We start from the raw sequence: 461373 nt of genomic DNA, 5'->3' as shown, positions 1-461373 counted from the left end.
CGTCCCCAATATCCGAGAGTCACATCAATTAAGTAATGGATTAAGTCTATTTTTCCAAATATAAGTAGTCGTGCAAAATAAATTTCATAGTTAGGAGAGGGAACAGGGAACAGGGAACAGGTAAGGAATACAGACATTTTTGTTTTCCATCAATATGTGTAATTAAGGGGGAAGAGTTAAATACTATTTTCATCATGCTTACCAGTTTTTTTCTATAGCGATATCTTCACTGGTAAGATATGAAAAATCTATTCCCATTAATTCTAAAACTTTCAAAAATATTTCTGTATCCATTTCCATGATTTCGGCTGCTTTATGTAAACTAATCAACCGAGATGTTAAAGCACCGAGTACAAATATAAATGTTTCTTTTTGTTCTATACTCTGGAATAATTGCACTTGAGAGGCAATTTCTTGAAAAGTTATTTGGTGATTCATTGCTCTGGATAATTTTAAAGAGATGGGGTTTACTTTGATAATTATATCAACTGGTAAAGCGATCGCACTCTCATTATCCTAATACACAAAGCGATTGCTTTCAACACTCTTTCGAGGTACTAATCTACTCGAATTAGTCGTTCTCCTAGCAATTTTTTCCATGTTTCTAAATCAGCAATTCCAGTTCTTTCAAGATTTTGATTTCCTTGAAAAAGCCGGACGGCATTTTTAGTGCGAAAGTTGAAATGTCCATCAATCGAACCACCATAACAATTTTTTTCTTTTAGTAAAGTTTGAAGTTCACAAACTTTCCTTCCTTCATTTCCTTCTTTGATTTCTTGACAATCTTTAATTAGCTTTACTAAAGCTTCCCACCAACCAGGTATAAGTTCTTGACATATACCATGATGATTGAAAATTAGTGGTAAATGTCCTGGAGGTGCAGTCATAGAATAGTTTAGTTGATCAAAAGATTCAATCTCTTGTCCATCAATTCTCCAACCAACTCTATTTATAAAAGCCGGAAAATTATGATTTACTTTATCCCATATTTGCAGTTGCTTACTTAAACCAAAGTGTCCGTCACTGTAATCTGTCCACAGACGATCAATGATAAATAGGTCACTACATTTAATATAATTATGTAATTGATCAGCCCACACATGATCGAATACACAAATAATTTCTTCATTTGCTTTCTGCCAATCTTTCGCTTCTAGGGCAATTTTTAAATCTTTGTAACTGAAATCTACTGGTATCCACATATACTTTTGCGTTGAGTATTTTAGTGTAAAATAATCTATCATTCGCGATCGCACCTGAATCATACCTAAAATGGCGATCGATCTCTCATCCTACTTACATTCATTAAACAAGCGATTGGGTAATGAGATGACTAATATAGATAGATACGAATGTATGTTTAAATGGTAAGGCGATACTTTCAGTAAGCTATGAGATCGCTCTCACAAGCTATACCCAATTTAACTGTTAATCTTTAAACAAGATGAGAAAACCCTCTTGTGTAAAATGTTTATCATGAGTCAAGATTTCCATGATATTGAGCTTTTTCATTGTCACCATAGAAATACAGTCTGTTAAACTATATCCTTTATCAAATCGTTGTTGAAATAACTCTAAACCTGCTATAAATGATGCATGGGTTTGAGCAATTACTTGAATATTATGATCTGCAATAATTTTAACTACTAGATGAGAAACTGCTGCTCTCATTGGTGTAGGAAAAGAAGCAAAAAATTTATAGTTTCTGTTAAAATTTACTCTGTAGTAATAATCTCAATATTTGAGAGATTGCCGCTATAATTTCTTACACGCTGATTCCATGAATCACTTTTATTAATTAATGCTACCCAATAAAATGTATCTGCAAAAACGCTTTTCATTATCTATTGTCTATTCTTGGATAAGATTTTGTTGATAAAGATAGTAATCATGTTTTACTGCACCATCAAGAGGAAGTGTTTCTAAGACTTCTTGAGGAATATCTTTGATGATATCATCAGCTACTTCCCAAATAGGTTTATATTCAGTTGGTTGGGAGTTGCTTTTTTCTTTAACAGCACGAATGTAATTAAGTATTTGGGTTAGTTCAACTTCTGGTATTTGCTGTAGTTCTTGTATAATTAATTCTTTAGTTTGCATAGATTTATGGTAGTTTAAGGGGTGAGTAATATTATTTTAGCAAGGGTTTGGCTTGTTTTTCAACTGTAAGGGTAATAAGCGAACTGACAAGTCATCGCTTGCGCGATCGCACTCACAAAACCATACCCAAATAGCGGTTGGGTAATGAGATGTCTATAGATATAAACGTATGTTAAAATTGGATTACCATCAACAGTGGAACGTTATTTAAATGGAAATTACTAAACTATCAAGTCAAGGTCAAGTTACTATTCCCCAAGTTTTAAGAGATCAGTATCATTGGCAAGATGGCCAAGAATTAATAATCATTAATGTGGGAGATGGAATTTTATTAAAGCCTAAAAAAACTTTTCCAGAAACAAAATTAGATGATGTTGCTGGTTGTTTGAACTATCAAGGAAAAGCCAAAACTATTCAAGAAATGGATCAAGCAATAGCGCAAGGAATAGAAGAATTATGGCATCAATGATTGCTGTTGATACTAATATTATTATTAGATTGCTTACTAAAGATGATGAAATACAGTATCAACAAAGTTTAGCATTATTCAAAAGTAAAAATATTTTTATTCCTGATACTGTCATCTTAGAAACTGAATGGGTGTTGCGGTTTGCTTACAAATTAAAACCATTGGAAATTTGTCAAGCTTTGAGAAATATTTTTGGTTTACCTAATGTTTATTTAACTAATGAAAAGTTAATTTTACAAGTTATTGAATGGCATGAAAAAGGTGTAGATTTTGCAGATGCTTTTCATTTAGCTTCCAGTAATCATTGTTTAGAGTTCTATACTTTTGATGAAAAATTTATTAAAAAGTCTCAAAATTTATCTAACTCAACAGTCAAAAAACCTGATTTGTAAATTGGTATATTTGTTTATTGCTTCTTTAACCATCCTTCCAAATTAGAAACCTTACTAAAATACATAATTCCCACACTGGTTAAAACTTGCTGAATATTCGCTTTACCAAACTCCTAGTTAAATCATAAACTAATGCTGTTTCTGCAATAATAGCATCTCCTAAAGACATTTTTTTAATCTGTTTTAGTTTTACTCCTTGCTCAATTACCGCTTGAGAAATTGGTAAGATTTGAGAAGCATTAAAAAACTCCTCAAAATAGGTTTTATCCTCATCATTTAGCTGATGATACCCCAATACTTCGAGATAAGAAAGAGCAGATACATAAGGAGAATTTTCATCGATAAAATCCCTTAAAAACTCATTTTCTAGTTGTGCTGCATAGATAATAATGTTGCTATCAAGTAACATCATTTAATCACGATTAGGAAGAGAGCGATCTTGACGAATTTCTTGTTGCCATTTCTGCGGATCAATTTCAGTAAAAATATTCTTTTTTGAGATTTTCCTTAACGCTTCTGCCATTTTTTGACCATTCGATTTGTTTTTAGCTGTTGCTGTGTCTTCTAATAAAGTAATATGCACCTTTATTGAACTATCTAATTCTATTTCAGGAGTTTCATCAACCCATTGAATAGAATTGTTTTTCAAAATAGCGTTAAAAGTTTTTAACATGATTTTGTTCACCTATTAAATAATTGACAACCATCAAGATAATAACATCTTTTTTACTTCGGCTAAAGATACTGAAAGACTATCTTTCTCTTCTTCCTTAGCATCCCGCAAATCCCTTAAATCTTCCAAATCTTCTAACAATTCCTTAATTTTTAAAAATTCCTCATAAGGTAAAACTGCAAATTGCTTTTGACCATTTTTTGTTAAAAACTCAGGATGTAATTCAATCATTTATCAATCCTTAAAAATACTATCAAAAATTTCTCGTTTTACTCTAAAATTAACCTCTCTAATTTGTTTGTACAATATATCTAAATCTGAAATAATAATTTTACCATCTACCTGTAGTTTACGAATTACTGCTAAAGTTCCTTTAACATTTAATCCTAATCTTATTGCTTCTTTTCTAGCCGCAAAGTCATCTAAAATAACAGGGGAAACGCATCTAAATTATATTGACAAAATGTCATATTAGTGTATCTAGACAGAGAAAAACATAATAATGGAATTGAAATGCTGATTAAGTCCTTTATTAATATCCTAAGATTTTAATAAATTTAGAGTAATTAGTTATTTTCAATAATGAGTTAATTTTGTTCATTTCTATATATTAATTGTCTGAATATCTAGATTTTTGACATCACAAATCTAGATTCTTTTGAGAATCTGGTGAGAATAAATTATTTATGTTTATCTAAATATTCTGATTTTTATCAGATACATTCTAAAATCTTCTCTAAATATTCATTATCCCATCCTGCACAAATCTGCTTATTTTTAATTCCTAGTTTTTGGCTTTTTTCTTTTCTTACTGCATTTACTGCTATATGACGTAGAACGGCAAAATTTTGTGGTGCATTATCCTTTCTTATTCTACAATCATCTTCTCTCAACGCTACATCCAAGACCCAATGTAATGAGTTTTCTATACCCCAATGGCTTCTCACTGATTCTCCTAATAATTTCGCATTATCTGTCAAACTACTAATATAATAACGGGTTTCAACTTTTGTTTTTCCATTGACTTTTCGTATATATTCTACCATTCCTACACTTTGAAGGTTTATCCATTTTTTGCCTGTATCTATTCTTTCTTGAATGTCTGATAACATCAGATAATGACGTATTTCTTCTCTTCCATGTTCGTCTTGCTTTGTATGAAAATCACTACATTTGAATCCCTCAAACCCTTTGGTTATAGCCTCTTTGAAAATTTCTTCTACGTTTTTATATAAATTACCTTGATTCTTTTTTAGTGCAATAACATATTCACCTGATTTATCTACAATTGATTTTACTATCTCTTTTTGACACCCCATTGCATCAATTGTTACTATACATCCGGCTATATCTAATACTTTGATTAATTCTGGTATTGCTGTTATTTCATTTGATTTTTCATCTACCTTACATTGTCCTAATACTAGACGATTAGTGGTTGCCCATGCACTCACCATGTGAATAGCACCTTTATCCTTTCCTTTATCATATGAATGCCTTAACGTTTTACCGTCTATTGCTATTACTTCTCCCTGGGTAATTTTATTTATTGATTTTATCCAACTCAAAAAACTATTCTGTAATTGTTGTGGGTCTATTCTCGCAAATACTCTGGCAAATGTATCATGGGAGGGAATTCCATTTGGTAGTTCTAAAAATTGTTTTAGCCATTTTTCTTTCTTTTTTCCATAAGTCTCCATCAATACCCAACTATCTGCTCCACATATTACTGCACAAATCGCAATGGTGACTATATCAATTAATTTATGCTTTTTTGTCCGTTCAACTCTTTTATCTTCTAAATCTTTAAAGTGATCTACTATTGTGATTTTTGGTGATAGCTTCATTTTCGGGTTTTTTCTCTTTGAATTAAAAAGAGAATACCACTTCACCCCATTTTATTGATTCTTCTATAAACGAAATTTACCATCAAATTTTTTCATATGTGTTTATTGACTTGATACCAACTTACTAGTGTTACCCTTTTTTTGTATTCACATAAGTTACATTTTGTCAAAATAAATTAGATGCGTTTCCCCTGGTTAATGGATTAAGTCTATTTTTACAATTATATCAAATGGTAAAGCAATATTGACCTCTCCCCCTTTCCTAACAGGAAAGGGGGTTGGGGGGTTAAGTCGGTATGTTTTAGAATAATTACAATTCTAAATTGTTAAAGGTTTTCTACAATGTTCCAGAACTTTTCTAGCTATAAATTGAACTAATTCAATATCATGCCCTAATTTTTGAGCTTCTTTTGAGAATGGTAGAATAAATTTTGGTTCATCACTGGAATCTAAGTTTTTGGTATGAACTATTTTACAACGTATATCATAGATACGAATTGCTGTATCATTTACAATATCACTTTGTTTCCTTATTGGGCTTGGTTTAGTCGTGATATCCTTCCATTTATCATAATTTCTAAAAAACTTTAGTCGGGATTCTTCTTCAAAAAATGATTTTATATCTTCAGGTTGTACACAATTTTTTATTGTTGCTTTTAACGAAGTTATCTCATTAGTATCATCATTATTTTTAAATCTAGGAAAATAGAACTCAATAACTTGGTAGTAAGCCAAATATTGTAAAATTGGCATCCTTGGTGCTGTATTTGCATACCAGTACAAAGACGTAGGTTCTGTATCATACTCATGTGTAGGGAAGTTAAGCTCAACAGGTTGAATTTCATTAGATGAATTTCGTTTTCGTATGATAGAAGGAATAATACTATAATCTTGATTTTCTCTAGGTGCAAGATATATTGGTAATACTGTTTGAATATTTAATTGAAATAGTAATGAATTACCAATTTTTTCCAGTATTGCTAATGCATCTTCATGTGATGAAATATTTACATTTTCTATACGGATAGTTGTTAATTTAAGTTGTAATGATTCAGGTGTTTGATTTATCTTCCAAGAAGATAAACCTTCTAAAATAGAAAAGTATTTTTCAGATAAACCAAGTGATAATTTTACATCGGAATATTGATTTTTTGAAATAAAAATCCTATCACTATTTACTGTCTCTTGGATTTGTGAAGATTGATTTATAGGATCATTATATGATGCTTCTAAGATTCCCAATTGTTTAATTACTTGTGTATAGATTGAAGAATGTCCTTTGCTACCTGCATATTCAAGCATAGCTTCAATATAGTGATCTTGAATTGAATAATAACCATGATATTTACTGATTGCGTAAATGGTTTCAAAATCAATATCAAGTAGCATCTCGGCTTCTTCAACATTCTTTATAAAAATATTTATTTTATCTTTTTTAGTTTGTGCTTCAGGTTGTAAATTCACTTGAATCCACGGTTGGTATATCATTTGTAAAACTTCAGTTTTAATATTTGCTTTTTTACAGCGTTCTAAAATCTCACAGAATGGGAATTTATTCTCTGATTGTGTAGTCATATTCAATATAGAGAAAGTAACAATATAAAGTATAATTATAAAAACTTCACCCAACAAGATTAGGGGCTTTTACTTATTAAAATTTAACTAAAATTTAATATTTACCTTGTCTTAGTAACTATACTTACAAAAATATCCTCAATGTTACCTCTATTTGTCACCTTGATCGATCTTGATATTGAATTTTCTTTGTGATATTTTTCCTGGTTAGCATCTTAACTTCTTCTGAGAGATTTTGATAAATATCTGGAAATCGATCAATTTTAGAATCATATTTTAACCAAATTTCTAACTTTGGATCAATCCATTGAATTACTCTGTAAATATCTTGATATCTTTGCTCTATATCATAGTATTCCCAGATTATTGGTTCATGATGGAATATTCTATTGCGTAATTTTTGTATTCTTTTGAGAATAGGTTCAATAATACGAATATTATGTTCAGAATTTTTGGCATTAGAAAATATAGTTTTGACACAAGGCTTAAATACATTTTCTAGATATTTGGGTTTAGTTAGAATTGCTATCCAAAAGCCCAAGCTTAAATTTGCAATAATTTGATCTCTGTTTTCTGCAATTTTAAAAAATTCTATATCTCTAAATTTATATTTTTCATTTTGGTTCTTTATCACATCTTGTAGCGAAAAAATAATTTTTTCTTCTTCTTGTTCTAATAAGATTGTTGAAGAATTACTGGGAATAATAATATTTAGATTTCCTTTTTTTTCTAGTTTATATATAGATTCACTAAAAAAATTGGTGCTACAAATAAACCAATTCGATTGATACTTACCAGTTAAATTTATATCTATGCGATTGCGAAGAGCTATTTCTAAAGTATGCAAACTAGGATATAAAGATTCACAATATATCATATTAATTTGGTAAAGTTGCATGGCTTTTTTAAGATTTTCATGTTCTGTTTTATCTGATTGAAATACAGCTTTAAAATATTTCTCTAATCTTGCGTTGGAAAAAGATTTCTGAAAAAAATCAAGATTATCCAGGTTAGGTTTTGGTAAATTAGGACGAGTAAGAGCAAGTTTGTTAATCATTGTTGATAATAAAGTTGACAAAACAAAGATGAATAGATTAGAATATACTGTGTAGATTCTATGGTGTTCCTCTCCTTGCTTTAAAATTGATGGCAAGTGAAGACCCTAGAGTAAAATATAGTACATATTGGATTTCATTTTTTAATTACCAAAAAAGTACCTCTACTGAGGTTCTAAGTCAGCTTGACTTAATTGCAAACCTCCCTATTTAGGGAGGTAAAAATTTTTAAAACTTAATAAAGTGACCATCTTGAGGAATGCAAACGCTCAATTAGGTGAGCCATCAAGACTCACCCCAATTACATTATACCAAAGCCGCTTGTTCCTCCTTACTAATCACCCTACCTTCATCCTCAAAACCAACTATTTGATCAAAGTTCAAATAACGATACAAATTATCAGCAAAAGGATGAATTCTCTCCGCCACAATATCCAAATATTCCTGCACATTAGGAAGCCTTCCTAACAACGCACAAACTGCTGCTAATTCTGCCGAACCTAAATACACTTGTGCGCCTTTTCCCATGCGATTATTGAAGTTACGAGTCGAGGTAGAAAACACCGTGGTGTTATCATCAACTCGCGCCTGATTTCCCATACACAAACTGCATCCGGGAATCTCGGTTCTGGCATTTGCAGCTACGAAAACATCATAAACACCTTCTGTTTTTAGTTGATGTTCATCCATGCGAGTTGGAGGCGCTATCCACAACCGAGCATTTACTTTACCTGCACCTTCTAAAACCTTCGCAGTTGCCCGATAATGTCCGATATTTGTCATACAAGAACCAACAAATACTTCTTGTACAGGATCATTAGCAACTTCTGATAATAACTTAACATTATCTGGGTCATTGGGAGCAGCTACAATTGGTTCTTTGATTTGGCTTAAATCAATTTCAATTATTTCTGCATATTCGGCATCTGTGTCGGCAGATAATAGCACAGGATTTGCTAACCATTCTTCCATTTTCGCTACTCGGCGCATAATGGTTCGCTCATCATGATAACCTCGTGCTACCATGTTTTTTAACAGGGCAATATTGGAACGCAAATATTCCGCAATTGTTTCTTCGCTTAACTTAATTGTACAACCAGCACAAGAACGTTCTGCGGAAGCGTCGGTTAATTCAAAAGCTTGTTCTACTTTCAAATTTGGTAAACCTTCAATTTCCAAAATCTTGCCAGAGAAGATGTTTTTCTTGTTCTGCTTCTCTACTGTTAACAAACCTTTTTGCATGGCTACATAAGGAATTGCATTCACTACATCTCGCAAAGTAATTCCTGGTTGCAATTCTCCTTTAAATCTTACCAAAACTGATTCTGGCATATCCAAAGGCATGACACCCAATGCACCAGCAAACGCAACTAAACCAGAACCGGCGGGGAAGGATATTCCCAAGGGGAAGCGAGTATGTGAGTCTCCACCTGTTCCCACTGTGTCGGGTAATAACATCCGGTTTAACCAGGAGTGAATGATACCATCACCAGGACGTAAAGCTACACCACCACGTTGGGCGAAAAAGTCGGGTAGTTCTTGGTGGGTTTTGATGTCCACTGGTTTGGGATATGCGGCTGTGTGACAGAAGCTTTGCATTACTAAGTCTGCACTGAAACCGAGACAAGCGAGTTCTTTTAATTCGTCGCGGGTCATGGGGCCTGTGGTGTCCTGAGAACCGACTGTAGTCATGATTGGTTCGCAAGATGTCCCTGGACGTACTCCTGGTAAACCGCAAGCTTTTCCGACCATTTTCTGCGCCAATGTGAAGCCTTTTCCGGTGTCGGCTGGGGCTTGGGGACGGATAAATAAGTTGCTGGGTTCTAAACCTAATGCTTGACGGGTTTTGTCGGTGAGGGTACGTCCAATTAATAAGGGGATACGTCCACCAGCGCGAACTTCGTCTAAAATGGTGTCGGGTTTGAGGCTGAAGGTGGAAATTACTTCTCCTGCGGTGTTGGTAACTTCGCCTTTGTAGGGGTAAATGGTGATTACGTCACCGGTTTCCATTTGGGTGACATCGCATTGTATGGGTAATGCACCAGCATCTTCGGCTGTGTTAAAAAAGATAGGAGCGATCGCACTTCCTAATATATATCCCCCAGCCCTTTTATTGGGAACAAAGGGTATATCATTGCCCAAATGCCATAATACAGAATTGATTGCAGATTTGCGAGATGAACCTGTACCCACCACATCACCAACGTAAGCAACAGGATGTCCTTTTTTCTTCAACTCGACAATTGTTTCTAAACTTCCCGGTTGACGGGTTTCTAACATCGCTAAAGCGTGAAGGGGAATATCAGGACGAGTAGTAGCGTGAGTTGCGGGTGATAAGTCGTCTGTGTTGGTTTCCCCTGGAACTTTGAAAACCGTAACGGTGATACTTTCGGGAAGTGTGGGACGTACAGTAAACCATTCTGCTTCTGCCCAAGAGTCTACCACCCTTTTAGCATAGGGGTTGGTTTTTGATAATTCCAAAACATCATGAAACGCATCATAAACTAACAGAATTTTGCTGAGTGCGTTAGCTGCATAAGCGGCTATTGGTTCTTTTCCTTGTCCCCCCATAACTAGGGGTGTTTCTGAAGAGTCGGATACAGATACAGTAGCAACTTGCAGTAAATCAATTAAAGATTGTACGTTATAACCGCCTACCATTGTTCCCAGCAATTCCACTGCATCTACAGGTGAAACTAAGGGACTGGTAATTTCTCCTTTAGCAATAGCAGTGAGAAACCCAGCTTTCACATAAGCTGCTTGGTCTACTCCAGGAGGAATGCGATCGCGTAATAAATTTAATAATACCTCTTCTTCGCCTTTAGGTGGATTTTTCAGTAATTCACATAATGCTGATGTTTGTACTGCATCTAATGGTAAGGGGGGAATACCTAATTGGGCGCGTTCTTGGGTGTGTTGACGATATTCTTGTAGCATGGTTTCTACTGTTCTCCTCTAATGTTTTGCTTTCTTTATTTTATTGTAAAGGAATTGTTACAGGAGTTACGAATGGACGGAATTGATTATCAAGAACGGAGTCGCATTTTCATATCTTGCAATTCCTACCTACTGCTTGTCAAAAGTATTATTTATTATCTTAGTTTCTCTCTCTAGTTTTACGATTTTATCGGTGATATTTTTTATAACTGATTGCATACCTTAAATTAAATGTTGTTGTTGAAATAGCTTTTAAACCCCCATAAAAGCTTAACTTTTTGCGTTCATAATTTTGTTTGCCATTGATACGTAATTGTTTAAACCATAAATTTTGATTGATTGCTATTTTTTGAAGGGCGGAATGTGGACTATAATTCATTCTGAATTCTGACTCCTGAATTCTGTTCGATAATTATTTTACATTTTCTTTACTGATTGGATTCATCCATTTTTCTACCCGACTAATGGCTTGAGAAGAAACCAATGTCAAACATAAATAAATCACAGCTACCATTGCGTAAATTTCAAAAGCGCGATAATTTTCTGCAACTATTAACTGTCCTTTGCGGAACAATTCTTCAAAACCAATGACAGCTACTAAACTGGTATCTTTTAATAAACTAATAAATTCATTACCCAAAGGTGGAATCATCCGCCGGAAGGCTTGGGGAAAAATCACATGACGCATTGTTTGGAATGAGTTTAAACCTAGTGAACGGGCTGCTTCTGATTGTCCATTTTCAATTGATTGAATCCCAGCCCGGACAATTTCTGCAATGTAAGCGGCGCTATTTAAACTTAAAGCAATTACTCCAGCTACCAGGCGATTTAATGAAAAGGTCAAACCTAATTCTTGGAACAATGCTGGTAAACCAAAGTAAATCATAAATATCTGCACTAGTAAAGGAGTGCCTCGAAAAAAGTCTACATAAGCCCTTGATAACCAACGCACAGGTTTAATTACAGAAAGATGTAGAATACCAATTAAAGAACCACCAGCCAAACCAAATATTACTGATATAAATGCTAATTGTAATGTTACTAATACGCCGATTAATAAAGTTGGTAAAGATTGCCAAATTAAGCTGAGAGAATTTAACTTGGCTGTATTTTGATTTGCAAATAGTGATTTTTCTGGTAATATTGGTGGTAGAGATTTAAACCATTTTTGGTATATTTTTTGATAATTTCCATTATCTAATACCTTTTTTAAACCCTGGTTAATCAAAGATACATAGGGGGAATTTTGAGCAGTAGCAATTCCGTAAAATTCCTCTGTTAGCAATTGTGATATGACTTTGATGCCTTGAAGATTACCTGTATTAATGGCATATAGAGTTACGGGTGCATCATTAATAACTGCATCAACATTTCCATTTAGTAATTCTTGCAATGCTAGAGGTGCAGAATCAAAACTGCTAACTTGCGCCCCAGTCACACTTTTAGCTTTTTCTGCGCCTGTTGTACCAATCTGTACAGCAATTTTTTTATTTTGCAGACTGTTAAAACTAGTAATATTTTGATTATCTGAGCGAATTGCTATCGCTAACCCGGCTTTAAAATAAGGACGAGAGAAAGCTACGGTTTTCGATCTCTCTTGTGTAATGGTAATCGAACTAATTGCCGCATCTATAGTTTTAGCTTGCAGTGCGGGAATAATGCCATCAAAAGGTAAACTTTGAAATTCTACCTGAAAACTAGCAGCAGTTGCGATCGCTCTCATCAAATCAATAGAAAAACCCTGTAACTCTCCATCCTTCCCCTGAAACTCAAAAGGAGGAAAAGCTGGTTCAGTCGCTACTCGTAGAGTTTTTCCACCACTAGGATTCACACTACAACCAACTAACAAGCAACTACTTAACCCAACCACCAAAAACCAACATAACCAACGCCTAAAACTAATCTTGATCATTTTAGTCCTACTACCCAACCACGATAACCCCATAAACATAACAATCAATTTTATAACATTGGTAATGTCTCAAAAACTTTTAAAACAACCTCTTAGGACTTACCCAAGATATAACTGCAACCCTAATTCTGATGTAGGGGTAATTCATAAATTACCCCTACCTTCGTTCCCTCTTACGTATGTTCTGAGTGTATGAATATGAACATACAAATAATTACTCTAGCAGATATCTGCAATTGCAACCCGTGATATTTAAAATCCAAAAAACATCAGCATATTTTCCCACCAAGAAGTTGTGAGATTTCCAACACTCAGCTTCATTTTTTGGCGAATATCTTGAATCTTCCAGTTTGTTAACTGCGCTAGAGTTTGTGCTTCTTGTTCAAAACGTCGAGACAAAGACCGTTTATATTCTCTACCAGCAGAACATTGTGCATTTCCTGTAAACGGATGTTGTAAAACATAACGTCCTTGAAAAGATTCTCGGTTAGAAGTTGTTTGAAACATCAAATCTTCAGGAAACTTATTACGAGTGTAGCGGACGTGCAAACGGGTAATGAAAACATTACTGGTGGGAAAGGAACGACCAAAACCAGATGGTGCTATTCTATTATTCTCAACATTATTATCTAACCAAAATACACCTGCTTGCTTGAGTTCTTCATTATTGAGAGGTTCAGCAGAACAAGGATCACAATTACTCATATCCCACGCATATTCCAGAAAAGCAACTTTTTTATCTTCTTTGGTGTAAGAAGTTTGGAACATGGATTTATAAAAATCGCCAAATTCGTTTTTCACAAACACAGGAATATTGACACTAGAAGGAACTTTTACTGTCCGGTAGTTAGTGACTTCTGCCTGTCCTTTGGGTGAGAGGATATAAACAATTAAATCTTGCTCAGATGTAGAATTAATCATACCCAAACGAATGGGTAACATAAACTTGGGTGATTCGTAGGAAATTTGTAAAGGTCGGAGAAATTGATAACCAGATTCCTCAAATTTATCTAAGTTAACTTTAGCAACAAAGAATTTCATGGAAGAACGAATATAGGGTTTTAGTAATTGATTTGCCCCTCTAGGAATTTTGTACCCATTACGTCGCAGCCAAGTTTCTAACCCACCAGATTCTTTGGCACTGAGGATGAGAATATCATATTCACCCACATTGAACTTTGCTTCGACAGTGACACCCAAACTATTATCTTGGCTCATATTTTTTTCAGCACTCCCTCTTGTTGCTGCTGCCATTGGTACTTGCATTTCCCGTGTTCTGTAAGCTGGGGCGCATGGGTCTTCATCAAAATATTCTACTAATCTAGGGGCGCTAAAAGCGTCTAATCGTTCAATAATTTTAGGTTCGGCAACACGCACTTGTTCTTCTTTGATTACTGTTGGTACAGGGACGACTACAGCAAAGTCTTTAACCTCACCTTGAAAGTCATTAGCCATTGTTAAGACTGTTTTATTCCCATCTCTGGCAATCACAACTTGAGAAGCTTTGTTGTACAATTTAGTATCGGCTTTGGCAACATAAAATCCACAAAAAGCTATCGCTGTCGGTGCAAAAGATAAGACAGCGATAAGTGCTATTATTAAAGGGATGAATAAGTTAAATTTTTTCATTGTTTTAGTGATTGGTAATTGGTGATTGGTAATTGGGAAGAATAAACTTTTCCCTGTTCCCTGTTCCCTGTTTTGGTGATTGGTGATTGGTGATTGGTAATTGGTAATTGGTAATTGGGAAGAATAAACTTTTGCCTTTTCCCTGTTCCCTGTTCCCTGTTCCCTATTCCCTGTTCCCTATTCGCTTTTATGATTCTTTCAGCCAAGAAAATCTAGGTGAGAACCAGAGAGTGTCTATGAGAATAGTTAATGGTGCAAGGGCAAATAGCGCCCAAAAAACGGCTGTAGAAAGGAAGAAATAATTCCGCAAAATAAAGGTGACTATGGCAATACAAACCGCCCAAATTATACGACCTGTACGCGCATTAGGAATAGACCGGGGATCTGTCACCATAAATAAGGCAAACAGTATTAAGGAACCACTCATTAACCGATGTAAGTAAACATCCCAAGTCCAACCTAACCAAATATTACGCACTGCTTCCAGTAGAGAGTATGCACCTAAAAAGGCGGCGGTGGTGTCCCAACGACCAACTCGTTGCAAAATCATGCCCCCAGTGCCGGCAAATAAAAGCCCATACCACCATTCTTCTCCCCACTGTCCAGGGGAAACCCAAGCGTCAGGGGTGAGGGCTAAGGCGGAAATAATGCCAAAGTTGGCGGGGTTAAAAAAATGCTTATCACCAGTTTGGAAGACAAATTTGCTACCTATTGCGGTAGCTGCGGCTAAAGCCATGGTTGTCCAATGGTCAGCCCGTAGTAATAAACTGAGTCCGAGAGATGTAATTAAGGCGCTGCGGAGATTAAAGGACGGTGGTTTGTCATTTGCGTGTTTGCTAATCACTAATGACAATATCCATTGGGTTGATAGACAAGTGGCGATCGCTATTAAGATTAATTCAGGCCGCAATGTCCAGTCTCTTGTGCCAATCCCTAAAATCAGGAATAGACTCAGAAATAGAATTTGATAATCTCGAATATCTTTAAACATTACCCCTTGATGCGGGGATTTCCCCTAACTTTCTCATCAAATTTAGACGAGAGTAGGGCTAAATACTATTCTTGTTACAATTTTTGTTACAGATTTTGTGGCAAATATACAAATACAGCCAGAAGAGCGCCGTTAAAGCAACACCAGATCCGATAAAATATTAAAACCGAGAGGATTGTTAACTATGGTAGCGAATTGAGTAGACTTGAAGAATAGATCACCTGTACTGGAGTCGTAAGTAAACTGGCTGAGGGAAGAAGCACCAAATCCCACTTGATCAATCAGAATTTTATCCTTTTCGCTGGACTCGAAATCCATAATAATATCAATGCCTGCGGATAGATAGATAAAGTAGAAGTAATCTGCACCAGCGCCTCCATAAAGCACGTCATTACCCCCATTACCAAGTAGGAGGTCATCTCCTGCACCACCGAAAAGGGTGTCTATATCGTCTCCACCCAATAATTGATCATTACCGTTCTCGCCATAAATGTAACCGCCACCTGGACCTGCATAAATACTATCATCACCATCTCTGCCATAGATAGTGTCATTACCGCCATAGCCATAAAGCAGATTATTACCACTATTACCAATGATAGTATTATCTACACTACTGCCCTCAGCAATAAGATGAGAAGTTCCTGTCAGAATGATGTTTTCTGGATCACTTCTCATAGTTAGGTCAAGGGAAGAAGAATAACTTCTCAGCAGGTAGTTAACAGAAGCATAAACCGTGTCTATACCCTCACCAAAATTTTCGGCTACTATGTCATCTATGTGATCAACATAGTAAATATCATTACCAGCACCACCATACATTATGTCAGCACCGGCACCACCGTTGATGGTGTCATTGCCACCATAGCCATAAATAATATTGTTGGCGCTATTTCCGTTAATGACATTATTTAAACTGTTGCCATATCCATTGATGACACCAGTTCCTGTCAAACTCAGGTTTTCTACATTGTTTCTGAGACTGTAGCTAACAGAAGCATAAACCGTGTCTATACCCTCATTAAAATTCTCGGCTACTATATCATCTATATTATCAACGTAGTAAGAATCATTGCCAGTGCCACCATACATCGTGTCCACACCGGCACCACCGTCAAGAATATCATTACCACCATAGCCGTAAATTGTGTCTGCAACACTTGTACCTGTAAGTATGGGGTAAAATATTAGATAGGGGTAAGTACCTTGAAAAGTACCATTGTCATTGTAATTAGTGCCATTAATAGTAGCCATTTGCTATCTGGTGATAATTTTACCTTGTTTCCCTAATTCTGGTGTTTTTCCCTTCAAGCCAATCATCAATTTGAGTGCAAATATTTTGAGCATGGGTAATCGCTCCATCAACCATAAACCCAAACGTCGAATAATGACAACGGGTAAAAAATTATTAGAAAAAACTCTATCTAACAAATCTGTAAAACCTAAAATTGTCAGGTTTTCTTTTTTTCGCCAACTTTCATATTTTTTCAGAACTTCAATTTTACCGATATCTTCACCGGCTTGGTGTGCTGTTTGGATGACTTCTGCTAAAGCAGCTGCGTCACGAATCCCTAAATTTAAACCTTGTCCACCGACGGGGTGACAATTGTGTGCTGCGTCACCGACTAAAGCTAAACGAGGGAGAACATAGCGATCGCTCTGCATCAACTGTACCTGAAAAATAAAGCGATCGCCTAATAATTCCAATTTACCCATCTGATCACCATAACGCTTGGTGAGTTCAGCCAAAAATTCCTCATCATTCAAAGCACACAAAGCTTTTGCTTCTTCATGGGGTGCAGTCCAAACAATGCGGCAACGATTACCCGGTAAAGGTAAAATTGCAAAAGGGCCACTAGACCAAAATTTTTCGTAGGCTGTATAGTTATGTGATTTTTCTGGTTTCACAAAAGCCACAATACAAGACTGCCAATATTTCCAGCCTTTTGTTTTAATTCCCGCTGCTTGACGAATTGGTGACTTTGAACCATCAGCGGCTGCTAATAATTTACTGCGAATTAACCGATTCTCACCTTCAACCTTGATATTAATGGTAACTATATCTTGCTCATTCTGCGTACTGACTACTTCCGCAGGACACAGATACGTGACATTTTCACAACTTTGCACAAATTCCTGTAAAGGTTGTAACAGTGCATAATGTTCTGCTACATAACCTAATTCTTGTAACCCTAAATCAGAATTTTGAAATTGCACCACCTCAGAATAATCTGCGTCAGATAAACGCACCTGTCTATATTTAGCGATATTAGGCAGGATTTTGTCCCAAATGCCAATTCCTTGAAAAATTCGGGCTGACAACAGATGTACAGCATAAGCTTGGCCTTTAGCTACTGCTGCCGATGCCACCTTAGCTTCAATTAACAGTATACTTAAACCAGAATTTTTTAAAGCAGCAGCCAGAGTTAAACCAACAATCCCACCACCAACAATTACCAAATCATAATCATATCCCCGTTGGTTTGTGGGTGTGTGAGAAGAGGGAAGAGTTTGAGTAAGCTGGGTAAGTGACATTGTTAAGATAGATGAAGGCGTTTTACCTATTATTTTTACGCAATTTCCCTAAGAGAGCAAGCGATCGCAGCCAGTTAACCGTGCAGAACATTAAGCCATTGCAGCCATTAAATTCTCCGCCATTTCAAAATTAGCCGTGACATTCTGCACATCATCTAACCCTTCTAAAGTATCAATTAATTTCAGCAAAGATTTAGCCTGATCAGGATCTGTAACTTCCACCTGATTACCAGGAATCCAACGCAACTCTATATCTGTAACCTTAAAACCTTTTGTTTTCAATGTTTGACTCAGTTTTTCTAAATTTCCCACCTCAGTCAAAACCTCAGCCATGTCCTCAGCAATCATTTCATAGGACTCAGCATCACCTTCCAGTGAAGCTTCTAAAAGCTGTTCTTCATTAAAACGACCCTCAACTATACACACCCCTTTTTGGGCAAACATCCAACTCACACAACCAGTTTCCCCCAAATTTCCGCCATTTTTGCTAAAAGAAACCCGCAAATCTGCGGCTGTGCGATTACGATTATCTGTGAGGGCTTCAATTAAAATCGCCACACCACCAGGGCCATAACCTTCATAGCGAATTTCTTCTAAACTGGAATTATCGCCGCCAAAAGTACCCGCACCTTTAGCGATCGCTCTCTCAATATTATCATTAGGAATACCCGCCGCCTTCGCCTTATCAATTGCCGTCCGCAGTTGAAAATTTCCCGCCGGATCTGGTACACCATTTCTAGCTGCAACTATAATCGCCCGCGATAGCTGCGTAAAGACATTTCCCCTTTTTGCATCTACTACCGCCTTTTGACGCTTAATATTTGCCCATTTACTATGTCCTGCCATAACTTAAAAAATATTAACTCTCTACTCAAACATTAGGATATATCTAGCTTTTACCCAGATGCAAATCTCAGGTGGAAAAACCGTGGATATTTGCTAGAAAAATAAAAGCAGGGGAGGAAATTGTAAAAAAACTGTAAGCTGCATTGTCCTAATTTATCAGGCAGTTTACAATAATTTAGATATGCAACTAAGAAAACACTACTCACACGCCCCAATCACCGAAGCAGTGATTAACTTACAAGCTCAACTCTCACCAGAAGTTAATCTTGACATTTTGTCGCGGATGTACTCCAGTATTCAAGCAGAGTATCCAAAGCGTGAAAATATGTTAGTTTTACAAGGTGAAATGATGGGAGGTGCTAGTGTAGCAGCGAAAGCAAGTCAGTCTCATATCGGTTACAGAGTTCTCAGTAGTGATGAAAAATATATTTGTCAACTGCGTTTAGACGGTTTTGCATTCAGTCGTTTAGCTCCTTATGATTGTTGGGAAATATTCCGAGATGAAGCAAAGCGACTATGGAGTATATACAATTCTCTGACTAATCCACAATCTATTAATAGGGTAGGACTCAGATACATTAACAGAATAGATATACCGCTGCCTTTTGGTGATTTACAAGAATATTTAAGAACATTTCCTGAAGTTTCTGCTGATTTATCCCCAGGTCTAAGTGGATATTTCATGCAGTTACAAATTCCCCAAGAGAATCTAGCAGGAATGCTAGTTCTGAATCAAGCAATTGTTCCTTCATCTACAGAAGAAATTATTTCTATCCTATTAGATTTAGACTTTTTTGTAGAACAAAATATTTCTAATCCAGATACTGGAATATGGGATATTTTGGAACAAATGCACACACAGAATAATCAAGCCTTTGAAGCTTGTATTACAGAACGCACAAGGGAGTTGATTCAGTAATGGCTACCATCACAAAATTACCACCTACTCATAGAAATCTTAGTCCACCAAAACCGCTAATTTTAGATTCAACAACAAGTTCACAACTACAAAGCCCAGAAGGACAAATAATAAATGATCTTTTGCAAAAAATTACATCTATTCAAGATTATTTAGAATCTCTGCCAGTCAATAATGAAATAGATTATAAGCCTGTGCCACCCAAACGCTCAGAGCGTGTAATTATGCGTGCAAAATACAAAGGGCGTGGAAAACCTTTGCCATATCCTCTAGACGAAGAATGACCATAGAAAATTTCTGGGTGCAAATAAATGAAGCCGCACTCAGGCAAGGAGATTTCCTTCCTGGGTGTCTTGTACCAATACCAGTGTTTGACCCTACAAAATTTGGAAAAAATAGCCCAACTCAAGAAGTAGAAATAGAAATAGAAGAATACGATTTAATTATTTTAACTCAAAGCTGTGACTTAGAAAATGGCAAAATAAGTCGGGTTTTATTATGTCCAATTTACTCAATTTCTGAATATGAAGAAACTAACCAGGGATTTAAAAAGAAGGGTGTATGGAATGAAGTTTTAACAGGTAGACGTGAGGGTTTACATTTATTATCTTCACCGATTAGCCCAGAGAATAATAGAGAAGCACTGGTGGTAGATTTTCGACAAGTATATAGTTTACCCTATGATTATGTCTTCAAACACGCTACACAATTAGGATATCGGTGGCGGTTAAAATCTCCTTATTTAGAACACTTTTCTCAAGCATTCGCAAGATTATTTATGCGGGTTGGTTTACCATCTTCAATCCCACGTTTTTAATAACAGACAAATGAAAACAAGGTTGTGGTAGTGCAAGAAAAAATAGTCCCCAAGACAAAACTCAGTTGCTACAGCTGCGGTAAAAACTACTAAGCTGGTAATATAGCACATTCAAACTTTACCGGATATCCTGGAGCGCCATATCAGCGGTTCAGATTTTCTCACTGGCTAACTTACGTTGTAACTGAATTATGTTTGATGCATTATCTGATCGTTTAGAATCTGCCTGGAAAAAACTGCGGGGACAAGATAAAATCTCTCAATCCAACATTCAAGATGCTTTGCGCGAAGTGCGTCGCGCCTTGTTGGAAGCAGATGTTAACCTCCAGGTAGTCAAAGATTTTATTACCGAAGTCGAAACCAAAGCTCAGGGAGCCGAAGTCATCTCCGGTGTACGTCCTGATCAACAGTTTATCAAAATTGTTTACGATGAACTTGTGCAGGTAATGGGGGAAGAAAATGTTCCCCTAGTAGAAGTTGAGGGTAAAACTACCGTCGTATTAATGGCAGGTTTACAGGGGACTGGTAAAACCACTGCTACCGCCAAATTAGCCTTACATTTACGGAAATTAAATCGTAGTTGCTTGTTAGTCGCCACAGACGTATATCGTCCCGCAGCTATTGATCAGCTTTTGACACTGGGTAAGCAAATTGACGTACCTGTGTTTGAATTAGGAAGCGACGCTGATCCTGTAGAAATTGCCCGTCAAGGTGTGGAACGCGCTAGAAATGAAGGCATTAATACCGTTATTGTTGATACTGCCGGACGCTTACAAATTGACCAAGACATGATGGCGGAATTATCCCGCATTAAGTCAACTATCGAACCTGACGAAACTTTGTTAGTCGTGGATTCAATGACGGGTCAAGAAGCCGCAAATCTAACTCGTACCTTTCACGACCAAATCGGTATTACTGGGGCAATTCTCACTAAATTAGACGGTGATAGCCGGGGTGGTGCGGCGCTGTCAGTCAGACAAATTTCTGGTGCGCCAATTAAGTTTGTCGGTGTGGGTGAAAAAGTCGAGGCACTACAACCGTTTTATCCTGAACGGATGGCTTCACGGATTTTAGGAATGGGTGATGTTCTTACCTTAGTAGAGAAAGCCCAAGAAGAAATTGACTTGGCAGATGCTGAGAAAATGCAGGAGAAAATCCTGTCAGCAAAGTTTGATTTTACAGACTTTCTCAAACAATTACGCCTCATGAAAAATATGGGGTCTTTGGGTGGAATCATGAAATTGATTCCGGGTATGGGTAAGCTTTCAGATGACCAGTTGAAGCAGGGGGAAACCCAGCTAAAACGCTGTGAAGCCATGATCAATTCCATGACCAAACAAGAACGCCGTGATCCGGATTTATTAGCGAGTTCTCCCAGTCGGCGACGACGCATTGCTTCTGGTGCTGGCTATAGAGAGTCAGATGTCAGCAAGTTGGTGGGAGATTTCCAAAAAATGCGATCGCTCATGCAACAAATGGGTCAAGGCAACTTCCCCGGTATGCCAGGAATGTTTGGCGGCGGCGCTATGGGCAACCCCTTAGCCGCAGGAAATCGACCTGCACCAGGTTGGCGCGGTTATCCCGGTGGCGTACCACCAACCAAAAAGAAAAAGAAAGAGAAAAAGAAAAAAGGCTTTGGCACACTTTAGGTGACAGGTGACAGGTGACAGGGAATAGGAGTTCAGGAGTAAGAAGAAAGAATTAAAATTTCCCCCTGCCCCTCTGCTCCTCTGCTCCTCTGCTCCCCTGCTCCTCTGCTCCCCCTGCCCCCCATCTCCCCCATCCTCCCCATTCCCTATCACCTTCCCCCAATAATGCCTAGCAAGTGCTAAAATTGTCATTTCAGTATTGGAAGTTTTGAACAGAGGCCGTTTAGCCTAGTCACTATCTTCATCAACACAGTCACAAAATCACAACTTACAAACAGGACAACGAGTTCTCAACATGATCAAACTGCGCTTAAAGCGATTTGGTAAAAAGCGGGAGGCAAGTTACCGCATTATTGCTATTAACGACCTGTCTCGCCGTGATGGTCGTCCCCTAGAAGAACTAGGATTTTATAACCCCAGAACCGATGAAGTCCGATTGGATATTCCCGGTATCGTTAAGCGACTACAACAAGGCGCTCAACCCACGGATACAGTTCGTCGCATTTTAGTAAAAGCTAACGTTTTTGAACAAGTCAGTGCAACAGCCGCATCGTAATCTGGAGATGAAATCATCAACAGCCAGTCCTAACTATGTTGGGCTGGTAAAATTTCTTGTGCAGCCGTTTTTAGAATCTCCAGAGTCTTTAAGCGTCGATTGTGAAATGTCTCACATCCTCAAACGAGCTTGGATTCGCATCGCTTTTGACCCGACAGACAAAGGAAAAGTCTTTGGTCGGGGGGGGCGCAATATTCAGGCGATTCGCACGGTGGTTGCAGCAGCAGCAGAATTTGCTGGGCAATCAGTATACCTGGACATCTACGGCAGCAGTTCCCAAAGTCGGGATGGTATGTCTTTCGATGAAGAACAGGAAGAAAGAATACCCCCACCAAGATCAAGAGAAAGAACAGGAAACATACCCAGACCTGTTGCGAAACCCCGTTTCCAGTAGGTCTAAACTGGTAAATTTAAGCGGACTTACCCAGTAATCAGTTCTGGGAAAAATGGAGACAGGTGGCAACAAGATTGTCAAATCTTTTCGGTATCTCTCGTTACTCTGACGGAGTTACCAATAAAGTACAGACATCTGTTGCCAGCCTATTCTCAGAATCAATTGGATTTTAGATTTTGGATTTTAGAGCAAAGTATTTATAGCCAGTTCACTCAAAATAAGCCGAAGCGTATTGTCCTGACTCCTGAACTCTTGCAATTTTTTCAGCATATTCTAGGTTAAAATATTGTAAATTCTTATAAACATTTAAAAAAATTCAAAAAATTATTCTGCTGGATTCTTCAGGACAACATCATCTTGATCAAGAACTGCTCCTCACATTATTACTAAAAAACTATGGCAGGTGCTTTAACAATTCAGCTGCCTAATATTCCCAGTGCGATCGCTCTAGGGGGATATGGGGAAGCAAATCTCAAATTTCTATCTCAACAAACAGGAGCCAGCTTAGTTTTACGTGGACAGGAACTCCTGATAGCTGGTACAGACAAGCAGGTTGATCTAGCAGCGCGATTAGTGCGATCGCTCGAAAACCTGTGGAGTAAAGGCAATAATATCTCAACTGCGGATATTTTAACAGCCCGTCAAGCCATAGAGAGCGATCGTCAAGGTGAACTACAAGACCTACAGCGAGATATCCTCGCCAAAAGTCGTCGTAATCAAGAAATCCGTGCTAAAACCTTTCGTCAAAGACAATATATTGAAGCCATTCGCAAACGCGACCTCACCTTTGGTATTGGTCCTGCTGGAACCGGTAAAACCTATCTTGCTGTCGTCGTCGCTGTCCAAGAACTTCTATCTAATCAATTTGAACGGTTAATTTTAACTCGTCCAGCGGTAGAAGCAGGAGAGAAATTAGGATTTTTGCCAGGAGACCTACAACAAAAAGTCAATCCCTATCTTCGTCCCCTTTATGATGCCATCAATGAATTCATCGACCCTGAAAAAGTCCCTAATTTAATGGAACGTGGAGTAATTGAAGTTGCACCACTCGCTTATATGCGTGGACGCACCTTAAACAATGCCTTCGTAATTGTTGATGAAGCTCAAAATACCACACCAGCACAAATGAAAATGGTTTTAACCCGTCTGGGTTTTGGTTCACGAATGGTAATTACAGGTGACATCACACAAACAGATTTACCACTTCACCAACAATCAGGATTAACAGTAGCTTTACAAATTTTGAAGCACGTTGAAGGCATTGCTTTTTGTGAATTTACCCAAAAAGATGTAGTTCGTCATCCTTTAGTACAGCGTATTGTTGCCGCTTACGAAGATCACGAAAAGTAGGGGCGGGGTCTCCCCACCCTGGTAAATCAGTCCTTGGTCATTAGTAAAAAAGTAAAAAAGTAAAAAACTAAGTTATGAGTACAACATTGAGAGAATTTTTGGAAGCTTGTGAAAATTTAGGAACTTTACGTTTAATTGTCACCAGCAGCGCCGCAGTTTTAGAAGCACGTGGAAAAATAGAAAAGCTATTTTACGCAGAACTTCTCAAAGGCAAATATGCCAATATGCACACTGAAGGATTTGAATTTCATTTGAATATGGACAAAATTACTCAAGTGAAATTTGAAACAGGTGAAGCAAAAAGAGGTAATTTTACAACCTATGCAATCCGGTTTGTAGATGAGAAACAAGAACCTGCTTTAAGCATATTTTTACAATGGGGTAAACCCGGAGAATATGAACCAGGTCAAGTAGAAAACTGGCAAGCTTTACGGGAGAAATATGGAGAAGTTTGGCAACCTTTACCCATCGAAACTTTGTAATTTAATATCTAAATCCCCTCGTTTCCCTCGTTCCCAGTCTCCGACTGGGAATGCCCATTAGAGGCTCTGCCTCCCTTAAATAAATATAAATTAACACCCATAAGCAACACTAAAAAAGTAATTTTATGTTTTTTATCAGAGTGCTTTTGAGTTTTTGCTTAATACTTTCACTCCTGCTAGGAAATGGAGAAGCACAAGCAGGTGAATTAGCAGAACGATTAGCAAATTTTCCTCAGTGGCAAAAATTAACATCAGTCAAACCAGTAGCAGGAGATTTAATTTACCCTGACTGGATGGCTGGTACATGGAAAGTCACAAGCACATTAGTAGATTTAGCCGCACCTCTAGCACCAGATATTGTGACACCTGGATTTGAAGGAAATCGCCAACAACTAAATCAACCTGTGAGCTTTTTCGTCAGATTTGTGAAAATTAAACCGCCTATTTCTCAATTAAAACTGATTCCTAAAATAGATAATTTATCCAAAATATTAGTAGCTGATAGAGTCTTTAATAGTTTAAATTTATCCAGAGCTTATTTAGGTAATGACACTGTATTAGCAAGTAAAATAGATCCAGAATCTCCTAATCGTCAAATTACCTTTTTTCGTGGTGAACGACAATTAGTTTCTATTGTCACTGCACGTGCAACAGAGAAATCAAATAATCAGTTTATTACCACAGAAGTTTTTCAACAATATTTTAAAGGTGGTTCTCGTGCCTATTTTAATAATGTAGAATCTACAACTGCTTATCATCAACTTGCATCATCAAACCCAGCAATTGAAGCAGATCAAGTTACTGCGGTTTACCTCTCTCCCCAAGATCCTGATTATTTTACCGCAGGTTCTCAACCAGTAGCACTTTATCGTTATCGTCTGGAGTTTTTCCCCTTAGCACAGCCAAATCAATAACTCCAGATTATTGTACGGCGATCGCACACCAAAATTTTCCATTGAGGCAATCCGCGCTGCAACCCTCTCAGGACAAGGATTATGTACTCCCACAAGCTGTTAAAGCCCGACGGACGGAAATTGACTTTATACAGTCGCTATCCCATAGCCAGCCAGCTAGAAGCTACTAGCCCTAGTAACGAACCAGTGCAAGCTAATCCGCACCTGCGCTGGCACCCCTTGCGGGGTGAATGGGTGGCTTATGCTAGTCATCGTCAAGGGCGGACATTTATGCCACCTCCAGAATATAACCCCCTTGCGCCGACCATTGACCCCAAGTTTCCCACGGAACTACCCCAAGGTAAGTATGATGTGGCTGTGTTTGATAACCGCTTTCCCTCAATGATTCCTACAGCCAAGAATTCACCTGAATCCATTGTGGAAACTTTACCCGCCAATGGAGCGTGTGAGGTGGTGGTTTTTACTCAGGATGCTCGGACTTCCCTGAGTTTATTAGAATTGTCGCACCTAGATTTGCTATTGAAAGTGTGGGGCGATCGCACTCTTGAACTGGGAAACAATCCCCAAATTCAGTACGTCCTACCTTTTGAAAATAAAGGTGTAGAGGTGGGTGTGACATTGCACCATCCCCACGGACAAATTTACGCCTATCCTTTTGTACCACCTGTTCCGGCGCGGATGTTGTCAATGCAGCAAGAGTATTATCAGGAACATGGGCGTGGGTTACTGCAAGATTTGATTGAGAAGGAGATTGCAGACAACCAAAGGATTATTTATCAAGATCAAGATGCGATCGCATTTGTCCCAGCTTGTGCGCGTTACCCCTATGAAGTTTGGATTGCACCAATTCAGCCAGTCAGCAGTTTTACAGAACTTACCCCAGAACAGCGTTTTGGACTGGCTAAGGCATTAAAAACCGTCACCCTCAAATATGACGGCTTGTGGAATCGTCCTTTCCCTTATTTAATGTCTTGGTTTCAAGCTCCAACGGATGGTTTAGCACATCCTGAAGCACATTTACACGCCCAGTTTTATCCACCATACCGCACGAGCGATCGCTTGAAGTATTTAGCAGGAACGGAACTGGCAGCGGGGATGTTTGCTAATGACGCTTTACCAGAGGAGAAAGCCAAGGAATTGCAAGCAGTGAGAGTTAATCTCAGAATGCCAGTTTCGCCATAAAAAGGGTGAATTTTCATATCAAATTAATCCCTCCTGCCTTCTGCCTCCTGCCTCCTGCCTCCTGCCTTGCCCGAAGAGTATCCCCTGTTACACCTGTTTATGCTCAACAAACTCCGGCAGTTCATTGGGTGCGCCACAGGCAGAAATATTACCTGTAAAATTTACATCCGCCATCAGTTCTGGATGTTCTTGTTTACGCTGGGCAATTTGTTCGCGGGTGAGAATCTTGGATTCATCAAAACCTAGCTCAACTTCCGTGTGCAAACCTTTGTATTTCAATCGTTTGAGGTTGTAGAAGCGTTTGTTGAGGGTGGTTTTTACGAAAGCCTTCAAGCAACCTAAAAGATATTTGCGTTTAAACGCATCCTTGACAAACCAATACTCAATAGTTTTGCGGAGGTAAAAACGGGCATAATTTCGCAGCACTCCTTTGAGGACATCTTCCCGTTCCATTGCATCGGGCTTCATGATTGGGGTGACAAAGTTATATTGAGAATAATCTCGAACTTCGACGCGATCGCCTAAATCCTGAAATAATTCTGAAAATGGCCAAGGAGTAAACATATTCCAGTTTACCATGTCTGCTTTCCAATCCAAAGCCATTTTATAGGTTTCCTCAATTGTCTCTGGGGTTTCATTTTCCAAACCCATAATAAATTGAGCCTCAGCCACCATACCATTTTGCTTTAACAATTGAATTGCCCGTTTATTTTCTTCTATCGTCGTTTCTTTACGGAACAAATTCAACTTTAATTGTGCTGCGGCTTCTGTCCCCAAGGAAACATGAACCAGTCCGGCTTTGCGGTAAAGTGGTAAATCGTGTTCATCCCGCAATATATCTGTCACCCTGGTATTAATTCCCCAGTAAACCCCCAAATTGCGTTCAATTAACTCATTACACAAAGCAATGAATTTGGGTTTATTAATAGTAGGTTCTTCATCAGCCAGAATGAAAAACCCTACTTGATGTTCTTTCACCAAAATTTCAATTTGATCAACAAATTGTTTGGGAGTACCAGAACGGTATTTACGCCAAAATGCCCACTGGGAACAAAAACGGCAGGAAAAAGGACATCCTCTAGCATAGTTGGGAACAGCTACCCGCACATTCAGAGGAGTATAGATATATTTACTCCAATCTAATAGACTCCAATCTGGCGTGAGGGTATCTAAATCAGCAATAGGAGGATGGGCTGGTGTAGCGATAACTTGACCATTTTCTAAGAAAGCAATACCTAATATATTACGGCGTTCATTTTGATCTGTTCCATGAGCGATCGCATTCATCAAATTAACTGTAATCTCTTCCCCTTCTCCGCGTATAATATAATCAACCCAAGGAGCTTCATCGAGAACTTCATTGTACATATAGGTAGGATGAACCCCACCCATAATTGTCTTCGCTTGGGGACAAACTTCTTTAACAATCTTCAGAGTTTTTTCAGATTGGTAAATCATCGGTGTAATTGCCGTTGCCAAAACCACATCTGGCTGATGCTTATTAATAATATCCGCTAAAGCATCATCAGAAATATAATCGGTCATAGCATCGACAAAACAAATGTCGGTAAAACCTGCTGATTTCAACGCCCCACCAACATAAGGAACCCAACTAGGTGGCCAATTTCCAGCAATTTCTGCACCACCAGAATGATAATTGGGTTGAATCATTAGAATCCGCATAATCTATCTCCTAACTCTTACCAGAGGACTCAAAAATTGAAAATATCCCGCTTTCAACAGCTTTGCTTCTACCAAATTCAAAAGAGAGAAAGCCTTATGGATAAATTTTTACTAATTGAGATGAGACGAAAGCAATCAGTAGTCAATTACTGATCCAAACTTCTTATTACCTGATGTTTGTTTTGTAAATTAATGGATCAACTAATTCACTTACATAACTTTATAGCTATACAACCTTAATGAGAAAGAAAGTTTTTCAAAACTTAATGTTCCATGAAAGGTGTTGAGGGTGTAGGTTTGAGACGCTACGTAATCTCCAAAGGTATCCCACTCCTCCTCATTATTGCCCAGAATATATTTCAGGCAATTATTTTTTGATGCAGAGTTTACGTATTTATTCTATTGTCAGCAGTTTATTAATCGTATGAAAATAAGTTTATAATAATAAAATACCATAACTTCCATATCCATATATGCTATTTAAAGGCAAGCACAAAAAAAAGTTACCTATTTCTTCGATTTTAAAAATATCTAGTAGCTTATGTGCATTAGGTGGCGGTATTTTATTAGCATCTAAAACCATAATTAGTGGATATGGGTTTATCTTTTTAGCAATTAGTTCTAGTCAATTACTAGTAGCAAGTATTTTACTAAAAGATAAAATTATGATTTTTTATGCTAGTTGCATCTTTATATTTGTTGACTGTTTTGGAGTTTACAGATGGCTATTGAATTAACTACAGGTGCTAAAAATACTACTAGTGTTACTATCGGTAATTATACCAGTCAACACACATTAAAAAATGTTTATCAAACTCTCAAGGGTGATAAACAATCAGATATTCCTTTCATGGTCTGGTTATTAGAAAATCCTCAAAGTTTTCTACCCTTTCCTGGGAAAATAGACCTTTGTAGACATGATTATCTACACATATTACTAGAGCGAGGATTTTCTTTAGAAGATGAATCTTTTATTGTTGGTTTTACAATGGGCAATGACGTAAAAACCAAATCTTGGCATTGCCTAATCTTCAAATTTATATCTAAATATCTTTATTCTCCAAATTATAGATTTACGCAACAACATTTACTCTCATTTGATTTGGGATTTAGATATGGAAGAAAAGTAAAAATTAAAAATATTAATAATTTGAATTTTTCAATTTATGAAAATAAAACAATATCAGAAATCAGAAAGGAGTTAGGCATAGACATAGATAACTTAAATTTAATTAATAAACTTGAGGCATTGTTACATGATTAAAAAGCTAACAAATAGTTTGCGTTAATTACGGCTTTAGCTTTTAATTACCCGAAGGGTTTGATTGTTATTTTTCAACATCATGATCAGGTACAATATATTCCACATTTTTCAGTTTGGGGTAAGCATATCCACCCAAACCAACTAATAACAAACCTAGAGAAGAAATTACATATAAAAGTGCCATTCCCGCACCTTTACCAGTGCCAAATAAACCACTAAATAAGGAAGTAAGGCTACCTCCAGGCATCATTGCAGGTTCAAAAACATGGTCAGCAAGCAAAGCAGAAATCAAGACTGCAATCACTGAAACAATTTGTTGAATGCTAGACTCAACAGCAAAAACTCGTCCTTGTACATCTGGTCTAACTTTACTCAACAAAATAGCTGTTCTAGAACTTGTCAACATTGGAAAATTGAGAGAAGAACAAAACTGTGCTGGTAGCCAAATCATTAACCCTTGTCCGAAACCAAATACTGTTTTGCTAATTCCAGCACCAATCATTCCTAACAAAAAGCCATTTATACGGCGTTTATGACCACCGCAAATACTCAAAAGTATAGCTCCTGTCACTCCACCCAAACCAGCAGCAGACGAGATACTTCCTAACACCGTAGCGTTATTATTGGTACGTGCCAAAATCATTGCAGAAGAAAAAGTTCCACCAATATCATGAATAAAAGTAAATAAAGCCTGAGTTTTGATAATTGCTAATAAACTCGGACGCTCAACCAGATAGCGAAATCCAAAGAATATTTCCTGCAAAAAAATTACCTGATGCTGAAATTGATTGGTAATTTTTCGTTGGGGAATCTTGAGTGTAAAAATAGTAGTAATTGCTATTATAAAAGTAATCAGATCAATAAATAAAATTCCACCAAACCCAATTATATAATAGAGTACACCCGCCAATGCAGGAGCTATAATAATTGAACCGTAATGAATAGCAGAGTTCATACTTGTAGCGCGGGTGTAATGCTGTTTGGGAACTAGCATAGAAATTGATGCTGAATATGCCAGCAATTGAATTTCACTAAAAGCCCCATTTACAGCACCAGTCACATAAAGATGCCAAGTTTCTAATTGGTTATTGAAGTACAGATAACAGATAAAGACAGTAGATATAGCTGCTACTGAATCTCCAATTATCATTAATATTTTTCGATTTATACGGTCTATAAATATTCCCGAAACCAATGTGATTAAAATACTAGGAATCTGCGTCAATAAACTGATTATAGCTAATGTAGTTACTTGATTTGTTAATTCCCAAGCCCAGAGTTCAATAGCAAAAGAGGTCATCGAACTACCCATGCTTGATATAAACTGACCCAACCAGATGATAAAAAAAGTACGCATTATTAATTATGTTATCTATCTTAAGTAAGAAATCTCAATAAATCATCCATGATGGCATTAGCTGATAAAATACTACCAAATATCCAGTAGCTAGAATCAACACTATAAATTCGTTGATTTTTGACTACATTTAATGTTTGCCAAAGCTGACTATTTTGATATTGATGAAACAATTCTTTTGCACCCGGATCTACCGCTACAAATAAAATATCTGCATCGAGTAAATCTATTCTTTCTAAACTGAGGATAATTAAATTATCATTAGGAGATTTGACTAAATTCATTTGATGAACTGGCATGGAAATTCCTAACTCTGCCAAAATACTGCCAGGAAAAGAATATTGAGAACGAAATTCAGGTAGTTGTACCTGCCCGTGAAATCTACTCACAGAAACTTTGATTTTCTTAACTTTATCACCCAACAAAAACCGGAGATTTGTTAATTTTTCTTGATATTGAGTTAATAATTCTTTGACAATATCACCTTTACCTAATATATCCCCCATTTGTTGTAAAGAATCTTTCCATCTACTTTGAGAATATTTCAATTGTACTGTAGGGGCAATTTGCGAAAATAATTTATAAGTTTCTGGCGTGATACCATATAAACTAACAATCAAATCTGGCTGTAAATTGATAATCTTTTCAATGTTTAACTGACTCTCCTTACCTATATAAGTCATACCCTCTATTTTACTACCCAAAAAATTAGCTTTATCAGCTACAAAATCCGCTTCTGGGGTAGCTATTGGTTTGATTCCTAATGCTAAGACAACTTCTAAAGCTAATTGTTCAGTGACTATTACCCGTTTTGGCTGAATTGGAATACAACTTTCACCTAATTCATGTTTAACTAATCGACATTCTGCCGCTAATGCTGATGGCTTTGCTTTTATTTCTCTAGCTTTTTGATAAAAACCCTGATGGCAAGCAGTAATTATCAACAAAGAGATAACAGTCAAAATACATAGCCTTAGATAAGCAAAATGTCGTTTTTTCATTGAATATAATTTTGAAACATTAACTAAGCATTAACGTAGGTTAGTAAATTCTGCACGTAATATTGAGGAATTATTTCTGCTTCTCCACCGCTGCAATCCTTCAGATATAATGTTTTATTATCATCTACCAAAACATCTGCTTGCACGGTGTCAAAACTTCCATCTGGTTTGATAAAACTTAACTCTATACGGTTGAATTTACCATCATCACTTTGAGTAATTATTTGATGCGTAACTTTAAAATTAAACCATTGCCAACCATACATCAAAATCATTTCTCTTTCTAAAACCTGTGCTTCTGTTGGTAATATTGCCCACCCCCGATAAACACGCTTGATAAAATCAAGATTACCTGTGCATGTCAAAAGAGCAGTGAATGATTCAGGATCTAATCTTGCATAGTATCTAGCATCAGGAAAATCTAGAGCAGTCGGGGCAAAACGATGACCACCAAAATGTGTAGTTTGCCAAATTCTGACATTATTTAGACCTAAATTATTAACAATAGTTTTTGCTTGATGATAAAAAGGATTGCCAAATTTAGCACAGCATTTATCCTGGCTACCATGAGTACAGATAAAAATATCTCTGGTGGTAGATTCTAGACTATAAACTTCTAAATTTTTATCAACTAAGCATTTTCTGACAGCAGGTGCTACCAGATTAATGTCAGATACGGCAAATTCATACTTACTATAACCTTGAGCAAAACCAGTTGGTTTATTAAAAATGAAAACTCGCGTTACATCCGGTTTTTTAAGTTCTTCATTATAAAATAATAAGAACTCTACAGTTATTCCAGATTTATTAAAATCCTCAACTAAATTTCTTAAATTTTCGGGAATTGGCTTAGAATTGAAAGCCTGTTTTGTCCAAGGTGTTGGACATTCAATCATGACAAAAAAATCAAAATTGTAAGCATTAGCAATTGGGTCTTCTCCAACATAACGAGATTCTAGCGCACAAAAGGAATTGAGCATAATGAAATAACTGAGTAAAGGTCAATGAAAATTTCCAGTGTAATCCTAATTTTCAGGATTAACATCTGTGATTTTCAACCATCTTATTTTCATCATCAAGAGAAATTAGTTATTTATGAACTAATATGTGAAGTTTTAAAGGCGGGGTTTTCCCGCCCATTGGGGTTGAATATTTAACCCTATCTACAGCACAAATTAAAACTCAAAAGAAACCGTTCCCAACACTGTTAATGGTGCTGCCGGAACAATATAGAACCCTTGAGACTCGTAATATTTAGTATCTAGTAGGTTCTTAAAGTTAATGGCGGCACGCCAATTATTCCGCTTATAGAAAATACTAGCATCTGTTCTGACAAAGGAAGGAAGTTTGAGATTATTTGGTAAAGTAGCCTCTCTTTCTCCAGCATAAACAAATCCAAGTCCTAACCCGAAACCCTGCAAGTTACCTTTTTGAAATTCGTAAGTAGTCCATAAACTTGCACTATTGTAAGGTACACCAACTAACCCATTATTGAGTAATGATAAGTCATTATCTTGGCTAATGTAGGCATCTATGTAAGCATAAGTACCAATGACTTTCCAACCGGGAAGAATTTCACCAACAACATCTAATTCAATACCCCGACTTTTTTGTTCACCTGTTTGGATGCTAAAGTTATCATCAACAGGATCTGGAGTTAAAACATTTTTCTTGGTGATATCAAAATAAGCTAAAGTTGCTGACAGACGTTTATTAAAAAATTCCTGCTTAATTCCTATTTCAAATTGTTCTGCCGTTTCTGGTTTAAAAGGTTCATTATTTCGATTTTTGCTAAATATTTGCGGGTTGAAGGAATTAGTCCAACTAGCATAAATTGATGTGGAATCAGTAGGTTGATAAACTAATCCTACTCTTGGAGAAAACTTGGAGTCTGAATTTTCATTATAGACTGTACCCGTTTCTACATTTCGATAAAAAGAATCAACACTGTCAAAACGACCACCTGCAAGTAATTTGATTTGTGGTGTTAGTTCCATTAAATTCTGGAAATAAATGGCAATATTATCTCCACCATACTCATCATTAAATCTGCTAAGATCCGTAGGTGCTGGTGCGCCGTAAACAGGATTGAAAATATCTAAATCGCCAATGCTGCCACTATAAAAATCGTAAGCTATTTTTTGGCGGGATAGCTCCACTCCGATCAGTGCATTATGGACAATTGAACCAGTTTTAAATTTGCCACTAATTTCATTTTGAAATGACAAATTATTTGTTTCGTCATAAACATTGCGATAATTCCGTGATACTGTCCGTCCATCAGTGTTGATATCGCCTGGTTGCACTCCTCTGGTGTTACCACTAACGTTAATGACATTGAAGACTTGACGGAATTTCCAGTTATTGTTATGTCCAAATTCACTTTCTAGTGTATAGGTGAAATTATTAGATTTCATTTCACCTCGATTGAGATTCGGTTCACCTAAAAAGCGGTTGATAGGCAGGTCAAAAACTACTTTATTATTGGAAGGAAAACCCCGATCAAAAGTGTAGTCATATTTTTGGTATTCATAGGCAAAGGTAATATTGGTTCTTTCTCCCGCTTTGACGGTAATGATTGGGGCAAAAAAGGTACTTTCATTTTCTCCGAAATCACGAAAACTGTTCGCATTTTCGTAAGCTACATTTAACCGATAAAGTGCGGCGCGATTTTCTAATAAAGGGCCTGAAAAATCAATTGATGTCCGGTAAAAGTCGTTACTGCCAATAGTACCGTTAAGTTGATAAAAAGGATCTTCAAGTGGCTTTTTGGTAATAGTATTGACTACACCACCGGGATTGGAGGCGCTACCATAAAGAACAGATGCTGGCCCTTTAAGAAATTCTACACGCTCAATATTAGCGACATCACGAGGACTCAAAAAACCAGCATCTTTTACGCCATCACGAAGGGTTTCAAACTCTGTAGCAAAACCGCGAATAAAGTAACCTTGAGATGCAAGTCCACCATAGGTTTCTTGAGGACGCACACCACTAACGTTATCTGCTAGTTCGTTGAGTTTAACTACTTGTCTGTCTTGAATGAGTTCTTTGGGTATGACTTGTACAGATGCAGGAATATCACGTAATGGTGCAGCAATTTTTGCAGCAGTTGTGGCTTCGGGGATTAAGTAACCGCTATTTTTTTCGCCTGTAACTATTAGTTCTATGGGTGTTTCTGTGGCTGTTGGTTGTTCTGGTTGAGTTGAATTTTCTGATTGGGGTGCTGGTGTGGGTTGTGTTTCTGGTTGAGGGGTAGATGTTGTGGAAGTAACGCCAAAAATTAAACCTTCATCACTATCAAATAGTTCTACTTTGGGTGTATTATCTGTTCCCGTAAAGATAATTCTAATAGTGTTGCTATTAAAGTTACTAACTGTGATATCACTAACTCCTGCACTGGGTTGTTTTTGGCTAACTGTGTCACCATTGGGTAGACTAAGTTGGGCTGAGGGAATGTCAACAATAAATTTGTTGCCCTCTGTTTGGGAAGATATTTGCAGTTTGTCGCCTTCTGGAGTGGCTAAAATTATTTCTAAGCCGTTAGCAGTGGTGTTAAATTTAACTCCTGTAATTTGGATTAATGTTTGACTTTGCTGTGGTGGAGTTGTAGTAGATGCGATCGCTGCAAATTCAAAAATTAAGCCTTCATCACCATCAAATAATTCTGCGGTTGGTACACCTTTTTCACCTGTAACTGTTAGTCTGACGGTATTAGCGTTGGTTTGGGTGACGCTGACATTGCTTATGCCTGTCACTGGATTTTTTTGGTTAAAACTGTTTTGTTTACTTAGTGATAAAACTGTATTGGGTATCTCTACTATGAAATCGCTGCCTTGGCTTTTATTGACTGGCTTGAGTGCTTCTATATCAGGACTTTCTAAAATTACCTCAATACCTTTATCAGTAGTATTAACTTTAACACCTGTAATTTTAGTGACTGATGTATTGCGGTTTTGTGCTAGTAATTGTGCTGCGCTGGTTGAATAATTTTCTTTGTCTTCAACGCTAAAAATTTCTTGTGTTTGCTTTTGGGCATAAGCTGGTTGTACTAAGGTGCTAATAACAGCTAGTGCTAATCCCGCTGAACGTATCTCATTCATGAACTCAGATTTCATTCCCGTTACTCCTTCCCCTACACCTGTAAACAGAGTCTTCCTAAGTGTTGTAGTTGCGTACTAGTCTCTACATCCAGTAGAAACTTTCACCCCCTAAAACTGTGACGCAATATTTTCTTAATAGTGACTTATCTTTTATATACAAGATTTCTCACTAGTTAAATGCAAGTATTTACACATATAGCCATCACTATTAAGAACTATTATCATAAAGGCTTTTGGAAAGCAAGCATTTTTGCAAACTTAGTATAAATGTACTTATTTAAAGAGAGGTAATGGAATATCTGGGCTAAAAACCTTATTCTACAAGAGATTTGAGTATTAACCAAGAATGAATATCTGTTACTTTTAAGTAAAAATTCTGTAGATAAGAGTTGGTGATCTGCCTAAAGCAGTAATTTAGGAGGGTGTAAAAAACTTATACGTGACCAAAATGGTGATAAAACTTATTGATTAGTTTTTGGTTGTAATTTTTAACTAATTGCTATAAGGTAATATCAATAATTGAAAATTATTAGCAATAGATATTTGCTGACTGGAAGCAACAGATTCATCTAGACGCGAATGAAACGCTGCTAATACCCGCAAACTAACCAATTAGCACTAGGGTGATAACGCTTTGTTAAGGTTTTTACCTGGCTTCAATTCCATTTTTTGTTTCCATCAAGGCTGTGAAAGTACAATGACTAAATCTGTCAATAATTTTTCTACGGTTGTAGATTTACTGCGATATAGGTGTTTAGAACAACTAAATACAGAGGCTTTTACTTTTCTGCAAGATGGAGAAGCACAAGCACAATCCCTGACTTATGAAGAATTAGATCGTCAAAGTAGAGCGATCGCTTGTCAGTTACAAGTATTAAATTTAACTGGACAGCGGGCATTACTGTTGTACCCATCAGGCTTAGATTATCTAGCAGCGTTTTTTGGGTGTTTGTATGCAGGTGTGGTAGCTGTTCCCGCCTATCCACCGCGCAACCATCGCAACACACCGAGAATACTATCAATTATCAAAGATGCTCAAGCGACAATTGTCTTGACTACAACCACGATTTTACAGCAAATAAAATCTTTATTAGTTGCCAAAGCAGACATAAATATGCGTTGGTTAACGACCGATGATATACAACCTGATATAGCCGTTGACTGGCGCAAACCGCCCATTAATTCAGACACTCTGGCATTTCTGCAATATACCTCTGGTTCCACAGGTACACCCAAAGGTGTAATGTTGACACATGGCAATTTAATCCATAATGCAACCATGACTTATGTCTGCATGGAACATTCGCGCCAAAGCAAGTTTATAACTTGGTTGCCAATGTATCATGATATGGGATTAATTGGTGGGGTATTGCAACCTTTATATGGTGGCTTTCCTTGTATCATGATGTCACCGACATCCTTTTTGCAAAACCCTTATCGCTGGTTAGCAGCCATTTCTAACTATCAGGGAACTACTAGCGGTGCGCCTAACTTTGCCTATCATTTATGTGTACAAAAAATTACTCCTGAACAACGACACACTTTAGATTTGAGTAGTTGGGATATAGCATTTAATGGTGCAGAACCTGTCCGCCAAGAAACCTTAGAACTGTTTAGTAGAACCTTTGCAGATTGTGGTTTTCGTTCCCAAGCTTTTTACCCTTGTTATGGCATGGCAGAAGCAACATTAATGGTTTCAGGAACTGTAAAATCAGATTTACCTGTAACTCTTACCGTAGATAAAACAGCATTAGAACAACACAAAATTATTTCTACGAATTCAAATAAAAATATTGTTAATTTAGTAGGTTATAACCTGTCCATACCAGGGCAGAAAATTATTATTGCTGATTCTGAAAATTGCACTCCTTGTCCTGAAAATGTAGTAGGAGAAATATGGGTATCTAGTCCCAGCATTGGCAAAGGTTATTGGCAACGTCCAGAAGAAACTAAAGCAACATTCCAAGCTCAACTCAAAGATGGAAGTGAAGGGACTTTCTTAAGAACAGGTGATTTAGGATTCTTCCATCATGGACAACTATTTATTACAGGCAGAAGCAAAGATTTAATTATTATTCGTGGACGTAACCTTTACCCCCAAGATATTGAATTAACAACAGAAAATAGCCATTCAGCTTTACGTCGTAATGGTGGGGCTGCCTTTGCCATTGAAATAGAAAATGAAGAAAAATTAGTCATAGTTCAAGAATTAGAATTTCGGGCTAAACCCAATTTTGCAGAAGTTGTTGCCGCTATTCGTCAAGCTGTTTCCCAGCAATTTGAAATTCAAGTTCATGCAGTCATTTTAATTAAAAGCGGGACAATTCCTAAAACTTCCAGTGGTAAAATACAACGTCGTGCCACTAAAGCCGAATTTTTAGCTGGTAATCTCCAAATTATTCACAGTAGTATTTTAAATCAAGGTTTAAATCAAGTTTTAAATTTTGCTGATTTAGGAGAAGTCACAGATCAAAATATTGAATCTTACTTACAACAAATAGTTGCTCAGGTACTATCAATTCCCTTAAATGAAATGAACTTACAACAACCTTTAAGTAATTTAGGGATTGATTCATTACAAGCATTCGATTTGAAAAATCGGATTCAGAAAGATTTAGGAGTAGCAATTTCAGCCGTAGATTTATTTGAAACAAGTATTAGTCAAATTGGCAAACAAATTTTATCAACAAATCAAACTCCAATTCAAACAATTCAACTTGCTCCTAGAAATACCGAGTTACCTTTGTGTTTAGCTCAAGAACGTTTATGGTTTCTTGATCAGTTAGAACCAGGTAATCCATTTTATAATGTAGCTATTGCTATTAGATTAACTGGTAAACTGGATGAGGGAATTTTAGAAACCAGTTTGAATGAAATTATCAAACGTCATGAAAGTTTACGGACGACATTTGTCCCTGTAGATGGGAAACCAGTTCAAGTGATTCATGAGATTTTAGAAGTAAAATTATCACATCTTGATTTAACAACACAGGAAAGTGAGAATTGTGATCTTCAAAATTTAATTTTACAAGAAACTCAAAAGCCTTTTAATCTAGCCGAACTTCCCTTATTAAGGGGTAAATTACTCAAATTAAAACCAGATGAACATTTACTGATAATTAGCCTACATCATATCATCGCTGATGGTTGGTCAATTGGGTTACTTGTCCAAGAACTAGCAGATATTTATGCAGCATTTACTGTTAATAAACCTGCAATTTTACCAGAACTCAGCATTCAATATGCAGATTATGCTTATTGGCAAAGAAATTATTATCAAGGTGATATCATTAATAAGCAGCTAAATTACTGGAAGCAACAACTTAGTAATAGCGTACCTTTACTCAATCTGCCCACAGATAAACCTAGACCAACAATACAAAGTTTTACAGGTAAAAAGGAATTTTTTACCATTTCAGCCGAAATAAAAGCAGGTGTGAAAAAATTAAATCGACAAGAGGGTGTAACTTTATTTATGACTCTTTTGGCTGTATTTAAAACCTTGCTTTACTGCTATTCTCAACAAGAGGATATTTTAGTTGGTTCGCCTGTTGTGGGTAGGAACTGGAGAGAAACAGAAAACTTAATTGGCTTTTTTATCAATACTTTAGTTTTTCGCAGTAACTTTGGTGGCAACCCTAGTTTTCGAGACTTACTCAAACAGGTACGTGCTATTGCTTTAGATGCTTATGCCCATCAAGATTTACCTTTTGAAAAATTGGTAGAGGAGTTAAAGCCAGAACGTAACTTGAGTTATAATCCCTTATTTCAAGTGATGTTTATTTTGCAAAATGCTTCCATACCAACAGTTGAAACTTCAGAATTAACTTGGCAACCAGAAGAAGTAGATGTTGGTACTTCTAAATTTGATTTGAAATTTAGTATTTGGGAAAGTACAGAAGGGTTTCAAGGTTCAATGGAGTATAAAACAGACTTGTTTAATAGTGCAACTATTGCCAGCATGAACAATGATTTTTCAACTTTACTATATGCTGTTGTTGAACAACCAAATATTAAAGTAGATCAGTTAGCCCAACTAATTGCCTTAAATAATCAGCACCAACAGCAAATACAAGCAAAGGAACTTGAATTAACTTCATTACAAAAGCTGAAATTAAGCAAACGTAAAGCTATAAGCAGTAATTAAAGAAGTTGTTTTGCTTGATTTTAGATAGCCGTAATTTACTGTAACATCAGTTTTTTATCTTGATCTTCCATAGGAGTTACATAATGGAATTATTAAAAGAATACAAAATAGTATGGCAAAAATGGCAGAAACAATTAATGGTGTTTCTCAACCCTAATGATTTAACTAAAGTATCAACACTTTATGCCCATGATAGATGGCCTAAACTGCGGTTTGCTCATCGCTACCAAAGCCATTTCGCTCCCTTAAAGCACAAAAAACTCAAAATTTTGGCTATTGGTATTGGCGGTTATGAAGACCATAGCTTCGGTGGAGAAGCTTTAAAAACCTGGAAAAAATATTTTCCTAACAGTATGGTTTATGGTCTTGATATTGTAGATAAAAGATATTTAGAAGAAGATAGGATTAAAATATTTCATGGCGACCAAAATGATAAGGATTTCATCAAAAAAGTCTTAGATCAAACTGGTGAACTCGATATTATTATTGAAGATGGCAGTGCTGCTAACGAACATCATATAAATGCCTTCCATACTTTTTTTCCTGTTTTGAAAGATGGCGGTATTTATGCATCAGAAAATATCCACCACTCTTATTGGCCTAGTCTGACAGGTGAAAGATGGAAAGAGTTTGCTGAGGACAGCATTTTTTTACAAAATGCCATTAATGTTGGGGGAAGCCTAGATTTAAATGATCCAAAAACCGTCATGAATATGTTTAAAAGAATGGTAGATGGACTCAATTATGAAGAGTTTTTGAATCCAGGTTATATCCCCAACTACTTTGACAAAAATATTGTTTCTACGCACTTTTACCATAATTTAGTAATTGTGTATAAAGGACAAAATAATGAAGGCAGCAATTTCATTGACAATAATACGTTGTCTCCAGAAATTTTAGAACTATTTGGTGTTACAAGTATTGATGAGCTAGGTCTAAATTTTCCTAAAAACAATATTGTTAATTCTGAATATCAGCCACTTGAATTGTTGCAAAAATCCAATTAATTTTGATTATGATAATTCCCCAGTCACCAAAACTCACCCTTAACCAGTTACGGTCTGTTAAACGACAAGGTGTAAATATTTCTCAGGCAGAATTAATTAAAGCAACACCTTTACTGACAGACAGTTTTTTACCTTTGTTGATTCAACCGGCAGTAGATGGGATAAATTTAATTTCTTGGGCAACAAGTAATCGAGAATTAATTGAAAGTTATTTACTCAAGCATGGAGGTATCCTATTTCGTAACTTTCAACTTTTAGACTTGGTTGAGTTTGAGAAATTGATTCAGACAGTTTCGGGAAAACTGTTAGAATATGTCGATCGCTCTTCTCCTCGTAGTGCAGTTCAAGGTAAAATCTACACATCTACTGACTATCCTGCTGACCAAAGTATCTTTCTACACAGTGAAAACTCCTACGCTGCCAGTTGGCCTTTAAAAATTTTCTTTCATTGTGTCACACCAGCACAGCAAGGTGGAGAAACTCCCATCGCTGATACACGGAGATTATTACAACAGATTAACCCAAAAATGCGCGATCGCTTCATTGAAAAAGGTGTGATGTACGTGCGTAACTTTGGTGATGGTTTTGGGCTATCTTGGCAAACAGTGTTTCAAACTACCAACCCATCCGAAGTTGAAGAATTTTGCTATCAAAATGGCATTGAATTCGAGTGGAAACAGGGAAATCGTTTGCGAACTCGTTCTCGTAGACAAGCGGTTGCTATACACCCAAAAACCGGCGAACCTGTTTGGTTTAATCACGCTGCTTTTTTTCATATCTCAACTTTAGCAGCAGATATTCGTAATGCTTTGTTAGCAGAATTTGCAGAAGCAGACTTACCACATAACACTTATTACGGTGATGGTTCACCCATTGAAAGCGGAGTTTTAGAAGCCATTCGCGCTGTCTATAAACAAGAAACTGTAATTTTTTCTTGGCAAGCTGGAGATATTTTAATGTTGGATAATATGCTTACCGCACACGGAAGAATGCCATTTGTAGGGACAAGAAAAGTAGTAGTTGGTATGTCTGAAAAATTATAAATACCCAGGAAGTATAGATTAAGATTAACAACAACAATAGGACAAAAATTTCAAAAAAATATCTTCTATAGGGCATTTAGGATTTATCGCGAGTTATTGGAAAGTAGGGAGAATTAGTAATGCTGGGAGAAATTCAAGGTTTTCGTCTTTCACCTCAACAAAAAAATCTCTGGACATGGCAAGAATTTGATCAGAATGCCTATTGTTCACAATGCACTATTTTGATTGAGGGCAACTTAAAAGTTGATACTTTGAAGGAAGCATTAGCACAAGTTGTTAACCGCCATGAAATCCTCCGAACTAATTTTTATTGTTTATCAGGAATGTCAATTCCGTTACAAATAATTACCGACAACAATATTATTTGGGGCGAAACTTACGATTTTAGTAGTTATAACCAACAACAAACAGAATTATTATCCAACTTATTTAATCAATTTCGTGAACAGCCATTTGACTTACAACAAGATTGTATGTTGCGTGTCTCTTTGGTTCATCTATCTACAGACAAGAATATTTTAATTATTGCCTTATCAGCCCTTTGTGCAGATGCTGTAACCCTAAAAATATTAGTGAGAGAAATTAGCCAATCTTATATAGCTTGCCTTCACAACCAAGAAATAGATCATGAACCACTACAATATGCAGATTTAGCTGAATGGCAAAATGAATTATTAGAAAGTGAAGACACAGAAGCAGGTCGAGACTATTGGCATAAACAAAATATAGCTAACTTGGCATCCTTAAAGTTACCTTGGGAACAACAAGCTATAGCAAAATCACCATTTCAACCACAAATACAATCTATAACTATTTCTGCCGAACTGCTGACACAGATAGAAACACTTGTTCAGCGATATAATGCTTCTGTCTCTGAATTTTTATTAACTTGCTGGCAAATTTTATTATGGCGTATTACCCAAGAGCAAAACCTAATTATAGGCATTGCTTGTGATGGACGTAAATATGAAGAATTAGAAGATGCCATAGGTTTATTTGTTAAATATTTACCGATTAAGCCTGAGATAAAATTAGACAATAATTTTTTGGAAGTCTTAAACAAGACCCAGAATAATATTCAGGAAATTACTAAATTTTATGATTATTTTACCTGGGATAAAATCTCAAATTTATCCACAGATACATTAAGATTTTTTCCCTTCAGTTTTGAATTTTTAGAAAAATCAACAAAGTATATAAATTCTGATCTCTCTTTTTCAATCATTCAGCATTACTCTTGTACTGAAAGATTTAAAATTAAGCTTTCATGTAGTTTGCAAAATCAAGAATTAAAATTGGAGTTTTATTATGACTCAACTTTATTTAATTCTGCATATATTAAAATTATCGCTAGACAACTACAAAACTTAATATCTAGTGCTGTTACTGATCCAGAAACAACAATTAGTCAGTTAGAAATTCTCAATATTACTGAGCTAAACCAGCTATTGGCAAATAACCACACCCAGCAAGATTACCCTCAAAATTTATTAACTCATCAACTTTTTGAAGCTCAGGTTAAAAAAACACCTGATCAAATTGCTGTGGTTTTTGCAGATGAAAAACTGACATATCAACAACTGAATCAAAAGGCTAATCAATTAGCTCATTACTTGCAAAAGCAGGGAGTAAAATCAGAAATGCTGGTGGGAATATGCCTAGAACGTTCTATTGATATGATAATTAGTATTTTAGGCATTCTCAAAGCTGGTGGGGCATATATTCCTTGTGATCCAGCAATACCAATCAAAGCTTTAGTATCACGCTTAGAAGATATTCAAGCCTCATTTTTGATTAGTAATTTTTGCGTAGTAAATAAATTAGCAGCAGTAATTAATCAAGAACAAATACCAGTTATTTGTTTAGATACTATCTCTGAAAAAATTGCTCATGAAAGTGATGCTAACCTGAGCAGCAACATCAACAGTAATAATCTAGCTTATGTAATCTTTACTTCTGGTTCTACAGGTAAACCTAAAGGTGTAGCAATTGAACATCAACAACTTATTAATTATATCTATGCCATCATTGATAAATTAAACCTACCTAGCAACTCTAGTTACAACTTTGCATTAGTTTCTACATTAGCAGCAGACTTAGGTAATACAGTTATTTACCCTGCCCTGTGTACAGGAGGATGTTTACATATTATTTCCTATGAACACGCAACTGATCCAATTTTATTCACAGAATATTGTCAGAAATATCCTATTGATTGTCTGAAAATTGTTCCTTCTCACCTTAGCTCTCTTTTACTTTCATCTTCACCCCAATTTATCCTACCTGGGCATAGATTAATATTAGGTGGTGAAGCTGCTAATTGGCAGTTAATTGAGCAAATTCGTCATTATGCACCAGATTGTCTAATCTTTAATCATTATGGACCAACAGAAAGTACAGTTGGTGTACTCACTTATTTAATTACAGAGGTAAATTTAACAACTCCAACAGTTCCTCTGGGTAAACCACTGGGTAACACACAAGTTTATGTTCTGGATAATAACTTACAGTTAACTCCTATAGGTATTAAAGGTGAAATATATATTGGTGGTGAAGGGTTAGCCAGATGCTATATGCAGCATCCTGAACTAACTGCTGAAAGATTTATTCCTCATCCCTTTAGTCATAAATCAGGTGCAAGACTATATAAAACAGGTGATTTAGGACGTTATTTACCGGATGGAAATATTGAATTTATTGGACGTGGTGACTACCAAGTAAAAATTCGAGGCTTCAGGGTTGAATTAGCAGAAATTGAAGCTTTATTAACTCAATATGCACAAGTTAGAGATGCGGTAGTTATAGCGCAAGAAAATGAAAATAGGGATAAACAATTAATAGCTTATTTAGTAGCTAAAACTTCAGAAATTATAGATTTAAATCAACTACATAGCTTTTTGCAGGACAACTTACCTAATTATATGTTGCCCTCTCAGTTTGTCATTTTAGAAGCCCTACCCCTGACTACTAATGGTAAAGTTAACCGTCAAGGATTACCCGCACCAGAAGAATTATCACAGTCAAAACAAGGCGCTATTATTGCACCACGTACCCCAGTGGAAGAAGTATTAGCGGCAATATGGATAAAAATTCTCGGTGTTAAACAAGTAGGAATTACAGAAAACTTCTTTGCATTAGGTGGACATTCCCTATTAGCTACACAGGTAATTTCTCAAATTCGAGAAGCATTTAAAGTTGAATTACCTCTACGCAGTTTGTTTGAATTACCAACAATAGGGGAACTAGCACAGCGTATAGAAACAACACTAAAATCAGGACAGAATTTAGCAGTTCTCCCAATAGATAAAGTTATCCAAACAGATAATTTATTATTATCTTTTGCTCAACAAAGACTGTGGTTTTTAGAGCAATTACAACCAGGAACTTCTGCTTATAATCTTTCTAGGAGCATAAGACTAAAAGGAGATTTAAATATTGTTGCATTAGAACAAAGTTTCAATGAAATTATCCGCCGGCATCAAGCTTTGCGTACTTCTTTTGTCAGCATAGATGGTGAACCAAGGCAGGTAATTAGGACAGAAGCAAATATTTATTTATCTGTGATTAATTTACAGCATTTACCGCCAGAACAACGAGAAATAGAAACGAAAGATTGGGCGATAAAACAAGCACAATATGCTTTTAACTTAACTGATCCACCATTATTAAATGTTTTGCTGTTGCAATTAGCAGAACAAGAGTATATGTTGGTGTTTACCATACATCATATTGTGGCTGATGGATGGTCAGCAGGGATAATTATTCAAGAATTAGCTGTTCTTTATGAGTCTTTTTGTACAGGTACAGCTTATGAATTGCCCAGTTTAAGTATTCAATATGCTGATTTTGCAGTTTGGCAAAGAACACAGTTGCAAAAACAAGTCTTTGCTGCTCAGATGGACTATTGGAAACAACAATTAAATGGTAATTTACCAGTATTAGAACTGCCTATAGCTAAACCACGTCCAAAACAGCAAAGTTTTATTGGTAAAAAGCAGATATTTACACTGTCTCTTGGTTTGACTAATGAATTAAAATCGTTGAGTCAAAAACAAGGTGTAACGCTGTTTATGACTTTATTAGCAGCTTTTAAAGTTCTAATTTATCGTTATACTGGACAGGAAGATATTTTAATAGGTTCACCGATTGCTAACCGTAATCGCCAGGAAATTGAGGGTTTAATTGGCTTTTTTGTCAATACTTTGATCATCAGAACTCAACTCAATTATAATCAGAGTTTTACTGAGTTACTAAAACAAGTCAGAGAAGTAACATTAGGAGCATATGCTCATCAAGATTTACCCTTTGAATTATTAGTAGAAGAATTACAACCACAACGTAATCTCAGTCATACGCCACTATTTCAGGTGATGTTTTCGCTACAAAATGCGCCTGGGAATAAGTTGAAGCTGTCAGGGTTAGATTTGGAATATTTGCCGTTAGAAAATAATACGGCTCGATTTGATTTAAGTTTGTCTTTTACTGATAATGCTGACGGTTTAGTTGGAGAATTAGAGTATAACAGTGATTTGTTTACTGTTGATAGCATCAGCCGGATGTTAGGACATTTGGAAATATTGTTAGCAGATATTGTTAGACATTCAGATAAGTCGATATCGGAATTATCTCTACTCACTCCAGCAGAAAAAACACAAATATTCAGCGATTGGAATGATACAGCAGCTAATTATCCTCATATCTGCGTTCATGAATTGTTTAGCACGCAAGTAGCTAAAACACCGAATGCTGTGGCTGTGGTAGCTGATTCGCAACAGTTAACCTACAAACAACTGGATGAGAAAGCAAACCAACTAGCGCATTATTTAAGCAGCTTAGGTGTAAGCAAAGAAGTGTTAGTGGGGATTTGTTGCGATCGCTCTTTTGATATGATAATCGCTCTCCTCGCAACTATCAAGGTAGGTGGTGCATACATCCCACTAGATCCGACATTTCCTCAAGAGCGTTTAGAATTCATGTTAGCAGATTCGCAAGTGTCAGTCTTACTAACTCAGCAACATTTATCACCTCATATTCCCCCCCACAATGCTCCCCAAAAAACTAAAATTATCTATTTAGATAGGGACTGGGAAAACATTGTCTCCCAGGAAATAAACACCCCTCATAGCGACATTGAGCCGGATAATTTGATGTACACCATCTATACTTCTGGTTCTACAGGCCAACCCAAAGGTGTACAAATTACCCACAGCAGCGTGGTAAATTTCCTCACTTCCATGCAGCAGCATTTACATTTAACTACTGAAGATAGTTTACTCTCAGTCACTACCCTATCTTTTGATATTGCGGTTTTAGAAATTTTTCTACCCTTAATAACGGGAGCTAAATTAATATTAGTTAGTCGAGAAATAGCAAAGGACGGTACACAATTATTACAACAACTGAATAATTCTGCTGCAACCATCATGCAAGCCACCCCTGCAACTTGGCGAATGTTATTAGATGCAGGTTGGGAAGGAAATTCACAACTAAAAATTATTTGTGGAGGCGAAACATTACACCAAAACTTAGCTGTTCAATTATTATCAAAATGTTATCAACTTTGGAATTTATACGGACCAACAGAAACAACTATTTGGTCTACAATTCAGCCAATTTATGATAATCAAAAAACCATTTCTATTGGTCGTCCTTTAGCTAACACCCAAATTTATATTTTAGATAAATCTTTACAACCAGTACCTGTAGGCGTTCCTGGAGAACTTTATATTGGTGGTGCAGGGTTAGCGCGGGGTTACTTTAAGCAACCAAAATTAACTCAAGAAAAATTCATTTTTAACCCATTCAATACCAAAACATTACTCTACAAAACTGGTGACTTAGCTCGGTATCTTCCTAATGGCGAAATTGAATGTTTAGGACGCATTGACTATCAAGTAAAAATTCGTGGTTTCCGCATTGAATTAGGAGAAATAGAAACAGTTTTAGAAAGCCATTCAACAGTGCGTCAGTGTGTAGTAATGGCACGGGAAGATGTACCAGGAAACCAGCGTTTAGTTGCTTATTTGGTGGCAGAACCTAACCCCCTAACCCCCTTCCCTACTAGGCAAGGGGGAACATTAAAGCCTCTCTCCTCGCAGGAGAGAGGTTTGGAGAGAGGTTTAAGTGAACTTCGCCAATATTTACGGCAAAAATTACCTGAGTACATGATACCCAGTGCTTTTGTCTGCTTAGAATCTCTACCTTTAACCCCTAATGGTAAAGTAAACCGTCGCGCTTTACCCGCACCAGAAAATACTCAATTGGAAACAGCTAATTTTGTACTTCCTCGTCATCCAGTAGAAGAAGTTTTAGCAGCAATTTGGACTCAAGTTTTAGGTGTTTCTCAAGTTGGTATTTATGACAATTTCTTTGAACTCGGTGGACATTCTTTATTAGCAACTCAAATTATTTCGCGGATTCGGAAAATCTTGTTAGTAGATATATCATTGCAACATTTATTTGCTTTTCCCACCATTGCCGAACTAGCTAAAGAAATTCAACAAATAAATATTGAAAATATTTCGACAATTACACCTGTTTCTCGTGATGAAAATTTACCTTTATCCTTTGCTCAAACTAGGTTATGGTTATTAGAAAAACTCAACCCTGATACTTGTATTTACAATATGCCCGCAGCAGTTAGTTTGGTGGGTGAATTGAATATACAAGCATTAGAGCAAAGCATCAATGAAATTATTCACCGTCATGAAGTTTTACGCACTAAGTTTGTCTTGGTTGATGATCAACCTGTACAGGTAATTGTTGACGATGTACAGTTAAAAATATCTATAATTAACTTAGGAGGATTAACGAAAACCGAACAAGAAACAGCAATTAAATGTTATAGTGTAGATGAATTTCAACTACCTTTTGATTTACAAAAAGCACCGTTGTTAAGATGTAAACTATTACAGCTAGACAACCAAGAATACATCTTATTATTTACCATCCACCATATCGTTTTTGATGGTTGGTCAACGGGTATACTAATTCAAGAATTAGCAGCACTTTATTCTACTTTTAATCAAAATCAAACTTCATCTTTACCAGCATTACCTATTCAATATGTAGACTTTACAGTTTGGCAACGTCAACTGATACAAGGTGAAAGACGGGAAGCTTTACTCTCCTACTGGATGCAGCAATTAGCTAATTTACCCGTACTGCAACTACCTACAACCCGTCCCTGTGCAGAAGTGAAAACTAATCGGGGTGCTAGTCACAAATTCTTGATACCTGCCGAAATATCACAGCAAATACAACAACTATCCCGGCAAGAAAATGTCACTTTATTTATGACCTTGCTGACCAGTTTTAAAATTTTATTACAACGTTACAGCAACCAAGATGATATTGTTGTTGGTACAGATGTTGCTAACCGTAACCAAGCGGAAATTGAACCATTAATTGGCTTCTTCATTAACTTATTAGTTCTTCGCACTGACTTAACTGGAAATCCCACTTTTCTGGACTTATTACAACGAGTTCGCACCCAAACATTAGCAGCTTACGCTCATCAAGATTTACCCTTTGACGAGCTAGTTAGAGAATTACAACCTGAGCGTCATATAAGTAACACAGTTCCATTATTTCAAGTATTATTTGTCCTGCAAAATACACCGAATTCAACCTGGGAATTACCAGGAGTCACTTTAAATTTACTGGAATTAGAAAGCAAAATAGCCAGATTTGATTTAGCCCTATTTCTTACCGAAACTGAACAAGGTATAGAAGGTAAATGGCAATATAACGCGGATTTATTTGCTTCAGATACCATCACTAACTTAACCAAACACTGGCAAACATTAATCAACAGCATTGTTACTCAACCTCAGAGTTGTATCAATACATTAGAAATGCTCACAGAAGTAGAAAAGGCAGAACAATCTATGCAACAACAGGAGCGTAAAGCAGCTAAAAGACAAAAATTTATGACTATTGCTCCCAAAGCGGTTAATCTATCCGTAGAGCAATTAGTTAAAATAGATTATTTGCAAAATGATCAAAAATTTCCCTTAGTAATTCAGCCCAATAGTACAGAAATTGATATCATATCTTGGGCTAATAATAATCGAGAATATCTAGAAACAGAATTATTCCAACATGGAGCGATTTTATTTAGAGGTTTTGATGTAAAATCAGTTTCAGAGTTTGAAAACTTCGCTCAAACAATTTCTCCTAATTTATTTGCTGAATATGGCGACTTACCCCGCACAGGAGAAGGTGGTAAAGTTTATGGTTCTACACCTTACCCAGCAGATAAAGCGATACTGTTTCACAATGAAAGTTCTCATTTACATTCCTTCCCTTTAAAAATTTGGTTTTACTGCGTTCAACCAGCAGAAAAAGGTGGAGAAACGCCAATTGTTGACTGTAGAAAGGCTTATCAATTGCTCAGTCCGCAATTGCGGGAAAAATTAGCTACTAAACAGTTAATGTACGTGAGAAATTTCGCTGAAGGTTTAGATGTGAGTTGGCAAAATTTCTTTCAAACTACAGATCAAAAAGAGATAGAAAATTATTGTTGGTCAGCAAAAATTGAATTTGAATGGTATAATAATAATGGTTTAATTACTCGCCAAATTCGCCCAGCTTTAGCAGTACATCCCAAAACTGGCGAACCTGTATTTTTCAACCAAATTCAATTACACCATATATCCTATTTAGATACAGACGTTCGAGAATCACTGCTATCTATATTTGGAGAATCAAAATTACCTCGAAACGTTTATTTTGGTGACGGTACACCAATTACATCTGAAGAAATTGCCGAAATTAATGCAGTTTATGAGCAAACACAAACTAGCTTTCCTTGGCAGCAAGGCGACATGATCATGCTAGATAATATGTTGGTTGCTCACGCTAGAAACCCTTATTTTGGACAACGTAAAATCGTTGTTGCAATGGCAGAAATGATTAATCAGGTAAGTTATTAGTTAAAAAATTTGATCCCCCCTATCCCACCTTGAAAAGGGGGGAATTAATTAATCAAAGTCCCCCTTTTTAAGGGAGATTTAGGGGGATCAAATTTAGATTAAAAGTCAGACCTTAAAAAATAAGTATTCTTCAAAACTATGCAAACTCAAATAATTAGTGGTTTTCAACTTGCTCCTCAACAAAAAAGACTGTGGAATTTACAACAAAATAGTTCTGCTTTCTGCTCCCAATGTCGTATTTTAATTGACGGTAATCTCCAACCACAGATACTGAAAAATACTGTTCATAAACTTGTCAATGATCATGACATTTTGAGAACAAATTTCTATCGCTTACCTGGAGTGAAAACCCCAGTTATGGTATTTGACGATCAGAGTTCATTTAATTGGAAATATTTCGATTTCAGTGATTTACGTCAGGAATATATTGCTGAGAAAATTCAAGAATTATTTTGGCAAGCAAGACAGGAATATCAAAATATAGCTCAAGATTTACCACTGCGGTTATGTTTAATAAAACAATCGGAAAATCAGCATAGTTTAATTATTTCTTTACCTGCTTTATGTGCAGATAATAGAACTATTAAAAACTTGGTTAATCAAATTAGTCAAGGTTATCATCAGTGCTGTCAAGGTAAAAAACTAACTGGAAATTATGTGCAGTATGTCCAATTTTCTGAATGGCAGAATCAATTATTAGCAGATGAGGATGCAGAAGAGGCACAAGCCTATTGGCAACAACAAAAACTTAACTCTTTATCAGCATTAAAATTACCTCATGAACGACAAAGAAAGCATCATTCATTTGTGACTGAGCGTTATAAGTTAGTTATTAATCAGGAATTATTTGCTCAAGTTAATGCTTTTGCTAAAAAAAATGCAAAAACTCTGGATGTCGTTTTACTAGCTTGTTGGCAAACATTAATTTGGCGAATCACAGGAGAGGCAGAAATTGTCATTGGTACAGCAAGAGATCGCCGTGAATATGAAGAACTTGATGATGTACTTGGTTTGTTGGCAACTTGGCTACCAATTAAAACTAAATTTACCCCCAATTTAAACTTTATAGAAGTATTAGCAGCAGTAGAAAAAACATTAGCAAATGCTACTGAGTGGCAAGATTATTTTGTTCCTGAATCTATAGACGCTGATAGTTTGATAGCTTTCCCTATTGGCTTTGAATTTAATAATATTTCTGTTCACAATTATGATCATACAGAGGTTAGATTCAGCTTAAATGAAATCTACAGTTTCATTGAACCTTTTAAAATTAAACTTTCTTGCATAGAAGACAATCATAGTTTAGTTGGTGAATTTTACTATGATATTAATTACTTCTCGCTAACAACAATTGAAAGACTGGCAAAAAATTTTCAAACTTTATTGATAAATATTATTACTAATCCTAATTTACCTCTCAAGCAACTAGAAATACTTAGCACCACTGAACGCCAACAATTGTTAGTTGATTTTAACCAGACAACAGTTGAGTATTCCCAAAATAAATGTATTCATGAATTATTTGCTGAACAAGTAGAAAAAACACCAAATCAAGTTGCAGTAGTGTTTGAGAATGAAGAAATTACATATAAAGAATTAAACTCTAAAGCCAACCAACTAGCACACTATCTGAAAAAGCAAGGAGTACAGCCAGATTTTGTAGTTGGTTTGTGCGTAGAATGTTCTTTAGAAATGATTGTTGGTTTATTAGGTATTCTCAAAGCAGGTGGAGCATATTTACCACTTGAATCTAATTTACCAACAGAAGCTATAAACTTACGATTACAAGAGGCAAAAACATCATTAGTAATTACTCAGCAATCATTAATTAATCGTTTTGAAAAAGTAAAAGTAATTGCTATTGATACTGATTGGGAAAATATTGTAGGTGAAAGTGATGAAAATCCTCACACAGATGTAACACCTGAAAATCTTGTTTATGTTATCTTCACTTCCGGTTCTACAGGTAAACCAAAAGGAGTGGCCACAGAACACCGACAATTATTCAATTATATCAATACGATAGCTCATCAATTCAACTTACCACAAACTGCCAACTATGCCACCGTTTCTAGTTTAAGTGCAGACTTAGGAAATACAATGATTTTCCCTTCTCTTTGTAGAGGAGGCTGTTTACACATCATTTCCTCAGCGCGGGTAGGAAATGCGTTAGAACTGGCTGAATATTGTCGTCAACATCCCATAGACTGTTTAAAAATAGTCCCTTCTCACCTGACTGCACTCCTGGCTGCAAATCCATCAGCAGCAGCTATTCTTCCCCGTCAACGTTTAATTTTGGGTGGTGAAGCAGCTAGTTGGAAATTAATTTCCCAAATTCAACAACAAGCACCAAGCTGTCAAATATTCAACCATTACGGACCGACAGAAACCACCGTTGGGGTTTTAACTTATGCAGTAGAAAATCAAGCAGATGATTCAATTTCCGAGACAGTTCCTTTAGGTCGTCCCTTAGCCAATAGCCAAGTTTATATCTTAGACGAAGAATTACAACCAGTACCTCTGGGTGTACGAGGTGAACTTTATATTGGTGGTGCAGGATTAAGTCGTGGTTATTTGCACCAACCAGAATTAACAGCACAACGTTTTATTTCCCACTCTTTACTCGGACAAGAATTACGTTTATATAAAACAGGCGATCGCGTCCGTTACTTAGAAAATGGTAATATAAAATACCTGGGCAGAGTTGACAACCAAGTAAAAATTCGGGGATTCCGCATTGAATTAGAAGAAATAGAACTAACTCTGACTCAATATCCAGCCATACAACAAGCTGTGGTTACAGTCCAACAATCGGAAGATAACCAACGCTTGATAGCTTATCTTATTTCCCAGCCCAAAGCAGCAATAAATATTAATGAATTGCGTAGTTTTCTCAAACAAAAACTACCAGATTATATGCTGCCATCAGCCTTTGGTATTCTGAAAAAATTACCCTTAACACCTAACGGTAAAATAGATCGTCAAGCATTACCAGATATTGAAAGTTTGTCTTCAGAATTAGCAGAAAAATATGAACCACCAAAGACAGAAATAGAACAAGCGATCGCTCAACTTTGGCAGCAACTTCTACAAATAGAAAAAGTAGGCATTAATGATAACTTCTTTGACATCGGTGGACATTCATTACTGCTGGTTCAAGTTCACGCCAAACTCCAAGATATGTTTACAGTTGATATTGCCATTACCACTTTATTTGAACATCCAACTATCAATTCTCTAGCTCAATATTTAACTAAAGCTCAACCAGAAACAACGACATTATTAGAAACTCAACAAAGGGCAGCAAATCGCAGAAATGCTCGCCCAAACCGAAAAAATCAAACACAGCTATAAATAATATCTCCTTTACTCTATTCAACTACTTCCAATCCAGCAATGAACGACATAGAAGACATTAACCAAATTTGTGAAAGTGATATTGCCATTATTGGTATGGCTGGGAGATTTCCCAAAGCCAGTAATCTCGATGCTTATTGGCAGAATATCCGCGAGGGAGTAGAGGCTTTAACTGAATTTACTGATACAGATTTGCAAGCCCAGGGAGTAGATACACAACTGTTGAATAATCCTAATTATGTCAAAGCAGGATTCGTTTTAGAAGATGTTGAATTATTTGCTGCTTCTTTCTTCGATTACTCTCCCAGAGAAGCAGAAATTACAGACCCACAACAACGGATTTTTTTAGAAGTTGCTTGGGAAGCTCTAGAAAATGCTGGCTATAACACTGAAACGGATAAAGAACAAATTAGTATTTACGCCAGTTCTAGTATTAACACTTATTTTCTATTTAATCTTTTACCCAATTCCGAGTTAATTAAATTAGTCGGCTTTGACCAAATTAGACATAATAACCGTAGCGATAACTTAGCCACAAGAGTAGCTTATAAATTAAACTGCAAAGGATCAGCTATTAATGTCCAAACAGGCTGTTCTAGTTCCTTAGTGGGAATTCATTTAGCCTGTCAAAGCTTACTAAATCATGAATGTGATCTAGCTTTAGCTGGTGGAGTTTCCATATCTGCAAATCAAAAAACAGGTTATCTCTACCAAGAAGGAGGAATTTTATCACCAGATGGTCATTGTCGCGCCTTTGATGCTCAAGCCAAAGGTACTGTTAATGGTAATGGAGTCGGCATTGTAGTTTTAAAGCGGTTGGCAGATGCTATTATTAATGGCGATCGCATTCATGCTGTCATCAAAGGTACGGCAGTTAATAATGATGGTTCTCTCAAAGTCGGTTATACAGCGCCCAGTATTGACGGACAAGCCAAAGTCATCACCGAAGCATTAGCAGTATCAGGAGTCCATGCCGAAACAGTTAGCTATATAGAAACCCACGGCACGGCTACAGTTTTAGGCGACCCTATCGAAATTGCAGCCTTAAAAAAATCCTTCTCCCTTTATACTCAAAAAAAGAATTTCTGCGCCTTATCTTCAGTCAAAACTAACATTGGACATTTAGATGCTGCTGCTGGTATTGCCGGCTTCATCAAAACAGTTTTGGCATTGAAAAATCAGCAGATTCCACCGAGTTTAAACTTTACCTCACCAAACCCCCAAATTGACTTTGCTAACAGTCCTTTCTATGTCAATAACCAGCTAAGAGAATGGCACTCACAAGGCCACCCACGCCGCGCTGGAGTCAGTTCTTTTGGTATTGGTGGGACAAATGCCCATATCGTTCTCCAAGAAGCGCCGGTGATTGAGCAGGGGAGCAGGGGAGCAGAGGGGCAGGGGAGCAGAGGGGCAGAGGGGCAGGGGAGAGGATATCAGTTATTAGTAGTCTCTACTAAAACAGCATCAGCACTAGAAACTGCAACCAAAAATTTAGTTAAACATCTCCAGCAACATCCTGATGTTAATCTGGCTGATGTCGCATATACCCTCAGCATAGGTCGCCGGAGCTTTGAGCATCGCCATATAGTAGTATGCCAAAGTATTGAGAATGCAGTTCAAGTTTTAGACAACCAAATCAATACCCAAAAATTTACCTCATCTCCAGTCTCAGAAAATCCTTTTGTAGTATTTATGTTTCCTGGACAGGGTTCCCAGTATGTAAACATGGGTCGGGAACTGTACGAAACAGAAGCCATTTTTAGAGAACAAGTTGATAATTGCTGCCAACTACTTAAACCCCATTTAGAGTTAGATTTACGCCAAATACTCTATCCCACCACAGCAACTTCCGAAGTCACACAGCAATTAACCCAAACTGCCATTACCCAACCTGCATTATTTGTCATTGAATATGCACTAGCTAAATTATGGATAGCTTGGGGAATCAGACCACAAGCAATGATTGGTCACAGTATTGGCGAATATGTGGCTGCTTGCCTTGCTGATGTTTTCTCCCTCGAAGATGCTTTAGCACTGGTAGCAAAGCGGGGAAAATTGATGCAGCAACTACCATCTGGCGCAATGTTGGCGGTTTTTCTGTCAGCAGCAGAAATTAAACCCTTATTGAATGAGAATATATCTCTAGCTGCTAATAATGCCTCTCATCTATGCGTGGTTTCGGGAACTCATGCAGCCATAGAAGCATTACATCAACAACTTGTAGCCAACGGTGTAGAGTGCCGTAATCTGCACACCTCCCACGCCTTCCATTCCCAGATGATGAACCCCATCATCAAAGAATTTCAAGAATATTTAAGCAAAATTAACTTAAAATCTCCCCAAATTCCCTTTATTTCTAATGTCACAGGTACTTGGATTACAACCGCCCAAGCAACTGATTCTCACTACTGGGGACAACATTTGCGGCAAACAGTACGTTTTGCTGAGGGTATTACTGAATTAGGAAACAAATCAGAACAAATTTTCTTGGAAGTAGGGCCAGGAAAGGTATTAAGTAACTTAGTCAAACAACTACAAACATCACCAACTATATTATCTTCTCTACGTCATCCCCAAGAGCAACAATCAGATGTAGCATTTTTACTCAACACCCTGGGTAAACTTTGGCAAGCTGGAATTGAAATTAACTGGTCAGAATTTTATCATTCCCAGCGTCGTTATCGTCTTCCTCTGCCAACATATCCTTTTGAACGACAAAGATTTTGGATAGAACCACAGGCAAAAGCAGACCTGATTTACCAAGATATTAATGATTGGTTTTATGTTCCTGTTTGGAAACAAGCAATACCTCTAAAAGCAGCTGTTAATGAACAGATAATACAGCAAAGAAAATGTTGCTTAGTATTTATTGATGATTTAGGAATAGGAACAGAACTTGTCCAACAATTACAACAACAAGGGCAAGAAGTAATAATTGTACAAACGGGAGAAAAATTTACTAAACTGAGGGATGGCGTTTATAGTATTCATCCCCAAGCCAAGGCTGATTATGATGCTTTAATCCAAGACCTCTGTTTGACCAATAAAATTCCACAAATCATATTTCATTGTTGGGGGATAACTACAAATAATCATAGTTACTCAGCGATTGATTTGGGCTTTTGGAGTTTACTTTTTCTTGCTCAAGCATTAGGACAGCAGCCTGTTAATGATCAAGTGCAAATTATGGTTATTACTAATAATCTGCACAATGTGACGGGAGAGGAAATTTTATATCCTGAAAAAACGACTGTCTTGGGTGCGTGTAAGGTAATTGATCAAGAATTTACTAATATTACCTGCCGGAATATTGATATTATAATTCCTCAACAGGAAAGTAAAAAACCACAACTCATCCAAAATATTTTAACTGAATTAACATCTAACTGCCAGCAATTAGTTGTTGCTTATCGGGGGCAACATCGCTGGATACAAACTTTTGAAAAAACTCAGTTAGAAACAGCCAGTTTGGAGAATTCACCACTACGACCGGGGGGAGTATATCTGATTACTGGAGGCTTGGGAGGTATTGGTTTAACACTAGCAGAATACTTAGCTAAAACAGTACAAGCAAAGTTAGTTTTAATCGGGCGTTTGAAATTTCCCCACCGTGATGAATGGGAACAATGGCTAATAAGTCATGATCACCAAAATTCTGTTAGTCAAAATATCAAAAAGTTACAGAATTTAGAAAAATTAGGTGCAGAAGTTCTAGTTTTAACCGCTGATGTCACCAGCCCAGAACAAATGCAGTTTGTCAAAAACCAAGTATTAACAAAATTTGGAGTAATTAACGGTGTAATTCACACAGCAGGTGTGGCTGGTGGTGGTATTATTCAACTGAAAACACCGGAAAAAGCACAAAATGTACTAGCACCAAAAGTTCAAGGTACATTAGTAATTGATACCGTTTTTGGTGATGAAAAATTAGATTTCCTTGTTCTTTGCTCATCGTTAACATCAATTCTTGGTGGATTGGGTCAAGTAGATTATTGTGCAGCTAATACTTTCTTAGATGAGTTTGCCAAAAGTAAATATGAACAACAAAAACCTCTAACTATCGCCATAAATTGGTGTGGCTGGCAAGAAGTGGGAATGTTAGTTAATACAGCCATTACAGAAGAATTAAAAAACCGTCGTCAACAGCATCTATATCAGGCGATATCACCTCAAGAAGGTGTAGAAATTTTTAGCCGAATTTTGCAGAGAGGATTACCTCAAGTAGTGGTCAGCAAACAGAATATTGTCACCCAAATTAAACAAAGTCATGGTAAAGTAAATTTAGGAGTCCAGTTAGATGAAATAGAAAAAGAACTAAAGCAAAGAAATTTTTCTAAACAACTCCATTCCCGTCCTCATCTTAATAATGATTATGTCGCACCCCGAAGTGATATAGAAAAAAATATTGCCGAAGTATGGCAACAAGTTTTGGGTTTAGAACAGGTTGGTATATATGATAATTTCTTCGATTTAGGTGGGCATTCTCTATTAGCTACCCAAATCATCTCTCAGTTGCGAAAAACTTTTTTAGTAGAAATTCCTCTAAGTAGTTTGTTCTCAGAGGCATCTACTATCATCAATCTAGCTGAGATAGTAGAACATCTTATTTTAGAAAAAATTGAAGATTTATCGGAAGAAGAAGCACAACGACTTTTGGGAGTTTAGTAACTAATAAAACTCAACCTAATTTTATCAATAACTTTTTTGAATGGCAAAGAGTAGGAATATGTCTGAATCTGAATCACTATTACAAAGAAAGGCTAATTTATCGACAGCAAAAAAATCATTATTAGCCAAATTGATGCAAGGTAAATTGCAGACTAATACTATACCTTGTCGTCAACAGTCAGATTCAATTCCCTTATCTTTTACCCAAGAAAGATTATGGTTTCTCGAACAATTAGACCCTAATCAGCCTCTTTATAATGAGCCAACAGCTTTACGCTTAAGGGGTGTTCTGAATATAGCGGCATTAGAACAGAGTCTGAATGAAATTGTCCAACGACACGAATCTCTGAGAACTACATTTACTACAAGTAATGGGCAATCAGTCCAAATCATTACCCCAAGTTTAAACTTAAATATACCAGTAGTCAGCCTTCAGTCACTGAGTACCGACGAACTAGAAAATTCAGTCCAAAGCCTAGCTATTGAAGAAGCTTCCCAACCATTTGATTTAGGGAAAGATCCACTTCTACGAGTGAAACTACTGCAACTAAACGAAACAGAGTATGTATTGCTGTTGACCATGCACCATATTATCTGCGATCGCTGGTCATTTGCAATCTTGGTACAAGAACTCATGACTCTTTACCAAGCATTCTCTAGCGGTCAACCTTCGTCTTTAGCAGAATTGCCAATTCAATATGCAGATTATGCCATCTGGCAAAGGCATTACCTCACAGGAGAAGTTTTAGAACAGCAAACATCTTACTGGGAAAAACAACTCATAAATGCTCCTACTTTATTAGAACTGCCTACAGACCATCCTAGACCACCTGTAATGAGTAACCGCGGTGCCAAGTTATCTTTTAAAATATCCCCAGAGTTAACCCAGGCACTTAAAGAACTTTCACAACAAGAAGAAGCCACCTTATTTATTACTTTACTGACGGCTTTTAAAGTTTTACTTTATCGTTATACTCAACAAACAGATATCCTAGTTGGAACAACTATAGCAGGTCGTAACCGCGAAGAAATAGAAAAGCTAATTGGCTTTTTCGTCAATACCATAGTGTTACGTACTGACCTAGATGGTAAACCCAGTTTCCGCGAATTATTACGACGAGTGCGTGAGGTTGCCTTGGGAGCTTATGCTCATCAAGATTTACCCTTTGAACAGTTAGTAGAGAAACTCAAACCGCAACGCAGCCTCAGTCATACACCCTTGTTTCAGGTGATGTTTCAGCTTCAAAATACACCACATCAAACATTAGAATTACCAGGGTTGACTTGGGAAATATTACCGATTCACAACCATACAGCCAAGTTTGATCTGAGTCTAGCAATGGTAGAAACCGAAGCAGGATTAATAGGCAACTTTGAGTACAATACAGACCTTTTTGAAGTTGCGACTGTGACTAGGATGCAGGGACATTTTCAAAATTTAATAGAGGCTATTGTTGCTAAACCAGACCAGGTAATTGGAAAATTACCAATGCTAACAACAGCAGAACAAAATCAATTATTAAACTGGAATAATACTCAAAGTGATTATCCACAAAACCTATGTATTCATCAATTATTTGAAACTCAAGTTGAGAAAACACCTGATGCTGTAGCAGCGATATTTGAAAATCAGAAATTGACCTATCGGGAACTGAACGCTAAAGCAAATCAACTCGCCCACTACCTCCAAAAACTGGGAGTAGCACCAGAGGTATTGGTGGGGATTTGTGTTGAGCGTTCTTTAGAAATGATTGTGGGTATTTTAGGTATTTTGAAAGCAGGTGGGGCTTATGTACCACTTGATCCAGCCTATCCCCAAGAGCGTCTAGCTTTAATGCTAGAGGATGCTAATTTATCGCTGTTATTAACTCAACAGCAATTAAAAGAATGGCTACCTCAAAATCAGCATCAAACTATTTACTTAGATGCAGATTGGCCTTTAATTGTTCAAGAAAGTCAGGAAAATCTAGAGATAAAAGTTACAGATGCAAACTTAGCTTATGTAATTTACACATCAGGTTCTACAGGTAAACCTAAAGGTGTTTTGGTACAGCACAAATCTTTAGTTAATTATACCGTTTCAGCTTGTAAAAACTACCAAATCAGCATAGGCGATCGCATTCTCCAATTTGCCTCAATTTGTTTTGATACCGCAGCAGAAGAGATATTTCCCTGTTTAATCCAAGGGGCTACTTTAGTTATGCGTAATGATGCCATGTTAAGTTCAATCCCCACATTTTTACAGCAGTGTCAAAAATGGCAAATAACTGTATTAGATTTGCCCACAGCCTTTTGGCATCAAATGACGGGGGAATTATTAGAGCATAGTCTACAACTACCTGAACAGTTGCGGTTAGTAATTATTGGTGGAGAAAAGGCATTATCCAAATACTTAGCAATTTGGAAAAAATATGTAGATGAAAAAGTTAAATTAATCAACTCCTATGGACCCACAGAAACAACTATAGTAGTAACCATTAGCAATTTATCTCATGACCAAATAAAAGCTGAATTCTCATCAGTTTCCATTGGCAAATCAATTGATAATATACAAATTTATATATTAGATGATTATCTTCAACCTACACCTATTGGTATACCTGGTGAACTATATATAGGTGGTCTGGGTGTCGCTAGAGGCTATCTCAACCAACCTCAATTAACAGCAGAAAAATTTATTCCTAATCCTTTTAGTAATGAAGCGGGAACAAGTCTTTATAAAACAGGTGACTTAGCGAGATACTTATCTAATGGCGAAATTGAGATTTTAGGACGGGTTGATTACCAAGTAAAAATTCGCGGGTTTCGGATTGAATTAGGTGACATAGAAGCGAAATTAAATCAGCATTCTGATGTCAAGGAAGCGGTGGTCAAAGTATGGGAGGATGAACAAGGTGATAAACGTTTAGTCGGATATGTTAGTTTTCAGTCAAAGCCAGAATTAACAGTTACTCAACTACGAAGCTTTTTGAAAGAACAATTGCCAGAATATATGATACCTTCTGCATTTGTAATTTTAGAAGCTTTACCTCTGACACCTAACGGCAAAATAGATCGACGTGCATTAACTGCACCAGAAAAATTCCGTCCAGAATTAGCAACCAATTATGTAATTCCGCAAACCAAAATAGAGCAGATCATAGCTAATATTTGGCAAAAAGCTTTAAATATTGAAAAAATTGGCATTCACAATAACTTTTTTGAACTCGGTGGTCATTCCTTACTGATGCTTAGGGTTCATAGTGAATTGCGGGAAATATTGGCAACTAATTTATCAATGCTTGATTTGTTTAGATATCCAACCATTAGTTCCTTGGCAGATTATCTGAGTCAATTACGAAATCCAAGTACATCTATTCAGAAGACAGAAAAACAATGTGAAAAAATTACAACTACTAAAGAACAACAAAGAAAACGTTTACAAAAAATGAAGTCTATTAGAAATATTTAAGGAGTTATAGAAACATGGATAATTTAACAGAATTTAATTTTAATGGAGAAGAAATAGCAATTATTGGTTTATCAGGACGCTTTCCTGGTGCTAAAAATATTGCAGAATTTTGGCAAAACTTAGAAACAGGTGTAGAGTCAATTACTTTTTTTAGCGATGAAGAATTGATAGCTTCAGGGATAGAGCCAGCTTTAGTTAATAACCCTAACTATGTTAAAGCTAGAGGTGTATTGGCAGATGCCGAATTATTTGATGCCTCCTTTTTTGGTTTCACTCCCAGAGAAGCAGAAATAACAGATCCACAACATCGCCTATTTTTAGAATGTGCTTGGGAAGCTTTAGAAAATGCTGGCTACAACGGTGAAAATTATTCTGGGTCAATTGGTGTTTATGCTGGTAGCGGCTTGAGTGGCTATTTATTTAATGTGTACACAAATGAAAATATTCGTAACTCTGTTGATTTACATCAAATATCAATTGGTGGTGATAAAGATTATTTAAGTACCCGTGTTTCTTACAAATTAAATTTACAAGGGCCAAGTTATACCGTTCAAACTGCTTGCTCAACTTCATTAGTTGCCGTTCATTTAGCTTGTCAAAGCCTTCTGAATGGAGAATGTGATATGGCTTTAGCTGGTGGTGTTTCTATTAGTGCTTTGCGAAAACATGGTTATTTCTATAAAGAAGGAAGCATTGGCTCTCCTGATGGACATTGCCGCGCTTTTGATGCCAAAGCACAGGGAACAGTTGGTGGGGAAGGTGTGGGTGTGGTGGTGCTAAAAAGATTAGAAGATGCGATCGCTAATCAAGATACCATCTATGCAGTAATTAAGGGTTCTGCCATCAATAACGATGGTTCACAAAAAGTTAGTTACACAGCACCCAGTATTGATAGTCAAGCAAAGGTCATTAGCACTGCTCAAGCTGTAGCTGAAGTTGCACCGGAAACTATTACCTATATTGAAGCCCACGGCACAGGTACATCTTTAGGAGACCCCATTGAAATTGCGGCTTTAACCCAAGCTTTTCGCCAAGGTACCCAGAAAACTGGCTTTTGCGCTATAGGTTCTTTAAAAACCAATACAGGCCATTTGGATGCTGCGGCTGGGGTGGCAGGTTTAATTAAAACCGTCCTCGCACTCAAGCATAAAAAAATACCTCCGAGCCTACACTATCAAACACCAAATCCACAGATAGACTTTGCTAATAGTCCCTTTTACGTCAATACGCAACTGACAGATTGGCAAACTAACGGCACTCCTCGACGTGCTGGGGTGAGTTCCTTTGGTATTGGGGGAACAAATGCCCATGTAATTTTAGAAGCAGCCCCGGTGATTGGGCAGAGGGGCAGGGGAGCAGAGGGGCAGGGGAGATTTCAGTTGTTGGTACTCTCTGCAAAGACTTCTACAGCCTTAGAAACTGCCACAGCTAATCTAGCTAATTATCTTCAACAAAATCAGGATTTGAATTTGGCTGATGTGGCTTATACTCTGGCAGTCGGTCGTAAAGCTTTTGAGCATCGGCGGATTTTGGTATGTCAAAATAGCGGTGCTATCACTGCTTTAACATCTCCAGATAGTCCAGAAGTTTTCACCCATTACCAAAAACCTTGTCATCGTCCAGTGGTGTTTATGTTTCCTGGCCAAGGTTCTCAATATGTGGACATGGGTAAGGAACTTTATGAACATGAACCATATTTTAGAGAACAAGTTGACTACTGTGCAGAATTGCTTAAGCCCCATCTCAATATTGATTTGCGTGAGGTACTTTACCCCGATACTACACAGATAGAAACAGCAGGACAGTATTTAACCCAGACAGATATTACCCAACCTGCACTATTTGTAATCGCCTATGCTTTAGCCAAATTATGGATGACTTGGGGTGTGCATCCAGAAGCCATGATTGGTCATAGTATTGGGGAATATGTAGCGGCAACTTTGGCAGGAGTTTTTAGTTTAGAAGATGCTTTAAAGTTAGTTGCTACTCGCGGACGCTTAATGCAGCAGCTACCCCCAGGGGCGATGCTGTCGGTACAAATGGCAGAATCTGAGGTTTTACCCCTGCTAGGAGCAGAACTAGCTCTAGCAGCGAGTAATGCACCATCAAGCTGTGTAGTTTCGGGTAAGATCAATGCGATCGCTCAATTGGAACAGCAATTACAACAGCAAGGTATAAATTATCGCAGGTTGCACACCTCCCACGCTTTTCATTCCCCAATGATGGCAGGCATGATCAAGCCATTTACCAAGCTGTTGCAGCAAATTACCCTCCATCCTCCGCAAATTCCATTTATATCCAATGTTAGCGGTACGTGGATCAGTGCCGCAGAAGCCACAGATCCTAACTATTGGGCAAAACACATCCGTCAAACAGTACGCTTTCATGGGGGAATAGCCGAGTTACTCCAGCAACCAGAACGCATCTTTTTGGAAGTGGGACCCGGTACAACTTTAACTACCTTTGTCAAGCAACATCAAAGACTAGAAGTAGTAACGCTAACCTCACTCCGTCATCCCCAAGCCCAAAAGTCAGATGTAGCATTTATATTTAATACTTTGGGTCGTCTGTGGTTGCAAGGAATAAAAATAGATTGGTCAAGTTTTTATACCAATGAAAAACCATACCATATTCCTTTACCTACCCATCCTTTTGAGCGTCAGCGTTATTGGATCGAACCACAACAACAGAGATCGAAAACACAATTAGAACAACAATTCTCATCAATCACAACTGATGAGCTTTGGCAATCTGTCATCAAAACTGGGCAAATCCAAGCTCAAATTCAGCTATTTGATCGAGAAACTTGTTTAATTAATAGACAGTATTTAGATGATTTATGCACGGCTTACATTAACTTAGCTGTGATAAATTTAGATATTTTCCAAAATGCCTCAAACAAGTATTCCTTTGAGCAATTGTATGAACGAAGCGGTATTATTCCACGCTATCGACAGTTATTTTATCGCTGGTTGGATGTATTAGTAGAACAAGATCATCTAGAGCAAGAGCAAGAACTGTTTAGTAACTTGAAACCATTGTCTAATGATGCGGTCAATTTTCTGTTAGCGGCAGCTAAATTGAAATGGGAAAATACACCACAAGTTGTAGATATTGTTGAGGAATGTGGAGCCAATTTACCATCCGTATTGAGAGGGGAAATAGAGCCTTTAGAATTGTATTTTACCGCTGGGAATAAAAAAGCAACAACCGCAAAATCAGAACTGCAATTAGATACCTATTTAAAAGGCATCATGGGGGCAAGTCTGCAACAGGTAGTAAAATTATTACCACCCCACGTTAACCTGAGAATTTTAGAAATTGGCGGTGGACAAGGAGTTGCAACCACAGAATTGTTACCGATCTTACCGGAAACACAAACAACCTACACTTTTACAGACGTTGGTGGTTTATTACTAAATCGCGCCCAAGAAAAGTTTAGCGATTATCCTTTTGTGGAATATCGGTTTCTAGATATCGAAAAACCTCCGATTGAACAAGGTTATTCCCTCCACAGTTTTGATGTGGTAATTGCTGTTAATGTTCTGCACGTTACTCGCAATCTGGGAAAAACTCTTGATCATGTGCGATCGCTCTTAGCTCCCGGTGGTTTATTATTGCTATGGGAAATCACTGAGCCTCAATTGAATTTTGATATCACTGATGGTTTGTTGATGAATCCTTTAGAGGATGCACAACGCAGTTATGGAAACCCATTTTTATCTGCCAATCAGTGGCGTGAAGCTTTAAAATCGCAAGGATTTGTAGAAGTTGAGGTAGTTTCTCAAACTGAAGTATTCGGAGAAGAAATTTTAATTGCTCAAGCTGGTACAACTGATTCTGCACCTCCAGCATTTAGCAAGTATATTGATAGCAAAGTTTCATCAGGTAAAAAGCCTAATATTGCTGACTGGTTTTATATTCCTACCTGGAAGCGTGCTTCCTTACCTCAATATCTACCAGACCAAAGCAGAACAACTCAAACCAAATGCTGGTTAGTATTTGTGGATGATTGCGGTTTGGGTGAAAAAATCATCAAGCAATTGAGATTAGAAGGTGGGGAGGTAATTACTGTCAAAGTTGGGGAAGCATATCAATCTCAGAGCGATCGCCTCTATACAGTTAACCCCGAACAACCACAAGATTACAAGCTTCTGTGTCAACAACTCCGTACATTAGGTAAAACTCCCACCCATATTATCCATTTATGGACTGTCACCCCAGAGTATGGAGAGGAATTAGCACCACAACAGCATGAATCCTTGGGCTTTTACAGCTTAATATTTCTAGCTCAAGCGATCGCAGAATCTTATCAAAAAGATCCGTTACACCTGCAAATCATCTCCAACCATCTGCAAATAGTCACAGGTTCCGAAAAACTGTGTCCAGAAAAAGCCCTGATCATTGGCCCTTGTAAAGTCATCCCCCAAGAGTATCCTCACCTTACCTGTAGCAGCATTGATGTAGCTGTTCCTGTAACAGGTAGTTGGCAAGAGGAGCAATTAATCAAGCAACTACTCACAGAAATTTCAACCCCAAAACCTGAACAGGTGATAGCTTACAGAGGAAATCAACGCTGGGTTCAGGATTTTGAAGCTATTAAAATAGATACCTCAATTCAGGGAAATCAGCGATTAAGAACAAAAGGAGTATACCTGATCACAGGGGGCTTGGGTGGTGTTGGTTTAGCCATAGCCGAATATCTAGCCAAGACTGTACAAGCTAAACTCATCTTAGTAGGTCTATCGCCTTTTCCTCAACCAAATGAATGGACGCAGTGGCTATCAACTCATCACGCACAAGATGTAATTAGCCAAAAAATTCAGAAATTGCAAAATCTCCAAGCTTTTGGTGCAGAAATCATGGTAGCTAGTGCCGACGTTGCTGATTATGAGCAAATGTCAGCAGTAATTAAAAAAGCAAACTGGCAATTTGGTCAAATCAATGGAGTAATTCATGCAGCTGCAGTTTTAGGTGGAGGGATGATCCAACTCAAAACCAAAGAAATTGCAGCCGAAGCTTTAGCACCAAAAGTTCAAGGAACAAGAGTAATAAATCAGATGTTCCAACATATCAACCTTGATTTCTTTATACTTTGTTCCTCCCTTTCTTCCTTTATAGGAACATCAGGAATGGTAGACTATACCGCCGAAAATGCCTTTCTAGATGCCTTCGCTCACTATCAATCCGCACAAAGTTCTAATTTAATTACATCCATTAACTGGGATCGATGGAACAACTTAGGAATGGCCATTACAGTTGAACAAAGGCACAAAAATATCACAGGGGAAGAATTAACAGCAGGGATGAATCAGGAAGAGGGTATAGAAGCATTTAACCTGATTTTATCTAGTAATAATTTTTCGCAAATAGTTATCTCCACACAAGATTTGCACAGCCAACTTCAACCCAAAAAATCAAATAAATCCATAGAAGAAAAATTAGCCCAACTCAACCAAGCTAGAGCAACTCATCCTCGTCCTAACTTAGATAATGCTTATCTTGCTCCTCGCAACGAACTGGAAATTACCCTAGCTGACATTTGGCAACAACTTCTTGGTATTGATCATGTAGGTATTCATGATAATTTCTTTGAATTAGGAGGAGACTCATTATTTGCTACACAACTTGTTTCTCAGTTGAGCAAAAACTTTCAGATTGAGTTACCCTACAAACAATTTTTTAACTCACCCACTATTGCCCAGTTAGCTGAGTTTATTGCTCAACAACTTGCTGAAAAAGCAGATGAAGAAGAACTTGCTCAAGCCCTCGCTGAGATTGAAAAATTATCTGAATACGAAGCCTTGAAAATCGTCAAATTAACGTCATGATTACACATAACTAGAGGGGTAAATGACAGACCTTGCGAAACGTATTGCTGCGCTTTCTCCAGAAAAACGCCAGATTCTGCTACAAAAGCTAAACAACAACAAACAGGACAATATTTCACACCAACGAATACTTCCCCAAACTCGAAATTCCAACTTGTTGCCCCTTTCCTTTTCCCAGCAGAGGTTATGGTATCTCGACCAACTAGAGCCTGGAAATCCAGCATTTAATATATGTCAATCAATGCGGTTGATAGGTTTACTAAATGTTCCAGCATTAGAACAAAGCTTCCAAGAAGTCGTGTCCCGTCACGAAATTTTACGGACTACATTTACCGTAGTTGATGGACAACCACTTCAGGTAATTAATCCTACTACTGTATTCAAGCTAAAACTATTAAATTTACAAGAACTTTCTCCATCTCAAAAACAAACGGAAGTTTCACGAATAGCTAATGAGGAAATAAAATTTACCTTTGATTTAACAAAAGATTCCTTATTACGAGTCACCTTAGTGCAACTGGAAGCAAGAGAATATGCTTTGTTTGTGTCAATGCATCATATTATTGCTGATGGCTGGTCTATAGATGTTTTAATTCGCGAAATTACCACACTTTATGAAGCCTTTTCTCGTGGTTATTCATCACCACTTCCTGAACTACCAATCCAATATGCTGATTTTGCAATTTGGCAGAGACGGTGGTTACAGGGTCAGGAATTAGACACACAGATCAGATACTGGCAGCAACAACTCGCTAACTCAATTCCTGAATTAAATCTACCTTTTGATCACCCCAGACCAGCCATTCAAACTTACAGAGGAGAACAGCAATCTTTTGTAATACCAAAAGCTGTATCAGACAAACTTAAAACCTTAAATAACAAAGAAGGTATAACTTTATTTATGACTCTGCTCGCAGCATTTAATATTTTGCTGCATTGGTACACCAATCAAGAAGATATTGTAATTGGTACTGATATTGCCAACCGAAATCAAATTGAAAATAAGGAGTTAATCGGTTTTTTTGTTAATCAAATAGTTTTGCGTACAAACTTATTTGGTAATCCTAAATTTCTAGAAATACTACAGCAAGTAAAGGAGACAAGCCTGGAAGCTTATGCTCACCAATATGTCCCATTTGATAAATTAGTAGAAGTTTTAAATCCCAAAAGAAATTTATCTCATACACCCCTATTTAACGTCAAGCTAGTATTAGAAAATACTCAAAATCCTACATTAGAATTTTCTGGTTTAACAATAACACCGCTGGCAGTAGAAAAAAAATCTTCTCAATTTGACTTATTACTAGAATTATCCGAAACAAACCGAGGATTATGTGGTTCATGGGTTTACAGTACAGATTTATTTGAAACTTCCACTATTAGTCGAATATCCACCAATTTTCAAGCCCTGCTCACCAAAATAGCCACATATCCAGAAACTCATTTGAGTGAACTTAAAAATATTCTTTCAGAATCAGATCAACAACTGCATCAAGCTCAAACACAAAATTATGAACTGTCTATTAAGCATAGCTTAAAAAATATTAAACGCAGAGTTAGCAACCAATAGAAAAATATGAACAACTTTGACAACCCAATATCCAGTATTACTAGTCCCAAAAATATCAAGCGTAAATCTGTTGTTATTTCTCCAGATGAAATGATTTCCACAGAGTTTATCCAGCTTGAAAATAAGTTCCCTCTCGTAATTAGACCAAACGTTAAAGGTATAGATTTACTTTCATGGTCTTTAAATAATCGAGAGTTTATTAAAAATCAATTATTACAATACACAGCAATTCTATTTCGGGGGTTCAATGTCACATCAATAGAAGAATTTGAGCAAATTATAGCTGCTATTTGTGGAGAAGCTTTGGAATATCGCTATCGAGCCTCACCACGGACTCAAGTTGCAGGAAGGATTTACACTTCTACTGATTATCCATCTGACCAAAGTATATTCCCTCACAACGAACACGCTTATTCGCCTACTTTTCCTTTAAAAATATTCTTCTTTTGTCAAACTCCACCAGCCCAAGGAGGAGAAACACCAATTGGTAATTGTCGTCAAGTTTTCGCTAATATTGACCCCAATATCAGAGAAAAATTCATTGAAAAAAAAGTTATGTATATGCGTAACTTTGGTGATGGGTTTGGCTTACCTTGGCAAACAGTTTTTCAAAGTACAGAAAAAGCCAAAGTAGAAGAATATTGCTATAAAAACAAAATTGATTTTGAATGGAAAGAGGGTAATAAATTAAGAACCCGCCAAGTTGGCCCAGCTATTATTAAACATCCCATCACCGATGAAATGGTTTGGTTTAATCATGCAACTTTTTTCCATGTTTCCACATTAGAACCAAAAATTCGTAATTCTTTATTATCTGCTTTTAAAGAAGAAGATTTACCAACAAATACATATTATGGCGATGGTTCTGTAATTGAACCGGAAGTTTTAGAGCATCTGCGTCAAGCATATCAACAGCAAATGCTGAGTTTTACGTGGGAAAAGGGAGATGTATTGATGCTCGATAATATGTTAGCTATCCATGCGCGTAATCCCTATGTTCCACCCAGAAAAATTTTAGTAGGAATGGCTGAACCTTATACTCCTTCAGTTGCAGTATAAAACCACAACCATCAATCAATATAAATAAAAAATCAAGAGGAATAAAAATGCAAGCACCAACTATAGAAGGATTTCGACTTTCTCCACAGCAGGAGCATTTATGGTTGCTACAACAACTTGATCATAAATCGGTATATCGCAGTGATTGTATAATTTCAATTACAGGCTTTTTTGATGTAAAACGCTTAAATTTAGCTTTACAAGATGTTGTTAATCGCCATGAAATACTCCGCACCCGTTTTCGTTGTCTACCAGGGATGACAATCCCAGTTCAGGAAATTACAAATAGCAAAATAAATTTTGCTCAAAAATACAATCTGAGCAATTTGACTACTGAGGAACAAGATCATAAAATTAAGGCAATTGTTCAAGATTTGAGATGTTTACCTTTTGATTTAGAAACAGGTTTAATTTTACAAACTGCTTTAATTAATCTCTCCTTAGAAAAGCACGTTTTATATCTTAGTTTACCTGCAATCTGTGGTGATACTGTCACTCTCTATAATTTAATGCGAGAAATTGCTAGTGCTTATTCAGGGAATCTGGATAGTGAATTATCTGAAGAACCACTACAATATGCAGATTTTTCTGAATGGCAAAACCAAATATTAGAAGTAGAAGAAACAGAAATTGGTAGAAAATATTGGTCGCAGCAAAACTTATCTGTTATTGAGAATTTAAAGCTACCTTACGAAATTGATAATTCAGATCAGCATCAATTTGAGCCAAAAGCTATCAACTCCATAATTAATGGTGATTTGCTGCAAAAAATAGAAATTATAGCTCAAAAATATCATACTTCTAGTTCTATATTTCTGCTTACTTGCTGGCAGGTTTTACTGTGGCGGCTGCTTGAGCAATCAGAAATTGTTATTGGTGTAGGTATAGATGGGAGAAAATATGATGAATTAAAAAGTGCGTTAGGTTTGTTTACTAAATATTTACCTCTACATTCTCATTTAGAAGGTAATTTCAGTTTTAGCCAAATTTTACAACAAATCAATGAATCTATAGAAGAAATCAATAAATGGCAAGAATGTTTTAGTTGGGGGCAAATTAATGATTTGAATACAAAAGTAACTAATTTACCTTTTGGGTTTGATTTTCACCAAAAATCTGTGATTTGTTATGCAGGAGATGTAAAATTTTCTATTGAACAGCAGTTCACTTGCATTGAAAGATTTAAAATAAAGTTGTCTTGTCAACAGCAATCTGAAGCTTTAAATCTAGATTTTGAGTATGATTCTAATGTATTCAATGCAGAAAGTATTGAACTAATAGCAGAGAATTTTCATCAGTTATTAGCCAGTGTTATTAATAATCCAAAAGAGGTTATTAGTAAGTTGAATATTTTAAGCGATCGCACTCTGCACCAGCTTCTATTTGAGTTCAATCAAACTGATATTAATTACCTAGAAAAACAGTGCATTCATCAGTTATTTACCGAACAAGTAAAACGCACACCAAATAATATCGCCGTTGCATTTAACAATCAACAACTTACATACACTGAACTGAATGCACGTGCAAATCAACTGGCCAATTACTTGCAAAGTTTAGGTGTAGGTGCAGAAGTATTAGTGGGAATTTGTGTGGAACGTTCCCTAGAAATGCTCATTGGGATCTTGGGTATTCTCAAAGCTGGTGGTGCTTACGTTCCCCTCGACCCACACTATCCCCAAGAACGTTTAGCCTTCATGTTAGAAGATACTCAAGTATCTATATTATTAACTCAACAGCATTTACTAGAAATATCCGGGGGGGATCATCTCCAAAATACCCAAATAATTTACTTAGATACAGATTGGGAAACCGTAGCACAGGAGAATCAGGACAACCCTCTGATCACAGTATCTTCTGAAAACTTAGCTTACGTCATCTACACTTCTGGTTCTACAGGTAAACCTAAAGGAGTACAAATTACACATAAAAATTTAGTTCACTCCACAACTGCACGTATCTCCTACTATCAAGCACCTGTCACCAGCTTTTTATTACTTTCATCTTTTGCATTTGATAGTTCAGTTGCGGGGATTTTCTGGACACTTTGTTGTGGTGGGACTCTACACTTACCAGAAGAAGGTGTACAACGGGAAGTACCTAAACTAGTAGAATTAATTTCCCAAAATCGTATTTCCCATTTATTAAGTCTTCCTTCTCTATATGCGCTAATTTTACAACAAGCAAAACCACAACAATTAAATTCCCTACTTGCTGTCATAGTTGCAGGTGAAGCTTGTCCACCAGAATTGCTAGAACATCACTCTCAATTACAGTCGAAAACATCTCTATTTAACGAGTATGGTCCGACAGAAGCAACCGTTTGGAGTAGTGTATACAATTGTTCAAAAAATAGCACACAAATATCTATTGGTCGTCCCATAGCCAACACACAAATATATATCCTAGACTCTCACTTACAGCCGGTTTCTATTGGTGTTCCTGGGGAAATTTATATTAGTGGTGAAGGATTAGCCAGAGGGTATTTAAATCAACCAGAAATTACATCTGAGAAATTCATTCCTCACCCCTTCAGTCAACAGCCAGGAACGAGTCTGTATAAAACTGGGGATTTAGCGCGATATCTTAGTGATGGCAATATTGAGTTTTTAGGACGCATTGACAACCAAGTAAAAATTCGCGGCTTCCGCATTGAATTAGGTGAAATTGAAGCCTTATTAAATCAATATCCAGAAGTCCAGGAAGCAGTAGTTATTGCCCGTGAAGATGTACCAGGAAACAAACGCTTAGTTGCTTATGTAGTTCCTCAGTCAAAATCAACCACTACAGTTAATGAACTACGCAACTTCCTAAAAGATAAACTGCCGGAATTTATGCTACCGTCGGCTGTAGTGCTACTCAAAGAATTACCCCTAAGTCCTAATGGTAAAATTGATAGAAAAACACTACCCTCACCAGAGGAAATCCGTTCAGATTTAATCGGAGAATTTGTTTCTCCTCGCACTCCTGTAGAAGAAAAGCTAACTCAAATCTGGGCGGAAGTTTTAAATGTTGAAAAAGTTAGCATTTACGACAACTTCTTTGAATTGGGTGGACATTCTTTATTAACAACTCAGTTACTTGCCAAAGTTAAAAAAGCTTTTAACTTGGATATATCTTTACGCAGTTTGTTAGAAAAACCCACCGTAGCAGGTTTAGCAGCAAATATTGATCAAGTTTGTCAAACAGAAGTTGAGCATCCTACCTTAGATCTCAAAGCTGAAACTGTTTTAGACCACACAATTTATCCTCAAACTGTTGGTGCGTTTATCCCAGAACCCAAAGCAATTCTCTTAACTGGAGCTACAGGCTTTTTAGGAGCATTTTTACTAGCTGAACTACTGCAACAAACCACAGCAGATATTTATTGCTTAGTGCGTTCGGCAAATCGTGAGGATAGCCATAGAAAACTACAAACTACCCTCGAATCTTATGGAATTTGGCAGGAAATTTGGAGTTCTAGAATCATTCCGATTATCGGCGATTTATCCAAGCCACTGTTGGGTTTAGAAACTGAAAAATTTCAACAATTAGCATCCACAATTGATATCATCTACCATAATGGTGCTTGGGTACATCATATTTATCCCTACTCCATTCTCAAACCGGCAAACGTACTAGGTACACAAGAAATACTGAGATTAGCTAGTCAAGTTAAAACCAAACCAGTACATTTTATTTCTAGCTCTGGTGTTGTAGCAGCAAAAGTTGAATCGGTCGTTAAATTAGTTCGAGAACAGGATAGTCTGAATGAAAACGAATTTCCTCACAATGGATATTGTCAAACTAAATGGGTAGCTGAAAAATTAATACAAACTGCGGCTGAAAGAGGAATTCCCATCTCTATTTACAGACCATCTCGTATATCTGGACATAGCCAAACTGGTGTTTTTAATAGAAATGACTTTCTCTATAAATTGATCATCGGTTGTGTGCAGTTAGGAAGTGTGCCAGATATAGATATTAGAGAAAATATAGTTCCTGTAGATTATGTCAGCAAAGCCATAGTTCATTTATCCCAGCAGGAAGAATCTTTTGGTAAAACCTTTCATTTAGTACATCCCCAAACTCTCCACTCAAATACACTTATTGACCATATTCGCGCCTTGGGTTATGCAATTGAACAAATTTCCTATGACCAGTGGCGAGAGAAATTACTCAATATTACTCAAGGTTCATTAGAGCATCCTTTGTATTCATTAGTGCCATTTTTCCCAGCCAGACAAGCTCAAGAAGAAAATTCTAAATCAGGATTTTTACAGTTTGATTACCAAAACGTTACCAATGGTTTAGTAACTACTTCTATTAATTGTCCTTCAATAGATGATCAGTTACTAGGCGTTTACTTTTCTTATCTAATGGAGCAAGGATTTATGAAAACTACATTTTGAAGATAAGAGACATTTTCAAAAAAGAAAAAAATCCAAATCATTCACAAATTTTTTAACTAAATCAGGAGACAAATTGTATGACTACTACAAATCTTTATGCTGCTTATGATCCTCTAGCACATATATATAATGAAGATTGGGCTTTAGGAGTTCTCAAAGAGACAATACCAGCTTTAGAAACATTAATCTTACCAAATTTAGTCAAGGATACACAAATTCTCGACATTGGTTGTGGTACAGGACAATTGGCACAAAAGCTAATTGAAAAAGGCTATCAAGTAACAGGAATTGATCCTTCAGAAGGAATGCTCCGCTATGCACGTGAAAACGCACCAGAAGCAAAATTAATTTTTAATGATGCGCGTCTTCTTGATTTTTCTCCTACCTTTGATGCAGTGATTTCAATTGGAGCTTTTAACCATGTAATGAGCCTAGAAGAATTAACGAGTGTGTTTAAAAATATTTATCAAGCTCTGTTAGACAATGGTACATTCTTGTTTTATCTGTTTTTAGAAGAAGAATACAAGTACAACTGGGACGGAAAAATTACTGGTAACGTGAAAGAAGACTACGCTTGGGCTGCGCGAAATAGCTACGATTTAGAAACTCAAATAGCTACAATTAATTTGACTATATTCTCGTTGATAGAGAAAACATGGCAGCGTTTGGATAGCACTATTTTAGAGAAATGCTATACCAAAGAAGAACTTATATCTGCTTTGAAAAAGGCTGGTTTTAGCAACATTCACAGTTATGATTCACATCATGATCTAAAAATAGCTCAAATGCCTGGTAGCGCCTATTTTGTTTGCCATAAGCGTGTAAATAATTAGTCTACAACTATAAGAATCAAGCCTGTTTAGGCAGGCTCTGGCTTATTTTTTATTGAGGCAAAGTATGAGGCTATATAAATTAAATAAACCTCATCTAAATTTTTAGGGAACTTTATCATTAGGTAGGAAAATAAAAATTATGAATGCACAACAAGTTAAATTACCTCAACATTCAGACAATTTAAGCAACCTGTTAGCTAAAGCAGGACTAAATAACCAGCAACAGCAGTATTTGAAATACTTTATCAATCGCTATAGCACACGAACTAAAACATCAAAGCAAATTTCCCAAACTTCTCGCGCATTTTTAGCTGATGATAAAAACTTAGGAGAGTTTAATTTACTCTTCAAAGAGATGTATTATCCCATAGTTGCTAGTCGGTCTTTGGGTTCTAAAATCTGGGATGTAGATGGTAATGAATATGTAGATGTCATGATGGGATTGGGTATCAATTTTTTTGGGCATAACCCATCTTTTATTAAAGAAGCTTTAATCACTCAAATGGATAAAGGCATTCAAATTGGACCCCAATCAGAACTTGTTGGTGAGGTAGCTGAGTTAGTTTCTCAATTTACTGGAATGGAGCGGGTTTGTTTTAGCAATACAGGTACAGAAGCGGTAATGAGTGCTGTCCGCATTGCTAGAGCAGTTACAGGACGTAATAAAATTGTGATCTTTTCGGGTTCTTATCATGGTCATTTTGATGGTACTTTAATTAAAGCAAATAAAACAGAAAATAATCACTCTGCTCTACCATTAGCACCGGGAGTAATACCAAATTTTGTTAATGATGTTTTAGTGTTAGATTATGGCAATCCTGAGTCTTTAGAAATCATCAAAACTCATCAGCAAGAATTAGCAGCAGTTTTGGTAGTTCCTGTACAAACTAGTAGACCAGCTTTACAGCCAAAGGAATTTCTGTGCCAATTACGGGAATTAACACAAGCAACTGAAATTGCTTTAATTTTTGATGAAATGGTGACAGGCTTTCGCATTCATCCTGGTGGCGCACAGGCTCATTTTGGTGTACAAGCTGACATAGCTACCTATGGAAAAATTGTTGGTGGTGGAATGCCAATTGGGGTGATTGCTGGTAAAAGTAAATATATGGATGCAATTGATGGCGGTATGTGGAATTATGGCGATGATTCCTACCCGCAAATACAAAAAACATTTTTTGCAGGTACTTTTTGTAAGCATCCCTTAGCAATGAGGGCTGCAAAAGCAGTTTTGCAATATTTACAAAGTGAAGGGTCATCACTGCATCAAAAGTTGAATGAACGAACAACACTATTCGTTACAGCTTTGAATAATTATTTTGCCGCAGAAGGACTACCCTTACGAATGGCAAACTTTGGCTCCCTATTTGGTTCTGCTTCTGTAGAACTTGCCGAAGGAAATTCTGCTGCTTCAATAGCTATGAGCTTATTAAAATATCATCTGCTTGATCAAGGAGTTCACCTTTTAGGGGTTAGTGGTTATTTATCAACTGTCCATACAGATGAAGATATCAATTATATTATTCAAGCTGTTAAGGATAGTGTAGAACAACTAAGGTCTGGAGGGTTTTTACCACCCCGTGCTGCTGTTTGAGATTTTAGTTCACTAATAGGAGATAAAAAAGATGCAAACAACAACAGAAGATACAACAATTTACAAAGTTGTCTTTAACCATGAAGAACAATATTCTATCTGGCCTGCTGATAGAAAAAATGCCATTGGTTGGAGAGATGCAGGTAAAATAGGCTTGAAATCAGAGTGTCTAGAATATATTAAGGAAGTTTGGACTGATATGCGACCTCTAAGTTTACGAAAGCAAATGGAAGAAACTGCTAGTAACAGTTAGTAGTGCCAACAATCTTTGTAGTTATTGTCTAGAGAGGTTAATTATCTCCTCTCTAATTTTTTTTATTTATTAAAATCAATGATGGGAGCAGCTAGTGTAGTATTAATGTCTACTAATCATGCTATTTTATCTGCTCAAAAGGTAGGCAGAAAAATTAATAATCAGTGGATTTGGTGTAATTTAAATTTTGAAATATTACCTGGAGAACAAGTTGCTGTAGTTGGTGCTTCCGGTTCTGGTAAGAGTTTATTATTAAGAGCGATCGCACATCTGGATTCTATTCAATCAGGACAATTTTTGTGGCAAGGGAAATCTATTGATTCTCAATATATTCCCCACTATCGTTCTCAAGTAATCTATCTCCATCAACGTCCTGCACTTTGGGAAGGAACTGTGGAAGATAACCTCAAACAAGTGTATCGTTTAGCAATCCATCGTCATAAAGTTTACGACCAACAATTAATTCTAGATTATTTACAACTTTTACATAAACCTATTGATTTTTTACACCGTCCTGTGAGTGCAATTTCTGGAGGTGAAGCACAAATTGTGGCTTTTTTACGGGCTTTACAACTTTCACCTCTTCTCTTATTACTCGATGAACCTACCGCTTCATTAGATCCAGAAACAGTCCATTGTTTAGAAAATTTGGTAATAGCTTGGCAAAAGCAAGATCCACAAAGAGCATATCTTTGGACAAGTCATGATCCCACTCAATTGGAACGTATGACAAATCGTAAAATTCACGTTAAAATTCAAGAATAATGACTAAAACTTATATTGCTATTAGTTACACTCAACTAGCATTAGCAGCTTTATTTATTTTTATTAATATAGCTCTTTCATGGATTTTGAATTTAGGATTGGGGAAAAATCTATTAATTGCTTCTTTGCGAATGGTAGTGCAGTTACTCATGGTGGGATATATACTACAATGGGTATTTACTTTACGCAATCCATTATTAATTATATGTGTAGCTTTTGCTATGACAATTATGGCGGTGATATCGAGTGTTAATCGTACTCGTCGCCGCTTTAATAGTATTTACTGGAATAATTTTATTTCTTTATTATGTGGTTCATTTTTAGTTACAGGTTTCACAGTTAGCGGCATTATTCAAGTAAAACCTTGGTATGATCCTCAGTATTTAATTCCTTTATTGGGCATGATTCTAGGCAATTCCTTAACAGGAACTTCTCTAAGTTTAGAACGATTTACAGATGATTTAATTAATCGTAAAGAACAAATTGAAGCATTGTTAACTTTGGGTGCAACTCGTTGGGAAGCTGCCCATCAAACCATCAGAGAAGCTTTGAGAGTCGGGATGATTCCTACTATTAATTCGATGATGGTGATGGGATTAGTAAGTTTACCGGGAATGATGACGGGACAAATTTTAGCTGGTGCAAGTCCATCTGATGCCATACGTTATCAAATTGTGATTATTTTTGCCCAAGCATCAGGAACAGCTATTTCTACAATGGGTGTCGTATTATTGGCATTTTTGGCATTATTTAATCAGAAACATCAAATGAAAGATGCTTTATCTAAACAAGGGTAGACATGATCAATTAAATACTTCTCTTGCTTCTAAATGAGCATTAATTTCATTTTTTGTTCGCCACACAGGACGCAACTTTTTTTCAGCAAATAGTTGTAACTGGTCACCTATATGGCGTGAATTTGGTTGTGTCGCATTTCCGTAGCTGGTAAGTGCCATTGCGCGTACTGGTTGAGAAAATTCTACTGCTGCTACAAAGGAATCACCACTCACGGCTTGAAAACGTCCTTCTGTTTCTGGTGCAAAATTAACAACTCTAAAAAGTCCTAAATATCCATCACTACCGTTGCCTGGTAAATTTATTTTTCCAATACGCAGACGGAAAACTTTTCCCCAGTTAACATCTAAGCTGCCATATTTTTTTTCTACTTCAGCCGCTACTGTTTCTAATAATTTGACCGCTGCTTTAGGGTTAGCTAAACCATCAGGTGTAGTGCGGGGTTGGCTTTCACTCCAAGCTTGACTAAAGGCTGTATCAAAATCTAATTTATCTGCCCAAGCGGTAAATAAAACTGCACCCCTACTATCTGCATCCGCTTGTTTATCCCATTTTGCTAAGACATCAGCGGCTCGTTTTGCTAGTTCGTTACCATATTTTCGGGCGGCGGGAATTAAATCATCAAGAATTCGGTCTGCTAATTCCATGCGTGTAGAATGCTTGTAGGTAATCATTTCCTCAAAGGAAATACTTTGATCTTCGGCTAACATTCTGGCAGATCGTTGGGGGCGGAAATCCATGGGACCCCGTGGTGCTATATAAGATGGATAATTATCTGCTTTGATAGCTGTGGGAAAAGTAGTTGTCCAAGGTGAATCATTGGCATTTTGTAACCAACCACTGGGCGGATCAATTACTTTTGGTAAATCTTGATAAGGGTGAAATTTAGTCCATAAAGTTTTGGATGTGTCACCAGGAATAATGCCTTGCCAATATTTAAAATCTCCTTCTTTTCGCACGGGAACTAGACCGTTAAACAGGTGCATAATATGTCCTTTTCCGTCGGCATAAATGATGGTAAACATCGGTAATTGTAACCGTTGTACTACTTTTTCAAATGTACCGAGATTTGGGGATTTTGCCATATCCCACCACTGTTCTAATATGCCTGGTCTATCTTGACCAACTACCCTTAGTGCGATGGCTTTATTATTTTTTTCGCTAATTATAGGTCCGTGAATAGAGTTTTTAACTGACAATATTTGCTCTTGGAATGAGCCATTTTTTTGTTTGACTTTTAATGAAAAGTTTGTGGTTTCAAAGGGGAGAACTTTGTGATCGAAAAGATAACCATCTTTTTGTAATTTTAGTTCGTAGGCATCCCAACCATCATGGGTGTTAACGGTGTGAGTCCAACCTAAATTGTCATTGAAGGCGATCGCTAACACGGGAATACCAACCAGTGTTGCACCATACGCATCAATGCCTGGGGTGGTAATTTGGGCTTCGTACCATAAAAATAAATTACTCCAAGGGGTATGGGGATTTGCCAATAACATAGCCTTGCCACTTTGGGAATGAGAAGGGGCGATCGCCCAACCATTAGAACCAGGGGCAGACTTTGTATCATTAATATCTGCCACTCTTCCCGGATCAACGACAAACGTAAACAGCAGTAACCTTTGCAGGTGACTGAGTACATCCTGGGGTGTAACAGGTAGCACCACTTTTACTTGCTCGTCAATTAAATCAGGATGTTCTTGAGCATAGGCATTAATTCCAGCCGCAAAAGCATCCAGATAACTGCGAAACCCAGAACTTTGTGCTTCATACCAAGCATTAGCTCGTTTAGGTACATCCATTGTTAGTACCCACTTATCCGATTCTAAATATTTTTCTCCCCAATATTCAGCCGCCTTTCCTCGTGCTTGTCCATAAAGACGTAATAACAAATTACCGTGACTTTGCATTTGCGCCCAGCCAAACGCTTTAAAAGCACCCTGATGGCTATTGCCATAAATATGTGGGATGCCGTAAGTATCCCACAGGATTTCTGTTGATTTGGGAACAGCACTAAAACTTTGACTACTCACCACCAAAGTAAATATGATGCCAAGTAAAAAAGGTAAAAATCTGCGTGATTTTTGTCGCCAGACTAGAGAATAATCAAATTTAGTTTTTGCAGCAATAAACATTGTATTCATTTGTGAGAAAATTATCCAAATTATTCCATTTAATTCTATTAATTAACCTTTACCTTTACGTCCTATTGGTACACACATGGGTGTTCCCACAACTGGGTCAGCAACAACACGACACTCTAACCCAAAAACCTCTTTTACCATTTCCTCAGTCATTACTTCTTGTGGTTCTCCAGCAGTAAAAATTCTGCCTTCTTTAACTGCTACTAAATAATCAGCATAACGACAAGCTTGATTTAAATCATGTAACACCATGACAATAGTTCTATTTTGATGCTGGTTCAATTCATACAACAAATCTAAAACTTCTATTTGGTGTGCCAAATCTAAAAAAGTAGTTGGTTCATCTAATAGTAAAATATCTGTATCTTGAGCTAATGCCATGGCAATCCAAGCTCTTTGTCTTTGTCCACCAGATAAAGTATCTAATGCTCTTTCTGATAATTTGCATAAATCGGTAATTTCTAATGCTTGGTTAACAATTTTTTCATCTTGTTGTGACCATTGTTGTAACCAATTTTGATAGGGATAACGCCCTTGTGCTACTAAATCTTTAACTGTCAAACCTTCTGGTGCTACCGGGCTTTGAGGCAAAATTCCTAATTGTTGAGCTACTTCTTTTGTCGAAAGCTGAAAAATAGATTCTCCATCCAGATATACAGCACCAAGGCTAGGTTTAAGTAATCTTGCCAACCCTCTTAATAATGTAGATTTTCCACAACCATTAGCACCAACTAAAGCACTAATTTTTCCGTTAGGTATTGCTAAATTTAAATCACGGATAATAGTAGTACCATCATAAGCTAAAGTTAAACTTTTAGTTGATAAACCTTTCATAAGAATTTTAGATTTTAGATTTTAGATTTTAGATTTTGTAATGGTAATTGGTAATTTATAAGTGATAATTGGTAATTAGGAAACTAAAAATAATTTCCCCCTGCTCCCCTCCTTCTCCTCCTCTGCTTCTTTCTTCGCTGTCACCTGTCACCTGTCACCTGTCACCTGTTCCCTGTCACCTATTTTTTCCGATTCCGAATTAATAAATATAAAAAATAAGGAGCGCCCACAGCAGCAGTAACAACTCCACAAGGAATTTCAATAGGTGTAAATAAAGTTCTTCCTAATAAGTCTGCAACAGTAACAATCATTCCCCCTAACAGTGCTGATGTGGGGATTAAACCTTGATGATTTGTACCTACTAATTGTCTGCCTAAATGGGGTGCAATTAAACCAACAAAACCGATCATTCCCGCAGTGGCTACTGATGCACCAGCTAATGCTACCGCTACCAATAGCAATAAACTACGCTGAATTTCTACGGAAATTCCTAAACTTCTAGCAACATCATCTCCTAAATTTAAGGCGTTCAAATGTCTTGCTAGTAATAAAGACATGGGTACAAAAATAATCAACCAAGGTAAAAATGAAAATACTTGCTCCCAGGTGCGTCCGTACACACTACCAGCTAACCACACCAAAGCATCACTAACACTGTAAATGTCACCGAAGGTAATCATTAAATTGGTGAAGGCAGTAGCGATCGCAGATAAACCCACACCCATTAAAATTAATAAAATCGGCGAACTGCCATTATTCCAAGCTAACCAGTAAATTAAAGCCGCCATCAACAAAGCACCAAAAAACGCTGATAAAGGTAAAGTGTAAATAGGTGCCGAAGGAAATAAAACAATAACTGTAACTGCGGCCAAACTTGCCCCAGAATTGATACCAATAATACCAGGATCAGCCAAGGGATTGCGTGTTAAACCTTGGAAAATAGTACCAGAAATAGCCAGCGCCACTCCCACCATAAAAGCGACAAGGGTACGAGGTAGACGCAAGGTGTTAATCACAAATAAATGGTCAGGGTTTCCCGTATTTACACCCAATAAAGTTTTAATAATATCCACAAAAGAGATTGGATATTCACCCCTACCCACATTCATCACCATTGCTACCCCAATCACTGTTAGTAAAAAAAACAGCATCACTGGTACACGCCGGTCTATACGAAAAGATATCGCCCAGGAACGGATAACCAACCAATCAGCCTTCATTTTTTCACCTTTGGTTTAGCCAGGTAGACAAAAAAAGGAGAGCCAACCAGTAATTCCAGGGGTTTGAGGAGGAAACGGGCAGAAATATCTGCAATCATCGGCACAATATTAATCTGTGCGGGTAATTCCGGTTCATCTTGTAGACGCATACGCTTTTTCTCCTCTTTCATAACGACGACGATATAAAAGTTCTAACTGTCCACCATATTCTTGAATCAAAGCCAATTGTCGTTGATAAAATCCTCGGAAGGTATTAGCAAAAACAAGGGTAAAAATTGCCACAATTAACCCAGTAGCGGTAGAAACCAAGGCTTCACTAATACCGCTAGTGACCCCAGCCGCTTTTGTTCCCCCAACATCACCAATATTGAGAGAAGCAAAAGAACCAATCAAACCTAAAACAGTTCCGAGTAATCCTAGCAGTGGCGCAAGGGCAATAATGGTATCAAAAATTGTATTAAACCGTTTGAATAAAGGTATTTCTGCCTGGGCTTCACTCTCCAAAGCCAAACGAAATTCTTCTGGATTTGGTTCTTCTAACTCCAAAGCTGTTAAAAAAATCCGGGCAATGGGTAAATCTGCATTCTTTCGTAATGTATTAATTGTACTGACTACATCATGCTGACGATAGAGATTCAATACATTTCTGACTACCCGTTGCTGACGGGTACTGATTGTTACCCAAAATTTGATCCGTTCTATAATCAACCCCACCGCCAACACAGAAGAACCCAGCAGAGGCCACATTACCACACCACCTGCGATAAACAGATTTTTAATATCCATGTCCGATTTGTAAGCCCTTAGTAGTAGATTTCCCAACTAGTTCAGCAAATATAGCTGATATAAGTTCTCAATTCAAATTAGAACAAATGAGAATTTATGTCAATCTTTTGCTATATATAAGGAAATAAATACATTTTATTCTGTGGTCAAAATCGCTGTAATTACTTGCTGGTAAGCAATTTTGGCTAAAATCCACAAATACCAATGCTGAAAGTGATTGATTGACATTTTTATCTCATCTCTGATATTCTTCCAGAATTAATGAAATTATCTAGCAATAACTATATGAGTTTTTCTAGCACAGCCCTAGAGCAGCGAGAAAGAGAATTAAAGGCACTGACAACTTTTTTAACCTATAGCTTGATTGGCTCGTTGACTCTACATATTGGGTTGCTGGCTTCTGGTATTGGTAATCTGCTCATGAAAGTACCGGAAATTGTACAAGAACCACTGGAAATTACTGTTGTAGAAACTCCACCGGAAACAGAACCTTTACAAACAGCAGAACAGTCACAACCTGATGTTGTCGAAAAATCCCAGATTTTGACTAGTTCAGATAGTCAGCCTGGTGGCGGGGGTGGTGGGTTGAGTATCAACAATAGTTCTTCTACATCTGAATTCAAGCCGCAACCACAACAAAACCAAGTGGTAGCCACTAAAGCCTCTCCAGTGGTTTCATTTCCGAAAATAGAAAGTCTTAAACCTTTACCTTCTATACCCAAAGAATCTATCTCGGAGAGGAAATTAGAACCCAAGTCTCAAGTAAAAGTGTCTGCTGCCCAAAATATACTTACTCAAACCTCATCTAGAGATGGCACGACAGTACAAACATTTTCACAATCCAGTGCCAATTTAAGCAAATTACTGGCAGGAATTAGAGATAATCGAGCCAATCAATCAGCTTCACAATCTTCTCCAGGTACAGCTGAGGGTAATGAAGGTGATGGAACAGCAACATCGAACTCTTCAGGTATTCCTGGCAGTGGTAGCGGTAGCGGCAGTGGTAGCGGCAGTGGTAGCGGCAGTGGCAGTGGTAGCGGCAGTGGTAGTGGTAGCGGCAGTGGTTCGACAGTTGCAACTGCACCTACACCTCCTAAAGTAGGTACTAAGTCTGGTGGTGGTAATGGACGTGCTGCTTGTCGGGAATGCAATACAAGTTATCCAGATTGGGCGAGGAGAAGGGGCGTGGAGGGTAGGGTTGAAGTGGCTGTTGATACAGATAGTGATGGTAATGTTACTAATGTTCGGTTGTTGAGATCCAGTGGTAATGAGAAGTTGGATGCGGAACATTTAGAACGGGCGCAAAAATGGAAGCTCAAACCCAGTTCGGGGGGTAGACGAGGTGTTAGTATTGGTACTGAATATGCGATCGCAGGTTCTCAACGATTTCGCCAAATACAAGAACGCAAAAAACAAAGAGAATCCGAACCCAGAAATACTGAGTCTACTAATGCTGAAACTCCAAGACGCAGCCGAAGATTGCTCACATCTGTTAGTGAAAATATTCCCCAGGAATCCACTACAGAATCTCGAAGAATTCGTCGTCGGAGAAATGTAGCAGCATCAACGGAATCGGTTTCTACTTCATCAACAAATAGAGGACAGCGTTTAGGAGAAGCTCTCAGAAGAAGAACAAATCCCACAGCAACTAATGCTGCTTCTTCTTCAGGAGAAACAAGGAAAAGAAGACGAAGACGGGAAATAACTCCAGCTTCCTCGGTCACTACCAATAATGAAAGTATTCCTAAATCTACTAGACGGCGGCGACGTTTGGAACAACCTGCTTCTTCTGAGCCAAATCAACAACCATCACAATCTAGTGAGAGTAATTAATTCTTAATTTAACGTGAATTTGACGAAATAATTTGACTTTTCTCCAAACCTCTCCCCGCAACGAGGAGAGGCTTTAACTATCAAACCAATGTCAAATCAGGATACTCAGCAAATAAATCATCAGAAGTCAAAGTATCTCCTTCTGCTTGAGGAGTCCACAAAACTTCAATTGCTAAAACTTGCTCACCGGGAAGACTGCCAATTTGTCTCAAAGCTTGACGTAATTCGTCAGTGCTGTTAATTTTTCCAATTGCAAATTTACCCAAAGTTGCAGCTAGTAAGGTGACAATAATATATTCTCCCGGCCCTTCACTAATCAAACGGGTAGGGTTATCTACATCACCTGGTAATTCTTTAGCCAGGACAGATTTTAGCTGGTTGTTAACGTTGGATAGGGTTTCTTCGCTAAATTTGCTGCGTTCAGCCAATGATAAGCGGTTAAATTGAGATTCGGCTGAGTTTAATTTTGCTTGTTGTGTACCACCACCCGCATATACCCAATATTCAGGATGACGCAATAAAGCTAAACTCGCTTCTTGTAAAATTTCTGCTTTCCCTTCTGGAGAGTTAGTATCAGCTTTTTCGGCTATTTGGTTGAGTTCGGTTTGTAACTCTCTGGCTTGTGCTAACAAACCTACTTGTAAGCGGGTAACAGAAACTTCGGGGTTACTACCATAACCGACATCTTCAGTTTCTCCACTGCTGACACGACGGAAAGATTGGACTAAAAAGTTTGCGATCGCTAAAAATATTAAAATCGTAAACACACCACCAAAACCACCCCCAATACCCCAAAAAGGGATCAAGAACGGAAAACCAAAACCACCACCACCAGGATAATAACCCCCACCACCAGGAGATGCGTAGGTGCGTGGTGTGTAAGTGCGGCTAGATGGCATTCTAAAAGAACCGCCACCAATTCGTCCACCAGTACGAGCTGCTAAAGCACCATCAGCATTACCCAAAGCCAGGGCTAACACCAGACCCAGGACAACAGAGATTTTTAACAGCGGTTTGAGTATTTGTTGTATTTTTTTACGCATAATCATCACAGAAAAAGACTAATTTTAAGATTTCTCCACCACTGCTAGGAGTTTAACAACGTAGGAGACACCACCAACTACAAGCAAATACATTTGAGATTTTTATCCCAATTGGAACAAAGAAAGCGACAGATGAAAAAATGAAAAGCTTACATAGCAACACTTTCACCATTCAAAGTCCAAAATTCCCAATCCCAAATGGTATTAGCCATAGCACTAGACAGGTTGATTAGAACATCAATTAAAGGTGAAATTCAGAATACAAAAGGGTTTTACTTCTGAATTCTGACTCCAGACTCCTGCTATATATATTCAATCTACCGTGTCTTATCTTGAGTTGGCAGTCAACAGAGGGGGGATTTCTTGCGTTGATAACCGTACCGCAAAACATCTTTGTAAGTGCAGAACTTTGGAATCAATTAATTATTTAATTATTACACAGTATAGATACACAAATACTTATATGCCACAATTTTGACTCCTGATTACGCAAATCATCACCACAAAATTTTTTCTTAGCGAGATTATTTTTTTCCGGATTAGGAAAGAATCCCTAGCAAAGTTGGGCAGGGGGTTAAAGTTATCATGGCAGTGATTAATATAATTAGTAATAGTATTTCTATCTTAAGTAATACAGGAATTCAAAAATGTAAACAATGAGCCAATAGTCATCATCAATTAGTTATAAATTCCCTTAATTTAGGTATCAAATAGCCAATTATTTTTGGCATTTTGGCATGAACATTTATGCTTTTAAAGTTATAGTATTGGAGGAAATCAATTTATTAATGACCACAGTATTATCCTCATCAATTGCTGGATAACAATCCGATAAAATCAGACACTGTAAAAAATTATATGACTTCCTTCAGTTCTAATGTGATGTATTAGCCTCACTTGAATCCACATTCAGCCTGGAGAGAATTTATTGTGTACATCAGAGTCATTCCCACTTTATAAAAAGCTGAGTAAACTTTCTCACAGCCCATCTGTTTAAGATTACAAAATATCCCATTTCAAATCTCACAAAACCTATTAACAATCAATTCGAGAATTTGAAGTTTATTTAGAACCTAAATTATGGAAAATATTTCACAAATAGGGACACATATTAGGGAGAAAACTGCTTATCCAGATATCCTTGTTATCTCCCGCATCTTTCAGCCACAAGAAGCTGTCATTGGAGAATATATCTATAATCGCTGTTTACAAGACCCAGAAAGGGTAATCGTCCTAGCCGCTGGTTGTTTAGGAGATAAAATATTTGATAAATCTCAAAATTTTCCCGTTTATCGTTGGCCTAACAGTAATTTCTGGACTAGTACATTATTGACTAGATTACTGAAGCCTATATTCAATATTATTTGCTCCGTATTACTAGCCATAAAACTCTATTTCCGTTATCATTACCGCTACATTGAATGGTGTCACGGTTACGATTTCCCCGCTTTACTTCTACTAAGTTATATCCTACCCGTTCGCTTTTTTATCTACCTCCATGGTAATGATTTAGTTAGTAATTTGCGTAATCCATTGTGGCGACAATTATTTAAACTTACCCTCACAAGAGCCGAAGGAATTGTTTGCAACAGTTCCTACATTCGCGACATTTTAAGAAAAAACTTTCGCCTAGACACTCCTACTCATGTAATTAACCCAGTCGTAAGACCCGAAAAATTTGGTACTCCCACCAGTCCCAGTCATCTCAATGATTTACGTATCCGGTTACGTCAAGCTTATAATATTCCTGAAACAGCTATTCTGATTCTTTCCGTTGGTAGATTAGTTCAACATAAAAGCTTTGACCGCATCATAGATAACATCCCTTTACTATTAACTATAGGCATAGATGTCCATTACATAATTTGTGGCACTGGTTCTTGTGAACAACAACTAAAATCCCAAGCTCAACGCTTGCGGGTAGATAAACGAGTACACTTTGCAGGCCATATACCAGAACGAGAATTAGCCAGTTATTATGTAGCCTGTGACATCTTCGCCATGCTAACTTTGTGGGAAGACAAAGATAAAAGCATAGATAACTTTGGTATGGTTTACTTAGAAGCAGAATACTTTGGTAAACCTATAATTGCCTCTGGCTTAGGGAGTATTTTAGATGTAGTTCACCATGAAGAAAACGGCCTCTTGGTAAATCCCCATTCTGGCTATGCAGTTTTGCAAGCTTTTAAACGGTTGTGTCAAGACAAACAACTACGGGAAAAACTCGGTCGTCAAGGACAGGAATTCGCCAAAAGAAAAACCTATCACCGTTGGCTATATGCACCAGAATCTCGTTATTCTTGTTTGTTGAACTAGAAAACCACGGTTGTTATCAGTTATTCAGTTATCAACTATTATCTATCCATGCAATATGAGATAGGGAATAGAGAACAGGGGAAATACCAATTTGAAAAATGATTTTTACAGATGTCGGTTGGGTTGACGTTAGGAAACCCAACATTTACGGGTTTTTGTTGGGTTGCGCTTTCTTTTGACCCAACCTACGCATCTTTCGCACTCTTTTATTGAATTAGTATAAGTTTTTTCAATCAGGCTTTTTCCAAAAAAGGCAACCTACTATGTTTATTGAGAATATATCATAGTCATTCTCAAGATTATTGAGAATGATCGCAATAAATCAACGATTTTATTAGGGTATTAGCTCTTGATTTTTTGTGCTATTATTTGGGTGTATCATCCAAGGGAGTGATATTAGTAATTTTTAGGTTCAATAGAGAATTCACAGATATAGAAACGAAAAACCGCTGCTGATAGTCTCTTTCCTATCACTTATCGTTAAATTTATCTGAAAAATCACTGAAATCACCATAAAACAACTATTCTTGTCAGTAGGGATATTACGCAACTAATAGCATAATCATACTACTGGTACAATGACAATAAATATAAAGGATTTTTATAAAGCCACCAACCCTGCTCGCACTCTTGTAGCACGAAATGTAGAAGATCAAAAATGTTATATTGACTTTTCTGAAGTACGTGGTGAAGATATCATCAGCACCATCAAAGATCATATAGATTGGAATACAGATGAGCCTACCTGTAATCTATTTACCGGACATATCGGTTGCGGTAAATCTACAGAACTATTACGGTTACAGGTGGAATTAGAAGCCGCAGATTTTCATGTTGTGTATTTTGAATCTAGCGAAGATTTAGAAATCACAGATATAGATATTGCTGATGTATTTCTGGCTATTGCTAGTCGCATTAGTAAAAGTCTAGATACAATCGTTCTCGAAGAACCGAAAAAATTTCAAGAACTACTCCAAGGTGCATGGAATATTTTAAACTCTGAAGTTACAACTGTGAAAGCCAAAATTCCTGGTGTTCCAGAAGTTGGGGTTAATCTTGACGGACAAAAATTATCTTTGTCTTTGGGTATTGGGGAAATCACTACAAAAATGAAAAGTGATTCCACATTACGAGCCAAAATAAATAAATATTTAGGACCACAGAAAACCAATTTACTACAAGCAATTAATCAAGAACTTTTAGAACCAGCCATTGCTAAACTAAAACAACAGGGTAAAAATGGTTTAGTTGTCATAGTTGATAACCTAGACCGCATAGATAACAGCGTGAAAGCTTGGGGTCGGACACAACAAGAATATATATTTGTAGACCAAGGGGAATATCTGACTAAACTTAATTGTCATGTCATTTATACCATGCCTTTGGCGTTGAAATTTTCTAACGAATACGGTACATTAACCCAACGATTTCCAGAAGAACCAAAAATATTACCAATGGTTCCCGTCAAGCGGTCAGATGGTAGCGTCCATGAACAGGGATTAGAACTGATGAAACAGATGATTTTAGCTAGAGCTTTTCCCAATTTATCACCAGAAGAACGCTTAAATAAGCTTACTGAAATTTTTGACACTCCAGAAACTTTAGACCGCTTGTGTCAGATTAGCGGTGGTCATGTGCGCGATATTTTGAGGTTATTAAATCCCTGGATTATGAAAGATAAAAAATTTCCTCTCCAGAGTAAAACCTTAGAGCAGATTATTCGTGAACGACGCAATGAAATGTCCTTACCTATTTCTGCTGGAGAATGGGAATTATTACGTCATGTCAAACAAACTAAGCACGTTAATGATGACCAAGGATATCAGAAATTAATCCGCAGTCGATTTGTATTTGAATATCGAGATCAGGGTGAATTATGGTTTGATGTCAATCCAATTTTAGCTGAATCAGAAAAGTTGTCAGAATCAGGATATCCAGGATTTAAGGATTAACAGGATTTAGATTTTGTCTGAATCAGGATTTCCAGAATTTAAGGATTTACAGGATTTTAGATTTTGTCTGAATCAGGATATCCAGGATTTTGGATTTTGTCTGAATCAGGATTTCCAGAATTTAAGGATTAACAGGATTTTGGATTTTGTCTGAATCAGGATTTCCAGGATTTTGGATTTTGTCTGAATCAGGATTTCCAGGATTTAAGGATTTACAGGATTTTAGATTTTGTCTGAATCAGGATTTCCAGGATTTAAGGATTAACAGGATTTTGGATTTTGTCTGAATCAGGATATCCAGGATTTAAGGATTTACAGATTTTCAGTCATCTTTAGATGACTTTTGCTATGAGACTGGGAATTAATTCCCAGTCGGGATATAGGTTTTACGTTAAATTGACACTATTATTGAATCACCAATTACCAATTACCAAATATGACAAACTCACAACAATTAGAAGATTTAGCATGGGCTTTAGAAGCTTCTACCGGAGAATTTAAGCTGATTTTGGCTAAGTGTAATTATCTCAACTTACAAAATCAACTCATTGAAGAATTGCAAAAAATATGCGATTTTGAAATTAGCATTTTACGGCTACAAACATCAGAAAGGACATTATATAACGCGATTAAAGAAGAATTTAACGATGAAATTCAAGCCTTAATGATTGTCGGTTGGGAATCATTACCGAATTTATCAAAAATGTTCAGTTCAGCTAATCAAGTCCGGGAAGAATTTAGAAATAATTGCAAATATCCGGTAGTGCTATGGATTAATGATCAAATATATCAACAAATTTTGGAATCTGCTAGTGATTTTGAAAGTTGGGGAATTACTATCAATTTTATTCTTCCTTTTGATGAATTAATTAATTTAATCAAATCAATAACAGAAAACATATTGAATAATGAATTAAATATAAATTTACAAGAACTTGCATTAGCATTACAAGATTTACAAAAATATAATCAAGATTTAGAACCAGATTTTCAAGCGAATAGTAATTTTTTAAAAGGATTTATTGAATATCATAAAAATCAATTAGATACAGCTATTAATTGCTATCAACAAAGTTTGGATTTTTGGCAAACAACCGATAATTTTAAAATTCAAGGTAAAATACTTTATAACTTGACAATTTCTAATTATGAAAAATCTATAGCTAACCCCACAGCAACAAAAGAAAAGGAAGAGATTAAAAATTATCTGCAACAAACATTAGAAAAATTCAAAAATGCTCAACGTTTAGATTTAATTGCTAATTCTTTATCAAGATTTGGTTTAATTCTGCAAGATTTACAAGCATGGCAACAATTACAAACATTAGCTACGCAAGCATTAGAAATACATCAAGCTGAAAATAACGTCTTGAAAATATCTGAAGATTATATATTTTTAGCAAAAGCTGTTTTTGGTCAATTAAATTTTACAGAAACAGAAAAAATTGCTCAACAAGGATTAACTATTTTAAATACGGTTAATAATTCAGAATCTGATCTAGATTACTTTGTCCAAAGTCTACTTTTAATCTTAGCACAAGCTCAAGAAAAATTACAGAAATATCAACCAGCGATTAAAAGTTTAAACTTAGCCAAAGAGTTAGGGGTAACAAATAACCAACCAAAATTGTATGTTAAAATTCTCAATCTTTTACAACAGCTATTATTTCAACAAAAAGATTATCTCGCAGCTTTTAACACCAAATTAGAATCTCGTTCTATTGAACAGCAATTTGGTTTGCGGGCGTTTATTGGTGCAGGTTGGTTAAAACCATCGAAATCTCTACAAATAAATAAAAATATTCAAACCGAAAAAATTGCCCCAGAAATTGAAGCATCTGGTCGTAAAATTGATGTAGATAATTTATTAGAACGCATTGGTAGACCTGATAAAAAAATTATTGTCATTCATGGACAATCGGGAGTTGGCAAAAGTTCCCTAGTTAATGCTGGCTTAATTCCCGCATTGCAAAATAAAGCTATAGGTATTCAAGATAATTTACCTGTAACTATCAGAGTTTATAATAGTTGGTTTAGGGAATTAAAAGAACAATTATTAAATGTATTGCCAGAAAGATTCAAGCCAGAAGCATTAAAATTAGATACCCAAGAAGAATTTATTATCAAGCTGGAAGAAATTGAAAAATATAATTTGCGAACAATATTAATTTTTGACCAGTTTGAAGAATTTTTCTTTGTTTATGATGATGAAAAAGCCAGACAGCAATTTTTTCATTTTTTAGGAAAATGTCTAACTATTACTTCGCTGAGAGTAATTTTGTCATTGCGGGTAGATTACTTGCATCTGTTATTAGACTGCAACGAATTAGAAAGCATGAAAATTATCAGCCAGGATATTCTGAGTAAAGAGGTACTTTATAAACTAGGAAATTTAACAACAGAAAACGCTAAATTAACTATTCAGCGGTTAACCAAAAATACTACTTTTCGGTTAGAACCGGATTTAATTAACCGATTGTTGCAAGATTTATCTGGGGAAGAAGATTTAGCAGGAGAATTAGGTTCAGTTCGTCCCATTGAATTGCAGGTAGTGGGAGCGCAATTAGAAACAGAAAATATTACAACTTTAGCCGCATATCAGAAAATTGGTAACAAGCAACAACTGGTTAAACGTTATTTAGCAGAAATAGTCAATGATTGCGGTGAAGAAAATCAAGAAATTGCCGAATTATTACTGTATTTTCTCACGGACGAACAAGGAACACGACCGTTAAAAACTAAAGCTGAATTAGAACGAGATTTGCAATCATTATTAGAACGAGATAAAACCAAAGCTGAGAATAACTTAGATTTAGTGTTAGAGATATTTGTGAAATCTGGTTTGGTGGTGTTGTTACCAGAAAACCCCTTTGACCGTTATCAACTAGTTCATGATTATTTGGCTTTGTTTATTCGTCAACAACAAGAACCAAAATTAAAAGCTGTAATGGAGGAGTTGGAAAAAGAAAGACAGCAAAGAAAAATAGGTGAAGCGAAATTAAATCGGTTTCTTAAATTTGCCCTTGCAGCTTCAGTAGCCGCAGGGGTAGTATTAACTGGGTTAACGGTGACAGCTTGGAATGCCGCACAGAGGGCAGAAACACAGAAACAAGAAGCAGAAACACAGAAACAAGAAGCAGAAACACAGAAAAAACAAGCAGCTATTAATGAAATTCAAGCCTTAACACAATCTAGTGAAGCCCGTTTTGCTTTGGGAGAAACCAGTAACGCCTTAATAGAAAGCTTGAAAGCTGGTGGAAAACTCAAACTTGCATCATCCTGGGCAAAATCTGATACTCAAATCCCTACTAGGGCAGCATTACGGCAAGCGGTATACTTGAAGCCCAATGAGCAGCCAATAAACAGAGCCTTAAACGTTAATACTTTACAAGGTCATGAGAGTTGGGTCAGGAGTGTGGTATTTAGCCCCGATGGTAAACAACTGGCTTCTGGGAGTGATGACAAAACCATCAAAATCTGGGATGTGACTACTGGTAAAGTCCTTAATACCTTGAAGGGTCATGAGAGTTGGGTCTTGAGTGTGGTATTTAGCCCCGACGGCAAACAACTGGCTTCTGGGAGTCAAGACAAAACCATCAAAATCTGGGATGTGACTACTGGTAAAGTCCTCAATACCTTGAAGGGTCATGAGAGTTCAGTCTTGAGTGTGGTATTTAGCCCCGACGGTAAACAACTGGCTTCTGGGAGTGATGACAAAACCATCAAAATCTGGGATGTGACTACTGGTAAAGTCCTTAATACCTTGAAGGGTCATGAGAGTTCAGTCTTGAGTGTGGTATTTAGCCCCGACGGCAAACAACTGGCTTCTGGGAGTTATGACAAAACCATCAAAATCTGGGATGTGACTACTGGTAAAGTCCTCAATACCTTCAAGGGTCATGAGAATTTGGTCTTGAGTGTGGTATTTAGCCCCGACGGCAAACAACTGGCTTCTGGGAGTTCAGACAAGACCATCAAAATCTGGGATGTGACTACTGGTAAAGTCCTCAATACCTTCAAGGGTCATGAGAGTTCAGTCTTGAGTGTGGTATTTAGCCCCGACGGCAAACAACTGGCTTCTGGGAGTGATGACAAGACCATAATTTTATGGGATTTGAATTTAGATAATTTAGTCACCAGTGGTTGCAATTTGCTGAATAATTATTTAATTGGTAATCCTCAAGTGTTGGCAGAATTAAAGGATTGCCAAACTCCATCTCGGTTATTATTAGCAGCAACGGTGTTAGTTATCCAAGGTGAGAATTTAGCGGAAAATGATGATATGAATGGGGCTTTAGCTAACTTCCGCATAGCCCAAGAATGGGATAAGAATTTAAATTTTGACCCCCAGGTAAAAGCACAGGAGTTTGCAAATAAAGGTAAGGCTAAACGCTTGGTTACAGAGGGAGAAAGCAATGTGCAGAAAGGAGAAGTTAAGAAGGCATTAGAAAATTATGCTGAAGCACAAAAAATATATCCCCCATTAGAAATTACTGCCGATTCTTGGCATACACTTTGTAGATATGGCAGTTTAAAAAAACAAGCCTCTGAGGTAATGTTTGCCTGTGATGAGGCTATTAATTTGTCGCCTAACTATGGTGATTATCGTGATAGTCGTGGTTTAGCTAGGGCTTTGACTGGTAATTATTCAGAGGCTATTGAGGATTTTAAGGCATTTATTAAATGGACTAGTGATAAAAATAAGAAAGCGCAACGCCAAGGCTGGGTGAAGGAACTGAAAGCTGGGAAAAATCCCTTTACTGATGAGGTGTTGAAGAAATTACAATAAATTTCCACCCGCAGCATAGTGAAGATTAACTTGCGGTTCTGCTGATTGCTATAGAATGGGAGTTGTTGTGATGTTCTCTGTTAGCTAAAGTGTCAGAATCCCTACCTTTGCAGGATCGCTACCTGGCGTTGATTGATGAAATAGTCGAAACCACTCTCAAAGGGAAAATTAGCTCTGTAGAGCAGGTATACCAAATGTTACTCAAAGGTATCGCTTCCGGTACGGGGGAAGTATTTGAGTTAGCTTTGAGCGATCGCTTGACAACCCTGCAAACTCAAGTCGATACTGAAAAAGACGAACTAAAAAAGTCCAAAGCCACACGCAGATTAAGAGCAATTAAAACCATTCAATCTCAATGGCAACGCTGGCAAGAACAAAACAAAGCCACAGAAGTCATATCTTTAGCAGTTCGAGAAATTACCATTGCCACCAATGAACAGCGTTTAGCCGTATTTTTGCGTTTTCTTGACCCTAATCAAAAATATCCGTTAAATTTATCCCAATTACAGCAATTAGCCAAAGCCTTACAACAATTTGGTGCAGCTAATCCTGATTTAATGGCAATATCTACAGGTATCACCAATGGTATCGCAGCTTGGCAACGCATCCAAGAAAACCTCCTCAGTTGGATGTATGAACAAAAAACCTCTCTCGGATTTGGTGGTGTACCCGGTGAAAGAGGGCCTTGGGCCAGTTGGGCAAAATTAGTTAAAAGCGAAATACCACAAACATTTTTTCGCACCTTAGCATTAGAACAATCTCCAATTGAATTTACCCAAAAACAACCAAACATTACCCTCAGTGATTGGGTAGAATTAGCAATAGTTTTACAATTCTTACAACGTGGTTTAGTTACCTGGTTTGATCAACAAGCTTATGATATTCAAGCAGGCCCAAAATTATCAATTTCCACATTCTTGACCTTTGCAGTTATTTGGAGTCAATTAGCAGCCGGCTTTCAAACCCAAGCAGCATACAGCAATGGAGCTTCTTTAATTATGCTCCAAATTTTACGAACCTTTGCCCAACGTCCTTATTTTCCCCTCTATGGTGGGATTTTCGCTTCTTTTTCTGGTAGTTCTTTGCGTGATGCCCTCGATTATTTAGATGAACCTCTGCGTTCTGTGGAAGGAACACAAGAAAAAGCCCGAATTTTAACGTTATTAGGTTATTCTCAACGAGCTTTAGGCAGATATCCACGCTCAATAAATTTTCATCAGCAAGCTTTGGAAATTGCCAGAAGTGCTAAAGATAGCCCTTGTGAAATTGCTAATCTTAACCACCTCAGTCGTACCTACGTCCAAGAAAAAAATTATCCCGAAGCCATTAATTACAGTCAACGAGCATTAATATTAAGTAGACAAGCAGGTGACAAAACCGGAGAAACCAACGCGCTGGTAAATTTAGGTTACAGCGAAGTTATGCAAGCACAGCAATTAGAAAATAGCGAACCTGAAGTTTATGAATCAGCAATTAATTATTTAGAACAAGGTTTAAAGTTAGCGGAAAAATTAGGTGATTTGCAAACTCAAGCCTTATGTTTTAGCAGCTTAGGAATTGCTTATTTAGTCACCGCACAACACGAAAACGCCATTAAATATTTAGAAATTGGTTTCAAAACCGCCCAAGTTTCCGGTGACTTATATCTTCAAGGACGAAATTTAGCTTATTTATCAGAAGCTTCTTATCACCTACTAAATTTTGAAAAAGCTATTTATACAGGTAGTCTGGGAATGTATCTCCTAGAACAAATTTCTTCCCAAGAATGGAGACAACCCGCAGGTTTATTAACAATCATCAAAGGACAACTTGGTACAGATAAATTCCAAGTTCTCCTCCAACAAAATCGCCCCAAAATCATCTCCGTTATCGGTGTAGATGGTTATGATCATATTCCTCAATTATTGGATGAATATCAGAATGGGTAATTCAGGAGGCAGAAGGCAGGAGGCAGGAGGAGAAAGTCATTGTCAATGTTCCAAAATAATGAGGTAAAGGTGTTGACTTCAGCCCGAAAACCTGATATACTCAATCTTGATAAGGAAGAACTATTTTCCAATAATTGGTGTTAAATAGGGCTTGCTGATAGCGGAGCGTGGCGTAAGCCATATAAACCTAAAACTTATACTAAAGACGGTTAGGACTTGGACTTTTCTAAAATTAGGAAAACCTAGATTTGTAGGGGTAATTCATGAATTACCCCTACCTATAGAACTTTTTAAACCGCCTCTACTCTCCCTGTCACCTGTCACCTGTCACCTGTCACCTATTCCCCATCACCTGCTTCAACAATTCGGGAATCTGTGCAGGATATTCAGCCACAGGAACTTCTACTGCTTGGAAAGCCGTTAATTTATTTTGTGTAGTGCCAAAATTAGGATCACGTCTGACAACCGTCGCAATATTTCCTGTCTGATGCCAATATTTGCTTTGTGGTGCGTGTCTACCTGCAATATAAGCAATAACAGGCTTATCAATCGCTTCCGCTATATATTGTGCAGCAGCTTCTTCACTTCCTCCCCCTGGTTGACCGACTAAAACGATCGCATCGGTAGTTTCATCTTCATCCAGAATTTGCAACCATTGTAGGAAAGATGAACCAACAATAGCATCACTACCAATACTCACACTAATTGATTGACCCAAACCAGCTTGAGTTAATTCCCAAGCCACTTCATAAGTGAGAGTGCTACTACGGCTCACAATTCCCACTGAACCTGGTGTATAGAATTCACTCGGTTGAGTGCCTAAGAGAATCTTCCCAGGAACAATAATTCCCGGACTGTTTGGACCCACCACCAAAATTTCACGAGTCTCAGTTTTGCGGAGTAATGTCACCATATCCAACGGTGGCACACCAGCAGAAATAATAATTATCTGTCTAATATTAGATGCGATCGCTTCCAATGCCGCATCTAAAACTTGATAAGGGTGGACACAAATAATTGTCGTATCAATTGCCCCCAATTTAGATATCGCTTCCTCTACTAAATCAAACACTGGCAGATCATACTTCACCTGTCCACCACATCCAGGCTGAACACCAGCTATCAAATTAGTGCCGTAAGCTTTCATTTGAGCAATATGAGTTGCTGATATAAATTCACTAAAGCCTTGTATTAAAACTTTGCTATCTGGTCTTAAGTTCATAAAATTTAGTCATTAGTTATTAGTCAGTGGTCATTAGTCATTATCTCTCCTGCTCTCCCCCTGCTTCTTCTCTGTCACCTGTCACCTGTCACCTGTCACCTATCAACTATCTCCTACTTTTTATACGCAGGTAACTTAGCCAAACGGACGGCCTGTGCCACAGCTTCATTTAAACTTTCTACTACTATCAGCGTGTCGCTTTCAGAGTTGAGAGCAGTTAAATGTTTCTTGGCATCCTGAAATTCTGCACCAGCAAGACGGAAAACCAGCCTGGGTAAATGTCTGGACTTATTTTTACCAGTAGTTGACAAAGGAGATTTCAGTTCTTGCAGGTCTAGTTGTATAAAATTGGCAACGACCTCTGGCATTTGGGAGACATCAGGAATAGTCCCCAGAAAATTAACCAGAATCACTTGAATGCTTTTGTCGCTGGCTAAATTTCTCAGACTTGTGGCCAAGCGATCGCCAAAAGTATTTGGTGTAGTATCAGTTAAAAAAGAATGCCGTAAATTGAAAGACACACCAGGTTTACCACCCGCATTAAAAACAGCATCCAAGGTAGTCAACAAAGAACCAGTCCCATTGGCTAAAATACCGATTTTTCCATGAATTCCCAGCCCATTGCCATCACCCAAAATATTGTTAGTCCTACTATTTTTATTCCTATTTGCTATTTTGGCTGCCATTTGGGCGATTTCTGGATGACGATTAATTGCCCTGGGATTGACTCTAATTTTACCATTGAGAGCCATCACCTGCCCCGTAGCACTGACCGCTAGAGGATTGATCTCAATTAAATCCAGGTCTTTTTGTACAAATAACTGGTACATTTTTTCTATAATGTCGCTGACTGACTGCATCAGCGCACCCTGCAAACCCATTTTCAATCCCAATCGTCTGGCATAAAATGGCGAAAATTCCTGTTCTACAACCACATATTGCATTTTCTCCCCTGGAGATTCCCAATCAATATCTGGTTCTTTACAACCCAAAAGCACCGGACGACACAGAGCAGTATCTAAAACCACCGCCAGATAAAATTCATCTTTAGCATCATACTTAGATTCTGCCAGTAACACCTCTGGCAATTCACCCCAGATTGGCAAATTAAAGATATTTTGAGCCGCTGCGATCGCATCAATCGTGGTTTCCACAATCCTGACTCCACCAGCCTTAGCTCTTTCATCTGCGTGTACTTGCGATTTTAGTACAATTGGATAGCGAATTTTTAAGCGTTTTAAATCTGTAGGATGGTCAATTCTTTGGGATGGTAAAACGGGAATGCCCATCTTGCCAAACCATTCTTTAACTTGGTACTCCAATAAATCCATTGACACACACCTTGTATTAACAATTCCAAAGCAGCTTCTTAGTTTTAGCTGAACGTTTACACAGCACTTAGATTACATAATTACGCTTTGGTTGGCTAGAAAATTTATTTAGCACGAATTAATTTTATCGAATTCGTCAAGCGTAGCAAATTCATTTCCAGAACTCCACCCGCTGTAATTTGGTTAATCACACCTAAACCACCCACCCTCTCGGATCACTTGCCAGTCTTGAGAACTACTGGACTATCCTTGTATATTTTTCCTTAAATAATTTATACTCGCATTTGGATTGTCTAATTTATCATCTAGCAGTATAAAAAAGTAAAACCCTCAACTATCACTACTTTGTTACTATCTGGTAACAGATATAACCTAGTGCAGAAAACGTTCTACTCTTTGATGTAAAACTGGGGTAAAGAAAATATGTATCTGTATGTAGCAAACATAAATACTTTATTTCACCTGCTCAAAGAGCATAAAAACTATAAAACTATATAGAACATTAGCAGTAAGACCATGATTAAAGCCACATTGAAAAAAGAAGATATGCAGCTTATAACCAGTATTTTACAAGAACAACTACAGATGGAACTTCCACCTGACAACATTTTTCAGGTTCGATGTGCCATCCAAAATGACGAACTGATGGTTTTAATTCAACACCCCTTAGATGTATCTCTTGATACAGAAAAAGTATTTGCGGTACTTGAGGAAACACTTCAGTCGCAATCTCAATATCATGAGCAAAGGGTGCAATTTTACGTAAGAGTTTCTGGAGAAAAATTGCCTTACACTAAAAATTCCATAATTGTCAAGCCTAAAAAGATACAAGAAGATCCCAGAATTCGCAAAGAAGAAGCCAACACAAGCTCAAATCACAGTACAGCAAATGACCAATTGATTTTTCCTCCACTCAATATCCTCGACCCTCCCTCTCCATCTCCTGTCATAGAAAATAACATCTCGGATAATCCTTTTAACTTACTAGTAGACGACCATATCTCCGATAGTTCATATAGCTCACCAATAGATGACAATATCTCCGATAGTTCATATAGTTCATATAGCTTAGATAGCTCATTTAGCTCAGAATATAGCTCAGATATTTCATTTGGCTCAGATACTTCATTTAGCTCAGATACTTCATTTAGCTCAGAATATAGCTCAGATACTTCATTTGGCTCCGATAATTCATTACTTGAGGAGAGTGAGGACAGACCAAGAGAAGCCGAAAAGTTTGACCCCTTCGCAGATGGACAAAATTTATCGAAAACCAAACACCTATCTCTTCCATCCTTACCCATCCTTGTAGGAGGGGTATTGGGAGTGGCAATTATTTTTGGTGGTGGTGCTTTTTTTCTGACTCGTGCTTGCGTGATTGGTGAGTGTAAAGAATTACAAACAGCCCAGCAATTCAAAAGCAATACCCAACAATTGATCCGTCAGGCTAAGTCTCAAAAAGAACTAATAGCAGTACAACAACAAATAGATACAGCTATTTCTGATCTTAAAGTAATTCCTCAATGGTCGCCTCGTTATCAATCAGCCCAGGAAATCAATTTAAGTTTTTCTGACCAATCAGCAAAAATTACCCAGGTGCTAAAAGCTTTAGAGTCTGCAAATCTAGCAGAGCAAAAAACCAAAACCCCCCCAACTACCTTGGAGGAGCTACGTGCTAGACAAAGTTTATGGCGACAAGCAATCATCCCACTAGAGTCTATTAAACCTGGTAACGAACTATATGGACTAGTGCGGGCAAATTTGTCCAAGTATCAAAGCAATTTACAGACTCTCAATCAGCAATTGCTTAGTGAAGAATCATGGCTGAAAAAACTCACCACAGCCAAAACTGTAGCTGAATCAGCCCTCAAGCGTGAAGCTAATGCTAAATCGGGTAATGACTGGCAAAGGGTACAGTTTGCTTGGCAAGAAGTTGTTAATGATTTGAAAAGTATTCCCTCAACCAGCACAACATACCAGGAAGCAAAAAACCTCTTAACCGATTATCAGCCTAAACTTATATTAGCACGCAATCGCGCTAAAAAAGAAGTTGCTGCGGCTCTCAACTTCAAACAAGCTGTCAACATGGCCAATCAAGCTAAAGTTTATGAAGCACAAAATGAATGGCAGGCAGCAATAGCATCTTGGGAGCAAGCTGTACAGATAGCTAAACAAGTTTCTCAAGATAGTTCTTTCTACAATCAAGCACAATCCCTCATTCAACCCTATTCCACTGCTCAAGCACAGGCCAAAGAAAAACAACAACTCTATGGTAATTTGGCACAAACTCGCGCTGATTTGGGAAAAACCTGTGTTAATAAGATGCGGTTTTGCGTTTTTAACATCGAAACTAGGGGAATTGTTGTCCGTTTAACTCCAGAATATGACCAAGCATTACAAAGTAACCCTGATATCCAAAGTCATTTACAAACCTTGCAAGAGGCTTTAGGAGTCATCAGTGAAAATGCCAACCTACCCGTATTTCTCTATAATTCCCAAGGACAAGAAAGATATATGAAGATGCCGCAATAGGGGCAAGGGGAGCAGGGGAGCAGGGGAGCAGGGGAGCAGGGGAGCAGAGGAGCAGGGGAGCAGGGGAGCAGAGGAGCAGGGGAGCAGAGGAGCAGGGGAGCAGGGGAGCAGAGGAGCAGGGGAGCAGAGGAGCAGAGGAGAGGGGGAGAGGGGGGAAATATTTTCTTCTTATCCTCCTGCCTCCTGCCTTCTGCCTCCTGCCTCCTGCCTCCTGCCTCCTGCCTCCTGCCTCCTGCCTCCTGCCTTCTGCCTCCTGCCTCCTGCCTTCTGCCTCCTGCCTTCTGCCTCCTGCCTTCTGCCTCCTTTCCTACAACCCCAGGTGATTTTGCAGTGCTTGACGCATTTCGGCTACGGGGACTGTTTCCTGTTGCAACCAAATTTTTAATGCTGCTGCACCTTGTTGAACGAGCATTTCTAAACCATCTATAGCGATCGCACCTTGTTTTTCTGCTAGTTGTAGAAATTTCGTGGGTTTGGGGATGTAGATTAAATCATAAGCGATCGCATCTGAAGGTAAATTTGCCATATCTTCACCACTCAAAGGAGATGCATCTACGTGGGGATACATCCCCATGGGAGTTGTATTGATCAGCAAATTAGCTTGAGGAATTAGCTTTGGTAATTCTTCCCAGGCATGGACTTGAAATTTATCCACATAAGGTGAATTTTGCCAACTGTGGCGAAATTCCTTCAATTTATATATATTTCTCCCCACCAGGTGAATTTCTGCCAACCCTAGCTGCACACAACCAGCCACAATCGCCCTAGCTGCACCACCATTACCTAAAATAACTGCCTTCTTTTGACTCCAATCTTGCTGATATGTGGTTTGCAAAGGGGCAATAAATCCTTCTACATCTGTGTTTGTCCCCACCCATTTGTTACCTTGACGAGTAACGGTATTGACTGCGCCAATAGTTTGAGCAATAGGGGAAATTTCTGATAATATAGGTAATATGGCTTGTTTATGGGGAATTGTCACACTGAAACCCACAACCCCAATAGCCGCAAAACCTGCGATCGCCAATTCTAAATTTTCCGGTGCAATAGGAAAAGGTAAATAAACATAATCTAAACCCAATTTACTCAGTGCAGCATTGTGCATCACTGGTGAAAGAGAATGTTCTACAGGATGTCCAATAACTCCCAGAAGTTTAGTTTTTCCTGTTATCTGCTGGCAATAATTATTAGCTTGGTTATTCATAACTACGTGATTTGATCAAACTAGACTTGAAAAAGGTATAAAAAAAATAATTTAGTAGGGGTAAAACTGATGTTTCACCCCTACTTATCCGGAGTATTTAGTTTAGCGCCGTTTACACACCCCAACCTCAAGGTACAGGGATTTTTAAGCAGAGTAAAGGCGGACTCTTAAGGGCATAATCAAGCGCCCCTGGTAATTCCAAGGTTTTTAGCCCATTTTCTAATAAATGAAATTAGATGACTATAGAATATTATTATAACATCAACGGGGCAGACTGTATAGACAAATGACTCCACTACTGATGTTGGTTACATTATTTGCATAGATCCTTGGTAGGTGCTTTGGGTTGGCTAACTTGTTTAGATGTAAATGATCTAACTCTTGATATGATTTGGTAAACCAACCAGAAGTCTGAAAAACTTAACGCATATTTGCGCCGTGTAAAACATGAGCTTGATTATTGCTCAACTTATATAATTTCTAGTTCATTCTTAATTTCTTGCAGATTTCCGAAAAAATCATGCCAAAGTTTCTTTATACTGAGCTAACTGCTCTAATATTTCTACTAGCTCTTCCAAGGTAAATACACTCTGGGGTTCTTGGCTGGAAGAAACTGTATAATCAGTCATTTGTCCTGAGAATTGGTTGAAAATAGCTTTTATTACTGGCATTGTTATCCTCAACTTCTATTGTTTCCAGTTTATTCTTAATTTCTTGCAGATGCGAAAAAAATCATGCAACAGTTTCTTCATACTGAGCTAACTGATCTAATATTTCTACTAGATCTTCTAAAGTAAAATCAATTTGGGGTTCTTGGGTGGAAGGAATTGTATAATCTGTCATTTGTCCTGAAAATTGGTTAAGAATAGCTGTGATTAACTGCATTTTTAGTACCTTCTGGATTTCGATACAATTATCCTAAACTTCAAATGTGGAAAACTCGTGGAAAACTTTAGAGAATTTTTCCCTGATTTAGTAAATATACCCATAACACGAATTCATTAATCGTCAGGGCGAAGCATTGGGACAGAATATCAATGGTTTCAGCGATAGGTTATCACGCGAATGCTGATGCTTCCAGCACGCTACGCGAACGCCCCTACAAGGGAAAAACTCTAGAAAGCCTTTGCATTGGTGGACTTTTTCCCTATTCCAAGTTTGCTTTTGATGATGGTTTAACATCAGTTATCAGGCCTGAAGCAGTGATTGAGCTTGATCAGGTTAGGTTTGGAAAATCTGCTAATCTAAGAATATTAACAATACTTAACATTTATTTCTATTATGCAGACAGCTATAGCACCTTCTACAACTCCAGTTCCTGGCCAATACTGGCAATGGCGGGGACACAACGTTTACTATGTACAAACCGGAGAGAAACAACCCCAGCGTCCTCCCTTACTGTTAGTACATGGCTTTGGCGCTTCCACAGACCACTGGCGAAAAAATCTGACTGGACTGTGTGTAGATTTTCAAGTATTTGCTATTGACCTGTTGGGATTTGGACGGTCAGCAAAACCGAAATTACAGTACAGTGGGAACTTATGGCGTGACCAATTGCGAGACTTTATTAGTGAAGTCATTGGTGAAAAAACAGTAGTAGCAGGTAATTCCCTGGGAGGATATGCTTGTTTGTGTGTAAGTGCAGAATATCCTGATATTGTCGCTGGGGTAGTATTACTTAATAGTGCGGGGCCTTTTTCTGAACCGGAAGCCATACAAGCACAAATTCAAGCTCCTCAAAATCCTGTACAACAATTATTAGGTAAAACTGTCAAATGGACTTTTAAACAACGTTTATTTCAAGCTTTATTATTTCAATATGTGCGTCAACGTTGGGTAATTCGTCGTACCTTAGAAAAGGTTTATTTAGACAAAACTGCAATTACAGATCAATTAGTAGCAGAAATTCAACGTCCGGCTTATGATCAAGGCGCTTTAGATGTATTTGTTTCTGTTTTTAGCACTCCCCAAGGGGAAAAAGTTGATATTTTGCTCAAACGACTAACTTGTCCTTTGTTGTTACTGTGGGGTGAAGCAGATCCTTGGATGAAAACGCGGGAACGTTCTCAAAAATTCCATCAATATTATCCCCAATTAACAGAATATTTCCTCACTGCTGGTCATTGCCCCCATGATGAAGCACCTGAACAAGTGAACCCGATTTTACGTGATTGGGTTTTTTCTATTAGTTAATAAACACCACAAATATACATCTAAAAACCTGGTCAGGGTTGACCAGGTTCTAGCGAATTCAGAAGTTTCAAATTGTTAAGAATTGAGTAAGTGATTGAGAGTCTATAACTAAGGTGGATACTAAAACTGACAAGTTCAGCATTTTTTAGTTTTTCCGCTTAGGGATTTGGCACGACCATCAATAATAACAGTCGGAATGCCACTTTAAGTTGTATATGCTAATACTTGCTTGGGCTTTTGACAGGGGACACATTGGTCATGCCCAGTTGGTTGTTTTTCTTGCTGTGTCCTGATGAATATAATCTAGCAAACCCTAATGAAGATGCGATCGCTTGTTTACTAAACTTGACTTTCTGTTTCATTTAGCAATATAGGTGACTGGTGACTGGGTAATCAATTTTATGTTTTCCAATCAACTATCAACTATCACCACTCCCACATAATTCCTGTATTGTCGAAATGGTTGGTAACGATGCGGCCAATATTGTCTATTTGGGCTATTTCTTCAGAAGAAAGTTTTATTTCTGCGGCTTTGGCGTTATCTTGTGCCTGTTGGGGATATCTTGCACCGGCGATCGCATTTGTTTGGGGTTGGGCAATTAACCACGCCAATGCTAACTGCGCTAAACTACAATTGTGATTCTCGGCTATGGGTTTCAGTTGCTCTAATGCCTGTTGAGCGCGGTCAAAGTTTTCTCCTTGAAATAACCTATTTTTGGCTCGGTTATCTTCTGGGTCAAATTTATGACCGGGTGCAAATTTACCTGTTAACAATCCTTGTGCCAGAGGTGAATAAGCCAAAATCGAAATATTATTTTCTACACAATAGGGCATGGCATCTGTTTCTACATTCCGCCAAAATAAGGAATAAGGAGGTTGTAAACTATCAATGCGTCCATATTGGGCGGCTTCTACTATCTGTTCACGGGAAAAATTAGAAACTCCAATGGCACGAATTTTACCTTGTTCTTTGAGGAAATTTAAGGCACTCATGGTTTCTTCTATCGGGACAATTTCACTGTTGAAAGAACCAGCAGGCCAATGAATTTGGTAAAGGTCGATGTAGTCGGTTTTGAGATTTTTCAGGGAACGTTCACAAGCTGCTATCACTTGTTGATATTTGAGATGATTGGAAAAAACTTTTGTGGCATATTCCACGCGTTCACGCACATCAGACAAAGCTTCAGCTACAATCTGTTCAGAATGTCCATCACCATAAGCTTCCGCAGTATCTATGGTTGTAATTCCGGCTTCATAAGCAGCGCGAATGGTTTTAATCGAATCTGCATCTTCAATCCCCACCCACATTCTTTTTCCGGCTTGCCAAGTTCCCATCAAAATGGGTGATATTTGGACGGTGGATGTACCCAGTGTTCGTTTTTGCATAGTTTTTCTCTAATTTACTTCCCTGGCTAGTAATATACTGTAACGGTCTTAAACTGAAATTAAATCAGAGTCAAAGTAGATGCTCATGGAACTGACTACCACTTTTCATGCTCTTAAAGAATGGGCAGTAGCCGTAAACGCCTTGGAAAGCGGCCAAACGATGATGTTACTTCGTAAGGGCGGTATCCATGAACGAGGAGGACGCTTTGAGGTTGCACATCAACAGGTTCTGCTCTACCCTACTTATGAACATCAACAATCTTTCATGCTCAAGGCTGAGTATGCAAATCTTGTCTGTCCAGTCACTTCAGGATGGCATCCAGAAACAATTCGCATCGGTAGTTGGGCAGAAATTACGGATATTTTACCCGTTGCGGATGAGTCTATTGTCAGTGATCTATTGCCTTTTCATATTTGGAACGAGTTTTTTATTAGCGATCGCCTAAAATGGAAAGCTCGTCAGCCTTTATATATTCTTTTGTTACGTACTTACAAACTGCCCCAAGCACAGTATATTCCTTATTTGCCTGAATACGGTGGGTGTAAGTCTTGGATTGATTTAGATCAACAGGTGCCGTTAGAAGGTTCTCAACCAGTTTTATCTGATGCTGTTTATGGTCAGTTAGTTGAGACTATTCGCGGAATTATTGGCGATCGTTTGTATGCTGCATCTTGTTAAGTAGGAGGTTTTATTCAATTCTATCTAACCACTGTTTTGGATTGCGTTTTGCATGGAAACAAGCGATAACAAAAACCGTATCTTGTTCAAAAACATAGAGAATTATGTATGGAAATCGGCGGATTAATGCTCTTCTTACTTATTTATGAATGACTTGGTAAGCAAGAGGTTGTCGTCCAATTCCTGACAGACAAGCATCTACAGCACGAACAAATTCAGAACCTAAACCTGGATTTTGAGATTCATACCACTCAAAACCATCCTGAATATCATATTCAGCTTCTGTCCGAATAATCAGGTTATAGTTCATCGAGAAAATCCTAGCCTTTTTTTCACGTCTTCCCAGCTAGAACCACTTGTAGGATTTTTTTTGTAATTTTCTAACCGTCGATCTAGTTCCTGTTGTTGGGCTTCACTCAAGGGTAATTCCTCTTGCTGTTCTAAGATGCTATCCCATAAATCTTCAGCTAGTTGGATGCGTTCAGCAATGCTGAGTTCGGAAATGTCAACTTTCAAGAGGGGATGGAGACTCATAAGTAGAGAGTTAGGGTTGAGATTTTGGGTTGGTATTTTACCTATTTTATAACATTGGCACATTTGTAAAATTAGAGCAAAATTTGTTAAGTATTAATACAAGTGAGTTAAGATTATCAAAAATATTTAGCACTGTAATGAACAAGTTACCAAAGCGTACCAATTCCCAGAGAATAGGCCAAAGTGCAGCGGATTTTCTCAAATCGGTTTTCAACAAATTTTGCAATGTAATTCCTGTGCCTCAAGAACTGGATCTAGGCATTGATTTTATCTGTGAAATCATGCAGGGAGATTACCCAACTGGAAAGTTATTTAATATTCAATGTAAAGGCACAGAAGAAACTGAGGTAAGAGGTAATTCAATTACAGTTCCTATTGAAGTAAAGACTCTTAACTATTGGTTACTACAAAATAATCCAACATTCTTAATTATTGTTGACTGCCAAAATTACATTTTTTATTGGTCTTTTCCCAAAGATTTTATTAGTTCAATTAATAAAAACTGGCAAGAACAAAAAACTGTCTCAATCCCAGTTTCTATCCAAAACCGTTTTGAGAAAGATATAAAATCTTTGCCAGCCCAATTAATTTCAATAGTTAATGCACAAGCTTTTGTTACTCCTCAGCATGGAAATTATCTGGGAACGTTGACACTTGCAGAAGCTATAGAGAGAGCTATTGATTCTGGATTAGATATACTGATTGCACCCTTCCACCGTCCTTTTCAATATATTGGAATGTCCATCACAGAAGCTGCAAAAGCGGTTGGAGGAAAGCCTAATGAAGTGGGTAACATTATTATTGATTCTGAGGAATCACATATGCTGTTGGAAGCAGAAGGAAACTTTATCAGCTATGTGGATATTGAACTCAAAAAAACTGCGCCCTGGAGTCCCAGTCGTCCGTTCGATTCTGAACAAATCTTAGGTGTACTTAGCATTAATCCATCTGAGTTAGAATTAGTCCGCAAACAGACGCACTTCCATACTTACTACGACCACAAGAGGAAGTTAAAGATCAGCATATCCTGCCAGTATGAGGGCGCACCTCTATCAGTAGGATTCAGCAGTAAGTATTATGGAATGTAGGGTGTGAGATATAATCAAGTGCGCTAGCTAAGTCCTAGCTTAATTAAGATAGTATCAAGTAAAATGTTAACGAGTAAACTATTTCTTTTCATTTAGAGATATTAACTATGAATTTAGCGGAAATACTTCCAAGTATTCAACAACTTTCAATCATAGAAAAAATCAAACTGATCCAAATTCTAGCAGCAGATGTAGAAGCGGTAGAGGATATTTCCCCTTTAGAACAATTAAAAACTTATGATCTACCAACTCCTTATAATAATTTTGGTGCGGGTGCAATATTAATGCAAGCAGCAGACTAAGTAAATCTGTCTTGAATTCAACCCAACCTGAAGCGAACTGAATTTGTAGCATATTGTAGTACAATAGTCTGGCTTACATATCCTCGTTGCTATTGACCATGATTCGACCGACCACACCAGAAGACACAAACGCAATAATCGCCGTAGCTGAAACTATCGGCTTTCAGCCGCAAGAACTTGATTATCTGAAAAAAATGCTGTCCGATTACTTTCAAGATGGTGAAACTGATAGTTTTTGGATTACTTACGCAGAAAATGAGCCTGTTGGAGTCGCTTACTGCGAACCGGAAAGAATGACTCATCAAACATGGAATTTACTATTAATTGCCATCAGAGAAGACCTCCAGGGACAAGGGCGCGGTGGGAAACTGCTGGACTATGTTGAACAAACATTGATAGAACGTGGTGGACGGATGCTACTGGTGGAAACTTCAGGACTTCCCGATTTTGAGCGCACACGGTCATTTTACGTGAAATGTGGTTTTCAGGAGGAAGCACGCATCCGGGACTTCTACACAGAGGGAGATGATAAAATCGTATTTCGCAAAGTTTTGAATGCAGAGGGCTAGTAGCTAACTGTTAAATGAATGAAAAACTCCAGATGGAAACAGACAAACTCGAAGTAAACGAGAATATCCAGATAAATCAGGAAACAGAAAACGAAAAAGTTCTATGTTCTCATTGTCAACGCACTGCTACGAACGGTATTAAATGTAAAGGTATTTGTGTGGCTGACAATGACTATTAAGGATTGAATTCTATCGCCAACCATTCCTCTATTCTGAAATCCAGTAAGTACCAGAAGTATTAGTAACCAACCTTGCTTTCTGGTTAACAGTGCTAGGTAGACCACGATCAGAATTGTTCTGTGCGATCGCTTGCCACCAAGGTGAGTTCATAGCAGTATTAGCACGAATCAGAGGCTGTTGTTTTGTGGCTGTATAGAGGAAAGATTGTAAAATTATACTGTTGGTGCTGCTGGTGAAACCCAAGACCATTTTGCCAGTTTTTTCGGAAAATCCTTCATAAAAACCTAACAAGGGGTTGTATAAATCTGTCGCGGCTTTGATTAATTCTTGGGTATAACTATTTTCAGGTAGTAGGGCATAATAGGCAAATGCAGCGGCTGTACTGACTATTCGTCCCTGTGGTAAAAGTTTACCATCATTCCCTAAAGCTGCCCAAGGTTGATCCTGGGCAATAATAGAACTGTGAACAATATAGGGTGGATTTTCTATGGAAGTAGTTGCTGAGGCTGTGAAAGTACCTGTCCTTCGGTAACGTTCAGCTTGAGCTTGGAAGATTGGTGTAAATAGCGATCGCATTTTTGGCTCTAAACCAAACTCCAAAGCATAAAGCAAGAATGGATCACTAACGGTGTATCGGTTAACTTTTAATTTGCTATCTCTGCGGATACGTTCAATTGGGATTTCTACTCCTTCTACCGTGGTAGTTTTATATTCGCCCCCAACCGCAGATTTATCAGTGTCAAAACCCCACAATTGAAAAGCTCTGGCTGCATATTCTTCATAACCCAAACGGGTTTCTGGTGTAATGCGAGGGAGCGATCGCCCATTTTGGTCTTTAATTACATTAGCACTGGACAAAATACCTTCCCGCACAACCCGCAAATATGACCAATCCAGGACAATTTTATCTACTGCATTTGTGTATTCTGGATGATAGGTTTTCAAGTTATAAAGAGCGGCTAATACCCTACCCACATCTAAAGCTGACCAACCAGTACCGTCAGGAACCGTGTTCCCAGTGTAATCTACAGGTTGTAAAGTGCGCGGATCGTATCCCCGACTGGGTAATTCTCCAGCAAATAAGGGCATCTGAGCCAAAGCCCCTAACAGCTTGCGGGTGCGTTGATCAAATTCTTTGACAGAAATAATATCTAACGCTTGTGCTGCATTCAGCGCAGTCAGATAATCTCCCAATCCCCATAGTGTAGAACCTTTTACATCCGAGCGATCGCTCACCAACCCAGTAGCAGATTGAGTATTAGCCTGAAAATAATTCCATGCTGCCTGAGCATAACGTTTTTGGATCACCGTTAAAGGTTTAGACAACCGAAAAGATGATTGGAGATTCCCCACTGGTGGAATAGGTTTAACCGATACTGTGTTGGCAGCAGGTGGTTTTGACTCAACAGGTGTAACAGCTACAGGTATGGGATTTTGAATTGGAGTTTTTGTCTCTGGCTGTGGTGGAGTTGGTGCAGAATTCCCAGAGGGTATGCCAGCAAAACTTACCCCAGCACTACCAATCAGAGGTTTATTACCTCTAGCTTTGTAATACAAAATCTCCATAATTAGACCATTTGTATTGCCTGTCAAAGCTTTATTTGGTAGCTTTGTTTCTTCATATAAACCAGCATAGAAACCACCACCCCCTGGCTCCCGTAAATCTTTCACAGCATCAAAAATTTTCTGAGCATAGGCATTATCTGGATAAAGATAGCGCCAACCAAAAGCTGCCTTGGTACTAACACTTCTAAATTGAGGAAAAGGCTTATTTTCATCTGTAATTGCTGCCCAAGGCACACCATTAGAATAAACAGTGTTGTAGATAAAATAAGGAGGTTGGTCAATATTATCTTCAGAAACAGATGTTAGTTGTCCTGTAGCTTCAAAGCGGCGTTTCTGTACCTCTAAAACGTTGGCAGCATCCGCTTTTAAAGATCCTTCTAAACCAAATTCAATTCCATCTAAAATATAAGATTCACTAACTACATAATTATTAGCATTCGTAGTTTGATAATCACGGGTATCTACAGGAATTTTCACCCCATAAATATCTACCAGTTGAAACGGCTCTAACTCCAGAGCTTTAGGGGCTTTGAATCCCCATAATTCATAACCCCTAACAGCATATTCTTCATAGCCTAATCTTCCTTCTTGAACCAACAAGGTCTTACCATCAGGTAAAACCATCGCTCCATAAAGTTGGTCATCTTTGAGCGATCGCGATACCTGCCATTTATTCACAATTCCTTGCAACCAATCTTGATATTGAGGATGACAGGTACGAATAACATGAAATGCTGCCAAAATCCGACCAATATCCAAAGCAGACCAACCAATACCCCGTTCTAATGGCTTGTTACCATAATCGGTCATCTCTCCTGTAGCTGCATTATAAACTTTGTTGGGTAAAGCATTTTCAAATAGTTTCAGATTACCTATATTGGTCAAAAACTTATTCAGCCGAGAATCAAATTCGGGTTGTTCAATTAAGTTCATCCATCTGGCTGCATTCAACGCCATGAGATAATTACCAATATCCCAAAGCGTACCAGAAGGATAACCACCTGCGGAATTAGTCAACCCGGTATTGGGCTGATAGTTATTCACAAAATATTTCCAAGCTGCACGAGCATAAATCTGTTCTTCCGGTGTGAGTGGCGATGTAATCGAACTACAACTATTAGAACTCGTATTCGGACTTTGAGCTAAACTGATAATGGGAATCTGAAATAAAAATTGTAGAAATGTACTACTCAAAAATAAAGCAATCCATTTCCAAAATTTCTGCTGACGCTGTAAAAACATAATTTTAATAAATTCCTATTGTAAAAATTTCAGGAGGCAGGAGGCTGAAGGCTGAAGGCAGGAGGATAAGAAAATAAGAAGAAATTTCCCCCCTGCTCCTCTGCTCCTCTGCTCCCCTGCTCCCTCATCTCCCCTGCTCCCCTGCTCCCCTGCTCCCCTGCTCCCCTGCTCCCCTACTCCCCCTCATCTCCCCATCTCTACTCCTGACCAAACTGTCAATGGTTTTCCTACTTGTTGATAGAGTAAAGTTTCCAGAATCACGCCATTATTGTTAGCTGTCAGGGCTTTATTTGGCTCTTTCAAAGATTCGTAAAAGCCGTTATACCAACCCTTTTCTGATTTGAGGTTAGTTTGGACAAAGTTAAACAATTTGTCTGTATAGGGAGTTTTGTAAAGGATGTGCCAACCTACTGCGGCTTTGGCACTGAGGAAACGTAAGTTGTTATATTTCTGACCTGTATCCGCAATGGTAGCCCAAGGTTCTCCGTTAACAAACAAGCTGCTATAAACAAAGTAGGGAGCGCGATCTAAGTTGTCTTCTGTGACAGCAGTTAAGATATTAGTTTTTTGATAACGAGCTTCTTGAGCAGCTAAAATCCGGTCTGCATAAGCTTTAGGTAAAGCTTGAAAACCAGTTTCAATACCATCTAAGATATAAGGTTCACTAAGAACGTAGTTATTAGCTCCTGAGTTTTTGGCATCCCGTTGATCATAGGGAACTCCTTGGCCGTAAAGACTCACAAAGGCTGCTTTAGATTTATAATCTAGGGCTTGTTTGACATCTAAACCCCAGAGTTTGAAACCATAGGCCGCATAGTTTTCATAGCCTAAGCGTCCTTCTTGATTGTACTGTTCTTTACCATTAACAACAGCAGTTCCGTACATTTGCCCATTTTTGGTGAGTCGCTTGACTTGCCAATGTTTCCAAACTGCTTCGGTTGGCGATCGCATATTTGGATATTTTGCACCAACTATTTTTAACCAAAGGGCTATTCTCCCCAAATCTAAGGCTGACCAACCAATTTCTGCTTTTTTATCTACTAGTGAACCATAGTTAATTGGTAGGAGTGTTTTTGGGTTGTAGACTTTGTTGGGTAATTCTCCTTTGTATAAAGGCATGGATGCCAGGGTTTTTAACATCTGGCTCATTTTACTCTCAAACTCTTTTATACTAATGATGTTGAGTTCTCTAGCACTGACTAATGCAGCGATCGCAGCTGCTTGATCCCACATAGTAACAGAGGTAAAGCCATCCACGGAATTTACTAAGCCAGTTTGATCATTCCAGTTGTTTTCAAAGTATGACCAAGCTTGACGAGCTATTTCCATTTCCTGTGGTGTTAATTTACCAACTCCATTGGCAATATAGGGGATTTTAGCTGTTGTTAGTGCTTCTGATTTAATCCCTTCCCCCGCTAAAACCATGGATTTTTGATCCAAACTGGTAATATTTGCATCTTTCATCCCCTGTGATTTATCTGGGTTTGGCACAGTGGAGGTGACAGCAAAATGCTTAGATAGGGAATTTAATCCGGCGATCGCTACCATAGCTGTGACTATTCCTCCTACAGTAGCTAAAATTGATAATCTTCTAGGCGGAGGTTCAAAATCAGAATTCATATTATTTAAAGTCCTGTTTTGTTAAAAATTTTTGGTTAGTAGTTCTATACAAAGCTTATTTTTCCCTATTTTTTCACTTAATTAACAGGTCATAACAAACTCGCAATAACTAGTGAAAATACCCAATTATCGGGAAACCTCAAAGTTTTTAGTCTAGGCTGATAAGGAGAGATACTTTTTTAACATAGAATCTTAAATCAGCATTTTGTTAAAAGCAAATTTGATTGATAAAATATCCTAATTTACTACAGGCCTTACTGATAGTACATAAATACTATGAATTCATCAATGTCCAATCATGAAGCAGCACGAATAGAAGCTCTTTTACAATACAAGATTCTGGATACTCAACCAGAAGTTGCCTTTGATGACCTAACTCGGTTAGCATCCTATATTTGTGGGACTCCCATAGCTTTAGTCAGTCTAATTGACTCTAACCGTCAATGGTTCAAATCTAAAGTTGGCTTAGATGTATCAGAAACACACCGTGATTTAGCTTTTTGCGCTCATGCCATCCAGCAAAAAGATGTATTCATTATTCCCGATGCAACTTGTGACGAAAGGTTTGCCGCTAATCCTCTAGTCACATCTGATCCAAATATCCGATTTTATGCAGGTGTTCCCCTCATTAATGCAGAAGGCTATGGTTTAGGTACTTTGTGTGTAATTGATGATGTTCCCAGGGAACTAACAAAGGAACAATTAGAAGCATTACAAATCTTAGGTCGGCAAGTAGTTGAACAATTGGAACTACGGCGTAATTTAGATAGTTTGCTGCTAGTGAGTAATGAAGTTCAACGAAAAAAGAAAGTTGATAGGAAATTCTTTGCTCAAATAGCCGGATGGTTTGGTTTGACATCATCAATTTTGCTGTTAATTGGGATGTTCTCATATCACAACGTCCGAGATTTTAGACATACATATAAAAAGCAACAACAAACTCTAGAACAAATCCATATTCAAGAAGAACTACTGTTTTATCTCCAGGAAGCTAAAAATGAACAGAAGTATTATATGCTGACTGGTGAAGCAGTACATTTACAAAATTATGAAACAGCAATTAATAAAATTATTCAAAAATTTGAAAATCTAAAAAAATTAGAAACATCCCAACCTGAAATACAGCAAAAAATTACAAATATTGAATTAGAAATCACAAAAAAAATATCTATTATCAAAGAGAATATCGAACTACTCAAGAGCCAGAAATCAGAAATAGCATTGCAGATTTTTATTGCCAATCAGAGAGAAAATACAACCAACTATATATATCAAAATATAGATACTCTAAAAAACCAAAAAATCCAATTATTTAAAAATCAATCAACCGATTTAAATAACAAACTCAAAAATTCAATTGTTACTCTAGGCATATCTATTTGTTTATGTATTTTCATATTTTTAGTTATTTATTATCTCATATATCGGGAAATTACCGGACGCAAATTTATAGAAACATCTCTGAAAAAAGAGCGCAACTTTATCTCCAGTATTCTGGATACAGCCAGCGTTTTAGTTATGGTTCTCGACCCCCAAGGGCAAATAGTCCGCTTCAATCGAGCTTGTGAGCAAATCACCGGTTACTCCTTTAATGAGGTGAGAGGCAGATATTTCTGGAACTTATTCTCAGCACCAGAAGACCGTCCATCAGTCCAAGCTATGTTTGAGAAACTCACTTTAGGCAAAGGTTCAAAAGAGTATGAAAGCCACTGGGTAACGAGACATGGAAATCGTCGGCAAATTACTTGGTCAAACACTGCTCTTCTGGATAAAGAGAGTCAGATAGAATATATTGTCAGCACAGGCATAGATATTACTGAACGCAAACAAGCCGAAGATTCTCTACAAAAACAGATTAGTGCAGTAGAAGCAGCAACAGATGGGATTGGGATTTTGGATGCTGATCATAAGTATATTTATCTGAATAGCTCTCATGCGAATATATGTGGATATGATCATGCTGATGAACTACTGGGTAAAACATGGCATGAGTTATACCGACAAGAAGAGATCAGATGGTTAGAAACTCATGTTTTTCCCCTGGTGATGGAAAAGGGTTATTGGCATGGTGAAACAGTTGCCAAAAGAAAAGATGGCACCACATTTGCTCAAGAAATATCTTTAACATTGCTCCCTGATGGGGGACTGATTTGTGTTAGTCGTGATATCAGCGAACGCAAACAAGCTGAACAATATCTGAATGTACAATATGCAGCTACCAGTGCCTTAGCAGCATCTAAGAATATTAATCATGCTACTCACCGCACCTTAAAAGGAATTTGCCAGAGTTTGGGATGGGACTGGGGGGAAATTTGGCTACTAGACAAACAAGCAAATGTTCTGCGTTGTGCAGACGTTTGGTATGAACCAGGGGTGGAGCTAAAAGAGTTTGAAAGAATTACTCGACAAATTACTTTTGCACCAGAAGAGGGAATGCCTGGCCGTATTTGGTCGAGATTTGAACCTGTATGGCTAAATAATATTGATGATGATCAAAATTTCCTGCGGATGGAGATTGCTGCTCAAGTAGGATTGCATACAGCTTTTGGTTTTCCCATCCGTAGTGGTAACGCAAACATTGGGGTGATGGTTTTTCTGAACAAAAATACGCAGCAAGAAAACACAGATTTGCTGAAAGTGATGATGTCGATTGGCAACCAAATCGGTCAGTTTATCAGACGGAAACAGACAGAAGAAGAACTTCAAAACCAGTACCTGCGATCGCAATTATTAGCTGATGTCACCCTGAAAATCCGCGAGTCTTTACAAATCAATGAAATCCTGCAAACCACTGTCATAGAAGTCCAAAAGCTGCTGGCAGCAGACCGTGTGTTAATCCTACGTCTGGAAGAGAATGGTTCTTTTCTTGCAGTTCAAGAGGCAGTGTTTCCAAACTTCCCCGTGGTTCTGGGGCAGATTATTGAAGATCCTTGTTTTCGGGGAGAATATATTCAGAAATACCGTGAAGGCAGAATACAAACTACCACCGATATCGAAAAAGCTGGCATCCAACCTTGCCATATAGAATTACTGCAAAGATTTGCTGTAAAAGCCAATATAGTTGTGCCAATTATTCTCTACAATGAGCTTTGGGGGTTATTAATTGCCCATCAATGTGAGCAAATCCGTCACTGGAATGCTTGGGAAGTAGAACTATTGCGATCGCTATCTGACCAAATAGGCATTGCTTTAGCTCAAGCAAAATTATTAGAAGCAGAAACTTTGCAAAAACAAGAACTTGATGTTGCTCGTCAGCAAGCTGAGTTAGCATCTTTAGCTAAAAGCAGTTTTTTGGCTAACATGAGTCATGAAATCCGCACCCCCATGAATGCCGTCTTGGGAATGACAGGCCTGTTATTAGAAACTCCTCTCAACCAAGAGCAACAAGACTTTGTAGAAACTATCCGTGTTAGCGGAGATGCATTATTATCCCTCATCAACGAAATTTTGGATCTATCCAAGCTTGAGGCTGGAGAAATGATGCTCGAAACTCTAGATTTTGACTTATGCACTTGCATTGAAGAAGTTTTGGATCTATTGGCACCCCAAGCACATAAAAAGGGATTGGAAATTGCCTCATCGCTTCAACAAAATGTCTATAAATATCTCAAAGGAGATGTTGGACGTCTGCGGCAAATTATGATGAATTTGATTGGCAATGCCATCAAGTTTACCAATAAAGGCGAGGTAGTCATAAAAGTAGAATTGACATCACAACATCAAGATACGGTCACCATCAATTTCACAATTACAGATACAGGTATTGGTATCAGCCCTGAAGATCAAAACCAACTTTTTCAACCATTTAGCCAAGTTGATGCTTCCATTACACGCCAATATGGAGGTACAGGGTTAGGATTAGCAATTTGTCAACAATTAGTCACTTTAATGGGAGGAAAAATTGGCGTAAACAGTCAAATTGGTCAAGGATCTGAATTTTGGTTTGAGCTACCTTTTGTCAAGCAACCCCAGCCTTATTGTCAAATTTTGGAGCCTGACCTACTAATTAATCGACGTTTGTTAGTAGTTGATGATAATGCTACTAATCGCAAAATCCTCTACCATCAAGCTACCTCTTGGGGAATAGAAGTAGATACAGCTAATGATGCTCCTGCCGCCTTGCAAGCTTTAGTAATCGCTACGGCACAGGGTAGACCCTATGATATTGCTGTAGTTGATATGCAAATGCCACAAATAGATGGTTTGACCTTGGGAGTACAAATTAAATCAAATTCTGCGATCTCTAGTACACCGCTGATTATGTTAACCTCAACTAATCAACGAGATGAAATACAAAAAGCGTTAAAAATAGGATTTGCCAATTATTTAGTCAAGCCAGTTAAAGCATCTCGACTGTTGGATGCAATTATGAACATTTTGGGCTACCAAAGCAATTTAGAATATAACGAACCTACTAAAGTTGCCCAAAACTCTGAGAAGATACAAAATCAACAGAGAGATGTTTCTACTAAATCACAATTAAAATTGCTACTAGCAGAAGATAATCTGATCAATCAAAAAGTCCTGCTCAAGCAACTCCAAAATTTGGGTTATCATGCCGATACTGTAGCCAATGGACAAGAAGTTTTAGATTTATTGGATAAAATTCCCTACGACCTGATTCTATTGGATTGCCAAATGCCAATACTTGATGGTTTGCAGACAGCACAAGAAATTTGTCGTCGCTCAGTCAGTTCTTTTGTTAATAATCGCCGACCTATAATGATTGCTATTACGGCTGGAGCTATGAAAGAAGACCAGCAAAGTTGTTTCAATGCAGGTATGGATGACTATATCAGCAAGCCTGTTGCTAAAGATAAATTAGCCGCAATTCTAGAACGTTGGAGTTTGAGAATTATGACTTCACAGGAAGCTATGATTCCAAATCCTATTTCTGAATCAACACTTGCAAATACAAATAGCAAATCGGTTGATTTTCCTATTAATTGGCAACATTTACATGAAATATCAGAAAATAACCCAGAATTTGAACTAGAACTATTAGAAATGTTCGTAGAAAATAGCCAATTTCATATTGCAGCAACTAAGGAAGCAATGGCAGCTAATGATTTTCAGCAAATTGCTAAGGAAGCTCATCATCTTAAAGGTTCTAGTGGTAATATAGGAGCTACAACCATGCAGAAAATATCAGAAAAACTAGAACAACTAGCTCTTAACAATGATCTTATTGGTGTACCTGAATTATTAGCAGAATTGTTAGAATGTATCCAGAAAATTCAAGCATTTTTAAACAATAGTTGTACATGAATAAGAAGCCTGGAGTCACCATCAATCAGTGGGAGATTTTGGGAATTCTAACTCCTAACTCCTGAATTCTTACATTGTATTAATAAGATTTACTAATAAATAAACAATAACGATTATCTTCTGTTGGTTCATAACTCAATTTATCGGCTATCGCGGACATAATTTTTAATCCCCTTCCCCGTTCTTGCTGATTATCTTCTAACTCTGAAGTCTCTTGTAGTTGTTTAACCAAATCAAAAGGTTTTCCACTAGACCACATCCGAATTTCTATATTTTTTTTGAATCTAATCACTTCCAATTCAATCGGAGTTTCTTTTGGTAAGTTTTTATGCGCGTGTTCAACAATGTTAATAAATCCTTCTACCAGAAGTGTTTGCAATTCCCACCAAATTTGTAAATTAGTCAAAGGCGGTTGATTGATTTGCTCAAACCAGGATAAAATTTCATTCGTAGCGTTAATATCTGTATTAATTTGGAGATAAATTTTATTATTCATTGGTAAGTTTACAGAATATTTGAAGATGAATGTATGTTGAAAGTAAGAAAAATTTAAATCTCTGCATAAGATTTAATGTAAAGTAAGTAATGAATGATTAGGTATTAAAATTTTTTAATGGAAAACAAATGTTTAAAATTCTGATCATTGATGATGATCCTATATTACGGATGGTTTTGAAAAGAACACTAAAAAACCAGGGTTATGATATTACAATAGCTTGTAATGGTGAAGAAGGAATAGTAGAAGCAAAAAGATTATGTCCGGCTCTGATTATTAGTGATTGGATAATGTCCGAGATGGATGGTTTAGAAGTATGTCGTCGTATTAAGTCCGATCCCCAATTAGCAACAACTTTTTTCATTCTCCTGACTTCAAAAGGAGCATCACCAGGAGAAGAAGATGATCGTGTCAGAGGACTGGATGCAGGAGCAGATGAGTTTATCTCTAAGCCGATTGAGATGAATGAATTGAAAGCTAGGGTGAGAGCAGGATTAAGACTACATCAATTGAATCAGGATTTGCAAAAGCAAAAGCAAATTTTAGAAGAATTGAACCAAAATTTGCAACATCAAAAGCATATTTTAGAAGCAGAACTAGCAGAAGCTGCTGATTATGTGCGATCGCTCTTACCACCACCACTGGAAGGCTTAATCACCATAGAGTCTCTGTTTGTACCCTCAGCACAGTTAGGAGGGGATTGCTTTGATTACTATTGGATTGATGATGATCATCTGGCAATTTATCTATTAGATGTTTCTGGACATGGAGTCGGTTCAGCGTTGCTATCTGTGTCTGTATTAAATATCTTGAGATCGCAGTCTCTACCCAATACTAATTTTTGTGAACCTGCGGAAGTTCTCAAAGCACTTAATGACAGTTTTCAAATGAGCAAACATGGCGATAAATATTTTACCTTATGGTATGGAGTTTATCATCGTGTTAGTCATCAGCTAGTTTATGGAAATGCTGGACATCCACCAGCTGTACTCATATCGGGAAATGATACAAAAAACATTCATGTTAAACAACTGGATTCTCTAGATTTACCTATTGGCTTTATACCAGATATTAGCTTTGAAACTGTTGTTTTTGAAGTTAAAGAAAACAGCACTTTATATATCTTTAGTGATGGTGCTTACGAAATTCTGCAACCAGATGGACAAATTTGGGGTTTAGACTCCTTAATGAATTTATTATTCAGCCATAGCCAGACAAGAGGTAATAATATTCATCAAATCTTACCTCAAATTATGAACTTCAGTGTCAACAAAAATTTGGATGATGATTTATCATTATTACAGGTTAATTTTGGGGCTATTTAATTTTGTTATATGCTGTTAATTAATCATCGAAAAACATGGATTTATACCCTGTTGATGCCAGGGTTGTTGAACTTCTTTTTAAGTTGTCATTACTTGGCGGTTAAACTCGTCTCGATCACGCAGAATATTTAAAACTCGCTCTATTTTAGTGAGTTCAAATAACATCTTTACTTGAGCATTGATTGAGCAAATAAAAAGTTTCTTTTCAGTCTTCTTGATCTCTTGCATTGCCGATACCAAAGCACCCAAACCAGAACTATCAATAAAAGTTACATTCTTCATATCAATCAGTACAACTTTTACGTCATTATCCAGAACATCTTTAATTTTCCGACGTAGTTCATTACCTACTGTGGCGTTTAAAATTCCCGCTGGTTCAAATATTTGAATTTGAGAATCCATAAATTTATCCTTGATTTAATAATTTTTGGTTTTTTTAAATTTTAGCGATCGCATCTTTGAAAGCATCTTAATCATTCAGCTAATGCCCATAGCTAGGGTGAAGAAGTAGGAGTCATACAGAATGCTACGCTAACAGCAGTAAGATTTTTTAGGCTAACAGCAAAAATACTTACAGCAGACTGAAGATCAATAAGGTGCAACATCAAAATTGAAACCCATACGCCAAGCCAGTTTCACTCCTGACTCCTGACTCCTTACAAAGCATCTCCACAAATAGTACAGCACCCGCTACTTAATTATTTTTAGCTGGTTGCCAAACAGCAGCACGAATTACTGCCCAAAGTAGTGATGATGTATATATAGCCCATACACCATTGATGAGATAAACTAAAGGAGTTTCTAACTGACCAATAGCAAAGCGATATAGACTCCATATTATACCCAAAACCGTCAACATAAAAACAGCTAGTTGTGGCCAAATGAGTTGAAAATAAATTCCTGATTGTCGCTGCTTGGGAGTAACTTGAAATTTAATAGGTTGTCCAGTAAATACACTCAAGACAGATTGGATTAACAGGGGAAATAAAGCGATCGCATATTGTTCTGAGCGCCATAACTCTCCAGACGATATTCCCCAACCAGCCGCTAAAAAGGTCAACCTATTGATAATAAAAGCCGGGAAAAAATGCAATGCAAAATCATAGCCATAGGTTTTGACGGGGATAATTCCCGTGAAAAAATAGATAATGGGGCAAGAAATAAAGATTAAAGTAGCAAACCCGGAAAAATAGCTATATATTGTTTTAAAGTAGTGTAATTTTTGCCAAAATGTTAATCCTACTTTAGTCAGGGGATTTTCTCTTACTAAAACTTGAATAGTTCCTTGCGCCCAGCGCATTCGTTGTTTTAGTGTAGAACTTAAATCATCAGGAGCCAAACCCTCTGCTAACAATTCATGGTGGTAGACCGATTTCCAGCCCGCTGCATGTAAACGCATAGCTGTATTCATATCTTCTGTAATACTATTACTAGAAACACCGCCAATTAAGTCAAATTCATCTAATCGCTTTTCATCTTTAGCAAATTCCTCAACAAAATATTGCAGTCCCACACTAATCAATGCTTCTCTTCTTAGCACTGCATTTGTACCAGTGTAGAAAGCTGCATTCATTCCATCTTTACCCTGTTGAAGAGGCCCATAAAATAAATTGGCTCGATGTCCAAAGGGATCTCCTGGGGGAAGATTGTAAAAATTTTGGGGGGTTTGCACAAAAGCAATGCGATTTTGTTCATATTTGCCTGAAAACAAATTATAGTTATAAAAATATGGTAAAACTCGCTTCAGAAATTGTGGTTTAGGAATATGATCTGCATCTAAGGTAAGAATAAAATCCCCTTCTGTTTCTCCAGAAAAAATAGCGTAATTAAGGTTTCCGGCTTTAGCATGATGGGCTACACCTGGCTGTTTTGGCCGCGCAATATATCGCAATCGCATCAAATCAACACATTCTAATTCTTTTTTGTTAATAGCTGTTGCTAAGGCTTGATGCTCATAATTTAGACGTTCGGATAAAATTGATTTAGTCGTATCATTACTGTTGTGATTTTCTGGTTTTAACCAAATAATAAACTGTTGCAGACTCTGCACAAATTTACCAGGAATATCTGCCGAAATATCCGTTTGTGTAGAAGATGATTGTTGTAGCCATTCTTCAGCAGCTTCTAAATTAGGAAATAAACTTTCTAATTGTTGAATTCGTTCATTTAATATAGATAATTCTTCATCAATCCGATGAGCTTCCTGTTGTAATAATGGTGATTGTAAATCCTCTATCCCTAGTTTTTCAGACATAGATCGCATCTCCTGGGAATTACCATCATCCAACACATACACACGCAATTTTGTCGTAGGATAATCTATTGCTAAAGCTGCTCTGGCAGTTTCCTCAACCATTTCTGGTGGTTCATTGTAGCAGGTAATAAACACATCAACTGTTGGCCAATCAGATATAGGCATGGGAGGGTTTAACTGGTTGAGAGACTTTATTTGTCGGACTATAGGCCGCCATAGTCCAATCACAAACATCACTCCACCAAAATAGCTGTAAATTTCTGCTAGTAGTAAAGGAATGGATAACCACAGCGCATCAAAGTTGATGGAATTAGTGATGCGCCACTGTAAATACCAAGCACCTAAAATTAAATTTATTTCTGCTAAATATCGAAATAGGAGTGTTCTTTTTTTTAGTGTTGAACGACTGTTTCCAGAAAAATTGGATAAATCATTATTTATTGAGACTGAATTCATTTTGCACCCCGAAAAATAAAATTTAAATTGTAAGCATTGAGCTATAGGTATCCGGCTTGATTCCTGAAATCATTTGTGTAGGCAGGAAAGAGTGAAGATGAGAATTTTATCATAAGTAATTACCCGGACTTGATATGATGAGTGAAATTTTGCAATTAATCAATTATTGGTTGTTTATTTCTGGCTTGGTAAAGTAAACTTTCTAAAATTACAGCATTAGTATTAACGTCGAGTGATTTATTAATACCCAGTTGGAGATTTTCATATTTCCCAGAGAAATAACCGCGATTTTTATCAGCTAAATTCTGAACATAGTCTCTCAATTTTTGGGTATAAGTGTGATTATCAATGAGAGCAAACCAAGCAAATGCTGCTTTGGTACTCAAAAATCGTAGTTGTGGATAGGTTTTTTCTTTAGTATTTACAGCTTGCCAAGATTGACCATTGGCATAGACACTATAATACAAAAAATAAGGAGGACGATCTAAGGAATCTTCATTAACGGCGGTTAAAATACCTGTGCGTTTAAATCTTTGTTCTTGCAATTTTAAGATGTTTTGGACTTGAGGTTTAACAGCATCTGGCCAACCTATTTCTAAACCCCAAAGTAGATAAGGATCATTTGTCAAGTAGTTGGTAGCACCGGAATTTTTTAAGTTGCGTTTATCTATTTCCAGAGTAATACCATCTACTTCCACGGTTTGGGTTGGTGGCACAGAAAGAGCATTTGTGGCATAAATATGCCAACGTTTTAAGCTATGGGCGGCATATTGTTCGTAGCCTAATCTTCCTTCTTGAACTTCATTAATGCTGCCATTTTTAGTAAAGTAAGCACCATTTAACCAACCATCTTTGACGAGTTTAGACAACTTCCAGCGAGAAACTATGCTATTGATGCGATTTTTGTATTCGGGATAATGCGATCGCATCACATCCAAGGCTAACAAAAATCTCGCTAAATCCAACGCTGACCAACCACTTTTACCGTTAGGATCTGGAGTATTATTGAGCGATCGCATCTCGCCAGAATTAGTGCTATAAGCTTTATTGGGTAAACCTGTAGCAGGTATTGTCATAGTTTCCAAAGTTTTCAACAAAGTATTCATCCGTGACTCAAATAAGTCAGAAGACAACAAACCTAATTGTCGTGCAGCATGAATACCTAATAAAGCACTACCTTGATCCCACCAAGTAGTCCATTGATAATTATCTACCGAATTCACCAAACCTGTTTGCGGATTCCAATTCTGTTCAAAATATTTCCAAGCTAGTTTGGCTGCTATTTTATCTGCTTCTTTAGTCAATTTTACTGTTTCAGCAGGTAATTTTGGGTTAATTGTTGGTTGTGGTGTACCCACGGAACTAGGTGCAGGGTTTGTAGATTTCGGTAATCTTTCTCTCGGTATTCTGATGATTGTTGGGGTAGGAGTTGGTTTTGGTAATTCTGGTTCCAGATAAAAGTTATCAGGTGCAGCAATTAGCAAAGCGGGACGTTCTGGACATAAATGTTTACCACAGTCCACAATTTGCTGATGAGTGATCAAAGAGAATACTGATTCCACAATCATCTTCATTGTCCTTACTGCACTTGAATCTATCCTAATGAAATTTGGAATAAAACCATGTAGCTATATTGCAAACTGGTAAAACTTCGCCCAATTTGATAGACAAATATTACCATCAATTATAATTTGACTCAATCAACCACAATAAGATATACAAAATACAGCAGAATTCAGGAGTCAGGAGTAAAAGTGGCTTTATGTATAGGTTTGAATTTAGATGTTGTACCTCCTAACTACGCAAACTGCTGTATACATACATAATACAGAAAATAGTCAACCCTTTTGGGAAATTAACATTTAAAAAAACTCCTGAATTTATACTTAATAATTTATGTCAAAATACTTAGAATTTTCAATAATCACAATTACTATTTTCAGTATTTATACGTTATCAGCAGATGCTAATCAAGCAGATGAGAATTGGAACTCTATTTCAGAATTTACCAAGCCCATTAATTCATCTGTGAATTTATCCCAGATTCCAAAAGACAACACGGGAGCATCTCAATTTTGCCAGAACATTGCAAATTTTCATTCTGAGCATAATGCAGTGAAGCCTTTAGGAAGCGTGCCATTAGGCTCTATAATCTCGCCAGATACTTCATTGCGCTTCACTTCATTCAGCATGACAGTAAACTCACACATTTGCGATGCTCCCAATTATACAGATCATATTTTTGCCAAATCAGCAGAAAAATCAAAACGAATTATAAATGTTGATGCTTTAGACAACAGTAATACAACTCTTAATAGAAAATTCATACCTATTTGGATCGCTGCACCTGACAACTTTACCCCCCAACCACGGGTGCTTCCACCCATATCCAAACCAACACCCAAGCCGATACTAAAACCCAAACCCAAACCGACAATAAAATCAACCGCACCAAGTCGGCCAGGTTTTGCTTTGGAAAGTGTGCAAACGGAATTTCAAGCGGATATTAATGATTTCCAGACAACTCAAATTATTGAACCTACTTTTCAATTTCGTTTACCAAATGGAGAAAAAATTAACATCAAAACTGGATTTAATACCTTTGAACAACCTAATATTGAGAGAATCACGAATATTCCTCTACAATTTGGCTGGGAAGGAAAATTAGGTAAATATAATATCCAGGCATCTGCGGGAGTTGATTTATTTGATAGATTGCCAATAGTTCCTAATTTCCATCTTCAGATAGATAGACCAATTTTCACTAATGCAACTTCTGATAACAAATTAAAATCAGGTTTATTTTTAACAGGATTATTAGAATATGGGGCTTATAAACCTAATGCCAAAACCTTAGAAAATGAGATTAAAACTTTCCATTCTGGATTAAATGTTTATTGGCAAATAGACCCTAATACAAGCTTTTTCTCTTTATATCGTCTTGGTTTATATAGTGATGATAACTTGGAACATCAATCCTATAGCCGATTAGAACATAAATTCGGACAATTTTGGGTAGCAGCCAATTTATTTTATTCAAAATATAACAACAATAGACAAGATACTAGCGGCTATTTTTCACCTGAAAATTTCCTAATTTATAATGGTGAAATTGGCTGGGGAGGAGATATTTTTTCGTTCTTAAATTGTCGTTTAAATACTACTTTAGGAAGACAGATTTTGAATGGAGGTACTAGCGGAGGTAATAGTTATACAACTAACTGCACAGCTAAAATATCTCCAAATGTAGATATAGATTTTGGTTATACTTGGAGTGCAGTTCGGAATTTAGATACTGGTGATACTCCATTTAGCAATCAAACTTTTAAGAGTCAGTTGCAGATCAAATTTTAAACCCAGTTGGGGGTGATGAGGAGCAGGGGAGCAGAGGAGCAGGGGAGCAGGGGAGCAGGGGAGCAGGGGAGCAGGGGAGGAAAATTAATTCTTTCTTCTTCCTGAACTCCTGATAGCGAAGCGTGGCGTTAGCCATACTCCTGAACTTCTGATAGCGAAGCGTGGCGTAAGCCATACTCCTGACTCCTGACTCCTGACTACTCTATTTATGCTTAAAGGGTAAAGGTTAAAGGTGTTTTCTTTACCTTTCCCCTCTACCCTTTGATTTTCAACCGATTAGTGTTGAGACGGTATTCACAGTTTAGCCAACATTAGCTAACAGGTATTCGCGGGTTTCTGCTTGTCTGACTGTTACCTGACCATCATCATCAACATCGACAATGGCTGTATCACCTTCTAGGATGTGACTAGATAAGATAGCCTCAGCTAAAGAATCTTCTAACAGACGCATAATAGCCCGACGTAAAGGTCTAGCCCCGTAGCTTGGGTCATAACCTTCTCTGACAACCAGTTCTTTGAAGCTTTCTGTGACTTCGAGTTTAATTCCTCTGTCTTTTAAGCGGTTAGCAACATCACGCAGCATGATTTCGGCTATTTGCTTAACTTCTTCTTTATTCAACTGAGTGAAGACGATAATATCATCAACACGGTTGAGGAATTCAGGACGGAAATAAGCTTTCAGTTCTTCATTTACCAAGTTACGGATACGGTGATAACTAGCGTCGGCTTGATTGTCAAATTCAAAGCCTAAACTCATACCGCCTTTTTCAATTACCTTAGAACCAATATTGGAAGTTAAGATAATCAAGGTGTTCTTGAAGTCCACTTTCCGACCTTTAGCGTCGGTGAGGTGTCCGTCATCCAAGATTTGCAGTAGCATATTAAATACATCGGGGTGCGCTTTTTCGATTTCGTCGAAAAGTAGCACTGTGTAAGGTTTACGTCTTACTGCTTCGGTCAGTTGTCCGCCTTCGTCGTAGCCTACGTAACCTGGAGGTGAACCGATGAGTTTGGAAACGTTATGGCTTTCCATGTATTCGGACATATCCAAGCGAATCATGGAATCTTCCGCACCGAAGAAGTAAGCGGCTAGGGCTTTGGCTAGTTCGGTTTTCCCTACTCCTGTTGGTCCAGAGAAGATAAAGCTGGCGATAGGACGGTTAGGATTTTTTAAGCCGACACGGGCGCGACGGATGGAACGAGAAACGGCTGTAACGGCTTGTTCTTGACCAATGAGGCGTTTGTGTAGGGTTTCTTCTAAGTGCAACAATAACTCTGATTCTGATTCAGTTAGTTTGTTAACGGGTACACCTGTCCAAGAACCGACAATTTCGGCGATGTCTTCTTCGTCAACGATCGCTTTTACTGTTTGCAGATTGTCTTCTAAGTCTATTTTGGCTTGGAGTTCTAGTTCTTCTTGATTGAGTTTACTAGCTTTGCCAAAATCCTGAACTCTGATCGCTTCTGCTTTGTCTTTGCTGATGTTTTTGAGTTGCAGTTTGATTTCTTTATTGTTGATGATGCGGGAGTGACGTAACCGCACACGAGAACCAGCTTCATCAATTAAGTCTATGGCTTTGTCGGGTAGGAAGCGATCGCTAATATATCTATCCGATAACTGTGCTGCTGCTACTACCGCGGCATCAGAGATGGTGACTTTATGATGTTGTTCATAAGCACTACGCAACCCATAGAGAATCTCAATGGTTTCTTCTACTGAAGGTTCTCCCACCAAAATTGGTTGAAAACGCCGTTCTAAAGCTGCATCACGCTCAATGTGTTTACGGTATTCATCCAAGGTGGTTGCGCCAATACATTGGAGTTCACCTCTTGCTAAAGCTGGTTTGAGGATGTTAGCTGCATCTAAACCGCCTTCTGTACCACCTGCACCGACTAAGGTGTGAATTTCATCAATTACCAGGATGATATTGCCTTCTGAGCGAATTTCATCCATGATTTTTTTCAGGCGTTCCTCAAAGTCGCCCCGGAAACGAGTTCCAGCTACCAGTAACCCCATGTCCAGACTGATGACTTGCTTGTTAAACAGCACTTCTGGTACATCTTGGTTAATGATCCGTTGGGCTAAACCTTCGGCGATCGCAGTTTTCCCAACACCTGGTTCTCCAATCAAAACCGGGTTATTTTTGGTACGGCGACCGAGAATTTGGACAGTGCGCTCAATTTCCTGTTGACGACCAACCACAGGATCTAGCTTGCCTTCCTGAGCCATTTTGGTCAGATTTCTACCAAACTCTTCTATACTTAGGTTTTGGCTACGCTTAGAACCGCTTCCACTGCCCGCGAAAACAGTTACATCTTCACCCAAACGACTAATAACAGCCGCACGGATGGCTTGCAACTCAACTCCCAAATTTTGTAGAACTTTGGCCGCGACTCCTTCCCCGGCTTCGGTTAAACCTAACAATAAATGTTCAGTGTTTATGTAGTTGTGTCCAAGACTATGAGCTTCTCTAAAAGATTGCTCAAACAGACTTTTTACTTTTGGTGTAAAAGGAATTTCCGGCGGAACAAAACCAGAACCCCGACCAATAATTTTCTCTACTTCCCGACGCGCATCTTTCAGGGTGACACCTAACTCAGCTAGCACTTTCGCAGCCACTCCGGTTCCTTCTCCCATTAAACCCAGGAGAATTTGTTCAGTGCCTACGAAATTGTGTCCCAGGCGGCGTGCTTCCTCCTGAGCTAACATGATTACCCTAATGGCTTCGGACGTGAAGTGTTCAAACATAGCGGGTTCTTGCTCCCTTGCTGCTTGGACTTGGGGTGAGATAAAGTTCACCCTTATCTAAAGTTTTTTGTATTTTCTTAAAGATAATGTATCTTTATTTAAAGTTAGATGACAGTGGTGAGAGCCGTATGAGCTAGGGTGTAGTTGCCGTCATCAGTCGTTGTGCAGAATTAAGGATGAAAGATAAAAAATTAAAAACGCTGACGACGTAAGCTTTTAGCCTATTTTTGCTCCCGGTATTTTGATTACCACTTTGGTTTCCTAGATAAATTGTTAAGCCTCTAAGCTTGATGAGTCTGAAATCCTATCAGTTGTAAGAATTATGACAGAATCTTCAGCAAGTAAAGACCAACAACATCCTCTTTACAATCGCGATCGCCCCTTTATTAATATTTTACTCGCTCAAGAGGCTACAGACTACAATTTAGCAGAATTGGCTAGGTTGAGAATTCGCTATCAAGGCTTCCCAGGCGCACGGGACATCCAAAACGACCTAAATAAAGTTTTGCAACGCTGGGGTTTAACCGAAGCTGAACTTTTCACCAAAACCCGCCAACTCCATGACATTGGTGGCATTTACAAAAGTCGCGGTAAAAAAGACGAAGAAGATTGGAATTAGGCAGGAGGCAGGAGGCAGTAGGCAGTAGGCAGAAGGCAGGAGGCAGGAGGCAGTAGGCAGGAGGCAGTAGGCAGGAGGCAGTAGGCAGGAGGCAGTAGGCAGGAGTCAGGAGTTAGGAGGCAGGAGGCAGGAGGCAGGAGGCAGGAGGCAGTAGGCAGTAGGCAGGAGGCAGTAGGCAGTAGGCAGTAGGCAGTAGGATAAGAAGAAAATATTTCCCCCATCTCCCTCATCTCCCTCATCTCCCTCATCTCCCTCATCTCCCTCATCTCCCCTGCTCCTCTGCTCCCCTGCTCCCCTGCTCCTCTGCTCCCCTACTTCCCTGCTCCCCTACTTCCCCAACTGAAGTTTCGAGTGGTGTAGATATTTCTGAATCTAGCTGAATTACATCAGGTGTTTCAATTGGGGTGGGAGTTATGACTTTGGGTTTCTCTTCTGGGTTCTCTGTAATTGGTGTTTCAATTGGGGTGGGAGTGATGATTTTGGGTTTCTCCAGTGATGCTTTTTTAACGGGGGTGGTGATGATATTTTTAGGTTTTTCTACTTGAGGTTTTTCTATATCAGCTTTTATTGTTGGCATAGGTACAGGGCTTAAGACTGCTGGCTGATCCATAGATGCTTTGATAGAGTCTAAGGTGACAGCTACCTTTGCTTGTTCCTGCATATCCTGTGTAGAAGATACCAATTTACTCAGACCATTCACCAATTGCAGGAGATTTTGGCGAAATTTGGGATCACCTGTTAATTCATCTAAATCAGATGTGATTTTTTGGGTATTTTCAAATGTCACTCTGGCAGCATCTAAAGTTTGTTGTAGGAGAACAATATTTTTAGGATCATTTAAGGTCTTGGACGCATCTTTTAAATTATTTGAAGCTTCCGCAGCATTTGCAGACAGAAGTTCTAAATTTTTCAATAATTCCCCTTCAGTTAAACGATTAACCGCAGGTGATAAACTACTAACTGTTTGACGCAGTTGGTTACTAGTTTGAGTAATATTATTTAAAGTCCCAACTAGGGATGAACGGTTGCTTGTCAATAATTCATCTAAATTATTCAACAAACTACCTGCTTGTTTTGCAGTTTTACTAAATTCGCTGGCTGTTTCACCTAATTGATTTGCGGTTTTAGATGTAGTTACGGTGAGTTCATTTGTAGCTTTTTGAATGGTGACAGCAGTATTAGAAAATGTGCCGATTTGCCCTTTAAAGCTTTTGCTCACACTCTGGAGTTCTCGACTGAGGTTAGCAACACTAGAAGCTGCATCAGCAGAGGTTACTAACAAGCGATTAACATTTTGATAAAATTGTTTGTTATTGTATTGAGCCGCAAAATCAGATGATTGACGAATTAGTTCATCAACGCTGATACCAATTTGACCTTTTAATGTACTGGTTTTATTACAAATAATCAGACTGGGATTACAATCTTTGTCTAAGGGTTTAGCAATATTAGTTTCCGTTGCTAGGTCGGTTGCTGGGGTAATATCAATAATACTTTCGCTAATTAATCCACTTTGATTGGCTTCAATTTTAGAATCTGCGGGAATGAGCAAATTAGGATCATTGATTTCAATTTCTACAGCAACAGCATTGACTCCAGTTTTTATATTGGAAATACTACCAACTTTTACGCCACGATAACGAACTGGTGCGCCTTTTTGCATTCCTCCACCATTAGCAAATTCCACTACAGCTTTATAAGAACTGCGTCCAGGGGTGATTCTATTTAACCATAGGAGAATGATTCCAAATGCTCCTAAACCCAGTAAAAGTAATAATCCCACTGAGCCTTCTCTAAAAGTTCGTGTAGAGGTGAAGCCGCTAATTAGACTTCGCATTTTTTCGCGCTCCATAAAACTAGTCCTGATTTGTGATACCAATTAGAAAAATGAATACGGCAGATGTAAGCATAAAAACTTTCTACAGCAAGTATCTCACAATCTAAAATCCAAAATCTAAAATCTAAAATAGTATCAACCAACTACTTGAATCGGACCATTGATACTTCCACTCATAAATTGTCTGATCAACGGATCATCTGTATGATCTATTTCACTTACTTTACCTTGCCATTGCACCTTACCTTGATAAAGAAATACCAACCTGTCAGCTGTGCGTCGAATGGTACTTTCTTGGTGCGTAACAATGCAGTATGTGCTACAGACATCTTGTATAGACTGTAAGCTGCGGATTAGATCTTCAATTACCGTTGAGGCGATCGGATCAAGTCCGGCTGTGGGTTCATCGTATAATAAAACTTCTGGATTGTCTGCGGGATGATCTGGATTGGACATAATCGCACGAGCAAAACTGACCCGTTTTCGCATCCCTCCCGAAAGTTCTGAGGGGTAGAGATGACCAATTCCTGGTAAACCCACCATATCTAATTTTTCGTTGACCAGTTGGCGAATGCGCGATCGCTCTAATTTTGAGTTCTGATACAATGAGAAACCCACGTTTTCGTCCACTGTCAACGAATCAAATAAGGCCGCTTGCTGAAATACCATCCCAATACCTACTGTATCAGCACCATCTTCAATTAATCCATCTCGCTTTTGCCCTTGGATATAAATTTGTCCGGCATCGGGTTGTAATAAACCAGCTATGATTCTTAAAATCGTCGATTTACCAGTTCCTGAAGGGCCAATAATCCCTATCGCTTCCCCTTTGTAAATTTGCAAATCAACATTATCTAAAACCTGATTTTTACCAAAGGCTTTAGAAATTCCTTTGAGTTCAATTAGTGGTTCGGTCATTGGAATATGTAAGTAGTTGTGCAAAATAAATTGTATATTTGGGAGAGGGTACAGGGAACAGGGAACAGATCAGGAATACAGAGATTTTTGTTTGTTCCCAAAATGTGGAATTAATTTTGCTCAGGTACTTAATTGCTACTAGTGGTCTGTCAAGCATTAGGGCTGTAGGGGGTTAGGATTTGACATACTACCCGCCCTAGAAGGGGGGAGATTCTGGGGTCAAACAGCAATTGCTGGCATAGCCAGTCTAACATTGCCTAGCCCAATGGGTAAGCAATCCAGACAGTTTGGTATATCACCAATAACTTTTAAAACATCCGCTGAAAGAGTAAAATAATAACAAGCTAGCAGTGGTATTCATGCTGACGTTTTTTTACATCAAAGCCTGTTGATGGGAGATAAAAAGCGGACTTTATTTGGCACATTTCTAGCCTGGTTCTATCTGCACTTACTCACTCTTAGAGGAATATTTTATGCCTGTAAATCCTACCTATCCAGGTGTTTACATTGAGGAAATTGCCAGTGGAGTCCGCACCATTACAGGAGTTGCCACTTCAATTACAGCATTTGTGGGTTACACACCACGAGGTACGTTAAACAAAGCTGTACGTATTTTCAATTTTGGCGATTTTGAACGTGGATTTGGTGGTTTACACCCAGATAGCGAAATCAGTTACTCAATACAGCAATTCTTTTTGAATGGTGGTACTGATGCTTATGTAGTGCGTGTTGCTCAAGGTGCGATCGCAGCCAGTAAAATACTCCAATATGGATCTGCTGACAATGAAAAGGCATTGATAGTAAATGCTGCTAGTAAAGGTAAATGGGGTGAAGACCTATTTGTGACAGTAGATTACGGTACTTCTCCTTTGACTTTGACAAGTACCTTTAATCTCACAGTTACCCGTCAGGTACAGCAAGGTAATAGTCCTACTCTTGTTCCTGTGGAAACTGAAAAGTTTCTCAACTTGAGTATGAATAGCAAGTCTGCTAAATACGCCGTAGATGTTGTAAATAGTAGTTCTAAGCTAATTCAGCTAGAAGTTGTGCCAGGATTATTTAGTGGTGATAGCGATCGCGGTTTTAGTCTTAGTGGTGATTTGTCCACCTTCCCTACATTAACTGATAAACAAATCAAAATTTCGGGCGTAATTGATGGAGAAGATATCTTTACGTTGATTTTGAATACTCAGTTATCCTTCCCCCCAACCGATATCAGTCAGTTGGTGACAGCTATCAATAACGCCATTACCGCAGCTAACTTAACCTCTCGTCTGGAGGTATCTCGTGCCAATGCAGAGGGTGCAGAAGACGCATCTGCCGGAAATTTCATCAAACTGGCTTCAACTTCCACCAATGCCGAAATTGCCAGCGTAGAAGTGACGATCGCACCCGATAATGATGCCTCACCAGCCTTGAAATTAGGAAGAGATAATGGTGGCAAAGAATTTCAGGCTGCGAGAACACGTCGGCCATTAGAAGTAGCAAATACAAGATTAACTGGAGGTGCAGATGGTCGTCCACCCCAAAGTGCCAATGATATTTTAGGTGGATTTGATGCCAAAACAGGGATATATGCCTTGCGGGATGTGGATTTATTCAACCTGTTAGTGATTCCTGAAACCACCAAGCTAAGTGAGAGTGCGGGTAAAGCCGTGATTGCGGAAGCCGTTAAATTTTGTGCAGATCATCGGGCATTTTATATTATTGATCCCCCACCCACAAAGGGCTTTACAGATATAGGTGATTGGGCTGTAGGTGCTAGTAAAGATAAAAATGCGGCTGTCTTCTTTCCGCGAATTTTGGCAGCTGACCCCAAAAAAGATTTCCGGCTGCGGGATTTTCCGGCTTCAGGAGCGATCGCAGGCATCTTTTCCCGCACAGATAGCGATCGCGGCGTATGGAAAGCACCAGCAGGTATTGAGGCTACTGTACGTGGCGCTCAAGGGCTAACCTACACCTTAACAGACCCCGAAAATGGCGTTCTGAATCCTTTGGGGATTAATTGCCTACGCACATTTCCCGCCTATGGAACAATAGTTTGGGGCGCACGGACTCGTCAGGGCGCTGATCAAGACGCATCAGAATGGAAATACATTCCCGTCAGACGGCTGGCGCTGTTCTTGGAAGAAAGCCTTTATCGTGGCACTCAATGGGTAGTATTTGAACCCAACGACGAACCATTATGGGCGCAAATTCGCCTGAATCTTGGCGCATTTATGAATAACTTATTTCGTCAAGGAGCCTTTCAAGGTAAGTCCCCCAAAGAAGCATATTTCGTCAAATGTGACAGTGAAACAACTACCCAAAACGACATCAATCTGGGCATTGTTAACATCGTTGTCGGTTATGCACCCTTAAAACCAGCAGAATTTGTCATCCTCAAATTCCAGCAAATGGCAGGGCAGATTGCCGTTTAAGTTCACTGGGGAGATGAGGGAGCAGGGGGAGCAGGGGAGCAGAGGAGCAGGGGAGCAGAGGAGCAGAGGAGCAGGGGAGCAGGGGAGCAGAGGAGCAGGGGAGCAGGGGAGCAGAGGAGCAGAGGAGCAGAGGAGCAGGGTAAAAATTAATTCTTTCTTCTTTCTTCTTTCTTCTTTCTTCTGACTCCTGACTCCTGACTCCTGTAAAAATTAACCATAACTTCAAGAGGTAAACATGGCTCAGTTTAGTGTAAATGCCCAGCGGTTTGATCCCTATAAAAATTTCAAATTTCGTGTTAAATGGGATGGTAGATATGTAGCTGGAATCAGCAAAGTTGGTGCTTTAAAACGCACTACAGAAGTAGTAACTCATCGGGTGGGAGGCGACCCTAGTAGCGCCCGTTTATCACCAGGACAAACTAAATATGATCCGATTACCCTAGAACGGGGAGTTACCCACGATAAAGAGTTTGAACAATGGGCTAATAAGGTTTGGAACTATGGTTCCGGCTTAGGTTCTGAAGTTTCCCTCAAAGACTTTCGTAAAGATATTATTATTGAAGTCATGAATGAAGCAGGACAAGTTGCGATCGCATATAAAGTGTTTCGTTGCTGGGTATCAGAATTCCAATCCTTACCTGAACTTGATGCCAGTGCCAACGCTGTAGCCATTCAAACCATTCAACTACAAAACGAAGGCTGGGAACGCGACTACGACGTAACCGAACCCACAGAACCCAGTTTCCTAGAACCTGCTTAACCGAGTGGGGAAGGTGACAGGAGGCAGGAGGCAGGAGTCAGGAGGCAGGAGGCAGGAGTCAGGAGTCAGGAGTCAGGAGTCAGGAGTCAGGAGTCAGGAGTCAGAAGAAAGAATTAATTTTTACCCTGCTCCTCTGCTCCTCTGCTCCTCTGCTCCCCTGCTCCCCTGCCCCCCTGCCCCCCTGCCCCCCTGCTCCCCTGCTCCGCTGCCCCCTGCCCCCTGCTCCTTTGCCAATATTTGGTATAAATTATGCGTTCATTGTCCGCCCAAGATATGATGCAAATTTGGGAAATTGGTCAAAGTCAGCATCCCATAGACAGGGCGCTGACTATGCTTACCTTTGCTTATCCAGAGAAATCTGTGGATGAGTTAGCATCACTCAGTATTGGGCAACGAGATACATATTTATTGACACTCCGAGAAATCACTCTGGGTTCCAAAATGGAAAGTTATGCTGAGTGTCCTAAATGTGCTGAACGCTTGGAATTTACAATTAATGTGGCAGATATCCGTGTAACTGAACCAATACCAGCAATAAACCAGGAATATATTCTCACTTCTGGAAATTTACAAATGCGGTTTCGTTTACCCAATAGTAAAGATTTAGCTGCTGTTGTTGGTTATCAAGATGTTAACAAAGCACGATATTTAATTGGACAGCGTTGTGTGTTAGAAGTTAGTCATAATGGAGTTTCAATTGCTGGAGAAGAATTACCTCCTGATTTGATTGATTTATTGTCAAAACAGATATCTGAATGTGACCCCCAGGCAGAAATATTATTAAATTTAACTTGTCCAGCTTGCAATCATAACTGGCAGATTTTATTTGATATAGTCGCATTTTTTTGGAGTGAAATTAGCATCCAAGCTAAACGTTTACTGCGTGAAGTTCATACACTGGCACGATATTATGGTTGGAGGGAAGCAGATATCTTAGCTATGAGTGCAGTTAGAAGACAGTTTTATTTAGATTTAGTTAATTGATTTTTGGAATTATAGAATTATAATGGCTGACTTTCTCACCACATTGGCTATACGCACTCTCGGTTTAACACCTGTGATGCAACCTATGATTGCTTCAAGATTTGCTGTGGGAATGGGGGGAATGAGGGAGGTGGGGGAGATTGGGAGGATGAGGGAGATTGGAGGGGATATTTATCTTTCTTCTGATTTAGTTAATTCTGAAAAAATCGCACCAATTGGAGTTGAACCTGTAGCCAATCAGTTAGAACCAATTCCAGAAATAGAGGAAATTACCCAATCTTCATTACCTACTGATTATTCAGAAAGATTGCCAAAAATTTATTCGGAAATATCAGTTAATCCTGTTACACCAACATTGGTAAACCAAATATCTCCAAGTGAAGATAAAAGGCTTTTATCTAAAAAGCAACAAACTCCAGAATTTGAGACTAGATCAAATTTAGTTAATTCTGAAAAAGTTACACAGATTGGATTTGAACCTGTAACTAATCAGTTAGATGCAATTTCAGAAATAGAAGAAATTACCCAATCTTCATTACCTACTGATTCTTCAGAAAGACTGCAAAAACAATCTTTGGAAATATCAGTTAATCCTGTTGCATCAACATTTGTAAACCAAATATCTTCAAGTGAAGATACAAGGCTTTTATCTAAAAAGCAAGAAATTCCAGAATTTGAAATTAAATCGAATTTAGTTAATTCTGAAAAAGTTACACAAATTGGAGTTGAACCTGTAGTCAATCAGTTAGATGCAATTCCAGAAAGAGAGGAAATTACTCAATCTTTATCATCTATTGATTCTTCAGAAAAACTGCAAAAACAATCTTTGGAAATATCAGTTAATCCTGTTTCACCAAAATTGGTAAACCCAATATCTCCAAGTGAAGATACACGGCTTTTATCTAAAAAGCAAGAAATTCCAGAATCTGAAATTAAATCAAATTTAGTTAATTTTGAAAAAGTTGCACCAATTGAAGTTGAACCTGTAGTCAATCAGTTAGATGCAATTCCAGAAATAAAGGAAATTATCCAATCTTCATTACCTATTGGTTCTTCAGAAAGACTGAAAAAATTATCTTTGGAAATGTCAACTAATCCTGTTACACCAACATTAGTAAATCGAATATTGCCAATTAAAGCTGCACAGCTTTTGACTAGTAATCAACAAAATCTAAAAGCTGAAGAAAAATCAGCTTTAGTTAATTCTGAGAAAGTTGCATTTTTTCAAATGAAACCTTTAATAAATAAAGAACAAATCAAGGAAGAAAACTTTAGTGAAAACAATCTAATTAGACTAGGAAATTCTTCTTTAGCTCTTAATAATATTCCTATTTCTATAAATAATCAAAGCCAAAATTTACCAGATTTGAATACAGTTATTGTTAAATCCCAGATTGATAGCCAAATACCTCATATCATCCAAAATCCTGATGTGGGAATATCTCAAACTAGCTGGAAATCGGCGAGTTTATCACAACAAACTTCATCAAAAATTAAACCAGTTGTTATGCCTCATCCATCTTCTGTTTATCCCCAATTGGAGTTAGAATCTAGGCAATCTGAACGGGTAAATCAGCGTGAATATGTTCCAGAGATACAAACACCAACGCCAACAATTCAAGTTAGTATTGGTCGTATTGAAGTGCGAGTGAGTAATCAAAATACATCTTCAAAAAGTAGTCATAAATCGACTCGCAAGGAATCAGGCCTTTCTCTACAAGATTATTTAAAACAACGTCAAGGAGATAAATAATGAGTAACTCGTTGGCGATCGCAGCCGTCACTACTACTATACGCAATTTATTGGCACGCAGCATTACGGAAGAATTAGGAAGCGGAATTGTTACCACTCGTCCCCCTGATAAAGCCCGTGATAATGGAGATAACACCAATCAAGTCAATATTTTTTTATATCAAACTTTGCCTAATGCAGCTTGGCGAAATATGGATTTACCCAGCCGAGTTAAACCAGGTGAAACGGGAAATCCTCCTTTAGCATTGAACTTATATTACCTAATTACAGCTTATGCTCAAGATAACGAAGATATAATTAGTCATCGCCTTTTAGGTGAAGTGATGCGTATATTTCACGACTATCCCATTCTTAATCCGGCTGATATTCGCAGTGCTTTACCAGAAAGCGATTTGCAAAATCAAATAGAACGGGTGAAAATTACACCCCAAACTCTCAATTTAGAAGAAATTTCTAAACTTTGGGCAACTTTTCAAACTCAGTATCGCATTTCTGTTGCTTATGAGGTTTCGGCGATCTTAATTGATAGTAGTCTTCCTGTCAGGACTCCTTTACCTGTTTTAACAAGGGGATTTGATGATCAAGGGATTTTGGCGCAAGCGAATTTGTTACCAGCATTTCCTACCCTTCAATCAGTACAACCACCAAATCAGCAGCCTAGTGTGCGTTTAGGTGAAAGCTTGATTTTAACAGGTTATCATCTCCAAAGTGAAGGTAATACCATAGTCCGATTTGCGAATTCGCGTTTACAAACATCTCTTGATCTCATACCATTACCAGGTGGTAATAATACAAAAATAATCGTAGAAATACCACTAGAAAATCAAGATTTACCAGCCGGGTTTTACACAGTAACAGCACTCCTGCAACAGGATGGACAACAACGAGTTACAAATACATTATCCTTTTCTTTAGCCCCGAAAATCAAGCAATTTGAGATTAGTGAGAGCAAAATATTAACTCTTACTTGCCAACCCGATATATGGACAGAACAACGGGTAGTTTTGTTGTTAGGGGACAATGAACTTTTACCCCAAATAGATTATGAAGTAGTAAATATAACTCAAAAAACTGATACTCTCAGGTTTAATATCAGCAATATTCCTCCTGGTGAATACTTTCTCCGGTTACGAGTCGATGGAGTGGATAGCTTATTGATCAATCGAACTGTGCAACCGCCAGTATTTGATACCAGTCAGCGAGTGAGGGTTGTGTAAAAATGCTGAACAATTGGCAACAAAGAAATGCGGAATACTTGGCTGTATCTTTAACTTGGTTGCGATCGCATCTGAAATTGATGGCACAATCTTATGGTGAAGAAGAAATCTCATCTCAAATCAACGAAGAAATTGACAAAGCCGCTAAAATCATGGCGGAATTAGAAGAGATAGAACCGCCCCCAGCGTTAATTATACTCGGTCAGATATTTGGATTATCAACAATTGAGCGATCGCTACTTCTACTCTGTGCAGCAATGGAATTTGCCACCGATATAGCTAAATTATGTGCAGAAGCTCAAGATAACCCTAATCGACATTATCCCACCTTTGCCCTAGCTCTGTGTTGCTTTAATCATGTAACTTGGGATGTAGTATTACCAAATCGTCCCCTGCGTTATTGGCAATTATTAGAAATTCATCAGTCAAATACTCAACCCCTAACCACCAGTCCCCTACGTGCAGACGAGAGAATTGTTAACTATATCAAAGGAATTAATTATCTTGATGACCGCCTAGATAAACTAGTTTTACCCCTTAATCCTTGGTATGGACAAGATAAGATATTGCCTTTACCACCATCTCAAAAAAAAGTAGCATCAGCCATAATTGACCAAATTGAAAACAGCATCCAAACACAAAACTTTCCCATCTTCCAGTTATCAGGAATTGATACCCAAAGCAAACAAATTATCACTTGGCAAATTTGTCAAGAATTAGAACTAAAACTTTATCGCTTACCTGTGGAATTACTGCCCACACAAAGTACAGAATTAGCAAATTTTGCACGTTTGTGGCAGCGAGAAAGCAGATTATTACCACTAGCTTTATATATTGATATTCAAGGGTTAGATGACAAAGCGGGAAATTCGGCACTGCGACAATTTTTAACTCACAACGAAGGTATCATCTTTTTAGATATTCGGGATATTGGGTTTTCTCTAGAACTGCCCACAGTCACATTTGACATTGCCAAACCTACCCCAATAGAACAGCAACAAGCCTGGGAATTAACTTTACAAAACCAAGCTGATGGATATGCCAATAAATTAGCAAATCAATTTCACCTGAACTTCTTAGAAATCGCCAAAATAACCAAATCTGCACAACAATCAAATTATCACCTAGAACAACTGTGGAATTATTGCCTAGCCAGCACCCGTCCCCGTTTAGATACCCTTGCCCAACGCCTAGAAATCAAAGCCACTTGGGATAATATTGTCCTCCCTAAAGAAGAATTAGATTTACTGCACCAAATAGCCGACCAAGTGCGACAAAGGAATATAGTTTATGACCAATGGGGCTTTCGGCAAAGGATGAATCGGGGAATGGGAGTCAGCGTCATGTTTGCCGGAGAAAGTGGCACAGGGAAGACAATGGCCGCCGAAGTCATAGCCAATGATTTGCGGCTGAATCTTTACCGCATTGACCTTTCCGCAGTAGTCAGCAAGTATATTGGGGAAACAGAAAAAAACCTCCGCAGGTTATTTGATACTGCTGAAGATGGGGGAGCAATTTTGTTTTTTGATGAAGCAGATGCTTTATTTGGGAAACGTAGCGAAGTTAAAGATAGTCATGACAGATATGCGAATATAGAAATTAACTACTTATTACAAAGATTAGAAGCTTATCGCGGTTTAGCTATTTTAGCGACCAATATCAAAAGTGCTTTAGATGCGGCATTTATGCGGCGGTTGCGGTTTATTGTTAACTTCTCCTTTCCCGGAGTAATGGAACGAAAAGCAATATGGGAGAAAGTTTTTCCCCCAGACACACCAACAGAAGAGTTGGATTTTCACAAGTTAGCTAAATACAATTTAACGGGGGGAAACATCCACAATATCGCTGTCAATGCAGCTTTTTTAGCAGCCAAAGCGGGAACACCTGTAAACATGGATTTGTTAATGGCAGCAACAAAGACTGAATTTAGAAAAATGGATAAACCTTTTATATGAATATAAATCTCCAAATTGACCGCCTAATTTTAGAGGGAGTAGACCTTTCACCCCGTCAACGTCGCCAACTACAAGCCGCAGTAGAAACAGAATTATCTCGGCTGATGACAGTAAATGGCGTACCTGCGAGGTTGCAAAATGGCGGTAATATTCCCAAATTACCTGCAAGTTTAAATATTACAAATAATTCCCAACCCAGTTTGATGGGAGAGCAAATAGCCCAATCTATCTATACAGGACTTAACCAATGAATCGCCAACAAGTTACTCAGAATAACCAACAGTCCAAGAATGAGACACCTTTAGTTAGGGGCATTTTACAGCGTGCTGCTGTGCATTCTCAGGAAGAGGAATCATCAGACTACAGTGAGTCACGCTTTCATCAAGATTTTAGCCAAGTACCAGTTACGAATACAGAATCGGTAATACAGGCGAAATCAAACAAAACTGGATTACCAGATAACCTGAAAGCCGGAATTGAAGACCTCTCTGGTATAGCAATGGATGATGTGAGAGTGCATTACAATTCCTCTAAGCCCTCACAATTGCAAGCTTTGGCGTATACGCAGGGGACGGAGATTCATGTTGCACCAGGACAAGAAAAGCATTTACCTCATGAAGCATGGCACGTTGTCCAGCAAAAGCTGGGAAGGGTGAGGCCGATAATACAGGCTAAGGGCGTGGGAATTAATGATGATGAGGGGTTAGAAAATGAAGCTAATGTGATGGGAAACAAGGCTATTCATAGGACAAAAAAATCACCGATTGATACAAATACAAATACTGTCTGTGATGTGTTTAATTTAAAATACAATAGTTTATTGCAAGGTAGAGGTTTAGAGGGAAAGAGGTCTGAGTTAAGAAAAAAAGGTACGATTAAATCATTAATTAATGATAGTTCTCTGAAGACCGTGCAGAGACATATCAGTTGGGTAACTCCACCAGGACAATTTCAAATAGACGCGGATCGTCCTGGCTGGATGGACGGAGTTGGAGCGATGGCTCTAGGTCCTGGACAAAGCCGAAATCATATAGTCGATTTTGAAAATATTCAGAATGATTTAGCCAATATACTTAATACTATAGTGGCTGCTCCCACACTGGCGAATCAAAACCACTTGATTAGATTCACCGATGCTCTGATGCCTACAGTAGGGTTTCCAAGAACCAATATGGTAGCAATGCGAACAGCTTTGATTACATCAATGACAGCGGGACCTCCTGCTGTTGCAAATTTCCACACGGAGGCAAGAGCATTGCTCTCCAGGCTAAATAGTTCTCCTGATAATGTTCGAGTAGGTAATGCAGCCATCAATACGTCTATTGGACAGAACCTTGATGCAGACTTCATTCCAGGAACAGTTCTTTACCCAGGTGGAAATGTTCGTACTCATGTGGCACCTGCGGGAGTTCATCAAGGACCCACGACAGTATTAACATTAACACCCGCATCGAATGCAATAGTATATCAATACCAGCAAGAGACTACTCAAATGATTACCTTTGTTATAAATCCGGCTAACCGTCGTCAATTATCATCAGTTACAGGACCAACTGTTGGTACTGCTTTGCCGCTACCACCACACCCTGTGCTGGTTACAGATCCATCAGGAGTAGGATTACCTTTTCTATATACATAAATGTGATCGCTCTTGTAGAGTGCGTTAATTAAATGTAACATACTATATTCATGTTAATTTTCGGTGCGTTACGATCTCGCTCTAGCGTAAAAATAGACACGCAGCTATACACACTCTACTGTTATTGTCTAATCATCCCAACATCCTTTAGTGCGATCGCCTGATTGGTAAAATAGAAGAATTGCGATCGCTCTTGTAGAGTTCATTAATCAAATGTAACGCACAGCCTATCCTCTCTTTCAGAACCCAATTCACCCCAATAAGTGGCAAAATACAGAAGTGGAATAGATTTAGTCATTACTAAGAAAGCAAGTAGAGTACAGCAATGACTCAAACAAGTGAACTATATTCTCTGTATGAAGATGATAATGAGAAATGGTTAGCACAAACCCTGAAACTATTAAAAGAAAAACAACTAGAAAATCTCGACTTAGAACATTTAATTGAGGAATTAGAAGCGGTGAGTCGTCGAGACAGATTAACAGTTGAAAGTTTTTTAGAACAAATTATAAGACATTTATTACTCCTAGAATATTGGCAAGAGCAACATGAATATAACGCCAATCATTGGCAAGCTGAAATTATGAGTTTTAGAAGCCAACTCAACGAGTATTTAACTCAAAATTTACGCAATCATTTACAAGAAAATCAATCAAAAGTTTATCAAAAAGCATTAAAATATGTCAAGCAAAAAACAGGTATGATAATTCATTTTCCTGAAGATTGTCCATATACTCTCGAACAATTATTAAATCAAGATTGGCTGCCTTGAAAAGCTGATATTATAGTGCGATCTGCGCTTCGCTATCGCTCTTGTATCGACCGTGTTGATTGTAGTGCGATAAAATAGAAAAACAAGTAACCACTCTCACTCAAGGAACATTTTTTAGAATCTACAGTAGCAGGAGAGAAAAAAATAATGGCTGAACTCAAACTCAGGTCAAAAGATCCAGATTCCCTCAGACGAATTATTCAAAGTGCTTTGTCAGAAAGATTACAGGGTGTGACGGCAGGAATAAAAAGAACAGAAGAACGTCTTCTGGAATTTGAAAACAAATACCAATTATCGACAGAGGATTTTATAAGCCGCTTTAATAATGATGAATTTTCCCATAATTTTGACTTTGATGAATGGATTGGAGAATCTCGAATGTTGACACATTTACAACAAACACAAGAATCCATAGAGGAGATTGATTTTGTTGATTGAAGGTTATTTTCAGCAGATTCAGATTTTAATTGAATCCTCGGAAATAGTTAAATTATTTAATATAGAAAGTGAAAAGAGAGGAATGTATGAAGGTTTGATCAGAGGAAAAATCGACTTTCAAGATAATTCCTTTCTGTATTTCCGAGAATTTGTCTATGTTGAAATCTCCATAGATAGAAAAATGTATAGTTATCAATATATGAATGAAGTAGGCGAAGCGATCGCCTGATTCGTAAAATAGAGCTATTGCGATCGCCTGATCTTGCTTTATTTTTCGTCTGTACCCTTAATTAACTTTGGCTCAACAGTGGCTGTCAAGGCTTTTACCTCTGGAGTTCTCAGTAATTCCTTGCGTTTAGCCTCAGACCAATTTACCAACCATGCAATTGGTCGTCGCACCAAAATATCAATGGTCGTAGATACAAGTGTCTCAGGTGATACCTGAGCAGTTTCCAACCAGTAGCGAAAGTCTTTACCGCTGCGGTAAGCCACACTCCACAACCAGATCACAACCACAAAAAACAATAGACCCACTAAAAAAATTAGTCTACCGGCTTGTTGGAGCAACTTCCAAGCCTTAAGCACGGCTTGTTTAAAAGTCAAAGTTGTTTCTTGATCAGACAAGGTTTGCCATAATTCAATGGCTTGATAGTTAATGGGGTTAGGGTTCATGGGTTTTATAAGTGCTGAGTTGAGGAGAATTTAATTTATACTGGCTCTGTCTGTTTTACCTTGGCAGTAGGTAGTGAGGATGGGAGTGATTTTTGATATAATACTTCTGAAAAGATTTTAATCATAAATAAGTATATTTGCAGAAAAATATCAGATTGCAGAAACAATTTGTAGCAGTTGAAAGCCTAAAATCAAAGTGTAGATAGGGGAGATAGGGGAGAAAATTCACCTCCCTCATCCCCCTCACCTCCCTCACCTCCCCCTGAAAATGACCACATTCCCCGGTTCACCTAAGTTGATTAAAGGGGCGATTATTGCCCTCTCTCCAACTACCAATATGGTGGTGAATACTGTCACCTTCCAGTACAATCCAGAATCGCTCTCACGGACTCTCCAAGTGCAAGCACTGGAAAATGAAGGGGGCGCTCAAAGCGAGTCTCAGCGTCTGAAAGGAGCGCCAATTGAAACTATTAAATTAGATGTGGAAATTGATGCTACTGACCAGTTGGAAAAGCAAGATCCTAGCGCCATTTTGTTGGGGATTTATCCTCAACTTTCGGCTTTGGAAGTCCTGATTTACCCGAAAAGTAGTCAGGTACAAACTAATATGACACGGGCAGGACAAGGACAAATAGAAATTATTCCCGTGGAAGGATATGTGACTTTGCTGGTTTGGGGATTCAATCGGGTTCTACCGGTGCGCTTAACAGATTTTAATATTACTGAGGAAGCCTATGATGTGAATCTCAACCCAATTCGGGCTAAAGTTTCCTTGGGGTTGCGTGTCCTCAGTTATGATGATGTGCCTTGGGGACAAAGGAGTTCTCGGTTATTTATGAGTTACCAGAAAAACAAGGAACGTTTAGCTAAATTAGGTAGTATTAGTAACTTAGGTAATTTATTTTAGGTAAATAATGTTTGATCATACCAGTCGCTACTACAACTTAGATACAGCCAAATTCACCACTCCTGATGGTCGCAAGATTGCTTACACACGCCGTCGGTTTTTGCCCCAGGGTAATAGTTTACCAGTGTTAGAGGAGGTAGTTGTGAAACAGGGCGATCGCTTGGATTTAATTACAGCCCAATCCCTTGGTGATCCTGAACAGTTTTGGCAAGTGTGTGATGCCAATAATGCCATGCATCCAGATAGTCTTACGGCTGAATTGGGTCAAAGAATTCGGATACCAGTTCCCCAAATCTAGGAGGCTGTGATGGCACTTGGTGTTAATTTAACTTTATTAATTGGTGCGAATGTCCCCAAACCGGCTCCGAGAATGCTAATGGAGGCTTTTCAGAAGGTGGAAGTTACTCACAATGATGAGAAAACTTCTGGATTTCAGATTAACTTTCAGGTGGGACGTTCTGGTAAAAATGACCAAAAAGACTATCAATTAATTAATAATCCGCTGATTAAACCTGGTAATCGTGTGATTTTGATTGTCACTTTAAATGCTTCAGCCCAGGTACTCATGGATGGGATTATTACCCATCAACAATTTTCTCCCAGTATAGAAATAGGTGGTTCAACATTTTCTATTACGGGGGAAGATGTGAGTGTGATGATGGATTTGGAAGAAAAATCAGTAGAACATCCGGCTCAAGATGAAGCAATTATTGCCAATCAAATTATTTCTAGTTATTCCAAATATGGTTTAGTACCTAAAGTTATTAAACCACCATTGGTCGATCGCCCTCCCATCAATGAACGCATCCCTGTACAACAAGATACTGATTTGAAATATCTGCAAATGCTGGCACAGCGTTTTGATTATGTTTTCTATGTAACACCGGGTCCAGCGTCTGGGACAAATACAGCCTATTGGGGTCCACCGATGCGGAAAACAACTCCACAAAAGGCGTTATCGGTGAATATGGGGACATTCACCAATGTTGAATCAATTAATTTTCAGAATAATGCTTTATCTGCTAGTACCGTAGCTGGTCGAGTGCAAGACCGGAAAAGTAATAAAATTCAGTCAGTAAAGGCTAATAATAGCGATCGCACTAATTTATCACAACAACCTGGACTTGATAACAAGAAACTCCTGCGTAAAACCCAATTTCGGGAAACTGGACGGCAAATTTTACAAGCTGGGTCTAAAGCTCAAGCAATGGTTGATAATTCAATTGATAAGGTATTGGAGGTGACGGGGGAATTAAATACTATCCGTTACGGCGATTTATTAGAATTGCGTGGTGTTGTTGGTTTGCGGGGTGTGGGTCAAACTTATGATGGTCTTTATTATGTGAAGTCTGTTACTCATACTTTGAAGAAGGGGGAATATAAGCAAAGTTTTACGATCACTCGTGAAGGGTTGGGTACGACTGTAAGGGTTTTGAAGGTTTAGTGTTAAAGCTTTAAAAGAATATGGATTAAATGAACCGCGTTCGCGTAGCGTCCCGTAGGGATAGACGCGAAGAGCGCGAAGGAAGAAGGAAGAAGGAAAATATATAATCTGACTCTGGGAAGGGAGTGGAGGTTAGAAGATTTTTCTAGTTAGTAATGCATTATCTTTAATTTAAGAAAGTTATGCCACAATTTTTCGGTAAATATCGCGGTAAGGTTACTGCTAATCAAGACCCTTTATTTTTAGGTCGCATTCAGGTGAGTGTTCCTGCTATTTTTGGAGAAGGTCGCCAAAGTTGGGCTATGCCTTGTACTCCTTATGCTGGTAAGGATATAGGTTTGTTTACTATTCCACCTAAAGATACAAATGTCTGGGTGGAGTTTGAAGGTGGTGATCCTGATTATCCTATTTGGACTGGTTGCTTTTGGGGGGAAAATGAACTTCCTCAAAATGCTAAGGTGGATGATCCTGAGAAGGTTCAGGTGTTTAGAACTGCGGGAATTACTTTTACTTTGAGCAATTTGGGTGATAATAAGGGTTTGACTATTGAGGTGGAAAACCCAGTGGTAGAACGAAAATTAAAGATGGTTTTTAATGCTGATGGTGTAGAAATTAATAATCAGGATGAGACGACTATTAAGTTAACAGCAAATATGATTGAACTAAAAAATCGTGATTCATCAACTATTACGATTAATCAAAATGATATTCAACTAAAAGAAAGTTCGATTGAAATTAAATTGACAAATAATAGTATTGATTTAACTTGCTCTCCTGCAACTGTGAAACTGACTACATCTTCAGGAATTGAGTTAAATAACGCTCCTGCTAATGCCAAGATAACAGCCTCTGGGGTTGAACTTACCAGCACTCCTGCAACTGTCAAGGTGTCACCGAGTGCAATTGAATTAAGTAATGTTGCGGCTAACGTTAAACTTTCACCTTTGAGTGTGAATGTTAATAATGGTGCGTTGGAGGTAATTTGATGCCAGGATTTTTACTGAATGTTAGCAGTGTAGTTATTTGCGCTCACGGTGGACAAGCTAAACCCACTGTTCCTAATCCCCGTGTCCGAGTTATGGGTGCGCCAGTGTGTACTCAGGGGCCTCCTTATGTGGTTGCAGGTTGTGCTAATCCACCCCTACCTGTTAATGTTGGCCCTTGTATAGCAGGAAACTGGATTTTGGCTGCTTTGCGGGTCAAGGTGATGGGTTTACCTGTATTGTTATTAGATAGCCAAGCTATCTGTGTTCCTACGGGTACTCCTCTCACAGTTGTTTTCAGTCAACCCCGCGTCAAAGGAATGTAATTTATGGATATTGCCTATCCCTTTCGCATTGACCAACGTGGACGTATAGCCGCAGCTACTGAGAATGAGCATATTTTGCAAATGATTGAACAGTTGCTGTTTACTAGTCCTGGTGAACGAGTTAATCGTCCTGATTTTGGTAGTAATCTGCAACAACTAATTTTTGCACCCAATAGTGATGAGTTGGCTATTGCCACTGAGTTTATGGTGAAAGGAACTTTGGAACAATGGTTAGGTGACATTATTGAGATTGAGGCATTGGAGATTACTAATGAAGAATCAAGTCTGCAAGTTACAATTCAGTATGTGGTACTGCGTACCCAGCAACGACAGATTGGGCAGTTTTCTAGATAGAGGCTGTAAAAATAAATTATGAATACTCAGTACCAAAATTTTACTAATCAGCCGGGAATTGACCAACGACGGGAGAAAGTACGGACAACAAGGGGTGCAGATGGCAAGCCGGTTGTTAATGGTATTGATTATGTGGAGGTATTAAAAGACAGACAAACGGTGAGTGTGCATTTTATCTATAATCTGCCTGGAGAGGAGGATGGTGTACCTTCTGCACAGCCTTTGACGAGGGAAAATGTAGTTATTCAAGGGACAGGACGATCGCAAAGTTTGTCTGTTGAGTCGGTGACGACTTTTGCAAATATCCTGGTTTTGAAGGTCAACGAAGTAAATGCATATTCTTATACTTTATTTTTGGTCAATAATTTAGGTGATGGATCTCAGCCTCCCTCTGGTTTTGACCCTTTATTATCACAAGTTGAATTTTCTTTTCAAGTTAATGAATTAAGTGAATTTGACCTCAAAACTAAGTCTGATTCTCCACGGGAAGCGATATCTACTCCACCGGTTATTGACTATTTAGCGAAGGATTACGCCAGTTTTCGGCAGTTGATGCTAGACCGTCTCACGGTTACTATGCCGAAATGGCAAGAGCGTAATCCGGCTGATTTGGGCATGATGTTGGTAGAGTTATTGGCTTATGCTGGCGATCGCTTGAGTTATTATCAAGATGCTGTTGCTACTGAGGCTTATTTAGGCACTGCACGCAAACGAGTCTCTATTCGTCGTCATGCTCGCTTGCTTGATTATCCCATGCACGATGGTTGCAATGCCCGGACTTGGGTAACATTGCAAGTTAATTCTCAAGGTGACGGCAAAGTTTTATTAGGTGCTGCTGAAAATCGTCCTGGAATTAGACTTTTGACGAGGACAGATGAGCTATCTTTAGATAATTATGCAGCCTTAATCCAACAGCAAGTGCAGGTATTTGAAACCATGCACGATATTACTTTATATCAGGCTCACAATGAAATTGAGTTTTATACTTGGGGTAATGCAGAGGAATTTTTACCTTATTATTTAGCAACAGGGGCAACTCAGGCAACGCTAAAAAATAATCAACTCAAGCTTCAAGTTGGGGATGTGTTAATTTTTGAGGAAGTGCTGGGAACGGAAAGCGGTATCAAAGCTGACGCTAATCCTCAACATCGTCATGCTGTGCGTTTAACTTATGTCAAACCCAGTCAAGATAAATTATTAAATCAGGATATTGTCGAAGTGCAATGGCATCAAGAGGATGCTTTACCTTTTGATTTGGTCATTTGCACCGTTGTCAACGGTAAACGCTATACCAATGTGACGGTAGCAAGGGGTAATGTGGTTTTGGTAGATCATGGTTGTACTGTCAAAGAAGAACTTCCAGAGGTGACAGCAGGGAATCGCTATCGTCCCCGTTTAGAATTTGGACCTTTGACTCATCAAGGCTTTGTGCGGTTGAGTGTGCGGGAACTTTATACAAAAGATATCGCTATTAATAATCAAGGTTGTCAATATGCCTTTGACCCCACTGCACCAGCTAGTGTTGCACTGCGTTGGGAATTAGGAGATGTGCGTCCCCAAATTTGGTTGGAGGAACAGGATGATGAGATAATATACTGGCGATCGCAACGAGATTTACTCAACAGTGATAGTTCTGCTCGTGAGTTTGTCGTGGAAACAGAAGACGATGAACGTGCTTATCTGCGTTTTGGGGACAATGTATTAGGAAAAAAACCAACACCAGAAACTGATTTTTCAGCTATTTACCGCATTGGTAACGGTACTATTGGGAATGTAGGTGCAGATGCGATCGTTCATCTTGATCCTCAAATTCCTGATTTAGCTAGCTTGATTACTCAGGTACGCAACCCTTTACCAGCCAAAGGGGGTATTGATCCTGAACCCATTGAACAAGTCCGTCTCTATGCACCACAAGCTTTTCGTACTCAAAAACGTGCTGTTACGGCATCTGATTATGCAGATGTTGCACAACTATATCCAGGGGTTCGGAAAGCAGTTGCAACCAGGCGTTGGACTGGTAACTGGTACACCATATTTATTACTGTAGACCGAGAGGCTAATTTACCAGTTGATGATACTTTCAAGGATAAATTAGGAGCTTTTTTAGAACGCTACCGTTTAGCAGCACAAGATGTGGCAATTGAAGCACCGATTTTTGTACCTCTAGATATTGTTTTAGATGTGCAAGTGGCAACTGGTTATTTTGCTAGTAATGTGCAGGAAGAATTACAAACAACTACTTTTAGTAATCAGATTTTACCTGATGGAAAACTTGGTTTTTTTCATCCAGATAATTTCTCTTTTGGTCAACCTGTCTATTTAAGTCAAGTCATAGCCGCAGCCATGCAAGTACCTGGAGTGGTTTCTGTAAATCCCAAGCGTTTCCAACGTTGGGGACAACCACCACAAAACGAATTACAAACAGGTAAAATTAGTTTTGGGCGTTTGGAAATTGCTATTGTAGATAATGATCCTAATGCGCCACAAAATGGCAGAATCGCTTTTGAAATTTCAGGAGGTTTAGGGTGATGGGGATGAACGGTTAAAAATCCTCAGAGGTTATGAAACTTAAACCATCATTACCTAGTTTTGCAATTGGTAATTATCAATTGCTTTTGTTAGTTCTTGATGTACAGATGACATGAAACTGGCTTTTTTCAGCGAGGTGAATTTTGCTTTAGATATGAAATTTAAACACTCTAAAACTCTTTTTTGCCATTCTTTATCAGTTTTTATTCCACAGGAGTTAAACTCACAACAGAAGCTATGGCAGAAATTGAAACACAGATTCACCGCCTCCCCCATCTCAAAAAATGGTTTGTTGAAATTTTTGCTAAACCAGTATAGCTATTGGATCATCTTTTTTGTGGAGTTCTCTTAGAAGAACAAGAAATTAGATCCTGTGATGTTTTCAGAGATATTAGAACTACTAAAGCCATTGCTTCCAGATAACGTTACCAATAAATCCCCCGTAGCAAAACCAGTATTCCCAGAAATTCCATCACCGAGTCTAAACTGTGTTGAAGTACCAACAGTCTTCACATCAATATTAGTAATGCCAGAGAAAGAAAGCAAGTCACCACCTACACCACGGTTAAACTGCCAAATTACATCTGTGCCAGCGCCCTTAGTATAGAACACACTATCTACATTGGCATCTATACCCAGGTACAATCTGTCATTACCACTACCACCTATCAGCTTATCGCTACCTTCTTGTCCATAAAGTTTATCGTTACCAGCGGCACCGTTGAGGCTATTATCGGCGATGTTGCCGATGATGGTATTATTAAGTTTGTTGCCTGTGCCATTGATAGCAGTTGTACCTGTTAAAGTTAGGTTTTCTAGGTAGTTTGCTAAAGCCCAAGTAACCTCAGCTTTAACGCTATCTGTACCACCAGTCAATCCTTCACCAGTGATGCTGTCACCTGCGTTATCAATAATATAGGTATCATTGCCAGCGCCACCATTGAGAGTATCCGCACCCAGTCCACCATCGAGATAGTCGTTACCATCTCCACCGATCAGCTTATCGTTACTTTCTTTGCCATAGAGTTTATCGTTACCAGCACCACCATTGAGGATATTATCGGCGATGTTGCCGATGATGGTATTGTTAAGGCTATTGCCTGTGCCATTTATAGCAGTTGTACCTATTAAAGTTAGGTTTTCTAGGTTGTTTGCCAAAACCCGACTAACTGAAGCTTTGACGCTATCTATCCCACCAGTCACGTCTTCACCAGTGATGCTGTCACCTGTGTTATCAATAATATAGGTATCATTGCCAGCGCCACCATTGAGAGTATCCGCACCCAGTCCACCATCGAGATAGTCGTTACCATCTCCACCAGTCAGCTTATCGCTACCTTCTTTGCCATAGAGTTTATCGTTACCATTTGCACCGATCAGGACATCGTTTTGGCTGCTTCCTTTGATGAGTTTGGGATGAACATTGATAGTTGCAAAATGAATATCATCGGAGAAGAATTTACCATCAGTGACACGGAAGCCAAATTGAGCGTAATTATCACCTAGTCCTTTGGCATTGGGTGTAAATGTGAGTAATCCGGCGTTAATATCCGCAATAGATACTTCAGTCTGATTGCTAATTACTTGAGATCCAAGTTTTAACGTGCCTTGATTGGGGGTAGTTTCAATGATGACAGATTTAAGGGTATCATTAGCGTCGCCTTTGGTAAAGGGAAAATCAGAAACAGCGAAGGTGTAAGAGGTATCTGGGCTGAGGGTTTTGCTCAAGTCTGCGGTTTGGGGTGGGAAAATGTTATCGGCTAGGTAAGTGCTATTGTTAAAGCGATCAAGCAATGCTTGGGTAGAGAAGTTATCGTTAAATTCAGTAACAGTAAGCGGAAGATCGCCATCCCGAATTTGACGCAGTAAATCCTGTAATTCTTGACCGACTGATTGCAATTTGCCGTTAATTTGGAAGATTTTGTCGTAGATGTTGTAGGTTTGAGCGACGTTTCCATAACTGAGTGCTTCATGGTTGAGGGCATTGAGTGCGCCATCTATAGCTAATTTGGCAGCTAATTTCAGGGTTTCGGGTAATTCGGGGGCGATTTTATAGACCAAACTACCATCGACGAGTAAAGAGTTTTCTGGGGTTTGGAGGACATTATGAGCGATCGCATCTAGAATTTGATTAATCGGCTTACCCGTAAATGCGGCTAGTTGCTCGCTCACCAGTTGCACTTGCGCCCCAATTAAATAGCTTTTTGAGGCTTCGTCAAGATTTTGGGGATAACCAAAGGATTCAAGTTTACCAGTATCGGGATTAATTTGAATGTAAGGGGGATAATCAACGCCGTGGGCATTAAATTCAAACTTGACTGTACTATCGGTAATTAAGGTATTACTAGAATCGAGGTAGTTTTTGACCGTGCTACCGTCTGGAAGAGTCTGGTTCTCGTAGGCTTTGATTTCGGGATACGAAACCATCGTTGAGACATATTGGTGAGTGAAAATGGCTTGTTTGGCAAGATCAACTGAGTCAGAACCACCGAAACTGAAATTTGCTCCAGATAGGTTGTAAAAAGGAGGTTGACCATTAACAGTAGTTGTTGTTGCTAGACGAGCCAATCGCTCAACTAGACTGGTAAAGGGGGTAATGGTTGGCGAACCGAAGGGTGCGGTTAAAATACCTTCAAAGGGTAATTCGGAACCAGAGTCGATGCCGCCAATCATGGCGAGTCGTCCTTCAAAAATGCTTATTTTGCCATCGTGGTTAGCATCGAGTTGATTAAAGGTGGTGTCATCAATTAGCAGTTGAAACTGACCGTTTTGATTGGAGATTGTGGATATTTCGCCGTCATCAAGGATACCGTTAAGATTACCGTCTAGGAAGACCGTACCACCTTGGATGAAGCCGTCGATAACCTTACCACCCGAATTCGTATAAGTACCATCTAGGAACTTATATTTTTCAAAATTCTTAGCCCACCATATAACTGGTTTAAAGTTACCTGCGTAGGTGTAAACAGGACTAGTCGGATAGAAACTGTAGTTTCGTACATAGTCGTTAATAATTAATGTATCCGTACCTGCGCCACCATCAATGGTGTCATCCCCTGCACCACCATCAATGGTGTCATCCCCTGCACCACCATCAATGGTGTCATTCCCTACGCCACCTTTGAGAACGTCATTACCGTCGCCCCCATTAAGGATGTTGTTTCCAGCCCCTCCATCAAGCGAATCATTGCCCCAAGAACCGTCTAGACTATCGTTCCCGTCCTCACCAAAGAGAGAATCATTACCCGTCCAGCCATAGAGGGTGTCATTCCCCTGTCCACCGTAAAGGTTATTATTAGCCGATAGTCCTTGACCATCTCGGCTATAAATCACATCATTACCCGCTCCACCCCGCAATATTTTATAGCCAGCCCCTCCCCAGAGCGTGTCGTCTCCCTCTCCACCATCCAAGTCATCTTGACCATTACCTGCATAAAGAAGATCGTTCCCCAAGAAACCAGTGATAGTATCGTTACCATCTTGACCAATAATGGTGTCATCGCCAAAATCTCCTCTAAGGCGATCATCCCCAGCAGTTCCTATTATAAATTTGCCAAGGGCTTGCCCCACCGACAAGGTTTGTCCATTGATAAACTTAATATTCTCAACATTTAAGACAGTCTTAGTTTCACCATATCCGCTAATCGTTAGATACTCTGGGGAGCCACTGAAGGTATAGGAATTTTTATATCCGCCCAAAACGAGGATGTCATTGCCAGCCCCACCTTCAACATAGTCGTTGCCCGATCCAGGATCGAGAAGATCGTCCCCATCAAAACCGTAAAGCGTATCATTTCCATTGCCTCCATAAAGGCTATCATTGCCTCCATAATTAGCGTAGAGAAAATCGTTACCATTTTCACCGAAAAGTTGATCATTGCCATCAAAACTATATAGGTTATCATCGCCATCTCCGCCGTAGAGAATATCATCGTCACCATAGCTACTTAAATTGTCGTTGCCTGTATATCCATAGATAACATCCTTACCCTGGTCTCCCGATAAATTGTCGTTGCCAGCCGTTCCATAAATATTTTTATCCAGCACTTGTTGGATGGTGAAAGTTGTGCCATTGCTAAATGTTATCAATTCGACGTTGAAGACAAGTTTTCTTCCGGTGCTGTCTTTAATGTCTAAGCTGGTTGCTTCGCCGTTGCTTGCTGCGCCAGTAAAAGTATAGTCGTCCTTAGAGCCAACTAACAGGATCGTGTCTTTCCCATTGCCACCGTCAACATAATCGATGATGGGGTTATCACCCCATCTTGCTCCAGATCCGGCTGATAACGTATCGTCGCCATCCTCACCGTAGATATAATCGCGTCCATTTTCGCCGAAGATAAAATCGTTTCCAGATCCACCTCTGATAACATCACCTCCATCACCGCCGTTGATAGTGTCGTTGCCCATTTCACCGATTAAACTATCGTCACCTGATGTCCCTACGATAGACTGGTTTATTAGTGTAATGAAGGGAACTATTCCATCAATAAATTGATAGTTTTCAACGTATAAAGCTCGCACAACGACATTATTTCTGGTCAATGTGATAGTTTCGGGCTTGCCAGAGTAAGAACGGATATTGGTAATGGTGTAATTATTTTTGTATCCTGCCAAGACGAGGGTGTCATTACCATCGCCCCCATTAGCGACATCATTACCACTGCCGCCGTTTAGGGTATCATCGCCACTCCCGCCATCAAGGATATCATCACCATTGCCTCCGTTGAGGAGGTCATTGTCTTGCCATCCCTCTAGGGTGTCGTTGCCATCACTTCCGTAGAGGGTATCGTCACCTAGATTGCCGATGATCGTGTCATTACCCGCACCTCCATCGATGAGATCGTTCCCTAGCCGACCATTGAGGGCATTATTGGCACTATCTCCAGTTAGGGTGTCATTGTAATTACTGCCAGTTACTATTTCAATGTTGTAAATGCGATCGCTTTCGAGAGACGACGTTGCATAGGTAGTCGCGAGATTGACGTTAATAGCGACTGAACTATCGGTGTAGTCAAGAGTATCATTACCAGCACCACCATCTAGGGTATCGTTACCAGTTCCGTCAATGAGTATATCATCACCAGCCCCTCCTAAAAGGGAATCATTCCCCGATCCACCAAAGAGGGTGTCATTACCATCTTCACCCCAAAGAGTATCATTTCCTCCATCTCCAGATAGCCTGTCATTACCTTGCGCTCCTCCTAGAAAGTCATTGCCATTCCCGCCCGATAGTGTGTCGTTTCCTTCCCAACCATAAAGGCCGTCATTGCCATCATTGCCAAAAATGATATCATCACCTTCTTTGCCGTGTAGCGGATTATTTCCATCGCCACCAATTAGGGTATCGTTTCCAATGCCGCCATCAAGGTAATCATTGCCACTGCCGACTAGACTATCATCTCCTCCTTCTCCATATAGAATGTTGTATCCTCCGCCACTGTCTAAGCCGCCATCAAGGTAATCATTACCACTGCCACCATAGAGATAATCAGCCCCATCGCCACCGTAGAGGGAATCATTGCCATAGTTACCATATAGGGTATCGTTACCCTCGTCGCCATAGAGCAGATCGTTATCGCCATCAGCTGCAAACGAGAGCGTGTATTCATCTCCTCCATAGATAATATCGTTCCCCGATCCGCCATAGAGAGAATCCTGTCCAAACCCGCCATCTAATTTATCATTGCCAGCACCGCCATAGAGCTTATCACTGCTGTCATCGGTGTAAGCTGCATCGGACTGACCAAATCCTGCGATGTAGTCATCCCCAGTCCAGCCGTAAAGCACATCACTGCCTTTTTGACCTAAAATTGTATCATTACCATCCCCACCCATGATCGTGTCATTATCTCGTCCGCCTCTTATATAATCATTGCCACTTCCCCCATCAATCAGATCGTCCCCTTGCTTGCCAAATAGATCGTCATTGCCGTTATTGCCAAAAAGTTTATCTGTATTATTTCCTCCCTCTTTAGTATCATTGCCATCTCCACCAATAAAGTTAACCGGGTCATCTTTTTTGTCACCAAAGGGATTTAAACTTTCAAAGAAGTTTGTCAGACTGTTCAGGAGTTGAGAACCAGCATTATAAATAAAACTACCAATACTACTAACTCCAGATATGAAACCTTTAGTAATTAAGTCAGCAACATAGTTAGGAATAGAACCAACACCTTTTAATAAGGCATCTTCTACAAGTCCCCCAATACTGGTAAAAGACGCGAGAGAAACGGATAAGTCAAAGGTTTGTCCGAAAGCAGTAAAAGCAACCCCTGCTTGGGCATTGCTAATATCTTTACCGACAGTAACGCTAAAATTAGTGCCAAAACTACCAAAGATTCCAGCACTAACGTTAATCCCTCCTTTAACTGTCAACTTGCCGTTATTAACTACAAAAGAGGCATTAGAAAGGGAGGCTCCAGCAACTTTAACGGTGCCTGTGCCACTCCCACTCAAATTACTCGGATCGAGAGTAAAATTAACATTACTTAGCTCTAAAACACTGGCAAATCCTAGACTGTTGATATTCAGACTGATTTGAGAGCCATTGATACTAAAAGATCCACTTCCCAAATTTTGACCAAATAGAGTGCGAGTCGCTGTGCCACTTCCACTCAGATTTCTGGGATCGAGGGTCAAATTAACATTCGTTAAGCCTAAAAGTGAGCCAAAGCCTAAGCTAACATTACTAACACTTAATTGAGAGCCATTAATACTCAAAGATCCGCCACTAACGGATTGACCGAAAAGGGAAAGATTGCCTGAACCGCTGCCTGTTAAATTCTTGGGATCGAGGGATAGATTAACATTCGTAAAACCCAAGATCGAACCAAAGCCTAAATTGACATTGCTGATATTTAATTTAGAGCCATTAATCGTGAAAGCACCATTGGAGAGCGATTGACCAAAAAGAGTGAGATTACCTGAGCCACTACCCGTTAAATTTTGAGGATTTAGGGATAAATTTACGTTATTTAAGCCTAATAGTGAACCAAAGCCTAAATTAACATTACTAATATTAAATTGAGAGCCATTAATGCCGAATGTACCACCAGCAAGAGATTGACCAAAGAGAGTAAGATTTCCTGAACCACTACCCGTTAAATTTTTGGGATTTAGAGATAGATTAACGTTGGTAAAACCTAATAGCGAGCCGAAGCCTAGATTAACATTACTAATTTTAACTTCAGCCCCATTAATGCTAAATACTCCACTTGTCAGCGACTGACCAAAAACAGAAACATTCCCTGATCCAGTACCATTCAAATTCTTAGGATCGAGGAATAAATTAACATTAGTAAAACCTAAAACTGAACCAAAACCAACATTAACATTGTTAACATTAACTTTGTAGTTGGCGATATTAAATGAACCTGTTGCTAATTCCTGACCAAAAAGGGTAATCAGACCAGAGCCGCTTCCTGTAGGATTAATACGGTTTAAACCGACATCTAGATTATTGACATTAATCGCCAAGGTATCAAAGAAATTGAGATTAAAATTCTTGATATTGATCGACGTATTAGAAACCTTGAAATTAACCGCCGCAATTGTTTTTCCAAAGACTTCTAACTTACCATCCCCCTGCAAATACTGTTCTGTGTTAGAAACTTTTAATGCTAATTTTAAATTAGGATCATTAGCCCCCGTTAACTTTAAAAAGCCCCAATCTAAGGTAGAAAGTTTCAGTGAAGCCGTTAGAGTTTTGGTTTCCTTATCAACATGGGCAAGTAAAATTGCCTCCTGCCCCCAAGCAGTCAATTTGCCATTAATGCCAAATCCCTGTTCTAATAAATTAGCGCGAGTTCCAATTGCCGTCGGAAAAGGCACAAATTGAATAAGGGGATCAATTGTACCATCACCATCGCCATCAATAGATTGAATCTGGACATTCAGCAGGGTATCTAAAAACTGTAAACCTTGATTGATTGGATCTAAACTAATAACATAGGTATCAATCTGTTGCTGGATAAAAGGTCGGACTGGGCCTGTCCACAATTGCAATAAACTAACTGGCGTAGCTAAGGTTAAGGTCAACGCCATATTATCGACAGCAGTAGGATCGAAGAGAAAATTGCCATCAATAGTGACGGTTTTATTTAATGCCTTATCTTCCCAGATGACATTGCCACCAAAACCAAAGGTTTCAATGACAGGGGTTCCTACTGTCCAACCTGCTTGAAAAGCTAAACTTTGAATTTTAAATCCTTTTAAACCAAAGGGATCTACCCATAATTTTTCTGGATCTTCTGAGTCATTCGTATCTAAATTGAAGAAAGCACCTACCGCAGTAGTTTCTTGTACATCAAAGCTATAGCCACCAGCAAGTTTTAATTCGGGTTCACCCATTTGGGTCGGATCGTAACCATTAAGCAGTAAATTTCCTGTCAGAGTCAGTGAAACTGCCGCACTATGATCCACGCCCAAAGATATTTCAGGATCGACAAACTCAACTGTAAAACTACCTGATTCAAAAAGGGTAATTTCCTTTTTAAAAATACCTTTTAATTCAGCCGCTCCATCGGGATCGACGCTTAATTGGGTGGTTATCTTGTCTAACCCCAAGAGGCTGTCAATAAATGTAATTGGTGCTAGATTGATTTGAGATAGGTCGAACTCACTAACAATATTTAAGCCCCGACTCAGCCCAATTTCTCCTAAAAGGTCATTTTCGATATCATTTGCGGTTTTGGCAAAGTAAATTTCTGGGGTGGTAAATTTAATATTTTTGAGGATGGGAACGAAAGGGGTCACTGTCCCAAAATCTAGGACATAGGAGTTAGCAGATTGTTGGTAATTCAGTCTTACCGTGTTGGTATTAACATCTTCTATCTTAACCGAGCTAATTGCGATCGCGCTCTTTAATTGGGCTTCTAATGGGTCTAGGACGGGATAACCCTTAGACTCTAAACTGGTGAATAAGGCATCCCAAGTAGTGAAAGTGTTAGTAGGCATGGATCTAAATAGGAGGTGTACTAAGTAGTCGTGCAAAATAAATTGTATATTTTGAGAAGGGAACAGGTAACAGAACAAGATTCCAGGGATTTCTATTTTTTGGAAAAATGTCTAATTAATCAGAACCAGTGTCTCCGGCTACACCATAGATATTTTTATAACTTGTGATCACTATTTTGATTTTTATAACTGTAAAAAGATACTGTGAATCTACAGAAATTTATTTAAAAATTAAATGAAACTTCTGTATTAATACTAAATTTGGCGATTAGAAATCGCGGAACTACACAGACAAGACACGAAGTGGCTTCCCGGAGGGAAGTTGACGCTTGATTTTTCCAGAAACATGATTTATGAATTAAGTTTTTATTAATGATGCATCAAAGTTCCGGTCGCTGGCGTTTAGGTTTATCGTTAGTAACAGTGTTTTTATGCAGCAATTCTCATTTTGAAAAAAATCAGATAAAATTCTCTTGTTTAAATAGAAAACTTGTGTCGAACCATCGTTTTTTAACAAAAAATTATCATCCAACACTAGAGGTAAACAGGTTTTTAAAAATCTGTCTATTAAAAATCGATTTCAACTCATAAATCCAGTTGAAATTCTAACTAACTTTGTAGTTTTTATTGATAAATACTACTGTTATTTGAAATGAAAATGGCTTTTTTAAATACAGTTTATACCAATTTTATGTGAGGCTGCACAGAATAATAATCATCCATATTTATCTGTGTTTATTTGTGTTTATCTGCGTTCAATTATTTTTAGCACGTTCTTTTATACAGTTTCATCTAACCCCCAATTATGGGAGGAACAAGAATTTTCAAAGTCCCCCAACTCTGGGGGATTTAGGGGGCAAGATAGGCACAAAACGAAGACTGGTAGGACTTGTGTATACACCATAGGCAAGCGAGAAGGGGGCTATGATGTATCTCATTTAAATGCATACCGCTATATTAACTAAATCAGCGATCGCTACTCAATAATGTGTAAAATTAAATTGTATCATCGGTAGTCTTTCTATATAGCCCGCCTAATATGACTTTCACCAATGAACCGCCAAAAATTTACAATCGTCCTGGTTTACCAGCGTTGGCTTACCGCATTGGTGATTGGGCTAGTTTTCGTCGGCGCTTATTGACTAATTTACCTAAATATGCTGTTGATTCGGCTAATATTGCGCCTTTAGCACAATTGACGACTCGTGCCAATGATGACCCGGCGATCGCTATTTTAGATGCTTGGGCGGTAGTTGCTGATGTTTTGACTTTCTATCAAGAACGTATTGCTAATGAGGGTTTTATTGCAACGGGGACGGAAATCCGGTCAATTTTAGAACTTGCCAGAGCGATCGGTTATGAACTTGACCCAGGTGTTGCTGCTAGTACGTTTTTGGCGTTTACTGTCGATGATGCAGCAAGTAGTTCGGGAATGGTGACAGTTCCCGTTGGTACACAAATCGTCAGTATTCCTAGTGAAGATGAATTTCCCCAAACTTTTGAAACTAGTGCGGAAATTATTGCTCGTGCGGAGTGGAATCAACTCAAACCCAGACCGACAAAACCCCAGGAAATTACCAGCAATACTCAGAAAATCTATCTCCAGGGTATCAATACTCGACTCCAAGCGGGCGATCGCATTTTACTAATTGATCATATACCCCAGGAAGATGTTTGGTATCTCCTCACCTTGGCAACAGTGGAGACAATACCAGGGACAGGATATACCCAAATCACTTGGGAACAACAACTACCATCTCCAATTCTCAACACTCTCCGCAATCCCCAAGTTTTCGCTTTTCGTCAACGAGCAGCCCTATTTGGTTATAATGCCCCCAAATGGCAAGATATGCCGAACGAAATTAAGCGTAGTTATCACGGTACAATTAGAGGTGGCATTTTTCGCAGCAGCAATAATGATGGTAATTGGACACCCACTAACACAAATTTACCAACAATTGATATTCGTTGTTTAGCTGTTGATCAGAATAACGGATATTTATTTGCAGGTACTTCAGGTGCAGGTATTTTTCGTTCGACAGATAATGGTGATACTTGGAAAGCTATTAATGTCGGTTTAACAAATCTGCATATTCAAACTTTTTATATTGATGACCGGGGGTATATTTTAGCCGGAACTCCCGGTGGAGGTGTGTTTAGTTCAAAAGATCATGGTGAAAATTGGACTCCGATTAATTTGGGAACTGTGGGTGTAGAATACACGGGTGTTAATAACACAAATGTCAATACTATTAACACAGCTTTACCAAACACAGTTATTCGTTCTTTAGTTAGTTACACAATTACTAATCATTCACCTCTTGTAATTACTGCTGCCAGCAATAACAGCACTGTAACAGTCAGTGGAACTAATTTGAATATCAATATCGCCATCAATGATATTATTACAGCGGCAGATCAAACAAGAACTATAACTGGGATTAATCCTAATATTTCTCTCACTATCAATGAACCCTTCAAACCTGATTTACCAGATAATACAACTTTTTTAATTACTCGAAGTTCTCTCAATTCTCTCAATTCTCAAAATTACATATTTGCAGGAACTGATGATGGTATTTATCGCACTTCAGACCAAGGCAAAAACTGGGAACTCAAAGGATTATTAGGTAAAGCGGTACTTTCTCTCGTTACTTATCAAAATCAAGGATTGTACTACCTATTTGCGGGGACTGATGATGGTATTTATTGTTCAAATAATCACGGAGAAACTTGGAATCGTAAGAACTTAGATAATAATCAAATTATCCGTTCACTAATTACAGAAAAAATCCAAGATAGACAATATATAATTGCTGGCACGCAAAATGATATTGTATTTTCTATAAATCACGGTAATGATTGGGTTAAGATAAATTTAAATAAAAATGTAACTTCTTTAGCGTATAATGCAGAAAACAGATATTTATTCGCTGGGGGTAAACATGGGATTTTTCGTTATCAAAAAGTTCAAGATTCCAATGTTTGGAATGCAGTTGACATTGATGATATTGGCTTAAATAATCCCAATATCAATACCATTATTAGTACAGGTAACAACATCTTTGTTGGTACTGCGTTTGCTGGTTTTGTGGAAGATGCACAACAAGAATGGCCTAACTTTCAAATTCAACCTCAACAGGGTAATCAAAACCAGCAACTTAATTTAGATAATATTTATTCTCAAATTCTGCCAGAAAGTTGGATAGTGTTATTTACAGAAGATGGACAAACAGCCAAGCCTTGTCAGGTTGTTAGTTCATCAAATATGACACTGCGGGACTTTGGACTAGATAATAAAATTACTCGAATTTTATTGAAAAATCAGGTGAATCCGAGTGATTTTGGTCTTCGCAAAACTCTAGTTTTAGCTCAAAGCGAAGTTTTAAAGTTAGCGAGTGAAACCCTGAGTATAGAAGTACAACAACAAAAAATATTTAATGACCCGATTCGGGAAAATGAGATTTACTTAAGTGCATATATATCCGGTTTACAACCTGGAAAAACAGTAATTGTCAGTGGCAAGCAGATACGTATTAAAATCGAGAATATCGGTGGTGTGTTTCAGCTAGGTGAAACTTGGAAACGAGTTAATAGTGGTTTGACAAATACTGTTGTGAGAACACTATCAATTAGTGAAAATGGTAAGTTATTTTTAGCTGGGACAGAAGGTGGTGTTTTTCAGTCTGAAGATAATGGTAATAATTGGAAGTCAATGAATGAAGGCTTGAAAAATAAAGATGTTCAAGCTTTGGTAGTGAGTAATGATGAACGGATTTTTGTAGGTACTAATGATGGTGTTTTTTACTGTCATAAATCTGATTTCAAGTGGCAGAGAATTAGGACGGATTTGGAAAATATTAATGTTCTTTCATTGGCTGTTAATTCTATTGGCGATGTTTTTGTTGGTACTCAAAAAGGTGCAATTCTCGCCATTGCTGCTAATACGGATAATTTAATTCTCAGAACTTTAATTAACCAACCTATTCAGGTGATAGCAATTAATGAAAATGGGACAATTTTCGCTGGGACACCTAATAATTTGTATTGTTCTCAAACTGGTAACAATTGGCAAGAGATATTACAAAATGTGAATGTGACAGCGATCGCCTTTGATTCAGATGGAACAATATTGATTGGGACGGCTGATAATGGTGTTTTGCGTTTGTTACCAGGAACATGGCTGAAAGTTGCCACCTATCTGACGAGTATGAAGATTCGTTGCTTGAGTGTGAGTCAAGGTGATATCTTTGCTGGTACTGCTATGAATGGTGTTCTCCAGTCAAAAGACAATGGTGAAACCTGGACACAGAATACTGGCTTAAAGAATATTGATATCCAAGCGATCGCATTTGATGAGACAAATATATATGCTGGCGGTGTTGGTATCTTAACTTCCGCTGATGGTTTTTCAGCCGTTGATTTGAAAATTGGCGACCAGCTACAACTAATTTCACCACCAAAATCCCAAATATGGAATTTGCGGGATAGAAATGGAGTTGCAGGTTTTGTAGAATTAATTGCACCAGAAGATATCAGTTTACAACCAGCTGCTATAGATGATGAAGTCGTCAGTGAAGTTTGTGTGATTAAGACTCCACCAGATGACCAATTATTACCAATTCTGACTTTAACCCAACCGCTACAAAATAGCTATGACCCTGCAACGGTGGTAATTTACGCTAACGTTACTCCTGCTACTCATGGTGAGACAATTGAGGAAGTCTTAGGTAGTGGTGATGGTACTTTAGCAAATCAGCGTTTTATGCTCAAGAAACCACCGCTTACCTACATTCCGGCAACTACTCCTAATGGTGCTAAGACTACTTTAGAATTATTTGTAGATGGTGTGCGTTGGCAAGAAGTCCCTTCGTTGTATGGATTGAATCACCTTGACCAAAACTATATTACCCGTATTGGTGATGATGGTACAACAACGATTACTTTTGGAGATGGTGAAAAAGGCGCACGTCTACCTAGTGGGTTAGAAAATGTCATTGCGCGTTATCGGAGTGGTATTGGTTTAGCTGGAGAAGTGGCACAGGATAGTTTGAGTTTGTTAAAAACCCGGCCTTTGGGAATTCGGGAGGTGACAAATCCTGTATCTGCAACAGGTGCAGCGGCTAGAGAAGCATTGAATGAAGCGCGAGTTAGTGCGCCTTTAACGGTTCGCAGTTTGGATAGAATTGTATCTCTACAAGACTTTGAAGATTTTAGTCGAGCCTTTGCTGGTATTGGTAAGGCTAAAGCGGAGGTTTTAGCAAATGAGGCTATGCCGATAGTGTATATTACCGTTGCGGCTGTGAATGGGAAGGCAGTAACTCCAGATTCTCAACTTTATACTAATTTGGTGCAAGCGATCGCAGAAGTTCGCGCACCGGAACAGTTAGATGTGCAAGTACGTAGTTATCAACCTTTGTTGTTCAATTTAGAAGCTAAGATTTTGGTAGATTCACGATATGAGGTAAAATCAGTCTTGGCGCAAGTCCACACAGCATTACAGGAAACATTTGCCTTTGAAAACCGTGCTTTTGGACAATCTGTAACAACTTCAGAAGCGATCGCTGCTATCCAGCATATCACGGGTGTTGTGGCAGTTGATTTAGATGCTCTCTATCTACTCGGTTTCGCCAAAACTTTAGAATCATCCCTATCAGCAGCAACTGCACGTTGGGACGCACAACAAAATAACATTTTACCAGCACAATTATTATTACTCAATCCTCACGGTATCACTTTAATTAATAATCTATAAATTCTCCATATCCCTACTATTACCCATTACCAATTACCTTATGAATAACCAAAACCAAGAACGCTTGTATAATTTACTTCCAGCTATTTACCGTATCCGTGATCAAACCCAAGGTGATTCTTTACGCGCTTTGCTGGGTGTGATTGAACAGGAACTGGAAATTGTCGAAACAGATATTGAAAATTTATATGAAAACTGGTTTATTGAAACTTGTGACCAGTGGGTAGTACCTTATATTGGTGACTTGTTAGCCGTAAATTTATATACCGAACAATCCCGCACCTATGGACAAGAACGACGTGCTTATGTAGCTAATACTTTGGCATATCGAAGCCGCAAAGGTACGGCACCAGTGCTAGAACAGTTGATTGCAGATATCACCGGCTGGCGATCGCGTGTGGTAGAATTTTTTAAATTAGTCGGCACAACCCAGAATTTAAACAATCTGCGGACTAACAAAGTTTTTGCAGACCTGCGTCAATCTAGCCAAATCGAAAGTTTAGGAACTCCCTTCGAGGAATCTGTTGCACATACGGTAGAAATCCGTAACATCAGTAATCAAGGTGGCAAATATAATATTGCCAATATTGGCATATTTTTATGGCGATTAAAAAGTTATCCCCTTGCAAAAGTAACTGCACATCAAATTAAAAACACAGACAGCAAACGTCAAGGACGTTACTATACTTTTAATCCATTAGGTATTGATATACCCCTATTTAATCAACCGCAAACAGAAACAGAAATTACCAGTCTTGCAGCAGAAATTAATTTACCCACACCTTTACGTCGTTTAACCCTAGTTGCAGAACTAGAAGCACGTCGTCAGTTAATAACTGATCAAAAAAATCCTTCCAGTAATGGCTATTTTGGAGATAATCCAGTTTTACAAATTTTTCTTAATCATCAATCTCAATCAATTTCTCCAGAATATATTCTCATAGACGACTTAAGTAGATGGAATGAAGCAGAATGGCAATTTCCTCCTACCACAAGAACTTATCAAAGCACCGACGGAAAAATAGAAAAAATCTTTGAAATTCAAGTCGTAGTAGATCCCGAATTAGGACGGCTATTAGTTCTTACCAAATCATTACCTCAAGCAGTAGAAACAAGTTATTCCTACGCTTTTAGTGGTGATATCGGTGGTGGGACTTATGACCGTAGCCAATCTCTGAACATACCCCCATTTCTCTCTTATATCAAATGGGACGTAAAGCAAGAAACAACGGTAAATAATACACCACCAATAGCAAATCAATCCTTTGCTTCTACTCCTGTTAAACTAATCTCCCCTGCGGCTATTAACAAAAAAAATAAACCAGCGAAACCTATTGTTCCCAAATTAACAACAGCAGTCCAAGAATGGAATAAAAATGTCAAAATATGGGAATGCTGTGAAGAAAAAATTTATCTTAATTTGCAGTCAGTCAATATTAATAATCAATCTCAAATTATTTTACCAAATAAAAATATTCGTTCAGAATTTAAACCAGGTATTGTCAACGGTTTAACTATCACTGCCAACAAAAAAGCCGATACACTCACTATAGCACCAGGTACGGCTGTAGATACTCAAGGAAATCGGATTCATATTGGCATTAACTACCAAATTAGTTTAAGAAATTATTCTAATCAAACCATATTTTTAGCACTTTTTTATAAAGCAGCAACAGAAGAACCAAAATGGGAACTTCAATTTATTTCCCCAGCAGAAATTTCTCAGACAACAGGTATCTTATTAGCCAGCTTAGTTATCAACCCTATAGGTCAAATCGAAAATGCTGACACAACAATTGCACCAAAATTTCAGCCAGGAATTATTAATGGCTTAGAAGTTAAATTAATCAATTCTGTCAAACAATCTTTAGAAATCACTCCTGGTAAAGCCGTCAATAGCAAAGCTAAACTTATTCAAATAGAGACACCATATACTTTAGATATTGATATCAATCCCAATCAAAATGGAATTATATATATTACTCCCAAAGGCAAAATTAATATAGTTACCGACGTAGAAATGGGAGTAATTACCCTCAAAGACAACCACACTTACCAAAGTAATCTGACCATCAAAATTCCCGCAGATAAAAAATTACAAATTATTGCAGCCAATGAACATCAACCACATTTACAAGGTAAGTTATTAATCCAGGGAACAGCCAGAAAAAATACTAACCCAGGTGAACTTATTCTCAATGGGTTGTTAATAGAAGGTAAAATCACCATTCTGCCAGGAAATATTAAAAAATTACAGATAATCAATTGCACATTGCTGTCGAAAACAGCAGCATTGATTGTGAAAAAAGCAGAACGGGAACTAGATTCAGAACCAGGGACAGATAACGACTTGTCACTATTAGCAATAATTATGTATTTTTTGGTTTTAATTCAGAAAATACTCAATTTAGGAATAAAAGCTGATACAGATAATTCTCCCAACAATCTCACGAAACTATTTCAATTAGCTTTCCACAAATTAACTCGCGTCTTCTCTTTTTTCCAAGAAATAACTCAACAATGGCAATGCTTAGAATTACCAGATGAAAATGATCAAAAACTTAATAAGTTTCAGAAATTATTTAATTTAGAAGAAACCGATAACAGCAAATTAGAAATTACCATTAATAGCAGTATTTGTGGAAGCATAATCTTAGCTGACACCGTACCAAATCTAGAAATAATAGATAGCATTATAGATAAAGCATGGCACAAAAATAATGAAGTATATCAAGGCAACCATATTGTCATTACTGCTTTAGGAAGCAATGTAAATATTAACAGAAGTACGATTTTTGGCAGAACCAACATTAGCAGTTTAGAAGCTAGTAACAGCATTTTTAACGAAACAGTCACTGTCCTGCGTACACAAATTGGCTACATCCGATTTTGTTATTTACCTTATGGTTCTATCACACCAAGCCGCTACCGTTGTCAACCAGATTTAGCTTTAGAAAAAGTTGCTGCTTTACCAACAGATATTACTTCATTAGCCATTAATCACACTACAGGACAAATTATTGCTGGGACTGCTGGTAAGGGTATATTTCACCTAAATCATGATTATATTTGGCAATCTATCAATAATCATTTAACTAATCTAAACGTTACTAAACTACTTGGGAATATTCCCACGACAACAGCAGACGCAACTTTAATATTAGCTGGTACAACCGACGGTGGTATTTTTAGTTCTGTAGATAATGGTGAAACTTGGAATTTAAACAATGTAGTGACAATCAATGGCAATATATCCCCATTGGTAGGTACTGATATTACTGCCTTAATTGCCTATCAGATATCTGTGAGTGGTGTAATTTCCAGCGTAGGTACAAAAATTACCGGAGAGAGTACAAAATTTACCAAAGACCTCACAAAAGATAGTTTAATTATTGCCGCAAATGAAATAAGAACAGTCACGAAAATTATTTCTGATACTGTTCTGGAAATCAATGTAGCATTTACCAATGATTTACCCGCTGAGACAACATTTAAAACTCAATATATTGTTGTAGGTTCTGGTAGTGGTGTTTTTCGTTCCCAAGATAATAGCAAAAATTGGCAACCAATAAATTCAAGTTTGCAAAATCGTCATATTAAAGCATTAGTAGTTAATCATCAAAATGGCGAAATTTTTGTTGGGACAGAAAGCGGTATTTATCGCTCAAAAAATAATGGCAATCTTTGGACTTCACTAAATCGGAATTTACACAATCATTATATTACAGCTTTAGCAATTAATCAATATAATGGACAACTTTTTATTGGCACTAGAGATGGTATTTTCCGTTCTCATCATGATTGTCAAAAATGGAAATTAATTAATAATAATTTAACAGATACAGATATTACCGTCTTGGCAACATATATCAAACCAGGGACTGGTACTATTTCTAGTCATGGTACAAAAATCACGGGTATTCAGACATTATTCAACACAGAATTAGCCAAAGGTAGCGTAATTAACATTGGTAATGAAACTAGAACAATCATCGCTATTGAGCAAAATAACATCCTGACGATTGATGCTGCTTTTGATGCTAATTTACCTCCCGAAACAACATTTACTATCAACTATATCTTAGCTGGTACAATGGGAGGAAATATATTTATATCTCAAAATAATGGTAATTCTTGGCAACGAGTTACTACCAGCTTGACTATGACTGCAATTACCTCTTTAGCGATAAATCCCCATAATCAACATATTTATGCAGGAACATCTGCGGGTAATGTTTTGTGTTCCCAAGATCATGGGAATAATTGGTTAGCAATCAATAATGGTTTTGATAATTTTGATGATAAAAGTATCATTCTGACGAGTTACAAACCGATTTTCACATCAGAACAATATGATAAACCGAGTTATGGACAACCTAGTTATGGACAACTTAGCCAATTCTGTATCCCAGAGATACGCACTGGTGCAGAAGATAGTTCGGAAATGGGTGTTTTCAATTATCTGCAACAACCGCAACGAGAAACAAATTTACGTGCTAGTCTCAATGAATATCTAAGATTTGGATTAGAAGCAGGAATTTTTTATAAAACTTGAAGGATATAATCAATTATGAATGGTGATATTACTCGGTCTACATTTCATCCTAAAAAACATTATAACGCTGTGCGAATGCAGCAGGGACGGGTGCAATTAGATGCAGATTGGAATGAACAAGTTGATATTCAAAATTATTTCACTCAATCTCTAGCTAAATATGTGATTGGTGATAGTGGTGTAATTAGAAATAGTGACAGTTTTAAGATTTTTGCTGCTGGTCAAGATGCAGATTTTACCATAGCTGCTGGACAAATGTATGTGAATGGTATTATCTGCGAATTAGAACAAAATACAACTTACAAAACACAATTAGATTATCCAAATCCACCCCAGTTAAGTGAAGATGGATTTTATTTAGCTTATTTGGATGTGTGGGAACGTGATATTACAGCACTTGAAGACCCAGAAATTCGCGAACCTGCACTCAAAGGATTGGATACTGCTACGCGGACTAAAATAATTTGGCAGGTAAAGTTAATACCAGTTCCTAATATTAATCCGCAAAAACCTGAAATCAATAACTGGAAATTTTTTGCAGATGCTTTAAATCCAAACCGCAAAGTTTATTTAAAAGCTGCTACAGCTAGTAGCATTTCCGAAGGCAATTTAGTTAATCCCCAAAAAGGTTATCTTGGTTCAGAAAATCAATTATATCGAGTGGAAATTCATCAGTCTGGTGATATTAATCAAGCTACTTTTAAATGGTCGCGTAATAATAAAATAACTGTTAGTAATGTTGACAGTATAAAAGTCAATACTATTGATATTAGTAGTGTTGGCAGAGATGATTTATTGTCATTTCAGCCTAATCAATGGGTAGAAATTATTGATCAAGAACAGGAATTAAAAAACGAACCAGGTGTATTATTACAACTGCAAAAGGTGTCTAATAAAAAACTGGATGTAGTTGGTGATCCGATTGAAACAAAATTTGCTGATAAAAAACATCTGCAAGTGATAGGTTGGCAAGAAGATCAAAATACAAAGAAAGCGGAAATTGCAGTTTCTCCTAATTGGATTCAGTTAGAAAAGGGAATTTATATCCAATTTGATTCAGAATCTACATATAAAACTGGTGATTATTGGCTGATTCCCGCACGTGCCTATACAAAAGATGTTGATTGGCCTTATGATAGTTCAAGGCAGCCACGAAAACAGCGATCGCAAGGAATCAAACACTACTACTCTCCTCTAGCGTTGCTAAAGTACAGTAACAGCAGTAATAACGGTACTTTCACCCCTCTCCAAGACTATCGTCCTACTTTCCCAACCTTGGTAAATTGCCTGGATAAAACTGGTGATACCATGACCGGTGATTTGGAAATTCAGGCTAATCTTTATGTCACCAACGGTGGTCAAGTCGGTATTGGCACAAAAGACCCCAAAGAAAAGCTGCACGTTGATGGCAATCTCCGCATTAGTAACGGCACAAAGTTGGTGAATTTTGCACCCCAGATAGATAAATGGATGCAATTTACTACTAATTTAGATGGTTATTATTTTGACCAAAGTATTCGTCTTAAAGATGGTGTAATTAGTAGTGATGAAGCTGCTAATTTAGCATTACAAACCAATGGCAAAACGCAACTGGAGATTTTCAACGAAAGTGGAAATGTGGGAATTGGTGTAGAAGTTGCTAATGAAAAACTGCACGTTAATGGTGTGGTGAGAATCGGTACAACTGCGAGGTTTCTAGATATCGCAACAGGAACTGATAATTTATCCCACTTCAAAACTAATCTAAATGGTTTTTACTTCGATAAAGGAATTCAAATTCAGAATGGTGGGGTGAGAATCGGTACAACTGATAGTTTTTTAGATATCGCAACAGGAACTGATAATTTATCCCGCTTTCAAACTAATCTGGATGGTTATTCCTTCGATAAAGGAATTCAAATTCAAAATGGTGTGGTGAGAATCGGTACAACTGCAAGTTTTCTAGATATCGCAACAGGAACTGATAATTTATCCCGCTTTCAAACTAATCTGGATGGTTATTCCTTCGATAAAGGAATTCAAATTCAGAATGGTGTGGTGAGAATCGGTACAACTGAGAGTTTTCTAGATATCGCAACAGGAACTGATAATTTATCCCGCTTTCAAACTAATCTGGATGGTTATTCCTTCGATAAAGGAATTCAAATTCAAAATGGTGTGGTGAGAATCGGTACAACTGAGAGTTTTCTAGATATCGCAACAGGAACTGATAATTTATCCCGCTTTCAAACTAATCTGGATGGTTATTCCTTCGATAAAGGAATTCAAATTCAATCAGGAGTAATTAGTAGTGATGCAAATAATTTGTTATTACAAACAAATGGCATCACTCAGATGATTTTGACTACAGGAGGTAATGTTACTATAGGAAATACTCTCCCTGCTTCAGATGCTAAATTATATGTAGCTGGAAATCTGAGAATTAATGGCAGAATTTTTCAAGATTCATCTAGGGAATTGAAAGAAAATATTACCGATTTATCTAGTCAAGAGGTGACGGAAATATTAAGGACTATAAAACCGATTAAATTCAATTACAAAAATAGTGTAGATAAAGATATTCACGCTGGATTTTTGTCAGAAAATGTTCCCAGCTTGCTGACATCACCAGATAATACAGCAATCAGTCCTGTTGATATTGTGGCGGTATTAACTAAAGCTGTCAAAGACCAAGATATCAAAATATCACTATTACTCAATGCTTTACGAGATCAGCGTACCCAAATTGCAACACTCATGGATAAAGTGAGGATGCTGGAATCCAAAGAATAAGGAGTTGGATATCAGTTTTTACCGAAAACGAGGTTTTCCTGATTTCCAACCGGAAGAGTTTCTTCGATTTGGGAGAAGTAGCTGGTGTGGGAGAGCAAGATTTGACATATTCCATTAATCACTATATAGTAATATGATAAATTAAAAATATAAGCTATTTGTCAGGAGGCTGTTAGTATGTTATTTCGGCAACTGTTTGACCCAGAAACGAGTACATATACTTATTTAATTGCTGACCAGGTGACAGAAGAAGCGATTTTAGTTGACCCGGTATTAGAACAGGTGGAACGAGATTACCTATTACTTAAGGAACTGGGACTAACGCTGAAATTTTGTTTAGAAACCCATATCCACGCTGACCATATCACTGGGACGGGTAAACTCCGGGAAATGACAGGTTGTTCAGGGGTTGTACCAGAAAATGCCCATGCTGCTTGTGCAGATAGGTTTATTGAAGATGGGGAAGTATTGATATTAGGAAGTATAAGAGTAGAAGCGATCGCAACTCCTGGTCATACTAACAGCCATAATGCCTATCTGGTCAATGGTACACATCTATTAACAGGAGACAGTTTGCTAATTCGTAGTTGTGGAAGAACTGATTTCCAAAGCGGAAATGCAGGTGCTATGTATGATGCTATTACCCAAAAGCTGTTTACTTTACCTGACGCAACCTTAGTTTATCCTGGTCACGACTATCAGGGTTCAATGGTTTCCACCATTGGGGAAGAGAAACAATGGAATCCTCGGTTAGCAGGACGCACCCGTGATGAATTTAGGGAATTAATGGCAAATCTCAATTTACCTAATCCGAAAAAGATTATGGAAGCAGTACCAGCTAATCAACGTTGTGGTGATATTGCTGCATAGATTTAGTTGAGCTTTTGCAGAGATATACAGAAACCAGAGAATTGAGGAAAGAATTTCATGACTACTTCTAGTTTGAAGACTTTGCAAACTATTGATGCTCAAACTCTCAAACAGTTAGTTGAGCAAGATACTGTAACACTAATTGATGTACGAGAACCATCTGAGTATGCAGGGGAGCATATTTCTGGTGCGAGATTGGTTTCTCTTTCTCAGTTTGATGCGCGTAAAGTTCCCCAATCTGAAGATACAACAGTGGTTCTTTACTGTGCTTCTGGAAATCGCTCAAAAATGGCTGCTCAAAAGCTATTTGATGCTGGATTTAACACCGTTACTCATTTAGATTCGGGAATGGGTGCATGGAAAGCTGCGGGTTATGCTACGGAAATTAACCACAATGCACCGATTAGTTTAATGCGTCAGGTGCAAATTGTCGCAGGTTCTTTGGTATTTACAGGTACCGTATTAGGTGCATTTGTTTCTCCCTGGTTTTTGATTCTCAGCGGTTCTGTGGGTGCGGGTTTAATGTTTGCTGGTATCAGCGATACTTGTATGTTGGGTATGTTGTTGGCAAAGCTACCTTATAATCAACGGAGCGGTGTATGACCTGGGTGATTGGTCATTTACTCGCTGCCTGTATTGGGTTAAGCTTGGGTTTAATTGGTGGTGGTGGGTCGGTGTTAGCGTTGCCGATTTTGGTTTATGTGATGGGTGTACCACCAAAATCTGCGATCGCAATGACTCTGGTAATTGTCGGTACTGTGAGTATATTGGGAATTATCCCCCACTGGCGAGCTAAAAACATCCGCTTCAAAACTGCATTAATCTTCGGTTCTACAACGATGTTAGGGGCATTTCTGGGGGCAAAAATTGCTACACTACCAGTTATTACCGACTCTGTGCAAATGACGCTGTTTGCAGTCATGATGTTATTTGCAGCAGTATTTATGATTCGTCGTAGTTCTCAACCTGTAACAGAAGCAGATTTGGCACTTTATCCCCAACCAGTCTGCAAGTATTGTTGGTTGTGGTTAATGACAGAAGGCTTGGGTGTAGGGATTTTAACTGGTTTAGTTGGTGTGGGTGGTGGGTTTGCGATCGTTCCCGCTTTGGTATTGTTAGGAAAAGTACCCATGAAAAAGGCTATTGGAACATCCCTACTCATCATTATCTTCAATTCCATTACAGGCTTTTTAGGCTATATGGGACAAGTTCCCCTCAATTGGAATTTGATGTTTTCCTTTATAATTGCTGCCAGTTTGGGAACAATTCCTGGTGCGTACTTTGCTCAATATGTACCCGCACAAAAACTTCAGAAAACCTTTGGTTATTTTCTGTTAGCAGTTGCGGCTGTGGTATTGGTGCAGAATCGTCATACACCTCAATCTTCTAAGGTGTCAAATCATAATTCTACCAGGATGGTAGCGCGTAGTTTTAAGTAGTCGTGCAAAATAAATTTTATAGTTAGGAGAGGGAACAGGAAGGAAGTTTTGGGCGATTTTACAGGGTTGTAGATGCTATACTACGATATAGTGATATAGAAAATCTTATTAATGTTAAAAACTTCACCAGCGGCTTTAGGACAAATTGCTGATTATTTTAAAGTGCTTTCTGAAATTAGTAGACTTCAGGTTTTGTGTTCTTTAAAGTCAGGTAGCAAAAATGTCACAGAGATTATTGAAACGACTGGACTAGGACAGGCAAATGTTTCTAAGCATCTGAAAATACTCACCCAAGCGGGGATTGTCAAGCGCCAACCACAGGGAGTAAGTGTATATTACGAAATTACAGACCCATTAATTTTTGAAATATGTGAACTAGTGTGCGATCGCCTCTCCATACGTTTGGAAGAACAGTCACAGCAGTTAAAACAATTGGAAGTATTGCGCGATCGCTAGAATACCAGGATTCACAGAATTAACAAATTAGGTAATGTCCCACTAGTTAATCCTTGTCAATTTTTTCAGTCCCCTTGCGGGGATTTATGGTTTAGAAACTTAAGCCGAGTTTAGATTGTTGTTGTTTGTTTTCCGGGTATGTTTCAGTCCCCTTGCGGGGATTTATGGTTTAGAAACGTAATACTAATTCATGCTGCGATTGAGCATGATGAGTTTCAGTCCCCTTGCGGGGATTTATGGTTTAGAAACCTTACAGATGATGGGTTTCTCGTGGCCTTCGTTGAACCGTTTCAGTCCCCTTGCGGGGATTTATGGTTTAGAAACATAGCCATGATGTTTTGTGACTATGACACTATGGCGTTTCAGTCCCCTTGCGGGGATTTATGGTTTAGAAACATAAAAGTGTGTCGAGTATTATAAGGTGGTCGGGTTTCAGTCCCCTTGCGGGGATTTATGGTTTAGAAACATACCCGGTAGCTTGTTTATTCAACTAACAGAAGATTGTTTCAGTCCCCTTGCGGGGATTTATGGTTTAGAAACACCTTACGTTATGATTGTTAATTAGGAACTAGTTCTTATGTTTCAGTCCCCTTGCGGGGATTTATGGTTTAGAAACCCTGCCATCTGAAACATAATCTGGAAGCGGAATCTAGAGACGATTTTGGCAGACCTCAAAAAAAACCTCATTTCAGGCTTTAAGTGAACAGCCAACTGCAACCAACAAAACGCTGAAAGTATTTAATTATCAAGGTTCTGGCGATTTGGCAGATCTCCAGGGTTTTTGACCACGCTTTGCTCTGCCAAATTTTCCTTCTTTAACAAGAGTATAATTTAGCTACTCACTTGTCAAGATTAACGCTTTGACTATGATATAACCATAGTTCTTTAGTAACATCAGCAGCAATCCTTTGTCTTAAATCAAAAGGTAACAGAATTTCTACTCTCGGTCGCCATGCGCGTAACCGCATAATTACATTATTATCTCCATGTCGATATTGAAGACTATAATAAGCATCCTTGGGTGAACGATTGGCCATAACTTTTAATAATTCTGCCTTTTGTTCTGGATTGATAACAGAACTTTGAATCAAATTTTTCGCTTTTTGGTAGCCTATCAAATTGAATGTTTCATGGCGCGAGGTATCCTGAATATAACGATCATGATATTCACGGTCAAATCGTAGCAGCATCAACCGAGATTCTAAATAAAAATCAAAACCTAATGCTTTCGGCATTTGTACTTCAATTTCTTCTGGATTTGGTAAATTTCTCTGTTGATAACGCTGTTGTAGAATGCTAGGAATGGCAGGATTTGTCCATGCAATAGCAGTAATATTTTCAATTCTATCTAAACGGAAATTATACCAATCTGTTTTTCTATCTGGACTTTCACCAAAAGCACATAAATAAACTGCACGCTGCACATAGTAAATACAGACAGGATAAACCAAACATTTTACTGATTCTCCTAATCTGGCGCTGTTATAAATTAACTCTATGGGTGGTACTGGAGTTTTTGACCAGATTTTTTTAAGTTCATCGTGCCAATTATCTACTTGGTCTATGGCGGTTACAACATAGTCTAGTTTGCAAAAGAAACGCCGAACACCACCAATTTTTTGGGATAGATTTTGAGCGATTTCTGCTAAGTCTTCTTGATTGAGAAAATGCAATTCATTATAACTTTGTTTGGTGGTGATAGGACGAGATGGTAAATTTTTGACTCGATGATATTTATGATCTAGAATTTCTAGCCAACCTAACTCTTCTAAGATTTGTAAATCAGCTTGCAAGGAACGACGAGTTACGCTAAATAATCGCTTCTGGAGAATTTCATCTAAATTAGCAATATTCACGTGAGACAATAAAGAATGCTTCCATTCTTCTGCATTTAATCCAGTTTTGGCATTAAATAACCATTCAGCAGTAGTTTTTGCACAATGACACTTAGGGTCATGGAATTGAGGAATTGTTTCTCCTTTAGGGTGTGTGGAACTGAAGAAAGCATTTTTCCAATCTGCTAAGGTAAAACCATTTTCTAGCAATACATGATCTTGACTTTCACCGTATAAAGAACGCAACCACACCCATAAACGAACTGCACGCAGTAGGTTTTGTTTGAGAGAACCACGTGCTAACCATTGCAGTAGTTCTGCTTGGGGAACATCAGAAAAAATTTGCTCAGACACAGAATCTAGGATTTTGGGTATCAGTCCAGCATAGAGCAATTTGGAACAGGCTGCTTCCAATGCCATGTATGATGTAATAGTTGCTCACTAAATAAAGGCTATGACTACTTACAACATCGAATTAAAGGATGATATTTTGCGGGTGAGTTTTGGTGAACCTGCCCAAAATGACCAAATTGTCAAGGATGCGGCTAGTCGGTTGGAGGAAATGTCAAAGTCAGGGGAATTAACAGGAGGTCAACTGCTGAGGATTAACGGACCTGTTTCTATACCTGTAGCCTTTGTTTTAGCACATAAATTAGCCCATATTTACGGAGCCATTGGTTTTTTTGACCCAAAAATAGGTAAGTACGTGATTTCCATCACACATAATCCTGCGTATAAATTGGGAGACTTGATAGATTGAAGTTTTAGGTGACAAGTCTTGATTATTTTCTCATTTAGTACCTGAAAGGTAGTGTGTATCGGTTAAAACGTGGAGAGGAAGTTTCTAGTCGTCGAATGGTTCAAGCTTTAGCGCGGGTTTTGGTGGGGTTAGTTTGAGGTGAATTTGAAAATGGATAAGATGAATTCTGTTAATATTGCGATCGCTTGGTGTTTAGCTTGGGGTAATGAACGTCAACCGCAGTTTGATATTACGGTTTTGCGGGAAATGTGCAAAGCTTTGAGGAGTGGGGGAGAAGTTCCAGCAGCAGTAAGAACTATTGTTAAACAGGTTGAAGATTTGCAAGGTATTGATAAGGATGATTTTCCTGAAACTTTAGAAAAGCTAAAAAATGATTATCCTGATTTATGGAATCAAACTACTAGAGTTGGTTTAGTTTATGGTGGTGTCACCAAAGTTAAACAGTATGTGTTTGAATCAGCAAAAATTCAAGAAGTGCGTGGTGCATCTGGGTTATTAGATAGAATTAATTTAGTTGATTTACCTGCTTTTTTTAATCAAATTTATCAACCAGCATCCTCTAATGAAAGAGATAAAAACTTATATACTATTCAATGTAATAATGTAAAAAAATGGTTAAACGATAACTTTAATAAAGACTACGATTTATCAGAAGTTCTCATTCCCCAATTAATCATCTATTCAACAGGTGGAAACATTCTCGCTTTTTGTCCTGCTGCGTATGTTCATGACTTAGCTGATGCTATCGAAAAACGTTATACTCATGAAACATTAACAGCTAATTCTTGTGCAGTTGGTGATACATTTAGATTATTAGAAATTCGATTTGGTTTACTCAAAGAAAAAATAGAAGATACACCTTGGTTAGATTGGTATCAACAGAATTATCAAAAACCCATTGTTCAGGCTTATTTCGGATTTCCTAAAAATGAAAATGAACGTTTAGAAGTATTTCAAAACCGCAAAAGCTTTAATGAAATCACAACCAAACTAGCCATTTTATTTAATCAACGACGTAGCGGTAATATTATTCCTGGACGACATACCAACCGGCGATATCCAGTTATATTTGAAACCCATCCTTATTTAGTGAGAGATGGAAGCGATAGACGTTCTACTATTATGAGAGTAAGTGAAGGTGAATTACCAAGAGAAACCTATTTTTCTGAAGCATCAGTTAGAAAATATCTTGTTGGTGATAGAGCCAAAGATGGAGATACAGAAGAACCAGAATGGTATATTAATTCTAAATTAGAATGGCATAGAGGTATATTTGAAAGTTGGGTAAAAAGATTTGATAGATTTTTAGAAAAGCATGACTATTTAAAAACCAAATATTATGGAAATCTCAAACCTAAAGATGTAGAAATTCCTAAAACATTAACTCATGTATCTAATGCTAGTAATGGCTTTGTAGCCTATATTTACGCAGATGGTAATAACATGGGTGGATATATCCAAAAAATTCGCACTCCTCAGAAATATAAAAAATTTAGTTTAGACGTAAGTGATGCTACAGAAGAAGCTGTTTTTCACGCAATAGCAGAAAACTTACATCCTCATGTTTTGAAGAATTACAATAATGATGAAGATCATAGATTTAAAAATGGTGATTTAGTGCATCCATTTGAAATTATTACCATCGGTGGTGACGACATTTTCATCATTGTTCCTGCTAACAAAGCCTTAGAAATTTCTCAAATGATAGGAGAGAAATTTGAAGAAATAATGATTGACAGATCAGATGAAAAAGCAGATTATAGAATTGAAGTAAATAAACCTGTAGATAAGAGAAAAATTCACCGTTATCAACCACAAACAGCTAAAAACTCAGAATGTAAGTTGAGTACATCCATAGGAGTTTTAATTACTGCTGTTAACACACCAATTTACTACGCCAAAGATTTAACAGAACAATTACTAAAATCCGCCAAAGAAAAGGCCAAAAAATTAAAGAAAGTAGAATATCACGGTGGAACAATAGACTTTCTAACTCTAAAATCAGTCAGCATGATTGCATCTAATGTTAAAGAATTCCGTAGTGAAGCATTAATTATCAAAACTTCTCCTAAATTAAGACTTTATGCTGCACCCTATACATTACATGAAATAGGAGGATTATTAAAATCCATTGCAGCATTGAAAAAAGCAAAGTTTCCCAAATCACAACTTTACCAAATTCGTAGTTTATTAGAACGAGGTAAACACACAGCTATCCTCAACTATCGTTATTTCCGAGTCAGACTTAAACAAGGTAAAGCTGAATTAAAAAGAGATTTTGAAGAAGTTTGGTGTTTACCAAAAGATGAAAATAATAATGGTAACTTAGCACCTTGGATGTATGACGACGGTTCACTAGAAGATGACAAAACCAAACATATTCCTTACGAAACAATTTGGCGGGATATGGTTGATATTTATGAATTTGTAGAAGAACCAGAAAGTGAAGAATCAGATAAATCAGAACATTTAACAGCGGGGGTTGAGTCATGATTAAATTAGAACAAATAACTAACTCAACCCAAACTAAAACCATTACCGCTATCATTGACACAGCATTATGTATAGGTGCTGGTGGTTCTTCCAGTTCACTCGCAGATAAACCCATAGTTCGCAACGCAGAAGGAAATTTACTCATTCCTGCTTCGCAATTAAAAGGACGTTTACGCCACGAATGTGAGAAAATAGCCAGAGGTTTAAAATGGGATATTTGCTATTCTCCCAACCCGCAAACAATGTGTCCCCAAAGAGCGGGATTAGATGGTAATTTTGAAAGAGAAGAGTATAAAATATCAGAAGATCACAAAAACCATCATTGTTTAATTTGTCAAATCTTCGGAAATCCAGTTTTACCTTCTCGCATCATAGTAGATGATTTAATTTGTCAAGAAGACCCTGATAATTTACCAGAAATTATCCGTCCTGGAGTTACTATCAACCGTCGTCGTCGCACCTCAGAAGAAAGCAAACTTTACTTTTTAGAAACGTCACCAGCAAATACAAAATTGAGGTTTAAAGGTGATATTCATCTATTAAATGCACCTCCTTATGCAGCACCATTAATACTAGCAGGATTGAAACATATTAACGCTTTGGGTGGAAGCAAATCAGCCGGTTTAGGTTGGTTAACTTGGGAATTACCAGATTTATCAATAGCAGCAGAAGCATGGGAATTTTTAGCTAAAGGAAGTAGAGAATAATGAAAAAAATTGAGTTAGAGATTAAGGCTTTATCACCTTTAGCAATTGGACAAAAGAAACCAGGAGGTAATATTAGTGAAGTTGAAGATTGTATTCCTGGTTCTGTAATTCGTGGTGCAGTCGCTGGTCAAATATTGAAACAAACAAATCAAGAAATTGAACCAGATGATGATTTTTATAAATTGTTTTTGGGTGGAAATCCGGCAATTTTTCAAAATGCTTATCCAGGTGATGCTAAAATTAAAGCCGAAGTTATAGTCATACCTACAACTGCGTTAAGTTCTAAAATCAGACCTGGATTTAAAACAAAAGGAGATGGCGTTTTTGACACTTTAATAGACCGCTTTTGTGCAGAAAATTATGGACAAATTTATGATTTTAATAGTCCGATAGAGGGTAATGAAGTAGAAGGAGATAGAGTAGATAATTTTCCTGGTTTTTATAGTCGGAAAAGCAGTAAATATTCTAAAAACTCTGCTAAAACTCGTCTATTAACTAGAGTAGGAATAAACCGAAGACGTGCTACTTCTGAAGAAAGGGTACTTTACAGTATTGAAGTATTGAATGAATCAAAAGAACAAAAAAAGGAAGCTGTCATATACACAAGCACAATTTTAGCACCTGATGATTTAGCTAATACTCTGCAAACATTTATTCATAATCATCAAGATAGTTTTCGTTTAGGAGGTGCAAGTTCACGTGGTTTAGGAAAGGTAAAGATGACAGCCAAACCACCTCAAGAGATTGAATCAAAAGTCAATGATCAAATAGATAAATTTAATCAAAAATTGCGTAAACGTTGGGATGAATGGGGTAATATTTTTGGCACAGTTTCCGACTTACCCGCAAATCGTATTTATTTCACCATTGATTTACAAGCGGATGCAATTTTAACAGAAAATTGGCAACGCACAACGGTAATTTCTGAAACAATGCTACAACAGTTTACAGGGGTGAAGGATTCATCTTTGCAACTTCACACTGCTTATAGTAGCTATGACTATCGTTCCGGGTGGAATGCTGCTTGGGGTTTGATGAAAGATGTGGAGTTAGTGACAAATAGAGGGGGTGTGTACTTATTTAGTACAGATAATAAAGACTTGTGGTTACAAGCTTGGGAAGATTTGGAAGTGTATGGAATAGGCGATCGCACTTCCGAAGGTTTTGGACAGGTGCAAATCTGCAATGAGTTTCATTTAGTGTTAAGAGAGGAAGCAGTATGAGTGAATTATCAACTCAACAACAATTAAAAATTCAACAAGGAATTCGTAAGCGAGAAGATGAATTAGTTACTTTGATTCAAATAGCATTGGATAATCATAATTCTTATGGTGATTTAGAAGAGTCGCAATTTCGTAATTTGGTAAGAGTTTCAGATACAACTGAAAGCACAGAAGTGATCAAAAATTTTCTTTTTTATCAAGTAGGACGTGATAAAAAATGGGGGAGAGGTCAAGATTCATTAGCTTTTAGAATTATCCAAGATATTGATACCAAAATTAAAAATATGGCCAGTAAAATTGTTCAAAATGCAAATACAGATGATCCTGATGATTTAAAAAATATCCATCTGGAGTTAACTAGGCGTTATTTAGGTTATGGCGCACGTTATTTGGTTTATAAGCGAAAAGGTGAAGTATAATCACACATTTATTTATTTTAGAGGTCTAATTTTATGCAAAGATTGGTAATCACAACTGTTGGTACTAGCTTACTAACCAACCAAATTGACAGATCATCTGACGAAGAAAATGACTGGTATGAAAAGTTGTTAGAGACTGCTAATTATAGCGATGAGGAAATGCTTAATTCTGAACATATTATAGATATAATAGAGGAGTTAAAAGCTAGAGCTAAAAATAAATTAGATGGAGATATTGAAGATTTTCGTAAAGCCAGTGCTGAAATAAACGGTATTTACGGTTTAGGCTTGTACGACAAAAACATAGAACAAGCGAAATTAGACCATCATTGCTTAATCTATACTGATACAGCACAGGGGAGATACTGTGCAATCATGCTAGAAAATTTCCTACAATCTAAAGGAATAAATAATACTTTACTATTGTCTAGTGAAAATTTTTCAACCGATAGCAATGAACAATTTATGGAAGGTATTGCTAATCTAGTACCTATCCTAAAGCAAAAAATATTTGATGATTATAAAGGATATACCATTTGTTTTAATCTTGTAGGTGGATTTAAAGCAATGCAGGGATATTTCAATACAATAGGAATGTTATATGCAGACGAAATTATATATATTTTTGAAGGTTCAAATCAAGTTATTAGAATTCCAAAGCTACCAATTGTAATAGATAAATCTCAAGTAGATAAGTATGCAATTCCACTTGCAGTTATGGATATTGGTGCAGTACCTATATCATGGGAACTAGCGAATAAAGTTCCTAATGATTGGTTAACATATACAGGTCAAGAAATTGGATTATCTGTTTGGGGTAAATTGATCTGGAATGAATGTAAAAGTGAATTACTTTGTCAAGATAAATTATTAAACTTGCCCAAATTTATACCTCAATTAGAATATCTACCAAGTTTGGAAGATGATTATAAAAATACAACTGATGTAAATAAAAAAATCATCTTACAAGAAAAACTAGCAAGAGTCGCATTTTTTTTTATAAAATACCGTGATGGTATTAGTGCGTTAAAAGCTGATGACATTCTAAGATTACGCAAGTACGAAAATACAGATATCGAACACATTAATATTACCAAAAAAGAATTAAGAGTTAGCTGTAAAGTTATTAACAGCAACAAGTTATCTTTAAGATTTTTTGGTACTCATGAATGGATATATAAAAAAGAAGGAATTAAAAAATAACGGAGATATTAACTTATGTTCGACACATTCAAAAACCGCCTAGAAATCACAGGTAAACTCACAACAATTACCGCATTACGCATTAGTCAAGGAAGATCCACCGAACCTATCGGAACAGATTTACCCGTCATCAAAGACGCATTAGGACAACCATTAATACCAGGTTCTAGCTTTAAAGGTGCATTAAGATCCCGTCTTGAAAGTTTCCTGCGAGGAATTGATTCTAAATTTGCAGCTAACCCAGCAATAGAAAGTGAATGGTCAATTACATCTCAACAGATGAAAGAATTAAAAGATGCTTATGATGATGATCATATTTTTACTCAAGAAATCATCAACAAAACAGATTTAATCTCTCGTTTGTTTGGTTCACCTTGGATAGCAAGTAAATTCCAAGTCCGCGACTTAACCGTAGTACCTGATACATGGTTTGGACAATATCAAGAACGAGACGGAGTATCAATTGACAGAGACACCGAAACCGCAGCAGATGGTAAACTCTACGACTTTCAAGTAGTACCAGCTAGTACAGAATTTGAATTTCGCACAGTAGTTGAAAATGCAGAAGATTGGGAATTGGGATTATTAATGATTGGTTTACACCAATTTGAGACAGAACAAATTCCCCTTGGTGGTGGACGTTCTCGCGGTTTGGGAGTTGTTAAACTAGAGATTGATAAAATGCGCTGGGTTGATGTTGAAGATAACCCGCAATTTCTTTTAGAATATCTGCAAAAATTAGTTATGGGAGATGAAACAGCTTATGAAGATGCAGCAGACTATAGAGATGAATGGGTACGTCAACTAATTGATTATTTAAATAAACAAATCTCCACAAAAAAATCAATTTCTCAAACTCAAACAAATTCTTGAGGAAGTAAAAAATGGCTTTCAGTAATTACAAAACCATCGGTGAAGTCCTCAAAGCATTTCAAGTTACCTATACCGAAGCCAATTTTATCAACGAAATTGCCTTTACTATATCTGATTACTTCCGTGAAGATTTAGAACTGATGATGCGGGATGCTGTTGTTGATAACTCAGAATTCGCTATCTGTGAAAATCTCATTTATCCCGTTCTCAAAGAAATTTGGAAAACCTACCGGCAAAATTTTATTTTATGGAGTCATCAATCATTAAATTATGACGAAAAATTATCAGGATTTCCTGAATATATTTTAGCTAAACGTTCCCCATTAGGTAAAGTTGTTTTTGACAAACCCTACTTTATTTTAGTAGAAGCCAAACAAGATAATTTTGAAACAGGTTGGGCGCAATGTTTAGCTGAAATGATTGCGGCGCAAAGATTAAATGGAGAATATCAAATCATTATTTTTGGTATTGTTTCTAATGGTGATCGTTGGCAATTTGGAAAATTAGAACGTGAAATATTTACTAGGAATAGCACCTATTACACCATTCAAGAATTAGATAAATTATTCAATGCTGTAAATTTCATCTTTAAACAATGTGAAATCCAGTTAAATAATTTAGTTGCTGCTTAACGTGACATTATCAATTTAAAATTATGCACAAAAAATTTGTCAATCACTGTACCATAGATTTAACTATCATACCCGATGGTCCCATTCTTATAAAATCTGGAAAAGAAGGTGCAGACCCCACAAAACCAGATATGGAATTTGTCGAAACCTATCACGCAGGTGGACGTACCATATACTTACCTGGAAGCAGTTTAAAAGGTGCAATTCGCGCTCATGCTGAACGTATTGTGAGAACAGTAGGAGAAGAAAAACCTAACAGTAAAAAACTACCTTGGGCTAATGACCCATTAAATGATAAATATGATTATTTGAAAAATAAATCATCTAGTGAAATTTATCAACTTTCTTCCTTTACAGATCAGATATTTGGTAATACTTCTATTGCTAGTCGTCTGAGAATAGAAGATGCTTATCCAGATAATTCAAAACCATTAAAAACAGAAGAAAGAAATGGTGTAGCTATTGACAGAGTATTTGGTTCTGTTGCTGTCGGTCCATTTAATTATCAAGTCTGCACTGCGGGAGATTTTAAAACCAAATTACATTTAAAAAACTTCACTCTTGCACAGTTAGGTTTAATTGGTTTAGTATTGCGAGATTTAAATGATGGTTGGTTTGGCTTAGGTTTTGCGAAATCTCGCGGTTTGGGTACTGTAGAAGTCAAGTTAAATAAAGCTGTTGTTCAATATCCCAGTTGTGTTTTATCAGAGGATAAACAAGAAATTTGCACTTTTGGTAGTAATAAAAAATGGCGAAATACTCATCTTTTAGGAGTGGGTGAATTTTTGACAAAAGATGACGCAAAGTTATATGGTTTCCCCTCTCAAGATAGTCAAGATACACCAGTCGCTGCTCAAGAAATGTCTTTAGGATTTGGTGTGGAATTAACTTGGCAAGAAGGTACAGTTAATGATTTATTTGAACGTGGTGTTAGGTCTTGGAGTCAATTATTAGTAGGTGCAAAATGACAGCTTTTGTTGGATACAAGGAAAATCTTTTGTCTCAAGTTAAATTATTGGAATTAATAAGTAAATTAAAACCAAATAACACCTACTGTTTTCTGCGTTGGAATCATAAGGTAAGCGGCATACAGAAATTTACAGAAAAAACAATCACAAATGATAAATTTCCCATGTTAGAGGGTCAAATTTTTAATCATGAATTTGAACTTAGATGGAAATACAAGCAAAATAATAATTACGAAGTTTTGTTTTTAAGTATTAATGATGCCAGTTCAGAATTCCAACCATTAGGTGGAGAATGGCAAACAGAAGAAAGACAAGCCTACTTTTATCCATTTACAGAAACTCGCTTTCCTAAAGATTTTGATTATCCTGATAATCTACATATCAAACAGCGATATTTTCTAGATAAAACAACCGCAACTGTACATTTTATAGCACTCACAGTTGAGAAATAAATCATGACTTACCAACCACCAAAAATACCAACTCCTAAAAGTGCATCTCAGTTAGAAAATTCCAAACCTTATGATTTTGTTTCCTTTCCAAAAGAAAGACCTAACTTACAGCGTCCCTATGGACATCATAAATATGATCAAAGTCGTTTACATGGGACAATTTATCTAACTTTGAAAGTGCAAACATCCCTTCATGTGTCCACCGGTGCAGTGGTTTTGGGTAGCGATATTGGTAGTAAAATTTCTCTGATTAAAACAATGGTACAGGGAGTGGATAGTAAATTATCAATTCAAGGTAGTTCCTTAAAAGGTTGCATTCGTTCTGTTTATGAAGCAATTACTAATAGTACATTACCAGTTGTTACTTCTCGATATAAAGATAAAATTCCTCAAGAACGTTTACCCTGTAAAAATAAAGAAAAACTTTGTCCAGCTAGTCGGGTATTTGGTGCATTAGATTGGCAAGGTTTGATAGAATTTAATGATGCTAACTGTGAAAATATAGGATTTTCTACAGGATTTATGCCTTCTTTGCACCGTCCACGTCCAGATAAACGGGATGAATACTTTGTTAATGGTAAGGTGGCTGGACGAAAGTTTTATTTTAATACGTCTAAAGCTATTGATAAAGGACAAAAAGAAGGAATTTCTGTACAACAAGCGGGAAGAGAATATACTTTTAAAACGGAAATACAGTTTAAAAATTTACTTTCCGAAGAATTAGGAACATTATTAATTGTTTTAGGACAAGACAAAAAATATCCCATGGCTTTAAAAGTAGGTGGTGGTAAACCTATTGGAATGGGAACAATGACGGTCAATGTAGATAAAATCAATCAACCACAAAATCTAAAACAGCGTTATTTAGCCTATGAAATTAGCGAAAATGACGAATTAACAGGAACAAAATTAGACCAATTTATCCAAAAACAAATTCAAACTGCACATTCAAGTTTGATTCAAAAACCGCAACTAGAAGAACTTGCAGCTATTTTACGTTATCCCAGTGACAGACAACCACCAGCAGGAATGTATTAATTATGAGTTTAACAGATGGACAATGGGAAATTGCCCATGCGATCGCACAAACTTTAGTCCAACAAGATACAGATGTCAATGAAGTAGGTAAAACCGTTGCATATCTGCGGACAATCATTGATAAATCTGATGCTACATCTAGATTTTTAACCTACCTCAAAACCTTAGTCAGAGACGGTAAACAAATTAGCCACAGTAAAGAAACACCCAGATATTACCGCAATATAGAAATTACCTGTAGTCAGTATTTTAAATCTAATAGTGATGCTCAAACTATTCTGCAAATTTTAGGTTGGGTATCCCGCTTAATGCGATATTACAAGGAAGCAGGTGTTCCCATTGGGGAAATTAAAGTACCTGCTGTGCAAATTGTAAAACCAATAGTTGAAGATAAGTTCAAAATTGGTGAAATTGTAGAAGCAACAGTAATAAAAATTGATAAACAGCACGTTCAATCTGGTAAAAAGACTAAATTAAGAACTCTAATAACTTATCAAATTGAAGGTTCTGATTGCCAATCAGATGAGGAAGTGAATAAACAAGAAGTTAATCTGTCTATAGGTGATGTAGTAAAAGTAAAAATTGAAAAATGTCAAGGCTTATGTATCAGAAAAGTAAAAAGAGTTATAGAATAAATATTTAATTCATAAAGGATATTTACTAAACGAGAATTCTTTTTTATTACACTATTTTGCGTAAAGGTTGTAACATAGAATCTATACCCAAATGGTATGCAGAGAATATACGAAAAGCCCATAAGCTCTATGACGAACACTTACAAGAGCTTGAAGATGAAGGATTAATATGAAAACAAAACCTTTCAGTGAATTACGCAAAAATATGACATCTGAGCGCAGATCAAAAAACAAAACTCGCGCTCAACTGATGTCACTACATCTTACGCTTCTAGAACTACAGCAGTCTTTGGGACTGAAACCAGAGGAAATAGAAGCAGACTTCAACAATTTTGAAGCTACTTTTGCTGAATTAGAAAACCAAGAGGTTATTCAAATTTCCGCTCTTTTTCATTATATCAAAGCTCTTGGTGGAAATCTCAAAATAGTAGCTCATTTTCCCAATGAGGAAATTACTCTTGCTCAATTTGAGTAATGAGTGTAGATAAATTTTATTTACCTAAAGATGGTTTATTAGCTGATTCTGAAAAAATCAAGTCACAGGGGCAGGGAATTTAGGGGGATAGATAGGTATAAAACAAAGACAGCTAGAACTTCTGTATACATGATAGGGTTTTGCAGTGCGATCGCTCTCACTTGTCTTTGAGGTGTTCTCCTGATATGCTTTGATTGCATATTTGTTTGACTATTTTCGCATCTAGTGTTTGACGTAATGGCAAGGTTTCAAAATAAGTTGTATGAGTATGACGAAAACACAATAATTCGTAATTTTTTATTCTTAATTCCTAATTGCCATTGTTTGTTTTCTTGTACTGTATTTCTGAAAAAAAATTGATGATTTTAATAGAGTGAATGATATGATTCTTTGGTTGCAAACAAAGTTGCCAAGATGCAAAGGTAAAACACAACTTTAGGACAAATAACCCACGTTATTTATTCCTAATTTAGAATATATAAAGCAGTTATAACTTGATGTTTAGCTTTTAATATAACAGGGTAAATATGTCAATATTAATGCTTAATATCTCAATGAAGATAAGATTTTAATTTTAAACTTATCATATAGTCTACCTTTATGAACGACTCTTTCCACAAACACCACTAATTTATGTTAAAATCATAGCAAAATATGACAATTTTTCAAGATTAATTTGACATAATTTTGTATTTTGTCAAGTATAAAGGCTAAAATCTACGATTTTTGGAGTTTTGTTGTTTATGACAACCTCACAGGAGAGGATTATCCCGACGGATTTACGACAAGAAATGTCGCAATCTTATCTGGAATACGCCATGAGCGTAATTGTAGGTCGGGCGCTGCCAGATGCCAGGGATGGTCTAAAACCTGTGCATCGTCGCATCCTGTATGCCATGCACGAGTTGGGATTGCTGCCGGATCGCCCCTTTAGAAAATGCGCCCGTGTGGTTGGGGAAGTGTTGGGTAAATATCACCCCCACGGTGACACAGCGGTGTATGATGCCTTGGTACGGATGGCGCAGGATTTTTCCATGCGATCGCCCTTAATTAACGGTCATGGTAACTTCGGTTCTGTGGACAACGATCCCCCAGCGGCGATGAGGTACACAGAATGTCGTCTGCAAGCTTTAACCAGCGCGTCCCTACTGCAAGACATCGAATCAGAAACCGTAGACTTTGCTGATAACTTCGACGGTTCCCAACAAGAACCCACGGTTTTACCATCACGCATCCCCCAATTATTACTCAATGGTTCTTCTGGAATTGCAGTCGGGATGGCTACCAACATTCCTCCGCACAATTTGGGAGAATTGATTGATGGGTTAGTGGCATTAATTCACAACCCAGAAATCACTAATATGCAGTTAATGCAATATATTCACGGTCCAGACTTCCCTACTGGGGCGCAAATTCTGGGAACATCAACAATTAAAGAAGCGTACACCACTGGGCGCGGTTCCGTTACTATGCGTGGTGTGGCTACCATTGAAACCATAGAACAACGGAATAGACCGGAACGGGAAGCAATTATTATTACAGAATTGCCTTACCAAACCAACAAAGCCGCATTAATTGAAAAAATCGCCGAGTTGGTGAATGATAAAAAAATTGAGGGCATAGCAGATATTCGGGATGAAAGCGATCGCGACGGAATGCGAATCGTCATCGAATTAAAACGGGATGCCTATCCCCGCGTGGTTTTAAATAACCTTTATAAACAAACCCCACTCCAATCCAACTTTGGCGCGAATATGTTGGCCTTGGTAAACGGGGAACCCCAACTACTCACCCTCAAAAACTTCCTTAGCGTCTTCCTGGATTTCCGCATAGAAACCATTAACAGACGTACCCGTTACCAACTCAGAAAAGCAGAAGAAAGAGATCATCTACTGCAAGGTTTATTAATTGCCCTATCACAGTTAGACTCAATTATTAACCTCATTCGTAGCGCCTCAGATGCACCCTCAGCCAAAGGTGAATTAATCACCAATTATGGACTTTCCGAAGTCCAAGCGGATGCAATTTTGCAAATGCAGCTGCGACGGTTAACAGCCCTAGAAGCAGATAAAATTCGTCTGGAACACGAAGAACTACAGGTGCAAATTGCCGACTTGCAGGATATTTTGGACAGACGGGAAAGGGTACTGGAAATTATTGAAACCGAAGTTACCCAAATCAAAACCCAATTTGCTACCCCCCGACGGACAATTATTACCCACGCAGAAGGGGATATAGATGACATTGACTTAATAGCCAATGAAAAAGTCCTAATTCTGCTGACCAAACAAGGTTACATCAAGCGGATGCCCGTTAGCACCTTTGAAGCCCAAAGCCGCGCTACCAGAGGTAAAGCCGGGGCTAAGGTGAAAGATGATGATACCATTGAACATTTCTTAACCTGCTGCGACCATGACAGCGTATTATTCTTTAGCGATCGCGGCGTAGTCTACAGCCTCAGAACCTATCAAATACCCATAGGTTCCCGCACCAGTCGGGGTACACCCATCGTCCAGATGTTACCCATTCCCAAAGAAGAAAAAATTACTTCCATCGTCCCCGTAGACGAATTTACCAGCGAAGAATATCTAGTCATGCTCACCAAAGGCGGTAACATCAAAAAAACCGCACTAGAAGCATTTAGCAATATTCGCGCTAACGGATTAATCGCCATATCCTTAGAAGAAGGCGACCAACTGCGCTGGGTAAGACGCGCCAAAGTAGAAGATAGTATCATCATCGGTTCACGTCACGGGATGGCCATTCACTTCCGTTGTACCCATGATCAACTCCGTCCTCTGGGTAGGGCTACTCGTGGGGTAAAATCAATGAAACTCAAGCCAGGTGATGAACTGGTAGGGATGGATATTCTACCCGCCGCAATTCTGGAAACTTTAGATACAGAAACAGAAGCGGAAATGGAAGAAGAAACCATCGACATTGAAGAAACCACCGAAATCACAGAAATCGCTGAAGAAACCACAGAAACCACAGAAACACCAAACAGCACAGGTCCCTGGGTGTTGGTAATTACCATGGGAGGATATGGAAAGCGTGTACCAGTGGGACAATTCCGCCTACAAAACCGCGCCGGACAAGGATTAACCGCCACCAAATTCAAAAACCGCAAAACCAAAGACAAACTAGCAACCCTGCGAATTGTCAACAGCGACGAAGAAATTATGATGGCGACAAATCGCGGTATTATTATTCGTCAAGCCGTCAATGCGATTTCCGTACAATCACGATCAGCAACCGGAGTGAGAGTACAGAAATTAGATGAAGATGACGCTATCACCGGAGTAGCGATCGTTCCTCCCGACACTGGTGATACAGGCGAATTGGAAGAGGCAGAATAAAGGATCAAGGATAAAGGATGAACCATGAAGTATTTAGAAACAAAGATGTTTTCATCCTTTTACCTTTACGCTTTATCCTTCATTAGTGGGATTCTCATGGGTATAACCGTCGCCCCCATTGGCGCTTGGTTCTGTGCTTGGTTTGCCCTTGCCCCCCTTTGGGTATTAGTCGTTAAATATACTCAAAAATCCCTGCCCCCCGCCTTCCTGTGGGCGATCGCCTATCATGGAATCGCCCTTTCCTGGATCACCGGCATTCATCCCATGAACTGGCTAGGTGTTCCCTGGTGGCCAAGTTTAGCTATCACCATCTTTTGTTGGACATTCATCAGCCTGTGGGGAGGAATATTAGTCTCCCTATGGGCTATTTTGATGGTGCGGCTAGATAAACAAAAACCGTGGCTGCGGGTTCTCATTGGTACAGCTTTATGGTGTGCCTTAGAAAGCTTGTGGAGTTCAGGATCTTTATGGTGGAGTTCTCTTTCCTACACACAATCACCGCATAACTTGGTAATTTTACATTTGGGGCAACTTTCAGGCCCCAATACTGTAACAGCCATTATTGTTGCTGTTAATGGGTTAATTGCAGAGTCTTGGATTTATTTTTGCACGCAGAGACGCAGAGGCGCAAAGGAAGAAAGCAGTTTAACAAAAGGGTTTGTTAATGGTTATTTGGTTGCTGGATTTTCACTATTAATTACCTCCCATATCTTGGGATTTATTCTTTACACTCAACCTCTCACCCAAAACCCAGATACAGCTTTAAAAATTGGCATTATTCAAGGTAATATTCCCAATCAAATCAAACTACTTCCTGAAGGATTTCGTCGGGCAATTACAGGTTACACTAATGGATATTTAGAATTAGCAAATCAAGGTGTAGATGGAGTTCTTACACCTGAAGGTGCATTACCTTTATATGAACGCAACTTTAAAAATACACCTTTCTTAGATGCAATCAAAGAAAAAGGGGTAATTGCTTGGATAGGTGGTTTTGGAGAAAGAGGAAAAAGCTATACCAATAGTTTATTCGGTATTAATAGTAAAGGAGAAATTACCAGTCGTTACGATAAATCTAAACTTGTACCTTTAGGAGAATATATTCCCTTTGAAAAAATTTTAGGGGCAGTTATACAGCGTTTATCACCATTAGATGAACATCAAGTTCATGGCGCAGCAAATCAAGTCTTTGATACTCCCTTGGGGCGGGTAATTGTTGGCATTTGTTACGAATCTGCTTTTTCGGAAAAATTCCGTTATCAAGCTTTTCAAGGTGGGCAATTTATTCTTAGTTCTTCCAATGATGCCCATTATACTGCTGCTATGGCAGACCAACATCATGCCCAGGATATCATGAGAGCAATTGAAACCGATAGATGGGCAGCTAGGGCAACAAATACCGGTTATTCAGCTTTTGTTGATCCCCATGGGAGAACTATATGGAAATCAGCATATAACACCTACGAAACCCACGCCGAAACTATTTATCCTCGCCAAACTCAGACTTTATATGTGCGTTTTGGGGATTGGTTGATGCCTTTATTGTTGGTTCTGGGGGTTTTGGGGTGGTTCATGAAATAGCCTGGGGCGGTAATTATTCTGTCAGGCTAGAATGGCAATCAAGTATCTTGACTTTTCTATCTCATGCTACCAGTCATCTATTCTGATGAATTTTTAGATCACATCACAGGGCGCTATCATCCAGAAAAACCAGAACGGTTAAGGGCGATCGCCAACGCTTTAAAAACTGCTAACTTTGCTGAAAAAATAGAATGGGTAAATCCCCAGCCAGTTAAACCTGAGTTAATGTCTTGGATAGAAATAGCCCATAATCAGACTTATATTCAGAAACTTAAAGATATTGCTTCTAGTGGTGGTGGTTATTTGGATGGAGACACCCCCATTTCTCCCCGCAGTTATGACGTGGCTTTGTTAGCAGTAAGTGCTTGGTTAGAGGGGGTGGATATAGTTTTAGCTAGGGAAAATCCAGCTTTTGTGTTAGCGCGTCCACCTGGACATCACGCGGAAAGCGATTCAGGAATGGGGTTTTGCTTATTTTCTAATGCGGCGATCGCTGCTTTATACGCTTTACAACAACCAGGAATTAACCGCGTCGCTATCTTAGACTGGGATGTACATCACGGTAATGGTACTCAAGCAATAGTGCAGACTCACTCACAAATTGCATATTGTTCTTTACATCAGTACCCAGCTTATCCCGGTACTGGGAAAGCTTCCGAAAAAGGTTTGCACAATAATGTCCTTAATTTACCTCTACCCCCTGGTAGTGATATTACGTCCTATCGACCTCTGTGGGAAAGTTTGATATTGCCTTTTTTAACTAAATTTCAGCCAGATTTACTAATTGTCAGTGCTGGCTATGATGCTTTAGCAGATGATCCTTTGGCAAGTGTTAATTTACAACCTGAAGATTTTGGTTTATTCACAGAATATTGTTTAGGTATAACTCGCAAAATTCTATTTGGTTTAGAAGGCGGCTATGATTTACCAACATTATCAAAATCAGTAGTTGCCACTATTGAACGCTGTCTAATTTAGTGTTGTTTTGAGAGTATAGAGATTTGATTATTTACGGATTCTATACTCAACTACATTTAAAACTTTTCCACTCAAATTGGTATGCTTGTATTTACTAAATATTTGTCCGCCTAATTTTTCTGCAATCCTTCTACTGGGAGCATTTTCCCGGTCTACAGGATATCTGAGATATTCATAATCTAAGTGAGTATCAGCCCATGCTTTCAGGGATTGAATTGTTTCTGTTGCATACCCTTGACCGAATGCTGATTTTTTTAACCAAATTCCAGTTTGGGGATATTTACTATTAATTTTATGTATGCCACTACAGCCTAAAAATTCTTGAGAATCTTTCTTGAGAATCACAACAATTAAACTCTCTCCTCTTTGCATTTCCAGTAAAGATTGATTAATAAAAAATTCAGTATCTCCAAGTTCTTTAGGTGGGGCTGCATATAAATAAGTTGTAATTTCCACAGTGAATTCCTGAAAAATTTCTTCTTTATATTGAAGTGAGATTGGCTTTAATAATAAGCGATCTGTCAATATTTCTAAATGTAGATATTCCATAATCCTATTTAAATAATATGTATTTAAAAGTACAAATATTTTAGAATATTTGCGGTACTTCCAAAGGGCGTTATTTTTACTTATAGTATTTTTCTGTATTGTCTCTCACCAAATCGAGATTAAATTCATCAAAACTTTAGGGAAAAAAGTTTGTCATGGTATTCTGAAAGAGCTAAAGTTTTGTTAAGATACTATTGCTAGGAATTAATCAGCGAGATTGACCTATCAGAGTGTTGAGAAATAAATAGCACTAGTAGCCAATTAAAGTTCAGAAGGTGAACAAATGACCACCTACATTTTTTTTGACGAAGCCCTCCGAATGCTGACCAATGCCTATTTGATTTCAGCAGTCGTGTTAATTGCAGCTTCTAGTATAGGTTTGGCAGTGATTGAGACAATTGAAAAAACGGGAGAACACTAAATTTACACTTCTTGGGTGTAGTTCCCAAACCACAAGATTTTATGGGCTTGTTCACCCTCAATTTGGGTAACAGCAAACTCTACAGGTCTCACAGCGTTGCAGGTTTACCTGGAAGTGATCAACTTTGTCAGCCCCGCAGGTAACTGTACCGCTACTGGGACGTTGATACTAATTCAAAATTCAAAATCAAGAAAGATTGTTGTCGCAAGCTGATTGGTGATTTTGATTAGCTGACCAATCTCAAATTCAAAATCCTATTTTTTGTCACAGTACAAAGGTACGACAACAGAATTTTATATTTTTGATGAAGACGACCGATGTCTCTTTTATGTAAATTCTCGGATGAATAATTTGTGATGAAGTTTTGTAAATATAAAGATTTGTAAAGAAAAACCATTAATCCTTCCCCGTTCTTTTTGAGTATGGGGAAAAACTTTTCCCTATACCCTGTTGTTGTGTACTGCTTTATTTATGTCCACAAGGATTGTAGGATTTGGTAATTAACTTTTATTGATTATCAGTATGCCTGTATCGGCCACTTTATCCCAATTAGTTGAAGTTCTGTCAGCTTCTGCTGTAAATTTATCTGCATCTGCGTTAGCGCAGGTTAGTCAAGGTATTCAAACAGACACTAGGATTTTGCAGCCAGGTGAAGTGTTTGTGGCTTTACGAGGTGAAAAGTTTGATGGACACGAGTTTGTAGCGATGGCGATCGCCAAGGGTGCGATCGCAGCCATAGTAGATTATGCTTATGAAAACCCTCAGTTTCCTGTATTGCAAGTTACTGATACATTGAAAGCATATCAGCAAATTGGCAGATGGTGGCGAGATTCTTGTTCTATTCCTGTGATTGGGGTAACGGGTTCGGTGGGTAAAACCACAACCAAGGAACTCATAGCCGCAGTTTTAGCCACAAAGGGACAGGTTCACAAAACCTATGGCAATTTCAATAACGAAATTGGTGTTCCTAAAACTCTTTTAGAACTGGGTGCAGAACATGATTTTGCGGTCATAGAAATGGCCATGCGGGGAAGAGGACAAATTGCGGAATTAACACAAATTGCTAGGCCAACTATTGGTGTCATTACTAATGTAGGAACGGCACATATTGAGTTACTTGGTTCAGAACAAGCTATAGCTGAAGCTAAATGTGAATTGTTAGCAGAAATGCCTAATGATAGTGTGGCGATCCTTAATTATGATAGTCCATTATTAATGGAGACAGCAAATAAATTTTGGCAGGGGAAAGTTATTAGTTATGGTTTTTCTGGTGGAGATATTCAAGGAAAATTAATTGATAATGAAACCATAAAAGTGGCAGGAATGTCTTTACCTTTACCATTACCTGGTCGTCATAATGCCACTAATTTTTTAGCAGCTTTAGCAGTAGCCAAGGTATTAGAAATTGATTGGAACTCTTTGCAAGCTGGGGTAATTGTGAATATGCCTAATGGGCGATCGCAACGGTTTACATTACCTAATGATGTGGTCATTTTAGATGAAACCTATAATGCTGCCCCAGAAGCAATGTTAGCAGCTTTGCAGTTGTTAGCAGATACTCCAGGAAAGCGGAAAATTGCCGTATTAGGGGCAATGAAGGAGTTAGGAGAAAGATCACAACAATTGCATCAACAAGTCGGGGAAATGGTACAGAAGTTGAATTTAGATGGTTTGTTGGTCTTAATTGATAGCAAAGATGCGGAATTTATTGCTAATAGTGCTAAGGGTATTCCTTGTGAATGTTTTGCCACCCATGCTGATTTAATAGCAAGATTAAAAACATTTATGCAAGCAGGCGATCGCTTACTATTTAAAGCAGCCCATTCTGTAGGTTTAGATCGGGTTGTTCATCAGTTAAAGGTAGAATTTACTACTGAAAGCCCATAAATTTATACATTTTCTACAATAGCTATCTCTTCATCAGTTAATTCATAGAGTTCATACACTAATTGATTAATTTGTCTATCAGTCCCTGTAATTTGTTGTTGAATTCTTTTTTTAGCTGGAGGTGTGTGTGCTTGATTTAATTGTTCATGAAGAGAAAGCATTTGTTGTACTAAATTAACAATCAAATCATGTTTTTGCTTCTCTGCAACTTGAGAGTTCTCAATAATTTTAATAGGAAGATTGCAAATAAATCGAGATTCAAAACTATAGTAACCACCTCTCATTGATGTAGATGATTTTTTTAAATAAAATTCTAAGACTTTACTATTCAACAGTCCTAGAATGTATTCCCATGAATAACTATATTTAACTAAAATTCCATATCCTCCAGCCACACCACCTGTAAAAAATATTTCACCCGTTTTATCCCATGCAAATGATGAAACTATAGCAATATCAGGAGTAAATATTTTCGGTAAAGCCATTACATCCAAGGCTTTTGGATACACATAACCATACCAATTATTGCCTAACATTTTATTATTTTCTCTACTTTCTAAATAATTTTTATTATCTACTAAATAGTTCCATGTTAAAGGATATTGTCTTTCAAAAGTATTAAGCGAAATTAATTCCATTAAACCATTATTGTTGACAATATAAGGAAAAAGAATCAACTTATTAGTTTGAGATAAATAAAATCTTTTACTATCCCCACCTTTAATTAAAGGATGCAGTAAATTAGATTCTAACCAATATGCTGTTTGTTTTTCTTTAGAAAAGACTTGTATTAAGTTATCTTGACGTGAGATTTCTTCCACTATATATATTTTATCTGCACTAGTTTTAATACCTTGAAAAATTCTATCTGTTACATCTTTTAGCGTACATTTAATTTGTTGTAATTTCGTAAATAGTTTAGCATCTTCTCCTAGAATCAAATTCCATTCTGAAGACGATACTAGAGAAGAATCAATAATTCCTTTTTGACTATTATTATTAATTTTCCAGTCCATTAAATTAATAACTTTTTCCATTTCTAAATCAGATTGCTGCGACTTTTTTAAAAAAAGTAAACAAGTATAAGTTGAAACTTTTGAAAAAATTTGTTGATCACCAAAATGAACAATTTTATTGAGATATTTACCTTTAGTAATTAAATTTCTCACGGATTCACCATATTTAGCGTTAAAAAATTTATGAGGTAAAATAAAACCTAAACCTCCATCTTTTTTTAATAACTCTAATCCCTTTTCTACAAATACAACAGAAAGATCATAATTTCCTTTACTAGCAGAAACATATCGTTTTTTGTAAAATTCAACTTCCAAAGCAGCCCATTCTTTTAAAGCTTGAATTCTAATATAAGGAGGATTACCAATAACCACATCAAATCCTCCTCGTTTCATGATTGTAGAAAAAGCTGCTTCCCAGTCAAAAATATTAATTCGATATGCTGTATCTTCATCTAATAAATTAAGCTGAATATTTTGATAAAATTCACCATCTATCAAAGAATTACCACATTGAATATTATTATCTAAATCTAGTAAAGCACTTTCTTTTAATAACTCTAACCGCTTCGTGATAGTTTCTCCAGACTCACATTCTAGTACCTTCAAAAATAAAGATAACTTTGTTGTTTCTACAGCTTGTTGATCAATATCAACTCCATAGATATGATTTAATAAAATGCGTTTTCTTTCAGTTGAAGTTAAACGCCAATTATCGCCAGTAATTTGATATATTTTTTTTTATATTTCTTGAAATTTTGAAGATACTGCTGTAAATACCAATCTAATAAAAATTGATAAGCGACAATTAAAAAAGAACCAGAACCACAAGCGGGATCAATAATTGTGATTTCTTGGATTTTTTCTGGTTTTTTACCTTCTAAAACCTTACCAATAGTTTGTTTGATAATATAATCAACAATATAACTAGGAGTGTAATAAACACCTCCTGCTTTTCTCACTTCTGGTTTATCTTCGACAACAGCTTGACGACTGGCTGATAAAGTAATAATTTTACCTAAAAACTGTTCATAAACCTGTCCTAAAATTTCCACAGAAATCACAGAAAATTCATAGGGACTTTCAGGAGGATAGAGTTTTCTAATAATTGGTTTTAAAGTAGTATCATCAATTTTGAGACTGAGGGTAAAATCGTCAGGGTTATCCCGTCCTTTCTCAGTTTGAAAATGAAATAATCCAGAATTATAACGATAATCTGCATTAATAAATAACCGACCTAATTCTTGATAAATATTTTCTAGTCTTAATAAATTAAATAACTGTTCATAAATTTCAATTCCCCTATCTTCACAAATGCGTAAAAAGACGATTCTATTAATCGTCATTTGCACTGCAAAGTTTAATTCCCGTTGTTGAATTTGCAGATTCCTCCAAGCAATATTAGTTGCTAAATTTTCTCGCCAATTTTCGATTTCCTGTAAAAATGCTTTATCAACAGTAATTCCCGCTTTAACTTTAGTTTCTGCAAATCTTTCTAAAGAACCATTTAATACAGCTTCTTTAGATAAAAGTTCATAAATTTCTTTCCATTTATCTACATATTCTGTATACTTAAAATATTTGATTCTCGCTGTTGATGCTGGGTCATTTTTATTCGGCATAATTCGACAATCATAAACCGAAAATTCTTCAAAATCTGTTAAAATACTCAGCGGTAATTTGGCTGACCATCCATAACGTCTAACTTGAAAAGCAGCACTGATATTTTTACCAACATTGACCGCAGGTTTTTTAGCTTCAACAAAAAACTTTCTAACGCCACCTACACGAAAACTATAATCAGGCGCTTTTGCTTTTTTCGCATCACTAATTTTTAAAGTATCTTCGTGAACAACATCTTTATAAATATCAGAAGCTTGTTTTTCATTGCTGATATCCCATCCTAATGCTGCAAAAAATGGATCTATAAATTCAATCCTAGTTTGCGTTTCATTTAAACTACCAGAACGATATAAATCTATTTGTTGGTGAAAATGTTCAACAAGCTGAATAATGCTAGATGGCGCGTTCATAAATTTAAACCTCTTTTCCTGTGGAACGTTTTTACAATAACTCTTCTTTTACCAAAGCAGCTAACTTTTGTGCTGCACCACTTTCACCTCTAGCACTGCGTAATTTATCACGCATATTCTCTAATTTTTCTGGATTTTCTAATAAATCTAAAACCATTTCTCCGACTTCTTGAGGTTGCAATTTTCCTAGCAATTCCGGTACAATTTCTTCTTGCGCCCAAATATTTGGCCAAGCTAACAAACCCTTACGTTTTGCCATCCACCAATTAATTAATTTAGCAAAACTAGAACCTAATCCTGGTAAATTTGCTAATAAACCCGGTAAACCATCCCAAGACCGCATAGCATCTAATTGTTGCATTGGTAATAATACAAGCATTGGGACACCTAAAGCTCCCAATTCGGCTGTATTTGCACCAATTGTAGTTAAACAAATAGAACACTGCGATAATAAATGATAAGCAGGATTTTCTTGTTTTAATTCTACTTTTAAACCTGTGGCAGTTACCAAATTATTATCTATTAAAGATGCACCTTGAAAATTAAAAGCTTTTGTAAATGAATTGGTTTTAGGATCAGCAAAAGTCAGTAAAGTTGGGATATCTAAAGTTGGTGCTAAGGGAATAAAAAACTTTGTTTGTGGTCTTTTTTTATGAATATATTCAGCGATAGCTAAAGTTAACGGTACACCTTGCGTTAATTTTGCTGATTTTGAACCTGGTAAAAGTCCAATGATGTCAATTTTAGATTGGGGATTTTCGCTTTGGGGTTTGATGTCAACTGCTGCGGCTTCCAACATTAAATCACCGACAACGGTAAATTTATCGGCATATTTAGGAGAGACATTTTTAACAACTTCGGCTTTCATAATGGCAAATTTATCTATAAAGTTATGCCACCTTGCTTCCCATTCTGCATAAACTACAGTTTTATATCCTAATTTTTTTCCAATAATCACTGGAAAAATCTGATCACCACCCAGGAATACTACTACACCTTGATTTCTCCAATCCCAATTTTGGGAGGTTTTACCCCAGATTAAAAACTGCCAAAAAAATTCAGGTGATTGAACTCTATCAACTTCTGAATAAGATTTAGCTATGCTTGCTTCTTTTCCACTAGCATGGGGACAAGGTGATAAGATTACAGAAATTCTCACCTGAGTACGGTCATTTCCTAATAGTTCTCTTAATGCTTTTACAACAGGACGTACCCAGGTTGTGACTTCTCCTGGTCCGTTGGAAAGAATGAGAATATCTACTGGTGTCATCATGTTATAGTGATTGCGTATTATCTTTATGATACAATATCATTGTCCAATCAATATTATGTGTTTGGAAAAAGGATGACAAAATTATGCAAGCAATTAGGCTACAAAAAACCATAGAGAAAAATGGTGAAATCTCTTTTCAAAATTTACCTGTGGTAGCAGGACAAGAGGTGGAGATAATTGTTTTATTATCTCCCCTACCTGCAAAGAAAAAGGTATTAACTGCTCGTGCGTTACTTGATTCAAGTGTGATAGGTTTATGGGAAGAAAGGGACGATATTACAGATAGTCTTGTTTACGCTCGTCAGTTACGTGAACATTCCCAAAGGAGAGATTATGATTCTCCTAGATAGTGATATTGTTATTGACTTTCTCCGTAAATATCCACCTGCAATTAGTTGGTTAAGTTCTTTGGGAGATGAAGCAATTGCTTTACCTGGTTATGTAGCGATGGAATTGATGCAAGGATGTAAGAATAAGTTGGAATTGCAGGAAATTCGCTTTCTTTATTGCTAATGTTGAAGTAATTTGGCCAACACCTGAAACTTGTGATCAAGCATTAGAAGTATTTGCAGATTATAATCTTAGTCATAATTTGGGATTAATTGATGCTTTGATAGGTCAAACATCAATCGCTTTCTGTTTACCATTACATACATTTAATATTAAGCATTATACTGTTATTCCAGGTCTAATCACAGTCCAACCATATAAAAGATCAGAAAAACAATACTAAATAATTTTTAATGGGTTTAAGATCCCCGACTTCTTATTTGAGTATACAAATCAATTATTAGTTATTTTCAGAAGTTTGCAAATTTTTAGTCTTTATTCGTAGGAATAAATTTGAGTTTCTTCCAGGAAATAAGTTTTGCTTAATGGTAAATCTACTGTGTAATGGTAAACCCCTATATTTCTACTAAGTTTTGTATCATAGCTACTCAAATTCATAATAAAACCAAATAACAATGTATAATGGTAGTTAGTAGCTTAAATATGCAATCCTTTCTTTGCTGTTTTAAAAGTATGTCAAGTCAGCTACACCTTGATCTACTAGTGGCAGAATGTGAAAGTTTTGAAAAGTAAACCTAGTTGGTTAACACTAATGTCTAAGGAAAAAAAAGGTAATAAAGAAGCTAAAAAGCCTAAAAAAGATCCCAAGGACAAAAAAGAGAAAAAAGATCCAAACAGATATGATGGTTTAGGCAAATAACTGTGACAAAGAACAACTTCATCAGCATTTTCAGTAACGTATAACCAGGATTTGAAGTTATCAACTTTTAACAGATTAATGGAATTGTCCGTGTGGATAAATGGATAATTCCATCTGAGTTTTAAGGTATATTTGGAAATATAAAAGATATCCCAGCGGTATAAAATTTTATTAGAAAACAGTATTATTATTGTCCAATAATTGCTTGATGTTACAAGCCTCGGATTTATCCGTTGAGTCAATCTAAAATCCCAAATGACCAGTATTAGGACTGTTTCGTTCAGCTACTAGGTACTTAATTTAATTACTCACTATGTAGCCGATACAATATAGGACTTACGCACTATACAAATTAGACATCATCTGCATCAACAGAAAGTAATCATTTCTGGCATATTTTAGTAAGGTGCGTCAGATAGCAAATTTTGTTAATTGTCGGTAAATTATCAGGTCTGACGCACCCTACAAGAGATAAAAATCTATAAGCGTAAGTCCTAAATACTAGAATAGCAAGTTTTTTAATAATTGTTATATTTTCTAGTTTTTTAGTTATTTTATGACTAAATAGTAATTGAGAGATGTAAATAATATTTAAAAACCCCTGAGAAAATCTTGCTTCTTTGTTAAGATTCGTGAACAATGATTACGTTTTTTATATCATTTTGTGTCAGTTAGGGGGCAAAATCCCCACTGAGTCCGAGTTTTCTGCTAAAAAACTCTTAATTGCCGAAGATAGTTAATGTTCTAGGAGCTTATCTGAATGTTTACCCAGGTCAAGTCCACTATTAGACATATTGCACCTGATGATTTACGGGGACGTAATCTGATTAAGGTTGTTTATGTTGTGCTTGAGTCTCAGTACCAAAGTGCTTTATCACAAGCAGTGCGAGAAGTCAATGCTAATCATCCTAATATAGCGATCGAAATCAGTGGGTATTTAATTGAAGAACTACGCAACTCAGAAAATTATGAAGAGTTTAAGCGTGATATAGCTAGTGCCAATATATTCATTGCCTCACTAATTTTCATCGAAGACTTAGCCCAGAAAGTCGTTGCGGCTGTTGAACCCCATCGGGATAACTTGGATGTTTCCGTTGTCTTCCCATCTATGCCAGAGGTAATGCGCCTTAATAAGATGGGTACTTTCTCTCTAGCACAATTAGGACAATCCAAGAGTGCGATCGCTCAATTCATGAAAAAGCGCAAGGAAAAATCCGGCGCTAGTTTTCAGGATGGGATGTTGAAACTACTGAGAACGCTGCCCCAGGTGCTAAAATTCTTACCCATAGACAAAGCACAGGATGCACGTAACTTTATGCTCAGTTTCCAGTATTGGCTAGGCGGTTCAGCCGAAAACCTGGAAAACTTCTTGTTGATGCTGGCTGATAAATATGTATTAAAAGGCAGCAAGGAACAGAGAACAGAAGAGACTATTAATTATGCTGCACCTGTCGTTTATCCCGATATGGGTATTTGGCATCCTTTAGCTACCACCATGTTTGAGGATGTGCGTGAATACCTCAACTGGTATACCGCCCGGAAGGATATTTCCAAGGATGTAAAAGACCCACTAGCACCATGTATTGGATTAGTTTTACAAAGAACTCACTTAGTAACTGGTGATGATGCCCACTATGTAGCTATTGTGCAGGAATTTGAATCATTAGGGGCAAAAGTATTACCTGTTTTTGCTGGTGGTTTAGACTTCTCCAAACCCATAGAAGCTTACTTCTATGAACCTACAACTAATAAACCCTTAATAGATGCAGTAGTATCTCTAACAGGTTTCGCTTTAGTCGGTGGGCCAGCAAGACAAGACCATCCCAAAGCGATAGACGCACTCAAACGCCTCAACCGTCCCTACATGGTGGCCTTACCCCTCGTTTTCCAAACCACCGAAGAATGGTTAGATAGCGAACTAGGCTTACATCCCATCCAAGTAGCCTTACAAATTGCCATACCTGAACTTGACGGAGCGATCGAACCCATCATATTATCAGGTAGAGATGGAACGACAGGAAAAGCGATCGCCCTCCAAGACCGAGTAGAATCAGTAGCCCAACGCGCCTTAAAATGGGCAAACCTGCGCCGCAAACCCAAACTAGAAAAGAAAGTTGCCATCACCGTTTTCAGCTTCCCCCCCGATAAAGGCAACGTTGGTACAGCCGCCTATTTAGACGTATTCGGTTCTATTCATGAAGTCATGAAAGGACTGAAAAACAATGGTTACGATGTGCAGGACGTTCCCGAAACCGCCCAAGAGTTGATGGAACAAGTCATCCACGACGCACAAGCACAATACAACAGCCCCGAACTCAACATCGCTTACAAAATGTCCGTGCCAGAATATGAAGCACTGACACCATACTCCCAACGCTTAGAAGAAAACTGGGGACCACCTCCCGGAAACTTGAACAGCGACGGACAAAATCTACTAATTTACGGAAAGCAATTTGGTAATGTCTTCATTGGAGTCCAACCAACATTTGGTTATGAAGGCGACCCCATGCGGTTGTTATTCTCCCGTTCCGCTAGTCCTCACCACGGTTTTGCAGCTTATTACACCTACTTAGAAAGGGTTTGGGGTGCTGATGCTGTGTTACACTTTGGTACACATGGCTCATTGGAATTCATGCCCGGTAAGCAAATGGGGATGTCTGGCGATTGTTACCCAGATCAACTAATTGGCTCAATTCCGAATCTGTATTATTACGCAGCTAACAACCCCAGTGAAGCCACAATTGCCAAACGTCGCAGTTACGCAGAAACAATTTCTTACCTGACACCACCTGCGGAAAATGCTGGTTTATACAAAGGTTTGAAGGAACTCAGCGAGTTAATTGCTTCTTACCAAACTTTGAAAGACACAGGACGCGGTGTTTCCATTGTCAATTCCATCATGGATAAATGCCGCATTGTCAACTTAGACAAAGATATTGAGTTACCAGAAACCGATTCTAAGGATATGACCCCAGAAGAACGGGATAATATCGTTGGTAATGTTTATCGTCGGTTGATGGAAATTGAATCGCGGTTGTTGCCTTGTGGACTGCACGTAATTGGTAAACCTCCTACTGCTGAAGAAGCGATCGCCACTTTAGTCAACATTGCTAGTTTAGATCGTCAAGAGGAAGAAATTCAAGGCTTACCCGGAATTATCGCTAAAAGTCTGGGACGCAGCATTGAAGATATCTACAAAAACAATGATGCCGGCATTTTGGCAGATGTCCAACTCTTACAAGATATCACCCTCGCTACCCGTGCCGCTGTCACAGCTTTAGTACAAGAACAAATTGACGCAGAAGGTAGAGTTTCCCTAGTTTCCAAGTTGAACTTCTTCAACATGGGTAAAAAAGAACCATGGGTAGAATCTTTGCACAAATCAGGTTACACCAAAGTTGACACCTCTGCGTTGAAACCCCTGTTTGAATATTTGGAATTCTGCTTAAAACAAGTTTGTGCAGATAACGAACTCGGTGGACTTCTCCAAGGTTTGGAAGGTGAATATATCCTCCCTGGCCCCGGTGGCGACCCCATCCGTAACCCAGACGTATTGCCCACAGGTAAAAATATACACGCCTTAGATCCCCAATCTATCCCCACAGCCGCCGCAGTCCAATCAGCGAAAATCGTCGTTGATAGGTTGTTAGAACGCAACAAGGCTGAAAATGATGGAAATTGGCCAGAAACAATCGCCTGTGTCCTCTGGGGTACAGATAACATCAAAACCTACGGTGAATCCCTCGCCCAAATTATGTGGATGGTGGGAGTGCGTCCAGTTGCCGATGCTTTGGGACGGGTGAATAAGTTGGAATTGATACCTTTAGAAGAGTTAGGAAGACCCAGAATTGACGTTGTAATTAACTGTTCTGGCGTATTCCGCGACCTGTTCATTAACCAAATGAACCTGCTTGACCAAGGTGTGAAAATGGCAGCAGAAGCTGATGAACCCTTGGAAATGAACTTTGTCCGCAAGCACGCTTTGAAACAAGCGGAAGAAATGGGCATAAATCTGCGTCAAGCTGCAACTCGCGTTTTCTCTAATGCTTCTGGTTCTTATTCTTCTAATATCAACTTAGCGGTGGAGAATAGCACTTGGGATAGTGAAGCTGAATTGCAAGAAATGTATTTGAAACGCAAATCTTTCTCTTTCAATTCTGATAACCCTGGTGTTATGGATGAGTCACGGCAGATTTTTGAAACTACCTTGAAAACTGCTGATGCAACTTTCCAAAATCTTGATTCTTCGGAAATCAGTTTAACAGATGTTTCCCACTATTTTGACTCAGATCCTACTAAGTTAGTAGCAAGTCTGCGTGCAGATGGAAAGAAACCAGCATCTTACATTGCAGATACAACTACCGCGAATGCACAAGTAAGAAGTTTATCGGAAACTGTGCGTTTAGATGCGCGGACTAAGTTGTTAAATCCCAAATGGTATGAGGGGATGTTATCTCACGGTTATGAAGGTGTGCGCGAACTTTCTAAACGGTTGGTAAATACCACTGGTTGGAGTGCGACTGCTGGTGCTGTGGATAACTGGGTTTATGAGGACACGAATGAGACGTTTATTAAAGATGAGGAAATGCAAAAGCGTCTCATGAATCTCAATCCTCATTCTTTCCGCAAGATTGTTTCTACTTTGTTGGAAGTCAATGGTCGCGGTTATTGGGAGACTAGCGAGGAGAATTTAGACAGGTTGAGAGAGTTGTATCAGGAGGTGGAAAACCGGATTGAGGGTATAGAATAGGTTTAAATGGGCAGGTTTTATACCTGCCTTAATATTCTTGAATGAGGATATGACTATGAATGCTTTAACTGTCAATTTTAAATCAATAATAGAAATGACTGATGAGCAGTTTTTTGAACTATGTCAAAACAACCGCGAATTGAGATTTGAAAGAACTGCAAATGGGGATTTAATTATTATGCCACCAACGGGAGGAGAAACGGGAAATCGTAACGGGAGAATCACTCAACAATTAATGAATTGGACTGATGCTGATGGTACGGGAATAGCTTTTGATTCTTCTACTTGTTTTAAATTGCCTAATGGTGCAGATCGTTCTCCTGATGCTTCTTGGATCAAGTTGGAAAGATGGAATGCTTTAAGTGATGAGGAAAAACAAAAGTTTCCTCCCATTTATCCTGATTTTGTGATTGAGTTACTTTCTCCTAGTGATAGTTTGAAGACTACACAGGAAAAAATGAAGGAATATATAGATAATGGTGTACGTTTAGGTTTATTAATTAATCGCAAATCTCGTCAAGTGGAGATTTATAGACCTGGTAAGGAGGTTGAGATTTTGGAATCTCCTGCTACGGTTTCGGGGGAAGATGTTTTAAATGGTTTTGTGTTGAATTTGGGGATGATTTTGTAATCTTTCAATCTACGTCTCTGAGGAGATGTTTGGAAAATATCGAAATAATCAACATAACAAAGAATTTATCAAAAATTTTTGATTTAAACGAATAGATACAAATGTTAAAAGAAGTTATTGAAGACCTGTTATATCAATACCCAAAAGTGAGTAGAGAAAAATTTAAAAATCATGAATATCCAAGATATTTAAAGAATGAAGTTCCGAGATTATTAAATGAGTCGTTAAATCTTCCTGATATATATAGTATACAGGCTTCTGCTGGAAATGGATCTTGGGCTAGTATTCCTTGGATAGCAGTTTTCAATAAGCTAATTACAGAAAGTGTAAGATTTGGTTTTTTTCTAGTATATCTCTATCAAGCAGATTTTTCTGGTGTTTACCTCTCTCTTAATCAAGGTACAGCATCTTTGAAAGAAAGATATGGTCTTGGAGGTGCAAGAGAAGTGTTACGAGAACAAGCAAAAGTTTTTAGAAAAATTATATCTATTGATACAAATATTACTTTTTATGAAAACATTGATTTAAAGCTTGAAGCAATTCCTAAAGAAACTACTGCTAGAAGATTAGGTCAAGCATATCAAGCTGGTAATATATTAGCTACTTATTATTCACAAAATAATTTACTTACATCAGATAAGTTAGTCAGTGATTTGCTATACTTCATAAGTATTTATGAACAATTGATTGAGAATCAACCTATAGAATCTCAAGAAAGTGATCCTACAGTTGAAGATGTTTGGTTTGAGGATTTAACAAAATATAAAATCCATCGCAGAGTAGAAAGAAATCAAGCATTGTGCAAAAAAGCAAAGGAAATACATGGATATATATGTCAAGCTTGTAATTTTAACTTTGAAACTCGATATGGTGAAATAGGAAAGAACTATATAGAAGCTCATCACATTGTACCAATTGCAACACTAGAAAAAACTAAGGTTCAGCTAAATCCATTAACGGATTTTACTGTTTTATGTTCTAATTGCCATCGTATGATACATAGAATAAAACCTACACCGACGTTAGAAGAATTTAAAAAAATAATAAAACTATGATGTGTTAGCAAAGTTTACCGAAGGTATTGCTATTTTGGGGATGTGGGGAGTGCGATCGCTGTTTTGAGGTGTGTGGTGCGATAGCGCAATCGCTCCGTAGGAATCGCTGTTTTGGGGTTTGTGGAGGTGCGATCGCTTTTGGGGTGTGGGGATGCGATCGCTGGTTGGGGGAGTTTGGGGTGCGATCGCTATTAGGGGATGTGGGGATGCGATCGCTGTTTTAGGGGTTTGGTGATGTGCGATCGCTTTTGGGGTGTGGGAGTGCGATCGCGTGTTGGGGGATGTTGGGAGGTGCGATCGCTGTTTGAGGATTTTGGGGGTGCGATCGCGTTTAGGGATTTTGGAGGGTGCGATCGCTTTTTGGGGATGTGGGAGTGCGATCGCTGTTTGGGGATGTTGGGAGTGCGATCGCGTTTAGGGATTTTGGAGGGTGCGATCGCTTTTGGGATGTTGGGAGTGTGATCGCTTTTGGGGTGTGGGGTGCGATCGCTTTTGAGTCTCAAATTTTATAACTCATCTCCTAATAAATCCTGTATATTTTCCAATCTCTGCTGAGAACCATGACGAACACGATGAATATATACAACTTCTTCCTCTTCCCCAAGATTTTTAACCGTAAATAAAATTAAAAATTGTTTTTGGTAAATAAGTTGTCGAACGTCAATTCCCATATACTTACTTTCAATAGCTAAAGAACAACGTTGGGGAAAATTTTCCAACGTCAGCATAATTTCATAACATCCCCGCACCCAACGAAAAGCTCGTTCCTGTGACTCCTCTTTTATCCACAGGAAAATACTCTCAATATCAGCAATAGCACTAGGTGAAATCTCAATCCGGTATGCCATACTTTTCCTTAAATTCTGCAAATGCTTGATTTAAGGGCATACCCTCACCTTGTTCAAACTCATTTATACTTTTACGTATCGTAGCAATAGATTCTAGTAATTCAAGTCTATCAATAAGTTTTTGATAACTTTCCGCATCTTGAACCACAGCAGCAGCTTTACCATTCACAGTCAGCACAATGGGAGATTGAGTTTCTTTTAACTTATCCAGAAACATCTTTGCTCCACGCTGAAATTCTGATAAGGGGTGAATATCGCTTAAGCTAAACATCATAATTTCAATAAATTATTTGATAATTTAATGTTAATTTTATGAAAATATTTTGTCAAGGGAAGAGATAGCTGTTTTGAGGATGTTGGGAGTGCGATCGCTTTTTAGGGATGTGGAGAGGTGCGATCGCTTTTGGGATGTGGGAATGCGATAGCGAAGCGCTCCGTAGGAATCGCTTTTGGGGATGTGGGGTGCGATAGCGAAGCTGACCGAAGGTATCGCTGTTTGGGATGTGTGGGGTGCGATCGTTTGTTGGGGGATGAGGGGATGAGCGATCGCTGTTTAGGGATGTGGGAATGCGATCGCTGTTTTAGGGGTTTGGTGATGTGCGATCGCTTTTGGGAATGTAGTGGGAGAGCGATCGCTTTTACTGAATGCTTTCAATTAATTTAATATTATTTCTCAACCATTCATTGACTAAAATTTGCACATCAATGTTTTTTTCCTGAGCAATTTTCTTGAGAAAATTATCAACATCTGGTTCAAGGTAAATCGGATAATGAAAAGTCGCATCAGCATTATAAAACTTACCTTGTTCAGCTTGTGAAAAATCATATTCTACTTTCATAGCTTTCTTCCTTGATAATACTGTTGTTCATTAAAAGTTGCTTTTCGTGCTGAAATAATACGAATCAAACATGAATCTTCTTCTGTTTGTTCAAAAGTATGAATAACAACCCTTAAAATCCCCGTTTCATCTAAACTTATAGTAATCCATCTGTCTTCATAATCACTATGTTCTTCATCATATAAACTTAATTGATATTGATCACGAAAAACAGTTGATGCTAAACGAAAATTGATTTGATGTTTACGAATATTCTGTTTTTCTTTTGCTGAATTCCAATCAAAATTATAACGCAAATTTATAAATTACAAGAGATTAAAGAAATTGACATCATAATTATACCATAATTTTATACTTCTACAGTGTTAGCGTTAGTTTACCGAAGGTATCGCTTTTGGAGATGTTGGGAGTGCGATAGCGAAGCAATCCGTAGGAATCGCTTTTTGGGTGTGGGGATGCGATCGCTTTTGGGGTGTGGGAGTGCGATCGCTTTTGGGGTGTGGGAGTGCGATCGCTTTTGGGGATGTTGGGAGTGCGATCACTTTTGGGGTGTGGGAGTGCGATCGCTTGTTGGGGGATGTTGGGAGGTGCGATCGCTGTTTTAAGAGATACAATCACATTTTATTCAGAATATCTATTGACATGATATCATAATATGATATCTTATATGTTAGCTTCTGTTAAAAGTAAAAAGGATGAATCTTAATAATAAACACCAAAAGATTTTAGAATTAATTTTTACACATCCTGTACCAGCAAATATTATTTGGCAAGATATAGAAAACTTATTTATAGCTTTAGGTGCTGATATTAGTCAAGGCAGAGGTTCACGAGTAAGAGTTAAATTAAATGATGTTAGAGGTTATTTCCATGAGCCACATCCAGAAAAAGAAACCGATAAAGGAGCAGTAAAATCAGTGAGAGAATTTTTGATAAAAGCAGGAATTGAACCATAAATAGTCTATTGTAAAATCAATCACAAAAAACTAAGTGAGGATTATTAAAATTATGTTGACTTACAAAGGATATACAGCATCAATTGAAGTAGATGTAGAAGCAGGAATACTTTTTGGTCGTGTTCTTGATATTAATGATGTAATTACTTTTAAAGCTAAAACTGTCGAAGAAGCACGTCAAGAATTTGAAACTTCTATTGATGGTTATCTAGCTTTTTGTGAAGAATTAGGAGAAGAACCGGATAAACCTTTTTCTGGAAAATTGCCATTTAGAACTACTCCAGAACATCATCGGAAAATTTTTATTGCAGCTAAAAAAGCTGGTAAAAGTATCAATGCTTGGATGGATGAAATATTAATCAATGCTGCTGAAAAATCAGTCAAAGCATAGATTCAATGTTTTGGGATGTTGGGAATACGATCGCTGTATGCAGGTTTAGGGATGTGCGATAGCGCAAGCGCTCCGTAGGAATCGCTTTTTGAGGGTGTAGGGATGTTGGGAGTGCGATAGCGAAGCTGACCGAAGGTATCGCTGTTTTAGGGATGTGGGGGAGAGCGATCGCATGGAGTGAGGTTTGGTAGTAATATTTTACTAAATAGGAAAGTTAAAATTGATAATGGATGCTATAGTTCTCAACCTTGCACCAGTTATTCAATTAAGTGAAGAGCAATTTTTTGAATTATGCCAAATTAATGAATTAATCAGATTTGAGCGTAATGCTGATGGTACTCTTCTATTAATGTCTTTAGTTGGAGCTTTAACAAGTAACCACAATGCTAATTTATCGGCTCAATTAGGAAATTGGAATCGTGATGAATCTCTAGGCATATTTTTTGGTTCTTCTGTAGGGTTTATTTTACCAAATGGTGCGATGCGTTCTCCTAATTTTGCTTGGTTAAAACGAGAAAGATGGCATACCCTAACTCAAGAACAAAAAGAAAGATTTCCACATATATGTCCTGATTTTGTAGGAGAATTGCGTTCTCACAACGATAGTTTGCAACGACTACAAAATAAAATGTGTGAGTATCTAAAAAATGGTACTAAATTGGGTTGGTTAATTGATTTACAAACACAGAGAGTAGAAATTTATCGCCAAGATGCAGGTGTTGAAGTGCTAGAATCTCCTGCTAGTTTATCAGGTGAAAATGTACTACTTGGCTTTGTTATTAATCTCGAATCAATCTGGTAAACTTGAATTGTGATTTCACAAATCAGAGTCAACAAAATTTAAAAAAAATACTCAATTTATCAACTGATTTAAAACCAACACAGTTAACCCTGGTAAAGAAGGTAAACGCATATCATTGGTTAAGAAAAAAGACGCACCTCCATAAATAGCAGTAGCCATTTGAATAGCATCCGGTGTTCTTAAATTGTAATCTGCTCTTAGTTTAGCTGCATTTTCAGCAATATTTGGTAAAACTTCAATAGTTGTTAAACCTTCAGAATTGAAGAGAATATCACGATATTGTTGAGCTAATATTGTATTTCCCGCACGTAAAGGATAAACTAAAACTTCTGATATAGTTAAAACCGAGGTGACAACACTAAACTCACCTCTATACATTGCTGTAAAAAAAAGCATCCGTAACTTGCAAATAATGAGGATTTTCTTCTATAAAATAAATTAGCGGTGCAGTATCTAAACCTACAATTTTACCCTGTAATTTATTTAACCATTCCATGAATCACGTTCCTGATTGACATATTCCTGAGCGTCAATATTTTCCCAAATTTCCTTACCTAAACCACGCAACTCTAAAATACTACGCTTTGGTTTTGATGTCATTTTCAATTGTTGACGAATTAAGATAGATAAATTTTCAACTAATTTAAGCTGTTCTTCAGGAGTCAGATTTTTAGCTTGTTTTAACAATTCTTGATAATTAGACATACATTTTTCGCTTGCTTATAGTTTTAAGCCTAATTTTACTATACGCTGTTTGGGGATATGGGAGTGCGTTAGCGAAGCTTACCGAAGGTATCGCTGTTTGGGATGAGGGGATGCGATCGCTTTTGGGGTGTTGGGAGTGCGATAGCGAAGCTGACCGAAGGTATCGCTGTTTGGGATGTTGGGAGTGCGATCAAAAAATTAAACTTCCTCATCTAAGAATGGCAAGAGATCCTCTAAATCTCTCGCTCCATGCAAAACCCGTAGAACCTCCACTTGTTCCTCTTGAACTTTATAAAAAATCAAATAGTCCTTAAAATTCTTAATCCGCCACTGACGAATTGTTCCCATATCCGACAAAGACGACACAACCTTACCCATATTGGGAGTTATTGCCAATTGAGCAAAAGCAGACTCAACAAACTCCAAAAACTTCTCCCCTGATTCCCGATTGCCATTGACCAAAATATAATTTGCTTGTTGTCTAATATCCTGAGTAGCACGATTGCGAACAATTACTTGAAAAGCCATACTCACTACTGCGCCGCACCAAAGATTGATCGGCGCAAATCTTGCCAATATTCAGGAGTTACAGGTTCTGCTTCTGAGTCCAAACCTTCTTGCAACAAACTAGCTAATTTTGCTTGAGCATCCTTACGCCGTTTATCTTGCTGCAACAACATCAAAAAATAGTCCGCTACAGTATCATAATTGCCAGATTGAAGTTGAACCTCAAGATAAGACTCCAGTTCTTTTGGTATCGGAAAACTCACATTCATAAGTGTCTAATATGAATAAAATTTTATTAGTATTTTATCATTTTTTGGTAGTGGGTAGAGTACATTAGCAAATTTTACCGTAGGTATCGCTAAAATAGACTTCATTTACAAACTACCAAACAATAGCAACTAAACCCGACGCAGTGATATTTTGATCGCACGTCAACAACTGTACAATTTCACCTTTACTAGCTAAAACTAACGCAGTTGCTGCAATTTGTCTATCGTGCATTTCATTAATTGAATATAAGCTCATAGTCATTTCAATAACATCTTGATCAAGGGGATAAATTACCACACGAGGATCAGCTTCTACTGCTAAAATTACATCTTTAGGAGCAGGAATAGATGTTCTACTTCTTTCTACAATCCAAATAGCTTCAGCTAGAGTAGTCGCAGGAATAACTAACTGTGAATTAGGATCACAAAGGATAGTTTTAGCATTTGCACCCAACTTTAAATTACCTTCAAGAAACCAGATTAAAGCATGAGTATCTAGGACATATTTCATAATTTATTATGACCAGTCTAAACTGTCCTCACTATCCCCACGAAATTCAGCAATTTCAAGATCCTCTGCGGTTGACTGGTTATTGCCAGAAAACATACCAAACTTCATTATTTGATTTTTTTGGTAATTTTTTTCCGATTTTAAAAAAGTGACAATAACAAGACTTTCTGAAATATCAGATGGTAATTCTTTAAGTTCTACTTTACCATCTTTGTAAATTCCTTCTATTGCTTGCAACATACTTTTTACTATGAGCCAATTTAGGTGATGTTATTACTTTAAATATACATTATAGATAAGCGATCGCTGTTTTAGGATGTTGGGATGATGCGATCGCGAAGCGCACCGGAGGTATCGCTTACTTTCATGCAAAAACTACCCAACAATAGCAACCAAACCCGACGCGTTTTATATCTTTTAAGCTAGAAATATATGTGCAGCGTTCTTACAATTAATAATCTAAATCCACCCATGAAAAAATCCCCCACCTCACGGCAGGGGATTTTTTTGTTACTTATCTAAAACCAGCTTGTCAGGATCAACCAAACTTACCAGCAGTAGAAGCAATGAGGAACGCTGCGTAAGTGACGATGTAGCCAACAGTGAAGTGAGCTAAACCAACCACACGAGCTTGAACAATGGAGAGAGCAACGGGCTTGTCTTTCCAGCGAACCAAGTTAGCTAGAGGAGTACGCTCGTGCGCCCAAACCAAGGTTTCGATTAACTCTTGCCAGTAACCTCTCCAAGAGATGAGGAACATGAAACCAGTTGCCCAGATCAGGTGTCCAAAAAGGAACATCCAAGACCAAACAGACAGATTGTTCATGCCGTAGGCGTTGTAACCGTTGATCAACTGAGCGGAGTTAGCCCAGAGGTAATCACGGAACCAGCCCATCAAGTAGGTAGAGTTTTCGTTGAACTGAGCAACGTTACCTTGCCAAATACCTAGATGTTTCCAGTGCCAGTAGAAAGTTACCCAACCAATGGTGTTCAACATCCAGAACATAGACAGGTAGAAAGCGTCCCAAGCGGAGATATCGCAAGTACCGCCACGGCCGGGACCGTCGCAGGGGAACGCATAGCCGAAGTCCTTTTTATCGGGCATCAGCTTAGAACCACGAGCATCCAAAGCACCTTTAACAAGTACCAAGGTGGTGGTGTGAATAGCCAAAGCGAAAGCGTGGTGAACCAAGAAGTCGCCAGGGCCAATTGTTAAGAAGAGGGAGTTAGTACCAGAGTTAATGGCATCTAACCAGCCAGATAACCAAACGTTACCGTAGTTGGGATAGGCTGTGTAAGCGACGCTATCGGGATTAGACAACAAAGTGTCTAAGCCGTAGAGAACTTTACCGTGAGCAGCTTGAATGAACTGAGCAAATACTGGCTCAATCAAGATTTGCTTTTCAGGAGTACCGAAAGCAACTACTACGTCGTTGTGAACGTACAAGCCCAAGGTATGGAAGCCCAAGAAGAGAGATACCCAGCTGAGGTGGGAAATAATCGCTTCTTTGTGCTGCAAAATCCGGTCTAATACGTTGCCTTTGTTTTGTTCGGGGTCGTAGTCACGAACCCAGAAGATGGCGGCGTGGGCGAAAGCACCAACCATCAAGAAACCAGCGATGTACTGGTGGTGGGTGTACAGTGCTGCCTGTGTGGTGTAGTCCTTAGCGATGAACGCATAAGGAGGCAGAGAGTACATATGCTGCGCCACCAAGGAAGTGATGGTTCCCAGTGCTGCCAATGCCAAAGACAGTTGGAAGTGCAGGGAGTTGTTGATGGTGTCGTACAGACCTTGGTGAGGCAGGTTGAACTGACCTTCACTCTTGCTACCGGGAACTAAACCGGATTTGGAGTTCAGCATTTCTTTGATGCTGTGACCAATTCCGAAGTTAGTGCGGTACATATGACCGGCAATGATGAACAATACAGCGATCGCCAAGTGGTGGTGAGCCATATCGGTCAACCACAGGGATTCTGTTTGGGGGTGGAAACCGCCCAAGAAGGTCAGAATCGCTGTACCAGCACCAGTGGAAGTACCAAATAAATGGCCAGCGGTGTCAGGGTTTTGAGCGTAAACGCCCCAGTTACCTGTGAAGAAGGGAGTTAACCCTGCTGGGTGGGGAGCAACTGTCAAGAAGTTATCCCAGCCAACGTGGATACCACGAGATTCGGGGATAGCAACGTGAACCAAGTGACCAGTCCAAGCTAAGGAGCTAACACCGAACAAACCAGCCAGGTGGTGGTTCAAACGGGGTTCAGCACTCTTGAACCAAGAGAGGCTAGGACGGAACTTGGGTTGCAAGTGCAACCAACCAGCGAACAAGAACACTGCTGCCAACAGAAGCAAGCCTAAAGAACCAGTGTACAGTTCTTGGTTTGTCCGCATCCCGATGGTGTACCACCAGTGGTAAACACCGGAATAAGCAATGTTTACAGGATTGCTTGCGCCAGCTTGGGTGAAAGCTTCAACTGCTGGAGCGCCGAAGTGGGGATCCCAAATCGCATGGGCGATAGGACGTACATGGAGGGGATCTTTGATCCACTGTTCAAAGTTACCTTGCCAGGCTACGTGGAACAGGAGGCTGGATGCCCACAGGAAGATGATTGCCAAGTGACCGAAGTGAGTGGCGAAAATCTTTTGGTAAAGATTCTCTTCCGTCATGCCATCGTGGCTTTCAAAGTCGTTGCCTGTAGCGATCGCATACCAAATCCGACGAGTAGTCGGGTCCTGTGCGAGATCCTGGCTAAATTTTGGAAATTTTGTTGCCATAGGTTTGATATGTCCTCTGACCTTTAGCCATCAGGTATCAGCAAAATTTTAGATTCTAGATTTTGGATTTTGGATTGAATCTAAAATCCCTTCGGGTGTGGCTACGGAGTTAGGTTAGCTTCACGAAGTGGTATGACAGTCGCTGATGGAGAAAACCACCATAGAGAATGAACTCGCTGCGATGCCTTACTAAAATCCAAAATCCAAAATTCAACTGATTGCTACCCTACTGAAAGGATATGTGCGTGGAAGAATGCCCAAGTTGTAGCAATTCCTCCGAGTAGGTAGTGAGCCACACCTACAGCCCGACCTTGAGTAATGCTCAATGCGCGGGGTTGAATGGTAGGAGCTACCTTGAGTTTATTATGCGCCCAAACGATGGACTCAATTAGTTCTTGCCAGTAGCCACGACCACTGAACAGGAACATTAAGCTGAATGCCCAAACAAAGTGAGCGCCTAAGAACATGAGTCCATAAGCGGACAGTTCACTGCCGTAGGAGTTGATGACTTGTGTAGCTTGCGCCCACAGGAAGTCACGCAACCAACCGTTGATGGTGATGGCACTTTGAGCAAAGTTACCACCAGTGATGTGTTCTACCACACCATTCGCATCTACAGTACCCCATACATCAGATTGCATTTTCCAGCTGAAGTGGAAAATCACAATTGACAAAGAGTTATACATCCAGAACAGTCCCAGGAACACATGGTCCCAACCTGAAACTTGACAAGTACCACCACGACCAGGTCCGTCGCAAGGGAAGCGGAAGCCTAGATTTGCCTTGTCTGGAATCAGACGAGAACTGCGGGCGTACAGTACACCCTTCAGCAGAATCAGAACGGTTACGTGAATGGTAAAAGCGTGGATGTGGTGAATTAAAAAGTCTGCTGTACCCAAAGCTATGGGCATCATTGCGACTTTACCACCTACAGCCAATACACCGCCACCAAAAGCGTAGCTAACTGGTTCTAAAGCGTTGGGTGCTGTACCACCTGGAGCCAGTGTGTGCAGGTTTTGTACCCACTGAGCAAACACAGGCTGTAACTGAATTGCTGTGTCAGAGAACATATCTTGGGGACGACCCAAGGCACGCATTGTGTCGTTGTGAATGTACAAACCAAAGCTGTGGAAGCCGAGGAAAATACAAACCCAGTTGAGGTGAGAGATTATAGCGTCACGGTGACGAATCACACGATCTAGAACGTTGTTTTGGTTAACAACAGGATCGTAATCCCGCACCATGAAGATTGCTGCGTGAGCAGCACCACCAACAATCAAGAAACCACCGATCCAAATATGGTGAGTGAAGATACACAATTGTGTAGCGTAATCAGTTGCCAAGTATGGATAGGGAGGCATCGCGTACATATGATGCGCGATGATGATTGTCAAAGAACCCAAGAAGGCCAGGTTAGTAGCCAACTGAGCGTGCCATGAGGTGGTCATGTTTTCATAAAGACCTTTGTGACCTTCACCAGTGAAGGGGCCTTTATGGTTTTCTAGGATATCTTTGATGCTGTGACCAATACCCCAGTTGGTACGGTACATATGACCAGCGATGATGAACAGTACAGCGATCGCTAAGTGGTGATGAGAAATATCAGTCATCCACAAACCGCCTGTTACGGGGTTCAAACCACCTTTAAAGGTCAGAATGTCAGCATAAGTTCCCCAGTTCAAAGTGAAGAAAGGTGTTAAACCGCTGGCAAAGCTGGGATACAACTCTGTCAACAAATCCTTATTCAAAATGAATTCGTGGGGCAAGGGTATATCTTTAAGGGCAACCCCTGCATCCAAAAGCTTGTTGGTTGGTGCAGACACATGGATCAAGTGACCTGCCCATCCCAAGGAACCACAACCTAGCAATACTTGCAAGTGGTGATTCAGCATGGACTCCACATTCTGGAACCATTCCAGTTTGGGAGCGCGTTTGTGGTAGTGAAACCAACCAGCAAACAGGAATAAACCTGCTAATACCAAACCGCCAATTGCAGTGCAGTAGAGTTGGAAGGAACTGGTAATACCCCAGCCACGCCATACTTGGAACAAACCAGAGGTGATTTGAATGCCGTGGAAGCCACCGCCAACATCACCGTTTAAAATGTCTTGTCCCACAATGGGCCAAACTACTTGGGCGCTGGGCTTAACTCCTAATGGATCGGTCAGCCAAGCTTCGTAGTTAGAGAACTTAGCGCCATGGAAGATCATTCCGCTTAACCAGATTGTCACTACAGCCAGGTGGCCAAAGTGCGCGGAGAAGATTTTGCGGGAAATGTCTTCTAAGTCGCTTGTATGCGTATCGAAATCGTGGGCGAGGGCGTGAAGGTTCCAAATCCAGGTGGTGGTTTTTGGACCTTTAGCTAAGGATCTATCGAAGTGTCCAGGTTGCGCCCATCGCTCAAATGAGGTGGGTACAGGGTCTTTGTCAACGATGACTCTTGCTTTTTTCTCCTCTCGCTCCGGAGGACTAATCGTCATTCGACCTCCTCTGTCAATAAGGATTGAGGAATCATGTATACCACCGAGTGAATTTTACTCGTCGTTTCCAGAGTTTTTCTGGAGCCATGTGGATTTGTTGTTTCTGTTGAATTATAGAGTCTGTACTTGTACATTGTTGGAGAGATTTTAACAATAATTCAAACTCGCCAGATTTATTGTTATATCTGCCTTTTATATTCAAAGTTATTGTAAAAAAGTCAATACTTTTTCTATTTAATTTACAAACTATAACAATTCTTAAAACTTATGGTTAATCCTGAATATAGCCGTAAATATTGCTGTTATGGCTGTATATTTTCGTTGTGCTTCGAGTTTTCTTGGAAAATTCTGTCAAAAATATTACATTTTTACAAATTTTATGATAAAGAAGTAAAAAATTTTTATAAAAATTCAGGAGGCAGGGTGCAGAGGAAAAAGTTTTTCTTTTTGCTAAATAGGTGGACGTGAGATAACCAAAATGTGTAAAGAAAAGTAAATAGGACTGAAACCCTTTTCTCCTTGCTCCCCTGCCCCCTACCTTGTCTCAATGACTATCTTTAGCACCAATCTATTCTTCCCCTATACCCCAACCTTTACAATTTCCCGCAGGGTGGCTACTGGCATTGTGGGGTTGTCATGAAGAAAACAAAAGAGAATGGTATTGAAGACGGACAATCAAAAAGGTGGAAAGTATGACATCTAGGCAAAAGACGGCTGTAAAGAAACTTCTTTCTCAGAGTTTCCCTATTTTCAAATGGGTAATGACATTACTGCTAATTTTGAGTTTAATCAGTTGTACTGAAAAAGCTGGAAGCCAAGAAGTATCTATTGACAATCAAAAAATAGCACCACAAATCTCCCAAATATCTCGGCAATTTTCAGAAACCGCACCACCAGAAGTGATTCAAGAACTACGCCCAATTTTGGAAGCTTATCAGCCACAAGTAACAATTGTGACTCCTATGGCAGATGAAGTTATTCAAGACAATACTATTACAGTCCGTTTCCAGGTTAAAGATTTACCAATATTTAAAGATCCCCAATGGCAATTAGGACCTCATCTGCACGTAATTATTGATAATGAACCTTATATAGCGGTTTATGACCTAACTCAGCCTTTAATTTTATCAGACTTGTCCGCAGGCACACATACGTTGCGTGTTTTTGCGTCGCGTCCTTGGCATGAAAGTTTTAAAAATGAAGGTGCTTATGCCCAAATAAGATTTCATGTTTTTACTGAAACTGATGATAACAATCCTGATGCTAATTTGCCTCTGCTTACTTATAGCCGTCCTAATGCCAGTTATGGTGCTGAACCTATTATGCTGGATTATTACCTAACTAATGCGCCATTACGTATTGCTGCTGAAAATAATCCTGATGACACAATCAGCGACTGGCGTATTCGTTGCACAATTAATGGTGAAAGCTTTATTCTTGATCGCTGGCAGTCAGTTTATCTCAAAGGTTTTAAACCTGGTAAAAACTGGGTAAAACTGGAATTCCTTGATAACCAGGGCAACCCTGTTAAAAATGTCTTTAACAGTACAGTTAGAGTAATTAACTACGAACCCAAAGGTAAGGACTCGCTTTCAAGAATTGTCAGAGGAGAACTTACGGCTAATGAGGTGCGTGGTATTGTAGACCCGAATTACACAACTAAGATTCCGGTTACTGAACCTACACCTGCTGTAACACCCAAGGTAGAAGTTTCTCCTACTCCTCAACCTCAAGTAGAAAAATCGCCAATTCCAGAAATTGAAGTTTCTCCCACTCCTCAACCTCAAGTAGAAAAATCACCAATTCCAGAAATTGAAGTTTCTCCCACTCCTCAACCAAAGTTAGAAAAATCCCCAATTCCAGAAATTGAAGTTTCTCCTACTCCTCAACCCAAGCCAGAAAAATCGCCAATTCCAGAAATTGAAGTTTCTCCCACTCCTCAACCAAAGTTAGAAAAATCCCCAATTCCAGAAATTGAAGTTTCTCCTACTCCTCAACCCAAGCCAGAAAAATCCCCAATTCCAGAAATTGAAGTTTCTCCTACTCCTCAACCCAAGCCAGAAAAATCGCCAATTCCAGAAATTGAAGTTTCTCCTACTCCTCAACCTCAAGTAGAAAAATCACCAATTCCAGAAATTGAAGTTTCTCCCACTCCTCAACCCAAGCCAGAAAAATCGCCAATTCCAGAAATTGAAGTTTCTCCCACTCCTCAAATACAACCAACACCTGAACCGCAGGAAACACTAAGTCCTATTGATTCAACACAAAAAGAGCAATCAAAGCCAGAAAAAACAGGATTAAGCCGATTAAGTAAGTATTTTGAGCGTTAACCTTGACTGAACCTGAAAAATCTAATTAGGTGACGTACTCAGTTGCAAATTTTGAGATAAGGCTTTGATAAATTCCAAACCCGCTACAGGATTGCCTATACTATCTAAGGCAGGACTGTAGCAGGCGATCGCCCCTTGATTTGGTACGATGGCTAACAATGCACCACTTATACCCGATTTCATGGGTAAACCAATTGTGACCGCATACTGGGCAGAAGCTTCATATAATCCACAAGTTAACATGACAGCGTTAACAATCTGACGATGTTGAGAATTTATACAACTGTTTTCACAAGCTAGGAGTTGTCCTATTTTCGCCAAATCTTTTACTTGCCCAGATATACAGCATATTTTTTCATAAGTGTCAAGAGCTAATTCAATATTATCAATGTGTTGAGTTTGGTGGAGATATTGTGCGATCGCAACATTTACCGGAGAACGATTAGCACGCACAGAATCCAACATCTTTGTATCTAAATATAGTTTACTACCTGCTAATTTATTCAACCATGCACAGAATAATTGCGTGCGATGACTTCCATCTTTACCAGGTAACTTATCAGCTACAGTAATAGCACCACTATTAATCATTGGATTGCGGGGGTATCCATTATCAGCTATTAACTGTTCTAAAGAATTAAAAGGCATTAATGAAGGTTCAAGCCCAACCCAATCCAACACTTTTTCTGAATCTAAATGTTCTAGCAGATATAGAAAAGAAAAAGGTTTAACAACACTCATTAAAGGAAATATACAAGCATTATCACCTAAACTGTTATTAATACCTGACTGACAGCAGATATAAACAGCAAACCAGTTAGGATTAGCAACAGCTAAAAGCGGAATGCGTTGAATAACATTTCCTTGTTCTGCTTGAGTTTGTGCTTGCTTCACCCAAAGAGATAAATTATCTGTATTGATGCTTTGTAGTTTGATCAAAACTTTGATCCCAACCTAAATATAAGATATAAAATTATACCAAATCAAAACCCAGGAACAAATGTAACCCTGAAAGCCCAGACAAAATATAAACTTTAAAAGTTTGAAATATAAATTTTAAATTACTATGATACCCCGTGTTAGATCACCAGAATTACCACAAAATAAACCTTGGTTCAATACAGATAAACCATTATCTCTCAAAGCACTCAAAGGTAGAGTAATTATTTTAGACTTTTGGACTTATTGCTGTATTAACTGTCTGCACATATTGCCAGACTTGAAATATTTAGAACAAAAATATCAAGATAGCCTCACTATTATTGGTGTTCACTCTGGGAAATTTGACAACGAAAAAGAAATTGAAAATATCCGTCAAGCCATTCTCCGGTATGACATTGAACATCCGGTTATAGTCGATAGTGATTTTCGTGTTTGGGACAATTATACTATCAAAGCCTGGCCTACTTTAATCATTATTGATCCACAAGGATATGTGATTGGTCAATTTGCTGGAGAAGGACATCTTCCAGTAATTGAGAACATAATTATTCAGCTTCAACATAAAAATCAAGATAACATCAATTTTCAACAATTTAGCTTCACCTTAGAAAAGCATCATCAACCATTAATTACACCTCTAGCTTTTCCGGGTAAAGTGTTAGCAACACCAATAGGTTTGTTTATTGCTGATACTGGACATCACCGCATAATCATGAGTACCTTACAAGGTGAACTTATTCATATAATTGGTACAGGAAAATTGGGATTAACTGATGGTGCTTTTAATGAAGCACAGTTTTATGCACCACAGGGAATGACTTATGATCATGAGAGTCAAATTCTCTACGTTGCTGATACAGAAAACTATTCCTTACGACAAATTGACTTGCAGCGACAAGTGGTAGAAACTATTGCGGGAACTGGTAAGCAAAGCCATATCATTTATCCTCACGGAGGTGCTGCACTAGAAACGTCCCTAAATTCTCCTTGGGATTTACAAAAAATAGGCAACAAATTGTTTATAGCAATGGCAGGATCACATCAAATTTGGGAAATGAATTTAGAAACAGGCACTGTTGAGACTTTTGCTGGTATTGGTGCAGAAGGTTGTTTCGATAGCACGTTAACGAAATGCGCTTTTGCTCAACCTAGTGGCATCACTACCAATGGTCAGGAATTATTTATTGCTGACAGTGAAGTTAGTTCAATACGAGGTGTGGAACTGAAAGAACAAGGTCAAGTCAGGACAATTTGCGGTAGTGGTATGTTATTTAGTTTTGGTGATATAGATGGACAAAAGCTAGAAGTCAGGTTACAGCACTGTTTAGGTGTGGAATATTTCCAAAATAATCTGTGGGTAGCAGATACTTACAACCATAAAATTAAATTGGTGCATCCCATAACGGGGAATTGTCAAACCGTATTAGGAGATGGTTTACCTGGTTATAAAGATGGTCAAGGCCAGAATACAAAATTTGCAGAACCTTCTGGATTGAGTGCTATGGATTCTACAATCTATATTAGTGATACCAATAATCACGCCATTCGTTGTGTAGATTTAAACACTCTCAAAGTAACCACATTAAATTTATATGGTTTGTGTGCGCCTAGTGCTTGTTTATCTTCTCATATATAGGCATTGTAAAAATTTTATTTTATCACATAAATATTTAAGCAAAACCATGTATGTAGACGCACAAAAATATATTAAAAATTACACAAATATTTATCTATTTAGACCACATTTTTGTTGCTAAATTTATTCCTACCTAATTTTATCTATGCCCATGATCTTCTACACGAACAACAATCTGACCCGTATCTATGCGTGGAATAATAACAATATGGTTAAATTATTTAAAGATGCTCTAATTTCCAGAAACATCACAGCAAATAAAAGAAATATAAGTCTAAAGTCACTTGCCAGTTTCAAAATAAATGATATAACTATGCAAAGTAGGTCAGACAAGTAAAAATATATCGTTTTAAAAATAGTTTGATCACTGGTAAATTTTTACCAAGAGGGTTCAATAAACATTAAAAAAAGAGGAAAATATGAACAAAAAGCATATTTCTTTAAATTGTGATGATGACATTTTATCTTTTCAGAAAGATATTTTTAAAATAAATAGACTGAGAGAGTTGCTAATTCGAGAAATTAGAGAAAAATTAATGCAGCCAATTTGTAATCCTCAACAACAGGCTCAGGGAGCAATAATCAAATCATTGAAAGATATAAAAATATCCGAAGAAATGATAGAAATAAATAGCATTAAATTTGAATTCTTCAAAGATTGTTTGTTACTCAGAATAGGTAGTAAAAACTGGCAGAATGGAAAACTGAAAGTTCAAATATCTATATCACCTCAAGGTAAACATACTGATGAAGTGTATATGGAATTTTATCCTGATAACCTGGATGAACTATTACCATTAGAAAATTTACAACACATTTCTAAAAATATGAATTACTCGGAATTATATTGATTGACAATAATTCAGTATAACTACCATCCTCCATCTCACCGAAAGCCAAAAATGGCAACAAGCAAAAAAGTTTGAAAGTTATCGTTGTAGTACCTTAGAGACTGAAGGCTTTATTCATTGCTCCCTAGCATCACAAGTTATTAAATCAGCAAATGCTTTCTTTCACAATCAACATGATTTAGTTCTGCTGTTTATAGATTCGGCAAAGACTCCTGAATTCTGACAATAAAACTCAAGGTCTAGACGTAAAACATGAATAATCAAAATATTGATCTAAAACAATATGTTGAGCAAATGTCATTATTGCTGAATTTGCAAATAAAAGATGAGTATCGAAATGAAGTGATAGTAAATTTTGAAAAACTCCAATCCATAGCACAAATAGTTAATAATTTTCCCTTGCCAGAAGAAATTGAAATTGTACCAATCTTTGAACCATAGATAAACTATGAATGATGCTGTATCTGTAGCCAAAAATGTATTATCAGGTAAAGTTAGTGCAGTAGAAATTACTCAAGCTACATTAGCGAAAATTGGTACTAAGGATCATGAACTTAATTGTTTTACTGATATCACTGTGGAAACAGCTTTACAAGATGCAGCATATATTGATCAAAATATCGCTGAAGGTAAAAATCCTGGTGTATTAGCTGGTGTACCTTTTGCAGTTAAAAACTTATTTAATATTGCTGGTTTAACAACCTTAGCTGGTTCAAAAATTAACGCTGGAAATTCTCCAGCTATCCAAGATGCAACCGCAGTTAGTAAATTAAAAAAAGCCGGTGCAGTATTGGTTGGTGCTTTAAACATGGATGAATATGCTTATGGATTTGTGACAGAAAATATTCATTATGGTGTAACTCGCAATCCCCATGATTTACAACGAGTAGCTGGAGGTTCTTCTGGTGGTTCTGCTGCTGCTGTTGCTGGAGGTTTAGTTCCTTTTACTTTGGGTTCAGATACTAATGGTTCTATTCGTGTTCCTGCGGCTTTGTGTGGTATTTTTGGTTTTAAACCTACTTATGGCAGGTTATCCCGCGCCGGGGTAAAATTATTTTCTAGCAGTTTAGATCATATCGGTCATTTTGCAACTTCAGTTAGAGATATTGCGACGATTTTTGATGTTTTGCGAGGTTTAGATGAAAAAGATCCGGTTTGTACAAAACGTTATCCTGAGTTTTGTGTACCACAAATAAATAATGATATTTCTCAGATTAGAATTGCTATTGCAGATGGTTATTTTACCCAAAAAGCAGATACCGCAGCTTTAGCAGCCGTACAGAAAATAGCTACCGCTTTGGGTGTGACTGAATATGTAACAATACCAGAAGCAAAAATTGCCCGTGCTGCGGCGTTTGTAATTACAGCTTGTGAAGGTGCAAATTTGCATTTAGATAAGTTAAGATCCCGTCCTCAAGATTTTGATCCTGCAACACGCGATCGCTTTTTAGCTGGGGCATTAATTCCTGGACATTGGTATATTCAAGCACAGCGGTTTAGAAGATGGTATCAAGATCAAGTTAGAGAAATTTTTCAAAATGTAGATATAATTCTTGCCCCAACCACGCCAATTACAGCCCCATTAATCGGACAACAAACGATGATTTTAGATGGTGAAGAAATCCTTGTTCGTCCGCATTTGGGTTTATTTACTCAACCATTATCTTTTATTGGTTTACCTGTTTTGTCAGTACCAATTAATCAGGAAAGTTCTCTACCTTTAGGAGTGCAATTAATTGCTGCACCTTATAATGAAGCTTTAATTTTACGAGTAGCAGCATTATTAGAATCTAATGGAGTGATAGAAGTGAACATACCGAATAATTAGAAATAATATTAAACTCCATCAAAAGCTGGAGGATAAACAACTTTCCCCTTATATTTTTCCTCATAACCTGATAGAATTTTCACCATAAATACATCTTCTGGAACTGAAAAAGGAGATTCTATTTGATAATTTATTGATGGTTGAAAACCAAAAGGAGTATAAAGTTTGGGATAACCTAATACAACAATTAGTGCTTCTCCTCTTTTGTCTGCTAGTTGTAGCCCTGTTTTTAGTAAAGCTTTACCAATACCTTGCTTTTGGAATTCTGGATGAACTGCCATCGGTGCTAAACTTAATACAGGTAGTTGTTCTTCACATACTAAATCAATGTAGCTAAACATAATATAACCAATTACAGTATTTTCAATTTCTGCAACTAAAGAAAGTTCGGGAATGTAACCGTTAGATGCACGAATTATGTGTACAAGTTTGGCTTCTTTTTCTCCCCCGAAGGCTAGTGTATTTACTTCTGCTATAGTTGGGTAGTCTAGTGTATTTTCAGGACGAATATTCATCATCAATTTTTAATTATTTATGAAAGTGTATGATTGGATTGTGGTGGGTGCTGGAATTACTGGTGCTACACTTGCTTATGAACTAGCAAAAACAGGATTTTCTGTTTTGTTACTAGACCAAAATCAAACGCCACAAAATGCTACTCGCTATAGTTATGGTGGGGTTGCTTATTGGTCGGGGACAACACCAATTACACAACAACTATGTGAAGATGCGATCGCACGTTATCAAATCCTACCTCAAGAGTTGGATACTGATATCCAATTTCGAGAATTAGATTTATTACTGACAATCCCTGCGGATACTGATCCCAAATTAACCGCCACATCTTACTCCCATCTTAACACCCAGCCCCACTTACTGAGTATTCAAGAAGCCTGTGAATTAGAACCCCTGTTAAACAAAAATGCCATATCTGGGGCTTTAACAATCAAACACGGTCATATCCAACCTGAAAAAATCACACAAGCATATATTCAAGCTTTTCTGCGAATAGGGGGAGAAATACAGTTTGACCAAGTCTTAGAACTTACTCCCGCTTTGATGAATGAGAAGGTGTTTCGGGGAGTAAATACGATAAAAGCAACTTTCCACAGTGACAAAATAGCCATTTGTACTGGTGGACTTAGCCGCAAGTTACTAAAATCAGCAGGTATTCCCATTAAAGTCTATTTTTCTCACGCAGAAATAATTGAAATTCCACCTGTAAATCTGCGGCTAAATACCTTAATAGCACCAGCTAATCTGCAACGCTTTCAATTAGAAATTGAGTCAACTAAAGTTGATCAATTATGGGATGAATTTGGTAACGAACTAGTACCACCAATTTTAGATGCTGGTGCAGTACAGTTTCTTGATGGTAGTTTACGGTTAGGTCAAATTACTCGCATTCTTACAGATCCTCATGCTCAAATTAACTCAGAGGAAAGTGAAAAATGGTTGCGAACAAAAATCATGAACATATTGCCAGATTTGGGCAATTTATCGGGGAATTATCATCATTGTTTAGTAGCTTTTAGTAAAGATAAATTACCCTTAATTGGCGCTATTCCCGAATTTGAACACATTTATATTTTTTCTGGTTTCACTAGTCCTTTTGTTTTTGTTCCACCATTAGCCCAACGTTTTGCTCAATTTGTATCGGGTCAGGAAGATGAAATAATTAATCAACTGGTAATTCGTAATTATTAATTTTATTCTCTGTAACTTCTTCCGTATTTTCTCTGTTCAAATTAATGAGATGAGCAGCTTCTTGTAAAAGTTGTTGCTGTTCTTGATGAATTAAGTCTAAACGATGAGAAATTTCTGCTAGTCTTTTCTGTTGATCCTGATATTTATTTTCTAAATTTATTGTATCTAGAGGTAGGACTGGGGAAATTTGATGATTTTTATGAATAAATGTTATTTTGTGCCAATTATCATTAATAAACTTAGCCAATGATAAATAAATAGCTTTGATTAAAACTTGCAATAATTTTAAGGGAACTTTTAATATTGACCAACTCGCTGTTTCAATTAACCGCATAATACCTTTAATAATACTCCAAGCCAATGCTATGACAAACAGGAGAATTACTAAACTGATAATTGGGTGATTTACTGCCCAATTGAGTATTTGTAAAAACTGTAAAAAAGTTGGATGCTGGGTAGTTAATTTGTTTACATAAGTTGTGATTGTATTGTCAATTAATTGTGATGTGGTATTTTGAACTTGTGTAGCCTTTTGCCAGCTATTTTCTAAATAATCTTGAGCTTGATTTAGTCTATGTGTGACTGCATCCATTGCCCTAACTGACCACTGACTGCTGACAATTTGCAAATTTTGTAACTTGTCTAACATATCATTGAAGATCAAGAGATTTTGATATTAATTGCAAATCTAGGTTAGCATCTAGGCTTAATTTTGTTTTTGCTGTTTGCAACCAATCCTCAATTTGATGGGGTGGCATTGGTTTAGAAAATAGATAGCCTTGTCCATAATTGCAACCAAGCGATCGCAAAATTTTCATTTGTGAAACTGTTTCCACACCTTCTGCAATCACATCTAAGCCTAGTGTATGCGCTAAAGTAATAATTGTTTGTATAATTCCCAAGCTGCATTTTTCTTTTTCCATACATGAGACAAAAGAGCGATCAATTTTTAGGGTATCAACAGGTAAATCACGTAAATAAGATAAAGAAGAATAACCCGTCCCAAAATCATCAATACTAATCTTGATACCTACTGCGCGTAACTGCTCCAAAGAATTAATCATTGTTTGTGTATTAATCATCAATGTACTTTCAGTAATTTCCAATTTGAGCGTTACTTGAAGACCTTGGAGAGATTGATAGTGATGAATAATTTTGGAAACTATATCCGGTTCATTTAACTGTATACCTGACAAATTTACTGATAAACTTAAGGGTAGATCATCCAAAAATTGATCTTGCCAAATACTTAACTGTCTGCAAGCTGCTGCCAAAATCCAATCACCAAGGGGAATAATTAGCCCAGTTTGTTCTGCTAAGGGAATGAATTCATCTGGTGAAATCCATCCTCGCTGGGGATGTTGCCAACGAATTAAAGCTTCAAATCCCAAAACTTGAAAAGGATTTAGGTCAACTATTGGCTGATAGAATAATTGTAATTGCTGCTCACTGATTGCTTGTCTAAGTTCTGTTTCCATCTGCAATCGCTCTAAAGCTTTGGTCTGCATACTGCGATTATAGACAACTGTAGGATATTGTAATCCTTGTTCTTTGGCATTGTAATTAGCAATTTCTGCTGATCGCAAAAACTCTTCCGGTTCATGAAAATCAACGCTACTATCTACAATACCGATTGTAATTGAGACATAAATAATAAAGCCTTCTAAATCAAAAGGAGGATCAATCAAACGATGTAGTTCTATGGCTTTGCTCTCAGCATCACTTGCATCAGTAATATTTCCTAGTATAAATGTAAATACATCTTTGCCTATTCTGGCTAAATAGTCACAGTTACGTAAGTTTTTTTGTAAACGTTTTCCTACTTCTATTAGCAGTTGTTCACTTTTTATATGTCCAAAACCATATTTAATTTTGCGATACTGATTAATATCTATAAATAAAACTGCAAATTTATGAACGTTATGAATATAGCTGGACAGTACATTTAACAAAGAATTTTTATTAGGTAAACCTGTTAATTCATCATAAAATGCTAAAAATTTCACTTTTTCCAAAGCCTGTTTACGTTCATATCTTACTTTGGCTTCTCGCAATTCTCTGGCAATAGCTGGTGCTAGTCTGGTTAAATTGTGCTTGAGTAAATAATCATGAGCGCCATCTCTCATTAATTCAACTGCAATTTCTTCACCAATTGAACCTGAGACAACAATAAAAGGCGTATCTAATTTCCGTTCCTTGACCAGATTTAATGCTGCGATCGCGCTAAAATAAGGCATGGAATAATCTGTTAAAATTACATCCCATTCTTCAAATTCTAGAGCTTCTAGCATTTTTTCAGCGGTGTCAACAAGTTTATAGACGACTTGATAATTTGCTGTTTCCAGTTCCAAAACAATTAATTCAGCATCATCTAAGTTATCTTCAACAATGAGAACTTTAATTTGATCAATCATAAAAATAAATTATTGGGTTAGAGGCGGAGGACTGTTGATAATCAACCAGTACATTCCTAGCTGGTGCAAAATTTTCACAAACTGGTCATAATCGACTGGTTTACGAATGTAGCTATTACAACCCAAACTATAGCCTTGAAGACGATCGCTCTCTTCGTGAGAGGTTGTCAAAATTACAATAGGTAACAACTTAGTTCGACCATGAGAACGAATTAGTCGCAGCACTTCTAACCCATTGATTCGGGGTAGCTGCAAGTCTAATAAAATGAGCGATGGTAGGGAATTTAATGCTGTGTTTTCTGTAAATAGATAGTTAATTGCTTCTACACCATCTCTGGCAATAACAATATTTTCTCGCAGTCCAGTTTGCTCAAAAGCAAGTAATGTTAATTCTATATCATCAGGATTATCCTCAACAATTAATAATGTGGATGTCTGAGCCATACTACTTTAAAAACAAATGGTTTATCAACTGAGAATTCAGAATTAATTCTGGATGATTGAAATATGAATAACTAGCTTTAATATTCCTCTTGGATGGTCTGATATTCTTTACAGCGTAGCTTTGGCACGAATCATCATGGCTGGTTTTAGATTCACCATAGATTGATTGTGATTCTCGGATTCTGATTTTTGAATTCTTCAAAAAACTATTGCCCTGTTTGTAACATAAAAACTCACTCTCACTCTATAAGGTGAAATAAAAAGTTGCTCTTTCTCCAATTACCCCATTTGCCCACACATCACCACCATGACGACGAACAATTCTTTGCACAGTCGCTAAACCAATGCCTGTTCCTGGAAACTCTTCCACGGTATGGAGACGTTGAAATGCTTGAAATAGCTTGTTGGCATAAGCTTGATCGAACCCGACTCCATTGTCTGTGATCATGTAGGTTAAACGTGAATGATTATTGTTTTCTAACAAAATACAACTCAATTCAATTTTTGTTTGTATTTTAGTGGATGTAAACTTCCAAGCATTATTGAATAAGTTTTCCATCACAATGCGTAAAAGTTGAGCATCACCCCAGACAATAAGATCAGGAGAAATTAGCCACTGTACCTGCCTTTCTGGTTCGTTTTCACTCAGTTGTTGAGCAATTTCTTGAGCGATCGCACTAAGATTAACTTGAGCATATCGTATCGGAGTGCGGGTAACTCGTGAAAGTTGCAGCAAATTGTCAATTAGTTCACCCATGCGTTGAGTTCCAGCCCGAATCCGAGTTAGATAGTGCTGGCCTCGCTCATCTAATTGATCTTGATAACGCTCTAGCAATGTCTTACTAAATCCATCAATACCGCGTAAAGGCGCGCGGAGGTCATGAGAAACTGAGTAAGAAAACGCTTCTAATTCTTTGTTAGCTGCAATAAGTTCAGCAGTGCGTTGTTGTACTCTTTCCTCTAGTTGTTCATTAAGTTGGCGAATTTCTAGTTCAGTTTGTTTGCGAACAGTAATATTTGTACAAGCTCCCACCCATTCGCGGATAGAACCGTCTGTTTCCAGAACAGGTAAAGCCCGCACCCAAAAACAGTGGTATTCGCCGTTTGAGTCACAAATACGACATTCATTTTCATATAAACAATTTTTGGCGATCGCCTGTAACCAAATTTTTATTGTTCGTTCTCTATCATCAGGATGAAGGGAGTATTGCCAGTTCAACCCCTGGTATTCTGTAAAAGTCTGACCAGTAAAAGCCTCCCAACTTTCCTGTACAGTAGTAAATTTACCTGTGGCATCGGTAATCCAAATCACTTGGGTTGTGGCTTGTACCAAGGAACGGTAACGTTCTTGACTGTGCTGGAGAGCAATTTCTGTTAATTTGCGTTCGGTTATATCTGCCGCAATCCCCACATGACGTAATATTTGTCCAGATGGGCTATAAATAGGGAAAACGCGAGCAAAAATCCAGCGGATATCACCTGTGGGGTGAATAATGCGATATTCTTCCTCTAGGGGTTCTCCTTGAACCAGACGCGCACAAGCAGCAAAAATGCGATCGCGCTCATCTGGGTGTATAGATTCACTCCAAGATTCAGGGTGCTGATACAGACTTTCACAACTTTGTCCCCATATTTCTTCATAGCCAGGACTGATATATAAAATCTCACTCAAGTCAGCGGAGTTAATATGAAACACTTCATGGATATTGTCAGCTAGTTCCCGAAACTTAGCTTCACTTTCTTGTAATGCAGCTTGTGTATGTTTTAGAGATGTAATCTCCGTGATAAAACCTTGAATTTTTTGCTCTCCATTAATAAATGTTTCAATTCCTTTTTCCCACAACCATTTTTCCTGGCCACATTGAGAATGAATGCGATACTCTACTTCGTATGTCATTTGATCAGCAATTGCTTTTCTAATAGCGGTGTCAATTTTGGGTAAATCTTCTGGCACTATTAAACCTTGAAATGTACGATTCTCATCACTAGCTAATTCCTTGCCATTACCACCAATAATAGACAAATAGCCATCACTTAAGCTTTCAACGGAGAAATCATCATTCACACTGCGAGAAAAAACAATTCCTGGTAAAGTATTAATCAAATTGGCTAACTGATGACGGCTATTGACTAAAGCTTGATTTGTTGATTCTAATTGAGATGTACGCCTCTGGATTTTTGTTTCTAAATTCTCATAAGATTCCAGTAATGCTTTTTGAGCATTTTGGTATTTTTGGTCAGTAGCATTTAAATATCTTGCATTCCACCATACAACTCCACCTAAAAAACCGATATTGATAATAGATCTAACAATCAATCCCGTCTCAATATCAATAGTATTAGTTCTGTATGCCGACAAAAATAAGCCTGAAGTTACAATCGGAATACCAATCACCAAAGGCAAGAGATTACGGGCAATAATCCCACCTAAATAAGGACTCATCACTTCTTGTATCCAACCTTTTTCTGGATCAGCCAATAAAACTCCTAACCCCAGTAAAATAAACAAAATACTGGTATGCACTGCCATGGTAGTCAACGGTGGAATTTGATAAAAAGATCTAATTCCAAATATGTAACCAATGAACCCTAACAAGGCAATTAAAAAACTACAAAAAGCTAAAATTTGAGTTATACCTACAACCTTTGTTCTTAGCAAAATTAAGGCTAAACCCAACCATAAAAAGCATAGGGCTGTATTAGGAGCCATTCGTCCTGGATAGGATGTAAAAACCGCATTTTCTGCTTCTTTAATTAACAGTTGATCAATTCTTAAATTAATATTAAAAATATACTGGATGATTGTTAATAGCCCCAGCAGCGCCACCATCACTGCTAATATCTGGGAAATTAATTTCAGGTGTAATAACTTGGTTTGACAATATTGATGCCACAGCCACAAACATATTCCACTAAAAATAAAACCTAGTGCTGTATTTACTTTCATTGCCACCAGTCCTGGTAGCATACTCTTAAGAATTGGTATATTAAAAATCCAACCCAGTAAAACTATACAGCCTATTAATGCTGTGGTTATACCCAACTTACTGGAAAGATTACGAGCTAAAGAATTAAGATTTGCATTATCAATATAAATTTTAGTCACAATAATGTTATCCTGGCAAGACATACAGGAAATACTCTATGGACTTACGTAATCAATAGATTTTTATACTATGGTATGTTTAAAATTAATTTGACTATACTGAATTGTAATTAGCAATATATCTCTAGTTATATTTTTAAATCTATCTACTGAAGGATTCGGAAAAAATTATACAGGGAGAATAGCCAGTAAATATCCTCCCCTACTCCCCTATTTCTAATTAACCCCGCGCAATTTCCGAGTATTATCTACCAAACTTTGAGCAAACTGATCAAATCGTTGAGATAATTTTTCATCCAACAGTTTACCTTCTGGACTGAAAGCACTATAAGCTTGTCCAATAGCAATCTGTTCGGGAATTACCCAACCATGCACCCATCTCATAATGATTCGCAGGTCGTTGAGCGCATTACTATTAGATTGACCACCTAAAATACTAACTAATCCTGTCACTTTCCCTGATAGTTGATCAAAACTCATTAAATCTAACGTATTTTTGATCACACCGCTAACTCCCCCATGATATTCTGGTGTGGCTAAAATTAAGCCGTCAGAATTGCCAACAGTATCGCGCAACCGTTGTACATCTGGATATTCTGGGTATTCTTTAGCACCTGTGCAGAATGGTAGCTGCATTTGCCGTAAATCGAGAATTTCCACCTCTGCACCTAAAGCCGCTACTCGTTGTGCTGCTACTTGTAACCCTAGCTGGGTATATGAGCCGGGTCTTAAACTACCACCAATACCAACAATTTTTACCATAGTTCACCCACAAAACTAGAATTATTAAAAAGCGGAGTCATTACGACTATGATTATTTTAACGACGAATTTTATTATTTGTCAAACTCCTTTTGGGGGAGCATGGAACAAAGCAAAGGTTGACAGAGAAAAAGCGATACTAATAAATAGTCATGCCAAATCAATTACACATTTCGCTAAGGGAACAAGGAACAGAACAAGATTCTAGGGATTTCTATTTTGTGGCAAAATGTATAATTAATTTTACTCAGGTACTGATTCATCATCTTTCCTGAACATCACTCACCAATTCCCCATATCCCGAAGTTAGACTAGATGAGAAAACTGTAATTTCCAGTTATTGCTATTTCTGCTAGAAGAATAGGCATAAAACCAAAAATCAGCTTATGCCAACAGAAAAAGGGTAAATTTTATGACAAATCTTGGTAAGAAGGCATTGAAAAAACAGCTTCAATCAAAGCGAATTCCTTGGACTGGGGCATTAGCAGCTACTATGATTATGCTGCCAGGAATTTTTGGTGGTAGTCCCGTCTTGGCTCAAAAAGCAGAGCGAAACTCTTTATCTTATGGGGAATTGCTCCAAAAAACTGAGCAAGGGGAAGTGAGAAAAGTAGAACTTGATGAAACTGAACAAATAGCTAAGGTTTATTTGGCAGATCAAAAGCCAGATGCACCACCTATACCAGTAAAACTGTTGGAACAAAATACGGAGTTAATCAATAAACTCAAGGAAAAAAACGTTGAATTCGGTCAGGTTTCCTCCGCTAACAGCAGGGCTGCTGTAGGACTATTAATTAATCTGATGTGGATTTTGCCACTTGTGGCTTTAATGCTGTTGTTCCTGCGTCGTTCTACCAATGCTTCTAACCAAGCGATGAATTTCGGTAAATCTCGCGCTCGGTTTCAAATGGAAGCGAAAACCGGAGTAAAATTTGACGATGTGGCAGGAATAGAGGAAGCGAAGGAAGAATTACAGGAAGTTGTCACTTTCCTCAAACAGCCAGAAAGATTTACTGCTGTGGGTGCAAGAATTCCTAAAGGTGTACTGTTAGTTGGACCTCCAGGTACTGGTAAAACTTTACTAGCAAAAGCGATCGCTGGGGAAGCTGGTGTACCCTTCTTTAGTATTTCCGGTTCAGAATTTGTAGAAATGTTTGTGGGTGTGGGTGCTTCCCGTGTCCGCGACCTGTTCAAGAAAGCCAAAGATAACGCTCCCTGTATCATCTTTATTGATGAAATTGATGCAGTCGGTAGACAACGGGGTGCAGGTATCGGTGGTGGTAACGATGAAAGAGAACAAACCTTAAACCAACTATTGACAGAAATGGATGGTTTTGAAGGCAATACAGGCATTATTATTATTGCTGCTACCAACCGTCCTGATGTTTTAGACTCCGCACTGTTGCGTCCTGGTCGTTTTGATAGACAAGTAATTGTGGATGCACCAGACCTGAAGGGGCGTTTGGAAATTTTAGAAGTCCATTCCCGCAATAAGAAATTAGATCCTAGTGTATCCTTAGATGCGATCGCCCGGCGCACCCCTGGCTTTACCGGTGCAGACTTAGCTAACCTCCTCAACGAAGCAGCCATTCTCACCGCGAGAAGACGCAAAGACGCAATTACCATCCTAGAAATTGATGATGCAGTAGACAGAGTAGTAGCTGGGATGGAAGGTGCAGCTTTAGTAGATAGCAAAAACAAACGTTTAATCGCCTACCATGAAGTCGGACACGCTTTAGTGGGAACATTAATTAAAGACCATGACCCCGTCCAAAAAGTTACCCTCATCCCCAGAGGACAAGCATTAGGTTTAACTTGGTTTACACCCAACGAAGAACAAGGATTAATTTCTCGTTCTCAAATCCTAGCGCGGATTATGGCAGCTTTAGGTGGTCGTGCTGCTGAGGAAATTGTTTTTGGTAAAGCAGAAGTCACAACAGGTGCTGGAAATGACTTGCAACAAGTCACAAATATGGCACGACAAATGGTAACGCGATTTGGGATGTCTGACTTAGGTCCGTTGTCCTTGGAAAGTCCACAAGGAGAAGTATTCTTGGGGCGTGACTGGGGGAATAAATCAGAATATTCTGAAGAAATTGCTTCTAGAATTGATTCTCAAGTCCGGGGAATAATTAGCAGTTGTTACATCAAAGCCAAAGAAATTCTGCAAGAAAACCGCATAATTTTAGAACGTTTAGTTGATTTATTAACAGAACAAGAAACTATAGATGGTGATTTATTCCGCAAAATTGTTGAAGAAAATACACAAGTTCAGGTAAAAGATCAAAGGTTAGCTGTGCCTCATTAGCAAGTTATTAAAAGGAATTAGGCCAAGGGTGTAAGGGTGTAGAAGAAAGTCTAATGCCCCAATACCCAATGACCTAATTTTCTTTCTCCATTGATTCTGAATCACATTTGAATAGTACATAAAAACTATCAACTTTACGTCTGTACACCAATGTTAAAGTTTCGTTACAAATAGGCTTTGTTTAACGTTGCATCGTCATTAACCAATAGGTACTATAGGTTTAGCTATGGGGAATTGAATTAGGTTTACACATCTTTACAATTTGGTTTTGTTCTGGGGAGTCTCTACCGTCAGTGCTTATGGTTGATTTTGCTGATTGGTAGGCAAATAGGGACGATATCGCCAGAATAAATTGCCCAAACTGCCTATTAAATTGTTTAAAGTTATGTAGCCTTTTACTTACAGCTTAACAAGCACTGCGGTAAACTATGCCTTGATTACGATTCCTTCGCAGAGAAGAACACCCGAAAGGAGCAGTTTTTTCAATGTCTCATACCGTAAAAATCTACGATACCTGCATCGGCTGCACTCAATGTGTCCGCGCTTGCCCCACTGACGTACTGGAGATGGTGCCTTGGGATGGCTGTAAAGCTTCTCAAATTGCCTCTTCACCCCGCACAGAAGACTGCGTAGGCTGCAAACGTTGCGAAACCGCTTGTCCCACTGATTTCTTGAGCATCCGGGTTTATCTGGGCGCTGAAACAACTCGCAGCATGGGTCTAGCATATTAAATACTGAGATATTAAAATACTCAGTATAATAGTGCTGAGAACTGAGGTAGGGAGAAACAACTTGATCCTTCTCTCAGCACTCAGCACTTAACAATTTTGAATTATCTCCATAGAAAATGTCTTTAAACTCTGGCAGCAGACGTTTCTGCCGCAGAAATTTGTTGTTTTAATCTTGGTCAACCAAAATCTATTACAAAACCGAGTGGTCAAAGGAGCAAGTTGCTCCTTTTTCTTTGCTATAATCACCCCTTTATGCTGACAACTATACTGAATTAATTTCCAGTAACAGCAAATAGTGAACAGTTGTCAGGCAAATAGTAGGGTACTGAAACTAAATGCAACTCGTAACTGATAACTATTAACTGATAACCGGAGTGGTGTAAACAATGTGCGGAATAGTTGGCTATATAGGCACTCAAGCGGCGACAGATATTTTACTGGCTGGATTGGAAAAATTAGAATATAGAGGTTATGATTCAGCCGGAATTGCCACAATTTGGGAAGGTGACGTTCATTGTGTGCGGGCTAAGGGTAAACTGCTGAATTTGCGTTCTAAACTCGAACAAATCGAAACTCCTGCTCAAATTGGCATTGGTCACACTCGTTGGGCAACTCATGGTAAACCAGAAGAATATAACGCCCATCCACACATGGATACGGCGCTGCGGATAGCGGTAGTGCAGAATGGGATTATTGAGAATTATCGTGAGTTACGGGAACACCTGAAGGGCTTAGGACATGAGTTTCGTTCCGAGACGGATACAGAAGTCATTCCCCATTTGATCGCTGAATGTTTAAAGCATAATTTTGAAAATACTGTTTCCGTTTCTATGTTTTTGGAAGCGGTGCGGGAAGCGGTGAGTAAGCTAGAGGGGGCTTTTGCTGTTGCGGCTATTTGTGCAGATTACCCAGATGAATTGATTGTAGTTCGCCAACAAGCGCCTTTAGTGATTGGTTTTGGTCAAGGTGAGTTTTTCTGTGCTTCCGATACTCCGGCCATTGTTCCCTATACCCGCGCTGTATTGCCTTTAGAAAACGGTGAAATTGCCCGTTTGACTCCTTTAGGGGTGGAGGTCTATAACTTTGCAGGGCATCGCTTGAAAAAGCATCCTCGTACCCTGAACTGGAATCCCATCATGGTGGAAAAGCAGGGATTCAAACATTTTATGCTCAAGGAAATTTATGAGCAACCGGGGGTAGTGAGGGCTTGTTTAGAGGCTTATTTTCCCGCTAGTGCTGAAACACCTGTGACGCTGGGTTTACCAGAGGAATTTTATGTAGATTTAGAACAAATTCAAATTGTCGCTTGTGGGACAAGTTGGCACGCTGCTTTAGTGGGTAAATATTTGTTAGAACAGTTAGCAGAAATTCCTACTCAAGTACAATACGCTTCTGAATTTCGCTACGCACCATCACCTCTGACGGCTAATACTTTAACCATTGGTGTCACACAATCGGGTGAGACTGCGGATACTTTAGCAGCTTTATCTATGGAAAAGGAACGCAGGCAAGGAAAAGAAGCTAAGTATCAAGTGCGACTATTGGGTATTACCAACCGTCCAGAAAGCACTTTGGGGCAGATGGTAAGTAATATTATTAATACTCATGGAGGTATTGAGATTGGAGTTGCTGCGACAAAGACTTTTATTGCCCAGTTGATGGCGTTTTATGGTTTGGCTTTAGATGTGGCTTATCGTCGGCAAACAATTACGGCTGAAAGGTTAACAGAAATAATCGCTGGTTTACGACAGTTACCCGCAGAAATTGAAGCGATTTTAGAAACCCAGGAAAGATATATTGAGCAGTTAGTTCATGATTTTGCAGAAACTAAAGATTTCATTTTTGTAGGCAGAGGAATTAATTTCCCAATTGCTTTAGAAGGAGCTTTGAAATTAAAAGAAATTAGCTATATTCATGCGGAAGGATATCCAGCAGGAGAAATGAAACATGGTCCGATCGCTCTATTAGATGCGAAAGTTCCTGTAGTGGCGATCGCCATGCCTGGTAGTGTGTATGAAAAAGTCATTTCTAACGCCCAAGAAGCTAAAGCCAGAGATTCCCGATTGATTGGGGTTACTTCTGTCAATGATGGAGAAGCGGCGGAAATCTTTAATGATTTAATTCCTGTGGCGGAAGTTGAGGAACTTTTGTCACCAATTCTCACAGTTATTCCGTTGCAATTATTGGCTTATCATATTGCTGCACGACGGGGTTTAGATGTAGATCAGCCGAGAAATTTGGCGAAATCGGTAACTGTGGAATAGCTTCAGTAATTGTGCTTTCTTCTTGTTGTACAACGATAAAAAAGTTGGAAAATAAATAAAAAAGTTTTACAATTTCTCCCGTGGGTGTATATACAAATCATCCAGAGGAGAATTTTTTTGTTACAAGTAGGCGTGACTGAACGCAAGATAAATTTGTGGTGAGATTAGAAAATAGAGGAAAGCAATCAAGTACCCAGGCTTGAGAAATCATTGCTGTCAAGTGTAATATTTCAGTGCTAGGATAAACCGTTTACCCGGATTTCTTTATTAGTACAAAAGTTCTATAATAGATTAGGTACATAGGGTATCTAATATCAATTCTAAACTATGGCACGTGGCGAAACCCTCAGAAAGCTCTTCAAAAGCTTCTCTCGCAATGAGAGAGAGGAGTTTTTGGCTGCGGCTAACGAACTAATTGAAGAAGAAAGAAATAAAAATCACATCCTGCTGGCTAGAGATTTGGAAAAACTGCTGCACAATGGCAATGGATACACCAAACCCCTAGCAGCTAACCTAGCTCCCTGGAATCAATTTCCTGAACCACCTAAAGATAAAGATACTGGACTAGCTTTACTAGATGTCAAGCGGTTTGACCTGACATGGGATCACATCGTTCTCAGTGAAAAAATATTTGATATCCTGCAAGAAATCGTTCTCGAAAACCGTAAGCAAGACATCCTTGCAGCCTATAACCTCAAGCCCAAAAATAAACTGCTCTTTTGTGGACCACCGGGTTGTGGTAAAACCCAAACCGCAAAAATTCTCTCTAGTGTCTTGAGTTTACCCCTTGTTTACGTGAACCTAACAGCAGTATTTTCTTCTTACTTAGGTGAAACAGCTACCAATCTTCAGAAAATTTTTACTTACATTGAACAAGGGGAATGGCTGGTTTTGTTCGATGAGTTTGACGCGATCGCTCGTGATCGAGATAACTTAAATGAACATGGTGAAGTCAAACGTCTAGTCAATAGCTTGTTACAACTCATTGATAATGCAACTAATCAAAGTATATTTATTGCAGCGACTAATCACGAAAAACTATTAGACAGTGCAGTTTGGCGAAGATTTGACGAGGTGATTTTCTTTGACAACCCCACTCTGGAATTACGCACGGCTCTTTTAAGCCGTTATCTGTCTGGTATCCGTTATACTGCTATTAATCTATCTACTTTTGCTGAACGGCTAGAAAATGCGACAGGAGCAGATATAGAACGTATTTGTTCTGATGCAATTAAAGCTGTAATTCTACGGGGGGAGCGTACCTTGACTGCTGATGATTTAGAAGTTGCGATAGGACGCTTTTTAGAAAGGCAAAGTATAATAGCAAACTCACAATAATCATCTACGCCAAATCCTCATGGTAAGTCAGTTTGAACACCTTAAATTACCGAAAACTATAAACATCGAATTACCACGAAGGCCAGGGCGTGGCTTTGGTGGTGGAAAACGCTCTAATCCCGTTGAACATGGTAAGCATTTATTAGATCAACTTTCTGGACTAACTGAGCCGAAAAAACAACAGAGTAACCCTTTTCGTCTTGATCCAAAATTAATTTTTAAGATTAAAGCTACTAAAAAAGGATCGATTGAAGATAAGGATTTGACTAGAACAGGATTAGATATTTTAGCAATTGAGCCTGATAAAGCCATAGTTGTCTTTTCGTCTGATCTGGAGTTAAAAGAATTTAGGAAACGTTTAGAAAATTACAGTCAAATTACCGAAGGACCAGAATATTCATATTTAGGGGCAATTGATGAGTTAGTCCCCCTTGAAAGAGAAGATCGCATTGGTCGTTTGTTAGAACTAAAGCCCGTACAAATAGGTGAACTTGCAGCTTTAGATTTGGAACTCTGGCACACAGGCGATCGCAAAGAAATGCAAAAATATTTAGATGATATAGCCGATGTTTTAGAAAGTTTGTCAGAAGATACTGCTCCTATGAGAATGAGTGATCGCTACGTTGGTGAATATATGTGCATAGCCAGAATTAAAGTCACTCAAGAGATTTTAGAACTTTTACTAGAAGAAAAAATCGTCAAAGAAATTGATCGTCCTCCCCAACCTGCATTTGAGAGAGATGGTGATTATCAGTTACCAATTTCCAGTTTTCCTGAAGTAATTTCTCCACCTGAAAACAATTGCGGCATTCTAGTTATAGATTCAGGTGTACAGCGTGGTCATCCATTAATTGCTCCTGTACTGGGTGAAGCTGATGTATTTTCAGATCCAGAACAGAAATTAATAAAAGGTGGTGCAGATGATGTAAATGGTCACGGGACAAGTGTTTCTGGCATTGCTATCTATGGAGATGTCGAAAACTGTATTAAAAAACGGTCATTTGATCCAACAGTTTGGTTATTTTCTGCTCGTGTAACAGATGAAAATTGTCAGTATTATGAGGATCTTCTCTTAGAAACTCAACTAGATCAAGCTATTCATGCTTTTGTTGATCAGTATCCTAACTGCAAAGTAATTAATATCTCATTAGGTAATGCTAACCAAATTTATAGAGATAGGATGAAGCAATTTCGATTAGCAGCAAAAATAGATGAAATTGCTTATCAATACCAAATTAAGAAAATTAACATTGTTTTTGTGATTTCAGCAGGAAATACTAACCCACTTCATGAAAAAGCAAGATCAGATGAACAACTAAAGACTGACTACCCAAATTATTTACTCGATCAAAATGCTCGAATTATTGATCCAGCAACTTCTGCGATCGCACTAACTGTAGGTTCTTTATCTTATGGACGTGGTAGTATGACAGAACCTGCGGATGTGCGTCGTCAGGCGATCGCAAAATTACCAGGATACCCTTCACCCTTTACCAGAACTGGTTTTGGAGTAGATGGAATGATTAAGCCTGATGTTGTAGATTTTGGTGGAGATTTAGCATTAGACCTCAGTTATCGAGAAGGTTTAGATTTACCTAAAGTTAGTCAATTACGAGATAATGTTGCTGGGGTTTCTGTTGTTACTTTCTCCAAAAATTTCCAAAGTTCTTTATTTCACATTTGTAGTGGTACAAGTTTTGCTGCACCTCGTGTAGCTAACATTGCTGCTCAACTCTTCACAAAATATCCAAATGCCAGTTCTAACCTCATTCGAGCTTTGATTGTTAATTCTGCGGTGCTTCCCAAAGAAATTCCAGATGAATTTAGTAATGGTACAGAATCTCAAAAAATTAAAAAGCAGCTACAAATCTATGGCTATGGACAGACTGATTTAGAACGTGCAATGTATTCTGCTGAAAACTATGTTGTTCTATCAGAAGAAGATATTTTAAAAGTTGGCTATTTTAATCTTTATACAATTCCCCAACTACCACAGGAATTTTTTGATGTAAAAGGTACTCGCATACTATCAGTTACCTTGGCATTTGATCCTCCAACTCGTCCAACTCGTGGAGATTCATATTTAGGAGTAACAATGGAATTTGATCTTTTCAAAGGAATTGATCATAAAATTGTTAGAAATGCTTATGAAGTTGCTAGTAAAGAAGCTGCTAGTAAAAATAATTCGTCTGATGAGTTTGTAGAAAATACAAAGACAAAGCTAAAGAAAAAATATGGTGATGGTATTGAAGTAAAATTTTCTCCAGGTTCTAATATTCGTAAAAAGGGAACTTTACAAAAGGGACAAGTACAAATTTTTCCGCAGTCTACAAAATATAATGAAGGAAATATGACTCTGGTGGTGAGTTGTAATCGTAAATGGGCAGATCCAGATGACATACAACGTTATGCTTTAGTAGTTAGTATTAGTCATTCAGATCCTCAAGTTAATTTATATAATCGGATGAGACTTCAAATCGACCAAATTGATCAGATTGACCAGCGAGAAAGAAACCGAGCAAGGGGTTAAATACTAAAAACCTGAAAATTCATGTCGTAGAAAGTAAATACATAGGCAAGAGTAGGTAAGACTGGACACAAGACAAGATAAGCTTTTTTCAGTTTAACTTGACATTCTTATAGTATATGTGTACTATATAATTATGTAGGGTCATGTAAATTAAGAAAAAGTTTTCTCTATTTTGATTTCAAAATACCATAGCAACCCGATTAGATTTATGTATCTCTTACGGGAGCATATTTTTTGTTGAGATAGAGAATAGGAAAGAAAGAGAATAGTAGATGTGTACGTAATTTGTAAGAGCAAAGTACCAACTACGCCAACAAAGCTCAAATAGGAGTCCTATATTATTTACAACATATTACAACCTCATCCTAATCAAGTAGAAATTGGTTTATTCTGAACAGTATTCCGTATAAAATTACCATTCGCAAAATTATGGCAAGTCAAAAAACCAAATTTGCTGTTTATAATCTAGCCGGTAAAGAAAAAGCTTTCTATTTAGCTGAAAAAGTTCATCTAGAAATTAAGCCTGATGCTATTCCTAAAAAAATGATAGCTCATAGCATCATCATTATTGACCGTTCCGGTTCAATGTATCATGATATTGAGGCTTTAAAAGAAACTTTAATCAAGCTGTTGACTCTGGATGAATACAGTAATACCGAATTGGTAATCTCACTAATTTCTTATTCTTCTAAAGGTGATGTAACTTGTCATTTTCAGCGTGTACCTATTCAAGAAGTCATGCAGCCAGATTCACTCTATATTGCAGAAATTAAAGCAATTCATGCTGGTTGTGCAACTTGTATTTCCCAATCTTTAAAATTAGCACAAGAATTGATTAAAACTGGTGAATTAACAGCAATTACTTTACATAGTGACGGCTATGCTAATGATAGTAGTTTTAATGCTGAATCTAAGGCTATAGAATTAATATGTAATGATTTGCAGAACAAGGATGTTTTTGTTAACACCATTGCTTATTCTCCCTATTCTGATTTTAAATTTTTGGCAAAAATTGCTAATTCTGTATCTGGCATTTGTTTACAAGCTGGGAATATTAAAGAAGTCTATGATGCTCTTTATAACACGGGAAATGTGTTAAAAGAAGCTACGGGAATAGTCATAGAAGAACCTTTAGCTAGTGACTACAGTTATCAAGTGTTTTTCTCCCCCACTGCTAAGAAAATTAATGGTACAAATCAAACTTTGAAAATTTTTGGTTTGAAACCGGAAGATGAAGCTTACATCTATAAATATAAGCAAATTACCAAAGAAGCTTATGAGCAATTAAAAGATATTCCTGTTGCCCAAAATGATCAATCTGTCTATATCTTTGCTAAGGCTAATTTAGCAGATGGAAATCTCAATACTGCTAAATATGCGCTTGCGAGTACCTTTAACGCAACTTTAACAGCAAGACACGCGAAAGCTTTAACAAATGAAGACATTGCAAATTTTACTAAAGATTTGGAAATAGCAATCTTTTATCCTCATGTTTTAGCTGAACATGAAATTTTAGATCATGTCAAAGTTAATGATAAAATCTCAGTTTTAAAGTTGATTGATATTTTATCACAACATCGGCAACATATTATTATTAACCTCAAACATCTGCAAGCAACTTACCAAAGGAAAGGTATCAAGCGTGTTAATGGTGTGCGGGGAGAAAATGGAGAATTAATCAAACCTTGGTTAGAAATAGAATATATTGAACCAGGTGATTATGTGCAGATGGGTAGTTTTGATATTAACCGCAACACGGCTACTATTAATATGCTGCTTACGCAAAAAGTGAAGTTGGTAAAAGCAGAAGATAAAACTGCAATTACAGAAGTTGCAGGTGTGTTGTTAAATGATTTAACGACCTTCAATAATTACACTATTGTTAGTGATGGAGAAATTAATATCAAGGCTTTAAAAGTGAAAATTAGCAGTAAAAAAGCCTTTGATGATTTAAAAGCAGTTAGTGTTATTGATGGTGAAGAATTTGATTTTCAAAAAGAATATACTCTGCAATTAGAAGATTTACCTTTAGTGAGTTTTGAGGGTAATTACAGTAGTATTGATAGTTTATTTACTCAACTTGCAGAAATCAAGGTTTTATCTAGTATTCTTGCTGCCCATTTACGGGAAGAGTCGGATGTATTTATTCCCGAACAAATTGAAGAGTTGAAAAAACATTATCTTTCTAAAAGCCTGTATCTAAATTTTCCCACGACTAATGAATATACAGATTTGAAAGCAGCTTTATCTGATGGTACGGTAGACTCAAGGGTGAGTTATAAAATTGATATTGGTGGTACAGAAATTCTCAATTTGAGTAAATTGTCTTCTGCTAATCAGTTTCTTGATAAAAGATATGAAGTTTATGATTCGGAAACTGGCGAAATTTTCACTAAACCCACTTTTGAACTGGGGTTAAATGAAAATATTGCTTTTCGTCCTAAAACCTTGTCTTCGAGAACGAAAATTACAAAAGCAGATGATCTGATGAAAGCAATTTTTGATGATTTTTTGGGAATAGAAACAACCGGAAAAGTTGCGAAAATTTTGAATTTAGTTGGTGCAGGAAGTTTGGCTTTATTTCTACAAGCAAAACACGCTGGTACACCTGTGAATAAACAGGAAATTATCAATGCAATGACAACTGCAAAAAATAATTTAGAGGAGTACACAGAAAAAGTTTATCGAGAAAAGATTTCACCTTTGGTATTTTACATTGGTGCAACTGGTTTGTTACCTGATGAAATGTCTGCTCAAGCGATGACTGCTGATGAAATAGGTAGTAAATATCCTAATTTACAGTTTTCTAAAAGTGAGCAGGAAGGGACATTTTTCGTAGTGGGTGATACTGTAATTAGTGTTTATGCTCAAAATGAATATTACAGTAAAAAGCCTGTTGGTGTTAGTTAGTTGATTTTGTAGGGGTTTAGCAATGCTAAATCCTTATAAAATAACTAAATTACTAAATTGAATTTAAAAAATCCCATTCATCAAACCAAAGCGATCTATCCACTTGCTCAATTAATTCAATAAATTGAGTTGTGATATTAAAAGTCACTCTATGAGGTTGTAAAGTAGAGGAAATAACTAATTCTACATCTTCTTTTGTCATTAGTTTAAAAAGATTATCGCTATCTAAACATTGTTGAATATGTTGACGTACAATAGTGCCTAATTGCACATCATTGTTTTTAATAAATTCATAATTACCTCTATTAAGTCTCAATATATTATTCAATTTATCCCTAATGTTTTTATACCAATAGATTATGTTTTCGTACTTTGTATCATCATAACGATTAGTTAATGTTGTTTTCAACCGAGAATAATTATTTTCTAAATCATTTTGTAACACCTGAATATCAACATTTATACCTTTTTGTACTAACCATTTACTTAAAAGTCTAGCTAGTTTTGGTATATCAGTGAATACAGTTGATTCCAATGTATAAGCAGACCAAATATGAGATTTTAGATTAATGCGGTTTTGAAATTCTGGTGTCAGTGTAGATCGATGGGTGTCGTTAAGAAAATCTCTGTCTATTATTAATACAGATTTCTCCCAGAGTGTTTGATTATTTTTAACTTCAGAAAAAACGGTTTTGTAATGTAAAATTCTCTCAGAAACTTCATTAACTCCTCCTAAAACCCAATAAACATATTTTTTAGGATTACCAATATTCTGCTTGAGCAATATATCAATTACCTGTGCATCATCTGCACCTTCTACAAATATTAGCTTATCTGATTCGATAGCGTTTAAAAAATCTAATCCACTCACCATTCCTAATGCACTAATCACGGGATTAACTTGAGATGGATAAATACCAGAAAATCGGGTATTTACTGTTGGTAAATTAGTATTTATACTTTTATATCTTCCTGTAGGTTGACTATCAAGATGGAATAAATTAGATAAATTTGCACTACGAATTAATGCTTCATTATGGGTTGTGATGAAAACTTGATTATCTTGGGAGAATCTTAATAAAATTTGCAATAAACGGCTCTGGATTTCTCTATGAATATGGCTATCTGGTTCATCTAAAAGAATTAAGTTTAAGTCTTTGTTAATATTGTAAGGATGGTAAACATTGAGTAAAACCTCAATAATTTGTAAACTTCCACTCCCTAGTAGAGCAAGATCAAATTCTCCTTGATGATTTTGCAAATTAAATACAACATTTACATCTTTTTGAATATCACTGGATGTAGAAATACTGATTTGTTGAGTTTGGTTGTAAAGAACAAAGGAAAGATCATCTAAAAATTTTCTAAAGAGGTCAGGGTTAGGAGAACGATAAAGTTGATACAACCGATTACGAATGACACTTGATGAATCACGATTGATGATAGATTCTTGAACTTGTGGAGGTGTGGTAAATCTTTCTATTTGACGAATTGTACCAGAGGGTGATGTGTAGTAAAAGCTAAAAGGAGATGGTAAATTCTGGAAAAAATTGTTAAATTCTTGAAAGTTATAATTAGTAAAATCTACTAATTCTATAACGTAATTACGTCCTGAACTACTAATATTAAAACTGATAGTTATTTCTTCGTCATTATTACTTAAAGTGGCAGATAATTCTATTCTTTTTCTTTTATCTCTTTGATAAAAGATATCTTCAAAGTTAGGACTTAAAACACTATTAATGTGATCAAAGTATTTTTCTTGTGTATTTCCTAAAATATAATCATTTTTTCTATAATTTGCTGTTGATCTGCCAGCTTGCCTGATTAATCTAGTAAAACATTCATGCCATAAAGATAAAGCTTGTAGTAGTGTAGTTTTTCCTGAATTATTAACTCCAGTAAAAATACTTACGGTCTGATTAAATTCTACTTGAATATCTTGAAACAACTTAAAATTCTTAACTTTAAACCGTGAAATGTGCATTTTTACACCTCTGGGTTTATCTCACAAAATAAAAATATCAAATAAAATAAAAAAGGAAGAAATTATTTTATTTTACTATGTAAATGTTATGATTCATATTTATTTTTTGCAGAAACTGATTTACAAAAAGTAAAACAATACAGCCATTTTCGTCTATAAATCTCTATAGAGTGCAAATATCAATTATTCGCCTTATCTACACCCCACACCCCATAAAATAAGGGTGCATTTATAGCACCCCTATAATAATGAGGGATATTGGAGTGTGTTTTACTCCACCACTGTAGCGGTAGTCCCCTCAGCTGATGGTGGTAGACTGGGTAACTCTAGACAGTATCCAGCACCATAAACCGTCTTTATATAGCGCGGATGGCGGGGATCTGGTTCGAGTTTGGTTCGCAAATGGCGAATATGCACCCGAATGGTTTCTATGTCGTCGTCAGGGTCATAACCCCAAACTTCTCGCAGGATTTCACTAGGAGAAACTGTTTGACCGTGACGTTGAAGCAAACAATGAAGTAGTTCAAACTCTAAGTGAGTCAGTTTCACAGTTTCGCCGAACCAAATGGCCTCAAATCTTTCTGGAACGAGGGTAAGAGAACCATAGTTGAGAATTTCACTGTGTTTTGCTGCTTGGGGGATGCGGTCAGTTCTTCTTAATAACGCTCGCACCCGTGCCAACATTTCTTCAACTTCAAATGGTTTGGTCAAGTAGTCATCTGCACCCGCATTAAATCCTTCTACTTTGTATTGAGTTTGGCTTAAAGCCGTCAACATCAATACCGGAATTTCTGCGGTGCGTTCATCCCGACGTAGACGTTGGCAAATGGTAAACCCGTCTACTCTGGGTAACATGAGATCGAGCATGATCAAGTCGGGTTGTAGCTGGAGGGCCAGCGCCTGACCTTTGATGCCGTCTTCAGCTTGACTAACATCATAGCCAGCCATTTCCAAGTTGACGGCAACAAGTTCTGAAATCGCTGGGTCATCGTCTATGACAAGAATCCTCGGCATTCTTAAAAAATTATGACTACTCTCTATTAAGGATAAATAAGAATCTTTGTGATATGCAAAGATTACTATTTGGATTGTAAAAAAGATTTTAAATCTAACATAAATATTAAGATTAAAGGACTGTTAAATCAAGAGCAAATTACACGAATTTTCATATATGGTGTGCCACTCTACTTACAATCCGCCATATTTCTTACGAAATGGCGTTGCTATGACTGCTTACACTGCTTTGCAGGCGGGACGTAACTGGGAAACTAGCGTTCCTCATCCAGAACCACTTTATCAGCAAGTGATATTTACTGGTGGGCAGGGTGTGCCAATTTTCGGTTGGGTTGCTATTCCTAAAAATGCTCATAGCACTATTGTTGGTACTTATGGCATTACAGGGGAGTTGGAACAGCAATGGTTTTTGAGGTTAATGGGATGTAAAGCATACTCGCAAGGATACGCTGTGGTGTTATTTGATTGGCGAGCGCATGGTAAAACGGCTGAATTATCCCCAACGTTAACTTCTGATGGGTTGTATGAAGGGGAAGATTTTGTGAGAATTGCGGCACAAGCGGCAAAAATGGGCTGTCCAAATAAATTTTGGTTTACGGGGTACTCTTTGGGCGGTCAACTGGCTCTTTGGGGCATAAAAGCGGCTGTAGATTTAGGAATTAAAGGGATTGATATTGCTGGTGGGGCGGTGATTTGTCCGAGTTTGGATTCGTTGCGATCGCTCACCTACTTAGTCACAACACCCTTTGGTAAGTACGTAGAACCCCGTATTGCTGGAGAATTAAAAAAACTAGCCTGGAAAATACATGAACATCATCCTGGCCACTTTGATGCAGCAGCTATTGAACGTGCTAATAGCATTTGGGGATTTGATGAGGAATTAGTAATAGGGCGTTTGGGTTTTTCTTCTGTGCCAGAATATTATGAAGCCAGCAGTGGTTTAAATATTTTATCTCAGTTGCAAAAACCAACTTTAATTCTTTATGCTGCTGATGATCCTTTATTTCATCCCGATATTGTTCCTGATTTAAAAATTGCCAGTTCCCAAAATCCCAGCATAGATTTACTACTAACTCGCTATGGTGGTCATGTTGGTTATGTGAGCAGTAAAAAATGCCAATATCAAAATCAAGATCCTGATCAATGGTGGGCTTGGAACCGCATTTTACAGTGGATCGAGGAAAAACAAAGAGACACCGCAGAGTTAGTATCCTCATTTTAAATGTTGAATTACCTGTGAATACCTTTAATCATATTTGGCTACCTGCTCCCACAAATTTAATTTTGTTATCCGATGATGTACATATATGGAAAATAGATCTGAATCAGCCGGAATCACAATTACAATTGTTTCGTGAATCTTTATCTAGTGATGAAATAAGTCGCGCTGAACGGTTTTATTTCCCTGAACATCGCCAGCGGTTTATTGCTGGTCGTGGTAGTCTCCGCACTATTTTAGGACGCTATTTAGGTATAGAACCTGCACAGGTAGAGTTTGAATATCAACAGCGTGGTAAGCCAGTTTTAGCCGCTAAATTTGCTGATAGCGGATTGTTATTTAATTTATCTCATTCTCAAAATTTGGGTTTATTTGGTGTGAGCTATCAACGATTAATAGGGGTGGATTTGGAATATATTCGTCCTATGTCAGATTTAGAACGTCTTGCCAAAAGGTTCTTTTTACCAAGTGAATATGAAGTAATTAAATTTCTTCCTAATGAACAAAAGCAACAAGTTTTTTTTCGTTACTGGACTTGCAAAGAAGCTTATTTAAAAGCTACTGGAGATGGTTTAGTTCAACTGGAACAAATTGAAATTAATTTGACACCAACAACACCTGCTCAATTACTTGTAACTGGAGATTGGAGTTTGCAGGAATTAGTACCAGGAGATAATTTCGCCGCAGCGGTGGTTGTGGCTAATAGCGGTATAAATTTTCAGTTTTGGCAATCATAAATTGTGCATTTTATTTGAGTTTGTTTTCATCTATTAAATGTTCAAAGATATTTTTTTAACACTTCTGCGGTAGCAAGTGCGGTTTTTTCCCAACTAAACAAATTTGCTCTCTCTATGCCTTTTTGAGAAAGTTGTTTTCTCATTTCTGAATCATTGATAATTGCTTGCATTGCTTCTGTGATTTCCCCTACATTATGGGGATTAATGAGAATAGCCGCATCTCCAGCTACTTCAGGAAGTGAAGAAATATTAGAAGTAATAACGGGAGTCCCACAAGCCATTGCTTCCAGCACAGGAAAACCAAACCCTTCCCAAAGACTAGGGAAAACAAGAGCAACTGCTTGATTTATGATTGTTGGTAGTTCACTGTAAGGTACGTAGTTGAGGAACTTGACACGATGAGTGATACGCAATTCTTCAACTTGCGCTTGTAGTAATGGAGTGTAACGTTTATCGGTGGGTCCTGCTAACCATAGTTCATAGTCTCCCTTGTTAGGTAGCGCAGCAAAGGAACTGATGAGTCGCTGCAAGTTTTTGTAAGGGTCTTGACGACCGATGTATAGGAAGTAATTACTGGTGGGTAGATTGAGATAACAGAAGTGAGTGCGATTATATGCTAGAGGAATGGGTGTTATTTTCTTAGTAGGAATTTGGTAAAAGTCGGTGATGTCCTTAGCTGTTGCTTGGGAATTACAAATAATATGTTGTGCTTGTTTAAAAACTTGGGGAGTGTAGTAACGGTGGTATGGTGTGAGTGGAGATAAGGGTTTGGGAAAGCGCAACGGTATCATGTCATGAGACATGACAATAAAACGACAGTTGCTGTAAAGGGGTGCTTCTGGTATTGGGGAGAATAAAAGTTGAGATTTAAAGTTTTTATAGATTTTTGGTAATTGAAATTGTGTCCACATTAGCCGGCGTAAATGTCCTTGAATACCGTCAGCAGGAGTAAGATTATTTGGGACTGGGTAGCAGTTGAATTCAGGATATTGATTTGCTGTTAATAGTGTAGGTTGAAGAGATTTTAAATAAGGAAATAGATTTAAAGCATAGTTACTGATGCCTGTTGGTTGAGAGAAGAGAATGGATAAATTTATGACTAATGGATGAGACAATGAATTATTTGCTATGTTCATTAACTGATACTTCTATAAGCTTTCAACGTTTCTCTAGCCGTCCTTTCCCAAGAAAATAATTTTGCTCTTGTTTTACCTCTTTTGATTAAATCTTGCTGAAGTTGAGAATCACTTATTACTTTTAGAATAGCATCAGCCAACTCCATATACTCATTGGGATTGATTAATATAGCTGCATCACCTGTAACTTCTGGAATTGATGAAGTGTTAGAAGTAATTACTGGCGTACCTAAAGTCATTGCTTCCAAGACAGGTAAACCAAAACCCTCATAGTGAGAAGGATAAAGGAAAACATCTGCTTTTGAGTAAAATAATGCTACTAATTGATTAGAGAGGTAGTCAAGATGATAAATTTCGTCTTTCCAAGGAGAATTATCAATGGCTGTACATATTGGTTCATAATTCCATCCTTTTTTACCAATTAATACTAATTGATGTTCAATTTTATATTTTTGCTTTAACCAGTTAAAAGCCGAAATGATATTAATGATATTTTTTCTTGGTTCTAAAGTGCCTACAAACAGGAGATAGGGTTTAGTGAAATTAAAATTTATCTCTTGTTCCAATGTTTGCATCATCGGTACAGATAAATAATACGGATTATAGCGACTGGCTAAAGGCGTTACGTAAATTTTTTCTGGTGATACTTTTAAATAGTGAACAATATCTTTCTTAGAACTTTCAGAAACAGTAATTATTAAATCTGTCCATTTCAAGCATTGTTTAACTCGATCTGCATAAGTTCTTACTATCCTGTTAACAAATGTGGGATATTTAATAAAAGTTAGATCATGTATGGTCATAACTTTTAAGCTTTTATCACAAGGATAAACTACATGATCTGTACCATGACAAATATCTGGTGATCCCAAATATTGTTCATAATAACTAAGTAGAGGATTAGAGAATTTAGATAAAATATTAGAAATTGTTACGGGAATTGGTAAAGTGTAAACTGGAATATCAAATTCATTGATAAAATATGGCGTAGCAAATTTACCCTGTAACCAATTTTTTAATCTAGGTTGATATACAATTTGTAGTTTAAAATTTTCTGTACTTTGAAGTATTTTTAAGGCATTGATTAAATTATATACATATAGTCCTATACCACTCGGCTGAGAAGTTAAAGGAGTAGAATCAACTGCTACAGTGAACATATTAATACCATATTTTTTATTTAAAGTTCAACAATTGATTCATGTAATTACCATAATTTTCTATAGAATGAAAATTTTGATAATCTGTTTGCATTGCTTCAATTTTGTATTTTAAAACTTCAGACTTTGCTATATTAATAATTTGTTCAACTATTAATGTTGGCTGACTCCAATCAATAATTAATTCATTTAATCCATGTTTAATTAATTCCTTCGCCATCCAAGTACCTTGTGTAACTATAGGTATTTTACCGGCAATAATACATTCTGTGAATATGCCTGATGTGCGTTCGCTGTATGCAACATTATCATAAGGTAAGAGAATAATATCACTTGTTTTTAGCCAATGTAAATATTCTTCTTCTGTCAGATAATTAGCAATTAATTTAACTTGCACACCATTAATTGATTGCAATAGTTCTGAACTTTGTGCTGCTACCAAATGGATATGTTTTGCCAGATCAGAATTTGCAGTTACTAATGATTTGATTTTATCCCACCCCTTTTCCATACGAGGTGTTCCTGGCCACCAGCACTTAATTTCTATACTTGTTTGAGAGTTTGTTTCCACATTAATAAAATGTGTATGCGGTATTGGCATTACGGTAACTACTTCCTGAAAGTAATTTTCTAAGGATTTACTTAAAAATTCACTATCTGTTAGTAGATGAAATTTACCAGGTTCTAAAATTTGCTTTATTAATTTATTTAATAATTTGTAAATCCAGCGAGTCTTATCTTTATGTGTATCCCGACGGTAAAGTAACCAAACTGATAAATTTTTTCTGGGGGTGAGGTATAAAGCAATTAGCAAAGCAAAAAGCTGTATATGAATAAACCTTTCAGTGAAAATGATGGGATAATTAGATCCCGGTAAAACTTCCTTCTTTAAAAAATTAGCAATAGTTTTTCCTAAATGCCAAACATCATTAAATCTCAATATTCTGATAAGAGGATTAATTTTTGCTTCTAAATTGACATCGCTTAAACAAGGATACCAATTACTAGGTAAATTCTGTACACCTGCATCAGGTGGAACAGCAGCTATGTGTTTCCATCCTAGTAAATTAGCAGCTTTAGTTACAGCAATATGATAAGGAATTATGTGTCCTTCTCCCCCCATTAAGTTAGGAATAATGGAAATTAAAATTGGTGTATCTGCAAGACTATCGTTTTTATTCATGTTAGTAACTTTATCAGTTTAATTGGGAATAAGTAGTGCCGTTTCGGCAATGTTATTGATAACATGAATAGAAGATTTTTGTTGCCAAATATTTTTATTTTCTATTCTACTAGTCTGTAAAAAAACAGGTTTACACCCAGCATTAATAGCACATTCTACATCACTAATAGCATCACCAATAAAGAGTGATTGCTCAATTTCTAGTTTATGCTTTTCCGCAGCTTTCAGAATCATGTGTGGTGATGGTTTACGGCATTTACAATTATCAGATGGATGATGAGGACAAATAAAAATATCTTGAAACTTGATATTAAAACGTTTATACTCATGCTGCATTTTATCATGAACGGCTATCACATCATTCATAGTAAAATAACCTCTACCAACACCCGACTGATTAGTAATAACTATTAGTTGATATCCTGCATCTTGCCATTTTTTTAAAGTTTCACCCGCACCAATAGGAATTTTCACTTGATTAGGATGGCTAAGATAGGGTACATATTCTATTAATACTCCATCTCTGTCTAAGAATAAGGCTTTTTTGAATTGTCCATTAGAGCTATAACCATTGTATGATTTAGGCTGCATATCACATATTGCTAATGGGTAGTTAATTATTATTTCATTCGTTCAGATTCAAAAGAATATTTTCTTAATCGGGCTTACTAAACAGTTGTAATTCTACTTGCTCACAAATTCGATGGTAGGTTATTACATGGATTTCTTGGACAAGTGGTGTATGCTGTTCCTCGACAAATAAGGGATAGTCTACTAAATCATTGATTACTCCTCCATTATTACCAGTCATACCAATAGTAGTTAGTCCCATCTTTTTAGCTGATTCTAAGGCACAGATAACATTTTTGGATTTACCAGAAGTAGAAATACCCCACAGAATATCTCCTGGTTTACCTAAAGATTCGACCTGACGGGAAAAAACAGTTTCAAATTCATGATCATTAGTCCAAGCTGTAAGAATAGCAGGATTGGTTGATAGTGCGATCGCAGGTAAGCCAGACCGATTGATATTGAATCTCCCCACTAGCTCTGCCGCTATATGCTGTGCATCAGATGCCGAACCACCGTTTCCACAAATTAACAAATTATTTTTCGATTTAAAGCACTTAATAATTACATCAGCAGCCATTGAAATGGACTGACAATAATTAGCTGTGAATGCTGACTCTATTAGACGTATCCTATCACAAACCCATGTTTCCAATTTTATGGCCTCACTGTTAGATCACAACCGTTTTGACTAGAATGACTAGCTAAAAGTCCCTACCTGATTTTCTACAAACTTCAAAACTGTTTCACGAGTTTGGGGTAATTTCACGACTTGTTGAATCTTCTCCAGAGAAATTTCATAGTTAACTTTTGGACTATTCGGTTCAACTTTAACTTGACTACCAACTAAATTTATCACCTCCATCAGTTCAATTAAACCTTCACCACATATGTTGAATATCTCATTTTTGTATTTGCCAGAAAGAGCTAACTCCAGGACTATACTTGCTGCTGCATCCGTATTAATATACTGAAGTTGACTCTGGGGATGAACCCAAAGTCTTTGTCCTTGAAGAATATCGAAGATAGGGTTCTTCTTCATCCCATTACCTACAAACCCACCCATGCGGAAAATTATCCAATTAGAGTGGCTGTGGATAACACACTGTTCTGCCAAATATTTATGAAATCCGTATGGACTTTGTTGGGATATATTGATAATATTATCCTCTTTAGTGGTACTAGGCTGAGAACAATCTGGATAAACATCACAAGAAGATAAATGAATGTAACAGTTGGAATGAAAATCAATTAAAGATTTCTTCACCGAACGTACAGATGCATCGAATTCTTCTAGAGGACTTTCCTTAGCTAAATATTTACGAGAATTTCCGTTGGCATTGATGAACAAATCACAAGAACTGCCAACGTATTCAGCATAGTTATCACGAGTTATTACAGTATAGTCAATTTGATTAGCTACAGCCCAACGTGCATAAGCTGAACCAACAAAGCCTTGACCACCCAAGATAAAAACTTTGAAATTAGAGTCGGATGCCATCAGTTTTATTTAAATAATGTTGATCAAACCAAGATATGGTTTTTTGCAGTCCATCTCGCAGAGATGTAAGAGAATAAAGCCCCAGAGAATTAAGTTTTTTAACATCAAAAATCTTAACCATTTGTCCATCGGGTTTATCAGCATCCCAGACAATTTTCCCAGAAAAACCAGTCATCTCTTTCAGAGTTTCTGCTAATTCTTTAATAGAGGTAGTTGTTCCTGTAGAAATATTGACAGGATCACTAGAGTCATAGTTATCTATAAAATAAGGAATAGTTGTAGCAACATCTCCCGCATAAACAAAATCACGACAAGGTTTACCCGTTCCCCACATCACTATTTCATCAGCATTAGCCAACTTAGCTTCATAAAACCTGCGAATCATTGCCGGTACTACATGAGATTCTCCTTGACGGAAATTATCATATTCTCCATAAAGATTACCTGGAATAATTACTACAGAATTTAGTCCATACTGTTGGCGATAAGCACGACTAGCTACAATGCCCATTTTTTTACTTGTAGAATAAGCAGCACTTTCCTCTTGGGGATATCCTTCCCACATTTGAGATTCATCAATAGGAGACTTCGCCGTAGCAGGATAGCTACAACCGCCCATTGTATATATAAGCTTTTGTACTTTAAATTTAGCAGCTTGTTCAAATACTAAAGCTGTGAGTAGAGTATTACGATAGTAAAAGTCTCCTGGGTAGGTACGATTAGCACCAATCCCACCAGAATAAGCTGCTAAATGAACAACAACTAGGGGATTATTTTCTATAAATAGGCGCTCAACCGCCAATGGATTCATTAGATCATAATCTTTGGAAGATACGCCCACAATATCAGCTTGAGGATATTTATTATGTAATATCGGCAGTAAATGCCTACCTAAAAAACCAGTTGCTCCAGTTACTAGAATTTTCATAAGCTCTCCTTTAGTTGGGGTTGAAAAATTTATGTTGTTTATACAGTGTCTATTAAATCAATGAATGAAATCACATCAATATGAATCTTTTAAATATGTTGTTAACCAATTCATAAATGGTTTTACCTCTTGCTCTAAATTATATTTGACTGCAAATAATTCTCTAGCTGTTTGACTCATTTTTAAACGTAATTGAGGATCACTAACTAGTAAATCTATTGCTTCTCCTACCGCTTCTGCATCTTCTGGAGGCACACAAAGTCCCCAACCTTCTTTTTGAATGTAGTCTATTAAACTGGGATTATCTGATGCAATAGTAGGAATACCTAAAGCCATATAATCGAAAATTTTAGCTGGATTTGCATATAATCTACCTAAATAATCTTGGGGATTTGAATAGCGATAAGGGTAAAAGCAAATAGCTATATCAGCATATTCAAAAGCGCGTTTGAGTACCATATCTCTATGTACAGGTTGGTGTAGAAATACTGGTTTATTTCCTGAATTAATTCGAGTTATTAATTCTTTTTCATATTCAACATCTAAAAATGGTCCAGTAAGATGTAGTTCAGTTGCTAACTTACTTTTGTAATATCCATCAAGAATTTCTGTAATTCCGTGGTAGATACTAATAGTACCGTGATACCACAAAATAGTCGATGAATTTGTAGTTATTTTTTTACTACTTACAATTTCATTTACTTCTTTTTGCCGAGGAAAGTTTCTAATATAGAATTGAGTATCTGTTATTGGAAATTGCTTATTACGATAATGCAATCTTCCAGGATCTACATCTATAAAAGCATTAACTTTATTTAATAATGAATCTATATATTTATCAAAATCATCTTTAATGGTAGGAATTTCTAACATATAACCAATTAAAGGTTTATTAAATAAAATTTTGGCGAGAAAATAGGTAGCAGCTAAAGCAGTTTCATTTATTCCTATATAAGCGTCGTATCCTTTTAGCTGAGTGATTGCTTTAGCTATAAACTCTGTTTTGCCTGCTTTTGTATACTCGTTTAATGTAGTAGGATAACTAATAATTCTAAACTTATGTTTTTGCTGTAATTCATATTTTTTCTCAAAAGTTAGACAAAATATATCAACACTAATTCCTTCCTCAACTATTTGATCTGCGACTAGCTTAATTGTAGGTGAAAGATAACCAATATCCTGATGTATTAATATGCAAATGTGTTTAAAATTCTCATTCGCTGGCAAATCATTATATTTATTGATATCTTCTAAGTTTATCCTGCTTACATTCTGCCCCATTAGTTGATATGAATAAGAACTAAGAATTTGATCATAAAGTTCTTTACAGAAATTATCATGCCCAAAATCATCTCGATTTAAAAATGGTTCAATAATCCGGTTTAATAATAAAGTTTCTGGTGATAATTCTACAAGTTGAGGTTTCCATGAAACAGATTCTAAGGGACGTGGTAAAAGGATTCTCTCCTTAAAGATATGCCTAAATGCAGCATTCATTGACGCATCAAAATTTTCCTGTCTATAACCAGTTTTAACTATTTCAAAACCTTTCTTGGCTACTTCGAGACGCATCTGTGAATTATTTAACAATTTTAAAATTTGATCAGCATAAGCCTTTGGCTCATCGAAAACAGGAAAAGCATCGCGTTCAAAATCAATACCTCGTAACGCTGTACTAGTAGCAACTACAGGTTTTCCCATTGACAAAGCTTCTATGGTTTTAATATTAAACCCAGCACCTATTTTAACTGGCAAAATAACCAAGCGAGTTGCGGCATACAATGGACGTAATGTTTTGACTTCTCCAGCGATAAACACTTTAGGATGAGTTATATCCTTTAAGTCGCCAGATTTCATGATATTTCCGACAATAAACAAATTGATATTTTTATCTGCCAAATAAGGAAGGTAAACTTCGTAAAAAAACCACCTTAGTGATAAAACATTAGGTGCATGGTATGAACTAACGAATAATAAATCTAGAGAATTTTCTTGTTTTATTCGCTCATTTTGAGCATAATTTTCCAGGATGTCTGAGCCGCTTAATTTCAAAATATCTAATAAATTGAAACACCCCGATAAATCACTATATTGAAGAGGATATAACCGTCCAATATATGGAACATGATAAAGTGATGGTTTTTGTACAGATTCTTTAACCTTTTCAAGTTCTTGCAGATTGTTAACTAACAAAACTTCACATTTATTCAATAAATTGCATTCTAATTCCCATTCTTGAGAAGCTATCCCACGGTTATTATAGAAGGCATATTGATGGGACTGGATATCATGCATTTCGCAAATAATATGATGTTGTTTTAATCCCAATTTTTCAATTATTGACCAACTAGAAATATAATTGAGTAGAACAGCATCTATTTTTTGATTCTTGAGAAAATCTGCTAAATCAGATGTAACTTCAAGATTGGAGCGACCAAATAAGTCAGATTGCAGGCTTGGCTGTCCCTTGATGCGCGATGTAATGTAGCTAACATTATCAAAAATATTTGAAAGTAACGGCAATTTATATTTTAAAAACCAACTTTCAATAACATTAAATGGTGCTAATTTCTTTTTCGCTACAGATACTTGATAGGAAAATTCATCTTCAGATAATTTGGCATCATAAAAAAAGAATATTCCATAAATACGATATCCACAGCGAGATAAATAATCTAAATGACTTCTTGCTACTTGTCCTGAACCAGTATTATTAACTATTGAATCAGCATCAATTATGTAGACTATAGATGGTGCAGATTGCTCCACACTAGGACTGAATGTTAAGGAGTTATTCTTTTGTTGAACTAAACATTTCACCAAAGTATCAGGAGAGTGTTTGGCACGCCAAAATAAACTATATTCTAATGCAGCTTGAGTAATTTGCTGCCAATTATTTAATATTCTCAGCACTGCATCAGCCATCTGATTTGGTGATTCATATATACTGGCTCGTGAATCATCGACTTGTGCAGCCATCCAACTGTTTGCTGGTACAACTACTGGCTTACCAGCCACCAATGCCTCTACTAAAACACCAGAACTTCTGGCCCCATAGCATTCTGGAGAATAGGGAATCACTATAATATCTGCACTTGATAGTAAATCATAGTAAGCTTCAGTAGACAGTATTTCTTTAAATAACTGTATTTTGCTGGATGGATATTGCTCTAACTTGAGACGTGCCTCTTTAATACCTGGTTCTCCCCCATCCAGATTAAAGTTAGATTGGATTTTAAATCTAATTTTCCCTGGCAAGATATGACTCAACCATAGAGCATCTACTAACTGAGGTAAATACTGATAGCCTTTTTCTGATCTGGCATCACCCAGATAGACAATGTTAATCGCTTCTGTTGTATAGTCACAAGAAATTGAACGCTCTTTAATTTTTTCATGCCGAAAAGGAATAGGAGCTGTAATAAAACGAATTGGACTAAGTCTATTATGCTGTAGCGTTAGCTCATCTGTATCTGTGTAGAATGTGACTGATGTTGGATATAATCCTGATCCATAAAATCTATTTAAGCAAGCTTTTAGACCAATTCCTTTAGCATTAATAACTATTTGTTCATAGTAATCTCGTCGCAGCAAAATATGACAATGCGGAGTGCTTTCAGAGTTGTTGGCAGCTAAAAAGTTAAATAATTCCTCTAGTTGTTCAACACTAATGGTATGAATAAAAATATGATCTTGGGCAGTAAGATTTATTTTCTTAAATAAAACCTTTAAATTTTTAGCAAAAATTCTTTCCTGTTGCAGTTTATAGTGGTGAATAAATTTGATGATCGTATTTATATTAGATTCTAGGATTATTTTTACTAATTTTATAGGTATCTTAATTAAAAGTATAATAGTTTTGACAGGTAATATATGAATTAAAATTTTTTTGGTTTTTAATAAAAGCTTAATTATAACATATAAGGGGATCGCCAACTTTATTACATCAGATTTCAGTGCTGATTTAAGGAGAAAATTTATTTCCTTAAATTTAGGCCATAAAGATTGTAAATTAGGCAGTGAAATGAAAAGATAATCATAAATTATTTTCAGTATTAATCGTGTTTCTTGCTTAAGCAGAAATTTGCTATTATTGAAATTCTTAACGAGAGTGATTAACCGACCTATCAAACTAGCTTCAGAAAATAATGTTCCTGTCCAATCTTGAGTAAAGATTGCTATTAAGTTTATATCTTGTGGATATAAATAACTGGGGAACTGTTTGTGAGAAATGATAATTGGTTCATAACCAATTTTTTTTGCCGCTTCTGCTACAGAGATATCATATTCATAATGATGTCCACCTAAGTTACGCAGAGATTGATCAATTATTACAAATTTTGGCATAAATATAAGTTACCTCTTTATGTAAAGAATATTAAATCTATAATTCGCTCTTTGTTTATATAGTCAGATTATGCGACTATCAGTTAACTTATTTAATGATTCATCTCCACATTGTGATTTATGAAAAAATAATTTGTGAGGCAGGAGCGTTTATACTTACATCTAATATTTGCTGTTCAGAAAATACCTCTTTTAACTTGGCATGAACCTCAACCGGAGCAAAAAATAACATAAATCCACCTGCTCCCGCACCTAATAATTTACCACCCCAAGCACCAGCATCAATACCCATTTGATAAATTTTGTCAATTTCTTGATTAGAAATGCCTCCATCTAAATTGCGTTTAGCTACCCATGCTTGATGTAATAGTTCACCAAATTTAGATAAGCTGTCATTTCCAGTAAGTATATCCCATCCCAGATCAACCATAGAACGCATAGTTTTTAAAGTATCTGTATTATCTCCTATTTTTTGTAATTGTTTAGCAACTACATCTGCTGCTTTGCGCTTGATTCCAGTGAATACTATAAATAGATGTTTTTCAAACTCCTGTAGGCGTTCTGGAGAAATAGGTACACGATTAACTACAATATCATCTTCTGTCCTAAATTCAACTAGATTAAATCCTCCAACTGCTGCCATTAGCTGATCTTGACATCCCACTTTATCTTTGAGTAAATGACGCTCTATATAAATAGCTTCATAGGCTAAATCTATCGGTCTGACAAACTCCCCTTTAAAACTATGCAAGGCATGGAGTAGAGAAACAGTAAAAGAAGAAGAAGAACCTAGTCCTGTAAATGCAGGTAAATCGGCTACATTATGCAGCTCAATATCTTTATCTAAGCCGCAAAAATTTAAACATTCTCGATAAACTTTGTGTTCTATTTCGTTTACTGTCTTGACTAGTTCTACTTGTCTGTAAGAAACTCTAATTGAATAATCAAATAGATGACTCAAAAAAGGACTAACTGTTACGTAAGAGAATTTGTCTATAGCTGTTGCTAATACAGCACCTCCATGGTGGAGAAAGTATTCAGGATAATCAGTTCCACCACCAAAAAAACTAATCCGTACAGGAGCGCGAGATATCAGCATACAAAATCAAATCTATCTAAGTTTTGTAATATAAATCCTTCAGCCTTTGGTAAGGACTCCGGAGTACCTATATCCAAGAATGGAGCATCGGTAATATGTACTTTGAAGCTAATATTTTTGGCAAGTAATGCTGGAAAGATTTCGTGTTCAAAGCTCAAAGGATAATTGTGAGGAAACTCTTTGAGTAAAGAGTTTTTAAGTAAATACACTCCAGCATTTATTATGCCAACACCAGGATGCTTCTCTGCAAATTTTACTAGTACACCAGTTTGATTACACACTAGAGAACCGTATCGCGTAGTATCGTCTACTGATAAACCAAGTATGACTCCACTTAATTTAGGGTCTAATAAATGAGTTGTCAATGAATCTAGGCGAGTAAAAAGCAGGGAATCACCATTTAACACTAACCAAGCTGAGGGTAAAATTCCTATTTGCTGAACGGCATTTAAAAAACCGCCTCCTGTTCCCAATGGTTGCATTTCTTGGCAACAAATAATTTCCACACCTTCTACAGGTTGATGTTGAAAGTGTTGTTTTATGACTTCTGCTAAATAACCTGTGGAAATTATTACTTTTGCGATTCCCTGTGTTTTGAGATAACGGACAACCCACTCTAAAAAAGGTTTACCTGCTACCATTGCCATAGGTTTAGGAATACCAGGAAGCAGGTGTTTAATCCTTGTCCCATAGCCACCAGCCAGAACTACAGCTATGATATTATTCATATTAGATAGCGTTATTTATACTCACCTAAATATTAGAATATAAACTATTACGCAAGATTGTATAACCTTTAATTAGTTCTTTAATCCCTCTACTTAAAGACCAATCAGGTTCAAAACCTGTATTTAAAATTCTGGCATTGGAAACTATATAATCACGTTTATCTGGATCTTCTCCAATGGGTGCTTCTAAATAAACAAAGTTAGGTAAATGTTTCTTAATTTCTGCACATAATTCTAATTTAGATAAATTGGCATCATCTAAGCCGACATTATATGGCTTACTTTTCATAGTTTCAAAATTTTTGATGCCATGTAAAAATACTTTAGCTACATCACGGATGTGAATATAATTTCTCTTGAAATGTCCCTCAAAGATGACTACCGCTCGGTCATGTAATGCTCTATAAACAAAATCATTCACGAGTAAATCAACTCTCATACGGGGAGACATACCAAAAACAGTTGCCAGTCTAAAAGTAATACTGTTTTCTCTTTCTAAAACAGCTTTTTCTGCTTCTACTTTGGTAACTCCATAGAGAGAAATAGGACGCAAGGGACTATCTTCTGTACAATACTTTCCAGCTTCACCAATGCCATAGCCACTATTTGTTACTGGCATCAGAATTCTTTGTTCTTTACTAGCCAAACGACATAACATTTTTACAGCGTCGCTGTTAATAGTTTGTGTTCCTATTTTATCATTTTTACAAAGAGGCGCACCTACTAAAGCTGCCAAGGGAATAATTACATCAGCATCTTTGAGAAGAGTTTTAATGGTATCTTCTTCTCTGCAATCACCTCTTACTATTTGAAAGCCATCATAGTGACAACAATCAGCAAGGCTATGTTGATGAAATATGAAGTTATCTAATACAGTTACTTCGTATCCCTGAGATAACAGGGTTGGTGTCAATACCGAACCAATATAACCAGCCCCTCCAGTAATTAGTATTTTCATTTGCATGCACTCCCAAATTAATTTTCAAGGGTATAGACTTTATTTTTAGCAATAATTCCATCTAGAATTAGAAAAAGATGGAGCAACTCATTTCACTGCTTGCAGGTATTGATATACGGTTTCTTCAGAATTTTTTGCGAATATAACTTGTCCTTTGTTTAACCAAATAGCTCGTTCACAGGACTGTTTAATAAATTCTAAATCATGTGAAACGACTAGAACGGTTGTTTCTCCATTCCAGAAATTATCAATTCGCTGTTTACACTTGTTCTTAAAACTCTCATCTCCCACTGATAACACTTCATCTAAAATCAAAATATCCGGCTGCACATCTGTGGCAATAGAAAAACCTAACCGTGCGACCATACCAGAAGATAAACCCTTCACTGGAACTAAAGCATAATCATCCAATTCTGCAAACTCCAAAATAGACTGCGCTCTTTTTTTCATCTCAGACCTAGAAAAACCCAGCAATACACCATAAAGGAGTATATTGTCCAGTACAGAAATTTCTGAATCAAAACCTGCTCCAAGTTCAATTAAAGGAGCAACGTGGCCACGTACTCTTACAGTTCCACTAGTAGGTTGTAAAATACCAGAAATTATCTTTAAAAGGGTGGATTTACCAGAACCATTAGCACCTATTATACCTATTTTTTCACCTTTATCAACTACTAAATCAACATTATCTAAAACTAATTTTTTTGCAGGCTGGCGATATTTACCTTCTAAAATAGAAAGCATAGTTTTCTTTAAATCATAAGAAAACTCTTCTTGTGTACGTCGCCACAGTGCAACTTTTTCCAGCCGAATAACTTCCATTTACAGTAAATCCATAAACTGATGTCGCCATAGATGAAAGCAAGTCCATCCTAACGACAAAATAATTATGCCACTAAGTAAAGCACCCCATATTAAACCTAAATCTGGTGGAGTTCCTGATAATGTAATTTGACGCAGACTTTCAATAATTGGGGATAGGGGATTTAAACTGAGAAATGGCTTAACTTGCTTTGGTACGATCGCAGCTGGATAAAAGATAGGGCTACTGATCCAAATCACAAAGACTACTAACTCATAGAAGTAAGGTAAGTCTCTGAAAAATACATACAAAGCACTGACCAAAAATCCGATTCCTGTGGAAACTAAAATTAATGCCAGAAATGGAAATAGCAACGCCAGGACATTTACTAGATTTTTGGAATTAAATAAAGTCATCAATGCTAGTAACGGAAATGCCCCGACGGCAAACTGGAATATATTCGCTGCTACCATAGATACAGGAAAAACACTGACTGGCAGACGAATCTTATTCAATAATGCTCCATTACTTACTACACTTGCCAAAGCTTGGGATGTGGAAGCTGAGAAAAAATTGATTACGACTAAACCTGTAAATGCTGCTAAAAGATAGTTGAGTATTGAGTTACCATAATAGGATGAGAAGGCATCTCCAAAAATGGCAGTGTAAAGCCCGGTCATAATTAATGGGTTTAGAAGCGACCAATAAACTCCCAGAAATGAACCTCGATAACGCACTTTCAGAGTCCGCACTACTAAGACGTGCAACAGTTCCCAGTAACGTTGCACCTGCAACCAAGTTAAATTGTCTTTGATCAAAAAAATGGTCATCCTCAAACACCACCACAGGCCACAGCCAAGTTATTCCGGCATTTTATACTATTTTCAGTATTAATATAAATAACCCAAACAATCAGGATCAATTCCGAGCTTTAAGAAGCTCTCCGAAGGAATGGCAATCTTTTTGTTAGTCTATCAGCTCGTTCTCCGAGTTCTGTTGGTATAAGTTGTTTATCACCTGTGTTTAAGCGAGAAAATCGCAACAGTTCACCTTCCACTTCATAGGCACAATCCCAAAGGCTGACTTAGCTTATAACAAAGTGCCAGATTCCGCTACACTGAGACTTGGATTATTGGATTGTAACTAGACATGGAAATCGGACAAAAGGTTAAAGTGATTCGTATCCGCGATCGCGTATCTGCCCTCATCGCCAAAAAATTAGGACAAATCGGTATAATCGAAGGCTACAAAGTTACCGATGGTGGAGGTTTCGGTGTAGTCGTCAAATTTGATGATAACTCCTCCACCTGGTTCTTTGAGGATGAAATTAAAGCCATATAGGGACGTTAGCAGTTTAGTTGAATGCTAAGTTGGAGTTGAAAAGATAGGCGGTAATTGGAAATCAAGTCATGGCCTTGATACTGACATTTTTAGGAACAAGCAGCATCGCTCGTAGCAAAATAGCGATCGCAGCATCCAAGTTATTGGCAAACCAAGGCAAACGGGTACTCCTAGCAGGACTTGCAGAGCCAACATTGTCAATTCTACTAGGTACTTCTCTTTCTCCTGACCCCCAAGAAATCGCTCCCAACTTCCAAGCAGTACAGTTTCAATCTTCTGTACTGCTAGAACGTAACTGGGAAGAAGCAAAAAAACTGGAAGCGCAATATCTACGCACACCTATTTTTAAAGAGGTTTATGGTCAAGAATTGGTAGTATTACCAGGCATGGACAACGCCCTCGCTCTCAATGCCATCCGCGAATATGATGCCAGTGGCAAATATGACGCAATTATCTATGATGGCACAGGCGACTCTTCCACCTTGCGGATGTTGGGAATGCCTGAATCTCTCAGCTGGTATGTACGGCGATTTCGACAATTGTTTGTTAACTCCGATTTAGGCAAAACAATTTCTGAATCTCCCTTAATTCAACCACTGATTACCAGTTTCTTTAATGTTAATTGGACGGCTGATAACTTCGCCCAACCTACTAACCAAGTTAATAATTTTCTCGAACAAGGTAAAACTGCTTTAGCTGACCCCCAGCGTGTAGCAGCTTTTTTAGTGACAACCCCAGATCCCATAGATGTCGCAAATTCTCGCTATCTTTGGGGAACTGCTCAACAAATTGGTCTAACTATTGGTGGTGCTATTTTAGTGTCTGATCAGGAAAACACCAACCTATCAGCAGAATTTACACCCCTACCTATCAGCATCGTTCCCGATGTATCCAACGGTGAATGGCAACCCCTGGTAGATGCCTTACCCAACTTTGTCGAGCAAACATTACAAGCTCCCAAACCAATCGAAATTGACGTACATAATCGCCAAGTACGCTTATTTTTACCTGGTTTTGACAAAAAACAAGTCAAACTTACTCAACAGGGTCCAGAAGTCACGGTAGAAGCCGGAGATCAAAGACGCAATATCTTCCTACCTCCTGCCTTAAGTGGTAAACCAGTAACCGGAGCCAAGTTTCAAAATAGTTATTTGATAATTTCGTTTTAGTTTTGACAGGTGACAGGTGACAGGTGACAGGTGACAGTCAGAAATAGGGAGATAGTGAGAAAATTCTCTATTCCCTGTTATGAGTTCCCTGTTCCCTTTCCCAATAACCAATTACCATTACACCTTATGTCTGAATCAACTCCCATTAACCCAAATCCTCAACCTACTGAGGCTGTAGAATCTACCAGTGCGGAAGTAACATCTGCTGAACGTACTGCCAAAACTCGCCAACTCCTGGGAATGAAGGGTGCAGCACCTGGAGAAACCTCGATTTGGAAAATCCGATTGCAATTGATGAAGCCTATCACCTGGATTCCCCTGATTTGGGGTGTGGTCTGCGGTGCGGCTTCTTCTGGTAACTACACCTGGACTCTAGAAAATGTTTTGAAGTCCGCCCTTTGTATGTTGCTTTCTGGTCCGTTGTTGACAGGTTACACCCAAACCATCAATGATTATTATGACCGGGAAATAGACGCTATTAACGAGCCTTACCGCCCTATTCCTTCTGGAGCAATTTCGGAAAAGCAAGTAATTAGCCAATTTGTTCTTTTACTATTATTAGGATATGGGGTAGCCTACACCTTAGATTTATGGGCAGGTCATACATTTCCTAATGTTTTGATGTTGTCTGTTTTTGGTACTTTCATCGCCTATATCTATTCTGCACCACCATTGAAACTAAAGCAAAATGGTTGGTTAGGTAACTATGCTTTAGGTGCAAGTTACATTGCTTTACCTTGGTGGGCTGGTCATGCTTTGTTTGGTGAACTCAATTGGCGAATTGTAGTTCTCACCTTATTTTACAGCTTGGCAGGTTTGGGTATTGCCATTGTTAACGACTTCAAGAGTGTAGAGGGCGATCGCCAATTAGGATTACAATCACTACCAGTCATGTTTGGTGTGCAAACTGCGGCCTTGATTTGTGTAGTCATGATTGACTTATTCCAGGGTTTAGTTGCAGCTTATCTCGTCAGTATTCATGAAAACTTGTACGCTGCCATCTTGGTATTATTAATCATTCCCCAAATTACCTTCCAGGATATGTATTTCCTGCGTGACCCCATAGCCAATGACGTAAAATATCAAGCCAGCGCCCAACCCTTCTTGGTTTTGGGAATGCTGATAACAGGTATTGCATTAGGTCATGCTGGCGTTTAATTGTTAGATGACAGGTAACAGATGAGACAGTAAAAGTTAAAGGTTAATTCTTTTTCTCCTGATTTCTGACTCCTGACTCCTGACTCCTTGATCTGTAATATATCTTTAGCTAGAAGTGATCAATGAGGAGTTAGGAGTTATATTAATTTCTAACTCCTCATTTGTATTAGCAAATGCCGTGTTAAATTTTATATCTTTCTTAATGCAGGGGATACAACCATTATTGATTCCCATTTGCTTTGTCATAGCTTGGACTATAATCATTTTGGTGTGTTTAAACTTATGGACAGCCACAAAAGACACTATTAAGACGGCTCAAAAAATGCACAAAATCCCCTGTCATAATTGCCAGTTTTTTACCAATAATTATCGTCTTAAATGTACGGTAAATCCATATATTGCTAACACAGAAGAAGCAATTAATTGTAAAGATTATCAATCAAATTAATGATTATTTTCCAATCATTCGATTTTGGATTTTAGATTTTGGATTTACCCCACAGATAAATCCAGGGGCTTGTACCATCAAGGAATTATTGGTCAGAATCAGGATTTACAAGATGCAATTAAAATCAGTAGTAGGAATGGACTACAGTATACTGCGTGACTTACTCATAGCAGGGAAATGGAAAGAAGCAGATGAAGAAACAAAACGGGTAATGTTGTGTGTCGGAAAACGAGAAGAAGATGGTTGGTTAGATACTGGAATTATTGATAATTTCCCTTGTGAAGACCTCCTTACTATTGACAATTTGTGGGTAAAATATAGCAATGAAAGGTTTGGGTTTTCAGTTCAAAAAAAGATTTATGAAGGTTTGGGTGGAAGGGGTAGAAGCATGGATTATCACTTAACAATATTGGAAGACTTCGGGGAGAAGGTAGGATGGAAGAAAGAGGGAAATTGGTTATACTACGCTGATATTACTTTTGACATAACAGCACCAAAAGGACACCTCCCTGTCGAAGTTTTGTGGATGGAATACGAAGTTTGGAGGCTTTTTTTTGCTATGACGGGTGTATCTTCTCTCACGTCTAGACTTGCAGAATGTCAGATATAAAGATCAGAATCAGGATTGACAGAATTACAAAACCAGTAGTTGATTCTCCTCAGAAATACCACAAATATTTGTAAAAATTGTTGCCAATCTCACAAGTTCCTCAACTTTGTCGGTTAAATTAACACCAGACAGTAGTAGCTGATCAAAAGCACATCTGTTTGTATAGCACCCAATTAGGTGCGCGTAACTTTTAACTGACAAAGGAAAAAGAACTAATTATGGCTATAGATCCTCTTGCTTTCATGAGTACACTGGAACAAAGAATGGAGTTTACCTCTGAAGATAAATCTATTCTGAAATTAAATGCAGAATGGGGGCTAACAATTGCTCCAGAAATGGCAGATCATTTCTATACTTATCTAGGACGTGATGCAGAAATGAATGCTATTTTAAATCAAACCGAAGGAAGAATTCATCGCCTACATCAAACATTCATCAGATGGTTTCATGAAATGTTTACAGGACTTGATGATTGGGGTAATACCTATTCTCAAAATCGTTGGCGAATTGGGGTTGTTCATGTTCAGATTGGAATTCAATCCCAGCATATAGTTCCAGCTATGGCCAAGGTAGTTCATGAAGTCGGTAAAAAACTCCAATCAGAAGGAAAGCCAGCGGACTTAAAAGAGGCTTTGAGTAAAATTTGCATGATTGATTTGGCGTTTATTGAACAGTCTTATATAGATGTTGCTGCATCTGCTGTTTTAAAAGAAACTGGTTGGTCAGAAGCTTTATTTAGACGATTAATTACACATGGTGCATCATCAATGTGAAATTTTTAATGATTACTAATTCATCTCTAATAACACTTTTAAAACTCCTTTAGTTTGCGCTTTTTCAAAAGCAGCTAACCCTTCATTTAGGGGATAACGAGCATGAATTAGTGATTCTACATCTACTTGTTTTGTCGCTAATAGTTCTAATGCTGGAGTAAATGGTCCACAACGAGAACCAATCAGGGTGATTTCATCTACCACCAATGAGGAAGCATCTAGGCTCAGATTACCAGCATAGGTACTTTTTAAGACTAATGTTCCTCTGGAACGTAAAGCCCGACGAGCAGTAGAAAATCCTTCTGGGTTTCCTGTACACTCAACTGAAATATCAAAAGTCCTATCTGTAACGGCATCACTTAAACCGGTTTTAATTCCCCGTACTTCTAAATTAACCAATTTCTCTCTGTGTCGTCCCACTACCAACAAATCACAACCAGTTAATGCTATTGTCTGCGCTACCAGTTGTCCTAATTTTCCATCTCCGACTACTAAAACTCGATCATCTTTAGATAATTTTACTTGTTCTTGAATTTCCAAAGCAGCAGCTATGGGTTCGGTAAAAGTTGCAGCTTCGGTTGAGACATTTTCCGGGACTGGGTGCAAATTCTTTACAGGTAAACAAAGGTATTCAGCAAATGCACCATTGCGGTTGACAATACCTAAAACTGTGCGATTTTCGCAGTGGCTAGGTTTTCCACTACGACAAAACCGACAATAACCACAAACAGCATTGATTTCACCAACTACCCTTTTATTAATTAATTGTTCCGAACCTTGTTCTACAACACCGACAAACTCATGGCCTAATATACCTTTATAGGGATAATAGCCTCTAAGTAATTCTAAGTCAGTGTTACAAATACCCGCACGCAAAACCCTAACCAAAGCTTCTCCTGGAGGTGGTTCAGGAATGGGAATATCTGTTTTGAGTTGTAATTGGTTGTTTTCTAACCAAAGTCCCTTCATTTTTATTCTCACCTAAGTTATGAATTAACTGCTGTTGTGAATTTTCTTCAACTTTTTCACCAAGCGGTGACACTTCAATTTTGTTTAGCCAAGTAATCAGATCCTCTGAACCAAGTGCTATTTCAGTTCCCAGCGTTTTAATATATAATGTACCATTGCTAATAATTAAATCTTTGACTGGATACCATGAATCTCTTCTCCGAATGAGTAGATTCATAGGAATGCCTATTCTAGAAGCATATTTACGATATTTCCACCAAGCTCGCCATAGCATCACAGATCTAGTACAGTGCATCTGATAGCCTTTAGGGACTTTGCCGGCTTGATATTCATAGAATCCTCGGCTGTCTATATCTCCTTGTAAAAGATATCCATATTCAGCTAACACCTGATTCATCAATTCCCAGTGGGATGAACTGGCTTTGATTAAAAATTTAGTTTGTGTATCGGTTGCATGAGCGTACATAATTACGCCCTCTTTTTTGGCAATAAGCTGATTGTTCCGGCAAATGGTTTGTGAACTGAGAATAGAATTCCCTAACAAAACTTCTTGGTTTTGACTAGAGTGATGAACAAAATCTCGCACCAAGTCTAAATTTGATAACATGATAATCAATAAATCAGTATAAATGCACCCAAATCAAATGTAAATAAACAGTAAAATAAAGTATTAATACGTAAATTAAGATATTCTTATAAAAGAATGATGAATTAGATAAAAACCTCATTCCCTGCTACTTACTGGATCTTAACTATCGCAATTTACTCTCATTTACTAATTACTTTTGTTTGGTAAACTATGAACTGAATTTTCTATTATCTCTGTTTTATTACTTTATATATATAATTTTTATATGATTTTTTTTATAGGTAATTTCCCGCTAATCCCTTGGATATAGCGGGTTTAATTCATTACAACTTTATATTTTTGAGAAATGGTGTAAATACAGGAACTAATTCGGGTTGACTAACAACCATTGTCGGAAAAGAGCGATCGCTATAATCTGTTCCCGGTAATAATGGAAAAGGCTCATCCTTCAAAGATATCCAGCTACCACCAGCAGCTTGAACAATTACCCAAGCACCTGCAATATCCCAAACCTTCGGTGTGGCTTCAATTCCACCCAAAACCGCACCAGTCGCTACTGTCAGAAAATTATAACTAGCAACTCCCAACATCCGCAGTTTACAAGGAAATCCTGGTTGAATAATTCCCGTACTGCGAGAACAGAGGTTAAAAAAATGATTTCCACTGGGAGCATCTTGACTAGTATGAATAGCGTGATTATTCAAAAATGCTCCCGTTGGTGTTGTTAAACCTGAAGAACCAGGCCAAAAACCGTAAAATGCTTGATTTAATGGTGGAGCGTAAACATAGCCAAAAATGGGCATTCCTTGATAAAGTAAGCCCAGAGAAATCGACCAAATGGGAATACCTCGTGTAAAGTTGGTTGTTCCATCTAAAGGATCAATTACCCAACACCATTCAGTATCAGGAAAAGTTTGGTCACTTTCTTCGCTTAAAATACCGTAACCTGAGAAAGTAGAAGCGATCGCATCACGAATTTCTTGATCAGCCCATTTATCAGCTTGAGTAACTAAACTCCCATCAGCTTTTTGAGAAGCTTGCACTTTCCCAAAATCTTGCATTAATTGTTGTCCCACTCTAGTAGTAGTGGTTTCAGCAAATTCTAAAATTGTGTTCCAAAAATCATTCATTAGTTATTAGTTATTATTTATTGGGCATTGGGCATTGAGAAAACAAATAACCCCATCAACCATCAACCATCAACTATCCACTATCACCTAATCTAAATCACTTTCTAAAACAGAAGCTAAAGCTTGTTTAGTATTGGTTTGAAATTCGGTTACATTGACTCGATTCAAAAACCAAATGGATACTAACATACCCACTGCTTCTAAAGCAAAAACCAAACCATAAGCTAATACTAAGTTATTGGTTAGCAAATTCCGTCCTAAATCCAAAACCGCACCACCAATAACTACAGCTATTCCCCTAGATATAGATTGTGCTAATCCCCAAGCACCAATAAACGTACCAGCGGCTTCAGCAACCGTTAAATCTAACATTAAACTAACTGCTGCCGTAGTTAAGAAACCTGTCGATAAACCAAATATCACCAAACCAAATTTCAAGAAATTAGGATTAGCAGAAAATCCTGAAAACCCAAGTAATAAAGCTGAGAAAGCTACTAAAACACAACCTAATTTTATAGTTCTGCGTTTACCCAAACGTGGGACAATTAAAAACCCAGTTACACCATAAGCAATTAAAATTCCTGTACCGTAAAAAATATTTAATCTGGTACTTTCAGCCAAAGGCATCTTAAACACTTCACCCGCATAAGGTTCTAAAATTGGGTCTTGCATAAACAAGCTAATAGTCATCACCAATAAAAAGGTGAAAAATATCCCTGTTTGCGGACTAGCTGTTAATATTGACCAAGCTTTACCCAAGCTAATACCATCTTCTCGGTTTCCTGGTGTAGAACGGTTAGAAAAACGTGAATATTTTTTTTCTACGCCTATAGTCGCTACAATTGACAATACAAATACAATTGCAGGGACAACCATAAATAGCCTATTGATGGCTGCTTGTAAAGTTTCAATAGCCGCACCTGTTGTTAATTGTTTCAGCAAGCTAGAACTAATAATTGCCCCAACTATAATTCCTACCATCAGCATTGACCAAACAATACCGACAACTTGGGAACGGTTATCTTCTTCTGAAATATCTACCAACAAAGCTGCAAAGGTCGTACCACTAAGACAAATGGCTAAACCATAGACAGCGAAAACTAAACCTAAAACTCCTGTCCAAGCAATAGTTTGACCTGTCCAGACCCAAGTATCAGCAGTATTAGCGGCATTTAACTGCCACATTACTTGTACCGCTAAAAAAGCTGCGATCGCAAATATTCCTGCCCCTATCCAAACATAAGCAGTGCGATGATAACCTAACAAGGGTTTAGCATCAGAAATCTGTCCAAATAAAATCCGGGTAGGAGACACAAACGCCGGTAATGCTAACACCAAAGATACCAGTGTTGCCGGAATCGCTATTTCCTGAATCATGACTCTATTGAGTACACCCAGAGTCAAAATAGACATCATACTCAAACCCATCTGAAATAATCCCAGCCGAAACATGGTCATTAAGTTGACCTTTGGCACAGCTAGGGTTTCTTTTTGGGTATCAAATACATCACCGCTTGCCATAACTACTTTCTTGTATTGCTTGCAAAATTTGATCTCTCATTCATTAAAGATAAACCGAAACACCTGAACATAATAAGCTGTTAAACCTTTAAGAAAGCACATTGAGACAAGCAGGGGAGAAGGATTAACGCTTGACCCAAAAATCAAAAATATGCAAGTTAAATGTCCCACAGCTTAAAACTTGCTCTAATTGTGGTAAGCAAAAATCATCTCTGTCACTGTCTTCAAGACTATTCCACGCTGATCACTGCCCCATCCTTGATTTAAAATATGTAAAAATAATTAAGAATAGTATTATATATCGCGATAATCATTCTGAAGTCATACCTTCATCCCAAAATGAAGTGAAAGGGATTGAGGGACAGCATTTTACTTTTGGCAAATAACAAAGTTAAACAGGTACTTTCCAGCCAGCAGCAACTAAGATAGAATATTGCTACGGTAAAACCTTAACTGGATAGTACATAAATTGTGCTTTTACTTACAAAAAACCCCTAGTAGGTGTTAGCTATCCAGGGGAGATTAGTTATCAGGGTGCATCTACCAATTTAATGTTCTCAGGCACTGCACCATCCTCCGGATAAATTTTTGAATCAGGTTCACTTTGCTAGTATTAATTTGGAATGTAAAGATTAAATTCTCCTGGTCGCTAATCGCTGACGGTGGAATACTGACCAAGTTAAAATAATGCTAATTACAAAAAAACCCTAGTGGTGTTAGCCAACCAGGGGAGATTAGTTATCAGGGTGCATCTACTAATTTAATGTTCATAAATTTCATCTGATCTCCGGATCAATTCAGGTGCATGATTGTGTTTGTTGGTGAACCTAAAAAAAACCCCCAGCGGTGTTAGCCAACTAGGGGAGATTAGTTATCAGGGTGCATCTACTAATTTAGTATTCAGCAATTTAATGTTATTTCCGGAAAACTTTCCTGAAACTTCCATTATTGTTGTTGGTAAACCAAAAAAAACCCCCAGTGGTGTTAGCCAGCTAGGGGAGATTAGTTATCAGGGTGCATCTACTAGTTTAATGTTCGTAAATTTCATCTTATCTCCGGAAAAAGTTGGTTGCACTTCCATCATTGATATTTTTAAGTCAAAAAAAACCCCCAGTGGTGTTAGCCAGCTAGGGGAGATTAGTTATCAGGGTGCATCTACCATATAAACGTTCTGGCTTTAACTACTATGCTCCGGATTAATTTCACCAAATGTAGGTGGATGTCACTTACAGAAAAAATTCCTATGGCTAGTAGCTGGTTAGGGGAGTTGGTTATTAGGGTTGTATAATCTATAGTCTGAGAGAAAATTGCATCAACATTCAGCACTTGAGGAGTCTACAAGGTAGCAATAGCTATTGGCGGTAATACTGGTTGGTGAGGGAGAAAGGGGGAAGAAAAAAAATCTTTACCCTTGAACCTTTTCCCAAACCAATAGACCGATAAGCATTCAGCTAATGCCTATAACTTGCGTGACGACGTAGGAGTCATACCGCACACGCTACTCGTTAGCCTAGTTCCTCTGAAAGAAGCACAGCAGTCAGGAGTCAGCTTTTTGGGGTAAACGCCAAAAATACCTATTTGATAATTAACCAATTTCTCAAACATTCTGACTCCTGACTCCTGAATACTTACGAGAAAACAAAATATGTAGTTCCAGAGGCGCAATGCCAGAAATACAAAATCCTGATTTGAAACCCCTAATTTTAATGATGGGGATTTATTTTTGTAGAGTTTTCTTAAGAAATTCTTAGGTCAAAGATTGCTTTTTTTGCCAAAATTAAAAAGAAAACCTCCGGTGGGTGTTAACCTACCAGAGGAGTTGAAGATCAAGGTGCATCTACCAATAAAGTGTTCTAGTTGGAAGTAATCCAATCCGGATAAAGTTGTATAAGCTGAAAAAGGCAAAACAACGCCAAATCAGAAACATTCCTCACAAATATCCATCTAAAGTATCAACAAGAGGAAAAACCACTAGAAACTTTTACGGTGGAAACCGAATTTAGGAGGCAAATAGGAGAAGTTGTGACCCAGGAATTTCACATTTCCGTAACCCCAGTAGGGCAGAATGACTACTTGGTGCGGACGGAACAAGTCGCACCTGGGGTACCGTTGGCAGAAGAACTGGTAACTTGGCCTGTGGCTGAGTGGTTAGCAGCAGCAGGACATTTGATGAATGACCCTTTACAGTTGGTGCTACAGGGGGATGCGTTGACGCAGTCCGCCGCAGGCATCGCCAGAAACTCTGTAAACTTGGTGGCACTGGGTCAGCAATTATATAATGCACTGTTTCAAGGCACTCTGAGAGACAGTTGGATTACTGCCCAAGGTATTGCCCAGAATCAGCAACAGGTATTGCGCTTACGTTTAGGACTCAAAGATACTCGGTTAGCGCGGTTGCCGTGGGAAGTGATGCACGCAGGCGATCGCCCTTTAGCAACGGGTCCTTATATCGCTTTTTCCCGCTACCAAAGTGGAATTCCTTCCACATCAAGACTACCCACACGCAATCTTCCGACACAACAGGAAGAAAGCGGGGTAAAAGTGTTGATGATCATCTCTTCCCCTACTGATCAAGTGCGTCTTGATTTGCTCAAACAAGAAGCTATTAACCTGCAAACAGAACTACATCGCCAAAATCCCCGTGGAGAAAATGGTCATTATCTCCCAGAAATTGATCTGACAGTTCTTGATCAACCAGGAAGGGAAGAGTTAACCCAAGCTTTAGAACAAGGACGATATCACGTTCTTCATTACTCTGGTCATAGTAATGTGGGTGCCAACGGGGGAGAAATTTATTTAGTTAGTAGAAGAACTGGTTTAACAGAAACCCTTAGCGGTGATGATTTAGCAGGGTTGCTGATTAATAATAATATTCAAATGGCGGTGTTTAACTCCTGTTTGGGCGCATATAGGGCAAAATCTGAAACTTCTGGAGATACAGGAGAACGCAATTTAACTGAAAGCTTGGTAAAAAGGGGTCTTAAAAGCGTTTTGGCAATGTCAGAACGCATTCCTGATGAAGTGGCGCTGACACTAACACAATTATTTTACCGCAACTTAAGTCAGGGCTATCCGTTGGATTTGTGTGTCAGTCGGGTGCGTCAGGGCTTAATTTCTGCCTATGGTTCTCACCAGATGTACTGGGCGTTGCCGATGCTGTATCTGCATCGAGAATTTGAAGGTTTTCTATCTCCACAAATTAGTTTCTCTGGCAATGGGGAGTTGCTAAATGAATATCAGTCACCCGGAACATCTGCTAATTCAATGTATGCTTCAGCAGATGATTTAGAAATGCCTTTAAATTTCGAGGATATGATGCCTTCAGGTTTGTCCAGGGAGTCTGCGGAATTAGATTGGCTGGGGGATGATACTTGGGGGGATCTTTTAGATGAAGTAGATTATGATCACCCTGATTACGATGAGGATTCGGCGATAGTTGCGGATTTATTTCGGCAGTTAGGTAATAATCCACAAGTCCCCACAGAAGAAACTTCCATGAAAGCGGAATTAGAATCATCTGTGGAAGAGAATCATCGCCAGGAAATACAGGCTTCAGAGAAGCAAGAGGACATAGATTTATGGGGAGATAAATCAACTTCAAGAACTCCAAATTTGCCGGATACTGAAGGTAATCAGGTCATTTCTCCACAGATGCCATTACCACCAATTCGCCAACCACGTCGCCTTCGTCGGCGATGGCCGATGGTTGGGATTGTGGGTGTAAGTTTGTTAGCTGCCATCATTGGTTTAATTTGGTGGTCTAATCATCGCCAGTCGAGGGTTACAAAAATTCCACCTATTCCTGTCCAGAATGCGCCTCAAAACAAACCAGTAGCTGTTGACTTAAAAACATCATCAACAGGTATTGTTACTGCTACGGCAACAGAACAATTGAGTCAAGGTTATTTACAGCCAGGGTTAGAAGCTGTGGAAGAACTGCTGAATCGTGGGGCTTTAGCTTCAGCAGATACGGCTTTAGCTTTGATTCCCGCCAAACAAACGGAAGATGCTGCTGTTAACTTTATGCGGGGAAGATTGGCTTGGCAGCTTGCCCAGACGAGAGAGACAAAATACAGTATTGATGATGCCCGTCGTTATTGGGAAATTGCGGTGCGGGATCAACCCAATTCTGTTTTGTATAATAACGCCGTGGGATTTGCCTATTATGCTGAAGGAAATCTAAATCGGGCTAATGATGCGTGGTTCAAAGCTGTGAATTTAGCACTGAAAAACCAGAGTACAAACTTGCCAGTGACACCAAATGCTAATAGTATTATGCCACCAGAAGCTTTGACTGCCTATGCAGGGTTAGCTTTGGGTTTATATAAATCTGTAAATAATCAACCTACTGCAAAACAAGCGCAATATATGAATGAGGCGATTAAGCTGCGTCAACTGGTGATTCAGAATGATCCGGTAAGTTTTACAGTAGATAAGTTAGCTCAAAATTGGCTGTGGACAGAAAAGGCGATCGCAGATTGGCGATCGCTGCTTCAGCAACAGGAGAAGAGGTGATTTAAAATACACAACCCTCATCTTAAATAAGTAAAGCTATAGTTACAGCTTTAGACAACTAATCTGGTTAGATATATAAACAACGTTCTTAGAAGTTAGGAATTGAAAAAAATGAGAAAAGTAGAAGCTATTATCCGCCCATTTAAGCTGGATGAGGTGAAAATTGCCTTAGTTAATGCGGGAATTGTGGGAATGACCATTTCTGAAGTCCGTGGTTTTGGTCGTCAAAAAGGTCAAACTGAACGCTATCGTGGTTCGGAATACACAGTGGAATTTCTGCAAAAACTCAAAGTAGAAATTGTGGTTGAAGATGCCCAGGTAGATATGGTGGTTGATAAAATTATCGCTGCTGCCCGGACTGGTGAAATTGGTGATGGTAAGATTTTTATCTCCCCTGTTGAGCAAGTTATACGGATTCGTACCGGAGAAAAGAATACAGAAGCTGTGTAAGTATTGAATATTTAGATAGTGGGCGTTGTTGAATTTGGGGATGATCAATTTTTCTTCATCCTTAAAATCAGCAACACCTTTTGTGGTTTGATTGTGTGAAAAATGATAAATTAATCAGGCTTCGCGCAAAGAAATAGATTATCTCTGAAGGAGAATTATATGGCGCGTCCACCTATTCATCCTGGAGAAATTCTGGCTGATGAACTGCATGAAATAGGAATAAGTGCAAGTGAATTAGCTCGTTTGCTTCATGTTCCAAAGAATCGGATTACAGAAATAATTAATGGTAAAAGGTCAATCACTGCTGATACTGCATTACGTCTAGGACAATGGTTTGGTACGAGTGCTGAATTTTGGATGAATTTGCAAAAAAATTATGAACTCAAACTAGCTGAACAAAAAATTGGTAAAGAAATTAAAGCAACCATTTCTCCTTCCCCTCTTCCTTCGCGTTCTTCGCGCCTTCGCGGTTCGTTAAAATTATCCTCAAAGGAAAACGAGTAACCCCAAAAAAACCCTTACCCCAACACCTTCACCAACTGGGGAACTAAACTTTTCAAAGCATTACCCCGATGACTAATAGACTTTTTCAACTCCGGTGACATTTCGGCAAAAGTCAACTGCTTGTCTGGGACATAAAAAATCGGATCATAACCAAAACCACCATCACCACGGGTTGCATAGAGAATTTCACCCTTACAAATACCCTCAGATTGCAAAACAATTTCCCCTTCAGGATTTGCAACTGCTACCGCACAAATAAACTGTGCTTGACGATTTTCTGTATCACCTAATTCCCTTAATAACCGAGAAATACGATCTGCGTCACTATTACCATAACGGGCAGAATATACACCAGGCGCACCATTTAGCGCATCTACAGCCAAACCAGAATCATCTGCGATCGCCCAATTACCTGTAGCTTTGGCAACTTCGGATGCTTTTAAACAAGCATTTGCTTCAAAAGTTTCCCCTGTTTCGTCAACGTCTAAATCTTCGGGTTTAAGGGTTAATTCCCAACCAGAATCAGCTAAATAAGCTTGCATTTCCCGCAATTTACCGGGATTTCCTGTAGCGACAACCAGTATCTTAGTCATATATTAAATAACAGAACTTACGCATTGACAAACAAATAGTGACCCAAAATTAACAGCAACCACTTACTTATCTTGTATTATACCGACCTATGAGGTAAATCTGTACTTGTAAATGTTCAGATTTAGGAAACGCACGTTTAATTTTCACTCCTATGTCTATTAGATGGCGTTAAAGTTGCCGATATCGTTGGGTATCTAGAAGAAAGATTCGATAAAATTTGAGAGCAAATATCAGCATTTTTGGAAATGGTTGAAAAATTATTTATGCGAATAATTCTTTTGTGAATAATTGTAAATACTGAAACATTTTAAACAGATATTATACAAATAATACAATAATTACCAGTTTTTCAAACATGATCTATAACAATAAAATGTCATACTAATAACTAGTAAATAATCACAACTTTATAATTGAATTATTCAATCTTCCACTAATCCTTAAACCATAACCTAATTGATTATTTTGAATAATCTTATATATTTTTGCCTTGACAATAAACTTACTTATTTTATAAAAATTGGAATCAATAATCACAAAGTTGTTAGTAGAAAATTCGCCAATCGTTGTATAAAATATTATTGAATTAATGCTATAAATATATGTACTTTATATCTATTAGTACAACTATAATTTCCGAGCAAGTAAGTATTAATAATTAGGCTTGTAATTGTTTTTTCCAGTTAATTGTAGATCAATGTTTGAGTTCAAGTTTGATAAAGATTGATATGTATAATATGAGTGTATAGTGTTTGATTTTGTCACAAAACTTTTAACAATTGAGAAAATATTATTATATTTTGTATAAGATTAATAGGCTACGATGGTGATAGCACAAAAAAAATGTAATAGTGTAAATTTTTATTAAAATTTGGATTGAAAAATTTGAAAGTCAGGTTTTTTTCCTATGGTTAAGCGATCGCTCCAGGCATCATCCATCGGGATTCAACAGGCTAAAAAAGCGTTTGCCCACAAGGGTTGGACTCAAGAAAATTTAGCTTTTGAAGTCAATTTAAAAACTAGACAACCCATTTGGCGATTTTTTAGTGGAAAACCCATTGAACGTCATACTTTTATGGAAATTTGTTCTGTATTGGAATTAGATTGGCGAGAGATTACTGTTGAACCCCCAGCAGAATTTATTGACAGAGAAGAATTTATCCAGCCCCCTGCCCTGGATATTGATAGATTAGTGCAACAAGTGCGATCGCAACGATTTGACAAAATTCAAGACCAGTGTGGCATCTTGCAATTATTGGACATCAGTCGTCCCGTTGCGCTCAATGACATATATATAGATGTGAATATTTTGGAGGAAATTGCCAGTCAACAATACTTAGAAATCACTGAACTGCAAAATCTTGATCCCAAAGAATTTAATCGCTTTGGCTTAGGAGACATTGACCAGAAACAGATACCTGGGATACAAGCGGTAGAAAAATACTCCAAACTCAGAGTCTTAGGCAAACCAGGAGTTGGCAAAACCACCTTCTTACAAAATCTTGCCATTCAGTGTAACCAAGGTGCATTTGCAGCCCATCAGGTGCCAATCTTCATCACACTGAGAAATTTTGCTCAAGAAGCTAAATTTACCAACGAATTCAGCTTATTAAACTACATCCGCCAGGAGTTTCTCACATCTGGAATTTTAGACCCCTCAATTATAGAAACATTACTGAGGGAAGGCAGAGTATTACTGTTGCTTGATGGTATGGATGAAGTTCTGAACGAACAATGCAATAGTGTCTTAAGCGAAATTCGTATATTTTCAGAGAAGTATCACAAAAATCGGTTTGTGGCGACCTGTCGAACAGCAGCACAAAGACTGAGACTGCGAGGTTTTACCGATGTAGAAATTGCTCCATTTACTTCAGAACAAATCCTAGCCTTTGCTCAAAAATGGTTTGTAGGCTTTACCAAAACCAACACTGAAGATGGTCAAGCCCAGTCTGTTGACTTTATTGAGAAGCTGAACTTAGCTGAAAATTGGCAATTTCGTCAACTCGTAGTCACACCCCTATTTTTGCATCTTGCCTGTTGGGTGTTTCACGGTCAAGACAAATTTCCGACTAAGCGCACTGACTTTTATAAGCAAGGACTAGACCTGCTATTGGGTAAATGGGATGAAGCTAGAGGTGTAGAAAGAGATGAGGTTTACCGGGGGTTTTTACTACCACAAAAGCTCAAATTATTAAGTCAAATTGCAGCAGCCACATTTGAGCAAGGTCAGTATTTTTTTGAGCAACGCATCATTGAGCAATACATTGGTGACTATATTCAGAACCTAACCAACATGCCAATGGAAGCAGAAGAACTGCAAATAGAAAGCGAAGCGGCGCTAAAGGCAATCGAAGCTCAACATGGGCTACTAGCAGAACGGGCGCGGGGAATTTTTTCCTTCTCTTATCTAGCATTTCAAGAATACTTCACAGCAAGAAAAATCGTTGCCAGCCATAACCTACAAGCATTAGAACAAGCTTTGGGAGGTCTGGTTAGTCACATCACTGACCCGCATTGGCGGGAAATCTTTTTGTTGACAACTACCATGCTTCGGAGTGCAGACTCCCTAGTCCAGTTAATGAAGCAACAGATTGATGCTTTGGTAGCCCAAGACCCTTATTTACAAGAGTTTTTGACCTGGGCTAGCCAAAAATCTGCTACTATTCCTACCCAACCAAAAGATGCAGCCGTTCGGGCATTTTACCTGGCTTTGAGTCGGACTCCTCGCCTAGCTCCTCACTTTGCTTTAGCCAGCAGCCTTGACCAGGGGATGTTTCTTGATGCGGCATTAGATAACCTGCTACTGGAGTCTGCAATTGCTGAGAGCCAAGACTTTGCCCACTTCCACGTCTGTGCAGATGCGCTCTCGAATATTCTGGGAATTGTTGTGGATCTTGGACTCTATAAATCCCTGCAACAACTCTCTGACCAATTACCAAATTATAGTCAAAATCAAGAAAGATTTGAGCTATGGTGCAAAACTAACTATTCAGCTTGGGCTGAACAGTTAAGGATGACGGTGATGAATTACCGCAATATTAACCACCAGTGGCAGTTTAGTCTAGAACAACAGCAAGTTCTACAACGCTACTACGATGCCAATCAATTATTGCTTGATTGTCTGCATAGCAATTGTGAAGTAACGCCTGCTATCAGACAGGAAATTGAAGCTACATTATTGTTGCCTCAAAAGGAATTGGAAGACAGAGAATGGCAATAACTTGATTAGCAAAAAAATCTTTAATAAGTTTTGTGTTGTAATGAGTCAATTCATTCACCAAATCAAACAACACCAAATCATACTCTCAGTAATAGAAAGTTTTATTTGAAGCATTCAGATAATTCTCTGCGGCGTTTGATTTGAATAAATGATTATTTAGCACTCTTGTAATTACAGTTTTTTCAAGCTCGCTTTACACTTAAAATGCTTATTGTAGGATTTATTATGAATTCAAGCATTGCCTCTACTTTCACAGATGGGATACTCAAAGATTTGCAAATACTTGTTGTAGATAACGATGTCGATAGCGGAGTGTTATATACTATTTTTTTAACCCAATTTGGTGCAAATGTAATGACATCTAGCTCTATCGAGGGAGCTTTAGAAGTCCTGCGTTGGTTTGTTCCCAACATTATTATTTGTGAAATTAGGTTCTTAGGTGAAAGTGTTTATAAATTGTTCAAAAAATTAAGTGCTATGGAAGCAGTTAATAGGAATTATATTCCAGTTATTGTCACTTCAACCTCCAGCACAGGTGTCATTAGTGAGGTTCCAGAGATAGAGCTTGAAAGATATTTACTTAAGCCAGTTGACCTAGACCAATTAATTTTAATGATTACTAAATTATTTTTGACTGGCAAAAACAATTTATCAGATTGCCAGCCACAACAGAAAGGTACTAAGTTGATGAAATTAAAAGGGGCTTTATTGAAAACATATTTGTTTAAATAAATACATAGGTCTTGCTGAATAAAACAGAAACCTGGATAAATAAAAGGTTTGAACCTAATAAAAAGGAAAATAAATGCAAGGTTTTTGAAGGGTGTGGCATCAAAAGTGTGCATTTTGGTTCTGAGAAATCAGAAAGCTTGGGGATGACGGATAGCTAAAACTGTTCCCTGTTCCCTGTCTCCACGAAAAAACTTTTTCAGCAAACCCTACATACATATACATAACTATGAATGTTAGCCAAGTAATAAACAGGTTTAATAATGCAAATTCTGAAGAAGATACTATAGATTTAGATATCTTGAAAGGATTTACAATTATCGTAGTGGATAGCGATAAAGATATAGTTTGTTTAATTACTGAGATTCTAGAAATCTACGGAATTCATGTGCTAAAGGCATGGTCAGCTAAATCTGCTTTTGAGATTATTAAACAATCCCCAGTGGATCTTTTAATTAGCGACATTACTATGTTAGAAGAAGATGGTTATTGGTTAATACAGAAAGTCAGAACACTTACACTACTACAGAAAAGAGAAATCCCAGCGATTGCTTTTACCGGCAATGCTGAAGATAAAGAAAAGAAGAAGGCTCTTGACTCTGGGTTTCAAACTTATATTGAAAAACCTGGGGGAGTAGAAGTGTTAGTAACAGAAATAGCAAAACTACTAAAAATTGCTGTTCAAAGTAGTTCACTGTAATTTGGTAATTACTCTAATGCAAGCTATTCTTGAGAGAAACCAATTTTTAGTTCTCATTGTTGATTATGAAGCATTTAACGGTCAAGAATTGCAACTTGCACTAGAGTAGGAAGGGGATCAAGTGGGGGAAGCCAAAAATGGCGCAGAAGAAAAATCTCTAACAGAAGCCGGAGGCACTATTATGAATTATCTGATTCTGCCCAATTTTTTGCCCAAGCTAGAGTTTGATGGACTTGTTCTATTGTGGGTGCTTCGCAATAAAGGCGTAAAACTGGTTCAGTGCCACTAAAACGAATCATTAACCAACTTTGATCAGCAAGACGGAATTTATAGCCGTCAATTGTATTGCAATCAATTACCTTTTTTCCTGCAATTTCTGTTAAAGGTTGGGTTGCCAATTGTTGTAATAACTTTCCTCTCACTTCCATACTCGCTAAAGGTAAATCTATGCGATCATAGACTGAGGTAAAATTCGTTTGTTGTTGCAATTGTTGATAATAATCACCTAAATCTAAGCCTGATTCTACAACGGCTTCTAATACATACAATGCTGAAAGTAAAGCATCTCGTTCGGGAATATGACTACCATAACCAATCCCACCGGATTCTTCACCACCTAGTAATACTTCTGTGACTAACATTCTATCGGCAATGTATTTATAACCGACTGCGGTTTCAAATACAGATAAGTTCAGTAATTTAGCGACAAGGGGAATTAAATCAGAACCGCTAACTGTTTTGACGATTTCGCCTGTAAAGTTGCGTCTGCGGGTGAGGTGGTCAATTAAGATGGGGATTAAGATTTGGGAACTGAGGAAATTAGCGTTTTTGTCTACTGCTGCAATGCGATCGCAATCTCCATCAAATACTAAACCCACAGTTAAACCTGAGTTATTACTTTCCCCATGAGTTTTGATTTCTGCAAATAGTCGGGAAAGGTATTTTGGTAAGGGTTCGGGCGCACCACCTTCAAACAAGGGATCACGGTTGCTGTTAATTTCTTGAACTTTTTCGCCTAATAGTCTACCCAAACCACTAGCCGCTGCACCGTGCATGACATCAACAAATAATGTTAATTTACCTGATGATACAGCTTGGCGAATTTTGTCAATATCAACTTTACCTTCTAAGGCTTGACAATAACTAGGCCAGGGATCAAATTTCTCTTCTTTACCAGGAATAGCTGCGGTTGGGACTTCTACTGTTAACAAACCTTCTATTTCTTTAGTAACTTCTGGTGGTACTGAACCGCCAAAAGCACTTTTGACTTTTAAGCCTAAATATGTTCCCGGATTATGACTAGCGGTAATGACCAGCGCCCCCAAAGCATTGAGGTCTTTAGCCGCCCAACTAAATGCTGGTGTTGGGGCATAGCTTTCGCTAAATAGGACATCAAAACCAACTGCTTTGACAGCATCAGCGACGACACGGGCAAATTCTTCCGCCATAAAACGGCGATCGTAACCGACAATGATGGTGCGGCTGCTGACGTGAGAATAATAAGTATTATATAATACTTGGGCTGCAACTGGGGCTACTAAGGCTAGGCGTTCAAAGGTAAATTCTTCACCTATTACACCCCGCCAGCCATCCGTACCAAACTTGATTGGGTTAGTTACAACGGGCATGGAGATATCCTAAATTTCTAACTGAGGATTGTAGCATTGATACAGAGTATTGGGGACTGGGGAGAAAATTCTGTGTTTGTTTTCTGTTCACTTATTCCCTGTTGCGCCAGTATAAGCGATGCCTTCGCCCAGGGCAGCGATCGCTAATGGTAAAATTCGGTGTTCCTGAATTTGGATTCTAGCGTGTAGTGTTTCTGCTGTATCTTCTGGAAAAACTGGTACTGCGGCTTGCATCAAAATTGGACCGCTATCCATTTCTAAACGCAGGAGATGGACAGTACAACCTGTTATTTTCACTCCGGCTGCTAATGCCTGTTCAACAGCTTGAACTCCTTTGAAACTAGGTAATAAGCTGGGATGAATATTAATAATTTTGTCAGGAAAAGCATCAATTAATTCTTGTGTCACCAGGCGCATCCAGCCAGCCATAATCACCAAATCAACATCATATTGACGCAATGTTTGGACAATTTTTTGATCAAAATCTTCACGTTTTTTGTAATCACGGTGATTTAATAATACTGCCTCTACACCGCGATTTTTTGCCCTTAATGCTGCTTTAGCTGATGGATTGTTATAAATTAAAACTTTAATTTTAGCGTTGAGTTTCCTTTCTTCAATAGCTTGGGCGACTACTTCAAAATTGCTGCCATTTCCAGAAGCCATTATTCCTAATTTCAATGACTTCATTGATTGGAAATTTTGTTGGGAAATATCGGGACAAATTAAGCTAGATGCTGCCTCAATCGGATAATATTGATTCATAAAATGATGAATATCGTCTGAATTACTAAGAGTACCATGAAAAAACCTCGTTTGCCTTCAATGCAAATGCTAGATAATGATACAGTTGCTGCTTGGATTTTTCTGACTCCAGCACTAATTTTGTTAATCTTGTTTATAATCTGGCCAATTGCCTATTTGTTTTATCTCAGTTTCACAGCTGGTAGTTTCACTTCAACTGGTATTTATTTGGTAGGCTTCAAAAACTATTGGCGTTTGTTTTTGAACGCTGATTTTTGGCAAGTTATTTTTAATACAACTTATTTTACCCTTGGTAGTCTTGTTCCCAGTTTGGTCATTCCCTTGGGGTTAGCAGTATTATTAAATCGTTCTTTGGCTTTAAGGGGTATTTTGAGAAGTGTTTATTTTTTACCTTCCATTATCTCTCTTGTTGCTGCTGGTTTAGGATTTCGTTGGCTGTTTCAAAATACAGGCCCTGTGAATGGACTGTTGAATTTTTTTGATATTCCTCCCATATCATGGTTAAGTGATACTTTCTGGGCAATGCCAGTCATAATTTTATTTAGTATTTGGAAACAAATAGGTTTCAATATGGTGGTTTTTTTGGCAGGTTTGCAAGCAATTCCTCTCAATCACTATGAAGCAGCCGAATTAGATGGTGCAAATAGTTGGCAACAATTTTGGCACGTTACTTTACCAGGATTAAGACCTACTTTAATATTTACCACAGTCACTACTGCTATTTTTACATTGCGGAGTTTTGAACCTGTTTATGTGATTACAGGTGGTGGTCCTTTGAATTCTACTAATTTGCTGGTTTATTACACTTATCAGGAAGCTTTTGGTCAATTTGATTTTGGTTATGCCGCAGCAGTAGCAACGGTTTTGTTAGTGGTGACGTTGGTATTAGTTTATTTCCAATTAAGAACTTGGGGAGAAGGGTAACTCAGTTATCAGTTGTTCCCTGTTCCTTGTCCTCTTCACTGTCACCTGTCACCTCTCACCTGTCACCTGCTTTATTAAAATTCTCTTCTTAAGAAGATGAAAACAGCTATTGCTAACAGCATGAAGCTGTAAAGTAAGCCGTAAGTTGCATTACCTATTAATGTCACGGTATCAGGTATTGCTTGCAGTCCATAAACGGCATCATTTTTTAAATCTAAGCGAGATAAATTAGGGAGAATCAGATATAGACATTGGGTGATCTTTTCTACACCAGGGTTTTGACTAAGGCGACCAAGTGCGACTAAATCTTGTGTAATATTCCCCATTAAATAGACTGCAAATGTTAAAGCGGTAGCTATGAGGGAACTGGTAAAAACTCCTAATGTAATTGCTACAGCAGTAATTAAGGTTAATTGTAAAAATAAAAAGAGTACGGCAATGAGAATACTGTTTATGGGATAGGACATTTTCCCAAGTTGTAAAAATACCAAATAAATTGCTGTCATTGCCGCTATAAGTACAGCTAGTACACCTGATAATCCTAAGTATTTACTGGTGATAAATTCGCTACGGCTGATGGGTTTAGCAATTAACATGAGAATAGTACGTTTTTCAATCTCTTTGTTAACTAGTCCCGTACCAATAAAGACGACAACAATTAAGCCGATGATATTCATTGCTGCTAAACCAAAGTCTAAGAAGATTTTGTCTTGGGTTGTGGCTGCAAATTCAAAAATTGTACGGTTAGCAACTGCGAGGATAATTGCATAAAAACCGATGATGTACAGGATGCGATCGCGTATCACTTCCTGAAACACATTTTTGGCCATTACAAAGGTTCTGCTTGCATTCATATTGTCTGGTAATTGGTAATTAGGGATTGATGATAAATGTCAACTGATAGGTGATTTTATTGCTTTGGTGGTGGTGTACCGATAAAAAATTTGTTGGTGCGATCGCATTCAATTTCTGCCACTGCGTTTTGATTTTCTGGCTTGTTGACGGCTGCAACTGGTTGAATTAAACAAGATTTCTGGAGATAGAACCCCCGTGCATTTGCACTTGGCCCTGTCCAAATTGTGAGGATATCTAATCTATATCCTGATTTGACATTAACTACACGGGGTTCAATCCGCCATAATCCCTGTTCATCATATTTTTCTAGGTTTTTGTCAATGACACCCTTACCCAAGTTTCCCAGTTGCTGATTAGCTTCTATTAACCATTTTTCTACTTCTGACCAAGGTCTTTTAAATATTTGTTCTTCTACCAGTGGTTGTATTTTATTTAAGATAATATTACCGTTTTGAGGTGTTTTGGATTTGGGTTCTAGTCTAATTACAAAAGTGCTACGCTGAAAATTTTGTGCGGATAAGCTGGGATATTCTTTTAACCATTTATCTAGAACAAAGTAAAACTGAAGCCAACAACTGATTAGCATCGACCAAGCCAGCAAAATGATAACTTTTTGGCGTACTTCTAGTTTGGGAATGGCAGCTTTTGCTGTTGTACCTGTACCTGCAAAAAATTCTGGTATGGCTGTAATGATGGCTGCAATGGTTGGCCAGAAAACGATAGTTTTAGGTGTGACTACATTTACTTCATGTCCAAAGGCAAAAACACTGACTAATAAACCGGTTATTAATGCTCCCACTGGCATGAAAGTACCAGGAACTCTTAACGGATCGTCTGTAGTATACCAAGCTGTACCAGCTAACAAAAATAACCAACCCGAAAATGCAATTATATCTTTAATAAAACCTATGGCAAAATATGAAATTCCCCATGAAAAAACACTTAAATATATTAATGTCTGCCAAGAATAAGCCTTGGGAGGCATGATCAGCTTTTGAATTCCTAACAATAGATCCTGAATAAATTTAAAGAGAAGTATTACTTCTTTAAACAATGATGAGTTCATAGTATCACCTTCAATTATTGGGATTTTATTAAGTTACTTTAATCCTATAGATAAATTGCGAATTACTAAAATTAAAGTTATGGCTATATAGCTCATGGAATTTGCTATTAATGTAGTCGCAATTAAATTATTGTTTTGCAATTGTATTTTTTCAATTCTCTGTAATTTTTCTTTTTGAGATGTTTCCATTTCTTCTTTTTTACCAATTTCCCTTAAGGTAATAATTAGAATCTTGAGCAATAAAAACTTGATCAAAAAAGTACCAAGGAAGATTAAAAAAGCTAGAAAAATTATGGTACTCTGTGTTCCCGGATTTTTAAAGTTATTAAAAAATATATAGCTGATTAATTCTGATTTTAAGTTAACGTCTAATATTGGCTCAACTAGAAAAAATATATTCCAGCCCAAGACGCTAGAAAAAACGTTCATGGCTATGGCATAAAAAATACTGCTTTTTTTGTCAAATTTTAGCCATCTATGTAAAACATACCCTTCTATGGAAATGGCAACTAGTAAAAATAAAGTTTCAAACAAAATTGCACCAATGGGCAAAATTCTGGGAAGTGACAATTCTTCAGACATAAACCGTCAAAGGTAGGAGTTAATTTTAGAGTATAACTGAGATAATACGGATAATTGTGGAAATCATCTCATTCTTATTACCATTTTTTATCTTTGTTTACCAGTATATTTTGATTAATCTTATTAATACATGGGGATGACTGTTATACGGATAAGTTAGCCAAAATTAACTTGTCTAATTATTCAACAGGTTGGTTGTAAAATAGGAAACTGCCACGTTATAGCTTTTCCAGAGATGACAAGAAATGGGATCGGTATTCGCACAGCGCAAGTGCGTTCTGAACGGCTCACTGGTCAAATTCACGTCTATGATGGCATTGGGAAAGGTAAGTCCCAAGCGGCTTTAGGGGTAGTTCTGCGCTCGATTGGTTTGGGAATAAATACACCTAGTGATTCTAATCGCGTCTTATTGCTGAGGTTTTTGAAGGGGCCAGAACGTGATTATGATGAAGATGGAGCGATCGCCGCTTTACAGCGTGGTTTTCCTCATTTGATTGATCAGGTTCGCACGGGGAGGGCGGAATTTTTTGGACATGATGAGATTACCCCCTTTGACAGAACAGAAGCTGCGCGGGGTTGGGATGTAGCCAAGGGTGCGATCGCATCAGGTTTGTATTCGGTTGTGGTTTTGGACGAAATTAACCCGGTTTTAGATTTGGGTTTACTTCCTGTGAATGAGGTGGTACAAACTTTAAAATCTAAACCCCAAGAGTTGGAAATTATTGCGACTGGACGCGCTGCACCGCAACAACTACTAGATATTGCGGATTTACATTCAGAAATGAAACCTCAGCACCATCCTACTGCTGAAGCACTTTTATTAGAAGGAATTGAAATTTATACTGGAGCAGGTAAAGGTAAATCTACTAGTGCTTTGGGTAAAGCTTTACAGGCTATTGGTCGGGGAATAAATCATCCTGGCTCTACCCGTGTATTAATTATGCAGTGGTTAAAAGGTGGCAGTGGATATACTGAAGATGCTGCGATCGCTGCTTTGCAACAGTCTTATCCTGAAGTGGTAGATCATCAACGTTGTGGACGGGATGCGATCGTTTGGCGCAATTCTCGGCAAGAGTTAGACTATGTAGAAGCGGAGAGAGGTTGGGAAATTGCCAAAACTGCGATCGCATCTGGAATCTATAAAACCATCATTCTCGATGAACTCAATCCCACCGTTGATTTAGAATTGTTACCTGTAGATCCCATTGTTCAAGCTTTGCTACGTAAACCAAGAGACACAGAAGTTATCATTACCGGTCGTTGTCAAAATCAACCTGCATATTTTGATTTAGCCAGTATTCACTCTGAAGTTTATTGTCATAAACACTATGCTAATCAAGGTGTAGAACTGAAGCGTGGAGTTGATTTTTAAAACCTTGAGGAAATAGATCCCCGACTATTTGAAATGTTGGGGACAAAATCTCTAAATTAAAAACTCTTATTTTCCCAACTTCAGACAAGGACATTTGTGCAAAAAACCGGATGCTTTTTTCTCAGCATCTGGATTATTAATATGTATTGGTGTTGGTCGAATAATCCCATTAAATAAATCATCTAAACCGTAGGGAGTGAAAAATTGCCATTCTCCCTGTTTATTAATACGAATCCCTACAGCAGTCGCAGTATGTAACCAATTTTTAATGCCATCTTCTGTACTACTATAAGTCATACTTCCGGCACGCCAATGCCCAAAACTAGCTTGATTTTTTACATCAAATTCGTGTTCAGGAAATTGTGTTTTTAGAGTAGATTTAGCTAATAATTCTTGTTCACGATTCCCTGCTTCATCAAAAAAAGCAATATCAAAATCTTTAATAAATAAATCACATTCTTGCCCAAAAAGAGAACGCCAAACTGTATTTCTGACAGCACCCCCAGCTAACCACCAATTAGATAAATTAAGTTGGGAAATTGCAGGTAAGACAGTAGCAATAATTGAATTAGAGAGAATAGTTTTTAGTTGTGTATTATTCATAAATAATAGCTAATTTAAATTAAAATGTAAGCCATAAACCCTGATTTTGAAATTAATTACTATTAAAGCCAGGACTTACGCAACTGGCATATTAGTAGGGTGCGTCAGACTTCATAAATCCTGAAAATAAAGTGATATTTGATATCTGACGCACCATAGAATAGATGTTTAGTGTGACACTTGCGTAAGTCCTAAAAGCATAATATTTTTATTTAGGTTGAGAAAACCCAACCTAAAAATCATTGTTAGCGATGTTATTCTTGATGATTTAACCAAGTTACTAAATCAGCAACTTCAGAAATATTAAACAACGCTACACCTAAATTTTCTAACTGTTCCACAGGTAAAACTTTAACTCTTTCCACTATTTCAGAATCAAGTTCTCCAAATCTTTGATTAAGTAACATTAGACAAAATTTAACTGCTTCTTTTCCTTCTCCCTTCTGCAAAATGTCCTGATAAATTACTGATTCTTGCATAAGATCCTCACTTAACAATTGACGAATAAAATCTTTTTCAAACCGCAAACCTGCTAAAATCTCTGTGTAAGCCGCAATATCCTGCTTAGTCTCCCTATCTGCAATTTTAGCAACATTATTGGCAATTTGGGATAATAAACCTTGGGGTGAATTTGTCCGGGTTAATGGCGCTAATGGTAATAATGCCAGATTATGCAAAAATAATTCTGGTTCTTGTTCCCACATTCTGATTACACGGTAACGGTGTCTGGTTGTTTCGTTAACATATTCTTCAGTAAAAACAATTGGATCATCTGTTTCTTGTAAGAAAATCACGACTTGAGTAACCGGAACTTGATATGTACGGATTAATCTCACTGAATAGTCTAACTCTCTAAAAGGAATAGGAGGTTTAGATTGTGGTTTGGTTTGAAATTCAATATGTAAAATGCGATTTTCTGTTTGTAAGAAGGTGACAAAATCAGCGCGAATTGGTTCTATACTCAATTCGGTTTTTAAGACTTTAATTGTTTTTGGTTCTTGGGGAAGTAACCACTTAGCAAAATCAAAGGGATATTTTTCTGCTAGTAGTTTACAAACGTTGTCAAAACTCATAGGGTTATAAAGTTAAATTGTCAGAATCAGGATATCCAGGATTTAAGGATTTACAGGATGTTTGTTTGAGTTGTGTTTTTAGGGTTTGAGGATTCTATACTTTTGGGTTAGGCTAAAAACACTGCAATGTGATCTAGATTAGTGCTTTTTGCTGCTTGGTAGGGAATACTAGAATAAATACTCCTTGTCAGATAAAGGTGAGTTTTGACAAATGGACTGGACAACTATACTCAAAGCACAACAGACTGATTTTATTCAAAGACTGAAATCTGGTGACTTACTCCATTGTGAGAAGGAAGGCCGACATAGTGAGTTGACAGTTATCTCTGGAGAAAGGTTACAGCAATTACGGGATTTTTGCTGGGATATGGCTGAAAAATATAGACGAACTTCAACTCCTATCCGTGATGTTTTTGTCAATAATTTAAAAGGAAAGCTGGGTGAGGAAGTTGTTAAAAGTCGTTTGGGTGATTTTGTCACTGAGGTTGATTATGAAAAACGCATTGGTGGAGATGGAAAAGTTGATTTTACTTTAACTTCTGATTCATCTATTGGTATTCAGGTTAAAGTCCGTTATGGAAATTTTAATAAAATTAAATGGTCAATAAGCCAGGAAGAAATAGAAAAAAATGCTGTTTTAGTTTGTATTTTATGTCAAGAGGAATTTAGTGAAACAGAAAAAGAATATGGTCTTATTATAGCTGGATTTTTACCAACGAATATCATTAAATCAACTGGTGATAAAACTTTAGTCGGAATAGATGAATTGCTTTATCCTAGTGGGTTACGTGGTTATTTAGAAAATTTCAAATCCTTTACATCTTATGATTATGATAAATATATCAGATTAGGTGATGAATGTGTTAATAATGAAGATTATCAAGGTGCTATTTTCGATTATTATCATGCGTTACATTTAAGATCAAATGAGGCAATTACTTATTATGAGAGTGATGCAATTATGGCAATTATTTATTGCAAAATAGGTAACGCTCGCTATACTTTAGGAGAGTATGAGGGTGCAATTTATAATTACACCCAAGCTATTAAGTTAAATCCTGCATCTGATAATGCTTACTACAATCGAGGAGGTGCTTATTACACATTAGAAAAATATCAGGATGCAATTAATAATTACACCCAAGCTATTAAGTTAAATCCTGCATCTGATAATGCTTACTACAATCGAGGAAATGCTTATTACACATTAGAAAAATATCAGAATGCCATTAATGATTACACCCAAGCTATTAAGTTAAATCCAGAATTTGCTGGTGCTTACTACAATCGAGGAAATGTTTATTACACATTAGAAAAATATCAGGATGCAATTAATAATTACACCCAAGCTATTAAGTTAAATCCAGAATTTGCTGGTGCTTACTATAAGCGCGGAATTTCTCATAAAAATTTAGGAAAATATCAGGATGCCATTAATGATTACACTCAAGCTATTAAGTTAAATCCAGAATTTGCTGGTGCTTATTGCAATAGAGGAAATACTTATAAAATTCTACAAAAATATCAGGATGCCATTAATAATTATACTCAAGCTATCAATTTAGATCCAAAATTTGCCATTGCTTACTACAACAGGGGAGTTATTTATAAAGAGTCTAGAAAGTATAAGGACGCAATTAATGATTTTAGTCAGGTGATCAATTTAGATTCAAAATTTGCTATTGCTTACTACAATAGGGGATCAGTCAATTTAATTTTAGAAAATAACCAAGCCGCAATAGATGATTTTAAAAAAGCAACCTCTATTTATAAACAAGAAAATAATTTTCATGATTACCATAAAACTCTTGAACAACTTAAAAATATTCAGTGCAATGATGTTGATTTAATATCAGCAGTAGGAATGGATTATAGAAAGCTGCGTGATTTACTAAAAACGGGAAAATGGATGGAAGCAGATGAAGAAACCAGACGAGTAATGTTAGAGGTTGCAAAACGAGAAGAAGAAAGTTGGTTAGATCATGATAGTATTGATAATTTTCCCTCTGAAGACCTCCGCACTATTGACTATCTATGGGTGAAATACAGTAATGGTAAATTTGGTTTTTCTGTACAGAAAAGGATTTATCAATGTTTAGGTGTAACACTAGAATATGATAGCAAAATATGGGATCAGTTTATTCATAAGATAGGCAGATATATTAATGATATTAACACACCAAATGATATTAACGCACCGGAAGGATACTTCCCAGGAAGTGTAGGGGGAATTTGGTTGGGTTGGGAAGAGGGTATTGGTTACGAATTTGTGAATGGTTGGTTTGATGACTATCTATTCCGTCGCGTTGAGATTTGTAAACTGTATAATATCAGATCCAAAAAAATATATGAGCCATTAACAAAGCATAATACTCAAGTTAGTGATGATTATGAAGATAATTATCTAGCAGAGGATTTAAACAATAATGATGATTATTTTGACGATTATATTTCTGATTATGATGATTATTTTGACGATTATAATGATTATGACTATGAGATCAAGCAATTCTCACAGAACACCAAACAATATCTCCTTTAGATTTTCCTGATTTATAAATTGTAGTAGCTGAAATGCTACCAATTGTCTAAGTAAGGCAAAACTCCTGTAAATCCTTAAATCCTGGATATCCTGATTCAGACCAATAAAATATCATATAATAGTAAAATAAATATTTACTTCAATTAACTATGCAAACCACAGAATCACCCTTACAATTGCGGCTGTGGACTGTTGATGAATACCACAGAATAGCTGAAGCAGTAATATTTGATCCAAGTGAACGAGTAGAATTATTAGAAGGGAAAATAATTTGGATGGTTGCTAAAGGAACAGCCCACAGTTCAGCAGTAGGAAGAACAAATAAATTATTACAAAATCGCTTAGGAAATCAGGCTTGGATAGCTGTTCAAGACCCTGTAAAATTAAATGAAAGGTCTGAACCTGAACCAGATGTTGCTGTAGTGAAAATAGATCCCCTAGACTATGCAGATCATCATCCTACCCCAGCAGAAATTTATTTAATTATCGAAGTTGCAGATAGTAGTTTAAAACTAGATACAGAAATCAAAGCTAAAGCTTATTCTCAAGCAGGAATTAAAGATTATTGGGTATTAGATGTAGTGAAACGCGAATTAATTGTATTTAGAAATCCCACAACAGAAGGTTATCAAAATCAAGAAATTCTCACAGAACATCAAAAAATATCACCTTTAGATTTTCCTGATCTAGAAATTCTTGTTTCCCAAATGCTGCCACTTGTCTAAATATTCTTTTCCCTGTCCAAAAGTACCTCTCTTCTTCCTTCGTGTCCTTCGTATCTTCGTGGTTCATTCTTTTAGTAGAACGGAGGGAGACAAACATCCTGTAAATCCTTAAATCCCGGACATCCTGATTCAGACAAAAAATATCATATAATAGAGAATAAATATTTACCTATTCGTAATTATGATTTTAACCAGTTCTCTATCAACAAATTACTAATATTTTCAAAATGACGAGTATTATCAGTTACTAAAATACAATTATGACAAATAGCCACAGCAGCAATTAAAGCATCTAATTGTCCCGTTGGTTTACCAATTTTCCTCAATTCATACTGAATTTTTCCAAACTCAATAGCTGCTTTTTCATCAAAATCTATCATTGGTAATAGACTAGCAAACCTTTGTAAATTATCCAAATTACGCTCAACCTTACTTGAACAATAAACCCCTTTATACAATTCAGCTAATACTAAAGTCGCAAGATAGCAAGATTCATGTTTTTCATGAAAATGTGATACAACATTCTCATTACCCTTAATTATCGCAATATAAATATTAGTATCTAGTAAATACATAAATTCCTGATTTTTTATTATTAATTATTCATGAATTCGGATTTATTCAAATCAAACTTGAAATTTCTAAAACTAATCTAAATTAACTTCACGTCCCAAATCTTGATGACGTTCCTGATTAATAATATCAAAAATTTCATCAATTTCAGGATCATCTTTCCATAAACCTATAATACTTTCCCATTCTTGCCATTTGGGTCTTTTAATGATTAAATCATCTGGTATTTCTATGGAAATTTTAACTCCATCAGGTAGCACAATTTTATCTAATACTACATCTGACAATTCTATGGTATTTCCTTTAATGATTCCTTGAATCTTCATAGTTTATACCTCATCTTGTATTTGTCGAATATATATAGGAATATATCTTATTTTATAAAAATTTATACAATTTGTTTATAAAAATTTATCAATATATAAAAGTGTATAGGAGATACATTAAAATCTAGCCTGAGAACGAGTGTCATAAACAAGTTGAAGACATTCTTCAAAATCATCACCTTGCCAAGTACCAGCAAATTGTAGCAAATCTTGGTTCTTCCTCTTTGTGAGAAATATCTACTGGTTGAATTTTTCTGGTTTTGAGATATTCGAGATAATCCAGGGTTTCTTCTAGTATTGATTCAGGAACAGTTTCAATTGCAGCTAGGAGTTTTTCTTTAATAGTTGTCATAATTCGGGATTAAAGATTGATAGTATTTATTTTACATTAATAATATAAGATTTGCTAATTCAATTTGACGTTCAACCAGACAATTGAGATAAAATTCTAAGTCTAAAGGTAGTTTACCTCTAGGAGCTAAATCAAAATCCTTAGCAAACAATTAGGCTTCTTGCAAAATTTCTAGATTTGAAAACTAATATTAACAATTTCCTGGTATTCTGAAACCCAGAAACAGCAATATTCACAAAATATGGAAACCCCAACACTAAAAACCCCGCGTTGGTTTGTTCGCAGAGATATAGATGGTTTATTTGGATTACTACTTGATAACTTCATTCAAATATTATTAATTGTCAGTTTGTGCCAAGGTGTATTAGGTTTCCCACCATCCCTCGTCTATGGACGCATTTTACCTGGTGTAGCTTTTAGTTTAATGGTTGGTAACTTTTATTATGGTTGGTTAGCTAAACAGCAAGGTACAAAAGAACAACGAGATGATATTACCGCCCTGCCTTATGGTATCAATACCGTTAGTCTGTTTGCCTATATTTTCTTAGTTATGCTACCTGTGAGGTTAGCCGCATTAGCTAAAGGTGTGTCTCCTGAACAAGCATCCGAATTAGCATGGCAAGCAGGTATGGTAGCTTGTTTAGGTTCAGGTTTAATTGAACTTTTTGGCGCTTTTATTGTCAACCCCATACGTCGCATTGCTCCCCGTGCAGCTATGCTTTCTACCCTCAGTGGTATCGCTATCACCTTTATTTCCATAGGGTTTTTATTTCGGACTTTTGCTCACCCTGTGGTCGGCTTAGTTCCTCTTGGTGTTATTCTTGTTACCTACTTTGGTAAAGTACGTTTTCCCATCCCTGGGGGTTTATTAGCTGTGTTGTTAGGAATTACCCTCGCATGGGGAACCGGTTTAGTGAATTGGGATCAGACTAAATTTGCTGCTGCTATTACACCGATTGGTTTTTATTTCCCTAATTTATTTTTAGGACAACTTTGGGAAAGTCACACAATTTTATTAGAATATCTCAGCATCATCTTACCAATGGGATTATTTAATCTCGTTGCTAGTATTCAAAATTTAGAAAGTGCTGAAGCTGCGGGAGATGTTTTTCCTGCTGTTCCATCTTTAGCTGCTAACGGTATTGGTACTATTGTGGCGGCGGTTTTTGGTTCCTGTTTCCCTACAACTATATATATAGGTCATCCTGGATGGAAGGCTTTAGGGGCAAGAGTGGGTTATTCTATTGCCAATGGTATTATTATGGGTATCCTGTGTTTAAGTGGGACTGTAGCCATGTTTGCCTACTTTGTCCCTGTTGATGCTGGTATGGCTATTTTGCTGTGGATTGGGATTGTAATTGTAGCTCAAAGCTTCACTGCTACACCTTCTCATCACGCTCCTGCGGTGGTTGTGGGCTTGTTACCTGGTATTGCAGGGTGGGGGGCGTTGGTGGCGAAAAATGCCTTGCGTGCGGCGGGTTTAGGTACTCCTGATCAGCCGTTTACACCAGCTTTAATTGAGCAATTTAAATTGAGTGATACCTATATTGATGGTGCTTTTGCTTTGGAACAGGGCTTTATTTTTTCGTCTATGATTTTAGCTTCTATCACTGTTTACATTATTGAACGAGATTTTCGTCAAGCTGCCTATTGGTCATTAGCAGGGGCTGTTTTATCTTGGGTAGGTTTGATGCACAGTTATAAGTGGACGATCGCAGATACGGTTGTTAATTTGGGTTGGGGAACTGGAAGTAGCTGGGCTGTGGGTTATATTTTGCTGGCTATTTTGTTTTTTTATGTTTCTTGGCAAACTAGACAAAAACACGAATAATCCTACAAGTGTCTAAAAAATATCCAGTAGCTTTTGGAGGGATTCAACATGAGCATAGATAGTAATACTTTAGACTTGGTAACAGGTGGATTAGCGATCGCTATTCTTCTCGGTGGAATGGTGATGATGTTTACTACTGTCTTGACAAGCAAGAAATAATAATCTCACTTCCTCAGATCCCCAACTTGTTTATAAAGCTGGGGATCTTACTATTGATTACTTGCGATCTGATACCAACGCAACTTTATTTTTAGAGAACAACCAATCATTAAAGTGCTGTATTTTCGCAGCTAAACTCCTAATTAAGCTGATTTGTGGTTGTTTTCTGGGTGCTGCTATTTTTAAAACGACCTCTAGTAACCAAGGGGCAAAGTTTTGACACCAGACGGCTAAATGAGATTGCCATCCAACTAAGATTTCTGATGTATCCTTTTGCAGTCCGATCATGAGTGCTTGCGCTACTTGTTGGGGTGTCATTGGGGTAACACCACGAAATAGTTTTAAGTCGCGCACCATATCTGTGTCGGTGAGGGTGGGAAGTAAAGCCACAACGCGGATGTTGTGTTCTGCTAGTTCCCGACGTAATGCCTGGGTAAAACCTAAGATTGCAAACTTGGTGGCTGAATAGGTGGCCATTGTTGGTGCGGCAACTTTCCCCATCAGACTGGAAACATTGACAATTGTTCCCTCTTTTTGGCTAACCATACGTCTTGCTATCAGACTCGTGAGGTTATACATTCCCAACAAGTTAACGGAGAGTTCTTCTTGGACTTGGGGAAGTTTTGATTGCAGAAATGAGTTTTGATATGCAACTCCTGCACAGTTGACAAGTATATGGACAGGTCCATAGTTGCGCCACATTTGGGCGATCGCAATATTTACGTTGACAGATTGGGTTAAATCTAAGGCGATGATAATCGTTTCGGTGCCTATTTCCTCAATTTCTTGGGCGACTTGGGCTAATTTTTGGCGATCGCGTGCTACCAATATCAGCCTCTTTACTCCTTGCTGGGCTAATTCTAATGCGATCGCTTTACCAATTCCACGGGAAGCCCCTGTAATTAAAGCAATTTTGCCTTGAATATTCATCGGTTTTCACCTCCAAATTCTTGGACTTACCTCTGCTTTTTGCCATCCAAAAGGTAAGACATTGATGAACAGTAAGATTAGTTACGCCAGATATTTCTGTTTATGATTACTTTCTTTGCAATACCCCTCCATTGCCTATCCAAAACAGAAAATCCTCGTTGGTACCATAGATAAGTCAAAACTCAAGTTTATTGGCAGAGTGGATACAGAGCATCGGTTTTACCTCTCTTTAATCCGAACATTCACCAGTTGCTTGCCACTACACACCTTAGCAACTAAATCAAGAGATTGCAATCTTTTTTAATAAGAATTACTTCATATTTCGTTACAATAATTCCAAGAAGGAGTTCAGAAGTCAGAATTCAGAATTCAGGAGGCAGGAGAAAGAAGAAAGAAGAAAGAAGAAAGAAGAAAGAAGGAATTAATCTTTCCCCCCTGCTCCTCTGCTCCTCTGCTCCTCTGCTCCCCTGCTCCCCTGCTCCCCATCTCCCCTGCTCCCCATCTCCCCTGCTCCCCATCTCCCCTACTCCCCATCTCCCCTACTTTTAAAAAGCTGACTGCCCAGTGCTATAAAATGAAAGCAGCAAAAGACGAATCCGAAAACAAGCACACTCCATGCGTATTTCTCTAAACTGGCTGCGTGAACTAGTAGAAATTAAACTTAGTCCCGAAGAATTAGCCGAAACCCTGACAATAGCCGGGTTTGAAGTAGAAGATATTGAAGATCGCCGCACATGGGCCAATGGCGTAGTTGTGGGGAAAGTGCTTGAGCGTCAACCACACCCCAACGCTGATAAACTGAGCGTATGTACAGTAGATATTGGTGCAGAAGAGACATTAAATATTGTTTGTGGTGCGGCTAATGTCCGTGCTGATATTTATGTCCCAGTTGCCACTACAGGAACTTATTTACCAAATATTGATTTAAAAATTAAACCCGCCAAACTCAGAGGTGTCCCTTCCAACGGGATGATCTGTTCCTTAAAAGAACTGGGTTTACCGACTGATTTAGACGGAATCCATATTTTTACCCCAGAAAATCTCACTCTGGGTAGTGATGTCCGTCCGTTGTTGGGTTTAGATGATGTAATTTTAGATGTCACCGCCACCGCTAACCGTGCTGATGCTTTATCTATGGTGGGAATCGCCAGGGAAGTGGCAGCTTTAACAGGTGGTAAATTGTCTATTCCGCAACCAGAAAACGTGACAATTGCCCAAAATACAGGAAATTTAACCGTAAAAATCCGAGAAACTCAAGCTTGTCCCGCTTACATCGGTACAGTTATTGAACAAATCAAAATCGCCCCTTCTCCTGAATGGTTACAACAGCGTTTGCGTTCAGCTGGTGTCAGACCAATTAATAATGTTGTAGACATCACCAACTATGTTTTATTAGAACGGGGACAACCGCTCCATGCGTTTGACAAAGAGCGTTTACAATCTGTAGCTGGGGGTGAAAATTTAACCGTTGGTGTTCGCTTTGCTGATGCTGGAGAAACCTTAAAAACTTTAGATGGACAAACCCGCAATTTATCTACTCAAAATTTATTAATTACTGCTAATAACAAAGCCGTCGCTTTAGCAGGAGTAATGGGTGGAGAAGAAACTGAAGTTCATGAAGGTACACAAAGTTTAGTTTTAGAAGCTGCGTTATTTGATTCTGTCACCATTCGTCGTTCTTCTCGCAGTGTGGGATTAAGAAGTGAAGCTTCTGGTAGATATGAAAGAGGCGTAAATCGAGCCGAATTAGAAATAGCTAATAACCGGGCTTTATCGTTAATTAGTGAATTAGCATCAGGTGTAATTCGGCAACAAGAAATATCTGATACTCGTCCTGATCCCTCCACCTGGTCACATTCTATTTCTCTACGTTTAGATAGAGTCAATGAAGTGCTAGGTCCGATTGAATCAGAAGAAGAAACTGGAGAACTGGAAGTAGATGACGTAGAAAAAATCCTCACTGCTTTGGGATGTGAATTGGTCAAAGATGAGGAATGTACTTGGAAGGTGAAAGTACCCCCTTATCGTTATCGGGATCTAGAACGAGAAATTGATTTAATTGAAGAAATTGCCCGTCTTTATGGTTATGATAAATTCTGCGACACTCTACCAGATAAAGCAGAAGCTGGCTATTTATCTTTAGATCAAGAACTACTCCGCAAAATACGATCTTATTTACGGGCAGAAGGTTTGACAGAATTAATTCATTATTCTTTAGTCAAACCAGGAGAAGATCAACAAATTGTCCTTTCCAATCCTTTATTTGCCGAATATTCAGCACTACGAACTGATTTAATTGCTGGTTTAATTGACGCTTGTCAATATAATATAGAACAGGGAAATGGGGTTCTAAATGGTTTTGAAATTGGGCGGATTTTCTGGCGAGAAGAAGAAGGTTTAGACGAAGCGGAAATGCTGGCTGGGATCATGGGTGGTGATTCTACCCTTGGTAAATGGTCAAGTGGTGGCCGTGAACAAACCCTAACTTGGTTTGAAGCTAAAGGCATTTTAGAAAGTGTATTTCGTCAATTGAATTTATCGGTGGAATTTCAACCAGAAAACCGAGATTCTCGCTTGCATCCAGGACGTACCGCTTCTTTATGGGTGCGGGGGATCAGATTGGGTACTTTTGGACAAGTTCACCCCCAACTGCGACGGGAAAAAAGTTTACCCGAAGCCGTATATGTATTCCAATTAAGTTTGGATGCGCTGTTGAATGCTTTGGATGATGATGAACTGCTAGTTCCTAAATTCCAGCCTTTTTCTACCTATCCAGCCAGCGATCGCGATATTGCCTTTTTCTCTCCTGTAAAAGTCACCGTTTCAGAAATTGAAAAGGTAATTACCAAAGCTGGTAAAGGGTTATTAGATTCTGTGGAGTTGTTTGATGAATATCGTGGAGAGAATGTCCCACCAGGACAGCGGAGTTTAGCTTTTCGCTTAATTTATCGTTCAAGCGATCGCACTCTCACCGAAGCAGAAGTTGAACCAGTCCATAATAAAGTTCGTGAAGCTTTAGTGGAGAAATTCGGCGTGAGTTTGAGAAGTTAATTAATGGGTAATTGGTAATTGGTAATTGGTAATTGGTAATTGTTGTTTATTTACTAATTGCCAATTTTCCTTACCATCAATATTCTTGTGATATTATTGTAAGTAATAGTAGTGTTTAAAAACTATAAAATCTGTAGTAAATGTTAAAACAGAGAAAAAATTATGAATTCTACTGAATTAAGACAAAAAATTGAACAAGATTTATTAACTATTTTTCCAGAAAATTTAAAGTTAATTGATGAATTTGTGGAGTTTATTAAATATAAACAAGAAAATAAACAAGAAACAAATTTAGCAGAACCAACAAACTATAGACCTGCTTCTGGTCGTTCTATTTTACGTCATGCTGGAACATGGACAAATAAAATCAGGATTAATTAATAAATTTGGACACAAGCAAAAAACTAAACGTCAAACAACTAAAATCTCTCAATTAGGTTTTGATGAAAATCATGTTTGGATAGATAGCAGCAATAGGAATTCGTAATCAATTAACTTTAGTTTCGGCTGATACTGATTTTATCAGAATCAAAACTGTTATTAATTTTTCTTTGGAAAATTGGCTTGGTAAGTGATAAAAGTTATCTTAACGGGTGACAAGGGGGTTGAAGATGAGATGTGGCAATAATTTGAGAAAATAAGGGGGGAAAAAAATAGGGGCAAGGAAGCCCCCAAAACAAAAAAATGTTACCACAATCATATCAAACAATTTTCAGAAAGCATTTGAGTGAACAGCAGTATTTGACATTGGAGATATTGTTGTTATTGATACAAGCTCATCGCCAAGTAAAACTGTCAAAATTGGCAAGTTTATTTCCCCAACCAATTCAATATGAAAGCAGGAAACGCAATCTACAAAGATTTTTAGCAATAGGGAAACTCTGCGTAAAATTATTATGGTTTCCGTTGATAAAATATTGGATTAGACAATCGTTAAAACCAAAGCAACTGAATCGAGAACAGCGTCGTTATTTTCAGAAAAAACAATATCAAAAATATGGTTATTGGATGGTAGCACTGGATAGAACACAGTGGAAAGGACGAAATATATTTATGGTGACATTGGTATGGGGTACTCATGCCTTACCACTGTATTGGGAAACATTAAATCATGTCGGAAATAGTAATTTACAAACCCAAAAACGATTGATAAAGACGGCAATAAAGTTGTTAAAAAAATGTCGAATTGTGGTGTTAGCAGATAGAGAATTTCATAGTCCAAAACTGGCTAAATGGCTTGATGAGCAAGGAATATATTTTGCTCTACGTCAGAAAAAAGACCTTCATTTCCAAGAAAAACCTGAACAAGAATATCAAGTTCTTAAAAACCAAGGGTTTAAGCCAGGAATGTCGAAGTTTTATGAGAAAGTCAAATGTGGGAAAGGGGATGAATTAGGTTTATTTAATATCGCTGTTTATTGGAAGAGAAAATATCGAAATAAAGGACCAAAAGAACCTTGGTATATTTTAACGAATTTGCCAACTTTGAAACAAACTTTATGCCTCTATAGATGCCGATGGGGAATTGAGCAATTCTTCAAGGATTGTAAAACTGGTGGTTATAATCTAGAGGATACCAAAGTCAATGAAACACGATTTTTAGCTTTAGTATTATTGATTATCATTGCTTATAGTTTGGCTACTATGCACGGTCAACAGATGAAAAAACTAGGTATAGAAACTTATGCCGGACGTATTCAACAACATCAGGACAAGTACCCACGCCAGAGTAATTTTAGCTTTTCTCTCTACGGACAACTTTGGATTTATGGCATGGAATTATGGGCTGATTTAGCTCTGAACTTAATCGATCTCAAGCCTCATAAACGCCTCTTTTTTCAACGTGGCTTTCAGGCTCTATCCCTTATGAAACAAGCTGTTTAGCCACCTTGTCACCCGTTAAGAAAAGTTATGAAAATAAAGCTCAAGCGATCGCACTCTTACCTCCCGCAGCATAAGCAGCAAAAGCACCAATAGCAAGACCCATAACACCAAATAAAAAAGGAATCATCGGTATCATAAAATTTTTAACCTATATTTACTAGTTATCTAGGAGAGGCTAGTAATATAAATTATACCAAAATCTCATAATTATAATTGACTACAACTCACAATACATCTAAAATAATTTTTTCACTGGAATAGAAATAACAACATCATGCCTAAATATGTAATGTGGGGAACTTACTGCGAAGACGTTTTAACCAAACGAGAACCCTATCGTCAAGCACACTTAGAAGGATTAGCCAAACAAAAAGAATCCGGTGTTTTAATCACCCTTGGTCCTACCAAAGATGTCACCAAGGTTTTTGGTATTTATGAAGCCGAAGATGAAGCTACTGTCCGTCAATTAGTGGAAGCTGATCCCTATTGGCAAAATGGCATCTGGATAGAATATGCTGTTAAAGAGTGGATTCAAGTCTTTTAATTCATTCGTAATTCATAATTAATTACGAATTACGAATTATGAATTACGAATTATCCTTTCAGCGCCCTTTTAAAGTTGCGACGATAGGACGGATTAGCAATAAACAATGCAGGCCATAATAAAGTAAAACCGATGCGATTAGGAAGGGTTTGTGTAAAATGAGTCTTATCAAACCCACACCAAAACTTCCAAGCACCAACTACATAAGCCACTATCAAACCAATAATAATTAATTTCACTGCCATTAACTCCCTTAATAACTTCAGAGAATTTTAGTTAAAAACTACCACACATTACAAAAACTGTATCCCCAAAATACAGAACTTATACATTAAACTTTCAGATTCCGACTTTGGAGTCACCTGATTCTAGTTTAGATTAGTATTATAGATTGCTGCCAGTTCTTAGAAATTTTGCTGGGTTAGGAAAAAATTAGAAGTATCTTAAATTTACTGTCTGTAAGCATTCGCACTTCAGCAGTTATCAATCAGCTAAAACCCTGGAAAGCCTACTTGGTGGTGATAGAGTCATCTAGAGGTTGAAAAATTCATTCTTTCTCCTGCTTTCTAACCCATAACTTCTTGATGGTACACCCTGGATTGATCCGTGGGGTCAATCCAAAATCCAAAATCCAAAATCGAATGACTCCTTTTTTGATAGAGATGTTTCTTGTGGAAGTTTCTCAAAGATCAAAATCCATAGGAGACTAAAGAAAGAAACAATCAAATTTTATAACGAATCTCGATGCAGCCAAGGCTGCAATTAGGAGGATTTATGCGTGCAGTGCTGATGGCAGGTGGTTCGGGGACACGGTTACGTCCTTTAACTTGTGATTTACCAAAGCCGATGGTTCCTATACTAAATCGACCAATTGCTGAACATATTATCAATTTACTCAAACGACATCACATTACAGAAATTATTGCTACGTTACACTATTTACCAGATGTCCTCCGAGATTACTTCCAAGATGGTGGTGATTTTGGAGTACAAATGACTTATGCTATTGAAGAAGACCAACCTTTAGGAACAGCAGGTTGTGTAAAAAATATTGCTGAACTTTTGGACGAAACTTTTTTAGTAATTAGTGGCGATAGTATTACAGATTTTGACCTCACCGCAGCCATTGAATTTCACAAACAAAAACAGTCAAAAGCTACTTTAATTTTAACCCGTGTTCCTAACCCAATTGAATTTGGGGTGGTAATTACGGATGAACAAGGACGCATTAACCGATTTTTAGAAAAACCTTCAACGAGCGAAATTTTTTCCGATACAGTTAATACTGGTACTTACATTTTAGAACCAGAAGTTTTGGAATATTTACCAGAACACACAGAATCTGATTTTTCTAAGGATTTATTTCCTTTACTACTAGCAAAAAATGAACCTATTTATGGTTATGTAGCCCAAGGTTATTGGTGTGATGTGGGTCATTTAGATGCTTATCGAGAAGCACAATATGATGCTTTAGCCAGGAAGGTAAAACTGGAGTTTGCTTATCAAGAAACTTCCCCTGGTATCTGGGTGGGACAAAATACTTATATTGACCAGACAGCCAAGATTCAAACTCCGGCTGTGATTGGTGATAATTGCCGAATTGGGGCAAGAGTACAAATTGAAGATGGTACGGTAATTGGTGATAATGTCACTATTGGTGCAGATGCTAATTTGAAGCGGCCTATAGTTTGGAATGGGGCGATTATTGGGGATGAAGCCCAGTTATCGGCTTGTGTGATTTCCCGTGGGACTCGTGTTGATAGACGCGCTCATGTATTAGAAGCTGCTGTGGTTGGTTCGCTTTCTACGGTGGGAGAAGAGGCACAAATTAGCCCTGGTGTGCGGGTTTGGCCGAGCAAAAAGATTGAGTCAGGTGCAATTTTAAACATTAACCTGATTTGGGGAAATACCGCTCAACGAAATTTATTTGGTCAGCGTGGTGTACAAGGTTTGGCGAATATTGATATCAGCCCGGAATTTGCGGTGAAGTTGGGTGCGGCTTATGGTTCGACTTTAAAACCAGGTTCTAAGGTGACGGTTTCTCGTGATCAGCGTAATGTGTCGCGGATGGTAACTCGTTCTTTAATTGCTGGTTTGATGTCGGTAGGTGTGGATATTCAAAATCTTGATTCTACTGCTATTCCTATTACTCGCACTGTGATTCCAATTATGGGAGTAGTGGGTGGTATTCATGTGCGTGTACACCCAGACCGCCCTGATTATATCTTGATTGAATTCATGGATGGTAAGGGGATTAATATTTCTAAGGCTCAGGAAAAGAAAATTGAGGGGGCTTATTTTAAGGAGGATATGCGGAGGGCGCAAAGTCACGAAATTGGTGATGTGGCCTATCCTAGTCAGGTGATTGAACGTTATTGTACGGCTTTTGAGAAGCTGTTAAATGTTTCTACTCTTCGCAATAGTCGGGCAAAAGTGGTCATTGACTATGTTTATGCGGTGTCTGGGGCGGTGTTACCGCTAATGTTAGATAAATTTGGTGCTGATGCGGTGGTGTTAAATGCAAGTGTCAATAAAACTGCGATGACAACTACTAGCCGTGAAGGGCTGTTGACTCAATTGGGTCATGTGGTGGAAGCATTGAAGGCTAATTTTGGGGTACAGGTATCAGCTAATGGTGAACAATTGATTTTAGTTGATGAGTCTGGTTATCCGATTCGGGGGGAAATTCTGACGGCGTTGATGGTGGAAATGATGTTAACGTCTAACCCTAGATGTTCGGTAGTTGTGCCGGTTCATGCTTCTAGTGCGGTGGAACAAGTGGCGCGTCGTCATGATGGTAAGGTAATTCGGACAAAAGCAAATCCCACTGCTTTGATGGAGGCTTGTCAGAAAAATCCCAATGTGGTTTTGGGTGGTAGTGGGGAAACTGGTTTTATTTTCCCACAGTTGCATCCGGGGTTTGATTCGATGTTCTGTATTGCTAAGTTGATTGAAATGCTGACTATTCAAGAGCGATCGCTTGCATCTGTTCGCGCAGAATTACCCCGTGTCATTCACAAAGATTATACCATCCGTTGTCCTTGGACTGCTAAGGGGGCGTTGATGCGATATTTGGTGGAAACCCACCCAGCGCAGAATTTGGAGTTAATTGACGGGGTAAAAATTCGTCAACCCTATGATGATAGTTGGGTGTTAGTTCTGCCTGATGCTAGTGAACCAATGGTACATTTATTTGCTAACAGTAGCGATCGCGATTGGGTAGATGACAGTTTGAGAAGTTACCGTAATCGTGTGCAGACTTTTGTCGAACGAGAACAGGAACATTACACTGCGGAAGTATAAATTAATCAGATTCCCGATTTTTTAGAGAAGTCGGGGATCTTTTTGTTTACATAGGATTGAGGATTGCTATACATTTTTGAATCGTTTGCATCACTAATTTACTAATTACCTGAATGGCTATTTGAAAAGTCTTCATGCTATTTGCATTTTTCCAAGGGGGATTTACCCAAATGCTTTTTGTGTAAGGATTCAGGTCTAAATTTGAGGGATTAAATTCGGGGTCTGGACATAAGGATTAACCATAGCTTTAATAGCTTGGTCAAAAAACTCAATTACAGAACGTCCTTGACGACGACAGGTTTGAATAACCGTCAATAAATTGGCAGTATCTTGAAACCGCTCCATAGAACGAGAACCGCCACTGACTTTTCGTTTTGTCACGGCTAAACGTAACGTTCGCTCGGCTAAATTATTATCAGGGGGTATGTGCGGGTGGTCTAAAAAATACCACCATTGATGAGCTTTATTGCGTAAGGAGCGTAAAAGTTTACCAGCTTCCCCTCCAGCTTTATCAATCCAGAAATGAATAGCTCCTTCAACTTTTTGTTTAAACTCGGATGCCCAACTCAAGAATTCATCAAGGTTTCGGGTTTGTTGGAATAAAGCGTAGTGTTTAAAACCTTCATCTATAAGGCTGATGAATGCTGACCCAATCTCTTGGTTATTCAATCCAGGAAGCTTAATGAGTTTCTTGAAATGACGACGTAAATGTGCCTGACATTTCTGTTGAGCTTTGACTGGATAACCGTTATAGGCACTAAAATCATCAGAACTGAGTACACCCTCATAACTTGAACCCAGGATAGATTCCAATTCCGCACGAGAACGAGTATCCGCCGCATGAAATAGAGCGAAGTCGGTATTAGCAAAAATCCATAACCATTCTTTTACCCCTTTTACTACCCAGGGTGTTTCATCTGCATGGATATTGGGCTGGGTAAGTTTTATCCACTCTTTCAGTTGGTCAATACTTTGAGCCACTGCACTATCTATTCGTTCATTTGTGGCGACTAATGTTCCTACCCCAATTTCTATTTGACCTAGTTCCCACAACAATTCTTGTTGTTTTTCGTAGGGTAAATGTCCGTAGTTATTTATCCATCCCAAAAAAGCTTGCAGTCTAATTCCTATATCTTGTCCTGGTACTATCTCTGGTGACCAGTCTGCTGTTTGTGTTTCTCCACACTGGCTGCAAATACAGCTATATCTTTGATATTCTAATATTTCTATTGGTCTGTCTACCAACTGTGCTACTTGCTGCGTTTCTATTTTTATGGGTTCGCCAAACAATTCCCTCTGACCACAGCAACTACACACTTGCGGCCTTAATATCTCAAACCTATCGACTCTGCCAAACCCCTTTCTCGTTTTTCCTGGATGCCCTGGTTGTCCGCCTGGTTTCCGTTTTGGTGTCTCGCTCTCTTCTGAGTTCTCTTCTTGTTTGTTCTCGGTTTTTTTGAGAATGTCTCCTGATGGTGGTTTCGATGATGTTGTGCTGTCTAAATCTCTGCTGGCTTTGAGTTTCTCTATTACAATTTCTAGTTCTATTACTCTGGTTTTTAGTGCTTCTATGGCGAGCGCCTGCTCCATGATTATCCCTACCAGTTGCTCTGTCGCCAACTGTCTCAAGGTTTCACTGTCTAGTTTTGGGGGCAGGTTTTTTTCCATAATTGATATATTCTGCTTCCCATCTCACACTTGTCAATACCCCCGACCTGAATCCTTACGTCCTTTCCACTGTGTTCTATCCAGTGCTACCATCCAATAACCATATTTTTGATATTGTTTTTTCTGAAAATAACGACGCTGTTCTCGATTCAGTTGCTTTGGTTTTAACGATTGTCTAATCCAATATTTTATCAACGGAAACCATAATAATTTTACGCAGAGTTTCCCTATTGCTAAAAATCTTTGTAGATTGCGTTTCCTGCTTTCATATTGAATTGGTTGGGGAAATAAACTTGCCAATTTTGACAGTTTTACTTGGCGATGAGCTTGTATCAATAACAACAATATCTCCAATGTCAAATACTGCTGTTCACTCAAATGCTTTCTGAAAATTGTTTGATATGATTGTGGTAACATTTTGTTTTTTGGGGGCTTCCTTGCCCCTATTTTTTTCCCCCTATTTTCTCAAATTATTGCCACATCTCATCTTCAACCCCCTTGTCACCCGTTAAGCTTTTTAGCTTAATTGGGAATAGTAAAACTGGACTTATATTATATTAATGTGCGATCGCCTTTTTTCTGAAATGAGATAGTACGATCGCACGAATCGCCATAGAATCGGTAAAATAAATATTGACTGCATTTATATATAGCCAGGAATATCAACCGATTTTAGCTGATATTCCGGCTGAATCTGCTACTACTTAAAGTTGATGGGAAACTAGAAAAGCATCCACTTCTGCCGCAGTTGGTTGGGATGCGATCGCACCTGGTTTAATAGTAGTCAGCGCCCCCACAGCACTAGCATAGGTAATAACTCGTTTTGCGGTTTCTGCATCCCTCAAATTTTGAATACCCGACAAACTCAACTGATGGATAAACCCAGCCAAAAAGCTATCTCCCGCACCAGTTGTATCAACAACAGGCATAGAAAAAGCAGGTAATCTGCCTTCGTTCTCACCTAAACAATAGGCACAACCATTTTCTCCATCTGTAACTAAAACCCCTTCTAATGAGTTGAGGCGATAAGTAATTGCTCCTGCATCGGTAGTATCAAATAACCATTCAGCCTCTTCTTTAGTCAACTTGAGAAAATCGAATCGTTGCAATAAAGCCTCAATTTTTTGTCGTGCTATATTTGCATCTTGCCAAAATACAGGTCGCCAATTTACATCTAATATGATTTTCAGGTCATATTGTTCCGCTAATTTCAATGCCTGGTGAACTGCTGCCTCACTTTCAGGATAGGCTAATTCCAAAGTACCCAAAACCAAAAAATCTGCCTCTGCAAACAAAGAATGCGGTAATTGTTGAGCTTGTAAACGAGTATCTGCAAATTCGCTAGTATCATATTTCCCAAAACCGGCAAAAGTGCGATCGCCCGCCAAATCCCTGACCACATAAACTTGTCGCGTTGGTGCCGTAGGATGACGTTGTACACCACTTGTATCTACACCCACATCTTGTAACAACCTCACCAGAGTATTACCAGGTTCATCCTCTCCTACCGCCCCAATAAACCCTGCTGGCGTTCCCAATTTCACTAAAGCACAGGCAACATTAGCAGGCGCTCCCCCTGGGTAGGGAGTCCATGACCTCACTTCTTCCAGCTTTAGCCCCATTTGATCAGCTAAACAATCAAACAGAATTTCGCCAAGGCACAAAACACGGGGATTACTCATCTCATTTTCGATTTTCGACTAGGGATTAAGAGCCTGATAATTAGTGTACAGCGTACAACTCAAGCTAGAAAAAAACCGATATAGATGCAAATGGATTGGGCGCAGTTTTACGATACTTTTTAATTTCCAACTTCAATTAATCCATCATCTAAGTATAATTTAACCATAAAAGCAATATTTAGTACAAAAAGTTTTAGAAAATAGATTAATATCCAGATCAAATCCAAAGAAAATATGGACTTTGGTATGAGTAGGAACATTTATCACGTCTAGCTCTGAGAGAATCTTTTAGAATGAGATAGAGCGATTGAGTACATATACCAAGGGAGGAATAAATAAGTCATGGCTGCTAGTGAGTCTGGGACCCCTGTTAGTCTGTCAGACAGAGAACTGCAAATTATCGACTTAGTGGCCGCTGGCTTAACTAACCAAGAAATTGCAGCAAAACTGGAAATCAGCAAACGCACAGTTGATAACCATATCAGCAATATCCTCACCAAAACCAAAACAGACAACCGAGTCGCATTGGTTCGCTGGGCTTTACAGTGGGGAAAAGTTTGTTTAAATGATGTTAACTGCTGCATTTTACCTAACAACAATGATTCAAATATTGACTAGTCAAGTGCTGCTGCTCTCCTTTAAGATGCGGAAACGTCAATTTTGAGGTTTACTGATAGTCTCCTCCTCACGTCTTTTTTTCAGTGTGAACCTCTACCACAAGTTCAGTAACTTAAATCTTGTACCTTCTGAATCATGCTAGGGTGGGCATTGCCCATCCTCAAAAATAACATTATTATCAAATTTGATTTAGTCACTTTGGCAATAATGATGGTGCAAATAGTAACTTTACTTTTACTTAAAAATAGTTACAGCGGTTTGCGTAGTTAGGAAGTACAACATCTAAATTCAAACCTATACACAAAGCCAGTTTTACTCCTGACTCCTGACTCCTGACTCCTGCTGTAACACAACGTAAATATAGCAATCCTATTTAAGAAATGAACAACAAAAATTAGTAACACTTCAGTGATACAAACGCTAAATTGGAAAGAAATCTGTCCCAGCTTTATCAGCTTGGAGGTTAATTAACGGAAAATGAATACTTCAACATCCTATTCAGGCGACTCATTCCCCTTTAACTTCTTTAACCTTGAATTTATCGCACCATCACCAAATCAAGATAGCGATTTACTCAAACAGCTATCTTTTGTCCCTGGCCTGCAAGAAATTCTGATGCTGCGTCAAGTTCACGCCCTAGAACACGCTACTGTTTGGGTACTGAGTGAGACTACAAGCGTTTATTCCCCTCTCGGAAACCCCAGCAATGTACAGTTTGATAACGAATCATTAAGCGGGTTGTCCACAGAACAGGGATTTTACCTTTATGGTGAAGTCAATATCAGTCATTTGCGGCGTGCGGTAACACTAGCCCAAAATCGCCTTACCAATGGAGAATGGGATCTAGCCGTACATCCCCGTTGCGGTACAAATTTATCTGTAGCAATGCTATTAACAGCTGGATTTGCTATAGGTGTATACGCAATGTTACCATTTCGACCAATTGAACAACTGATAGGCTTAGGAATAGCTGCAACTACAGCCTCTGAACTTGCACCAGATTTAGGTTCTATCGCCCAACGTTACTTAACAACAGCGATTCCCTTTAACCTATCAATTGAAAATATTATTCGTACACGAGACACTTGGGGACGTGAAGCTCATTTTATTAAAGTAAAATGGCGGGAGTAAATATAGCAGGTGGCAGGTGACAGTAATCAAAGCGAATTACTATATTATATGAGAAAACTTTACTTTTTAGTTCCCGGAACAGATAGAAAATTTGCCTGTGGTGGTCTTTGGGCAGAGTTAAAAACATTTAATTTAGCTCAACAAGTTTGTAGTGCAGAAGTTGTCACCTATCGACAAAAAGAAAAAGACAAACTTTTTCTTGATGATTTATTACAAACCCAAAATTTAGATGATGTAATTTTTGTCATTAGCTGGGGATTTGATATAGCTAAACTAGCTCCTAAATTGCAAAAATACAATGTAGTTTATCATGCTCACAGTGCAGGTTATAAATTCAATCTTCCTAGCAGTATTCCCATCATCACAGTTAGCCGCAATACAATGGGATATTGGGGACAAAAAGCGCCAAATAATCTGATTTATTATTTACCTAATCAAATTGCTGATGAATTTACAAATTTACATATTGAGAGAGATATTGATGTTTTAGTTCAAGCCCGAAAATCTTCTGAATATTTAATTCAAGAATTAATTCCTGCATTGCAAAAACAATGTAAAGTCTTTGTAGTTGATTCTTATATTGAAGATTTACCTGGATTGTTCAATCGAGCTAAAATCTATCTCTATGACTCTGCTGAATATTGGGCGCAACAAAGCGTAAGTGAAGGCTTTGGTCTACAACCTATGGAAGCATTAGCTTGTGGTTGTCAAGTTTTCTCTAGTGTAAACGGTGGACTTTCTGATTATTTAGACCCTGGATTTAATTGCTATAAAATTGCTGGATATTCTCTAGAATATGATGTGCAGAAAATATTAAAGACTTTATCATCTCCACTTTCTTTGTCTTTATCAAGCGAAGTTTTAGCAGAGTATCGAAGTAAGAATATAATTCAGCGATTTGCAGTTATTTTGGCGGAAATAAATGAATTTTTAGATCAGAAAAATCATTATTCTGGTAATATTAAAAATTTAACTACATGGCGTTTAACAAAGTTATTGATACAGAGAGTATTTAATAAAGTAAAAAAGAGATATTTCTCATGAACATATTATTCCCCCTGCCATAAATAATAACTAACCCACCATCGAATTCAAAAACACTACTTATGCCATGCTACCAGAAGATTCTCAACTTCGCCTAGTCGCAGAAATCCTAGCAGCAGATGGAGAAATTAACCTTCTTCATTACAAATCAAGTACACTCAAGCGCCGTATTCAACACCGTTGTTCATCTGTGAATTGCAACAGTATTCAAGACTATATTCAATACTTGCAAACCTCTGAAGAAGAACGGCAAAAACTGCGACAAGATTTATTGATTTCTGTGACTAGTTTTTTCCGAGATCCAGAAGCATGGGAGTTTCTTGCAGTTAACGTTATTCCCCAACTACTAGAAGAAACAGAACCAAATGGGCAAATTCGATGTTGGGTGGCAGCTTGCGCTACAGGAGAAGAAGCCTACTCCTTAGCAATATTATTAGACGAAGCAATTCAGAAACATCATTCACCAATTAACTTCACAATCTTTGCTACAGATATTGATTCTACTGCTTTACAACAAGCATCTCGTGGTATCTATCCTTCATCTATTAGCCATGAAATAACACCAGAACACCTAGCACGTTACTTTATAAACCGAGATGAAAGTTGTCAAATAATAAAACATTTACGGGAAAAGATAGTTTTTGCTCCCCACAATTTAGTTCAAGATGTGGGTTTTATCGACATGAACCTGGTTACTTGCCGCAACGTGCTAATTTATCTGCAAGCTGAATTTCAACAGCAAGTTATCAAGATGTTACATTTTGCTTTAACAAATCGAGGTAAATTATTTTTAGGTAAATCCGAAAACTTAGGGAAACTTGAAGCAGAGTTTTTGCCTCTAAGTAAAGTTTGGAATATATATGAAAAACGTCGAAATATTCGCTTAACCCTACCATTTAAAAATAATTATGAGACTATAACCCCTACTTATCCTAATAAGATATCCCTAAAGGAGAGAACAAGGCCAATTTTTGAGCCTATGCTGTCATCTGCTTTTAAAGCATTTTTAATTGACCGGGAAATGACTTGTTTTTTGGTCAACTCAGACTATAAGCTACTGTACCTAGTAGAAGATTTAGCCCCAGTTTTACAACTACCCAAGGGTGAGTCTACTTCTGATGTTACCAAAATAGTGATTCCTCCCTTACAACTGCTCTTAAAGACAGCTTTAGAACGGGCAAAAAAAGATAATAGAACTGTATATTATCAAGGATTGCGTCTAACTGAACAGGACAATTCTCCCAGTTGGAAAATGACTGTAAATTACCATAATAATTCAGTCTTGGGGGAAGATTTTTTCATGGTCATGATTGAAAAACAAGATATAGTTGCCGATAACATTCAACCTTTGGAATTGAATGCAGAAGCTAATCAACGCATCCTAGATTTAGAAACCGATTTAAATCAAACACAAACTATCTTAGAATCAGCAATTGAAGAACTAGAAGTTAAACAAGAGGAACATCAGGCGATACATGAAGAATTAATTGCTTCTAATGAGGAATTAAAAAGCACTAATGAAGAACTCCATTCAGTGAATGCAGAACTTTACACTATTAATAATGATTATCAGAGAAAAATTCAAGAAATCACCCAACTCACCAATGATGTTGAAAACTTACTCAATGCTACCAACATTGGTGTGATTTTTTTAGATCAGGAGCTAAAAATCCGCAAATTTACACCTGCTGCTACCCAAGCTATTAATTTAGTAGTAACCGATATTGGCAGACCTATTCATCATCTATCTCATAACTTAACTGCTGATAACTTCATCTCTTTATTAGAAGAGGCTTTAACAGCCAAAAAAATCAAAAAACATGAAGTCAAGCTCAAGGATATAGATACTTACCTACTTTTACAAATTTATCCTTATTCCGTCCCAAATCAACAGAAAATTGATGGTTTGGTGTTAAATTTCGTAGACATCAACGATATTAAACAAAGTCAAAAAAAATTAGAAACAATAAATTTAGAATTGCATCAAAATCAAGCGCAAACCCAAGCAATTATAGATAATTCTAGTGCGGCAATTTACATCAAAGATATTCAGGGAAGATACATTCTGGTTAATCGTAAATGTGAATCTTTAATTGGAAAAAAAGATGTAGTCATAGGTAAGACAGATTTTGAATTACTCCCGCCAGAAATAGCAGGGGTAATTTGGAGTCATGACTGCACTGTTATAGAAAATAATGCTGCCTTTAATTTTGAAGAAGAATCTACTATAAACGGTGTGTTGCATAGTTACATTGCTGTTAAATTCCCTCTGTACGACCAGAATCAAAAAATCTATGCAGTGTGTGGAATTTCCACTGATATAACTCAGATCAAACAAACAGAAGCAGCTTTACGCCACAGTCAAACATTAAACCAAGCTATTATAGATAATTCTAGTGCGGCAATTTACGTTAAAGATATTCAGGGAAAATACATTCTGATTAATCGTCAATCCGAATATTTAACTTGCTTAACAAATGATATGGTCATAGGCAAGACAGATTTTGAATTATTCCCTCCAGAAATGGCGAATTCATTTTGGAACAATGACCGCACTGTTATAGAAAATAATTCTGCCTTTAATTTCCAAGAGGAAGCTAATATCAATGGAGTATTGCACAGTTACATTGCTGTTAAATTCCCTCTGTACGACCAGAATCAAAAAATTTATGCAGTGTGTGGAATTTCCACTGATATAACTCAGATCAAACAAACGGAAGCAGCTTTGCGCCACAGTCAAGCATTAAACCAAGCTATTGCTAAAGCCCTACCGGAATTGATTATTCGTGTTCATAGAAATGGTACTTATTTAGATTTTAATGTCCCTGAAAATTTCCCCATCTTAGCTCCTGAAAAGGAACGTATCGGTATAAATATTCAAGATGCTTTGCCGCCAGAAGTTGCTCAACAAAGAATGGCTTATATTGAATTAACATTAGCTACAGGTAAAACACAGAGTTATGAACTTCAAAGAGAAATAAATAATCAACTGTATTGGCAGGAAGAATCTTTTGTTCCCAACGGTGCAGATGAAGTTATTATTGTCGTGCGAGACATTGGCAGTCGTAAGCAAATTGAATTAGCACTCAAAGAAAGTGAAGAACGCTACGCACTGGCAACAAAAGCCTCTGGTGAAGGTTTATGGGAGTGGAATCTGCAAACTAATCAAGCTTACGTTTCAGCCCGGTATGAAGAAATTTTAGGTTATAAAAATCAGGAAGTTACCTGGACTTATGAATTTTGGCAAAGTTTATTACATCCTGAAGATCGGGAATGGGTATTAAATGCCATGTCAACACATTTGACACAAAAACTTCCCCATGATATTGAATTTCGCATCCGCAAAAAAACAGGAGAATATTTATGGGTACATTCCGCAGGACAAGCTGTATGGAATGAGGCAGATGAACCCATCCGCATGGTTGGTTCTCTACAAGATATTACTGAACGTAAAAATGCACAAACTGAACTGCAAAAACTCACTCAAGAATTGCAACGATTAAACCTAGAGTTAGAAACCAGAGTAGAAACAAGAACAGCACAACTGCAAGCTGCTAATGATAAACTCACTCTTGCTAATGCTGAATTAGCTCGCTCAACCCGCCTCAAAGATGAATTTTTGGCTAATATGAGTCATGAGTTGCGGACACCTTTGAACGCTATTTTAGGACGAACAGAAATTCTCCAAGAAGGTATACATGGTAATTTGAACGAAGCTCAACTATCAGCTTTAACAACAATAGAAAATAGTGGCTACCATCTCCTTTCTTTGATTAACGATATCCTCGATTTAGCGAAAATAGAAGCTGGTAAAATAGAGTTAACAATTCTGCCCACAAATATTAAGCTATTGTGTGAGTCAAGTTTAGCATTTGTGAAAGAACAAGCTTTGAAGAAAGGTATTCAATTAAATTTCAGCATTCCTGAAAATTTAGTGCGAATTAACCTTGATGAACTAAGAATGCGTCAAGTGCTAATTAATCTTTTGAGTAATGCGGTGAAATTTACACCAGCAGGTGGAAATGTGAGTTTAGAAGTTGAGATTGATAACTCACTTTGGTTAATGATTTTGGTTAAAGATACAGGTATTGGTATTGCTTCAGAAAATTTAGAAAGTTTGTTTCAAGCCTTTGTACAAATTGATAGTGGTTTATCTCGCAACTATGAAGGTACTGGTTTAGGTTTAGCTTTAGTCAAAAAGTTAGTGACGCTTCACTGTGGAACTGTTACTGTTACCAGTAAACTTGGTCAAGGCAGTTGTTTTACAATTCGTCTTCCTTATGCAGCTAATGAAAGTGTAGAAAATCAATCTCTAACTGATTTACAACAGCTGACAGGATCAGCTGCAACTTCAACACTGCTAGTCAATGAAATTCCCCTCATCCTCCTAGCAGAAGACAACCCAGATAATATTCAATTAACTCAAGACTATCTCAGTCATTTTGGTTATGAAGTAATTGTGGCTGTTAACGGTTCTGAAGCAGTAGCTATGGCTAAGATGCAAAAGCCGCAATTGATTCTTATGGATATTCAAATGCCGGAAATAGATGGGTTAGAGGTGATTCGCCAAATTCGCAGTGATGAAAGTTTAGTGAGTGTTCCTATTATTGCGCTCACAGCCCTAGCAATGCGTGGTGATAGAGAAAGTTGTTTAGCAGCGGGAGCAAGTGATTATTTATCTAAACCTGTTTCTATGAGAATTTTAAGGGCTAAAATAGAGCATTGGCTTTCAATTAGGAGTTGGTGATGTACTCCATACAAGGCAAAATTCACCAGAAAAATAAGATTTGTTCGTTTCGTCGCTGTAGTCTTCTTTGTTTTCGCTACGTTCAAATACAGTTTAGGCTCGCTCGATTTTTATAAGTCATGAAATCTTGACATAAAATCCTCTGTTTACGCCTTATGTCATGAAATCATAACATGATGATCCCCAAAGGGCTGATAAATTCGTCAAATAGACGAAAAACCGTCTTCTTACCCCTTGCTCACTAGGCATGAATACCTGTTAATATTTCTTTAACAAAAGCACACCGCTGATCCCGAAGAAATGCTAATCACGGCAGGATAAGGAATCAGAGGTTTGTGAATTGTTTTTTTAAAAAACACACTAAAACACTTATAAACTGGGCAAAACCAGGAGTCAGTAATAAGAAATTCATCTGGGAAACATTATTATAACCCGGATAAATAATTTAACACTACTGGAGGCCAAATCAATGGCAAAAGAGCGCCCGCCGCTAGAGGAGATGACATTAAGGCAGCTTCGTAAAGTTGCTAGTGAATATGGCATTTCTCGCTATAGCCGAATGCGTAAATCTCAATTGTTGGCATCAATTCAAGAAGTACAGCGCAACAAAGTTTCGCTTAGTCCATCTCGTTCACTGGAGGCACAGGAAACCGTGGAAGCAGCAAAATTTGAATTAGGTCAGGAAGATCGTACTGGTGGTTCTCTCGCTGATGTGGATGAGGGACTGGCAGATTTACCAGGTGGTTACGGAGAAAGTCGGATTGTTCTGTTACCACGCGATCCTCAATGGGCTTACACATATTGGGATATTCCCAATGATCATAAAGAAGAATTGCGCCGCCAAGGTGGGCAGCAATTAGCACTGCGGATTTATGATGTTACTGATATAAACATTGAGTACCAAAGTCCTCACAGTATCCAAGAATATCCTGCTGATGAACTGGCAAGAGAATGGTATTTACCAGTTCCTGTGAGCGATCGCGATTATGTGATCGATATTGGTTATCGTACCGCAGATGGTCGTTGGTTGATATTGGCTCGTTCTGCTAGAGTTCACATTCCTCCTGTTTATCCTTCTGACTGGATTGAAGATGTCTTCATCACTGTAGACTTTGAAGAAGACTTGCGCGGTAAGACTAAGTACGAACTAGTTCCCCCAGCCAAGAAAATCGCCACTGCTGCTGCTGGTGCAGGTGGAAACCCCATTTACGACCAAATCTTTGGTATGGCAGAATCTGCCGAAGCACAACGAGTTGCTGGTTCTCTGTTCGGTTCCATGCAGCACGTAGCCGGTTCTGTACGTCCAGAACAAGCTATCAGTTCCTACGTCTTCCCATCTGGTGTGGGTATGTGGGCAGTTCCTACCGCATCTGGTATCAATATGTCCGGTGTGGGTATGTCTGGTGTCGGTTTCTCAGCTTCTGCTGTACCAGTACGTCCCCGCAAATTCTGGTTAATTGCTGATGCGGAATTGATTGTATATGGTGCAACTGAACCAGATGCAAATGTAACTATTGGTGGTCGTCCCATTAAACTCAATCCAGATGGTACATTCCGCTTCCAAATGTCCTTCCAAGATGGTGTAATTGACTACCCAATTTTGGCTGTTGCTGCTGATGGTGAACAAAGCCGTTCTATTCACATGAAGTTTGAACGTGAAACACCTTCTCGCAATACCAATACTAAGGAAGAAGCTGTTCTGGAATGGCTTGCGTAAGGCTTGAATTTTACATTACGTCATAACTGCATTTTTTAATATTCCCCGTTATAGTAATCCTGTAGCGGGTTTTTTTTGATTAGAACCGCAGATAAACGCAGATGAACACGGATAAATTGTTTTTGAAATCTATTTTGATCATTACCACAGGTTTATTATTAGGTTGTCAGGATAGGGTAGCTAATTCAGCACCAAAACCAGCAGGTAATTGTCCGGGTAATAATTCTCAGTTTAGTATTGAATTTTTTAAGACTAATAATAAAGGTGAAAGATACACTAAAGGTATCAATCATGTGATTATTTTTAATCCTAAATCACCAGCTTTAGATTTTAAGGTGAATGTGGGATTAGCTCATAAAATATATGCTAAAGATGCTAGGGGAAATTTTCGGAAAGAATACATACCTAAACAGTTTAGTCAACTGATTACAGATGAAAATTCCCAGTTAAATGGTAAATCACCAATTGCGGCTATTAATGCTGACTATATAGATACTGTGCATAAACCCCAAGGGTTAAATATTTCTCGTGGGGTAGAATATTCTGGTGCATTTAAAAATAAACGTTCTTCGTTTGGGATATCTGGAGGAAACCCAAGGGAACGAATAGCTACTATTGACACTGGGAGACGAGGGGCAAATTTTCTGAATTATAATTTGGTGGGAGGTAATGGCAGGTTTTACCGTCAAGGTAAGTTTAAAGATATTTGTCAAGCTTTGGGTGAATTTGCTTGTAATGGTGCAACTAATCGCTCTATGGTAGCAGTTACAAGCAAGGGTTATGTGATTTTGTTGGTGAATGATGTGAAAGCTAGTTCTAGTATTCAAACTTCGGCAATTAATAAGGAGTTATTACCAAGTCAGTTTGATGATGTGTTGTCAGGAATTGCTACTAATAATTGTTTAGGAAGAATTCAAGAAGGGATGTTATTTGATGGAGGAATGTCTCCGGGGTTATATTACAATCAGAAAACATATTTGGAAAATTTTGGTCCTATTGGTTCGGTGTTTTTGATTTATAAAAAGTGAATACACTATACTCTAATACCGCAATCAGATAACCCGTACTTTAGATATCACAAGACTTACAACCCTATTCTCTGTTCCCTTTTAATATAATGCAATCAGATTTACAAACATCACTAGATTTAGATGAAATTGCTTTTTCTCATGTTCCTGTTCTGAGTCAGGAGGTGATTGAGGGTTTAGCGGTAAGTCCGGGTGGACATTATTTAGATTTAACTGTCGGTGGTGGTGGCCACAGTCGGTTAATATTAGAAACTGCGGAAGATGTGAAAGTCACTGCTGTTGATCAAGATGAGGCTGCTTTAAAGGCTGCAAAAGCTAACTTAGCTGAGTTTGGAGATAGGGTAAACTTTATTCATAGCAATTTTGCTAATTACGATTTTCCTGCTAATACATATCATGGAATTTTAGCGGATTTGGGTGTGAGTTCCTATCATTTGGATAACCCAGAAAGAGGTTTTAGTTTTAGAAATACGGCCAATTTAGATATGCGTATGAACCAGCAACAATCTTTAACGGCTGGTGATATTATTAATGAGTGGGATGAAGGCGAATTGGCAGATATTTTCTTTAAATATGGTGAGGAAAGACTTTCTCGAAGAATAGCGAGAAGAATTGTAGAAAAGCGTCCATTTCACACTACTACAGAATTAGCCGATGCGATCGCCTATTCTGTTCCTCCTAAATACCGTCATGGCAGAATTCACCCCGCTACCCGTGTTTTCCAAGCTTTAAGAATAGTAGTTAATGATGAGTTAAAAGTTTTAGAAACTTTGATAGATAAAGCACCTCATTCCTTAATTCCTGGTGGGAGAATCGCTATTATCAGCTTTCATAGTTTGGAAGATAGGCTGGTCAAACATGGTTTAAGAAATTTACCTCTGTTGCGAGTCTTGACAAAGAAGCCAATTCTAGCTACAGAAACGGAAATTGCCGAAAATGTGCGATCGCGCTCTGCTAAGTTGAGAATAGCAGAAAGAAAAGAGTAGATTGCAGAAGTCTTGCTTTTGTGTTTATTACCGCATCAATTAATAAATTAAATATTAATTGCGTTGTTAGCGACATAAATTGTTTAGACAGTTATACATTGATTGAAATAAGGGACATTTTCGTTGAACTTCGCTTAGCTGTATTAATAATAACATTAAAGAAGTATGTAATCCTTTAGAAAATCGTGTCGTACTACTATCAAATTCTTCAAGGATACTTGACTCAATTAATGCTTCTGATAGCTTTTCTTGACAGCAATCTCTTTCAGGGTCATACTCACTAAATGATTCAGGATGCTCAAAAGGAATGTTTCTTTGGCTACTTAACCACCAACGCATTCTTTCATGTCTACCACGAAAATCTGGATGTTTACCTATTGTATTATCCCAATCCGCAATAATCCAAGCTTCTAATTCAGGTGCAGCAAAAGCAACAAATTTCTCTATATCAGCACATTCAGGTATTTTAGATAATGCTTCTAAAATTTTTTCTCTTTGTTTAATATGATTGCGACAATCTAAATCATCAAATACTAAAATTAAATCACATTTATTTGGTTCATATTGTAAAGATAGCGGTAGTCTTTCACTAATTTCTGTGATTAAGCTTTTACCTGTTTTACCATAACTATTTTGCTTACCAGGTTTAGAACCTTTTTTCTTTTTCACTGGTGTTTTACGTTCAAATCTACAACCAGGAAAATTTTTTTCTAAAAAAGGAATTAGTCCAGCAACTTCAGCCTCACCACCACCAGCAAACACCCATACTACCACGGCCACCCTCCAACATTAGGATCACCAACACGGTATAAATCTCCTAATTCCCATCCTTCTTCTAAACTGGGACTGAGGATTTCTTTTGAAAGTGCTTTCATAGCAAAATGGTTTTTATCTTCAGAGTAAAAACAATATACATTTTCTAAACAATCTGTGAAATGATCTAAAAGATCGGGACTGTGTGTAGTAATAATAATTTGGGTTTTTCTTGCTGCTTGTTTAATCCATTCAGATAAAATTCGCATCCATGAAACGTGCAAACCTAATTCTGGTTCATCAATGACTAACAATGAAGGAAGTACAGGAGAATGTAATATAGTTGCCCAACATAACATCCTTACAGTTCCATCAGATATTTCACTTAAATAAAAAGGTTCTTTACTATCTTCAAAATACCATTCCAAAGTTAAAGATAATCTGCCCGAACGTATAGGACGAAGGCGACGAGTTTTAGGTAAAATGGACTTCATCGCTTGGTTAATGCTATCTTCAAAATCAATATTTTCCTGAATTAAATTATCTAAAACCAAGGGTAAATTATCCCCAGAAGCAGATAAATAAATATCACTTCCTCCTATTTTTGGTTCGGAAGTTCTAATTTGGTTCAAGTCCATATTATTGGCGTTATAAAATTGCCACTTGGAAATAAAATCAATTAAATATCTTCTGATTTTATAAGCTGGTGTATAGTAGGGACGTAATTTGCTGCTTTCAAAAAATAATGGAAGAACATCAAGCCCTAAAACTGACACATTCTTAAAAATCTTATTATAATTAGAACCAAAATCTATCACATGATTTTGCCCTTCTTGATCAGAAATTGATATATTTCTATTATCTACATCAAAAACATAAAAATAAAATCCAGATGAATCTGATAAAGTTTCTCTGTCAAGGATCAATGTGTGCTGTTTTCGATCAACATAGATATTGAATTCAAGTTTTATATTTTTATATATCAATTCATTAGTTTGTTCAATCTCAGAAAAACAATAGCTAAAATTAATAACCGCAGGACTTTCTACACTATTATCTAAAATTCTATCAGCCCCAATTTTGCTAACTGCATCCTCAAAACTACTCACACCACGACTTTCAGCAGGAATAGTAGTTAAACAATCTTTTAAAAATTTCAAACAACTGATAAAATTGCTTTTACCTGAACCATTAGAACCTATAAAAATATTGAGTCTGTTTAACTCGACAGGCTGAGGTAAAGACAAATTTTTATAATTTTGAGTAACAATAAATTGTAAAATAGGTTGATTCATAATTTTGAAAACTTAATTTTGAAAACTTATCTATATCTAACTGGCGGAACTACTGATATAACTAATTAAACAAGTTTGCACTTATACATAAAATAATCATCTCCCTCTAGGATACAGGAAATAAGCGTGGCTTTGCCTCTAACCTACACTTTATCAAGAATAGTAGAACAGAACTCATCACAGCTAACGCCTAACTCGTACAATAGAAGATAGATTGTTGAGAATTGTATAGTTAGGGATTATAGCTGTCATGGTTGCCGCCGTTTTAATTGAAAATCTACAAAAACGTTACGGTACTGTCGAAGCCGTCAAGAACGTTTCCTTTCAGGTACAACCGGGAGAAATCTTTGGTTTACTCGGTCCTAACGGTGCTGGTAAAACCACTACTCTGAGGGCTTTGTGTACCCTGACTACTCCTGATGCTGGGAAAATCGAAGTTTCGGGAATTTCGGTTTTAGATCATCCTAAATTAGCACGGCAAAAACTGGGTTATGTAGCCCAGGAGGTGGCTTTAGATAAAATGCTGACTGGTAAGGAGTTGTTAGAGTTGCAAGCGGCACTTTATCATCTTCCTGGTGCAGTGATCAAACAGCGAATTAACACAATCTTGGATTTACTTGGTTTACAAGAATACGCAGATAAAAAAACAGGAACTTATTCCGGTGGTTTACGCAAACGTCTAGATTTGGCTGCGGGTTTACTGCATTCTCCAGATGTGTTGGTATTGGATGAACCAACGGTAGGATTGGATATTGAAACCCGGTTTGTAGTGTGGGAGTTTTTACGGAAACTACGTGCTGCGGGAACTACAGTTGTCATTACCAGCCATTATTTAGAAGAAATTGACGCTTTAGCTGATAGAGTGGCAATTATAGATCGAGGTACTGTGATTGCTACTGGTACACCTTCCCAATTAAAAGATCAAGTGGGAGGCGATCGCATTACTTTAAGAATACGCGAATTTTCACCCAGTGACGAAGCCGACAAAGCCAAAAACCTACTTCAAGAATTACCGTTTGTGCAGGAAATTATTATTAATAATGCCCAAGGTAACTCTTTAAATTTAGTTATCACACCCCAAAATGACGCATTAATTACAATCCAAAAAGCTTTAAATAATGCAGGTTTACCAATTTTTGGTATCGCCCAATCTCGTCCTAGTCTAGATGATGTTTATCTGGCCGCGACAGGAAGAACTTTATTAGATGCAGAATTAGCTGCTGTAGCAAATCGTGATCCCAAAGCCGAGAAAAAGCAAAATATGAGATAGGAGGAAGGGGGAAGGTGACAGGTGACAGGAGTTCAGGAGTTCAGGAGTTCAGGAGTTCAGGAGTTCAGGAGTTCAGGAGTTCAGGAGTTCAGGAGGCAAAAGGCAAAAGGCAAAAGCTTATTTATTCTCCCCTGCTTCCCCTGCCTCCCCTGCTTCCCCTGCTTCCCCTGCCTCCCCTGCTTCCCTGCCTCCCCTGCTCCCCTGCTCCCCTGCTCCCCTGCTCCCCTGCTCCCCTGCACCTACTCCGAAGATTCCCCATCTCTGCGTCCGAGTTCATAAATACCTGCACCCATACAAGCGAGTATACCTGTGCTAATTCCCCAACTATCACTTAAACTGATTTTTATCACCCAGTTAAACAAAGCACCAGCGATGATAAAAGGAACAATGCTAAAAAGCGAGGCGTAAAAAGCGTTTTGTGCTTCTCTGGCCTTGCGTGTTTTTTCAAATTCTGTTTGACTAGTATACAGCGATCGCTCGGCGAAATTAAACCACCGATTTAGTTGTTCTGTCACCCATTCACCGATTGGAGAGAAAGCAAGATATAGCGCCAAAGACCACAAACACGATCCTGCGATCGCAATTTTATCCAACTCAAATCGAAAGGGCAATATATCCAGCATGGCATCGGGTAATTTGGCAATATTTAATTTTACCCTAATCTCGATGATAAATAGTGCTATTAGGGTACATTAGCTCAAGCTGGTCAGGATTTGCTTCAAAATATCAGATATTATTATTAATAAATAAACCGTATCATTGACTTATCATCAACATATTTTCAGTCTTTGTTGAAAATAAACTTACAAACCAAATTCAGGTTTTGCAATTGACATCATGAATGTTTTACTTATATATCCGTTGTTTCCAAAAAGTTTTTGGTCTTTTGAAAAAACACTAGCTTTGCTAGATAGGAAAGCCATGTTACCACCATTAGGCTTGGTAACAGTAGCCGCAATTTTACCCCAAGAATGGAATTTTAAGCTAGTAGATAGGAATATACGCCAAATCACCGAAGCAGAATGGGCTTGGGCAGATTTGGTAATTTTATCAGCGATGATTGTCCAAAAAGAGGATTTGCTTGCACAGATTCAGGAAGCAAAGCGTCGTGGTAAGCGTGTGGCTGTAGGTGGACCATACCCGACAGCGTTACCCAACGAAGTCACAGATGTGGGAGCAGATTATTTGATTTTGGATGAAGGAGAAATTACTTTACCATTATTTATAGATGCAATTTCCCGCGGTGATTCTTCAGGGATATTTCGCTCTGGTGGTGAAAAACCAGATGTCAGCACTACTCCCATTCCGCGTTTTGACCTATTAGAATTTGATGCCTATGCGGAAATGTCGGTACAATTTTCCCGTGGCTGTCCCTTCCAGTGTGAATTCTGCGATATTATCGTCCTCTACGGTCGTAAACCCCGCACCAAAACACCAGCCCAACTCCTCGCAGAACTTGATTATCTCTATGAATTAGGTTGGCGACGCAGTATTTTTATGGTTGATGATAACTTCATTGGCAATAAGCGTAACGTCAAATTATTCTTGAAAGAACTACAACCTTGGATGGTTGCACATCATTATCCCTTCTCCTTTGCCACAGAAGCTTCCGTTGATTTAGCCCAAGATCAAGAATTGATGGATGCAATGGTAAAGTGTAACTTTGGGGCTGTGTTCTTGGGAATTGAAACCCCCGACGAAGAAAGCCTTGCTTTTACTCAAAAATTCCAAAACACACGAGATTCCCTCAGCGAAGCAGTATATAAAATTACGCGCTCAGGGTTACGAGTCATGGCAGGTTTTATTATTGGCTTTGATGGTGAAAAATCCGGTGCTGGGGCGAGAATTGTTAAATTTGTCGAACAGACTGCTATTCCCACCGCTTTATTTAGTATGCTGCAAGCCCTGCCTGATACAGCATTGTGGCATAGATTAGCAAAAGAAAACCGACTCCGCAGTAAATCTGCCAACATCAATCAAACCACATTGATGAATTTTGTTCCTACAAGACCTTTAGAAGAAATAGCCAGCGAATATGTAGAAGCTTTTTGGGAACTATACGAACCATCACGATTTTTAGACCGTGCTTACCGACACTTCCGCATTTTGGGTGAAGCAACCTATCCTAAAAAGGGCAAAGGTGCTAAAAAACCAGTGAATTGGAAAGTATTGCGGGCTTTGTTGACAATTTGCTGGCGACAAGGTGCTTTACGTAATACCCGTTGGCAATTCTGGCGTAATCTCTGGAATATGTACAAACATAATCCTGGTGGTATTAGTAGTTATTTAGCCGTATGCGCTCAAATTGAGCATTTCTTGGAATATCGTCAGATTGTGCGAGATCAAATTGAGGCTCAAGTGGCTGAATTCTTAGCAGCAGAAGCACAAGTTAAGCTTGAAGAAGAAAAAGCTCAAGTTTTAGTTTAGAGGCTAGGAATTACGCAAAAATTATCCCCAACTTCTGTTTCTCTGTTTCCTCTGAGAGCAGATGTAGGGGAAAAATTAGCCCCAAAGACAAAGGATACAAGCCATTCAAGAAATGGAAAATATTGAAATTGTCTATGATACAATAGAATCAAAGTCAAAAAATATAACTACATAAATATAAAAAATATGAACAACCTATCAATTCCAGCGCAAACATTACAGGAAGCATGGGAAAAAGGTTTACAGCAAGGTTTAACCCAAGTTGCTGTAAATATGTTACGAGAAGGTATTGATTTAGATTTTATTGTTAAACTAACTGGACTGCCATTAGCAGTAGTTAAAAATTTACAAACTGTTGATATAGATGATAATAAAATTTTAGTTAAAAACTTTTTAGAAATGAGTGAATCATCGTTAAATAAAATTTGGCTTGAACCAGAGGAAGACGAAGCATGGAAGGATCTATAGAACCCTTAATTAAAGGTAATGTGATATCTGTTCCTTTTCCTTTCTCTGATACATCTACCACAAAAAAACGACCAGCTTTAGTGATAGCAGAATCAGACCATTATAATATTATAATTTGTCCTATTACCAGTAAACCAGGTAGAGATTATGAGATTAAGTTAGAAGATGAAGATTTTAGGGTTGGTAAATTAAATTTAAGTCCTTGTTATATTCGCCCTAATATTATTGCTACGGTTGATAAAAGTAACTTAATTCGGTACATTGGAAAACTCAAAGATGATAAACTTAATCAAGTGATTAGTACAATTATTGAAATTATAGAAAAGCCATCATTACCACCACCAGCATCGAAAGCTTGGGAAAGAAGCAAAAAACCAAAATGATGAAATACCCAGATTACCGACTTATTTTTTAATTAATTAATGTTGTCATACATAAATTGTAAATTGATATGTTTGTCATGTATTCTTTAGAGGCAGAGCCTCTTATTAGCATTCCCAGTCTGAGACTGGGAACGAGAAATTCATCAAATATTTAATTTATAAATAGTGTATTTTTCTTTGTGTTATAATAAGAATCTAACATAATTAACATTGCCAGTAAATTATAGCAATAACAACCGAAATGATGAAAAATAAAGAATTTTATGTAGTGATTGAAAGAGATGAAGATGGTATATATATTTTAGATCCGCAAATCCTACAACAAATCTTGATTATTGATCGCATATTTTCTATATAATTTATCTATATTAATCATCTTTTACCTAACTTCCAATCTTCACCACCAGGTAACTGGGTTAAATAATCATCAACCACTGCGGGTAATTCCTTAATTGAGTAATTATAGGTCAAATTCAACAAACTTTGTGATTGATTAATCACAGCCAATTTATCAACCATTTTTGTTAACTGAAATGGACTGTAAACACCGTTCATGACTTCATCACTTACTTCTCGAATAGCCTCCTCAAATTCATCTTCTAACATTGATTCCCACTCATCTATTTTGATATAGTAAGAATTTTTATTATCTTGTAAATTTATTTTTTTTATTTCTCTAATAGAACTGCGAATAGAATTAGCCCAAGAATTAGTTAATCTTTTTTCTACCAGATTTTTAATTAAATGAATCATCAACCTCAATAAAAAAGATTGAATGTTTCTTAAAATTACTTGTCTACCCATCCCCTCTAACTCATCTACAATAGCTAAAGCATCACTATAACGTTGTTCTAAAATACTATTTCTGAGGTCTATTAATTCCTGTGTCATTGTTTGATTAACCTCACAGCAACAATATCTTTAAAATAACATATTTTTACATAAATATCTATATTAAATTATCCGCGTTTATCTGCGTTCATTCGCGTTTAATTATGTAAATCTCAATTTATTAAGTACAAAAAAACTACCCAAAGATCAAGTTAAGATCAAAAAGACTTTACACTTCTTAATTCTTAGGGAACATGGCGCGAGATTTACGGGGATTTATTAAAATTCTGGAAGAGAGAGGACAATTAAAGCGAATTTCGGCTTTAGTTGACCCAGATATGGAAATTGCCGAGATTTCCAACCGAATGCTACAAAAAGGTGGGCCAGGATTAATATTTGAAAATGTTAAAGGTGCATCTTTCCCCGTTGCGGTCAATTTAATGGGGACAGTGGAAAGGATATGCTGGGCGATGAATATGGAAAAACCAGAGGAGTTGGAAACCCTGGGAAAGAAACTGAGTATGCTTCAGCAACCCAAACCACCTAAAAAGATTTCCCAAGCGATAGACTTTGGTAAAGTGCTGTTTGACGTGGTGAAAGCCAAACCGGGAAGAGATTTTTTCCCCGCTTGTCAACAGGTGGTAGTGGAAGGGGATAATTTAGATTTAAATAAGTTGCCGTTGATACGTCCTTATCCGGGAGATGCCGGAAAGATTATCACGTTAGGATTAGTAATTACCAAGGATTGTGAGACAGGAACGCCAAACGTGGGTGTGTATCGGCTACAACTGCAATCCAACAACACCATGACCGTACACTGGTTATCAGTGCGGGGTGGTGCGAGACATTTACGCAAAGCAGCCGAACGTGGTAAAAAATTAGAAGTGGCGATCGCACTTGGTGTAGATCCTTTAATCATTATGGCAGCTGCCACACCCATTCCGGTAGATTTATCAGAATGGTTATTTGCAGGGCTTTATGGCGGTTCAGGGGTGCAATTAGCCAAGTGTAAAACAGTAGATTTAGAAGTTCCCGCAGATTCAGAATTTGTCTTAGAAGGAACAATTACCCCAGGGGAAGTTTTACCCGATGGACCTTTTGGGGATCACATGGGATATTATGGCGGTGTGGAAGATTCGCCATTGGTGCGTTTCCAGTGTATGACACATCGCAAAGACCCGATTTATCTGACCACATTTAGCGGTCGTCCACCCAAAGAAGAAGCAATGATGGCGATCGCACTCAACCGCATCTATACCCCTATTTTACGGCAACAAGTATCAGAAATAGTCGATTTCTTCCTACCCATGGAAGCATTAAGTTACAAAGCCGCGATTATTTCTATTGATAAAGCATATCCTGGACAAGCAAGAAGAGCAGCTTTAGCTTTTTGGAGTGCCTTACCCCAATTCACATATACTAAATTTGTGATTGTTGTGGATAAAGATATCAACATTCGTGATCCGCGTCAAGTTGTTTGGGCAATTAGTTCTAAAGTAGACCCTTCACGGGATGTATTCATATTACCAAATACACCCTTTGACACCTTAGATTTTGCTAGTGAAAAACTCGGTTTAGGGGGAAGAATGGGCATAGATGCAACCACAAAAATGCCCCCAGAAACTGAACATGAATGGGGTGAACCATTAGAATCAGATGCTGATGTTGCTGCAATGGTAGAAAGACGCTGGGCAGAATATGGTTTAGCAGATTTAAAACTAGGAGACGTTGACCCCAATTTGTTTGGGTATGATATGAAGTAAGACTCATACTTGCCCCTCTCTACCAGGAGGGGAGTATGATTTTAAAATTGGAAATTTGGAGAACACAGCCTGATATAAATATCTCTTTTTTCATCGGTAAAAGCCCTTCTGCCATGCATTATTCTTGTATTATCAATCATTAAAATATCCCCTTTTTGCCAGCTAATATTGGTAGTAATTTTTTCTGCAATTTCAGTTAGTTCTTTCATAAGTTCATCAGGAATTGGTGAATCATCATCAAACCTCAGAACATCAGGATTTAATTGCATTGTGGGTAGAAGACTATTAATAAAAACCTGATATTTTCCACATCTGCTAGGGATAACTACTGGACAAATATATTCAAGGAGAATTGATTGATCTTCATATACTGTCAGATGTGTATTATTCTTTTTACACATTTCTTGTAGCTGATTAACAGCATCAATTTTATATTTTTGCTGCCATTGCTCTTTATTCATGCTCACAGTAAACTTGAGCTTCTTCTGACTGAATAATTCTTTAGTTGAATTACTGATTTCTGCAAAAAAATGCCTACCATCACATACCGTTGTTTCACCATCTTTTGCAGCGGGATTAGCACAGAAAAACCACAACATCAGGGGAATATGCTTCTGATAGTACATTTCTCCATGTAACTTAATCTCTATTTGAAAATCATTGACACTTAAAATAGTCTGATCACCATTAATAACCCTTCTATTGAAAGCACCCCCAGCATAATCTAAAAAATCAGTGCTGAATAAATTGCTAAATTCTCGGAATATTTCAGTATTAGCCTCAAATCCTCTAAACAGTAAAACTCCATATTCATTAAACAGATTAATAATTTTTTCTCTATCTATTTCCAAAATACTTTTATCATCTTGGTTGATGATTTGCTGACCGATTTTTTCGGAAATGGGCTTTAGAGTAATATTCATGTTAATTAACAAACCTTGATCAAACATTAAACTCTTTTGTATCTACATACAATAGCATTCCTCGACCATTTGTGAAAATCTAATAAGAAAAATAGGTGACAGAGAATAGGGTATGGGGACAGGCAAAAGGCAGAAGGTAATAAGTACATTATTCTCCCCCTACACCCCACACCCCACACCCTACATCTTTCTTTGGATCATCCTCGCATCCCAAGTATAGAAACCAATTTGGTTAGGAACTCTAGAGAATCTACCTGTACGATGACCTCTAGATAATTCATTGAGAACCTTGTTCTTTACCTCTCTGATTTCCTGATCATCAAGCTCTCCATAAATGCCATTAACTACTTCATTGACACTAAAAGCTCGTCCTCGATGCTGTTCTAAAAAAGAGGTGAGAGCATCAATTAAAAATTGACCCTCAAATTGTTTAAGCATGGGGACATCTGTTGTGTGTGGTGTCACAAAAGACTTCTTCTTTTTATTTTTAGCACGGGAAGATGAGCCATTGTGATGATTTGGATCTAACAGACTTAAAGCCAGAGTATAACAACCAGGTTCATTAGGGATAGCAGACCAATAACCCCTTTCTCTACCTTGGGTAAGAGAAGATTGAACCCTACCTTTGACAATTTTGAAAATAGTTGACTTCAAATCTCCGTAAAGCGATCGCACAATAAAATCTATATGGCATACCGTACCAGCATATTCGTGCAGCAGCATCTTTAGAGCTTCCATGCGAGTCAGAGATTGATATTGGGGTAACATAGGAACTTCTGCCCCCTTCGTAAAAGACTCATGACTCTCTGCAAAGGTATTGATCAGATCAGAACTTTCTGACTCTGTAGCAACACTAGCAGAAATTGAACTGTCTATTTCCCATTTATCCAAGTTAGCAAGTTCAGATTCTAGAGACTCCAACAACTCTAAATCCGACCTATCGTCAGATGACAGAAACAAGCCTGAATCGTCTTCATCAGCAGCTTCCAGTTGAGAAATTGATTCATGTTCATCATAAGACCAAGGAGACAACAAAGCCTCCACATGATCCAGTTGCGATCGCGCTTCTATAAATAGCCGTTGGTACTCTTGTGTTAGACCAGCATAATAGTCTCGTAATTCCAACAACGGAGTAATGAATACCTCTGAAGGAGGTTGCAATTGTTCTTTAGGATTCATATTACTTCAATCAATCTAAATCAACATCACTCTTGTAAGTCATCGCCCGAGGTTTAATTTTTCTAGATTCCGATAATGAGCTTTTAGGTGCTTGAGGAGGACGGCAACTTTCACAATATAAAGGTCTAGGTCCGAAAGTTTCCCGTTTTGTAGCCTGATTACATTCTTTACAAACGAAATTAAAAACACGAGTATGAATCAGCCTTTTATGCGCTCTAACAGTATATTCTCTAACATCAATCGTTTTAGTAGCCATAATTAAGAATTGCCCATTTCTGTACTCTTAATATAGCTATTCAAGCAAAAGAAACTACATCAGTGTTTGTTTTAGTGTAAGTTTTATTCAAATCCTTAAAATAAAACCAAGCATAGGATGTAAATTTTATTTGTCAACAATAAACAGCGAAGCAATCTCCTCATCATTGTGATTGTTCCGCTGTTTATGCTTTCCTGACAATGACCATTGATATATAATCAAGTCTTTTTACTTTTTCATCCCTACCTAGTGATAATCTGGATAACTTTGGTTTTTAAAGCATCCTCCTCACGGATGAAATAGAAGGATGAAACTTTAGGATTCATGCTTTTTGTTATTTATTTTCCACAAAATCAGCATCAATCACATCTTCACTCCGACTACTTCCATCAGAACTTCCCGCTTGTGCATAAACCGTACTACCAACCTGCATCAACACTTGCTGTAATTCACTGCTCAGAGACTTAATCCGATCAAAATGATCTTGATTGATAGCTTCCCGCAAATCCTTGACCAAATCTTCAATTCGGCCTCTATCAACAGCACTCACCTTATCACCCAAATCTCTGACTTGTTTCTCAGCTTGATAAACTAAAGAATCAGCCAAATTTTTAGTATCAATTTGTTCACGTCGTCTTCTATCTTCCTCCGCATGAGATTCTGCATCCCGCACCATCTTTTCTACATCCCGCTTATCGAGAGTAGAAGCACCAGTAATAGAAATTGACTGCTGTTTACTAGTGGCTTTATCTTTAGCAGTAACGGAAAGAATCCCATTAGCATCAATGTCAAAAGTAACATCAATTTGTGGTACACCTCTCGGTGCTGGAGGAATACCATCCAAACGGAAAGTACCTAAACTCTTATTATCTTTAGCTAATTCCCTCTCACCTTGCAAAACATGAACTTCCACATTACTTTGACCATCAGCAGCAGTAGAAAAGATTTCTGATTTCTTCACCGGGATAGTGGTATTGCGGCCAATAATTTTAGTCATCACACCGCCAAGAGTTTCCACACCCAAAGACAACGGCGTAACATCAAGCAATAAAATGTCTTTAACTTCACCAGACAATACACCCGCTTGAATAGCCGCACCCACCGCTACAACCTCATCAGGATTTACACCTTGACAAGGTTCTTTACCCGTCATCCTTCGCACCAATTCTTGCACAGCCGGAATGCGAGTTGAACCACCAACTAAAACAATTTCATCAAGTTGAGCATTACTGAGTTTTGCATCTTGCAGTGCTTGTTGGACTGGTTGACGACAACGGTCGAGAAGATCGGCTGTCATCTCCTCAAATTTACCCCGTGTCAGCATCATATCCAAGTGTTTGGGTCCTGCTTGAGTAGCAGTAATAAAGGGCAAATTGATATTAGTTTGAGTCGCACTAGAAAGCTCAATCTTGGCCTTTTCCGCAGCTTCCGTTAATCTTTGCAAAGCTTGCTTATCTTTACGTAAATCAATACCTTCATTACTTTGAAACTCATGCGCTAACCAATCAACAATCTTTTTATCGAAGTCATCACCACCTAAATGAGTATCCCCACTAGTAGATTTAACTTCAAACACACCATCCCCAACTTCCAAAATAGAAACATCAAAAGTACCGCCACCAAGGTCAAATACTAAGATAGTCTCATTTTCCTTTTTATCCAACCCATAAGCCAAAGCTGCTGCTGTTGGTTCGTTGATAATGCGGAGAACATCTAACCCAGCAATTTTACCTGCATCCTTAGTAGCTTGTCGTTGAGAATCGTTAAAATAAGCAGGAACTGTAATCACCGCTTGAGTAACTTTTTCTCCTAAATATTTACTAGCATCATCAACTAACTTTCTTAGCACCTGGGCAGAAATTTCTTCCGGTGCAAATTGTTTACCTACTGCGGGACAATTGAGTTTCACATTGCCATTACTATCCCGCAGAGTTCTATAAGTAACTTCAGTGGCTTCATGGGTAATTTCTTCATATTTACGCCCAATGAAACGTTTCACAGAATAAAAAGTATTCTCTGGGTTCATTACCGCTTGTCGTCTAGCAATTTGACCAACTAAGCGTTCACCAGTTTTTGTGTAAGCTACCACCGAAGGAGTAATCCGTTGTCCCTCAGAATTAGCAATTACTAAAGGTTGCCCTCCTTCCATTACAGCAACACAAGAGTTTGTAGTTCCTAAATCAATTCCTACTACTTTTGCCATATCTTCCCCCTGGGCTTGAGTAGAATAAATACCTCGTTCCCAGTCTCCGACTGGTAATGCCATCACAGAGGCTCTGCCTCTGCTTTAATAGAAGGCAGAGCCTTCTCAAATTCATTCCCATACAGAGTATGGGAACGAGAAACGAGAAAACCTTCTAGAATTCATTCCCATACAGAGTATGGGAACAAGAAACAAGAAACTGGATTTTTACAAATCAGAACTTGCTACTAAATTAACCAAGATTAACTTTGAAAGCTTTTTGTTTTTCTGGTTCTGTTTTCGGCAAATTCAACCGCAAAATACCATCTTTATATTCAGCCTGTGCTTGTTCATGCTGCACAGTAGAAGGCAATGGTATTACCCGTTGGAATTTGCCATAACGGAATTCAGAACGAGTATAACCTTCTTTTTCTGTGGTAGTTTCAGATTTCCTTTCACCAGTAATAGAAACAGCTTCAGGAGTTACTTCCACATTGACATCTTTTGCTTCCAGACCAGGTAGTTCTATTTTTAATTTAAAGGCATCATCAGTTTCTTCAAGTTCAGCAGCAGGGATAAAAGTTAATCCTGCTCTTTCACCTCCATCACCCGGTATCATTCTTTCAAACAACCGATTCATCCGCCGTTGGAGGGTATCAATTTCGCGGAATGGGTCCCAGCGTTCAAGTTCACGAAATGGTTCTAAACGTTCAATATCACGGATGGGATCCCAACGAACTAGTGCCATATCTATCTCCTGTACAATGCTGTATTTGGACTGCGGAGGCTTAAATTCAAGCTTCACAAATGGCAAACAATACTAGTAATATTTTTTTTAATCTTTCGATGCCTGAAGCTTAATGTTTTGCTTCCTAGTTAAACAATAACACCAACTTTCAAATTCAGTTGGTTCGGTTTTATAGGTATGGGAATCGCAATAGCCGTACCTGCTGGCTAGGTTCATAATTTGTTACAAATTTAATTAGAACAATCATAATTTGATTTCTAAGATCAGTCTGGTGTGTTGTTATTTATTAATTATTTAGAAGCCATATCAAAAATTAATTAACTATAACTCTATCCCAAGTATAAAAATTATTTTCAGGGAAATATTTTTATTGTAACTGTTGAGATATGCTTTTCAGTAAAACATTTTGACTTTCTTTGATAAAGAAATGATTACCCTCAAACTTATGTAAATTAAAGAACGCAATTGTATGTTCTTTCCATGCTTCTAGTTCATAATCAGTAAATTCTTGATCTTGCAAACCACCAAAAACACTAATAGGAAAATCAAAAGGTGGTTGATGAGTGTAATTGTAGGTATCTAAAACCGTAAAATCAGCCCGGAGAATTGGTAGAAAAAGTTGAATAATTTCTTCATTTTCTATGACATCATCAGGAGTACCATTAAAATTACGAATTTCTTGCCAAAATTCTGCATCGGGTAAGTTGTAAATTGGTCGTTTTGCAGGAGTAATTTGTGGAGCATTACGAGCAGATATAAATAGATGCAATGGAGTTAAATTATAATCTGAGCGTAATAAGCGAGCTAATTCAAAGCTTACCAGTCCACCCATACTATGACCAAAAATAGCAAAGGGTTTATCTAGATAGGGAATGATATTTTGAGCTATTTCACTGACCAAAGGTTGCATTTCTGTGTAGGGAGGTAAGTTCATTTTTCTTCCCCTTCCAGGAAGTTCTATGGGACACACTTCAATAGTTGGAGGTAAGTCATTAGGCCAGGTGCGAAATATGATTGCACTACCACCTGCGTAGGGTAAACAGAATAAGCGTAGTTTAGCTTGGGGGTTGGGTTTAGGACAAGTTACCCAGGAGTTAAATGTGGTTTTGGTTGTCATAATGGGGTTTTTTATAATTGCCAGAAATTTTTCAACAATTGGGATGCTCCCAATCTAATATATGATTTAAATGTATCGCTGGGTTAAAAAATAAATTAAGTACAATTATTCATGCGTCGGGACTCTATTTTTTACAAACTGTTTCAACAATCTCCTACTTTACTATTTGAATTCTTGACAAATCCTCCGATAAATGCAGATGCTTATAGATTTGATTCGGTAGCTGTCAAAGAACCCAAATTTGAAATTGATGGGGTGTTTCTGCCACCTGAAAATGAAGGTGCGGGAGTTGTATATTTCTGTGAAGTGCAGTTCCAAAAGGATGAACAGCTTTATGAACGAGTATTTGCTGAATCTTCACTCTATTTCTACCGCAACCGTACTAGATTTAGTGATTGGGAAGCTGTGATTATTTATCCATCTCGTAGCATTGAACAGACCGATATTTATCCTCATCGAACTCTACTCAATGGAAACCAAGTGCATCGAGTATATTTAGATGAATTGGGGGATATTCATCAATTACCTTTATGGGTAGCACTGATGGTACTCACTACAGTAGAAGAAGAACAAGCACCAGAAGCAGCAAGGTATTTATTAACCAGAACCAGCCAAGAAGTATCATCACCATCAAATCGCGTCATAATAGAGATGATTACGACGATTATGGTGTACAAGTTTGAACAACTAAGCCGTTTGGAGGTAGAGTCTATGTTAGGGATAACACTAAAAGAAACGAGAGTTTACCGAGAAATCAAGGAAGAAGGACGAGAAGAAGGACGAGAAGAAGGACGAGAGGTTATGGCTAATGCAATTTCTCGACAATTGACGAAGCGGTTTGGAACATTGTCTGAGGAAATGCGTTCTTCAATTTCTGGCTTACCTTTGCCTGTTTTGGAAGATTTGAGTGAAGCACTTTTGGATTTTAACAGTTTAGCTGATTTGTCATCTTGGCTAGAAGCGCAAATTAATTAATTAAATTAAGTTACCCAGGAGTTGAAGGTGGTTTTGGTGGTCATCATGGGGTTTAGGTGTGGATAATAAAATTTAACTAGATTTTTTAGATATATTCACTGATAATCCCATAAAATGACTAGAATATGGGCTGATACCAGTGTTTATTATTCAGGTTGGTGTGAGGAGTATTTCATGGGTGTTTACATTATTCGTCCTAAGACAACATCGGTAGCGCGTTCTTTTAAATTAGCATCGAGAAAATTTACCCGTGAAAGTCGTCCTTCACAAGTTGCAGAAGTGGTGAATTTTTGGCAACAAGACCCTGGATATAAAGAAATAAACTCTTACTTAGATTCCTCCTACTTAGATCCCTTCTGTGGCAGTGGCGGTCTAATTAGAGAAATAATATCCTCTTCAAAAGATGCAGATAAACTCATTAGGTATCAAAACCGTACCAGTATTACAGGTACTCAAGTTATTGATATACCTGATGAAGATATTGAGCAAATACGTCAAGATTTACCTAATGCTTTAATTTTACGTGATTTGCCAATAGAGTTAATTCAGCCAGAACGAAATATAATAGGAAAAAAAGGCACAGTAGATGTAGATGACCTTTGGCATTTAGAAGCTATATCTCTGATTACCGCACGTCAGCAAGGATTTACAGGAACAGGTAAAGGAATAACTGTTGCGGTTCTCGATTCTGGTATAGATGCAAACCACCCAGAGATCACAGGTAAAATTATTGAATCTTATCGTTTAAATCCCAGGACACAGGAGATTCAAACCGTACCATTTGAAGATACAGTTGGACATGGTACTCATGTTGCAGGTTTAATTTGTGGAAATCAAGTTGGTGTTGCACCAGAAGCGCAAATCATCAACAGTATTATGTTTCCTAATGGTGTATGTAATCTATCAGATTGGATATCTTGGTTTGATTGGTTAGCATTACAACCAGAAATCAATATAGTGAATATTTCTGCGGGTGAACTTTCTTTACCAGCAGGTTATTTTGAGCTATTTAATTCTTTAATTGATGATTTAATAGCTGTAGGGTTACTTCCCATTTGTGCTGTAGGTAATGAAGGATTTAACCGTTCTCGTACTCCGGGTAACTGTAAAGGTTCACTTTCGGTAGGTGCTATCAATAATAAAAATAAAGTTGCATCCTTTAGCGGTAACACTACTATCACAAATGACTATCAATCTTATAATGTTCCTTATGTAGTTGCACCGGGAGAAAGCGTTTATTCATCTGTCTTAGGTGGAGGTTATGAAGCGTGGAATGGTACATCTATGGCCACACCGATTGTTTCTGGTGTAGCGGCTTTAATATTAGAGAAGTACAATAAAAATATCTCAGTGCTAAATTTATTAGATGAAATTCTGATGAACTGTCAAGATTTAGGACTGGATAAAGAACGCCAAGGTAAAGGTTTAGTTCAAGTACCAAAAGCACTATATGAACCTCAAAGAACACCACATTCATAAAATTGACCCTTTGCTAGAAGAAGCTTTAATGAATGCAAGGGGTGATGAAAAAATGCGGGTAATTATGACCTTGGGTGATGACAATAAACTCAGAAATAATCAAAATGTTTTAAATTTGCAACCTGCTGATTTTCCATCACCTACAGCCTACAGACAAGCGTTAATTGAACAGCGAAAACATCAAATTTCTCAAGTTCTTGGTGATACAATTCAAGAGTTACAAAAAATATCTTTAATAATGCATGGCGGCACAATGAGCCGGGTTTTAGTTGTTGAAGGTTCAGCAACGGATATATTACGCTCATTAGAATTATCTGGTGTTAATCATGTTAGTTTAGATCAATTAATAGGATTACTAGAAATTGCTCCCGATGAAGCAGTTAATCATTTTGCTGAATTGTATATTAAAATTTTAGGAATAGAGTTAGATCAGAAAACAAAAAAAATAATTTATCAAGCTTCTAAACAATACATTCTTAATTATCAAAAGCGATATAATCGGTTGCGAGTTTTGGGAATGTCGCAATATCAATATGTTAATTTAGATGATATTTATACAGAAGTTCAATGTTTACAACCTGATGATATTAGCAATTTTGAATCAGTAACAGCATTAGAAAAAAATTATCGTCAAAATGGTAGTTCCAGATTGACTAATGAAAAATCTGCAAGACAAGATGGAATAAAAATTGCTAACCAATATGCACATTTAATGATTTTGGGACAACCGGGTGCAGGTAAATCTACTTTTTTAAGGAAAATAGGACTAGAAGCACTGAAAGGGAAATCTGGACAAATTCAGGGAGAAATTATTCCTGTTTTACTAGAATTGAAACAATTTACTACAGATAAAGTTGATATTTACGATATTCTTCAGCAAGAATTTGTATCGTGTCAATTACCATTAGCAAAAGAATTTACTAATCAAGTATTACGGCAAGGTAAATTATTACTTTTATTAGATGGATTAGACGAAGTACCGAATACAAATTTTGAATTGGTGATTGATAAAATACAGGATTTTGTTAAGCAGTACAAACAAAATACATTTATTATTTCTTGTCGTACTGCGGCTTATCGCCAAAAGTTCAATAACTTTAAAGAATTTATTATTGCGGATTTTGATGATCAGCAAATTCAACAGTTTATTAATAACTGGTTCTATTCAGAAGTTGATAAGAAATTAGGTACTGCCCAAAAATGCTGGAATAAAATTAAAAGTGAAGAAGCTACTAAGGAATTAGCTAGAACACCCTTGTTATTAACTTTCTTATGTTTAGAATATGATGAATCTCAAAATTTACCGAAAAAACGAGCCACTTTATATAGTAATGCGTTAGATATATTATTGAGACGATGGGCAGCAGAAAAGAGATTACCAAATGAGCCGATTTCTCAGATAATAGATATTGATTTAGAAAAAATCATGTTAGCGGAAATAGCTTATCATAATTTTGTGGTAAATAAGCTATTCTTTTCTCAAAAAGAAGTTTTAAATCAAATTCAAAATTTTCTAGCTAGTAATGATAATGCACCTAAAAATTTAGATGCTGGTAAATTATTGGATGCTATGACTATTGAACAGGGAATTTTAGTAGAACGTGCTAGAGATGTATTTTCATTTTCTCATCTGACTTTACAGGAATATTTAACAGCACAGTATATCTATGATCATGGTTTAATTGAAAAATTAGTTGCTGAACATTTGATTGATAAACGCTGGAAAGAGGTGTTTTTATTAGTGGCTGGGGTCATGGGGGGTGGTGCAGATGAGTTGCTGTCGTTGATGGAAAAGGAAGCACTAAAATACATCAACACTCCAAAACTGCAAGCCTTATTAAATTGGGCAGAACAAGTCACCGTAGGCTCTCAGGGTGATTATAAACCAGTGGGTAAACGTGCAGTGGCGATCGCCAACGCCTACGCCAACGCCTACGCCTACGCCTACGCCTACGCCAACGCCTACGCCAACGCCAACGCCATCGCCAACGCCAACGCCAACGCCTACGCCATCGCCTACGCCTACGCCTACGCCTACGCCTACGCCTACGCCAACGCCTACGCCAACGCCTACGCCAACGCCAACGCCATCGCCATCGCCAAAGCGATCACTGAGTCCATTAAATACATTGAGGAGGTAGAAAAATTAAAAATATATAATCAAAACCTCAATTTAACTGCGTTACTTACTGAATTAAAGACTATAAAAGATACAATTCCTGATAGAAATCAACCCAAAAAAGCACATCAAGATTTTGCAAAAAATTTGATAGAAACCTTGCTTCAAGGTTTTAATCTCACCCCAGAAATGGTGAATTTATCTGAGGAAGAAATCAAAGCAATAGATAATTATCTTTATGCTAATTATCTCATGATTCAATGTAAAGAAGCAGCGGTGCGAGTGTCCCGTGAAAAGTGGGAAAAAATCGAGGATCGGATGTTGTTACCTCTGAGTAATTGATTAGATTCTCACCTTTCCTAACTTAGCTTTTTTGGATCAAAGAAACGACTGTAGATCATAGAATCTACAGCCTACAAGATTTGGGAACTGTTTGACTAGATTTGTCTAACTTTTAGTGTGTTAAAGGTTGTATTCCATATCAAACTAGTTTTAATCTACAAACCCATTGAATATAAAATTAACCGATCATGCCAATGATCGGGCAAAATATGTTTCAGCAAGGCTCCGATTTTGGCATCTTGTCCAACGAGGTAGCGTGTTTTTGGCTGCTTTGCAGTTAGCGCATGGACAACAGTCTGAGCGACAATATCCGCAGAAATTCCCCCAGATGCGAGAATCTGCATTTTCTTGCGGACAATATTCATGGACTGACCATAGAGATTTTGCGCCGATTGTGGTAGATCCTGCTGTGCTATTTCCGATTGACTGAGAGACTTTTCCCAGATGGGAGTGGCGATCGCACCAGGTTCAATCAGGGAAACCGAAATTCCCCAAGGTCGTAATTCCATCCGCATCACATCAGTAAGTGCAACAAGGGCAAATTTTGACGCATTGTAAGCTCCCAAGTAGGGAGTCGGACTTCTACCAGCAATAGAACCCATATTGACAATTCGACCGCGACTTTGGCGTAATAGTCCTAGAAATGCTTGTGTTACGGCTAATTGACCAGTGACATTAACCAGCATTTGTTTTTGAAATTCGGCGATCGCTAATAATTCCAAAGGTCCAGGGATAGCAACACCAGCATTGTTTACTAAACCTAAAATCCCATCACCACCCACTGCTTGTGTTACCTTATCAACCGCAGATGCTATTGACTCCGCATCAGTAACATCTAAAAAAATCGGAATCAGCCGTTGAGACCCTTTCTGTTTTAGTGTTTGAGCATGGACATCTTGACGCACGCCAGCAAAAACAGAGAAACCCAACTGGTCTAGCAGCAAAGCACAAGCTTGACCTATTCCTGTTGAGGCTCCAGTAACCACTACTGTATTTTGATTTTCTGCAACCATGAATTTTATTTGATGATGAAACTACTGTAATCACAAATTAGTATCAATTCTTGGTAAATGCCTGTACGTCAGATACCACCTTGATCAACCAAATTTTCAAAACTAGGTGTTAAGTTTTAATTTACTCATCTCAACTAGCCGCAGAGACGTAATTTCTAAATTAGTGCTTTCACCCTTTTGAGGTTAGACATTGCCTATAAGGCATTATGTAAAAATAAATTGTACGATTTTTATCAAAAATAGATTGTGAATACAACTTCTATATAAAAATTGTGCAGGTAATTTTTACATAAATGCTAAGATGTCTTCCTCCTAATTCATGCAAATGAAAGCTCGAAAAACCGGACAGAAAAACAACAACATCTTTAACAACATTTGGCTACCCCACGCCCTGTGGTAAGATTTTTCATCAGCACAGCTTTTTAATTCCTTCTGTATATAAAGGTAGCTATTTGTTTGATAAATTAAAATTTATGAAAAATAAAACTCTATCACTTTGGATTTTTTGTAGGGTAGAAACTGTTTATTTGATTTTCAGAAATATTTTGTTTAAATAATGTAAATGTGAATTTTAAATTCTAGTTAAATTATAGTATTGTAATACCATGAACTAGTTTTCAGGCGTTAAAAATACAAGTGTAATAATTAAAGGAAACGTTCAAATGTCAAGAGTTGCGGGAATCCATGTTATCTGTGAAAACAGACTTAGAGTGGAAAGATTAGATAATGGGTATTTCAGAAGCGGTCATTGGTGGGTAGATAAAGATCATCTAACTAAAGAAAAATTAGATAAAGGTATTTACTTTGCACTTCATGAAACCAAAAAAGAATTATCTTATTTACAAGGAATAATTGAGGATTGGGAACAATCATCAGAAGATTCAAAACGAATTATTTTTAAAGTTAAAGCTATGAATCAACCAATAGGATGGAAAGGTAATGGTACAGGAGAGAAAGGTTATTTATGGTTGGATGATTAACGAAATCGACAATCAACTTTGTCTGTTCTGTCGTATTTTATGCCACAGCAAACTGCTTTAGCACATTTGCCGAAAAAACCGCTGAAGGATTATTGCGAAACAAAATTAAAACTAAAAAATGGGTCGCCCGGGATTCGAACCCGGAACTAATCGGTTAAAAGCCGAGTACTCTACCGTTGAGTTAGCGACCCTTTTGCATTTTGCAACTTTCTAAATGTAGCAAACTCTCTCTAGATTTGTCAAGGGTTTTTTAGAAAAAATTCACCGTTAATTTCACAGAGGTAGTTTTGCTTGCTCCTGGCGCTAACACAGTCAGGTTTTCACCAGTATTTAGCGAATTACGCCCAGCCGTCCAAGGTTCAAGACAATAGAAATCTTTGCCCTTGAGAGTCCAGAACACGAGCATAGCATAGATATGGTCATAATCAAGAGTCAATTTCAATTTGCGGCTATTATCTGTGACTGTAGCCGACTGACTCCGCAAATGTCCAAAAGCAAAATCTATTTCATCGCGGTTAAAGTCAAAATTACCGTTAAAGGGGTGCATTTCCTTGGTTTTCTGGTCTAGATACTGTCCAGAGGGAATTTCAAACTCTAACTGTGACTTATCACCACACTGAAAATAGGGATGAAACCCAGCAGAAAAGGGCATTGGTGTGGATGACAGGTTTTGATAAACTTGATCAATCACCAAAGTATTACCTTGCAGGGTGTAGGTAAAAGTTACTTGAAAATCAAAGGGATAAACAGCGCGTGTTGACTCATTACTTTTGAGAACTACGCTTAAACTTACCCGACCTTCTGTGTCTTGTTCAGACACTTCCCAAGGTAAATCTCGCCCAAACCCATGTTGTTTGAGACTGTATTGTTGTCCGTTGTGGGTGTAAGTATTATCTGGCAAGTTGCCGCAGATGGGAAACAAGATTGGTACACCACCACGAATACTTAACTCCGGGTTAGCGAATCTTTCCACATCTAAATAGAGAATTTCCTCTCCCTGAATCCGCCAACGGGTAATAATGCCACCTCTTTCTGGAACTACTTCCAATTGGGAGTTAGCGGTATTATCCGTGAGGATGTAGGTTTTGTATTGCTGCTGCTGTTGGGTAATAGTAAACACAATAATAGGGAATAGGGAATAGGGAATAGGGAATAGGGAATAGGAGTCAGGAGTCAGGAGTTCAGGAGGAAGAAGAAAGAAGAAAGAAGGAAAAAGAAGGAATTAATCTTTCCCCCCTGCTCCTCTGCTCCCCTGCTACCCTGTTACTCGTCTTCGGCAAAGATGAAACGATATAATTCGCTGGCATCTGGTTCAGGGCTGCTTTCGGCGAATTTGACTGCTTCGTCGATGACTTCCTGAATTTTTTTCTCGATCGCTTTAAGTTCTGCTTCTGTCGCCAGGTTGTGTTCTACTAAATAAGCACCTAGCTTTTTAATTGGGTCACGAGAAAACCAATATTCTTTTTCTTCTTTGCTGCGGAGTTCGTCTGGGTCAGCTAGGGAGTGACCACGGAAGCGATAGGTCATGGCTTCGATGAGGGTTGGTCCTTCTCCTGCACGGGCGCGGGCTACGGCTTCTTGTGCGACTTGGCGAACTGCTAAAACGTCCATTCCATCTACTTCTACGCCTACCATGTTGAACACGCTGGCTTTTTTGTAGATTTCGGGATCTGATGTAGCGCGATCGTGTGCCATGCCGATCGCCCATTTATTATTTTCTACCACAAATAAAATTGGCAGTTTCCATAACGCTGCCATATTTAATGTCTCGAAAAATTGACCGTTGTTGGCAGCACCATCTCCAAAGAAACAAGCTGTTACTTGGTCGGCGTTTTTGTCTCCTAATACTTCCCGGCGGTATTTGCTTTGAAATGCTGCACCAGCGGCAACAGGAATACCTTCAGCTACGAAAGCATAACCACCTAATAAACGATGTTCGGCTGAAAACATGTGCATGGAACCACCACGCCCTTTGCTGCAACCTGTGGCTTTACCAAATAATTCTGCCATGACTTCTCTGGCTGGTACACCCGAACTCAAAGCATGAACGTGGTCACGGTAGGTGCTGGAAACGAAGTCTTCCCCTGGGCGCATTGCGCCTTGAATAATACCTGTGGAAACGGCTTCCTGACCATTGTACAGGTGGACAAAACCAAACATTTTGCCTCTGTAGTACATTTCGGCGCATTTGTCTTCAAAAAACCGCCCTAATGTCATATCTTCGTATAACCGCAACCCTTCTGCTTTGGTAATTTGGACGGTGGCAGAGTCGAATTTGGGTAATGTGCGTTCTTGAACCATGCTTGTGAAATATCCCTGTCGTACAAGTTAAAGTTACGGTTTTAAAATTCTCTTATATAACGTTAGCTATAAATAGGCCAGCGTTGACAAGAGTCGGCAGTCAAATCTTATTTATGCACCAAAAAGCTCTGTAGGGAATGGGTAAATTGTAATTTTTCCATGTTTTCTGTTGATGGACTGCTGGCGCTTGATCAGGTTCAAAATTGCTGCTTTTGCGTTCGTCTCTTAATTTAGCAATCAGGATGGCAGCATTTCTGCATAGCCATTAACAATTTTGTAACCTGGGGGGATGAGGGGGATGAGGGGGATGAGGGAGATGAGGGGGATGGGGGAGAGAATTAAAATATTGTTCGTGCCATTTGATAATTGATAAATTAAGTGCTGGAAACAAATAAAAATAACTGTTAAAATATACACTTGAATTATATAATGGACACGGTATTATTAAAGCTATGATTATGGCACGGTTTTACATACCTGGAATAGTCTAGGTGACTTATGTCGATCTCTATGAGACGCTACGTAAACACGGTGCAGGGGAAGTAGGCTGTGCGAATTCCGCTAGATTACTACCGAATTTTAGGACTACCGTTGGCGGCAAGCGAAGAACAATTGCGACAGGCTTATAGCGATCGCATTGTTCAGTTGCCCAGACGGGAATATTCGATTGCAGCTATCTCTTCTCGTAAACAACTCATAGAAGAAGCTTACGTGGTTTTATCAGATTCCAAAGAACGCGCTATATATGATCAGCTTTATCTCGCCCACGCATACAATCCTGACCGGGCGGGGACGAAATCGCTGTTGGAAAACCGTGCCGAAAATAACAACCGCAATCACGATGTCCAAAGTCTCAGCATCGAAATTGCCCAAGAGGAGTTAGTAGGTGCTTTATTACTCCTACAAGAGTTAGGAGAATACGAACTGGTACTGAAGCTAGGTCGTCCCTACCTGGTAAATAAAAATAGGAAAGTCGGGGTAAGAGTAGGTAGTTATCTGGCCAGTGAGGAATTCTCCTCCAGTCCTGAATTACCTGATATTATTTTGACGGTGGCTTTAGCCTGTTTAGAATTGGGGCGGGAACAATGGCAGCAATCTCACTATGAAAATGCAGCTATATCTCTAGAAACTGGGGAAGAATTACTCATGCGTGAAGGTTTATTTCCCAGTGTGCAGGCAGAAATTGCTGCGGATCTTTGTAAACTGCGACCATATAGAATCCTAGAATTATTGGCGCTTCCTCAAGAGAAGACTAATGAACGCCGTCAAGGGTTGGAATTATTACAGAATATTTTAGAAGAGCGTGGGGGTATTGATGGTGCTGGTAATGATCAATCAGGTTTAAACATAGACGATTTTCTACGATTTATTCAACAGTTACGCAACCACTTAACTGTTGCAGAACAGCACAAATTATTTGAAGCTGAAAGCAAGCGTCCTTCTGCTGTGGCTACATATTTAGCAGTTTATGCCTTAATAGCCAGGGGTTTTTCCCAACGTCAACCGGCTTTAATTCGTCAAGCCAAGCAAATGTTGATGCATCTGGGTAAACGCCAAGATGTACATTTAGAACAATCTTTATGTGCTTTGTTACTAGGACAAACGGAAGAAGCAACCCGTGTTTTGGAATTAAGCCAGGAATATGAAGCTTTGGCTATTATTCGGGAAAAATCTCAAGATTCTCCAGATTTGTTACCAGGACTTTGTTTGTACTGTGAACAGTGGTTACAACAAGAGGTTTTTCCTCATTTTCGAGATTTAGGGAGAAAGCACGCTTCTTTAAAAGAATATTTTGCTGATAAACAGGTACAAGCTTATTTAGAAGCTCTGCCTACGGATACTCAAACTACTAATGAATGGAATGCAGTTAATCATCAACCTTTCCCTGGTTCACAAGTAAATAGTCCCCGCTATCGTACTCCTGATCATGGAAATAGCAGGCAAGTTAATCATCACCACGATTTTGAACCTGAGTTACCATCAGCAGGAACTGGGGAAATACCTAATTCCAGCCATGTTTCTCCACCTCGATACAGTGGAAGTCAAAGACCAGAAATGCCTGGAGAGCAGTCTGCTACGGGAAATTTGGCAGCTTCAGGACATAACCAACAGATGCCTGTCAGGACTCAGGCAGACGCATCAAAGCAAACACAAAAACGTAGGCAACGCAAACCTACTCCTGGTAACAGTCGAGAACGTGGTTCAGAACATCGTCCTTCTTCACCTCGAAGAAGGCGTGGTTTGGCTGGCAACTTAGATGCAAAAACCCGGTTAGTGTGGCTAGTGTTTTTATCTATGGGAGGTTTATTGGTTTTTTGGTTGTTGGTTTCTACAGCTTGGGGATGGGTAAACAATGTATTTTTCCCTAGACCATCTTTGCTGGGAACACCGTTGGCTATAGAACTGAATCAACCAGCAGTCAGCATTCCTGACCCGAACAGCAAACCAGAAGTGGATGATGGGATGATGACAACTGTGATCGCAAAACAAGTGATCGAAAATTGGTTATCTACCAAAGCCGCAGCTTTAGGGCCAGATCATGAAACTGATCGTTTAGATGAGATTTTAACAGGTTCTGCCTTATCACAATGGCGAACAATTGTCAAGCAAGCGACAGATGGTAGCAGTTATCGCAAATACGAACATGATGTAAAGGTGGAATTTATCAATCAAAAAGAGACAGCAGCAGATAACGCTGTGGTCGAAGCTACAGTTAAGGAAGTTACCCAGTTTTATGAAAATGGTGTGAGTAAAAAGTCTAATGAGGATCGGTTACGGGTTCGTTATGATTTGATTCGCAAAGAAGATTCCTGGCGAATTCAGAACATGACAGTTGTGAAATCACTTATGGCAGGGAATAGGGAATAGGTGACAGGTGACAGGTGACAGGTGACAGGTGACAGGTGACAGGTGACAGGGGAGCAGGGGAGATGGGGGAGAATAAATAAGCTTTTGCCTTTTGCCTTTTGCCTCCTGAACTCCTGAACTTCTGCCTTCTGAACTCCTGAACTCCTGAACTTCTGTTATTCGGCTAAAATAATCAAGCGTTTGGGAATATGCGAACTTTAAGCAGCCCAAGCATTTTCGACACCGATAATATTTGAATATGAACGCTACACAAGAACAACTGAAACAGAAATTAGCACAGGCTTTAGCGGCTGCATTTGGTGCTGAATACACCGGGGTAGACCCGATTTTAGTGACTGCGAGTAATCCTAAATTCGGTGATTTTCAAGCCAATGTAGCTTTATCGCTGAGTAAAAAGTTGGGAATGCAACCGAGAGCGATCGCATCTGCTATTGTAGAAAAACTAGATATATCAGACATTTGCGAACCACCAGAAATAGCTGGCCCTGGTTTTATTAATTTAAAATTGCAAACATCATACCTAGAAGCACAACTCAACGCCATTAAAACAGATTCTCGGTTAGGTGTTCCAAAAGCGAAAAATCCCCAAAAAGAAATTGTTGATTTTTCCAGTCCGAACATTGCCAAAGAAATGCACGTTGGACACCTGCGTTCTACAATTATTGGTGATTGCATAGCCCGGATATTAGAATTTCGTGGACATGATGTATTGCGGTTAAATCATGTCGGTGATTGGGGTACACAATTCGGAATGTTAATTACTCATCTTGTTGATACTTATCCCGACATTGGATTGATGGAAACTTCTCTAGGCAATTATTTACATGGTGATATAAATATAGGAGACTTGGTTGAGTTCTATAGAGAAGCTAAAAAGAAATTTGATAATGATGAAGAGTTTCGAGAAAGATCCCGACAAGCAGTGGTAAGCTTGCAATCTGAAAAAGAGCCATTCACAACTGCCGCATGGAATCTTATTTGTCAAGCTTCTCGAAAAGAGTTTCAGGAAATTTATGATCGTCTGGATATTAAATTAATTGAAAGAGGAGAATCTTTTTACAACCCATATCTTCCAGCAGTTGTAGAAGATTTAGAAAAAACTGGATTAGTAGAAGAAAACCAAGGTGCAAAATGTGTTTTCTTAGATGGTTTTACGAATAGAGAAGGTGAACCTTTACCCTTAATTGTCCAAAAATCAGATGGTGGTTATAACTACGCCACCACCGATTTAGCAGCACTTCGTTACCGCATTCAAGAAGATCAAGCCAAGCGGATAATTTACGTAACTGACGCAGGACAAGCAAACCATTTTGCTCAATTTATGCAAGTTGCAAAAAAAGCGAATTGGATACCTGATGATGTGGAATTAGTTCACGTTCCCTTCGGTTTGGTTTTAGGAGATGACGGGAAGAAATTCAAAACTCGTTCTGGTGATACAGTCCGGTTAAGAGATTTATTAGATGAAGCAGTTTCCCGCACTCGTGCAGATTTAGAAGCGAGATTAACAGAAGAAGGTAGAGAAGAGACTGAAGAATTTATTAATAATGTTGCTGATGTAGTTGGTATTAGTGCTGTGAAATATGCAGACTTAAGCCAAAATCGCACTAGCAATTATGTTTTTAGTTATGATAAAATGCTTGCCCTCAAAGGCAACACAGCACCTTATATGCTATATGCTTATGTGAGGACTCAAGGCATTAGTCGAGAAGGTAATATTGATTTTGAAAATTTGGGAACAGATGCCAAAATTATTCTCAAAGAAGAAACAGAATTAACTTTAGCCAAGCATTTGTTACAACTGGATGAAGTGATTAATGAAGTTGAACAGGATTTACTACCAAATCGTTTGTGTGATTATTTATATAATCTCAGCGATAAGTTTAACAAGTTCTATGAAAATTGTCCGGTGTTGAAGTCTGAAGAACCTATCAGGACTTCTCGGTTGATGTTATGTGATTTGACTGCAAAAACGTTGAAGTTGGGATTAGATTTGTTGGGAATTAAGGTGTTGGAGAGGATGTAAAAATATTGTAGGGTGCGTCAGACCCGATAATTGAGCATCTAACAGATTGTCTCTATCTGACGCACCGCATTATAATCGGTAAAAGTCATTATATTTCTCATTTTGTATTATTTAAATAGTCCTTGATAATTTCTAAAATTACTTGTTCAATATCTGGAATTGTAGATGGGATAATTTTATCTTTAATGTGTTTATGATTTGTGTAGCCTAAATCTGGTTTGTGTTTTGCATTGTCATAGCGAAATATTAAGTTATTTTCATGGTCTTGATAATGGAATGAATAGGAAAGCTTTTCAAGAAATTCTTGTAAATCAACATATTCTTTGAAAAATAAGCGAGAACCTTGCAGAAATTCCAAATTTCCTTGGATAAAACCCACGTAACCTGATCTAGAATCTACTGAAAAATTAAAAGATAATATCCATCCATCATTTACATATTTTTGAATAATGGAAATGATATTAGCCTGGTAATTGTTGAGTAACATATTCAATTGTTTCTAACTTTTGCAGAGAATTAGTTAACTTTTCCTTGATTCTAATTTCCCCAACCCAACTCACATATTCTTCATCACCTCCTTCCAGGTCTTCTGCTGTCCAATTAGTGAAAAAAAACTCCGATGAAACTTGATATTTTGCTTCAAATTCCATCAACAATTTATTAGTTTTTGCTAGTGAGCGTTGTAAGTTTTTAATTTCAGAGTCAATGGCTGTTTTAACTAAATTTTGGACAATTTCAATATCGGGAGAATCGGATTTAATTTGTAGTTGCAACATCACATTTACCTCAAATAAATTGTGTAAGACTAAGTTTAATTAACGATCATTTATTCGTTCATTATAGTCCTCTCCTCGCTTGCGGGGAGGGGGTTGGGGGTGGGGTTCTTGTGTTTCATTCAACCGAGAACTGCTATAGCATCGGTTATTTATTGATTGCCGATTTGTCTATATTTTAATATCAATAATCGCTACATGAAAATAAGCTTTTCAAACATCCTCTAAGAAAGATTTAAACTTCAAAACTCTGGCAAGCCTGGTATCATACCGTTATCTGCGTGTAATCTGCCACCTTGCCCCAATTATGCTCACAACTCCCCGCTATAATAGCAAGCCTTCTCGCTTCATCCTTTATTCTTTAGTCTTCATCCTTTCTTTCCTCCTCTGTCTACCTTGGGTTAGTGCCAAAGAAACCCCCAAACCCAAGCCGGAAGCATGGCAGATTAACGGTATCGTAGCAGCCCTTGACGATGGATATGACGGAGTTAAGGTATATGCTCTGAATGAATTAGTTGAATATAATCTGAAAGATTTAAAATCTGTGGGGAAAAAACCGGAGGATATTGCTCAAAAAGCTGACAAAATCCTCAAGAATGAAAAGGCATCCGCCTACGTTCGTGGAAGTGCGGCAGTGGCATTGGGAAATCTGGGGGAGGTAACCAAACCTTATGTTAAAGATATCGTTGATATCCTCAAGGATAAATCTGTTGACTCAGGTGTTCGTAAAGATGCAGCAATGGCATTGGGAAATCTGGGACAGCTTGCCAAACCTTACATCACATACATTGTCAACATCCTTAAGGATAAATCCGTTGACTCTGATCTTCGTTACGGTGCAGTAGAGGCATTAGGAAATTTGGGGGAGGTTGCCACACCCTATGTCAAAGACATCGCTGACATCCTCAAGGATAAATCTGTTGACTCAGGTGTTCGTAAAGGTGCAGCAATGGCATTGGGAAATCTGGGGCAGGCTACCAAACCCTACGTTAAAGACATCCTCGACTTCCTTGCGGATAAAACCGTTGCTCCCGATACTCGTTACGATGCAGCAGAGGCATTAGGAAATCTGGGACAGGCTGCCACACCCTACGTCAAAAACATCCTAGACATCCTCAAAGACGAATCCGTTGACTTTAATCTTAGTTACGGAGCATCACTGGCATTGGGAAATCTGGGACAAGCTGCCACACCCTACATCAAAGACATCGCCGACATCCTTAAGGATAAAACCGTTGACCCTGATCTTCGTTCCAGTGCAGCAGAGGCATTGGGAAATCTGGGACAAGCTGCCACACCCTACATCAAAAACATCGCCGACATCCTTAAGGATAAAACCGTTGAACCTAATCTTCGTTCCAGTGCAGCAGAGGCATTGGGAAATTTGGGACAGGCCGCCACACCTTACATCAAAGACATCCTCAACTTCCTCAAGGATAAATCCGTTAACGAATTTGTTCATGGAAGTGCAGCACTAGCATTAGGAAATTTGGGACAGGCTGCCACACCCTATGTCAAAGACATCGCCGACATCCTTAAGGATAAATCAGTTGACTCCGATATTCGTTCCCTTTTAGCAGTGGCATTGGGAAATCTGGGACAGGCTGCCACACCCTGCGTCAAAGACATCCTTGACATCCTCAAAGATAAATCCGTTGACCCTAATATTCGTTACCTTTCAGCAGTAGCATTGGGTAAGATAGAACAACTCAACCTCAATAATATTGTGGTAATTCTGGATAGTGTTGATTCCGAAGAGCAAGAAGATTTTGAAAGTTGGCGATTTTTAACCTATTTCCTTGGTGGTGGGACTGATGAAGTCACAACACTACTCACATGGCTGGGTAAACCTCAAATAACTCCCGATAAGCTGACACACACTGATGGCGAAAAAACTCTCCAAGTATTTCTCAAAGTTTGGGAACCCGTCCGAGATTTAGCACAATTACGGCAAGACTTAGCAGGACAAATTGCTGTAGTTGCCAGAAAAGTTTCTTGGAAACCACAAGATATACTTTTATTAAAAACTCACTACAATAACCTGAAAAAAGCCGGCTATAAAGAAGCAGATTCACTGCAATCAGTTATAGTTAACCTCAAAGCTTGACAGTGGTTGTTCAAAGTCAGAACTACTATTGGGATTTAGACAAAAGACACAAATACAATAGCCTTCAACCCATATACCAAAAGACTTTAAAATCATTTTATTCTGTTTGTTGATATATCTGGGTTGCAAGGTATTCGGTGTATATTCCTTTCCCTGCATAGGTTTGACGCTTATTTTGTACTAAAAGTCCCGTTACCCAACTTGCTTCCTTTAGATGCAGCCAAAGAACTGCGGGAAAAATTGATTCAATACGCTGCTGATACTAAAAACAATACAGTGAGTAATACTTTTATGCAGTTGTCGCAAACTAGGTAAGAGAGGCTAGTTTGTACTGAATATGGCTATGGATATTTTCAGATTTTCAACATCATCTTCATACTTTTGAGGCACTTAGTGTAGCCGAAATACGTCATGATTATTGATTGTGACAAACAGTGAGAAGAAAAAAATGAAACCAGTAGTTATGATTAAAACAGTTATTACATCACTGGGTTTATTAGTTCTATTGAACCCCAATCAAGCATCAGCGCAAATTGTCCCCCAACCTTGGGTCTCTGTGGGTGGAAAGGATGGTGATGTGACTTATGCTGTGGGTGCTAGGGCTTTAAATTTGGGTGTGGAAGTGGGAACTGGTGCTGATGGTGCAACAGGTGTAGATGTCTTGAAATTTATCAATTTACCTGTTATTTCTCCCTATGTGGGAGTTGGTTACTATTCAGAAGATAAGGGTGTTGCTTTTTCTGGTGGTGTCCAAGCAAATGCAACTGAACACATTTTTCTCGGTGCTGGTTATAATTCTGTGCGTGGTTTTAATGGACAGTTAGGAGTCAAATTCTAATTTTCAACTAATTTCAATTAATTTCAATTAATTTCGGATTTTCAGACAATAATTAATGATGTGTAGGTTGGGTTAAGGAACGCAACCCAACATTTTTAGGGATTTGTTAGGTTTTTCTAGATTTTACTCAAGCTAGCTATCTTTCATATTATTTATTATGGGTTTGTTGGGTTTTTCTGCGTTTTACTCAATCTACCTATTTTTTATTATGATTATTTTTTTATAAACAAAAACTATGCCTTAAGATAGTAGTATAGTTATCATCTATTTATTTTATCAATGAATTATAGAGGTTGGTAAAGAAAATTACTCAACCTTGATTACACTATTAATGCAATTGATTTAACGGAGAATCACTTATGCAGCCTGGGTTAAATTTATTAATTCAACTGGTATTAGAGTTTGCACCTGTGATGGTAAATATCATCCAAAAGCAAACTGAAGGTAATTTTAAAAACAATACTTCTCCCATTACTAAAGTATTTCATGACTTTATTAAAACTGTAGATAATGTTACGCAAATAGATATTACTGAAACCGAATTTACACAACAACAGCAATTAGCTGTTTATCACCAAGCAACACAACTAAAAATAGCTAATCAAGAAAAGGAAACAGCTATTAAGTTACCAGAAGTGCATAAAATTTTGGATAGTTGGCCTTTGCGGTTGTATCCTTCCCAACTTTTAGAAGTTTCTCACAATAATAAACGTACTCCATTAAAACTGTTGATTGCAGCACCACAAATTCAATTTGATAAATTTGATTTGCAAAATTCACAAGTTACTAATGAAATTGAGTTGAAATTGGCTGAAGGTTTACGAGAGTTTATTAACAATCATTATTCTCTACATCATCCAGAAAGACCGATAGAATTTTTAGCTGGTGCTTGGGATAGTAAGCGTTTTCATAGTGAATCTAGCATCAAGGCTTTATTTAGTGGGTTGAAAAAACAGCCAACTTTAATTTTAGAATCGGAAAAAGACGGAGATTATTTTAATTTTCGGATTGCTTACTGGGGGTTGGGACAAGAAAATTATTACTATAAAACTATTTCTCGATTACCTTATCGGCAAATTTTACAAGAATCGGCTAAAAACCGGGCTTTGGAATGGAGAAATATTAAAAATCAACTTTTATCGCTGGGTGAAGATTTAGAAGTAGTTAACAATTTAGGTGGAGAAAGAAATTTCAATTTAGAACTTTTAGAAAAGGTTGAAAAATGGGAATCTCAAGGAATTGATGTTAATCAGTTATCTTGGGAATATAAAATTACTAATCAGGATTGGCAGCATCTTTATCAAGTTTTAATAACTTGTCACTGTTTAGTTACTGCTTGGGTGACTGATGCTTATTACTTGGTTAATTATGATGTACATCCATTGTTGCCAGATTTGTTACCAAGTTTACTAAACGAGGCTATAAATTTACAATCATTACAGGTAATTACTGATAGCTATAAACAAGTTTATCAAGCTTTAAAAAATGAGCGAATTGCTAAAATTCCAGAGTTAGCTTTGCAATTAGCTCAAGGTCTATCTGATTTTTCTAATTCTCATTGGTCGCGAGAACAAGTAGATTATTCTATTGATACTTGGTTACAAATGCGGCAAGTTTCAATAACAGAAGTAACTCATCCTTTAAAAGCCATGCTATTAGCAGTAAAAATAGAAGATGAGACTTATATTAATAAATTAAAAGAATATTTTGCTGCTGTTGGTGATGATGAAAATCTCGTTTATGTGGAAAATATTTTAGAAGAAATAGCGATTCTTAAAGCTAAATACAATTTAGATAAAATTCATCTTCACTATACTCTGACTGGACATTCTGGTAAAGTTTCTTCTGTGGCTATAAGTCCAGATGGTGAAGTTTTAGTAAGTGGGTGTGCAGACAAAACTATCAATATTTGGAATCTGCAAACTGGTAAATTAATTCGCACTCTCACGGGAAATTCAGGTGCAATTTCTTCTGTGGCTGTGAGTCCTGATGGTCAATTTCTCGCTGTTGGTAGTTGTGAACATCCACAAGGTAATGTTAAGGTGTGGAATTTGAAAACTGGTAAACTTATTCATACTCTTTTGGGACATCAAAAACCAGTTAATGTGGTGGCTATAAGTCCAGATGGGACAGTTCTGGCTAGTGGTAGTCATAAAATTAAAATATGGAGTTTACAAAAAGGAGAAAGAATTTGTACTTTGTGGCATTCTTCAGCAGTTGAGGCTGTGGCTATAAGTGCAGATGGGACAATTTTAGCTAGTGGCAGTTCTGACTATAAAATTAGATTGTGGAATCCCCGTACTGGTGATCCTTTACGTACTATGATGGGTCATCTAGGTGAAGTAACTTCCATAGCTATTAATGCAGATGAAGAAGTTTTATTTAGTGGTAGTGCTGATAAAACTATTAAAGTTTGGCATTTAAGTACAGGTAAATTGCTAAAGACTTTGAATGGACATACAGAACAAGTAAAATCTATTGCTGTGAGTCCAAATGGAAAATTTCTGTTTAGCTGTAGTGCGGATAAGACTATTAAAATGTGGGATATTCATACAGGTGAAGTTTTACAAACTCTCACTGGACATTCTGGTGTGGTAACTTCTCTTTCTCTAAGTGCAGATGGTAAGTTTCTGGCTAGTGGTAGTGCTGATAAAACTGTTAAAATATGGCAGTAATCGTAAGGGTGAAGCATTCGGACAGAATATCAATGGTTTTAGCGATAGGTGATCACCCGAATGCTTCGCCCCTACATAGGGACAAACATTTACACTTTATCTTTTGTAGGTGTAGCAATACCACGCTTTACCAAACTCGCTTCCAGTTCCTGAATAAATCGTAAATCTTCAACTAATAAAGGTTTATTATCCCTCAATAATGGTTCTTTTTCCAAAAAACTAAACGCTTGCCGAAATTGCAACGGACTAGCTTTAATTGGTGCATCAAAATGACAAGAGATAATTTGTTGAAAATCCCAATTGGCAATTTTATCAGCCCAGTCTAATACTAGTTTTGGTGCTTGGGGAAGAATGAGAATTTGTAAAATGGGTGCTACAAAAGGGCGACCATTTCCATGCAAGGCATCAAAAGAGTGTTGCCAATTATTTTGCCAGCGAAAAGGAAATAAACCAAAATAAGCTTGAGCAGAACGATCTGGTGATTTTTTAGCATCTTGCCACATTTCTTTTATTTCCGTAATTTCTAAAGCACTGGGACGGAAATAAATTGCAAATAAAGATATTCTTTGCCATCCTTGACGACGATTTTTTTGATTATCTTCTATAATCTGTTGTCCATTTTCTCTAGCGTGAAATAATAGCGGATATGGTTCTAATTGTAAAATTTCTGGTGGTTCTTCTGGGATAGAAAGTATGGTATCTGTGAGTAACAGAGTACGTGATGGTTTGTGAAATAATGCCACTTCCACAAAAGCACCACGTCCTAAATTAATATCTAAAATTTCATAATCAAATTCATCACCAAAAGGATTTTGATGAATGTTTTCTATATTTTCTGGTAGTTCTAAAGTCCGTTTTTGGGGAAACCCAAGCCAACTTAGTGGTAGATTAAATGGGAAACTCCATTGATGAGGTGCAACATAAACTACAGCTTGGGGAAATTTTTTCGCGAAGGGTCCAACAAAAATTTTATGCTCTAAACCAGAACTGGTAGGCAAAATAATATATTTAACTACTCCGTGTTTTGCTTCTAATTCCTGAACTAAATGGATACATTCTGGTGTCGGTGCGACAGGTGCATAAACTAAAAGACCTCCTGCTTGCAGCTTGATGATGGTCATCCTAATGGGTACGATGGTATACAGGATGCCTTGTAATTGGTCAAATGTCCAAATGCTATCTTTGACTATTTCTCGACGCACTGTTCGTCGTTTACCGTAGGGATAGAGTGGTAGTGCAGGCCAAAAAGGCCATGACCAATCTCGCTGATTTATACTTCTCGAAGCCTTCATTGTCTTTTCTCCAAGTGCTTCTTTCTCATTTCTACAGAAATCCTAAATCATTTCTGCAAGATTAGAAGTTATCAGGAGTCATGGAAGAATGAACCACTCTAGGCACAGAGAAGCCAGTGTGTTGGGCGGGTTCACCGACTTGTAGCAACTGGCGTAACGCTGAGAAATCCGGGTTAAGAAATACTGTGCATAAGTCATGAAATTTTTAATTTTTAATTTTTAATTTCGTTCTGCGGTACTAGCATCTATTATTCATATAGTGTAAAAATATTCCTACTTCAATAGACTCAAAACAAGAATTATGATTATGGATTCTAATTTGCAACGTGCATTTGCTAACCGCAGTGTTTTAAAAGTAATTAGCGGTTTGAATAATTTTAATGCTGAAACTGTTGCTGCTACAGTGAAAGCGGCTGAGTTTGGTGGTGCAACTTTTGTGGATATTGCTGCTGATGAGGCTTTGGTTAAATTAGCTAAGAGTTTAACCAGTTTACCTGTTTGTGTTTCTGCTGTTGAACCAGAAAAGTTTGTGCAAGCTGTTGCTGCTGGTGCTGATTTAATTGAAATCGGTAATTTTGATTCTTTTTATGCTCAAGGTCGCAGATTTGAAGCTGAGGAAGTTTTGGCACTAACTTACCAAACCCGCGCTTTGTTGCCGGAAATTACTTTATCTGTGACTGTTCCTCATATCCTAACTTTGGATAAACAAGTACAATTGGCTGAAGATTTGGTAAAAGCTGGTGCTGATATCATCCAAACTGAAGGTGGTACTAGTAGCCAACCTGCTCACGGTGGTACTTTGGGTTTGATGGAAAAAGCTGCTCCTACTCTAGCGGCAGCTTATGAAATTTCCCGCGCTGTTTCTGTGCCTGTTTTGTGCGCTTCTGGTATTTCTAATGTGACTGCTCCTCTGGCTGTTGCTGCTGGTGCTGCTGGTGTGGGTGTGGGTTCTGCTATCAACCAACTCAATAGCGAAATTGCCATGATTGCTGCTGTGCGTGGTTTGGTTGAAGCTTTAGCAACTGCAAACGTTCGCACTTTTGCTTAGATGAATATAGGGAATGGGGAATTAAGTCCTTTGTGCGATCGCTAAGAGGTTGTTTGAAAAGTCATGATTGATGTATCAAATATTTTTACCTCTTCCTAACCCTCCCCTTGTGAAGGGGCTGAGGTGCAAACAACACAGATTGTTGATCGCTAAGAGGTTGTTTGAAAAGTCATGATTGATGTATCAAATATTTTTACCTCTCCCTAACCCTCCCCTTGTGAAGGGGAGGGGACTGGATTGTCTGGTTTCCCTTGTGAAGGGGAGAGGACTGGATTTTCTGGTTTCCCCTTGATCAGGGGGGGCTAAGGGGAGGTAAAAATGGGATGAAAATTACCGGATACTACTTTTCAAACATCCTCTCAGATTCGATTCCCCAGTCCTATATTTTCCAGTTCCATGACTAAGGTACAAGAAAACGCAGATAGACAACGCAGATAGACATAGATTGTTTTCTAGTCAAGAGTATTTTTGTACTATATTATCCTTTTGGATAAATCTACTTCTAAAATAGTCCAACGTAAGATCAATTTTTTTGTAAAGGTTCGTATATTTTTCAGGACTGATTTTTTGAAACTACTATCAATTAAGGGTTTAAGGATGACAAATTATGAAGAATATAAAATTGATTATAAAAACCCAATTATGAAATTCTTGCAAATCATAGCAAATGCCTGAAAATATTGCAATCTCGTTAGTAAATAAAAATAATTCTCAATTAATTATTAAGAAAAGTAAAGGACAAATGGCGGTAAGTTTTAAATATGCAAAGTAAAATCAAATTGGCATAAGTGAATATTATCATTCCAATTCGGACAACAAAAACCAGAACCACCAACAGACAACCATCAAACAACATCCTGTAAATCCTTAAATCCTGAAAATCCTGATTCAGACAATTTCACATCATCACACAACCGCTTATCCTCCTCACTCAAACCCATATTAGGATTCTGCAAATAATCTTTTAACCAAGCACAACCGAGTACCAGTAGCCGATCTAAATCCCGCACAGGCCACAACCGCGCTGTCCCGTCCCAGGATGCCGTAGCAATGGTTTTGCCGTCGGGGCTGAAACTTACAGAATAGACAGGAAGTTGATGCCCTTTAAATTCTTGAAGAAGTTGCCCCTGCAAGTTCCACAACCGTGCTGTTTTGTCTTCTGATGCGGTGGCAATAGTTTTTCCGTCTGGGCTAAAACTCACACTCCAGACCAAACCCTGATGCCCTTTAAATTCCTGAAGCAGTTGCCCCTTTAAGTTCCACAACCGCACTGTTTTATCTTCTGATGTGGTAGCGATAGTTTGACCGTCCGGGCTGAAATTTACAGAATATACAGGACCTTTATGTCCCTTAAATTCCTGAAGCATTTGCCCTTGTAAGTTCCACAACCGGGCTGTCCAGTCAAGGGATGCCGTGATGATGGTTTGACCGTCGGGGCTAAAACTCACACTATGGATATGATTATGATGTCCCTTAAATTCCTGAAGTGTTTGCCCTTGTAGGTTCCACAACCGCGCTGTACAGTCAAAGGATGTGGTGGCGATAGTTTGACCATCTGGGCTAAAACTCACGCTTATGACACGACTTTGATGTCCCTTAAATTCTTGAAGTATTTGCCCTTGTAAATTCCACAACCGTGCTGTCATATCAAGAGATGCGGTGGTTATGGTTTTGCCATCTGGACTAAAACTCACAGAATAGACAGGACCTTGATGCCCTTTAAATTTCTGAATAAGTTGCCCCTGCAATTTTGACACCCGTGCTGTATTGTCAGTGGATGCGGTAGCGATAGTTTGACCATCTGGGCTGAAACTTACACTTAAAACAAAACCTTGATACCCTGTAAATTCTTGAAGTAGTTCCCCGTACAAGTTCCATAACCGCGTTGTATTATCAGAAGATGAGGTAGCGATAGTTTGACCATCTGGACTGAAACTTACACTATAGACTACACCCTGATGACCAATAAATTCCCTCATCAACTGCCCCTGTAAGTTCCACAACCTCGCTGTATTATCCAAGGATGCCGTAGCAATGGTTTGACCATCTGGGCTGAAATTCACACTATGGACACCACTCTGATGTCCTGTGAACTCCTGAACAAGTTGCCCCTGTAAGTTCCACAACCGCACTGTTTTGTCATTAGATGCGGTGGCGATAATTTGACCATCTGGGCTGAAACTTGCACTCCAGACTACTTCCTGATGTCCTTTCAATTCCTGAAGCATTTGCCCTTGTAAGTTCCACAACCGCGCTGTTTTGTCTGAGGATGTGGTGGCAATGGTGTTGCCATCCGGGCTAAAACTTACACTTCTGACCCAAGTCAGATGCCCTTTAAATTCCTGAAGCATTTGTCCCTGCAAGTTCCACAACCTCGCTGTATTATCCAAGGATGCAGTGGCAATAGTTTTGCCGTCCGGGCTGAAACTCACATTATCCACACGATTCTGATGCCCTTTAAATTCCTGAAGCATCTGCCCCTGTAAGTTCCATAACCGCGCTGTTTTGTCTGAGGATGCGGTCGCAATAGTTTTACCGTCAGGGCTGAAACTCACACTATTGACATTACCCTGATGTCCTTTAAATTGGTTACGTTCTTTAATATTGTCGAGGATAGTATTTAAGGTATGGATAGGACTAAAAGCTGGGTATTTTTCTAGAGGACGACCATCTTTAACTATATTTTTTAGTTGTTTACCACTGTGCATAGCAGCCATTAGCCCTTCTAACTGGGCAAACTCAAATTGTCTTAAAGCATTCATGCCAGCGCGTTCTAATTCTGTTCCCTTTTGCGCTTCTTTAAGTAGCTTTTCAGCTTGTTCTCTAGCTTGAATTAAAATTTGATTTGCTTCTTGTTCCTTTTTTAATTTTTCTGCTGCTAATAACTCATTTTGTTTTGCTAATTCTAATTCTGTCTTGGCTTTAGCGTAATTCTCTAATAAATCATCTTTATATTGTTGACGAATAAACTCGACTAAATAATCATGAACTAACTGATATCTATTTTCTGGAAATTCAGGAATTAATAAAACTAAACCAGATGCTACCAAGATTTTTACAACATCCTCTAATTTATCAGTATTTCTGTCTAATATTGTTAATTCTTCTGCTAATTCAGAAGCAGTTTTTAAAGGACGAGTTTTGTTTTCATCAGTGAAGAGATATAAAGCTAGGTTGGCTAATTCTTTGTTATCTTCTGTACCACAATCTTTAACTACATTGTCTAAAAAACCCTCAATCAATTTTTCTTTATTCCCAATTTCTTGATATTTCTCTAAAGTGGTAATGTTGAGGTTTTCTAATTGTGTACCCACAATTTGTAATTCTATCGGTCTAATTTCTGCAATTTTTCCTGCTAATTCTGCTACTAATTTATCTATTAACTTCTCTTCTAAGCGGTATTTGCTTCTCTGGGTTAAACTGATAAATACTTGTTTTGCATCTGCGGGGGAAAAGTTACCCAAATAATAGCGAGTAGATTTACCGATAATATCTGTACTGTTAACTATATCTGTATTTTTTTCATTCTCAAATTTCCGTTCTATTTCTAATAAATAATGTAAATAATCTTCTCGTAAAGACAGCACAACTTTGACATCAGGAATATCCAAACATTCTCTTAAAAAATCGTAAAATTCTTGTCTTGCTATTTGTTCTTGATAAACAAAGAAAAATTCCTCAAATTGGTCAAAAATCAAAACTGTTAATAAATTCTTTTCGCTATTTTTTCTTAATTGTTGAATAATTGCATCTGTAGGACGTGGAATTAGGGACAATTCATGAATTTTCCCTACATTTAAAGCCTTTCCTAATTCTTCTAACCAATTGGTATAAACTCTTAACAATAGCGGTAAAACTTGTTTAGCTGCAATAGTTTCTTGTTGCAGTGCAGGAATTAAACCGGCTTGTAAAATTGAACTTTTACCAACTCCAGACTGTCCATGAATTACCGTTAATTTATATTGATTGTCAGCAATTCTTGTTTTTAGATTTATAATATCTTGTTCTCTTCCAGAAGCGGATATTTCTTGTGCTATTGTTCCGGTATTTCCAACATCTGAATCTGCGGATTTAATAATTTTGCGTTGGGGGTTTAAATAGGATGCACCAACAAAAGCCCGAAAACCATATTGTTGTTCAATTTGCAGTTTTTCTTGTTTGGTATAGAAAGCTGTTAAATATTCCTCTTGTTGAAAATAGAGTAAATTTAATTGATTTAAGATATCAATATATAATTGGGGATTATATTCTATTTGGGTGTTAATTTTCGCTGTTTCTAATATTTTGATACTGGTTGATATTTCACCCAAGCCATAATAAGATTTGGGAGCATCCACTTTTGGAAGATATACAAAATATGGGAGAATGTAAGAAGAGATAAAAAAGCGTATCAAAGACTATGAGCCAAGATATAGAAGAAAGAATCAAAGCCTGTGTAAGAGAACTGGCAACATTACTGTATGAACAAGCAGATAAGAGTCAGTTAACAGACCTAGAAAGTATAGAAAAAAAAGTTCGTAGCCAAATACTAGAAAGTGTAAGTCCAGAAATAGCCCTTTTTTTGTTGAACAAAAAACAGGTACAAAAGTAGGTAAAACTAGGAAAATTAAAAGCCTAGTTGGAGAACTGAAATTAAAAACTAAACAGTTACAGAAACTGGGTGTAAAGCCAAGAATTAGATTAAGTCCATTACTTCAAAAATGTTGTTTGAGACTATCAGCGAATGTTTCATATCAAAATGCAGAAATCGAGGTAGAGGCATTAACAGGAATAAAAGTTGGTCACTCAACGCAACAAAAATTAGTGCTGTCACAAGATTTTCAACTACCACTTGCAAAACAAGCCGTTTCGGAAGTAAGTGTAGATGGAGGAAAAGTTCGACTGCGAGGTAAACCACTAGCCGGTTGTCACTGGCGAGACTATAAAACTGTGCGTCTGCAAGGGATTTACTATGGTGCATTTTTTGATGACAACCAATCATTAATTGATTATGTCAATAGCCAACAGTTGGTGAACCCTCTCGTTTGCTTAGGAGATGGTCACGATGGTGTGTGGAATCTGGTGAGGGAATTTGGTCAAGACCAGTTTTCTCGCTGTGAAATTTTGGATTGGTATCACCTCAAAGAAAATCTTTATAAAGTTGGTGGGTCTTTAAAGCGACTTAAGGCTGCTGAAACTTTATTATGGCAAGGTCAAGTAGAAGCAGCTAAGACTTTATTTAATCATTGCCGAGGTAAACAAGCTAAAAATTTCATTGCTTATCTGGAAAAACACTTTTCTCGCATTGTCAACTACAGCTATTATCAAGCTGAACAATTATGTTCTATTGGTTCCGGTGCAGTTGAATCTGCAATTAAACAAATTGGTTTAAGGATAAAAATTTCTGGCGCACAGTGGAATGTTGAAAGTGTCAATCACATCCTCTCTGTTCGTTGCGCTTATCTCAATGGCTTACTTGCTGTTTGATTGGGTGTTTCTTCCAAAAGTGGATGCTCCCTAAGATTTACCTAATAAAAATTGATAATATACTTGTTCATTTGTGAAAATATCAACTGTATTTGATTGTTTGATATTTTCTAAAATTTCTAATGCTGTTTCTGCCTGATTTTTAGCTTCTATAAGATTAGCTTTATATAAAGCCAATTCTGCTAAAAATCCATAATCTTTAGCCCAAAATAACTGATAATTATTGTTTTGTTGATGTATTTTTAGAGATTGATCAACTAATTGTTCTAATTCATCCCATGTTTGTAATTTCAAATAGACTTGACATAGTAAAGTAAGGGATCTAGATAATAAATCTGTCCGTTGTATTTGTTTAAAAATCTCTAAACTTTGCTGAAAATAATTCCTTGCTTGTTCCCATAAATTTTTATTATCTACCTGATTTATTGAGGCTTTACGGTAGTAGATTAAACCAAGATTAACTAACAGTGTACCTTGTCTATCTAAATTGTTGCTTTCTTGCCAAAATTTTAAACTCTGTTGATAATGTTCTAAGGCTGAATCTAAGTTATCATCTAAATAATCACGATAACCAAAAACATATTCTAAACTGGCATTAATAGAGGGGTTTAATACTTCTCCTCTTTGTTGTAAATCTTGTTTTGCAATTGCTAATTCTTGACATAAATAAGCAAATAAAATATTAGTTATATCACCTGCAAATATTTTATCTGTTTCCTGTTGAATAAAATCCAGTAATTGACTACTAGGAGGTTTAAACTCAATAGTAGTTGCCCAATTTTTAAAATCTGGTGCTAATCTAATTATTTTTCTGAGAATGGGATCATTTACCCAGAAAAATATCGGGAAATTAAAGTTATTTCTCAACTCTTCCCGCGCTTGGTTAGCTGAAGTCAGCACTTTATCAATATTCTGCACAGACTCCAAACCAAACACCATTAATGCTGCTGCTTTTTCATTTTTCCACTCATCTCCCAACTGTGTAGCTATATTTGCATATAGTGTTGTGACATTTGGTGGAAAATAAATTCTTTTAATTTTTACGGTTTCTATCTCCTGCAATTTGTTAAATATTTGTTGTTGAAAAAAAGTGTAGTTACACCGTAATAAAATCAACGAAAATGCACCTTGAGAAAGGGTAATTGTTCTGATTACCTTCCTCAAGCTACTTTGATTGATAACACCTAAATTAAAATCTAAATTATCTGGTTGTTGGTTGGTCATAATTTAAATTCTTTAGCTTCTTGCAAAATAGGATTTATATCAAACCAAGAACCTTCACTATCTACATATTCAAAAACCCAAATATTTTTAATTAAATCCTCATATTCTTGATCTCCTTGAATACGTCGTTTGCTTTGGTGAATTTCCTTTAATAGTTGCCATTCTTGATTGTCAATAGCTCGATTTAAGTCATTACATTGTTGTTTAATGACTGTTTCTAAACAATCACGAGTAATGGGAGGATCTTCATCTTGCAAACAACCATATAATAAGGTTAACAAATTACGTAAATGACCACCACTAACTTTACAAAGCCTTTCTAGAGTATCCACGCTATCAAAAACCTTGGTAATTAGGTTTTGGTTTTGTTCCCAGTTAACACCAGGAAAAGCCCTAGACATAACCATTTGTTTTAACAGTGTAATTCCTTGGGTAAAATCAGAATTATCTCTTTGTTTAACTGCAACCATCGGTAAAACTTTTGGACTTTGACCAAAACGATTATTTAATCTACCTAGAGCATTAGAATACATTAATATAAGAGGCACTGTATAAACTACGTGGCAATGAAGATTTTTTAATTGTTCACCACGCTCTATAAATAGATATTCTGGTTGATATTGTTCATTGGGTTTTTTGGTGTTGTCTATTCTATCCAGGTTGTCAATAATGACGACTAAACCTTTTTTACCTTGATCTTTAAGTTTTTCTTGTGCAGGTTTGATGATATCTTTGTTGATTGATTCTATAATTCCTAGCGTGCGTGGTTCTAAATATTGTCTTAGTTGACTACGCAAACTAGGACTGTCTTGAATTTTAGAGGTAATTTTAGCAATACCTACAGAAAACTCAATCGACTCAGGTGTAACAGGTACTTGCAAAATATGATATAAATCTTTAAATAGGTCTTGAAAATATCCAGGTTTGGGATTAATTTTGATCGCTTCTAAACTTTTGGTAACTTCAGCAGCTATGGCTAATAAAATATCTGTCACATCAACATCAGCCATATCCAAAATTTGACTAGACTCAAAATAAACTACATGAAAATCCTCTTGTTCCAGTTCTGCCTTTAATCGTAGTAGTTCTGTAGATTTGCCACAACCAATATGTCCTGTAAATAATTGACAGGTAGGAACTTCAGGTGAAAGGCGGGCAATAGTACGTTTGAATTGTTCAATTATTTTTGTACCACGGACAGAAGAGAAATCTATATAATATTGCTTATCCTCAGCTTTCCCAATCACTAAAGTATTAGAAGGATTACAAGCCTGAAAAAACCGTTTTAAATCTAATGCCATAACAACTGAATATATTTAAAAATGATTATTTTTAGTATGAGAGCTTTGGTCCAACTATGGTGTTATTTATAAGATATTTATAACCTTGTTTAATTTTTGGGTATAAAAACTTATAAAGTCAGATAATGGTGCGTTACATTTCATTAACGCACCCTACAATACTGTCACCTCTGTTAGCTTAAACAGTCTTTCAAGGCATAAATTACTTTATCTTGCTGTTCCTGTGTTAGTTCTGGGAACATGGGTAAAGCTATAACTTCGTGGCAAGCTTGTTCAGAGACAGGTAATTGTTCTGGTTTATACCCTAGATGTGAGTAAACTGGTTGTAGATGTAAAGGCAGAGGATAGTAAAGCATGGTACTTACTTCCTTTTCTTGGAGTTGAGTCCGCACCCAGTCCCGATATTTGGAACTTGCACCATTTCTTTCTTGGCTAGAAACGCGAATGGTATATTGATTCCAGACTCCGATTCCTCCTAGTAGTTCTTGGGGTGTGATGATACCAGGAACTTGACTGAGGGATTGATAGTAATAAGCGGCGATTTTTTGGCGTTGTTGGTTCCAAATGTCTAGATAGCGGAGTTTAATTTGCAGAATTACGGCTTGAATGGCATCTAAACGACTATTGACACCTATTTCTTCGTGAATGTATCTGACTTTGCTGCCATGTTCTCGCAATACTCGCAACTTAGCTGCGATCGCACTATCATTAGTTGTAATTGCACCGCCATCACCGCAACCACCAAGATTTTTGGTTGGGTAAAAGCTAAAACAGCCAATGTGTCCAATGCTGCCAACTTTTTTATCATCCCAACTTGCACCGGTGGCTTGAGCGCAATCTTCAATTACTGCTAAATTATGAGATTGAGCGATCGCCATTAAAGCTGTCATATCCACAGGTAAACCAAACAGGTGAACCGGGATAATAGCCTTGGTTTTCGGTGTAATAGCTGCTGCTATTTGGGTGACATCCAAATTAAAGGTAGTGGCATCAATATCAACAAAAACAGGTGTTGCACCTACAGCACTAATGACTTCAGTAGTCGCAAAAAAGGTGAATGGTGTAGTAATAACTTCATCACCTGCACCAATTTCTAAAGCACGTAACGCCAAAAACAGGGCATCAGTACCAGAATTACAAGCTACACATTCACTTACACCATGATAAGCAGCAAACTTTTGTTCAAAGCCTTCCACTGCTGGCCCACCAATATAACGGCCAGAACTCAGAACTTCTAAAACTGCATTACTCACTTCTGCTTCAATGGTGGCGTATTGCTGCTTTATATCAAAGGCTGGAATCGAATTTACGCTTTGGATCATAATTGTTATTTTATGGTGAGATACAAAAGATACACTTTTATGGGTGATGTTTGCTAATCAAATTTTCAATTCTCAATTATTCCCATTTAGGCTACAGCAGGTGATAGGTGACAGGTGACAGGTGACAGGTGACAGATAAAAGAGGTAAGAGAGGTAAAAGTTTTATGATCAGTTGATGTTTTCATGAAACTAACAAATGCTATATCGTCAATAGACAATCCCAGCAAGGAGCTAAGATCATGCCGGATTTGATTAAACTGGAATTTGTGGATTTGGTTTTAGCTGTGGCTTTAATGGCGATCGCTATTGGTTTATCAGCCTGGGAAAAATTAGGACTAGAATTAAACTTAGCTTTAGCTACTGGTAGAACCATCCTCCAACTCATCGTATTAGGATACGTTTTAGAATTCATCTTTGCTATTAATAATGTTTGGGCAGTTTTGGGAATTCTAACAATCATTCTCACAATTACGGCGATTGTCGCACGAAATCGCATCAGCCAAAAAATTCCCCTGGTACTGCCTATAGTCTGGGTAGCAATTTTTGTGAGTACGTCTTTAACGGTGCTGTATACTAACTTGTTGATTATCCAACCAGATAGATGGTATGAACCACGTTATTTGATTCCTTTAGCGGGTATATTGATTGGTAACGCCATGAACGCCGCAGTAGTAGCCGGAGAACGGTTGGTTAGCAACATTAACCAATTTCCCACAGAAATAGAAACTCATTTAAGTTTAGGTGCAACACCCCAGCAAGCAGTTAACCAATACCGCAAAGATGCAATTAAAGCCGCATTTCTGCCGACCTTAAATCAAATGATGCTAATTGGTATGGTGACAATACCCACCTTTACCAGTGGACAATTATTAGCTGGAGTACCTGCTTTAGAAGCTGTATCCTATGAAGTTTTAATTATTTTTATGGTGGCTGTAGCGAATTTGTTGACGACAATTTTAGTTACTAGAGGTTTATGTCGTCAATTTTTTAATGATGCTATGCAGTTGGTGAGATAAAAAACTGTTGACCGCTAACTGATAACTCTAAAGCTTCTGAGTTGCGGAGATTTTCTACTACCAAAACCAGGGAATTTATCAGCTTTTTCCGTTGATTTACCATATCAATATTGGCAAATAACGGTTTCACTTCTGGGTGAGCTTGAAAAAGATTATCGTAGAAGCTGGCTGCAAATTCATTAGCGCGAGGTTTAATTTTTTCAAAACTTTGTTCTAAAATTTCAATGTTTAACGTCATACTAGTTTATTGATTATTTGGCGAGAATGATATCTGAGTAAGCAAAAGACCAAATTGGACGCATTTTAAAAAACTCTTCAAAGGAAATTTTTAAATCTTTATTATCATCATATTTTTCCATGTATTCATCAACTTCATTAGAAGGTAATCCCCATTCTAGCAATAGAGTCTTTAACTCAAATCCATCAATGTAACCACTCCGATCAATATCTATTTGCTCGAAAATTAGTTGGCACTTTTCTGTATTGCTAATATTTTTACCCTGGCTTAGACATTCTAACTTCACATTTTCTTTTTTTAATCGTTGTTTAACACTTTTAATTTGCCAGATTTTGTTATAAAATTCATCAAAAGTAAATTCATTAAAATTTGTATTTCGAGCAATAAAAGTATTGATAAAAGAATCGGGAACTTGCCACTCGTGCCAAAGAGTTCTCAATTCGTCCTTATCTAAACTTCCAGTTTTATCTGTATCCAATTGAGCAAAAACTGCTGCTGCGACTGTTTGATCATCAACCTCATCAGAATTGATTGACAAATGATTACTTATCCATAATTCTTTCGCATCTTCATCAATTAATGTTTGTCTTTGACTTTCTTTTGTCCAACTGATCCATTCTGCTGCTGAGGGATTCATAATTAATTTGTACAAAACATTATATCCAAGCACAAAAAGGATAAAAAATAAGTTGCCAGCAAGACCTAATACAGAGGGGAATATCAACACACCAGCCGCCAGAATAGAAGCAGAATAAAGATTATCTTTAAAGATTCCAAAAACAGTAAAAATAAAGTAAAATACTCGGCACCAAACGTATATACTGAGAACTAAAAATGTGTTGATTAACCAAAAATTTGAATTCGGTTCTAAGAGCAAATGAATGGCAGTATAAAGGTGTAAGCTGACACAAAATAGATAGCCTGGAATCATGACACTCTTAGCACCAAAAACAATCGGTGTTTGGTAAAAAGATGAGGTGACATGACCAATGATGGCTGATAGTGCCATAATCATAGCGGGTATTTCTGGACTACTACTAAAAAATGCAATCACACCAAAAACAACCTCTATACTTCCAGAAATTACGTGAGTTTTGATTGATAATTTCCTCTTTGGTAGCATGAGAAATTTTGGGTGGGGTGGGGTTGTGTAATGGTAGTACAAAACATAAAAATTACTAAGAATTGATGCGCCACAAAGAACTAGTTTTTGATAATATTCTGTTTCTTCTCCTGTAAAAGTGGTACTAAAATAAAAGCAAACTATGGCATAAATACTGGTAGGCAAAAGTAGAAATAAGTTTTTCAAAGATACTGACATATTTTAGTTTCCTTGTTTCATTGATAAGATTTAATTGATAGCAATTCCCATTCAAATAAAGTACAAGCAGTAATAATTAAACGCAGATAATTTGGTACTTCATTAGACTGGGAGATGCTATATTAAGCTGAGATTTTTGGAAGTTAGTCGTTTACTAATGTAGCAGCAGAAACAACGTTAAGGTTAGCAACTAACCCATAAGTTGATACATACTCTTCTAACTCTTGCAAATCAACTGTTCCACTTTTATCTGCGTCTAGAGTTTTGAACAGATAATCAGTTATGTATCTTCTGATTTCTTGTGAGCTACGTTCACCCGTTGTCATATCTTCTATTTGACCTAAAAGCTCCATAATTTCATCTTTATCAAGTGCCTTACTTCCATCTGTATCCAATTCAAGGAAAAGCTTTTTGATCTGTTCTGTTGCCATTCTCGAAGAACGCAGTGTTTCTCTCAATAATTCATTACTAAATGAATTCATAAACAATATTTGCTCGATGATTGGTATACAGAAAAATCCCAGTGCTGCCCAAAAAATTGCATATCTTACAGCTTCGGGATTTGCAGTTGTAGTAACTCCCAGAAAAAGAGAAGCCCAAAGGAAAAAGTTGGGATTCACAAGCAGGATATAAGCATCCTTAGCTTCTGCCTTATTCAGCTTGCCTGTTGTCAATACTAAAGTTAATACGCTAAAAACGCGGATTAAGATAAAAACTAATATTGCCACTGCTAGTTGTTGCAAACAGGCTAGTGAACGGTTCGGATCTGTTGATGAAAATAAGTCGCTTAGGAATGTTGATGGAGTAAATTGAAACCCTGTTGCCAACGCCATGAATGCGACAGCAAGCACTCCAATAAATTTCCAGTTCTTACTGTGGTGGTTTGATTCAACAGGAGATTTATCACGCCAAAACTGGGCTAAAGCTCCCGGTATTGCCAGACCAACAATTAGAATAATCCCGAAAAATATCAGGCTTGAATTGTTAATTGGTAATTGTTTTGCCAAACCAAATGTCACAACCAGTACAACTGGAGTGATGATTGATAAAGTCCTGGATAAGATAGCTGAGGGATAAAGATTACCGCCCCAAAGTACCGATAAAACTGGAGAAGTAAGGGCGGGTGGAACCATTAAAAAAAGCACCCACATAACTTTGTATAAATCGCCAGGGCTTTGATATAAGATTCCCGAAAATATTAAAAGTAGCCCAACTATCCATCTTATTAACATCCACCCATAGACTATATACTTCACTGTTGAAGTTACTTTGCGTTTACTCGCTGCAAAGTCAATGTCTAAGTATGTATAAAAGGTTGAAGCAGCCAGACAGGCAACAATGATTCCTCGAAATAGTTCTGATGGTATTCCCCATCTGGAAGCACTTAACGCCCTTACCAAGCATCCTAGTAAGAAGGCAGCAGCATAGAGAAAAATTGCCCACATAATTGACAGATCATTGATCTGTTTACGCACAGAAGCTGCACCGCCAGATTCCTTATCACGGAACTTGACTAACTCTTCTTGACTGAGTGCTTTACCATTAGGGAGTTTCAGATGTTTATAAGCAGTTGGTGGTAAATCACTTAAATAAAGTGCTAAAGGCTCCAATACATATTGGTGGCAAACCACTAGAACAGTTTCACCCCGTTCTAAATGCGGTACAATTCGCTCTTGGTAAAAACTTGCAGCCCGTTCATAAACTTGTCCAATCTTCTCGCCAGCCGGCGGTGCTTCGTTGTGTGAATGCAACATTTCCTCGAAGCCTTCGTAGCCCAAAGCTAGACGAAGTAGATTCAAATTACGACCGGCAAAGATACCAAAAGATTTCTCACTAATTCGATGGTCGATTTGAATAGGAACATCAGAGGATTTCAAAGCCTGACTTTCAGCAAGGGCAATTTCACAAGTTTGCCTTGCGCGTCTCATATGAGAGACATACACGGCATCGAACTTCATACCTTTTTTCTTGAGGTCAGAACCTGCTTGACGCGCTTGCAATCTACCAAATGCAGTCAAATCTACATCTAATACACCTGCAAAAATATTGCGTTCATTGCTGGTACTTTCACCATGCCGAATGAAATAGATTTTTCCTTCTTGATGGTTGTTTTCTCCTACTTGGCTAGATGTTTCCGAGTTAGGAATTATATTTGATAATAGATGCTCTTCTTGTAGATTATTCATGTTGTTTATAAAATCCCTGTAACCTAAAAATTTCTGTGTTTTTGAAAAAAGCAATTACAAATTCAAATTTTCTAATTCTTGCCAAAGCTTATTCATAAAATCATTAGCGTCCTTAATAACCTTTTTTGAAGTATTTATTGTAATAAGCAAAAATCAATTTATAAACTGCCTCTGTGACTGGGTTGTAAACACTTGAATACTGACAATATTTATTAATACTGGTTGCTTTGATGAATCAAGTTTATATGTATGTACCCTCTGGATAATTCCATTTTCTCTTTTTTCTTAATTTCCCAAAATGACAAAATAGGGATAATTAATTTCTCCGATTTGCTGCCTTCAACAACTTTTTATTACCCTTCACTTGCAAAAACTTAGTTTTTGACTCATCCAATACGGTTGGTTTAACTGGAAAGTAGCCCAAAGTATAAATTTCTTCGTTCACATAAGTTAAGTAATAGTTAACAAACCCTTCTACTTCCGTTCGTTTCCAAATCGCTTTGGCATCTGCATAAATATATAAAGGACGGATGAGAGGATATGCCGATTGGTCAGGGGCTACTCCATCAATGGCGATCGCCTTTAGCTTGTCTCGGTTTTGTTTATAGGAGCTATACTCTAAAAAGCCAACCATGTAGGGATTAACTAAAGCTTCTGAGTGCAACTGCTCGACAAATTCATAAGCCATCGTATTGGGAGCATTAATAAGTAGGCTGACGTTCCCCTTAAAGATAGCTTGGGCAAACAGGTCAACTGAGCCGACCGTACCAAATTCCGCTGGGACAATGCGTTTAATCACTTCCGTTGGCCATTTGGGATTCACATCTGACCACTTTTCAACAGTGAATACCTTGGCGATTTCGTCGCGTGTCAGATTTTTGGGGACGAAATTATTCTGAGAACTAACTACAATAGTCACTGCATCAGTGGCAATTTGAAAGCCTATTGGCTCAACACCTGACTTAGCACAGGCGGCTGACTCCTGACTGGTAATCGGGCGAACCGCATTGACAATATCTACCTTTTTCCCCTCGCAAAATAGCTTGAAGCCAACCTGAGTATCAATACCAGCAAGATCAATCTTGTTGGGGTAGCCGTCTTGGATAAAGCGTTGAGCAATAGCCTGACTAATCGGCAAAACGACCTGAGTTCCCGATATCGCCAGTGTTCCCTCCAGTTCCAGGGGTTTTACCTCCGGCAGCACAATGCCCTGTTTAGCTGAGTCTTGTGTTGAGGGGGGTTTAACTAATTTACGCTCCACCTCCTGAATACCTAAGTTTTCTTTTGAGGTCTTGTTTGCACTGACTTGATTGTCAATCTTTGCCTTTGAGGTTTTTGACCCTTGGGCGCAGGTTGTCAATAATAAAACCATGCCGCTCAAAAATAAGCAACTTCTATAAAGCTTTGCGCTGGTTCTCCTCATCATCCCACTTGCACCCGGCGACCATTGTTACTAATTAATGGACTCGCTTCGTCTTTGATTCCTTTAGCAAGTCGAACCATTCTTTTCCGTTCTTCGATATACTCAAGAATCTCTGCGGCAAATTTGTTGTTAGACTCAATCACTTCGATAACCTCTTTGGCTGGAATTACTACAACCTCAACATCCTCATCAGCAATGGCTGTAACCGGACTTACCTCCCCTGGAAAGATAGCCATTTCCCCAAAGGCTTCGTTAACTTCAAGCTCGTCCACTATCTGGCGCTCACCTTGCTCATCAATTAGATAGGCGTGTCCCTTGCCCTTGAAGATAATATAAAGTCCCTCGTCTTCTTTACCTTCTGTGATAATTAACTCACCCTTACCGTAGGCTTTAAATCTAGCTCTTTGGGCTAGTTTCTCAATTTGATGATCATTAAGCGTCAAGAAATAAGGAAGCGATCGCAAATAAGTTACTAATTCCTGTTGGCGGTTCTCTAATACTTGGGGAATCTGGTTCGGTATCCCAAGTTTCGCATCGACATCGTACTGCACTTGAATTGGATAAGGCATAGTCAAGCCATAACGTTTGGTGAGATAGTAAAGTCGAGATTTGAGTTCCGCCGCCACGAGCCAATCTTTTTCAGGCAGCACTTTATAGGAAAGCTTGTAAGTGATACTGCAATCTTCATAGGAACTAAGCAGAGCCGGATCTTTGGCTTCGATCAGATATATACCCTCCGTCAAGGTATTGAGAGCGGGAATTACTTGATTGGGAGAATCGTCATAAGAAAATGAGGCGAAAATACTTTTCCAGATTCCTTCCTGACCGAAATTGATGATGCTTGCCTTCGACAACACCCCATTGGGAATGTTTAATTTCATCGTCGGAGTGGCTATTGTCACCGACCACCAATTTTGTTCAAGTACCCGTCCCTGCTTTCCATCTATCTCAATCCAATCACCCGTTCTGAAAGGTTTAGCAAATAGCAATAGTAATCCTGACACCAGATTACTGAGGGTATCTTGCAAGGCTAGGGCAATTACTGCTGAAGCTATCCCCACACTGGAACCCAATCCAGCCAAACTTATATTCCAAACTCCATTGATAATGTGATACCCAATGGCTAAGATCACTACACCCCTAGCTATCTGAAAGAACAGGTTAGGTACATGAATTTGCCATTTGATCGGTTGCTTTTTTGTGGTCAACAAAGCGTTGATTAAAGAAAGTCCCGCGACAATCACCGCAACCCAAGTTAACGTTTCCACAAAACGCACCCAGGAATCTTTGCCAGCAACGCTTAAAAGCTGTCGCATTACCAAGATCACGGCTAAGGGAGGTAACACATACTCACGCACCTGACGCAGACCAACTGCTAAGGGGTGTTGCTGCCGTTCTAATCTTGAGACTGCTTCACCCAGCAGTATCCCCAACACTGGAAATCCCAGACCCAAAAGCAATAGCCATCCCAGAAGTGATTTATCCATGACTGTTATTTAACGAACCGTAAACAGTGAATAGGTTTGCGAGAATTCTGCCTTCTGCCTTCTGCCTTCTGCCTCCTGCCTCCTGCCTCCTGCCTCCTTCAAACACCTATCTTTTCCAACTCCAGTTCGGCAGCTGCTTCTTTCATAATTTCGCTCAGGAATGTGTAAGCTTCTTCCCATGCCTCCCGCGTTGGCAGAGTAAAACCTTCACCCAGTCCTTGCTCTAACGTCCACAGCAACGCCTCGCCAACAATATCGTAGTATTCAGCCTTGACACCAAAACCCGCATGTTGGCGACCCAAATTTTGGACGGCGGGGATAATCTGATCTGGTTGACGCAAACCTTCCACGGCAAGAGCAAGGGTATTCATTAGCTTACGCTCCTGTTGTTTCATATCCCCCTTAAATAGAGGACGAAAAGAAGGTTCTAATTCAAACAGTCGGTTGTAGAATAGTTCAGCAGCTTTATCAGCGATGGGCTTGACTTTAGCAAAGGATGACTGAACCAATTCCACCTGGGTGGGAACTAATTTCCTAGTAGTTACAAGCGTCCAAGTTTCTATCTTTCCCAGGCTTTGAACTTTTAGCGATGGGTTTTGGATGAATGTGAAGCTATCTTCCACCCGTTCGTACACACTCTGAGTCATCAAAATATAGTTCAACTGAGCTTGGCTCTGTAAGCGGTTTGCTAAATACGCCGTTTCCCCCCAAAGGACGTACTCAAGTCGCTGGGTTCCCACTACCCCTGCTGTTACCGGACCGGCATGAATGCAGATGCGTAAACCAAAGGCAGAATTATGACTTTTATCCATCCGCTGGATAATGTTTAACATAGCTAGGGCAAAATCAACGGTTCGTTTGCTGTGGTCAAATCTAGCTTGGGTGAGTCCACAGGTTACCATGTAGCTGGTACTAGTGCTGTTCTGCCGTTCCATGCCGTAATGCTCTGCCGTTTGGTCAAACTCATGAAATAGTTGGGTAAGCAGTTGGGTTACCTCTGTGGGTGACATCCGCTTGTTCAACTCAGCAATACCTGCCAGATGGGCATTAAGAATGGTTATTTGCTTGAAGCTGTCAGCAATGAGCAATTCTCCTTGTTTCCTGCGTTCGGCGATCGCACTGGGTAGGATATTCTGCAAGAGAATATCATTCTCTTGCTTCTTGATTTCTAGCTGCTCCTCAGTTTGGCGCAATTTGTTCGCCACCTTTTTGAACTCTGTTGTCAATTCCCCAAACTCGTCTTGCGACTTGATCTCAATTTCCGTATCCAGTTCCCCAGCAACAAGTTTCCGGGCGCTATCAGTCAAGCGACGCAAGGGAGAGGTAAACATCCTGGCCGCCACTGCCGCTAAAAACGCCGTCCCCAGTAGGAAAATCACCGCCGCAATCAGCAAAGTTAGCTGTAACCTGTAAAGCGGACGATAAGCTTCCCCCACCTCCATTTCTGCCAAAATCGCCCAATTTAAACCGTTCAACTTCAAAGGAGCGTAGGAACTCAATACTTCTGCTCCCCGATAATTGCGGGTTACGATCATGCCTTGTTGCCCTTCCAAAGCGGCTTGAGCGGCTGGACTCTTGATTTTCTGTAAACCAATGGTGGTGTTGAAGTTTTCCATTAGTTGGAGAGTTTTCTCGTCAGTCCCCATGTAACGAGCAACGTTTTGATATTTTTTGGGGTCTTCAACCCAAAAACGGGATGTCGAACGCATTAGGGAATCAGGTCCGACTAAATAAGCTTCCCCCGTTTTCTGCAAACCACTGCCTTGCCAATTATTATTCCGGCTAATAGCCAGGTTGATCTTATCAACAGGTAATTGCACCGCCAAGATGCCAATCATGTTAGAACCACTATAAATGGGCGTTGCCACGAAAGCGGTGGGAGCATCATAAGAGGCGCGGTAAGGCTTAAAATCAGCCACCTGAATGCTACCTTTTGTCGGGTTTGCCTGCACTGTCCGCACCAAATCCGATAGTGCAGTCTGGGAGTAAACACCCTGTAGCTCATTAGTAGCAAAATCGGTTTCTTTAAAATAGGAATAGATTAAATCCCCTGTTTTAGGGTTAATCAAAAATACATCATAATAACCGAATTTTTTCACAATTCCTGCAAAAAATTGCTGATATTTAGCGTGAGCTTTAGTATAGTTGCTCCCATCACCAGCATCGAGAAGTTTGTCTTTTTTACCTACTGGATTGGGATTAGAAACAAGATAATGATACTGGAGATAGCGAGCTGCTTGTCCGGTGGGACGATAAACACTGGGGTTCAGTTCTTCAGTGGATAAATTCTTTTTCAATCGAGGGAAAAATTGCTCACTATAGTAAGCATCTAAAGCCGTATCCCATTCGGGGGGAATAATAAAGTTTCGATCCAGGTTGCGGAAACCCCCATTCAACTCTACCATTGCTTTAACGACGTTGCTGTCTGCTGCCAGCATCCCCACTTGGTCGTTCAAATTTTCAAAGTACGACTCAAACTGCTCGGCTTTGGTGTTGCTGATCCCTGCAAGTTGGTCAGCGATTTTGCTTCTGAGGGTGGCTTGTGTTTGATACCAACCAATTCCACTAACTACCACTACAGAACCGAGGCTAACTCCTAAAAGCAACCCTTGCAGCTTGGATTTAATTGTCCAGTCGCCCAATTTTAGATTACTTAGGGAGGCATTACGGAACTTATGGAAGGGAGTTTGAAGATTTAACATCTTTTTTATTAATCTGATGGTGAATCTTAAGCTGTTGCGGTTGCATATTAGGTTCTTGCATAATGTTGATTTTTCCCTAATTTACAAGTATGTGAGTAGGTAGTCTCATCATGATGAAGATGGAATCATGACCGAAATTTTGGCTAGAAATTTTCTTTTCTATAACCAAAACCGTATTTTGTACAGAGACTTTTCAACTGTGTTGAGAGTCCAGGAGGCCCACAGAAAAATACATCAATTTTATGGGGCGCGTGTTGTTTTGCTAAGTCCCGGAAAATATCATCCCAATCTGGACGACCAGTTTTTGTTCGACTCTTTAAACCTGTAATTAAATCAACCTTTGTTTGGGAGTGCAACAAATCCATGGACACAAATAAGGTGCTAGACTTCATATCTGATTTTTGCTGTGCGCCTGTCAGATATAAGTTGATATCAAAGAGTTTGTTAGTGTCCTCCGATTCAATTTCTGATAACAGTTCAACAAACCATTCAAAGGCTTTTTGTTCTCGATTTAGCCAGAAAAAATGTACCTTCTGCAAATTTGTGCTAGAAGAATGATGTTGATTGCGATACAAAATGCTTTTCAGAATCGAAGCAAAGGGAGTCACACCAATCCCTGCACCGATTAGCACTGCATATTTAGATTCAAAAATATGTGTACTTGGTGTACCATACGGACCATCTAAATAAACCGATACTCCCTGTTCAGTTTGACCACTACCTGAACGTATCCATTCTTCCCTCTGCTCTCGAAAAAGTTGATATAACTTACCAGTCCAACTACCTGCTGCACGGATATGTAACGATAAAATATCTGGTGTTTCTGGGGCGCTACTAATTGTAAATGGATGCCATTCAAAGTTGGAAATACTGGGACATTTAATAAATAAATAATCTCCTGGTTGATATTTGAAAGAGGCTGGACGTTGCACTTCTAAACCTAAAACTTTAGAAGGAAGTAAGGAGGCATTAACTACAAAGGTTGCATCTTTTGTTACTCTCCAGCGAATAACTAATTCAATCACAAATCCCAGCACAGGGAATAATACCCACTGCCAAAATACTGGCCCATGAATTAATGCGAGAATAAACCACAGCCCATATCCCATGTGAGCTATGTAAAAAAGCGCAAATTTCCCTCCTTGTCGGATAGGTGCTTGTGCCGTTACCCACATAACTGTGAAAACTAGCAGTAATAAAAATCCTGATAAACCAGCTTTTGTCCCCAATAAACTTTCTATAAAAGGAGTAGGTAAGGTAGTATAATTGAGAAAATGTGCGAACGTATGCACAATTGCTAAGGCAAACATGACTTGACCTATAAGCTTATGAAACTCGATACTTTCATCTATAGGTAAATAGTCGTTAAGGCTGCTTTTACGAAGCAAAGTCATAAAATGCCGCATCATGGGGATGAGAATTAACGCCCCATTGAAGTTAAGTGTTGCACCACAACCTCTAGCAATTTGAACATATACATTTTTTCCTAAATCTGCATATCGATCAACTGCCCCAAAGAAAAGAAATATGTTAACAGCAACATAGAGGGATAGAAAAGCTATTTTGACCCAATTGTTTTCAATATAATGCTTGATGTAATCTTTTTTTGTCCGCTTGTTTTCTGAGGAAGTAACTGTTTGAGAGTTTTGTTTATGAGGTCTGAGCCAGCTAACAGGGCTGACGGTCATTGCTTCAATTAAATCAGGAAATTTGCCTATTAAACCTTTAAATTCTGCAAAGGAAATTGCCCCGCTGTTGTCGCTGTCAGCTTCTAGAAACAATATATCAACTAAATTGTTAATTTCTTCTGGTTTGAAACTGAGATTATTTTCATTAAGGCTGGCAGTAATCAAGTGAGCTATTTCTGATTTTTCTATGCGATCATCTCCATTGATATCATGTAATTGATAAGCAAATTTTAGTTTCTCTTCTGTAGTAGCTAAAACCAGGTTTTCTACAGCCTTTAAAAATTCTTCTATTTTAATATCACCGCTGTTATCTTTGTCAAAGATGGAAAAGAGTCTGTCAGCAAAATATTCGTCTTTAAGTCCTAAAGCTTTTTTAAATTCTTTCTGATCAACTTGTTTGTCTTCTCCAGCAATTTTGATAAAGACTTTTCGCAATTCTTCTAAGGTTTGTTTTGGTGTTGCCATTGTCTAGTTATTTATAACGGTTATTTATTGCTAAATGGAGGTTAGTAACTCTATTGTTAATCTTTACTGTTGAGTCCTCATATTCAACAGATGATATTTCTAATCATTCAGCATAATAAAATACATAATTAAAGTCTAATGCCTTATAATCATGGCAATTATAACTTTTAGGCATACCCCACAGAATTATGGAATTACGCCATCTTAAATATTTCGTGGCGGTTGCAGAAAAACTAAATTTCAGTCGTGCTGCTACCCAACTGTATATTTCACAACCTGCGTTAAGCCGGCAAATCAAAAACCTTGAAGATGAACTCAGTGTCATTCTCTTTATCCGAGAATCGGATGGGTTGAAACTCACTGAAGCTGGAAAATTTCTTCTAGAACAAGCAAAGGATATTTTAAATCGTTCTGATAATGCTATTCAAAGTATTAAGAATAATTATAAGAATTTAGATGAGCCTTTGATAATTGGCTATATCCCAACTATCCTACAGAGTTTTTTAGGTGAAGTGTTACATTGTTTTGGAGTTACCTATCCTGAAATTCCTGTGCGTTTTCAGGAAATGTCCCCTAGTGATCAAGTAAAAGCTTTGCGAGATAAAGTTATAGATATTGCTTTTATGGGTAATCCACCGGATGCTATAGAAGCAAAATTTGTGGTTAGATGTGTTAAGCAAGTTGTAATTGATGCTGTGTTACCGGATACCCATCCATTAGCATCTTGTACTTCAATTAATTTAATGGAAATAGCATCAGAAAAATTTATTGGGATGTCTGAAGAAACTTTTCCTGGTAGAAATAAGCGCATCCGTGATACTTGCGACAAAGCTGGTTTTACACCAAATTTATACTTGTTTGCTGATAGTCATGCTTCTATGATTGCCCTTGTAGCGGCTGGACAAGGAGTAGCAGTAATGCCAAGAGAGGCAAAAGCACTACCTCATCCCAAAGTTGTGTTTATGCCGCTTCACCATCCAATATCCTATGCTCGATCAACAGCGGTTTGGAGAAAAGAAACACCTTCTCAATCTTTAGAGAATTTTCTTAAAATTCTTTTTGAGAATAATAGAATTCGTGAAACTTTAAAATCTCTTTGATTTTACAAAAATGCAACTACTTATTAACAAAGCTATTTCTTCATCTAAGTCTTTGGCCAACGCCAATTATAACGATTCCATTCATAGATACCCTGAATCTCATACTCTGTGCCATTAAAGAAGCGAATTTGGCAACTGGTAAAGGCATCGTTACCATCACGAAATTCATCCATCTTAATCACCACACAGGAAAACCATTCCCGCTGATAAGAACCATCCTCTGGTATCCATTCCCACAGTGCATTAGAAACTTCAATGCGATCGCCTATTTTTAGCTTTAGCGCCTCTTCCAAATAAGAATACTTGTCAAAATGGTATGATTCCACCCGATTCAACCACTGTAAGCCATAACGCTGGCGAATAAACTGCACTTTTCCCGAATCTTGGGACAAAAGCCAATCATTGAGTAACTGCACTTTCCAAGTCCGGTTTTGTTCTTCCTCAGCTTTAACGAACTCTAAAAATGCTTCTAATTCCTCTGGAGTCAGTTCATCCAATGGATTGGTAGTATTTGATACCCAAATCGAGTTGTTCTGAATTTGCTCAACTACTTGCAGTAATATTCGTTTCTGCATATCAGTGAGAGGACAGCTTGCTATATCACAACGACTAAACGCTGTTTGCAAAGCGGCTTCAATCTCATCTGGATTCATAGGCTAATAGCAAATGAGGATCTATTCTTACAATTATTACAAAGTAAAATTCAACTCTCTAATTCTTTAAGCGTAAATTTTACGTTCTCTGCGGTTAAAAATTGCGTATACTTTAAAATAAAGTTATTGTGCGCTTTATGCGATTACGCTCACTCACGCTGATCTTTATTTCTGGACTTATTGTTCTTCTGTCCTGGGTTTTCACTCCCCCGGCTCAAGCATTGACAAAAATTAAACTATTTGATGTCTCTTATCAAGATTGTCCACCAGAATTAGCCAAAGGTGCTGTTATTAGCAGTGGTTCAGCGGCTGCTAATTGCTTTATCGTCACCGGTAAAGCAGAAAATGGCACTTATAAAACAGTTTATGATGCAGATATCTTTGGACGCATCTATGATGCCAACAATGATCCCATATTACAAAATCGCACTCGTTTAGGTTCTATTCCTGAAGTACCACCTGGTATTAGCAATTTTGAGTTAAGAATTTCTGTACCTGTCAATCAGCCAACTCCATTACAACTGAAGCAGTTTAAAGCGTCTGGTTTCAGCGGTCAAGTGCGAAGATAAGTTGATTCAGGAATTTGTAGAGACGCTTTTGGTTTTAACGTCTCTACTCAAGTCAATTGGACTGGTGGTTAAAATCCTTGTCCTAATGGCAGACGACTCAGACCAGCCAGAAAACTTCCAGCTAAGTTGAGTGCTAGGAAGGCTAAGATGGGCGAAAAATCCATACCACCCAATGGGGGGATAATTGAACGAAATAGATTGAGATAGGGGTCACTAATCTGGCTCAACGCGGCAAATGGTTGGTTATACCAGTTGATTTGGGGAAACCAGGTCAATAAAACCCGAATAATTAGCAAGTAGCTATAAATTTGGACAAAGGTTGCTAGTGTCGTAATCAGTAAATTCATGGATGGGTTAGTTTTCTGCTAAAAGTTAAACGCAGTCTTATTTATTGATTTTAATAGAGGTAATGTCATCGCGCTTGCAAATGGCAGCTACATCTACCAAAATAGGTTTTTCACGATGAAACTGCTGCTATTTAGGAGTCTTGGGAGAGAGAACGTTCAACTGACTGGGATGAAGTGCCATTGACATTCCCTAACTGGTTGCGGACATCATCAATTGTGGCATTGAGTTGAGCAATTTTATCTTCTAGCGATCGCCTGGCTGTTTCCATTTCTAATCCCTCGTTAGCCACGGCTCTCATTTGCCTTCTTCTGGCTGCTACTTTTTTATTGGCTTCCAGGGAGCCATTATTCATTTCTGTCTCTTCTTCTCCCATGGCATCCCGTCGAGATGCCAGCACGGCACCCAAAACCCCACCAACTACTCCACCGACAATTGTCCCAAGTAAAAAACCACTAGCAAAACCATCTCGCTGACTCATATCTTTACCGCCTTCAAGAAATCTGCAACTTTCCTTTGTATTTAAGCTATGTTCCGGCTTGCGCTACATCCTAAGCTTAAGTCCCAAAGATGCGATCGCCAGCATCTCCCAATCCCGGCACAATAAACCCCTGTTCGTTGACTGTTCCATCAATAGTGGCGCTGTAGACTGTTAGACCAGGATAAGCTCCACTCAATTTTTGTAAAGCTGGTGGAGCAGCTACCACACACACAATTCTGATCAACGCTGGATCAACACCTCTTTGTGTCAATTCTGCCATTGCTGCCATTATAGACCCTCCTGTAGCTAACATTGGGTCGGTAATTAACACCCTTGTTTCCGGATCAAATTTGTCTGGCAGTTTATTTAAATAACAAGAAGGTTCTAAGGTTTCTTCATTTCTTTCCAAACCCAAATGATAAATTTTGGCCAAGGGTAGCACTGTCTGCGCTCCCTCTAACAACCCTAACCCAGCCCGAAGAATCGGCACAACTGCCATTGGTACCTGTGTATCAATCAAAGTCGCTGGACAGGCAGCTAAGGGACTCTCAACAGCGGTTTCTTGCGTCGGCAACCAATCTCTTGCCGCTTCATAAGTTAACCATCGTCCTAACTCAATGATGGCAGAACGAAATAAAACTGAAGGTGTAGCCACATCACGAGCTACTGCCAGCCAGTGCTTGATTAGGGGATGGGGTGGAACATAAACAAGCAATTGTTGAGTCATAGCCAGAAATGGGCAGCTTTTGATTATATAGGGAACTGAAACATCATCATACTCTTTTCGGAGTATGGCTGATATCCTTTTTGGATATAATGCTGCCGGGGTTTCATCTGTGGCGATCGCTCTGTTTATTGCAAAATATTTTCATTAGTAGTTGACATATATTCTCAACCAAGGCTATACTCCTATAAAGTGTTCTCCTCTCTTTAAAGGATCGGCAGACGGGATTAGCCAGCGGTAGCAGGCTTGTCCCTCTTTTTTTGTAAACATTTAGCGAACAACCAAAGCTACACTACCTGAGCAAGTAAATCCAATAAAATTAAAAGTGTTCTCCTTGATAATTCAGCCAAAAACCCTATATATTTCTTTCTAAGATGAAAATTATTTATTCTGACTCCTGACTCCTGACTCCTGAATTCTTACTTATGAATTACGAATTATTTGATGTTATTGTGATCGGTTCTGGTATTGGTGGTCTAGTAACAGCCACCCAGTTAGCAGCAAAAGGAGCTAAAGTATTAATTCTGGAACGTTATCTAATTCCCGGTGGTAGTGCTGGGTATTTTCAAAGTCAAGGATATACATTTGATGTTGGTGCATCAATGATTTTTGGATTTGGAAAAAAAGGAACAACCAACTTACTCACCCGTGCCTTAGAAGCAGTTAATGTCAACCTAGAAACAATCCCTGATCCCGTACAAATTCACTATCATCTACCTAACGGTTTAGATTTGAAAGTAGAACAAAATTATGAGAAGTTCTTGCAAAATCTGATTAATTATTTTCCCCATGAAGCCAAAGGGATTCGTAGCTTTTATAATGAATGTCAAAAAGTTTTCAATTGCCTGAATAATATAGAATTATTATCCCTAGAAGAACCACGGTATGTAGTGCGGGTATTTTTTCAAAATCCTTTAGCTTGTCTGGGTTTAGCTAAATATTTACCCCAAAATGTGGGAGATGTGGCACGGCGCTATATTAAAGATCCATTATTATTAAAGTTTATTGATATTGAGTGTTATTGCTGGTCTGTAGTTCCAGCCGAAATGACACCCATGATTAATGCAGGGATGGTTTTTTCTGATCGTCATTATGGTGGAGTTAATTATCCTCAAGGTGGAGTAGGAAAAATAGCTCAAAAACTAGCAGAGGGTTTAGAAAAAGCTGGGGGTCAAATTCAATACCAAGCTAGAGTGACAAAAATTCTTACAGAACAAGGCCAAGCTATTGGCGTACAATTGGCGAGTGGTCAAGTTTATCATGGTAAACGTATTGTTTCTAACGCTACAAGATGGGATACTTTTGAGAAATTACTACCTTCAGCAAGAATGCCATCAAATGAGAAAATATGGCAACAAAGATATAAAAAATCGCCCAGTTTTTTAAGTTTGCATATCGGTGTAAAAGCGTCTATTTTACAGGCTAATACAGAATGTCATCACATTTTGCTGGAAGATTGGCAAAATATGGAGTTAGCAGAAGGAACAATTTTCGTTTCTATTCCTACCCTGCTTGATCCAGATTTAGCACCAACCGGATACCACATTATTCATGCTTTTACACCTGCTTGGATTGCTGATTGGCAGGGACTTACACCAACTGAATATGAACAAAAGAAAGAACAGGCAGCGGGGAGAATAATTCAAAGATTAGAAAAAATTTTTCCTGGTTTAGATGCTGGTTTGGATTATCTGGAAGTGGGAACACCGCTTACCCATCGTCGCTTTTTAGGTCGCACAGATGGCAGCTATGGACCCATACCCCAGCGTAAGTTGCGGGGATTACTGGGAATGCCTTTTAATCGCACAGCTATTCCTAATCTCTATTGTGTGGGGGATAGTACATTTCCGGGTCAGGGTTTAAACGCAGTGGCTTTTTCTGGGTTTGCTTGCGCTCATCGTATTGCTGTAGATTTGGGACTTTGAATTTTAATCACAAAGCCTTGCTGCAAAAGGGTTTTATTGTTGCCTTTTACTTTTTGCCTTTAGGCTAATACCAAAAATACCTATTTGATAATTAACCAATTTCTCAAACATTCTACCTCCTGACTCCTGACTCCTGCCTCCTGACTCCTGACTTCTGACTCCTGACTCCTGACTCCTGACTTCTGACTCCTGACTCCTGACTCCTGAACTCCTGATCTCAAATTTCGTAATACCAAATATCTTCTTGTCGGACTACAATCCGATTCAAAGACAGTCGATCAATCAATCCTTCTTGTTCTAATTGTCCTAGCAGACGAGTGATGGTAACACGGGTAGAACTGATCAGTGCGGCTAAATCTTCATGGGTGAGACGCATATCTATTAATCTTCCTTGTTCTACTTGGGAACCAAATTTCTTTGATAACCATGCTAATAGTTGAATCAGCATGGTTTCTACTTTTTTATGGCTGCGAATGAGCATTAATTCTTCAGCTTGCTGGATGTGGTGAAGTAAAGTTTCTGTTACCTCATGCCAATTATCCATAGGTAAAATTGTGGCTTCTACTGTGGTTAAACATTCCATTTGATATGGTTTCATTTTCGATAAGGGTTCACCCACTACATCACCTGGACCCCATAATCCTAAAGCTACTGTGGTACCGTCTTCTAAATAAGTGTAAGTCAGCACAAAGCCTTGTTCTATTTGCCATAGAGCATTTTTTTTAATCGGTAAGAGCGATCGCCTGGGGAAATTTTGGCGATCGCTGTTAATAGATGATTGAGCCAGACCTGTGTATAATGACATCAGTATTAATATTACGTTTATCCGATGCACTAACCGTAGTATATAATGTTTTGGCTCTAAAAAGCTCTCTAAATTTCTTTCCAGAAACAAGGAGTTTATTTCTCTCTTGCTTCCCTACTCCCGTAGACTTCTGATCATAATTCCTACGAAAGATGAAGCAATTTTGAGAATTATGTCCATAAACTCCGGTAAGTCGATAGAGTTATGATATTTTATTAATATAAGTGGGATAATATCACATTTAACACTTAAAAGGAAACTATTTTCGTAAAAACACCCTTAAATCTATCAATGTACAGTAGTATTCTAAATACGGACTTGAATAGCCAAAGCTACGCTCTTCTGGATCTTTCTGCCAAAGTGGAATACGCACTATTGGCACTGTTAGAACTAGCCACTCATCACGATAAAAAAGTTCCTCTGACTATGAACGAGATTGCTGCCAAGCAACCTATACCAGAACGCTATCTAGAACAGATTCTCACTAACCTGAGACGTGCGGGTGTGGTGCAGAGTCAGCGTGGCTCAAAAGGTGGTTTCCTTTTAGTGCGTGAACCTTGGCAGATTACCTTGCTAGAAATAGTCACTTTGGTAGAAGGGGAACGCAAAGAAAAAGAAAATTCTGAGACTCCGACTATAGAAAAGACATTAGTTCTGGAAATTTGGGAACAAGCTAACGCTGCTTCTATTGAAGTGTTGCGCGGCTATACACTCCAAGATTTATGCCAGGAAAGAGAAGCTCGCGCTCAGAATAGTCCCATGTATTACATTTAGTCATCAAGAGGTATGATGATGCGAATAGCAAACAATATCACCGAGTTAGTTGGCAATACTCCGTTGGTGCAGTTAAACAAAATTCCCCAAACCTGGGGAGCATTGGCGCGAATTGTTGTCAAATTAGAAAGTATGAATCCTGCCGCTTCTGTCAAAGATAGAATTGGGGTGAGCATGGTGGAAGCAGCAGAAACAAAAGGCTTGATTATTCCTGGTAAAACTATTTTAGTTGAGCCGACTTCTGGGAATACAGGAATTGCTTTAGCGATGGTTGCCGCTGCTAAAGGCTACCGTTTGATTTTAACAATGCCAGATACCATGAGTCAGGAAAGAAGACTAATGTTGAGGGCTTATGGAGCGCAATTGGAGTTAACACCAGGGGTAGAAGGAATGCGGGGTGCGATCGCCAAAGCTACAGAAATTGTTGCTAGAACCCCCAATGCTTATATGTTGCAACAGTTTAGCAATCCAGCCAACCCCCAAATTCATGCTCGCACCACCGCTGAAGAAATTTGGAACGATACAGATGGAAAAGTTGATATTCTCGTCGCTGGAGTAGGAACTGGGGGAACAATTACAGGCGTTTCCGAGGTAATTAAACAACGCAAACCTAGCTTTCAAGCAGTAGCAGTTGAACCCGTCAACAGTCCAGTATTAGCAGGGGGTAAACCAGGGCCACACAAAATTCAAGGTATCGGACCCGGATTTATTCCCGCTATTTACCGTTCAGAACTCGTGGATGAAGTCATTCAAGTTACAGATGAACAAGCTATTTCCTACAGTCGGCGTTTAGCAAAAGAAGAAGGTTTGCTATCAGGAATTTCTGCTGGAGCCGCTTTATATGCCGCGTTGCAAATTGCCAAGCGTCCAGAAAATGCCGATAAATTGATAGTTATGGTGCAGCCTAGCTTTGGTGAACGTTACCTCAGCACTACGCTGTTTAAAGACCCAGAAGAAAGTGAATGGTTAACACAAGTTTAATCATAGGGAACAGGAAATGAATTTATTCTTTCCCGTTACCAAACAATGTCTCTGAGTTCAAAATTCACTGTTACCATTGGTCAATTCTTTTTCACTAAAACCAACAAACAAACACAACTAGCAAGGAGTTTAATCGGACTTAAAGCCTGACTTTTTAAGACAATTACAGCCCCTAAACCCATCAGCACGAAAGGGACAAGATAATTACCATACTTGGTTAAAAAATTGGCTATTTCCTTCTGATGGGTTAACTTATATGCTGCGTAACACCAAACTGCTAAAAGAAGAAAAAATAAAGCAATAATTATTAAAAAGCTATCTAATTTAGTGCTAGAAAATAACGGTATATAAATACTAATATTATCACTACCATTGGCGATGGTTATAAGTGCAATAGTATAAATTTGTGAATTGAATAATGTAGATGGTGTTATTTCTGATGAAACTTCAGACAATGAATCTGTTTCCCTATTTACCAAATTACTGATACCAATAGCAATAGGAATTAACCCTAATAAACCAATCCAAGTCGGAGGCAGAATAAATCCACTAAACAAACCTGGTAAACTGAGAATGACAAGAATAGTAAAACCTAAATACTGACCAATAACAATTTGCCAAGGGCGTAAATTATTATTTACTTGAGAAAAAAATAGCAATAAAATTATTAGATCATCAATATTAGTGGCACTAAATGCAGCAAATCCGGTGATAATAGATGTCAATAAATTATTTATCATTGGTAATTTCCACATTTAGAAAATTTATGGTAACAAATATTGATATCTTGATAAATTGTAGATGATCAAATTTTACCATGAATAGTCTAATTACTGCTTTTGCTCAAGGCATCATTGCCTTTGCCGCTACTAATATTGACGATATTATTATTCTCCTACTATTTTTTTCACAGATAGATAGTAATTTTCGCCGTAGGCATATTTTTATAGGTCAATACCTTGGCTTTGCGGTAATTATTCTTCTCAGCTTACCAGGTTTCTTTGGTGGCTTAGTTGTCAAGCGAGAATTTATCGGATTATTAGGACTATTACCAATAGCTATTGGTATTAAACAAATACTAAATAGGGAAGAGGAAAGTACAGAAATTCAAGCTGTGAATCCTGATTTTGCAGAGTCATTACATCCTAATCCCATATTTGCTTTTTTATTGAGTATTCTCCATCCAAATACTTATAAAGTTGCGGCTGTGACAGTTGCTAATGGAGGGGACAATATTAGTATTTATATTCCCCTATTTGCTGGACAAGATGTTACCAGTTTAGGAATAATTTTAGCTGTATTTTTAGGCATGGTAGGGGTTTGGTGTGGTATCGCTTATTTATTAAGTCGTCAAGCTACTATTGGTTTTCTTTTAAGTCGTTATGGTAAGGCTGTTGTGCCGTTTGTGTTAATTGGTTTAGGGTTGTTTATTATGTATGAAAGAGGTACTTTTGACCTGTTACCTTGGAAGAGAATTTAAAACGCAGAGGTATACAGAGTTTAGCGCAGAGGTACGCGGAGGTAATTATGCTTGTGCCACTAATTTCCAACTTACCATCACCAAGATGCTATAAATAATAAATCTGAGTGGACGTTGCGGTGCAATTTGGCAAAGTTTAGCACCAATGAGAACTCCTGGAACTGAACCAATCCAAATTGGTAATACTAAACTCCAATTCACTGTTCCTAATGTTAGGTGTCCCAGGGATGTGAATATTAATAAAATTGCTGCTTGGGTAATGTCTGTTCCTACTAATTTACGGGCATCTAGACGAAAGAAGGAAATTAAAACTAAGGCAAACATAGAGCCTGATGAAACGCTTGTCATGCCGACACAGAAGCCTAAAGCAGCACCAATTAATACAGTGAAAAAACGTCCTTTATTGGTTTTGATATTTAATTTGGGCAGTTCGGGTAAATTGATTTTAGGAAAAAAAGTCATCAATAACATTTGGATTAATGCTGTCAATGTGACTATCAAAATCATTATTCCCAGTAATCGCAGTAAGAGGTTATCTATGTTAAGTTCTCCACTACTTCTGAGTTGGTGCAAAACTCCTACACCCACTAATGAACCAGAAACGCTACCCATTGCCAGCCATTTGACTATTTCTAGATCAAGGGTTTTTTGTTGCCAGTGTTTTACTCCACCTACTACTTTCATTAATGTGGCAGCTACAACATCAGAACTGATAGCAATAGAAGGTGGTACTTGAAAGACAAAGATCAACATCGGAGTGATGAGAGATGCACCACCTATTCCTGTTAAACCAACGATGATGCCAATGAAAAAACTAAAAATTGGTAGTAATGAGTAGTCCATATTCCTAACTGGTATTGGGTTTTAGGTGTTGAGCATGACTATAAACCTTTGTTAATGGTGTCATCACTCCTGAAGGGTGAGATTTTCCACTGCTTGGAAATGTAGGCTGTAGTTTGTTTAACTTGCCGTAAATTCCTAAAAATCGATTGACTTACCGTATATTAATATTAATACTCCCAAAAGTCTAGTGTCAATATCAGTAAACAGTTATTTTTTTGCGTATTTTTCCTGCCCAAGAGAGAAAATAAAAGTATCAATAATCTAAACATATATATGTCAATACAAACTACGGTTGCGTGAGTTTGTATTGTTGGTTAAATTTGAATATGTAGTCAAATAAAAGATATCAGATATCTGATAGGTAGGTGAATATAATTTCTTCCTAATATCATATCTAGTTAATTAGTTATAGAAAGTTTTTTCAATTCCTGAGAACTTGTCTAATAGATATAAAGTCACAACAAAAAATAGACATAATATATAAATATATAAACTAGGTTTGTTGTCATGAATAAACGCAAGTCGCCAATTCTTTTTATCAAAAACTTGCTAATTTCCCATTGGCGTTCTCTATTGTTAATGCTGATAGGTGTGTATTTACCGTTGCAGGTTGTAGAGATCCTGGCGGTAAAAATTTGGCAAAATGAAGGAGGCTTTCCTTGGGATGTACCAATTTTAATAGCGATTCATTCTACAGCTAATCCTCAACTAGATATTTTTGCTGTAGTGCTGACGAAGTGGGGATCATTCTGGACAGCATTCCCTATTTTGAGTGCGATCGCTATTCTACTATTACGCAAACGCAGATGGAGAACACTGGCTTATGTACTGACTACCGCTGTGGGAAACTTGATCATTAACCGCACCGCTAAAGAGTTTATGCACCGAGTGCGTCCCCAATTGTGGATATCAAAAGCACCTGAATTTGATTATGCTTTTCCCAGCGGCCATGCCATGACAAGTATGACCCTAGTAGCAATTTTATTTATTTTAACTTGGCATCGTCCCTGGCGGTGGTTGGTTCTGACTGTTGGTAGTTTATACCTCTTGGCCATTGCTTGGACACGCCTATATTTAGGAGTTCATTTTCCCAGTGATATTCTTGCCGGTTGGATGGTTGCATTAGCTTGGGCTATTGGTGTCAGTCTAATTCTCAAACCTAATTTGCATAGACATACCGCTGTTAATAGCACCATGAAAACCGAAACTACTCTGCTTCCTGAAGAAAAACACTAAAGAAATCAGAAAATCAGTAGTTCAGAACTTCAACTACTGACTACTGAACTAATAACCAATGACTATTAAGCTTTTTTAGTAGGTGCATTAGTAACTCTTGCATCTACAATTGCTTGAGAAATATTAGGAATAAACCAGTTAATTTCACCAGGTTTGAGGATTTGTGTTCCCGCTTGGTTAAACTCAATTGCACCTGTATCTGGGTTTGAATTCAATACTAATTTAGTACCATTAGGAACTTTGACAACAACACCACCCGTTAGTTCTTGGTTTTGTCCGTCCAATCCTAAAGCTACAACTTTGATGTCTACGGGAAAATATATTCCTTTGCAGTTCCATTTATTTTTGGTAATTTGACCATCACCTAAAAAATATAATGCTGCACCTTGGGAGTAATCATCTTCTTCTAAATTTGGTTCTGGTCCATATATAGCTAAATTCTTCCCTGTTTGATTACTACATTGTCCCCAATCAATTCCTGACTCAAAGGCCAATTTTTGTAATTCTAAATCACTGATTATTTGCTGAAGTTGTTCTGGTGTATAGCTTTCAGGTGGGGTTTGTGTAGCTTGGGCAGTTTCTAATTGATTCAGTTGTTTAGTTAGTGCTATGTAATCAGGATTTTTATTATACCGTGGAGGATCTGCTAATGCAGATTCAGAAAATAATAGACTGATACAGCATATTGCAATCATCAATATGTACTTCAAACTTTTCATGGCAGTATCCTGGATTGATAATATTTAACTTAACCCTATAGTTCAGAAGTATGAAAGACTTTGATTCAGATATCAAAAATAATTTTCCTAACCCAAATCAAGCTACAAAATCATAATTATTTCTACTTGCTGAACAATTGGCAATTTTAAATTACCATCATCAATTCAAATTGGCAACAATATCTTTTTCACTGTTATGATACCCCGTATTTTATCTAAATTCCATATTTTCCTGGGCAATATTTCCCGTATTATCAATGATTTCAATCATATTTATTTATATATTCCTCATGATCAGGTAGTGTATTTTTATTTACTTCTAAATAATATTTTTTAATTATTTTTTATACAAAATTAATTCGCACAAACTCCGATGAACTTTTGAGGATTTATCAATGAGAAATAAATTTTTCAGAAAATAATCCTAAACACTTGCATAATAGAAATACATCAGGTACTATTTGATTTGTCAAAGAAAACACAGCTAATGATAGTAACTGTAAGTAATAGATATGGGGGTTATCTATAAATAGCAGTTACGGCTGATTATGAAAGCAAATTCTACACAGAAATTACAAACAATTGGTCTAACACACCTGAAAATTACAACTCAAATTAGCCATATATGAATAGAGACGCGAAATTCTTCGCTGTCTAATTGGCTTACAAATATTGACAGCAAAGGAAGATTTTACGTAAGCATTCAGCTACCAGCCATCATCAGTTAGCTTTTTCGGGCTAACGCCAACGATACCTATTTAATTTTTTGATAATTAACCAATTTATCAAACATTCTGACTCCTGAATTCTTACGAACAGTTTTCATTAGCTACCCTTAAGCATTGTGCAGACAAATATCAAAATCTCCCAATTTCCTATTTATATATGCGTCATTTCAAATTAGAAACCCATGAAGATTAGTCAAGAAATATCAACCCATCACAGCATTCATGGCTTAAAGCCAGATTGCCTTTCTTTTTCGGAAGTTTTGGCTCAATCCTTTGCTGTCATTGCACCTACAACCATACCAGCATCTAATATTGGTTTAATTGTGGCACTTTCAGGAAATGGGGCTTGGCTAAGTTTTGTAATTGGTTTAGTGGGGCTATTATTAGTCAGCATTAATATCAACCAATTTGCCAGTCGTTCTGCTTCTCCTGGTTCCCTCTATTCCTACATTACCAAAGGTTTGGGAGCAACAGCAGGTGTAATTTGTGGTTGGAGTTTGGTGCTGGCTTATCTATTTACGGGAATGTCCGTTCTCTGCGGTTTTGCTAACTTTAGCGGAATGTTTATTGGCCATTTAGGTATTCATCCCTCTAGCATCACACTGTTAGCTATTGGTGCAGGTATTTCTTGGTATGCAGCTTATAAAGATATTCAACTTTCAGCAGTAGCCATGCTTTGGCTAGAAGCTGCATCCTTAGTTTTGATTATAGTTCTGTGTATCATTATCTGGGCGCACAAAGGTTTTGCTGTGGATATGTCCCAGTTAACTTTGTCTGGTGTAACTCCTGGTAATGTGGCGACAGGATTGGTTTTAGTAATATTTGGTTTTTCTGGTTTTGAAAGTGCTACTAGCTTAGGAGATGAAGCAAAAAAACCATTACGAACAATACCCAAAGCAGTTATGGGTAGCGTTATCCTTGCAGGTTTATTTTTTGTTTCTACTACTTATATAGAAGTTCTGGGTTTTAGTAATACTGGCGTATCCATTTCTCAAACAGAAGAACCTTTAGGTTTTCTCTCTCAACAAGCAGGAGTGGGTTTTTTGGGAGAATTAGTAGGTTTAGGTGCATTATTTAGTTTCTTTGCTTGCATTTTAGGAAGTATCAATCCTGCGGCTAGGGTAGCTTTTTTAATGGCTCGTCATGGTTTATTTCATGCCTCTTTAGGTAATGCCCACTCAGCTAATAGAACACCCCATGTTGCAGTAACAATGTGTTCGTTGTTGACATTTATTATCCCTGCGGTCATGTCTTTTTTTCACATCAAACTTTTTGATTGTATGGGCTATTTGGGTTCTATTTGCAGTTATGGATTTTTAACAGTCTATATTTTGATTTCTGTAGCAGCACCAGTCTATTTATACAAAATCAAAAAACTTCGTCCGATAGATGTAATATTTTCTGTTTTAGCGGTGGGTTTTATGATAATTCCAATTTTAGGTAGTGTAGGTCTTCCTGGTAGTAGCTTGTTTCCAGTTCCAGCATCTCCTTACAATATCTTTCCTTACCTATTTTTAATGTATCTAGTTGCCAGTTGTGGTTGGTTTTTCATCAAAAAACAGCGTTCTCCCCATCTAGTAGCAGGAATGCAACAACGAGTTGAAGAAATTCATGCCAGTTTCACGGAAAAAAATAACTATTAATAGTTGTTAATAGATAAATAGTGGTTGTAAAAATCAACCTTTATCCTTGATTAACCTCTATTTATAATTCAAAATCTAAAATCCAAAATCCAACTAAAATCTAAAATTCCTATGAGTGGCGTAATCACAGCAATTAGTACAGGAGCAGCCGCTTTCAGTGCTACCAACATTGATGATTTAGTTATTCTGACTTTGTTTTTCTCACAAGTAAATGTAAAGTTTCGTCGTTGGCAGATTATTATCGGTCAATATGTAGGTTTTACAGCTTTGATTCTGGCTAGTTTGCCTGGTTTTTTTGGTGGTTTAATTTTGCCTCGTCCTTGGATTGGGTTATTTGGTTTAGTACCAATTATTATTGGAATTAAAAGCTTACTAACTTCAGAAATTGAGGAGTCAGATGATGTGGATACGGAGACAGATGTGTCTCATCAATCGCTGTTAGCGAAGTTTTTCAATCTGCAAACTTATAGTGTGGCGGCTATTACTTTCGCTAATGGTACAGATAATATTAGTATTTACGTGCCGATATTTGCCAGCAGTAGTTGGCAGAGTCTTTTGGTTATTTTGGGTGTATTTTTCTTATTGGTAGGAGTATTGTGTTATGTAGCGAATAGGTTAACTCATAATCAAGCGATCGCTCATATTTTCACAAAATATGGAAATCGTTTTATGCCTTACATCTTAATGGGATTAGGTGCGTTTATTTTCCTTGATAGTAATAGCTTTAGTCTCATAATTTTAGGTAATAAGTAAAAAATGTATGAAATATAGGGAGAAAAATAATTTTTATTTGTCCAATTACCAATGCTAATAACTAAAGAGGAAACAAATGAGCATACTAGCATTTTCTTTACTAGTTTGGCTGGGATCATTTAGTGCTGGCTTAGTAGGATCATTAACAGGTTTAGGTGGTGGAGTTGTCATAGTTCCCTTATTAACTTCTGTTTTTGATGTTGATATTCGTTATGCCATTGGTGCATCACTTGTTTCAGTCATTGCCACATCATTAGGTTCAGCTTCTACATACATTAAAACAGGATTTGCCAACCTGCGTTTAGGAATGTTTTTAGAAGTTGCTACTACTATTGGTGCAATTATTGGGGCTTTAATAGCTGCCTTTGTTTCTGTAAAATTTCTGACACTTATTTTAGCAGTTGTTTTGATTTATTCTGCATATTTGTCTCAAAGACCAAGACCAGAACATCAAGAAATTGCTTCACTAGACCCCATAGCTGAATATCTGCAACTAAATGGTACTTATCCTACTCCTGATGGTGTGATGCCTTATTACGTAAATTCTTTACCTGCTGGGTTTAGCATTATGTTAATAGCGGGAATACTTTCTGGTTTATTGGGGATTGGTTCGGGAGCATTTAAGGTGTTAGCAATGGATCAAGCCATGCGTCTACCTTTTAAAGTTTCCACCACTACCAGCAACTTTATGATTGGTGTAACAGCTGCCGCTTCAGCAGGTGTTTATTTAAGTCGGGGATACATAGATCCAGGTTTATCTATGCCGGTCATGTTAGGGGTTTTACCTGGTGCTTTTTTGGGAGCTAGAATTTTAATTGGTGCTAAAACCCAAATTTTGAGAATTATCTTCAGCCTTGTGCTAGTAATAATGGCATTAAAAATGGTTTATAACAGTCTAATAGGGGGGCTGTAGTTATGTATAAGCTAAATTCTGGATTTCGGTGGACTTCATCAGCACAAACAGAAACTGAAGTAATGACATTGGCTTTAATGCCAGAAGAACAAGATTCGGATATTCAACAGTTAGAAAAACAGCGTCTGAATCATGTTAATAATATGAATTTTCATGGTGAAAGAGTTAGTAATCAAAAATTAACTAAATCACAAAATGAAAAGCAATTAGAAATTCTGCTTAGTCATTTTCTCAAGTATGGCGTTTTAATTGCTAGTGCCGTGGTATTTGTTGGAGGTATATTATACTTAATTCATCATGGTTCTGAACCCGCACAATATCATATATTTCGTGGCACATCATCTGAGTTTTGCTCACCTATAGGTGTAGTAAACGCGATTTTGTCAGGTAGTCGTCGTGGAATTATTCAACTTGGATTGTTAATCCTAATTGCTGTTCCTATTTTGCGAGTAATTATTTCTTTGGTTACTTTTTTATTACAGCGTCAATTTATTTATGTGATCATTACTTTGTTAGTTCTTACTAGTCTTATATACAGTCTAGTGAGTGCCTATTACTAATATGTTAAGTTATAGCAACAGACATATCAGTTAGGACATCGTATTTTGATTCACAGGGAACAGACAATAAAAAAATGTCCTAATAATTGCGGCTACTGCTATATTAATTAGCAGGCAGAATGCAGGATTTAATTAATTTTGAATTAATTTTGTTGACTTAGCCTGCTGTCAGCACTATTTAGAATTTTTATCTATTTCCTGCTATCCTAGTGAATTGACAACTGTTTTTTAGTCATTTTCAACTGTTTCCAGAGGATGTGAATTTGGTGATAAGCCTCTTGTGAAGAAAGTTTACCACCAGTTTGTAAACTACAAATGTAGTCAACTCTTTGAGAAAAATCTTGGAGATGAGCATTAAATGTTAATGATTCTGGTTCAAACTGTCCATAATATGGACTACGAGGATAAAGAAAATCAGATATTTCCGAAAGAAAGTTAGAGTGTTGATTCATACAGCATTTTTCGGGTAAATGAATTACAAAAAAATATTAGTAATATCATAAAAAATTAACTAGGCTAGTTTAGCTTTTAAATTAGGTTAATAAAAAGTACAAGGGGAAAATTATCTTTTCCCCGAACACTAACAAATATTGCCACCCCAAAAATAGAAAAATTTTAGTGCTGACTGCTTAACATTTTGATGTTTTATGAATACTTAGTAACAATGGGATATTCTTCGTTGAGTAACCAATTGCCAATGTCACGCAGTTTATAATCTACAGGATCGTGGAGGGTAAAATTCCGTAAGTCTCGCCAGTATTTATCAAAACCATATTTATTAGCTGTGAAGTTATTACCCAGAACTTCAAAAATATGGTTAGTGATATTTAAAGAAACCTGAGTAGCAAAGGCTTTTGTTGAGAAGACTGCGATCGCTACTTTGGCTCTTGCTTCTATGCTTCTATCTATATCTTGTTCCCACTCCTGTTGTACTTGATTAGCAGTTTGATCCGCTAATGCAAGGGCAGCTTGTAATTCTGTCCATAATTGACCGTAGGAATGTAGAAGATAGGGATCATTTTTAACTTTATCTATCCCAAATGTATTCTGGGGTCTGGTAAAACTTTGGCTATACTCTGTTGCAGCTTCTAATGCCCCTTTAGCAATTCCTAGATAGACATAAGCGGTTGTTAATTGAGCAATGATTCCCAAAAATGTAATAAAAGCACCATTAGGAGGATAAGCATATCCTAAAAGTTCATCTTTTTTGACCAAAACATTTTGGAAGACATAAGTATCATGATCTTCCCGTTGCTGGTTAAATTGTCCACAGTCTTGGTTAGCAATAATGCCATCTCGATCTTTAGGGATTACAAATATTAATGGCATTTCTACACCATTATGCAGGGCAGCGAAAACCCGATAATCTGCGATCGCAACATCTCTTCCAAAGCTTGTAACACCATTCACCAAGTAATTTTCTCCCTCTGGAGTAATTTTCAGCTTTGTGTCGCGTGCATTAACGGCATTTGCCCAAAATAAATTCTTTTTAGCAGTTTCTCGATAATATTTTTCTTTTTGTTGTGGTGTACCTGAAACATGAGCTAAAGCTGTTAAATAGAGATGATTTCCATACAATTGCCCAATTAAGCCATCTGCTTGCGATAGTTCCTGAACAATTTTTAAAGCTTCTACCCAAGTAGCATCAGCACCACCATATTCTAGGGGAACGACTAAAGATAATAAACCAATTTTTTTAAGCCTTTCAATTTCTACATCTAGAAATCCACCGTTAATATCTCTTTCTACTGCACTAAAAGCAAGTTTTTGAGATAGAGAAGATGTGACTTTAATACCATCTTGAGATTCCTCTTTAAAAAATAGTTGCACCATGATGGGTTGATATCCTAGTTGTAACTTCTGTGGAGTAATTGAGACAAAGATTTTAATCTACAGTATCTAGGTCGAATTACTGTGGTTTATATTAGTTTGCCAGTATTTCACAAAAATTTTAAAATTGCGGTATTGATGAATACATTTTTTGTGAATATATTTTTTGGCATTACCAGGGCTAAAAATCCTTCTTAGTATCAAATGAGTATGGTAATATACAATTATTGCTGGTCAACTACGGTAATTCAGTACATTTAGTGTATTTTTAGGAAAAAAATGATATTATCAAACTTTTAAAATCAATAAAATTACAGAATTTTTTGTAAAAAATATGAAAAATTTTAGCTAGAGATGAAAAAATCTAACACTCTGAACAATGCTGGTAAACTGACTGCTTTAATCTGTTTACTCACCATATTACTTACACCAATCGTTATAGTTAATGCTGGTGAACGTGGTATATTAATGAAATTTGGTCAAGTTCAAAATCAGGTATTAGGAGAAGGAATACACCTCATTATCCCTATAGTCAATACAGTTAAAAAAATCAATATTAGAATTCAAAAACAGACAATATCGGCTGAAGCCGCGTCTAAAGACTTACAAAATGTTTTTACGGATGTGGCGCTTAATTGGCATATTAAACCAGAAGCAGCCAACCATATTTTTCAACAAATTGGTGGAGAAAAAGATGTAATTGAAATTATTATCAATCCAGCAACAGAAGAAATTATAAAATCAGTAATTGCCCAATATACTGCCGAAGAAATAATTACCAGACGTGGAGATGTCAAGACTAAACTAGATGAATTTCTAACCAAAAGATTAGAAAACTACAATCTAGCAGTTGATGATATTTCGCTAGTTCATATTCGCTTTTCTGATAGCTTTCGAGAAGCTGTAGAAGCAAAACAAATTGCCGCACAGGAAGCAAAACGGGCTGAATTTGTAGCTTTAAAAGCAGCAAAAGAAGCTGAAGCACAAGTTAATTTAGCAAAGGGTGAAGCTGAATCTCTCAATTTATTAAAAAATATCTTGACCCCAGAATTGCTACAAAGGCAAGCTTTAGAAAAATGGAATGGTAAATTACCATTAATCATGGGTAAAGATAGTTTCAAACTTTGGGATATTCAGCAGTTAATTACAGCCAGTGGAAATTAATGATTAGGTCAAAATAAACATAGAAATATCCCCAATAACTTCTTTAAGAATAGGATTTTAAAAAGTATCACAATCAAATTTCTTGTAGGGTGCATCAGATAGCAATACTTTTCGGTTAATCTCAAAAAATATAAATATGTAGGTTGGGTTGACGTTAGGAAACCCAACATTGATAGGATTCTGTTGGGTTGCGCTATCGCTTCACCCAACCTACAAAAACTATTAACCGAACAGTATTAGTTCAGGAATTATTGATAAGTGCAATGGGAATATCAATAATTTTCAACTGAATTAGAAACATAATTACTAATGTATAAACAGTGGAAGAAACCAAAGTATTCAATAACTCTTTTTTCAAGTTACGTTCTTTGGGTTCTTTCTGAAAAATATCTACTGAACCATATTGCATCAATAGAATACCAATAATATTCGATAGCCAGTAGCCAATAACTGTACAAGGAAAAAGTAATTTGGGTGAAAAAAAACTGCATAAATACCCAAAAAAGTAAGCAATTGGTAGGTTGAATAATAAATCATTCCACCAGCATAAAGGGGAAAGCAAGTATCCAAACACCAGAAAAAATCCACCTCTTAGCTGCTGCCAAATTTTCAATCTGGGTTTGATTGAAACACTTTGCTCAATTTCCTCTGAGGTGCTGCTAAAATCTTGACTGATTTTGGCTAAATCATTCATAAATACACTATTTCTATAGACTTAGTGTATTTTAACTATAAATCCCAAAAAAGTCTATATTCATCCTCAAAGATTCAAGGCAATAGGTTAAGCTCAAAACATTAAAATAGGTAGGTTGGGTTGACGTTAGGAAACCCAACATTGACGGGTTTTGTTGGGTTACGCTTTCTTTAGACCCAACCTACTAAAACTAGTGAGTGCTTAAGCATTCACCATGTTTAAACATATTTAAATCAATTTCACCTTACTTGCTGCTGTAGCTGCTTTTTTTCTAGCATCTTCAATATCAGTACCTTTAGCTAAAGCTACCCCCATTCGTCGATAGAGATGAGCAGTTGGCTTACCAAATAACTTAATATCTACATCTTTTTCAGCTAACGCATCAGCAACACCAGTAAAAGCAATAGAATCAGATTTATCAGAGGCTAAAATTACCGCACTTGCGGAAAAACCTAACTGTTCAATATGGGGAATAGGTAAGCCTAAAATTGCTCGCAGATGTAATTCAAATTCATTCAAATTTTGTGAGATTAATGTTACCATGCCTGTATCATGAGGTCGGGGTGAAAGTTCAGAAAAAATGACTTCATCTTGAGTGATGAAGAATTCCACGCCAAAGATTCCCGCACCTCCCAAAGCATCTGTAACTTTTTTGGCAATTTCTTGAGATGCTAATATTTTATCTTCAGAAATACCTGCTGGTTGCCAAGATTCTTGATAATCTCCTCTTTCTTGTCTGTGTCCAATGGGAGGACAAAATATTGTTGGTGCATCCCATTGTTTAATGGTCAGTAATGTAATTTCGATTTCAAAGTTAATAAATTCTTCGACAATTACTTTTTGACTATCACCTCTGGAATTAGAAATAGCATAATTCCAAGCTTTTTCAACTTCTGTTCTATCTTGGACTACAGATTGACCTTTTCCTGATGATGACATTACAGGTTTAACAACATTAGGATATCCAATTTGGTCAGAAACTGTAATCAATTCTTCTAAAGTTAGTCCATAACCATATTTAGCTGTTCTTATACCTAATTTTTGATGTGCTAATTCGCGGATTCTATCCCGATTCATAGTGTAATTAGTCGCAGCGGCAGTTGGTATAACTGTGATTCCGCGTTGTTCAAATTCTTGTAATTTTTCAGTTCTAATTGCTTCAATTTCTGGGATAATAAAATCTGGCTGATGTTTAGTTACTACTGTTTCTAAATCATCTGCACTCAGCATAGAAATAACTTCACTACAATCAGCGACCTGCATAGCGGGAGCATTAGCATAGCGGTCAACTGCAATTACATAATTGCCTAAGCGTTGGGCAGCAATTACAAATTCTTTTCCTAGTTCTCCTGAACCTAGCAGCATCAATTTTTGGGGTAGTGGGAGCGATTTTTTCATAAATTTATCAGGTGAATATATGTGCAGTAATTTGCAATACTAATTTTATACAAAAATGGCAATAAATAGATCCCCGATGTCTGAAAGAAGTCGAGGATCTAAATAGATAATATTTCTGACGTTTTGGTGGATGTTGCCTAGCCTGGATGAATAATGGCGCGATACTCCTATGCTATCTTCCTGCTAATAATGCTTTGGTTGCAGATTCACCCAAAACTCTGACTTGTTTTCTTAATTGGAAGTTTAACAATGCTAGAACTGTAAAATCAGCTAATACAGCCATGAAAACTGTTACTGTTGCTGCTTGTTGTATTGCTGGCCAAGGGAAAGTTGAAAATAACCAGATAGCAGGATGGGTTCCAGGATTAATACCCAAGGTTGAGAGGATTATTGGTGGTAAGCATATTGTTGCACCCATAGCACCAATTGCCCATACATAACGCTTGGAATTTTTCATCAGTAACATGAGTTGGGCAATGGTAGCATAAATCATTATTAAACTCATGGATAACAACAGAGTATATAAGATTTTGCTGGGATTGAGATCGCCTGCATTTATATCTAATGGATAGGCTATGAATGAAATTAGCAAGGGTATGTAGGCAATTACTAAATTAATGAAAATTGCCAGAATTGCAGGGCTTTTTTCACCAAAAATTAAATCGTGCCATATAGATTCGTTTTTCTGATTTTGGTGTCTATATCTAGCCCAATCTTGGATAATTGAACGGGGTGGTGATAGGAGAATAGTTAAACTAAGAATTAAAGCCAAATTGACGAATGCAATTAGATATCTCATATCTAAATATTGATTTTTGTTAATAGTTTGCATTGTCAATCCTAAAAACATGAATTGAGTAAAAGCTATAAATAAATAACTTTGTCCTTTACTCAAAATTGTGGCATGAGGATTACTGAAGCAGCGTTTCATTGCTTGCCAAATGCCGTATGTACAAATTCCGTAATTAATAAGATGGAAACCAACTAGGCTGAGAAAACTTTTGCCGATTGGTAGGTAGAAAAATTGGATATCATCTAATCTTGTACCTTGATATACACGGAAGAGGTTGGGAAACAGGTAATTGGTGATATCCCAAGGACTGAAAAATCTAAACCAAGTCAGAGGGTTATTAACTACACTGTTATAAGAAGAAGATGCCATGATCATTGTCATTAACAAGAAAACCAACAAACCACCACTTCCTAACCAAGGTTGAAAACTGCTGAACCAGCGGCTTACTAAGCCAAAAAGAAGTGCTGCACTGTAAAAGAAACCGCAACTGGCCGCAAGAATGGCGTAATAACTAAGAATGTAACTGGAGGCAATGTTAGCAGAACGTCCAGCCCAAAAGTGTAAAGGAATTGCTGTGATTACAAAGAGATAAATTAAACTGGGTACACCAAGGATTTTTCCAGTTAAAATGCTGGTTTCTGACTGGGGACTGAGGCGAATAAAATTGAGTGTGCCTCGATGTTCTTCTTTGGCTAAGTCATTGATTAATAGATATGTACCAGCGATTAGGAGTGTAAATATAAAAATTACACTGAATGTGAGAAAGTAGTATTCCCAATGATCTCGCCACCACATTTGCCAGTTTATTTGATCTGGGGGACAAAAGTTATTATTGAAATAATTTTGCAGGGTACTTAGTTTGCTATTAACTTCCGCAATTTCTGTTTGTAAATTAGGAATTGTGTTTGGGTCTAGAAGTTTTGTTTTTTGATTAATTTGTTGATAACTTGCTAATTGTTGGTTAAGTAGAGATTGCTGTTGGTAAAGCTGGTTTTGTTGTTTTTGTAATGCTGGCCATAGGCGGCAGTAAGGGGCGCTAAGGGAGTATTTTTCATCAGGAAAGCTGGTGAGTTGATATAAAAATACTACTAATTGCAGTAATAAGGATGATACAACTGCGAGGATGACATTAAGTGGTTTTAGTCTTCCTTTTAGTTCTCGAAAAAGCTGGGGATTAAATTCACCCACTCGGTCTATAAAATTGATTAACATCATCCAAATCCTCAAGTGGTGTAATTTTTGATTTGTGATTTTTGAATTGTCTACGATGCTTGTTTGTGACCTAATTTGAGGAAAATAGTTTCTAGGTCTTCTTGGGTGCAGTGAAAATCGGTTAAGGGAATACCTGTGGTGATGAGCGATCGCAATAATTCAGCACAATCTTCCTGTGTTCCAGAAAAATTCACTCGCACACTATTCTTGCTGGGTATCACCTCCCACTCTTCTACCCAAGGATAATTTTTTAACTCACTTACCAATACATTTATGTTGCCCAAAGTGGAAATAAAAATTTGCTGTCGGGCTAAACGTTGATAAAGTGTTTGCAGTGAGGCACTTTCTACCAAAAAGCCTAGTTCCATAATGCCCACGGAAGTACATAATTCTGCTAAGTCACTAAGAACGTGGGAAGAAATTAAAATTGTCATTCCAGCTTCTTGCAGTGCTTTGATGATTTCCCGAAACTGCATTCGTGCAATGGGATCTAGTCCAGAAACAGGTTCATCCAGAAGTAGTAAAATTGGTTCGTGGATAATGGTGCGGGCTAAACTTAAACGCTGTTTCATTCCCCGTGATAGGGTAGAAATCATGCTGTTACGTTTATTACCGAGTTGGATGAGTTCTAAGACTTCATGGAGACGTTGAGTGCGTCGTGGTTCTCGCAAACGATATAAACGGGCAAAATAATCTAGGTAGTCCCAGACTGTTAATTCATTGTAAAGCGGGTAGTCATCGGGTAAATAACCAAGGTGTCGTTTAAGGTTGGGGTTGCTTTTGTCACGGAGTAAGCGATCGCCATTAATATATATTTCCCCTGTAGTTGGCTCGTCCGCAGCAGCTAACATTCTAATTAAAGTTGTTTTACCCGCGCCATTTGGTCCAATTAATCCATACACTTCACCCATCTGGATATCTAAGTCAACATCATTGACAGCTATGTGCCGTTCAAATTGCTTAGTTAGTCCACGGGTGCTAATTGCTAATTCTTTTACCATAGCTGCTGAAATGCGGCTTGTGTTTAACAGTTAAACTAACCTGTATCTACAGCTGCATCTACATTGGTTTCGGAAATGGAAACGGGCTTTATTATTTCTGTAATTTCTGTAATGTTGGGAAAATTGCCCCCAAGTTTTAGTTTATTTTTTATACCAATCTACTAGGACTGACGCAGAAAACTGAAAAAAATAAGAGTTTTGACAAAGAAGTAAAGTGATAGAAAAATCAAGGTCGAATAGAGGAAAACTCCTACACCCCTAAACCCTTACACTCAGTCCATGACTTACGTCACGCTGCGTCACTATAGATAATTGCTGTGTATAAATCCTGATTAATGGAAAAAATACCACCCCTTCATGTTGTTGAAGAGATGGATTCTCACAGGATTAATTTATACTTTCTCTGCTAAAGTCCTGTAAACTCTAGACAACAGAATTTGATATCACAATTAGACTAAAACAATGAAATTTGCTGCACTGAGAGATAGTCCTGTAGATAACTGTGCGAATTGCGTCTGAGCAAATGCAGTACCATTTCCATCTTGGTCAAAGAAAAGTGCGCCTGTACTATTGTTATAGATAAATCGCTGCTCACCATTCGTCGCACTAGAACCAATGATAAATTGATTAGGGTCAAGTGGGGATATAGTTAACCCTCCACCAAAACCAAGCGGATATATCTGAAAAAAATCTTCAGCTACATTGAAGTCCTTAATATTATCAACGCTTTCACTGAAACTATTGAAGCCAAAGATATCAGCACCAGCACCACCAAAGAGTGTGTCGTTACCTGCACCACCAAAGAGTGTGTCGTTGCCAACTTCACCCTTTAGTAAGTCGTCGCCATCACCACCCTGAAGCACATCATCGCCATCGTTACCCTCAAGACTGTCATTGCCACCCTCACCATAGAGAATATTATTGGCACTATTGCCTTTAATGATATTGTTGAGGGTGTTACCTGTACCATTAATGCTATCTGTGGCTGTAAGAATCAGGTTTTCAACATAATCACTCAAGGTCAAAGTTACAGAAGACCTGACTATATCAGTACCACCTGCATCCCCACCAGAGCCGTTATCCTCACTGACAACATCTCCTGTACTATCAACTGTGTAAGTATCGTTACCTGCACCGCCATAGAGTGTATCGTTGCCAACTCCACCATCTAGTATGTCGTTGCCATCACCACCGTAGAGTATATCATTGCCTTCGTTACCTTCCAGGTTATCATTACCAGCTTCACCATAAAGCGAATTATTGGCACTGTTGCCTTTGATGATATTGTTGAGGGCGTTACCTGTACCATTAATGCTATCTGTGCCAGTGAAGATAAGATTTTTAACATCATCACTCAAAGTCGAAGTTACAGAAGACCTGACTATATCAGTACCACCTGCGTCTTGACCGTATCCATTGTCCTTACCAAAGATAATTGCCATAATTTCTCCGAATTTTAATCAGGTTGTTCGGAAACTAGGTCTTGCTAATTTAAAATGCGAAAAATACCCAAAAGTCATTTCTGATAGACGAACGCTACATCCAATTTGTCAATTACTAATTTGAATGACAAATCCTATGGCTACCTGGTATAGAAAATATAAATTGCCGTGTATGTACTTGTAGATTAATAGTAAGGATTCAGAATATAGCATCCAGAATTAATATTGCTTGTAGCTATTGGAGTGATGGGAGATTAAAATGTCTAAGATTGATATCCTAGTTCTGACAAGCATCATGGATGATAATTCTTGACTCCTTACTTCTAATATTGTGCGAACTGCTTTCTTCCCTGAAATTATATTTAAAGTTCGCCTTATGATTGATCTTTCTGAAATCTTCAAGCAAAACTTTAATTAACTAACGCAATAATAGTTTGATTTATTGCTTCTGAAGTTAATTTTGTGACTTTGGTGTATTTTAGCTTGATATACAGCAAGACCAGGTTTATTTATTAAACACATAATAATCTATCTCTTTCCATTATCTAGGTTGAATATTCATTTTTTACATACTCTTCATATTGGATATGATCTACTTTATTTATTATTTATTTTTGATAAAAAATTAAGACTACAGATTAAGAATTTCTTTAAAAATATTGGAAAATTTTATCATCATTCATTATCTAAACAGTATCTTTCATGGCAGATTTTTTAACATTCAACCCTCTGTGGGAATAAGTGTTATTTTTGTTTCTTTTTTAAGTTCACTATATTAGAATAAAAGTCTTATTAATTAAAACTAGGTAAGGAGTAAACCCTACCTAATCTTAAATATTGATATTTTTTAGGTAAGCATTCAGTAAACAGTAATCAGCCAATAACAGCAAAAGCACAGATTCCGCAGTCTTATTTCATGAAAGTTACACACTTGTCTTTTGTTCTCATTCTTTTTCAGTTTTCAGTAGCAGAAGCTTCCCTCATAACGCCGGCTGACTGGTGAATACTGACTTTTTTAGACTCAGTCTCCTCTCAACTCTTTAAACTCAGTGGAGAAAAAAGTTTTATCTGAATGCTTACCCTATTTATGATGGTGCAGGGATAAAAGGATGAGCGCCATTTGCAGATGCATTGACTGTATAACGTTGTTCAGGAACTGAAAAACCTGCTTCGCCAAACGTTTCTAAGATTGCTTTATTAGTGTCAAAATAAACTTGCCAGTAGTTTTGATTGTGGCAATAGGGACGAACTGCGAGAACAGGGCCAGCTAAGTTAAAGGTGAGAACTTCTACATCGGGTAATGGGTTGTCTAGAACATTGGGAATTTGCATGAGCCTGGCTTTTAAGAGTGCGATCGCCTGGTTATGATCAACTTCATGAGCAAGTTGCGCCAACAAATCAACACGACGATAAGGATTAGCGGAAAAATTCTGAATATTATCAGCAAAGATTTTGTTATTGGCGATAATTGTCATCACATTATCTGGTGTGTTTAAAGCAGTGGTAAACAGTCCTATTTCTGTTACCGTTCCTGTTACACCTCCGGCAGTAATAAAATCACCAACCTGGAAGGGTCGAAAAATAATTAAAAATGCCCCTGCGGCAAAGTTGGCCAACAGTCCTCCCCATGCCGCACCAATAGCAATACCAGCAGCAGCTAGTAATGCCGCAAAGGAAGTTGTTTCAACACCGAAAAAGCCAAGAATTGCCACAATTAAAACAATTCTTAACGTTACGGAAATAATATTTAACAGATAGTTAATCAGTGTTGGTTCAATCTGTTGGCTTCTAAAGGTACGTCTTAACAACCTAATGCTAAATTCAATCAATCGCAGACCGATAAATAACAGGAGAATTGCACCAACTACTTTGAGTCCAAAAGTAGTCAACAGTGCGATCGCTACTTTAGTAATTTCTTGGAAATCCATAAATTAGGTTGATTTTTGATTTTTTAATACAGTAAACATACAGCTAATTTTTCCAAATATGATTAATTTCCTGTTTTTTAAGATGTTAAATCCTAATCAATCAAGAAATTAACCATCCACTGGGTACACTTGCTTTGTATGATAATAAATCTGCCCAACTTTACATCATCCTAATTAGCTATGACTCAGAACTACCGCATTACATTACTTCCTGGCGATGGCATTGGCCCTGAAATTATGGCCGTAGCGGTAGACGTGCTAAAAGTCGTCGGACAACAGTTTGATCTTGCTTTTGATTTTCAAACAGCCCTCATCGGTGGTGCAGCTATTGACGAAACAGGTGAACCCTTACCTGCTGCTACTCTCGATACTTGCCGCAATAGTGATGCAGTCTTACTTGCAGCTATCGGTGGTTACAAATGGGATTCTTTACCCTCTCATCTACGTCCTGAAGCGGGTTTATTAGGACTACGGGCAGGTTTGGAATTATTTGCTAATCTGCGTCCTGCGAAAATTTTGCCCCAATTAATTGACGCTTCCACCTTAAAACGAGAAGTTGTAGAAGGTGTAGATATTATGGTGGTGCGAGAATTAACAGGGGGAATTTATTTTGGCAAACCCAAAGGCATCTTTACCACCGAAACCGGAGAAAAACGCGGTGTCAATACAATGGTTTACAGCGAGTCAGAAATTGACCGCATTGGCAGAGTAGCGTTTGAAACAGCACGGAAGCGTGGTGGTAAACTCTGTTCTGTGGATAAAGCCAATGTGTTAGAAGTTTCCCAACTATGGCGGGAAGGTATGACTAAACTGGCTTCAGAATATCCAGATATAGAACTATCTCATTTATATGTAGATAATGCCGCCATGCAATTAGTCCGCGCTCCCAAGCAGTTCGATACCATCGTTACAGGTAACTTATTTGGGGATATTCTCTCTGATGCGGCGGCCATGCTGACTGGTAGTATTGGAATGTTACCTTCTGCAAGTTTGGGTGCTTCTGGACCCGGTGTATTTGAACCTGTTCACGGTTCAGCCCCCGATATTGCTGGTCAGGATAAAGCTAACCCCTTGGCACAGATTCTCAGTGCGGCAATGATGTTACGTTACGCTTTAAACCAACCAGAGGCAGCAGATTATATTGAAAATGGAGTGTTACAGGTTTTACAACAAGGCGATCGCACAGGAGATATCATGTCTGAAGGCATGAATCTTTTGGGTTGTCAGGCTATGGGCAACGCACTGATTCAAATCCTGAAAACAAAATAATTTCCTGATCACAGGTTGAATATTTTCACATTTTTTGCTAAAAGTTTCGGATAAACTAGAAGCAAATCTATAAATCACATAAAAACCAATAGTGTACGCTGCACAACAAGGACAGGCAAATTATTCTGCACCACCAAACCACACGCCTTTGGTTGATCCTACCGTCATCAAAGCCGCTGGTCACATTTATTATACCTACTGCGAGGTACATCCCGAAATCATTGGGCAACCTTCAGGAGTAGCAATTAGTCGCCTAACCTATCGAGGAAAGGTGATTTTTACCCAAACCCCAGTGCTTTTACCACAAGAATGTTTTGTCCCGTTAAATCAAATTGAGTCGTATATGTATTAGTAACAGGGAACAGGGAACTCTTAACAGGGAACAGGTAAAAAATGAATTCAAAATTCAGAAATTTGTGCCTATTGCCTATTGCCTATTGCCTTTTTCCACTGATAACTGATAACTAAACAATATGGACTTTTTGATTATCGTCTCTGCGAGTATCATTGTCTTTGTTTTGGGTGCTTCTATTGGTAGCTTTATCAATGTTGTGGTTTATCGCCTACCTTCTGGATTATCCTTACTTTGGCCACCTTCTCGTTGCCCTCATTGCTTAAACAGACTCAAAGCTTATGATAATGTGCCGGTTTTGGGCTGGTTATGGTTAAAAGGACGATGCCGTTTTTGTAAAAGTAAAATTTCTGTCCGTTATCCTGTCGTAGAAGGAATAACAGGCATAATATTTTTAATCATATTTTGGGTCTTTCAATTTTCAATTTTGACCATAGGTTATTGGGCTTTTTGCAGTTGGTTATTAGCCCTATCCCTTATCGACTGGGATACCATGACCTTACCCCATCCACTTACTAAATCGGGGTTATTATTGGGTTTAGTCTTTCAAATAGGTTTGGGTTTTTTATTAGAACCCAGCTTAGTTAGTGTAATAAAACACCTAATATTCGGTATAGGTGGTGCAGTCCTGGGTTTATGGCTGTTTGATAGCATCTCAATTCTTGGTTATCTCATCTATGGTAAACCTGTTATGGGTGCAGGTGATGCCAAATTAGCAGCCATGATGGGCGCTTGGTTAGGTTGGCAAAATTTACTTATAGCTTGTTTTATTGCCTGTTCCTTGGGAGCATTAGTAGGCGGAGGTGCAATTGTGCTGTCACGTCATAAAATGGGAGAAAAGATGCCTTTTGGTCCTTTTTTAGCTTTGGGAGCAGTAATTACTCTGTTTAGTGGACAAGCTATTTTGTCTTATTACTTACGTTTATTTCTACCTGTATCTTGACATAAAAAAAAATTCAAATTTGAAAATATCCTTTCTTGAATATCTAATTTAAATGTCTTTTCTTATCATCCTCATCAATCTACATCCCCCATGACTGTAACCACCATTACTTCATTTGATCTTTATATTTTGGTAAGATTAACCTGTGACTTGTATTACCCTCAAACACCACTTCTGGCTGTTGGCAAATACAAATAAGTCCACAAATTTTGACTGCTTATTATTAAGTAATAAGCATGATAAATTGGGAGGAAGATTCATGTTCATAGTGGTTTTGTATTTTCAAACCTTTGCCCATACATTGATATAATTAAGTTCCCTGACAAAACTGGCAAAGAGTTGTATTGGCAGCAGCATTTTTATCCAAAAAATACAAAATCAGGTCTGAATTGGTTACAAGCATAATTTGATGATGTAGTCAAAAACCGAAAACCTCATTCTTAAATCAAAAATGCTCAACACCCACACAAAAAGCGGGTGGAGTCAATCCAAAATCTCAAATCTAACATCCCAAATTGATTGACCTGTTTTTGACCTCATACCTACTTGAATAAAATAAAAATGGCAAACAACGAAGAATCACGCGGTTTAAAGTCTCTATTTGATTGGTTTGCAAATCGGCGGAATAAATCAGGTTCTAGCAATTTAGAACGCCAAGAACGAGAAATTGCAGACGGTTTATGGAATAAATGCCCTAAATGTGGTGTTTTAACCTATGCCAAAGACCTGAAAGCTAATCAAATGGTTTGTGTGGAATGTGGTCATCATAATCGAGTGGATAGTGATGAACGTATCCGTCAGTTGATAGATGCAAATACCTGGAAACCCTTAGATGAGCATTTGCGACCAACGGATCCCTTACAATTTCGCGATCGCAAACTCTACAGCGATCGCTTGCGGGAAACCCAGGAAAAAATCGGTTTAATAGACGCAGTAAAAACCGGCTTAGGTCAAATCAACGGTTTACCCATCGCATTGGGAGTCATGGACTTCCGCTTTATGGGTGGTAGCATGGGTTCCGTTGTCGGTGAAAAACTTACCCGCTTAATTGAACAAGCCACACAACGCCGCTATCCTGTAGTCATTATCTGCACCTCTGGCGGTGCGAGAATGCAAGAAGGAATGCTTTCCTTAATGCAAATGGCGAAAATTTCCGCCGCATTACAACGCCATCAGGATGCCCGTTTATTATACATTCCCGTATTAACAAATCCCACCACAGGAGGCGTTACCGCGAGTTTTGCCATGTTGGGTGATCTAATTATTGCTGAACCCAAAGCCACCATCGGTTTTGCAGGTAGACGAGTTATTGAACAAACACTGCGCGAAAAACTACCCGAAGATTTCCAAACCGCTGAAGATCTACTCAAACATGGCTTTGTGGATGATATCGTCCCCCGTACTCAATTAAAGAACACATTGGCACAACTAATAGCTTTACATCAACCAATGCCAACTACACCCAATATGGTGATGTGGGAAAGCATGAGTTTGACTTCTACCGCTGCTGAATAGGCAGGGGAGAGGGGGAGCAGGGGAGCAGAGGTGCAGGGGAGCAGAGGTGCAGGGGAGCAGAGGTGCAGAGGTGCAGGGGAAAGATTAATTCCTTCTTCCTATTGCTTTCTGTCACCTGTCACCTATCACCTATCACCTATCACCTGTCACATCTTCCCTGTTCTTTGACAAAAACAAGCGGTATCAATGCTGCCAGTCTGAATACACTAGAAAGGGCAAATAAACCTAATAAACCGCCAAATTGGGGGGATTGGGCGATAAAGCCGCCAATGGTTGTTCCTAACGCACCAGTGAATCCAGCTATAGCAGCTGCGATCGCAAAATAGATAGACTGATTTCTAACTGGAGTAATCCCAATTTGCATATTATTGTTACACAAATCAACCGCAGCCCCAGTACCACCAATAAAAATATGTAATAGTGGTAGCCACAGCCACATATCTAAACTATTATTATCAATTCCAAACCACAGCAAAGGCGTAACCGCAACAATAATACCTGCAAATATCAAAATAGGTCGGTTTCCCACCTTATCTGCTAACTTACCCCACAGCACAACCATCACCAGATTTGCTCCCGCTTGCAAACTGCTGTAAACCGTCACCCAACCCACATCTATATTTAAAGTTTCCAGCAGATAAAGATTAACAAATGGAGCGCAGAGATTAAAAGCCAGCATCCATAAACTAAAATACAGTATAAATATCCAAAAATTAGAGTTTTTCCCAATATTTTCATCCCATTGCTTTTGGGGGACTGATACCGTATCACTAATAGTTATTTCACCCAATTCGATCTTGCTGCTTACCAAAGAATCAACTATACAAATATTTTGTAATTGGGGATTCACATCAATTTTGAAATACTGACATCCCAAACTAACTAACCCAAACAAAATCCCTACAAACAAAACTACCCCATAACCTTGAAGAGTACCTCCATACCAATAAGAAACAGCTAAACCAGCTAAAGGTACACACAACAAATTAGTCAAGCTAGTAGCACTATTACGGATTCCCCAATACCTACCGCGTAAACGTCGGGGAACAATAATTGCTAACCAACTCATCCAAGATGCACTTCCCAGTCCACCTGAAAGATGACTAAAAAAGACAATTAACAGAGTTAATATCACCAACTGCTGAGAATTTATAACTCCGCAACCAGCGCCAACAATACCTATTACTAAAATCAGCCACAATAGCCGAGAAATCCCATAAACAAGCATGGAATACTGAAAACGGCTACTAGTGCGTTCTGAAATATAAGCACCCAACGGCTGAATTAGATTCACCAGCATAGGAATTGAGGATAGCAACCCAAAAACGACTGGACTAGCATCCAATTCCACCAAAAACTTACTAAGTAAAATACCTCCAGTAGTAATAGAAAAAATTGTAGCGAAAATAGCATCTAAAGTAGATGCTTGCAAACTAGTACGAATAGCATTTTTAGGAAAACGAGAGCTAGATTTAGATTGAGAAGATAATACTGTTGTTAATGAATCAATCTGAGGAATTTCCAGATTTAAAGAAGCAACTGTTTCAACTTGAACAGAGTCCATAAGTTATCGTCTATTGTTGACGAAATTAGCAAAATTTCCGTTAATGATAATTTTTTGTTATTCTATCTACCAATTCTCAACAAAAATTTAGATTGCTTAAATATCAGTCCTGAGTTACAGCAGCTATAAATGAGAAAAGAAAGACTTTTATTAGTCTGTGAACGCTAGAAAAAAGCGATGTTCTCTCTACCCCTTAATAGCCAAAATCTCCCGTATCCCGACCCCATCCACCCGATAGTTGTACATTTCGTAATAGCGATGGTGCTTTTCTCATTCGTTTGCGATGTATTAGGTTACTTTACTCGCAATGTACGTCTATTTGAGGTCGGTTTTTGGAATATATTTGTCGCGGCGATCGCCATTTTCGTCGCCATAATTTTTGGACAGTTTGAAGCAGGGTTAGCACAAGTGTATCCAGTAGTCCGACCTACACTGAATTTTCACACAATCATGGGTTGGTCACTAGGGGCGATCATTGCTGTTATTACAGCTTGGCGGTTTGTCATTCGCAATCGTAACCCCCGCAAAATTCCGCCTGCTTATCTTGGTGCAGCAACTGTCTTAGTATGTCTAGTGTTGTTGCAAATATATTTAGGAAGCAAGCTATTTTGGGTATATGGCTTGCACGTTGAGCCAGTCGTTGAAGCGATGAAACAGAGGATATCGCCATGAACTTGCAACTAATTGACTCTTTAAGATTGAGATTAGGCATTAACGGATTACCCTACGAAATTCCTATGCACCCAAAGCTGGTGCATTTGACATTAGGCTTATTTATTATTGCCATCTTGTTTGACATAGCAGGATCAATTTTTCCTATAGAAAGACCCATCTTTAAATTCTTGGGTTTGACTGCTTTGCGTTCTGGCTTCTTTGATGTTGGCTGGTATAACCTGCTAGGAGCATCTATTATCACTTTTTTTACCGTCATCTTTGGTCTTTTCGAGTTAATACTGGCAAACCCACCAATTAATCAAAAAAGTGATTGGGGCTTAAATGCCTCATGGACAATGATTTTGCATGGTTTGGGTGGTGTGTTGTTGTTGGGAGCGATCGTTGCCATGACCGTGTGGAGAGGTTTACAACGCTACCACTGGCGCAAAAATGAATCTAGACAGGTGCAGTGGGGTTACTTGTTAGTAGGTCTAGCAATGTTCGGAATTTTGTTTGTCCACGGCACTTTAGGAGGGCAATTAGGATCACAATTCGGCATTCACGTTACGGCGGCTAAGTTAGTCCAAGAGGGACGAGACCCAAGCTTACTACTCAAATAAACGAAATTATATTGAGTTTATGTGGCGATTCTTAAAATATTTATTGATAGCTGGTTATATTGCAGTTCTGCTCTTTGTTAGTCATTTGATTGGCAAGTGGGCTTATACTTGGATGCCTGTAGAAGCTACAGCAGAAGCACAAAAGGTAGATAGTCTATTTAGCTTCTTAACCTCAGTTGGTGCATTTATTATCCTTGGGCTTGTAGGGATGATGGTGTACTCGATACTCTTCTTTCGCGCACCCAAAAATGACTACAGCGAGGGACACCCATCTAGAGGCGATATTAGGCTAGAGATTTTATGGACAGCCACTCCAACATTGCTAGTTTTGTGGCTGGCTTGGCAAGGCTTCAATATTTATCAGCAATTAGATATTCTAGGTTTGCAACAAGTTGTACATTTGCATACACCTCTAGAAGAACCAGCCTCTGCCGCATTAATCAGCGATATCCCTAAACCGGCTGATGAAACTATTGAGGTTTTCGTGAAGCAGTGGGATTGGACTTTCCGCTATCCCAATAATGTTACTAGTAATGAATTACATCTGCCTGTAAATCGTCGGACTCGCCTAAATATGCACGCCAAAGACGTACTTCACAGTTTTTATGTGCCTGAGTTCCGCTTACAGCAATATATTGTCCCTGGACGCGATATTGACCTTGTAGTTACACCCACTCGTATCGGTGAATACAAACTCAAAGACGCTTTATTTAGCGGTACATACTTTGCTTTGATGGAGGCGAATGTCCACATTGAATCCCCCCAGCAATATAACCAGTGGCTGAGTAAAGCCCAAGGCGAACCAGCAAGTATGAAAAATCAAGCGGTGGCTGAGTATGTGCAACCGCCAAAAACATTGTTCAAGAGTAACTGGTACATTGTCGCACCAGAGCAAAGCGCGATCGCTAGTGAAAGGAAAGTAAGGAATGACACATAATACTAGTGAAAATCTTACCCAGAATAGAGAGCCTGAAACCGAATCCGAGAATAACTGGCGGCAATACTTCAGTTTCAGCACTAACCATAAGGTGATCGGCGTTCAGTACATGGTGACGACTTTCATATTTTTCCTGATTGGCGGACTATTGGCGATGCTCATCCGTGCTGAACTAATTACACCACAGTCAAATGTAGTAGATCGTCCCCTTTACAACGGCTTGTTTACCTTGCACGGGACAATCATGATTTTTTTATGGATTATCCCCTTCAATGCAGGTATCTCGAACTACTTACTACCACTGATGATTGGGGCGCGGGATATGGCATTTCCCCTGCTCAACGCCATCTCTTTCTGGATGATTCCCCCTAGCGGGCTTTTATTAATATCGAGCTTCTTGTTACCCAATGGTACAGCGCAGTCTGGCTGGTGGTCTTACCCACCAATTAGTCTGCAAGTTCCTCCTGGTCAACCGATTAACGGCGAATTTATTTGGATTATCAGTATAGTTTTGATTGGCATTTCCTCAATTATGGGGGCAGTTAACTTTGTGACTACTATTTTCTGGATGCGCGCCCCAGGAATGACTTTCTTCCGTATGCCTGTTTTTGTTTGGTCAGTTCTCAGCGCCCAGTTGTTGCAGCTAATTAATTTGCCTTCCCTCACAGCTGCATTGATCCTACTGTTATTTGACCTCAGTTTTGGGACGCAATTTTTTAAACCCTTAGAAAATGGCGACCCGATTATCTATCAGCATTTATTTTGGTTTTATTCCCACCCCGCAGTTTACATTATGGCATTACCAGCTTTTGGTATTTTTGCCGAGGTTCTGCCAGCCTTTTCTCGTAACCCCCTATTTGGCTATCGCTCATTAGCTATTGCCTCTTTAGGCATCGCCTTAGTCAGCATCTTTGTGTGGGTGCATCATATGTTCACCAGCGCCACCCCTGGCTGGATGCGGATGTTATTTATGGTGACATCAATGTTGGTTGCTGTGCCTACTGGTGTCAAGGCATTTGGCTGGACTGCGACAATTTGGAAAAGTAAGCTCCACCTAGAGACACCCATGCTATTCGCTATGGGAGGTGCGGCTATGTTTCTGCTTGGTGGTGTTACTGGTGTAATGCTGGCAGCAGTACCGTTTGATATTCACGTCCATAATACGTACTTTATAGTGGGACACTTCCACTACATTGTTTTTAACACCATTACGATGGCAATCTTTGCTGCCATTTATTTTTGGTTTCCCAAGATTACTGGACGAATGTATGCCGAAGGTTGGGGCAAACTGCATTTCTGGTTAACCTTTATCGGTGCTAACCTGACTTTTTTCCCCATGCTCCCACTAGGTTTACAGGGAATGGTACGCCGCATTTCTTCCTATGACCCACGTTATCAGGGGTGGAATGTCATCGCTAGTTTAGGCGGCTTCTTGTTAGGAGTATCCATACTACCTTTTATTGCCAACATGGTGGGTTCTTGCCTATATGGTACAAGAGCAGTCAACAATCCTTGGCACGCCACAGGACTAGAATGGACAACCACCTCACCACCACCGCGAGATAACTTTGTAGAAATTCCGATTGTCAAAAGACCACCCTACGACTATGGCGATCCTAAATATTCAGTAGTAGAACCTCCTGACTATCATCAACAAGAAGACTGATACCAATCCCCAATCCCCAGAACTTATGAACCGTGGCGTAATTCATATAGATGAAAGTCCTATTCGTTTAGAACGGTGGCGGCGATACTTACCAAATTGGCTCAAGCGTTACTTGCCATTTCGTGGTGGACGTTCTGAAGATCATCATGGAAAGGGTATGTTTGGGTTTACTGTATTTCTGTTGTCAGAAAGCATAGTTTTTTTGAGCTTTATCTTTACATACATTGCGCTGCGATTAACACATTTAAAAACTTGGCTACCACCTGGTGTTTCGGGTCCAAAATTGTCTACCTTTGTAATTATTAACACGGTAGTATTACTCTCTAGCAGCTTTGTTATTCAACCAGCAGAAAATTCTCTTAAGCGGCATCAGCTAAATAAATTTCGTTGGCTATGGCTGATTACAATATGTATGGGAACCTATTTCTTAATTGGTCAAGGAATTGAATGGAGCAACCTTAATTTTGGGTTAAGTACAGGATTGGTTGGTTCTACGTTCTATATCTTAACAGGTTTTCACGGATTTCATGTTCTTGCTGGTGTAATTTTCCAAATAACTATGCTTCTTCGCTCATTCATGCCAGGTAATTACGATAAAGGTCATTTCGGTGTGAGTGCAACTACTTTGTTTTGGCATTTTGTTGATATAGTTTGGATATTTTTATTCTGCGGTCTCTATATTTGGCAAGCGTAAGAATATTTAAAAATTAGTGATTCTTTGGAGTAATTTAATGAAGTTATTAGTACAAGAATTACTACCTTCAAAAGCAATTGAAGAAACTCCTGTCCCAGAAAAATATCAATATCCCCTGATTGCCAAATGGTTGCAAAAAGAACATTATATAGGCATTATTGGCGTAGCGATACCTTCGGTAAGCTCCGCTAGATTACCTCGCAGCTAAACCAAACCACATCTCCCCCCACTCCTTTCTTATGAACATCCCAATTTATCAAACTGTGATTATTGGCGGTGGTTTTACCGGACTATTTACCGCCTTACATTTAACCCATGAACATTACCCCCGTTCGGTGATTTTAATTGATAAGAATGAGCGATTTTGTTTTAAACCATTGCTTTATGAATATTTCGATGGCGAGATGAATACAATTCAAGTAGTACCGCGTTTTTCGGAATTACTTAAAGGTAGTGGTGTCATTTTTGTGCAAGATACAGTACAAATGGTAAACCTACATCAACGGGAGGTTAAATTAGCTTCGGGTGATTCTTACAATTACAGTAATTTAGTATTAGCTTTAGGTAGCGTTACTGGTTATCATCATGTTGCTGGTGCTAGAGAGAATGCTTTTCCTTTTTGGACACAAGCAGATGCGATCGCCCTTGACCGCCATTTACGTGACTGCTTACAAAAAGCCGTGCAAACAGATGATCTAAAACAACGTTGCCAATTATTAACAGTGGTTGTAGTTGGTGGTGGTGCTTCTGGTGTGGAAATGGCTGCAACTTTAGCTGATTTTCTTCCCCATTGGTATGGTGCTTTAGGCGGTAATTCGACAGAAATCCGGGTAATTCTCCTCAATCATGGTCAAGAAATTCTTGATGGTGATATTAATGATCCTTTACGTCCCATTGCCCAGAAAGAATTACAAAAACGTACTATCCCAATTGAAATTCTCACGGGAGCAGAAGCCACTGCTGTTCATCCTCATGCAATTGAATATAAAAGCAATGATGAAATTAAGACATTGGCGACACATACCACAATCTGGACGGCTGGTACTTCTAACCATCCCCTAATTCAAGAGTTACCAATTCCTCAAGAACATCGTGATCATCATGGTCGTCCTCTAGTTACTTCCACAATGCAATTGCTTGGTTTTCCAGAGGTGTTTGCTGGTGGTGATTGTGCAGCAGTTCAAGATAATTCACTACCACCTACAGCCCAAGTAGCTTATCAACAAGGAGCAAATATTGCGCGGAATTTGAAAGCATTGGCTTTTGGAGAAGAACCCAAACCTGCCAAGGTTAACATCCGGGGAACTTTATTAAAGTTGGGATTAAATGATGCTGCGGCTAACTTATTCAATGTTTTTGAAGTTGCAGGCGAACCCGCGCACTTAATTCGTCAAGGCACTTATTTAACATTATTACCAACCCCAATTCATGACTTTAAAGCGACTACAGAATGGCTAGATGAAGAGGTATTTCATCACCATCTTGACTCTCACGATGTAGGTAAAAAACTTGTGCAGGCGGTGGAATTATTTGGTGCTGGAGTTGTGGGCGTTTTAGTTGCAAGGAAGTTATTACAAATATTAGGGGATGAAGAGTAGGGCATGAAGATATTTTTTTGATAAAAAGGATATTTGATTGATGAGTATCTGTCCGTAGCTTTTAATATTCCAAACAGGCCTCATCATATCCGTGTGTACGAAGTTGTAGATGGTCGATGGGCAAAAAATGGGTGTGTGTTTGCAGTTATCGAACCAGGACAACCTGATGGCCTTCGAGTTGATCAATATGGCAATGTTTTTACAAGCTCTGTAAGAATTCAGGTTTGACACTCCCCTGGCTAAAGCCTAAGGGATTCTACATTCACAGACTTGCCATTAGATGACAGGTTTACACCAATCGCCCAAGATGAGCCACTGCGTTGGACGAGTTCCCCGGCTTGAAGCAAGTGGCGTGGCAAATCTCCTGTAGCGTAAGTTCCCGTATGCCCTACGGTACTTAATCCTAATTTCAGGATATTAACTTAAAAGACGTTCATCCCTAAACACTTGTTGGTTTTTAGTATGGCTAACGCCACGCTTCGCTATCGGGGTTTTCAGCCTTTTTTCTTATAACTTTACAAGTTGTAAATCTTTTTTATAAAGATTTGTATCAAAAAATAAAATCTCCCCATTCTAGCACTCACTCTTGACCCTATTCTTACTTATGGAGAAACTCTGTTCAGCAACAGCATAGAGCAGCTAATGGTAAACTGATTCATGCTGATGTTAATGATAGCCTGAACATTTTACGTAAAGTAATCCCGACAGCTTTTAGCCCAGGGATCAAGGGCGTTCTAGTTCTCCCCGTCGGTGTTATACCTGGCAAACTTTTAGCATCAGATCAATATCTATGCTTCTTGGAACTATTAGTGTCTTAGCTGTGTTGAGCATTAAAAATTGAAAGGGGAAATATGTTTAGAAGACTGATTGGCGTTGTTGTTGCTACTGTTTTACTGACATTTCAGTTATTTATCGGTAGTGCAACAGCTGTGGAACTGGATGAAGCTACCAGAACCGTACCATTGAATGAACTTGGTGATACTGTTGTTATCAGCGTGCCAAAACTGGCACAAGGTAAAAAATTATTTAATGACACTTGCGCTCAATGTCATGCTGGTGGTGTAACCAAAACTAACCAAAACGTGGGACTAGAACCACAAGCTTTGGCAGGTGCTACACCAAAGCGTGACAATATTCAAGGGTTAGTAGACTACATGAAGAATCCCACAACTTACGATGGGGAAGATGACATTTCTGAAATACATCCCAGCATTAAGAGTGCGGATATCTTTACAGAAATGAGAAATTTGACCGATGATGACTTAACTGCGATCGCAGGTCACATTCTCATTCAACCCAAAGTTGTTGGTACGAAATGGGGTGGCGGTAAGATTTATTACTAAAACTCTGTTAATTAGCCTTCTTATTAAGTAAAGTAGGGGTAATTTAACCCTTACTGTTGAAAAATCTCAGTTCCGAGTCCTGATACTTGAGTGCATTCAAGCATAATTGTCGTTTTTGGTTGAATACACCAGCTGCTTCTACTTGAGTTTGCTCTCTTGAACCAGGACTGGGAACTTTGTATTTAAGCTGTAATTTTTCCATTCATAACCGCCAAGGATTAAAAAAAAATCATCTATGACAGATTGTCATATTTGGCGTTAAATGTATTTAAAATGGGAACAGGAAAATAAAACTATATCTCAGGAGAGAGCCATGAAATTAATTGCAGCAAGTTGGAGACGCTTGACTTTAGCGGTATTGACTGTTCTTTTGGTTGTCAGCAGCTTTGCTGTTTTTGCTCCCACTGCATCCGCTGAAACCTACACTATCAAATTGGGCAGTGACAAAGGACTGTTGCAATTTCAACCTAAAGCATTAACCATTAAACCTGGTGACACAATTGAATGGGTGAATAACAAACTTGCGCCCCATAATGTTGTGTTTGATGCTGCGAAGAACCCTGCAAAGGATAAAGCTTTAGCTGCATCTTTGTCTCACACTAAATTACTGTTGAATCCTGGACAGAAAGTCACAACAACTTTTCCCGCAGATGCGCCAACAGGTGATTACTTGTTCTACTGCACTCCTCACCGTGGTGCTGGTATGGCTGGTAAAATCACTGTTGAAGGCTAGAAATCTTGCTAATTTAACACTAGATGATTTTTTTTGCTCATTAGGTAGCACAAATAATTGAAAAGCAGCGGTAACTAGCTTTATTCCCAGGTAAAAATAGAGGGATCAGCTAGTTGCCGCTAATTTTTATCTCTATCTAGGGTTTGCTGAAAAAGATTCATGTCCTCATCACTTTAGCTGTGGCTAGAAAAACTCCTATACAAACAAATTTTCAAGCCTGTCACCAATTACCTGTGTTCAAATCTAGATAATTCGTATTATATTATACGGAATAGCCAATAACTGGAGTTGTTCGGTTGCAGAATGTTGGTTGCGAGGAAAATCTATTGAGACTATTTTTATTAAATCTACTTTTAGCGATCGCTCTGTTGTTTAACTTGACAATTATTTATCCAGCCTTAGCAGCAGAAACAACCAACGGGAGCAAAATTTTTAATGCTAACTGCGCTGCTTGCCATATAGGCGGAGCTAACATTCTTGTTGAACATAAAACTTTACAAAAATCAGCACTATCAAAATACCTGGAAAATTATGAACTTGAACCTATCCAGGCTATTATCCACCAAATTCAGAATGGTAAAAGCGCCATGCCCGCCTTCAAAAACAAATTGAGTGAGCAAGAAATTCTAGAAGTGGCCGCTTATGTTTTTCAAAAAGCTGAAACAGGCTGGTGATGCATCCTGTGTTGAGAGTGTGGATTGTAGACTAATTCCTCCCCACACCCTACACCCACTTCATCTATTCAGATATCGAAAACAGCACTGCCTCTCCAAAATCTAAAATTTGATGATTTTATTTTTCTTGATTTGAGCTTTCTCTTTCTTCCTTAATTTGACGCAACTGTTTAATCAGCTTTTGAGCAGGTTCAGTAGATACGACAGACTGATTACCACTGACGACAGGTGTAGAAGATGGATTGGGAATAATCACAGCTTGATTATTTGCCTGAGTTTTTCTTCCTTCTAGCTCAATTACTTTTTGAGCATCTAGATTTTGTGAAGGATTTAGCTCAGGAGTTTTGCTAGTCTGATTGCGATCGCCAGTATTTTTAAACCGCAATTGGAATGGATAAGAGCTAATGCGCTGCTCACCTTTAGGAGGATTAGCATTGAAAAATGCTCTGGTTTGGGATTGTAATTCAGGAGCAACTGATCCATCTTGGAACTTGATATCCAAGACCTTGCCATCAGTATCTACAACTAATCTACCCAAAACAGTACCTTCCATAGTTCGTTTATCTGTAGATACAGATTCACGAATCACAGGCTTTTCTTTAGCGTTGGGATATTCCTGTTGAATTTTTTGTCTCAGGTTGTTGTAAGAGTTAAGGTTAGCCATTAACTCCTCTCTTTTCTTCGCTTGTGAATCAGACGAGCTTAAAACAGGTTGATTCGTAGCAATTTCTGGTGCTGTTGATATTAATTGGCGTTTATCTTGTATAGATTGTTCTCCACCAATCTTAGAGGGAGAATTTTCAGCAATTTGAACTGAGTTATCTGCTAACAGTCCTCTTTGCTGTGGAGTAATTCCCTGTGCTGTGGTTGTAGAACCAATATCAATAGCATCAGGAGATGGGTTACTCAGGGGTTCGTCTGGTAATTTATTATCCGCTTGAACTTCTGGCAACCTGTTTAAATTCAGCGGTTGGGTTTCTTTAATTTTGGCATCTATGTCATCAACAAAAGGAGATGCTGAACCAGAGAATGTAGTTCTGGGTCGATAGTTAGAAACTTGCGTTCTAAAATCGTTTCTGCTAAATTTCTGAACAGGCAACCTGCGAGGTAAGTAGGAAAGATTATAGTTAGCTTGTGATGCAGGAATAGATGGTAATACTGGCTGGCTAGTTAAATCAGGTTGTAAGGGTGGTAATGCTATTGATTGGGTATCAAAGCTGGCCGGAGGAAGTTGCTGTTGTAGAGGCAATTGGGGCGGTTGTAAAGCAACTTCAGACGTACCAGGAGTTTGTGGTAAGCGGTTTTGGTCAGCCGGACTTAATTCCATCAATCCCACAGCTTTAGCTGTATTGGTTTCTGAAGACTTATTAGAATTAACAGGCATTAATGGCACAATCAAGGCAATAGCACCGTGGATGCCAAGAGAGGCTATAGCCGCTATCCCAGTAGGTTGGCTTAATATTTCTGGTAAATTTTTCAGCAGGGAGACGTAAGACATAGCTGTTATCGTTCACTCGGCTCGGTTGCAGTTGACTAGTTCAATCAGGCAGAAGGTTGTAATACTGATAGGATTTACTTATCTGTTGCTGATACAGATAACTTTCTGCCTCACTGTACAAGGGATTTTATCTTTTAAATTATATTGCAATTTTCAGAGATCAGTTCTCTAACAAATAATAACTCCCTATCTTGGCATCCAAAACAGGAAGATTCAAGTTATATGCAGTTTTTATTTTGTCAGAATTCAGGAGTCAGGAGTCAGAATGTTGGAAAAATTGGTTAATTATCAAACAAGTATTTTTTCTTAACATTCAATTATCCGAAGCTTCAGTAGCAGAAAGTTGAGACAATTTAGCAATGGGTACTTCTTCGACTTCTGGGAGCTTTTCTAAAGCTAAAGCCGTAGATTGACTAGCACCAGATAAGCGTTTTAACAGATTTGGTCTAGAATCATACAACAGATAGATAATGCGATCGCCTACTTCCCAATCTTGATTGACTGACATTACCTGTAGCCGTTCTTCCCTCTCTAGCAATAGCGGTACTAAAACTCCAGACCGAATCTTCTCTTGGATATGCTCCTGCTGACTAGAAAATTCTGCCTCATTTAAAGTTGTTGTTCCCAATTTCACCCGTCCATTGCTTAAATACTCATTCCAAGTTTTCACAGCTAAGTCAGAGACAAAAGCTTGATTAACTTTCACATTGGCAGAATTAGGAGCTTGCGGATCACGGGGAAACACCGCTAAAACACGAGGCGGACTAAACTCCTCAGATGCCCGTTGTGCTAGGACAAAATTTACCTCACCATTATTAGTCATAGCCACAAAAGTTCCCATTGAAGCAATACCAGCCTCCTCCAAAACTTCTGCATCTAGCGCACTACTAGCAATCACCCGCAGATTTTGAGCCTCAGCTTGAGCAAAATATTCCGAATCAGTATCAATTATCACTACAGCTTCTCCCCGTTCTTGGAAAAACCGAGCAATCAACAAACTCAAGGGATTACAACCTACAATCACCGCTCCAGTAGCATCTTTGGAAGTGATTTCCAGCCACCTAGCAATCCAGCCCGCTGTCAAACCTTGACAGACAACAGTCATGATAATTGTCAAGAACACCAGAGCCTTAATGGCATCACCACCATTAACGCCCCTTTGTGTCAGCGAAATAGCAAACAAAGAAGCCACAGAAGCAGAAACAATTCCTCTCGGTGCAACCCAGCTTAAAAACAGTTTCTGTCGCCAATTGAGATCACTATTCCAAGTACACAACAAAATATTAATTGGGCGCACCACAAACATCAAAACCAAAACAGTAAATAAACTACCCCAACCCAAGGCCAACACACTAGCAATAGATAAATCAGCAGCCAGGAGAATAAATAGTACAGAAACGCTGAGAATTGTTAACTGGTTTTTAAAGCTCCGCAATAGCCGTTCTTCTGGAACTGATGAATTGGCAAATACAGCCCCTGCCACAACTGTAGTCATAATTCCCGACTCAGCGCGAATCATCTGAGCTAGGGTAAACAAACCCCACAAAGCCGCCAGCACCACCAGGTTTTTGAGTTCAAAAGATAGAAAACTGGCACGTTTGAACACCCAACTCATCAGATAACCACCCACACCACCAATCATGGCTCCCACACCCAAGCGCAATATTAAACCCATGATGGCTTTGAGTGGGTCAGCATCACCGTTCAAAATCGTATCCAGGACAACATAAGCTAGGATTGCTCCCACTGGGTCAATTAAAACCCCTTCACCTTCTAATAGAGTTGCTACTTGCCGATCTACGTTGATTTGTTTGAGCAGAGGTCCAACGACGGTAGGCCCTGTAACAACGACGATGGAAGCAAAGAGAAAAGCTATATTCCAAGGAAATTCTCCCAGCCAGTGAGCCGCCATGCTACCGCCCAGAAGTGTGATGAGTGTTCCCAAGGTGACAAGTAATTGCAAACTCACTGAAACTCTGCCCAACTCGCGCACGTCCAATTTGAGTCCGCCTTCAAACAAGATAATTGCTGTGGCTAGAGAGACAATTACTTCCAGTCCAGTTCCCAACAAATGCGGGTGTAATAAGCCAATACCATCAGCACCCAATAGGATGCCTAACAAAAGTAATAAGACGATGCTGGGCAGCTTAAGATATGCGGCCATTACCTGGGCGCTAATGCCTGCCAGGACTGTGAACACCATCTGTAGGGTAATTTCAAAAGATGCTTCCATGTTGTAGATTTTGAGCGATTGATTTCAAAATCCTTTGTAAAGAATCATAAATACTAACTCTACAGGGTACTACAGCACACCCATCGTTAAGAAATTAAGAGATTTTTTTTTTAACAAGGAGTTCAGGAGTTCAGGAGTCAGGAGTCAGGAGTCAGGAGGCAGGAGGAAGAAGAAGGAAGAAGGAATTAATCTTTCCCCCTGCTCCCTGCTCCCCTGCCCAATTTAGAGGGCGTGAAAATTTTTTTGGAAAAAGGTGTTGACATCCTCGAAAAAATCCGGTAGATTATTAAAAGTCTGAAGTCCATGCCCCCATCGTCTAGAGGCCTAGGACACCTCCCTTTCACGGAGGTAACGGGGATTCGAATTCCCCTGGGGGTATTTTAAAACCAAGCGTTCATGAAAAGGATAGAAAAGGTAAGTTAAGTATTTCTTTTCTATCCTGTAAATAATTGATCCTATTCTGCCGACTCTCATCTTCAACCAATGCTTAATTCGCTTGCACGTTGCCGAATTGCCAGTAGGTTTAGTTGTAGGTCTTTGCTGAGTCTGCTTTCAATGATGGATATAGGCATTGTTAGCTTAGGCCAAACTTGGATGGTGTAGCAGAGATTTGTTCCTTGATGCTCTCCAAGGGAATAAGGCTCTAAGCACCAAAAACCTGAAAAGCCTTTGAAATCTCCTTCTACCATTTGAAAGTTGATCTGTTTAAGGAAGATTTCTTCTAGATCGAGAACGACACGCGCACAAAATTTGAAATTGAGTAAGCGTTGAGAACCGATTTGTTCTAGCCGTATGCCTCCGTTGGGATGTTCTAGGAGCGAACTTTTGGCTAGATTGGGGATAAATTCAGTTAAGGCTTCATAGTCTGTAAGAATTTTCCAGACTTTTTCGACTGGGTGCGGGATTTGCACTTTGGCGGTAATTTGCCGTTGTCGCTCTGATAATTTCTCGACTTGGATTGTTACTTGATCAGCAATTAAGTTGCTTTCTAGTTCACTATCGTCAAGAGGTGTGGGGGAATTAAGTCCCGCTGTGTTGTTTTCTGTAGTCACTGTTGAGAATTTGGTTTAGTTGCTGCGGAAAACTGAGGTAGGGTAAGGGTGAAACAAATTTCACTCAATTGAGAGTTAGCTATTGGGGTACTCTCTATGGCGATCGCTCCATGTAAATGTTGTACTAAAGACTTGACTAAGGCCAGTCCTAAGCCAGTTCCTGGAGTCCAACGTCCTTTCCCACGACGGAACTTGTCAAAGATATAGGCTGCTTCTTCTTGTGAGATGCCACGTCCTATGTTGGTTACTTTAATAATAACTTGATTACTAGGTCGCGTTTCGTTATCAAGTTCTGGTTCGACTTTGTGAGTTACTTGTAAATTAACGATGGTGTCGCGTTCCGAGTATTTATTGACATTGGTTAATAGTTCTTGCAGGATGCGGTCAAAACTTTCAATTTCGGTTTGAAGTTTTAATGGTTTTTCGGGTAAATCTATGGTTACAGATAATCCTCGTTCTGCTAGTGGTTTTTCTACAGCAGCTACTAAGTCCTTAATTTTGGTATTAAGGTCTATGGTTTCTAATTGTGGTTCTTCTTGATGGGTTTCTAGTTTCTGGAGGGTGAGGAGGTCATTAATTAAGTTAATTTCTTTGGTACATTCTGACTCTAGAATATCTAGATATCTAGTTTGACGTTCTGGGGTGATTCCTGGCAATCTTAAGTTACGAATTGACATTCGCATATTGGTCAGGGGATAACGCAAGCGATCGCTAATATTGCTGACAAATTCATCTTTGAGTTCGTTGAGTTGTTGTAGCTGCTCAACATACTGCTTTGTTTTTTCGTACAATTTTGCCTGTACTTCCAAACTTCGTTTGAGTTGCTCTGTTCTTTCATCTACTAAATTTTGTACTTGCCGCAATGTTTGTGATTGAATTATGGCATTACTCAATTGAGCGCAGACCATTTCTACAAGATTTAATTCTGCGGGTTGCCAATTACGAGTAACTTCTTGCTGTAAAACTACAAATCCTAAAACTTTGCCTTGATTTTCTAATGGCATTAACATTGTGGCTGGAAATTGTTCAATGGCAAACAAGGGATTTGGCTGGAAATTCTCTTTCTGCTCGGTCGAGTTATCAATCATGATCGGTTTCCCCGATTCTGTAAATACACGCTGGCATAAATCACATTCTGATAAAAAGAAACTTTGTTCTAGGTTTTTTTGTTCAGTGTGATTGGTGTTTTGAGATTTAGTCCACTCTCCCATTATGGTGGCTTTGGCTTTAGGAATTTGCTTTTTGGGACGATTTCTGAACATGGGATCTGTATATTTTAATAGGATTAGTAATCCTCGATCCACTTCTAATGATTCAGCAGTCGATGAAATAACTAACTGGAGCATTTGATTTAACTCCAAGTTACTAAGGCTTAGTATAGTTAATTGTTTAATTAAAATTTGATGCTGGCTGCTCTTGTGTAAATACTGTTTTTGAGTATTTAATATCTGTGCTTGTGCTACTTGAGCTAAAGCGATCGCACAAGATGAAGCTATTGATTGGAGTAATTTTTTTTCTGATTCATCCCATTGATATGTTTGGAATTTTATCAAGCAAATTACACCGTTATTATGACCACTAAATCGGGTAGGAATTGCTAAAACCGATTTGATCGGGATTGGCAATGATTGATAGCTAATTAATAAAGTTTGTTGAACTAAGGAAATATCCTCAACTGTCAATGGTTCAGCAACACATTGTACAACTGGGGAACTTACTAATAAATGATCCATTGAGGAAATTTCTGGGGAAGGTGGTGATCCCAAATATTTTTCACTACACCAATTAACGGCAGAACTTTTATTCGGAGTATCTCTGGTTACGCTCATTAAACAGCAGCAATCTACCTTGAAGACATCTCCCAATAAGTGAGCAATTTCTTGCAACATCAATGATGTCGCCTGGCTATTGGCAATGATATAATTTATCTTTTGCGCCAAGGCTTGGGCGGTGTTTTCTTGTTGATGCATGAGCTTGGCTCGGTATGGCTGTAGTTGTTCTACGTCATTTTCATCTACATATTCTGGCGGTGATAATAAACGCTTTTTCATTATTGGTTCGCTGGGGGATAAAAATCCGTTTGTTTACTTTGCACCCAAGTTTTGTGTCGTTTTTAACTTTTGAGTTATATTGCAGCACCCGGATAAATCGTCAGTCGTTTATGAAGAATTTTACTAAAATCTGATTACATATTTATGTTTTAGTTAATGGTATTTGTTAGCTTTATCAACTAATTTTTGCTTTCTAGATCACGATAATGTTGCTAATGTGGGAGCCTCGTTTTCAGGATTGACGAAAATTTGAAGTTGATTTAGTTTACTATCTCAAAACTAGGATATCCTGTCTGTAACTCTACATAAACCGTAATTTCTCTAGAATTAAAGAAAAATTATCATAAACTCATATACGCATCAATACTTAGCCTGTTAGTGCTTAATAAGATACTTTATACTTAGTTTACTTGATAAGTTGACATTTAATTAAATTCTATCGAATCAAGTCAAATTTATCCAAAAAAGATTGTATAAATAGTGCTTGTGTTAGAGATATTCAGCAAATATCAAGCTTCTGTCTTAGAAAGATTGTCAGCAATAAATGCAGCTTAGTTACTGCTATAAATAACTAAACTGCATTTATTCTGACCTATTGCCAAAGCTTAAAGGTTATTGAACTAGTCAGTTAGACTTTCAACACTTAGAGGCACCATATCACCATTCTTTGTTAGTCCCAATAACATAGGTTGTTGAGATGGAATTAATGTACCTGTTAGAACACAGCGTTCATCTTGCTGTGCTGTGGCGGCTATACTGGCTCGAATATCAGCACGAGAAAATCGGGGTTTCCATTCGCCGGATTTTTGCTGCACATAATTCCAGAGGACATCTCTGATTAAAGCCTGATATCCCTGATTACCTGCTATTTCTTTGAGTTTATCTTTTAGTTCGCGTTCCAAACGGATGCTGGTAACTTCCATATCAGTGGTTGAGGTGCGTGTGATGGTATGCATGATTTTTTCTCCTTAGAGGTATAGACAAGATAGTAATACAAGTGTAGTATGTTTACAGTAATGTTCAATAGGTGAAATTTTCTGTGAAATCCATTTACCCCATTTCTACTACTTCGCATTCCCACATTTGGCAGGTTTGTTGGGAATCTGCCACTGTGGGAGTGGAGTATCTATTTATGGGCGATCGCAGCCTGCATGGTGGGCAAAAAACAGAGGGTAATAATGATTTTAGATATATAAGCTTTGATGCGCCAAATAGTAAACCACAGATAGAAATACAAAGCGGGAGGTACAAGAGCAAAAATGCTGTACCGCAATAAGACCAGAAAAATATCAGGTCAAACTTTAACCCCCGCTTCACCTAAATCAGAAGTGGGGGTTTTTTAGTCAGTGGACTGGGTACTGGGGACTGGAGACTGGTAACAAATCAATTCAAAATAATCTATTTCCCCATTCCCATTCCTTCTTCTCTGACAAATGTTGATAAGGAGTCAGACTGTGACAAGCGCCATGCAAGTGTTAGAACAATCCGTGGTGGTTTTTTCTCAAAATTACTTGCCACTGTGTCGGGTAAATATCAAGCGAGCGATTGTGTTGTTAGTTAGTAATAAGGCTGAACCAGTAGATTTTTCTACAGAGGGGGGATGGTTAGTTCGCTCACCTAGCTTGGTAGTTTCCGTACCAAAGCACATCCGCTTAAAAATCGCTGCGGCTGAAAGGATGTGGAAAATGCCGCCAGTGACTCGACGAGAAGTGCTGCGGAGAGACCATCACAGTTGTCAATATTGCGGTAGCACCAAACGTCTGACTCTGGATCATTTGATTCCCCGATCGAAGGGTGGCTTGCATACCTGGGATAACGTAGTGACAGCTTGTGAAAGATGTAACTCTCGCAAAGGTGATAAAACCCTTGGGGAAGTTGGTATGCAATTGCAAAAAAAACCCAAGGCACCACAACACCCTGCTGTTTCTTTTGCAGAACAGTTTTGGATAGATATGCAAGCCAACCTGGAATAACAGGAGAGCAAAAGGAATGCTGAAGTTAATTTACACTGAAAATTGTTTTTATTTGGAACATCTCACTCTCTCCCTAGAAGAATGGGTAGAACAAAGAGTGATTTTGGCGCTACGGGTTGGTCAACCACTGTATTTTGAACCCAGCACAGCTTCCTTTTTGCTTCCTGTGGAGTTACCAGGGGTAGAAAGGCTGAAGGCTGAGGTGCAGCAACATGATGCTGAAGTCATGGAATTGTCTGTCTGTGATGCTGAATATCTGGAAGTCACTTTGCAGGGTTCTTGGTTATCAGATAGTTCTGAGAATGCGGTGGGTGTGTTTGTGACTGCGATGAGCGATCGCACTGAGTTCTTTTTACGGAAACTGTGGCAAGAGGCTCAACTGTGTGCATCTGTTGTGAATGAATAAAGAAAGTAGGAGGCAGAAGAGAGAAGAGATTCAATACTTTTGCCTCTTTTATTGTTCCATTTCTAGAAGTTCAGGAATCGTGACAAATTTATAACCTTGTTGTTTCAGTCCAGAAATTATTTCTGGTAAAGCCTTGACTGTTCTTTCACGATTTCCTCCACCATCGTGCATTAAAACAATTGCTCCTGGTTTTGCACCTTTAAGAACATTTTTCACAAATGCTTGATATTTTGCACGAGGATCGGTATCAGCTGAAGTTAAAGACCACATAATAACGGCATTATTTTGATTTTTGGCATAAGCCGCTAAACCATTATTTAAAAAACCTCCAGGTGGACGAAATAAAGATGTTTTTACACCTGTTTTTTTGTAGATTAATTCATTTGTTCGTTCAATTTCACTTTTAGCTGTGGCTGCATCCATGCGTTTATATAAATGATGCCAGGTATGATTACCAATAGCATGGCCTTCAGCTACAACTCGTTTAGCTATTTCGGGATTGGCTTGCAAGGAACTTCCTACCCAAAAAAATGTGGCTTTAACATCATTTTGTTTGAAGATGTCTAACATTTCTACTGTGGTTTTTGGCCAGGGACCATCATCAATAGTTAAAGCAATAACTTTTTCGTTGTTTTTGGGTTTGACTTTATAAACTGTCTTCCCTTGAAATTTAGCAGGAACGGTAAAATTTAAGTTGTAGATTGTAGCTGATGGTTGTGATTTTGGGTGTAATTTATTTTCAGGAATGGGAATTTTTAATGCTTCGGTGTTAGTTTTTAATTGTAGTGTATTTGGGATGTTAGTACAAGCTGTTAGAGATAATGCTATTGTAGCAACAGCAATCATTTTCATGGTTCTGTTGTAATTGTTGGTGGCGGAATTATCAGAGTGCATAAGAGATTTTTTCTGCGATAGATATATTTCACAGGATGGGAATTTGAATTTTTACTAGGGTAACAAAAAATTTAGATGTGGTGTAGGGGTTTAGTTCCGACAGGGAATTAATTCCTGTCTCATAGCTTAAGTCATCTAAAGATGACTAAATAATGTGAAATCAGATGTCGAAAATCTACTCATAGACAAAAGGCAAGAGGCAAAAGGGTTTTAGAATATTTAGGTGTACGGATTTTTGTTCAATAATCAAATAGGATTGCTATAGGAGTCCTATAGAACTTACGTACAACTGATAGAGAACCGGGAAGAACTGCGTAATATCTTGTAGGGATAGATACGCAAAACATAAAGGTAATAGGTTTTTAGAGATATTTTGCTTCAGCGTTGTTCTCTGTCTAGAGAGTGGTTTTTATCTCAATTTAATTAATTCAAGATTAAATCTAATTCTCTCTGGAGATTGATTAAAAAGATATTTAATTTGATTATTATTTTATATTGAACGACAAAATAAACCTAAAAATATAAAAAAATGAAAGTTCTTGATTTTGTTAAATCTAGATGGAAATTAGCATCAAGATTGATATTAGTGGCTTTTGCTTGTACCTTCATATTTTTATTTAATGCTTTTCCTGCTTTAGCTATCAGTAGTTATCAGAGTGATCCAACAGAAGGGCCGACACAACTATTGGAAACTCAACGCAAAACTGACGAAGCAGCTAAAGAACCACCCATAGGAATGAAGGAATCTCAAGAAAAAACACGGAGAGGATTGAATGAAGTTCAGGGAGATGCTGATATTGACAAAATGAAGACTCCCGAAAATTCACAAGGTGCAACTTCTGTAGAACAGGAAGTAGAAGGATTTTTGGAAAAAATTACAGGTGGCAACAAGTAAATATCATAACGATAACCCCGATTTATTCACAAATCGGGGGTTTTAATTTAAGTTTAATTAATTTTAGGGAGTAAATAGTCTGTCTATTCCTAAATAGATAAATTTAATTAAATGTTAATCTTTCTTTTGGTTGATGTGGATTACTTCGATATTTTTAAAACTTATATTTAAGCTATTTACGTGCTAATAGGGATAGAAAATAATGACAATACATAAAATCAACATTGGTTTGACAGATGAACAACGTCACGGGGTGATGAATTTGTTAAATCAAGATTTGGCTGATGCTTATGTACTGCTAGTAAAAACTAAAAAATATCATTGGGATGTTGTTGGTCCTCAGTTCCGGACTTTGCATCAACTGTGGGAAGAACACTATAAAAAACTGACGGAAAATATTGATGAAATAGCGGAAAGAATTCGGACTTTGGGTGGTTATCCTACTGGCACTATGGAGGGATTTTTGAGTCTTGCTACTCTCAAAGAACATAGCGGAGAAATTCCTACAGCAACGGGAATGGTAACTCAATTGGTGGAAGATCATGAGCAGGTGATTCGCAATTTGAGAAATCATGTAGATCGGTGTAGTGAAGAATTTCATGATCAGGGTTCTGCTGATTTTTTAACTGAGTTAATGGAAGAACATGAACAAATAGCTTGGATGTTGCGCTCATTTATTGAAGGACAAGCTTTAGAACCAAATGGGAAACAACAATCAACAGAAACTAAAGTTCCAGTAGGTGTTTAGTTGAGAGTCGTGAATATAAATTCCCATAAAAATACAAGGAGTAAAGAAGTGCCAGAAGGATATCAAGCAGAGCGTACCATCTCAGCTATATTTAAAGAACAAAAGCAAATTGATGATGTAATTCGTCGTTTACTAGATAGAGGTGTACCGAAGGATCATATTTCGGTAATGGGTAGAAATTTCCAGTCAGAAACGCGAATTTCTGGTTTTATTACTAAGCGAGATGTGATTTTAGGAGGTTTGAGAACAGGGGCAATTTTTGGTTCTTTGTTTGGTTCCTTCCTCAGCTTATTGACGGGTGTCGGTGTACTGTTTATTCCCTTTGTCGGACCAATTGTAGCAGCAGGACCGATTGGTGCTTTGTTGCTGGGTGCTGCGAGTGGTGCGATCGCAGGTAGTGCTGGTGCTGGCTTGGTATCAGTTTTTACGGCTTTGGGAATGCCAGAGGACAAAGCAGCGGTTTACCAAACCCGCTTACAAGCTGGAGAATTCTTATTAATGGCAGAAATTCCGAGCGATCGCACTGGAGAATTTCAACTACTCTTAGAAAGTGCTGGAGGTGAAGAAATTCACACCATTGGTAAAGCACTAACTCATCCTTGTCCTGGTCCGTGTAACAGTCCAGAAGACTTATCTCCTGAAGTTCGCGCTCATCTATCAGACGAAGCACAGCGCACATTTATTCAGCGTTATAACAACGTACTTAATGATACAAGTGATGAATTTACCGCTGAACAATCTGCTTGGGATGCAGTTCATCAACAATTTGATGAAGATGAAAATGGTATTTGGTCAAGAGTAAAAGTTGGTGTTTAATTTCCATAATGAATAATAGGTAATGGGGTAAAACTCATTACCTTTTTATAGTTGACTAAATTTTATTTGCTAATATCTTGGCTCTAGGTATTAAATCATCTTAACTATTCCATTAATAACTCGCACGACCAGTAAATAATCCCCAAAGAAAAATAGCGATTATCGCTCCAATAATAGCCACAATTATTCCTGGAATACTCAAAGTTGCAGCAGTAAATTGTAATGTTCCTGTTTCTAACAAAGTAACTAAAGTGCCACCAATTAAAGCACCAATCATACCTAATACCATTGTTGCTAAAATTCCGCCACCTTGCCGACCGGGATAAATAGCTTTAGCTATAGCTCCAGCAATTAGACCCAGAATTATCCAAGCAATAATATTCATAGTTTAGTTCATGAAAATTCCTATCCATAGATTAGTAATTTTATCTACTTATGAAGTCTATCAAAAGAAGTATTTAAAACTAAATACAGTGTAAATATTCAGGTGGTACATGATCTACCAACCAAACACCATTATCAGAACAATAAAAAATGTAACCTACTGCATACATCACACCAGCATCTACAGCAAAAATAACGGGTTTTCCATGCCTAGCACCCACTATTTTAGCTGTGGAAATATCCGATGATAAATGTACATGATGACGTGACATTTTAGAAATTCCTGTTTGCATAATTGCATCTACAGATGTTTTGCCTGTGCCGTGATATAGCACTTTTGGAGGGACAACAGGTTCTAATTGCAAATCAACTTGTGTACTGTGTCCTTGATTAGCACGAATCAGAGTCAATGTAGAATCAAAAGCAAAACGTTTTTTATCACTAGTAGCAACTACTTCTTCTAATTCTTCACGAGTAATAGGAAATTTGTGATTAATGCAAGCTATTAGAAGTTCATCCACAGCAACCCAACCACCAGGAGATAATTTAATACCTATTTCTTCTGGTGTGTGACGTAAATATTTACTCAGAAATTTACTAATTTTGATTAAGCGAGAATTACTCATTTTAAATAAAAATAAAAAAAAATTGAATTAATTATTTTTGTAATAATGGCTTTTTAAATAATCCCAAAAGCAAAATATAAAACCTAAAACACAGCTTGCTTTCCAGAGAAACAACCACCAAGGATTCCACCATGCTCCTGTTTGAACTTCGACAATATCAGATAATCCAAACAAAATAAAAATTACCGATGTAATTTGATTTTTGCGTTTAGCAATCAGGGAATTTCGTTTGTAGCTATAGATTATAAACCCCAAAGCAAATAAACCCCATAATACTGCCTCAATGTAATTTCCTTGCCGGTAAAGGGTTTCTAAAAGTTGGGCATTTTCCAAAGAACCAGACTGATTCAACCACACAACAAACCCAAGCATTGCCAAAAATAACAGGCTTAAACGTAAAATTGCCCCTTTCGTCAACTGTAAGGGAAATTGTGGATGCATATATTTGAATTGGAATTAAATTGAGAAAATTTGTTTGCCTATCAAGGCTAATGCAACTGTGATCATTACAGTTAAAGTGATTTTACCACCTGGTATAAGTGATTGGTAAATACTATTTGTTAATTTTTGTTGGTTTCGTTGTTGCCAACTCATAACTGCGGGAATTATTCCACCTAAAACCGAAATGCTGAAGATTCCCGTATAATCCAGAGCAGTAAAAAAGATGCTGGGATTAATTGTGCCTAAACTCATTGGTGGAAATAGAACAAGAGAGAAAATAGGTAAACGGGAAAGTTCACCTTTTGTCATTCGCGAAATATCTTTAAAGAAATCCACCAACCCATAAACGAAACCGATAAATGAAGTGATAATTGCAAACTCTGAAAAAACAGTTAATACTAATCCTAAAACTTCTCCTGCTCCACCAGAACGCAGAATTTGCAGCGGATCAAAAATACTGCCATTTTCTAAATGATTATGTAGCACATCAGGACTAACGCTGCCCAAAATTACGGCATTCCAAGCCAAGAACATAATTAAGGGAATGGCAGAACCAATAATAATTGATTTTCTAATTTTCGGGATATCACCTTCTAATTGTGTCACCACTACAGGTACAACATTATGATAAAAAAGAGCAACACAGATAACTGAAACCGCACTGCCTACAGCATTCCAATTTTGAAATAGGAACTGTGAACTTTTTACTTGTCCTGATCCTAACAGTAATAATCCGATGAAAGAAATAATCACAATTGCCACAAAGGCACTGTTTAGTTTCTGAATAAATTTTTCTTTTCCTAAATACAGAATGCCACCAAATAAGAGGGTAAAAGTTGTTGTTCCTATCCAGTTAGGTAAACTAGTTGCTGACCCGGAGATTTTAGTTAATACCGATACTAAAATTTCTCCACCTTTGCTGATATATGCAACTAAAAGTGCATAGTGCATAAACAAGTATGTAGCACCAGCAATTCTTGCTCCTAATTTACCTAATGTCTTTTCTACTATTGCTAAGAAACCTATGCTGGAAATGCCCTCTGCACCCATGACATTTAATGTCACTTCTGCAATTAATAAGCCTGAAAATAATGTGTATAACCAAACCGCAATGATGAGAATTGTAGATGGTAAAATCCCAGATGGTAAAGTCACCGCAGGTAGAGCTAGAATACCAGCCCCAATGGTAGTTCCAGCAATCAAAGCAGTGCTTCCTAAGACGCTACCTGGTTGATGATTTAATTTATTTCCATCAAATTCCAGGTGAGAAAATAATCTAGTGATTTGCTTTTGTTCTGATTGGAGAACTGTCTTCATAGGGATTTTTGCTCAAGTATCTGCCCAAAACGGGAAGAATATATTAATTTATGTAAATAATTGTAGCAAAAATCCTTGATTTACGCTGAATTTCTCTTTCTCGTTCTACTCTGTATGGAAATGAATGTTAGAAGGCTCTGCCTTGATTAACAGCAGAGGCAGAGTCTCTATGATGGCATTCCCAGTTGGAAACTGGGAACGAGATATGCCTACAATTGATAACTGTTAAAGTAGGGCTATTTTTTGAGTAGGTTTATAATTTGGTAAGACTTGATTGAGTTGGCTAGAATTCAAATTAATATGACGTTGCAGCACTGTAGAAATTACATCACGAAAATCTGTAGCGATCGCTAAATCTCTTTTCTCATACAATTGAGATGGTGATAAACCAGGCCATTCTCCATAAACTTTGCCACCTTTAACATTACCACCCAAAACCCAAACGACATTACCATGTCCATGATCTGTTCCACTGTTGTTATTTTGGCGCACTGTGCGACCAAATTCAGACATGACAACAATGGTCGTATTTTGATAAACATTGCCCAAGCCTTGAGCTAAAGCTGCTAAACCTTTGCCCAATTTGCCCAAATTCTGAGCTAATGTTCCCTGGGTGCTACCTTGATTAGCATGAGTATCCCAACCACCTAAAGCCATAAATCCTAATTCGATTCTGGAGTCTCTCACCATTAGTTGTGCTAATCTGCTCGCATCTTTAGCAAAACCATCAGGTAAAGGCGCTCCATTGTTGGCCATGGTCATTTCTTGATCCAAGTCTTTCATAATCGCTTCACGCGCCATTCTGCCTTGACGATAAGTTTGACTGAGGCTATCGTTTCCACTGTAGAGTTGATCAAATGCGGTTGCTACTTGGGGACGATCAATCAACAGCCGTTTTTTAGGATTTGCCCCTGATGGTAAATTGGCTATGGGCATCTGACCATACAAAATCCAAGGTGTGTTTTGTCCTACCGTTACAGCTTGCACAGGCGTTTTTTTCGCTATCACTCCCAGTAAACGATTCATCCAACCATCTCTAGTCCCTTTGTTACCGGGAGTGCCACTTTCCATATATTTTTGAGCATCAAAGTGGGAACGAGTTGAGTCAGTTGAACCGCAAGCATGAACAAATGCTAAATTGCCTTTTTCCCAAAAAGGTATTAATGGAGATAATACAGGATGTAATCCAAAGCGACCATCTAAATCTATCACTCCCCCTTCTTTACCAGGTTGGGGAATGGCAATTTTTGGTCTGGCTTGATAATAAGCTGTTTCTGAATAGGGAACAACGATGTTTAAACCATCCACTCCACCTCTCAGAAAGATGACAATTAAGCGTTTTGGGTTGTTGTTAGGAGTAGCTGAATGAGCAACCCAAGCATTACTACCAATAGTGGTAATAAGTGAAGTGGAAAATAGCCCGGTTTGGATGAGAAAATCACGTCTTTTCATAAGCTTGGGGACTGGGAAGAGTGTTCCTAATTACGAATTACCAGCCTAACGCCGCATAAATTCTGGGCTACCTAAGATTAAACCGCTACGAATTTCTGGTGGACTTGATGCGATCGCTTTTTGGGTTTGAGGCGAAAATGAATTACCCAATGTATTCATCAGTTGTTCATAATCTACAGGTATGGGCTGATTGGCTTTTCTCTGTTGTACCCCTTTTGGTTTACCTGGTTTCATTTGTCGTGTTGGTTTAAATATGGTTAAATCTCTATTGCCAGCAGGTGGGATGGTTTTTCTCAGTTTTGGTGCTTTTACTTTATCTGGATTGTTTTGCGGTGGCAAGCTGGATATTTTTAAACTACCATTAGCGATCGCACTGGCAAAACTCAGCCGTCGAGTCATCGCATCAGGATTTAACCAAGCTTCTTTAGTATTTTTATAACCGTCTGGAGTCGGACACCTATAGAGAGGCATCGCTGACTGATTTAAAAATTCCGAAATTGAGATGGTATTATTCAATTCCATTCCCGTTGCTCGAACTACTGAAACTGCATATTGATAAGGTGTTTTAAACTTGCTGTTAAAGTTTTTCTCGTCCCAAAACTCAGAACTCTGAAATAAAGTATTCAGCACATCACGAATATTTCCATCAGTCACAAGATATCGCTGCGCCAATTTTTTGACTAAAGTTTCTGGAGGGTTATCATTAACAAAATACTGAGCTAACTTGTAACTAATATGACGAGCAGTAGCCGGACTGCGAGCCAAAATATTTAAAGCTTCTTCCCCCTCAGCCTTACCACTACCTTTAATTTTGTGACCTAAAAAAACTTTGTCACTAAAATCATGATGTTTGGAATTAAATTCAAATCCATCACTATTATCTTGATTAGGTTTATTAACAATCCCCCAACCACTGAAAACTTTTGCTAACGCCATCACATCTTGTTGAGTATAACCACCATCTACTCCCAATGTGTGTAGTTCCATCAACTCACGGGCATAATTTTCATTTAAACCCTCGATTTTACCCTTAGCATCTGGACGATTAGAAACTTTATTTTTGGCATTATCTAAATAAAGTAACATCGCCGGATGGTGTGCCGTTGCTCCTAATAAATCCCGGAATTTGCCCAAAGCATAAGGACGAATCGCTTCTTGCTCATAAGCACCTACCCAAATGCGATTTCGTCCTTTATTAGCATCCACATTGAAATGGTTATACCAAAAATCCACCATCACTTCTTGAAGTTGGCGGTTACTGCTAGTAGCCCTTAACAATCTAGACTGCATTATTTCATTGCTAATCTGCCTAGATTGCTTGATTATCGCTTGCTTTTTCTCCTGACTTGATATTACTCCCGCTGGAATGGTTGCGGAATATTGCCAAAGTTGTACTGGATTAAAATTTAGAGTCTTCATTTGTGAAAGTTTACGAGTCAAACTTTCCGACTCAGAAATCGAATCAGGAGAGAGTTGCTGTTTGATATAGTTCTCTACACCCATAGCTTCAACTTTTTTAATATCCCCAGGTGCAGGACCAAAGCTCAAACGATTAATGATATGCAGAACCTTGGGATTTATGGTTGTAGTTGCCGCATCACTAGGAATAACGCTTCCTAATAACAGCAACAGTGACAACACCCAATATTTATTCCTGATTAAGGTCATAGCCTTATTTTGGTTGTGTTGAAGGATTTGGAGGAGCAGGAAAACGTTTTTGTATATGTTCAACCCATTTCTGCCGTTGTGTTGAGGTTAAAATTTCCCTAATCTCCAGATCATCTTGATACTCTGCATTAGCTATTTGCTCTCTTAGATTATTAATTTGACGATATTTAGTATTTACATCCTGCTTACTAGCATTCCCCGCCATGAGTTTCAAAAATTCCTGTTGTGCTTGACGCAGTTCTTCTCTCTTTTTTTGTATACGTTCTCTAACCGGATTGTTTCTGCGAATTTCTCTAACTTGCTCCAGTTGTTTAGGCGTTAAATTCAAGTCTTTGGGTAATCCCCCTGGATATTCCAAATTGGTAGTAGGCTTTTTAGTAGTTGTGGGAGTAGGAGTTGATGTAGAAGTAGGAGTGGGAGTGGGAGTGGGAGTGGGAGTGGGATTAGACTGGGAAAATGCCGCAGAACTACCTAAAGTCAAAATCAACAGTGTCATCACAGAAATACGATTTAACAACATTCAGTTTTCACTCCTGGCAATATGTACATTAACTTATGTAGTAGTACCTACATTCTTACTAGAGAAGTGACGGTAATTAATCAAATTTGTTTCCTCTCTTCTTCAATTGATTTTTTTAAACAAACCGTTGCGTAAATTCACACATTAAATCCACCCTTCCTTTACGTAACATAGCTGGATCTAATCTTTCTGTAGTATTACAAGTCATCAATACCACTAAACGCTGCTTCATCTGGACACCTGATTCATCTATCACACTTTGGTACAAAGTTCCATCTAACAAAGCTAAAATATGTTCAGTTTTGTTGTTATATTGGGCTACTTCCGAAGCTCTATCCTGAGCTAAGTTATCTGCTTCATTGATGATTATACAAATCCTTTCCAAGTAATTTGGAGGAACAAAATTAGTAATGGCATCATGATCCAAAATAAAAATTACATAGCCTAAAGGTACTAAAATTTCCTTGGCTACTGATTGTGTCCATGCTGTTTTACCTGTTCCTGGTTCTCCATGAACCACAACTGCTAATTGGTTTTGATTGAGAATGGTTTGCTGTACTAAATCAGTAAAATCTTGAATATTTTGAGGAAATGTCCGAATAGGAAACTGATTATGGACTTTACCTACACGACTTTGATACCCGCTTAACATTACAGCTAAATCATAGGTAGCTTTATTAATTAATGGTGCGAGATTCTGAGACATTAAAGTATATTGTCTACGTCCTCGTTCATAAGGGTCAATTTGTAACCAAATATCGTATTTAGACCAGTAAGCATAAACAGTATTAATGACATCGAGCCGTTCCCAATTCACAAACTTTTCTACTGGAAAATAAAAATCTCTCTCTGAGTAATATTGAGTGATAATATCAGGGCGTTCCAGTAAACGTAGAACTCTCAAAACCGTAATTTCTTGCAGTAAATTTAGAACATAGTCAATGGGAATACTATTACGACTGACAAATTGTACAAGAGGAGTTTCTGTACTTAAAACATCTTTGTACCGATAATCAGGCGTGAGTGCTTCCGGTGTAATAAAATTCCAAAATTTTTGTAATTCACCACGAGTATAGTCAGAAGCTAAATTTAATATATTTGCCCACCAGGCATACTCTTTTCTGGCTAAAGCATCAGCATAATAACTGAGTAAATTAATACTTTTTTGGGTTAACTCTTGAGTGTCATTAAATATTAATTCTTGGAAATATTTCCAATCAAAATCACGGTTAAATGGTCGCCAACCACTGGAGAGGAGGTTTTGTCGATTGTTGTTCGTGGAATTGTTGTCGTTATTGCGGAAATAATCAAAATCCATAGAATTCAGGAGTCAGGACGAGGTAGTGCGGTCTTGGAGTTTCCCCAAGTAGAACAACTGCTGTTCAAAAGGAAAACCCAGTTGTTACTTAATTTTTGTTAAATCATTAACCAAGTATGTTATACATAATAATACATATATTACAGGTATACGGCTACGTCAAGTATTATGCTTAAAATAGTTCTGTTTGAGCAAGTATCATCTCACTTCTTTACAAACTGACCATGTACGGTTGTACTTCAAGTAATATTTATTTACCTGCTTTGATGACTTATGAGAGTATTTAGCTATTAATTTAAGAGTTTTTATAGCGATTTTTAATTTGTAATCAGCAGCGGAGTAAAATACAGGTACTATATACTTAATAGTCTATTTTCATACTAGATTGAATATTAAATTCAATTCATGTAATTTGATTTTTCACTTATAAAGAGGTCAATAGTGATACTAAAGTAAATAACTACTATCTTTTTCTCTATAAAGTTATTGTGAACTTATGAGGAAAATGTTCTGTAATTTTGCATATAATCAAGGGGTGTCTGCTAAAGCCATTCCGCTTGAGTTTTCCTTTCCTTTGTGATGTTGGTCAGGATTATCAACTGATCGGTAGCAAAACACGAGCTAATTCTGAATAAAAATTTTTTGATGGCTTGTGGGTTTATCCTCTGGTTTAACTATAAAGATGATATAGCCCTATTTAATTTCCTGGAGAAGAGATGTATTTGACACATTCATTCATGAGTAGTGATGAAAAAAAGCAAAGCTCTCAGCCCCCTTTGATTTTGGTAGTAGAAGATCATGATGATAGTCTACTCTTGCTAAGTTATGCTCTGGAGTTATTAGGGTGTAGATGTATTTGTCAAAATGAAAGTTACACAACAATATTAGTAGCAAAAGAATATCAGCCAGACTTGATTTTGTTGGATATTTTGTTACCTGGATTCAATGGTTTAGATATTGTGCGAGCTTTAAAAAGAGAACCGCTTACTTGTAATATTCCGGTAGTTGCAGTTACAGCTTTGGCTGGTAGGGAAGAGAAAGAACGTATCCTCAGAGCAGGTTTTAATGAATATATTAGTAAACCCTATATGCTTGAGGATTTAGAAGAGATCATTTGGCGGTTGCTTGATGACAAATTTGCGACCTATTCGGCGCTGGAAATATGTCATGAAAGTTAAAAATAACTGCAACTAATTTGCTTTTGGTAGTCTAATTATAAATATGCTACCTTTACCTAATTCTGACAAAAGTTCGATTTTACCACCATGTGCTTCTACAATTCGTTGTGATAGATGCAGTCCTAAGCCACTACCAGATCTCTTATTTCTACCTTGACGAAATCGCTCAAAAATAGTTGCTTGATCTTCAGGTAAAATTCCATAACCTGTATCTGCAACTTCAATGACGACTTCAATTGACTCAGTGTTAGTAGATAAGGTTTCAAAAATGCGAATTTCAATACCTCCTGTATCTGTAAACTTAATGGCATTGCCGATTAAGTTATTCAGCACACGACGCATTTCTAGTTTATCAGCGATGATAATTCCAGGATTTTTGCTTAGTTGGTTTAATTTATGAGTGTCTAATTTGAGGGTCAAATTTTTCTCGATAGCCAGGGGAGTTACTTCACTGATGACTTCTTGCGCTATTTCCTTTAAGTCACAGTTGTCCAAATTTAATGTTTTTTTACCTGCCTCGAAGCGATAGACTTCTAGTAGAGTGTTGACCATTTGCATTAAGTTTTGGTTGCTGCGAATCATTACAGCGATCGCTTGTTTCATTTCTGGGGAAATTTTGCAAAAAGTCTCCTGTTGAAACAAAGCTAACATTCGATCCGCTGCTACTAAGGGTGTCCGTAAATCATGGGTGAGACGAGATACAAAGTCTTCTCGCTGACGGGTCATCTTTTGCTGTTCGTCAATACTGTGCTTTAGTCGCAAGAGCGATCGCACTCTAGCAAGCAATTCATCTGTATCAAATGGTTTGCGGATAAAATCATCAGCACCAGCATCTAATCCTTCCACCACACTAGATTCATGAAAAGCGGTAATCAACAAAATTGGAATATAGTTGAGATCAGGACAATTACGAATTCTGCGTGTTACTTCATAACCATCCATTCCCGGCATCATCACATCCAGTAAAATTAGATCCGGTGGAGATTGTGCCACTTTTTGTAAAGCAGTTGCACCATCTGATACTAAATCAATTTCATAACCCTCACTTTCTAAAAGGGTTCGCACTAAAATTAGATTATCTCTAGTATCATCAACAGCAAGAATTCGATCAATTTTATCACTTTTAACAATAGACATAATTTATCCACTTTTTGTAAAAGTACCTAACTTAATCCATCTTAATTTATTGTTTAAGATGAGGATATTCCATGGAAACTTTATTGAATTGAGATGGTAGTTGAGGTGGGTTGTGATGAGAATAATAAATTCCTTCTTCATGACCTAGATTTAAATTATAACCATCTCCTCCATTATTGGATGCTAATCTTATGTGCCTTGGCAATTCAATTTTAAATACTGAACCCACTCCTAATTTACTTTCTAAAAATATTTTTCCTCCCATCATTTGTACCAATGAATGAGTAATAGCTAAACCAAGCCCCGTTCCAGGGTATTTCCTACTAATGCCTTGATCTACTTGTCTAAATGCTTCAAAAATATGTTTGTAATCTTTGGAAGAAATGCCAATTCCTGTATCTCTAATGGTAATTGTTAATCTGTTTTGGGTAATTTCTTTCACTTCTACCCAAATCCCTCCAGATTCTGTAAACTTAACAGCATTGGCTAGTAAATTAATTAAAATCTGGCGTACTCGTAATGGATCATTAAATATCAATGTGTTTTGTAAATCTGTTTCCACTACCAAAGATAATTTTTTAGCTTCAGCCAAAGACTTTATTTCTGATACAGAATTATTCACGATTTTTTCCAAATCCAAAATTTCTGGTTTTAGTTCTAATCTTCCAGATTCTAATTTAGAAAAATCCAAAACTTCATTCAGTAGCATCAACAAATGCTTGCCATTATTAAGAATACGCTCTACCATGTCCACTTGCTGATTGGTAAGTTCACCAAATTTCGGACGTAAGAGTATTTGTGAAAAACCAATGATGGCATTCATTGGAGTTCGCAATTCATGAGATATAGTCGCTAAAAACTTTGTTTTGAGTCGTGATGCTTCCAATAATCTCAAATTTTGCAACTGGATTTGTTCTCTTTGTTTCTCTAATTCTTGGTTTTTACAAATCAGTTGTTCATGACTTTCTTTTAGTTGTTGATAGGCTAAATCCGCTTTAATTTCAGCTTGATATAGTCTAATCGCATTGCGTAAAATCCTGGTTAAATTTTCTGAAAATAACTGAGACTTTATTAGATAATCTGTAGCACCTATTTTCATCAACTCAACAGCAATTTTTTCTTCTCCTTGAGCAGTCAAAATGACTAAAGGAACTTTGATTTCGGAAGAACGCAGCTTGTGTATTAAAGTCAAGCTGTTTTGGTTTGGTAAGTGATAATCAAGAAAAACGCAGTCAAAGTTAGCATTTTGGAGGGCAGAGAACGCATTTTCACTGTCACTAACTTCACTCAGTTCCATATAAACACCTGCTTTCGTCAGGGCTAAACGGACTGCCATGCGATCTACTTCATCATCATCTACAACCAAAATTTTCAACGTCTCTTCCATCAGTTTTTGTTTTCGCTGTGCAGTATGGATTGATGTACAGCATTGCTTTTTTTAACCCATATAACTAGGAATCTGCTACTTAGAAATCTAGCTAATAGAAAATTGCTCATGTTTAATTAATAATTCTTGGTAAACAATTAGCAATTATTGCAGATGAAAATGTTTCACTCCTAAATGAAATAGAGTCAATATCAAGTAAAATACAATACTTTATCCATCTCAACACAATTGTAAATGAGTAGATGATTCACCGTCCTCAGCCATTAGTGAGAGTTGCACAGAAACATTGTGTATCATCAGCCTGAGCAATTTTACTCACTAAAACAGTATTCAGTATTGATAAGTGAATTTTCACTCATTAAATATTAGCCACCTTTAAGTACATACCTTGAGCGTGTCAGACAAGGAAAAATCATTACTCATTTGTTTTAAACCTGCCTCCCCAATACTACTTGGTTAATAGTAGTTTGTTTGGGGAAGGGTTAAAGGGCAAAGGATACAAGTTTTTTCTTTCCTTTTTCCTCCTTAACCGCCAAAAATTGGCTCGCGTCCTATGTGCATAAGAAAGAAATACATATCACTATTTCCTGATACTTGTCACTTGTTAGCTGTTACGTGTATTTTTTGAGAGGATATAGCTCTAAGTCTGTCTAATTTTAGTTCATTGTGTT

361 protein-coding genes, 2 tRNA genes, 4 pseudogenes and 1 CRISPR repeat array (1 of these 368 cut by a window edge) are annotated in these 461373 nt (G+C 37.8%); of the genes and pseudogenes, 195 read left to right on the top strand and 172 right to left on the bottom strand.

Translation table 11 applies throughout. The annotated features are described in order from the left end of the window. On the top strand, window positions 1-36 hold the 3' portion of the coding sequence (gene hpsU / locus ACLLO5_RS25670) for a hormogonium polysaccharide biosynthesis acetyltransferase HpsU (RefSeq protein WP_413173298.1). 534 nt of this gene lie to the left of the window's left edge; only the last 36 of its 570 coding nucleotides appear in the window; its start codon lies off the left edge, out of view; it ends in the stop codon at window positions 34-36. Between the two features lie 162 nt (window positions 37-198). Here the strand turns inward: hpsU and ACLLO5_RS25665 are convergent, their stop codons facing one another. From ACLLO5_RS25665 to ACLLO5_RS25650, 4 genes are all read right to left on the bottom strand, one after another. Continuing rightward, on the bottom strand, window positions 199-438 hold the full coding sequence (locus ACLLO5_RS25665) for a hypothetical protein (protein WP_413173297.1): 240 nt from the start codon (window positions 436-438) through the stop codon (window positions 199-201). Between the two features lie 119 nt (window positions 439-557). Continuing rightward, a complete protein-coding gene (locus tag ACLLO5_RS25660) occupies window positions 558-1202 on the bottom strand; it encodes a GUN4 domain-containing protein (protein ID WP_413173296.1) in 645 nt (214 codons plus the stop codon). Window positions 1203-1428: 226 nt separating this feature from the next. Beyond that, a complete protein-coding gene (locus tag ACLLO5_RS25655) occupies window positions 1429-1671 on the bottom strand; it encodes a type II toxin-antitoxin system VapC family toxin (protein WP_413173295.1) in 243 nt (80 codons plus the stop codon). Window positions 1672-1851: 180 nt separating this feature from the next. Further along, window positions 1852-2100 carry a hypothetical protein gene (locus ACLLO5_RS25650; protein WP_413173294.1) on the bottom strand — a complete coding sequence of 83 codons (249 nt, stop codon included), beginning with the start codon at window positions 2098-2100 and terminating at the stop codon, window positions 1852-1854. 211 nt (window positions 2101-2311) lie between these two features. Here ACLLO5_RS25650 and ACLLO5_RS25645 point away from each other — a divergent pair, with 211 nt between their 5' ends. Both ACLLO5_RS25645 and ACLLO5_RS25640 read left to right on the top strand, forming a co-directional pair. Next, complete coding sequence (locus ACLLO5_RS25645; protein ID WP_413173293.1) at window positions 2312-2569, top strand: AbrB/MazE/SpoVT family DNA-binding domain-containing protein; 258 nt, start codon at window positions 2312-2314, stop codon at window positions 2567-2569. Further along, on the top strand, window positions 2557-2961 hold the full coding sequence (locus ACLLO5_RS25640) for a type II toxin-antitoxin system VapC family toxin (RefSeq protein ID WP_413173292.1): 405 nt from the start codon (window positions 2557-2559) through the stop codon (window positions 2959-2961). Before ACLLO5_RS25645 ends, ACLLO5_RS25640 begins: the two co-directional genes overlap by 13 nt. A gap of 79 nt (window positions 2962-3040) precedes the next feature. On the opposite strand, the gene ACLLO5_RS25635 is transcribed toward ACLLO5_RS25640, so the two are convergent. The 13 genes from ACLLO5_RS25635 to ACLLO5_RS25575 all read right to left on the bottom strand — a co-directional run bounded on the left by ACLLO5_RS25635 (window position 3041) and on the right by ACLLO5_RS25575 (window position 18961). Further along, window positions 3041-3373: a type II toxin-antitoxin system VapC family toxin gene (locus ACLLO5_RS25635; protein WP_413173291.1), complete on the bottom strand. Its 333-nt coding sequence runs from the start codon at window positions 3371-3373 to the stop codon at window positions 3041-3043. Beyond that, window positions 3374-3634 carry a hypothetical protein gene (locus ACLLO5_RS25630; protein WP_413173290.1) on the bottom strand — a complete coding sequence of 87 codons (261 nt, stop codon included), beginning with the start codon at window positions 3632-3634 and terminating at the stop codon, window positions 3374-3376. It abuts the gene before it with no gap. A gap of 33 nt (window positions 3635-3667) precedes the next feature. Further along, a complete protein-coding gene (locus tag ACLLO5_RS25625) occupies window positions 3668-3865 on the bottom strand; it encodes a type II toxin-antitoxin system Phd/YefM family antitoxin (protein ID WP_413173289.1) in 198 nt (65 codons plus the stop codon). Between the two features lie 482 nt (window positions 3866-4347). Next, entirely contained in the window at window positions 4348-5481 is a 1134-nt protein-coding gene (locus ACLLO5_RS25620; protein ID WP_413172683.1) for an ISAs1 family transposase, read from the bottom strand. Window positions 5482-5799: 318 nt separating this feature from the next. After that, entirely contained in the window at window positions 5800-7056 is a 1257-nt protein-coding gene (locus tag ACLLO5_RS25615; protein WP_413173288.1) for a hypothetical protein, read from the bottom strand. 157 nt (window positions 7057-7213) lie between these two features. Then, on the bottom strand, window positions 7214-8113 hold the full coding sequence (locus ACLLO5_RS25610) for a hypothetical protein (protein WP_413173287.1): 900 nt from the start codon (window positions 8111-8113) through the stop codon (window positions 7214-7216). 304 nt (window positions 8114-8417) lie between these two features. Then, window positions 8418-11048 carry a bifunctional aconitate hydratase 2/2-methylisocitrate dehydratase gene (acnB, locus tag ACLLO5_RS25605; RefSeq protein ID WP_413173286.1) on the bottom strand — a complete coding sequence of 877 codons (2631 nt, stop codon included), beginning with the start codon at window positions 11046-11048 and terminating at the stop codon, window positions 8418-8420. A 412-nt stretch (window positions 11049-11460) separates the two neighbouring features. Continuing rightward, complete coding sequence (locus ACLLO5_RS25600) at window positions 11461-12960, bottom strand: ABC transporter permease subunit (RefSeq protein WP_413173285.1); 1500 nt, start codon at window positions 12958-12960, stop codon at window positions 11461-11463. A gap of 252 nt (window positions 12961-13212) precedes the next feature. Further along, a complete protein-coding gene (locus ACLLO5_RS25595; protein WP_413173284.1) occupies window positions 13213-14589 on the bottom strand; it encodes a DUF2330 domain-containing protein in 1377 nt (458 codons plus the stop codon). Window positions 14590-14776: 187 nt separating this feature from the next. Beyond that, a complete protein-coding gene (locus ACLLO5_RS25590) occupies window positions 14777-15580 on the bottom strand; it encodes an RnfABCDGE type electron transport complex subunit D (RefSeq protein WP_413173283.1) in 804 nt (267 codons plus the stop codon). A gap of 132 nt (window positions 15581-15712) precedes the next feature. After that, window positions 15713-16834 carry a calcium-binding protein gene (locus ACLLO5_RS25585; protein WP_413173282.1) on the bottom strand — a complete coding sequence of 374 codons (1122 nt, stop codon included), beginning with the start codon at window positions 16832-16834 and terminating at the stop codon, window positions 15713-15715. 3 nt (window positions 16835-16837) lie between these two features. After that, a complete protein-coding gene (locus ACLLO5_RS25580) occupies window positions 16838-18115 on the bottom strand; it encodes an FAD-dependent hydroxylase (RefSeq protein WP_413173281.1) in 1278 nt (425 codons plus the stop codon). Window positions 18116-18205: 90 nt separating this feature from the next. Then, window positions 18206-18961: a YebC/PmpR family DNA-binding transcriptional regulator gene (locus tag ACLLO5_RS25575; RefSeq protein ID WP_413173280.1), complete on the bottom strand. Its 756-nt coding sequence runs from the start codon at window positions 18959-18961 to the stop codon at window positions 18206-18208. Window positions 18962-19142: 181 nt separating this feature from the next. Between ACLLO5_RS25575 and ACLLO5_RS25570 the strand changes: the two genes are divergently transcribed. From ACLLO5_RS25570 to galT, 10 genes are all read left to right on the top strand, one after another. Continuing rightward, window positions 19143-19880 (top strand): TIGR04255 family protein, encoded by a 738-nt coding sequence (locus ACLLO5_RS25570; RefSeq protein WP_413173279.1) that lies wholly within the window; start codon window positions 19143-19145, stop codon window positions 19878-19880. Beyond that, on the top strand, window positions 19880-20164 hold the full coding sequence (locus ACLLO5_RS25565; RefSeq protein WP_413173278.1) for a hypothetical protein: 285 nt from the start codon (window positions 19880-19882) through the stop codon (window positions 20162-20164). The genes ACLLO5_RS25570 and ACLLO5_RS25565 overlap by 1 nt, the downstream gene beginning before the upstream one ends. Continuing rightward, the gene (locus tag ACLLO5_RS25560) at window positions 20161-20697 is read left to right on the top strand and encodes a hypothetical protein (protein WP_413173277.1); all 537 of its coding nucleotides are present in this window, start codon (window positions 20161-20163) and stop codon (window positions 20695-20697) included. Before ACLLO5_RS25565 ends, ACLLO5_RS25560 begins: the two co-directional genes overlap by 4 nt. A gap of 191 nt (window positions 20698-20888) precedes the next feature. Continuing rightward, window positions 20889-22346, top strand: a complete 1458-nt coding sequence (ffh, locus tag ACLLO5_RS25555) for a signal recognition particle protein (protein ID WP_413173276.1) — start codon at window positions 20889-20891, stop codon at window positions 22344-22346. A 295-nt stretch (window positions 22347-22641) separates the two neighbouring features. Next, window positions 22642-22902: a 30S ribosomal protein S16 gene (gene rpsP / locus ACLLO5_RS25550; protein WP_190907218.1), complete on the top strand. Its 261-nt coding sequence runs from the start codon at window positions 22642-22644 to the stop codon at window positions 22900-22902. Window positions 22903-22909: 7 nt separating this feature from the next. After that, complete coding sequence (locus ACLLO5_RS25545) at window positions 22910-23296, top strand: KH domain-containing protein (protein WP_413173275.1); 387 nt, start codon at window positions 22910-22912, stop codon at window positions 23294-23296. Between the two features lie 396 nt (window positions 23297-23692). Continuing rightward, window positions 23693-24646 (top strand): PhoH family protein, encoded by a 954-nt coding sequence (locus tag ACLLO5_RS25540; protein ID WP_413173274.1) that lies wholly within the window; start codon window positions 23693-23695, stop codon window positions 24644-24646. Window positions 24647-24720: 74 nt separating this feature from the next. After that, entirely contained in the window at window positions 24721-25128 is a 408-nt protein-coding gene (locus tag ACLLO5_RS25535) for a ChuX/HutX family heme-like substrate-binding protein (RefSeq protein WP_413173273.1), read from the top strand. 125 nt (window positions 25129-25253) lie between these two features. After that, entirely contained in the window at window positions 25254-26042 is a 789-nt protein-coding gene (locus ACLLO5_RS25530; protein ID WP_413173272.1) for a DUF6816 family protein, read from the top strand. A gap of 81 nt (window positions 26043-26123) precedes the next feature. Further along, window positions 26124-27224 (top strand): galactose-1-phosphate uridylyltransferase, encoded by a 1101-nt coding sequence (galT, locus tag ACLLO5_RS25525; RefSeq protein ID WP_413173271.1) that lies wholly within the window; start codon window positions 26124-26126, stop codon window positions 27222-27224. Between the two features lie 87 nt (window positions 27225-27311). On the opposite strand, the gene bchE is transcribed toward galT, so the two are convergent. Continuing rightward, a complete protein-coding gene (gene bchE / locus ACLLO5_RS25520) occupies window positions 27312-28907 on the bottom strand; it encodes a magnesium-protoporphyrin IX monomethyl ester anaerobic oxidative cyclase (protein WP_413173270.1) in 1596 nt (531 codons plus the stop codon). A 721-nt stretch (window positions 28908-29628) separates the two neighbouring features. Between bchE and ACLLO5_RS25515 the strand changes: the two genes are divergently transcribed. Next, window positions 29629-30171 (top strand): hypothetical protein, encoded by a 543-nt coding sequence (locus tag ACLLO5_RS25515; protein ID WP_413173269.1) that lies wholly within the window; start codon window positions 29629-29631, stop codon window positions 30169-30171. A gap of 64 nt (window positions 30172-30235) precedes the next feature. Here ACLLO5_RS25515 and ACLLO5_RS25510 read toward each other — a convergent pair whose 3' ends face one another. The 4 genes from ACLLO5_RS25510 to ACLLO5_RS25495 form a co-directional block, all read right to left on the bottom strand. Then, window positions 30236-31528, bottom strand: coding sequence for an MFS transporter (locus tag ACLLO5_RS25510; RefSeq protein WP_413173268.1), 1293 nt, complete (start codon window positions 31526-31528; stop codon window positions 30236-30238). A gap of 20 nt (window positions 31529-31548) precedes the next feature. After that, window positions 31549-32529, bottom strand: coding sequence for an iron-siderophore ABC transporter substrate-binding protein (locus tag ACLLO5_RS25505; protein ID WP_413173267.1), 981 nt, complete (start codon window positions 32527-32529; stop codon window positions 31549-31551). Between the two features lie 23 nt (window positions 32530-32552). Continuing rightward, window positions 32553-33509 carry a sucrase ferredoxin gene (locus ACLLO5_RS25500; RefSeq protein ID WP_413173266.1) on the bottom strand — a complete coding sequence of 319 codons (957 nt, stop codon included), beginning with the start codon at window positions 33507-33509 and terminating at the stop codon, window positions 32553-32555. Window positions 33510-33704: 195 nt separating this feature from the next. After that, complete coding sequence (locus ACLLO5_RS25495) at window positions 33705-36647, bottom strand: TonB-dependent siderophore receptor (protein ID WP_413173265.1); 2943 nt, start codon at window positions 36645-36647, stop codon at window positions 33705-33707. A gap of 682 nt (window positions 36648-37329) precedes the next feature. On the opposite strand from ACLLO5_RS25495, the gene ACLLO5_RS25490 reads away from it, so the two are divergent. The 16 genes from ACLLO5_RS25490 (at window position 37330) to ACLLO5_RS25415 (ending at window position 80334) form a co-directional block, all read left to right on the top strand. Then, window positions 37330-40779, top strand: a complete 3450-nt coding sequence (locus ACLLO5_RS25490) for a condensation domain-containing protein (protein ID WP_413173264.1) — start codon at window positions 37330-37332, stop codon at window positions 40777-40779. 83 nt (window positions 40780-40862) lie between these two features. After that, window positions 40863-41786, top strand: coding sequence for a hypothetical protein (locus tag ACLLO5_RS25485; RefSeq protein ID WP_413173263.1), 924 nt, complete (start codon window positions 40863-40865; stop codon window positions 41784-41786). Between the two features lie 8 nt (window positions 41787-41794). After that, window positions 41795-42829 carry a TauD/TfdA family dioxygenase gene (locus ACLLO5_RS25480; protein WP_413173262.1) on the top strand — a complete coding sequence of 345 codons (1035 nt, stop codon included), beginning with the start codon at window positions 41795-41797 and terminating at the stop codon, window positions 42827-42829. 119 nt (window positions 42830-42948) lie between these two features. Continuing rightward, window positions 42949-51765, top strand: coding sequence for an amino acid adenylation domain-containing protein (locus ACLLO5_RS25475; protein ID WP_413173261.1), 8817 nt, complete (start codon window positions 42949-42951; stop codon window positions 51763-51765). A 138-nt stretch (window positions 51766-51903) separates the two neighbouring features. Next, window positions 51904-55119, top strand: coding sequence for a non-ribosomal peptide synthetase (locus tag ACLLO5_RS25470; protein WP_413173260.1), 3216 nt, complete (start codon window positions 51904-51906; stop codon window positions 55117-55119). 42 nt (window positions 55120-55161) lie between these two features. Continuing rightward, window positions 55162-59787 carry an SDR family NAD(P)-dependent oxidoreductase gene (locus tag ACLLO5_RS25465; RefSeq protein ID WP_413173259.1) on the top strand — a complete coding sequence of 1542 codons (4626 nt, stop codon included), beginning with the start codon at window positions 55162-55164 and terminating at the stop codon, window positions 59785-59787. A gap of 61 nt (window positions 59788-59848) precedes the next feature. Next, window positions 59849-63241, top strand: coding sequence for a non-ribosomal peptide synthetase (locus ACLLO5_RS25460; protein ID WP_413173258.1), 3393 nt, complete (start codon window positions 59849-59851; stop codon window positions 63239-63241). 14 nt (window positions 63242-63255) lie between these two features. Beyond that, window positions 63256-69072, top strand: a complete 5817-nt coding sequence (locus tag ACLLO5_RS25455) for a beta-ketoacyl synthase N-terminal-like domain-containing protein (protein ID WP_413173257.1) — start codon at window positions 63256-63258, stop codon at window positions 69070-69072. A 22-nt stretch (window positions 69073-69094) separates the two neighbouring features. Next, entirely contained in the window at window positions 69095-70642 is a 1548-nt protein-coding gene (locus tag ACLLO5_RS25450) for a condensation domain-containing protein (RefSeq protein ID WP_413173256.1), read from the top strand. Between the two features lie 6 nt (window positions 70643-70648). Next, window positions 70649-71701 (top strand): TauD/TfdA family dioxygenase, encoded by a 1053-nt coding sequence (locus ACLLO5_RS25445; protein ID WP_413173255.1) that lies wholly within the window; start codon window positions 70649-70651, stop codon window positions 71699-71701. Window positions 71702-71748: 47 nt separating this feature from the next. Then, the gene (locus tag ACLLO5_RS25440) at window positions 71749-76092 is read left to right on the top strand and encodes an amino acid adenylation domain-containing protein (RefSeq protein WP_413173254.1); all 4344 of its coding nucleotides are present in this window, start codon (window positions 71749-71751) and stop codon (window positions 76090-76092) included. 77 nt (window positions 76093-76169) lie between these two features. Then, window positions 76170-76925 (top strand): class I SAM-dependent methyltransferase, encoded by a 756-nt coding sequence (locus ACLLO5_RS25435; RefSeq protein WP_413173253.1) that lies wholly within the window; start codon window positions 76170-76172, stop codon window positions 76923-76925. A gap of 139 nt (window positions 76926-77064) precedes the next feature. Continuing rightward, window positions 77065-78519, top strand: a complete 1455-nt coding sequence (locus ACLLO5_RS25430) for an aspartate aminotransferase family protein (protein WP_413173252.1) — start codon at window positions 77065-77067, stop codon at window positions 78517-78519. A gap of 31 nt (window positions 78520-78550) precedes the next feature. Next, window positions 78551-78772, top strand: a complete 222-nt coding sequence (locus ACLLO5_RS25425) for an MbtH family protein (protein ID WP_413173251.1) — start codon at window positions 78551-78553, stop codon at window positions 78770-78772. 105 nt (window positions 78773-78877) lie between these two features. Next, window positions 78878-79537, top strand: coding sequence for an ATP-binding cassette domain-containing protein (locus ACLLO5_RS25420; protein ID WP_413173250.1), 660 nt, complete (start codon window positions 78878-78880; stop codon window positions 79535-79537). After that, entirely contained in the window at window positions 79537-80334 is a 798-nt protein-coding gene (locus ACLLO5_RS25415) for an ABC transporter permease (protein WP_413173249.1), read from the top strand. Before ACLLO5_RS25420 ends, ACLLO5_RS25415 begins: the two co-directional genes overlap by 1 nt. 6 nt (window positions 80335-80340) lie before the next feature. On the opposite strand, the gene ACLLO5_RS25410 is transcribed toward ACLLO5_RS25415, so the two are convergent. The 5 genes from ACLLO5_RS25410 to ACLLO5_RS25390 all read right to left on the bottom strand — a co-directional run bounded on the left by ACLLO5_RS25410 (window position 80341) and on the right by ACLLO5_RS25390 (window position 85316). After that, on the bottom strand, window positions 80341-82467 hold the full coding sequence (locus ACLLO5_RS25410; RefSeq protein WP_413176194.1) for an acylase: 2127 nt from the start codon (window positions 82465-82467) through the stop codon (window positions 80341-80343). Window positions 82468-82518: 51 nt separating this feature from the next. Next, window positions 82519-83310, bottom strand: coding sequence for an ABC transporter ATP-binding protein (locus ACLLO5_RS25405; protein ID WP_413173248.1), 792 nt, complete (start codon window positions 83308-83310; stop codon window positions 82519-82521). Between the two features lie 179 nt (window positions 83311-83489). Further along, the gene (locus tag ACLLO5_RS25400) at window positions 83490-84530 is read right to left on the bottom strand and encodes a FecCD family ABC transporter permease (RefSeq protein ID WP_413173247.1); all 1041 of its coding nucleotides are present in this window, start codon (window positions 84528-84530) and stop codon (window positions 83490-83492) included. Further along, window positions 84527-84679, bottom strand: a complete 153-nt coding sequence (locus tag ACLLO5_RS25395) for a hypothetical protein (RefSeq protein WP_413173246.1) — start codon at window positions 84677-84679, stop codon at window positions 84527-84529. Before ACLLO5_RS25395 ends, ACLLO5_RS25400 begins: the two co-directional genes overlap by 4 nt. Continuing rightward, window positions 84663-85316, bottom strand: coding sequence for a MotA/TolQ/ExbB proton channel family protein (locus ACLLO5_RS25390; protein WP_413173245.1), 654 nt, complete (start codon window positions 85314-85316; stop codon window positions 84663-84665). The genes ACLLO5_RS25395 and ACLLO5_RS25390 overlap by 17 nt, the downstream gene beginning before the upstream one ends. A 285-nt stretch (window positions 85317-85601) precedes the next feature. On the opposite strand from ACLLO5_RS25390, the gene ACLLO5_RS25385 reads away from it, so the two are divergent. Beyond that, entirely contained in the window at window positions 85602-87149 is a 1548-nt protein-coding gene (locus ACLLO5_RS25385; RefSeq protein WP_413173244.1) for an energy transducer TonB, read from the top strand. 80 nt (window positions 87150-87229) lie between these two features. Here the strand turns inward: ACLLO5_RS25385 and ACLLO5_RS25380 are convergent, their stop codons facing one another. Continuing rightward, window positions 87230-88192 carry a DUF1517 domain-containing protein gene (locus ACLLO5_RS25380; protein ID WP_413173243.1) on the bottom strand — a complete coding sequence of 321 codons (963 nt, stop codon included), beginning with the start codon at window positions 88190-88192 and terminating at the stop codon, window positions 87230-87232. Window positions 88193-89272: 1080 nt separating this feature from the next. On the opposite strand from ACLLO5_RS25380, the gene ACLLO5_RS25375 reads away from it, so the two are divergent. From ACLLO5_RS25375 to ACLLO5_RS25360, 4 genes are all read left to right on the top strand, one after another. Then, a complete protein-coding gene (locus ACLLO5_RS25375) occupies window positions 89273-90508 on the top strand; it encodes a glycosyltransferase family 4 protein (protein WP_413173242.1) in 1236 nt (411 codons plus the stop codon). A gap of 578 nt (window positions 90509-91086) precedes the next feature. Next, entirely contained in the window at window positions 91087-92460 is a 1374-nt protein-coding gene (locus ACLLO5_RS25370) for an ATP-binding protein (RefSeq protein ID WP_413173241.1), read from the top strand. Between the two features lie 436 nt (window positions 92461-92896). Continuing rightward, on the top strand, window positions 92897-97249 hold the full coding sequence (locus tag ACLLO5_RS25365) for a ribosome assembly protein 4 (protein ID WP_413173240.1): 4353 nt from the start codon (window positions 92897-92899) through the stop codon (window positions 97247-97249). Window positions 97250-97338: 89 nt separating this feature from the next. Then, window positions 97339-99177: a tetratricopeptide repeat protein gene (locus ACLLO5_RS25360; protein WP_413173239.1), complete on the top strand. Its 1839-nt coding sequence runs from the start codon at window positions 97339-97341 to the stop codon at window positions 99175-99177. Window positions 99178-99511: 334 nt separating this feature from the next. Here the strand turns inward: ACLLO5_RS25360 and ACLLO5_RS25355 are convergent, their stop codons facing one another. After that, window positions 99512-100399 carry a succinate--CoA ligase subunit alpha gene (locus ACLLO5_RS25355; protein ID WP_413173238.1) on the bottom strand — a complete coding sequence of 296 codons (888 nt, stop codon included), beginning with the start codon at window positions 100397-100399 and terminating at the stop codon, window positions 99512-99514. Window positions 100400-100512: 113 nt separating this feature from the next. Further along, window positions 100513-101730 carry an ATP-grasp domain-containing protein gene (locus ACLLO5_RS25350; protein ID WP_413173237.1) on the bottom strand — a complete coding sequence of 406 codons (1218 nt, stop codon included), beginning with the start codon at window positions 101728-101730 and terminating at the stop codon, window positions 100513-100515. A gap of 516 nt (window positions 101731-102246) precedes the next feature. On the opposite strand from ACLLO5_RS25350, the gene ACLLO5_RS25345 reads away from it, so the two are divergent. Continuing rightward, window positions 102247-104262, top strand: a complete 2016-nt coding sequence (locus ACLLO5_RS25345) for a hypothetical protein (protein ID WP_413173236.1) — start codon at window positions 102247-102249, stop codon at window positions 104260-104262. Window positions 104263-104569: 307 nt separating this feature from the next. On the opposite strand, the gene ACLLO5_RS25340 is transcribed toward ACLLO5_RS25345, so the two are convergent. The 3 genes from ACLLO5_RS25340 to ACLLO5_RS25330 form a co-directional block, all read right to left on the bottom strand. Continuing rightward, window positions 104570-105466, bottom strand: a complete 897-nt coding sequence (locus ACLLO5_RS25340) for a shikimate dehydrogenase (RefSeq protein ID WP_413173235.1) — start codon at window positions 105464-105466, stop codon at window positions 104570-104572. Between the two features lie 518 nt (window positions 105467-105984). Further along, on the bottom strand, window positions 105985-106137 hold the full coding sequence (locus ACLLO5_RS25335) for a hypothetical protein (protein ID WP_413173234.1): 153 nt from the start codon (window positions 106135-106137) through the stop codon (window positions 105985-105987). 61 nt (window positions 106138-106198) lie between these two features. Next, the gene (locus ACLLO5_RS25330; protein WP_413173233.1) at window positions 106199-106351 is read right to left on the bottom strand and encodes a hypothetical protein; all 153 of its coding nucleotides are present in this window, start codon (window positions 106349-106351) and stop codon (window positions 106199-106201) included. 396 nt (window positions 106352-106747) lie between these two features. Between ACLLO5_RS25330 and ACLLO5_RS25325 the strand changes: the two genes are divergently transcribed. Beyond that, window positions 106748-107659: an alpha/beta fold hydrolase gene (locus ACLLO5_RS25325; protein ID WP_413173232.1), complete on the top strand. Its 912-nt coding sequence runs from the start codon at window positions 106748-106750 to the stop codon at window positions 107657-107659. A gap of 218 nt (window positions 107660-107877) precedes the next feature. Here ACLLO5_RS25325 and ACLLO5_RS25320 read toward each other — a convergent pair whose 3' ends face one another. Further along, on the bottom strand, window positions 107878-108021 hold the full coding sequence (locus ACLLO5_RS25320) for a hypothetical protein (RefSeq protein ID WP_413173231.1): 144 nt from the start codon (window positions 108019-108021) through the stop codon (window positions 107878-107880). 64 nt (window positions 108022-108085) lie between these two features. Beyond that, the gene (locus ACLLO5_RS25315; RefSeq protein WP_413173230.1) at window positions 108086-109045 is read right to left on the bottom strand and encodes an aldo/keto reductase; all 960 of its coding nucleotides are present in this window, start codon (window positions 109043-109045) and stop codon (window positions 108086-108088) included. A gap of 79 nt (window positions 109046-109124) precedes the next feature. Between ACLLO5_RS25315 and ACLLO5_RS25310 the strand changes: the two genes are divergently transcribed. After that, a complete protein-coding gene (locus ACLLO5_RS25310) occupies window positions 109125-109724 on the top strand; it encodes a DUF1802 family protein (protein WP_413173229.1) in 600 nt (199 codons plus the stop codon). 10 nt (window positions 109725-109734) lie between these two features. On the opposite strand, the pseudogene ACLLO5_RS25305 reads toward ACLLO5_RS25310, so the two are convergent. Both ACLLO5_RS25305 and ACLLO5_RS25300 read right to left on the bottom strand, forming a co-directional pair. Beyond that, window positions 109735-110034 (bottom strand): annotated as a pseudogene (locus ACLLO5_RS25305) (type II toxin-antitoxin system RelE/ParE family toxin). Beyond that, the gene (locus ACLLO5_RS25300; protein ID WP_413176193.1) at window positions 110031-110258 is read right to left on the bottom strand and encodes an addiction module protein; all 228 of its coding nucleotides are present in this window, start codon (window positions 110256-110258) and stop codon (window positions 110031-110033) included. Before ACLLO5_RS25300 ends, ACLLO5_RS25305 begins: the two are co-directional and overlap by 4 nt. Before the next feature lie 137 nt (window positions 110259-110395). Between ACLLO5_RS25300 and ACLLO5_RS25295 the strand changes: the two genes are divergently transcribed. The 4 genes from ACLLO5_RS25295 (at window position 110396) to ACLLO5_RS25280 (ending at window position 112396) form a co-directional block, all read left to right on the top strand. After that, on the top strand, window positions 110396-111346 hold the full coding sequence (locus ACLLO5_RS25295) for a DUF4365 domain-containing protein (protein WP_413173228.1): 951 nt from the start codon (window positions 110396-110398) through the stop codon (window positions 111344-111346). Between the two features lie 107 nt (window positions 111347-111453). Then, window positions 111454-111648: a hypothetical protein gene (locus tag ACLLO5_RS25290; RefSeq protein ID WP_413173227.1), complete on the top strand. Its 195-nt coding sequence runs from the start codon at window positions 111454-111456 to the stop codon at window positions 111646-111648. Between the two features lie 98 nt (window positions 111649-111746). After that, complete coding sequence (locus ACLLO5_RS25285) at window positions 111747-112217, top strand: GNAT family N-acetyltransferase (RefSeq protein WP_413173226.1); 471 nt, start codon at window positions 111747-111749, stop codon at window positions 112215-112217. Between the two features lie 32 nt (window positions 112218-112249). Beyond that, entirely contained in the window at window positions 112250-112396 is a 147-nt protein-coding gene (locus ACLLO5_RS25280) for a hypothetical protein (protein ID WP_413176218.1), read from the top strand. 28 nt (window positions 112397-112424) lie between these two features. Here ACLLO5_RS25280 and ACLLO5_RS25275 read toward each other — a convergent pair whose 3' ends face one another. Together ACLLO5_RS25275 and ACLLO5_RS25270 are read right to left on the bottom strand one after the other, a co-directional pair. After that, window positions 112425-115205, bottom strand: coding sequence for a DUF3131 domain-containing protein (locus ACLLO5_RS25275; RefSeq protein ID WP_413173225.1), 2781 nt, complete (start codon window positions 115203-115205; stop codon window positions 112425-112427). A 183-nt stretch (window positions 115206-115388) separates the two neighbouring features. Continuing rightward, window positions 115389-116825 carry a DUF3131 domain-containing protein gene (locus ACLLO5_RS25270; RefSeq protein ID WP_413173224.1) on the bottom strand — a complete coding sequence of 479 codons (1437 nt, stop codon included), beginning with the start codon at window positions 116823-116825 and terminating at the stop codon, window positions 115389-115391. 288 nt (window positions 116826-117113) lie between these two features. Between ACLLO5_RS25270 and ACLLO5_RS25265 the strand changes: the two genes are divergently transcribed. Beyond that, window positions 117114-122093, top strand: a complete 4980-nt coding sequence (locus ACLLO5_RS25265) for a GAF domain-containing protein (protein WP_413173223.1) — start codon at window positions 117114-117116, stop codon at window positions 122091-122093. Between the two features lie 79 nt (window positions 122094-122172). On the opposite strand, the gene ACLLO5_RS25260 is transcribed toward ACLLO5_RS25265, so the two are convergent. Next, window positions 122173-122589, bottom strand: a complete 417-nt coding sequence (locus ACLLO5_RS25260) for an ATP-binding protein (protein WP_413173222.1) — start codon at window positions 122587-122589, stop codon at window positions 122173-122175. Between the two features lie 128 nt (window positions 122590-122717). Between ACLLO5_RS25260 and ACLLO5_RS25255 the strand changes: the two genes are divergently transcribed. Beyond that, window positions 122718-123914, top strand: a complete 1197-nt coding sequence (locus tag ACLLO5_RS25255) for a SpoIIE family protein phosphatase (protein WP_413173221.1) — start codon at window positions 122718-122720, stop codon at window positions 123912-123914. A gap of 78 nt (window positions 123915-123992) precedes the next feature. Here the strand turns inward: ACLLO5_RS25255 and ACLLO5_RS25250 are convergent, their stop codons facing one another. The 3 genes from ACLLO5_RS25250 to ACLLO5_RS25240 form a co-directional block, all read right to left on the bottom strand. Further along, entirely contained in the window at window positions 123993-124316 is a 324-nt protein-coding gene (locus tag ACLLO5_RS25250) for an STAS domain-containing protein (protein ID WP_413173220.1), read from the bottom strand. A gap of 292 nt (window positions 124317-124608) precedes the next feature. After that, entirely contained in the window at window positions 124609-126624 is a 2016-nt protein-coding gene (locus ACLLO5_RS25245; protein WP_413173219.1) for a glycosyltransferase, read from the bottom strand. A gap of 155 nt (window positions 126625-126779) precedes the next feature. Next, window positions 126780-128198: a DUF3131 domain-containing protein gene (locus ACLLO5_RS25240; protein WP_413173218.1), complete on the bottom strand. Its 1419-nt coding sequence runs from the start codon at window positions 128196-128198 to the stop codon at window positions 126780-126782. 322 nt (window positions 128199-128520) lie between these two features. Between ACLLO5_RS25240 and ACLLO5_RS25235 the strand changes: the two genes are divergently transcribed. Next, entirely contained in the window at window positions 128521-129978 is a 1458-nt protein-coding gene (locus tag ACLLO5_RS25235; protein ID WP_413173217.1) for a hypothetical protein, read from the top strand. 301 nt (window positions 129979-130279) lie between these two features. Here ACLLO5_RS25235 and ACLLO5_RS25230 read toward each other — a convergent pair whose 3' ends face one another. Continuing rightward, window positions 130280-132727, bottom strand: coding sequence for an ATP-dependent Clp protease ATP-binding subunit (locus ACLLO5_RS25230; protein WP_413176191.1), 2448 nt, complete (start codon window positions 132725-132727; stop codon window positions 130280-130282). Window positions 132728-133049: 322 nt separating this feature from the next. Here ACLLO5_RS25230 and ACLLO5_RS25225 point away from each other — a divergent pair, with 322 nt between their 5' ends. After that, window positions 133050-133346, top strand: coding sequence for a DUF3288 family protein (locus tag ACLLO5_RS25225; protein WP_413173216.1), 297 nt, complete (start codon window positions 133050-133052; stop codon window positions 133344-133346). Between the two features lie 262 nt (window positions 133347-133608). On the opposite strand, the gene ACLLO5_RS25220 is transcribed toward ACLLO5_RS25225, so the two are convergent. Beyond that, complete coding sequence (locus tag ACLLO5_RS25220; RefSeq protein ID WP_413176190.1) at window positions 133609-135183, bottom strand: MlaD family protein; 1575 nt, start codon at window positions 135181-135183, stop codon at window positions 133609-133611. Window positions 135184-135318: 135 nt separating this feature from the next. Further along, entirely contained in the window at window positions 135319-136101 is a 783-nt protein-coding gene (locus tag ACLLO5_RS25215) for an ABC transporter ATP-binding protein (protein WP_413173215.1), read from the bottom strand. Window positions 136102-136574: 473 nt separating this feature from the next. Between ACLLO5_RS25215 and ACLLO5_RS25210 the strand changes: the two genes are divergently transcribed. The 11 genes from ACLLO5_RS25210 (at window position 136575) to ACLLO5_RS25160 (ending at window position 148268) form a co-directional block, all read left to right on the top strand. Further along, entirely contained in the window at window positions 136575-138521 is a 1947-nt protein-coding gene (locus ACLLO5_RS25210; RefSeq protein ID WP_413173214.1) for a phage tail sheath family protein, read from the top strand. A gap of 235 nt (window positions 138522-138756) precedes the next feature. Beyond that, window positions 138757-139281: a phage tail protein gene (locus tag ACLLO5_RS25205; protein WP_413173213.1), complete on the top strand. Its 525-nt coding sequence runs from the start codon at window positions 138757-138759 to the stop codon at window positions 139279-139281. Window positions 139282-139530: 249 nt separating this feature from the next. Then, window positions 139531-140265: a phage baseplate protein gene (locus tag ACLLO5_RS25200; protein ID WP_413173212.1), complete on the top strand. Its 735-nt coding sequence runs from the start codon at window positions 139531-139533 to the stop codon at window positions 140263-140265. A 22-nt stretch (window positions 140266-140287) separates the two neighbouring features. After that, window positions 140288-142018 (top strand): hypothetical protein, encoded by a 1731-nt coding sequence (locus tag ACLLO5_RS25195; protein ID WP_413173211.1) that lies wholly within the window; start codon window positions 140288-140290, stop codon window positions 142016-142018. Then, on the top strand, window positions 142018-143235 hold the full coding sequence (locus ACLLO5_RS25190; protein WP_413173210.1) for a DUF4255 domain-containing protein: 1218 nt from the start codon (window positions 142018-142020) through the stop codon (window positions 143233-143235). Before ACLLO5_RS25195 ends, ACLLO5_RS25190 begins: the two co-directional genes overlap by 1 nt. A 2-nt stretch (window positions 143236-143237) precedes the next feature. After that, window positions 143238-145190 (top strand): ATP-binding protein, encoded by a 1953-nt coding sequence (locus ACLLO5_RS25185; protein WP_413173209.1) that lies wholly within the window; start codon window positions 143238-143240, stop codon window positions 145188-145190. Then, window positions 145187-145441, top strand: coding sequence for a hypothetical protein (locus ACLLO5_RS25180; protein ID WP_413173208.1), 255 nt, complete (start codon window positions 145187-145189; stop codon window positions 145439-145441). Before ACLLO5_RS25185 ends, ACLLO5_RS25180 begins: the two co-directional genes overlap by 4 nt. Further along, window positions 145438-146829, top strand: a complete 1392-nt coding sequence (locus ACLLO5_RS25175; protein WP_413173207.1) for a DUF4157 domain-containing protein — start codon at window positions 145438-145440, stop codon at window positions 146827-146829. The genes ACLLO5_RS25180 and ACLLO5_RS25175 overlap by 4 nt, the downstream gene beginning before the upstream one ends. A 325-nt stretch (window positions 146830-147154) precedes the next feature. Further along, window positions 147155-147601: a DUF29 domain-containing protein gene (locus ACLLO5_RS25170; protein ID WP_413173206.1), complete on the top strand. Its 447-nt coding sequence runs from the start codon at window positions 147155-147157 to the stop codon at window positions 147599-147601. A 147-nt stretch (window positions 147602-147748) separates the two neighbouring features. Continuing rightward, window positions 147749-148039: a hypothetical protein gene (locus tag ACLLO5_RS25165; protein WP_413173205.1), complete on the top strand. Its 291-nt coding sequence runs from the start codon at window positions 147749-147751 to the stop codon at window positions 148037-148039. Continuing rightward, complete coding sequence (locus ACLLO5_RS25160; protein ID WP_413173204.1) at window positions 148029-148268, top strand: DUF6516 family protein; 240 nt, start codon at window positions 148029-148031, stop codon at window positions 148266-148268. Before ACLLO5_RS25165 ends, ACLLO5_RS25160 begins: the two co-directional genes overlap by 11 nt. A gap of 38 nt (window positions 148269-148306) precedes the next feature. Here ACLLO5_RS25160 and ACLLO5_RS25155 read toward each other — a convergent pair whose 3' ends face one another. Then, window positions 148307-148711 (bottom strand): hypothetical protein, encoded by a 405-nt coding sequence (locus ACLLO5_RS25155; protein ID WP_413173203.1) that lies wholly within the window; start codon window positions 148709-148711, stop codon window positions 148307-148309. A 268-nt stretch (window positions 148712-148979) separates the two neighbouring features. Here ACLLO5_RS25155 and ACLLO5_RS25150 point away from each other — a divergent pair, with 268 nt between their 5' ends. From ACLLO5_RS25150 to ACLLO5_RS25120, 7 genes are all read left to right on the top strand, one after another. Beyond that, window positions 148980-149618: a hypothetical protein gene (locus ACLLO5_RS25150; protein WP_413173202.1), complete on the top strand. Its 639-nt coding sequence runs from the start codon at window positions 148980-148982 to the stop codon at window positions 149616-149618. 7 nt (window positions 149619-149625) lie between these two features. Next, entirely contained in the window at window positions 149626-149916 is a 291-nt protein-coding gene (locus tag ACLLO5_RS25145) for a LysM peptidoglycan-binding domain-containing protein (protein ID WP_413173201.1), read from the top strand. Window positions 149917-149925: 9 nt separating this feature from the next. Beyond that, a complete protein-coding gene (locus tag ACLLO5_RS25140; protein ID WP_413173200.1) occupies window positions 149926-151062 on the top strand; it encodes a hypothetical protein in 1137 nt (378 codons plus the stop codon). 182 nt (window positions 151063-151244) lie between these two features. Beyond that, window positions 151245-152048: a phage baseplate assembly protein V gene (locus ACLLO5_RS25135; protein ID WP_413173199.1), complete on the top strand. Its 804-nt coding sequence runs from the start codon at window positions 151245-151247 to the stop codon at window positions 152046-152048. Continuing rightward, complete coding sequence (locus ACLLO5_RS25130; protein WP_413173198.1) at window positions 152048-152371, top strand: hypothetical protein; 324 nt, start codon at window positions 152048-152050, stop codon at window positions 152369-152371. Before ACLLO5_RS25135 ends, ACLLO5_RS25130 begins: the two co-directional genes overlap by 1 nt. Window positions 152372-152374: 3 nt before the next feature. Next, complete coding sequence (locus ACLLO5_RS25125) at window positions 152375-152725, top strand: GPW/gp25 family protein (RefSeq protein WP_413173197.1); 351 nt, start codon at window positions 152375-152377, stop codon at window positions 152723-152725. Between the two features lie 18 nt (window positions 152726-152743). Then, a complete protein-coding gene (locus tag ACLLO5_RS25120) occupies window positions 152744-155254 on the top strand; it encodes a putative baseplate assembly protein (protein WP_413173196.1) in 2511 nt (836 codons plus the stop codon). 348 nt (window positions 155255-155602) lie between these two features. Here ACLLO5_RS25120 and ACLLO5_RS25115 read toward each other — a convergent pair whose 3' ends face one another. Continuing rightward, window positions 155603-164209: a beta strand repeat-containing protein gene (locus ACLLO5_RS25115; protein WP_413173195.1), complete on the bottom strand. Its 8607-nt coding sequence runs from the start codon at window positions 164207-164209 to the stop codon at window positions 155603-155605. A 1039-nt stretch (window positions 164210-165248) separates the two neighbouring features. On the opposite strand from ACLLO5_RS25115, the gene ACLLO5_RS25110 reads away from it, so the two are divergent. The 7 genes from ACLLO5_RS25110 to ACLLO5_RS25080 all read left to right on the top strand — a co-directional run bounded on the left by ACLLO5_RS25110 (window position 165249) and on the right by ACLLO5_RS25080 (window position 180056). Then, a complete protein-coding gene (locus tag ACLLO5_RS25110) occupies window positions 165249-169964 on the top strand; it encodes a putative baseplate assembly protein (RefSeq protein WP_413173194.1) in 4716 nt (1571 codons plus the stop codon). A 40-nt stretch (window positions 169965-170004) separates the two neighbouring features. Next, window positions 170005-174519, top strand: coding sequence for a hypothetical protein (locus ACLLO5_RS25105; RefSeq protein WP_413173193.1), 4515 nt, complete (start codon window positions 170005-170007; stop codon window positions 174517-174519). Window positions 174520-174534: 15 nt separating this feature from the next. After that, window positions 174535-177291 (top strand): DUF6519 domain-containing protein, encoded by a 2757-nt coding sequence (locus ACLLO5_RS25100; RefSeq protein WP_413173192.1) that lies wholly within the window; start codon window positions 174535-174537, stop codon window positions 177289-177291. Between the two features lie 177 nt (window positions 177292-177468). Beyond that, window positions 177469-178161 carry an MBL fold metallo-hydrolase gene (locus ACLLO5_RS25095; RefSeq protein ID WP_413173191.1) on the top strand — a complete coding sequence of 231 codons (693 nt, stop codon included), beginning with the start codon at window positions 177469-177471 and terminating at the stop codon, window positions 178159-178161. A 57-nt stretch (window positions 178162-178218) separates the two neighbouring features. Further along, window positions 178219-178764, top strand: coding sequence for a rhodanese-like domain-containing protein (locus ACLLO5_RS25090; RefSeq protein ID WP_413173190.1), 546 nt, complete (start codon window positions 178219-178221; stop codon window positions 178762-178764). After that, window positions 178761-179600: a sulfite exporter TauE/SafE family protein gene (locus tag ACLLO5_RS25085; RefSeq protein ID WP_413173189.1), complete on the top strand. Its 840-nt coding sequence runs from the start codon at window positions 178761-178763 to the stop codon at window positions 179598-179600. Before ACLLO5_RS25090 ends, ACLLO5_RS25085 begins: the two co-directional genes overlap by 4 nt. Window positions 179601-179711: 111 nt before the next feature. Further along, on the top strand, window positions 179712-180056 hold the full coding sequence (locus ACLLO5_RS25080; RefSeq protein WP_413173188.1) for an ArsR/SmtB family transcription factor: 345 nt from the start codon (window positions 179712-179714) through the stop codon (window positions 180054-180056). A 62-nt stretch (window positions 180057-180118) separates the two neighbouring features. Continuing rightward, window positions 180119-180672: a CRISPR direct-repeat array (repeat unit 37 nt; unit sequence GTTTCAGTCCCCTTGCGGGGATTTATGGTTTAGAAAC). 223 nt (window positions 180673-180895) lie between these two features. On the opposite strand, the gene ACLLO5_RS25075 is transcribed toward ACLLO5_RS25080, so the two are convergent. Beyond that, complete coding sequence (locus ACLLO5_RS25075; RefSeq protein WP_413176189.1) at window positions 180896-182245, bottom strand: TIGR03985 family CRISPR-associated protein; 1350 nt, start codon at window positions 182243-182245, stop codon at window positions 180896-180898. Window positions 182246-182345: 100 nt separating this feature from the next. On the opposite strand from ACLLO5_RS25075, the gene ACLLO5_RS25070 reads away from it, so the two are divergent. The 16 genes from ACLLO5_RS25070 (at window position 182346) to ACLLO5_RS24995 (ending at window position 199687) form a co-directional block, all read left to right on the top strand. Then, window positions 182346-182651 carry a CRISPR-associated protein Csx3 gene (locus ACLLO5_RS25070; protein ID WP_413173187.1) on the top strand — a complete coding sequence of 102 codons (306 nt, stop codon included), beginning with the start codon at window positions 182346-182348 and terminating at the stop codon, window positions 182649-182651. 150 nt (window positions 182652-182801) lie between these two features. Further along, window positions 182802-185144: a type III-B CRISPR-associated protein Cas10/Cmr2 gene (gene cas10, locus ACLLO5_RS25065; RefSeq protein ID WP_413173186.1), complete on the top strand. Its 2343-nt coding sequence runs from the start codon at window positions 182802-182804 to the stop codon at window positions 185142-185144. Further along, window positions 185141-185851 carry an RAMP superfamily CRISPR-associated protein gene (locus tag ACLLO5_RS25060; protein ID WP_413173185.1) on the top strand — a complete coding sequence of 237 codons (711 nt, stop codon included), beginning with the start codon at window positions 185141-185143 and terminating at the stop codon, window positions 185849-185851. The genes cas10 and ACLLO5_RS25060 overlap by 4 nt, the downstream gene beginning before the upstream one ends. Further along, window positions 185851-187074: a CRISPR-associated RAMP protein Csx10 gene (gene csx10, locus ACLLO5_RS25055; protein ID WP_413173184.1), complete on the top strand. Its 1224-nt coding sequence runs from the start codon at window positions 185851-185853 to the stop codon at window positions 187072-187074. Before ACLLO5_RS25060 ends, csx10 begins: the two co-directional genes overlap by 1 nt. Then, window positions 187071-187493, top strand: a complete 423-nt coding sequence (locus tag ACLLO5_RS25050; RefSeq protein ID WP_413173183.1) for a hypothetical protein — start codon at window positions 187071-187073, stop codon at window positions 187491-187493. Before csx10 ends, ACLLO5_RS25050 begins: the two co-directional genes overlap by 4 nt. A 33-nt stretch (window positions 187494-187526) precedes the next feature. Continuing rightward, window positions 187527-188696 carry a putative CRISPR-associated protein gene (locus tag ACLLO5_RS25045; protein ID WP_413173182.1) on the top strand — a complete coding sequence of 390 codons (1170 nt, stop codon included), beginning with the start codon at window positions 187527-187529 and terminating at the stop codon, window positions 188694-188696. 15 nt (window positions 188697-188711) lie between these two features. Further along, entirely contained in the window at window positions 188712-189569 is an 858-nt protein-coding gene (gene csx7, locus ACLLO5_RS25040) for a CRISPR-associated RAMP protein Csx7 (protein WP_413173181.1), read from the top strand. Window positions 189570-189580: 11 nt separating this feature from the next. After that, window positions 189581-190201, top strand: a complete 621-nt coding sequence (locus ACLLO5_RS25035; protein ID WP_413173180.1) for a hypothetical protein — start codon at window positions 189581-189583, stop codon at window positions 190199-190201. A gap of 23 nt (window positions 190202-190224) precedes the next feature. After that, entirely contained in the window at window positions 190225-191169 is a 945-nt protein-coding gene (locus ACLLO5_RS25030; RefSeq protein ID WP_413173179.1) for an RAMP superfamily CRISPR-associated protein, read from the top strand. Beyond that, entirely contained in the window at window positions 191166-191621 is a 456-nt protein-coding gene (locus tag ACLLO5_RS25025; RefSeq protein ID WP_413173178.1) for a hypothetical protein, read from the top strand. The genes ACLLO5_RS25030 and ACLLO5_RS25025 overlap by 4 nt, the downstream gene beginning before the upstream one ends. A gap of 3 nt (window positions 191622-191624) precedes the next feature. After that, window positions 191625-192659 carry an RAMP superfamily CRISPR-associated protein gene (locus ACLLO5_RS25020; RefSeq protein WP_413173177.1) on the top strand — a complete coding sequence of 345 codons (1035 nt, stop codon included), beginning with the start codon at window positions 191625-191627 and terminating at the stop codon, window positions 192657-192659. Window positions 192660-192661: 2 nt separating this feature from the next. After that, window positions 192662-193294: a hypothetical protein gene (locus ACLLO5_RS25015; RefSeq protein ID WP_413173176.1), complete on the top strand. Its 633-nt coding sequence runs from the start codon at window positions 192662-192664 to the stop codon at window positions 193292-193294. A gap of 169 nt (window positions 193295-193463) precedes the next feature. Then, window positions 193464-193769 carry a transcriptional regulator gene (locus tag ACLLO5_RS25010; RefSeq protein WP_413173175.1) on the top strand — a complete coding sequence of 102 codons (306 nt, stop codon included), beginning with the start codon at window positions 193464-193466 and terminating at the stop codon, window positions 193767-193769. Between the two features lie 743 nt (window positions 193770-194512). After that, entirely contained in the window at window positions 194513-197128 is a 2616-nt protein-coding gene (gene gyrA / locus ACLLO5_RS25005; RefSeq protein ID WP_413173174.1) for a DNA topoisomerase (ATP-hydrolyzing) subunit A, read from the top strand. 96 nt (window positions 197129-197224) lie between these two features. Next, on the top strand, window positions 197225-198709 hold the full coding sequence (gene lnt / locus ACLLO5_RS25000) for an apolipoprotein N-acyltransferase (protein ID WP_413173173.1): 1485 nt from the start codon (window positions 197225-197227) through the stop codon (window positions 198707-198709). A 63-nt stretch (window positions 198710-198772) separates the two neighbouring features. Further along, window positions 198773-199687: a histone deacetylase family protein gene (locus ACLLO5_RS24995; RefSeq protein WP_413173172.1), complete on the top strand. Its 915-nt coding sequence runs from the start codon at window positions 198773-198775 to the stop codon at window positions 199685-199687. 27 nt (window positions 199688-199714) lie between these two features. Here the strand turns inward: ACLLO5_RS24995 and ACLLO5_RS24990 are convergent, their stop codons facing one another. Next, complete coding sequence (locus ACLLO5_RS24990) at window positions 199715-200236, bottom strand: GNAT family N-acetyltransferase (protein ID WP_413173171.1); 522 nt, start codon at window positions 200234-200236, stop codon at window positions 199715-199717. Window positions 200237-200519: 283 nt separating this feature from the next. Between ACLLO5_RS24990 and ACLLO5_RS24985 the strand changes: the two genes are divergently transcribed. Further along, window positions 200520-200657, top strand: coding sequence for a hypothetical protein (locus ACLLO5_RS24985; protein ID WP_413173170.1), 138 nt, complete (start codon window positions 200520-200522; stop codon window positions 200655-200657). A gap of 522 nt (window positions 200658-201179) precedes the next feature. Then, window positions 201180-202544, top strand: a complete 1365-nt coding sequence (locus ACLLO5_RS24980) for a UDP-N-acetylmuramoyl-tripeptide--D-alanyl-D-alanine ligase (protein WP_413173169.1) — start codon at window positions 201180-201182, stop codon at window positions 202542-202544. Between the two features lie 2 nt (window positions 202545-202546). Here the strand turns inward: ACLLO5_RS24980 and ACLLO5_RS24975 are convergent, their stop codons facing one another. From ACLLO5_RS24975 to ACLLO5_RS24965, 3 genes are read right to left on the bottom strand one after another with little or no spacing between them, the layout of a single operon-like run. Then, window positions 202547-204208 (bottom strand): Eco57I restriction-modification methylase domain-containing protein, encoded by a 1662-nt coding sequence (locus tag ACLLO5_RS24975; protein WP_413176188.1) that lies wholly within the window; start codon window positions 204206-204208, stop codon window positions 202547-202549. A gap of 50 nt (window positions 204209-204258) precedes the next feature. Further along, a complete protein-coding gene (locus tag ACLLO5_RS24970; protein ID WP_413173168.1) occupies window positions 204259-205590 on the bottom strand; it encodes an N-6 DNA methylase in 1332 nt (443 codons plus the stop codon). 31 nt (window positions 205591-205621) lie between these two features. Next, on the bottom strand, window positions 205622-206860 hold the full coding sequence (locus ACLLO5_RS24965) for a lipid-A-disaccharide synthase (RefSeq protein ID WP_413176187.1): 1239 nt from the start codon (window positions 206858-206860) through the stop codon (window positions 205622-205624). Between the two features lie 86 nt (window positions 206861-206946). Between ACLLO5_RS24965 and ACLLO5_RS24960 the strand changes: the two genes are divergently transcribed. From ACLLO5_RS24960 to ACLLO5_RS24935, 6 genes are all read left to right on the top strand, one after another. Continuing rightward, a complete protein-coding gene (locus tag ACLLO5_RS24960; protein ID WP_413173167.1) occupies window positions 206947-207213 on the top strand; it encodes a hypothetical protein in 267 nt (88 codons plus the stop codon). Beyond that, window positions 207197-207376, top strand: a complete 180-nt coding sequence (locus tag ACLLO5_RS24955; protein ID WP_413173166.1) for a hypothetical protein — start codon at window positions 207197-207199, stop codon at window positions 207374-207376. Before ACLLO5_RS24960 ends, ACLLO5_RS24955 begins: the two co-directional genes overlap by 17 nt. Before the next feature lie 1457 nt (window positions 207377-208833). Then, window positions 208834-212823 carry a magnesium chelatase subunit H gene (locus tag ACLLO5_RS24950; protein WP_413173165.1) on the top strand — a complete coding sequence of 1330 codons (3990 nt, stop codon included), beginning with the start codon at window positions 208834-208836 and terminating at the stop codon, window positions 212821-212823. Between the two features lie 55 nt (window positions 212824-212878). Continuing rightward, window positions 212879-213454, top strand: a complete 576-nt coding sequence (locus ACLLO5_RS24945; RefSeq protein WP_413173164.1) for a Uma2 family endonuclease — start codon at window positions 212879-212881, stop codon at window positions 213452-213454. A gap of 101 nt (window positions 213455-213555) precedes the next feature. Then, window positions 213556-214509, top strand: a complete 954-nt coding sequence (locus ACLLO5_RS24940; protein WP_413173163.1) for an MrcB family domain-containing protein — start codon at window positions 213556-213558, stop codon at window positions 214507-214509. A gap of 26 nt (window positions 214510-214535) precedes the next feature. Beyond that, a complete protein-coding gene (locus tag ACLLO5_RS24935; RefSeq protein WP_413173162.1) occupies window positions 214536-214733 on the top strand; it encodes a hypothetical protein in 198 nt (65 codons plus the stop codon). On the opposite strand, the gene ACLLO5_RS24930 is transcribed toward ACLLO5_RS24935, so the two are convergent. From ACLLO5_RS24930 to ACLLO5_RS24920, 3 genes are read right to left on the bottom strand one after another with little or no spacing between them, the layout of a single operon-like run. After that, window positions 214701-215012: a hypothetical protein gene (locus tag ACLLO5_RS24930; RefSeq protein WP_413173161.1), complete on the bottom strand. Its 312-nt coding sequence runs from the start codon at window positions 215010-215012 to the stop codon at window positions 214701-214703. The two genes, ACLLO5_RS24935 and ACLLO5_RS24930, sit on opposite strands and share 33 nt — an antisense overlap. A gap of 3 nt (window positions 215013-215015) precedes the next feature. Next, window positions 215016-215357: a type II toxin-antitoxin system RelE/ParE family toxin gene (locus ACLLO5_RS24925; RefSeq protein ID WP_193892659.1), complete on the bottom strand. Its 342-nt coding sequence runs from the start codon at window positions 215355-215357 to the stop codon at window positions 215016-215018. Continuing rightward, window positions 215341-215631 (bottom strand): type II toxin-antitoxin system Phd/YefM family antitoxin, encoded by a 291-nt coding sequence (locus tag ACLLO5_RS24920; RefSeq protein WP_413173160.1) that lies wholly within the window; start codon window positions 215629-215631, stop codon window positions 215341-215343. Before ACLLO5_RS24920 ends, ACLLO5_RS24925 begins: the two co-directional genes overlap by 17 nt. Window positions 215632-215814: 183 nt before the next feature. Here ACLLO5_RS24920 and ACLLO5_RS24915 point away from each other — a divergent pair, with 183 nt between their 5' ends. After that, the gene (locus ACLLO5_RS24915) at window positions 215815-216021 is read left to right on the top strand and encodes a hypothetical protein (RefSeq protein WP_413173159.1); all 207 of its coding nucleotides are present in this window, start codon (window positions 215815-215817) and stop codon (window positions 216019-216021) included. Here the strand turns inward: ACLLO5_RS24915 and ACLLO5_RS24910 are convergent. The 3 genes from ACLLO5_RS24910 to ACLLO5_RS24900 all read right to left on the bottom strand — a co-directional run bounded on the left by ACLLO5_RS24910 (window position 215996) and on the right by ACLLO5_RS24900 (window position 216814). Then, complete coding sequence (locus ACLLO5_RS24910) at window positions 215996-216196, bottom strand: hypothetical protein (RefSeq protein WP_413173158.1); 201 nt, start codon at window positions 216194-216196, stop codon at window positions 215996-215998. The two genes, ACLLO5_RS24915 and ACLLO5_RS24910, sit on opposite strands and share 26 nt — an antisense overlap. Beyond that, on the bottom strand, window positions 216193-216492 hold the full coding sequence (locus ACLLO5_RS24905; protein ID WP_413173157.1) for a BrnT family toxin: 300 nt from the start codon (window positions 216490-216492) through the stop codon (window positions 216193-216195). The genes ACLLO5_RS24910 and ACLLO5_RS24905 overlap by 4 nt, the downstream gene beginning before the upstream one ends. A 61-nt stretch (window positions 216493-216553) precedes the next feature. After that, window positions 216554-216814, bottom strand: coding sequence for a hypothetical protein (locus tag ACLLO5_RS24900; RefSeq protein ID WP_413173156.1), 261 nt, complete (start codon window positions 216812-216814; stop codon window positions 216554-216556). 77 nt (window positions 216815-216891) lie between these two features. Between ACLLO5_RS24900 and ACLLO5_RS24895 the strand changes: the two genes are divergently transcribed. The 3 genes from ACLLO5_RS24895 (at window position 216892) to ACLLO5_RS24885 (ending at window position 218345) form a co-directional block, all read left to right on the top strand. Then, window positions 216892-217152 (top strand): type II toxin-antitoxin system HicA family toxin, encoded by a 261-nt coding sequence (locus ACLLO5_RS24895; RefSeq protein WP_413173155.1) that lies wholly within the window; start codon window positions 216892-216894, stop codon window positions 217150-217152. A gap of 52 nt (window positions 217153-217204) precedes the next feature. Continuing rightward, a complete protein-coding gene (locus tag ACLLO5_RS24890; protein ID WP_190384061.1) occupies window positions 217205-217543 on the top strand; it encodes a type II toxin-antitoxin system HicB family antitoxin in 339 nt (112 codons plus the stop codon). A 226-nt stretch (window positions 217544-217769) separates the two neighbouring features. Continuing rightward, a complete protein-coding gene (locus tag ACLLO5_RS24885; RefSeq protein ID WP_413173154.1) occupies window positions 217770-218345 on the top strand; it encodes a Uma2 family endonuclease in 576 nt (191 codons plus the stop codon). 51 nt (window positions 218346-218396) lie between these two features. On the opposite strand, the gene ACLLO5_RS24880 is transcribed toward ACLLO5_RS24885, so the two are convergent. From ACLLO5_RS24880 to psaA, 8 genes are all read right to left on the bottom strand, one after another. Further along, on the bottom strand, window positions 218397-218741 hold the full coding sequence (locus ACLLO5_RS24880) for a type II toxin-antitoxin system VapC family toxin (RefSeq protein WP_413173153.1): 345 nt from the start codon (window positions 218739-218741) through the stop codon (window positions 218397-218399). 87 nt (window positions 218742-218828) lie between these two features. After that, entirely contained in the window at window positions 218829-219050 is a 222-nt protein-coding gene (locus ACLLO5_RS24875) for a hypothetical protein (RefSeq protein WP_413173152.1), read from the bottom strand. A 198-nt stretch (window positions 219051-219248) separates the two neighbouring features. Next, the gene (locus tag ACLLO5_RS24870; protein ID WP_071187700.1) at window positions 219249-219578 is read right to left on the bottom strand and encodes a type II toxin-antitoxin system RelE/ParE family toxin; all 330 of its coding nucleotides are present in this window, start codon (window positions 219576-219578) and stop codon (window positions 219249-219251) included. A gap of 5 nt (window positions 219579-219583) precedes the next feature. Beyond that, on the bottom strand, window positions 219584-219826 hold the full coding sequence (locus tag ACLLO5_RS24865) for a type II toxin-antitoxin system ParD family antitoxin (RefSeq protein ID WP_413173151.1): 243 nt from the start codon (window positions 219824-219826) through the stop codon (window positions 219584-219586). 112 nt (window positions 219827-219938) lie between these two features. Then, window positions 219939-220337, bottom strand: a complete 399-nt coding sequence (locus ACLLO5_RS24860; protein WP_413173150.1) for a type II toxin-antitoxin system VapC family toxin — start codon at window positions 220335-220337, stop codon at window positions 219939-219941. A gap of 6 nt (window positions 220338-220343) precedes the next feature. Beyond that, entirely contained in the window at window positions 220344-220577 is a 234-nt protein-coding gene (locus ACLLO5_RS24855; RefSeq protein WP_413173149.1) for a hypothetical protein, read from the bottom strand. Window positions 220578-220875: 298 nt separating this feature from the next. After that, window positions 220876-223107, bottom strand: coding sequence for a photosystem I core protein PsaB (psaB, locus tag ACLLO5_RS24850; RefSeq protein ID WP_413173148.1), 2232 nt, complete (start codon window positions 223105-223107; stop codon window positions 220876-220878). Window positions 223108-223328: 221 nt separating this feature from the next. Beyond that, window positions 223329-225587, bottom strand: a complete 2259-nt coding sequence (gene psaA, locus ACLLO5_RS24845) for a photosystem I core protein PsaA (RefSeq protein ID WP_413173147.1) — start codon at window positions 225585-225587, stop codon at window positions 223329-223331. Window positions 225588-226279: 692 nt separating this feature from the next. Here psaA and ACLLO5_RS24840 point away from each other — a divergent pair. Next, window positions 226280-227917 carry a hypothetical protein gene (locus ACLLO5_RS24840; RefSeq protein ID WP_413173146.1) on the top strand — a complete coding sequence of 546 codons (1638 nt, stop codon included), beginning with the start codon at window positions 226280-226282 and terminating at the stop codon, window positions 227915-227917. A 21-nt stretch (window positions 227918-227938) separates the two neighbouring features. Here the strand turns inward: ACLLO5_RS24840 and ACLLO5_RS24835 are convergent, their stop codons facing one another. Continuing rightward, window positions 227939-228856: a glutaminase gene (locus ACLLO5_RS24835; protein WP_413173145.1), complete on the bottom strand. Its 918-nt coding sequence runs from the start codon at window positions 228854-228856 to the stop codon at window positions 227939-227941. A 127-nt stretch (window positions 228857-228983) separates the two neighbouring features. Between ACLLO5_RS24835 and ACLLO5_RS24830 the strand changes: the two genes are divergently transcribed. The 5 genes from ACLLO5_RS24830 (at window position 228984) to ACLLO5_RS24810 (ending at window position 233174) form a co-directional block, all read left to right on the top strand. Further along, complete coding sequence (locus ACLLO5_RS24830) at window positions 228984-230495, top strand: thioredoxin-like domain-containing protein (protein ID WP_413173144.1); 1512 nt, start codon at window positions 228984-228986, stop codon at window positions 230493-230495. Between the two features lie 419 nt (window positions 230496-230914). Continuing rightward, complete coding sequence (locus ACLLO5_RS24825) at window positions 230915-231346, top strand: KGK domain-containing protein (protein WP_413173143.1); 432 nt, start codon at window positions 230915-230917, stop codon at window positions 231344-231346. A gap of 16 nt (window positions 231347-231362) precedes the next feature. Then, window positions 231363-231569, top strand: a complete 207-nt coding sequence (locus tag ACLLO5_RS24820; protein ID WP_413176186.1) for a DUF952 domain-containing protein — start codon at window positions 231363-231365, stop codon at window positions 231567-231569. A gap of 29 nt (window positions 231570-231598) precedes the next feature. Further along, a complete protein-coding gene (locus ACLLO5_RS24815; RefSeq protein WP_413173142.1) occupies window positions 231599-231787 on the top strand; it encodes a DUF4089 domain-containing protein in 189 nt (62 codons plus the stop codon). 7 nt (window positions 231788-231794) lie between these two features. Further along, the gene (locus ACLLO5_RS24810) at window positions 231795-233174 is read left to right on the top strand and encodes an AtzE family amidohydrolase (RefSeq protein ID WP_413173141.1); all 1380 of its coding nucleotides are present in this window, start codon (window positions 231795-231797) and stop codon (window positions 233172-233174) included. Between the two features lie 8 nt (window positions 233175-233182). Here ACLLO5_RS24810 and ACLLO5_RS24805 read toward each other — a convergent pair whose 3' ends face one another. Beyond that, window positions 233183-233689 carry a GNAT family N-acetyltransferase gene (locus ACLLO5_RS24805; RefSeq protein ID WP_413176185.1) on the bottom strand — a complete coding sequence of 169 codons (507 nt, stop codon included), beginning with the start codon at window positions 233687-233689 and terminating at the stop codon, window positions 233183-233185. A gap of 19 nt (window positions 233690-233708) precedes the next feature. Between ACLLO5_RS24805 and ACLLO5_RS24800 the strand changes: the two genes are divergently transcribed. Continuing rightward, window positions 233709-234881 carry an NAD(P)/FAD-dependent oxidoreductase gene (locus ACLLO5_RS24800; protein WP_413173140.1) on the top strand — a complete coding sequence of 391 codons (1173 nt, stop codon included), beginning with the start codon at window positions 233709-233711 and terminating at the stop codon, window positions 234879-234881. Here ACLLO5_RS24800 and ACLLO5_RS24795 read toward each other — a convergent pair. From ACLLO5_RS24795 to ACLLO5_RS24775, 5 genes are all read right to left on the bottom strand, one after another. Further along, window positions 234853-235530 carry a hypothetical protein gene (locus ACLLO5_RS24795; RefSeq protein WP_413173139.1) on the bottom strand — a complete coding sequence of 226 codons (678 nt, stop codon included), beginning with the start codon at window positions 235528-235530 and terminating at the stop codon, window positions 234853-234855. The two genes, ACLLO5_RS24800 and ACLLO5_RS24795, sit on opposite strands and share 29 nt — an antisense overlap. Before the next feature lies 1 nt (window position 235531). Continuing rightward, a complete protein-coding gene (locus ACLLO5_RS24790; protein ID WP_413173138.1) occupies window positions 235532-237295 on the bottom strand; it encodes a putative bifunctional diguanylate cyclase/phosphodiesterase in 1764 nt (587 codons plus the stop codon). A 9-nt stretch (window positions 237296-237304) separates the two neighbouring features. Then, window positions 237305-237739: a response regulator gene (locus ACLLO5_RS24785; protein ID WP_413173137.1), complete on the bottom strand. Its 435-nt coding sequence runs from the start codon at window positions 237737-237739 to the stop codon at window positions 237305-237307. A 244-nt stretch (window positions 237740-237983) separates the two neighbouring features. After that, window positions 237984-240845 (bottom strand): PAS domain-containing protein, encoded by a 2862-nt coding sequence (locus ACLLO5_RS24780; RefSeq protein WP_413173136.1) that lies wholly within the window; start codon window positions 240843-240845, stop codon window positions 237984-237986. 216 nt (window positions 240846-241061) lie between these two features. Continuing rightward, the gene (locus ACLLO5_RS24775; protein ID WP_413173135.1) at window positions 241062-241607 is read right to left on the bottom strand and encodes an NADPH-dependent FMN reductase; all 546 of its coding nucleotides are present in this window, start codon (window positions 241605-241607) and stop codon (window positions 241062-241064) included. 411 nt (window positions 241608-242018) lie between these two features. On the opposite strand from ACLLO5_RS24775, the gene ftsH reads away from it, so the two are divergent. The 6 genes from ftsH to ACLLO5_RS24745 all read left to right on the top strand — a co-directional run bounded on the left by ftsH (window position 242019) and on the right by ACLLO5_RS24745 (window position 253687). Continuing rightward, window positions 242019-243914, top strand: coding sequence for an ATP-dependent zinc metalloprotease FtsH (gene ftsH, locus ACLLO5_RS24770; RefSeq protein ID WP_413173134.1), 1896 nt, complete (start codon window positions 242019-242021; stop codon window positions 243912-243914). 485 nt (window positions 243915-244399) lie between these two features. Then, window positions 244400-244645, top strand: coding sequence for a photosystem I iron-sulfur center protein PsaC (gene psaC / locus ACLLO5_RS24765; RefSeq protein WP_015215228.1), 246 nt, complete (start codon window positions 244400-244402; stop codon window positions 244643-244645). Window positions 244646-245031: 386 nt separating this feature from the next. After that, window positions 245032-246909, top strand: a complete 1878-nt coding sequence (glmS, locus tag ACLLO5_RS24760) for a glutamine--fructose-6-phosphate transaminase (isomerizing) (protein WP_413173133.1) — start codon at window positions 245032-245034, stop codon at window positions 246907-246909. Between the two features lie 327 nt (window positions 246910-247236). Further along, on the top strand, window positions 247237-248247 hold the full coding sequence (locus ACLLO5_RS24755; protein WP_413173132.1) for an AAA family ATPase: 1011 nt from the start codon (window positions 247237-247239) through the stop codon (window positions 248245-248247). Window positions 248248-248266: 19 nt separating this feature from the next. Next, window positions 248267-250777 (top strand): S8 family peptidase, encoded by a 2511-nt coding sequence (locus tag ACLLO5_RS24750; RefSeq protein ID WP_413173131.1) that lies wholly within the window; start codon window positions 248267-248269, stop codon window positions 250775-250777. A gap of 429 nt (window positions 250778-251206) precedes the next feature. Beyond that, window positions 251207-253687 carry a vWA domain-containing protein gene (locus ACLLO5_RS24745; protein ID WP_413173130.1) on the top strand — a complete coding sequence of 827 codons (2481 nt, stop codon included), beginning with the start codon at window positions 251207-251209 and terminating at the stop codon, window positions 253685-253687. Window positions 253688-253739: 52 nt separating this feature from the next. Here ACLLO5_RS24745 and ACLLO5_RS24740 read toward each other — a convergent pair whose 3' ends face one another. Continuing rightward, window positions 253740-255674 (bottom strand): ATP-dependent nuclease, encoded by a 1935-nt coding sequence (locus ACLLO5_RS24740; protein WP_413173129.1) that lies wholly within the window; start codon window positions 255672-255674, stop codon window positions 253740-253742. Between the two features lie 270 nt (window positions 255675-255944). Further along, window positions 255945-256688 carry a response regulator transcription factor gene (locus ACLLO5_RS24735; protein WP_013193253.1) on the bottom strand — a complete coding sequence of 248 codons (744 nt, stop codon included), beginning with the start codon at window positions 256686-256688 and terminating at the stop codon, window positions 255945-255947. Window positions 256689-256845: 157 nt separating this feature from the next. Between ACLLO5_RS24735 and ACLLO5_RS24730 the strand changes: the two genes are divergently transcribed. Then, entirely contained in the window at window positions 256846-257910 is a 1065-nt protein-coding gene (locus ACLLO5_RS24730) for a YheT family hydrolase (protein ID WP_413173128.1), read from the top strand. Between the two features lie 14 nt (window positions 257911-257924). Further along, entirely contained in the window at window positions 257925-258644 is a 720-nt protein-coding gene (gene hetI / locus ACLLO5_RS24725) for a 4'-phosphopantetheinyl transferase HetI (protein ID WP_413173127.1), read from the top strand. Window positions 258645-258685: 41 nt separating this feature from the next. Here the strand turns inward: hetI and ACLLO5_RS24720 are convergent, their stop codons facing one another. From ACLLO5_RS24720 to ACLLO5_RS24660, 13 genes are all read right to left on the bottom strand, one after another. Next, window positions 258686-259780: a glycosyltransferase family 4 protein gene (locus tag ACLLO5_RS24720; RefSeq protein ID WP_413173126.1), complete on the bottom strand. Its 1095-nt coding sequence runs from the start codon at window positions 259778-259780 to the stop codon at window positions 258686-258688. Continuing rightward, the gene (locus ACLLO5_RS24715; RefSeq protein ID WP_413173125.1) at window positions 259780-260940 is read right to left on the bottom strand and encodes a glycosyltransferase family 4 protein; all 1161 of its coding nucleotides are present in this window, start codon (window positions 260938-260940) and stop codon (window positions 259780-259782) included. The genes ACLLO5_RS24720 and ACLLO5_RS24715 overlap by 1 nt, the downstream gene beginning before the upstream one ends. A gap of 16 nt (window positions 260941-260956) precedes the next feature. Further along, a complete protein-coding gene (locus tag ACLLO5_RS24710; protein ID WP_413173124.1) occupies window positions 260957-262123 on the bottom strand; it encodes a hypothetical protein in 1167 nt (388 codons plus the stop codon). Between the two features lie 18 nt (window positions 262124-262141). Then, entirely contained in the window at window positions 262142-262714 is a 573-nt protein-coding gene (locus ACLLO5_RS24705; protein WP_413173123.1) for a D-glycero-alpha-D-manno-heptose-1,7-bisphosphate 7-phosphatase, read from the bottom strand. 64 nt (window positions 262715-262778) lie between these two features. Then, entirely contained in the window at window positions 262779-263348 is a 570-nt protein-coding gene (gene gmhA, locus ACLLO5_RS24700) for a D-sedoheptulose 7-phosphate isomerase (RefSeq protein WP_413173122.1), read from the bottom strand. Window positions 263349-263393: 45 nt separating this feature from the next. Next, window positions 263394-264194, bottom strand: coding sequence for an NAD-dependent epimerase/dehydratase family protein (locus ACLLO5_RS24695; protein WP_413173121.1), 801 nt, complete (start codon window positions 264192-264194; stop codon window positions 263394-263396). Beyond that, window positions 264178-265122, bottom strand: coding sequence for a GDP-L-fucose synthase family protein (locus ACLLO5_RS24690; protein WP_413173120.1), 945 nt, complete (start codon window positions 265120-265122; stop codon window positions 264178-264180). Before ACLLO5_RS24690 ends, ACLLO5_RS24695 begins: the two co-directional genes overlap by 17 nt. A 75-nt stretch (window positions 265123-265197) precedes the next feature. Continuing rightward, on the bottom strand, window positions 265198-269469 hold the full coding sequence (locus ACLLO5_RS24685) for a glycosyltransferase (RefSeq protein ID WP_413173119.1): 4272 nt from the start codon (window positions 269467-269469) through the stop codon (window positions 265198-265200). Window positions 269470-269587: 118 nt separating this feature from the next. After that, window positions 269588-270568 (bottom strand): hypothetical protein, encoded by a 981-nt coding sequence (locus ACLLO5_RS24680; protein WP_413173118.1) that lies wholly within the window; start codon window positions 270566-270568, stop codon window positions 269588-269590. Continuing rightward, window positions 270562-271296: a sugar phosphate nucleotidyltransferase gene (locus ACLLO5_RS24675; RefSeq protein WP_413173117.1), complete on the bottom strand. Its 735-nt coding sequence runs from the start codon at window positions 271294-271296 to the stop codon at window positions 270562-270564. Before ACLLO5_RS24675 ends, ACLLO5_RS24680 begins: the two co-directional genes overlap by 7 nt. Window positions 271297-271321: 25 nt before the next feature. Further along, on the bottom strand, window positions 271322-272254 hold the full coding sequence (locus ACLLO5_RS24670; RefSeq protein WP_413173116.1) for an NAD-dependent epimerase/dehydratase family protein: 933 nt from the start codon (window positions 272252-272254) through the stop codon (window positions 271322-271324). A gap of 87 nt (window positions 272255-272341) precedes the next feature. After that, window positions 272342-273076, bottom strand: a complete 735-nt coding sequence (locus tag ACLLO5_RS24665) for an ABC transporter ATP-binding protein (protein WP_413173115.1) — start codon at window positions 273074-273076, stop codon at window positions 272342-272344. Next, entirely contained in the window at window positions 273077-273886 is an 810-nt protein-coding gene (locus ACLLO5_RS24660; protein WP_413173114.1) for an ABC transporter permease, read from the bottom strand. A 319-nt stretch (window positions 273887-274205) separates the two neighbouring features. Here ACLLO5_RS24660 and ACLLO5_RS24655 point away from each other — a divergent pair, with 319 nt between their 5' ends. From ACLLO5_RS24655 to ACLLO5_RS24630, 6 genes are all read left to right on the top strand, one after another. After that, window positions 274206-274397 (top strand): DUF2862 domain-containing protein, encoded by a 192-nt coding sequence (locus ACLLO5_RS24655; RefSeq protein ID WP_413173113.1) that lies wholly within the window; start codon window positions 274206-274208, stop codon window positions 274395-274397. A gap of 68 nt (window positions 274398-274465) precedes the next feature. Then, window positions 274466-275566, top strand: coding sequence for an ArsA family ATPase (locus ACLLO5_RS24650; RefSeq protein WP_413173112.1), 1101 nt, complete (start codon window positions 274466-274468; stop codon window positions 275564-275566). A gap of 126 nt (window positions 275567-275692) precedes the next feature. Continuing rightward, window positions 275693-276724 carry a chlorophyll synthase ChlG gene (gene chlG, locus ACLLO5_RS24645; RefSeq protein WP_413173111.1) on the top strand — a complete coding sequence of 344 codons (1032 nt, stop codon included), beginning with the start codon at window positions 275693-275695 and terminating at the stop codon, window positions 276722-276724. A 178-nt stretch (window positions 276725-276902) separates the two neighbouring features. After that, entirely contained in the window at window positions 276903-277172 is a 270-nt protein-coding gene (locus ACLLO5_RS24640; protein WP_413173110.1) for a hypothetical protein, read from the top strand. A gap of 112 nt (window positions 277173-277284) precedes the next feature. Then, window positions 277285-277782, top strand: coding sequence for a GUN4 domain-containing protein (locus tag ACLLO5_RS24635; protein ID WP_413173109.1), 498 nt, complete (start codon window positions 277285-277287; stop codon window positions 277780-277782). Between the two features lie 218 nt (window positions 277783-278000). Then, window positions 278001-278555 (top strand): protoglobin domain-containing protein, encoded by a 555-nt coding sequence (locus tag ACLLO5_RS24630; RefSeq protein ID WP_413173108.1) that lies wholly within the window; start codon window positions 278001-278003, stop codon window positions 278553-278555. 15 nt (window positions 278556-278570) lie between these two features. Here the strand turns inward: ACLLO5_RS24630 and ACLLO5_RS24625 are convergent, their stop codons facing one another. From ACLLO5_RS24625 to ACLLO5_RS24610, 4 genes are all read right to left on the bottom strand, one after another. Beyond that, complete coding sequence (locus tag ACLLO5_RS24625; protein ID WP_413173107.1) at window positions 278571-279524, bottom strand: MDR/zinc-dependent alcohol dehydrogenase-like family protein; 954 nt, start codon at window positions 279522-279524, stop codon at window positions 278571-278573. Beyond that, entirely contained in the window at window positions 279463-280131 is a 669-nt protein-coding gene (locus ACLLO5_RS24620; protein WP_413173106.1) for a hypothetical protein, read from the bottom strand. Before ACLLO5_RS24620 ends, ACLLO5_RS24625 begins: the two co-directional genes overlap by 62 nt. 305 nt (window positions 280132-280436) lie before the next feature. Continuing rightward, window positions 280437-281243, bottom strand: coding sequence for an inositol monophosphatase family protein (locus ACLLO5_RS24615; protein WP_413173105.1), 807 nt, complete (start codon window positions 281241-281243; stop codon window positions 280437-280439). An 87-nt stretch (window positions 281244-281330) separates the two neighbouring features. Then, a complete protein-coding gene (locus ACLLO5_RS24610; RefSeq protein ID WP_413173104.1) occupies window positions 281331-282764 on the bottom strand; it encodes a BCD family MFS transporter in 1434 nt (477 codons plus the stop codon). Between the two features lie 821 nt (window positions 282765-283585). Here ACLLO5_RS24610 and ACLLO5_RS24605 point away from each other — a divergent pair. The 4 genes from ACLLO5_RS24605 to ACLLO5_RS24590 all read left to right on the top strand — a co-directional run bounded on the left by ACLLO5_RS24605 (window position 283586) and on the right by ACLLO5_RS24590 (window position 288233). Continuing rightward, window positions 283586-283930, top strand: coding sequence for a hypothetical protein (locus tag ACLLO5_RS24605; protein ID WP_413173103.1), 345 nt, complete (start codon window positions 283586-283588; stop codon window positions 283928-283930). Between the two features lie 856 nt (window positions 283931-284786). Then, the gene (gene hetF, locus ACLLO5_RS24600) at window positions 284787-287279 is read left to right on the top strand and encodes a cell division protein HetF (protein WP_413173102.1); all 2493 of its coding nucleotides are present in this window, start codon (window positions 284787-284789) and stop codon (window positions 287277-287279) included. 111 nt (window positions 287280-287390) lie between these two features. Next, window positions 287391-287729, top strand: coding sequence for a P-II family nitrogen regulator (locus tag ACLLO5_RS24595; protein WP_413173101.1), 339 nt, complete (start codon window positions 287391-287393; stop codon window positions 287727-287729). A 159-nt stretch (window positions 287730-287888) separates the two neighbouring features. Beyond that, window positions 287889-288233, top strand: a complete 345-nt coding sequence (locus tag ACLLO5_RS24590) for a HigA family addiction module antitoxin (protein ID WP_413173100.1) — start codon at window positions 287889-287891, stop codon at window positions 288231-288233. A 14-nt stretch (window positions 288234-288247) separates the two neighbouring features. Here the strand turns inward: ACLLO5_RS24590 and rdgB are convergent, their stop codons facing one another. Beyond that, window positions 288248-288826 (bottom strand): RdgB/HAM1 family non-canonical purine NTP pyrophosphatase, encoded by a 579-nt coding sequence (gene rdgB, locus ACLLO5_RS24585; RefSeq protein WP_413173099.1) that lies wholly within the window; start codon window positions 288824-288826, stop codon window positions 288248-288250. Window positions 288827-289734: 908 nt separating this feature from the next. On the opposite strand from rdgB, the gene ACLLO5_RS24580 reads away from it, so the two are divergent. The 3 genes from ACLLO5_RS24580 (at window position 289735) to ACLLO5_RS24570 (ending at window position 293476) form a co-directional block, all read left to right on the top strand. Next, window positions 289735-292047, top strand: a complete 2313-nt coding sequence (locus ACLLO5_RS24580; RefSeq protein ID WP_413173098.1) for an NACHT domain-containing protein — start codon at window positions 289735-289737, stop codon at window positions 292045-292047. A gap of 225 nt (window positions 292048-292272) precedes the next feature. Further along, window positions 292273-292779, top strand: a complete 507-nt coding sequence (locus tag ACLLO5_RS24575; RefSeq protein WP_413173097.1) for a response regulator — start codon at window positions 292273-292275, stop codon at window positions 292777-292779. A 226-nt stretch (window positions 292780-293005) separates the two neighbouring features. Next, window positions 293006-293476 (top strand): response regulator, encoded by a 471-nt coding sequence (locus ACLLO5_RS24570; RefSeq protein WP_413173096.1) that lies wholly within the window; start codon window positions 293006-293008, stop codon window positions 293474-293476. A 179-nt stretch (window positions 293477-293655) separates the two neighbouring features. Here the strand turns inward: ACLLO5_RS24570 and ACLLO5_RS24565 are convergent, their stop codons facing one another. Next, window positions 293656-295104, bottom strand: coding sequence for a phosphoglucomutase/phosphomannomutase family protein (locus tag ACLLO5_RS24565; protein ID WP_413173095.1), 1449 nt, complete (start codon window positions 295102-295104; stop codon window positions 293656-293658). 87 nt (window positions 295105-295191) lie between these two features. After that, window positions 295192-295869, bottom strand: a complete 678-nt coding sequence (gene purN, locus ACLLO5_RS24560; protein WP_413173094.1) for a phosphoribosylglycinamide formyltransferase — start codon at window positions 295867-295869, stop codon at window positions 295192-295194. A gap of 36 nt (window positions 295870-295905) precedes the next feature. Here purN and ACLLO5_RS24555 point away from each other — a divergent pair, with 36 nt between their 5' ends. Further along, entirely contained in the window at window positions 295906-296793 is an 888-nt protein-coding gene (locus ACLLO5_RS24555) for a carbohydrate ABC transporter permease (RefSeq protein ID WP_413173093.1), read from the top strand. 74 nt (window positions 296794-296867) lie between these two features. Here the strand turns inward: ACLLO5_RS24555 and ACLLO5_RS24550 are convergent, their stop codons facing one another. From ACLLO5_RS24550 to fraC, 3 genes are read right to left on the bottom strand one after another with little or no spacing between them, the layout of a single operon-like run. Beyond that, window positions 296868-297647: an ABC transporter permease gene (locus ACLLO5_RS24550; protein ID WP_413173092.1), complete on the bottom strand. Its 780-nt coding sequence runs from the start codon at window positions 297645-297647 to the stop codon at window positions 296868-296870. A gap of 56 nt (window positions 297648-297703) precedes the next feature. Then, window positions 297704-298714 carry a septal junction protein FraD gene (fraD, locus tag ACLLO5_RS24545; RefSeq protein WP_413173091.1) on the bottom strand — a complete coding sequence of 337 codons (1011 nt, stop codon included), beginning with the start codon at window positions 298712-298714 and terminating at the stop codon, window positions 297704-297706. Window positions 298715-298747: 33 nt separating this feature from the next. Further along, on the bottom strand, window positions 298748-299296 hold the full coding sequence (gene fraC / locus ACLLO5_RS24540) for a filament integrity protein FraC (RefSeq protein ID WP_413173090.1): 549 nt from the start codon (window positions 299294-299296) through the stop codon (window positions 298748-298750). Between the two features lie 235 nt (window positions 299297-299531). On the opposite strand from fraC, the gene ACLLO5_RS24535 reads away from it, so the two are divergent. After that, complete coding sequence (locus ACLLO5_RS24535) at window positions 299532-300668, top strand: cob(I)yrinic acid a,c-diamide adenosyltransferase (RefSeq protein ID WP_413173089.1); 1137 nt, start codon at window positions 299532-299534, stop codon at window positions 300666-300668. Window positions 300669-300734: 66 nt separating this feature from the next. Here the strand turns inward: ACLLO5_RS24535 and ACLLO5_RS24530 are convergent, their stop codons facing one another. Together ACLLO5_RS24530 and ACLLO5_RS24525 are read right to left on the bottom strand one after the other, a co-directional pair. Then, the gene (locus tag ACLLO5_RS24530; RefSeq protein WP_413173088.1) at window positions 300735-301271 is read right to left on the bottom strand and encodes a nucleotidyltransferase family protein; all 537 of its coding nucleotides are present in this window, start codon (window positions 301269-301271) and stop codon (window positions 300735-300737) included. 254 nt (window positions 301272-301525) lie between these two features. Further along, window positions 301526-302344 (bottom strand): Rpn family recombination-promoting nuclease/putative transposase, encoded by an 819-nt coding sequence (locus ACLLO5_RS24525; RefSeq protein WP_413173087.1) that lies wholly within the window; start codon window positions 302342-302344, stop codon window positions 301526-301528. A gap of 367 nt (window positions 302345-302711) precedes the next feature. On the opposite strand from ACLLO5_RS24525, the gene ACLLO5_RS24520 reads away from it, so the two are divergent. Both ACLLO5_RS24520 and ACLLO5_RS24515 read left to right on the top strand, forming a co-directional pair. Then, window positions 302712-304886, top strand: a complete 2175-nt coding sequence (locus tag ACLLO5_RS24520; protein WP_413173086.1) for a tetratricopeptide repeat protein — start codon at window positions 302712-302714, stop codon at window positions 304884-304886. Between the two features lie 149 nt (window positions 304887-305035). After that, the gene (locus ACLLO5_RS24515) at window positions 305036-305611 is read left to right on the top strand and encodes a Uma2 family endonuclease (protein ID WP_413173085.1); all 576 of its coding nucleotides are present in this window, start codon (window positions 305036-305038) and stop codon (window positions 305609-305611) included. Window positions 305612-305790: 179 nt separating this feature from the next. Here ACLLO5_RS24515 and ACLLO5_RS24510 read toward each other — a convergent pair whose 3' ends face one another. From ACLLO5_RS24510 to ACLLO5_RS24500, 3 genes and pseudogenes are all read right to left on the bottom strand, one after another. After that, entirely contained in the window at window positions 305791-306186 is a 396-nt protein-coding gene (locus ACLLO5_RS24510) for a type II toxin-antitoxin system VapC family toxin (protein WP_413173084.1), read from the bottom strand. A gap of 72 nt (window positions 306187-306258) precedes the next feature. Continuing rightward, window positions 306259-306510: a hypothetical protein gene (locus ACLLO5_RS24505; RefSeq protein ID WP_413173083.1), complete on the bottom strand. Its 252-nt coding sequence runs from the start codon at window positions 306508-306510 to the stop codon at window positions 306259-306261. A 117-nt stretch (window positions 306511-306627) separates the two neighbouring features. Continuing rightward, window positions 306628-306862, bottom strand: a pseudogene (locus ACLLO5_RS24500) (DUF2281 domain-containing protein). 241 nt (window positions 306863-307103) lie between these two features. Between ACLLO5_RS24500 and ACLLO5_RS24495 the strand changes: the two are divergent. Then, window positions 307104-308693 (top strand): NCS2 family permease, encoded by a 1590-nt coding sequence (locus ACLLO5_RS24495; RefSeq protein ID WP_413173082.1) that lies wholly within the window; start codon window positions 307104-307106, stop codon window positions 308691-308693. A 216-nt stretch (window positions 308694-308909) separates the two neighbouring features. Here ACLLO5_RS24495 and ACLLO5_RS24490 read toward each other — a convergent pair whose 3' ends face one another. Continuing rightward, window positions 308910-309782 carry an SDR family NAD(P)-dependent oxidoreductase gene (locus ACLLO5_RS24490; protein ID WP_413173081.1) on the bottom strand — a complete coding sequence of 291 codons (873 nt, stop codon included), beginning with the start codon at window positions 309780-309782 and terminating at the stop codon, window positions 308910-308912. Between the two features lie 615 nt (window positions 309783-310397). Between ACLLO5_RS24490 and pheT the strand changes: the two genes are divergently transcribed. The 4 genes from pheT (at window position 310398) to ACLLO5_RS24470 (ending at window position 315261) form a co-directional block, all read left to right on the top strand. Beyond that, a complete protein-coding gene (gene pheT / locus ACLLO5_RS24485; protein ID WP_413173080.1) occupies window positions 310398-312833 on the top strand; it encodes a phenylalanine--tRNA ligase subunit beta in 2436 nt (811 codons plus the stop codon). 162 nt (window positions 312834-312995) lie between these two features. After that, a complete protein-coding gene (locus tag ACLLO5_RS24480) occupies window positions 312996-313214 on the top strand; it encodes a hypothetical protein (protein WP_413173079.1) in 219 nt (72 codons plus the stop codon). 303 nt (window positions 313215-313517) lie between these two features. After that, on the top strand, window positions 313518-314717 hold the full coding sequence (locus tag ACLLO5_RS24475) for an IS4 family transposase (RefSeq protein ID WP_413173078.1): 1200 nt from the start codon (window positions 313518-313520) through the stop codon (window positions 314715-314717). Between the two features lie 274 nt (window positions 314718-314991). Continuing rightward, window positions 314992-315261 (top strand): YciI family protein, encoded by a 270-nt coding sequence (locus ACLLO5_RS24470; protein WP_413173077.1) that lies wholly within the window; start codon window positions 314992-314994, stop codon window positions 315259-315261. Window positions 315262-315311: 50 nt separating this feature from the next. Here the strand turns inward: ACLLO5_RS24470 and ACLLO5_RS24465 are convergent, their stop codons facing one another. Further along, on the bottom strand, window positions 315312-315506 hold the full coding sequence (locus ACLLO5_RS24465) for a hypothetical protein (RefSeq protein WP_413173076.1): 195 nt from the start codon (window positions 315504-315506) through the stop codon (window positions 315312-315314). A gap of 529 nt (window positions 315507-316035) precedes the next feature. On the opposite strand from ACLLO5_RS24465, the gene ACLLO5_RS24460 reads away from it, so the two are divergent. After that, window positions 316036-318564 carry a sugar phosphate nucleotidyltransferase gene (locus ACLLO5_RS24460; RefSeq protein ID WP_413173075.1) on the top strand — a complete coding sequence of 843 codons (2529 nt, stop codon included), beginning with the start codon at window positions 316036-316038 and terminating at the stop codon, window positions 318562-318564. A gap of 195 nt (window positions 318565-318759) precedes the next feature. On the opposite strand, the gene tnpC is transcribed toward ACLLO5_RS24460, so the two are convergent. From tnpC to ACLLO5_RS24445, 3 genes and pseudogenes are all read right to left on the bottom strand, one after another. Next, window positions 318760-320232: an IS66 family transposase gene (gene tnpC / locus ACLLO5_RS24455; protein ID WP_413173074.1), complete on the bottom strand. Its 1473-nt coding sequence runs from the start codon at window positions 320230-320232 to the stop codon at window positions 318760-318762. A 57-nt stretch (window positions 320233-320289) separates the two neighbouring features. Then, a pseudogene (locus ACLLO5_RS24450) lies at window positions 320290-320649 on the bottom strand (IS4 family transposase); the annotation flags it as partial. Between the two features lie 287 nt (window positions 320650-320936). Beyond that, entirely contained in the window at window positions 320937-321914 is a 978-nt protein-coding gene (locus ACLLO5_RS24445) for a carbohydrate kinase family protein (protein ID WP_413173073.1), read from the bottom strand. Between the two features lie 342 nt (window positions 321915-322256). Between ACLLO5_RS24445 and ACLLO5_RS24440 the strand changes: the two genes are divergently transcribed. The 7 genes from ACLLO5_RS24440 (at window position 322257) to rsmH (ending at window position 333185) form a co-directional block, all read left to right on the top strand. Continuing rightward, window positions 322257-322532 (top strand): helix-turn-helix domain-containing protein, encoded by a 276-nt coding sequence (locus ACLLO5_RS24440; protein WP_413173072.1) that lies wholly within the window; start codon window positions 322257-322259, stop codon window positions 322530-322532. A gap of 477 nt (window positions 322533-323009) precedes the next feature. Then, window positions 323010-323663: a DUF6391 domain-containing protein gene (locus ACLLO5_RS24435; RefSeq protein ID WP_413173071.1), complete on the top strand. Its 654-nt coding sequence runs from the start codon at window positions 323010-323012 to the stop codon at window positions 323661-323663. 48 nt (window positions 323664-323711) lie between these two features. Beyond that, window positions 323712-324707 (top strand): glycosyltransferase, encoded by a 996-nt coding sequence (locus ACLLO5_RS24430; RefSeq protein ID WP_413176184.1) that lies wholly within the window; start codon window positions 323712-323714, stop codon window positions 324705-324707. Between the two features lie 67 nt (window positions 324708-324774). After that, window positions 324775-329454 carry a CheR family methyltransferase gene (locus ACLLO5_RS24425; RefSeq protein WP_413173070.1) on the top strand — a complete coding sequence of 1560 codons (4680 nt, stop codon included), beginning with the start codon at window positions 324775-324777 and terminating at the stop codon, window positions 329452-329454. 469 nt (window positions 329455-329923) lie between these two features. Continuing rightward, window positions 329924-331171: a DUF4912 domain-containing protein gene (locus tag ACLLO5_RS24420; RefSeq protein WP_413173069.1), complete on the top strand. Its 1248-nt coding sequence runs from the start codon at window positions 329924-329926 to the stop codon at window positions 331169-331171. A gap of 101 nt (window positions 331172-331272) precedes the next feature. Further along, window positions 331273-332199 (top strand): phosphodiester glycosidase family protein, encoded by a 927-nt coding sequence (locus ACLLO5_RS24415; RefSeq protein WP_413173068.1) that lies wholly within the window; start codon window positions 331273-331275, stop codon window positions 332197-332199. A gap of 89 nt (window positions 332200-332288) precedes the next feature. Then, the gene (gene rsmH, locus ACLLO5_RS24410; protein WP_413173067.1) at window positions 332289-333185 is read left to right on the top strand and encodes a 16S rRNA (cytosine(1402)-N(4))-methyltransferase RsmH; all 897 of its coding nucleotides are present in this window, start codon (window positions 332289-332291) and stop codon (window positions 333183-333185) included. Between the two features lie 66 nt (window positions 333186-333251). Here the strand turns inward: rsmH and ACLLO5_RS24405 are convergent, their stop codons facing one another. Beyond that, window positions 333252-333959 carry a hypothetical protein gene (locus tag ACLLO5_RS24405; RefSeq protein ID WP_413173066.1) on the bottom strand — a complete coding sequence of 236 codons (708 nt, stop codon included), beginning with the start codon at window positions 333957-333959 and terminating at the stop codon, window positions 333252-333254. Continuing rightward, on the bottom strand, window positions 333953-335233 hold the full coding sequence (locus tag ACLLO5_RS24400; RefSeq protein ID WP_413173065.1) for an AAA family ATPase: 1281 nt from the start codon (window positions 335231-335233) through the stop codon (window positions 333953-333955). The genes ACLLO5_RS24405 and ACLLO5_RS24400 overlap by 7 nt, the downstream gene beginning before the upstream one ends. Window positions 335234-335483: 250 nt before the next feature. Here ACLLO5_RS24400 and ACLLO5_RS24395 point away from each other — a divergent pair, with 250 nt between their 5' ends. Next, window positions 335484-336503 carry an ATP-binding cassette domain-containing protein gene (locus ACLLO5_RS24395; protein WP_413173064.1) on the top strand — a complete coding sequence of 340 codons (1020 nt, stop codon included), beginning with the start codon at window positions 335484-335486 and terminating at the stop codon, window positions 336501-336503. 239 nt (window positions 336504-336742) lie between these two features. Here the strand turns inward: ACLLO5_RS24395 and ACLLO5_RS24390 are convergent, their stop codons facing one another. Next, the gene (locus ACLLO5_RS24390) at window positions 336743-337126 is read right to left on the bottom strand and encodes a hypothetical protein (protein WP_413173063.1); all 384 of its coding nucleotides are present in this window, start codon (window positions 337124-337126) and stop codon (window positions 336743-336745) included. 214 nt (window positions 337127-337340) lie between these two features. Here ACLLO5_RS24390 and ACLLO5_RS24385 point away from each other — a divergent pair, with 214 nt between their 5' ends. The 3 genes from ACLLO5_RS24385 to ACLLO5_RS24375 all read left to right on the top strand — a co-directional run bounded on the left by ACLLO5_RS24385 (window position 337341) and on the right by ACLLO5_RS24375 (window position 339781). Then, window positions 337341-338930 carry a B12-binding domain-containing radical SAM protein gene (locus ACLLO5_RS24385; RefSeq protein ID WP_413173062.1) on the top strand — a complete coding sequence of 530 codons (1590 nt, stop codon included), beginning with the start codon at window positions 337341-337343 and terminating at the stop codon, window positions 338928-338930. 186 nt (window positions 338931-339116) lie between these two features. Beyond that, window positions 339117-339398: a hypothetical protein gene (locus tag ACLLO5_RS24380; protein ID WP_413173061.1), complete on the top strand. Its 282-nt coding sequence runs from the start codon at window positions 339117-339119 to the stop codon at window positions 339396-339398. Beyond that, window positions 339383-339781: a type II toxin-antitoxin system PemK/MazF family toxin gene (locus ACLLO5_RS24375; RefSeq protein WP_413173060.1), complete on the top strand. Its 399-nt coding sequence runs from the start codon at window positions 339383-339385 to the stop codon at window positions 339779-339781. Before ACLLO5_RS24380 ends, ACLLO5_RS24375 begins: the two co-directional genes overlap by 16 nt. 372 nt (window positions 339782-340153) lie before the next feature. Here ACLLO5_RS24375 and ACLLO5_RS24370 read toward each other — a convergent pair whose 3' ends face one another. Next, the gene (locus ACLLO5_RS24370; protein WP_413173059.1) at window positions 340154-340672 is read right to left on the bottom strand and encodes a DUF29 family protein; all 519 of its coding nucleotides are present in this window, start codon (window positions 340670-340672) and stop codon (window positions 340154-340156) included. Between the two features lie 194 nt (window positions 340673-340866). On the opposite strand from ACLLO5_RS24370, the gene ACLLO5_RS24365 reads away from it, so the two are divergent. Continuing rightward, window positions 340867-342375 carry a UbiD family decarboxylase gene (locus ACLLO5_RS24365; protein WP_413173058.1) on the top strand — a complete coding sequence of 503 codons (1509 nt, stop codon included), beginning with the start codon at window positions 340867-340869 and terminating at the stop codon, window positions 342373-342375. A gap of 41 nt (window positions 342376-342416) precedes the next feature. On the opposite strand, the gene ACLLO5_RS24360 is transcribed toward ACLLO5_RS24365, so the two are convergent. From ACLLO5_RS24360 to ACLLO5_RS24335, 6 genes are all read right to left on the bottom strand, one after another. Beyond that, window positions 342417-343298, bottom strand: a complete 882-nt coding sequence (locus ACLLO5_RS24360; protein ID WP_413173057.1) for a TauD/TfdA family dioxygenase — start codon at window positions 343296-343298, stop codon at window positions 342417-342419. Window positions 343299-343478: 180 nt separating this feature from the next. After that, entirely contained in the window at window positions 343479-344477 is a 999-nt protein-coding gene (locus ACLLO5_RS24355; protein WP_413173056.1) for a hypothetical protein, read from the bottom strand. Window positions 344478-344487: 10 nt separating this feature from the next. Next, a complete protein-coding gene (locus ACLLO5_RS24350; protein WP_413173055.1) occupies window positions 344488-344733 on the bottom strand; it encodes a hypothetical protein in 246 nt (81 codons plus the stop codon). A 334-nt stretch (window positions 344734-345067) separates the two neighbouring features. After that, window positions 345068-346936, bottom strand: coding sequence for a molecular chaperone DnaK (dnaK, locus tag ACLLO5_RS24345; RefSeq protein ID WP_413176183.1), 1869 nt, complete (start codon window positions 346934-346936; stop codon window positions 345068-345070). A 232-nt stretch (window positions 346937-347168) separates the two neighbouring features. Beyond that, on the bottom strand, window positions 347169-347663 hold the full coding sequence (locus ACLLO5_RS24340; protein ID WP_413173054.1) for an Hsp20/alpha crystallin family protein: 495 nt from the start codon (window positions 347661-347663) through the stop codon (window positions 347169-347171). 367 nt (window positions 347664-348030) lie between these two features. Beyond that, window positions 348031-348780, bottom strand: coding sequence for a thioesterase II family protein (locus ACLLO5_RS24335; protein WP_413173053.1), 750 nt, complete (start codon window positions 348778-348780; stop codon window positions 348031-348033). 111 nt (window positions 348781-348891) lie between these two features. Between ACLLO5_RS24335 and ACLLO5_RS24330 the strand changes: the two genes are divergently transcribed. From ACLLO5_RS24330 to ACLLO5_RS24320, 3 genes are all read left to right on the top strand, one after another. Next, entirely contained in the window at window positions 348892-349755 is an 864-nt protein-coding gene (locus ACLLO5_RS24330; RefSeq protein ID WP_413173052.1) for an Rpn family recombination-promoting nuclease/putative transposase, read from the top strand. A 114-nt stretch (window positions 349756-349869) separates the two neighbouring features. Continuing rightward, a complete protein-coding gene (locus tag ACLLO5_RS24325; RefSeq protein WP_413173051.1) occupies window positions 349870-351234 on the top strand; it encodes a S8 family peptidase in 1365 nt (454 codons plus the stop codon). Then, window positions 351206-353695: an NACHT domain-containing protein gene (locus ACLLO5_RS24320; RefSeq protein ID WP_413173050.1), complete on the top strand. Its 2490-nt coding sequence runs from the start codon at window positions 351206-351208 to the stop codon at window positions 353693-353695. Before ACLLO5_RS24325 ends, ACLLO5_RS24320 begins: the two co-directional genes overlap by 29 nt. 155 nt (window positions 353696-353850) lie before the next feature. Here ACLLO5_RS24320 and ACLLO5_RS24315 read toward each other — a convergent pair whose 3' ends face one another. Then, complete coding sequence (locus ACLLO5_RS24315; RefSeq protein WP_413173049.1) at window positions 353851-354708, bottom strand: SDR family NAD(P)-dependent oxidoreductase; 858 nt, start codon at window positions 354706-354708, stop codon at window positions 353851-353853. A gap of 662 nt (window positions 354709-355370) precedes the next feature. On the opposite strand from ACLLO5_RS24315, the gene ACLLO5_RS24310 reads away from it, so the two are divergent. Next, on the top strand, window positions 355371-355688 hold the full coding sequence (locus ACLLO5_RS24310) for a hypothetical protein (RefSeq protein WP_413173048.1): 318 nt from the start codon (window positions 355371-355373) through the stop codon (window positions 355686-355688). 119 nt (window positions 355689-355807) lie between these two features. Here ACLLO5_RS24310 and ACLLO5_RS24305 read toward each other — a convergent pair. The 3 genes from ACLLO5_RS24305 to pdhA all read right to left on the bottom strand — a co-directional run bounded on the left by ACLLO5_RS24305 (window position 355808) and on the right by pdhA (window position 357989). Then, window positions 355808-355879: transfer RNA gene (locus tag ACLLO5_RS24305), tRNA-Lys, on the bottom strand. Window positions 355880-355938: 59 nt separating this feature from the next. Further along, a complete protein-coding gene (locus ACLLO5_RS24300; protein ID WP_413173047.1) occupies window positions 355939-356808 on the bottom strand; it encodes an aldose epimerase in 870 nt (289 codons plus the stop codon). 143 nt (window positions 356809-356951) lie between these two features. Beyond that, complete coding sequence (gene pdhA, locus ACLLO5_RS24295; protein WP_413173046.1) at window positions 356952-357989, bottom strand: pyruvate dehydrogenase (acetyl-transferring) E1 component subunit alpha; 1038 nt, start codon at window positions 357987-357989, stop codon at window positions 356952-356954. A 549-nt stretch (window positions 357990-358538) separates the two neighbouring features. On the opposite strand from pdhA, the gene ACLLO5_RS24290 reads away from it, so the two are divergent. After that, the gene (locus tag ACLLO5_RS24290; protein WP_413173045.1) at window positions 358539-360857 is read left to right on the top strand and encodes an IMS domain-containing protein; all 2319 of its coding nucleotides are present in this window, start codon (window positions 358539-358541) and stop codon (window positions 360855-360857) included. 238 nt (window positions 360858-361095) lie between these two features. Continuing rightward, window positions 361096-362880: an arginine--tRNA ligase gene (argS, locus tag ACLLO5_RS24285; protein WP_413173044.1), complete on the top strand. Its 1785-nt coding sequence runs from the start codon at window positions 361096-361098 to the stop codon at window positions 362878-362880. Window positions 362881-362977: 97 nt separating this feature from the next. On the opposite strand, the gene ACLLO5_RS24280 is transcribed toward argS, so the two are convergent. Then, window positions 362978-363367, bottom strand: a complete 390-nt coding sequence (locus ACLLO5_RS24280; RefSeq protein WP_413173043.1) for a DUF6516 family protein — start codon at window positions 363365-363367, stop codon at window positions 362978-362980. Next, a complete protein-coding gene (locus tag ACLLO5_RS24275; RefSeq protein ID WP_413173042.1) occupies window positions 363342-363656 on the bottom strand; it encodes a hypothetical protein in 315 nt (104 codons plus the stop codon). Before ACLLO5_RS24275 ends, ACLLO5_RS24280 begins: the two co-directional genes overlap by 26 nt. Window positions 363657-363960: 304 nt before the next feature. Here ACLLO5_RS24275 and ACLLO5_RS24270 point away from each other — a divergent pair, with 304 nt between their 5' ends. From ACLLO5_RS24270 to ACLLO5_RS24260, 3 genes are all read left to right on the top strand, one after another. Further along, the gene (locus tag ACLLO5_RS24270) at window positions 363961-365760 is read left to right on the top strand and encodes a HEAT repeat domain-containing protein (RefSeq protein ID WP_413173041.1); all 1800 of its coding nucleotides are present in this window, start codon (window positions 363961-363963) and stop codon (window positions 365758-365760) included. 448 nt (window positions 365761-366208) lie between these two features. After that, complete coding sequence (locus tag ACLLO5_RS24265; RefSeq protein ID WP_413173040.1) at window positions 366209-366598, top strand: hypothetical protein; 390 nt, start codon at window positions 366209-366211, stop codon at window positions 366596-366598. Window positions 366599-366957: 359 nt separating this feature from the next. Next, the gene (locus tag ACLLO5_RS24260) at window positions 366958-369273 is read left to right on the top strand and encodes a WD40 repeat domain-containing protein (protein WP_413173039.1); all 2316 of its coding nucleotides are present in this window, start codon (window positions 366958-366960) and stop codon (window positions 369271-369273) included. Between the two features lie 89 nt (window positions 369274-369362). Here ACLLO5_RS24260 and ACLLO5_RS24255 read toward each other — a convergent pair whose 3' ends face one another. Continuing rightward, window positions 369363-370565: a DUF4336 domain-containing protein gene (locus ACLLO5_RS24255; protein WP_413173038.1), complete on the bottom strand. Its 1203-nt coding sequence runs from the start codon at window positions 370563-370565 to the stop codon at window positions 369363-369365. A 301-nt stretch (window positions 370566-370866) separates the two neighbouring features. On the opposite strand from ACLLO5_RS24255, the gene ACLLO5_RS24250 reads away from it, so the two are divergent. After that, complete coding sequence (locus tag ACLLO5_RS24250) at window positions 370867-371613, top strand: DUF561 domain-containing protein (protein ID WP_413173037.1); 747 nt, start codon at window positions 370867-370869, stop codon at window positions 371611-371613. Window positions 371614-372458: 845 nt separating this feature from the next. On the opposite strand, the gene ACLLO5_RS24245 is transcribed toward ACLLO5_RS24250, so the two are convergent. After that, window positions 372459-375950, bottom strand: coding sequence for an eIF2A-related protein (locus tag ACLLO5_RS24245; protein ID WP_413173036.1), 3492 nt, complete (start codon window positions 375948-375950; stop codon window positions 372459-372461). A 62-nt stretch (window positions 375951-376012) separates the two neighbouring features. On the opposite strand from ACLLO5_RS24245, the gene ACLLO5_RS24240 reads away from it, so the two are divergent. Beyond that, a protein-coding gene (locus ACLLO5_RS24240) for an ISKra4 family transposase (protein ID WP_413171042.1) occupies window positions 376013-377079 on the top strand; the annotation gives its coding sequence in 2 pieces (ribosomal slippage) (window positions 376013-376169 and window positions 376169-377079; 1068 coding nt in all). 30 nt (window positions 377080-377109) lie between these two features. On the opposite strand, the gene ACLLO5_RS24235 is transcribed toward ACLLO5_RS24240, so the two are convergent. The 3 genes from ACLLO5_RS24235 to ACLLO5_RS24225 form a co-directional block, all read right to left on the bottom strand. Then, window positions 377110-378303: a tetratricopeptide repeat protein gene (locus ACLLO5_RS24235; RefSeq protein ID WP_413173035.1), complete on the bottom strand. Its 1194-nt coding sequence runs from the start codon at window positions 378301-378303 to the stop codon at window positions 377110-377112. Beyond that, a complete protein-coding gene (locus ACLLO5_RS24230; RefSeq protein WP_413173034.1) occupies window positions 378300-379604 on the bottom strand; it encodes a P-loop NTPase fold protein in 1305 nt (434 codons plus the stop codon). Before ACLLO5_RS24230 ends, ACLLO5_RS24235 begins: the two co-directional genes overlap by 4 nt. Window positions 379605-379777: 173 nt before the next feature. After that, the gene (locus ACLLO5_RS24225) at window positions 379778-380926 is read right to left on the bottom strand and encodes a DegT/DnrJ/EryC1/StrS family aminotransferase (RefSeq protein ID WP_413173033.1); all 1149 of its coding nucleotides are present in this window, start codon (window positions 380924-380926) and stop codon (window positions 379778-379780) included. Window positions 380927-381165: 239 nt separating this feature from the next. On the opposite strand from ACLLO5_RS24225, the gene ACLLO5_RS24220 reads away from it, so the two are divergent. Then, complete coding sequence (locus ACLLO5_RS24220) at window positions 381166-381942, top strand: ABC transporter permease (RefSeq protein ID WP_413173032.1); 777 nt, start codon at window positions 381166-381168, stop codon at window positions 381940-381942. Here the strand turns inward: ACLLO5_RS24220 and ACLLO5_RS24215 are convergent. From ACLLO5_RS24215 to ACLLO5_RS24185, 7 genes are all read right to left on the bottom strand, one after another. Next, window positions 381923-382180 (bottom strand): hypothetical protein, encoded by a 258-nt coding sequence (locus tag ACLLO5_RS24215; RefSeq protein ID WP_413173031.1) that lies wholly within the window; start codon window positions 382178-382180, stop codon window positions 381923-381925. The genes ACLLO5_RS24220 and ACLLO5_RS24215 overlap by 20 nt on opposite strands. A 13-nt stretch (window positions 382181-382193) precedes the next feature. Further along, window positions 382194-383234 (bottom strand): EF-hand domain-containing protein, encoded by a 1041-nt coding sequence (locus ACLLO5_RS24210; protein ID WP_413173030.1) that lies wholly within the window; start codon window positions 383232-383234, stop codon window positions 382194-382196. A gap of 410 nt (window positions 383235-383644) precedes the next feature. Continuing rightward, window positions 383645-385687: a histidine phosphatase family protein gene (locus ACLLO5_RS24205; RefSeq protein ID WP_413173029.1), complete on the bottom strand. Its 2043-nt coding sequence runs from the start codon at window positions 385685-385687 to the stop codon at window positions 383645-383647. A 316-nt stretch (window positions 385688-386003) separates the two neighbouring features. Next, window positions 386004-387059, bottom strand: coding sequence for a substrate-binding domain-containing protein (locus tag ACLLO5_RS24200; protein WP_413173028.1), 1056 nt, complete (start codon window positions 387057-387059; stop codon window positions 386004-386006). 50 nt (window positions 387060-387109) lie between these two features. Next, window positions 387110-388546, bottom strand: a complete 1437-nt coding sequence (locus ACLLO5_RS24195; protein ID WP_413176182.1) for a cyclic nucleotide-binding domain-containing protein — start codon at window positions 388544-388546, stop codon at window positions 387110-387112. Window positions 388547-388695: 149 nt separating this feature from the next. Continuing rightward, entirely contained in the window at window positions 388696-391299 is a 2604-nt protein-coding gene (locus ACLLO5_RS24190) for an adenylate/guanylate cyclase domain-containing protein (protein ID WP_413173027.1), read from the bottom strand. Window positions 391300-391442: 143 nt separating this feature from the next. Further along, window positions 391443-393452, bottom strand: coding sequence for an EF-hand domain-containing protein (locus ACLLO5_RS24185; RefSeq protein WP_413173026.1), 2010 nt, complete (start codon window positions 393450-393452; stop codon window positions 391443-391445). Between the two features lie 188 nt (window positions 393453-393640). Between ACLLO5_RS24185 and ACLLO5_RS24180 the strand changes: the two genes are divergently transcribed. Next, window positions 393641-394552, top strand: a complete 912-nt coding sequence (locus tag ACLLO5_RS24180) for a LysR family transcriptional regulator (RefSeq protein WP_413173025.1) — start codon at window positions 393641-393643, stop codon at window positions 394550-394552. 44 nt (window positions 394553-394596) lie between these two features. On the opposite strand, the gene ACLLO5_RS24175 is transcribed toward ACLLO5_RS24180, so the two are convergent. Next, entirely contained in the window at window positions 394597-395205 is a 609-nt protein-coding gene (locus ACLLO5_RS24175) for a hypothetical protein (protein ID WP_413173024.1), read from the bottom strand. A 137-nt stretch (window positions 395206-395342) separates the two neighbouring features. Here ACLLO5_RS24175 and ACLLO5_RS24170 point away from each other — a divergent pair, with 137 nt between their 5' ends. Then, entirely contained in the window at window positions 395343-395774 is a 432-nt protein-coding gene (locus ACLLO5_RS24170) for a biotin carboxylase (protein WP_413173023.1), read from the top strand. A 68-nt stretch (window positions 395775-395842) separates the two neighbouring features. Here ACLLO5_RS24170 and ACLLO5_RS24165 read toward each other — a convergent pair whose 3' ends face one another. From ACLLO5_RS24165 to upp, 3 genes are all read right to left on the bottom strand, one after another. Continuing rightward, window positions 395843-396121 (bottom strand): YggT family protein, encoded by a 279-nt coding sequence (locus ACLLO5_RS24165; RefSeq protein WP_013190384.1) that lies wholly within the window; start codon window positions 396119-396121, stop codon window positions 395843-395845. A 131-nt stretch (window positions 396122-396252) separates the two neighbouring features. Continuing rightward, window positions 396253-396600, bottom strand: coding sequence for a hypothetical protein (locus tag ACLLO5_RS24160; RefSeq protein ID WP_413173022.1), 348 nt, complete (start codon window positions 396598-396600; stop codon window positions 396253-396255). Between the two features lie 76 nt (window positions 396601-396676). Next, complete coding sequence (gene upp, locus ACLLO5_RS24155; protein ID WP_413173021.1) at window positions 396677-397327, bottom strand: uracil phosphoribosyltransferase; 651 nt, start codon at window positions 397325-397327, stop codon at window positions 396677-396679. A 422-nt stretch (window positions 397328-397749) separates the two neighbouring features. Here upp and crtH point away from each other — a divergent pair, with 422 nt between their 5' ends. Further along, window positions 397750-399249: a carotenoid isomerase gene (crtH, locus tag ACLLO5_RS24150; protein ID WP_413173020.1), complete on the top strand. Its 1500-nt coding sequence runs from the start codon at window positions 397750-397752 to the stop codon at window positions 399247-399249. A 217-nt stretch (window positions 399250-399466) separates the two neighbouring features. On the opposite strand, the gene ACLLO5_RS24145 is transcribed toward crtH, so the two are convergent. Then, on the bottom strand, window positions 399467-400054 hold the full coding sequence (locus ACLLO5_RS24145; protein ID WP_413173019.1) for a Crp/Fnr family transcriptional regulator: 588 nt from the start codon (window positions 400052-400054) through the stop codon (window positions 399467-399469). A 291-nt stretch (window positions 400055-400345) separates the two neighbouring features. On the opposite strand from ACLLO5_RS24145, the gene ACLLO5_RS24140 reads away from it, so the two are divergent. Continuing rightward, complete coding sequence (locus tag ACLLO5_RS24140; RefSeq protein ID WP_413173018.1) at window positions 400346-400828, top strand: RrF2 family transcriptional regulator; 483 nt, start codon at window positions 400346-400348, stop codon at window positions 400826-400828. 18 nt (window positions 400829-400846) lie between these two features. After that, window positions 400847-401809 (top strand): cysteine synthase A, encoded by a 963-nt coding sequence (gene cysK, locus ACLLO5_RS24135; protein WP_413176181.1) that lies wholly within the window; start codon window positions 400847-400849, stop codon window positions 401807-401809. An 80-nt stretch (window positions 401810-401889) separates the two neighbouring features. On the opposite strand, the gene ACLLO5_RS24130 is transcribed toward cysK, so the two are convergent. Then, window positions 401890-402546 (bottom strand): cadmium resistance transporter, encoded by a 657-nt coding sequence (locus tag ACLLO5_RS24130; protein ID WP_413176180.1) that lies wholly within the window; start codon window positions 402544-402546, stop codon window positions 401890-401892. 80 nt (window positions 402547-402626) lie between these two features. Between ACLLO5_RS24130 and ACLLO5_RS24125 the strand changes: the two genes are divergently transcribed. Then, window positions 402627-403289 (top strand): cadmium resistance transporter, encoded by a 663-nt coding sequence (locus ACLLO5_RS24125; RefSeq protein ID WP_413173017.1) that lies wholly within the window; start codon window positions 402627-402629, stop codon window positions 403287-403289. Between the two features lie 45 nt (window positions 403290-403334). Here ACLLO5_RS24125 and ACLLO5_RS24120 read toward each other — a convergent pair whose 3' ends face one another. Continuing rightward, window positions 403335-404132 carry a sulfite exporter TauE/SafE family protein gene (locus tag ACLLO5_RS24120; RefSeq protein WP_413173016.1) on the bottom strand — a complete coding sequence of 266 codons (798 nt, stop codon included), beginning with the start codon at window positions 404130-404132 and terminating at the stop codon, window positions 403335-403337. 507 nt (window positions 404133-404639) lie between these two features. Between ACLLO5_RS24120 and ACLLO5_RS24115 the strand changes: the two genes are divergently transcribed. Next, window positions 404640-405368 (top strand): phosphatase PAP2 family protein, encoded by a 729-nt coding sequence (locus ACLLO5_RS24115; protein ID WP_413173015.1) that lies wholly within the window; start codon window positions 404640-404642, stop codon window positions 405366-405368. A gap of 65 nt (window positions 405369-405433) precedes the next feature. On the opposite strand, the gene ACLLO5_RS24110 is transcribed toward ACLLO5_RS24115, so the two are convergent. Then, window positions 405434-406063, bottom strand: a complete 630-nt coding sequence (locus ACLLO5_RS24110; protein ID WP_413173014.1) for a hypothetical protein — start codon at window positions 406061-406063, stop codon at window positions 405434-405436. Window positions 406064-406997: 934 nt separating this feature from the next. Between ACLLO5_RS24110 and ACLLO5_RS24105 the strand changes: the two genes are divergently transcribed. From ACLLO5_RS24105 to ACLLO5_RS24090, 4 genes are all read left to right on the top strand, one after another. Next, on the top strand, window positions 406998-408458 hold the full coding sequence (locus tag ACLLO5_RS24105; RefSeq protein WP_413173013.1) for an APC family permease: 1461 nt from the start codon (window positions 406998-407000) through the stop codon (window positions 408456-408458). Between the two features lie 111 nt (window positions 408459-408569). Continuing rightward, the gene (locus tag ACLLO5_RS24100) at window positions 408570-409211 is read left to right on the top strand and encodes a cadmium resistance transporter (RefSeq protein ID WP_413173012.1); all 642 of its coding nucleotides are present in this window, start codon (window positions 408570-408572) and stop codon (window positions 409209-409211) included. Window positions 409212-409287: 76 nt separating this feature from the next. Then, window positions 409288-410124: a sulfite exporter TauE/SafE family protein gene (locus tag ACLLO5_RS24095; RefSeq protein WP_413173011.1), complete on the top strand. Its 837-nt coding sequence runs from the start codon at window positions 409288-409290 to the stop codon at window positions 410122-410124. A 2-nt stretch (window positions 410125-410126) separates the two neighbouring features. Continuing rightward, complete coding sequence (locus ACLLO5_RS24090) at window positions 410127-410684, top strand: DUF1634 domain-containing protein (protein WP_413173010.1); 558 nt, start codon at window positions 410127-410129, stop codon at window positions 410682-410684. 206 nt (window positions 410685-410890) lie between these two features. On the opposite strand, the gene ACLLO5_RS24085 is transcribed toward ACLLO5_RS24090, so the two are convergent. Next, window positions 410891-411136 carry a hypothetical protein gene (locus ACLLO5_RS24085; protein WP_413173009.1) on the bottom strand — a complete coding sequence of 82 codons (246 nt, stop codon included), beginning with the start codon at window positions 411134-411136 and terminating at the stop codon, window positions 410891-410893. A 193-nt stretch (window positions 411137-411329) separates the two neighbouring features. Beyond that, the gene (locus tag ACLLO5_RS24080) at window positions 411330-412517 is read right to left on the bottom strand and encodes an acyl-CoA dehydrogenase family protein (protein ID WP_413173008.1); all 1188 of its coding nucleotides are present in this window, start codon (window positions 412515-412517) and stop codon (window positions 411330-411332) included. Window positions 412518-412868: 351 nt separating this feature from the next. On the opposite strand from ACLLO5_RS24080, the gene ACLLO5_RS24075 reads away from it, so the two are divergent. Continuing rightward, window positions 412869-413678, top strand: a complete 810-nt coding sequence (locus tag ACLLO5_RS24075) for a prohibitin family protein (protein ID WP_413173007.1) — start codon at window positions 412869-412871, stop codon at window positions 413676-413678. A gap of 241 nt (window positions 413679-413919) precedes the next feature. Here the strand turns inward: ACLLO5_RS24075 and ACLLO5_RS24070 are convergent, their stop codons facing one another. The 6 genes from ACLLO5_RS24070 to ACLLO5_RS24045 all read right to left on the bottom strand — a co-directional run bounded on the left by ACLLO5_RS24070 (window position 413920) and on the right by ACLLO5_RS24045 (window position 422146). After that, entirely contained in the window at window positions 413920-414372 is a 453-nt protein-coding gene (locus ACLLO5_RS24070) for a hypothetical protein (RefSeq protein WP_413173006.1), read from the bottom strand. Between the two features lie 228 nt (window positions 414373-414600). Next, complete coding sequence (purT, locus tag ACLLO5_RS24065) at window positions 414601-415770, bottom strand: formate-dependent phosphoribosylglycinamide formyltransferase (protein WP_413173005.1); 1170 nt, start codon at window positions 415768-415770, stop codon at window positions 414601-414603. 172 nt (window positions 415771-415942) lie between these two features. Beyond that, complete coding sequence (locus tag ACLLO5_RS24060; protein ID WP_413176179.1) at window positions 415943-417775, bottom strand: ABC transporter permease; 1833 nt, start codon at window positions 417773-417775, stop codon at window positions 415943-415945. Between the two features lie 50 nt (window positions 417776-417825). After that, window positions 417826-418776, bottom strand: a complete 951-nt coding sequence (locus ACLLO5_RS24055; protein WP_413173004.1) for an ABC transporter ATP-binding protein — start codon at window positions 418774-418776, stop codon at window positions 417826-417828. A 449-nt stretch (window positions 418777-419225) separates the two neighbouring features. Continuing rightward, a complete protein-coding gene (locus tag ACLLO5_RS24050) occupies window positions 419226-420218 on the bottom strand; it encodes a calcium-binding protein (RefSeq protein WP_413173003.1) in 993 nt (330 codons plus the stop codon). A 1085-nt stretch (window positions 420219-421303) separates the two neighbouring features. Further along, complete coding sequence (locus ACLLO5_RS24045) at window positions 421304-422146, bottom strand: mechanosensitive ion channel family protein (RefSeq protein WP_413173002.1); 843 nt, start codon at window positions 422144-422146, stop codon at window positions 421304-421306. Between the two features lie 180 nt (window positions 422147-422326). On the opposite strand from ACLLO5_RS24045, the gene leuB reads away from it, so the two are divergent. The 4 genes from leuB to accD all read left to right on the top strand — a co-directional run bounded on the left by leuB (window position 422327) and on the right by accD (window position 426225). Further along, complete coding sequence (gene leuB / locus ACLLO5_RS24040) at window positions 422327-423415, top strand: 3-isopropylmalate dehydrogenase (RefSeq protein ID WP_413173001.1); 1089 nt, start codon at window positions 422327-422329, stop codon at window positions 423413-423415. A gap of 91 nt (window positions 423416-423506) precedes the next feature. Further along, on the top strand, window positions 423507-423767 hold the full coding sequence (locus ACLLO5_RS24035; RefSeq protein WP_413173000.1) for a hypothetical protein: 261 nt from the start codon (window positions 423507-423509) through the stop codon (window positions 423765-423767). Between the two features lie 121 nt (window positions 423768-423888). Further along, window positions 423889-424710 carry a prepilin peptidase gene (locus tag ACLLO5_RS24030; protein ID WP_413172999.1) on the top strand — a complete coding sequence of 274 codons (822 nt, stop codon included), beginning with the start codon at window positions 423889-423891 and terminating at the stop codon, window positions 424708-424710. A 561-nt stretch (window positions 424711-425271) separates the two neighbouring features. Beyond that, the gene (accD, locus tag ACLLO5_RS24025; protein WP_413172998.1) at window positions 425272-426225 is read left to right on the top strand and encodes an acetyl-CoA carboxylase, carboxyltransferase subunit beta; all 954 of its coding nucleotides are present in this window, start codon (window positions 425272-425274) and stop codon (window positions 426223-426225) included. Between the two features lie 139 nt (window positions 426226-426364). Here the strand turns inward: accD and ACLLO5_RS24020 are convergent, their stop codons facing one another. Continuing rightward, the gene (locus tag ACLLO5_RS24020) at window positions 426365-427789 is read right to left on the bottom strand and encodes an MFS transporter (protein WP_413172997.1); all 1425 of its coding nucleotides are present in this window, start codon (window positions 427787-427789) and stop codon (window positions 426365-426367) included. A 177-nt stretch (window positions 427790-427966) separates the two neighbouring features. On the opposite strand from ACLLO5_RS24020, the gene ACLLO5_RS24015 reads away from it, so the two are divergent. Genes ACLLO5_RS24015 through ACLLO5_RS23985 form a run of 7 tightly spaced genes read left to right on the top strand, consistent with a single transcriptional unit; the run spans window position 427967 to window position 433958 of the window. Continuing rightward, window positions 427967-428461: a DUF2231 domain-containing protein gene (locus ACLLO5_RS24015; protein ID WP_413172996.1), complete on the top strand. Its 495-nt coding sequence runs from the start codon at window positions 427967-427969 to the stop codon at window positions 428459-428461. Then, a complete protein-coding gene (locus ACLLO5_RS24010) occupies window positions 428458-429063 on the top strand; it encodes a DUF2231 domain-containing protein (protein ID WP_413172995.1) in 606 nt (201 codons plus the stop codon). The genes ACLLO5_RS24015 and ACLLO5_RS24010 overlap by 4 nt, the downstream gene beginning before the upstream one ends. A gap of 19 nt (window positions 429064-429082) precedes the next feature. Beyond that, the gene (locus ACLLO5_RS24005; RefSeq protein WP_413172994.1) at window positions 429083-430000 is read left to right on the top strand and encodes a cytochrome c oxidase subunit II; all 918 of its coding nucleotides are present in this window, start codon (window positions 429083-429085) and stop codon (window positions 429998-430000) included. After that, window positions 429990-431666 carry a cytochrome c oxidase subunit I gene (locus ACLLO5_RS24000; RefSeq protein ID WP_413172993.1) on the top strand — a complete coding sequence of 559 codons (1677 nt, stop codon included), beginning with the start codon at window positions 429990-429992 and terminating at the stop codon, window positions 431664-431666. Before ACLLO5_RS24005 ends, ACLLO5_RS24000 begins: the two co-directional genes overlap by 11 nt. Before the next feature lie 25 nt (window positions 431667-431691). Continuing rightward, window positions 431692-432360, top strand: a complete 669-nt coding sequence (locus ACLLO5_RS23995; RefSeq protein ID WP_413172992.1) for a heme-copper oxidase subunit III — start codon at window positions 431692-431694, stop codon at window positions 432358-432360. A 37-nt stretch (window positions 432361-432397) separates the two neighbouring features. Continuing rightward, on the top strand, window positions 432398-432568 hold the full coding sequence (locus ACLLO5_RS23990; protein WP_413172991.1) for a hypothetical protein: 171 nt from the start codon (window positions 432398-432400) through the stop codon (window positions 432566-432568). A 31-nt stretch (window positions 432569-432599) separates the two neighbouring features. Further along, the gene (locus tag ACLLO5_RS23985) at window positions 432600-433958 is read left to right on the top strand and encodes an NAD(P)/FAD-dependent oxidoreductase (RefSeq protein WP_413172990.1); all 1359 of its coding nucleotides are present in this window, start codon (window positions 432600-432602) and stop codon (window positions 433956-433958) included. Between the two features lie 239 nt (window positions 433959-434197). On the opposite strand, the pseudogene ACLLO5_RS23980 reads toward ACLLO5_RS23985, so the two are convergent. Next, window positions 434198-434380 (bottom strand): annotated as a pseudogene (locus ACLLO5_RS23980) (RNA-guided endonuclease TnpB family protein); the annotation flags it as partial. Window positions 434381-434809: 429 nt separating this feature from the next. On the opposite strand from ACLLO5_RS23980, the gene psbV reads away from it, so the two are divergent. After that, window positions 434810-435301, top strand: coding sequence for a photosystem II cytochrome c-550 (psbV, locus tag ACLLO5_RS23975; RefSeq protein WP_413172989.1), 492 nt, complete (start codon window positions 434810-434812; stop codon window positions 435299-435301). A gap of 43 nt (window positions 435302-435344) precedes the next feature. Here psbV and ACLLO5_RS23970 read toward each other — a convergent pair whose 3' ends face one another. After that, complete coding sequence (locus ACLLO5_RS23970; RefSeq protein WP_413172988.1) at window positions 435345-435503, bottom strand: hypothetical protein; 159 nt, start codon at window positions 435501-435503, stop codon at window positions 435345-435347. Window positions 435504-435614: 111 nt separating this feature from the next. On the opposite strand from ACLLO5_RS23970, the gene petE reads away from it, so the two are divergent. After that, window positions 435615-436034, top strand: coding sequence for a plastocyanin (gene petE / locus ACLLO5_RS23965; protein ID WP_413172987.1), 420 nt, complete (start codon window positions 435615-435617; stop codon window positions 436032-436034). Window positions 436035-436330: 296 nt separating this feature from the next. After that, window positions 436331-436708, top strand: coding sequence for a cytochrome c6 PetJ (petJ, locus tag ACLLO5_RS23960; protein ID WP_413172986.1), 378 nt, complete (start codon window positions 436331-436333; stop codon window positions 436706-436708). Window positions 436709-436826: 118 nt separating this feature from the next. On the opposite strand, the gene ACLLO5_RS23955 is transcribed toward petJ, so the two are convergent. Both ACLLO5_RS23955 and ACLLO5_RS23950 read right to left on the bottom strand, forming a co-directional pair. Continuing rightward, a complete protein-coding gene (locus ACLLO5_RS23955; RefSeq protein WP_413172985.1) occupies window positions 436827-438206 on the bottom strand; it encodes a hypothetical protein in 1380 nt (459 codons plus the stop codon). Window positions 438207-438519: 313 nt separating this feature from the next. Then, entirely contained in the window at window positions 438520-440439 is a 1920-nt protein-coding gene (locus ACLLO5_RS23950) for a cation:proton antiporter (RefSeq protein WP_413172984.1), read from the bottom strand. Window positions 440440-440744: 305 nt separating this feature from the next. On the opposite strand from ACLLO5_RS23950, the gene ACLLO5_RS23945 reads away from it, so the two are divergent. After that, window positions 440745-440817, top strand: a tRNA-Glu gene (locus ACLLO5_RS23945). A 98-nt stretch (window positions 440818-440915) separates the two neighbouring features. Here ACLLO5_RS23945 and ACLLO5_RS23940 read toward each other — a convergent pair. The 3 genes from ACLLO5_RS23940 to ACLLO5_RS23930 all read right to left on the bottom strand — a co-directional run bounded on the left by ACLLO5_RS23940 (window position 440916) and on the right by ACLLO5_RS23930 (window position 444498). Next, window positions 440916-441491: an SRPBCC family protein gene (locus ACLLO5_RS23940; protein WP_413172983.1), complete on the bottom strand. Its 576-nt coding sequence runs from the start codon at window positions 441489-441491 to the stop codon at window positions 440916-440918. Continuing rightward, a complete protein-coding gene (locus tag ACLLO5_RS23935; RefSeq protein WP_413172982.1) occupies window positions 441488-443542 on the bottom strand; it encodes a GAF domain-containing protein in 2055 nt (684 codons plus the stop codon). The genes ACLLO5_RS23940 and ACLLO5_RS23935 overlap by 4 nt, the downstream gene beginning before the upstream one ends. Window positions 443543-444162: 620 nt before the next feature. Further along, entirely contained in the window at window positions 444163-444498 is a 336-nt protein-coding gene (locus ACLLO5_RS23930) for a hypothetical protein (RefSeq protein ID WP_413172981.1), read from the bottom strand. A gap of 83 nt (window positions 444499-444581) precedes the next feature. Between ACLLO5_RS23930 and ACLLO5_RS23925 the strand changes: the two genes are divergently transcribed. The 3 genes from ACLLO5_RS23925 (at window position 444582) to ACLLO5_RS23915 (ending at window position 445921) form a co-directional block, all read left to right on the top strand. Further along, window positions 444582-444818 carry a hypothetical protein gene (locus ACLLO5_RS23925; RefSeq protein WP_413172980.1) on the top strand — a complete coding sequence of 79 codons (237 nt, stop codon included), beginning with the start codon at window positions 444582-444584 and terminating at the stop codon, window positions 444816-444818. A gap of 190 nt (window positions 444819-445008) precedes the next feature. Beyond that, the gene (locus tag ACLLO5_RS23920; protein ID WP_413176178.1) at window positions 445009-445515 is read left to right on the top strand and encodes an HNH endonuclease; all 507 of its coding nucleotides are present in this window, start codon (window positions 445009-445011) and stop codon (window positions 445513-445515) included. A 16-nt stretch (window positions 445516-445531) separates the two neighbouring features. Beyond that, entirely contained in the window at window positions 445532-445921 is a 390-nt protein-coding gene (locus ACLLO5_RS23915) for an alr0857 family protein (protein ID WP_413172979.1), read from the top strand. A 48-nt stretch (window positions 445922-445969) separates the two neighbouring features. Here the strand turns inward: ACLLO5_RS23915 and ACLLO5_RS23910 are convergent, their stop codons facing one another. Further along, complete coding sequence (locus tag ACLLO5_RS23910; protein WP_413172978.1) at window positions 445970-446815, bottom strand: polysaccharide deacetylase family protein; 846 nt, start codon at window positions 446813-446815, stop codon at window positions 445970-445972. A 529-nt stretch (window positions 446816-447344) separates the two neighbouring features. On the opposite strand from ACLLO5_RS23910, the gene ACLLO5_RS23905 reads away from it, so the two are divergent. From ACLLO5_RS23905 to ACLLO5_RS23895, 3 genes are all read left to right on the top strand, one after another. Further along, the gene (locus tag ACLLO5_RS23905) at window positions 447345-447710 is read left to right on the top strand and encodes a hypothetical protein (protein ID WP_413172977.1); all 366 of its coding nucleotides are present in this window, start codon (window positions 447345-447347) and stop codon (window positions 447708-447710) included. Window positions 447711-447918: 208 nt separating this feature from the next. Further along, a complete protein-coding gene (locus tag ACLLO5_RS23900; RefSeq protein ID WP_413176177.1) occupies window positions 447919-448458 on the top strand; it encodes a Dps family protein in 540 nt (179 codons plus the stop codon). A gap of 48 nt (window positions 448459-448506) precedes the next feature. Beyond that, window positions 448507-449274: a ChaB family protein gene (locus tag ACLLO5_RS23895; RefSeq protein ID WP_413176176.1), complete on the top strand. Its 768-nt coding sequence runs from the start codon at window positions 448507-448509 to the stop codon at window positions 449272-449274. Window positions 449275-449386: 112 nt separating this feature from the next. Here ACLLO5_RS23895 and ACLLO5_RS23890 read toward each other — a convergent pair whose 3' ends face one another. The 8 genes from ACLLO5_RS23890 to ACLLO5_RS23855 all read right to left on the bottom strand — a co-directional run bounded on the left by ACLLO5_RS23890 (window position 449387) and on the right by ACLLO5_RS23855 (window position 457000). Beyond that, complete coding sequence (locus tag ACLLO5_RS23890; protein ID WP_413172976.1) at window positions 449387-449659, bottom strand: GlsB/YeaQ/YmgE family stress response membrane protein; 273 nt, start codon at window positions 449657-449659, stop codon at window positions 449387-449389. Between the two features lie 79 nt (window positions 449660-449738). Next, window positions 449739-450284: an RNA 2'-phosphotransferase gene (locus tag ACLLO5_RS23885; protein WP_413172975.1), complete on the bottom strand. Its 546-nt coding sequence runs from the start codon at window positions 450282-450284 to the stop codon at window positions 449739-449741. 27 nt (window positions 450285-450311) lie between these two features. Then, window positions 450312-450725 carry a hypothetical protein gene (locus tag ACLLO5_RS23880; protein ID WP_413172974.1) on the bottom strand — a complete coding sequence of 138 codons (414 nt, stop codon included), beginning with the start codon at window positions 450723-450725 and terminating at the stop codon, window positions 450312-450314. Between the two features lie 15 nt (window positions 450726-450740). Then, complete coding sequence (locus ACLLO5_RS23875) at window positions 450741-452042, bottom strand: amino acid permease (protein WP_413172973.1); 1302 nt, start codon at window positions 452040-452042, stop codon at window positions 450741-450743. Window positions 452043-452267: 225 nt separating this feature from the next. After that, window positions 452268-453494: a DUF1501 domain-containing protein gene (locus ACLLO5_RS23870; RefSeq protein ID WP_413172972.1), complete on the bottom strand. Its 1227-nt coding sequence runs from the start codon at window positions 453492-453494 to the stop codon at window positions 452268-452270. Between the two features lie 45 nt (window positions 453495-453539). Beyond that, complete coding sequence (locus ACLLO5_RS23865) at window positions 453540-455162, bottom strand: DUF1800 domain-containing protein (RefSeq protein ID WP_413172971.1); 1623 nt, start codon at window positions 455160-455162, stop codon at window positions 453540-453542. Window positions 455163-455166: 4 nt separating this feature from the next. Beyond that, the gene (locus ACLLO5_RS23860) at window positions 455167-455682 is read right to left on the bottom strand and encodes a Spy/CpxP family protein refolding chaperone (protein ID WP_413172970.1); all 516 of its coding nucleotides are present in this window, start codon (window positions 455680-455682) and stop codon (window positions 455167-455169) included. A gap of 115 nt (window positions 455683-455797) precedes the next feature. Continuing rightward, on the bottom strand, window positions 455798-457000 hold the full coding sequence (locus tag ACLLO5_RS23855; RefSeq protein ID WP_413172969.1) for an AAA family ATPase: 1203 nt from the start codon (window positions 456998-457000) through the stop codon (window positions 455798-455800). A gap of 716 nt (window positions 457001-457716) precedes the next feature. Here ACLLO5_RS23855 and ACLLO5_RS23850 point away from each other — a divergent pair. Further along, window positions 457717-458178, top strand: coding sequence for a response regulator (locus tag ACLLO5_RS23850; protein WP_413172968.1), 462 nt, complete (start codon window positions 457717-457719; stop codon window positions 458176-458178). Window positions 458179-458190: 12 nt separating this feature from the next. Here ACLLO5_RS23850 and ACLLO5_RS23845 read toward each other — a convergent pair whose 3' ends face one another. Continuing rightward, window positions 458191-459315 (bottom strand): response regulator, encoded by a 1125-nt coding sequence (locus tag ACLLO5_RS23845; RefSeq protein WP_413172967.1) that lies wholly within the window; start codon window positions 459313-459315, stop codon window positions 458191-458193. 46 nt (window positions 459316-459361) lie between these two features. Beyond that, a complete protein-coding gene (locus tag ACLLO5_RS23840) occupies window positions 459362-460702 on the bottom strand; it encodes a hybrid sensor histidine kinase/response regulator (RefSeq protein ID WP_413172966.1) in 1341 nt (446 codons plus the stop codon). Window positions 460703-461373 lie beyond the last annotated feature (671 nt).

It is taken from the genome of Anabaena azotica SJ-1 (assembly GCF_047275885.1).
Classification (GTDB): Bacteria; Cyanobacteriota; Cyanobacteriia; order Cyanobacteriales; family Nostocaceae; genus Trichormus_B; species Trichormus_B azotica_A.
This window is presented reverse-complemented; position numbering and strand designations above follow the sequence as displayed.

Bases quoted from the DNA above. Each gene is read 5' to 3' on its own strand.
- ACLLO5_RS24440 (WP_413173072.1), top strand. From the start codon at position 322,257: ATGGCTGCTAGTGAGTCTGGGACCCCTGTTAGTCTGTCAGACAGAGAA.
- ACLLO5_RS25285 (WP_413173226.1), top strand. From the start codon at position 111,747: ATGATTCGACCGACCACACCAGAAGACACAAACGCAATAATCGCCGTA.
- ACLLO5_RS24490 (WP_413173081.1), bottom strand. From the start codon at position 309,782: ATGAATATTCAAGGCAAAATTGCTTTAATTACAGGGGCTTCCCGTGGA.
- ACLLO5_RS25350 (WP_413173237.1), bottom strand. From the start codon at position 101,730: ATGGATTTATTGGAGTACCAAGTTAAAGAATGGTTTGGCAAGATGGGC.
- ACLLO5_RS24350 (WP_413173055.1), bottom strand. From the start codon at position 344,733: ATGGCTACTAAAACGATTGATGTTAGAGAATATACTGTTAGAGCGCAT.
- bchE (WP_413173270.1), bottom strand. From the start codon at position 28,907: ATGCGGATTCTAATGATTCAACCCAATTATCATTCTGGTGGTGCAGAA.
- ACLLO5_RS25015 (WP_413173176.1), top strand. From the start codon at position 192,662: ATGAGTTTAACAGATGGACAATGGGAAATTGCCCATGCGATCGCACAA.
- ACLLO5_RS25515 (WP_413173269.1), top strand. From the start codon at position 29,629: ATGGCTATTGAATTAACTACAGGTGCTAAAAATACTACTAGTGTTACT.
- ACLLO5_RS24255 (WP_413173038.1), bottom strand. From the start codon at position 370,565: ATGAAGGCTTCGAGAAGTATAAATCAGCGAGATTGGTCATGGCCTTTT.
- ACLLO5_RS24880 (WP_413173153.1), bottom strand. From the start codon at position 218,741: ATGCTTTTTTTTACAGCAATGTATAGAGGTGAGTTTAGTGTTGTCACC.
- ACLLO5_RS24230 (WP_413173034.1), bottom strand. From the start codon at position 379,604: ATGGCATTAGATTTAAAACGGTTTTTTCAGGCTTGTAATCCTTCTAAT.
- ACLLO5_RS24635 (WP_413173109.1), top strand. From the start codon at position 277,285: ATGCAATTAAAATCAGTAGTAGGAATGGACTACAGTATACTGCGTGAC.
- ACLLO5_RS25010 (WP_413173175.1), top strand. From the start codon at position 193,464: ATGAAAACAAAACCTTTCAGTGAATTACGCAAAAATATGACATCTGAG.
- ACLLO5_RS25230 (WP_413176191.1), bottom strand. From the start codon at position 132,727: ATGTTTGAACACTTCACGTCCGAAGCCATTAGGGTAATCATGTTAGCT.
- ACLLO5_RS25450 (WP_413173256.1), top strand. From the start codon at position 69,095: ATGACAGACCTTGCGAAACGTATTGCTGCGCTTTCTCCAGAAAAACGC.
- chlG (WP_413173111.1), top strand. From the start codon at position 275,693: ATGTCTGAATCAACTCCCATTAACCCAAATCCTCAACCTACTGAGGCT.
- ACLLO5_RS25140 (WP_413173200.1), top strand. From the start codon at position 149,926: ATGGCACTTGGTGTTAATTTAACTTTATTAATTGGTGCGAATGTCCCC.
- ACLLO5_RS25380 (WP_413173243.1), bottom strand. From the start codon at position 88,192: ATGCGTAAAAAAATACAACAAATACTCAAACCGCTGTTAAAAATCTCT.
- ACLLO5_RS25095 (WP_413173191.1), top strand. From the start codon at position 177,469: ATGTTATTTCGGCAACTGTTTGACCCAGAAACGAGTACATATACTTAT.
- ACLLO5_RS24175 (WP_413173024.1), bottom strand. From the start codon at position 395,205: ATGAATCCAGATGAGATTGAAGCCGCTTTGCAAACAGCGTTTAGTCGT.
- ACLLO5_RS24590 (WP_413173100.1), top strand. From the start codon at position 287,889: ATGGCGCGTCCACCTATTCATCCTGGAGAAATTCTGGCTGATGAACTG.
- ACLLO5_RS23880 (WP_413172974.1), bottom strand. From the start codon at position 450,725: ATGCATCCACAATTTCCCTTACAGTTGACGAAAGGGGCAATTTTACGT.
- ACLLO5_RS24010 (WP_413172995.1), top strand. From the start codon at position 428,458: ATGAACTTGCAACTAATTGACTCTTTAAGATTGAGATTAGGCATTAAC.
- ACLLO5_RS24125 (WP_413173017.1), top strand. From the start codon at position 402,627: ATGAATAGTCTAATTACTGCTTTTGCTCAAGGCATCATTGCCTTTGCC.
- ACLLO5_RS24950 (WP_413173165.1), top strand. From the start codon at position 208,834: ATGTTTACCCAGGTCAAGTCCACTATTAGACATATTGCACCTGATGAT.
- crtH (WP_413173020.1), top strand. From the start codon at position 397,750: ATGAATTACGAATTATTTGATGTTATTGTGATCGGTTCTGGTATTGGT.
- ACLLO5_RS24415 (WP_413173068.1), top strand. From the start codon at position 331,273: ATGAACACGGATAAATTGTTTTTGAAATCTATTTTGATCATTACCACA.
- ACLLO5_RS25560 (WP_413173277.1), top strand. From the start codon at position 20,161: ATGACCATAGAAAATTTCTGGGTGCAAATAAATGAAGCCGCACTCAGG.
- ACLLO5_RS24385 (WP_413173062.1), top strand. From the start codon at position 337,341: ATGAATGTTTTACTTATATATCCGTTGTTTCCAAAAAGTTTTTGGTCT.
- ACLLO5_RS23995 (WP_413172992.1), top strand. From the start codon at position 431,692: ATGAACCGTGGCGTAATTCATATAGATGAAAGTCCTATTCGTTTAGAA.
- ACLLO5_RS24615 (WP_413173105.1), bottom strand. From the start codon at position 281,243: ATGAATGATTTTTGGAACACAATTTTAGAATTTGCTGAAACCACTACT.
- ACLLO5_RS24080 (WP_413173008.1), bottom strand. From the start codon at position 412,517: ATGGTGCAACTATTTTTTAAAGAGGAATCTCAAGATGGTATTAAAGTC.
- argS (WP_413173044.1), top strand. From the start codon at position 361,096: ATGAACGCTACACAAGAACAACTGAAACAGAAATTAGCACAGGCTTTA.
- ACLLO5_RS25110 (WP_413173194.1), top strand. From the start codon at position 165,249: ATGACTTTCACCAATGAACCGCCAAAAATTTACAATCGTCCTGGTTTA.
- ACLLO5_RS25135 (WP_413173199.1), top strand. From the start codon at position 151,245: ATGCCACAATTTTTCGGTAAATATCGCGGTAAGGTTACTGCTAATCAA.
- ACLLO5_RS23845 (WP_413172967.1), bottom strand. From the start codon at position 459,315: ATGTCTATTGTTAAAAGTGATAAAATTGATCGAATTCTTGCTGTTGAT.
- ACLLO5_RS24715 (WP_413173125.1), bottom strand. From the start codon at position 260,940: ATGTTCACTGTAGCAGTTGATTCTACTCCTTTAACTTCTCAGCCGAGT.
- ACLLO5_RS25530 (WP_413173272.1), top strand. From the start codon at position 25,254: ATGTTTTTTATCAGAGTGCTTTTGAGTTTTTGCTTAATACTTTCACTC.
- ACLLO5_RS24355 (WP_413173056.1), bottom strand. From the start codon at position 344,477: ATGAATCCTAAAGAACAATTGCAACCTCCTTCAGAGGTATTCATTACT.
- ACLLO5_RS24885 (WP_413173154.1), top strand. From the start codon at position 217,770: ATGGATGCTATAGTTCTCAACCTTGCACCAGTTATTCAATTAAGTGAA.
- ACLLO5_RS25265 (WP_413173223.1), top strand. From the start codon at position 117,114: ATGTCCAATCATGAAGCAGCACGAATAGAAGCTCTTTTACAATACAAG.
- ACLLO5_RS25645 (WP_413173293.1), top strand. From the start codon at position 2,312: ATGGAAATTACTAAACTATCAAGTCAAGGTCAAGTTACTATTCCCCAA.
- ACLLO5_RS23865 (WP_413172971.1), bottom strand. From the start codon at position 455,162: ATGACCTTAATCAGGAATAAATATTGGGTGTTGTCACTGTTGCTGTTA.
- ACLLO5_RS25145 (WP_413173201.1), top strand. From the start codon at position 149,626: ATGTTTGATCATACCAGTCGCTACTACAACTTAGATACAGCCAAATTC.
- purT (WP_413173005.1), bottom strand. From the start codon at position 415,770: ATGAAAAAATCGCTCCCACTACCCCAAAAATTGATGCTGCTAGGTTCA.
- ACLLO5_RS24280 (WP_413173043.1), bottom strand. From the start codon at position 363,367: ATGTTACTCAACAATTACCAGGCTAATATCATTTCCATTATTCAAAAA.
- ACLLO5_RS24535 (WP_413173089.1), top strand. From the start codon at position 299,532: ATGACAAGAAATGGGATCGGTATTCGCACAGCGCAAGTGCGTTCTGAA.
- ACLLO5_RS25585 (WP_413173282.1), bottom strand. From the start codon at position 16,834: ATGGCTACTATTAATGGCACTAATTACAATGACAATGGTACTTTTCAA.
- ACLLO5_RS23840 (WP_413172966.1), bottom strand. From the start codon at position 460,702: ATGGAAGAGACGTTGAAAATTTTGGTTGTAGATGATGATGAAGTAGAT.
- rsmH (WP_413173067.1), top strand. From the start codon at position 332,289: ATGCAATCAGATTTACAAACATCACTAGATTTAGATGAAATTGCTTTT.
- ACLLO5_RS25020 (WP_413173177.1), top strand. From the start codon at position 191,625: ATGACTTACCAACCACCAAAAATACCAACTCCTAAAAGTGCATCTCAG.
- ACLLO5_RS24555 (WP_413173093.1), top strand. From the start codon at position 295,906: ATGAAAAAACCTCGTTTGCCTTCAATGCAAATGCTAGATAATGATACA.
- ACLLO5_RS25500 (WP_413173266.1), bottom strand. From the start codon at position 33,509: ATGCTCAATTCCTTTTGTGCGCTAGAATCTCGTTATGTTGGAGAAGAC.
- ACLLO5_RS24375 (WP_413173060.1), top strand. From the start codon at position 339,383: ATGGAAGGATCTATAGAACCCTTAATTAAAGGTAATGTGATATCTGTT.
- rdgB (WP_413173099.1), bottom strand. From the start codon at position 288,826: ATGACTAAGATACTGGTTGTCGCTACAGGAAATCCCGGTAAATTGCGG.
- ACLLO5_RS25240 (WP_413173218.1), bottom strand. From the start codon at position 128,198: ATGAAGATGATTGTGGAATCAGTATTCTCTTTGATCACTCATCAGCAA.
- ACLLO5_RS24875 (WP_413173152.1), bottom strand. From the start codon at position 219,050: ATGTCTAATTATCAAGAATTGTTAAAACAAGCTAAAAATCTGACTCCT.
- upp (WP_413173021.1), bottom strand. From the start codon at position 397,327: ATGACTCAACAATTGCTTGTTTATGTTCCACCCCATCCCCTAATCAAG.
- ACLLO5_RS24580 (WP_413173098.1), top strand. From the start codon at position 289,735: ATGGTTAAGCGATCGCTCCAGGCATCATCCATCGGGATTCAACAGGCT.
- ACLLO5_RS24475 (WP_413173078.1), top strand. From the start codon at position 313,518: ATGTTACCACAATCATATCAAACAATTTTCAGAAAGCATTTGAGTGAA.
- ffh (WP_413173276.1), top strand. From the start codon at position 20,889: ATGTTTGATGCATTATCTGATCGTTTAGAATCTGCCTGGAAAAAACTG.
- ACLLO5_RS23890 (WP_413172976.1), bottom strand. From the start codon at position 449,659: ATGAATATTATTGCTTGGATAATTCTGGGTCTAATTGCTGGAGCTATA.
- ACLLO5_RS25245 (WP_413173219.1), bottom strand. From the start codon at position 126,624: ATGAATTCAGTCTCAATAAATAATGATTTATCCAATTTTTCTGGAAAC.
- ACLLO5_RS24705 (WP_413173123.1), bottom strand. From the start codon at position 262,714: ATGCAGCCTAAATCATACAATGGTTATAGCTCTAATGGACAATTCAAA.
- ACLLO5_RS25630 (WP_413173290.1), bottom strand. From the start codon at position 3,634: ATGTTAAAAACTTTTAACGCTATTTTGAAAAACAATTCTATTCAATGG.
- ACLLO5_RS24045 (WP_413173002.1), bottom strand. From the start codon at position 422,146: ATGGATTTCCAAGAAATTACTAAAGTAGCGATCGCACTGTTGACTACT.
- ACLLO5_RS25635 (WP_413173291.1), bottom strand. From the start codon at position 3,373: ATGATGTTACTTGATAGCAACATTATTATCTATGCAGCACAACTAGAA.
- ACLLO5_RS24550 (WP_413173092.1), bottom strand. From the start codon at position 297,647: ATGAATGCAAGCAGAACCTTTGTAATGGCCAAAAATGTGTTTCAGGAA.
- ACLLO5_RS24625 (WP_413173107.1), bottom strand. From the start codon at position 279,524: ATGAAGGGACTTTGGTTAGAAAACAACCAATTACAACTCAAAACAGAT.
- ACLLO5_RS24825 (WP_413173143.1), top strand. From the start codon at position 230,915: ATGAACAAAAAGCATATTTCTTTAAATTGTGATGATGACATTTTATCT.
- ACLLO5_RS24960 (WP_413173167.1), top strand. From the start codon at position 206,947: ATGCAAGCAATTAGGCTACAAAAAACCATAGAGAAAAATGGTGAAATC.
- ACLLO5_RS24270 (WP_413173041.1), top strand. From the start codon at position 363,961: ATGCTCACAACTCCCCGCTATAATAGCAAGCCTTCTCGCTTCATCCTT.
- ACLLO5_RS25650 (WP_413173294.1), bottom strand. From the start codon at position 2,100: ATGCAAACTAAAGAATTAATTATACAAGAACTACAGCAAATACCAGAA.
- ACLLO5_RS23885 (WP_413172975.1), bottom strand. From the start codon at position 450,284: ATGAGTAATTCTCGCTTAATCAAAATTAGTAAATTTCTGAGTAAATAT.
- ACLLO5_RS25485 (WP_413173263.1), top strand. From the start codon at position 40,863: ATGGAATTATTAAAAGAATACAAAATAGTATGGCAAAAATGGCAGAAA.
- ACLLO5_RS25345 (WP_413173236.1), top strand. From the start codon at position 102,247: ATGATTAAAGCCACATTGAAAAAAGAAGATATGCAGCTTATAACCAGT.
- ACLLO5_RS24855 (WP_413173149.1), bottom strand. From the start codon at position 220,577: ATGTTGCAAGCAATAGAAGGAATTTACAAAGATGGTAAAGTAGAACTT.
- ACLLO5_RS24735 (WP_013193253.1), bottom strand. From the start codon at position 256,688: ATGCCGAGGATTCTTGTCATAGACGATGACCCAGCGATTTCAGAACTT.
- ACLLO5_RS25490 (WP_413173264.1), top strand. From the start codon at position 37,330: ATGACTAAATCTGTCAATAATTTTTCTACGGTTGTAGATTTACTGCGA.
- ACLLO5_RS24565 (WP_413173095.1), bottom strand. From the start codon at position 295,104: ATGCCCGTTGTAACTAACCCAATCAAGTTTGGTACGGATGGCTGGCGG.
- ACLLO5_RS24710 (WP_413173124.1), bottom strand. From the start codon at position 262,123: ATGAATAAAAACGATAGTCTTGCAGATACACCAATTTTAATTTCCATT.
- ACLLO5_RS25080 (WP_413173188.1), top strand. From the start codon at position 179,712: ATGTTAAAAACTTCACCAGCGGCTTTAGGACAAATTGCTGATTATTTT.
- ACLLO5_RS25460 (WP_413173258.1), top strand. From the start codon at position 59,849: ATGTCTGAATCTGAATCACTATTACAAAGAAAGGCTAATTTATCGACA.
- ACLLO5_RS25595 (WP_413173284.1), bottom strand. From the start codon at position 14,589: ATGAAAAAATTTAACTTATTCATCCCTTTAATAATAGCACTTATCGCT.
- ACLLO5_RS24465 (WP_413173076.1), bottom strand. From the start codon at position 315,506: ATGGCAGTGAAATTAATTATTATTGGTTTGATAGTGGCTTATGTAGTT.
- ACLLO5_RS24185 (WP_413173026.1), bottom strand. From the start codon at position 393,452: ATGGCAACACCAAAACAAACCTTAGAAGAATTGCGAAAAGTCTTTATC.
- ACLLO5_RS25415 (WP_413173249.1), top strand. From the start codon at position 79,537: ATGACTAAAACTTATATTGCTATTAGTTACACTCAACTAGCATTAGCA.
- ACLLO5_RS25425 (WP_413173251.1), top strand. From the start codon at position 78,551: ATGCAAACAACAACAGAAGATACAACAATTTACAAAGTTGTCTTTAAC.
- ACLLO5_RS25210 (WP_413173214.1), top strand. From the start codon at position 136,575: ATGCCTGTAAATCCTACCTATCCAGGTGTTTACATTGAGGAAATTGCC.
- glmS (WP_413173133.1), top strand. From the start codon at position 245,032: ATGTGCGGAATAGTTGGCTATATAGGCACTCAAGCGGCGACAGATATT.
- ACLLO5_RS24260 (WP_413173039.1), top strand. From the start codon at position 366,958: ATGCAGCCTGGGTTAAATTTATTAATTCAACTGGTATTAGAGTTTGCA.
- ACLLO5_RS24235 (WP_413173035.1), bottom strand. From the start codon at position 378,303: ATGACCAACCAACAACCAGATAATTTAGATTTTAATTTAGGTGTTATC.
- ACLLO5_RS25410 (WP_413176194.1), bottom strand. From the start codon at position 82,467: ATGTTTATTGCTGCAAAAACTAAATTTGATTATTCTCTAGTCTGGCGA.
- ACLLO5_RS25395 (WP_413173246.1), bottom strand. From the start codon at position 84,679: ATGCGTCTACAAGATGAACCGGAATTACCCGCACAGATTAATATTGTG.
- ACLLO5_RS24955 (WP_413173166.1), top strand. From the start codon at position 207,197: ATGATTCTCCTAGATAGTGATATTGTTATTGACTTTCTCCGTAAATAT.
- ACLLO5_RS25150 (WP_413173202.1), top strand. From the start codon at position 148,980: ATGACCACATTCCCCGGTTCACCTAAGTTGATTAAAGGGGCGATTATT.
- ACLLO5_RS25220 (WP_413176190.1), bottom strand. From the start codon at position 135,183: ATGCGAAGTCTAATTAGCGGCTTCACCTCTACACGAACTTTTAGAGAA.
- ACLLO5_RS24660 (WP_413173114.1), bottom strand. From the start codon at position 273,886: ATGACCATTTTTTTGATCAAAGACAATTTAACTTGGTTGCAGGTGCAA.
- ACLLO5_RS25050 (WP_413173183.1), top strand. From the start codon at position 187,071: ATGAGTGAATTATCAACTCAACAACAATTAAAAATTCAACAAGGAATT.
- ACLLO5_RS25535 (WP_413173273.1), top strand. From the start codon at position 24,721: ATGAGTACAACATTGAGAGAATTTTTGGAAGCTTGTGAAAATTTAGGA.
- ACLLO5_RS25175 (WP_413173207.1), top strand. From the start codon at position 145,438: ATGAATCGCCAACAAGTTACTCAGAATAACCAACAGTCCAAGAATGAG.
- rpsP (WP_190907218.1), top strand. From the start codon at position 22,642: ATGATCAAACTGCGCTTAAAGCGATTTGGTAAAAAGCGGGAGGCAAGT.
- ACLLO5_RS24575 (WP_413173097.1), top strand. From the start codon at position 292,273: ATGAATTCAAGCATTGCCTCTACTTTCACAGATGGGATACTCAAAGAT.
- ACLLO5_RS25545 (WP_413173275.1), top strand. From the start codon at position 22,910: ATGAAATCATCAACAGCCAGTCCTAACTATGTTGGGCTGGTAAAATTT.
- ACLLO5_RS25115 (WP_413173195.1), bottom strand. From the start codon at position 164,209: ATGCCTACTAACACTTTCACTACTTGGGATGCCTTATTCACCAGTTTA.
- ACLLO5_RS25420 (WP_413173250.1), top strand. From the start codon at position 78,878: ATGTCTACTAATCATGCTATTTTATCTGCTCAAAAGGTAGGCAGAAAA.
- ACLLO5_RS24020 (WP_413172997.1), bottom strand. From the start codon at position 427,789: ATGGACTCTGTTCAAGTTGAAACAGTTGCTTCTTTAAATCTGGAAATT.
- ACLLO5_RS25300 (WP_413176193.1), bottom strand. From the start codon at position 110,258: ATGAGTCTCCATCCCCTCTTGAAAGTTGACATTTCCGAACTCAGCATT.
- ACLLO5_RS25620 (WP_413172683.1), bottom strand. From the start codon at position 5,481: ATGAAGCTATCACCAAAAATCACAATAGTAGATCACTTTAAAGATTTA.
- ACLLO5_RS24965 (WP_413176187.1), bottom strand. From the start codon at position 206,860: ATGACACCAGTAGATATTCTCATTCTTTCCAACGGACCAGGAGAAGTC.
- ACLLO5_RS24650 (WP_413173112.1), top strand. From the start codon at position 274,466: ATGGCCTTGATACTGACATTTTTAGGAACAAGCAGCATCGCTCGTAGC.
- ACLLO5_RS25660 (WP_413173296.1), bottom strand. From the start codon at position 1,202: ATGTGGATACCAGTAGATTTCAGTTACAAAGATTTAAAAATTGCCCTA.
- ACLLO5_RS24895 (WP_413173155.1), top strand. From the start codon at position 216,892: ATGAATCTTAATAATAAACACCAAAAGATTTTAGAATTAATTTTTACA.
- ACLLO5_RS24785 (WP_413173137.1), bottom strand. From the start codon at position 237,739: ATGGCTCAGACATCCACATTATTAATTGTTGAGGATAATCCTGATGAT.
- ACLLO5_RS24050 (WP_413173003.1), bottom strand. From the start codon at position 420,218: ATGGCAATTATCTTTGGTAAGGACAATGGATACGGTCAAGACGCAGGT.
- ACLLO5_RS24985 (WP_413173170.1), top strand. From the start codon at position 200,520: ATGACCACCTACATTTTTTTTGACGAAGCCCTCCGAATGCTGACCAAT.
- ACLLO5_RS24365 (WP_413173058.1), top strand. From the start codon at position 340,867: ATGGCGCGAGATTTACGGGGATTTATTAAAATTCTGGAAGAGAGAGGA.
- ACLLO5_RS25430 (WP_413173252.1), top strand. From the start codon at position 77,065: ATGAATGCACAACAAGTTAAATTACCTCAACATTCAGACAATTTAAGC.
- ACLLO5_RS24740 (WP_413173129.1), bottom strand. From the start codon at position 255,674: ATGCACATTTCACGGTTTAAAGTTAAGAATTTTAAGTTGTTTCAAGAT.
- ACLLO5_RS24070 (WP_413173006.1), bottom strand. From the start codon at position 414,372: ATGAATGATTTAGCCAAAATCAGTCAAGATTTTAGCAGCACCTCAGAG.
- ACLLO5_RS25165 (WP_413173205.1), top strand. From the start codon at position 147,749: ATGGCTGAACTCAAACTCAGGTCAAAAGATCCAGATTCCCTCAGACGA.
- ACLLO5_RS24755 (WP_413173132.1), top strand. From the start codon at position 247,237: ATGGCACGTGGCGAAACCCTCAGAAAGCTCTTCAAAAGCTTCTCTCGC.
- ACLLO5_RS25340 (WP_413173235.1), bottom strand. From the start codon at position 105,466: ATGAATAACCAAGCTAATAATTATTGCCAGCAGATAACAGGAAAAACT.
- ACLLO5_RS25580 (WP_413173281.1), bottom strand. From the start codon at position 18,115: ATGTCACTTACCCAGCTTACTCAAACTCTTCCCTCTTCTCACACACCC.
- ACLLO5_RS25315 (WP_413173230.1), bottom strand. From the start codon at position 109,045: ATGCAAAAACGAACACTGGGTACATCCACCGTCCAAATATCACCCATT.
- ACLLO5_RS24120 (WP_413173016.1), bottom strand. From the start codon at position 404,132: ATGGACTACTCATTACTACCAATTTTTAGTTTTTTCATTGGCATCATC.
- ACLLO5_RS24390 (WP_413173063.1), bottom strand. From the start codon at position 337,126: ATGCTGGATATATTGCCCTTTCGATTTGAGTTGGATAAAATTGCGATC.
- ACLLO5_RS24075 (WP_413173007.1), top strand. From the start codon at position 412,869: ATGAAAAAATCTAACACTCTGAACAATGCTGGTAAACTGACTGCTTTA.
- ACLLO5_RS25215 (WP_413173215.1), bottom strand. From the start codon at position 136,101: ATGACCGAACCACTAATTGAACTCAAAGGAATTTCTAAAGCCTTTGGT.
- ACLLO5_RS23860 (WP_413172970.1), bottom strand. From the start codon at position 455,682: ATGTTGTTAAATCGTATTTCTGTGATGACACTGTTGATTTTGACTTTA.
- ACLLO5_RS24665 (WP_413173115.1), bottom strand. From the start codon at position 273,076: ATGGAAGTTATTCGGCTGGAAAAAGTTGCACTGTGGCGACGTACACAA.
- fraC (WP_413173090.1), bottom strand. From the start codon at position 299,296: ATGTCTGAAGAATTGTCACTTCCCAGAATTTTGCCCATTGGTGCAATT.
- ACLLO5_RS24920 (WP_413173160.1), bottom strand. From the start codon at position 215,631: ATGATGTTTAGCTTAAGCGATATTCACCCCTTATCAGAATTTCAGCGT.
- ACLLO5_RS24395 (WP_413173064.1), top strand. From the start codon at position 335,484: ATGGTTGCCGCCGTTTTAATTGAAAATCTACAAAAACGTTACGGTACT.
- ACLLO5_RS25355 (WP_413173238.1), bottom strand. From the start codon at position 100,399: ATGAACTTAAGACCAGATAGCAAAGTTTTAATACAAGGCTTTAGTGAA.
- leuB (WP_413173001.1), top strand. From the start codon at position 422,327: ATGACTCAGAACTACCGCATTACATTACTTCCTGGCGATGGCATTGGC.
- ACLLO5_RS24480 (WP_413173079.1), top strand. From the start codon at position 312,996: ATGAATTCTACTGAATTAAGACAAAAAATTGAACAAGATTTATTAACT.
- ACLLO5_RS24670 (WP_413173116.1), bottom strand. From the start codon at position 272,254: ATGAAAATACTAATTACTGGAGGGGCTGGTTATATTGGTTCGGTATTG.
- ACLLO5_RS24435 (WP_413173071.1), top strand. From the start codon at position 323,010: ATGAATACTTCAACATCCTATTCAGGCGACTCATTCCCCTTTAACTTC.
- ACLLO5_RS25200 (WP_413173212.1), top strand. From the start codon at position 139,531: ATGCGTTCATTGTCCGCCCAAGATATGATGCAAATTTGGGAAATTGGT.
- ACLLO5_RS24720 (WP_413173126.1), bottom strand. From the start codon at position 259,780: ATGAACATAGCAAATAATTCATTGTCTCATCCATTAGTCATAAATTTA.
- ACLLO5_RS24170 (WP_413173023.1), top strand. From the start codon at position 395,343: ATGCGATTACGCTCACTCACGCTGATCTTTATTTCTGGACTTATTGTT.
- ACLLO5_RS25640 (WP_413173292.1), top strand. From the start codon at position 2,557: ATGGCATCAATGATTGCTGTTGATACTAATATTATTATTAGATTGCTT.
- ACLLO5_RS24910 (WP_413173158.1), bottom strand. From the start codon at position 216,196: ATGAAAGTAGAATATGATTTTTCACAAGCTGAACAAGGTAAGTTTTAT.
- ACLLO5_RS25575 (WP_413173280.1), bottom strand. From the start codon at position 18,961: ATGGCAGGACATAGTAAATGGGCAAATATTAAGCGTCAAAAGGCGGTA.
- ACLLO5_RS24250 (WP_413173037.1), top strand. From the start codon at position 370,867: ATGATTATGGATTCTAATTTGCAACGTGCATTTGCTAACCGCAGTGTT.
- ACLLO5_RS24420 (WP_413173069.1), top strand. From the start codon at position 329,924: ATGGCAAAAGAGCGCCCGCCGCTAGAGGAGATGACATTAAGGCAGCTT.
- ACLLO5_RS24180 (WP_413173025.1), top strand. From the start codon at position 393,641: ATGGAATTACGCCATCTTAAATATTTCGTGGCGGTTGCAGAAAAACTA.
- ACLLO5_RS23935 (WP_413172982.1), bottom strand. From the start codon at position 443,542: ATGAAAAAGCGTTTATTATCACCGCCAGAATATGTAGATGAAAATGAC.
- pdhA (WP_413173046.1), bottom strand. From the start codon at position 357,989: ATGGTTCAAGAACGCACATTACCCAAATTCGACTCTGCCACCGTCCAA.
- ACLLO5_RS24320 (WP_413173050.1), top strand. From the start codon at position 351,206: ATGAACCTCAAAGAACACCACATTCATAAAATTGACCCTTTGCTAGAA.
- ACLLO5_RS25655 (WP_413173295.1), bottom strand. From the start codon at position 1,671: ATGAGAGCAGCAGTTTCTCATCTAGTAGTTAAAATTATTGCAGATCAT.
- ACLLO5_RS25400 (WP_413173247.1), bottom strand. From the start codon at position 84,530: ATGAAGGCTGATTGGTTGGTTATCCGTTCCTGGGCGATATCTTTTCGT.
- ACLLO5_RS24265 (WP_413173040.1), top strand. From the start codon at position 366,209: ATGAAACCAGTAGTTATGATTAAAACAGTTATTACATCACTGGGTTTA.
- ACLLO5_RS25130 (WP_413173198.1), top strand. From the start codon at position 152,048: ATGCCAGGATTTTTACTGAATGTTAGCAGTGTAGTTATTTGCGCTCAC.
- ACLLO5_RS25325 (WP_413173232.1), top strand. From the start codon at position 106,748: ATGCAGACAGCTATAGCACCTTCTACAACTCCAGTTCCTGGCCAATAC.
- petE (WP_413172987.1), top strand. From the start codon at position 435,615: ATGAAATTAATTGCAGCAAGTTGGAGACGCTTGACTTTAGCGGTATTG.
- ACLLO5_RS24005 (WP_413172994.1), top strand. From the start codon at position 429,083: ATGTGGCGATTCTTAAAATATTTATTGATAGCTGGTTATATTGCAGTT.
- ACLLO5_RS24730 (WP_413173128.1), top strand. From the start codon at position 256,846: ATGGTGTGCCACTCTACTTACAATCCGCCATATTTCTTACGAAATGGC.
- lnt (WP_413173173.1), top strand. From the start codon at position 197,225: ATGGGTATAACCGTCGCCCCCATTGGCGCTTGGTTCTGTGCTTGGTTT.
- ACLLO5_RS24330 (WP_413173052.1), top strand. From the start codon at position 348,892: ATGCGTCGGGACTCTATTTTTTACAAACTGTTTCAACAATCTCCTACT.
- ACLLO5_RS24430 (WP_413176184.1), top strand. From the start codon at position 323,712: ATGAGAAAACTTTACTTTTTAGTTCCCGGAACAGATAGAAAATTTGCC.
- ACLLO5_RS23990 (WP_413172991.1), top strand. From the start codon at position 432,398: ATGAAGTTATTAGTACAAGAATTACTACCTTCAAAAGCAATTGAAGAA.
- ACLLO5_RS23855 (WP_413172969.1), bottom strand. From the start codon at position 457,000: ATGGATTTTGATTATTTCCGCAATAACGACAACAATTCCACGAACAAC.
- ACLLO5_RS24315 (WP_413173049.1), bottom strand. From the start codon at position 354,708: ATGGTTGCAGAAAATCAAAATACAGTAGTGGTTACTGGAGCCTCAACA.
- ACLLO5_RS24680 (WP_413173118.1), bottom strand. From the start codon at position 270,568: ATGCTGATATCTCGCGCTCCTGTACGGATTAGTTTTTTTGGTGGTGGA.
- ACLLO5_RS25290 (WP_413173227.1), top strand. From the start codon at position 111,454: ATGAATTTAGCGGAAATACTTCCAAGTATTCAACAACTTTCAATCATA.
- ACLLO5_RS25275 (WP_413173225.1), bottom strand. From the start codon at position 115,205: ATGTTTTTACAGCGTCAGCAGAAATTTTGGAAATGGATTGCTTTATTT.
- psaB (WP_413173148.1), bottom strand. From the start codon at position 223,107: ATGGCAACAAAATTTCCAAAATTTAGCCAGGATCTCGCACAGGACCCG.
- psaA (WP_413173147.1), bottom strand. From the start codon at position 225,587: ATGACGATTAGTCCTCCGGAGCGAGAGGAGAAAAAAGCAAGAGTCATC.
- purN (WP_413173094.1), bottom strand. From the start codon at position 295,869: ATGAATCAATATTATCCGATTGAGGCAGCATCTAGCTTAATTTGTCCC.
- ACLLO5_RS24595 (WP_413173101.1), top strand. From the start codon at position 287,391: ATGAGAAAAGTAGAAGCTATTATCCGCCCATTTAAGCTGGATGAGGTG.
- ACLLO5_RS25365 (WP_413173240.1), top strand. From the start codon at position 92,897: ATGACAAACTCACAACAATTAGAAGATTTAGCATGGGCTTTAGAAGCT.
- ACLLO5_RS24095 (WP_413173011.1), top strand. From the start codon at position 409,288: ATGAGCATACTAGCATTTTCTTTACTAGTTTGGCTGGGATCATTTAGT.
- ACLLO5_RS25310 (WP_413173229.1), top strand. From the start codon at position 109,125: ATGCTCATGGAACTGACTACCACTTTTCATGCTCTTAAAGAATGGGCA.
- ACLLO5_RS25235 (WP_413173217.1), top strand. From the start codon at position 128,521: ATGTCAAAATACTTAGAATTTTCAATAATCACAATTACTATTTTCAGT.
- ACLLO5_RS25120 (WP_413173196.1), top strand. From the start codon at position 152,744: ATGAATACTCAGTACCAAAATTTTACTAATCAGCCGGGAATTGACCAA.
- ACLLO5_RS25085 (WP_413173189.1), top strand. From the start codon at position 178,761: ATGACCTGGGTGATTGGTCATTTACTCGCTGCCTGTATTGGGTTAAGC.
- ACLLO5_RS25255 (WP_413173221.1), top strand. From the start codon at position 122,718: ATGTTTAAAATTCTGATCATTGATGATGATCCTATATTACGGATGGTT.
- ACLLO5_RS24830 (WP_413173144.1), top strand. From the start codon at position 228,984: ATGATACCCCGTGTTAGATCACCAGAATTACCACAAAATAAACCTTGG.
- ACLLO5_RS24105 (WP_413173013.1), top strand. From the start codon at position 406,998: ATGAAGATTAGTCAAGAAATATCAACCCATCACAGCATTCATGGCTTA.
- ACLLO5_RS25030 (WP_413173179.1), top strand. From the start codon at position 190,225: ATGCACAAAAAATTTGTCAATCACTGTACCATAGATTTAACTATCATA.
- ACLLO5_RS25295 (WP_413173228.1), top strand. From the start codon at position 110,396: ATGAACAAGTTACCAAAGCGTACCAATTCCCAGAGAATAGGCCAAAGT.
- ACLLO5_RS25370 (WP_413173241.1), top strand. From the start codon at position 91,087: ATGACAATAAATATAAAGGATTTTTATAAAGCCACCAACCCTGCTCGC.
- ACLLO5_RS24570 (WP_413173096.1), top strand. From the start codon at position 293,006: ATGAATGTTAGCCAAGTAATAAACAGGTTTAATAATGCAAATTCTGAA.
- ACLLO5_RS24310 (WP_413173048.1), top strand. From the start codon at position 355,371: ATGTCAAGAGTTGCGGGAATCCATGTTATCTGTGAAAACAGACTTAGA.
- ACLLO5_RS25190 (WP_413173210.1), top strand. From the start codon at position 142,018: ATGAGTAACTCGTTGGCGATCGCAGCCGTCACTACTACTATACGCAAT.
- ACLLO5_RS25250 (WP_413173220.1), bottom strand. From the start codon at position 124,316: ATGGATTCTCAAATTCAAATATTTGAACCAGCGGGAATTTTAAACGCC.
- ACLLO5_RS23870 (WP_413172972.1), bottom strand. From the start codon at position 453,494: ATGAAAAGACGTGATTTTCTCATCCAAACCGGGCTATTTTCCACTTCA.
- ACLLO5_RS25540 (WP_413173274.1), top strand. From the start codon at position 23,693: ATGGCAGGTGCTTTAACAATTCAGCTGCCTAATATTCCCAGTGCGATC.
- galT (WP_413173271.1), top strand. From the start codon at position 26,124: ATGTACTCCCACAAGCTGTTAAAGCCCGACGGACGGAAATTGACTTTA.
- ACLLO5_RS25470 (WP_413173260.1), top strand. From the start codon at position 51,904: ATGCAAACTCAAATAATTAGTGGTTTTCAACTTGCTCCTCAACAAAAA.
- ACLLO5_RS24145 (WP_413173019.1), bottom strand. From the start codon at position 400,054: ATGTCATTATACACAGGTCTGGCTCAATCATCTATTAACAGCGATCGC.
- ACLLO5_RS24810 (WP_413173141.1), top strand. From the start codon at position 231,795: ATGAATGATGCTGTATCTGTAGCCAAAAATGTATTATCAGGTAAAGTT.
- ACLLO5_RS24800 (WP_413173140.1), top strand. From the start codon at position 233,709: ATGAAAGTGTATGATTGGATTGTGGTGGGTGCTGGAATTACTGGTGCT.
- ACLLO5_RS25455 (WP_413173257.1), top strand. From the start codon at position 63,256: ATGGATAATTTAACAGAATTTAATTTTAATGGAGAAGAAATAGCAATT.
- ACLLO5_RS24160 (WP_413173022.1), bottom strand. From the start codon at position 396,600: ATGAGTCAGCGAGATGGTTTTGCTAGTGGTTTTTTACTTGGGACAATT.
- ACLLO5_RS24990 (WP_413173171.1), bottom strand. From the start codon at position 200,236: ATGGAATATCTACATTTAGAAATATTGACAGATCGCTTATTATTAAAG.
- ACLLO5_RS24945 (WP_413173164.1), top strand. From the start codon at position 212,879: ATGAATGCTTTAACTGTCAATTTTAAATCAATAATAGAAATGACTGAT.
- ACLLO5_RS23850 (WP_413172968.1), top strand. From the start codon at position 457,717: ATGTATTTGACACATTCATTCATGAGTAGTGATGAAAAAAAGCAAAGC.
- ACLLO5_RS24675 (WP_413173117.1), bottom strand. From the start codon at position 271,296: ATGAATAATATCATAGCTGTAGTTCTGGCTGGTGGCTATGGGACAAGG.
- ACLLO5_RS24860 (WP_413173150.1), bottom strand. From the start codon at position 220,337: ATGAAATATGTCCTAGATACTCATGCTTTAATCTGGTTTCTTGAAGGT.
- ACLLO5_RS24870 (WP_071187700.1), bottom strand. From the start codon at position 219,578: ATGGCTTTTCAAGTAATTGTTCGCAATCGTGCTACTCAGGATATTAGA.
- ACLLO5_RS25590 (WP_413173283.1), bottom strand. From the start codon at position 15,580: ATGTTTAAAGATATTCGAGATTATCAAATTCTATTTCTGAGTCTATTC.
- ACLLO5_RS25090 (WP_413173190.1), top strand. From the start codon at position 178,219: ATGACTACTTCTAGTTTGAAGACTTTGCAAACTATTGATGCTCAAACT.
- ACLLO5_RS25505 (WP_413173267.1), bottom strand. From the start codon at position 32,529: ATGAAAAAACGACATTTTGCTTATCTAAGGCTATGTATTTTGACTGTT.
- accD (WP_413172998.1), top strand. From the start codon at position 425,272: ATGGCAAACAACGAAGAATCACGCGGTTTAAAGTCTCTATTTGATTGG.
- ACLLO5_RS24085 (WP_413173009.1), bottom strand. From the start codon at position 411,136: ATGAATCAACACTCTAACTTTCTTTCGGAAATATCTGATTTTCTTTAT.
- csx10 (WP_413173184.1), top strand. From the start codon at position 185,851: ATGAAAAAAATTGAGTTAGAGATTAAGGCTTTATCACCTTTAGCAATT.
- ACLLO5_RS24425 (WP_413173070.1), top strand. From the start codon at position 324,775: ATGCTACCAGAAGATTCTCAACTTCGCCTAGTCGCAGAAATCCTAGCA.
- ftsH (WP_413173134.1), top strand. From the start codon at position 242,019: ATGACAAATCTTGGTAAGAAGGCATTGAAAAAACAGCTTCAATCAAAG.
- ACLLO5_RS24015 (WP_413172996.1), top strand. From the start codon at position 427,967: ATGTTCTCTCTACCCCTTAATAGCCAAAATCTCCCGTATCCCGACCCC.
- ACLLO5_RS25025 (WP_413173178.1), top strand. From the start codon at position 191,166: ATGACAGCTTTTGTTGGATACAAGGAAAATCTTTTGTCTCAAGTTAAA.
- ACLLO5_RS25320 (WP_413173231.1), bottom strand. From the start codon at position 108,021: ATGAAACAGAAAGTCAAGTTTAGTAAACAAGCGATCGCATCTTCATTA.
- ACLLO5_RS24610 (WP_413173104.1), bottom strand. From the start codon at position 282,764: ATGGCAAGCGGTGATGTATTTGATACCCAAAAAGAAACCCTAGCTGTG.
- ACLLO5_RS25060 (WP_413173185.1), top strand. From the start codon at position 185,141: ATGATTAAATTAGAACAAATAACTAACTCAACCCAAACTAAAACCATT.
- csx7 (WP_413173181.1), top strand. From the start codon at position 188,712: ATGTTCGACACATTCAAAAACCGCCTAGAAATCACAGGTAAACTCACA.
- ACLLO5_RS24380 (WP_413173061.1), top strand. From the start codon at position 339,117: ATGAACAACCTATCAATTCCAGCGCAAACATTACAGGAAGCATGGGAA.
- ACLLO5_RS25610 (WP_413173287.1), bottom strand. From the start codon at position 8,113: ATGATTAACAAACTTGCTCTTACTCGTCCTAATTTACCAAAACCTAAC.
- ACLLO5_RS25435 (WP_413173253.1), top strand. From the start codon at position 76,170: ATGACTACTACAAATCTTTATGCTGCTTATGATCCTCTAGCACATATA.
- ACLLO5_RS23930 (WP_413172981.1), bottom strand. From the start codon at position 444,498: ATGCATACCATCACACGCACCTCAACCACTGATATGGAAGTTACCAGC.
- ACLLO5_RS24530 (WP_413173088.1), bottom strand. From the start codon at position 301,271: ATGAATAATACACAACTAAAAACTATTCTCTCTAATTCAATTATTGCT.
- ACLLO5_RS25335 (WP_413173234.1), bottom strand. From the start codon at position 106,137: ATGCCAGTAATAAAAGCTATTTTCAACCAATTCTCAGGACAAATGACT.
- ACLLO5_RS24335 (WP_413173053.1), bottom strand. From the start codon at position 348,780: ATGACAACCAAAACCACATTTAACTCCTGGGTAACTTGTCCTAAACCC.
- ACLLO5_RS24995 (WP_413173172.1), top strand. From the start codon at position 198,773: ATGCTACCAGTCATCTATTCTGATGAATTTTTAGATCACATCACAGGG.
- ACLLO5_RS24620 (WP_413173106.1), bottom strand. From the start codon at position 280,131: ATGTTATCAAATTTAGACTTGGTGCGAGATTTTGTTCATCACTCTAGT.
- ACLLO5_RS24445 (WP_413173073.1), bottom strand. From the start codon at position 321,914: ATGAGTAATCCCCGTGTTTTGTGCCTTGGCGAAATTCTGTTTGATTGT.
- ACLLO5_RS24925 (WP_193892659.1), bottom strand. From the start codon at position 215,357: ATGGCATACCGGATTGAGATTTCACCTAGTGCTATTGCTGATATTGAG.
- ACLLO5_RS24505 (WP_413173083.1), bottom strand. From the start codon at position 306,510: ATGAAGATTCAAGGAATCATTAAAGGAAATACCATAGAATTGTCAGAT.
- ACLLO5_RS24840 (WP_413173146.1), top strand. From the start codon at position 226,280: ATGACATCTAGGCAAAAGACGGCTGTAAAGAAACTTCTTTCTCAGAGT.
- ACLLO5_RS25385 (WP_413173244.1), top strand. From the start codon at position 85,602: ATGAGTTTTTCTAGCACAGCCCTAGAGCAGCGAGAAAGAGAATTAAAG.
- ACLLO5_RS24400 (WP_413173065.1), bottom strand. From the start codon at position 335,233: ATGAATCAACCTATTTTACAATTTATTGTTACTCAAAATTATAAAAAT.
- ACLLO5_RS25440 (WP_413173254.1), top strand. From the start codon at position 71,749: ATGCAAGCACCAACTATAGAAGGATTTCGACTTTCTCCACAGCAGGAG.
- ACLLO5_RS24460 (WP_413173075.1), top strand. From the start codon at position 316,036: ATGCGTGCAGTGCTGATGGCAGGTGGTTCGGGGACACGGTTACGTCCT.
- pheT (WP_413173080.1), top strand. From the start codon at position 310,398: ATGCGTATTTCTCTAAACTGGCTGCGTGAACTAGTAGAAATTAAACTT.
- ACLLO5_RS24275 (WP_413173042.1), bottom strand. From the start codon at position 363,656: ATGTTGCAACTACAAATTAAATCCGATTCTCCCGATATTGAAATTGTC.
- ACLLO5_RS24750 (WP_413173131.1), top strand. From the start codon at position 248,267: ATGGTAAGTCAGTTTGAACACCTTAAATTACCGAAAACTATAAACATC.
- ACLLO5_RS23910 (WP_413172978.1), bottom strand. From the start codon at position 446,815: ATGCACTCTGATAATTCCGCCACCAACAATTACAACAGAACCATGAAA.
- ACLLO5_RS23950 (WP_413172984.1), bottom strand. From the start codon at position 440,439: ATGGAAGCATCTTTTGAAATTACCCTACAGATGGTGTTCACAGTCCTG.
- fraD (WP_413173091.1), bottom strand. From the start codon at position 298,714: ATGAACTCATCATTGTTTAAAGAAGTAATACTTCTCTTTAAATTTATT.
- tnpC (WP_413173074.1), bottom strand. From the start codon at position 320,232: ATGGAAAAAAACCTGCCCCCAAAACTAGACAGTGAAACCTTGAGACAG.
- ACLLO5_RS24630 (WP_413173108.1), top strand. From the start codon at position 278,001: ATGGCTATAGATCCTCTTGCTTTCATGAGTACACTGGAACAAAGAATG.
- ACLLO5_RS24815 (WP_413173142.1), top strand. From the start codon at position 231,599: ATGAATAATCAAAATATTGATCTAAAACAATATGTTGAGCAAATGTCA.
- ACLLO5_RS24970 (WP_413173168.1), bottom strand. From the start codon at position 205,590: ATGAACGCGCCATCTAGCATTATTCAGCTTGTTGAACATTTTCACCAA.
- ACLLO5_RS24325 (WP_413173051.1), top strand. From the start codon at position 349,870: ATGACTAGAATATGGGCTGATACCAGTGTTTATTATTCAGGTTGGTGT.
- ACLLO5_RS25045 (WP_413173182.1), top strand. From the start codon at position 187,527: ATGCAAAGATTGGTAATCACAACTGTTGGTACTAGCTTACTAACCAAC.
- ACLLO5_RS25565 (WP_413173278.1), top strand. From the start codon at position 19,880: ATGGCTACCATCACAAAATTACCACCTACTCATAGAAATCTTAGTCCA.
- ACLLO5_RS24060 (WP_413176179.1), bottom strand. From the start codon at position 417,775: ATGTTAATCAATTTTATAGACCGAGTGGGTGAATTTAATCCCCAGCTT.
- ACLLO5_RS23875 (WP_413172973.1), bottom strand. From the start codon at position 452,042: ATGAAGACAGTTCTCCAATCAGAACAAAAGCAAATCACTAGATTATTT.
- ACLLO5_RS25180 (WP_413173208.1), top strand. From the start codon at position 145,187: ATGAATATAAATCTCCAAATTGACCGCCTAATTTTAGAGGGAGTAGAC.
- ACLLO5_RS25615 (WP_413173288.1), bottom strand. From the start codon at position 7,056: ATGACTACACAATCAGAGAATAAATTCCCATTCTGTGAGATTTTAGAA.
- ACLLO5_RS24140 (WP_413173018.1), top strand. From the start codon at position 400,346: ATGTACAGTAGTATTCTAAATACGGACTTGAATAGCCAAAGCTACGCT.
- ACLLO5_RS24745 (WP_413173130.1), top strand. From the start codon at position 251,207: ATGGCAAGTCAAAAAACCAAATTTGCTGTTTATAATCTAGCCGGTAAA.
- ACLLO5_RS25070 (WP_413173187.1), top strand. From the start codon at position 182,346: ATGACTACTTACAACATCGAATTAAAGGATGATATTTTGCGGGTGAGT.
- ACLLO5_RS23915 (WP_413172979.1), top strand. From the start codon at position 445,532: ATGCTGAAGTTAATTTACACTGAAAATTGTTTTTATTTGGAACATCTC.
- ACLLO5_RS25405 (WP_413173248.1), bottom strand. From the start codon at position 83,310: ATGAAAGGTTTATCAACTAAAAGTTTAACTTTAGCTTATGATGGTACT.
- ACLLO5_RS25510 (WP_413173268.1), bottom strand. From the start codon at position 31,528: ATGCGTACTTTTTTTATCATCTGGTTGGGTCAGTTTATATCAAGCATG.
- ACLLO5_RS24215 (WP_413173031.1), bottom strand. From the start codon at position 382,180: ATGACGTTAAACATTGAAATTTTAGAACAAAGTTTTGAAAAAATTAAA.
- ACLLO5_RS24360 (WP_413173057.1), bottom strand. From the start codon at position 343,298: ATGAATATTACTCTAAAGCCCATTTCCGAAAAAATCGGTCAGCAAATC.
- ACLLO5_RS24205 (WP_413173029.1), bottom strand. From the start codon at position 385,687: ATGAATAATCTACAAGAAGAGCATCTATTATCAAATATAATTCCTAAC.
- ACLLO5_RS25270 (WP_413173224.1), bottom strand. From the start codon at position 116,825: ATGAATTCTGATTTTGAACCTCCGCCTAGAAGATTATCAATTTTAGCT.
- ACLLO5_RS25625 (WP_413173289.1), bottom strand. From the start codon at position 3,865: ATGATTGAATTACATCCTGAGTTTTTAACAAAAAATGGTCAAAAGCAA.
- ACLLO5_RS24690 (WP_413173120.1), bottom strand. From the start codon at position 265,122: ATGAAAATTCTAGTAACTGGAGCAACTGGTTTTTTAGGTAGGCATTTA.
- ACLLO5_RS25105 (WP_413173193.1), top strand. From the start codon at position 170,005: ATGAATAACCAAAACCAAGAACGCTTGTATAATTTACTTCCAGCTATT.
- ACLLO5_RS24795 (WP_413173139.1), bottom strand. From the start codon at position 235,530: ATGTTAGACAAGTTACAAAATTTGCAAATTGTCAGCAGTCAGTGGTCA.
- acnB (WP_413173286.1), bottom strand. From the start codon at position 11,048: ATGCTACAAGAATATCGTCAACACACCCAAGAACGCGCCCAATTAGGT.
- ACLLO5_RS25170 (WP_413173206.1), top strand. From the start codon at position 147,155: ATGACTCAAACAAGTGAACTATATTCTCTGTATGAAGATGATAATGAG.
- ACLLO5_RS23985 (WP_413172990.1), top strand. From the start codon at position 432,600: ATGAACATCCCAATTTATCAAACTGTGATTATTGGCGGTGGTTTTACC.
- ACLLO5_RS25375 (WP_413173242.1), top strand. From the start codon at position 89,273: ATGGAAAATATTTCACAAATAGGGACACATATTAGGGAGAAAACTGCT.
- ACLLO5_RS24790 (WP_413173138.1), bottom strand. From the start codon at position 237,295: ATGATTGATCAAATTAAAGTTCTCATTGTTGAAGATAACTTAGATGAT.
- ACLLO5_RS25185 (WP_413173209.1), top strand. From the start codon at position 143,238: ATGCTGAACAATTGGCAACAAAGAAATGCGGAATACTTGGCTGTATCT.
- ACLLO5_RS24865 (WP_413173151.1), bottom strand. From the start codon at position 219,826: ATGAATGTGAGTTTTCCGATACCAAAAGAACTGGAGTCTTATCTTGAG.
- ACLLO5_RS24775 (WP_413173135.1), bottom strand. From the start codon at position 241,607: ATGGTAAAAATTGTTGGTATTGGTGGTAGTTTAAGACCCGGCTCATAT.
- ACLLO5_RS25195 (WP_413173211.1), top strand. From the start codon at position 140,288: ATGGCTGACTTTCTCACCACATTGGCTATACGCACTCTCGGTTTAACA.
- ACLLO5_RS24495 (WP_413173082.1), top strand. From the start codon at position 307,104: ATGGAAACCCCAACACTAAAAACCCCGCGTTGGTTTGTTCGCAGAGAT.
- ACLLO5_RS25665 (WP_413173297.1), bottom strand. From the start codon at position 438: ATGAATCACCAAATAACTTTTCAAGAAATTGCCTCTCAAGTGCAATTA.
- ACLLO5_RS24510 (WP_413173084.1), bottom strand. From the start codon at position 306,186: ATGTATTTACTAGATACTAATATTTATATTGCGATAATTAAGGGTAAT.
- ACLLO5_RS25125 (WP_413173197.1), top strand. From the start codon at position 152,375: ATGGATATTGCCTATCCCTTTCGCATTGACCAACGTGGACGTATAGCC.
- ACLLO5_RS23970 (WP_413172988.1), bottom strand. From the start codon at position 435,503: ATGGAAAAATTACAGCTTAAATACAAAGTTCCCAGTCCTGGTTCAAGA.
- ACLLO5_RS25600 (WP_413173285.1), bottom strand. From the start codon at position 12,960: ATGATCAAGATTAGTTTTAGGCGTTGGTTATGTTGGTTTTTGGTGGTT.
- ACLLO5_RS24470 (WP_413173077.1), top strand. From the start codon at position 314,992: ATGCCTAAATATGTAATGTGGGGAACTTACTGCGAAGACGTTTTAACC.
- ACLLO5_RS23905 (WP_413172977.1), top strand. From the start codon at position 447,345: ATGAAAGTTCTTGATTTTGTTAAATCTAGATGGAAATTAGCATCAAGA.
- ACLLO5_RS24165 (WP_013190384.1), bottom strand. From the start codon at position 396,121: ATGAATTTACTGATTACGACACTAGCAACCTTTGTCCAAATTTATAGC.
- ACLLO5_RS25225 (WP_413173216.1), top strand. From the start codon at position 133,050: ATGACAGAATCTTCAGCAAGTAAAGACCAACAACATCCTCTTTACAAT.
- ACLLO5_RS25475 (WP_413173261.1), top strand. From the start codon at position 42,949: ATGCTGGGAGAAATTCAAGGTTTTCGTCTTTCACCTCAACAAAAAAAT.
- ACLLO5_RS23955 (WP_413172985.1), bottom strand. From the start codon at position 438,206: ATGTCTTACGTCTCCCTGCTGAAAAATTTACCAGAAATATTAAGCCAA.
- ACLLO5_RS25495 (WP_413173265.1), bottom strand. From the start codon at position 36,647: ATGAAATCTGAGTTCATGAATGAGATACGTTCAGCGGGATTAGCACTA.
- ACLLO5_RS25570 (WP_413173279.1), top strand. From the start codon at position 19,143: ATGCAACTAAGAAAACACTACTCACACGCCCCAATCACCGAAGCAGTG.
- ACLLO5_RS24100 (WP_413173012.1), top strand. From the start codon at position 408,570: ATGAGTGGCGTAATCACAGCAATTAGTACAGGAGCAGCCGCTTTCAGT.
- ACLLO5_RS24090 (WP_413173010.1), top strand. From the start codon at position 410,127: ATGTATAAGCTAAATTCTGGATTTCGGTGGACTTCATCAGCACAAACA.
- ACLLO5_RS24655 (WP_413173113.1), top strand. From the start codon at position 274,206: ATGGAAATCGGACAAAAGGTTAAAGTGATTCGTATCCGCGATCGCGTA.
- ACLLO5_RS24525 (WP_413173087.1), bottom strand. From the start codon at position 302,344: ATGAGTTTTGACAACGTTTGTAAACTACTAGCAGAAAAATATCCCTTT.
- ACLLO5_RS24190 (WP_413173027.1), bottom strand. From the start codon at position 391,299: ATGTTAAATCTTCAAACTCCCTTCCATAAGTTCCGTAATGCCTCCCTA.
- ACLLO5_RS24200 (WP_413173028.1), bottom strand. From the start codon at position 387,059: ATGGTTTTATTATTGACAACCTGCGCCCAAGGGTCAAAAACCTCAAAG.
- ACLLO5_RS24225 (WP_413173033.1), bottom strand. From the start codon at position 380,926: ATGATCCAAAGCGTAAATTCGATTCCAGCCTTTGATATAAAGCAGCAA.
- ACLLO5_RS24370 (WP_413173059.1), bottom strand. From the start codon at position 340,672: ATGACACAGGAATTAATAGACCTCAGAAATAGTATTTTAGAACAACGT.
- ACLLO5_RS24890 (WP_190384061.1), top strand. From the start codon at position 217,205: ATGTTGACTTACAAAGGATATACAGCATCAATTGAAGTAGATGTAGAA.
- ACLLO5_RS24515 (WP_413173085.1), top strand. From the start codon at position 305,036: ATGCAAACCACAGAATCACCCTTACAATTGCGGCTGTGGACTGTTGAT.
- gyrA (WP_413173174.1), top strand. From the start codon at position 194,513: ATGACAACCTCACAGGAGAGGATTATCCCGACGGATTTACGACAAGAA.
- ACLLO5_RS24980 (WP_413173169.1), top strand. From the start codon at position 201,180: ATGCCTGTATCGGCCACTTTATCCCAATTAGTTGAAGTTCTGTCAGCT.
- ACLLO5_RS25260 (WP_413173222.1), bottom strand. From the start codon at position 122,589: ATGAATAATAAAATTTATCTCCAAATTAATACAGATATTAACGCTACG.
- cas10 (WP_413173186.1), top strand. From the start codon at position 182,802: ATGGATAAGATGAATTCTGTTAATATTGCGATCGCTTGGTGTTTAGCT.
- ACLLO5_RS25480 (WP_413173262.1), top strand. From the start codon at position 41,795: ATGATAATTCCCCAGTCACCAAAACTCACCCTTAACCAGTTACGGTCT.
- ACLLO5_RS25280 (WP_413176218.1), top strand. From the start codon at position 112,250: ATGGAAACAGACAAACTCGAAGTAAACGAGAATATCCAGATAAATCAG.
- ACLLO5_RS25465 (WP_413173259.1), top strand. From the start codon at position 55,162: ATGAACGACATAGAAGACATTAACCAAATTTGTGAAAGTGATATTGCC.
- ACLLO5_RS25330 (WP_413173233.1), bottom strand. From the start codon at position 106,351: ATGCAGTTAATCACAGCTATTCTTAACCAATTTTCAGGACAAATGACA.
- ACLLO5_RS25100 (WP_413173192.1), top strand. From the start codon at position 174,535: ATGAATGGTGATATTACTCGGTCTACATTTCATCCTAAAAAACATTAT.
- ACLLO5_RS24030 (WP_413172999.1), top strand. From the start codon at position 423,889: ATGGACTTTTTGATTATCGTCTCTGCGAGTATCATTGTCTTTGTTTTG.
- ACLLO5_RS24520 (WP_413173086.1), top strand. From the start codon at position 302,712: ATGGCTGAAAAATATAGACGAACTTCAACTCCTATCCGTGATGTTTTT.
- cysK (WP_413176181.1), top strand. From the start codon at position 400,847: ATGCGAATAGCAAACAATATCACCGAGTTAGTTGGCAATACTCCGTTG.
- ACLLO5_RS24340 (WP_413173054.1), bottom strand. From the start codon at position 347,663: ATGGCACTAGTTCGTTGGGATCCCATCCGTGATATTGAACGTTTAGAA.
- ACLLO5_RS24110 (WP_413173014.1), bottom strand. From the start codon at position 406,063: ATGATTGCAATATGCTGTATCAGTCTATTATTTTCTGAATCTGCATTA.
- ACLLO5_RS24940 (WP_413173163.1), top strand. From the start codon at position 213,556: ATGTTAAAAGAAGTTATTGAAGACCTGTTATATCAATACCCAAAAGTG.
- ACLLO5_RS24000 (WP_413172993.1), top strand. From the start codon at position 429,990: ATGACACATAATACTAGTGAAAATCTTACCCAGAATAGAGAGCCTGAA.
- ACLLO5_RS24685 (WP_413173119.1), bottom strand. From the start codon at position 269,469: ATGCCAAAATTTGTAATAATTGATCAATCTCTGCGTAACTTAGGTGGA.
- ACLLO5_RS24805 (WP_413176185.1), bottom strand. From the start codon at position 233,689: ATGAATATTCGTCCTGAAAATACACTAGACTACCCAACTATAGCAGAA.
- ACLLO5_RS25390 (WP_413173245.1), bottom strand. From the start codon at position 85,316: ATGGATATTAAAAATCTGTTTATCGCAGGTGGTGTGGTAATGTGGCCT.
- ACLLO5_RS25205 (WP_413173213.1), top strand. From the start codon at position 138,757: ATGGCTCAGTTTAGTGTAAATGCCCAGCGGTTTGATCCCTATAAAAAT.
- ACLLO5_RS25155 (WP_413173203.1), bottom strand. From the start codon at position 148,711: ATGAACCCTAACCCCATTAACTATCAAGCCATTGAATTATGGCAAACC.
- ACLLO5_RS25035 (WP_413173180.1), top strand. From the start codon at position 189,581: ATGGCTTTCAGTAATTACAAAACCATCGGTGAAGTCCTCAAAGCATTT.
- ACLLO5_RS25445 (WP_413173255.1), top strand. From the start codon at position 70,649: ATGAACAACTTTGACAACCCAATATCCAGTATTACTAGTCCCAAAAAT.
- ACLLO5_RS23920 (WP_413176178.1), top strand. From the start codon at position 445,009: ATGCAAGTGTTAGAACAATCCGTGGTGGTTTTTTCTCAAAATTACTTG.
- psaC (WP_015215228.1), top strand. From the start codon at position 244,400: ATGTCTCATACCGTAAAAATCTACGATACCTGCATCGGCTGCACTCAA.
- ACLLO5_RS24115 (WP_413173015.1), top strand. From the start codon at position 404,640: ATGAATAAACGCAAGTCGCCAATTCTTTTTATCAAAAACTTGCTAATT.
- dnaK (WP_413176183.1), bottom strand. From the start codon at position 346,936: ATGGCAAAAGTAGTAGGAATTGATTTAGGAACTACAAACTCTTGTGTT.
- ACLLO5_RS24695 (WP_413173121.1), bottom strand. From the start codon at position 264,194: ATGGCATCCGACTCTAATTTCAAAGTTTTTATCTTGGGTGGTCAAGGC.
- psbV (WP_413172989.1), top strand. From the start codon at position 434,810: ATGTTTAGAAGACTGATTGGCGTTGTTGTTGCTACTGTTTTACTGACA.
- ACLLO5_RS24220 (WP_413173032.1), top strand. From the start codon at position 381,166: ATGCCGGATTTGATTAAACTGGAATTTGTGGATTTGGTTTTAGCTGTG.
- ACLLO5_RS24055 (WP_413173004.1), bottom strand. From the start codon at position 418,776: ATGGTAAAAGAATTAGCAATTAGCACCCGTGGACTAACTAAGCAATTT.